The organism is Paenibacillus sp. LX16 (genome assembly GCF_036252815.1).
GTDB classification, from domain to species: domain Bacteria; phylum Bacillota; class Bacilli; order Paenibacillales; family Paenibacillaceae; genus Paenibacillus; species Paenibacillus polymyxa_B.
Window position 1 is genome coordinate 4,711,004 of the sequence record NZ_CP141152.1, and the last position, 461,373, is coordinate 5,172,376.

Genomic DNA, 461,373 nt, shown 5'->3' on the forward strand with positions numbered 1-461,373 from the left:
ATCCGTTAACGCACCTGCCATACAAGACAACCATGCCTCTGCTCGCTCCTCCGTTACGGGAAACTTCATATGTCTGGCACGTAACATCGGATGACCATATGCATCAGAAAAAAGAGACGGTCCTCCAAAAAACTGGCTCAGGAACATAAACTGCTTTTCCTTAACCGGTTCCATGTCTTTAGGAAACAGGGGACTTAACAACGGATCTTTATAAACTCTCGGGTAGAAGGCCTCAATAATAGAACGAACACCTTCCGCACCCCCAAGGTTGTCATAAATGCTCAGGCTAGGATTCACTTTTCCTCCAACTTTCTGTGCTATGGTAATAAATATACACCCGTATTATAACAAAAAACAAAAAATGACGCTAAAAATAAGCGTCATTTTATCAATTCAACATATGAAGAGGGTGTGCTTCGTTGCACACAGCTTCGTCATTCTATAAACTCAACTAATAACTCCGCCAATCCTCTTCACCGGGATGGACGAGAGAGGCACGAATAACATACACAAAAGCACATACGAACAGACCGGCAACGATACTCATCCTGATCACTCCATCCTTAAGGTTATGGATCGTTGTTTTCCTATTTTAACATACTATTTACAAAAATACAGCATTAGATGTAACCGTTTTCTTTGATTTTTTTGTACTCTTTGTCCATCCCCGACATAGGTATATTAGTACAACTCCAAAGGAGGGGCCTCTATGTCGCTATACCGTCGTTACTCGCTTCCTCTGCTCATCCTTACACTGCTATTCCTATTTATGCTTATGGCTGTATACCCGCAATCTTCTCTGAATGCCGGGCTTCGGGGGCTTGCCATCTGGTGGGACGTGCTGTTTCCGTCTTTGTTCCCGTTTTTCGTTATTTCCGAGCTTCTCCTCGGTTTCGGAATTGTTCATTTCATAGGTGCGCTGTTGGATCCGCTGATGCAGCCTCTATTCCGCGTACCTGGCTGTGGGGGTTTTGTCGCTGCGGTCAGCTGTGCATCCGGTTACCCAATTGGAGCTAAACTAACAGCCAAGTTGTGGGAGCAAAAATGGATCACACGCATTGAAGGAGAGCGTTTGGTCGCGTTTACGACTTCCTCTGATCCGATATTTTTGATCGGTGCGGTTTCCGTTGGCTTCTTCCATCAACCAGAAATTGCACTCGTACTGGGCGCAGCCCATTATGGTGGCGTGCTTATCATCGGGCTGCTTATGCGCTTCCACGGTTCCCGTTCAGGAGAAACAGATACTCGCAGCGACCGCCCTCAACCTGCTCAAAAAGCCTGGTCGAAGTCCACGAATACAAAAGCAGCAGGTCGCAATAGGCAGCCTGGACCCCTACGCCAAGCATTATATGCCATGCATACAGCTCGTTTGGAAGATGGTCGCCCATTGGGTGAGCTACTTCGCCAGGCGATTACTTCCTCCCTACGCCTTATTATTGTCGTAGGAGGGCTAGTTGTATTCTTCTGCGTCATTTTAGAAGCTTTGACGAACTCCGGTTTAATGAGCGGGCTTCATCTGCTTACGGCAAGCCTATTGACTGCATGTGGTCTTCCTCCTACGTTAACGGAGTCCATCGTGGGTGGTATTTTCGAAGTCACTTTAGGAGCGCAAGCCGCAGGTGAAGCCACGGCAGCAGCGTTACCATTCAAGGTAGCCGCAGCCGCTTTTGTTCTCTCCTGGGGCGGGCTGTCGGTTCATGCGCAGGTTGCAAGTATTTTAAATATGACGAATCTCCGCTATATGCCATTTCTGTTGGCCCGGGCTGCGCATGGCTTCATCTCGGCACTGCTCGCTCTCGTGTTATGGCGGCCTCTGATGGGACAGGGAAGCTCTCCAGTCTTTTCTCCAATATACGACATCGCGTGGTCTCCTGGCTTCTCGTCCGCCATGCTGTTGCAAAGTCTGCTATTTCTTGCCTTTATACTGGCTGGAATGCTTAGTCTCTCATGGTTGAGTGTGGGTACAAGTCGCTTATACGTACGTTTGAGAAGAACACACAGGCAATGAACGATTGTGTTCTTGCTCATAATTGATTATGATCGATATATACCCATGACAAAGGAGCTTTTCATCTTGAGATATTATGTTCTGGATCGCGGGGATCAGCACTCCATGGACTTGAGTCAGCAATTTCACCGTCTTGCCCAAGAAAAGAATTTCAAGCTGGATGCCGAATCGCCGGAAATCGTCGTGTCTATTGGAGGCGATGGTACAATGCTTCATGCGTTTCATACCTTCATCGACCGCATTCCGGATATTGCCTTTGTTGGTGTACATACCGGTCATCTAGGCTTTTATGCTGATTGGCGTGCGGACGAGCTGGAGGAGCTAATCCACCTGATGAGCCAAAGCGGATCTGAGGGACCGCTTAACCCGAGAATCGTTAAGTATCCACTGATTGAGTTGGAAATTCACAAGAAGTCAGGAAATGCTTCTTTTATTGCCTTGAATGAGTTTACGTTAAAAGGGGTGGATGGCACTGTCGTTGCCCAAGTGGATATTAACGATATCACCTTTGAAATGTTTCGCGGTGACGGTATATGTGTTTCTACCCCTTCAGGAACGACCGCCTATAATAAAGCACTTGGCGGAGCAATGGTTCACCCCACCATTGAAGCATTGCAATTGACTGAGATCGCTTCCATTAATAACCGCGTGTATCGGACACTGGGATCGCCATTGCTACTGCCCAAACACCATCATTGTGATATTTTTTCACGGAAAGATCAGCGTCTTTTATTGACAGTAGATCACCTGAACTTTCCTGTCGATGACTTAATCTCTGTTCGATGTCAGGTCGCAAGTCAGAAGATCAGCTTCGCTCGTTACCGTCCTTTCCCATTTTGGGATCGAGTACGCAACGCTTTTCTTAATTAGAACCTATAAAAGAGCCGAATCTGGCTCTTTTTTTACAAACAAAACGGTTCCTGAAAATTCAGGAACCGTTTTGTTGTGGAGCTGTAAATGTTTTATTCTTTTTACTACCCTCAGCTCTTTCGGCTTTAGCAGCTGGCTGGGTCTGACGCTGGCCCTCAGGTTCACGAGAGACACGAACTTGCCGTCCCTCCCGATTTTCCTTTGACTGACGCTCATAGCGTGGTCCACGCGATTCCTTTTTATCGAAACTTCCCTGCTGATTGCGCTGTCTACGTGGTTCACGGGTTTGCTGCCCTTCACCCGGATTCCGTCCATCCTTTGCTTCACGTCTTTCTCTGAATGGACGACTTTCGCGAGCTTCACGCGGCTGTCGTTCACGTACTTCCTGGGCATCCTTCGGTTCCCGACGTTGCAACTCACGTGGTTCTCGGGATTCTCGAGGCTGCTCCACTTGCGATTCATCCGTAGCTGTGGAATCCTGCTGTGGTTGCGGCCACTCCTGTTCTCCAGCTGTATGTTGCAATACTTCTTGCTGCTCTTCGGGTTCTAACGTTCCCGCTTGTTCCCTTTGAGCATCTACCAACTGCTGAATATCTGGAGCAATGATCTCATCATTGACGCCATTTTTATTAACCACTTCACGGCTTTTTTGCAGCACAAAATAGGCACAGCCAAAATTGCAGTATTCATTAATGTAATCGTCCAGTACCACTATAGATGTATCCTTATTTGCTTTGGGATGACCGTCTCGATAAAAGCCCTTCAGACGTAGCTGATTGTAACCCCAATCACCAATAATGTAATCATAGCGATCCAGCACTTCACTATACCGATCACGAAACGCTTCGGGATTCCACCCGTTCTTGTGATCCTGCAACAATTCATAGTTTTTACCACCGATTTGAAACAAACTATTCTGACCGCCTTTCCCGGATCAAGCCTGCGAAAGGGCGCCTTCTTCCTTATGCTGAGCGGCTGACTTCACCTGCTCATGCGCTTGGTAGGAGCTGCGGACCAACGGTCCAGATTCGACGTGGCTGAATCCCCGCTGTAATCCCTCTTCCTTTAACTTCGCAAAATCTTCCGGTGGATAATATTTTTGCACATATAAATGTTTCTCGGACGGCTGCAAATATTGACCAATTGTCAGAATGTCACAATCGACTTTACGCAGATCATCCATGGCTTGTAAGATCTCGTCCCACTCTTCCCCGACACCTAGCATGATGCTTGATTTCGTTGGAATAGCCGGATTTAATTGCTTCGCACGTTGAAGCAGCTCCAGAGAGCGACGGTATTTCGCTTTAGCCCGAACTTTGTCGGACATGCGCTCCACCGTTTCAATATTATGATTCAGAATATCTGGTTTCGCATCCATGACGATTCGCAGCGATTCAATATCGCCCATAAAATCGGGAATCAATACTTCTACACTGCAAAAAGGTAATCGGCGGCGAATCGCACGAACCGTTTCTGCAAATATAGTAGCACCCCCATCTTTCAAATCGTCGCGAGCCACACTGGTTACGACACAGTGCTTCAAATTCATGTTTTCAGCCGCTTCAGCGACGCGTTCAGGCTCCTGCAAGTCCAGTTCCGTAGGCATTCCCGTATTTACTGCGCAAAAACGACACGCACGCGTACAAATATCACCCAAAATCATAAATGTAGCTGTCCTATTGGCCCAGCATTCATATATATTAGGGCATCGTGCCTCCTCACATACGGTATGTAATGTCTTGGAACGCATCATGCTCTTGATTTCCTGATAGTTATCGCCTGTCGTAAGTTTAATACGAATCCAGTCGGGCTTAGCTTCCTTTACTTTTCTAGACAATGGCATAGACCTTCTTTCTGATAAGCTTAAGCTGTCATTGCCATACATTATAACATGAAAGCGATGGAAAAACCTCCATTCATTGTTCCCTTTTTGATATGACATTGATGCCGGAAAAAGTAAACTCTTTACATGGATAAAAGCGGCGGATATGGCTCAATCTAAACAAAAGCGCCCCTTTCACGTTATTGAATACGGGCCTAGAATTTATCGGGCGATTAAGCCCTTCTATAGGAGGTCGGTTCACGTGCCTTACCCTACGCGGACAGCCCGAGCTGTTCGTTTGTTATCGCTGCTGTTATGCGCTACTACACTGACAACGGCCTGTCCGCTTCCTGCCCATGCCTTTGCCAATCACTTACAGTCCTCGTCCGCCAGAAGTAGCCTGACCGCAAATGTAGATGCTTCACATGCTCAGTCTTCGTCGTATACGTCCAGGCTAGCTTTATATCATTCCATCGAAGCCCTGACTGGAGTTCCTTGGTACAGGCTGGCCGCCATCGACCAGTATGAACGCACACTTACAGTGGCCCATCCCAGAGATCGGAAGCATGCGGAACGGATCATAGGTATTTTCATCACGGGACCCGTCTGGTCCGGCCTGATGAACCCTGATTCGGAGGATCAAAATCCGCGTTCCATTGAACTATTTTCCGGGCTGGGACAAGACGGTTCGGGTGATGGAATCGCTGACCGTAATAATGACAAGGATTTACTATTCAGCATCGCATCTTATCTCGGAAAGTATGGAAACAACGAGGATGAATTTGGTATTGCCGTTTGGGAATATTACCATAACAGCCGCGCAGTTCAAAGAGTTCAGCAGTTTGCCAAGCTGTATCAGACGTATGGCAAGCTGGATCTGGGCAGACAAGCTTTCCCCCTTCCTTTAGGCAGCATTTATAGCTACCGCAGCACATGGGGAAGCCGTCGCAGTTGGGGCGGCTACCGTATACATGAAGGAACTGATCTGTTTGCTGGCTATGGAGTTCCAGTTCGCAGTACCTGCTACGGTGTAGTTGAAATGAAGGGCTGGAATCCCTTCGGCGGATGGCGAATCGGAATCCGAGATCTCAACAACCGCTATCACTACTATGCGCATCTTTCCGGCTTTGACAAAACCGTCCACAACGGAGACATCGTTACACCCGGCCAGACGGTTGGCTGGGTCGGAAGCTCGGGCTATGGAAAACCCGGTACCCAAGGCAAGTTTCCACCGCATCTGCACTATGGTATATATCGGGACAATGGTTGGGCAGATTGGTCCTTTGACCCGTATCCGTTATTAAGACAGTGGGAGCAGACCGAACGCAAAGCGCTCAAAACAGGAAAAACAAAAGGGACCTCCTCATAGGGGGCCTTTTGTTTTTACTAGGCAGCTCACGTCACTCCCCTCTGTTCTATGGCGTTGGGGACTGGCTAGAGGTGTTTTGGTTTTCCTGTACCTCTGGAACACTTTCTATGCTGGAATCTATAGCGCCGTTACTCTCTATGGAATGGGGAGGCAACGCCAACTGCGGAGCGGCTGCACCATTTTTACCCACTGGTTTCCCCTGATTGTCATAGTAGTACATCGGAACGTTGCCCACCACCAGCAAATAAGAAACAGGGATTTCCGTCTCCACAATCTGAGGTTGCATCTCAAACGGTATAACCACAGACACTTCCGTCGTAATCCGAATATACACTTCAACCAAGATCATGTTTATGCCCGCATCCTGTTGACGGGTATTTAAATCCACTTTGATCGCTCCATGCGGCTCCACCTTTAAAGGAACCTTGGGTCCATAAGCTGCCAACAGCGGACTGCCCAATGCCTGACCAATCGGAACGCTCTCATCAAAATGGCTCATGCTGTCCATCGTTGCCTTGACTGCTTTAAGCGTGTCTGACGTAATTCTCATATGCTCTGCATAATTCAGAACAAAGCCAGAGGTTCTTCCTTGTGCATCCGTTCTCCATTCGATCAAATTATCAGCTGTCTTCCCCTGCTCTACCTGTGCTGTAATTGCTGAATTAATAGCCTCCGTCGCCATTTGTTTGACTCGCACTTTTGCCAGGTGCATCATGGGCGGCTTCAAATGCTGCTCCACATAAGCAGCCACCTGTATGATTCCTACCAACAGCGCCAGTGCCACAATAAAAAAAAACCTACGTCTGCCGCGTCGCCTTCTGTTGGGTGCGCTGTGCCATTGCGGTCTTCTCATTATCCGATCCCCCCGCAGCGTTGAACTTACCCTACAAGGATATGCGAGTTGTACACGAAAAAGAAGCCGCCCGTCCGGCAGCTTCTCTAGATGGAACAAATATATAATTGCAAATATAAGGTGCACTCATTATTTGAAAATGTGGTCAATCTTTTCGATATCAGCCTGACTCAATTGGACATTTAGCGTCTTCAGATTCGCCAGCACCTGCTCCGGCCCCTTCGCCCCTGGAATGAGGGCATCAATCGAATCACGGGTCAAATACCATGCGAGTACAACATGAGCAACCTCTGCATTCAACGCATTGGCAATCTCCCGTACCTGCTCCACTTTGTCCAAATTACGAGCAAATGCATCTCCCTTAAACAATGGATTTTTCGCTCTGCTGTCCGTGAAGGTCATATCTTTCGTATACTTACCACCCAGCAGTCCTGAAGCTAGCGGGAAATAAGGCACAAACGAAATGCCATTTTCCTTGGTATAAGGCAGCAGATCCTTTTCAGCTTCCCGTTGAAATAAATTATAATGGGATTGAAGCACATCTACATAACCGTCACTATTCGCATCCTTAAGTTGTTCAATGGAGAAGTTAGATACACCAATGGCCTTGATTTTGCCTTCGTCCTTGAGCTTCTTCAGTTCTCCGACTGCTTCTGCCTTCGGTGTAGCTTCGTCCGGGAAATGGATATAAAATAGATCGATATAATCGGTCTGCAACCTTTTCAGACTGGATTCGACGGATTCACGCAAAAAAGCAGGCGAGTTGTCAAAAACGACCTCTCCGTTTACGAATTTGTGTGCACCCTTCGTGGCAATAACAGCTTTATCACGCTGACCACGCTCTTTTAATACCTCACCAATCAACCGTTCCGAGTGCTCAGGTCCATAAATAAAAGCCGTATCCAGAAAATTGATGCCGTTATCCAAAGCTGTGCGAACGACTTCTTTGCCCGTTTCATCATTCAAACCGGAAAAAAGATTATGTCCTCCCACCTTATTTGCACCCAAACCGATTGGTTTTACATATAGATCTGTTTTGCCAATACGCACTTGCTCTGCCAATTCACGTCATCTCCTTTTCGAAAGTTACTTCCATTTTAATATTAAATTCCAAAAAAAGCAAAGTGCGTACCTGGCAGTTGCTCTTATCCTTTAATCCCCGTCAAGGCAATCCCTTCCATAAAATACTTCTGTCCTATGGCAAACAGAATAATAGCAGGCAAGACAACAATTAAAGAAGCGGCCATCAAAACGCCCCATTGAGCCGAGTATATTCCCTGAAACTGCTGCAGCCCAATCGCCAACGTAAATTTGCTCTCATCATTAAGGTAAACCAGCGGCCCCATAAAATCATTCCATGTGTTCAAAAACGTAAACAATCCAATGACCAAAATCGCTGACCTCGACAAAGGCAAAATAATACGGGTAAAAATCGTAAAATGATTGCCTCCATCCACAAATACAGCTTCATCCAGTTCTCGCGGTAGAGTCATGTAAAATTGTCTTAGCAAAAAAATATTAAAAACGCCTCCACCAAAAAACGAAGGTAATACCAATGGAACGTACGAATTAACCATGCCTAATGCCTGCCAACCAATAAATGACGGAATCAGCGTGACTGCAAACGGCAGCATCATGCTGCTTAATAACAAGGCAAATACCTTATCTCTTCCCCTCCATCTCATTCGCGCAAAGCTATAGGCAGAAATGGTACTCGACAGAAGTACACCCGCCAAAGTACCTGCGACGACGATAAATGTATTCACAAAATAGCGCCCAAAGGATAATTCTTCAAACGGCTGTAAAAAATTCTCGAATACAAAAGGCTCTGGAATCCATTTTGGCGGGATCAAAAAAATCTGACTTAAATCCATCATAGAGCTTCGCACTAGCCAGTAAAAAGGAAACATACAAAACAGGGAGCCCACTATGAGAACTGTGTAGAGTAACACCCTGCTCCCACTCCAACCGCGTTTTTTCATGTTCATGCCCCCCCGCCTTCGTAATACACCCATTTTCGGGCCGTCTTGAACAGAAAGGCAGTGAATACCAAAACGACAATAAAGAGCACCCAAGCAATAGCACAGGCATAACCCATATTTGAAAAAGTAAATGCCTCGCGGAACAAATAAAAGGTATAAAACAAGCTGGAGTTATTGGGTCCGCCCTGAGTCATGACGTAAGGCTGAACAAACACCTGAAACCCACCGATGAAGCCCATAATCGTATTAAAAAAAATAGTGGGCGATGTCAATGGAATTGTAATATACATAAGCTTATGAAGAGCATTTCCACCGTCAATTTCAATGGCTTCATAATAATGTCTAGGTATATCTTGCAAGCCTGCCAGAAAAATAATCATGGTTCCTCCAACGGTCCACAAACTCATTAAAACCAGAGTAGGAACTACCGACCCTTCGCTATAGATCCACTGACTTTCAGGCAAATGCAGCGCACGCAGCACCACATTTAGCAAGCCAAGATCCGGATCAAACAGCCACATCCAGATCATAGACGATGCTATGAGGGGCACAATGGTAGGGAGATAGAAAACAGTCCTGAAAAAAGCCAGACCTTTTACCTTTTGATTAAGTAATATCGCCAAAAAGAAAGCTACAATAATTTGCAGGGGCACACTTAGAAACACATAATAAAATGTAACCCCGAGTGATTTATAAAAAAATTGATCCGTACCGTCAAATAAGTGGACGTAATTATCCAGACCGATAAAATTAGCCTGTGAAGCAACCTTGTAATCGGTAAGACTGAACCAGAGACTAGCGATCATCGGTCCCAGAACAAAAATGACAAAGCCGAGAATAGCAGGGGCGGCAAAAAGCCACCCCAACCAATTTTCCTGCTTACGAATAGAAGATAATGATTGCATTCTATCCCTCTCTTTCTGTCAAAACACTCATCCTATTCTTTTGGATACGTCCCCTTAAATTCCGCGTTGGCCTTGGCAGAAACCTCCTTAAATGCTTGCTCCACCGTTTTCTTGCCTAGCCATACCTGATCCAGCGCCGGGTTAATGATGGCATTGATTTTTTCCGAGTTTTTCAGATAATAGTCGTAAGAATTGACACCGTTATGCAGCGTTTGGTTCATGACAGCATCACGGTAACCATCGGCATGACCTGGTTTGACATCGGCCCATTTGCTAATCATGTCTGGTTCGGTGTACCACTTTTTCATGACAGGCATCCACAATCCGCTGGAATGCATGTCAAGTCCGCTTTCAGCATCCAGCAAGAATTTATAAAACATCCATGCTTCTTTAGGATGTTTGGTTTTGGCAGAAATCACTTCCGGTTCGCCAAACAGGATCGTTTTGCTGCTCTTCAGTTTGGGTAACACGCCTACACCAAAATTCACTTTCGATTCTCCAAGATCCAATTGAACCCACTGTCCATCCAGATCCATCGCTACTCGCTTACTTTGCAGTGCTACGGCCGGGGAAGGTATATTTTTGGACTGCGTCGGCGACGGTGCCACATGATAAACGTTGATCAGATCAGCCATTTTTTGAACAGCTTCAATCACATCAGGGCTCTCAAGATTAAGCGAGTCCCCTTTGTCTGAAATGACACTTGCGTTGTTGGAAGGCACAAGCAAATGCCACATCCATGTATCAAACCGAACTCCATACTGTTTAATGTTACTTGCATCGAAATTGGGACTGAGCGCATTATTTCCCGCTTTATCAATGGTGAGCTTTTGTGCTGTCTCTAAAAACTGCTCCCATGTCCAAGCGTCCTCAGCTTTTACCGGTGGCAAAGCAACACCAGCTTCATCAAACAAATCTTTATTGTAATAGAGGGCGAAAGCTTCCTCAGTTACCTTTACCCCTGCCACTTTGTCCTTATCCCAATAGATGACTGAATTAGGAATAAGACTTTCCTTCGTTAGCTCCTTATCCTCCTTCAAAAATTCATTTAAATTATATAGTTTGCCTTGTTCAGCCCATTGCAGAGCCTGTGCTTTATAAATGGGAAATACATCGGGTGCCTGATTGGCAGCAAACATCGTCGTTAATTTGGTAACGTAATCCCCGGGGATATGCATATAGTTGATTTTGATCCACGGATATTTCTCTGTAAATTTTTTAGCGATTTCCTGCTGAACCTTCTTTTCATTGGTGCTCCCCCAACTGGCATAGGTCAGTGTCACTTGCTCGTGACCCTGCAAATCAACTGGTTTGCTGCTGCTCTCATTTGAACTACAGGCTGACATAAGCCCAACGATCAAGCACATGCAGACGATCCATAATTTTTGTTTTAACATGAGTAACGCCCCCAAACCGGTTATTTTTTTATCTTTTCGTTTGTTGCTTTGTCACTAAATTCATTTTAGCAAACGCTTACATTTTTAAAAGTCGTACTCTCATTGGATTGGTGTCATTTGATTAGATCTATGAATTTCCCTGATGCGAATCAGGACGAATGTCCCTTTACCTGCTGGCGAGTGGAGCGTAACACCATATTCCATTCCATATAATAGCCGTACTCTTCTGTCTACATTTTTAATGCCCGTTGATCTGATTTCTCCGGCTTGAATTCGGCGTATATGATCTGCTTGAATTCCTAATCCGTTATCCTCCACTTTAAAACACACTAATTGCTTCTCAATCCAGGCTGTGATCCTAATCAGACCTCCTGATTCCATTTCCGCGAAGCCGTGAATAATTGAATTCTCCACAAAAGGCTGCAAGAAAAGTTTGGGAACTTCCATCTGAAGCAAAATGGGATCAATATCATATTCCACCGTGAACTTGTCCTCAAAGCGATTCTGCATAATATAAATGTATTTTTCCAGCCAATTCAGATCGGTTTCCAAGCTCCATGTATCGTTTTTGTTTCGAGTAGTAATTTGCAGCATTTCCGCCAGACTAATGATCAATTGGCCCAGCTCCTGCTGTTGATGTTCTAACGCAATCCAATACATGGTCGTTAAGGTGTTATACAAAAAATGGGGATTCAGCTGTAAATTAAGTGCCATTAACTCCGACTCTTTGGCTCGTAGACGTGACTTGTAATTTTCCTCGATTAAATCTTTAATTTTTTCATTCATTTGATTAAATCGAATCACCAGATCTCCCAATTCATCATAGCCACGTACAGGAATTCGAATATCAAAATGTCCCTTCTCCATTACTTTCATCGCCTGTTTCATATCCGTGATGGGCTTACTGATATAAACAGACAATAAATAAGCAAGAATAACAGCAACGAGCATCATAAAGCCTAAAAAAAACACCGTGTAGGTGCGAATCGTTGACAGATGCCCCAATACATCTTCCATAGGAATGGCTATATAAGATACCCAGCCCGTCGTCTTCATGGCTTCGTAAACCAGTAATATACTTTGACCTTTAACGTTTACCATTTTCATCCCTTGTTCCGAAGTAATGGCATCCTTAAGCCAATCCGCCACGGGCTCCCCCACTTGTTGCTGTCTATCCGAACTCATGACCATCCCGTTTTTATCATGAATCATGCCATAGGATAGATGTGCAAATCCGCTGCGGGTTGCGTAATCTTCAAACCCCCCTTTTAACAAGTCAGGACGAAAATTCAATATAAGTATAGGTTTTTCCTTTCCCTCCGGAAGCGTATGGAAGGTTCCTGCATCATCTAATGCAGTCAAATGGAGCTGCTTTACTACAGCAAATAAAGAACTAAACTCATAAGAGCCTCGTTTTAAATCCTGCTGATGGAATGTATCGGCATACGAATAAGCGGGGATCCATTGGGTAGCCCCCTCTGCTTCCACCGCCGTTGTTGCCAACGGAGAAGAATAGAACGGCTGAACAGGAATATACATCCGATCAGTGCTTCCATATGCATAATTTTGCGTCATAATTTGGGAAGCGTATACTTCCTCCATATTGCCAAAGTATCTGTACAAAATTTTTGTAATGCTGCGATCAGCTCGTAACAGCGATGAAGAATCCGTAGTATCCACGTTCGTAATAGTTTGAAGAAGGTCATGATCGATTGGAATCATATCTACCGTTTTTTGAATAGCTGTCAGCTTGTTATCCAGCAGCTGGTTATTACTACGCAGAACGCTTGTAACGCTATCTGTTACATTTGTAGTAATATTCCGTGCGCTCGTTTCAAAGTAAACGAAACCTAGGATCAAAACGATAAAACCAGACAACAAAAAATAGGACAGCATCAATTTCGTACGAAAGCTACTGTCCAAAAATTTTTGATACATATATTTAACTTGGCGCATCGTATCTTCCTTTCACCTAACAATCAGTTGAATTTCCTACGAAATTCTTCCGGTGTGTGCATTACGTTTTTTTTGAACACTTTAAAAAAGTATTTGATATCTTTATAACCAACCTGTCTGCTAATTTCTGCGACCTTGGCGTCTGTATGCAGCAGTAAGTGCTGAGCCTTTTGCATTCTGAGCTTCACCATATATTCCGTGAACGAGAGCCCAAAATAATTTTTGAACAGAATGCTAAAATAGGACGCATTATAATGGAAGCGCCGGGCCACGATCTCCAGACTAAGGTCTTCATGTAGATGTGCATCTAGAAATTCCTTGCACTTTTTCATAATGGGATCGCCTTTGGAGCCGCTATGAAGCTCAAGAATCAGCTCTTTTAACCATGTTGCAACACCATCCTCAAGATTCCGAAGACAGGTGGCCTCTTCGACAGCTTTGTTCAAACGTTCCGAGAAACGTGAGTAGACTTCCTCACTCCACCCTATATTTAACCGTTGTAAACTAACCAACAGAATGTGTACCAATTTTGCTTTAAGCGCTTCAGGTGCAGGATACCCTTGCGTCATTGGTCCAATGAAATTCTGCACCCGATCGAATAGCTGATCTGGCTCTCCATTAGAGATAGCGCTTTCAATAAATTTAAAAAAGGCCATTTGTTCGTATGCGCTCATTTCTTGTACTGGCTGCTCATCATCTGAAATGACAAGGTTCAGACATCTGATGTGAGGTGTATAAAAGCGCATGGAGATTAGGCCGACGGCCTTTTCGTGAGATTGGCTTATTTGCATTTCATCAAAATTAAAAGGCTGACCCCAAGCAAACCAGACTGAAATCGCTTGTTGTTGCTCCAACTTTTTCAGCCCAACTTGAAGTGCGCCTTTGGCCTCCTTGCCGTCTGCCCTATCCTTCCAATTCACCACTGCAACCACATGGTCTTTATGGGTTTCAAGTGGAAACACGACAGAAGACGCCCAATGCCGCAATATTTCAACAACCGTATTACGGAGCTGAGAATCCCACATATGTATATCCTCCGGGTGGGCTGCGGATATTCCCAACGCGAGAACTTCTCCTACCCCATGCCATCCAAAGTGACTCTTTAATAGACTTTTCTCGTTAGGCTGTAATTTGTCTGTCACACATCTGCTAAACAGATGCTCCACAAATGCAGGCATACTCTGCTCGATCTGATTCAACGCTGTTTGATTCCCAATCAGTGCTTCCTGTTCCTCTACAATGACCTTCTCCATATGTTCAATCACTTCAATAAGCTGCTGTGATTGCACCGGTTTCACCAAATAATCATTCGCCCCATACCTCACTGCCTGCTGTGCATAGCTAAATTCCTGGTAGACTGTCACTAAAATAACTTTGGTCTCATGCTGACCGAATGTCCTCAATTGTTGAAGATATTCAAGTCCATTCATGATCGGCATTTGAATATCTGTAAAAACGATTTGGATCGGTTTGGATAAAGAAATGGTCAGAGCATCTTTCCCGTTCTTGGCTTCCCATACCTCGTATTCTGGACGTAAATCCCTGACCATGGCAGCCAACCCTCGACGCTGTCTAGTTTCATCATCTACAACAAGCACTCCCAGCGGGATCGAATTCACTGACTCCCCTCCTGTCGATCTTATACACGTATGTTTTTTTCAGTATAACACTTACAGGCGGGGACCCCTCCTATTTTCTTTTTCGCTTCATACTACGAATGGTCGTTTTCGTTGCCTGATCCACCCGGTATGATTCTGTGATTTTTTGCAGAGCTTTATTGAAAGTAAAATCATCTAATGTATTATGACTTAAATACGCCATCGTTGCCTCAGGCAGCTTGATATAACAGATCGATATCGCCCATGCTACCGCCATTTGTACATAATAATCCTCACGATGGGTCTGATCTAGCAAAGTAAGCACCCGGTTCATATACTGTTCCTCAATATAAAAATTCAGAAGCATAACCACCCCAAACCGAATTTCATATTCTTTCTTGGAGAGCAGGTAGGGCTGAATAAAATCCCATACTCTTTCTTTATGAAGTTTCGTAATTTTCAATCCGGCACAGAAACTATCACATACGGACCAATTATCAATTTTAGGAACAAACTTGGCGGTATAACTTAGAACCTCCTCTATATCTGTTTTTACAGAACCAATCACCATACCTTGCAGCATGACTTCTTCGAAGTGTTCACTTTCAGCGGTATCTAGGTAGAGACGCCAATCCCCTTTGGCAATATCTTGAGCCAGCTTACGCAGCACTGGCAGCCGTACACCCAGCACATTATTAATCGTCGGAAGCAATGCAGCCGTGAATTTCTGAAAATCCGCATCCACGTATGACAGTATTTGTTCTCTGATTGTTTTCTCCATCGTTTCAACTCCCTGATTCTTAACGAAATGAAATACTCCACAAATAAATAGAAGCCACCGAACCATAAGGCGAATAGACTCGGCGGTACTCCTCAAATTGCTGCTTGGTCAATGTATCTAGATGGTACAGCTTCATCATTCCCCGTCGAATAGCCATATCGCCCCAACTGACGACATCTGGACGCTCCATACAATTAATCAGTATCATTTCAGCCGTCCAAGGTCCTATCCCTTGCAGCGAGGACAATTTCTGGATCACCTGTGCATCGGAAAGCTCATATAATTCCTGTAAATCCAGCAAGCCCTGCTCGATCGTTTGGGCTATACTAAGGATACATGTGGCCTTTTTCATGGTGATGCCACAGCTTTGAATATCTAAAGCCGTCTGAACGGCTATATTTTGTGGAGTGATCACGCCTAACTGCTCCTGCATCCTTGTCCATATGGTCTGAACCGCCTTGGCCGATATAAGCTGTCCCACAATCGCATGAACGAGCGCCGCAAACAGGTCGGGAATGATCACCCGCTCTACCTTGCCCATTTGCGTCATCGCTGTACCAAGTACGGGATCTACGCTTTTTAGATAATTGATTTCCTTTTCCCCATAGGCAAAGTTTTTGGTCATTACGGTTTGCATTCGTTCTCCCTCTCCCCCTTATATGGTTCACTCTTGATTCAATAGCATAGACTGCTTTTACATCAAGGTTCGAATCCTTCTTTGCTCACGTAGAGCTGTTCTTTCGGGAAAACATGGAGAAAACGCTCATAAACCGCCTTATAGGCAGTAGGATGATACCATTCTTCCAGCCCCAGTGACTCGTAAAGCGCACCAATTTTTAAGCTACGCGTTCGTCTCCCCCCACTGCCATCTCCCATAAAATAATCATCAATACAGACACGGTTGACCAGAGGCAACAGCTTGTCTGCAAAATGTTCACTGCTTGGAAGCATCGGAGCAATCGTAGCTTGCGTTGGTACACCTGCCTCTTTTAACAATTGCAGCGTTTGGAGACGAGCCTGGATGGGAGGAGCCTCCGGTGTAAAATGTTTGCGTATATCTTCTCGGTCTGTTTCTACAGTCATACTCACACGTACACGATCCTCCAATCGGAGCAGTAAATCGATATCCCGCCGTACCAGTGGACTGCGCGTCTGTAAAAAGAGAAAATCTGGTGGATCCTCCACCATCACCTCCAGCAGAGACCGGGTCACCTCTTCCTTGTACTCGGCAGGCTGATAAGGATCGGTGCTTGACGACATGAAAATCGTGACTTTACCTTTGGATTTGGCTCTACGAAGCTCCTTGCGAAGAATATCTGCTGCCTGATTTTTTATATCAACCCATGTCCCCCACGCTTCCTTCCGAAATGTGGAGACTGGCAATTGGCGTACATAGCAATACGAGCAACCAAAGGTACAACCTGTATACGGGTTCAACGAATGTGTATACCCTGACAAGAAGCCGGTCCCTTTATTCAAAAGAGTCTTGGGGGATTTGTAATACTCATTTTTCATACTGAACCGATGCCACACTTTCCTTTTCGAGCTGTAAAAGCTTCACCTTCATGTCTAAACCACCACGATATCCGGTCATAGCTCCATTTTTACCGATGACCCGATGACAAGGGACCGTGACCAAAATCGGATTAGCACCGATGGCAGCCCCCACCGCACGAACAGAGGCTGGCTTTTGAATAGCGTTGGCAATGTCTGAATAGGATAATGTTTCCCCATACGGAATATCACACAACGCATTCCAAACCGCCATCTGGAACGCAGTCCCATGAAAATCAAAGGGCAATGTAAATTGGGTGCGCTTCCCTTGGAGATATTCAATCAGCTCCTTGGCATAGGGCTGTAAAGCAGCATCCTCTTCAACTAAAGGGCTGCCGGATAATCGACTTCCCGCCCATGAAAACAATTCCTCTACAGGTTGATTGGGCGAGCCCACATAACATAATCCTTCCGATGTAGCTGCAATATATAAATTCCAATCCTCATAGGTCATCCATGACCAATAGATCGTTTTATTCATTTGATGTGCCATGCTGTGTACCTCCATTTTGTGCTTCTTTGGATTTGAATCGACGATATTGCAACGGGGTGTAGCCTGTATTCTTTTTAAATAACGTAATAAAGTAAGGTGCATTGGACAGACCTACGTTTCCCCCCACTTCCGCAACAGATATATCTGAGCAAATGAGCAGCTTCTTCGCTTGTTCCAACCTGGTCTGCTGTATATATTCCATTGGAGTTATATGCATGATCCGCTTGAAGGTACGATGTAAATGATACGGACTTCCATGGCTTATTTCAGCCAGGATGTGCAATGTTAAGTCCTTCATATAGTTAGAATTCACGTATTCTGTAACCAGTGCGATCCATTCATGATCAGGCAATCGTTGTCCTGTCGGTTTACATCTTTTGCATGGACGAAAATGCTCGTTCAATGCTTGCTCTACTGTTTTAAACAAACGAATGTTTTCTCTTTTGGGAGGTCGGGATTTGCAGGAGGGGCGACAAAATATTCCCGTTGTCTTCACAGCGTACAAAAATTCCTCATCATAAGACTTGTCGTTTTCTACAATAGCTCTCCACTTGTCGTCAGTTATGGATAAATCGGATGTACTCATTCAAATCACCTCTCTGATGCAAATGTGGCCTCCCACATATCTATGGCAGGATTATTCAAAATCCCTCTGTCTAAATTATAGACTAAATAGTGAACATATGTACCCTTCTTGGAATGTAAAGGCAAGATAACGAAAAAAAGATGACTCCCCGCGGAGCCACCTTTGATCTTACTTATCTATCTTATTTAGGCTTGAAGCTTGCTCGGTTTGGCGGTGATCGTCAACTCATCTGCAGGAGGCTGATATTCCTTTGACCAGTACTCGGTATTTGAAATACCTGCCTTCTCCGGGTCAAACACCGGGTCAAGCCCTTGCCTCCGCTGCTGTTCGTAATCCTTAAGCACAAGAAGAGCAGGCTTGGCCAACAGAATCATACCCATCAGATTCACCCAAAGCATAATGCCGACACCCATATCCCCCAGTGTCCATGCCAGAGCCGATTCCTTGACGACCGTTCCATAGAACGTCGAACCCAGAATAACCAGCTTTAGGACGAACATGGGCCATTTGGCTTTACGGTCGGCAACCAGGTAGGCCATATTCGTTTCTGCGATGTAATAATACGCGATAATGGTCGTAAATGCGAAAAAGAACAAGGTAATGGACAGCATACTCGATCCAAAACCGGGAAATACCGATTCAATAGCAGCCTGTGTATATTGGGTTCCCTCTTCAACACCCGGGAGATGTTGCACAATAAAATTGCCACCAGGTCCCTTCACGTTGTACATACCTGTGAATAAGACCATAAAAGCCGTAGATGTACAGACTAAAAAGGTATCTACATAGACGGAAAACGCCTGAACTAGCCCCTGTTTTGCTGGATGGGACACTTCTGCAGCGGCTGCCGGGTGCGCACCAGAGCCTTGTCCGGCTTCGTTGGAATAAATCCCCCGCTTTACACCCCAAGCAATCGCCGTCCCTGCCATACCGCCGAACACAGAATCCACGCCAAAGGCACTACGAAAGATCAGCGAAAATACATCGGGAAGCGCAGTAATGTTCGTCATCATAATGTAGAAAGAGACGAGGATGTAACCGAGTGCCATAAACGGAATGACAACCTGAGCCACATTGGCAATCCTTTTTACACCACCAAAAATGATAAGCGCCAGCAACACGACTACTAGAATCCCCGAAACCTTCATATCCATGCCAAACGAGCTATGAAAAGCTACGGCAATGGAGTTCGATTGAGTTCCCGGCATCAGTAAACACATCGCCACCAACGCAGCAACCGCAAAAATGACGGCAAACCATTTTAAGCCTGTCCCTTTTTCAATATAAAAGGCTGGGCCGCCTCGGTACTGACCATCGCGCTTTACCTTATATACTTGAGCCAATGTGGATTCAACAAACGCAGTAGCCGATCCGATAAAGGCCATGACCCACATCCAAAATATCGCCCCGGGTCCACCCATTCCGACTGCCAATGCAATCCCAGCAATATTTCCCGTCCCTACACGCCCCGATAGCGCCATCGTAAAGGCCTGAAAGGAGGATACACCTGCCTCGGAACTTTTCCCTTTAAATACTAGACGAATCATCTCTTTGAAATGCCTGATTTGTAGGAATCGAGTCATGATCGAAAATAATAGCCCCACGCCCAAACAGACATATACCACAGGATTGCTCCAAATGACGCCGTTTACTGCCTCTGCCCACTGCTCTAACATTCCTTGTATTTCCCCCCTGATCAATCAATTAATTTTCTTGTCTATGTTTTCAGAAAATTTGCATAATTACAAAAAATTATAGATTAGTTTTTACCCCCATACAAGTTAATTTAATTGACATATTGTCAATTACAAGTGGGCTTACCGACTACTTGAAAGGCCGACAAAAAAGCTCTGATGATCCGGGAATATGGATCATCAGAGCCTTGTCCTTAAGACATTTAGGCAATGCTTTCTTTCTCATTCAGAGCGCTAGACAGTTTCAACAGCGGGGCCTGCTCTGTTACCTCTCCTTGAGCGATTGGAAGGACTTCAGTATATTCGGAAGAATTCGTAATGATAACTGGCGTAATCGTAGGATAACCCTCTGCCCTGATTTGCTCAACATCAAACTCAAGCAGTAGGTCCCCAGCTTTCACCTGATCGCCTTCTTTGATATGGGACGTAAAATGTTTACCGTCCAGCTTGACCGTATCTACTCCGACGTGAATCAGAACTTCTGCGCCATGATGCGAAACAACTGCAAGCGCATGTTTTTTCTTGAACGCCACGGTGATGGTTCCATCGAACGGGGCCACGACTCTGCCCGTTGTCGGTTGGATGGCGATCCCTTTGCCCATAGCTTCCGAAGCAAAGGCAGGATCGGGAACCTCCGACAAAGCGACCACAGTTCCTTCAATTGGGCTGAGTACCTCTTCATTAGAAACAACAACTGTAGAGGTCGATTCTTTAGCTGAATTGTTAGTAGTTTCCTCTTCTTCAACTGGATCTTCAAAACCTAAAATATAAGTCAAGATAGCCGACACCAGGAATGAAACGGTAATCCCTAAAATCAATCCCGGGAAGCCTTGTCCACCAGGGCCGTAAAAGATCGGCAAGGTCAGCAATCCAGGTGCGCCGGAGGCAAATGCTTGCGTTCCCGCTTGACCGATAATGGCACCACCGACAGCACCACCGATAATACCTGCAATAAACGGACGTTTCAACGGCAGCGTAACCCCATAAACTGCTGGCTCCGTGATGCCGAACAAAGCGGTAAGTGTAGCGGAACCCGCCAGCGTTTTCAGCTTTTTATTTTTCGTTTTCAGCATAACACCGAACGAAGCGCCGGTTTGAGCAAAGATGGAAGCCGCAGCTGAAGGCTTGATCCCGTCTCTGCCATTAACAGCAATATTATTAATGAATACAGGTACAAGACCCCAGTGAACACCAAAAATAACGAGCAGCTGCCAGCAAGCACCAAGGATTGCTCCAGCTAGCAATGGACTAAAGCTAAATGCAGCAACGAGTGCAGTAGCGATCGCGTTGCCCACATACACCCCGACTGGACCAAACACGATCAGCGTTAGAGGAAGCATAATTACAAGTAGAATCAAAGGTGTAATAAAGTTTTTGACGCTCTCATGGATCACTCGATTGCACCATTTTTCCAGCTTACTCATGACGATGACGGCTAAAATGATCGGAATAACGGTAGATGAATAACTCATCATCACAATAGGAATACCGAAAAAGTCCGTAGGTGTAGCTTCCGTTTTTAGCGTGACAATGGTCGGGTAAAGCAACCCTCCGGCAATGGTCAGGGCAACGAAGATATTACCTCCGAATTTCCGTGCTGTTGTAACCGCTAACAAGAGAGGGAGGAAATAAAACAAGCTGTCGGCCGCAGCATACAAAATCATATAGGTAGTGTCTTTCGGTAGCAACCAGCCAAGGTTACTCGCAATCAGCAGCAGACCTTTCAAAATACCGGACCCCGCCATAACTCCGAGCAAAGGTGCAAAAATGCTGGAAATTACGTCGATCACGGCACCAAATCCTTTGTTGCCTTTAGCTGAATGATCTTCTTTTCCAGTTTCATTCAAGATATTGGATACATTGCCGATTGCATTATATACCTCTGGTACTTTGTTGCCGACTACAACCTGGAACTGACCACCGCTCTGCTTCACAGTGATAATTCCGTCGGTTTTTTCCAACTTTCCCTTGTCTGCTTTTGCCTCATCTTTTAGCACAAAACGCAGGCGTGTGGCGCAGTGAACGAGCGATACTACATTTTTTTCGCCACCTACCAGGTGTACAATTTCTTTGGCCAGTTTTTCATAACTCATGATAGACACCTCCATGTTCTAAGGGGCTTTTTACATATTTAGGCACACAAAAAACCTAAGCCTTGAAAAATGGTGGGCACTTTAGTCCCGCAATTTTTCATGACTTAGGTTTTGCCTGCATAACCAGTAACAATCCCAGTTAAAACTTATTAAATTCCTGTTACTCTCATAATATAATCAATATACCATATTTGTCAACAAAAACTTTCGATCGTCTATTCTTGATCCTTTTTCGTTGAAAACATTCGACTTACCTGTTCACCACCCGTTCAATATGCACGGTCAGATACAGCTTTTCTTCGTTCGTTAATTCGTGGTTGTATTCTTTTTGCACAAAAGCTCCGATTTTCTCTGTACAAGCAGCCGCTTCCTTATGCTTTTCCTTAATCATGTCATACAAATGATCATAGTTATTTTCGTAGTGATTTCCCTTAAATACACGCTGGGCGAAAAATTTCAGATGCGTAATAAAACGGAAATAGCTCAGAGAGTCCTCGTCGAACTCCACCTTAAAATGATATTTTGCGATATTGATAATTTGCTGGATAAACTTCGTGATACTCATGGTCGTAATGACTTCCTCGTTCATTTCAGCATTCACGATGTGAATCGCAATATAAGCTGCTTCGTCCACAGGCAGTTCAATACCGAGCCTTTGTTTGATTTGCTCCAGCGTTTTCAGACCAATCGCGAATTCTTCTTTGTACAGCTGCTTGACTTCCCACAATAACGCGTTTTTGATTTCCAATCCTTCCTGGTATCTTTCAACAGCGAAATTGATATGATCGGTCAGTGAAACATAAATATTTTCGTTCAGCTTTCTGTTCAGATTATGCTTGGCGTCATTAATAACTTCCTCCACAATCACAATCAAATCAAGCGGTACCTCACGCAGCAGCATTTTGAAATTATCGGATGTCTGCTTGTTTTTCAGAGCAAACACCTTCTGAATTCTGGTTTCGTCTACTTTGTCTCCAGGCTTTTTCTTAAAAGCAATCCCCCGACCCATCACCACGAGCTCGGTACCGTCCGTCTGGTAGACGCTGATTACATTGTTGTTAATGACCTTTGCTATGTTCATCTCGATCCCCCGTTCCATATGCCAGCAAGAGCCACACTTGCTCCATCCTCTTTATTGTAAACAGAAAAAAACCGAAGCACGCCAAATAAACAAGACTGTAACATCTTCTTATTTGTGGCTTAGGTTTTGCCTGCTACGCAGTAACAATCCTAAAAATGATGGAATTGCGTCAAGTATAGCCCGAAGAGGAACGATTGTCAACGCTTTCAATGAAGAAACGAAGATCGGAAATCCCCGTGGGTCCGGGACGTCCGATCCTGTTTACTTGTGGTATGATTATTCGCCCAGATTTTCGCCGTCGGAATGAATTACGTTTTTGTACCAGTGGAAGCTTTTCTTTTTAATACGTTTCAACGAACCGTTGCCTTCGTTGTCACGGTCCACATAAATATAACCGTAGCGTTTTTTCATCTCTCCTGAGGAAGCGCTGACAATGTCAATAGGTCCCCAACTTGTGTAACCGATAATTTCGACTCCGTCTTGAAGAGCCTCACCCATTTCGGCAATATGCCGCTTGAGATAGTCGATCCGGTAATCGTCGTTAACTTCTCCTTCAGGCGAAACCACATCATTGGCACCAAAACCGTTTTCCACTACGAACAGTGGCTTTTGGTAACGGTCATGCAATTGGTTGGCTGTGATGCGGAATCCTTTTGGATCGATCGTCCATCCCCATTCGGACTTGTCCAGATATGGATTGGCCACGGAGCCAAATACATTACCACTAGTCATGTTCTTAACGATTTCCGGGTCTGTGCTGGTCGTCCGGCTCGAATAATAGCTGAATCCGATATAGTCAACGGTATGATCTTTCAGAATGGCTGCGTCGCCTGATTCCATCTCAATGTTTAATCCATGATCCTTGAAGAAGCGCTTCGCATAACCAGGATATTCGCCGCGTGACTGTACATCAATGAAGAAGTAGGACTCGCGGTCTTTTTCCATGCCCTGATACACATCTTCGGGGTTACATGTATACGGGTAGAAGCTGCCGGCAGCAAGCATACAGCCAATCTTGGCATCCGGGATAATCTCGTGACACGCTTTTACAGCCAACGCGCTTGCCACAAGCTGATGATGTGCAGCCTGATACTGAATCTGTTTAACGTTTTCACCTTCTTGAAAAACAAGACCGGCGCCGAGAAACGGCAAATGGAGAAGCATGTTAATCTCGTTGAATGTCATCCAGTATTTCACTTTATCCTTGTAGCGGGTGAATACTGTTTTAGCATAGGTTTCAAACAGGCCTACCAGCTTCCGGCTCCGCCAGCTTCCATATTTCTCGACTAGATCTACCGGCACGTCAAAATGAGCAAGGGTAACGACTGGCTGAATGCCATGTTTATGCAACTCGTCGAACAAATCATCGTAGAATTGCAAACCTGCTTCATTGGGAGTAGCGTCTTCTCCCGTTGGAAAAATACGAGCCCAGGCAATGGAAACACGCAGCGCCTTGAAGCCCATTTCTGCAAATAGCGCAATATCCTCGCTATAGTGATGATAGAAATCAATGGCTTCGTGGGAAGGATAGAATTCGCTTTCAAGTGGAGTCAGCGAGGGAACATTTCCTTTCATTATGCTTCTTCTCTTCTCTCCGGTAGGCAGCAGATCCACCAGACTCAATCCTTTACCATCTTCCAAATAAGCGCCCTCAGCCTGATTGGCAGCAAGAGCACCGCCCCATAAAAAGTCTTTAGGGAAAATATAACTGGACATAAACATTCTCCTTCCAAATGTGTGATAAAAGGGGTAGCGAAGGGTCACAGACAATAAAAAAACCCAAACCAGCCTGTATACACTTACAGTGTAAACAAGCCAATTCAGGTTATGCCCTATCGGTAACATCCCATGAAAAGGTTATACGTATTTGATTGAAACTCTAACAAAGATTTGGGAACCTGTCAAATTCATTTGATATAATAACACGCAATTAACAACCCAACAGCATTACTTCAATCGCCTATTGGGTAATGAATAGAAAGACCCAACCCAAGGTGGCGATAGACATGAAGAAACGAAGAAATCGGCGATCTACTCAGTCGCTAATTTAAAATATTTTGTTGCAAGAAATTTAGGAAATCTCTTTGCATAGAGCCAAGAGGAATAATTTTTTTGATTATCTTGAACCTCCAATGCTGTCCTTTACTGTTAAATGACCATATTGCAGAAGAGAGATATATGGAATGATATTTTTGTTCTTGTAAATCAGCTACTTCAAATTCAACTTTTTGTACTACTTTAGTGGAAAATAGATTGAGGAAAAGGATAATAATTTTATCATTATTTAGGAGTAATATAGCCCGACTTGTCCAAGCCGAAAGGCTTTGAGGAGTTGAATAGCAGATAAGCATGTTAGGTTCTCTATGCGATTCAGTTAGCTTATTAATAGTTTTTTTGTTAATGAATATCATAATCAAATACCTTTCTATTTGGATGTTCAAATGAAATAGCATTTTAAAAAATATCTTTCAAAATATTCAAAATTCGAATTGTTTCCAATTGTTGTTTAATGATTCGTTTCATAAACTGGCCGACATGAAGCTTAATCTTATAAAACTCCCAAAAAACACGTTATTCACCACATTGGATTTAAGCCACAGCCATAGCCCCTCGACTGGATTCAGATTGGGACTATAGGACGGAAGAAAGTCCAGGTGCAGGCGTAGATGTTTCTATCTCATTTGACAATATAATTAGTCTCATTTAATGTTATGAACCACACAGCCCCTGTGAGTTATAGGATAAATTGAGACAAAAACATCCCAAAATGGACTGTTTTTATATCATGAATTTTAATTAAGTGGCCATTTGTCTCGTCTATATCTTTTAAAATTGGTTTTTTCAAGTCAACAAAGTGATATTTATTTTCATCTTGATCCAGGTACTTCACGTTTTCTTTTATTATTGAAAAGAAGGATTATATTTGCCTTTTGAAAATTAAAACCTTTAATCGCCTCAGCTCCGCCGTTATCCAATTCCTTATTGACTTCTGGCATTTAATTGCTCCCTTCAAAAAACTAATGCAAATAATCAGTCCTGATATTCTTGATTTATGCTGCTAATTGAAACTAAACTTTCGATCACAATCTTCCATTCTCAAACAAATTATAACCTTTCCTAGGCATTTGGTCACGAATTTTAGAGTTGAAGTATTTATAAAAATACCCCCTAGATATAGGGGCTAATTGTATACTAAAATCGTTATTTATCAATACTGCTAGGGTGTATAGGGAATTGTTCTCAAATTAAACTCGACACCAGCTTAATTTTTTCTCTATCTCCTACCAGCGTTTATACATATGTAAACGTAGGTTGAAAGCCAATCATGCCTCAGGTTGGTTCCTTACGCCCCACTCACATAACCCTTCCAAAACGGATAAGAGTGTTTTCGCTTTATCTGTAAGACTGTACTCGACTTTAGGGGGAACTTGAGGATACTCCTTCCGTATCACCATACCGTCCGCTTCCAATTCTTTAAGTTGGGAACTCAATGTTTTGAAAGTAATAGCTCCAATCTGTCTTTTCATATCATTAAAACGGACTGGTTGGTTTTCTGCCAAGAGATACATAGTAACCATTTTCCACTTACCACCAATAACTGACAATGTATAACCAAAAGGTGTATCCTGAATATTTTTAACTTTGCCTTTATATTCAGCCATACTCATATTCACACTATCCTTTCTGATAGTACCTATCAATAAAGTGCGTACTATATTTTTATTTGCACTCATTTTATACTGACCTTACTTTGAAATAAAAGAGAGAAATAATGACTACTGTAAAAACTTATAATCACGATCTTTGGGATCATGGCATCACCCAAGGCTACGGTGTTAACGGAACCATCTACATTTCGGAACAATTTTCCCATGATACGGAGGGCGCGTTTGTTGGCGAGGGCGATATCGAGGCTCAGACCCGGCAGACGCTGGACAATCTCGATCGCGTGCTGGCGGGATTTGGTATCACGAAGTCGAACCTCGCTTATGTGGAGGTCTATCTGACCAACGCACATGAGCACTTCGAGCCATGCATCCAGCTGTTCAAAGGAGTACGTGGGACAACACCGGCCGGTCGGCAGCTGCATTGGCGTGACACACCTAGCGTCCCCTCAGCAACTGATTGAAATCAGCGCCGTCTCTCACACGGACTAACTCGGTTACCGCGGTTTGTCGGACTTCTAAAAAACGATCCTGTTAAAAAAGTTTATGGGCGGCTGCCTTCTCGTTATGATAAAGTAATCGTCTCTCGGTAGTTCAATCTAGACTGATGTGAATCTTGTTCATCCTAAGCCAAACAGGAGTTTAAAACAGAGTATTTTCTTCGAGCGGTTGTGTCTCACGTAGATCCCTAGACTTCCGAACAGAGGGCGAGTAAAAAACGTCACTATGCATGTGCTGAATTTTATCCCAGTTGCCAGGATTGGCCGTATCTGGAGAGCGGTGCTCCAGGATGGCCTGATTTAAGGCCGTTTTTTGTTCCAAATGAGCAACGTGCTGTTTGGCTTCTTCGAGCTTCACGAGCGCCGCTTCCTTATGCTCCATCATGAGTGTGTAGCGTTGCAGAATGGTCGAATCCCCTTCGAGACAGAAATCGACGTACATTTTAATGACTCCAATCGGCATCCCGGATTGCTTTAGACATTTGACGCCATGCAACCAGTTGATCGATTCTTCGTCGAACATCCGAATGTTGTTTTGATTGCGCTGTACGCTTGGCACTAGGCCTTTATCCGTGTAAAAGCGTACAGCGTGCTCGGTGAGTCCCGTTATCTTGGCGGCTTCTTTGACTGTATACATGTGGAATCCTCCTTGGAAAAATAAAAATTTTTGAAGTGGGCTTGACTTCGTGTAACACGAAGGCGATAGGCTTATTGTAATGCAAGTCGACCGTAAGCGGAAGCCCACTGAGGTGCCCGAGTTCCGCGGCCGTTTGCGTTTTACATTTGAACAATGGGAGGAAATACAATGCAAACCGTAACATTAAACAATGGTGTAAAAATGCCAATCATCGGCTTTGGTGTCTACCAAGTTCCAGATGCTGAAGAATGCGAAAACGCCGTATATGAAGCGCTGATGGCTGGTTACCGCCTGATCGACACCGCCGCCGGTTATCTGAATGAGGAAGCGGTCGGTCGTGCCATCAAGCGCAGCGGCGTACCGCGTGAGCAACTGTTCATCACAACCAAGCTCTGGGTTCAGGATGCTGGCTACGAGAGTGCCAAGCTCGCGTTTGCCAAATCCTTGAATAAGCTGCAACTCGACTATCTCGATCTGTACCTTATTCACCAGCCGTTTGGCGATTACTACGGTGCTTGGCGTGCGATGGAAGACCTGTACCGCGAAGGCAAGATTAAGGCGATCGGTGTCAGCAACTTCCTACCCGACCGCCTGATGGACCTCATCGTTCATAACGAAATCGTACCCGCCGTTAATCAGATCGAAACGCACCCGTTCTACCAGCAGACAGAGAGCGCAGCTTTTATGAAAGAGCAGGGAGTTCAACACCAGTCGTGGGCCCCGTTCGCTGAGGGACTTAACAACATGTTCAAAAACGAAGTGCTGGTCTCGATCGCAGAAAAACACAACAAGTCCGTCGCTCAGGTCGTATTGCGCTGGCTTGTTCAGCGTGAAGTGGTTGTAATTCCAAAATCGGTGAGAAAAGAGCGGATCGTCGAAAACTTTGACATTTTCGATTTTGAGTTGAGCGCGGATGATATCGAACAAATTTCAGCCCTCGATACGCGGCAAAGTCTTTTCTTATCTTACCGCGACCCGGAAGTCGCCAAGATGATGGGCAACTGGAGATTCGATCTGTAAACCTTGATCGAACCGTAAAATTATCACGCGTTTATCCTTATCTATAAAGAAAGGACAGGATGGTCTGGTCATCCCCCTGTCCTTTCTTTACTTGAATTGACCCTTGAATTCGCTTTTCCGCTTTATAATGATGTCACCTTTCGCTTATTCATAATAAACTCCTATTAGAGCAATTAATTCTAGTCTGCTTCTAATAGAAGATTTAGACTGATTTATTCAACGAGCATCTCTGTTAGTGCAATTCTCAGCTTGTGTTCGTGACTAGATATTTTTCGGTTTTGTCAGTTGGAAGTTGGGATACACAAATATCTACGCGAAGTGCCGCGGATTCCAAGGAAATTTTCCAAGCAGGGAATAAAAAAACGGACCCATTTTCTGATTCCAGAACCTGCTTCATGTTGAGCCAATCTGCCCGTTAGCTTAATTAGGCATCTTGTGTATAGTGCATAAAGATATCTTTATGGACAACGAAATTGCTAGCCAGTTCTAGGAACGTCGCAGTTTATAATAATTGGAACAAATTCAATACCTACAAAATGAAGCACCCGCAGCAGGGTATGAGGTCTTTTACTTTTATTTTAGAACAGAAACAGCCACATTATCGGCTGCCGTCTCCTTGTGTCTATTGACATCGTTTCCCGCAAGCCCAATAGTAGATGGTTATTTACCTGCTTATTAATCAAAAGAAAAACGATTAACTTCTCCAAGCTTGGTATCAGTACACGGATATGCTTGATCTCTGGTATAGACATGCACATTTCAATTCTAGCGACCACTTCAACCGATTCGGAAATTCAACATGCTTGTGACTACAGTAGCTACTAACTATAAGCCCTTCTCTTCTTCTTCCGAATTAGCATGGTCAGGAAAAGGAGGACAGGCAGAGCAATCTGAAAGATAGGCCAGACTTGAACCAAGGCTACATGAAGACCGAACCACAAAAATTCGGTTAACCTAGGAGAGAGAAACGTAAGAGCGTATATGATGATGCTTAGCAACAGTAAAGCAGGCTTATATCTAAAGGGGGTTATCGTTTGAAGCCCAATGACGGCACCAAACATAAAGCCAGCCGTTTTGACTCCGATTCCAATAAATAGAATCATCGAAAACAGGACATCAGCTCTCTCAACGATCTTGGGTAGCTGAATTAGTTGAGTAACCTCAAATAAGGGATAGGTGCTTGATGCCGCCCATTCCGGACCTAGAACCAGGATTGTTAGTTCATTCATTACAATAAGGAACGAAGCAGTGATCCAGTAAACAATGATGATCGATCGCTGTAATTTACGTTTATCCGTGACGATCTTGAACAGCACAAGAAAAAGAATCGTCTGCCCGAAGGGGAAAGACACAATCTCGGGTATGGCAGTCTTCACTACGGGAGTTAAACCGTTCTCCAATACAGGAAACAAAAATTCAAAGTGAATGAGTCCTGTAAAAGGAGTAAGCACTAGTAACATGCAGTAACCAAACGCAACAAGAAGCAGAAATATATGACATAGAAGGAACCAGACTCTCGGTCCAAACCACACCACATCGGCACAGACAGTTAACGCTATAAACGTAATAACTTCGGTAGGGGTTCTGTTTAGCAATGTCAATGCGCCGAGCTCCCCTATGTCCCTGACACTCCTGGAAGCTTCATAAGCAAAGTAACTAATGAACAGAAGCCCACCCAGACTACCAACCCATTTTCCCCAATAATGACATAGGAGCTCGTACAAATCCCGATGTGGTTCAAGTTTATGTATGGATAAATGCATGATTAGCAGTACAAAGCCCGCAAGTGCACCGATCAACATGGCTAGCCATGCATCCTGCTTGGCTTTACCTCCCAATAGGAATAATGTAGTACTGCCAACCTGAAACAAGGAAAAGGCGATAGCTAACCCGGATACTCTAGTAACGGTTTCACGCATGCTTTTTAAGCCCCTTCATATAAATGAGTTAGGTTTCACTTCCGATATGCTTCTGTAGGAGTCCAGGACGCTGAATCCGTGTATCCACTCGAATGTCCAGTTTCATCTTCTTAAACTCCTGATCCCAATCATTTTCCAAAGTCCTCCACTCCCTTGGGAACCTTCGGTGAATCCGTTCAGCAAAACCAGTTGCGTCCACACCAAGTTCCTGAAGTTTAGCCCAGCCTTCATTTATCGTTCTGGTCACTTCTTTTGAAATCTGCTCTTCCAAATCATGTATGGTTTCCGTCTTGGAAATATCTTTAGTGCATGTGCTTTCGTTTAAAGTCCCGTTAATTTTAACTCCAACCTGCATGGTGTAATGAAAACTCGTTTTCCTGGGCGTAAGCTTTACAACCGCAGAGTTTACTATTAGGGAAGAGTACATTTTTCTGCCAAGTTGTTCGCTGCAAGGGAACGAAATTTCGGTGTTGTTAACCTTTTGAGACAGATAAGATACTCCCAGACTCTCGTCCTTGTCGAGAAAACCTTTGAGCTTTCCGTTTTGAAATACCCCCAATTTAGTCAATGCCAGCTTGAGCGGGGCCGAGGTTTTTTTGAAAACATTCAGACTTTCTGCTTCCTGCTCGTTCTGATGGTCTCTTTCTCCAACCAACTCGGCGACCGGTACCCCAATGGATTTGGAATCCGAGTTCATGCTCAATACGAAATCATAAACCCTAACTTTCGGAAACACTGATAAAATATCGCTCTCTTTGTTAACCAATTCAGCCATGGCGGCGCCTTGAAGTTTTTCAGGCGGCAATAATTTCTTTAATAGATCGGATGCTAGTCCGTCCGTTACAATCATATTTACCATCTCCCTCGCTTCCGTATTACGAAGATAAAAATCGATTAAACGGTCCATTCCTTTCTCAGCCGCTCTTTTACCGATAAATACAACACGATTATGTGCTATGTAAATTCGTCTTGATGTTTCCAAATTGCTGTATGATAACGCCTGGCTATAGGTTTTGGACTTTACAGAGAGTACATGGGATGCCGGTTGGGAAGATCCTCCCGTTCCTCCCCCGGTTCCACTTGCAATGGCGGAGGGAACAATAATCTGATAGGACATCATCCACTGTCCGTCGTCCATCATATCTACTCCAGTAGCCGCAGTTACCCACAGCTCATTCAGTTCGACTCGGTTCCAGCAACCTGCCAAAATGAATAATACGACCAAGACCAAAATAAATCTGCCTAATTGAGACATACCGGTTCCTCCTTATTACGCCATGGGATCTCGACCGTGTTCCCCCGCTTGTTCTGCATATGATTCCTGTTTCGTTGCCTGCTTTACTGGATTGGAATCCCCAATCATTACAGGCCGCTTCTTCATCTTCCATCTAGGTACACGCACAAACAGGTCTTTCATATTGCTCTTATAGAAAGGTGCGAGCGGCATCATATAAGGAACGCCGAACGAATTCACAGATACTAATCGAACGAGGATGGGAATCAAGCCCGCCAAAACACCGTATAACCCAAATAAACCTGCCACCAGCATGAGTCCAAACCTGAGCAAACGAACAGCCCCCGCCATATTGATGGCAGGTAGCACAAAGTTACAGATGGCTGTGAATGATACCACAATCACCATAGCTGCGGAAACCAACCCCGCCTGAACAGCAGCTTGTCCAAGAACCAAAGCCCCAACAATAGAGATTGCAGGCCCTACGGCGCGCGGCATTCGTACTCCCGCTTCGCGGATAACCTCGAAGGTCAGCTCCATTAGCATCGCCTCAAGCAGTGCTGGCAATGGTGTATTTTCTCTCTGTGCAGCCAGAGTGATAAGCAGTGTTGTAGGCAGCATTTCCTGGTGAAACGTAGTTGTTGCAATGTAGAACGAGGGTAATAGCAATGCCAAGAAAAAGGATGACATCCGAACGATCCGAAGAAAAGATGCCAGATCATAACGCTGGTAGTAGTCCTCAGTGGATGCTATAAATCGAAAAAAGGTTACGGGAGCAATCAGGGCAAATGGGGTCCCATCAACCAATATCGAAACTTGCCCTTCAAGCAAGCTGCCTGCTACAGTATCCGGGCGCTCAGTGTTAACCATGGTTGGAAAGGGTGTCCATACCCCATCATGAATAAATTCCTCGATATATCCGCTTTCGAGAATACTGTCCGTGTTAATGGAGTCTAACCGTCTGGAGATTTCCTTAACCACCTCCGGATCTGCAATGCCTCGAATATATGCCACAGATACCTTCGTTTGTGTGTATGATCCGATAAGTCGAGAATCAATGTGGAGTTCAGCTGATTTGATCCTTCTCCGGAGGAGCGCGATATTGGTGGAAATATCCTCCGTAAACCCCTCTTTAGGGCCGCGAATTACTGTCTGCGATGTTGGCTCCTCAACCGCTCTTTTAGCCCCCCCGCTGAGAGAAGCAGCAAAGGCCTTGGTGCTGCCTTCAACAAGGAGAGCCACCTGTCCATAAAGAACGGCATGGATAAGTGCCTTCTCATTTTCAAGGCAAGTGATGCCCCCAATAGGAATACGATCCATCAACCAACTTTCAACATTACGATCAGAGACATCTCCATTTCGAATGCCTGCAGTGAGCTCCTCCAGCAGTGTCGTTAAAATTTGCTGATCAATCAGGCCTTGAAGAAAACCTACAGCGAGAACCGGATTGCCCTGTTTATCGTTCAGACAACGAAGAATGAAATCCGTGCTATGTCCTATATCCTGCTTCAGTAGGGTCATGTTGTCCTTAAGCGTGCCACTCAGCTCTTTGGATAATTCAGTCGATTTTTCGTCATTAACTGGTTCAGGGCTCGTGCCATTGTTAGATCGTGAAGGCTGCTTAAACAGCCATTTTTTTAACTTGTCAACCATAGTAATACAGTTCCCTTCTAGATAGCGGTTAACTGTAATATGTTGCTATTACATGATTTATATGTACGATTCTTGCAAAAAAAATCATTTCATACCAATCCTATTGCAACTATGATTACAACTGTGAAGGTCCTGTTGCTTAACTAAGTAAAGCAAATCCTCGCTAACCTTAAATTGGTCGGCGGGGGTATTCTTCTATTTGCTTAAATGCCTAGTCATAGCACGTATTTATACAATATTAAGATGTAAATAGATAAAGGAGGTTAAAGGCATGGGTGCATAAAGGTATAGATTCATATGGCGGCGGTATGTGGACTTCTACAGGGGCAATCTTAGTGCTATTTATTCTGTTAGTTATAATCAGTAAATCACTTTGGGTTTAATTTTGTGAAAAGAACTGTTGAATAACAAAAGAGTTTCCTTATGGTCGGCAGAGCTTTTTTTGTTACAGCAATTGCACAATATGTTTTTAATTCAGGAGTGGATTGAGTGTCATCACTACTGTACCCATTTCTCAATTGCTTCATATAATAGCTTGTAAAGCGAAGGAGAGAATGGCGTGCTAGGTGAGTTAGAGTATAAGATACTACAAGTACTTTATGACTTTTGGGAACAAAAGCTAAAGTTAAGTGCTATTGAAGAATTAAAGATTAAAACAGGGAGAAGCAAGGATGATATTGAGAGGGCTCTGTCTATTTTAGAACAAAATAAGAATATAATTTGGACTGAAAAGCGTTGCATTTAATTGATCTTTCATTATGGTTAGTAGTTAATAGAACGTTAAAAGTAAATTAATCTAGAACAGCTACAAATATGTGCTTCTAAAATTTCTAATACATAAGCTCTGTTTATAATCAGGAGTTGGAGAGCGGGTAAGGTCACAAGTTGGTTGATGTGCAGACGAAACAAAAGTTATTGTTAAATAGAAAATCCCCGCTAATCTTGGTTGGTCGGCGGGGATTTTTGTTGAAACAATCTAAGGACAGTGTGTTTTATGTTGTACAAATTTATGATTCCCAGAAGGGAAGAATTAATGTGTAAATTAAAAGCAATGCTGCATTACAAATAATGTATACAAAATAAGCTCTCTGTTATGATTAATTGAATTGGCAGATTAAGACAAAGTGATCGTAAGAATCAGCATAAATAGCAACTCAAAAAACACCCTGAAATCCCCTATATCCAACGTAAATACCCTATTAGTAGATATTGAAAAAACACCTAGGCTGCAAAACTGACGTCGGTATCCTACTAACGTCAGTTTGTTTAATTTTCGTTGTGTTCGCCTTCGGTTGTAGAACCGTATGTAGTTTCTCGATTCGATTTTGTGCTTCCGCCAGATCTCGGATATCTAAGGGGAGAGACCTTCCGTTTTGGGATGCGAGAAGAAGCTCTCCATGAACGTTGTCTAGCAATCGCCCCGTGTTCATTCTCTTAGTTCCGTTGTCTCATCGCCTCAAATAATAGCACCGTAGAAGCCATCGCTGCGTTCAGTGATTCCGCTTGCCCCTGCATCGGAATGAATACCGACTCATCCACCATGCGCGCGGTAGCAGCAGAAATACCTTGGCCTTCGTTTCCGATCACAAGCCAAGTGGAAGCACGCAAATCTATGGTATAGCATGACAAGCTCGCATCCAGCGAGGTGCTGAGCAAGCGGGCACCTTTACTTTTGGCTTGCGGTAAAAGCTCCTCCAGGCTGCCTTCAATCACCGGCAGGTGAAACAACGATCCCATTGTGGAGCGGATCGTTTTGGGATTGTACAGGTCGGCGCAGCCATGACCCAATATTACGCCTGCGGCTCCAGCAGCGTCCGCGCTGCGGATGATGGTGCCTACATTGCCGGGGTCCTGCACCCCGTCCAGCACCATCACCAGTGCATCCGGCTGCTCCAGCAATGCCGGGAATGCACTGCGCTCCTCCTTACGCACGATGGCAAAGACCGACTGCGGCGTCTTCGTATCGGTGCATTTTGCAATGACCGCCGCTGACACGGGAACCCATTCCACCGGCTGGTCGACTTGATCTAGGCCATTCAGCTCAGCGGGAATGCCCTTGTCCAAATCATAGGCGACGGTTTCGACAGCCACGTCCGAACGCAGCGCTTCCTGCACCAGATGAATACCTTCGACAATATATTTATGCTGCCGTGTGCGATGCTTTTTCTCCAGCAGTTGCGCCCACTCTTTTACACGCGCATTATTCGGTGAAATGATTTCCATTCGTTTAACCTTCCGTTTCTTTGGTCCTTTTCTTTAAACATAAATGATGTATCACTTTTGCTTTAACACCAAGCCACATTAGGCTGCAAAAGCCAGCTCCAGCTTGGTCAGATCATCCTTGTGGCCTACAATGACCAGCACATCACCCGGCTCCAGACGATCTTCGGCATAAGGTGAAATGTTCATTTCCTGATTTCTGCGAATCGCCATCACATTGCAGCCGAAGCGTGCACGTATGTCTAGCTCCTTCAGGTTTTTTCCAATCATGGAATCGGCGGCTCTCATCTCCAAAATACTGTAGTCCTTGGACAGCTCGATATAATCCAAAATGTTGGGAGATGTCAAATGATGGGCTACCCGTAACCCCATATCCCGTTCAGGGTAAACGACTTTATCCGCACCTATTTTTTGCAGCACTTTCCCATGCAGTTCATTTTGTGCCTTGACCACAAGAGCGGGTACGCCCATGTCCTTGAGAATCAATGTCGTCAGAATACTGGCCTGTATATCTTCACCAATCGCAACTACGATTACGTCAAAATTTCGGATACCCAGCGCTCGCAGCGCTTCCTCATCCGTCGAGTCGGCAGACACCGCATGCGTCACAATATTCGACATTTCCTGTGTACGCTGCTCGTCCGAGTCAATAGCCAGCACATCAAAACCCATCTCACTCAGCGCACTGGCAACACTGGAACCAAAACGGCCCATACCAATGACCGCATACTGTTTTTTTGCCATTCCTTCTTTACCTCCCGATCACCATACTGTCCGTCATAGTATAGCATATCATGCTACAAACATAAATTTTGACATACTTATGCCAAATGCTCCTCCATGTATACTGGACAACAGCGCAAGCCATAATACATTCGACCACTACTACAACATACGGGAGGTACACATGCCCATTACAATGGATTTACGACAAGCAATTGTTCACAAAGTACACGGCAAATCAGAAGCTGATCTTACGGACATGATTATTGGGTCAGTGGACGGACCGGAGGCCGCTTTGCCTGGGTTGGGTGTCATTCTTGAAATTGCTTGGAAGCATATGAGTCCAAACCAGCAGCACGATTTCGTCCATTTGGCACATGAACAAATCGATAAAATCAAACCCGTACCCTTAACCTAGCTCTAGCTATTTAACATTTGGTTCCGATTAAATTGTGCTCATTATTTTACCCGTATTCGAAAATGAGAATAGTCCACTCGCATTCACATCGAGTGGACTATTCGTTGTATACACTAAATGACTGAGATCAAACTGTTCTGCTTATTCAATCTTATGGAGCCATTTCTAAGAACTTAGCTGTCGGATTTTTCTCCATAGCCGTACGCATCGCATACTCGTTTTCGAACAAAGCGACATAATTGCCTTTCTTATCCTTTACCAACGTAGAGTTAATACGGAACTTGCTTGGGTCAATCTGATCATCCACAATCCAACGTGCAAATTGGAATGGCATACGCTGAAGCTGTACATCAACGCCATATTCACCCTTCATGCGGTACTCAAATACTTCAAATTGCAGTTGGCCGACAACACCTAGTAGCGTATCGTCAAAGCTTACCGTACGGAACACCTGAATCATACCTTCCTCGGTCAACTGATCAATACCCTTTAGATACTGTTTGTGCTTCAAGGCATTTTTCACCGTTACCTTGGCAAAAATCTCAGGCGAGAAGGTCGGTAATTCATCAAACACAACCTCGCTACCTTGGCTGAGTGAATCACCAATACGGAAAATACCCGGGTCAAATAATCCTATAATATCGCCAGGAAAAGCCTCCTCGACAATATCACGGTCCTGTGCCAGGAACTGCTGTGGCTGAGACAGCTTAATCTCCTTGCCCATCCGTACATGCTTAACACTCATCCCGCGTTGAAACTTACCGGAGACAATACGCAAAAATGCAATACGGTCACGGTGAGCCGGGTTCATGTTCGCTTGGATTTTAAATACATAGCCAGTAAACTTTTCATTTGTTGGCTCAATTTCCCCAGCTGTACTACGGCGCGGCTCCGGTTTAGGAGCAAGCTGAAGGAAGTTTTCCAAAAATGTTTGTACACCAAAATTATTAATCGCACTGCCGAAGAATACAGGTGTTAATTCTCCGCGCTGTACTTTCTCCATGTCAAAAGGGTCACCCGCGACGTCAAGCAACTCCAAGTCTTGGCATAATTGGTCATGCAAATATTCGCCCGCCATCTCACGAATGATCGGATCATTGTAATCTTCCACTTTTTGTACTTTGATCGTGGAATGGTCATCTCCCTGAAACAGCTCGACCTGATTTTTGACACGGTCATAGACACCGCACAGCTCGCGTCCTGTACCAATCGGCCAATTCATAGGCACCGAACGGATGCCAAGCACCTGCTCCAGCTCTTCCATCAAATCAAAAGGACTACGTCCCTCACGATCCAGTTTGTTAATGAAGGTGAAAATCGGAATTCCACGCTTCGCACAAACTTGAAACAGCTTAATCGTTTGCGCTTCCACACCTTTCGCTACGTCAATCAGCATGACTGCACTATCTGCTGCTGTTAATGTACGATACGTGTCTTCACTGAAATCCTGGTGACCTGGGGTGTCCAGAATGTTGATGCGGTGACCATTATAATCAAATTGCATTACTGAGGATGTTACAGAGATCCCCCGCTGTTTTTCAATCTCCATCCAGTCACTCGTGGCGTGTTTGCTTGCTTTACGCGCTTTAACTGAACCCGCAAGACGAATCGCGCCCCCGAACAGCAGCAGCTTTTCCGTCAGTGTCGTTTTACCCGCATCCGGGTGAGAAATAATCGCAAACGTACGCCGTTTGTCGACTTCCTGTTGAAGTATATCTGTTGTTTTACTCATTTCACATATCCCTTCATGATCAAATCCATTGCATTACTGCTCAAGCTATTCATAAAAAGGCCATGATGCACGCCTGTTTTCATAAGTTCATCGGCTCTATCGGCTATATTGCCGTTAGCTCCAGTATTCGGCGTACTCCGTTACCATATTCATTATAAATACGATCTATTTACATGTTTTAGCCTGCCTTTAACTTATAATCAGTTGCAAACTGAAAACCTGAGACTAAGCTATTATAGCACACTCCGAACGCAAAGCATCCCCTTACGTCCTGAACAGGACATAGGGGGATGCAGGACAAATCGGGATTACTGAACGCCGCCTACTCGCCAGATGACATTATCTTCATCCTGACCGCTAACCGGCCACCACTTGAAGCCATCCTGCTCCAATAGCTTGTGAGCACCTTCCGGTCCCCATGAACCTGCAGCATAGGTTTCCAGCGTATCCGGGGTCTGCTGCCATGCTTTGGCGATTCGATCGACGAATCCCCATGCCGTGGCAACCTCATCCCAACGCGTGAAGTACGTCGAATCACCCTCAATTGCATCCATCAGCAACCGTTCATAAGCCTCCGGTGAGTTGATACCCACCATACAGCTTTGACAAAAATCCATAGCCAGTGGCTCAATATCTGATTCGGAACCAGGTTTCTTGGCATTGATTTTAATGTAAATGCCCTCCATTGGATTGACCCGAATCACGAGCAAGTTCGGTTCCAGCTTATGCTTTTGACCGAGGTACACGTTCGTTGGCATGCTCTTAAATTCCACAACAATCTCCGTTGTTTTTACAGGGAGACGTTTGCCCGTACGGATATAGAACGGTACGCCAGACCAACGGAAATTATCAACAAACACGCGTGAAGCAAAATAAGTCTCTGTGTTCGACTGTGGATCAACCTTGTCTTCTTGGCGATACCCCGGCAACTGCTGACCGCGATAACTGCCTTCGGTGTATTGACCACGCACCACATTGGTTTTCACATCCTCAGACGTTTCAAAAGGGCGCAGCGAACGCAGCACTTTTACCTTTTCATCACGGATATCCTCAGGCAACAAACGACTAGGTGGCTCCATCGCAATCATCGTTAGCATTTGCAGCATATGGTTCTGTCCCATATCCCGCAAGGCGCCGGAATGATCGTAGTAACCTCCGCGTTCCTCCACCCCTACCGTTTCACTAAGCGTAATTTGCACATTGGCAATATGCTTATTATTCCACAGTGGTTCAAAGAAGGCATTCGCGAAGCGGATCACCTCAATATTTTGTACCATTTCCTTGCCAAGATAGTGATCAATCCGATAAATTTCTTCTTCGGCAAATACTTCTCGTATTTCAACGTTCAATTCTTGTGCAGATTCGAGGTTATAACCGAATGGCTTCTCAATCACCAGGCGATTCCAGCCCTTTCCATCCATCATGCCGCCATCTTTCAAACTCTTCGACACGCTTCCGAATAACTCAGGAGCCAAGGCCAAATAAAACAACCGATTTCCCGGTATGTTAAACTTGCTTTCTATAGACTCCGTCTGCTGTCTCAGCTCATGGAACCCTTCGACATTGTTGATATCCAGCGATTTATATTCAAAATGCTCGGCAAATGCCTGCCATTCATGATCATTTTCTGCTTTGTAGCGACTAAACTCCTGTATGGAAGCATACAGGTCATTACGGAATTCTTCCTCTGTGCGAGGACGCCTTGCTACACCAATAACGGCAAAATCGTCAGCAAGCTTGCCTTCGCGGTACAAGCTGTAAATAGCAGGAAAAAGCTTACGACGAGCCAAATCGCCCGTAGCGCCAAAAATAAACAGAACTGCGCCTTGCGTCACAACAGATTCTTTAACAGGTATGTCAGCCATGAAGTACCTCATTCTTCCCATGTCAAGATTCCGCAATCCACAATCCCCGAAATCTGCATGTAGTATTGTGTATATTTATACAAGATCATACTTGATTTTCGAAAAACATGGAACTAAAGATTTGATGATATTTTATCATATCCTACATGGATAAGCTATCCGATGAATCATAAATTTACCTTATAAGTCAGTATTCAATCGTGATGAGCGGGAAACCGAGTGTTATACGTGTATCCTGCTGCTCCCTATCTTCATGTACAGCCATCTGCATCTGGACCTGATGCTCACCGCTTTGAATCATTAACGGCAGCTCTGGAGCTTCATAGGATATAGCCACAGTAGTCACATCCGCATATCTTTCTTTGGCCTGCATCGAGATGTTTCCTGCTAAGCTCGCCTCTGTCAGTTTCAACAGTTGATCTTTGGATTCCTTTGTATGCAGCAAACGCTGAAGGGCCGTGTTCCACTGTGCTTGAATTCCCATAGACTTTAATTGCTCAGCACAAAGCTTATGAAGCTGAATCAACCGCTCACGTCCTGCATCATTGCTCTCCAGTTGAACAACTACATACCATTGTCCAGTTTGACGTTCCATCACATTTAAGCGGATTTTTAGATCCTCACTATCACGAACAGAACGATAAACCGTGTGTCCATTTTCTACGAGTTTGTTTACTGTGGGTATATTCAGCTGATCAGCTATCTGTGCCGCCACATCTGCTGGCTCTTCATGGTTAGAAATCCAATCGCCTTGCCACTTCACAACCAGCTTATCCAACGTACCCGGGGTCTGATCCGAGATAATTAATAATGAGCGTAAAGCCGTTTCTGCCTCGCGGGAGTCATTTCGGTTTGTCTGAAGGGTTCCGTAACGCCAGCCAGCTAGTACCAGCACCGTTCCTAATACCAAAATTGCAATAATCCCCTTTTTAATCAGCTCTGATTTTAACATTATCGTTCCCCCCGCTCCACAACCATCCGATTCCCACACCTACGCTCTGGATACTTTCTTTTTCGGCTGGATTGAAATCTATGAATCTATCAATAGCATTCCCATTGTCAGAGGTTTTATACACACAGCACTATGGCAAAGCCCTTCTAAAATATTCATCTGCCTACTGGGTGTTCGACCATACATCGTAGGCACCGTAAGAATAGACTATGATCACAATGCATCTTACACCAAAAGAGGTGAAATCATGTTTCCGATTTATCCTGTAAATGAAGCCAATGTGGCACCTCATGGTGGACGTCTGGTCTGTGCCGTTATGCGTGATGGTACACGACACATCGGCATCTTAAGTGGGTGTAGCAAAGGCAAGCTGATGTTGAACGGATATCCACCTTCTTTTCCTGGCAGTCTTTATGCCGGGAGCTACAGTAACAAAGGAAAACAATCCCCGAAAAAGATTTCCTCTAAAAAGAAAAAAAGGAATCCTACAAACAAAGCTCGTAGCTCTGCCAAACTAAATGCCTTAATTAAGCCGCCCAACGCACCTCTGAGTCCATCCTTTCCTTATGACGCAGGTGGCTTTGCTGGAAATGGCCATAGTAGTTATGGAAATGGCAGAGCAGGCTATCGCGGCGGGTACGGCAGATATGGATACGGGGCAGGGCTTGCACTAGATCTGGCTTTAATCGCCTTTTTATTCCTCCTGATCTAAACATCTACAGAACACAAAAAAACCGGAGGACTATTGTCGTCTCCGGTTCTTTGTATTCGTTTATTCTACTTCTACTCTGCTAATCCGTTCTTATAGGCATAGATCGCCGCCTGTGTACGGTCTTCCACTCCTAATTTAGCGAGAAGGTTCGTGACATGGAATTTTACCGTCTTAATCCCGATAATCAGCTCATCTGCGATATCCTGGTTAGACTTCCCTTGTGCCAACAGGCGAAGCACCTCCATCTCACGATCAGTCAGCTCCGTATGCGCAGGTGCCTCAGCCTGTGGCTGGCGGAATCGATTCATCATCTTGGAGGCCACCTGTGACTCTAGTACGGACTGTCCGCGTGCAGCTGCACGGATCGCATCCGCTATCTCGGAAGCACGAGACGTTTTGAGCAAATAGCTGAACGCCCCTGCCTCAATGACCGGATACATTTTCTCATCGTCCAAATAACTCGTCAGCACAATCACCTTGGTCTCTGGAAGCAGGCGAGTTACTTGGCGTGTCGTTTCGATGCCATCCATGCCATCCATGACCAGATCCATCAAAATCACATTTGGCTTGTATTCAGAAGCCAACCGTATGCCTTCTTCTCCGCTTCCGGCCTCGCCGACCACTTCAATACCTTCTTCCGTCCCCAGCACCGCCGCAAGACCAATCCGTACCATTTCATGGTCGTCTACCAGCAGTACGCTAATCGGTAATTCCGTCTCCATGATCATCGTTCCTTCCGCTTTCATCATTAATAACTGGCACGGACACCTCAATCCGTGTTCCTTTTCCCGGAGCCGTTATATACTGAATAGCTCCCCCTATCTCACTGACCCGCTCCTGCATTGTGGATAATCCATATGAAGTCTGCTTTTTCTCATCCAGTTCAAAACCAATACCGTTGTCCCGAATCGTCAGCCTGATGGAATCTGGGCGTTGCACGATACGAATTTCCATGCGGGTTGCTTTGGCATGACGCAATGTATTAGACATCGCTTCCTGAACAATACGAAACAAGTGGTTCTCAATGCCTTTAACCAACTGTACTCCGCTTTCAATCTCAAAATCAATCTCCATCGGTACCTTTGCCTGCAACTCTTGTACCAAATCACGCAAACCCTGCTCAAGCCGTTTCCCTTCCAGATAGACAGGCCGCAGATGAAGTAGTAACGCCCGCATTTCGGATTGTGCCACGGAAGACATTTCTTCAATTAGCGCAACTTGCCGCTGCGCTTTATCAAAATCCTTATCCAGCGTCCTCCCCACAGCCGTCGCCGTCATTGAAATAGCAAATAATTGCTGTGATACGGCGTCATGCAACTCTCTCGCCAGCCGCTGCCGCTCCTCCACAATCGCAGTCATCCGTGCCTGTTCTGCCAGCTGAGCATTATCCGTGGATAAGCGTTGTAAAGACGTAACTTGTTCCTGCCATTTACGCCCAATTCGTTCCAGCTGCTCTCCCAGCCTGCCAAGCTCATCATGCCCTAGGGGCGGCAACTCACGTGCTGGCGTTCCCTTTTCCCACATCAGCAACGTCTCTCTCAACATTTCCAGTCTGCTTTTAAAGCGGTAACTTTCATAAAATCCGTACATTGCCCCTGTACCAATCAACACCAATATAACGGCTCCTGCAACTTTCAATATCATTCCCCAGGTTGGGAACGACTTCACATATCCATATGTATACAGCATATAAAAGACAACTACGCCCACAACAACACACAGGAGGATACCTTCACCCATACTGCGGGTTACCATGTTGGACGTTTTTTTATGATTCATCCCGGCTCCTCCTGATTCAATAAAATCGGACGCGGACATCGCCCGCCAAGTACGAAACGACAAACTTCACTTTATACTCACTCTGCTCAAAATGAGGAGACTTCCAAACCAGTCGATTGAGCATCCCCGCCTCATGATCCCGGTCAAACTGAATCTGTCCGAACAATATGAACATCTCCACCTCTACACCGTAATTATCCGGCAGGGTGATGTCAATGTCACCGAAGATCCCCTGCAAAAATATGACGGGCTCACGTTCCTCTGGGAGAGCCAACGTCAGGTCGGCATCCACGTCCCCAACCACATGCCATATGCTTGTGCTGCGCAGGCTCCAAGGTACTTCATCCCATTTATGATTGGATATAAAATTGTGCTTGAATATGGAGCTTTGACCTTTATGCAGCTTCCTTGAACGTGAATAGAATACAGCTAATGATGCCAGTGTAACTACAACAAACAGGAACAAATGATCCAGCACTAACAATCCAGCACCAATCGCGAGCATCGTGTAACCCTTTTTGATTTTAGAATTGCGGATCTTATATATTCCGGCCAACATTAGGATCAGTGCAACCACGGAGAGGAACCCAATCCACTGACCGAATAAAATGATAATCCCGATGCCAATCCCTGCCAGTGCCAAGGCTGATTTTTTTCTCTCCATGTTGCACCCCCTTTTTGTTTATACAGGACGGAAAAGCCATAGTGGCGCAACATTCCGCCATATGGCTTTCCTGAACCATACAGATTAGGCACGATCATCGACCAATGTCCATTCCATACAGCATATCATAATGTCTTATTTCCGAGTAGTCAGTCCTTCTTCATATCGACTGGTTTAGCACCTGTCTGAATTTTGGACTTAAGCTGTTGAAGCTGCTCATCCACTTTAAACTGTTTTTCAGCCTCAGCCGGATTAGTATATGCTTCTCCTGGAGCTTGACGGTAAGGAGCACGCAGTACGTCAGCTTCAGCTTCCATTTGCATGATTTTTTCTTCCATACGGTGGAAGCCCAGTGAAGCAGATCCACTTTCAATCGTATGCAAACTATTGATTTGAGACATTTGCTTTTTGGCTTTCGCCATTTGAGCACGGGATACTAACTCATTGCGCTTGTTGCGCATTTTATAGAACTCATCTTTCATGTCGTGAAGCTGTTGTACTAATTCTTTTGCTTGAAGCTCAGCTTGTGTATGCAAGTCGCGGTATTCGTCCTGCTTTTGCACAAAATAAATCTTCTCTCCCAACAGCTTGCGCGCTACTTCTTCCTGACCATTTCGTAATGCGGATTCAGCCTGTTTCTCACGCTCATTGGATACACGTACCGCTTCCTCCAAACGCTGTTTCATACGTCGTTCATTCGCCATTTGCTTAGCAACCGTTACCTCAGCCTCGTGAATTTCCGCCTCCATATCGCGCAGATATTGATTCAACATAATAATCGGATCTTCCACTTTATCCAACACTTCATTCACCGATGCTCTTGTCATATCCTTCATTCTTTTAAAGATCCCCATTATTTACGATCTCCCTTCTCAAATTGCTCTACTTTTTTGCGTAACTCTGCTAATTCTTTTTTCATTGCCTTTTTCTCGATATCTTCCATCATGGAATCCAGGTCACTGTTCTGACCTGTGTTAAATTTGGATGAACTGCGGGCATCTTGCCCAAAAAACGGGTTCGAATTGCCATATGCACCGCCCTGATTGTAACCAGTTCCTTGCCCATACTGCGATCTTGTATTGTTACTGCCATAATAGCGTGGATCCTGTTGATTGTAGGGTCCGCTGTCAGGGCCAAATCCTCCATCAAAAGGAGATCTCGGCTCCTTGGAGATAACCAGTGCCGCAATCACATAAATCATAAATGTGGTTCCTGCTGTAATAAAGAAACTGATCACAACCAGAATACGAATCCATGTTGAGTCCATTCCTGTTGCGTCAGAAAGACCGCCACATACACCTGTTATTACTCTATCCCGGCTTGATCTGTAAATTCGGGTCATTATCAAATTACTCCTTCCCGCTGTTGTTCAGCTTGCTTTTCAGTCTCGCCCACTCTTGTTCGAGCAGCGATCCACCGCCTTGGGCATCCTGTGCATGGTCGCCCTCACCCCGACGTAAATCACGCAGACTCATCGTTTCTGCTTCCATATCGGCTACCCGGTCTTCCAAGCGGTTGAACATTCGGGGAACATTCCGTCCACCGTATGTACCAGCCCGTTCGTTCATTTGCTGCTGGAGTCTCAATGTCTGTACACGTGCCGCATAATACTGACGCTTGCTGTGTACCGTTTGATATTCTGTCTTTAATGTATCTAGCTGTTGTTCTAGCTCACGTAGTGATTCACGGCTCTGCTCCCACAGTTCTCTATACTGCTCTTCTTTTTCCGCATATAGCATTTTCTCCTGAAGGGCCAGCTTCGCGATATGTTCTTCATCAGCCTTCAAAGCCAGTAGCGCCTGTTCCTCCCGTTTGGTCTGCATGGACAATGCATGATCCAACTGCTGCTTCATCTGTCTTGTATGCATCGCATACTGTTGATGGAGTTTTTCCGCTTCGGCAATTTCCTGGCGGGTATTATACAAGAACTGGTCAATTAGTTGCACCGGGTCTTGGCTTTGTTCCAAATGCTCATTGAAGGTCGCTACCGTGATATCGCGCATTCTTCGAAAAACACTCATTTGCGTCTGCTCCTTTCACAATTCGTATCCCCATAATTTAAAACTTCGTAACTGCAATATTTCTTCATTCGCTAAACTGCTAAAATCAGTAACGTCTTCTACGGTCACTCAGCAGGGAAACACCAAATATGATTAATCCGATTGCCAGTAGCGGTCCCAGAAGCCAGGACAGTTTGCCAAGCAAAATCAGTACCCCAAGTACAAGTACGATCCAGCCGAAGAGCGCATTTCCTTTTTTCACACCGTAGTAGCCTAGCATGACCATAGCTATCGGAATTAAGTAACCAATCAGATGTCCTAAAAAGTGACCGAAAAACGGAGTAAACTTACCGAGCAGCATAATCGAACCCAACACGATCAGTACAATGGCTAGCCCATTCCCTTTGTTAACTCTCATCATCTCTCACCGCCTTTCACTGTGTCTTGCTTATGTCCTTATTGTACGCTGAACAAGCGTTTGGCAAAACGGACCCCAGACGGTTTTTGAACCTAGACCTAAGTCGGGGATGAGTATAGACCTGCGGCTATCCTCCTCTACGCTGTTCTGCTGTACGGGCTATCGAGTGTTGCTCACCCGCTTGCTTGGAACGTAGTGAAAGGACGAGACAAGCCAGTAACGCTATAGCTGCAACCATATAAGGCAGATTAATATGAACATCGAACAGAAATCCCGCAACAAGCGGTCCAATCACATTACCCAAGCTGGTATAGGACGAGTTCATGCCTGCCACAAAGCCTTGCTCATCTCCGGCCTGCCGCGATAGAGAAGTGCTTACTGCCGGACGAAGGATATCCATAGCCAGAAAAATGATGAAGGTCGTCAACATAATCATCACGTACTGTTCAGCAAATAGGGTTAGAAAAATGAACAGGCCCCCAATGGCCAAACAGAGGTGAATTACTTTTTTCTCTCCAAAACGATTAATGATCCATCCAAATATAGTCGCTTGGACAACTGCTCCCAAAATGGAGCCTGTCGTTATAATGATGGCAATATCCATCGGTGTAAAACCATATTTATGATCAACAAACAGTCCAAATACTGTTTCAAAGTTCGCTAACCCAAAAGCAACGACAAATACAATGAGTAAACCCATGAAATATGGAGATTGATATGACTTGGCAAATTGCTGCAAAAGATTTTCTTTTTGACGTGGAAGCTCTCTATTATATTGTTGCTTTTCCTTGCTCAAAGACTCAGGCAGCACTAACAGAGACAAGATAGCTGCTATTCCCGCAGCTCCTGCTGCCGCAAAGAAGGGAATGCGTATTCCATATGTGGCAAGCAATCCACCAATCCCAGGTCCGATTATGAAGCCTGTGTTGATCGCTGCATTGATCATGCCCATTCCCTTGCCTCTTTCCTCAAACGAGGTCACGTCAGCGACATAGGCCATAATAGAAGGAGTCAGCAACGCTGCCCCTGCCCCACCCATGATTCGTGCTAGGAACAGGGTAGGAATGGAACTTGCCAGTCCAAAAACAAGCTCTGATAACATGAAGATGAACATCCCAGAAACAATTAATTTTTTACGTCCATAACGATCAGACAACTTTCCTGACAATGGTGATAACAAAAGCTGTGTCAACGCAAAAGCTGCAACCATCAGTCCCATCGAAGAACCATTCATCCCTAGCTCACTTATAAATTTAGGTAATACAGGGACAACTAAGCCAATCCCCATGAACGCCAAAAAAATGTTAAGCATCAATAACAGCATTGCTCCTCGATTTCTTGTGAGTATAGACATATTTCCACCCTTCCTTTTCCGTATCTCTTTATTCGATATCAGGTAAACTTCATTATTCCTTTTCAAAAAACAATTGAAACTAAAAATGTTTTCTTAGTTTTCACATAAAAAAGTGGCCTCTTCAAATATGCAGCATATTGTTGAGGCTATTTTTTATTTTTCGACCAAACCGAACAACAAAATATCTACAATAGAATAAGTAGCTTCCTCTACCGTCACACTATTATCCAGAAAGAAACGCTGATCAAGCGTTAAATTTACAGATTCAATAATAAGCTTCATGATCAGAGCCTCATTTTTGTTCACAATAATTCCTTCTCGGATGCCTTCCTGAATTAATGTTCTAATCGGAGACCAATCATTTAAATCGGCATGTACCCTTTTCCATTGCTCAGGATAATACTTTTTCATCTGGTCCAATATTCTTAAATCGTAAAACTTATAATACAGAGGCATGACCCTAATCGACTGCTTAATCTTGTCTAACAAAGATAACTCATTATTTTTGATAATTTGCTCAGTTTTTCGAATCATATCATCATTTGTACGCTCAATAAGTGTTTCTAAAATAAGCGTCTTAGACGAAAAATTTTCATACAATGTACGCTTACTAATAGCGAGTCTTTTCGCAAGATCATCCATCGTAAATTTCAAACCATTTTCATGAACTTCCTCTACAAAAGCCTCCAAAATTCTTTCCTGCATATTCGTCCTCACTTCTTTCGCCTCAGTAAACTAGAAAAGTTTTTTCAGTACCATCATCTTACGATAAGATCAAAGCGCTGGTCAAATCCATGTTAACCTTGTTGCCAAAATCATGAATATATAATAAAAAGGATGATAAAATGCCTTTAAGCATTTTATCATCCTTTTGTGTATACCGGCGAGAGGACTCGAACCTCCACGGTTTCCCACTCGATACCGAATACAATCTTGATAATACTTTGTTTGATGAAGTGAAAAAAGTGTTGCTCGTCGATTTCGACCCGCAAGGTAATCTGTCGATGTACTTTGGTATTGAGCAGCGGGATCAACTTCCGTAGCTATGGTCTGCGACAGGACTAACTCAGTTGCTCAGTATCAAGGAATTTAGAATACTTGTACAACTTCTTTAATATCATCAATTTCCTCAAGAATTGCGCGCTCAATAGCAACCTTTAACGTAATCGTAGCACTTGGGCAACCATTGCAAGCTCCCAAAAATCTTAGTTTTGCTATACCGTTCTCAACCTCGACCAGTTCAGCATCTCCACCGTCACGCAGTAAGAAAGGACGTAGTTTGAGAAGAACTTCCGATACTTCATCGAATAAAACTCCATTTTCATCCATTATGTCAACTCCTCCCATTGTTTTACCAACCGTCAATTTAGACCTTTTTTCACCCTAGATCGTCTGAGTGATCCTTTGCTTTTTGCCTAAGAGTGACCTCTTGATCCGAAAGTTCCCTTATAAGCGTATGAATAGAGTCTAAAGGTATCATCACACCACAACTTGCGCTCAATCCTGACAACATATTGAAGCAGAACTGAAGTTTTCGTATCTCTCGGGTAATTTGAGCTAGTTCTGAATCGTCCGAATTATTTTTCTTCATTACTAGCACCTCGCACTTCTTTAAAGAATGATAAAGGTTTGATCTATTAAATTAATGAATCAACCGATGCTTCCTTCCATCTCAAATTGAATCAACCGATTCATTTCAACGGCATATTCCATTGGCAATTCTTTGGTAAACGGTTCAATAAAGCCCATTACAATCATTTGTGTAGCATCTTGTTCTGTAAGCCCGCGGCTCATTAAGTAAAACAATTGTTCCTCGGACACTTTGGATACTGTTGCCTCGTGCTCCAAAGTAATCTGATCGTTTTTAATTTCATTGTACGGAATCGTATCTGATGTTGACATGTTGTCCAATATCAACGTATCGCACTTAATATTGGACTTGGACCCTGCGGAATCGCGGCTGAAGCTGGACAACCCTCGGTAGTTTACTTTTCCGCCCTGCTTGCTGATGGATTTGGATATAATCGTAGATGTTGTCTCGGGAGCAAGGTGAATTACCTTCGCGCCAGCATCTTGATGCTGATCTTTACCGGCTACGGCAATAGACAGGATGGACCCCTTGGCTCCCCGTCCTTTCAATAATACTGCCGGATACTTCATTGTTACCTTGGAGCCGATGTTGCCGTCCACCCATTCCATTGTGGCATTTTCTTCTGCCACAGCCCTTTGAGTTACCAAGTTGTAGATATTAGGAGCCCAATTCTGAATGGTCGTGTAACGGACACGGGAATCTTTCCGGCAAATAATTTCAATAACTCCACTATGCAGAGAACTGGTACTATAAATAGGTGCTGTACATCCTTCAACATAATGGACAAAGCTGCCCTCTTCGGCAATAATTAATGTCCGCTCGAATTGACCCATATTTTCAGAATTAATACGGAAATAACCTTGTATAGGAACCTCGCACTGAACACCCTTCGGAATGTATACAAAGCTACCGCCTGACCAAACCGCACTATTAAGCGCCGCAAATTTATTGTCGGCGGGAGGGATGATCGTCCCAAAATGTTGCTTAAACACTTCGGGGTATTGCTTTAATGCACTATCCGTATCAAGGAAAATAACGCCCTGATCCTCCAGTTCTTTCCGCATGCTGTGATAAACTACTTCCGACTCATATTGAGCGGATACGCCCGCCAGGAATTTTTGCTCCGCTTCAGGGATTCCCAGCTTGTCAAAGGTTGCTTTGATCTCGGAAGGAACCTCCTCCCAGGTCTTTCCCTGTTTTTCAGAAGGGCGAACGTAATACTGGATGTCATCAAGATTTAGCCCGGTCAAATCCGCTCCCCATTCAGGCATCGGCATTTTGTAGAATTGATTCAAAGCTTTCAACCGAAAATTGAGCATCCACTCCGGCTCTTCCTTGATTCGGGAAATTTCCCGGACAATCTCTTCCGTCAGACCTTTTCCAGATTGAAAAATAGACTGGTGCTTGTCGCGAAACCCATATTTATATTCGCCCATATCTGGTGCTTTTTTAGCCATTAGTATCACTCCTTTTTAACCTTTCAAGATTCATTTTGATTTGCTATGATCTGCCGAGCTTGCTTTCCACTAAATCTTTTAGGCGACTGCGAACACCTTCCAGCGGGATCTCCGAAATGACAGGAGCGAGAAATCCGAAAATAACAAGATGTTCGGCTTCACTCCGTGATATCCCGCGCGACATCAGATAATAGATTTGCTCTGCATTTACTTGCCCCACGGATGCAGCATGACCCGCGGTTACATCATCCTCATCTATCAGCAGGATCGGATTGGCATCGCCGCGAGCTTTAGGACTTAGCATAAGCACGCGTTCTGTTTGCTGACCATCACAATGGGTTGCACCTTTTTCAATCTTTGTAATGCCGTTGATAATGGCCGTAGCTTCTTCAAGCATGACTGCACGCGTAATCATCTGGCTTACCGAGCTTCTGCCAAAATGCTGAGCTTGAGTTGTATAGCTCGATTTTTGATTGCCCGTGCCAATAGCAATCACCTTATTGTCGGAGACCGCCCCGTTGCCTTGTAGCAAAGTCTTGGTATCGCTGGCGGTATAACCACTGTTCATCTCACCGATAATCCATTCCACACCCCCATCAGCAAGAACGACCGCCCGTCGCTGGGTGAAATCTGTTGTAGTTGCAGCAAGCTGATGAACCGAAGCTACTTGCACCTTTGAGCCCGCCCCCGCGAAGACCTCCGTCACACCGTTATGCAATACCTTGACATCATCACCACTCGATACACAATTATCCACATAAGTGATCTTGCTGTTGCTCCCTACCACAATTAAGACGTGAGGAGCAAAACACACACCGCTTGTATCGTTAAGAAAGATCGCTTGAATAGGTGCTTCAACCTCTACACCGTCTGGGACATATAGAAAAACGCCACCACTCCATAAGGCACTGTGTGCAGCAGATAAACGATGTTCTTCTGGCTTTACTGCCTGAAAGAGATAACGTTGAACCAGCTCCTCATGCTCTTTTGCCGCAGTATGCAGATCCGTTAAAATGACTCCCTGGGCGGCTAAGCTCTCGGACAATTTCGTATACACTACATCCGAGTTGAACTGAACGATTAGTCCGCCTTTCACCGGAGAAGCAACCAAACCTCGAACAACCTCCGGCGCTTCCTCCAAACTAGACCACGCATTCTCAGCTTTGTAATCTCCACTTTCGTAGATATCCCATTTTTCGAGATTGATTTTCTCCACTTTAGGCAACTCCAGCGTCCCTGCCAGTTCGAGTGCGTGAACGCGGCGTTCAATCAGCCAACGAGGTTCATCCTTAGCGCTTGACCATGCGCGTAAATCGTCCACATTCATTGAAACTCTAGCTTGTATATCCACGTGCTGTTCCTCCTCTCCGGCTTTTAAGCTTCCCTTACCGTCTCATCCGTAATCCCAAGTTCCTCCTTTACCCAATCGTACCCTTCAGCCTCCAAACGGTGGGCAAGCTCCGGACCGCCAGATTTAACTATCCGGCCTTGCATCATGACATGCACAAAATCCGGGGTAATATAATTCAACAGTCGTTGATAATGGGTGATGATTAAAAAGCCTCTATCCGGGCTGCGCATCTCATTTACGCCATTGGCCACAATACGCAGTGCATCAATATCAAGCCCTGAGTCCACTTCATCCAGGATCACAAACTTGGGTTCAAGTAGCATCATTTGCAAAATCTCATTCCGCTTTTTTTCACCGCCAGAGAATCCCTCATTCAAATAACGATGCACAAATTCCGGGTTCATCTCCAGCCCCTTCATTTTGCTCTCCATTTCACGGATAAAACGGATTAAGGATATCTCATCGCCTTCTTCACGCCGTGCATTGATGGCACTTCTGAGAAAGTCCGAGTTGGTCACGCCAGCAATTTCACTTGGGTATTGCATAGCGAGGAACAAGCCTGCCTGGGCACGCTCATCCACCTCCATCTCCAGAAGGTCTTCATTGTCCAATGTCACCTTACCGCCAGTAACCTCATATTTGGGATGGCCCATTAAAGCTGAAGCCAATGTACTTTTTCCCGTCCCATTAGGCCCCATAATCGCATGAATCTCTCCGCCATGAATCTCCAGTGTGAGCCCTTTTAAAATTTCTTTCCCTTCAATCTTGGATCTTAATTCCTCAATCTTTAATGTCGTCATTTATCGTAAACTTCCCTTCGGAGTATTCTTCGGCACGCGCCACCAAATCACTCATAAATTTTCCAATAGTCTGCAGCTCAACCTCTGAATAGGATTCAATGAATTGGTAAAACCTTTCTTCTTTTTCTTTGTGCAGTTCTTTATGCAAATGATAAACGTGTCTTCCCTTATCCGTTAAACTAAAGTAAATCTCCTTACGATTGCTGTTCAGTTGACTTCTCATAATGAAGCCCATTTCCAGCAGCTTTGCACTAATTTTAGTAATGCTAGCTTTGGACAACCCCATCTTCTCCACAATCCCGGTATGATTTATCGGTTCATAATCACCAATGCAATCAATAACGTGTACACTAGTAATATTGTTGGAGAGCATGTCAATCTGGTACTTTCTGGCCTGTTGCCGAAACGAGTTAAATTCTTGTTCAGTATACAGCTCATTCAGATGTAGCATTTTAATATATTGCTCGTAAAGATGACCTTTAAAATGATTTTGAAACTCCAATTTCCCAATCTCCCCTCTCTTGTAGTAGTTGCAGACCAAGTTCAGTGTCACCATTAGATTATTTTTTTGTTCACTAGTGAACAAAATTATATTAACACAATTGATATTGATAATCAATATCAATTGTGTTAAATGTGACGCAATTTTGGAGGCGCTTTTCATGGGTTTGTTGTCATTGTCATCGGCCTCATGCTGTGTTTTGACTAGGGCACGTCCCGGAAATGGTTTTGAATACCTCTGATCAATCCTGCTTTGCGGGGGGTGAACAATGGAACCAATTCGGCAGCATCCGGATGGATCTGGTAACCAAAGCCAAGTCCAATACCGTTGCCTATGAACGTCATGGTACACCTGCCACAGACCGGGGTCGCTACCGTAAAAAGAGGACAAAGGTGGTGCTTGGCCGAGCTGTTTTAAAGCCGTATCGCCGCGTTTGAGTACGCTATCGTGAGCATGTATGGCAAAGAATAATCCGTCAGTTACCTGTGTCGGGATATGTTATGGGGCCAAAGAGTATACCAAAAACTGTGGTTTTTGCTGGTGAATCCGAACAGGCAATGCTCCATTCTAGCCAGCACCGATCTGACACTGGAGGCGACCTAGATCATCGAACTTTATACCGCCCGGTTCAAAATCAAATGCACCTTCTGACCGCTAAAGCAATCCATCGGCGGATTCAGCTACCACTTTTGTAGCAAATCCATTCCGAAGCTCAACCGGTATTTGAAAAAGGATCGGGTTCACCCTCTGGAGTTATTGGAAGAGGAGAAAGCGCAACGGGACATCCGCCTAACTGTAAAGATGAGAATGGTAAACGATAACCAGAATAGATCCCTACGGGGCTTAAGGTAAAAGGAACCAAGAAAAGAGCGAAATCTTGCTTCAGGAAGCCAGGAAGAATTATCATATGGAAGGACAAACACTCGCGGTTGAAAACGAAGATATGCTGTAAGAGTAAAAGCGGCTACTCCATCCGGTAATAGCAAAAAGGCTGTTCGCAGACTTTATGCTTCAATGGCTAGAGATGATGAAAAACAGTATCGGGCTTATCTCCTATTCCGACACTGTAAAAGGCCGCGTAGATCCTTTTTCCGAGAGAAAGGTATGTATTGCTTGATGATTTAACTACAGAGGATTTTCAGACCTTGTATACCCATGAAATGAATGTGCAAGGTGTCAGCGCCAATACCGTTATTCATTACCACGCGAACATTTGCAGAGCCCTTCAGTATGCCGTGAAAATAAAGCCGATTGTGGCGAATCTCCCTGACTTAGTTGAAAGCCCAAAAAAGAACAATTACGTCGTGAGCTTCTACAATGCCGAGGAGCTGGATCAACTCCTCGCAGTAATCCGAGAAGAAAGAATTGAGCTTTCCGTTATCCTGGCTGCCTTTTATGGGCTAAGCCGAAGCGAGGTCGTAGGATTAAAATGGTCGGCTATTGATTTATTGAATTGGACTATTAATATTAAACATACCGCCACATCGGGCAATTTGAATGGTAGATATATTGAAATTGAAAAGGACCGAACCAAGAATAAAGCCAGTCGCCGTATACTGCCACTGGTGGACACGTTCTATGAGCTTCTGATTCGTATGAAGGGATAACAGGAATCCTATCGCTTATCTTCTGACAATTCTTATTGTCTTGAATACCTGGAGTATATTTATGTAGATGTATTAGGGGTAAGCATGAAAGAAGTTCAGGAATGGCTGGGTCACAGTGATTACGCAATAATAGCCAATATTTATTCGCATTTGGAGTACAACTCGAAAGTATCTTCAGCTCAAACAATGAGTGAGATACTAAAACTCGAATAAAAAAAGCTCACTAGAGAATGTCTCTAATGAACTCTTTTAGTTAATACCGGCGAGAGGACTCGAACCTCCACGGTTTCCCACTCGATTTTGAGTCGAGCGCGTCTGCCATTCCGCCACGCCGGCGTATTTAATTATGGAGGCGCCACCCAGATTTGAACTGGGGAATAAAGCTTTTGCAGAGCTTTGCCTTACCACTTGGCTATGGCGCCAGAGTGTAACAAAGCGGACGACGGGAATCGAACCCGCGACCCTCGCCTTGGCAAGGCGATGCTCTACCGCTGAGCCACGTCCGCATAAAGATGGCTGGGGATATAGGATTTGAACCTATGCATGACGGAGTCAAAGTCCGTTGCCTTACCGCTTGGCTAATCCCCAATAAGTAAAGGGCGGCCGATGGGGCTTGAACCCACGAATGCCGGAGTCACAGTCCGGTGCGTTAACCACTTCGCCACGACCGCCGCAAGTAATGAATAATTGGCAGGGGCAGCAGGAATTGAACCCACACCAACGGTTTTGGAGACCGTTGTTCTACCTTTAAACTATGCCCCTATAAAACTGGTGGAGGATGATGGATTCGAACCACCGAACCCGTAAGGGAGCAGATTTACAGTCTGATGCGTTTGGCCACTTCGCTAATCCTCCAAAAATGGTGCCGGCGAGAGGACTTGAACCCCCAACCTACTGATTACAAGTCAGTTGCTCTACCAGTTGAGCTACACCGGCACATAAAATATTCAATTAAAAGTGGCTCGGGACGGAATCGAACCGCCGACACGAGGATTTTCAGTCCTCTGCTCTACCGACTGAGCTACCGAGCCTTAGAATAAGGCTCTTCATTACACGTTATAATACTAATGGCGGAACTGACGGGATTCGAACCCGCGATCTCCTGCGTGACAGGCAGGCATGTTAGGCCTCTACACCACAGTTCCATAATAATTTTTAATTGGTTGCGGGGGCAGGATTTGAACCTGCGACCTTCGGGTTATGAGCCCGACGAGCTACCGAACTGCTCCACCCCGCGACAATAATAAATATTAAATTTTCAAATGGTGGAGGCTGAGGGGCTCGAACCCCCGACCCTCTGCTTGTAAGGCAGATGCTCTCCCAGCTGAGCTAAGCCTCCACACCGAAACACTTTTCATATTATACCATAATAAACTTTTTATTGCAAGTTCTTTTATGATATTTTTATGACCCGTAGGGGATTCGAACCCCTGTTACCTCCGTGAAAGGGAGGTGTCTTAACCCCTTGACCAACGGGCCATGCAAAAAATAATTATGGCGGAGAGAGAGGGATTCGAACCCTCGAGACGCTTTTGGCGCCTACACGATTTCCAATCGTGCTCCTTCGGCCAACTCGGACACCTCTCCATATGGCTCCCCGAACAGGACTCGAACCTGTGACAACTCGATTAACAGTCGAGTGCTCTACCAACTGAGCTATCAGGGAATATTAAGCATTTGTTTCAAGGTTACACCCTGAAAACTGGATCCGAAACTTATTTACGTTTTATTTAGGATAAGCCCTCGACCGATTAGTATTGGTCAGCTCCATGCATTACTGCACTTCCACCCCCAACCTATCTACCTCGTCGTCTTCAAGGGGTCTTACTAATTGGGAAATCTCATCTTGAGGGGGGCTTCACGCTTAGATGCTTTCAGCGCTTATCCCTTCCGTACATAGCTACCCAGCGGTGCTCCTGGCGGAACAACTGGTACACCAGCGGTACGTCCATCCCGGTCCTCTCGTACTAAGGACAGCTCCTCTCAAATTTCCTACGCCCACGACAGATAGGGACCGAACTGTCTCACGACGTTCTGAACCCAGCTCGCGTACCGCTTTAATGGGCGAACAGCCCAACCCTTGGGACCTACTTCAGCCCCAGGATGCGATGAGCCGACATCGAGGTGCCAAACCTCCCCGTCGATGTGGACTCTTGGGGGAGATAAGCCTGTTATCCCCAGGGTAGCTTTTATCCGTTGAGCGATGGCCCTTCCATGCGGTACCACCGGATCACTAAGCCCGACTTTCGTCCCTGCTCGACTTGTAGGTCTCGCAGTCAAGCTCCCTTCTGCCTTTGCACTCTTCGAATGATTTCCAACCATTCTGAGGGAACCTTGGGGCGCCTCCGTTACTCTTTAGGAGGCGACCGCCCCAGTCAAACTGCCCACCTGACACTGTCCTCGTACCGGATTACGGTACCAAGTTAGAACCTAGATACGATCAGGGTGGTATCCCAAGGATGCCTCCTCTCAAGCTGGCGCTCAAGATTCAACGGCTCCCACCTATCCTGTACAGATCGTACCCAAATTCAATATCAAGCTGCAGTAAAGCTCCATGGGGTCTTTCCGTCTTGTCGCGGGTAACCTGCATCTTCACAGGTATTAAAATTTCACCGGATCTCTCGTTGAGACAGCGCCCAAGTCGTTACGCCATTCGTGCGGGTCAGAATTTACCTGACAAGGAATTTCGCTACCTTAGGACCGTTATAGTTACGGCCGCCGTTTACTGGGGCTTCGGTTCATAGCTTCGCCCGAAGGCTTACCACTCCCCTTAACCTTCCAGCACCGGGCAGGCGTCAGCCCGTATACTTCGCCTTGCGGCTTCGCACAGACCTGTGTTTTTGCTAAACAGTCGCTTGGGCCTTTTCACTGCGGCCCCCTCGGGCTATTCACCCTACCGAGGCACCCCTTCTCCCGAAGTTACGGGGTCATTTTGCCGAGTTCCTTAACGAGAGTTCTTCCGCGCGCCTTAGAATTCTCTTCTCGCCTACCTGTGTCGGTTTGCGGTACGGGCACCTTCTCCTGGCTAGAGGCTTTTCTTGGCAGTCTGAGATCATGACCTTCGCTACTATAATTTTCGCTCCCCATCACAGCCCAGCCTTACGATGTGCGGATTTGCCTACACACCAGCCTCACTGCTTAGACGGACATCCATCAGTCCGCGTCACTACCCTACTGCGTCACCCCATTGCTCATAACGGATTACGGTGGTACAGGAATTTCGACCTGTTGTCCTTCGACTACGCCTATCGGCCTCGCCTTAGGTCCCGACTTACCCTGAGCGGACGAACCTTCCTCAGGAACCCTTAGGCTTTCGGCGGATCTGATTCTCACAGATCTTTTCGTTACTCATACCGGCATTCTCACTTGAATGCAGTCCAGCGCTCCTTACGGTACACCTTCAACCCGCATTCAACGCTCCCCTACCCCTGATGCAAGCATCAAGCCATAGCTTCGGTGGTGTGTTTAGCCCCGTTACATTTTCGGCGCAGAGTCACTCGACCAGTGAGCTATTACGCACTCTTTCAATGGTGGCTGCTTCTAAGCCAACATCCTGGTTGTCTGTGCAACTCCACATCCTTTCCCACTTAACACACACTTGGGGACCTTAGCTGATGGTCTGGGCTGTTTCCCTTTCGACAATGGATCTTAGCACTCACTGTCTGACTCCCGGAACTAAATCTATGGCATTCGGAGTTTGACTGAGCTTGGTAACCCTTGCGGGCCCCGCACCCAATCAGTGCTCTACCTCCACGATTCTTTTTTCCGAGGCTAGCCCTAAAGCTATTTCGGGGAGAACCAGCTATCTCCGGGTTCGATTGGAATTTCTCCGCTACCCCCACCTCATCCCCGCATTTTTCAACATGCGTGGGTTCGGGCCTCCAGTGCGTGTTACCGCACCTTCACCCTGGACAGGGGTAGATCACCCGGTTTCGGGTCTACGTCCACGTACTCATTCGCCCTATTCAGACTCGCTTTCGCTGCGGCTTCAGCTCTTCACCTTAACCTTGCACGGGAACGTAACTCGCCGGTTCATTCTACAAAAGGCACGCCATCACCCATAAATAGGGCTCTGACTTCTTGTAAGCACACGGTTTCAGGATCTATTTCACTCCCCTTCCGGGGTGCTTTTCACCTTTCCCTCACGGTACTGCTTCACTATCGGTCGCCAGGGAGTATTTAGCCTTGGCAGATGGTCCTGCCGGATTCATACGGGGTTTCACGTGCCCCGCACTACTCGGGATCCGTCTCGGAGGGAACCAGTTTTGAACTACAGGGCTTTTACCTTCTCTGGCGGGCCTTTCCAGACCTCTTCATCTAACCGGTTCCTTTGTAACTCCATGTGAGACGTCCCACAACCCCAAGGAGCAAGCTCCTTGGTTTGGGCTAATCCGCGTTCGCTCGCCGCTACTGACGGAATCACTATTGTTTTCTCTTCCTCAGGGTACTTAGATGTTTCAGTTCCCCTGGTCTGCCTCTATTCTGCCTATGTATTCAGCAGAAAGTGACTGTCGATGAAGACAGCCGGGTTTCCCCATTCGGACATCCCCGGATCAAAGCTTGCTTACAGCTCCCCGAGGCCTTATCGTTGTTCGCCACGTCCTTCGTCGGCTCCTGGCGCCTAGGCATCCTCCGTGTGCTCTTTGTAGCTTAACCTAGTATTTACATCGTAAATACGATTTGCTTTGATTTTCGGTTCAACACGAATGTGTGAATGAAATTCAAGGCAGCTACCTTTATTTCACTTGTTTACACAAGATCAGCTTAAAGGAATATTCTAAAACGCAATTTCGTTTCGGTATCCAGTTTTCAAGGTGCAAAGCTGTAAACAACCAACTTTTTTGAGAGTTTGAGCTCTCAAAACTGAGCAACGAGTGAGTAGTTTTTGAAGCATACGCTTCATATTTGAATGTTTCCGTTGCAGGAAACGATTCTCCATAGAAAGGAGGTGATCCAGCCGCACCTTCCGATACGGCTACCTTGTTACGACTTCACCCCAATCATCTACCCCACCTTCGGCGGCTGGCTCCCTTGCGGGTTACCCCACCGACTTCGGGTGTTGTAAACTCTCGTGGTGTGACGGGCGGTGTGTACAAGACCCGGGAACGTATTCACCGCGGCATGCTGATCCGCGATTACTAGCAATTCCGACTTCATGTAGGCGAGTTGCAGCCTACAATCCGAACTGAGACCGGCTTTTCTAGGATTGGCTCCACCTCGCGATTTCGCTTCCCGTTGTACCGGCCATTGTAGTACGTGTGTAGCCCAGGTCATAAGGGGCATGATGATTTGACGTCATCCCCACCTTCCTCCGGTTTGTCACCGGCAGTCTGCTTAGAGTGCCCAGCTTGACCTGCTGGCAACTAAGCATAAGGGTTGCGCTCGTTGCGGGACTTAACCCAACATCTCACGACACGAGCTGACGACAACCATGCACCACCTGTCTCCTCTGTCCCGAAGGAAAGGCCTATCTCTAGACCGGTCAGAGGGATGTCAAGACCTGGTAAGGTTCTTCGCGTTGCTTCGAATTAAACCACATACTCCACTGCTTGTGCGGGTCCCCGTCAATTCCTTTGAGTTTCAGTCTTGCGACCGTACTCCCCAGGCGGAATGCTTAATGTGTTAACTTCGGCACCAAGGGTATCGAAACCCCTAACACCTAGCATTCATCGTTTACGGCGTGGACTACCAGGGTATCTAATCCTGTTTGCTCCCCACGCTTTCGCGCCTCAGCGTCAGTTACAGCCCAGAGAGTCGCCTTCGCCACTGGTGTTCCTCCACATCTCTACGCATTTCACCGCTACACGTGGAATTCCACTCTCCTCTTCTGCACTCAAGCTCCCCAGTTTCCAGTGCGACCCGAAGTTGAGCCTCGGGATTAAACACCAGACTTAAAGAGCCGCCTGCGCGCGCTTTACGCCCAATAATTCCGGACAACGCTTGCCCCCTACGTATTACCGCGGCTGCTGGCACGTAGTTAGCCGGGGCTTTCTTCTCAGGTACCGTCACTCTTGTAGCAGTTACTCTACAAGACGTTCTTCCCTGGCAACAGAGCTTTACGATCCGAAAACCTTCATCACTCACGCGGCGTTGCTCCGTCAGGCTTTCGCCCATTGCGGAAGATTCCCTACTGCTGCCTCCCGTAGGAGTCTGGGCCGTGTCTCAGTCCCAGTGTGGCCGATCACCCTCTCAGGTCGGCTACGCATCGTCGCCTTGGTAGGCCTTTACCCCACCAACTAGCTAATGCGCCGCAGGCCCATCCACAAGCGACAGATTGCTCCGTCTTTCCTCCTTCTCCCATGCAGGAAAAGGATGTATCGGGTATTAGCTACCGTTTCCGGTAGTTATCCCTGTCTTGTGGGCAGGTTGCCTACGTGTTACTCACCCGTCCGCCGCTAGGTTATTTAGAAGCAAGCTTCTAAATAACCCCGCTCGACTTGCATGTATTAGGCACGCCGCCAGCGTTCGTCCTGAGCCAGGATCAAACTCTCCATTAAAGACCAACCGAAGCTGGTTTATAGAAAGAGCGATAAGCTCATTTTGAAACTGACGAGATAAAATATCTCTTGTTTGATTTTGCGAACAAAATCGTTTTACTCACTCGTTGTTCAGTTTTCAAAGATCAAACTTGCATAATGTCTTACTCTGTTTCACCACCGCGTCTCAGCGGCGACTTAAATAATGTAACACATAACCTCATTTTTCGTCAAGCTTTTTTTTGAAATTTATTTTTTTCGCTTGAAGCAACACATTTATCCTGCTATAAACAGTTCTAAATTATTCATGCTGCTTAATGGGGCGAGTTATAACTTAGCACATATTTTATATACTCGTCAACCTAAATTAATAATTTATATTTTTTAATTATCTATAAATACTAAATCACGTACAAAAAAAGGAAGAAAAGTCGTTTTAACAACCTTTCTTCCTGACAAATCAACCCCTGCACATCAAATAAGAGAGTAACGCAGTTCACGATTTTGTCCGCGATCCCTAAAGTCCCCGGCAACTGTTTCTCTAATAAGTGAACGATATACGAGTTTACGGAGCACTACAGTAAGATCTAATTGGAGATTCTTTAGCTCTGGATGGTTAATAAGTTCATTTATAGACCAGGGTTCCCGTCTGCTGCCTAATATACGGAATAGCGGAGATGAGCACTCCTCCATTTTTGACATAACTGAAAATTCACAAGCAAGCAGTACTAGTTCAACCCGTTGTTCCAAGGTTTCCGTACTTAATGTGAGTTCGTTATACAGTTTGTCAATCGTTCGATCCAGAGGCTGTACCTGAACCCATAAGTGAATCTTTGGATAAATCCCCCGTTCAATGAGTTCAATAGATGCCCAATGATCCAATGCTTTCAGAACACTTTGATAAGCGTCAATGATCCGCCCTTCTCGCACCGCTCTTTTACCATGAACGTAATTGACCAGAAAGCGGGAGAACTCATGAAATCGCTTCTGCTCCCGTAGTGGATCATTAAAATCAGCAATTTCCTGTCTTAAAAAACGGACCCTGTCATCCCGTTCCCAGACAATACGACCTTCTAGCACATAATCTATAATGTTGGCTTGTTCACCAGCGATAATCCATTCCTTCAGACAACTGAGCGTTGCGTACAACACTTGGCATCTTAAGCCATTCATAAATAAGTGTTGAATAGAAGGGACCGGCTTGGTGCCTTCTCCAATAATTAGAATGAGTTCATCAAAGTCATACAACATCGAGCCGTGAAAATACTCTCCCGGCTTTCTGTACGAAATAATACCTATTGAATCTTCCTGCAACAGTTCATCATACATTAGGTTTAATTTGGTTAGCTGCACTTCTCCCTCCATACCTGCAAGGCGGCTATGACCGCAAATTGGATATTTGGATACATGTGATCATTTCTACATAAATAAGAAACTTCCTTCTTCAATTGTATAAATTTTTATCTTATTCACTTATTTTTTTCAGTGTTACCCAAGCGTTTTCATCTGCAAAGGTTCGATTCCACGCCCCAATTCCTCCAAGCCTCAGCGATTTGGCAAGTTCTACTCTTGCCTTCAGAGATACCTGATCCTCTAGCCAAATCTTTTTGACCACGCCGTCTTCTATATACTCGACATAATTCTGGCCTTCGGCAGCTCTAAACTTGGGCTTCAACTTAAATTCGGCTATGATACCGGCTGCTGACTTCATACCAAGTGATTTGGAGGTGACCTTAATCTTCCCTTCTTTGGGAGTCTCGGACCACACGCGAGTATATAACGGAATACCTAAAATCACTTTTTGAGGCGGCACTTCATCTTCCTGAATAATTCGCTTAATTGACGCTTCCGTCCATGGTAGCGAGGCGACAGAACCAGCCTTTGGACTAGCAGCCCAATGCTCATCATATGCCATTACCATGAGGTAATCTGTGATGGTGCCCAATGATTTTCGATCCAAAAAAGCTGACCACATCTCACTTGGAGATTTAGGCGTAACATCAATGGACAGTATCAAATCATGTTCGCGAGCCATCGGTTTAAGTTCCCGCAAAAATTGGGTGACATTGGGGCCATCCTTCGTATGAACATTTTCAAAGTCAATATTAATACCATCCAGATCATTTTCTAGGGCAAGTGAAATCATCTGATCTACAATCGACTTTCGACGTTCAAAGGTAGACAATGCTTCTGTTGTTAATTCGGGATTAAAGCTGTTGCTCAACAAGCCCCAAACCTCTATCCCCTTGCGATGTGCCCAGCTGACATAGGCAGGATCTGCCTTGCTTTCTACAGTGCCCTCATGATCGACGACACTGAACCACGTAGGACTCACCACATTTACTCCAGGCATAGGATCAAACTTGGAAGGATCGGGCTTGCGATTATAGACGGCTTCCCAAGCGAGGTTTACTGGTCTACCCTCCCAATGTTTTTCCGAGATGGACAAATCGTCCTTAACCGAAGGGATCACAAGCTCTTCTCCTTCAGCGATATGGTCTGACTTAATGTATCCCGCATAGCCATTGTCTAATTGAACAAAATACCAATCTCCTTGTTTGGACCAAATACGTACCTTCGTCCGCTGAGATATATCTGTCAAAATGAAAGATAGGCTAGAGGCTTCTTTACGTAAGGCAATTCTAGCATCCTGTGGGCCATCCTTCTTTTCTACACTCCCCAGCCTGACCTTCTCTCCAGCTTTCATTAGGATGACAGCACCAGTTACAGGGTCTTCATGTATAGAAACGCCGTATACATCACGTACAGCCTCTATCGGGATATATACCTCTCCACTGATCACCTGAGGGGCTACGCTCAGCGCATATGTTTTACCATTCAGTTCCCCTTGTGCCTTCGAAACCTTCATATAGAGCAGGCTTTGTCTCGTCGCCATAATGACGGTTTGGCTATCATCCTCATAGCGAACCGTAGGATCAATTTTACTTTGCACCAATTTAAGCGGCATCAGCATGTTCTTGCCGGAGCTTTGAGCTTCATACCCAGTCAACTTGCCCTGCATAAAAATAGGACGGACACTGCCCTGCCAATCGGGTTTCTCGTGAAGGGGATTACCAAACCATACGACAGTAATTGCGCATATAATCGCTGCAAATAATAGCAGGCTTGCCGCTCCTTTGAATCGTGAACGTTTACGGCGGCGTCTGGAATGATTTCTGGCCAATATTGAACCTCCATTGTATGAACTTTGAATTCCCGTATTTTGTAACCAAAACAGATTATTTACAACAAAAATAAAGTGATTTAAACAAAAAAACGCGGTAAATCCCCGCTTATGGGGAATTCCTCACGTTTCCAATCCATTACAATATATACATACCGCACAAAAAACTTCTATTCCTTGTTTCGTTACGTTTGTTTGTTACTACAAGCTTTGCATACTCCGTGTAACTCCATACGATGTCCATGCACCTCGAAGCCCGTTTCCAACGCGGCATGGCGTTCCACATCAGCCAAATAGGGATAACTGAAATCTTCAATTTTTCCGCATTTTTCGCAAATGATGTGATAGTGCTCCGAAATATTAGCATCATAACGACTGGCGTTATCTCCATAGGTCAACTCATGTACCATACCCGCTTCTATAAACATCTTTAAGTTATTATAAACCGTAGCCACACTCATACTTGGAAACTTGGACTCAAGCGCTCGATATATTTCATCTGCAGTCGGATGCCCCATGGTTTCCATCAAATAGTTTAATATGGCATGACGCTGGGGTGTTATGCGTACACCTGTCTTCTTCAGAAGTTCCAAAGCATGCTGGACGCGTGCTGCCATATATGTCCACCGCCTTATCCCTTACTTACGATCCTATCAATTACCACGCATCTATTTACAACTTACTTCTAAACCTACTCACATTGTACGGTCTACTCAAGTTTCTTGTCAACGCGCCGTATTGTCGCCGGATGTTCCTATAGAGGTATCTGTCTCAGGAGCTCCGGGTTCAGCCGGGGAGCTTTCAGATGTATCGGGCGCAGTCGTACCCCCGGAATCATCCAAGTCGGGTAACGACGGCATCAGTAACTTTTTAATGGTTAAATTGCTGTTACCCTCAACGTTGATCGCATACTTACCTGTCCCGTTCTGGCCTGAAATACTTTTACTATCTATTTTAAATGGAAAATCGGATTGAAGATTACCATAACTGCTTGAACCCTCTAACTGAAAATCTCCATTCGACGGAAGATCCAATACGATATCACCGACAGCACTGTATATTTTCCAATCTCCGCCCACCTGCTCGCTATGCACTTTGATAGAGCCATTAAGCGAATTTGCATTCAGCTTGGCTGTAGAATTCAGCACATTCATGTCACCATTCTGAGTATCTACGGTGATGTCCCCTTCCGAACGAGCGAGCTGAATATCACCTACCATGGTGTGTAGTGTCACAGCTCCTTCAATATCTCCTGCCTGCATATCGCCACGGTTCGTGCGCACATCTACATCTCCAGAAATCCGATGCAATTTAACCTGACCGTTCAGCGTGCCTCCCTTGACATTGCCGATAGCGTCATTAACGGTGAGATTTCCATTACCGCTCTCGAGCCGAATGCTATCAATAGCATCAACTCCATTCAGGGTAATATTCCCATTGGAGGTTCTAATCTGCACATTGAACCGCCGGTCCTCCGGCACGGTGATCAGCATGTTCATACGGGGCTGACGTTTGCTTGATGCTCCGTATGACTGTACCTCCGGACGAATCTGGATGGTCTTGCCGTCGGTAGAAGTCAGTGAAGAAGCTTGAGCAATCTTGTCCGCTTCGGCAGCAGGCGCTTGATCCACCCATAGAGTCCCACGTACCTCTATATTGGACACAGGCCGTCTAATCAGTGTTACATCACCATTAACCGAATCAACTACTAAATCGGACGTCTGCATAGTTACAGGTACCAGTACACCACCCATATCATACCGATTCTCTTTAGCCTGGCTAAAATCCATAGAGGCTGACGTCAGATTGAGACTGACCCGGTTCCACAGATACATATAATGATTTTGCTGGGTCACGATAAAAACCGAGGCTGCCACTACCAAAGCGGACAGAATCCCCTTTAGGTCAGGTCTGAATCGCCTTCCGTTGTCAGACTTGCCTTCTTTCCGATAGTACACAGCAAAAAAAATCAGATATTCAAGTCCCCAAAGCACGAAGATTACGGGCCACCAAACGAGGAGCTGAAGCATATATTCAGTATTTTGAAACACATCTACAATAAGCAAAATGCCTACAGCCATCAACAGAAGCGAAGAGGTGTAGCGCCCGACTCTTATTTTACGGTGCACGCCAGCTTCACCCTCTTTCTTTCAACTTTTTACGCTTAAAGGTCAGAAAGGCTTCCCTTAGAAAAAGGAATAAACCGATCATCATTAATAAAATGGCCAACGTCAGGAATCCATAATCCTCAAAGAAATTGCTCAACCAGCGAGGTTTCATGCGAAACAAAATCATAAGCCCACCGCCTGCCACCATCAGCACAGCAAAAGCAAATCCTCTCTCCCATGCATAAAAAGGACTACTTTGCTGGCCTCTAGCGTCCATTCGTGCATAACGATCTGGCTTACGCCGATAACGAACCATGTAATCTGCTGACTGTAAGACATCATATACATTATAAAAATATAAAACGGGTATGAACAATCCAAGCAAAATAAGTAATGGAATGTTGATCCTCAAGCCGTCAGAGGAAACATACAGCATCGCAAAAATATCTAGTAGGAGCAATACAATAAAACTAAGCCCCCTAATAAACAGCCCTAAAAAAAGATGTCCCAGTCCAGGTAACAATGCGGCCATGATAATGGCAATCACTTTGCGAAATTTAGCGTATTTTAGACGCTTCCCCTGTCTGGGTTGTTCCCGCTGTTCCGGCACTGGTGGCTGTCCAGCCTCTCCAGACGGTAACGGTTGTTCCGAGTTCATGCCATCCTCCCCTTTGAATCCCATGCGTGGCTCCGCTGAAAAATACTTCGATGCTTACATAGTACCCCAATCGGATTTACGAGTAACTGTTAAAAAAAGGTATCCTATCACTCAACAGAGACTGCAGCTATATCTTCCCATTGTCGTAAATCAGCTGCAATACGTACGGGATTAAAATCATGGCGGGCCAGCACCTCTAGGGAAACCTCCATACTCTGCCGATCTGGATGTAATTCGTGAAATGGGACATTTTCATGTTCCTTAATCATTATTTTACGTATTTCCACTTTTTCTTGCTCTAAATAAGTCGAAATCTGCTCCAGCAATCCGTGAGAGGACAATCCGTACAATGTAATAAGATGACGCTTGCGTCCACGCATATACCGAAGTTCAACTTTGTTAAACACCCATAAATTTAAAAATACGAGTACTGTCGCCGCTATAGACGGGAAATAAAAACCTGCTCCGACCCCAAGGCCAATAGCAGCAACGACCCAAATGGAAGCCGCAGTCGTTAGTCCGGTAATGGATTTACCTGTGAACATAATCGTCCCTGCACCCAAAAAGCCTACGCCAGTGATTACAGCCGTAGCCAAACGAGCGGGATCTATGCGTACATTAGCTTCTTTAATAAAATCGGCAAAGCCGTAAATGGAGAGTAGCATAATCAGCGTCGAACCAAGACTGACCATAATATGAGTCCTCAAACCAGCTGCGTGATTGGAACGTTCGCGTTCAAAGCCAATGAATCCACCGAGAAGCATGGACAGTAACAGCCGTAAAATGATATGTGAATCGTCTATAATCCACGGATTATCCATTCAAGTCACTCCTCCCGGTTATGTCGTGCTTCCCACTCCGGGTGCGCAGTTTGTGGGCTTATGTGCATTTTTAATGCCAATTTAATGATATCTCAATGCTATTCCACCTTATGCAGATGGTAGGTGGTTAATTCCACGCCTGGGGCGACCTCGACCGCAGATACGGGGCGAAAGCCATGTTTTCGATATAATGTCACCGCAGGAGTATTTAAAGTTCCTGTAGAGACGATGAAAAGCGGTATATTATGATGTTTATTCAAAACATGCTTTATTAGAGAGTCCGCAATTCCTTTACGAAAATGATCTGGATGAACCATCATACGTGTAAGAGTAAGTGAATCGGGCGACTCAGACTGCACAGCCAGCGCCCCAATCAATTCACCGTCCTCCAGCCACCCATAAAAAGACTCTCCACAGCTTCTCAGCGTATCCAATGTATCCATCAGTGGAGGAATCTCATCAAACCCAATCAGCTCAGCTTCCAGCCTATAGGCAACGTGCTGTAGACGCCATATCTGACTGACGATATCATCATCTTCCAATGAACATAGGGTAACCATGCTGTTTTCCCTCCTAAGGAAACTTATAAAATGCCATCTGGATTTTAAAGCTTGTTCGCGCCAATCATTCTCAGCGTCTATGCAAAAGGGGCCTGTCCCTAAAAGACAAGCCCCCTGTCAAATCTATGCCATTAGCGGTTCAGCACTTCCGTCAGCAACTTATTGGCAAGGCCAGGGTTTGCCTTTCCCTTGCTCTCCTTCATCACTTGACCAACTAGGAAGCCGATGGCCTTTTGCTTGCCGGCTTTGTAATCTTCGACCGATTGCGGGTTAGCTGCTACAACTTGTTCGACAATTGTCAGGATTGCACCCTCATCACTGATCTGTACAAGCCCTTTTTCTTCAACAATTTGCTGTGGCAGTTTATCACTTTCCAGCATTTCCTTGAAGACCGTTTTAGCGATTTTGCTATTGATCGTTCCCTTCTCCAGCAGTCCGATCATTTCACCCAAGCCCCGACCGGTCAATTTAACCTGCGACAGCTCTACACCGGCACTGTTCAAATAACCGAGTAGATCCCCCATAATCCAGTTGGATACTGCTTTGGCATCCTTGGTGAATTGAAGGCTATCCTCGAACAAATCGGCCAATGGCTTGGAGGACGTAATCACCTGCGCATCATACTCAGGTAATCCATATTCCGAAGTGTAGCGTGCTTTACGCTGGTCAGGCAATTCAGGAATCGAAGCACGGATGCGTTCTTTCCATTCCTCATCTATATGCAGTGTAACCAGATCCGGGTCTGGGAAATAACGATAGTCATGAGCCTGTTCCTTACCACGCATGGACAAGGTTTTACCTTGTGCCTCATCCCAACGACGTGTCTCCTGTACAATCGTTCCGCCTTCGTCCAGCGTCTGCTCCTGCCGGAACTGCTCATATTCCAGTCCGCGCTGTACGCCACGGAAGGAGTTCATGTTTTTCAGTTCCGCTTTAGTTCCCAGCTCTTTTTGTCCATGCGGACGAAGACTGATATTCGCGTCGCAGCGAAGTGATCCTTCCTCCATCTTCACATCGGATACGTCACAATACTGCATAATGGCACGTATTTTTTCCAGATAGGCCTTGGCTTCTTCCGGCGAAGATATTTCCGGCTCCGAAACGATTTCAACCAATGGTGTGCCGACCCGGTTAAAATCGACCAAAGATGCGTAGCCACCATCAACATGTGTTAATTTCCCTGCGTCCTCTTCCAGATGCAGTCGAGTAATACCGATACGCTTTGTCTCACCATTCACTTCAATATCAATCCAGCCATTTTCGCCAATGGGTTGATCGTATTGTGAGATTTGGTAAGCCTTAGGTGAATCGGGGTAAAAATAGTTCTTGCGGTCAAACTTGCTCACATCAGCAATGGTGCAATTCAGCGCCATTGCTGCTTTCATCGCATAATCAACGGCCTGACGGTTCAATACCGGCAGCACCCCTGGATGACCAAGACAGACCGGACATGTATGAGAGTTGGGTGGTGCTCCGAAGGATGTCGAGCATCCACAGAATATTTTAGACTTCGTATGCAATTCCACGTGCACTTCAAGTCCGATGACCGTCTCATATTTGGATGTAGTTGTAGACATAAATAGGTTCCCTCCTTTTTAGCAAATTACAGCTGCGGACGCTGCTTGTGAAATTCGGTATTTTGTTCAAAAGCATGGGCTACGCGTAGCACGGAAGACTCGTCAAAGGCTTTTCCGATAATTTGTAGTCCGACTGGCATTCCATCCGCAAGACCACACGGAATGCTGATGGCTGGCACACCAGCCAAGCTCACCGGAATCGTCAAAATGTCGTTCAAATACATCGTCAATGGATCATCCACTTGTGAGCCGATTTTGAAAGCTGTTGTCGGCGCAGTAGGTCCAATAATTACATCATATTGTTCAAATACACGATCAAAATCCTGTTTAATCAGTGTGCGCACTTTTTGAGCTTTCAAATAATAAGCATCGTAGTACCCGGAGCTGAGTGCATAGGTACCCAACATAATCCTACGCTTCACCTCGGGACCAAAACCCTGCGTACGGGACTGATGGTATAGATCAAGCAGGTTGTCCGGATTGTCAGAACGCACACCATAGCGCACGCCGTCAAAACGGGCCAGATTGGATGACGCTTCGGATGAAGCCAGCAGATAATATGTAGCTACCGCATATTCTGTATGAGGGAGAGACACTTCTTCCCATACAGCACCCAGTCCTTCCAGCGTTTTCAGTGCATCCAGTACCTTTTCCTTGACCTGAGGATCGACGCCCTCACCAAGATACTCTTTAGGCACAGCGATACGAAGTCCTTTTACATCCCCGGTTAAAGCGTTCAAATAATCAGGAATGTCTACCTTTGCAGAAGTGGAGTCCTTCTGGTCATAGCCTGCAATGGCTTGCAGGACATAGGCCGAATCCTGAACATTTTTAGTAATAGGTCCAATTTGGTCTAAAGAGGAGGCAAAAGCCACCAGTCCAAAACGGGATACTAGACCATAGGTTGGTTTCAGGCCAACTACACCGCAGTAAGAAGCGGGCTGGCGAATGGAACCACCTGTATCCGAACCGAGCGTGAAATAAGCCTCACCCGCTGCAACAGCCGCAGCCGAACCGCCACTGGAACCGCCGGGAACACGTTCTAAATCCCAAGGGTTACGTGCAGGGAAAAAGCTGGAGTTCTCGTTAGAGCCGCCCATGGCGAATTCGTCCATGTTCATTTTACCGAGTGTCACGGTTTGCGCTGCGCGCAACTTGCTAACAACTGTGGCATCGTAAACAGGATCAAAATTTTTCAAAAACTGACTGCCACATGTTGTACGCAGCCCTTCTGTCACAATATTATCCTTAATACCAACCGGCAGACCAAACAATAATCCTCTTTCCTCTCCGGAAATCAGCTGATCATCCAGCTGACGTGCGGATGCACGGGCCTGTTCCTCGTCAATGGTAATATAAGCTCTGATCTTGTCTTCCCGCGCACCAATCGTCTCCAGAGCGTGTCCCACCAGATCACTCACGGAAATTTCCTTTTGATGCAGCTTGTTATGTATCTCGGGCAATGTGTTATTGAACAAGCTCAATTTGCATCCTCCTTTCAAATATGAGATCTATTCCAGAACAGCAGGAACCTTAAACTGTCCGTCTTCTTCTTCAGGTGCATTGCGCATCACTTGCTCATGTGTCAAACTTTCACGAACTTCGTCGTCTCGCATGACATTGCTGACGTGCAGCACATGAGTGGTCGGTTTTACCTGCTCCGTATCCAGCTCATTCAGCTTCTCCGCATAATGGAGAATGGCGTTTAATTGTCCTGTCATCGTTTCTTCCTCAGCCGCGGTCAGATTCAACCTGGACAGCTTGGCTACGTGACGGACATCTTCCGTGGAAATGTTCATACAAAACCCTCCTCATGTATATGAGGATTTTGCAAAAAATCCAATAAGCAACTTCCAATGAGCAAGGTATAGATCAAAATGGTTTAATTCGTCTATATATTGCACTTCGGAGCGACTGGAATCGAAATTTGCAAAATCCTGATATTAAAAAATGCTGCACCGAACTTTGAAATAACGTTTTTAATTATAGGATAGAACCCTTTACAATTCAATCTTTGACGCGGTACAGAAGCAAACTGTACATCAATGAGGTAAATGTTACTAAAAGAATATAAAAAAAGCACCTCTCGGTGCTCTTGCGAGAAAACTATAGGAGCTGAGATTGTGCTCATTATATATTTTTAAAAAGAGTCGGCAGTAGCCGACTCCTATATCCAAGCACGCAAATTGACTTGTCTGATAAAATCAGCCTGTGACAACAACTCTGCCGCGGTTTCTTCTTCTTCAGTCTCTACCGAATCAAGACCACCGTTCATTATATGCTTGAACAGTTGCTCATTATGAGTAGCAAGGGCGTAATCTATCAGCGCTTCACGCTCAATCCGCTCGGCTTCCAGCTTGAGAATACTCTCTTCCAGCTCGATGTCCCCGGATGGTACAAAAAAATTGCGGTTCACCTTCGGTACGCGAATGACATAGTCAAAAGCATTATCCGCATTACGGTCGTAAGCAATGATATAACCATGTTCGCCCACAGGAAGATTCTGCTCAAAAGCATCCGCGACGATCATAATTCTAGCTCCTAAATGATGCATCGTTAGCCCCCCCCGTTTGTCTGAACTTATCTGCTAAGTCTACTAAAAAAAAAGTAGCTTGTCTATATCATCTATGTATCTTCATAATCGACCGTCTCCACGTCCCAACCTGTGTTCATTCAGCCTCACATGCCAGTTTTGTGAAGGGATTCCGCCCCGTCGTTTCACCTTTTTCCAAGTTATGATCTTCGGCTCGGAACCTACCACAGAATCTTCAATATCTATTATATTGGGAACACGGAAACTACCTCCAATCTCACGTTGTACCCCATATATATGTTTTCTTTTCATTCTTGCTCCCCCTTGTGATCTGACGGCCTCATGCCTCTTTATCCTCTTAATGGGCAAAAAAAAGAACGCAAACCGGGATTCATCCACAGCTTGCGTGCTTCGCGAGTTTAGTATGTAACTTTAATAAATTTATGTTAACAAAAATAAAAACCTTTGTCTATACATAATTTATAATTTGTTGTCGAAATGGGGCAAAACCTGTCACACCTTTGATTTTGCCCCTACTGAAAACGTTCATCACATTTACCTGATATACGGATTATTAGCTTTCTCATAACCGATGGACGTTTTGGGACCGTGACCGGAATAGACTGTAACGTCATCTCCGAGCGGAAACAATTTGTTCTGAATAGAATCGTATAAATCCCGTTCCCGGCCACCCGTCAGATCCGTGCGTCCGACGCCCTGACGAAATAGCACATCCCCGGAAAAAAGATCTTTGCCGCACAAAAAGCTGACACTTCCGGGTGAATGGCCCGGTGTATGGAAAACCCGGAACGTGTGCCCGATCAGGTTCAATTGCTGACCTTCTGCCAAATCATATTCGGCAGGTTCCGTCGAGATCGGAGAGGATGCCTCTGGCCACATCAAGGAACCATTCAGCTTAGGAGATGTGAGCCAGTCTTGCTCCAAGGCGTGCAGATAAACCGGGCAGCCTTTGGTATTGCGAATCTCCTCTACTCCACCGATATGGTCAAAATGGGCATGAGTCAGCAGGATAGCTTCAATGGTCAGTGGCTCAATAGCTCTGAGCAAAAGACCCGGATTCATCCCCGGATCAATAATAACGGCGCGCTGCGGATCATCCCCTTGAAGCAAATAAGCATTGGTTTGGAGAGGACCGAGATTAAAGCTGCGAATAGATAACGTCATAAGTTAAAATCCCGAGATCAGCTCGCGTAATTCCTGAACAATCACAGGATGGACCTCGGTTCCCTCCCCATATTTTTCAGCCATTTCTTTACGAGCAACTGCGATTTTTTCTTGATAATCATCGGCTTCCCGATCTGGATTTTCACGTTTGAATTCGATCATAATTTGTTGGACATGTGCAGGGCGTGGTCCCCAGTGGCCAAGTACGTGACCTCCTGTATCCGCAAAAATCACAATCGGTACAGCACGTCCGCCCATTGTCAGGAAGTCATCCATCAGCGCCTGATGGTTTTCCAAGATTAATACTTCGGTCGGAATCCCGCTATTCTCCAGCGCACGGAACACAACTGGCACATTGCGTACCACATCTCCACACCAGTCGGCAGCCAAAATAAGCACACGCAGATCATCCCGATGGTTCAGGCTTTCAAAATACTCTCGCTCCTCTTCGCGATTCCACACAAACTGATCGTACCCAGAGCGGAAGGCTTCTATGTTCTTTTCCATGCCCTCCATAAACTGTTCAGGGCTTAAGCCCTTTCCGAAGTATTGCGATACATTAGTACGGCTCATGTTATACACTTCCTTTTTTGTTTTTGGACAAAATCCATTTGATAACAAAATAAATGATCAAGAGCGCAAGGGCAACCAGCAAAATCGGTTTGATGTAAGGTGCTGCCACTTCGTCAATTTGCTCCCACTTGTCTCCTAGCAGCATACCTAAATATATAAACAAAACTGACCAAGGTATAATCGCTAGCGTCGTCAAAATAATAAAGCGCCATACGTTCATTCGAGCCAACCCGGCAGGGATTGAGATCGCGTGACGCACAACAGGGATAAAGCGAGCTGTGAAAATGACCCCTGTGCCGTATTTGTTAAACCAGGCTTCAGCATGGTCGACATGACTTTTTTTGATGAGTATGTATTTCCCATACTTATCTAATACCGGTCTGCCGCCATAGCGCCCAATCCAGTAAATAAACAACTGGGCCAGAACCCCGCCAATCGTTCCAAAAACGACTGCACCAAAAAAATTAATATGACCCGAGGATACTAAAAAGCCACCGTAAGCGAGAACAATTTCGCTTGGAATGACCTCAACCATCAAGCCTAGCATAATACCAAAATACTCAAGACTACGAATGATCTCAAACAAATAATTAATGATACTAGATATATAGTCCATTTTTATTCCCACTCCCTGCCTGTTTCTCTATTTTCATTAGTGTATCACAGCGGCAGAACAAGTCGCCACTTCGCTCAAATAGGGAGGTCAGTGACCCCAGCTCCTCTGTCCGCATAAGTTGTGAGAGAGAGGAGGGGGTACAATATGCCTCCCGGCAAATTCCCCAAACATGACAATTCACAATCCCGTTTACCCACGGCTCGTGGTATCCGCCGCGCATGTACCAAAGAGCTGTACCGAACCTGCAAACGTCTGCCTGTTCACATTGCTCCTGATCTGGTCAAGCAGGGCGAGGAGCTATACTGCCGCAAGGTCGTCGGACACCTCATCTGGATTGCGGAAAACCATAGCAATCGCAAACTGCTGTGCGACTGGTGGGACGAAGATGTTAGCGAGGAACTCGCGGCATTGTGGAAGGTGGATCGCGATGTCTTGTGCACCGCTTTTAGAAGTGCCTATGGCGGATAGATGTTTTGCGTACTACAACCGTGAACTGTGAACTACAAAAAAGTGGAGCCACCCCGCAGTGGCTCCACTTTTACTATATTCCTAGCTGTGTGTCTGCTTTTTCCCCGCTCCTTCGGGAAGCAAATCCGCACAAGCGCGTTCCAAATAAGGATCAGCATGAATAAAATCCCGAAATGCTGTGTATTCATGCCACAGAACGGATTGTTCTCCCGCCTGCCCTTTAACGGCACGAATCAGAATGTTTTTAGGTGTATGCTCCATGTCGATAAATTCCAACAGCTGTGTCCGATATCCCATCATATCCAGCAGTTTGGCCCGGATTCCATCCGTTGCCAGTGCAGAAAAACGCTCCTTTAAAATACCATGGGAAAGCAACGGCTCCAATACCGGATTTTCCAGTTGGCTGAACAACTCATGTTGGCAACACGGAACTGACAAAATGACGGAAGCTCCCCAGCGGACGGCCTTTTCCAGCGCCGCATCCGTTGCCGTATCACAAGCGTGCAAGGTAACAACCATATCCACCTGTTCCAGTTCGTTATAGTCTGCGATATCACCGACCAGAAACTCCAACTGTCGATATTGCAGCTTTTGAGCCAGAACATTACAGGTTTCAATGACATCTGCCTTCAAGTCCAAACCAACGATCTGCAATGGTCGCTTTTGCTGTACAGCCAAATAGTGATACAGCGCAAAGGTCAAATACGATTTGCCACAGCCAAAATCCACAATCGTCAATGGGCGGCCTACCGGAAGGCTAGGCAATACATCCTGCACCATTTCGAGAAACCGGTTAATCTGACGAAACTTATCGTACTTGCGGGCCAGTACCTTGCCGTCCTCATTCATAATCCCCAGCTCAATCAGGAAAGGAATTCGCTCTCCTTCCTCAAGCACATATTGCTTTTTGCGATTATGAGACAGGTCGGCTTTACTTTTGCTCGGTGACTTTGTCAGAATGGATACTTTATATTTTTTACTGATTAGCACCTGGTAGTCTGCATCCTTGGCACATAGAAGTCCTTGGCGGAACGTGTCCTCAAACAAGGCAGCCATTCGCTCATTAGCTTCGTCAGGGGTCAGATTTTCATGAATGACTTTGTTGCTGTAATGAAAAGCAAACTGGTAATGCAGCTTGTTTTTCAATTCCACTGGTTTGATTTGTACTTTAGTAAAAGAAGCATCCTCCCGTTTGCGAAGCTGACTCAGCGTCGCTGTGATGAGGGATCCTCCCGTAGTCAATTGGTATATAAGTTCGCGCAGTGAATCCAAAAGGTACATCTCACTTTCTTTCATGTAATTGGGTGATCTCGGTCAAACCCTCGGTGACTTCCTGGCGTGAAATTCCACCCAGCTCCAGCTCTGCATTGGTCTTATCCAGTAAGTGACTGTAAAACGCCTCCGCTTCGGATAGAAGCTCTGGCTGCTCCCATGCCAATCCAAACCAGACATCGGCTGCTTCGTCCAGCCTGTTTTCTCGCTCGTAATGAACAGCCAACAGTTTGCTGGTTTCAGGGGGAAGCTCATATTCACGCACCAGTTTCACGATACACGCTATTCGTTCAGGCAGGACCTGCAGATCACGAGTCGCGCCATTCGTATCGCTGTACAAATATAAATGAAGAGATTTCATCAAGATTCGTATGCCCTCGTCTGTTCTGCTGGTTTCCAGGTAAATCACGGCTTCTTCTTCCAAAATGCGAGCCACCTGCTGGAGCTTGTCCGCTTCAATTCCAGGGCCCAATCGGAAAAGCTCAATAATTTGTTCCGGCGGCAATCGTCTGAGCAGATCTGAACGAAGACGAAACTGCTTGTTGAGCAGGTCATCTAGCTGCTTTAGCGCTTCGACATGTTTATTTTCACGCCTTAGACCGAGCACCGATGCTACTGCGGATGTCAATTCTTCCATCATACTGAGCAAATAATCTTTTCTAAGCAAGCCGTTCCCTTCCTTTCATCCCGATGCCTAGACAACCAGAAACTCTGTCTTCTGATTGTATGACATCCTTGTCTAAAAGCCAAATGCCCTACCATGCAGAAATACCACTTATAACCTTCACCCTCAGTTAATAACATCAATGATCAGGAAGTCAGAATGCTCACGTATGGCAGTGAATTCCTACGGTACAGCACTTTGTAGCTGATCATGTGACTAGCGAATGACGTTTTTTTTTAAAATCAATATTGCTTCTTCGTTAGTGTTGTGATATTTTTGTTTCATACGAAACAAAAATATAATCAGTATATTTAAACATTCCATAAAATTATTTATAATAATTATTTTCTTTAGAAACAAAATTTATATGAATATTTTTGTGAGAAAGGATGATGGAGTTTGGGTAAACAATTTAGCTCGATATTACCGGAACATCAAGAGTTTATACAGCGGCAGCACATTTTCTTTGTAGGATCAGCACCGCTATCCAAGACAGGGCACGTTAACCTTTCCCCCAAGGGATATGATTCCTTTCGTATTCTATCGGACCAAAGGGTAGCCTATCTCGACTTGGCGGGAAGCGGCAACGAGACAAGCGCTCACATTATCGAGAACGGACGGGTAACAATCATGTTTTGTGCATTTGAGGGCGCTCCCAGTGTACTAAAGCTCTATGGTACTGGTACCGTCGCGCTGCCCGATACTAAGCAATGGAATGAACTGTACCCTCTCTTCAACCCGCTTCCCGGTGCAAGACAAATCATTGTTGTGGACGTTCACATGGTGCAGAATTCATGTGGTTTTGCGGTTCCCTTTATGACATACACGAGCGAACGGGAAAAGCTGAAGGAAGTCTCGATTCAGATGGGAGAAGAAGCACTTAAAAAATATGCCTATGAGAAAAATCTGGAGAGTATTGACGGTTTGCCGACAGCGTTTGCCTTTAACAAAAGCAATATAAATTAGACACCTTACACACCTAAAAATAATTGACTACCCAAAAACCGGAACCTTCTGTTTATCACATCAGAAGGTTCCGGTTTTTGGGCTTACCTTAGTCTACCTTTTCAAGTTTTGCTCTAAAAATGTCAATATGGTGTTCGCTAATAACTCCGGTGCCTCGAACAGGCTCATGTGACCTGCTTCCGGTAGGGTAACCTGAGTTACTCCGGCCCGATCTGTTGTAAACGTCCGCGCTGGAGGAACCGCCTGATCCTGCTCACCCGCTACTAAAAGGGCTGGCAATGCAGAAGCCGACAATACATCCCGACGATCAGTACGCTCACGCATAGCCAGTGATGCTCCTACGGCTCCTTGTGGTGGTGTTTTGTAGCCAATTTCTTTAACTTTCAGTAATTGGCTGGACATCGACTCCACATGATCAGGAGCAAACAGTCCCGGTACGAGTCCATCTACAAAGGTCGTAATCCCCTCCGTTTGGATGATGGATACAGCCTTATTCCGCTTTTCTTTACCTTCGTCCGTATCTGCATAAGCTGTGGAATGAATCAGTCCAAAGGCTGTAAGGCGCTCTGCATGTCTCTGCACTGCCGAAAGGGTAAGATAGCCTCCTAGGGAGTGACCAAACCAGGCAGCCTGAGGAATGTCCAATTGTTCTTGAAGTTTAAGCACATCATCTGCCATTTGATCAATAGTATAGGCTCCTAGTGGAGCATCGCTGCGTCCGTGTCCACGCAAGTCTGGAACAATACAACGATAGCTTGGGGATAGCAAGGGAACAACCTCATCCCAGTAGGAAGAGCTTCCGCAAAATCCGTGCAATAGAATGATCGGATCTCCTTTTCCCTGTTCGGCATAGCAGATCGTCGTTCCTTCGCATAATACCTTTTCCATGTGGAACCCTTCCTTCTCTGTATATAATCTATTGGATCTGAATATATTAGTGAGTAGAACATGCTGATGTATATTATTAAGCAGACGATCAATATCTGAAACGGTAACCCTCTGGAAAATCTTGCGAAGCTGTTTTTAGACCAAATTCACAAGCCGCCGCATTAGCAATGTGTGCAGCCATTGTCATCACCAAGTGAAGCGATGTCATTTGGAGTGTCCAATAGGGTTTGGGACTGCGCTCATTCACAATCGCTGCAATACTATAATGACCCACAGACGGCAGAGACAGTCCCACCGATCGCGCAGGAGTTAGCGGTTCACGCGCAATAAGAAACATTCCCGTTGAGCCGTGCTGTCCAAGACAAGCATCTATGGCGATCACATGATGGTCTTGGGGAATGTGCTCCAAGTATGAAACCAGATGATCCGCATCACAGGGCTCCGTCATTGTGCCAATCACGTGCGGAATGCCTTGCTCCTTGAGCATGGTGCCTACCAGTGGCCCAAGTGAATCACCCGACGAACGATCAGTACCGATGCAAACAAAAGTCAACTTATCTATAGTATGCTGATGATGAATTTCTCGGAAAAACGGCGCAAGTCCATCTCGATCTGTTTTCTTTACATTATGTTCTAAGGACGAGCGACCGGGTGCGGAAGCTCGATTATACAAAGACAACTTTGTCCATCCTCCTTCATTCAGTTGTATATCGGTAATCTGGCTTTCAGTACATTCTACAACAAAAACATGATACAATACAGGCAACTTCCCCTGTTATGAAAGGATGGAAAATTAACGATGGATTTGTCTGTACCGTCTCATGCCAACATTGAGTATATGATTGAGGGTATTAAAACCAAGCTCCGTATGGCGAGTGGTGCTGCTATGCAGGCTTCCGCTTTCTCGCTGGAGCAATACGAGGACATTCATGATGTCTATGATATGGTGATAAGTAAGCCTAACCTGAGCATTTCAGAGGTTGAAGCTATTGTTTCTGAACTGGGCAGATTACGCAAATCCTCCTGAATCAGCTTATAGGAAGACAGCTTAGCTGTATTACAACTATCATCAGGAGCAACAGCCTTCATGATAGTGGCCCTGTCGCCGTAAATAAAGCTCGTATCTCCGGTCGTCTCAACAGACGCGCACCGGGATACGAGCTTTATTTTTTTGATTGCATATGCGCATTTTCATACACTTCTTCACTCACTCAGGATGCTTCAAGGCAAATCCGCTAACACCAATTCAGATATATCCTCATTACCTGTAGCTCGTATCTTTAATGTACAGCTTTTTTGAATTCGCGCGGCATCACCAGGCCCTAACTGAAAATCCCCATCCTGGCATGTGACTTCTACATGACCGCTAACTACATAAATGTGGGTGCGGCGCTCTTCTTGCTGCGGATATTCAAGCTGCTGCCCTTTTTCCAATCTGCTCAGATACAGATTTATATCCTGTGCGATCGATAACGCTCCCTCCACTTCTGAACCAGACACAACAGGCTGAAGCCGATTTAGACGTTCACTGTGCTTGAATCTTTGCACCTGATAAGAAGGCTGAATACCAGGGCTCTCGGGTAAAAACCACATTTGCAAAAAGCGAACCGGTCTTTCATCCCCAGTATTTCGCTCTTCATGTTCAATTCCGGTGCCTGCACTCAGAACCTGGATCGAGCCGCTTTTCAAATCCTGCTCATGGCCTAAGCTGTCGCTATGATGCAATTGGCCTTCAATTATATAGGTGACGATTTCCAAATCGTGATGCGGATGTCTTTTGAAGCCTTGCTGCGGTTCAAGCTCGTTATCATTATGGGCTAGCATACAGCCAAAATGGGCATTGCTCGGATCTTCATAATCGGCAAACGAAAAGCTAAACTCACTATGAATCCATCCTTTATTTGAGGTATGTCTTTCTGCCGATGTCACTATTTTAATCATCCTTAACACCTCCATGGATTACAGTTCCGTAAAGCAGCCTTGCTTCGTGATGACTATTCCACTTTCGGCCCTGGCATTACAAACACTGTGATACGATCCCTTTACCCCGGGCTTAAATGCCTCAATCAGCCTGTCGTCTCCGTCGAGTTTTGCTCTTAAGTTCATTATTAGTTAAGTTAATAGTACGAAAAATTAAATCTATTACAGCCATAAGGAGGAGATTTATTACATATGCTATCCCATGAACCCCAACCATCCCGGTTCCTACCAAGCTATTTGCGTCGTAGTCTGTATGCATCTATTATCATGATCGCTGTGTTGCTTCTCATTGCCTACTCTGTGCAATGGATTGGCACAGCTCCTTTTCTATATTGGGATGAACGTATACAAAATGTCGTTTTTCCAGGCACAGCAGCTGCTCATGACCAACTGCTAGCCGTCGCTATATTCATTACATCTTTCGGTTCATTCCGCATATCGTTACTCATCGCACTCGGTGCTGCCACCTTGTGCTGGGTCTATCTTCGTTCAAAAGCTTATTCCTTTGCGATCCTAAGTAGCTTTACGGCGATGTGGGTGCTGAATACGCTCATTAAAGAAATTTTGCAGCGGGAACGCCCGCCACTTCAACATTTGGTTGAAGCGGGAGGCTACAGTTTTCCCAGCGGTCATGCGATGATTTCCATGGGATTTTACGGCATGATATTTGCCATCTGGGCTATAGAACGAAAGATTCGTGAGCGTTCGTTCTTCCTTCCGTGCGTTCTTGGCGCACTGCTCATTCTATTGATTGGACTAAGCCGTATATATTTAGGAGTTCACTTTCCTACCGACATTGTGGGTGGTTATATTGCAGGCACCATTTGGCTGGCGTTTACCGTTCCTATGATCTACTGGCGAGCGCGCATGCAGCTTTCTTCCACTCCCCGCCCGTAAATGTCCGAGACGGCTTTTTGTTTCACTCCGGGCCACGACGTTTATATACGAAGTAAGCAAGGCACAGCAATATCAAAGCTCAGCATTCATCAAAAGCGTTATCGTTTATGAACTTAGGATAAGGGAGGCGATCCTTGTGTGGGGAATTGTACTAAGTATTGTAATGGCTATTATTATCGGATTGATTGGCGATGCACTAGCTGGACATGAAATGCCTGGCGGCATTGCGGGCTCTATGATTGCTGGATTTGTAGGAGCTTGGCTAGGTGTCATGCTATTGGGAGACTGGGGCCCGGTCATCGGAGATTTTGCAGTCATTCCAGCCATACTTGGAACCGCATTGTTCGTGTTTTTGCTCGGACTTGTGTCCAGGCTATTAAGAAGGGCTACCTAACATTTATATATATTTTTTTATTCTATAAAAGGAGTGATATCACATGAGTAACATTGACAATCAGAATATGACAGGTACTTCAGGTTTTGCAAAAGGTTTATTTATTGGAGGTTTGATTGGTGCTGCGGCAGCCCTGCTGTTCGCACCGAAGCCGGGTCGAGATTTACGTAGTGATCTGTCCGAAAAAATGACAGTTGTCTCCGATAAAACAAAGGATGTGGCATCTGTAGTCAGCAGCAAAGCGACAGATTTGGCCAAAACCGTGTCCACTAAAACAGCAGATATAGCCAAAACGGTATCCGAAAGTAAAGATAACATCGTATCCAGCGTAACCAAGGCTTCTGCAGATGTCGCTAATGAAGCGGCCAAAGCGGATAAAGAAGTTATGGATGCCACGGCTCAGGCGGCCAAGGACACGCAAAAACAATTGAGTGCAAATTCCTAATAAGAACACATTTCGATTACAAACAAATTAAGCCCTAAACACTGAACAGCCAGCATGCAAGAAGCTGGCTGTTTTTAAATGATAGAAAGGCTGGGATGACCATGAACAAGCCAAATTCCTATGGAGATGATCTTACCACGAACAACAAAAGAACCTTTCATCCCCTACAGACACCGGATCAGCCAGATGAGGTTTCATCCAAGCAAGCTTCTACTACTCATCATCATGTTAAAAAGCATGATCACGAGAGAGACTTTGATGTAAATGAGCATCCTTTTGAGCTGCGTCATGAGGTCAAGCGACTTAACAAACGTTTAGATCAAATAGCAGATACGCTCGAAAGAGCAGAATTCAAAGATATTCTGGAGAACTACTCCAGCACTAAAAGGAGAATTATGAGCAATCTCACCGCAGGCATTGCACGTGGTCTCGGTCTTACGCTGGGTACAGTGGTCATACTCGCCTTGCTCGCTTGGTTGCTCAGTTTCCTGGTACAATTAAATCTTCCGGTCATCGGAGATTTCATCGCCGAATTATTAGGATATATCAAAATGAGCCAAGGTACTAAGTAATTGTCCTACCTCATTTAAAAACGATCCATCGTAACCGGTAATAGACTCCTCAAAGAGCCTCCAGTTACGATGGATCGTTTTTTATTTGTAAATTGTAACAGCTGTAAGCAGCCGCTACAATTTGTTGCGCTTGTTAGTTTTCAATAAATCTCCTGTCCACCCCTTCATCATTAGCCAGCCGTACATTCCCGCCATACTTAGCAATGTGGCAATAATCACGGTGGTAAAACCCCAACCTGTTTTAATCCAAGGCAGATTTTCAAAGTTCATACCCCATATAGCACCCACTACGGTTGCTGGAGTAAATACGGCGGTTACAATGGTGAGCGTCTTCGTAATCTCATTCCCCCTAAATGCGGAAATGGCGTCGTCAATGGAGATCAGTGTGTCGATTTCCTTTTCATAATGCAGAAAAAGTCCTTCCATCCGAGTAACACGGTAAAGTAATTGCTTAAAAAAGCGATTCTCCTCCAGTTTATCCAGATATGCCTCCCGCGAAGCCGTTACCAGCTCTGAAAAAGGAATGAACATATTGCTCCAATACAACAGCTCGAAACGTGCGTTCAATATAGAATCCATCAGGGTACGGGCATTCCTTTTCTCCATGTCCTCTTCAAGTCTTCTTAGGTTGATCTCGAACTTGTCCATACCTGTATGGAAATAATGAAGCACGGCTCTCGCCAATACAAACATGCCGTCAGCTGCGTCTTCACACTGTTCCAGCATTTTTTGGCGTTCCGCGGTGTGCATAATTTCACGGGTATTTTGATCCAGATTTAATGTCACTAACTTCTGATTCAGAACCAGAAAATAAAACTTGTTGCAATCGCGTTGACTGTCGATCTCTTCTTGAACGGAATAGATCAGCGACCCGCACATTAAGGGCTGATTGCCATCTGGAAAGCGCACAGATATAAAGCTGGATGGAATGTCCTCCACCTTGTCCAGCCATTCTGCAGCTTCTGGGAGCTTCTCCTTTAAGTGCTGTATGACCGAATCTTGCCAATTCTCAGCACTGATGTCCCACCATTCCCATCCTCCACGAAAGGAAGAAATCTGTTCAAATGCTGTCATGGATTCCAACCTTCCTCCCAACCTTTTTTGCTTTATAAAAAGGACACGCTTCCCATATCGGAATAACGTGTCCTTACGATGTGACGTCAAATATGTTAAGCCAAGAATTCCGCGGTTTTCTCATGAAATAGAGGAATTAGACATAATCTGCTTCAGCTTTTCCGTAGCCCGCTTCTGAATACGAGAAACACTCATCTGCGATACGCCCAACGTCTGTGCAATCGCACGTTGAGATTGACCGTCCTGAAATGCCAGAAGAAGTACCTTTTGTTCCTGCTCCTTCAGTTGGCTTAAAGCCTGCTGCAAATCCATCCGTTTTTCCACAGTGTCATAATCGTTAGCATCCGAGCTTATGAGCTCACCTAACGTAGCGGCACTTTCTTCCTGAGATAAAGGCGAGTCCAGTGAAACATAGTGATAGCACTCACGACCAGCAAGCACCTCAATCGTTTCTTCCACGGTAAGATCCAAATAGGTTGCAATCTCGTCCACATTGGGTGAGCGTTCCAATTTAACGGTCAGTTCATCAATAGCATGTTGAACAAGCGCACCCTTTTCCTTAATGCGGCGAGGAACCTGGATGTACCAGGATTTGTCGCGCAAATAATTTTTCATATGTCCCAGCATACTTTTCATAGCGTACGGTTCAAATGGGATACCCAAGCTGATATCGTATTGCTGAAGCAGACGTATCAAAGCCATCTGACCGGTCTGATATAAATCCTCGTATAAGTCCGGACGGTTACGGGAGATCTTCCCGGCAGCCATCTTGACCATCGGCTCATACTTGCGGATCAGCACGGTAGCAATCTCGTTATCTTTGGTTTGCTGGTACTCCCAGATTAGACCAACGGCTTCATCCATCGACTCCGGGGGAGTTACCTTTTCATTCATACTCTTTCCTCACTTCTGGTCAAGCGCTTTACCAGCACCACTTCGGTGCCTTTTCCTGTCTCATTCAGGATATGGACATCGTCCATAAGCGCCTGCATGAGATAAAAGCCTAATCCGCCTATCTGTGCATCATTCAACTCCTTGTCATGCAAGGATGCGATACGGGACGGGTCCCCCACGCGTTCAAAGCTCTCCCCTTCATCTTTGACACGGATGGACAATGAAACTTCATCAAATTCGAATGTCACTTCCACGACTCCCCCCTCATGACCATATGCATAAAGGACAGAGTTATTACAGGCTTCCGATACAGCCACTTTCATGTCTTCAATATCCTCATAAGAGAATCCCATTTTCGCGGCAATACCGTATAAATTTAATCTTACAATATCAACAAAGTCAGCAGTTGCCGGCAAATTAAGAACTACTTTTTGAATTTGAGCATTCATTTCTTTTTCTTTCCTTTCCTATTGGGAATTCTCCTGGGGGACAAAGAATTTGGCAATACCGGTCATATCAAATAGCTTTTGAATTTGAGGCGGCACCTCTTGAACAGCAAAGCGAGACTCCATCCCATGCCTTGCTTTTAAAATGGATAACAAGATACCAATACCCGTGCTGTCAATGTATTTAAGGTCTCTCAAGTTAATAATCAAATCTTGGCTGGACTCCCCCACCAAAGGCTCCATCACCAGACGAAAATCAGGTGCTACCGAAAGATCCAACTCTCCACTCAGATAAACGGTATTTACGCCATCGGTTGTTTCAGTAATTGCATTAAACTTCTCACTTTTATTTGTATTCATAGGCCTACTCTCCCAAAAAAAGATTTCCCTACATACTAACCCATTATACGAGCATTTGAATCACGGTATAACTTTTTAAACACTGCCAAATGCCACCATTTAAGCTTCATTGATTTGATCTTTACCCGGCTGCATTGGAAAATGGTCCGGAGAATGCCGTAACAATGCCTGTTTTACACTGCTGATTTTAACAGGCTTACTAATATAATCGTTCATTCCAGCTTCAATACATCGAGGCTGAATACCCTCCATCACATTAGCTGTCATGGCGATAATGGCAGGTTGAGATCTTCCCGCCAATTGTTCACGCACTCTACCCGTACACTCCAGACCATCCATCACAGGCATCTGCAAGTCCATAAAGATATAGTCATAGTCCTGATTCGCCATGACCATATCAAGTGCCTGTTGCCCATCTGCTGCCACATCTGAAGCCAAACCGAGCTTATCCAGTATATTAACCATTAGCTTCTGGTTAATCGGATGATCATCTACGACCAGTACAGGTTTACGGCTTGGAGATTCCTGATGTGGAATTTCCCAATCGTGGCTGGACTCCCCCTCCAGTTCATTTTCCTCAGCAACGCCAAGCTTCATTGTAAAATGAAACGTCACGCCCTGTTCTCCGCTCGTATCTACACGGATATCTCCGCCCATCATATTCACTAAGGTTTTACAAATGGCGAGTCCTAACCCGGTACCACCATATTTACGGGTCATTGAAGAATCCAGTTGGGAAAAGGGCTGAAACAGCCTTTCAACCTTAGCGGAATCAATCCCAATGCCTGTATCCTTCACAGAAAACTCAACGGTAAGTCCATTGTCGCTTTGCTCTTTGACGGATGCGAAGACATATACTCCACCTTGGTCTGTAAATTTGACGGCATTGGATACGAGGTTAATTAATACTTGACGCAATCTCCCCATATCTCCATATAACACAGGGGGCATCTGTTCATCGAGAAAATAAACCAGTTCCAAGTTCTTTCGGTTCACCTCTACCGTAAATAGGCTGAAAACTTCCTTGATACAAGAAACCAGATCAAAAGGATATTCCTCAACCTCCATTTTGCCAGACTCCAGCTTGGTAAAATCCAAAATATCATTAATGACCGCTACTAGCGCGTCTGCGCTGCGGCGGATGATATCGGCATATTCCTGTTGGTCGCTTTGCAGCTCTGTCTCCATCAGCAGATCAATCATACCGATAACACCATTCATAGGTGTGCGGATCTCATGGCTCATCATGGCCAGAAATTCCGTTTTGGCATTGGCAGCAATCTCTGCCGCCTCTTTGGCGGTAATCAGTTCACTATTCATCTTCTCCAGCTGCTGCGTCTTCTGGTGAAGTAGCATGGACTGTGTTTTCAAACGCTTGTTTGTTAGGTACATTTGCACGAAGCCTTCAATTTTGGACTTGAGAATTTGAGGGATGAACGGCTTCACCATATAGTCAATACCACCCGCTGAATATCCCGCAAACAAATGCTCCGCTTCCTTGCTGTTAGCTGAAATGAAGATAATCGGAATATCCTTTGTTTTCTCTCTGGCCTTGATCAACTTTGCAGTCTCAATTCCATCCATACCCGGCATTTGTACATCGAGGACTACGAGTGCAAATTCATCTTTCAATAGACATCGCAGTGCTTCTTCCCCGGATGTGGCCTTTACTAGATTATATTGTTCACTCTCCAGCACCGCCTCAAGAGCGAGCAGGTTCTCAGGTCTGTCATCTACCAGCAATATATGAATCGGTTCATGAAGCCCCATGGAATCCTCCTAAGCATCTCTATTTAATCTTCCGGTATATTTTTTCTATCCGGTCCAGCGGCTCGTAGGAATCACTATAATCGGTAAAATGTATGGATTCCTTGGCCCCAAGCACCAACACACCAAAATGGCTCAAGCTATCATAAAACAACCCATGTACATGGTTGCGAAGTTCATCGTTAAAATAGATCATGACATTCCGGCAAAAAATAACATTGAACTCGTTAAAGGACCGGTCTGTCGCTAAGTTATGCTCCGCAAAAATAATGTTTTTCCGTAAAAAAGGATGAAACATCACTGAATCATACTTGGCTGTATAATATTCAGAGAACGAATGTGTGCCCCCCGACTCCAAATAATTTTTGGTATACAGCTTCATTCGATCGATCCCGTATACGCCTTCCTTCGCCTGCTGTAAAGACAGGTTATTCATATCCGTCGCATAAATGCGAGCCTTATCATATAAGCCTTCCTCATGCAGCAAGATTGCCATAGAATATACTTCCTCACCAGTGGAGCAACCTGCATGCCAGATTCGAATGTACGGATACGTTCGCAAAATAGGAATGATTTTCTGCCTGAAATTCAGAAACAGCTCCGGATCACGGAACATCTCGGTCACCGGAATGGAAAGGCTTTGTACCAGTCTATCGAAGGCACTGCGATCATGCAGCACCTTCTCCTGAAGTCCTGATATCGTGCTTACATTTTCGGACTGCGCATGATAATAAACACGCCGCTTAATCGATGGCAGAGCGTAGTTACGAAAATCGTAGCCGTACAGCCGATGTATACCTTCCAGCAACAGCTCAATCTCAATCAATTCCCGCTCAGTATCATTCGATTTCACTTCATTAGCAGCATTATCCGCCATATCCTTAGATGTCATAATCTCTCTCCAATTCCTAAATAGGTTTCGCCTGTGCCGCTCTCAATCATGTGTCGATTTATATTACCCATTTTTTTGGGTTACGAATACAACCACACCCGCATTAATGATAAAAGCTGTTCGGTTTGAATCGGTTTTTTCACATAATCGGAAGCGCCTGCCTCAATACACTTGGAACGATCATCCTTCATCGCCTTGGCTGTCAGCGCAATAATAGGCAACTTCTCGAATTTTGGCATTAGCCGGATGCGCCGCATCGCTTCATATCCATCCATTTCCGGCATCATCATATCCATCAGCACCAGATCAAAATCAGGTGTCTGTTCCAGCAGTTCCAGTGCCTCTCTTCCATTTTCCGCAAAGGTAACCTCCATACGATAGCTTTCCAGCACACTGGACAGAGCAAATACATTGCGAATATCATCGTCTACCAACAATATTTTTTTACCTTCAAACAGCTCTTCCTTGTTGTATAGCTTCTGTAAAATTTTGCGTTTGTCCTCAGGAAGATTCGCCTCTACACGATGCAAGAACAGCGTTGTTTCGTCCAAAAGCCGTTCCGGCGATTTAACATCCTTAATAATAATAGACTCTGCATACTTGCGAAGTTGCATTTCTTCTTTGCTATCCAGATCTTTGCCTGTATAAATAATGATCGGCAGATCAGCTAGCTGCTCGTTCTCTCGAATACGATCCAGCAGTTCAAAACCAGTCATGTCGCTCAGCATCAGGTCCAGTACCATGCAGTCATACCGCTGGATAGCCAGCTCATTCAGTGCTTCCTGTCCTGTCGATACCGCCGTAATGGCAACATCATCATGATCGATCAGCTCAATAATCGATTTACGCTGATTATCATCATCTTCAACCACAAGAAGACGTTTGGCCATTTGGTCCGTATACGATTTGATATGTGAAAATGCCTTATCCAGACTTTCCTTCGAGGAAGGCTTTTTGAGATAGGCAATCGCGCCCATCATCAAGCCCTGTTTTACATCATCTATGACCGAAATAACATGCACTGGAATATGGCGTGTCGATGAATTTCCTTTTAGCTCGCCCAAAATGGACCAGCCATCCATCACAGGTAATTGAATATCTAATATAATAGCATCCGGCAAATAAGACTGAGCCATGTTGAGCCCATCGTCTCCTTGGAGAGCGACCAGTGCCTTAAAGCCCCGGCTACGGGCCATATCGTACAAAATATTAGCAAAATTAATATCATCCTCAATAATCAGCAGCACTTTATCCTGCGAGGTAATCTCGTTTCGGTCGTCTCCCGGATGTATAATGTCCTCCGCTTTGTTTTTCAAAGGCATCTGATATAATGGCAACCGTTTAGCAGGCATAATCATGGGAAGGTCCGTTTCTGCCGAGGCTGCGTCATTCTCAAAATCCGAATTCACATCCGCCCCGTTAAATTTCTCTCTCGAATGAGAATCCATATCCTCAGCCGTTGGCGTTTGTTCCGGCAAATACAGTGTGAAGCAACTGCCCTGCCCCTGCTCAGATTCCACCGTAATAACGCCGCCCAACAATCTGGAAAGCTCACGGCTGATCGACAGACCTAGTCCTGTCCCCCCGTATTTCCGGCTAGTTGTACCGTCTACCTGCTGGAAGGCTTCGAAGATCAGATCCGTTTTATCGGAAGCAATCCCAATGCCCGTATCGCGCACAGATAGAGCCAAATAGGATCTCCGTGGATTTAGCAGACTAGGAAGCTGCTCTCCGTTTGCCCGAGATACACTGAAACGAATAGAACCTTCTGTAGTGAACTTGAACGCATTGGACAGCAAATTACGTAAAATTTGTTTGAGACGATAACCGTCACTGATAATGGCATCTGGCAAGTTCTCTTCGATTTCGGTATGCAGTTGAAGCTCACGTTGGGCTGCGACCGGAGCAAAATTCTGCTCCACAAACAGTTCCAGTTCCTTCAAGTGGACCGTTTCATGGTTAATATCCATTTTTCCAGCGTCCACTTTGGATAAATCCAGAATTTCATCAATCATTTTCAACAAATCCGCGCCTGACATATAAATGGTTTGTGCATATTCCACCTGCTTTGGCTTGAGATTGCCTTCCTTGTTCTCAGACAAGAGCTGAGAAAGAATAAGCAAGCTATTTAGCGGAGTACGCAACTCATGAGACATATTGGCCAAAAACTCTGATTTGTATTTGCTTGTGATCCCCAGCTGCATGGCCTGTTGCTCCAACTGAGCTCGTGCATGTTCGATCTCGTCGTTCTTTTCTTCCACTTCTCGAACTTGTTCTTCTAGCGCTCTGGTTTTGGCAATCAGTTCAGTATTAAAATGCTCCAATTCTTCCTGTTGACGCTGTAACAATTCCTCTGAACGCTTGAGTTCCTCTGTTTGCTCCTCCAAATTTTCGTTGGAGCGCTTGAGTTCCTCTTGCTGAGTTTGTAGCTCCTCGGACTGGCATTGCAATTCCTCAGTAAGTGCCTGGGATTCGCGCAGCAATTGCTCTACACGCATCCGTCCCTTGATATTGTTTAGAATGATCCCCATACTCTCTACTAATTGAGCAAACAACTTCGTTTCCAGATCACTGAAGCGATCCAGTGATGCTATTTCTACAGCGCCGATACACTCATCCTCGAACAAAATAGGGAAAATCATAATTCCCACTGGCTTACTTTCTCCTAAGGCAGAGCCGATGGACAAATACCCGTCAGGAGCCTCTGTAATCAAAATCGGCTTACGATCCAGAACACATTGTCCGAGCAATCCTTCGCCCACCTGGATAACGTCCCTAATCGAATTTTCGCCAGTCACCTTTGCATAGGAGCCGTATAACTTAAAACGGTCGTCTTCCACATCTTTTCCTTGCAAATAGATGGCTCCATAGCTGCCTCCCAAGATGGGCGTAAACTCACTAATGAACATCTGAGCAACCTGCTCCAGTGAATTTACGCCACGGAACAACTCAGTCACCCGAGCAGTATTGGCATTAAGCCAAGTTTGGTCCTTCTGCGTTTGAAGGACGGAATGTTCAAATTTCCGCTTTTCTTCCAGGTCTCCGGCCATTTGTTGAAATACACGAGCGACCTCACCAATTTCATCTTTGGAGGCAACACTCATTCGGCTGATGGCCCTGTACTTTCCCTTGCCAAAACCATTAATCATGAGATTCACGACATTTAGACCTTTGGCAATGCTTGGGAGCACCCACAAAATAACCAGTAAGCCCATGATCAGGCCGGCGGCCATCAGAATTGTGGTAATCTGCACAGATTCTTCATACGCCAAATTGGCCTGCTTCATGTCGCTATCAATTTCCCGATCCTGAAAAACGGCAAGGGCATTAATACTATCCATCGCCTCCTCTTGGGCAGGCAAACCAGTACTATTGCGGAAAGCGTTAGCCTCATCAATACGATCTTGCCCCAACAAAGAAACCAGTCTTTGTTCGTAACTTAAAAATTCATTCCACGCGACGGCTACCCGATCAACCTGCTGTTGCTCTTCACTGGTGCCGGAATTCGTTTGCAGACTAGCCAGCACTTTCGTTCCAGTAGCCGAAATATCGTCCAGCTCGCGTTTGGCCTCACTAACGGAGGAACCTGGATTCAAGATCAGATTGGCCATCACTTTGGCCTTATCATTCACCTGCCCGCGAATAGCTGTTGTTTTCCGGACTTTCATATATCGATCCTGATAAACCTGATTCAACTGCTCATTCAGGCTCCCCATCCGGTCATAGCTGATTAGTGTCAGCACAAGGAGGATCGCCATAAGCGATCCAAAGCCGATCAGCAGTTTATTTCTGATTTTCATGCAAGCTCTCTCCCTCTTTCAATGAAATCCAGATCAGGCACTTATCATCATCACGATCCTGTGGCGCCTCTTTACGGAAAAAAGCATCCAGCATCGCTTCTTCATTCCATTCTTCATACTTACGTAGACACTCAGTCAGATACTCCAACTGCTCCTCATATTCACCTTCCACCGCCTCCAGCAAGCCATCCGTATACAAAGCGATATGTCCAGTTCCTTCATAATGAATCGTGTGCATTTCTGCATCAATTTTATCAAACAAACCAACCGGGCTACAGGCACGGTCAAATTTGGTAATACTGCCGTCCTGATTGAACAGCAAGCCAGGAGGATGTCCCGCATTTACATAGTCAATTCGCCGTGAACGGGTATCAATCACCATATAAATCGCCGTAAAATAATACTGTACCAGCTGCTTGCCCAGATCCAGTTGATTAAAACGACGATTCAGCTCTTGTATGACTTTCTCAGGCTCCACATATGTGGTTACCGTATCCTTAAGTACAGATGCAATGAACATGCAGAACAACGAGGAAGAAATGCCATGCCCCATCATATCAAGCAAAATGATGGCATATCGCCCCTCCCCTAACGGATACCATGAATATAAATCCCCTGCCAGTTCAAATGAAGGCTGGTAGAGCGCATTCACTTGCAGCACCGGGTCCTGAATGGCAGGACTAAGCACCGCCTGCTGCACCATCGCGGCCAGCTTCAGCTCATCCTGTATTCGCTGATCCCGATCTTTATGCCAGTCCTTTTCCTGTTTGAGACGCAAGGCAGACCGGATTCGCGCCATGAGCTCTACCTTGTTGATCGGCTTCGTGACGTAATCGACGGCTCCCACATCCAGAGCTTCGGCCAATTTTTTGGAATCGCCTACAGCCGTTACCATAATTATGGGGATATCTTTTAAATGCTCATATCCCTGCACAATACTGCAAGCTTCAATGCCGTCCATTTCAGGCATCATCATATCCAGCAGCACCAGATCAATATCTGAAGGACGGGGTCGAAGACTAATGGTACGGTCGCCGATTCCCAGATGCTCCAACATTTCTGCGGCCGAGCTAGCAGAGATCACATCCCGATAATTTTCTTTTTTCAGTATTTCACGAATTATAATGACATTCGTCGGGTTATCGTCAACAATTAGAATTCTCATTGGCCTCTCCTTATCTGTAACTCATGTATTATACTATACCTACTTAAACGGCAACACCCTTGTTGATTAGAAGTAGTGTTTCCGTAAGAAGGCATTCCAAAAACATAGATAAGGAATGAGGCTAAAACCCCATTCCTTATCTATGTTTTTGGAGGACCCGCGAAACACTTGTGCTGCGGTCAACTTCCTCTTTTTCGAATCTAATGTCACTCTGCTTTTATAGTGAACAGCAATATCACGCTTTTTTAGCAATGACCAGCACTTTACCCTGATCCAGTTCTTTTTCATAAAAGTCAGCTTCGGTATCTGTAAATCCCAAAGAAGTAATTTTAGCGCGAAGCTCATCGCCGCGGGAACGGAACAAGTTGGCTAATGAATCGAAAACGCCCTCTTCCTTAATCCCGATTTCCTTGGCATCCACCGTATCGGCAATACGATCTGTCCGATCCTGATCATGAGCGAGCACGAACACATCCTCATAACGATAGCCCGTGTTACGCAACTCATTTACTGCTTCAACGGCTTGTACACCGTTATCTACCACTTTGGCATAAGATTTATGATTGGTCTGATTCATGTTTCTCACGCTCCTTTAAGGATTGACTTCTCTGACTATTACACTTCACATATCCATTTGAAACTTCCAGGTTATGTCACGCCTCAAAAAAATGATTACCACTCCGTTTCATCAAAAAACTCAACATACTTAGGTTTATCCGACGTCTCATCCATAAACACTTTGATTGCACGTTGTCCGCGTACATATACCTCTCCGTCTTCCGCCGTAAATTGCGAGCCACCCAGCGCCTGATCCAGCGTTTTTCGTTGCAACGGCAGCCACTCATCATTCACCTTGATTCGACCGGCAGCAGGATCTACATGAACATAAGAAACGACGTCCTCACGCATACCAACTACAACATCTGGATATTGGTATTCCGTAGAAAGCAGCAGCATATCCTTTTTAACTCGTTGTGGCTTGCCCAGCTTTTTCAATACATCGGCACGTGTATCATCCAATGATATGCCATTTAAGGTATGAAAATCTGCTGGTACAGCATGTGGAGCGGGTATCGTCTGTACAGTCCTAACCATATGCCCCGCTGTTTGCGGGGAAACGGTTTGCTGAACCGTATCCTGTCCGGAAAAGGGAGTGAGCAAACCAGCAGCCAGTAATAACGTCTTCATCATAATTCTCACCCTTTCAATGAATTTCCTGTAGTTTACGGTCCAGCCCCTATGCTACTGACGCATTTTCTGCCACACCCCAGCAGCGATGTCTACATAACCCAACCAGTTTTTACCCGGCTTGGCCGCAGGCTCCTCATAAGTCGCATTGTAGCTCTGAACCGTCCGCTCCGTTGCGGTCAAAGGTCTATTCGGTGTCGTTGCCTTGATTGCGTGATCCGTTCTGGAAGTATTACTCGCAGCGCTATGCGATTTCTGAAACCGTGTCATTAACGCTGTTGAAGCCTGCTTAGCAGCCAGCGTCACTTCGCTGAGTACCTCTCCCAAGTTTCTAACCGATTCCATCACTGGCTCCACTTGCTTCAATTTATGATCAACGTCTGCGGTGATGTCATTCGCATGTCGAACCGTTTGTTTTACTTCATAACTCAGTTCATCTATCGTTTTTTGTACATCCTGCAAGGTTTGAGTCACCTTATCCAAAGAGCCTTGTGCTGCTTTCAACGTTTTAATGAGGAAAATAACGAGAACTGCAAATGCGATAGCAATAATAAAAATGCTGACCTGTGTTAACATAGCGTAACCTCTCTTTCGTCTTTCACGATGATGTTTATGATTACTGCATAGTTACCCTTTAGATTCAGACACGAAACAACGTCCAGGCTGGCTTCTTCTCCGCTCCAAACGTTATGATTCACGGACTCTCGCACCGTTTATAACACCATATAACGATGGCACAGTCACGAATAATCTGTAGAAGTCACTGTCATCTGCAACCACGCTCTATCGGAGTGTGAGTATGCCACATTATATACAATTAAAGGAGGATACAGAACATGCTAAAATGGTCCGCTTTATTCTTAATTTTTGCTGTGATCGCCGGGATCTTGGGTTTTTTTGGTATCGTCGTGTCCATAGCTGCTACAATCGCTAAAATATTATTTGTGATATTTCTGGTGTTGTTCGTCATTTCACTCTTTACCGGAAGAAAACGGGTTTCATAGTTATCGGATGCTAGCTGCACAAAAGCAATATTCTAAATGTTTATAAAAAAAGGATGTTCCCACCCTGGTTAACAGGGCTGTGGAACATCCTTTTTTGATGCAGCTTTTTAACAGTTAGCGGCGCTTTATTGAATCACGCTGCCCCCAAACAGGAAACGATCCTGCCAAGGCTTGCTGAAATCCGTAACTTTTACACCGCCACCCGCTACAGAAAACGTATGGAGAAGCTTGTTGTCTCCCAAATATACAGCTACGTGTGTAATCGTTTGGGAGGAATTATCCAAGGACGTGTACGCCCCGGAAGATGCATTATAATTTGTAAAGAAGAGCAAATCGCCACGCTTCAGCGTAGTCATGTCCGTATTCGGCTGACTGTTTTGCTTGATCCACTCACCCTGTGAACGAGAATCTGCCGGAAGCTGGATACCTACAGCCTGACGGAAAATTTGACGGGTAAATGCCGAGCAATCAAAAGTAGCCGTACTGTTGCGATCCGAACCATATTCATATGGAGTTCCGAGATAAGTCATCCCCGTGTTAATAACCTGCTCTATTGCAGCCGCTGCATCACCGGAAAACATGTTCATAGTTGACGCAGGAGAGGCTGTCGCAGGTATTGCGGTAGTATCAGGAGTGGTTGTCACCGGAGCAGACACAGGCTGCTGCACAACAACGCCCTCACCAATACGAATATACTGTGGAGACGAGCTGACATAGCCCACCGTACCATCAGTTTTGGTAACCTTGAACCAATAAGCATTACTTGGATAGGTAATCGTAACGACATCCCCTGCATTCAAATAGCCCAAAACCTCGGAAGAAGTGGATGCCTCCGCCCGCAAACGAACGGACGTTTGAATCGTGGCTTTCGTTTGACCGGCAGAACTATTCACTGAGGCCACTGCCTCTTTAGCTGAAACATTTTTAACTGACTCTGTGGCTTCCGATTTACGAGTGGTAGACGGGGTGACAGCAGCAGCGACGCTGGTAGCGCCAATTTTTATGTACTTGTCGGAGCTGCTAGTGTATCCGGTTACTCCATCAGAAGTCTTGATCTTATACCAATAGCTGTTGGTTTTCTCCAATACCGTTACGGCCTCTCCCTGCTTCATAAAGCTGACTACATCCCCTGTAGTCGAAGGACCGGATCTAAGCTTTACAGCCGCCTGAATAACCGCCTTCTGTCCTGTGGATGCTGTTGATGCCGCTGCGTCAACCTGACCCGGCGCCACATGAATTGCTGCCAACAGCGCGGCTGACGTCATGAGCATTCCCATCACGCGTCTTCTCAATGTTGCACCTCCTGGCTGTTTTTACGAATTTGAAGAGCATATCCAATTCCGACGAATATAGCCGGACATGCCTTCATTATAGTAAAAGCAGCAGGAAGAGAGATATAATCCAAACGTCACAAAAGGAAGCGTATACGCCTTTTGCATATAGGTCTAAAGTCACTTTTAATACTAACTATTCAATAATTAATCTATAATTTGGGTTCTACATGGACATGGACATGCATCGTATTATGAACCTCTTGCAGGCGTTCCTCAATCCGGTCGCTGATCCGATGCCCTTCAATCAGGCTGAGTTGCGGATTCACCTCAATGACCACATCCACCAGCGCATGATTACCATGTACACGTGCCTTAACGTCCCGAATCCCCTCTACTCCAGGTATACAGGCAATCGTACTCCGTAAGTCAGACAGTTCTTGCTCATCAAATCCATCGGTCAAGCTGTGCGTAGAATCCTTAAAAATATCCCACGCTGTTTTACAAATGATAAATCCTACCGCGATCGCAGCTACAGTATCCAGCCAGGGTAGCCCGAACTGCGCGCCGATAATGCCAACCGCTGCCCCAACACTGACAAGTGCATCCGATAGATTATCCTTGGCCGCTGCCAGCAAAGCCTTATTGTTAATTTGCCGTGCCAATCTGTTATTGTAAAGGTACACTCCCAGCATAATCACTGCACAAATCACAGCTACACCCGCGGAGGTGATATCCGGTATTTGCTTTTCGCCCTTGAAAATGCTCCCGATTCCGTCAATAAGCACCTGCAAACCGACGACAGCCATAATAAAGGACGCCAGCAGCGCCGCGATCGTTTCTGCCCGAAAATGTCCATAGGCATGGTCAGAGTCCGGTGGCTTTTGGGAAATTCTCAGTCCAATCAGTACAGCAACCGACACTACAATATCGGTGACATTGTTGAAGCCATCCGCCCGCAACGCACTAGAAGCAAATATATATCCGCTAATCAGCTTAAAGGCGGACAGCAAGAGATAAGCAGCAATGCTCACCCACGCCCCACGCTCACCTTTTCGTATTTCTTCATAGACATTTACCACAACGTAGGACACTCCTTCAAATATATAGTTTCCAGCAGAACGATCTCGCCGCGCCCAAAATAAAAATAGCAGCGTTGCTGCCCTGAATAATAACAATTTTTCTTTGGTTAACTGTTATTTTCAGGATAGCAGACGAACTTTGTGTGGGTCTAGAGAAACAGTCTTTCCGCTCTGCATCGCTGTAGTAACAACGAAAAAGTATTGCCAGGCCCCATTCCTGTAGGTTACACAAAACATTTTTTCCTTCACACAAAAAACAGACTTTTTCTCTTCCACCCCACCCCAGATGTGTGTTATCATTGTTGCCCTTGTCCCTTCTTTTAAAAACGTATAAAATGAGGACACAGCCGCGTTTTTCTTCAATCCAGCATGATTGACATGAATCTGGCGGCAACAGGAGGAATTTATTCATGAGCGATGCCAATGAACCACGTAAAGTTAATCTCGCAGATGCCATTCGGGAAAAGCTGGCACAAAAAAAACAGCAGTCCGGCGCTTCACAGCAGGGCGGCTTTCAAGGCGGTTCCACCAGAACACTGAAAAGCCAAAATACGAAGAAGCCGAACAACCAACGCCGTCGTACAGGCGGATCATAATCCACCTTATAGCCTTTATAGGGTATCAAAGGTCTGGCGTACCTCACTGCCAGAACCAAGTAAGCTATGGGCATGGTACAAAAACGAAAAAGAGGAGTCTCCCTGCCATCTTAATGGCCTGAAGGAGCTCCTCTTTCGTTTATCTAGTTGTTGAAGTTAGCCGGTTTGGATTTTAGCCGATTTCTACCGGATACATACGTTCACGCAACTTTGTGATTTCTTCATTTTCCAAGTACTCATCATAACTCATCGTACGGTCGATTACGCCGTTTGGTGTAATTTCCACGATGCGGTTCGCAATCGTTTGAATAAACTGGTGGTCATGCGATGTGAACAATATAGTACCGTCAAAGTCAATCAAACCATTGTTCAACGCTGTGATGGACTCCAGATCCAAGTGGTTTGTTGGTTCTTCCAGCAACAGCACATTGGCACCGTTCAGCATCATTTTCGCCAGCATACAGCGAACCTTTTCGCCCCCGGACAGCACACTTGCTTTCTTGAGCGCTTCTTCACCAGAGAAAAGCATACGTCCCAAGAATCCGCGCAGGAACGTTTCGTCCTGATCCTTGGAATATTGACGCAGCCATTCCACAAGATTCATGTCCACACCTTCAAAATAGGTGGAATTATCTTTCGGGAAATAAGCCTGGCTAGTTGTAATCCCCCAAGAGAATTCTCCGCTGTCTGCTTCAATCTCGTTCATCAACACTTGGAAGAGCGTCGATTTAGGCAAACCGTTCGGCCCAACAAACGCGATTTTATCGCCTTTGTTCACAACCAGACTGAACTCGTTCAGCACTTGCTCGCCTTCAACGGTTTTACTGAGACGGTCTACCGTCAGCAGTTGTTTGCCTGCTTCGCGTTCAGGCTTGAAGTTCAGGAAAGGATATTTACGGTTCGACGGACGGATGTCGTCCAGCGTAATTTTATCCAGTTGTTTTTTACGTGAAGTAGCCTGTTTGGACTTGGAAGCATTCGCGGAAAAGCGCTGAATAAAGGCTTGCAGTTCCTTGATCTTCTCTTCCTTTTTCTTGTTTGCATCACGAGTCAAGGCAAGCGCAAGCTGGCTGGACTCATACCAAAAGTCGTAGTTGCCGACGTACATCTGGATTTTGCCAAAATCAATATCCGCAATATGCGTACATACCTTGTTCAGGAAGTGACGATCATGGGATACGACGATGACGGTGCCTTCATAGTCCATCAAGAAATTTTCCAGCCATTGAATGGATTCGAGGTCCAAATGGTTGGTAGGCTCATCGAGCAGCAAGTTGTTCGGACGGCCAAACAACGCTTGAGCCAGGAGAACACGCACCTTGTCATTACCACTCAGCTCAGACATGTTCTTGTCATGCAGGTCGCGGGGAATACCAAGACCGATCAGCAAGGAAGCTGCATCCGGCTCAGCATCCCAACCGTTCAGCTCCGCAAATTCGCCTTCCAGTTCACCGGCACGCAGGCCGTCTGCTTCAGTAAATTCTGTTTTGGCATACAGCGCATCTTTTTCCTTCATGATTTCATACAGACGTGTATGACCCATAATAACGGTTTCCAGAACCGGGAATTCATCGTATTCATAATGGTTCTGCTTGAGCACTGCCATCCGTTCACCCGGTGTCATGTGAACCTCGCCTGAATTGGCTTCGATTTCACCGGAAAGAATTTTCAAAAAGGTGGATTTGCCCGCGCCATTCGCCCCAATCAGGCCGTAGCAGTTCCCAGGAGTAAATTTGATATTTACGTCTTCAAAAAGTGGGCGTTTCCCATAACGAAGCGTTACGCCGCTTGTACTGATCATATAAGCATACCATCCTTATCATTAGTAAAGTGCTAAACACAAAATTACCGACGGCAATAGTATAACACACAAAAGATCGGATTCGAACCGTAGTATAAGCATAACCGTCCCTAAATCTCATCCAATATCTTATAAATAAAATAAAAAATGCTTCTGTCTCCACGATTGTCACCTGACAAACACATGGCCCAGAACCATTTTCATGTTTTTAAATTCGTTGAGATGCCGTGAGGACAGACGTGTTATTCAGTCGCAGCATTAACGTTCCGCACGCTTTGTAAATGTCAGGAAACCCCGACACCTATCGGAATGAGGTACATGCCCGCTTCATCATCCTGTTTGATTACGACCTCCACATCATAAACCGCCTGGATCAGTTCGGATGTAACGACCTCTGTAGGTGGGCCGTTCGCTATAATACGCCCTTCCTTCATAGCAATCATTACATCGCTGTACCGAATAGCCTGATTGATATCATGCAACACCATCACGATTGTCAGTCCATGTTCCTGGTTTAACTGCCGAATGAGCTCTAAAATTTCAAGCTGGTAGTACATATCCAAATAGGTAGTCGGCTCATCCAAAAATAAAATTGGCGTCCGCTGTGCCAAGGCCATTGCAATCCATACACGCTGCCGTTCTCCTCCTGAGAGCTGATCCAACGTGCGAGTTCTACGTTCGTTCAGGTTAGTACAGGCTATCGCCCACTCGATCGCTTCCTCATTCTCATCACGTCTCGCTGTGAACATGTTCTTATGCGGCAACCTTCCGAAGCTGACGAGCTTTTCTACAGTCAAGTCGGAAGGTGCCTCATTCTGCTGATGGACTACCGCCAGTTGACGGGCCAGCTCCTTGGGCTTGTAGTGGGCTATCTCCTTGCCGTCCAGAATCACCTGGCCCAAGCGGGGAACAGCATTGTTGGACATCACGCTGAGCAGCGTCGATTTGCCGCATCCGTTGGGACCAATTATGGTCGTAATCCGTCCCGACTCAATAACAGCATTAATAGCATGTAGACGATCTGTTTTCCGATCATATGAGAAGGTTATATCCTTAATGTCCATAGGTGCGATCCGCCTTTCTGATCAGGAATATCAGGAACGGTCCGCCAATGACAGCCATAATAATAGAAGCCGGGATTTCATTGGGAGCAAGCACTGTCCGCCCCAGTGTATCCGCGAGCAGCAACAGCAAGCCGCCGCATAAGGCGGAAAATGGAATCAGCCACTTATGATCCGAGCCAACTAGGTAGCGGGCACAATGCGGAACGAGCAGGCCGATAAAGGCAATCACTCCCGCGATGGCTGTAGCCGTTGCTGCAAGTAGCACTGCAATCACAGAAATCAAAAGTCGTGCGCGTGTTACATTGAATCCTAGATTTTTAGCCGTTTTATCTTGAAGAGATAAGAAATTGCACCAAGAGAACACGAGCATGGCTAAAATTAACCCAATTCCGCCATAGGTCACAATAACCTCGACATCTACCCATTTTTTCATAGACAAGGTTGAGGTGGTAACCTGGTTAATGCTGGTGACCGCATAACTGCCTCGATAGTTAAAGGACTGACCTAGACCGGAAAAAATGGCGTTCACAGCCACCCCGATCAGAATGAGACGAATCGGATGCAAGCCAGATTTCCACGAAAATCCATAAACCATTAGGCAGGCTAACGCACCGCCAATAAATGAAAAGAACGGCATCCAGAAATAAAGCGCCGGAAAGACCGTCACCGCAATCAGCGAGATCAATGCCGCTCCCGAAGAAATGCCGATAACCCCAGCATCCGCCAGCGGGTTTTTCATGACGGCTTGCAGCAAAACACCCGTTACTGCAAGTGCTGCACCTGCCATTACGGACACTAAAATTCTCGGTAGTCTCAGGTCCTTGACCACATTCACCTGATCGTCAGTACCTGTCCACAATCCGGTCACCAACTGACTCAAATCCACCTTGAGACTGCCTGTCATCGCCGAATACAGCATGACACCGACGAGCAAGACCATTACAACAATAAGGCTCCAACCTTTTTTGGACATGTCATCAGCTTCCTTTAATTCGAAGGATACAGCATTTTCATCAGCTCATCCAGCGCCGAGTTTGCCGCTAAATTCCCTGTTGTGCCAAACAACGGTTCAGGCAGATCATAGACATGCCCATTTTTCACAGCGTTGAAATGCTTCCAGATATCGTTAGTTTTGAACTCTTCATCGAACATTTTCACTACTTCATCCGGCATCCCGTGTGCAGCGCGCAAAATGATATCGGGGTTGGATTGCTGCAAGGCTTCGGTATTGTGGGCAATGAACTCCACCTTCTCGCCCCGAACCACATTGGTTCCGCCAGCAATTTTAACCAGATCTCCAATATAGGAATGCTCGGTAGCCACCAGATAGCTTCCCGGTACTCCCAGCAAAATCAATACTTTAGGGGATTTCTTCCCTTTGATCTTTTGTTGAATCTCGGCTACTTTGGCATCCAAAGCTCCATTAATCTCTTTGGCCTTATCGGCTTTGTCAAACGTGTCTCCCAGCTTTTGAATTTCTTTTTGCATATTCGCGAGACTTTCAAAATTTAAAAATTCGGCATTGATTTTCAAATCTTTAAATTTAGGCTCCAGATCATATTTCAGTGTCGTCACCGACAGTACGTCCGTCGGCTTCAGTGACATCACTTTTTCCATATCAGGACTCATCGGATTACCCACATCAGGCACATCCTTGTAACGGTCAGGCAGCACTTTCGTGCTTGTCGGCTTGCCTGCCAAATCCAGGCCCAGTGCATCCGTGATTTCCGCAATGGCTACCGTAGTCGCCACAATACGTGGCGTTTGAGCTTTATCATCAGACGACTTTCCGGTTGCAGCAGATGTTACCGCTGATTTCGAACCATCATTACTACTCCGTTCGGCCTCTGCTCCTCCCGAGCATCCAGCCAGCAACAAGATCACGATGCCGATTAACATATACAAACCAAACGATCTTCCTTGAGCCAATGCTATATACCGTTTCATGAAAATCCAGTCACCTCAATTCAAAATATAGAACAACAGTAGGAACCCCCACTTTTCGGGTATCAGGATTTTGCAAAATTCGATTCCAGTCGCTCCAAAGCGCAATAATATAGACGAACTAGACCATTTCGATCTACATATTGTTCATTAGAAGTCGCTTATTGGATTTTTGCAAATTCCTCGGGTATGTAAATGCTGACAAGTCTTGATGCCGGGGCACCAAGACTTGCTCGCATACAAACTTTGCTGTTATTCAGACTTCATTGATTATCACAACCTGAGGCTACTTCGCTTTTAGGCTTTCTCCATCAAATTGGAACTGAACTGTATACCAGTGATCATACGGCACTCCGCCAAGGACCAAGCCAGGCACAATAACGTGTGTGTAAGCACTAATTTTCTGAGACAAGTCCCCTACCTCGAATTGAACGACACGTGTATCGCCGGATGTCGAGATTACTTCTACATCTTTCAGGGCACCGTTTTGCTCCACTTGAAGAGCTGGCATCCAAGAACTATTTTTCAAAGTCACTTGAATATAGCGCTTGTCTCCCTTTTCAATAAGTGTGGCTGGCTTGTCGAGATAACCGTCCATAACGGAAGCTTCACTCGTTTTGTCTTTAAATACGTTGTAATTAATCGTGTATTGCTTCTCCGAAGCGGTTTGAGCCGGTTGCTCAACTACTGGTTTTGTTTCTGCCACAGGTGTGGTCGTTTCTGCTGCCTTCTCCGTAGAAGCTGCTGTTGGTCCAGTAGCGGTTGCAGTTGTAGCTGCATGGACTCCCTCACCTTTAAGCGATGCACGGTCAAATTGAATCTGTCCGCCTAATTTCTCATTTAGAATGTATTTCTCAGGCAGATATACCTGTGTGTACACACTCAACTTTTTATCCAGATCAGGCACTTCGAATGCGATCGTGTGCGTGCCACCTTTGGTGTCCGAACCCATAATCGTCGGATTGGCATAACGGCCTTCAAAATCCGTTTGGAATAGCTTCAAAGCCTGGTTGTCCGTAACGGTTACATGGGCCTGAATCTTACCATTTTTTACAATCAACTTCGCCAGATTTTGTACAAATGGAGCCACCAAAGAATCCTTATCCGTTCCGTTTGCAAGCACACGGAAGTTCGCAGTGTACTCTCCATCGGCTAAGTTATTTTTCCCTTTTTCTGCTTCAACCGACTTCTTGTCGTTGTAATAAGCTACATTACTGGTATCGAATTTAAATTCAAAATCGTATACCTTTTCAACACGATCTTCAGCCTTAAAGACCATCGGATCGGCACTTGCCACTTTAGGTGCCTCATAGACAACCAGTTGGCCTTTTACATTGTTCTTAAAGTCATTTACGCTAAAACGAACGTGCTTCGTATTGCTTGCTGCATCTTCCTGGGTCACTTCTGCGTCTCGGTAGTCCCCGCTTGCGTTGTCCCAAATGCGCAGCGCCTTCACTTCATTACTGTTTTGCAGCTTCAGACCTACAAACCGTTTGTCGCCTTCCACGACCAATTGCGCCGGTTCGTCAGTGATGAAGCGTTGAGCCTGTGAATCCACTGCTGTTGAGCCATCTGACAATACGATACTGAATTTCAAAGCATATTTGCCATTGACAAGCTTGTCAAAATCCAATTTGACGATAGGATCTGTAGCTCCTGTAGAGGAAGGCTCGACAAAGCTGCGAATAGTAGCAGGCTCGAATTGGAACTGCACATCATATACGTGATCGTATGGGATGCCACCCAAATCCAATCCAGGTACGATGACATGCGTGTTCACTGTAACTTTATCTGAAAGATTAGGCACTTCAAATTGTACTGTTCTTGTGTCTGCAGAGGTGGAATGTTCAACCACCTGAGCTTCAGAACCATTTACTTTAAACGTTTTAATCCAGCTGCTCTTGTCCATTTTAATTTGAATGAAATTTTTACCAGACTGTTTTAACAGTGTAGCTGGTTTTTGCATATATCCATCCATCACAGATATTTCATTGCTTCCGTTTTTGAGTACAGAGAAATCAATGCTGTATCTGCCATTTTCAACTGGAGTTGTGGTTCCGTTATCCGGTCCTTTAGCTGTAATGCTGCTGCGGTCAAATTGAAGACGAAGCTTATGATCCATCTCATAAACCCCACCTGGATAGATCGTGCTTACATGTACCTGTGCATTCAGAATAGCGTCCAAATCGGCCACTTTGAATTTCACAACACGTGTATTAGCATTCTTGTCCTCACTTACAATATCTGCATCTGTCAACGTTCCATTTTGCTCTGTTTTGAACTCCGTCACTGTGGTGCTGTCTTTGATAGTAAAGGAGGCTTCATACTTGCCTCTCAGCACCGTCAGAGTCGCTGGAGATAATAAATATTGTGCCATTGCCGATTTTTGATCCTTTGTTGCGTGTAGTGCATTGAACTGGATCGAATATGTTCCATCAGCTATAACCTTTCCGGGCGTACCTGGCGTCCCAGGATCAACCGGGGATGGGGTATTAGCAATGCTGCTCTTGTCAAATTGCAGACGAAGCTTATGATCCATCTCATAAACCCCACCCGGGTAGGTCGTGCTCACGTGTACTTGTGCATTTAAAATCGCGTCCAAATCGGCTACTTTGAATTTCACAACACGCGTATTGGCTGTCTTGTCCTCACTTACAATATCCGCATCCGTTAACGTTCCGTTTTGCTCTGTTTTGAACTCCGTTACCGTGGTGCTGTCTTTAATGGTGAAGGAAACTTCTTTTTGCCCCTTCGATACCGTCAAAGTCCCTGGAGACACCAGATATTTTGCCATGGTTGACGATTGATCTTTTGTGGCATGCAGCGCGTTAAAATTAATCGAGTACGTTCCATCCGCCAAATCTGATGGCGCGAGTACAGAAGCCAACTGAAGATCTACATTATAAGTATGCACGTAGCCCAGCTCAGGCCAGTTGATGCTTACCCATGCGCTTAACTTAGCAGGAATTTCTTTAACCTCGAATTCAATAACTCGTGTATTCGCAGTTTTGTCTTCACTTACTGTAGCAACATTAGTTAATAGTCCATTTTGTTCTACCTTAAAACCATCAGTTTGCTTACTGTTTTTCAAAGTAAAACGTACATACTTCTTGCCATTACGTTCAATCAAAGCGCCTGGTTTCTCTGTATAACCATCCATCATTGACTTTTCATTGGTTCCATCCTTTAAAAGGGTGAAATCCAGATTGGAACTTGTTTCTGGAGAGGTTCCATTTCCTGTAATACTATTCTTGTCAAATTGCAGACGAAGCTTATGATCCATCTCATAAACCCCACCTGGATAGGTCGTGCTCACATGTACTTGTGCATTTAAAATCGCGTCCAAATCCGCTACTTTGAATTTCACAACACGCGTATTGGCTGTCTTGTCCTCCCTTACAATATCCGCATCTGTTAACGTTCCGTTTTGTTCTGTTTTGAACTCCGTTACTGTGGTGCTGTCTTTAATGGTAAAGAAAACTTCTTTTTGCCCCTTCGATACCATCAAAGTCGCTGGAGACAACAGATATTGTGCCATGGCTGACGATTGATCTTTTGTGGCATGCAGCGCGTTAAAGTTAATCGAGTACGTTCCATCCGCCAAATCTGATGCTACGGGTACAGAGGCCAGCTGAAGATCCACATTATAAGTATTCACGTAGCCCAGCTCAGGCCAGTTGATGCTTACCCATGCGTTCAGCTTGGCAGGCAGATCTTTTACTTCAAACTCGATCATTCGTGTATTCGCAGTTTGATCTTCACTTACAACAGAGGTGTCGGTTAACACTCCATTTTGCTCTACCTTGAAACCATCAATCTGCTTACTGTTCTTTAATGTAAATTGGACATATCGTTTACCACCACGCTCAATTAGAGAGCCTGGTTTCTCCGTATACCCATCCATCATTGACTTTTCATTGCTTTCATCTTTCAAAAGGGTAAAGTCCAAATCAGCGAGTTTCTCTCCTGTATTAGGAGGCGTTACCGGTGGTGTTACAGGTGGAACCGTTGGATTCTCCGTTGAGTTTTTAAGTCTCAAACTGGAAGGATCAAACTCAATCCATTCCTTCACTGAACGGTCTGGATCGGTATCTACATACCATGGAGAACTGCTATTAAATCCAAACTCCGTATTTACATTTTGATGAAAATCATAAACATCGAAGCTTACAGTCCCGGAAGTTTTCCCAGAATCCACCTCTATTTTTGCGGGAACTGTTTCCCCGTTTTGTTCAACTAAAAATTTCGAAAGACCTTGAGATTCCGCAAACTTAAATGAAAAATGGTATTTTCCATCCTTAATGATCAAATCTCCAGGATAGGTATAGTTTGTTTTGAAGCTTGAATCCCTAGTGCTACCGCTGACTGTCTTTCTTAAAGTTTTGTAATCGATCAGGTATTCTCCATCTGCATAGGTCGCATCAGTAATGGTCACAGCATTGGTAGGCTCAGCATATGTGCTGGGCACTTCTACCGGAATCTCATAAGTAGCATAAGTAGCACTAGTGACTGTAGTGCTTAGATCGGGCAAATTCGACGAAGTGGACTCACCCTCAGGTGTTGCTCCTACGTATGGTGAAACTAAAGAAAACAACATTAGAACAGCAGCAAATGTCGTTATAAATTTGTTAAATCGGCTTTTCAAGGTGATGTATCCCCCTACATAAAATATACTCATTTGGTGCTTTGAAACTAAGCTCCAAATGAGTATTCAATTCAAAATTATATTTTCAAAAAGAAGTCTTAGATATCGCTGTCGTCGAATTGGAATTGAACAACATAGTCGTGATCGTACGGAATACCACCAGTGTATTCTGCAGGCACACTTACATGCAGTTTAACGTTCAATTTTTGAGACGGGCTAGTTACAGGGAATTCGACTATTCTTGTATCCCCTGATGTGCTTACTACAGTCGCATTCACATACTGACCGCTTTGTTGAGTTTTGAATTCAGTAACCCAAGCACTTTTGGTAATAGCTACTCTCACTTTATATTGACCATTCGTAACAATCAGTGTGGCTGGTTTTTTCACATAACCATTTGTATCCATGTAAGATGGCTGAGTGGTTCCATCTTTATAAACGGTATAAGGCAATTGATACGTTCCATTAGGCAAAGCCGCGTTCGCTTTATTGGCAGAAAATGGAGCTAGTACCACAAAAACAAGCGCTGCCATCAGTACAGTAAGCATTACTTTTTTCAAAGACAATTTTTCCATACGATTCATAATCATGTTCATGTTCATGTTCATGTTCATGTTCTTAATCTCCTTTTAGTTTTATTTTGGATTAGATTTCGTCGAATTGCAGTTGTACATCGTACTTGCCTGTGTAGCCGATTACTGGAATTGTGATTTCAGCGTAAGCATTCACTTTTGCATTCAGATCAGCAACTTCGAATTCCACTACACGAGTGTTGTTCGCAGTATCTGTGCTTACCACAGTCGCATCTTGCAGTACGCCATTTTGCTCTACTTTGAACGTTGTAATCAGATTGCTGCTTTTCACAGTCAGACGAACGACATTTTTGCCATTAGCTACCGTAACCTGAGCAGGCTTCGTCAGGTAGCTATCCAATCGAGAAGTTTCATTGGTTTGATCCTTCAGAACGGTATAGTCTACGTTATACGTGCCGTCGGCTGCTGCCGCTTTAGCTGAGAATGGAGCAACGAGTGCAAAAACAAGCGCTGTCATGATCAATGCTACAAATACCTTCTTAAAAGAAAATTGCTCAAAGCGATTCATTACCATATTCATATCTACACACACTCCTCAATTTTTTATGCTTCAATTTGTGTTGATTTTATGAACGATAAAGATGGCTTGAATTTACTTCTTGGAAGATTTAGTTGATTTCGCTGACTGGACGGCTGCTATTTTTTTGAGGCTTTTGGAATCAAAAGCGAAGCGGATCGTATAATCATGATCGTAGTTATACGCAGGGACAGTAACATGAATTTTAGAGATTAGCGGGCTGTTCACACTCGTAATTGGAAATTGTACGGTGCGGGTATCGGTTTTGGCATCCTTATGGATGACCTTGGTATCGATGATTTTGCCTTTGTAATCTACTTTAAACCCGGTTGTCCATTCGCTATGATTCAGCTTAATTTGCATGGTCATTTGACCTTTTTTTACATACAACTTAGCTGGTTTTTCAAAATAATCATTAGCCATGGACACCGAATCATTTTCTGCCTTGAGGATATTGTATTTGAGCGTGTATGTACCATCCGCCAATTTTGGAGAAGCCGCAGCGGCTACTACAGATGACGAGGTTGGCCAAAAGCTCAGCACACTCACCAGCAGAAACACAGCAATAATTGCAGAATACCCCTTCTTCATTTTGACAGCAGTCCCTCCCCACGAGAATATAAGTAATTGATTATCATTCTCAATTGATAATTTAAAAAAAATAGCTCTTTTTGAGCCGTATCTTCCCACCTTTCTATTCCAGAATTTCGCAAAATAAAGTAAACCCATCACCAATATATCTTACACTTTTCGAAAATGTCAATATGTATTTGCATGTACATAATCCCTTGATATATGCTATTTTTTAAGAAAAATTTGTAGTTCCTTCTTCTATAATTCGAATATAGCCCTTTTATTTTTAGTTCAAAATTTATTTAAAAATTTTCTTTTTTTCAATTGACATTCCTCAGTGATATTCATTATCATTCTCTTATACATAAATGAAAATGATTATCATTATTGTTTAACTTGAAAATTGCAGGAGGAATAACATGAAATCTTATGTGTTGTGGTCGTCCGCAGCGCTTCTATTGGCAGTTACCGGATGTAGTAATGGTGCCTCGACCGCAGATCACAAACCAACCAGTGCATCCGTATCTGCCACTTCTGGCACAACAAGCGGTGCGGCGATTCAAGTTACTGATTTCTCAAAACGGACGTTGGCGTTTCAAAAGGTTCCTCAACATATCATTGCGCTCAGCAATGGCGATCTGGATATTATATACGCATTGGGCGGAACTGCCGTAGGCAGGCCCAACTCCAATGGACCAGCCGTCGTAGCTGGTGCTGAGAACGTTCAGCAAGTAGGCTCCACACATGAAGTTGATCTGGAGAAAATTACGATGCTCAAACCGGATGTCGTGCTAGGCAATTATCCTATGAATGAAAAAGACATTCCAGCCATTGAAGGAGTCGGTTCACAGCTGCTGCTGACGGGAGCCAATTCAGTTCACGATATTCAGTCGCAAATTACGCTGTTCGGACAATTACTGCAAAAGCAGGCTCAGGCAGTGAAGCTGAATCAGCAAATTGACCAACAAGTAGCTAAGCTGCAAAAGGAAACCGCTTCTGCCTCCAAACCGAAGGTGTTGCTGGTCTACGGAGCCCCGGCTACGTATATGGCGGCACTGCCAAATTCACTAAGTGGAAACATTCTGGAAGCTGCGGGTGGCTCTAACATCGCCTCTGATTTTCCGGGCCTGCAAAATTTCCCGCAATATGCGCAGCTGAACACAGAACGCATCGTACAGGCTGACCCTGACTACATCTTCATCATGACCCATGGCAATACGGAAGATGTTAAAGCCGCATTTATAAAAGAAATGCAGGAAAATGCAGCTTGGAACGGAATCCGAGCAGTCAAAAACAATCAGGTCGAGGTTTTACCTTCAGATCTGTTCGGTACGAATCCGGGCACACGTGTCACTAAAGCGCTGGATTTGATGCATCAAAAGCTGTATCCGGCGAAATAGGCGATGGAGATGAACAAACTACAGCGCGCCAGAAGACGCACCATCGCCTGGATTACCCTTCCGATTCTAATGCTGGCCGTCTCTGTGTACGGTCTGGCCTACGGTTCGGTGTCGATTCCACTTCAAGAAATCTATCATGTTTTGCTACATCATGATGAATCTACATATCGCACGATCCTGATGGATCTCCGGCTACCTAGAGTATTAGTAGGTTTACTGGTGGGAGCTTGTCTTGCAGCTTCCGGAGCACTTCTTCAAGGTGTGATGAAAAATCCATTGGCTGACCCTGGCATTATTGGTGTATCGGCTGGAGGTGGACTTGCCGCCGTCATTACGATGGTGATGCTTCCACAGCTCAGCTACCTTCTTCCGATAACCGCCTTTTTGGGAGCCTTTCTGAGCGCAATCGTCATTTATCTGCTGGCTTGGGACCGAGGGGCATCGCCTGTCAAAATTGTGCTCGCTGGCGTTGCGATCAACGCGCTGCTGGGCGCACTCACTAACGGCGTAATGGTCATGTACAGCGACCGCGTACAGGCCGTTCTTCCTTGGCTATCCGGCGGATTAAACGGAAGAAGCTGGCATCATCTAGAGTTTATGGCGCCTTACGCCATCATTGGATTAATCGCCTCTTTCTTTGCAATTAAACCTGCTAATTTACTGCTGCTGGGCGACGATTCAGCACAGCTGCTTGGTCAGCGAGTAGAGCTTCAACGTATGCTCATTATCCTGCTGTCTGCCCTGCTCGCCGGTACAGCGGTCAGTGTAGCCGGGCTAATCGGCTTTGTAGGGCTGGTTGTTCCCCACGTCATACGGCTGCTGATCGGTGAAGATTATCGTTTCCTCCTTCCCCTTTCCATTGTGGGCGGCGGAACGCTGGTTGTTCTCGCAGATACGGTGGCGCGATCCTGGTTTGACCCGATTGAACTGCCTGTAGGTATTTTGCTGGCCGTCATCGGGGCACCGTTCTTCTTAATCCTGCTCAAGAAACGGGGGAATTTCGGATGACAGCCATTCAGGGTGAGCATATCTCCTTACAACGTGGGTATTTCCAGCTGGACGATGTGAATATCACTTTGCCCGCTGGTCAGCTCACCGCGATCGTCGGACCAAACGGTTCAGGCAAGTCCACGCTTTTGCGGATTATGACCCGGTTGCTCAAGCAGGATCAGGGTCAGGTTTCCGTGCTGGGCAAACCCGTTCAGGAGTACAAGCGGCGTGATTTTGCCCAGACGATTACAATGCTGCCGCAAATGAAGGATATGCTGCCGTTATTGACGGTCCGCGAGGTGGTCGCTTACGGAAGATCTCCTCATGCCAAGAGCTTGAGAGTACGCCATACCGGACAGGACCAGCAAATCGTAGACCATGTCATGAAAATCACGGGCATCCAGCCCTATGCAGATCGGATGTTCCATACTCTATCGGGAGGTGAACAACAAAAAGCGCGAATTGCAATGGCCTTGGCCCAACAGACAGGTATTCTTTTGCTCGATGAACCGACCACTTTTCTGGATATCGCCCACCAATTTGAAGTTATGGATATGCTGCGGCGTATCAATCACGAGTCCGGCTTGACGATTGTTATGGTACTGCATGATTTGCAGCAAGCTGCGGCCTATTGTCATCATATGATTGCGCTTAAAAAGGGACGAATCGCCGTTGCCGGCGAACCCCGTGAGATTTTGACGTCTGCTTTTCTTCGCGACATTTATGAAATGAACGCTACCATCAAATTTGAGGATGGCTATCCGGTTATTATACCGACCATACCACATCATTCAGGAGGAATTTAATATGGTTATCGTTACAAATACATCTAAAATCACACCGGGCAATGCACATTTACTCATCGAAAGATTTAACAAAGAAGGAAAAGTTGAAAAAATGGAAGGCTTTCTCGGTCTGGAAGTACTGCTGACTGAAAACACGAAGGATTATGAGGAAGTAACAATCAGTACACGCTGGAAAGAAAAAGAGAACTTCCAAGGCTGGACGAAAAGCGAAGCATTCCGCGAATCCCATAGCCATCGTCAAATTCCGGACTATATTATTGAAAATAAAATCACGTTCTATGAAGTTAAAATCGTTCGTCATCCCATCGCCAACAGCGATTCCTCTTTGGCAAGTGATTCCGAAGCAGTTTAATCCTGCATCACAGCCCAAAAACAAAAAAAGCGACTCCGCAGACAACATCAATTGTCCGCAGAGTCGCTTTTTCTATAAGGATTATGTCGAATTCCTCAAATTGTAGTTGAGCAGCGACGTCCAATTTTCAGCGTCTCTCCGTGCCCAAGAACATGAATGCGTTCCTTCGCAATACCCATACGCTCACGCTCCGCTTCGAGACGATCCAGCGCCTCTCTTGGCGTATCATCCGCCAGCTTGAAGGCTCCGTAGTGCATCGGAATCATCTGATCTGCGCCGCAATCTACAAACCCTTGCAATGCCTCCTCCGGTGTCACGTGCTGCGAGGTCATGAACCATTCCGGTTCATACGCGCCAATCGGCATAAAGGTCAGATCAATGGCAAATCGCTCGCCAATCTCCTTAAACCCACGAAAATATCCGGTGTCTCCCACAAAATACAACGTTGGTGCATCCTCTGAGTCTGCACTAGAATGAGGATTGGATTCCGTGACGGACGTGGCAGAGCCAATCACCTGCTGTTCACTTTGCAGAACGTATCCACCCCAATGCGAAGTATTGGTATCAAACGGCGTGCGTCGTGTCCAATGCTGGGCTGGAACAAATGTGAAGCGTACCCCTCCTACCGTAAAATGCTCCCACCATTGCAGCTCATGACAGTTTCGAAAACCTTTGCGGATCATTTTCGCCTTTAACCCCGAAGGTACGAGCATCAGCGTATCTGCACGATATAATTTCCGCAACGATTCTAAATGTAAATGATCATAATGTGAATGAGACAGCAGAATGATGTCCAGTGGTGGTACATCCTGAATACGAATGCCAGGCGGAGCCAACCTTTTATCAAAAGCCATACGCTCTGCCCATACTGGATCGGTGACGATATTCAGCCCAAGATACTGGATAAAAAAGGTGGAGTGTCCCACCCAGGTGGCTGTCGCCATCTCCCGATTGCTATGCAGAAATTCCAGTTCCGGGGGATGGTTTGGCACAACGAACGTATAATCCTTTATTTTGCTGCGTCGCTCTTGCCGCCATTGTCTGAATTGCTTGATTGTTTTATCGGTATTTATATGATCCATATTGTTAAAACGCACTTTGGGCATGATGTAACTCCCTCCCTGATGAACCCGTTCTCCAAAAAACGCAGCGGTTCAATTTAACTATATATTGTCACTCGAGTGTGAACATAAAATGATGCAACATCCTGATATATGTAAAGTATAATTCAATCACGGCTGTAAAGGAAATTCTGCGATAATACAGCAAAAACAGACCCTCCCGGATCAATCAGGAAGGCCTGTTCCACATGTTGCTGTCAGTCCTGTGGATTTTTAAAGCGTGCCGAATAAATAAACAGAAACACAATCGCCACCACTATAATAATAGGCGACTCATACATAATCGTAAAATGCTCGAAAGCAGCCATTGAACTCATCCTTTCTTCCCTGCTTCTCCTCGCACATATTTTGCATCGAATAGGAACAGTCTTAATATCAGAATCAGCGAAGGGATCAGCACCAGCAGACCCGCAACAAACGCCGTAATCAACGCATACGCCATCGTAGAATTTGTAAAGCTGTCGTAGACATTAATGTAGGGATACAGAACATACGGGAGATGCGAGCGGCCGTAGCCATACCAGGCAAATGCAAATTGCAGCATCACCAATATGAATGAAACCCCTAGATGCCGCCGCTGCCATACCAGATAAACTGCTCCCGCAAAGCATATGAAGGATGCGACAAACATCCAGGCTATGTTCAGCATATTGGTAAAATGATCTGGATTTTGTTTGTTAATCTGAAAAAATGCGAGTAGACTCGCAACAATCGTTGGACCGCTCCAAAGCAGTGCATATCCTCGTACGATTTCAAAAGCGACCTTGTCTCCTGCCCTTTTGGCATAATAGGCCAAAAACATCGCCGAGATATACAGTACGCTTACCAACGCCAGAAAAATAACCGCCCACGTATAGGGATTACTTAATAGCTGTCCCCATTGCAGGTGCACACCTGTACTGTTCTCCACAATAATGCCGCCTTCCGATATAGCGAGGACCGTCGACAGTGCCGCCGGAATCAGCAACCCTGTCGCACCGTATAACGCCATATAAACGATATTATTTTTACCGGAATGCCCATACGTATTGTATGCATAATACACTCCTCGGATGGCAAGAAGCACAATCGCAATACTGCCGGGAACGAGTAACGCCGTACCATAGTAATATGCCGCATCCGGGAAGAACCCGTTTAATCCCACCACAAAAAAGATGAGAAATACGTTTGTTACCTCCCACACCGGGGATAGATACCGTTGAATAATATTGTGGATTTTGTTCTGGTGGCCTGTTAACACACTGTAAAAGCTGAAAAAACCTGCACCAAAATCAATGGATGCCACAAGCAAATATCCGAACAGGAATGTCCACAAAATGGCGATACCTACAATTTCATAGCTCACTTGCCTTCAGCCCCTTCCAGGCCCAGCTGCCTTATCTCTTCCACCGCATCCTTATTGCGGAATAGCTTGCTGAGTACCTTAATGGCCGAGAAACACAACACCAGATACAAAATAACAAACAACACCAGCATCCACCCGACACTCGTAGAAGTGGTTGCTGCTTCGGAGACCTTCATATATCCGCGTAAAATCCACGGCTGTCTACCGACCTCCGCAAACATCCATCCGAGCTCAATAGCTACCATCGCCATCGGCCCCACCAGAATGAGCGCCAACAGCAGCCATCTGGGGTATGGTTTGCGACCTGGCAAACGCTTGCGGATCAGATATAACAGTGGAATGACGAGAATCAGCACTCCTGTGGTGATTTTGAGGTCAAACATATAATGAATAGACAGCGGCGGACGCTCCTCCACCGGATAGTCATTTAATCCCTTAACCTCCGTACTGGGCAAATTACCAGCCAACACACTAAGTGCATAAGGCACTTTCAAGGCATATTTGATTTCACCGTTTTCATCCATAAAGCCACCATATACAAAGGGGGCGTGCGTCATCGTATCAAAATGCCATTCGGCGGCAGCCAGCTTCTCCGGCTGATATTTGGCCAGAAATTTACCGGATGCGTCTCCAATCATCACGGTACTGATGGCAAACACAATGGTACAGGTGGCAGTCAGCTTCAGCGCCTTTTTGAAATAAGGGTGATTACGCCCTCGCAGCATGCTGTAAGCAGCCAGCCCCATCAGCACACCAGCGCTCAATGTATACGAGGAAGCCAATACATGGGACACTTTGGTCGGCGTAGCCGGATTTAGCATAGCCTCGATGGGATGAATATTTGTCATGACTCCATTTTTGAGTGTAAAGCCTTGAGGTTGGTTCATGAACGAGTTCACAGTCGTAATAAAAACTGCTGATGCAGATGAGGCAATCGCTACCGGGATGAGCAGCATCAGGTGAAAATATTTGCTTTTAAACCGATCCCAGGTATACAAGTAGATGCCCAGGAATATAGCTTCGATGAAAAAAGCAAACGTCTCCAAAAACAGGGGTAGCGCAATCGCTTGTCCAGCCACCCTCATAAAGGTGGGCCAAAGCAAGCTGAGCTGCAGACCAATGGAGGTGCCTGTAACGACACCCACGGCAACGGTAATGACAAACCCTCGCGCCCACCGTCGGGCCAGCAGTGTATAATGCGGATCACCAGTTCGCAGCCCGCGCCATTCTGCTAGTGCAATCATTAAGGGTACGCCGACGCCGATAGATGCAAATACGATATGAACAAACAGGGTAATTCCGGTCAGCATCCGGCTTAGTAATACAGGGTCCAGTGAAGACAAATGGGTTTCACTCCTTCATTTCACATTTTAAACATCGCGGATCACTCTGGATTACCAACTAAGGAGTCAAGCGAGCTATGCTTTTAATTACGGCATAAAGCATAATGGCCGCAATTACTATACATACAATAATGAGCGTTCTTTCCTGCTTGCGGAACATAGGAACGCCTCCTTCACTTATCTATTGGCGCATTTTGGTAACCTATTCACAGTTTGGTTCATTCTGTCGAGTTTTAACCCTGCTTCTGCATTGAATGTAGCAGTATTTCTTTTTAGATATTGTTTTATGCATTTCAATACGCTATATTGATATATAGTTAGATAACCTAATTATATGAAAAGAGTGACTGTATGCCACCAAAACAAAGTAAGCGGGACACCGCCCAGCAGTCTCTTCCTCGTCTGGGGCCAGAACCTTATCTGGAGTTAATGGATCAAACTGCCCTTGCAGGAACGGATCGACAACTTGCCCGTATTGGTCTCTTCCTGCTATGGACAGGTGATAATGTGCTCGACGCGGTAGATTTGGATCTAGCCGCTTACGGACTGACAGAGAGTAAGCTAGATTTATTGTTGCTATTGACATTGCACCAATCCCAGGCTCAGATGAGCCCCTCTATGATTGCCGACCGCCTAGGCATCCGACGTGCATCTGTAACATCCCTCCTGGATTGGACAGAGCAACGAGGATGGATTATCAGAGAACATAATTCTACAGATCGACGCAAAATTCATGTACGCATTACAGAAGCGGGTTCTCATCTTGTGCAGCAGGTGCTCCCTGTTTTTTGGTCTTCCTGTGCTTCCCTAGCGAGTATTTTGGAGCCTGAGGAGCAGGTCGTTTTTTCGCAGATTATAGAGAAAATCCATCATCATATGGAAGGCAGACTGGGGGTGGGTAGATAAATTTTTTTAAACATATAATTAGGTTATCTAATATATTCAATTGTTTGTATTAACAAGTTGCTTACTTTATGATTAAGGAGTGTTTAATTGATGAGTAAATTACGAACCCGTCATACCGTTATACAGAAAGGAAATGTTGCTCTCCCCTATGCATGGATGACTGTAATCCTATGTTGGTCAGCGGTTGTCGTCATGTCCAGCCTGTATGTGACGATCCCTTTGCTCCCTTTCTTTGCTAAAGTATTTGGAAAAACGCTTGCTGAAGCAGCCCTGCCGGGCAGTATCTTTTCCTTAGGCTTTGCGGCAGGATGTCTTGTTTATGGTGGATTGTCTGACCGCTTTGGACGAAAGCAAGTTATCGTCACCGGACTGCTCGCACTAACGATTATTTCTTTGTCCATCAGTTTAACCAGTCAGTATTCTGTATTGGTTATACTGCGCTTGCTTCAAGGTTTGGCTGCAGCCACCTTTTCCCCCGTTGCTCTCGCATACGCCGTCGATATGTTTCCGGCCGAAAAACGGGTAACAGCTATCGGCTTTATCAGCACCGGTTTTCTAGTAGCGGGTATTGCTGGACAGGTATTTAGTATTGTCATCAGCGAACAAATGGGATGGAATACGGTATTTCGGATGCTAGGCGTTTTGTATGCAATTACCTTCCTAATCGTCCTTTTTTTCCTACCTAAAACCCCTTCCCCTCAACGAGGTGTTCGCATTTGGGCAGCTTTCAGTCAATTAGGAACCGTCCTGCGCTCGTATCCTTTATGGTTAGCCTACACGGTCGCTTTTGTTCTCCTGATGTCCTTTGTGAGCATGTATACGGTTTTGGGTAGCTATCTTAGCGGCCCTGAATTTGGCCTGAATAGCCGACAGATGCTTTATGTCAGATCCGCTGGTATCATCGGCATGCTCCTTTCACCATTCGCCGGAAAGCTGGGCCAGAAATTCGGTGTGCATATTATATTACGTACAGCCCTTATTCTTGCTATCCTCAGCTTGGCACTAATGGGAATGACGCATTCTCTGATAGCTATCGTAGTATTGAGTGTATGTTTTGTCAGCGGCATTGCCCTGAGTGTCCCTTCACTTATAGCAATCGTCGGCCAGCTCGGGGGTGCAGCAAGGGCTATAGCCGTCTCACTGTATACCTTCGTCCTGTTTGCCGGTACGAGTCTAGCCCCTACGCTTTCCATTCGTTTGATGGGAAATGGCAGTAATCAGACAACTACATTTATGATGCTGGCAACTGTTCTGTCTGTAGGCTTTATCGCCTCTCTCCTGATCCGTCAGAAGCAGAATGATTCGTTGAAGCGGAATGCATAGTACAGCATCAAACTATAAACCGAACTTAAAGGCTACCTATAGTGCCACTGCGCAGCCGGATGGTACTTCCCATCGCCACCGCCCCCGGATTTCTAGAATAAAGCCTATGATTAGGGTGAAAATCCGGGGACAAAAGCGACCGCTACGCTTGTACAGCACCATTCCGCCTACTCCGTTTTCATGTTAATTTTCCGAGTTCGGCTTATATAGCATCCTGTTTTTATTAAAAAAAACTCCATATTCATCAGACATGTTTACCCGAATTAGTGTGAGATATGTCATTGCGTTTTCCTCGGAAACGCCAACTTCTCTTTGGAGAGATTCGCAGAATGAGTTACAATACAGATAAGATATATATGGAGAACTTTTGAACAGGAGGCTGTACTGAGCTATGAAAATAACATCTATCGAGCCAACTCCCAGTCCGAACACCATGATGCTGCATCTGGATGAGCGACTGGAAGCGGGTATCCGCAGAACATATACACGGGACAATGAGCGTTCCGCTCCCCCATTTATCCGGCGCATGCTAGGCATTGAAGGGGTCAAAAGTGTGTTTCACACGACCGACTTCGTAGCCCTTGACCGCAAAGGGAATGCAGATTGGTCCACCATTCTGGGTCAAGTCCGGGATCGGCTAGGCGAGGAAGGCGCTGACGCCAATTGGGATTTGCCAGAGGAAACCTCTGGAGAAGCATTTGGCGAAGCACAGGTCTTTGTGCAATTTTTTCGCGGCATTCCTATGCAAATCCGAGTCAAGGCGGGGCAGCAGGAGGAACGAATTTCCTTGTCCGACCGCTTTGTGCAGGCCGTTACCCGTGTAGCGAGTGCAACGCTGATCAAGGAACGCAAGCTGAGTGATTACGGCGTCCGCTACGGTGAACTGCCGGACATTGCACGCGAGGTCGAGCAGGAATTGGAGGCAGCCTTTCCACAGGATCGGCTGGAGCAGATTATCCAACAGGCGATTGCCCACGGCGCAAACAACAGCGAATTCGTAGAGGAACGCCGCGAATGGAGCGATGCCGAGCTGGAGAAGGCCCTGCAGCACGAGGATTGGCGCACACGCTACGCTGCGCTGGATCGGCTGGAGCCGACGCCTGAGCATTTGCCGCTTATCCGGCAAGCGCTGCATGACGACAAAATGCAGCTGCGGCGGCTGGGCGTCGTCTATCTGGGCGATATTCGCTCACCGGAGGCGATGGATCTGCTAGCCGAGGCGCTGCGCGATCCTTCGGCGGCAGTACGCCGCACCGCAGGCGACACGTTGTCGGACATCGGCGACCCGGTCGCTACCAGCGCAATGATCGGAGCCCTGTCGGATAGCAGCAAGTTGGTGCGCTGGCGGGCGGCACGTTTTTTATACGAGGTTGGAACCGAGGATGCACGTGATGCGCTGGAGAAGGCTGTCGATGATCCCGAATTCGAGGTTAGTCTGCAGGCTAAAATGGCGCTGGAACGCATCGAATCAGGCGAACAAGCCGCGGGCACAGTTTGGCAGCAGATGGCCAAGCGGAACTCTTAATTTAAGATTCTACGAGTGATTTTCAAAAAATTGTCGATTGTCAGAAGATGTACAGGTACGATATACTGTAGTTCGCTATACAATAAAATATCATGTCATACACCTCATCAACCCTGTTTTATGATGAGGTAGAGGTCGCGGATGTAATCAGTACACCGGAGGAGACGATAAGAGCCGTCTGAGATTCCAGTGGAAAGGTACACCCGCCGAAGTATGCGGAGCTGACTCTTTGTAAATACTCCGAATGCTGGGGCTGCTAACCGAAAGGAGCAGAACTGTCACACGCTGTCCTAACACAGACACGTGTGTTGAGCTATCTTGTTATAGAAGAAGGTATGGTGCGGAATGCATAGACAAAACCGCAGGCGTATTCCCTGCGGTTTTTTGATTTATATACTCCCCCTCCTTCTGGCTCTTGCCCTGACATGAAATACAATTTCATGAAGGAGTGTTTGAACGTGCAACACAAAGCAACACCTGACGCAACCTTGCGTAAAAGTCTCAAAGCCCGCCATATGACGATGATCGCCCTCGGCGGCTCTATCGGTACGGGCCTGTTCCTCGCCAGTGGAGGCGCGGTTGCCGAAGCTGGACCCGGCGGTGCGCTGCTGGCTTATGCAGCAGTTGGCCTCATGGTCTACTTCCTTATGACCAGCCTTGGTGAGTTGGCTACATTTATGCCTGAATCCGGCTCTTTTAACACCTATGCAGGCCGCTTCGTCGATCCGGCTTTCGGTTTCGCCATGGGCTGGAACTTCTGGTACAACTGGGCGGTGACGATTGCTGCCGAATTGGCAGCAGCGACCGTGCTCATCAAATATTGGTTCCCGGAAAGCCACTCTGCCTGGTGGAGTCTGTTATTCCTAGCCGTAATCTTCGCGCTCAACGCGTTGACCGTCAAAGGCTACGGTGAGTCTGAATACTGGTTCGCCATGATTAAAATTGTGACCGTGGTCATCTTTTTGACCGTAGGTGTGCTGATGATCTTCGGCATTATGGGTGGTCCTGCGGTTGGCTTTGCCAACTTCACAGTAGGAGACGCCCCGTTCCATGGCGGATTCTTTGCTGTATTAGGCGTATTCATGGCAGCGGGCTTTTCCTTTCAGGGAACGGAGCTGATTGGGGTAGCCGCTGGAGAGAGCGAAAATCCGCGTGAAAATGTGCCACGCGCCATCCGTCAAATCTTTTGGCGCATCCTGTTCTTTTATATTCTGGCGATTCTCGTGATTGGATTGATCATTCCGTACACCAATCCAAATTTGCTGCGGGGAGATATCAGTGACATCGGGGTCAGCCCGTTCACGCTCGTATTTGAAAAAGCAGGGCTTGCGATTGCTGCTTCTGTTATGAACGCTGTTATTTTGACCTCTGTATTGTCGGCAGGTAACTCGGGTATGTACGCGGCAACTCGGGTGCTGTACGCTTTGGCACGGGAAGGTAAAGCCCCACGCTTCCTCGGACGTATCAATAGACGTGGCATTCCTATGAACGCGCTGCTGATCACGACTGCTGTCGGTATGCTAGCCTTTCTCGCCTCTCTGTATGGAGACGGTGTAGTCTATAACTGGCTGCTGAATGCTTCTGGAATGTGCGGATTTATTACGTGGGTCGGGATTGCAGTCAGCCATTATCGTTTCCGCCGTGCCTTTACTGCACAGGGCCACAGTCTAAGTGAGCTTCCATACAAAGCACGCTGGTTCCCGTTTGGGCCGTTGTTCGCCTTCGCTCTGTGTATCATTGTCATTATCGGGCAAGGGGCGGATGCCTTCACCGGACAGGAGATTGACTGGAAAACGATGATCGCTACGTATATGAGTGTGCCGCTGTTCCTTCTGCTGTGGCTCGGCTACAAATGGATCAAACGTACTAAAATCGTTCCGTTAAAAGAATGTGATTTGAGTCCAGATGCTTCTTCGGATAAATAATAGAAAACAGTAAAAAAAGCCCGTCTCCACATCTCAGGGAAAAAACGCTGGTAAACCTGGTCCAAGACCGTTTATCCGCATTTTCACCTGTATATGCCCGGAGACGGGCTTTTTCTGTTTATTTGGAGGAAGGTTCCAATGAAGCTGACAAAGACATGGATAAGGCACGACGACTAAAAATACCGTATATAACAGCAATCAGCGTCAGCACTGCAGAAAATAAGTACAAATTAACGATGCCCAGATGATCTGCAATCCAGCCCATTAACAGAAGCGAAATACAAAAGGTCAAACTAGTCAGTGTGGCCTGGGCAGACAGCACCTTGGGCAAATCATGTACAGACACACTCATTTGCATCATCGTGCGGCGGGATACGACGGACATTTCCGCAGGTAGTCCCATCAACAACACGATGAGCAGCGTCAGCGGCGGTAATGTGTTCAGTGCATACCATGCTGTCAGCAGCCCGTAGCCTGCCATCCCCGCCAACATGGCGGGCAGCAGTCTGCGCTGCAAATGCTTGACGCAGGCGAGGACAACGATGCCACCGCCAATCGCTCCTGCAAAATACGCTGCATTGATGTATCCCCACCATGCCTCGCTCTTGTGCAAAACCTGCTGAGCGAAAGCAAGCGTGAACGCGCCTACCCAAACCGAACCCCCTAGAAGATCAATCATATCCATAAAAATAAGAGCTTTCAGTCTGCGACTGGCTCCGATGAGGCTCCAGCCTTCACGCAGTATCTCCTTTTTACGTTTGGGAGGTAATTCGGGGCTCTCTGACTCATGGCCAAGCAGCGTATCTTCCAAATGCATAGGAGGCATGTCATGATGCCCTTGCCCGGGCTCAGTACCAGCTTCGAAAACCGAAACATCTCCACCTCGCACCCTTGTTCCAGGTTGCAGTAAATAATGGACTTTGCCCTCTAGTGGATCTCGAATCAAGCTGGTGAAGATCATTGCTACCATATACAATCCGCCAGCCACCAGCAGTGTTTTTTCCGAGCCTAGCATGGCTACGAGCACACCACTAAGCCCCCACCCCGCTAATTGCACCGTCTGATCGCTGACCGATACCAGACTGTTTGCCCGCATGAGTCCTTCCTCGGACGCAAGGCGGGGAATCAGCGCATTACGTGCAGGCGTGGTCCAGCCGTCCAGAAAGGACATGGCTGCCACCAACGTAAACACAATCACCCATATCGGCTCCGTGCCCGCTGACCACAAGTGGCCCAGCAGAATAGCGAAGAAAACCAGTTGTCCGAACTGAGAAACGAATAAAATAAAAGGAAGCTGGAATCGGGCCAAAATGAGCGGTGCTAAAAAGCCGCTGATCATCTGTGCTCCCATTCGCAGCAACGGAACGAGCACCGAAGAGAAGATGGAGTCCGTTTCATGAAAAACCAGAGACACAAGTGCCATAATGTAAAGAATGTCGGCCGCATTAGACATGGTCTGCGTGCCAAGCAAATAGGTAAAGGAACGCTTGTGCATATAAATAAAATACTCCTTTGTTAATGTAGCTTTTTACAACAAGATGATTAGGTCCATTTCAGGGTTACACGAAGATTACCGGTACTTCCTAGATCCGTAATCTGATAGGAAATGGATTTCAAACCGAGTTGATATAAGGATTGTAAATCCTCCTTGAGACTTCGCTCCGTTCCCTGATAGGCGAAGGTAAGTGTCGTCCCTCCCTTATTTGCAATCTTACGTACCTGTTCCTTAATGTCGGCAGATGATTTAACCAGACCCTTGCCGTCTTGCAGCGGATATTCGAGGGTATTGTACAGTTTTTGATACACAGCAGCCTTTGATCCTCCGGCAGATACTAGTGCTGATAAGGTTTCCCGATACGATGTATTCGCCTGAGGATACGGCTTAACCCATGAGTGATCCCGCCGCATTTCGGTATCCGTCAGAAGATAATATGAAGTGCTTACCTCGTTCGCGCGATCCGGGGTTGGATCATCCCATGTCGTATCCATGTGATACCATCGACCATCTAATAAAACAAGATTCCATGCATGCAGCTGGCCTCCTGCTCTTCCTTCCACAATCCGGTTCGTAATGCCTGCACGTTCCAGCATTTTATAGGCCAGCAGTGAATAACCCTGACAGACCGTGCTTCCCGTTTTCAGGCCATCATAGGCTGTGTACTTTTGCTGTGTTTCATCATACTTCAGGCGAACGACGATCCAATCATGAATGGCCTTTACCTTCTCATGATCCGTCATTCCCTTCGTAATAATATCCCCCAGCACCGTTTTAACTGTGCTATCCACATATGCTGTCTGTTCCTTCGTCTCCCGGTAGCTTAAACGAATCGTAACCTGAGCGGAGGTCGTTGTGCCTGTATAGCTGAATGCATAGCTTTTGATCGTATAATTCACATACGGATCGCTCTCCATGGCCTGTTGGATGGCCGTCTGTAATTGCTGCTTGAGACCGTTCACTCGCCCTTGATATGTAAAGGTCAGCGTTTCACTCCGCGTAGCCATTGCCTGTAAAAGCTTGTTCTGAAGCTGCTGCGATGATACGGATGGAGCCGGCTTAACCGACGTCGCATACACATTGCTGCCCCACTCCACAGCCTGCGGCAGCAACACAGCCAGCGCTGCACCCGCAACCAGACATTTTACAAGCCTAACCCCGATTTTTCTGTTCATACAGAGCGTTCCTGCCCTTCTTAGCATAGTTGTAAACAGCTATATCTTACCATAAAAACAGTTGCTCCAAACGCTCTAGTTTTGTCGGTTGCAGACAAGTAAGGGCGCAGTTCAAGACAGGTTGTGACATCATATTCGGCTAGATAACAGATGGGACAACGAGCAGTTTTGTCGTTCGTAGAGAGTTTTATCACAGCAATCTAGGTTTCCTCATGATATGGTACTGGCATCGGAAGTAAATGATATTGATTCTCATTCTAGATCAGAAAGGCTGAGCACCATGCCAGAATGTATCTCACTCCTTCGTACACCACTGGGTCAGACTGTGCGTTTGCAATCTCTCGCCCCTCTTCATCCCTCATTGCGCCGCCGTTTAACAGACATGGGCATTAACGAAGGTTCCATCATACGGTTAAAAAAAATCAGTTTATTGGGCGGTCCTATTGTCATTGAATGCAACGGCCAACTGGTCGGCCTTCGCCAAAATCAGGTGAAGCAACTGGAGGTTGTTCCAACATGGACATGATCGCTCTATTCGGTAATCCCAACACAGGAAAAACCTCATTATTCAACAAGCTGACTCGTACGTATGCAGAAGTAGGAAACTGGTCCGGCGTCACAGTGGAAAAGAAAACAGGAATCCTGCGTGACAAGTCTGCCGTATTGGTGGATTTGCCGGGCGCCTACTCTTTGCTCCCTCTTTCGCTGGATGAAGGTGTCGCAACTCGATATTTGCTGGAAGAACCTCCTACGGCCCTGATCAACATTGTGGATGCCTCCCAGCTCCAGCGTAATCTCTATCTGACCGTACAACTACTGGAGTATGGCCGTCCGCTTGTACTTGGCTTAAACATGACTGACGTAGCTGATGCCACGGGTCTTCGTGTAAACAAGGAATTGTTAGCTGATCAATTGAACGTTCCCATCATTCCTATGGTGGCGCGTACAGGCAGTGGAAGTAAGCAAATGCTCGCTTCTCTTCGGGAGGTAAGACGTACATCCAATGCTTTTCAACTGGACTACGGCCCTGCCGTTGAAGCTGCTATTACCGATATTTGCAACTTGCTGCCGAATGCATCTGTACCGCAGCTTCGATGGGCCGCACTGCAATGTCTGGAAGGCAATCCTGTCGTCATGGAATGGATGACGAATGAGGTACAGCGTGAACAAGTAACTGCACGCATCCACCGTTGCGAGAAAGAACTTCTCGCTGAAGGCCATGCCATCACCCCTGCTCAGCATATTCGTTCTGTACGAACAGCATGGATTGCTGATCTGTGCACCAAGGCACTCGACACCTCCAAGCTCAGACCGCACAGCCTGACGGATAGGCTGGATGCACTATTAACTCACCGGTATCTGGGGATTCCGATCTTTTTGCTGCTGATGTACGCTACCTTCAAGTTCACCTTTGATTGGGCGGGTACGATCCTTTCAGATATGCTGGATGGATTTTTTTCAGGGACACTCAGCACTTGGATTTCTGAGTTACTCGTTCACTTGAACGCGTCCGCTTTTACGCAAAGTCTAGTCGTGGATGGCATCGTGGCTGGAGTCGGGGGTGTGCTTGTTTTTCTGCCTCAAATTGCTATTTTATTTCTGATAATTTCAGTGATCGAAGACTCCGGGTATATGGCACGGGTCACGATACTCATGGATCGCCTGATGCAAGCCGTAGGCTTGAACGGGAAAAGCTTCATTCCCTTCATCATCGGATTTGGGTGCAATGTCCCTGCGATTATGGCAGCACGCACCATTGAACAGCCCAGAGAACGTCTCATTACCACGTTGCTGGTGCCCTTTATGTCATGTTCAGCCCGCCTGCCGGTATATGCGTTGTTTGCGGGTGTGTTTTTTCCAACACATGCGGCAAGCATCATCATGCTGATGTATGTGTTAGGAATCGTCGTTTCGCTTATACTTGCCAAAATTTTTTCCAAAGTATCCATTTTGTCGGGTGAACCCTCTCTCTTCATCGTGGAACTTCCTCCCTATCGAGTGCCACAGGCTCTTACGCTATTCCGCAGCACATGGGAGAAGGTCAAAGGCTTTGTCCGTAAAGCCGGAACCATTATTCTTGCAGGCTCCGTTGGCATCTGGCTCTTGTCCAATTTCGGTCCACAGGGCTTCGGGGCAAAAATGGATGACAGCCTGCTCGCCTCCGTTGGAGGATGGTTTGCGCCCATACTGGCCCCTCTTGGTTTCGGTACCTGGCAAGCAGGCGCTTCCCTGCTCACGGGCTTTATGGCCAAGGAGGTTATCGTATCAACGATGAATATCATTTACCACGTTCCTGATATGCAGGGACTGGAACTACAAGTCAGACAGGCCTTTACACCGCTTGCCTCTTTTAGCTTTATGGTGTTCATTCTGTTGTATGTGCCGTGTCTGGCTACGGTAGCAGTCATTCGTAAAGAAACCCTTTCGTGGCGTTGGACCGCATTTTCTGTGATCTATCCTTTGACCGTCGCATATATCATCGCCGTCTTAATCTATCAATGTGGCAGATTATTAGGTTGGATTTAAGTCTGACCTTACAGTAAATAAAAGGAAGTGGATTCCATGATCAATATCATCATTTTATTGGCGATCCTCGGTTATAGTGCGTGGGTGCTGGTACGATTTTTGCGAAAAAGCCGTCAAGGCGCCTGTGCGGGGTGTTCGTCGAGCAAGTCATGTCCGGGTTGTGCCGGGAGTTCTATGAATGAAGATCATGCGAAAATCAAGAAAAGTATTTAATTTCAACTTATCATTACATGAAAAAAGCGGCTTCGAGGGTTTCTTACACCCGAAGCCGCTTCTTATTTACGCTCAAAGCTCACCGTATTCAGCGATATACTGCCAAATGCTCACTTAGCTCTCGTGTGTGCAAGTAAACTTCACGGTACAGCTCGTATAGGCCTTCATACCGTGCTACACGCTCCGGGTTCGGCGAATATCTCGCTGCTTCACGCAGAAAAGCTTCAGCACACGCTTGCAGAGATTCAAACCAGCCACTACCATAAGCAGCCAGCATGGCCGCCCCCAAGGCAGGTCCCTGCTCGCTTTCCAGCTTGATGATATCCGCGTTAAAAATATCTGCCTGCATTTGCAGCCATGCCTCATTACGCGCACCGCCGCCGATGGAGATTACCTCATTCACCGTTTTGCCCGTTCCTCTGAGAATATCAATGGATTCCTTGAGCGAAAACGTTATTCCTTCCAGCACCGCTCGTGTAAAATGCACAAGCTTATGCCCCGCATCCATCCCGATAAAGCTGCCTCGAATGGTTGCATCCGGATGAGGTGTACGTTCGCCGACGATATAAGGCGTGAACAGCAGCCCTTGGCTGCCCGGCTCAACAGAGTTCACATCTGACAACAGTGCATCAAAAGAATGCTCTGGTGCAAAGGTATCCTTAAACCAGGTCAAGCTGTATCCGGCCGCGAGCGTAACCCCCATAATATAATAAGCATTCTGCTCACTATGATTAAAAAAATGCGCCCGCCCCTGCACATCAATATCCTTGCGTTCCTCATAGGAAAGTACAACCCCTGAGGTGCCAATGCTGCACAGAGTGCGGCCTTCGCTCAAAATGCCAGCGCCAATCGCGCCACATGCGTTGTCCGCACCACCTGCAAAGACCTTCGTTTCAGGCGAAAGCCCGCTCTGCTCCGCAATCTCCGGCAGTAGCGTACCCGTCTGATCAAAGGATTCCACCAGCGGCGGGAACAGTGACAACGGTAGATCAAACGCGGCAGCGATCTCTTCACTCCACTGCTTGTTGGCAATATCCAGCAGCAGCGTGCCCGCCGCATCCGAGTACTCCGTCGCCAGCTCTCCTGTCAGACAGTAGCGCACATAATCCTTGGGCAGCATAAAATGTGCCGCACGGGCCAGCACGTCTGGCTCATGCTCCTGCACCCACAGCAGCTTGGGTAGCGTGAAGCCTTCCAGCGCGCGATTACGTGCGATGTTCAGCAGCTTCGATCCGAGCTTTTCTTCAATACGACGGCATTGTGCTGTTGTACGCGTGTCATTCCACAGAATAGCCGGACGAAGCACTTGGCCTTCCTTGTCAGTCAGCACAAGCCCGTGCATCTGTCCCGAAAAGCTAATACCGTCCACGGCATCTGTGCCGCCGATTCCAGCCTTCTCCACAAGCTGTTTCAGTGATGCTAACGTGCCACTGACCCAGTCCTCAGGATGCTGCTCGCTATAGCCTGCCTTTGGCTGATGAAGCGGATAAGACTGAGAGGTTTCATAAGCCACCTGTCCCTTGCGGTTAACCAATACCGTTTTGACCGCGCTGGTACCCAGATCTACGCCGATGACATAGCGCTCCTGCTCCTGATTTAGCTTCTCCTGCATTGGAGTTCCTCCTTCCTTGTTATCGTACAGCCGTTGTTTCATCAGGATTTTGCAAAATTCGATTCCAGTCGCTCCGAAGTGCAAGATATAGACGAACTAAACCATTTCGATCTATATCTTGTTCATTGGAAGTCGCTTATGGGATTTTTGCAAAATCCTCACATATATAAGTTCTGACATTAGTCAGCCAAAATGTATTGATTTAATGTTGCTTTCAGATATTCCTGACGACCGGATACGTTTTTACGTGGTGTTTCGTTCGCTAAAGCATATTCAGCCAGAGAAGCAAGCGTTGCTTTTCCGGATACGATGTCAGCTCCAATACCTTCTTTAAAGCTGCTGTAGCGCTTCTCAATAAAGTCTTCAAACACACGATCCTCGATCAGTTTAGCGGCTACCTTCAGTCCCTTCGCATACGTATCCATACCTGCGATGTGTGCAAGGAACAAGTCTTCCGGCTCAAATGATGCTCTACGCACCTTGGCATCAAAGTTGATACCGCCACGGCCCAAGCCTTCATTTTGCAGCACTTCATACATGGTTAGTGTGGCATCATACAGATCAACCGGGAATTCATCCGTATCCCAGCCCAGCAGCAAATCTCCCTGATTTGCATCCAGTGATCCCAGCATGCCGTTAATCCGTGCTACACGTACTTCATGATCAAAAGTATGACCCGCCAAAGTTGCATGATTAGCTTCCAGATTAAGCTTGAAATGCTGATCCAGATCATATTTTTGCAGGAAGGCAATCGTCGTCGCGGCATCAAAATCATACTGATGCTTAGTTGGCTCTTTCGGTTTTGGCTCAATCAGGAACTGAGCGTCAAAGCCAATTTCACGCGCATAGTCTACGGCCATATGGAACATACGTCCCAAATTGTCCTGCTCCAGCTTCAAATCCGTGTTCAGCAGTGTTTCATAGCCTTCACGGCCTCCCCAGAAAACATAGTTATCTGCGCCCAGACGTTTGCCAACTTCCAATCCTTTTTTAATCTGAGCAGCTGCGTGGGCGTATACATCTGCATTGCAAGTCGAGGCAGCTCCATGCAAATACCGTGGATGGCTAAACATGTTCGCCGTGTTCCACAGCAGTTTTTTCCCCGTAGCTTTCATATGTTCCTCAATCAGGTCCACGATGGTATCCAGATTGCTGTAAAATTCCTTCAATGACGCACCTTCTGGTGCAATATCCACATCGTGGAAAGCAAAATAAGGTAAATTCAGCTTATCCAGTAGCTCAAAGGCAGCCTCCACACGGGCCTTCGCCAAATCCAGCCCGGTAAACTTGGACCATGGACGTTCCGCTGTTTCTACACCAAAAGGATCGGAGCCGCCTGCAACCAGTGTATGCCAATAGGCCATGCTAAAACGCAAATGCTCTTCCATCGTTTTTCCCGCTACAATTTCCTGTGGATTATAAAATTTGAACGCAAAAGGATTGTCGGATTGCTTGCCCTCAAAGTTAATTTTAGATACCTGTTCGAAATAAGCCATTATAAGTTCCTCCTTTATAGTAAACGTTTACAAAAATGATTCTAGCACAGCCAAAAGACTTTGTCTATTGCTTAAACTAAGTTTGTTTTTATGATATAATATCAGGAATTACACCAACAGGAAGTGAATTAACCATGAATGTCACTGGCGATCAGGCGCTTGTCAAAAAGCTGAATAAATCCATTGTGCTGGAGCGTATTCGCCTTCATGCTCCGCTATCCCGGGCACAGTTATCCAGTCAAACTGGATTAAACAAGGCCACCGTTTCCAATCTAGTGGCAGAGCTCATCACTGATGGACTTGTGTATGAGACGGGATTAGGAGAATCCAGCGGCGGGCGTAAGCCTTTAATGCTGCTATTCAACAGCCGTGCAGGCTTTGTACTCGGTATTGAGGTGAGCGTACAGTACATCAAGGGCGCTCTAACTGATCTGTCAGGTACCATTGAAACTGAGCTTACCCTTTCCCTAAATCAGCATGATTCCGCCTTTGTTATGGAACAGATTCGAAAGCTCGTTCAGGAGCTCATGCAAGCGACTCCTCCCTCCCCTCACGGTATTGTCGGCATTGGGCTGGGGGTGCCGGGTATGGTGGATGAAACCGGAAGCGTTTTGTTCGCACCCAATCTGGGCTGGGAAAAGGTTCCGCTGCGGCAGCAGCTTGAGGCCGAGCTAGGTCTGCCCGTCGTAGTGGATAACGAAGCTAACGTCGGCGCACAGGGCGAGTTGTACTATGGTATGGACGGCGATCACCGACAGCAGGTGCGGGATCTGGTCTACATCAGTGCAGGGTCCGGTATCGGGGCGGGGATTATCATTGATGGCAAACCGTATCAAGGAGCTTGGGGCTACGCCGGAGAGACGGGTCATATGACCATTGATTGGAACGGACGACTCTGCTCCTGCGGTAGTCGCGGCTGCTGGGAGCTCTATGCTTCAGAGAAGGCGTATGTAGCATCCACATTGAAACTACCTGCACATAATACAGCGGAATTACTGCCGTTTGCTCAGCAAGGTGAAGCAAGTACATTAAGCGTCCTTGATGATATTGGGCGATATTTGGGTGTGGGTATTACCAACATTGTGAACAGCCTCAACCCCGGAATGCTTATCATCGGCGGTCCACTGGCGGAAGCCAGACCTTGGTTGGAGCAAAGCATGCGTGATGTGATTGACGAACGTGCCCTGCCCTATCACCGTCGGCAACTACAGATTCGTTTCTCCACGCTTGGCAGCCGTTCGACGATGCTAGGTGCCGCCTATGCAGCAACAGCTCCTTTTCTCGGGCGAGTACGCGTGTCTTTATAAGAAGAAAAAGCGTACGGGAACACTTAGGTTCCTGTACGCCCACTTTTCTCGTGATTTTGGAAAATTTTCTTCTTACAACCCGTTATTGGAGATAACATCCTTATACCAGTAGAAGCTCTTTTTTCGTTTTCTTTCAAGTGTCCCGTTACCGTCATTGTCTTTGTCCACATATATAAATCCGTATCTTTTTTCCATTTCAGATGAGGAATAACTGACCAAGTCGATCGCTCCCCAGCTGGTGTAACCCATGAGTTCAACCCCGTCTAGAATCGCTTCATGCATTTGTTCAAAATGTGCGCGGAAGTAATCAATACGATAATCATCCTGAATACTACCATCTTCCTCCACCTTGTCGTATGCCCCCAAGCCATTTTCTACAATGAACAATGGTACTTCATAGCGGCTGTAGAGCTCATTCAGAGACAGTCTCAAGCCGACCGGGTCAACCTGCCAGCCCCAATCACTCGTTTCCAGATAAGGATTTTTAACGCCGCCAATCGTATTGCCACTGACTTTTTCCATGCCTTCACTATCCGCACTAGCAACCAACGACATATAGTAACTAAAGGAAATAAAATCCACCGGATGTGTTTTCAAAATTTCATCGTCACCCTCGAGCTTTTCAATCACGATTTCCTTTTCACGGAAGAAGCGTTTCATATAATGGGGATACGCTCCGCGAACCTGTACATCCGTGAAAAAATAGTTGAACTGATTATCTTTAAATGCTGCCAGATTATCCTGCGGATTACAGGTGTGCGGATACGTCGTTAGCCGGGTTAACATACAACCGATTTTAGAATCCGGAATGATTTCGTGGCAGTATTTTACGGCCAGAGCACTAGCTATAAATTGATGATGCAGACCCTGATAAACCGCTAGCTCTACATTTTCAAAGCGCTCTGGTAAAATACCACCGCTCGTAAACGGATGGCGCACGATACTATCTATTTCATTAAAAGTGATCCAGTACTTTACTTTATTTTGGTATCTTTTAAATACAGTCTTACAAAAATGGATAAAGAAATCTACAACTTTCCGTTGGGTCCAGCCCCCGTAATGGTTTACAAGATACATCGGCATTTCGTAATGGGACAGGGTGACAAGTGGCTCTATCCCGTTTTTATGCATTTCATCAAACAGCCGATCATAAAATTGTAGTCCAGCCTCGTTGGGCTTGTCCTCATCTCCGTTGGGAAAAATACGCGTCCAAGCAATAGAAACTCGCAACGTTTTAAATCCCATTTCACCAAACAATGCTAAATCTTCGGGATAGCGGTGATAAAAATCAATTCCCTGACGTTTGGGATAATCATGATCTGACGTGTCCTGCATCGCCTTTTGGATATGTTCCTCAGTCATTGAATTGTGTTTTTTATAATCAGCTTTGCTCACATTCTTTTTGTAAATAGCCATATCTGCTGTAGATATCCCTTTACCATCGACATTCCAGGCGCCCTCCACCTGATTTGCGGCTACCGCACCTCCCCATAAAAAACCTTTCGGAAATGTTCTTTTCGTTTCTTTCATCTCTAGCTCCTCCTCTTTAATTTCTGCTTATGACTCGTTTTAAGTGAATGATCAGATACATGAGTTCTTCATCCGGGATCAAAAGTTCGAATTTGGCTTCAATATATTGTTGAATCGATAATGCACACTTCTCTTCTTCAGGGTACTTGTTCACAATTTGGCTCATTAATTCTGGATCTTGAGAATCCAACATTTTATGTTCGAGTAATCTCTGAACAAAAAATTGAAGGTGCGTTAGAAAACGCGAATAGTTGATGCTGTGGGTATCCAGTTCGATTTGGTAATGCAGTTTAATGATGTTCAAAATGTCTTTGACCGTATTGGTCATCAATAAAACCTGGTTCATATTGTTATCGGTCTGTTGAGCATTAACCAAATGAAAGGCGATATTCGCTGCTTCCTCTTCAGGCAGTTCTAGACCGATACGCTTTTCAATCAAGGTGAGCGCATACAAGCCAATACCGAACTCTTCCGGATAAAACTTTTTGACCTCCCACAACATCCGATTCTGAATCTTCATATTTTCTTTAAATCGTTTGGTTGCCATATACAGATGGTCTGTCAGGGATACATATAAATGCTCATTCAAGTGACTGGATAGTGTATTTTTGGCATAAGAGATGATTTCGTCTGCCAGAATCAAATACTCTTTGGGCGTTTCCTTCATTAGCGCTGTCAGATCGGAAGACATGCTTTCATTTTCAAGAACATATATCTTTTCAATCTCGTTCTCATCGACGAAGTCACCAGGTTTGCTTTTAAAGCCGATACCTTTCCCCATCACGATAATTTCTTTGTGATCCTCACGTTTGGCAAGAACAATACTCGTATTGAGAACTTTAATTACTTTCATATCCAACGACCTCTCACTTTCCAGGCTTGATTCCCCCAACAAACACAACTGTTAAAGTACAGTAATCAGAGGCTTCTTCGGCCCTGTCTTTTCTGAACTTTCATGACCCACGATTTCCAGATAGTCCGCCGTGTTGGTCACAATAATCGGAGTTATCGTATCATACCCCGCCCTTTGTATGGCTTCAAGTTCAAATTCAATCAGAAGTTGTCCATGCTTAATTTCGTCCCCTTCCTGTACATGCACAGTAAAATGCTGGCCCTTCAGCTTAACAGTATCCAAACCGATGTGAATGAGCAGTTCTACGCCTTCAACTGATTTTAGGGCTATGGAATGCTTGGTGCGGAATACATTTGCTACGATGCCGTCAAAAGGTGCGACCACTTTTCCGCTACTTGGTTGAATAGCCATCCCTTTGCCCATCGCTTCCTGAGAGAATGCTTCATCTTTAACCTGCTGTAAGGGAATAACGGTGCCCTCCATAGGTGCGAAAATAACGGTTTTAGACTTGAAGCTTTTACTTATACTTTGTGCTTTAGCAGGCTCGGGACGAGCTTCTATTTTAGCCGGTTCGGTAACCGTATCTTGAAAGCCGATCACATAAACTGCAATAAACGTCACAATGATCGAAATGGCCATCGTAATAAGCGCATATACCAGGTTAGAGTGATCTTCACTGATAAACATCGGCAGTGATGCAAAACCTGGACCCACAGCTGCATAAGCTTTTAAATTCATAAGACCTGCAAACAACCCGGCAACCCCGGCTCCAATCATACAGGCGAACAGTGTTTTTTTCAGGCGTAAATGTACGCCATACAAAGCGGGTTCCGTAATGCCGAATACCCCTGAAATACCTGCGGACAAAGCAATTTGTTTGAACTTGGGATCTTTCGTTTTCAGCGAGACGGCAAATGCACCCGCGCCTTGGGCCATATTGGAAGCCAACATGGCAACCAGTACCAATGTTTCATATCCTGGTGAAGCCAGCGCAGCAAAAATAATAGGATAGAATACTTTGTGCATGCCGAACATGACGATTAGCGGCATCACGATAGACATCAATACGACTGTAAGCCAGCCGATTCGTTCCTGAATCCAGAATACACCGTTGGACATACCTAAGCCCAAATACGTACCTAGAGGTCCTAAGGCAATGAGAGAAACAGGCGCGACAATCAGAATGACGATTAATGGTTTTAGAAATATTTTCACAGGTCCGGGAGAGATTTTATCAGCAAATTTCTCAATGTATGACATGAGCCATATGGTCAAAATAATAGGAATAACGGAGGTAGCGTATTGTACCGATGCTACGGGCAGACCCGCAAATGTGACAGCTTTCTCACCTCCTAGCAAACTGATTAAGTTCGGATGGAGTAGCACACCCCCAAGGAGTACGGATACGAATGGATTAGTCTTGAATTTCTGCGCGCTGGAGAAAGCCAGCAGCATAGGTAGAAAATAAAATGCCGCATCCGAGATTACACTTAGGATCATATACGTTTGGCTTTCCTTGCTCATGATTCCGGTTACTGTGCATAGCAACAGCAGTGCTTTTAACATCCCTGATGCAGCAATGGCCGGAATAATGGGCTGGAAAATACCTGCAATCATACTCGCAAAACTATTGAACAATCCCTTAAAGCTTCGATCCATCTTCACTTTTTCGGCTTCATCGGAAGAAGATTGATTCGGGTCCAGCAATTTCACTAGCTCATTGTAGACATAGCCTACATCATTTCCTATAATGACCTGATATTGTCCACCGCTATTCACGGCTCCCATAACTCCATCCAAAGCTTTAATTTCATCTGTTTGTGCCAATTCCGGCTTACGAAGGGTCATCCGCAATCGAGTAGAGCAATGAATGACACTGTTAATATTATCGTTCCCGCCCACTTTGTTAAAAATGGCTTGTGCGATATCTTTGTAATTCATGAGTTGCACCTTCCTTCTTAAAATAAGGAACAAAAAAAGACCTAAAAAGGGTAGGGAAAAATATCCTACCCAATCTAGGTCTTGCCTGCCGAACAGTAACACGCCTTTATTGGATATTGAACTATTTAGTTAATTAGAAGTCATAATTGATGGTGCATTGATGAATTGTTACATAAAAGCAACCCGGGTTTTAAGCGCTTACAATTAAAATATAGCACCTATAATCTACAGATGCAATACTTTTCGACAAAATTCTCTCTTTGTAAAAAAAAGTAAAAAGACCCCCGTCGCAGCATGTAACTGCAATGAGGGTCTTATTTAAACCATATGACGATCATAGGACCGTCATATGTTGTTAGGTTGGATTAAGCGTTCAACACTTTTTCAAACTTGGTTTTGTTCATACCGGAAATACGTTCTTCCCCGATCAAAGTCAATGGAACGGCACGAATGCCCATATCCCAAACCTCTTGTGCAAAAGCTTCATTGGTTTCAATGTTGCGTTCTTCGTACTCTACGCCTTTTTCACTCAAATAGCTTTTTACTTGACGGCAATGCGGGCAGTTTGTAGATGTGTATACTATTGCTTTTTCCATGAATATCACCTCATCATTTATTTTGTTACAACATATTTATTCAATATTGCGAGAATCATTACAGGGCCAGTGCGCTGTGCTCCAGGCTTTCGATGTACTTCTCGCTGTCCATAGCGGCCATGCAGCCACTACCTGCTGCAGTAATCGCTTGTCTGTAACGAGTATCCTGTACGTCACCACAAGCGAATACGCCAGGCACGTTTGTTTCGGAAGTACCCGGATTTACGACGATATAACCGTTCGCGTCCGTTGTAATTTGCCCTTCGAGGAAGCCCGTATTCGGATGATGACCAATCGCCACGAATACGCCGCTAACTGTAATGATTTCCTCTTCACCTGTTGCATTATTCAGTACTTTCAAGCCAGTGACTCCGTTCTCGTCCGCAATCACTTCTACAGGAGTACGATTAAGCGCCCATTCAATTTTGTTGTTCGCACGAGCACGATCCTGCATAATTTTGGAGGCGCGCATTTCTTCACGACGATGCACCAACGTTACTTTAGAGGCAAAACGAGTCAGGAAATTGGCTTCTTCCAATGCAGAGTCTCCGCCGCCGATAACAACAATTTCTTTGCCACGGAAAAAGAAGCCGTCGCATGTTGCGCAAGTGCTTACGCCACGTCCGATATTATCCTGTTCCCCGGGAATACCCAGGTACTTGGCAGTCGCTCCTGTGGAAATAATCAGCGTATCGGTAACCAGTTCACCCAAACCCTCTACATCCAAAGTAAATGGACGAGCCGTTGTGTCTACTTTGTTTACCCAGCCTGTGCGGAATTCAGCGCCAAAACGCTCCGCTTGCTTACGCATATTATCCATCAAATCGGGTCCCATGATTCCTTCAGGAAAGCCTGGGAAATTTTCGACTTCCGTAGTCGTAGTTAATTGTCCGCCTGGCTGTGGTCCTTCGATCACCAGTGGGCTCATGTTAGCGCGTGCCAGATAAATTGCAGCGGTCAAACCGGCAGGGCCGGTACCTATAATAATGGACTTGTACATATCTTGGTTCCTCCTAAAATATCATAAGTATTATATAACGAGTTTTCGGCACCGGGCGCTGGGCTACTGCATATACTCTAAAAGTAATTCCACCAGAAGCTTATCCCAAAATGTGGACACCCGGATATTGCAAAAACGAATCACTTGTTTTGTAGCTTCTTATGACTTAGACTGATTCTAAATCCTAATTTCATTATGCGGAAATAGCTGTAAACAGTCAAATGAAGTTTTCATGAAGCGAAGTATAAAGATAAATCAGGTATGGAGGGATTATCCCCATTATGAATGACGTTTTTTTAGGTAGCTTTATTTCTGCCCTGTCCACTGGACTCGGCGCCGTGCCCATACTGTTTATGCGCAATATCACGCATCGGCTTCGCGATGTTCTGTTGGCTTATGCCGCAGGAATTATGACCTCTGCATCCGTGTATAACCTCATTCCCGAAGCAATCCAGCATTCCAATTGGTTCGTGCTGACTGCGGGAATCCTGCTCGGCTGTCTCGTATTACTGGTGATGGAAATGTACATTCCCCATGCGGATTTGGAGGACCCAGACTCCAAGACCTTTCAACTGGAGTCCAAATCTTTTCTCATTATCGCAGCTATTACATTGCACAATTTGCCAGAAGGACTCTCTGTTGGGGTCAGCTATGCAAGTGAAACTCAAAATCTCGGCAATCTCATCGCCTTCTCTATCGGCCTGCAAAATGCCCCGGAAGGCTTTATCGTAGCGTTGTTCCTTGTGAATCAAAATATCGGCCGTTTCAAGGCCTTGGGCATTGCTACCCTCACCGGAGCCGTGGAAATCATTACGAGTCTGATCGGGTTTTATTTGAGCAGCTGGGTGAACGGACTGGTACCTTACGGCCTTGCTTTTGCCGCCGGAGCCATGATGTTTATTGTCTACAAGGAATTGATTCCCGAGAGTCACGGGGATGGCAACCAGCGGATCGCCACATTCTCTTTTATTCTCGGCTTAATTACGATGATTGGGCTAACCGAATGGCTATAGCCGAGCAACACAAAAAGGCTGCCTTCTGCCTGTAATCCAGACAGATAAGCAGCCTTTTTTGGCATGTTCACATGGAGATACCTCATTTTTTTTGGTTCATGAAGCGCAGTGCTTCACGGTACTGCTCGTCCCCACTTTTGTGAGTCTCCTTCTCTCCATTGGATATTTGGGAACGTCCATCCTTTTCTTCGTCCTTCCTGGCAAAACCGCGTAAAGCCGCACGATAATCCTGATCTCCGTAAGCATCTTTGATATTCTCTCGATCCTTTTCTACCTTCGTATCCGTCTGGATATCAGGCACCTTGTGTTGTTCCTCCGCATAATGTTCTTTGACGCCGATATCCTTATGCGGCATCTCTCGCGTAGAATCTATCCTTTCACGTGCCTCGGGTTCCACCTGTACAGGATAAGGGCGTTTGCTTCTTTGCCGTGACTCCTCTTCCGTGGGGCGAGTTTTGGGAGAGGATTTGCGCGTCATCTTTGTATTAAATACCAGCAAAAAAATAAAGGCAACCGCAGCTACTACGATAAAAGCAATGGTCATCGGTAGCCTCCTATTCTCTTTCAGCGCCACGGTACCGTCCCGCTATCTCAGCGACCCGTTTGCCCAAAGAACGACCTAGTGCAAGATCATCACCCGTTGGAAGATTAGGCGGACCATTGGGGTCTGTCTCCACTGGACATGTTACGCCTACGCCGTAATAGGAGCCGTATAATGCATTTTCCGTAATATTAGCGGGCAGTCCTACAATAATCATGCCTTGATGAAGCATCGGAGTAATCAAATTCAGAAGTGTGGATTCCAATCCACCATGAACGGTAGCGGTTGTGCAAAACACAGCGCCGATTTTATCCACTAGCTTGCCCTGCGCCCACAGATACCCCAGCTTATCAATCCAGCTTTTCAGACCGCTGCTGATGGTACCAAAATGGCCCGGGCAACCCCATATAATTGCATCCACACTCACTAGCTCATTCACATCGGCCTCATTCACATGCTTTAACAACACTTCCGTATGCTCAAGGTGTGCTCCTTCTGCGATCGAGCGAGCGAGACGTTCGGTATGCCCATTTTCACTATCATATACAATCATAATCCTGGTCGTCATTATGCGCATCATCCTTTGTCAGCAAAATCATCCTTTTCGCATGCGCTCTTAACCTTGCCCAAAATCCATCTGAATATTATGAATCGTTTGACGCATACTTTGAAAATCTAAGAACTAGGGAGGCATGTTATACATGAATTCACGCGCCATATTAGTTAACCTGCTAGTTATTATTATTATTCTGGCAGGAGGTGGAGCCGCCGCCTATTACTACAATCAATCCGCCAACTACATAAAAACCGATAATGCCCAAGTGAGCGGACAAGCAGTTACCGTTGCCTCTCCAGGCGCTGGCAAGCTCACAGGCTGGAATGCCGAGGTTGGCAAAACCTACACCGCTGGAAGCACGCTTGGTAGTGTTGAGGGGGGCGGAAGCCGAATTAGCGTTACGATTCCAACCGATGGTACCATCGTGCAGCAATCTGCAGTCAACAACTCGATTGTTGGGGCAGGTACACCCTTAGCGAAGGCTTTTGATCTAAACAATTTATGGATTACCGCCAATATAGACGAAACAGCAGTACAGGATCTACAAGTAGGACAGACGGTAGATGTATATATTGATGCTTACCCGGATACGTCCCTGAGCGGTAAACTCGAAAAGATCGGCCTGGCGACCGCATCGACTTTTTCACTACTGCCCACTTCCAATACCACTGCCAACTATACCAAGGTGACGCAGGTCGTGCCTGTCAATATTTCCATTCAAGGTTACAAGGGGTTGGGTATTATCCCGGGAATGAGTGCGACCATCAGAGTTCACAAGTAGGAGGCTGTCATGGATCAAAAAATGTCCGTCGGACGTATTCTGTCCGTGCTGCTGCTAGGCGCCTTCATTTCGATTTTGAATCAAACGCTGCTTAACGTGGCTATTCCACACCTAATGAATGATTTCAATGTATCTGCAACAACCGTTCAATGGCTATCCACCGGATATATGCTAACCAACGGGATTCTGATTCCTATCACTGCTTTTCTAATTGAGTCATTCGGAACACGTGCGCTGTTCATCTCCGCGATGGGGTTATTTACTGCCGGGTCTGTCGTCTGCGCTGCCAGTACCGGCTTTGCCCCTATGTTGGTTGGACGCGTTATTCAGGCCAGCGGAGCGGGCATCATCATGCCTGTGGTCATGAACGTGTTCCTGACTGTGTTTCCTCCAGAAAAACGGGGTGCTGCCATGGGTACCATGGGGATCGCTATGATGTTTGCCCCGGCAATTGGGCCGACTTTATCCGGTTGGATTGTGGAGCACTATAGTTGGCGGCTGCTATTTTTACTGGTGATTCCGCTGGCAATCATTGATATTCTGTTTGCCATACGCTGGCTCAAAAATGTATCCAAGCTAACGAAACCGAACTTTGACCTGTTGGGAACCATCTTTTCCACACTGGGCTTTGGCTTCCTGCTGTATGGCTTTAGTTCAGCTGGAGACAAGGGCTGGGATAGCAATACGGTAATACTTACACTCGCTGCCGGGGTTGTGTTTATTGTATTGTTTATCGTGCGCGAGCTGAATATGGTACAGCCGATGCTGGAGTTCCGTGTGTTTAAATATGATATTTTTACCGTATCGACCTTAGTCGGGGCTACCGTCAACATGACGATGTTTGGCGGGATGCTGCTGTTACCGATCTATTTGCAAAATATACGCGGCTTTACACCGCTGCAATCCGGTCTGCTGCTGTTGCCGGGTGCACTGCTGATGGGTGTGATGTCACCGATATCAGGGGCAGTATTTGACCGTATAGGCGCAAGGCCGTTGGCGATCATTGGACTGATCATTACAGCAGTCACAACCTGGGAATTCAGTCTGCTGACCGATGCCACCACCTACGGACATATTATGATCATCTATACGATCCGCAGCTTCGGAATGTCATTGCTGATGATGTCCGTCCAGACGGAAGGGCTAAACCAGCTACCTGCCCATCTCGGTAGTCACGGTACAGCCATGTCCAATACAGTACGGCAAATTGCCGGGTCTATCGGTACCGCTTGGCTCATAACTGTAATGAGTAGCCGGACCACGATTCATGTAGCGGATTATGCGAATGTCGCTACCACCGCCAATGTTCCTTTAACCGAAGGGGTAGCACAGTTGGGACAAACCCTCGCGCAAACGGCGGGCATTTCAACAGAAAGTGGTTCATCGTTGGCGCTACAACAGGTGTACCGAAGTGCCGTTACAGAATCGACGATCCATGGCATTAATGATGCCTTTATCATTGCCACAGGGATTGCACTAGCGGGGCTATTGTTTTCCTTGTTCTTGCGACGGTCTACGCCGCGCCGAAGATAGGTTGTACTGCAAAAGAAGGAGCATTCACCCCTTGGATTTTAAGAGATTTGAATGCTCCTTCCTGTTTATAAACTTGTGATTATTAGTCCTATGACCGCAATAAGCGCAGGCCATTCAAAATGACCAGTATTGTGCTGCCTTCATGCCCAATAACCCCAAATGGCAGGGCTATATCTTGTGCAAAGTTGCTGATCACAAGCAGCAAAATGACACTTACCGCGAAGACCATATTTTGTTTGACCACCCGCTGCGCCTTGCGCGCCAGTGCTATCGTCGGAGCAATCTCCTCGATTCCATCGTTCATCAGCACAACGTCTGCGACCTCCAGTGCGGCTCCGCTGCCATGCATCCCCATGCCTAGTCCTACGGTTGCTGCTGTCAATGCAGGAGCGTCGTTTACACCGTCGCCGACCATGACGACATGCCCGTACTGCTCCCGTAGCATGCGAATATGGCTGACTTTGTCCTCCGGCATTAAGCCAGCATATACGGCGTCGACTCCTGCCTGCTCCGCGATCACAGCGGCCGTTTCTGGGCGGTCTCCGGTCAGCATGACGACCCGGATACCCTGCGCTTGCAGGCGTTTCACGGACTCTTGCGCCTGCGGACGCAGCTCATCGCGTAGTGCCAGCATTCCGGCAATCCGATCATCCGCGAGGATGATGGATACGGTTTTGCCCTCAGCTTCCAGCCGGGCCCGACATTCCACCCACTCTGGCTCTACCAAAGAACCAGGTACATCCAGCACATCTGTGCGGCCGATTTTCCACTTCACCCCGCCAATTATGCCTTCCATCCCCCATCCAGTGAGTGCCTGCACTTGCTCAGTTGGGAGAAGCTCTCTCTGTCCCAATTCAGTTTCGGCTTTGGCTACAATCGCTCGCGCCAGCGGATGCAAAGAATAACTTTCAATTGTGGCAACAATGTGCAATAGCTCATCGGCATCATATTCTGCGGCGGTAATCCAATCCGTGACGACAGGTGATCCCATCGTTAACGTGCCTGTTTTGTCAAAAGCAACAACAGAAGTCAATGCCATATTCTCCACATGTGCACCACCTTTGAACAGGATGCCCCGTCGGGCACGGTTGGAAATGGCCGATAGCATCACTGGCATAATGGATGACACGAGCGCACAGGGTGAGGCCACGACGAGGAACACCATAGCCTTGTAGAACGCTGCTGCCCAAGTCCAGCCTAATGCTATGGGTGCACCGACAATGACGATCAGCGTGACAGCTACAACAATTCGGGCGTACACCGATTCGAACGTTTTAATAAACCGCTGGGAATCAGGAACTTCGGTCTGAGCCTCTTCCACCATACGAATGATTTTTGAAAATAAAGTGTCCTCCGAGGACTGGCTAACCTCTACATATAGCACGCCTTCTCCATTAATGGTACCAGCATATACTTCGTCACCTGCCACCTTATTTACCGGAACAGATTCCCCGGTAATCGAAGCCTGATTCACCGCCGAAACGCCCTTGGAGATTCGGCCGTCTGCCGGAATCAGTTCGCCCGGCTTTACCAGCAGCAGGTCGCCTGGCAATAGCTGCTCAATGTCGACCGTTTCCGTCCCTTCGCGAGACAAGCGCAAAGCCGTTTCCGGCTTCAACGCCATGAGCTCGGAAATATCCTTACTACTACGCTCGGTGGTATAGCTCTCCAGTGCACCGCTGAGTGCAAAAATAAAGATCAGCATGGCTCCTTCATTCCAATAACCAATGGCCGCAGCTCCTAAAGAGGCAGCGATCATGAGCAGATTAACATCCAGATCATGTTCTCGAATCAGTGTTTCGATCCCTTCTCTGGCTTTGGACCAGCCCCCAAGGGCATAGGACACTACATACAGAATGACCGATAGCCATTGCCACCAATGTGAGACTCCCCATGCCATCAGCATCAGCAATCCACTACCTAGAGCAGCTTGCATCTCCTTGTTTTTCAGCATGCTTTTAAGCTGAAATTGCGGTTTGCGATTCGGACCGGGGCGTCCGCTGCCGTTTTTTGAAAGGGTTCGGTTAGAGGAAGACAATGTATCTTGTAATCGTTGAACAGCTTGCATCATGTCACGTTCCTTTCCATATTTTGTTCTTTGTACTAGCATCTCATTGAGAATGATATCCATTGTTAAGTGCCCTAAAATAGCACATGCTGCTTCGGGAAGCCCGAAGCAGCATGTTTGGCAATGAGAATGATAATCATTTTTGCATCTATACAATTATTTTGGTTTAGAGAAACTTTTGTTTTATTATATACCTTTTCTTTTCCACTTGTAAACCAGCAATAGCCTAAATAAAAAAAGATACCCGCGCCAACGCAGGTATCCTCCATATTTAAAGCATCCGATTCAGGATTTGCAAAATTCGATTCCAATCGCTCCAAATTGCAATATATAGACGAACTAGACCATTTCGATCTATATATTGTTTATTGAAAGTCGCTAATTGGATTTTTGCAAATTCCTCTATTACAAGAATTCCGCTTATCTTCAGGCTAAAGGAAACTTCCACGCATGATTGTGTGCAGTTCCTGAAGTGTGCTGACGATCTGCGGGCTGTTGCAGTCCCAAACGCGCAGCCTCAAGGCGTGCAGTGGGAACCGCTGTGTCCGGGCAAATGACCCCCGTCAGCTCATTCTCCAAGATCGAAATCATATCCAGAGAATGGTTAATTTCGTCTATTGCTACCCATAAAGGAAGCTCAGGCTTTACACGTCGAACAGCTTCCATTATGCATTTTATCGTATCACTATTATTCTTATGACCATCGACACCGTATGGAATCAACTGATCCTCAGCCCTAATACCATCGGATGGAGTTGGTATGACTTCTAAAATGACCGTATCGGCAAAACGTGCCAGATCTGCAGCTTGAGCCACCTGCTTGATCTGTCGTGCGCTCACTTCGGACATGTTATTGGAATTGGCTGACTCCCCCGACCGTGCGGCTTGCCTGTTCCCTGTTTGGCTTACGTTAGGCACCAAAGACGGGTCAACTGTCAAAAGCACGCCTACCCGATATGGAATGCACCGAAGACGCCCGCATAAAGTCTGCTCTGCAACGCCGTCAATCCAGTCTCGCGCTGCCCGGAATTCGTCCACGTCAGCCGGATTGCGCACTATAATCTCCAGCTTGGGTTCTCCCCCCTGCCGCACGCTTCGCAATGCCGCACGCAGTAATGCCTCCAGCTGCATATCTTGCAAGCTTCCAATACCCACTGCATTGTTCTGCTCAATTAGGGCTATAGTGAGTGGTGATCCGTTCAAAGACTCGAATAAGCTTTCATATTGTGTTTCCAGCAAACTGATAATTCGACGGGACAAATGCTCACACAATCCAGGCAGGCCAGATGCCTGGTTAAAGGTTTTGTACGTGTCAGATGCACGTGAACCGGGAATAAGGATGGGATCGGGCTCCCCGTCAGGGGCATGAATCGTCTGTCCAGACTCTGCTACGTCCAGATAGGCATAGCATAGTTTCCCTACACGGCCAGATGCCAGTGACAAGGGACCATGCAGAAGACTATAACCGTCATAACTGCCTATTTCTGATGCTGTCTCTGTGCTTATACGACTCAAACTTGCAGGAGCATCGGCATAAATCCGTATGGAGGTGCGCCTGTATTCATCGCTCCATTTTAGGAGTGTGCCCATTGCTTGCCCAATATCGTTGCCGTTATTCAGCATCGTTTCCCCAAGTAATTCTGGATTCGCAGCCATTAAAGCCTCCGCTCGACTGATTACGCCCTGCTCAGCTAAACCAACCAGCCAGCCCAACGGATCTTCCTCCTGCGTAGCAGATACTTCATGGCTGCCTGCCTTTAGCGTCTCCATAGCCAACCTCTGTGCAGCAGCCTCCATACCCGGCTCTGGAACTTTGAGATCCCGGCTATTTTTGCCACCCAACAGCTCTGCGAATACATGCATCAGTTTAGCCTCCATGCTATTAATCCATCCTTTCTTCCGTCAGCAAGTTGGCACACACGAATTCGAGTACCCCTCCAAATAAAGAAAACGCTTACTCATTATGGAGCAACCGAATCTTACATGGGCCTTACTTGTAAAGCCCCTACCTTAACGTATTAGGCACGCCACACATTTATACATTTCGGCACAACTACCCTACATCCCAAAATAAATCTCTATCCTGCTGGTACAAGACCACTCGAAAAAGGAACCTATAAAAATAAACACCCCCGGTCTTCACTTGAAGTGCACCCCTTAGAATAGACATTGGAATAAACCCCTGGTTTATCCGATGAAATCTAAGGGGTGCATTTTTTATGCCGGCGAAAAAGGGAACAAAGTTTAACGAGTATACGTTTGAAACCAAGGTAGAGGCCATACGACTCCATATTGAAGAAGGTTGGACGTATCGTAGACTCATGGAGAAGTTTGGGATCGCAGATCGACATCGATTAAAAGAATGGATGCGCAAATACAAGCAACTCGGTGAATTCGGGCTCATGGACCAGCGAGGACGGCGTAAGGAGTATATCGATCAGGATAGGTATGTACAGAAGCTGAGACGGGAAAATGATATGCTAAAAAAGTGTTTGGAAATCTGGATACAGGAGATGAAGCACACAAATATATAACCATTGAGAAAGCTGCGAAAGACTATCCTATTAGCAAACTGTGTACGCTTTTCAAAGTCTCCAGAAGTGGATATTACGCCTTCTTAAAGCGTAGAGGAGCAGATCGAGATCGGGACGCGAAAGCACTTGTGAAGAAAGTGTATGAGCAGTATAACGGGGTCTACGGCTATCGCCAAATTCAACTATTTTTGCAGCACGATCATGGAGTCTGGATGAACCATAAAAAGGTACTCCGGCTCATGCAGGTCTTGGGAATCCGCTCACAAATTCGCCGGAAACATCGCTGCAACTATGCTTCCTCTACGAAAGGTCGTGTGGCGAAAAATCTGCTAAAACAGGATTTCAAGGCGGACAAACCTAATCAAAAATGGGTCACAGATATCACGCAATATCGTGTGGGGGATTGCTGGCTATATCTGTCTGCGATTAAAGACTTGTTCAATAACGAAATTATCGCGTACCAGATGAGCCATAGAAATGATAACGAACTGGTTTTACAGACGTTTCGACAAGCCTTTAAACAGCAAAAAGACGTGACTGGCCTCATCGTTCACAGCGACCAGGGATTCCAGTACACGTCCCATGCGTACCATGACATGTTGCCAAAGGTTGGCGCCCGGATCAGCATGTCTCGCCGAGGCAATTGTTATGATAATGCCTCGATGGAGAGCTTCTTCTCGCATCTCAAAACGGAAGGGCTCTACCCATATGATATCCGAAATATGGACGGGGCACAAAGGAGAATAGAAGAATATATTCGATTTTACAACCAATGTCGACCACAACGAAAGTTAAATAAGCTGCCTCCGAAAGAGTATCGGAAGCAGCTTATAGCCTAGGGTCTTTTTTCAGTGTCTATAAAATGGGGTCTTGACCAAGTTAACCCGGGGGTGTTTATTTTTTTACTCGTAAGAACGAACCTTCAATACACGCATCACATTCAATACGGCTAGCAATGTTACACCTACATCGGAAAATACAGCCTCCCACATCGTAGCAATACCGAATGCTCCCAGCGTAAGAAACACAGCTTTGACACCTAGCGCAAATATAATGTTTTGCCATACGATACGACGTGTGCGCTTGGCGATATGGATCGCCGTAACCAGCCTTGAAGGCTCGTCGTTCATGATTACGATATCTGCCGCCTCAATCGCAGCATCCGATCCCAAACCGCCCATCGCTACACCGACATCTGCCAGCGCCAGTACGGGTGTATCATTAATCCCATCGCCTACGAACAAAATTTTGTCGCTTGTTTTTTTACTTGCAGACAACTGCTCGATGGCTTCGGCTTTGTGCTGAGGTAACAGTTCTGCCCGTACTTCATCCAAACCCAGCTGTCGTCCTACGGCCTCGGCAACAGTCCGATTGTCACCCGTCAGCATGATGGTTTTCACCACACCCAACTTTTTCAGTGAAGCAACCGTTTGGGCTGCGTCTTCCTTAACCTCATCTGAAATCAGAATGCACCCGGCATACGTTCCGTCTACAGCCACATGTACGACCGTTCCTTCATCCAGCGTCCCTGTTTGCTGCGCCGCGTTAAAAGCAACATGCTCCCGTTCCATCAGCTTGGCGTTCCCAGCCAGTACCAGACGACCATCTATTTGTGCCTGAATCCCGTGACCGGACATTTCACTATATTGCTGAACCCGTTCTGCTCTGAGTTCTTTACCGTAGGATTCACGCAGAGACGCAGCAATAGGATGTGTAGAATGCAGCTCCGCCAAAGCGGCGGTTTCGAGCAGGGTTTCGTTTGTAAAATCTCCGGCAGGATAAATTCCTGTTACACGGAAAACACCTTTGGTGAGTGTACCTGTTTTATCAAAAACAGCGTATTTTACATGATTCAGAGCTTCAAGATAGTTCCCGCCCTTGATCAGAACTCCTGAACGGGAGGCTGCCCCAATTCCCCCAAAGAAGCCCAGTGGAATGGATACTACCAGCGCACAAGGACAAGAAATAACGAGGAAAACAAGCGCACGGTATACCCAATCTGCAAATTGTGCATCTGGCACAACAAGCGGTGGAACAACCGCCAACAACAGCGCTACAATAACCACTACTGGAGTATAGTATCTGGAAAATTTCGTGATAAACTTTTCAGTCGGCGCTTTTTTGGCACTCGCATTTTGCACTAATTCCAAAATTTTCGAGACCGCCGATTCACTAAATTCTTTGCTAACCTCTACCGTTAGAAGTCCGTTCGTATTGATAAATCCACTCAACACGTTGCTTCCCGGCTCTACGGTACGAGGCACGGATTCACCAGTCAACGCAGAGGTATCCACATGCGATTTACCATCTATAACTTTACCGTCCAGCGGGATCTTCTCGCCCGGCTTAATTACAATCAAATCCCCAATGCGAACGTCTTCTGGGGACACTCTCCGTACGGACTCAGCCGTCTTCAGGTTGGCATAGTCCGGTCTAATATCCATCAGATCACTGATGGATTTACGTGAACGGTTAACTGCAATGCCTTGAAACAGCTCTCCGATTTGATAAAAGAACATGACAGCTACGCCTTCCGGGTATTCCCCAATCGCAAATGCACCAACAGTAGCCAGCGTCATCAGAAAGTATTCGTCAAAGGCCATTCCACGCACCAGGCTGCGCGCAGCCTGCAAGACAACATCACCGCCAACGATGATATATGCCAGTAAAAATAGGGCCAGCTTGCCTACACCTTCGACAGGTAACCACCAGGCAATAGCCGCAACGACCGCACCAATAGCCAAACGCGCAATCATGCGGCGCATACCGTCCGTACCGTGATCATGCGTATGCCTAGCGTGTCCATCATCTCCATGCGAATGTGAATGAGCGTGGGTGGCTTCACCATGTTCGTGCTCTGCATGGTGGTTGTGATGCTCGTGTGCATGATCGCCGTGGTTGTGTCCATCGTGCGTATGGGCTTGCTTGCCATGTGCTCCATGATGATGACCAGCGTGGCTGTGAGCTGCATGTTGCCCGACCTCGTGTGTATGCCCTTCACCTTCACCATCATGCTCATAACCGCATGCACAATCCACCGTGCTGTCTGACTGTACTGCACCAGCATTGCTTCTGCTGTCTTCATGCAGGCGGCCACGGGCACTTTTTACCACCATCCGAACATGTGGCTCAAGTCTGTGAACCTTCCGTTCGGCTTGACGAAATATCTCTTCTTTTTGATCCGAACTTGTGGTCATCGTCAACGTTTTCGTAACAAAATTGACCGAGCAATCCATGACCCCTTCTATTTTACTGACTCCATTTTCAATCTTGAGAGCACAGTTGGCGCAATCCAAACCTTCCAAAATCCATTCATGCCGTTCCGTTCTTTTTAGAGCATCCATAGTCATTGGCCTCCAATTAACTATATATGAGCAACTGTTCATATATTATTTGTTAAGGCCATTATATTCAGGATCAGGGTCAAAAGTCAATGACTCTAGCCCTTTTTAACAAAAAAATCGAATTCAACGGACAAACGCCAAAAGAGCGCCAATCGCTTGGCGCCCTCTGTTGTTTTATCCCAAAAATTATTGATGTGATATGTGCTGATGGGTTTGCAAAAAGATCTGCTCCACATGATTATCATCCAGTGAATAAAACACCGTCTTGCCTTCTTTGCGTCGTTTGACAATACGCAGGTTGCGCAAATAACGAAGCTGGTGGGATACCGCAGATTGTCCCATGTTCAACACCTGGGTCAGATCATGAACACACAGTTCTTTTTGTGCCAGGGCATAAATCAACTTGATTCGTGTCGGGTCACCCAGTGCTTTGAACAGCTCCGACATTTTGTATGCGATGGAATCCTCAACAAGGGAAGATTTTATGCGCTCAATTTCCTGATCTGAACCGTGACAAGCCGGCTCGCAATCCAAAGCTTCCGTTTCAGAATTCATCCTTTTCACCCCGTGTATTTCGACTTGATGCTCCTATTATAGCAAATTCGTAGAGTTTACGAATAGCTTATATTACAGCTTGCCCTGTAACAGAAAACTTCCAAGTCTCAATGCTTGCCTAACACTATAGCTTTACACTACTTAGAGCTTAATAAAGCTTAATTCAACGTTTTTAATACTTCATCACTGTAAGGAATAATTTCATTTATTTGTTGATCACGTAACTTCACCGCAAACGCTGGATCAACCAGCAAAGCACGCCCAACCGCAACCAGATCAGCTTCCTCTCGTTCTATTTGCCCCACGAGTTGTTCTAATCTTGCCTCTACATTACTGGATTGATCGGTTTGACGATTATTATTTTCCAAATCACTTAAAAAGGCCTTCTCCAAACCAATCGAGCCCACAGTAATCACTGGCTTGCCTGTTATCTTTTTCGTCCAAGCTGCCAGGTTTAGATCAGACCCTTCAAATTCCGGTTCCCAAAAACGGCGGCTTGAGCAATGGAATACATCCACTCCGGCCTTCACTAATGGAGTGAGAAACTGTTCAAGTTCCTGTGGTGTTTGGGCCAGCTTTTCTTCATAATGGTACATCTTCCACTGGGAGAATCGCAATACAATTGGGAAATTCGGCCCTACTGCACGACGACAAGCCTCAATGACCTCCACCGCAAACCGAGTACGCTGGACCAAGTTGCCTCCGTATTGGTCGGTGCGCTTATTGGTTTTGTCCCAGAAAAATTGATCGATTAAATAGCCATGTGCTCCATGAAGCTCAATACCGTCAAAACCCACTCGCTGGGCATCGGCAGCGGCCTGTGCATAAGCTGAAATAATATCCGCAATCTCAGCCTCCGTCAATGGCTCAACCACCTTTTCGCCGGCAGGAGAGATACCGGATGGACCGACAGGCAATGCCTCGGGATTCGGTTGATTATCTGCACCTATTTTACGGGCCGTACCCACATGCCAGAGCTGCGGTATAATCTTGCCACCTACCGCATGAACCTCCTCAACTACCTTGGCCCACCCCTTTAATCCCTCACCATAAAAATTAGGAATGCTTGTGTGCTCCACAGCTGCGGGATGATTAATAGCAGTTCCCTCTGTAATAATCAATCCTACTGCATTTTCGGCACGGCGACGATAATACGCGGCCACGTCAGGCCCTGGAATACCTTGAGGAGAAAAATTCCGTGTCATTGGCGCCATAACAATCCGATTGGGAAGAGATAAATTACCTAACTTAAAAGGTTTAAACAGTAATTCTGTGTTCATTACTTTTTCCTCCGCTCTCCACTAGTATTATCGTTTTCACTCTACTGTTATACAATTCCATTTTACACATATGTAAACTTGAGTTCAAGAAGCCACAGTTTTTATTTTAATAAGCTACACAAAAAAAGAAGAAGCGGCTCTAAGTCCGCTTCTTCTTTCCTAATTCGTTTGTACTTGAGTGATTTTGCAAAAATCCTACTTATTAGTGTGCTACCATGTTGTATTCCATAATCCATACAGAACCACCAACAACGGTCAACAGGATAACTACCCCGAAAATCAAAGTCATGACATTCCAGCGTGGTCCATTGCTCTCACGAATGTGCATGAAGAAGAAAAGCTGAACCAGAAATTGCAGCACTGCCGCGGCTAAAATAACAACCATGGTCGAAGTGCGGCTCAACATATGATTCATAACCACACCGAGAGGAATGATGGTCAGTACGATGGACAGAATAAACCCGATAACATAGGATTTCACTGAACCGTGAGAATCATCATGACCATGCGAACCCGCTCCTGTTTGATGCTGTGCCATCTACATCACCCCCATCAAATAGACGACTGTCAGCAAGAAGATCCAGACAGCGTCCAAAAAGTGCCAGTACAAGCTCAATGCCGAAACTTTCCCCTTCGTCTCTGGTGTAAGCCCGCGTTTTTTCAACTGGAACATGAGTCCAATCATCCAAACCAGACCTAACGAAACGTGAAGTCCGTGCGTTCCGACTAAAGTGAAGAATGCCGACAAGAACGCACTGGTTCCAAAATTGGCTCCTTCGTGTACCAACTCAACAAACTCGTAAACCTCAAAACCGATAAAACCAAGACCCAGGATCGTCGTCACGATTAACCAGTTAATTAATCCCTTCATGCTTCCTTTGTTCATGGCCAACACAGCCAGACCACTTGTGAAGCTGCTCGTGAGCAAGAGGAACGTTTCAATAATAACGCCCGTCATGTTAAACAGCTCTGCGCCACCCGGTCCTCCGGCTGTGTTGTTCCGAAGGACGACGAAGGTTGCGAACAAGGTACTGAACAGGATTACGTCCGTTACGAGGAAGATCCAAAAACCAAGCATCTTCAATTCTTGCGGATCGTGATGCCCGTGGTCATGATCATGGCTGTGATGTGCTGTAGCTTGTGCCATTATACAGACCCCCTTATTGCCGCTTCCGTGCGTTTTACTTCATCCGCAGGGATATAGTAGTCGCCATCATAGGAGAAGAACGAACGGCAAATCATACAAATTGCCACACCGATCAGTCCTGGAATATAGAAGAACGACCATCCGAATACGAACCCGAAACCTGCAATGAAAAAGAATACCGACATAATGAATGGAATCGCCGAGTTCTTCGGCATATGAATCGCTTCAATTGGCGGTTGCTTTCTGAAAATACCTTTTGCACGTTTATCTTTTTCTGCCCACCAGTCATCCCGTTCTTCTACTTGTGGAATGGTAGCAAAATTGTACTCCGGTGCAGGTGAAGGAATCGACCATTCCAACGTATGGCCACCCCAAGGATCGCCTGTTGTATCCTTCAGCTTACGGTAATTCTTGATGCCCAGAAGAATTTGAAGAACCTGGAACAAGAAACCAATCCCCATCAAAAATGCCCCAACGGTCGAAACGAGGTTAAGCGGCTGCCAGCCGGTATCCCAGCCGTAAGTGCTCAGACGACGCGTCATACCCATCAGACCGAGGGAATATTGCGGAATAAAACATACATAGAAACCGATGTTCCAGAACCAGAAAGCCCATTTACCAGGCGTTTCAGGCAATGTGAAACCGAACATTTTAGGCCACCAATAGTACAGACCTGCCAAGTAACCGAACACTACACCACCAATCAGAGCGGAGTGAAAGTGAGCGATCAGGAAGTAACTGTTATGGAACTGGAAGTCAGCAGGCGCTACAGACAACATGACGCCCGTCAAACCAGCAATCAAGAAGTTCGGAATAAAAGCAATTGACCACATCATAGGAGTCTTAAATGTAATCTTACCCCGATACATCGTGAACAGCCAGTTAAATACTTTAACCCCTGTCGGTATTGCGATAACCATCGTCGAAATCGCAAAGAATGCATTAACATCTGCGCCTGATCCCATCGTGAAGAAGTGATGCGCCCAGGTGAAGAAGGACAAGATCGCAATAATGAACATGGCGTAAACCATGGACTTGTATCCAAACAATTTCTTTTTGGAGAATACGCTGATGACCTCGGAATAAATACCGAAGGCGGGCAAGACTACAATGTATACCTCAGGGTGACCCCACATCCAGATCAAGTTGATATACATCATCGGGTTACCGCCGAAATCAAGCGTAAAGAAGTGTCCTCCTCCAAAGCGGTCAAGGAACAGCAATGCCAAAGTAACCGTCAGAATCGGGAATGCGAAAATGATAATAACACATGACGAAAATACGGACCACGTAAAGACAGGCATTTTCATCCAAGTCATACCAGGTGCACGCATTTTAATAATGGTCACAATAAAGTTGATCCCTGTAGCCAATGAACCTATACCCGAAATCTGAATACCCCAGATATAGAAGTTCTGACCGACGCCTGGACTAAATTGCAGTTCTGAAAGCGGTGGATAACTCAACCAACCTGCATCTGGCGAACCGCCGATAACGAAGGACAGGTTGAACAACATCGCTCCCATGAAGAAAAGCCAAAAGCTCAATGCGTTCAGGAAAGGGAACGCAACGTCGCGCGCACCAATTTGAAGTGGTACGGCAATGTTAAACAAACCAAACATCAACGGCATCGCCATAAACAGGATCATGATCGTGCCATGTGTTGTGAAAATCTGGTTGTAATGCTCAGGATGCAGTAGTGTAACATCCGGTGTAGCCAGTTGAACACGCATCAATAATGCATCCACGCCTCCGCGGAATAACATCAAGATGGCCGCAAGAATATACATAATACCGACTTTTTTATGGTCAACGGTAGTCAACCAGTTTTTCCAAAGCCAGCCCCATTTTTTGAAATAAGTGAGCACAAACACGATCCCAATCGTCGCTAATGCGATGGAGACGTCCGCTCCATAGATCATTGGGTCTCCAGTAACGAAGAAAGTGGATGCAAACTCTTTTATTTTGTCAAGCATTGGGGGCCTCCTTCCCTATAATCATTTAATTGTGTCCGCTCATATTCATATGACTCATGTCCATTGCCGCATGATCTTCTGTGCCGGACTGAGAAGAACCTTCTGTGGATGTAGCTTCACCATGTCCAGCATGTGGGTTAGAAGCGCCCTCCACTACATACTTGTTAACAATGTCTTTGAACAAGCCATCTGGAATCGAAGAATACTCATCAGGCTGGGACAAACCTGGTTTTGCAAGCGCCAAATAGCCGTCTTTCGTCAGCGGCTTAGACTGCTTTTTGATGTCAGCGACCCAGTTTTTATACTCTTCATCCGACTGGACTTCTACATCAAAACGCATTTGTCCAAAATGCTCACCGCTAAAGTTTGCACCCGAACCAAAGTAAGTTCCTTCGTGATCGGCCTGCAAATGCAGTTTCATAGCCATGCCTGACATGGTGTAGATTTGTCCGCCCAATTGCGGAATCCAGAATGAGTTCATCGGGGCGTCAGCAGTCAGTTCAAAACGGACTGGAACACCTTTAGGAATGTGAACTTGGTTAACTGTAGCTATACCTTCCTCTGGGTACATAAAGAGCCATTTCCAGTCCAGTGAAGTCACTTGAATGGTTACTGGCTTTTGCGTACTTGCCAACGGCTTGGAAGGCTCCAGCAAGTAGGTATATCTTGCAGTAATGACAGCAATAATACAGATAACGATAATTGGAATAGCCCACCATGTGGTCTCCAGCTTTTTGCTGTCATCCCAGTGGGGTTGATACTTCACCTTGTTTGTCGGTGTATCACGATACCGCCAAATGATGAAGAAAGTCAAAATCATGACCGGTACAATTATTAGCGCAGACAATGCCGTTGTAAGAATGATCAGCTCTTTTTGTGCTTGCCCAACGGGTCCTTTCGGATCGAAAACAACGTATTTTCCGCCAGCATAAAAACACGTCCAAATGAGCAATGCTACCGTGAGCACGGTCAAAACCAACGCAATAATCGCTTTTGGTTTTTTGTTCATGTTGTTCCCCTCTCCTTAAATAATAAATTACTCAAAACTTTACGAACTCCTGTAATGTTGCCCCTATATAAGATAGCAGAAAAGTGGCCACTTTTTTTATTGTTAACAGAATTGTCGATTATTTGTCCGTTTTTTGTGAAAAACATCTCTAAAAATAAAATTTCTCTTGCAAATTCAAAATTTCTTATTAATACAAAGATGACATAATAAAAACGTTATTTGTGTATCTTAAAGAAGTTATATTAAAGAAAAAAGCGGGACTCCTTACAGTTATCATCCTACACTGCTCGAAGCCCCACATTGTTGTTTTCAGCATATATTCGCTTTAAATCATTTTTAAATTGTATTAACTGCGGCCGTTTTCCTGGTCTTCCTTCTTACGTGCAATGACAAATGATTTCCCAACTAGAAAAATAAAAATCCCGGCAACAACGCAACCAATGCCTGTCATTAAATATATATTCCGATCAGTTAAATTACCTATATCAAGCAAAATAAGGATAATACCTGCAATACAGGCGATCCAAGCGATAACAGATACCGTCCGGCTCATTTGCCCGTCAGTTGATCCTGATTTACTAAAATTTGCAGCCATACCCTCCACTCCCTTCGGTCTAAATTAATTTTTAACGCCCTCGTCCGGTATTTTTGTCAGTATGCACATATCTTGCTTCTTTATTCCCTTTGGTCTCTACATACCTGAAACAACCCTCTGCATATCTTGACTATTATTACCCCGGAAGACCCAGCGTTCAAACAAAAGGGAGTGAAGACAGATCCGTCTTTGCTATATTTTTAATCGCTCTTCGTTTAACGTCTGGTCTCCAACCAGTTATTACTTACTACATTTCGATACCAATAGTAACTTTCCTTCGGGGTGCGGACCTGTGTGCGGAAATCGACATGAATCATGCCAAATCTCATATTATATCCCTCTGCCCACTCAAAATTGTCCATAAGTGACCATGCCATATATCCTTTGACATGAAGACCGTCATGAATAGCCCGGTGTACCTGCACCAAATGCTGCTGCATATACGAAATGCGACGGTCATCCTGAACCTTGCCATTCACGACATCATCGTTGATACAAGCCCCATTCTCTGTGATATAAATATCGAGATTACCGTATTTTTGCAAATAATGCAGTACCTCGTACAGCCCACGCGACTCCACTGGCCAGCCGATATCCGTTACGGGTAGCCCCATATTGATTTCTTCAGATTGAAGAAACCCAGCTTCAGGATTAAAGCGATTAACCGACATACTATAGTAATTGATACCGATCATATCAATAGGCTCGCCGATAATATCCATATCCCCATCCTGAATAGGCACGGTGGCTCCTTGCTCCGCAAACCATTCTACCAAAAACTGAGGATACGAGCCTTGATAAATAGGTTGAAGAAACCAGTCACTGTGCAGGGAAATGGTGCGTGCACAAGCGGCTTTATCTTCCTCAGATGTGCTGTAAGGGACAGCCCAGGAGACATTGGGAGCGATACCGATCTGGCCACTGGTGCCCAGCTCGCGGAAGCGGCGCACAGAAAGACCATGCGCAACTAGCAGATGATGTCCTACATCAATGGCTGTCTGGAGATTTGTCAGACCCGGGGCATGAACTCCTAGCATATTGGATAAAAAGGCGATGCACCACGGTTCATTGAATGTCAGCCAATGGTGTATTTTACCGTGAAACTCGCGGAACATCGTTTCTGCATACTGGACAAATGCTTGAATCGTACGACGATTCTCCCATCCTCCAGCATCCTGAAGCGCTTGAGGCAAATCCCAATGGTACAGTGTGCAAAACGGTTCAATCCCGTTTTCGTTCAACAAATCGACTACGCGATGATAATAGTCCAATCCTTCTTGATTGACTTCACCGTCACCATTGGGAAATATACGCGGCCAGGACACTGAAAAACGGTATGTACGAATGCCCAGTTCCTTCATGAGGCGGATATCTTCCTCGTAGCGATGATAGCTGTCACAAGCTACATTACCGTTATCACCGTTGAACACTTTACCAGGCGTATGGGCAAAGGTATCCCAGATCGACAAACCCCTCCCATCCTCCTCATAAGCTCCCTCGATTTGATAGGCTGCCGTCGCGGTCCCCCACATAAAGTCCTGCGGAAATTGAAAAATGGTCATATCTATTCCTCTCCTTCAATTATAATCGTATGTCCGTTCGTTGTTTCCTGCTCTTTGGTAAAAATCCATGACAAAATAAATCCTCCATGCTCAGGATCAGGCAGAGCCTGACGAGCATCTGCGCTAAATGGATGTGCACTGCGAATCGTGCAGCTTCCTGCTGAGATGGATGTGGCCAGTTGAGCACGGACAAGCCGGGAACCGGACCATTCCATGCCAACCGTCATCCCGCCATGTCCCTTCAATCCACTGACCCGTCCCTCCGACCATGCCGTTGGCAAGGCAGGCAGTAACGTTAGCTCTCCCGGACGGCTTTGTAGCAGCATTTCTGCAATCCCCGCCGTCGCACCAAAATTACCGTCGATCTGAAAAGGCGGGTGAGCATCAAATAAATTAGGATAGATCGATCGCGACAGCAACGTGCGAACATACCGATGTGCGGCCTCGCCATCTTCCAGTCGAGCATACAGGTTAATCAACCAGGCACAGCTCCATCCGGTATGCCCACCACCGTGATCAAGCCGTCGACGCAACGATATGCGGGCCGCCTCAGCCAGTTCCGGGGTATCACGGATGTGAATTTGCCGACCGGGGTACAACCCATATAGATGCGAAACATGTCGATGCCCAGGCTCCGCTTCCTCAAAATCGATAAACCATTCCTGTAACTGGCCGTGACGGCCAATTTGATAGGGCATTAACCTGTCCCGTATCTCCTCGCAGCGGTTGCGGAACTCATCGTCTAATTCCAGCAGGTCCGCAGCTTGAATGCAGTTACCCAACAACTCCCGAATCAGCGTTATATCCATGGTGGAGCCCATAGATATACTGCATTCCTCGCCATCCGACGTTTTGAATTTATTTTCAGGTGATGTGGATGGGGATGTCACAAGCCGACCTTCCGGGCCTTCCACGAGCCAGTCCATGCAAAAGGCTGCCGCCCCCTTCATGAGTGGATAAGCTTGTTCTGCCAAATAGGCTGTATCCAGGGTAAACAGATAGCGCTCCCATAGATGAGCAGTTAGCCATACACCCCCAAGCGGCCAAAATGCCCAACTGGCATGGCCCCCTGAAGGTCCAGCGTATCTCCACACATCTACATTGTGATGAGCTGCCCACCCTTGAGCACCATAATGGATGGAGGCTACCCTCCGTCCCGTGCGAGCGACTTCTCCAATCATGTGCAGCAATGGTTCATGGCACTCGGCAAGATTGCATACCTCTGCGGGCCAATAGTTCATCTGAGTATTAATATTGGTTGTATAATTACTGTTCCACGGCGGCTGCACCCGGTCATTCCAGATGCCCTGAAGATTGGCAGGCTGACTCCCCGGACGCGAGCTGCCCATGAGCAAATAGCGGCCATACTGAAATAACAGCACCTCCAGCCCCAGGTCGTCCTGACCTTTCTGATAACGTTCTAATCGCAGATCTGTCGGTAGAACGGAGTCGTCGGTTAGAGTATCACCTCTCAGTTCTAATACAACGCGGTCAAACAGCTTTCGGTGATCCTGTTCATGGCGTTGCCGCACCTGCTCATTTCCCAGCGAAATTGCTTCGTCTAAAATGACTTGACAGGCTTCTGCTGATTCCGTTGCATTACTATTCGGCATAGCGTGAAATCCCCGAAATCCGGTAGCTGCTGCCAAATACACCGTGATTTTATCCGCGCCCGAGATGATCAGTGCTCCATCAGCACCCTTCGTCAAGATTCCTCCCTCGGGAATAACCCTCGCCTGAACTGCAAAAGCCATCGCCAAATCATTTTCATAAACGACAGACTGTGGATGATCACCGCGATAATTAGATTCCACATGACTGGGCACTCGGCCAGCCAACGTAATAAAGTCCCTGATCGACTCATCGGATGGATCGTCATTATCGCTATCCCATTTGGATGAATCACCAAAATGTGCATCCTCTCCAACCTCGTCTTCACAAGGATGGGGGGAAGTGATGTGCACAGATGCATGGATCTTCCCAAGCTTATTCGCAGTCAGTGACACCATCATGATTCCATCTGGCGCACTGGCGATAACTTCACGGGTATAGCGGACTCCATCACTTTGAAAAGTGACCGCTGCCGTTCCGGTCAGCAAATCCAGTTCCCGTTCATAATGCACAATTTCCCCTAGGCCCTCCTGCGTAATCCACAAATCTCCCAAAGGCTGATAGGCTTCCGTATCGCGACCTAGCATATTCGTATTAATCAGTTGTTCCGCTTCCTTGTATTTTCCATCTGCAATCAGTTTTCTGACAGGCTGCAAATATCGCAATGCATCATACTGAACGCCATCTCTGGGAAATCCGGACCAGAGCGTATCCACGTTTAATTGCAAATGTTCCTCTCTGATTCCGCCAAATACCATAGCTCCCAGCCTTCCATTACCGACTGGCAATGCTTCCTCCCATACCTCAGCAGGCTGGCGATACCATAAACGCAGGGACTGTGGTCTTTCGCTTTTCGTCACATCAAACCCTCCCCATCAAGATCAAACAGAGCGCTAATCCCGTATGGACCTTAAGGACAAGCGCTCTGTCATTCCGGCATTCAAAATTTCGTTAAAAACAGTCAGCTATTTAGAAGCCTTACCGCTCCATAACTCCACTCTGTCCTTCACCAGTTGCGTGTATTGCTGTTCCATTTGGACAGCTCCGGCAGCATCCAGTTCTTTAATCATGTTGTCGTATACCGTATCAAAATTGGAAGCTGGTGCTAAAATAGCTTCGGGTATACGTTTGCGGATAATGTCGGTCGTTTTTTTGAATGTAACGTTATAGTTGGATTCATTGTCTGTTGTCAGGTTATAGGCTGCGCCCCAAGGCTTTACATCAAATTCTTTCTTGTCCGGGAACAGATCTTTCCACGTTTTTACGCCATATGCTTTAAGGGATTCTTTCTCCGGCTCCGAATAGGCCGCAATAATTTGCTCCGGGAATTTGGCAGTATAGTAGTTACCTGTAGGGTCCTTCACGCCATCACCGTAGTGTCCGCTGATGAGCGTGTACAAATCTATCCCAGTAGACTTACTGAAGTTGGTTGCATTGTTCGTTTTTTGCTCCAGCACATCCGCAGGAATGATGCGTTTGCCATCTTTGATCTCATAATGCTTGCCTTCGATCCCCCAGTTCACTAACACCTGTCCTTCATCGGAAGCTAAATAATCCAGGAATTTAATGGCCCGCACCGGGTCCTTGCAATTTTCCGTAATACCTACACCATAACCTGACGCGAAGCCTGTATCCTGAAAGGAACGATCCTTGTATTCCTCCGAAAGTGTAACTGGAAAATGCGCGTAGCTGGAATCGGCCTTGCCTGACGCTTTTAACGCATTTTCAGCATCCTGATAACCCCACTCCTGGTCAATCAGACCGAGGACACGACCGCTGGCAATTTTGGATTTGTATTGATCACTTTTTTGCACAAACGAATCTTTATCGAGCAGTCCTTCATTGTACATGTGGTTCAACCAACGGAAATATTCTTTTTCTTCTGGACGTTTGTAATGAAGCTTCGCTTCAAACGTTTGGGGATCAATAAAATATTCACCATCATCCGGCGCTCCAGTCGTCTGGAAGGCAGGATTCGTTACGGTAATCATAATTCTCCAGTCGTCTGCATCCAGCGTGAGTGGGATCGTTTTTTTGCCATTGATCGTCGGATGCTTGGCTGCATAGGTTTTGAGTACGTTTTCATAATCCTGTAGCGTTCTTACCTTTGGATATCCTAACTCCTTGAGCACCTTATGCTGAATTTCAAATCCCCCCGTCGCGTCAAAACTCTCCTGTCCCACACCTGCATACGTAGGGAGGACATAGATGGATTGATCTTTATTACTGTATTTCAAACGATCCATATAGGGTCCATACAGCTTTTTGAGATTGGGTGCGTGATCGTTGATCAGATCTGTCAGATCAATCATGGCCCCCGCATCCACAAGCTTATTAATATTCGCTTTAGGAGAAACCAAGTCCGGGTATTCTCCACTTGCTGCCATCAAAGCAATTCGGTCATCTCCACCTCCACCGCTGACATCAAATTCCGCATTCAAGGTTACACCTGTTTTTTTGGTAATTTCCTTGCCTATTTCATCCTTCATTCCATTCCATTGCGGGCTTGTATCTGCTCCGAAGAAGCTAAACGTAATCGGGTCTGTGCTGCTGGATGTGCCTTCCTTCGCTGCTTTATCGCTTCCTCCACAACCTGCGAGTGCGGTAAGTGACACCACGAGCAGGGGAATCAGTGCAAATCTGGACCAGTGTTTTTTCATGTATAAATCCTCCTATATTCCTATGATGACTTCTCCTGCAAATAACTACTTATTTTACTACCGGAATCTCGGCTTTTATGATTTCACTGCCCCCAGCGTCATACCGCCTACAAAATACTTTTGCAAGAACGGATACACCATCAGGATGGGGAGCGTAACCGTAATCGTGATTGCCATTTTGATCGACTCTGGTGAGATTTGAGCCATTTGCTTAGCCATATCGTTACTATTCGTCATACTGGAGCCGCCTTGCTGCGTACTTTGCAGTATCTTCATCAGCTCATACTGTAGCGTCGTCCATTGCGGCGCCCCACCATTATACAAATACGTATCAAACCAAGCATTCCACTGACCTACTGCCAGAAAAAGAGCAATCGTTGCCAATACTGGTTTGCACAGCGGCAAAATAATTCTCCAGTAAATCGTAAAATCATTTGCCCCATCGAGTTTGGCAGACTCCTGCAGCGCATACGGCAAACCGTCCATAAAGGAACGAATAACAAACACGTTAAATGCGCTAATTAAGCCTGGAAAAATGTACACCCAAAACGAACCCAGCAGATGCAGATCACGCATCAAAATAAACACGGGCACCATCCCGCCGGAAAAATACATCGTCAACGCCAAAAACGTAGAAATAAACTTACGAGCGCGAAACTCGACCCGACTCAATGTAAAAGCAAGCATAGACGCGCAGATCAATCCGAGTACCGTCCCGACCAAAGTACGAAGAATAGATATTTGCAGTCCCTGAAGAAGGCCATCGTACTGGAAAATCGTTTTGTAATTTTCGAGCGTAAATTGGCGGGGCCATATATAAATACCACCGCGAACCGTGTCCGTTGAATTGTTCAGGGAAATCGCAAGTACGTTCAGAAACGGGTACAGCGTCAACACCACGATCAGAGCCATGAGGATATAGTTGAACAGATCAAACAGCTTCTCAGACCGGGTAGCATTAAATGCCTTATTCGTCATTTCGCTTCTCCCTCCCTACATGATGCTTTCTTTGGTCAGTTTTTTAAATATACCGTTCGCCGTAAACAACAGCAGAATACTAACCAGTGAGTTAAAAATACCAATTGCCGTCCCATAAGAGAAGCGACCCAAATTAATCCCGTAATTGAGCGCGTACAGATCCAGCACCTCGGAATAATCCGTCACGAGACTATTGCCAAGCAAGAACTGCTTTTCAAAACCGTTGCTCACCAGATGTCCAATCGCCATAATGAACAGAACGGCAATCGTCGAGCGGATACCCGGAAGTGTAATATGCCACATCTGTCTCCAGCGGCTCGCTCCATCCACGCGTGATGCTTCATACTGTTCTTGATCAATTCCGGTGATTGCAGCTAAATAAATAATCGTATTCCAGCCCGTCTCTTTCCATATGTCGGAAGCGGTTACAATGTACCAGAACCAGCTCCCCTTTGCCATGAACTGAATTGGTTCATCCACAATATGAAGCGCTACCAATATATCGTTGACAATGCCTCCGTCAATGGACAGCATCTTGGTGACCAAACCGGCCACAACTACCCAGGATACAAAATGCGGGAGGTAGGATATTGTCTGCACAAACCGTTTGAACAGCATACCACGCAGCTCATTTAACAGAATTGCAAAGAAGATCGGTACGACAAAACCAAATATAATCCCCATCAGGCTCATCGCTAGCGTATTGCGTAATACCAGATAAAATCGTTCATCCTGAAATAGCTCAATAAAGTTATTCAGCCCTACCCATTTCTGGTCCGTAAAAGATTTGGCTGGCTTATAATTTTGAAACGCCATCGTCCAGCCCCAGAGCGGAAGATAGCTGAAAACAAACACCCATATGACGAAAGGAATGGACATAAAATAAAGATACTTTTGCTGCTTCACACTGTCCCACAAACCTTTTCTACCACGTTCATGCTTCGGGCCGCGAGCCTTGCGTGGTCTTCCCCGGTTGGATTCAGGAATCACAGCACCATTGTTGGAAGCGGTTTCAGTTGAAGATTCCATAACAAGCTCCTCCTCATCTCTAGATACTATTATCATACTTTGCTGGCTTGGAAGCGGATACCCGACGAATTAGGAGAAAAATCAGTTCAAAATTAGATATATGGGATGAAAAAAATTACATTCGTGCCACTACGCATGCGGATGGTGCTTCCCATCGCTGTTGTCCCCGGATTTCTTGAATAAGCACACAAAGGTAGAAATCCGGGGATAAAGGCGACCGCTTCGCTTGTCCAGCACCATTCCGCCTGCTCCGTTTTCATTTAATTTTTCTGAGAGAAGTCTTGTAAAAAACAAAAGATCAGCAATGTAAGCTGATTAGAGGTAAAGGATAGTGCATTGCACCACAGGTGGATGATGATATATATACACATACTGTCGCAATTAACCTAATTGATTGAAGGAAAAAAAGCTTTCTGGCATCAATGTGCCAGAAAGCTTTTTTTGATTTATTTTACCGTGATCGTCCCGTAGTACATGTACATGCCACAATTATACTCATATACCCCCGGCTTTAAGTCCTTGACGGTAAAATAATTATTTTCGTGGTCCAGGTAAACGTCCATTCCGATCTTCAACGACTGCACTTCATCAATGCAAGTAAAGGATGTCATTTTCTTGAAATTGATTTTGGTTGGAACACCGGCTTTCACTTCAATATTTTTAGGATAGAAGCCGTCCCCTTTTACACCCACGGTAACAATCTCATATTTGGTCTTGTCTGGCTCTTCCTGAGCTTGTTTAGGTTGAACGGCCGGAAACGACGACACGCTCCCCTGAAAATAAAACAAGACAAACCCGCCCATGCTCAGGGCTACAAAACCAATCAGCATCAAATGCCAATGCTTAGAGATAAGTGTTTTCATTCATATCAGCCCCTCCAGTTGAATGTCTACATGTGACGCATCAACTCTAACCAGTATATAAAAGTTAATCAAAATTTTAAATACCTCATTTCACAGGCTCGGATGATCCAGCTCATACAGGCTGCGGTATCGGGACTGCTCCTGCCACAGCTGTTCATGGCTTCCTCGCATGGAAATGACCCCTTTTTCCATAAAGATCACCTCGTCCATATGCTCCATTCCCGTCAGATGATGCGTGATCCAGATCAATGTTTTGCCCTTCAGCACACGAAACATCGTCCGCATGAGCTCATGCTCTGTCAGCGGGTCAAGCCCCACCGTCGGCTCATCCAGTAAAACAATCGGGTGATTTTGTAGCAAAATCCGCGCCAGTGCAATTCGCTGTTTTTCTCCACCGGAAAAACGAAGCCCCGTCTCCTGCATTCGGGTATCGTAGCCCTCCGGCAAAGAATCAATTAGAGTTCCAAGCCCTACCTGCTCTGTTACTGCACGAACCTCATCCAGCGTAGCATCGGGTCGTCCCAGCCGAATATTGTTCGCTACCGTTGTATCGAATAAATACGGCTGCTGGTTTAGCACCGCAAATAGATTGGAGTATGCTCCACCTGTGTATACGGGAATCCCTGCGACAGTGACGCTACCTTCATCAGGCTGCAATGCTCCCTGAATCAGGTTCAGCAGCGTGGACTTGCCCGCACCACTGCGACCAAGCAATGCAACCTTGCCCCCCTGCGGTACGTGCAAAGAGATATCACGCACGCTCCATTCCTGCGTTGCCGCATAGCGGTAGCTTACCTTGTTCAGCAGCAGGTCCCCTCCGTGACCCAATCGCAGAGCGGTGGCTTGTTCCTCTAGAGTGCCTGCTGTTCCGCCTGCTCCCGGTGTAGGTGTGTCTTTCTCCGAATCCTTTAACCGTCGAAGTGAATCCTGATACTCCGGCGCATGAACCACCGCTTCTCCAGCGCGAACGAAGGCATCCAGCAATGGAAAAGCCACAAGAGCAAAGGATGCCAGCCATGTGGCTTCTATACGATTCTGTGCTACCAGTCCCCCGGCCCACACAGTCATAATCACAACCCCGCCACCTACAACGCATTGTGCGATCCAATGAGAACGCCACTCGCTCCGGCGAAGTGAATTTTCCATTACGGCAGCCCTATTGTGCCGTTGTGTAAAGGTACTCAGGAAATGCCCAGTCCGTCCGCTCAGCACCAGATCACTCATGCCGAACAGAGCATCCGTCAGCTCTTGATAGGCTTTACTCCGTTCCTGCTTGAACATTCGCCGTTTGGCGAGTGAGGTCCATAGTGAGATGGCTGGGGCAATAAAAAGCAAAAATCCGCCATATAGCGCCATGAGCAAGGCAAAGGTTCCGTCCATCCGTCCGAGCGCCCAGATGCCTGCTGCATAAATCAGCAAAGCCGATAGCGCAGGCAGAACTAGCTTCAGATAGATGTTTTGAAGCTGCTCAATATCCTCTGCCAGCAATCCCAATAGATCCCCTGTACGGAATTTGCTGCGAATCATCAGCGCCTGCGGTTCCACTGCCCGATATAAGCGCACCCGCATACGGGACACAAGGCGTAGTGCGGCATCATGTCCTACCAAGCGCTCCAGGTACTGAATAACCGCTTTACTAAAGCCAAATGTTCGCACAAGCACAATTGGAACGTACACCATTAATATATTTTCCGGTCTTAAGGCCGAACGGGTAATCAGATGACCGGACGTAAAGAGCAACGCGCCCGCACATCCAATGGCCAGTGCGCCCAAAAGAGCAGCTACCAGAAAGGCCCAAAAATATTGTCTCAGATACGTTATAAACCAGCCTTGTCTGCTATTGTCCGTTACTCTCATATCGTCCGTTCCCTCCTTCCGACATCCCCGTCAGCAATCGGTAATATGCCCCCTTACGGGAAATCAATTGCTGATGGGAGCCTACTTCTTCCAGCCGACCTTGATCCATCATCCAGACACAGTCCATATCCGGCATCCAATGAAGCCGGTGGGTGGCAAGAAACACTCTTTTGTGTTTCAAAACCGATAAAATCGTCTGTTTTAGCTCCCACTCTGTCTCAATATCCAGATGCGCCGTAGGCTCATCCAATAAAATGACCGGACGATTACTGAGCAATGCCCGCGCCAATGCAATCCGCTGCGCCTGCCCTCCGCTCAGTGTCCGGCCTACTTCACCAATGGGTTCATTCAATCCACCCGGAAGACCGTCTACCAGTTCCCGCAGTCCAACCGCGTCAATCGCCCACTCTACCTGCTGGTTGGATGCCTCCGGTTCATAAAAGCGGATATTATCTGCCAGAGAAGCGCTAAACAGGTATGGATGCTGTGGAATATAGGCAATATGCCGTTGCCATTCAGCTTTGGCATCCCCAGCCAATCCACATCCATTCAGGAGCAGCTCGCCCGAAGTCGGATCAGCAAAGCCGCCAAGCAGACTAAGCAGCGTCGTTTTACCTGCTCCACTAGCTCCAACGATGCCGATCATGTTCATGTGCGGTTCAACATGTGCAGACACATGTTCAAGCCGAGCCGAACCGTCTTCATTAAGGAGACACACATCAGACAGCTCGATAATGTCCTGTCCCGTGATGTCCAATCCTTTATCGTTAACTGCCTGTTTATTCGGCTCAGTCGTATCATCTTCTGTACTGAGAATGGAGCGTATTGCTCCCCAAGCCTCCTTACCATCCAGTGAAGCATGATAGTCTGATCCCAACTGGCGTATGGGCATAAAATATTCTGGTGCCAGAATAAGCACCGCCAGTGCTGCCTCCAAACCCACCGAGCCACTAATCAGGCGCAGACCCAAGCCTACTGCGACAAAAGCGACCGATAGCATACTAAAAAAATCGAGGGCAAATGAGGAAAGAAACGCTACCCGCAGCGTGCGCATCGTTGCCGTGCGGTATTGGTCGCTGACCTTTCCAACCGTTTCCCCATGCTCTTGGCTACGACCCAAAAATCTTAGTGTCTGAAGTCCACGCAGCGAATCCGTGAAATGATGAGATAACAGACGATAGGAACGCCACTGCTTGTCTGCCTGCTTCCGCGCCGCCAAGCCGAGCAAAATAAAGAAGCCTACCAGAATTGGCATCGTAGTCGTCAATATCACACCTGAAATGACATCCAATGTGAAAACATACACAAGCACAAGTATAGTTACAGCCATCATGTCAATCATACGAGGAATGGACAGTTCCAAATACGTGCGAAAACGATCCATGCCGTCCAGCGCTAGCGTCACCAACTTGCCGCTGCCTTCCTGCGCTGCAAAACCCGGCCCCCGTTCGAACAAACGTGCAAGCAGACGCTCCCGTAAGGAAGCGCCTGAAGCTTCGGCAAAACGGCCAGCTGTCCGGCGTTGCAGCCAGATCGCCGTATGCCTCATTGCAAAAGCAGCGAAAAACAACGCCAGCGACGGCCAAGCCATGACCAGCGGATTTTGTTCAAATAAAATCGTAACAGCCTTTGCCAAGAAGACTGCTTGTGCAATCACTGCGGCCCCCTGGAGCAGGGAAAGGGCAGCCAGTAGCAGCATCACTGGCCGAATGCCCTTTAATTCAAACCATGCCTTATCCATTAGTATTCCAAATGATCCTTCTCACTGAGACGCTTATGGAAAACAAAATAGCTCCATGCCTGATAAGCCAGCACAAAGGGTAAAAGCGTTGCTGCAACAATCGTCATGGCTTTCAGTGTGTAATGACTGGAGCTTGCATTATAAATCGTTAAATCAAAAGCACTGTTAATCGAGCTCACCATAAATCTTGGGAACAAACCGACGAATAACGAAACGAAGGTCAGCAAAATCACTGCACCTGTCATCCCGAAGGCCCATCCTTCGCGGCGCTGCTTCAGGAAGTACCCTGTCAGCACATAGGCGACAATTCCCACCGCAACCGCAGCATACATAAAGGGACCGCGACGTGCAAATAAATCCGTTGTAAAATAAGTTCCTACCACCATGCCCGCGAGTAAAATGCCCAATACCGGAAGAAACTTGGATGCGATCACACGAGAGCGATCCCGTACTTCTCCAATCGTCCGCAGGGAAATAAATGTCAACCCGTGCATTAGGCACATTCCGACCACTGTCAGTCCAATCCATACGGTGTATGCATTGAACACATCTGAAAATCCAGCTTTCAAATCCATGTTTTGCTGAATAGGTACACCTTTCACCAAAGCCGCAAAAGCCATACCGAACAGCATCGGCGGTAGAAAGCTGCCAATCAGAATGCAGGCATCCCACGTTCCTGTCCACCATTTCCCTTCAGCCTTGCCGCGGAACTCAAAAGAAACTCCACGCAAGATCAAACCTAGCAAAATAAAGACAAATACCAGATAATATCCGCTGAACATGGTTGCATAAAAATGTGGGAAAGCGGCAAACATCGCACCTGCTGCTGTAATCAGCCACACTTCGTTGGCATCCCAGAATGGACCAATCGTATTGATCATCAAACGTTTTTGTTGGTCATTACGCGGCACCAATCCTGTGGCCATTCCTACGCCAAAATCAAAGCCTTCCAGAAAAAAGAAGCCAGTAAACAGCACAGCAATCAATAGGAACCATAAATCATTTAGCGACAATGGTGTCACCCCCTTGAGCAAAAGGATCATGAATTACCGTTTGTTGATGCGGCTCAATATCTGGACCTTTGCGAGCCGTACGGTAAAACAGAAACGCCAGCACACCTGTTAAAATTAAATACAATGTGGTAAATGAGATGAACGAGAACAGCACTTCTCCAGCCACAACAGTAGGCGAAACAGAATCTTTCGTTTGAAGCAGACCAAATACAGTCCACGGTTGGCGACCTATTTCAGTCATGACCCAACCTGAAGTATTCCCAATGAATGGAAGGGATATCCCCCATATCATAAGACGGAAGAACCAGCGATGTGAACCTTCCAACTTTTTACGGAACGTCAGGTAAGCTCCATATAAAGCGAGTGCAATCATGCCACATCCCGCCGCAATCATAATGCGGAAGCTCCAGAACGTGGTACGTACTGGCGGGATATAATCACCCGGACCATAGGTTTTTTCATATTGGGCTTGCAGCTCATTCATACCAGGCACAGAGCCGGTAAATTTACTATAGGATAGGAAACTCAAAGCAAAAGGAACTTTAATCTCAAAGGTATTTTCCTTTTTTCCAGGATCAATCCATGCGATAACTGTCCAAGGAGCGGGGTCACCGCTGTTCTCCCATAAGCCCTCACTGGCAGCCATCTTCATCGGTTGTGTTTTCACCAAATATTGAGCCTGTCCATGACCAAACAAAGGAATAGCAATGGCACTGATTAAGGCAACAATAATACTCAATTTAAAAGAAGGTTTAAAAAAGTCCATATTCTTTTTTTGCATCAGCTTCCATGCACTGATACCCGCGATCAGAAATGCCCCCGTTGCAAAAGCAGCAAACAATGTATGTGGGAATTCCCATAGCAGTTGTTCGTTCGTTAGCAGAGCAGCAAAATCTTTCATTTCTGCACGTCCATTTTGAATCTCATATCCTACTGGACGCTGCATGAATGAATTAGCAGCTAGAATCCACAATGCCGATAACATCGTACCGATCGATACCAACCACATACAGATTAAATGGACCGTTTTGGACAATCTTTCCCAACCAAATACCCATAATCCGATAAAGGTCGATTCCAGGAAAAATGCAAGCAACGCTTCAATCGCCAGCGGCGTACCGAATACATCACCGACAAAACGGGAAAAGTCCGACCAGTTCATCCCGAACTGGAATTCTTGCAAAATCCCGGTGACTACGCCCAGTGCAAAGTTAATCAGCAGAAACGTTCCCCAGAATTGAGCCATTTTTTTGTACAAGTCATTTTTCTTGATAACATACATAGTCTCCATAATTGCCACCAATAACGACAATCCAATGGAGATCGGCACATAAACAAAGTGAAGAATCGTTGTGGTTGCGAACTGCAACCGTGCCAAGTCCAATACGTCCATGATGTTGCTCCTCCCCCTGCACTTCTCTTAACAATGTTTTATAGTGTCTGTAATCTGAAGTCTTCTACATTTGTGATAGTATTCACATTCTTACATATGCAGCGGTCATTTTTTAGAAAAATGACTCACTCAACTACCTTCACCATGGTTATCATGATCCGGCTTCAGATTATCCCCATTATATAGAATAAAATTAAATGAAATAGAATCGAAAATGTGAACATCGTGTCAAAGCTGTGTCATAATGGTGGCGATTTGATGAAAACGCCCTAAACTCCATAATAAATGTGACATTTTCGATTGATCTATCCATTTTTTCACTATAAAAAAGAGCCTCTCTTCGTTCGGAGGTTGTACCTCCGACATCTGTAAGAGAGACTTCATAGCGTTAAACCTAGGGATTCTATCAACAGCCATCTGTTCCTCCGTTCTTTTGAACCCGATTACGGTAAGAGGAAGGTGACATTCCAGCATACTTTTTAAATTTACTATGAAAATAATCTGCATTCGCATATCCCACGCGTTCCGCCACCTGGTGTACCTTAATTCCTTGTGCAAGCAATTCCCTTGCTCGCTCAATCCTCACCTTATCCAGGTAGGCATTAAAGGCCTCTCCCGTATGACTTTTGAACAGTTTGCCCAAATAGCCACTATTGTAATTGAACATATCTGCCAGTAACTCCAGTCGCAAATTTTCATCATAATGACTATGTATAAAGTCAATCATTTGTTTCATGATGATGCCCTTGCCACCAGATTCAGTCTGGCCAATCCATTGCAACACATGCTCCAGCGAGTGATCCACCAGCTCGCCTAACGTGGAATAAGCATATACATCGGTTATAAAGCTGGAGTGCTCCTCCAGCACGGTTCGGCTGTGATCCTGTGCGGCTGCATACTTGTTCAACGCCAGTGTGAATGTTTGGGCGAACGCCGCCTTGATTGCAGATTCTGTGCGATAAATCCGTGGAAATTGGCCTTCCATTTCCTTAATGACACGGGTTGCAGCTTCACTATTAGCCATATCTAGCGCATAGTACAGCTTTTCTGCATAACGTATGGGATCATCTGTGGCACTATCAGACGCCCCACTCCTTTCAGTCTCGACTGTCTCCAATTCGTGTAGGTCTCCGGAAAGCATGACTCTTTCTGCCCGGAACAAAAACGTACGCTCCAATAATCGTAGTGCCTGCTCAAAAGATCTGGGAATGTCGTTAAGAATGGCTACAGGATCACCGGCAGCCACATAAATTTCCGTTGCCCACGGCTTTAGCTCCTGTCGCCAAGCAGCCAGTAATTGAACAGCATCTTTCTCCGTTTTTAACGTGGCGGGAAGCAAAAGACCCATATATATTCCAGCCTCAAACACGATACCTCTGCCCTGCTCATGGCACAATTCTGTTAGCCGCTGCTTTGCTGCCGACTGCCGAGCTTGCCGATCCCAGTCAGGAATACGTAAATCCAGCAGAATAACCTGATAGCTACTCCAGTCCAAGGCTGGTAACGCGGGCTGTTGTCCATGTTTTCCGTTACCGCTTTGATGTTCAGCTTGCTTAGATGCTCTGTGAAGAGAATCACTGCTTTCCACAGCATTACGAGCATGCTCTCGATGATCCGGAAACAATAGTGCTTCGATCCAATTACGCTCATGGGAAGGCGGACTTCCCCATTTGCCGTCTTCTTTCTCGTCCTCAATGTTTTGCCATACCCGTTTCAACTCCGTCGTCATTTCTTCCTCATCAACTGGCTTCAGTAGATAGCCATCCACCCCGAAGCCCATGGCTTGCCGTGCATAATCAAAGTCTGCATATCCGCTTAATATGAGAAAATGAAACGGCTCTCCGTTCTTTTCACGTATGCTTCGTATGACCTCCAGTCCACTCATCCCGGGCATACGAATATCTACAATGACCAGCTCCGGTCGATGCTCTCCGAACTTATCCAGAGCCTCGCGCCCGTTCCCTGCCGTATCGACAATACGGAAGCCACAATTCCCCCAGTCAATAATGGAGGACAATCCTTCACGAATCGCAGGTTCATCATCTACAATCATTGCTTTATACATTCGACTCTTCCTCCCTTGGTATGGAAAAGTATACGGTTGTTCCTACTTGTAATGCGCTTTCAATATGCAGTCCATAACGTTCGCCGTACATCAATGTTAGACGTTGATGTACATTACGCAAGCCAATACTGCTCCCTTCCGGCTCATCCGCCCCCCTGATCCGATCTAGCAGACGGGTCAGTTGCCCAGCTTCCATGCCGATCCCGTCATCTTCTACTTTAATTTTCAACTCTCTTTGTTCTATTGTAATATCTACCTTCACGGTAACTGGCTCTTCCTTATTTTCCAGGCCATGAATGACTGCATTTTCCACCAGCGGTTGTATGATTAAGGGAGGAATCGACATGTCCGTCGCGCTTTCTTCCAAATTCACTTCATAGATCAAACGATTTCCAAATCTGAACTGCTGAATTTGCAAATAGGATCGCACCATATCCAGCTCCTGTAGTACCGTCGTTTTACCACTGCCAATCTCCAGATTCCGGCGCATCAGCCTGCCAAGCAAACGCACCGTCGTTGCAATTTCCGCTTCCCCATTCAGATGTGCTTTCATTCGAATGGACTCTAACGCATTAAACAGAAAGTGCGGATTAATTTGGCTGGCCATCATTTTTAGCTTGATATCCTTTTGTGCCAATTCCAGCCTGTTGTTGTGCTCACTCGTCTCATAGACCTGCGCCATGAGTTGGCGAATACTACTCACCATATAGTTGAAACGGCGGGATAAATCCCCGATCTCGTCCCTTCCCTCCACACTCGATACCACATGAAAATCGCCCGCGGCTACCTTACCCAGCTCATAGCTCAACCGCTGTAGTCGTTTGGTAATCAGCCAGGAAATGATGGTGATCAGAATCAGTGCCATAACCAGCACTGCAAGAACACATAAAGCACCAATCAGGCTGATTCGGTTGGCTCCCTGTACAATATGCTCCGTCGAAAACACTGAAATAATCGTAAATCCGCTCACACTGGAGGCGGGCAACAGCTCATCCACGATGATGTTGGAGGGCATTCCGTTGATTTTCGCTTCATATATTCCCTTACCCGCACGCTGGACGTCAAAGCCCAAATGTAAATCGCTCAACGTCTGGCCCACCGACTGCGGACGAGTGGCTGCGACCACAATCCCGTTACGATCTGCAATCAATGTTTCAAAAGGCTCCTTACTCAGCATATGATTCAACTCGGTCTGGCTCAGCGATATCATCAGAACTCCCTTGGTATTGTATTCGGGAAATGGAATTTGCCGTACCAGGCTCAGGCGATTAACCGGGTTATCTTCCTTATCCTGAATGTAAAACCAGTTAATCGCCGTCCCCTTCAAAGCCGTCTGGAACCACTGCTGCCGCTCAATGTTAGAGTCCACTGGAATAAACTCCAGATTATTGACAAGCGTCGGATTGTACGAATAGAACCGGATGGTAGCAACTTCTCTATATTGCTGAGTATACTCATTAAAATCCTTGTATTGATGATACGCATTCATCAGCTCTACCATACCCGGATACCGTCGGTTCGCCATCTCCCTCAGCCTCTTATCGAACATGAGCCCATTTGAAATATCCGTTGGCACACGCAGTAAATTTGCTGTCTGGCTCTTGATCTTTTCCACATTGTTTACCGTCTGGGCAATTGCACTATTCAATGCCTGCTCTCGCAAATAAAAAGTAACGCAACCGCCCACCACCAGCACCGGGATCATGACAATCAGTACGTAGGAGAACAGCAGCTTATTCCGCATACGCATATTATTCATCAAAAGCCGTACTCCACGATTCATTCCATCCCTCCCATAAGATAAGCGCTTACATTTTTATGTATTTTCACATTCTCTATCACAATCTACACGTTTCCAGTTTAAAGCTTCGTAACCTCTATATCTATATTTTTGTAAAATTTAAAAATGTGGCGAACGGAGTCACCACACTTTACGATTCCTAAACTATTTACGTACAAAAGGTTCGATATGCACTCCCTGCGGCAGCTTATGCGGATCTTCCGGGTTGATACGGTCATAGAACATAATGCCGTCCAAATGGTCCATTTCATGCTGCACTACAATCGCTGCATAACCTTTGAAAGTCAATAGCTCCTGTGTTCCGTCTGGTAAAGTGGCCTTAATACGAATTTTTTCGTAACGCGGTACATATCCGGCTACGTACCGATCTACAGACAAGCACCCCTCACCCTGTTCCAAATAAATCATGGACGTGGAGTGGCTGACCAGCTTCGGATTAAACAATGCATACTCTACCGTTTTGTCCCCATCTTCATAATAAATAGCACACATTCTTTTGTTCAAACCTACCTGGTTCGCAGATAACCCCACACCCGGGCGCAGTTCATAGCGGGTAGCCAGCTCTTCATTTTGGCTATTTTTCAGATAATCCAGCATCCATTGCATCTGTTGAAGATCCTCTTCAGACAGTGGCAAGCATACCGGCTCAACCTTCGTACGCAAAATAGACTCCCCTTCACGCACGATATCCTTCGTGAGAAGCATGTCCATCGATTGATTACTCATTCGTCAGCCTCGATTCATTTAAATAAATATACTTTCATGTTATTCTGCAAAAGTTAGGGGGTTCCCAATATTCCTACAAGTTTTATCCCATAAATTATATCTATTCATGAAATGAATTGTCAAAATGAAGCGGTATTTAAGCCATTAAATATTCATTGCCTTAATGGTTTATCTAATTAACAATTATACTGATGCTCTATATATCCTTAAACGAAAAACCCCCTTAACCAATGAAGTGGTCAGGAGATTTTTTGCCGTTATCATACCTTTGAAATTAATCTACGTATCTTTTCTTACTATTAAGATGGCTGCTCCAACGCACTTGGAGCTTCACTAAACAGCTGCGCCTTTGGATTCGGCTGTGTCCAGGTATTATAATATTGCGAGTTCTTGCCGTAGGAATTGTCAATGACAACGTGCGGCATATCAAGCAGACAGGCCAGAATGTGACCGTGCAGCCGTGAAGTGCGAACCTCTCGGTAAGAGCTGAACAGCGTAACCGCTTTGTTCATGAGATGGTCTGTATACTTGTACCAGAATGTACGCGTAGGCAACGGGCCACCAATTTTCTTATCCAGTCGATAAAACTTCTGGAAATAGACAATTCCCTTCACTTCCAGCGGAGTGAACAAAGTATCCCAGTCCAGCCGGTGAGCGGCATCTGCCTCGTCATCGAACTTCTTTTGTCCACCCACCGTTTCAATATCTGTGCGCAGGAAATACAATACATCCTTCACGGTTTCCGTAGTCGGCTTCAATGGCCAGAGCTGGTGTGCCATATCAGGACATAGTGTGATACTGCACTGGTTCAGCTTGTCCTTAGCCCACTGATAAGAGCGTGTATCCCGCACAAACATATGTAGATCCGGATGAGCATTGAACAAGGCAGCGACTTCATTAGCCTTCTGTTCAGATTGAAAGTGGATCGTCTGCGGCATAATCACAATTCGGTGGCTAGGGAAATCGCGAACGATGCGTTCTCGCAAATTTTGGTGATTTGAATAGAGATCGCCGAAGTTGCCGCCGCCGTGGCACACGATAATCCAGTCACCCGGAATTTGAAGCCGATCGGGAATATCCATAGCGCTATAACGGGCACGGACACGGATGCCATTATCCTTGAAGAACGCCTCGGTGCCTTTCATGATGAGTACATCCCCACCGTTATTATAGACGGGATAATCGACATAAATGATATTCGAACCTTGGGGGACTACGTCGAGAATGACGCTCAGCTTATTTTTCAGTTTAGCCATGGGATGCAAATTCGGCATCTTTCAGTTCTCCCTTCCTGCGCTTCTTTTGTATAGTCTGAATGACAAATGTAATATCACTTTTATCAAAAATGATCCGTGATAGCGGAACATTGAAAAACATGGGGAATGAGAACAGTGAGAACGCCAATCGTACACAAGCGCCTACAAGCAAAGCAATCGCAATGCCGTCCAGACCAAAGATCGGTGTACAAATAAAAAATAGACCGACGGTGATCGCATAGGCTACAATTTGCCGGAACAATACCAGTCCCGGACGTCCCAGCGCGTTAAAGGCCGAAGCCAGAATCCATGAGCCGCCACCAATGATACATTCCAGTGACAGCAGGTAGAACGTTAGTGATGCTTCCAGAAAAGCGGGGCCGTACAGCAAACCCAGCATGTATCGTCCAATGAAGAGAGCAGGCACAATGACGATTAGCATCGCAGCCATAGAGATGCGAAAAGCACGACCTACCGTTTCGACAATCTTGCTGTGCTCCATCCCCGTCACCTTTGGAAAGGTAACGTTAGTGACGGCATTTTGCACCACATTGAACACACGAGACAAGGCGTAGACGACAGAGTACAGACCGAACGCTTTAGGTGATAGCAGCGCCACAATAACGATTTTGTCCGTTTGTGTGGACAGCGTCCCCATCAGCTCCATCCCGTAAACCCTCGCTCCATAGCTATAATAAGGACGAAGCACTTGGCGGCTGGTAAATGGGCGGAAAGCACGCAAATTCATATACTTACGCAAACGGAGGAACGCCCACACTAGCGCAAGGAAACTCGCGGCAAAATTCACTGCTCCTGCCAGCTGAACATTGAGCAGGCCCATCAGCCACAGTGTCACCAGACCGATGAAATTCAGTAACGGGTAGTAAAACAACAGACCGTTATATACGCTAAACCGATCCAGCCCTTGCGACAATGCTGTCGTCAGCGCTGTAAGCACTGCCAGCGGTACGGCTGCCGCACAATAAAGCTGGGACAGCTGGATGATATCCGCACCATAACCATTCAGCCACAGCGGCATGCATATCCAGGCCACCGCCCCTGCCAACAAGCTGGCAGGCAACTGAATCCAGAGCGACAACGCCAGCAGTTCTTCCGTCGTGCCTGTTTTCTTCTTAATGTTATAAATTAACGACGTTGGTAATCCGAAGCTCAACACACTGCCGATCAGCGTAGGCCAGAACAGAACTGCCGCCAGTTCTCCTTTCCCCTCTACTCCGAGCATACGTGCGGTCAGGATGGAAGTCAGGGTCGTGACGATTAGCACAAAAAAATTGTTAAAGCTCGTGCGCATGATCGTTTTGGCGAGACTGTCACCCGTGAATACTTTCCTTGCTGCTGTCCATGTGCTCATGTTACGTCCAACTCCTGTTCCTTATTAAGCCTCTCGTCTCTATGCTCACATTGCGTCTTTTGACGCACCTCCATCAGCCTACCGTTTTTTTGGAATTGCGTTCAGTCAACTGCCCGCCAACGGGCTCCTTTGGACTTGAAAAGATCTCTTTCAACGCTCTTCTATAGCCTTGAATGGCAGTATGATTTTTCTTGGGCTTTTCTCTCAAAATCTGATACAACGTCGTCCAGTATAGTGCTGCATAACCAATCGGCCCAGATCCCTCGTCACGCAGCAAATGAATATGATTCATCACCCGCATATAAGTAACCTGCTCCATATTGTCGCGCGAGGACGGCGATTCGTGATGAAGCAGCGTAAGCGCTGGGTTAATGTATAACGGACCGCTTTTCATCGCGATGCGCGAAAGTAATAAATCCTCGCCTACGCTATAGCTTTGCAACCAAGGTACAGGCTCCAGACTACGAATCGCCTCACGGCGAAATGACATATTGCAGCCATGGAAAAACTGGGTTCTAAATGTCTTTTTTGCCTTATGCCAGTTATACATCGAGCCGGACTGACCGCTGAGGGACAACCTCCCTTTGGACAAAGACTGCTGGAATGACAGCAAGCATCGAATCGTTCCCATGAAGCTGTTACTCATTCCCTGTGCAATACCGCCGACACCAGCGGCCTTCGGGTAAGCCTCATAGGTACGCATCAACTCATTCAAATAGTTGCTCGGCAGCTCAACGTCATCGTCAAGGAACAAAATGATGTCACCCTGCGCAAGTTCAGCTGTCTTTACACGAGATAACCATAATCCTGGCTGCTCCTTGCGATGATATCGGTAGGTAATTCCCGCTCTGCCCAACTGACGCTCATAACGTTCCAGCACATGCTTTGGCAGTTCTCCGTCGTCAATAATCCATAGCTCGGTTTCACATGCCTCCGGTGCTCCCCCAATGGCAATTGAATTGATGCATCGGGTCAGATCATCAACCCGATTTCGGGTGCACAGAGCGATGGACAAGCTTAACATCATACTCCCCCTTTATCCTGTCAATGTGTATAAAACGGATTACTGAACCGCCGGGCCTAAATATTCGTTATATTTTTGCTTGCGCGGGTTCAGAATGAACAACACCCCCTGCTTGTATCCATCTGCGGCATTAAAATTGCGACGCAGCGTTTCTTTGAGCATCAAGTAGGATAAGGTCCATAAAAGGGCTCCATACTGAATCACTCCAGCCTTTTTCAAGGCAAGAAAATAATAGTGATTAATCGCTGTAGCCTTGGCTACTTTGCCCGCCTTATCGCGCGAGCTCGGAGATTCATGATGAATGATGGTTAAGTCAGGATTGATAACCAATTTGCCGTAACGGCTCGCTAACTGGCACATGTACAAATCGTCAGCCACAGCATAACTGGTCATCCACGGATACGGCTTCATGTCCCGAAGCGCATCCCTCCGAAATGACATATTGCAGCCATGGAAAAATTCTGTATCGAAAACCTCCGTTGCTTCGCCCCAACGCAGCAAAGAACCTGCCAGACTACTAGGCGAGAGCTTGCCGAGGGATGAAGACATCTGAAATGTCAAAACGCCCAGCAGCTTTCCTGCCCGGCTCGAATGTAATCCCTTTGCAATCCCTCCAACACCCACAATCGTTTTATCCTGATCATAGGTATCGAGCAAGCGCCGGATATAGAGTTTATCGTCCAGTTCTGCATCATCGTCAAAATACAGCACAATATCATACCGCACAAGGGACAAGGCCTCATAGCGGGATAACCAAACGCCGGGACGACTTTTTTTATAATATTTCAAAACGCTTTGAGGCAATCCGGATACCATGTGACGGTACTGCTCGATCTGTTGATCGGAAATATCGCCGTCATCAACAATCAGCAGTTCTACAGCCGTATGCTCCAATTGCTGCTGTACTGCTATAGATTGTATACAGCGTGTCAGGTCTTCGATCCGGTTGCGGGTACAAATGATGATGGAGACATCGGACATGCCATTACCTCCTGTGTGTGTATCCAGATGCTTTGGAAGAGATATTCAAAGTTTTTCCAATTGCTGGATTATATATGTTTATTGTATCTTTGACAGCGTTTTAGTGTATATACCTCTTTTGTATACTTTTTCAGTCTCCAAAAGGGTAGACAATCCTCTAAAAAGAGCAAAAAAATAGGATTGGCTTCTAATGCCAATCCTGATTTACCCTTGGAAGTCCAGAAACAACGTCGCATTCACATACCGACGTGCCATGGACAAAAAATAACTATTTTGCACCGCTACTGCTGCCACCAACAAAGTATTACGCACCGCTTCACACTGGTTAGGGGTCAAATGCTGTAAACGACGGGTGTATTGATCAGCCGCCTGAACCAGCAGCTCCTCTGTCGCACCTTCCTGACGCTGCTGTCCTGTAACGGAATTTCCGTTGTCCTTTGCATAGCCTGCTCCAGCAACATCGAGCAGTTGGTCTCCATTCGCATCCAGCTCCTCAAACAAAGTTGAATAGGCGGCGTACAAATCGACCGGCTGAATCAGATCGTCCGTATCATCTTCGGGTTGTTGGAACAGGATATGAAATAGCTGACGAATGGATTCAAAATCAAGACATGATTTTAAATCTTCTACAATGAGCAATATAGCTGCCTGGTTGACCGAGTATTTTTTGCCAATCTTCGGAGCGCCGAGAAATTCCTTGAAGTCGCGTTTGACCCAATTTTGCATAGAGGCCAGTGAGACATGGCTGTATTCGACCAGTTGACCCAGGGAAACGATCTCCTGCAGCGAAAAGGCTGCGCTATGCTTACCCTTGATGATTTTATCTAGCACAGGTGTCACGTCGGTGTATAAAAATGTCGGCATCGTGCTCCCGGAGCGGGCGAGATGGCTATGAGTTCGCCTCCAGGCGTCCTGTAGAACGGCCAAAGGCTGCAATTCGCGGCGACCTTCCATGGCCAGCAGCAAATGGGCCATATCACGACGAGTAAGGGTAAAAGACTCCATCTGCTTTCCTCCCTTTATTACATTTCAAGTTCATTTGAACTCATCATACGCCCTCAAACTAGGCTTGTAAAGTGAAGCAATGAGACGTGCGGGTTCTATTATGCCTTATTTTCCGTGTAAATTGGAGGTAGGTGACCTGCTACGATTCCATATGAACCTTGTATATTTTCTTTTAAGTTCTTACAATAAGTTCAAGTGAACTCAAAATGGAGTTCCTTAAAAATTGAACGAAAAAGGGATGAGTGAAAATTATATGGGTATAGGTGTCAGTCTATTTTTGTTTGCGGTGTTGATTTTATTTAGTGCTTTCTTCGTGGCTACCGAGTTTGCGATTATTAAAATCCGTTCCAGCCGGGTCGATCAGCTGGTCGTGGAGAACCGTAAAAACGCACTGGCGCTACAAAAAGTCGTCAATAATCTGGACGGCTACCTGTCCGCCTGTCAGCTTGGTATTACGATTACAGCGTTGGGACTCGGCTGGCTCGGTGAACCGACCGTAGTCAAATTGCTGGAGCCTCTCTTTCAACAGCTCAACATCAATGGGGATTTTTCACATATCCTGGCCTTTATTATTTCATTCGTCATTGTAACTTACCTGCACGTGGTGATCGGTGAACTGGCTCCCAAAACATTGGCGATCCGCAAAGCGGAAGCTGTCAGTCTGTTAACCTCTCCAGTCATCGTGTGGTTTAACCGGATTATGTATCCGTTTATTTGGCTCCTTAACGGCTCGGCCAATCGTCTGGTTCGTCTGTTTGGTCTTCAACCGGCTAGTGAGCATGAAGAAGCGCACTCTCAGGAAGAAATTCAGATCATTTTGTCCGAAAGCGTGGAAAGTGGTAAGATCAATAACACCGAATATGGCTACGTAAATCGTATCTTTGCTTTTGACGAGACCGTTGCCAAGGAAATTATGGTGCCACGTACAGATATGGTATGCTTGTTTACGAATCGCTCGCTACAAGAAAACATGCTGACTATTCACGAAGAGCAGTATACCCGTTTTCCGGTGGCGACAGATAGCAAGGATCAGATCATTGGTATGATTAATACCAAACAGCTCTTCCTAGAGTATGATCGCAATCCCGAGCTTGTTTTCGACAGCCTGATTCAACCGATCTTGACCGTTCCAGAAGTTATCCCCGTCAACACGCTGCTAAAACGTATGCAGAAGGAGCAGGTTCATATCGCTCTCCTGGTCGATGAATACGGTGGAACCTCCGGCCTCATTACCATCGAGGACATTTTGGAGGAGATTGTTGGCGAAATTCGGGACGAATTTGATAAGGATGAACGGAAGGAAATCGAGAAACTGACGGAGAACAGTTATTTGATGGATGGTAAAGTGATGCTTTCCGATCTGAGTGATCTGACTGGCTTGACATTGGACGATGAAGACGTGGATACTGTCGGAGGGTGGGTGTATAGCCGGGTTCCGGAACCTAGACAGGGCAAGGAATTCATAGAAGAAGATGTGAAATTTATCATTCGTGAAATGGGTAAAAATCGTATTCGTCGGGTGGAGATTATTTTACACCACACATCCCCCGCATCTGAATTGGAAGCAGAATCGGACACTTCTTCCCGGGAGTGAACCGTGTGACCTGAGCGTTTATCTTTGCACTTGTGACACTTGCGTTCACTCCTACTGAAATGACATATTTCCAGGGCAAACGACTTAGGTCGTTTGCCCTGCACGCGTATAAGGAGGAGCTAGTAAAGTGGATATTTTATCTTCTATTATTATGGGAATTATTGAAGGACTGACAGAGTTTTTGCCGGTCTCTTCGACGGGTCACATGATCCTTACGGCTGATCTTCTAGGATTAAACACAGAGAATGATACGGTCAAAACGTTTGAGGTTATCGTGCAATTAGGTGCTGTGCTGGCAGTCGTCGTATTATACTGGCGCAGATTCCTGAGCCTGTTTGATTTCAGACGCAAAATCTCGAGCCAGCCACGTCTAAACCTGTTACATATTATTTTAGCCATGATCCCTGCGGGCCTGATTGGTGTATTGTTCCGTGATGTAATTAAGCAATACCTGTTTGGTCCTGAAACGGTTCTCTATAGTTTGGTCATCGGAGGCCTGTTGATGATTGCGGCCGAGAAATTTCATCCGCCCATTAGATCACATACGTTGGATGAGATCACGTACAAACAGGCTTTTACCATCGGTGTGTTCCAAGTCCTAGCTCTATGGCCAGGCTTCTCCCGTTCAGGCTCAACCATGTCTGGGGGCCTATTCGCACGTGTAAGTCATACGGCAGCCGCGGAATTTACATTCCTCGTATCTGTTCCGGTCATGCTGGGTGCATCGGGTATTGATATGATTAAAAGTATGGATCATCTGTCTATGAGTGATTTTCCGGTGTTCGCAGCAGGCTTTATTACTTCCTTTATCGTCGGGATGCTGGCGATCAAAACATTCCTCGGTCTGCTCAAACGCTTGAGCCTGACTACGTTCGCCATTTACCGCTTCGTGCTGGCGGCTGTGTTCTTTTTCATTATTTTATAAGCCATTGTTTGGTACCAATAACCAATAACCAATAACTAAAAAGGGATATCCATAGGATCTGAATGATCAGCCTTGGATATCCCTTTTACTATTTTGCAGAAAGGATAGATCGTACTGAACGATCCCTATCATGCGTTCTGATTATTGTTTGGATTCCAGCGTAGTCAAATATTCCGAAATTTGAGCTGGCGTTTTAGCGTATTTGCTGTGCAAATGAGCAATTTTTTCGCCATTACGGAACACGAGCAGACTCGGAATGCCGCGCACTTGATTTTCGTCGGCAATCGGCTGGAATTTCTCTGCATCAAGCGCAAAGAAACGCTTATCCGCGTTTTCCTCAATAATGCCGTCCATAAATTTATCCAGTGTCTTGCAATCCGGACACCAGGTTGTATCAAATTTCACGACAGTCAGACCGTCACCGTTAATTAAATCCTGATATTGCTGCTGAGATTCGATGCGTTCCATTCGTGGTCCCTCCTAGAGTGTATTTATAACGTCTCCATATTCACATATGAATTATAAATTATAAACCGAAGCTTATTCTTATATTGTAATGATTCTTTTATAAATTGCAACTGGGATGGGTACATGTTTGACACTTGTCCTGTTATTGCTCGGATCAGCGGTATTGCGCATCATAACGATTGGCTCGGCTGATTTGCTGTAGTGTCTGCCGCTCTTGTTGAGTTAGCGGTGCAATATCCGCAGCAGAAATATTATGCTCCATTTGTCTCAAAGAGCTTGCACCCGGGATCACAGCAGCGACAGTCGGAAGTGAAAGGCTATAACGGATCGCTGTCTGACCCATACTACGGTCCGCCCCTGCAAATGCCTTTAATTGCTTGCGCACATCTAGCAGCTCTGCTTCATTGTAGTCCAGATATCCCTTGGCTACCTTTCCTTCCCCTTCGTCAGCCAATACACCGCTGGCCACGGGTCCACGTGCAATCACGCTGATTCCCCGCTCCTGAAGCAAAGACAGTACCTCTACCTCTGCACGTCGGTCCAGTAAACTATACTGATTCATAACACTAACGATATTCGAACGTTCGACATATTCACGGATAACATGAGGGCGAATCGAGGAAATACCATAATAACGGATGACGCCATCCCGCTGTAGTTGCTCAAAAGCCTCTATGGTTTCGTCCATCGGATCGTCAATCGTCCCTCCGTGCAGCTGATACAGGTCGATGTAGTCCGTTCCAAGTCGGCGTAGGCTCTCTTTAACAGCAGACAGAATATATTTCTTGGAGGGGTCCCATCCCCAGCCCTCCTGCCCCGGTAGACGCCGATTGCCGACCTTGGTCGCCAGGATGACCTCCTGTCGCCGTCCACGGATCGCTGCACCCACAATTTCTTCATTGCGTCCGTGCTGGTACAAATCCGCCGTATCCAACAGGTTTACGCCCCTGTCTAACGCTTCATGAATCAAGTAAACACCTTGCTGCTCCTCCGTACCGACCGACATACATCCCAAGCCAATCTCACCTACCAGCAAATCCGATGATCCCAGGCGGTTTTTCTTCATTGTTGTCTCCCCTCACTTCCATGACGTATAACTTAAAATTTTTAACATTTCTCTATTATACGAAAAATACATACAAAAAAAACAACCCCAAAGACATAGAGACTCCACGCTCTCCAATCCTTTGAGGTTGTTGTATGAGATTCGTATCGTATTCCATCCCATGCTATCCGAACAGCCATTGGACGGCCTTAGGAAATTGACGTTGAAAACAATCCACACGATGCACCGCATCCTGATCCAGCTCAAGAAGCACATCTTTTGCATCCAGTCCCTGGGTCCTCAGCACCTCGTGTGCCTGGAGAGTCAGCGGAACCATATCTTTTTGTACATTCGTCTTCCCTTCACCTTCACGGGTCCCGACAGATATATAAAAGCGCTGTGTCCCATCCCTCACAGTTACACAAGATGCAGATTGCATATAATCAATCATACCCGGATACCAATACGAGCCCGAGATCGAACCGATGCGTCCGAATACATCCTTATACTTGAAGACGGCATACATAGAAATTAATCCGCCCAATGAGGCGCCGATGATGCCCGTATGCTCCAGCCCAGTTTGCACAGGATATCGTGCCTCGACGTATGGCATTACTTTTGTAACCACAAACGCCAGATACGCATCTCCGCCACCGCCAAAAGCAGGTCTTCCCTCTACTAGAGCAGCTGCCTTCCAAGGCGTATAATCATTCAGCCGATTCACAGGCTGAATCCCTACCAGCACGACACGGGGCAACTCTCCCGTAGAAAAACCTCGTTCCAGCTCATCCAACCCGCTTAGAAATAAAGAGCTGCCATCCTGTACATACAGCACAGGATACAGCTCATTATGATTCACGGAGACGGGAGGTGTATAGACGTGTACAAGGTACCCATCTAATGGAATTTCATCTACATGACCTTTCATCCTACACAGTCCTCCATGATGTGAATATATTCGTTACAGTGCAGCATCCATTTCCTTGATCATTTCAGATACGGATTCCAGACCATTACCTGACAGATACCAGTAGTTAGGATCAAGGTATACAATATGACCGTTTTTAAAGGCATTGGTTTTCTTCACCAGTTCATTTTCAATGGTTTGTTTGCCTGTAACCTGTTCCTTGCCTTCTTCGACCACCACAGCGCCACGGTCAACGACAAAAATATAATCCGGATTTTTTTGCTGTACATATTCAAAAGAAACCTTTTGTCCATGCGTGGATACTTTAATGTCAGGATCTACAGGGGTTACGCCAAAAGCATCATGAATGATACCGAAGCGGGATTGTGAGCCATATGCGCTCAGGCTTCCTTCATTCGTCAGCACGATCAGTCCTTTAGCTTTGCTTGCTACAGCCTTGTCATGTACGGCCTTGATGGAGCTATCAATAGCAGCCAGTTCCTGTTTGGCAGCATCCTCTTTATCGAAGATTTGACCCAATGTTTCAACGTTTTTCTTAAAGGAATGGATATAATCCTTGGTGTCTACAGCCATCGAAATGGTCGGTGCAATTTTACTCAACTCTTTATATGCATCAGCTTGTCTACCACCGATGATGATCAGTTCAGGAGAGAGGTCACTGATTTTCTCGTAATCCGGTTCAAACAGCGTGCCCGCACTTGCATATTTGGAATCTTTATATTTGCTCAAATACGTAGGAAGATCCTGCTGCGCTACTGCCGCAACGTCAACACCCAGCTTATCCAGCGTATCCAATGAACCAAAATCAAAGACAACGACATTTTTGGGATTAACTTTGACTTGGACCGGGTTTTCATCCAGTGCGTGTTTGACCGAGATAGTTTTGGATTCCGTTGTTGCAGCAGAGGAGCCGTTTCCAGTCGCTTCCTGTGTTGCCGGAGCTGCTTTGCCACAGGCTGACACGATCAGTACCAACGCAAGCATCAGCGTTAAAAACATCATATTTTTCTTCATTTAACATTCCCCCTAAGTGAAATAAACGCAAATTTTATGGTCACCGATCTGTTGAATCGGAATATCCATATCGTACAAATCCTTTAATACCTGACTATCAATCATCTCGTCAGCCGTTCCTTGTTTTAGCAACCTTCCATCCTTCATCCCCACAATATAGTCTGAATAACAGGATGCAAAATTAATATCGTGAAGCACAACCAGAATCGTTTTGCCCAGATCATCCACCAAAAAGCGCAACGTCTTCATAATCTGAACCGAATGCTTCATATCCAGATTGTTCAGCGGCTCATCCAGCAGAATGTATTCGGTGTCCTGAGCCAAAATCATGGCAATAAAAGCCCGCTGTCGCTGTCCCCCACTGAGCAAATCAATATGCTTGTCTTTCATATCCTCCAGTCCCATGTAAGCCATAGACTGCTCCACCATTTTGCGATCCTCGCTGTTCAATCTGCCCTTGGAATACGGAAAACGGCCGAAGCTAACCAGATCCTTCACGGTTAAGCGGATATTGACATCGTTCGTCTGTTTTAAAATAGATATCTTCCGGGCTAGCTCCTCACTTTTCGTCAGACTCACGGCCTGCCCGTCAATGAGGATTTCTCCCTCATCACTGTCAGTCAGGCGACTGATCATCGACAACAAGGTGCTTTTTCCAGCGCCATTAGGTCCAATAAAGGAGGTAATCGTACCTTTAGGTACAGTGACGGATACCTGATCCACCACATTTTTATTCCCGTAGCGTTTGGATACGTTTTTGACTTCTACCATGATTTATTCTCCCGCAGCAAAAGGTACAGGAAGTACACCCCCCCGATAAAGTTAATAATGACGCTGACCGTTGTCGATAAGTCGAATACTCTTTCTGCCAGCAGTTGGCATCCTGCCAACGCAATGACACTGACGCAGATAGAGGCCGGAATAATATAACGATGCTGATAGGTTTTCATCACCTGATAAGCCACATTGGCCACAATTAACCCTAGAAACGTAATCGGCCCGACAAGCGCTGTAGAAATGGAAATGAGTATGGCTACGATAACCAGCAGTCTTTTAATGATAAAACTATAAGGGAGCCCTAAATTAATCGCATGCTCTCGTCCGAGCGACAGCACGTCCAGATACTTGATGAATCTCCACGCATAAGCAAATACGAGCACAAGAATGAATATAGAAAGCCACAGTAGCTCGGTGTTTACATTACTGAAGCTGGCAAAGCTCTTGTCCTGGATTTTCGCAAATTCGTTCGGATCAATCAGTACCTCCATAAAGGTAGACAGACTGTTGAATAGTGTGCCGAATACCAGACCAATCAGCAAAAGTACATAAATCCCGCGTCCATCTTTGCGGAAAATTAATTTGTATAGCAGTCCTGCGAACAGCACCATCAGCCCCACTGACAGCAAAAAGTTCAATTCTTTGCTGGTCGAAATGAAGGGTACGGAACCAAATGCAAAAATAATCGTCGTCTGAATCAGCATGTACAGTGAATCCAGTCCGATAATACCCGGAGTCAAAATCTTATTATTCGTAACCGTCTGGAAAATAACGGTTGCAAAGGCAATGGAGCCACCTGTTAGAATGAAAGCTGCGATCTTTTTTAATCGTCGTGGCAGAGCGTAATGCCAGGTATGCGGAAGATCTATAAACACGAAAGCAGCAATCAACACAAGCGCGGCAGCGGCTAATATGCCAATTTTTAATTTAAGATTCATAAGCCCTTCTCCTCAGCAGCAAATACAAGAACAACGCGCTCCCGATCACACCAACCGTAAGCCCTACAGAAATTTCATACGGATAAATGATCACCCGTCCCAAAATGTCGCAAAACAGCACAAAGACGGCGCCCAAGATCGCTGTATGGGCCAGGCTTTTTTTCAGATTATCCCCCATATACATGCTGACTAGATTGGGTACAACCAGCCCTAAAAAGGGAATCGTCCCAACGGTTAAGATGACAACAGAGGATACCAAAGCCACGATCACCAAACCGACATTGACGGTGCGCTTGTAATGTACACCCAAGTTGGCCGCAAAATCCTCACCCATTCCTGCAATTGTGAAACGATTCGCATATATGTACGCCAATGCAACCAAAGGAACACTAAGATATAGCATCTCGTAGCGACCACTCATGATTAGAGAAAAATCCCCCTGCATCCACGAAGAAATGCCCTGGATCAGATTGTATTTGTAAGCAAAAAAGGTCGTTACCGAATTTAAAATGCCTCCAAACATCAAACCGACAAGCGGGATAAATACCGGGTCCTTGAAACGGATTTTATCCAGTATTTTCATGAAAATCAGTGTTCCCCCTAGAGCAAATCCGAAAGCCGTCAGCATTTTCGTCCAAAATCCCGCCGCTCCAAACACCATAATAGCCATCAGCACACCCAATCGTGCCGCATCCATCGTCCCTGCAGTGGTGGGCGATACAAATCGGTTCCGGGTAAGCTGCTGCATAATGAGCCCACAGATGCTCATACTCGCCCCTGCGATAATGATGCTGATCAAACGTGGGAATCTGCTAATCAGGAGTACCTGCGCCTGATCGTTGGTTAAGTGGAACAAATCAAGTGGAGTTACATCATGAACACCAATAAAAACCGAGGCGAAAGCCAGTACCAGAAAAGCCAGTATTAAATAACGCAATTTCATCTCTAACTAAGGGAGCCTGTCCAATAACTTGTACCAAGCTTCGGCCCTGTCCTCCCCTCCAATAATGATAATCATTATCAAAAATCAACTAGCATAAATTATATCAGTGATATTGTATCTGTCAAATTTTCTGAGGGTTTAGGGTACAATTAAAAAACTGCGGAAACTTTTTGACCGCAAATTTTTTTATAAGAAGTAGTGCTATTTTAATCTTTATAATGCAGATGTTGCTATGTAAATGAAAAAGAAGAAGTATCTCTACCTCTTCTTTTCGTGGTTATTGTTAACTTTTTTAGCTTCTCAGAATAAATTTTAGTTACTCACTACCACCATGGAGAATTATGTGCGCTACAGTGAGAGCCTTCATCACAATCTGTATGACATGAACCACCACAATTCTCTTGCACTTCCATATCAAAATCTGCGTTCACCAAAACCTCAAGCTTTTCCATGATTACCTCGCCTCCTTTCACTTCTAAAAATACCATTGAAATAACCCTAGACTTCCCTATTGTAAAAAAACAGATCTTTTTTTGTAAAATTAACCACTTTTCAGATGCCAGCATTTTATTATTTCAGTGATACTTTCACTCTTTTATGAAGAGTTTCCAAACAGTCCAGATAAACAATAACAAATCAGAGCAATATCCTGTAAACTGGAAGTAGAATATTGCTATGACCTTCTTTAACATTTTACCGTGCGCTGCTTTCGAAATCTCAACCCACAGTGGCACCATTATCAAAAAATAGGAGGAAAATGATGAATCACATATTAATCGTCGAGGACGATATCGCCTTGAGTAACGGTATTGTTCTTGCTCTTAAAGAACCTAACAACGTATTTGTGCAAACGTATGACATAGCTACTGCAAAAGAACAATTGAACGTCACTGCCTTTGACCTAATGATTCTTGATGTAAATTTGCCGGATGGAAACGGGCTTGATCTTTTAACAGATATACGAAAAAAAACAACTATACCCATCATCGTTCTGACTGCGAATGATATGGAAACAGATGTCGTCACTGGTTTTGAGCTGGGTGCTGACGACTATATCACCAAACCCTTCAGTCTTATGGTACTGAGAGCAAGAGTTGGCGTTCAGCTAAAGAAATCCAGATACTCGCTTGCAGACTCCATTCAGCTCGACAATTTTTCCTTTTCATTCGAGAGGATGGAATTTACTAAGAATGGTACGCCCATTGAACTAAGTAAAACTGAACAAAAATTGTTGCGCATCCTAATCGATAATCGAGGCAATACTGTATCTCGCGATCATTTAGTAGACAGCATCTGGACTGATGGAGCTGAGTATGTAGGTGAAAACGCCTTGTCTGTTACAGTAAAAAGGCTACGTGACAAGCTCGAGGATCATCCTTCCTCCCCACAATATATTAAAACGGTTTACGGGCTGGGCTACACATGGGCGTTGAAATGACAACACTCCTATATATATGTATTGGAATTGCCATTGTTGCTGTATGCACCGCTGTGTGTGCTATTATGCTGTATCGCAGGAGCATCCATAAAACAATGAAAACTATTGAGAACATGCTGGATGCCGCGATAAATGGCAGCTTCTCAGAGGATGTCTTTGATGAATCCGTTCTTTCTTCAATAGAAGCTAAATTTGTGAGATTTCTTTCCATTTGTTCCGTGTCCTCCAAAAATCTGCTTGCTGAAAAGAATAAAATAAATGAGCTGATTTCCGATATTTCACACCAAACGAAAACACCATTGGCCAACATCCTGCTTTATTCCCAACTACTTAGCGAATACGAACTATCACAGGATACCTCCACTTGTGTGAAAGCTCTATCTGCACAGGCCGAAAAGCTTAACTTTCTGATCCAGGCATTGTTGAAAACATCGCGGCTTGAAACGGGGATTATCACGGTAGCGCCAAGACGAGAATCTGTTCAAAAGCTCCTGCACAGTGCAAAGGAGCAAATTATGCCAAAAGCGGATGGCAAAGGCATCTCGGTTGTTATGGAGAATACGACGATTTATGCTTGCTTTGATCTGAAATGGACGTCCGAAGCAGTCCACAATATTATGGACAATGCTGTGAAGTATACAGAAACCGGCGGAAGCATTATCATAAATGTGATTGCGTATGATTTGTTTTGCCGGATCGATATTACCGACAATGGTATAGGGATTGCAGAAGAGGAAAAGAGTAAAATCTTTATGCGTTTCTATCGCTCCCCTACCGTAAACTCACAAGAGGGTATCGGGATTGGACTATTTTTGGCTAGAAAAATCATCGTTGCTGAAGGTGGCTACATCAAGGTACAGTCACGCTGTCGCAGTGGCTCCACCTTCTCCATTTTCCTTCCCATGGACAAATAGTTCTTTCAACACCGTTAGATTTCAGAAAGGCTGTTAGAGGATTGATATGGTAAAGTCTGTATTGCAGGGCGTCACAATACAGACTTTTTTATGGAGGAGAACGTATAGGGCTCTATTGAAAACTCAAGAGTTGAAAAAGTACTATGGCCAAACAGGAATTGTCAATGCATACCTCATATTTGGTAATAACTTGAATCTGGGAGAAAAACAAAAATGTGACTCTGGAAAACGCTTATCCCCTTGAGGAAGCCCCGCCGAATTATATGAATCATAATATCAACTTTCCCCATCTATTTCCACCAATCTAGTACGGATACGAGAAAGATCATAGCGCTAACTTTTGCTTTGCTGATAATCATGCTTATCGACTACTTGATCATCTACAATTTAGCGAAGCTTCACGGATGCCAATTAGCTCCATGAGTTTCGCTATTGACATTTGCGGAGATTTCCAAACGTTAGGGGAACAACCCCCCATGACGGCAGCCGCGCAGAACATGAAGAAGGGTGTTCCACCTGAATTGCCTAGAGGTATATGGGCAATACTCTACTTTCCCAGATATGATGCAAAAGAAAGAGCCCACGTCTCAAAAGACGAGGGCACCAGACAAACTAAGAAGTGTTCCTTACTTCTTCCTTTTCATTGGTCAACTAATACCGAGTTAGACAAAATCATTCTTTCAAAAAAATGGCGTGGTATGAGAGCTACAATATCCATTGGGTTCGGTACAATCATATTTGCAACTAGAACCATCACATTGTACTTCCATTTCAAAATCCATAATTTCTAAAACCTTAACTTTTTCCATGAATCCCACCTCCTTTCACTATTATAATGTCATTAAAAATATCTCTAAATATTCTATTGTAAAAATCAGTATGTTATTGGGCATAATTAGTTTATTATACAATGTTTACATCCAGGGACAATACTCTACTTTCCCAGATATGATGCAAAAGAAAAAACCCCGTCTCAAAAGACGAGGGCACTAGACAAACTAAGAAGTGTTCTTACTTCTTCCTTTCAGGGGTCAATTAATACCTGATTAGATAAATCATTCTTTCAAAAAGATTCGAGGAAATGAACGCTACAATGTCCATTGTCATCAAGACAATCATGTTTGCAATTATTAGGATCACACTGTACTTCCATATCAAAATCCATGTTTTCTAAAACTTCAATTTTCTCCATGTTAATTCCACCTCCTTTCACTATTAAAATATCATTAAAGATACCTCCAAATTTCCTATTGTAAAAATCAGTATGTTATTTGACATAATTAGTGGCTTATGCACTGTTTACACCTATCCTGATATTTAAAATAAGGCCATAAATTCACGTTTATTCATTATTTGAGTTTTTCCAACAAGACCGTCGAAGTCTCACTTTTTCAAAATAATTGAACTCATTGATTTGACAAGCATAGCATGGAAAAACAACGTTTACTTCTCTCCCTTCACGAGAACATGCAGTCACTAACTTTACAATGCTTTACAGACTGAGATTCCCTTTAAGTTATCCAAATATAGGGCTACCAACATGACGACTGTAAGTGAAATACTGACTCTGACTCAAACCTGACTATATATTGGTGATACTAATCACCTGAACGACTTCAGGAACAGAAAACAATCGTCATTTGGCTTCGTGATGACGCTCTACTCCGCCTCCAAAACCGGATTCATCTATTAGATTCGAGATATCACTTGCCGGTTGATGACACCTCAGTGTTCGTTCCAAGTGAGAGCATCAGACGATAATGTTTGGGGATGCTGAAGGTAAAGGAATTAGAGTGATTACTGTTTAATAGCTGATTCAAATCTTATCCAATGTAATTATTATTTCTTTAATTAGGTTACTTATTCTGAGTTAACCATAGGCGCGATAGATACATAAAAGAAATGACACACCCAAATTTTTTATTTAGTTCCCGTTTTAAGACATTGAAAGACCTAGGCTATAATCTGCTCTCGGTACTCTTCCAGAGCCAGCCTTTTTAATGGTTATGTATTTCTCCTGTATCCAGATTTCCGAATACTTTTTAGCATGTCGCTTGCCCATCTCAGCTTCTGCTCATACCTACCTGACTAATATCCACTGGACCATTAGCCTGAATTCACCGTGTTGCTGGTGTTTGTGCATCCATCCTTTTAATTGATGTCGACCTGTAAATCGATGAACTCTATCTTAATTTTAACCGTATACTCATTAAATTTTGCTGGAATAAGAAATGTGGAGAGACGGACTGTCAAAGTTTCAATTTTCTCTGTGATCCTCTCATCTCTTTTTGCTTTTATAATATCAATACCATTATCATCCCTTCATATCCTGCAAGTGTAAATATCTTTTGATATAACAAATATCTCAGACAGAGTCTGTCCCTTCTACATTTCCCAACACCCATTACAATCTGATCTTTCTACTCTCACTCAATAATCTTTCAACTCTGTTAGATTTCAGAAAGATTGTAGAAAGAAAGAGGTATTATAATAAAATTTGTGTTGTAAGCAATTATGATGCAGATATTTTTATTGGGAGGAAAGCAAAAAATGAAGATATTAGAAACCAAAGGACTAAGAAAAACTTACGGTATAGGAGATACTGAGGTTCATGCGTTGGATGGAGTCAACATGGAGGTAGGCGCTGGGGAATTTGTGGCTATCGTTGGTACATCCGGCAGCGGGAAGTCCACCCTTCTGCATATGCTTGGTGGGCTGGATCGGCCTACAAGCGGAAACGTCACCGTTGACGGCAAGGATATCTATTCTCTGAAAAATGAAGAATTGACCATTTTCCGCCGAAGAAAGATTGGCTTCGTGTTTCAAAATTATAATCTAGTTCCAGTCTTAAATGTCTACGAAAATATCGTGCTCCCCATTGAACTGGATGGGAAACAACCAGACAAAGCCTATCTGACCCAAATTACGAATACGCTGGGGCTTGAGAACAAATTAAATAATCTACCGGGTAATCTTTCAGGAGGGCAGCAGCAGCGGGTAGCCATTGCGAGAGCACTGGCGACGAAACCAGCCATTATTTTGGCCGACGAGCCTACTGGCAACCTGGACAGTAAAACCAGCCTGGATGTCATAGGGTTGATCAAGGTATCCAGCCAACAGTTCGCCCAAACGATGGTGATGATTACTCATAATGAAGAAATCGCGCAGATGGCAGACCGCATCATCCGCATTGAGGACGGTAAAATAGTAGGTGGTGCGACCCGATGATCAAAGTAAAAAACAGTAAGGCGGTTCGTAATTTATCAGATAAAAGTTTAAAAGCGAATAAAATCCGCAATATTATTGCGATTATCGCTATTGCCTTAACCACTTTGTTATTTACATCTCTGTTTACTATGGGAATTGGCGCGATGGAAAGTTTCCAGCAGGCAACGATACGACAGGTTGGTGGGAAAGCGCATGCTTTTATCAAATATATCAACGATGAGGAATTTAATCAGATCAAAGACCACCCTCTTATTAAAGAGATAGCATATAGCCGCGTGTTAAGTGAAAAAGTGACAAACGAGCAATTTTTAAAGCGTCGTGCGGAGTTCTGGTATCATGACGATGTAGGGCTGAAGCTAGGATTGATTGAGCTAGAAAAAGGCCACAAACCAGTGGCAGAAAATGAGGTTATCGCGGACTCTAAGACCCTACAGTTACTGGGTACTCCCCTGAAAGAGGGCGCCCCATTGACCTTGAAGCTTGAGGTTCACGGCAAAATGGTACAGCGTGAATTTATCCTCTCCGGCTGGTGGAAGAGTGACCCCGCCGCCACGATAGCCAGAGGTCAAATTTATGCTTCTAAAGCTTATGTAGATGCCCATGCCGAAGAATTACGCTACACATATAAGCAGGACCATGATATGACCGGAGCCATCAATGCAGATATCATGTTTGATAACAGCTCGAACATGCAAGAAAATCTTAATAAAGTGATTACAGAAAGCGGTTATTCCCTGGACAAAAATGCACCGAACTATATTAACGGTAATATTAACTGGGCGTATCTTTCCAACACTTTTAGTTCGAACCCTGAAGCCGTCTTTCCCCTAGCAACTGGTCTGTTACTGATCATGCTTACTGGCTACTTGATCATCTATAATATTTTCCAAATCTCGGTGATGCGTGATATTCGTTTCTACGGTCTTTTAAAAACCATCGGCACAACCAGCAGGCAAATCAGCAGAATCATCCGAAGACAGGCATTATTTCTTTCCTTGATCGGAGTTCCCGTCGGCTTGCTCGCAGGTTTCTGGGTCGGCAAATCACTTACCCCTCTGCTGCTTATGAACACTTCTATGCACGCAAATGCTGAGGTAACCATATCCCCCAGCCCATGGATTTTTATCGGCTCCGCTCTGTTTGCAGTCATAACAGTTATGATCAGTGCATATAAGCCTAGCAGAATTGCGGCAACTGTGTCTCCGATTGAGGCAGTAAGATACGTAGACGGAGCTACCAAAAAGGATAAGAAAAAACTAAAAAAATCAACTAACGGTGCTAAAATGCCGCTGATGGCTCGAGTCAACTTAGGGCGCAATAAGAGGCGGACTACTTTGGTGCTGCTTAGCCTTTCTCTAGGTCTAGTGCTACTGAATACTACTTTTACATTATCCCAAAGTCTGGATATGAATAAGTATGTGTCTAAAAGCCATGACACTGACTTTCTAATTGCACATGCTGATTATTTTCAAGAACATTTCACAGGCCATGACAATGCAACAACGGAAAGCTATATTAAGGCCGTACAGGCACAACCCGGTTTTGAAGAAGGTGGACGATTGTACAGTGGCAGCAATCTATTCGCTATCGAGCATAAAGATAACAAAGAGGGGAAGGGGGAAATCGTCACTCCTGACGCTCGCGGCAACTTATCTGCAATAATGTATGGGCTTGAAGATCTCCCCCTTCACCGACTACAATTAATTGATGGTGAACTTGATTATGGCAAGCTAGCTTCGGGAAAGTACATTCTGGAAGGAGTCTGGTTAGACGATTACGAAAATCCTGAAATGAAACGATCCGTATACAAAGTAGGTGAAAAGGTTACTCTTCATAACTATATAGACACAGCAAATGCCCAAGAGTATACGAGCCATAAATTCACAGTTCTAGGTCATGTCGGAATAAAATCATCCAATTCTGGTGTAGACGTTGCTAGTTATACTGACTTCTATCTCCCGGCGGATATCTACAAAACGTTTGTCAAGAAGCCTGTAGTGATGAGTTACGCCTTCAATGTATCCGACAGTAAAGAAAAAACGATGGAGAGCTTTTTAACGAATTATACCGAAGCAAAGGAGCCCGTTATGGACTATCGGTCCAAATCCACCGTAATTGCCGAGCTTTCAGGTATGCAAAAAACAATTCTGATGATCGGTGGTACGCTCAGTATTATTATTGGTGTGATTGGCATTCTTAATTTTGCAAACGCACTTCTAACTAGTATTCTGACCCGGCATCAGGAATTTGCTATACTACAAAGCATTGGCATGACCAACAAACAATTAAAAACAATGCTTGTTTATGAGGGTCTGTACTATGTCCTCGGCACCAGCATATGCTCCATCTTATTAGGAAGCCTACTTTCCGTCTTGATTGCGAAACCCTTGAGTGCCCAAATATGGTTTATGAGTTATAAATTTATTATCTGGCCGCTGATCCTCGTGTTGCCTGTTCTGCTCGTGCTTGGGATCTGTCTTCCCCTTGCTATTTATTCTCTGAGCGACAGGAAAACTATCGTAGAACGACTGCGAACAGCAGAATAAATACCTCCTAGTCAAGAAAAGAAATGACCTAGCAAAACTTCTGGCTAGGTCATTTCTTAGTTACTCACCTCTATAGTTTGTACTCGTTCCCTAACCTCCCTGAAATTAATTATAATAATGAGAAAACAGAGAAAATGCATACGTACCACCTTCAAATTGAACTCTGGTGTGTATATTCTAAACTTCTGTCCTTTGATGGCCATGACAAAAATCCCCTTTAGAAAAATAGTGCCAGCTCACATCATACATGTGCTCTTTTAACACTCTCTACCCAAAGGGGATAATATCACCGTCCCCATCTGAGGAATCAGTGGGTAGAAAGAAGAAGCTCGAAGTTCTTTAATATATATTCATACTCCTTCACTATTGAATAGTGTATCCTTTGAGTTGCACAAAATACAGGTGATGATTCATAATAATTTCCAGTTTGGATTTTATTAATAATTTTACACATTTTGCTGCGACAATTATTATACATAGCACACTTTGTACAAGCTCCTTTGTTCTTTTGATTGATTACGTCTAAATTGGATAAACGTTGTTCAACTATATCGTAAAACACATCTCCCATGGAAAATTCTCCGTGTCCTACTGCAAGAATACATGGATAGATTTTTCCTTCACTGGAGATATGGAAGCTGTTATGACAGCCGTCACAGACCCCTCTTGGTCGGAAATGTTCGTTTTTGAAATTATATAAGAAGTACTGTGCTTTGGTAAGATTGTTATTCACCATATATGAAAATATTTCGTTAAGATTCTTTTGATAAACTTTCATAAGTTCTTTATTCCAATTTGGATCACTTTCATCTAGTGCAAAGCTGACAATCGGATACCCTTTTTCAAAAAGAAAAATATAATTATCAGCAAAATATGAAACATTATTAGGTGTAACGGTCATTCTTACTCGGAAAAAATGTGATTGATGATTAATGTAATCAAGGGTTTCAATCACTCTATTGAAACTTCCTTTTCCATTTCTGTATACTCTATTGATATCGTTACTTTCCTGCTTCCCATCCAAACTAACTGTTAATTGGATATTTTCAGAAACATAATCAATCATTTCTTGGTTATAAATGGTTCCATTTGTCGTCATTGTAAAAGAAATATCGCCATGAATTTTTTGCTTTAATTCTTCTACAAGATAATGAATGATCGGATAATTAAGTAATGGTTCACCCCCATGTAATGCTATGCGTATTTTATCTTTATGATCCAAAGGATTTGCAGCAAGCTTTTTTTCCGTAAAATCAATAGCCTTTGTAGCCGTTTCCCTACTCATCGTTTTCGGGGCTTTACTAACATAACAATATTTACATTTCAAGTTACAATCCTCAGTTACCCAATATGTGAAGTTCATGGCATTACTCTCCTTAAATAAAGATTTAGCTATTCCAAACTAGTTCTTGAAGTTGTTTCTTTTGTGTTTGACAAATGGTATCGAACAACTCTTGGTTTTGATGCAAATAGTAGATGTTGCTAATGCAGTGATGGCAAAATAAATTAACGTTGCAGTTCTTACAGGGTTCAAATTCCCATGGTCTTACACATCCGATTTTATTGTGATCTGCTTTTTGATTGCCTTTAGCTATTAATTCAATTAAATTATCATCAAATACATTTCCTAAAACAAAATCATCAGAATCCATCAACCCTCCACAAGGATAAATGTTCCCATTTCCTCCAATAAATAATTCCCTTTTTCCTGGTGAACAAAGTCGACAGGTAACATCTTGAGAGGTCAGATCATCTACAAATGGCTTTTCGGGAAAAATCTCTTCACTATTCTCTCCTGCCCTTCCAGCGGATGTTAAGATTCTTACAATAGGTTTAACACCTAATTTTTCACACAAATCAAGGAATTTATCTTCACCTCCATCAAAAGTATATTTTGTAATAACCATTGATAATGCGATTTTTTTTAGCCCTTTACTTTGCATTAGTTTTATACTTTTTATAACTCTACTAAAAACACCTTTGCCTCTAACTTGATCGCAAGTTTCTTCATCATAACCGTCCAGACTAAGGGAAACATTATCTACATACCTAATCAATTGTTCCACATTTTTTGGGGTTATAAAAAGGCCATTGGTAGAGAGCAAAATGGCTCCGTTGAATGTTTGTTTTATGTACGCCAAAAGCTCCATGATATCTAATCGCATCATAGGCTCTCCACCCGTAACATTGATGGCTTGGGGTTTAAGTACGACGATCTGATCAATGATTTCTTTCACTTTTTCAGTTGTTAGTGCATCGGTAAAATGAGCATCCGCTGAAGCGCTGCAATGTTTACAGTGTAAATTACATCTATTTGTTAATCCTAGATAAACAACATCTAAGACCTCCTCATGAATATTTGTTAATTGTTCTTCGGTTAGAATACATTTGATATTTACTAATTCATAAAAGAGACTTGTTAAATTATGAATAACGTCAGCATGTCGGGAAATTTTGGTAGAATTTAATAATGATTCAATTTCCCCTTTATTAACCATATCCTTCAGCACAAGATAATAAGATTTAGAGGTTTTCAAAAAAGCTCCTGATTTTGTATTCGCGATAATGACTTGATGATTATGAAACAGTTCACGTGAGTAAGGATTTAAAACATATACCATGATTTTTTCTCCTCTCATACATCCCAAATTCATTTTCCATTCTATTAAATAGATCATGAATTGTTCTGATATTTACTGTTATGTCATAATCTAATGTTTTGATGCCATAAATTGATAATAATTAGAGTTAAATAGAAATGGATTTTTTAGAGTATCTGAGGGGGTGAGAGAAAGTTACGCTACATCCGTAAAAAACGTATACATAGATGTATTTCACGACATTAAAGAGGTCATTTATACCATAAATATAATTATTAGATATTCAATAGTAGAATGAGAAGTAGCTTTTTTTATATATTTGTATCAGAAGGGCGGAATGGAAATTTATGCTTAGAAAATATAATTGGATTTTTAAAGAAGTTCATAAATTTTATCTTTTTATTGTACTTATTTTAGTTTTTCAAGCTTTAGATACAATACTTAGCATGATAATTCCCCAATACATAAGTAAAATTGTTGACTCTGGGTTAATATCCAAAGATCTCTCCTTAATTGTGAAGTTTATAGGAATAGCAACAGGCTTATTTATTCTATCTCACCTATGCAGTTTACTTTGTGAATTCATTTTTGCCGAATTAGGTAAAAGAATCTCTTATGCTATGAAAAAAAAGTTGTTAGAAAAGTTTTTTGTTTTGCCAGGTGAGACCATTACTTCAAACAACGATAAGCTATTTTCCCTGTTTATTAACGACATCGGAATCATCGAAAGATTAGTATCCCACGGTATCCCTATGTTAATATCAAACTTACTTTTTCTAATTGTTATTTGTATTGTATTGCTTTTTTTCAACTACAAATTATTTACACTTGTATTTTTAATCATGCTTTTAACAATGATTAGTCAAATATTCTTTAATAAAAGAATTACTCAAAAGACAAAAGCAGTCATGAATGCTTATGATGACTCTATTTCTTATATTAGGCATACGCTTGGAACACTTCTGTATTCTATTGGAATGGATATAAAAGACTATATTTTGGGAAAGTACATGCCTTTAGAGGAAAAGTCACTTGAAGCTTATAGACAGAGAAGCAATACAATTATCGTAGCTTCCACTGTCCCTTCTGTCATTACCTCTATTGGAAGTGTATTGCTTTTGGGGATGGGTACAATTTTAGTAATGAAAGGCCAAACAAGTATGGGAGTACTGACGGTATTTGTTTATTATTCAAATCAGATCATAAGTCCCATCAAAAGTGTTACAAACTATGTGGCCGCTTGGAAGCAGACAAAAGTATCAATCGAAAGAATCGAGTCTATTATAAGAGCTGAAGAGGTGAAATAAAATGGACATAGAATTTAAAAATGTAAGTTATAGCTATAACGGTTTGGAAAAAGCGCTATCCGATGTCTCGTTCTCTGTTCATGGAAATCATATTTTTTGCCTTTCAGGACGCAACGGGGCAGGAAAAAGCACACTATTAAAATTACTCACCAAGATTAATTGTAATTATACAGGTGATATCTTAGTGAACGAAAAGGAAATGAGAGAATGGAAACGTAAAGATATTATCAGCAAAATAGGCATTTGCTTCCAGGAACCCGTCATGTATGTAGATACGATCTTTAACAATATAACTTTGGGGCAACCGGGTATCCCCATGGAACAACTGAATTCATATATTGAATTATTGGATACCAAGAAATTTATCGAAGAAAGTAAAAAAGATCAAGTAATCGGTAAAAACTTTTCTTTATCAGGAGGACAGCAGCAATTAATTTCGATACTACGGAATATCTATACTAATAAAGAAGTATTAATTTTTGATGAACCCACTTCAAATTTAGATGGTGTTGTAAAAAAGAACTTTATTGATCTACTAGATGATCTAAAGTACAACCATACCATCATATTAATTACACATGATAGTGAACTAGGGAGTAAATATGAACAAATATTGTTGTAATGCAGGAGCAGGACGTAGCTGCATAAGCGTCTACGCCCTTTCACGAATTCGCTTCCTGTTCTAAGTCCCATAAAATAATATTGACGCAAAACCGGTCTCCCACGGTCCTTATATCCAGGATTCCTGAGTTTTCTTTTACAATCTGCTTGACACTTTTCAATCCAAAACCATGGTTTTCTTTATTCTTTTTATTACTTATAAAATTACTATTTACAAACACCGGATTAAACGTGTTGGAAATCTCTATATAAAGCTGCTTTTCATGATATTTTATTTTTATATCCATTATTTTCTTACCTTCAGTTACCTTGTCACAGCCCTCTATTGCATTATCCAGCAAATTACCAAATACAACGGCTATAATATTATTATTTAGAGAAAATTTTTCTGGAAGAAAACTATCAACGTTCACTACAATATTTTTTTTAGTAGCTAAATTTATTTTCTCGGTGAGTACGTAATTAAGCACATTGTTCGGTGAATATTTCTGAGTTTCAGTACATTTAATATCTGAGAGAATTTCTTCTATAAACCCCTCTGCTGCCTCTACGTTATTTTCCTTCAGCAATCCTTTTAAGGTCAACAATTCATTTCTCATATCATGCCTGATTCTCCGAATTTCTTTTTGCGATTTTTCCAGATTATCATAGTGAATATTTTCTGCTTTAAGATTGAAATTTAATAATTCCTGCTCTATCATTTCGCCGTACATTCGGCTTAATTGTTCATAAATAATTAACATGATGATATTGATTGATAAAACACCAATCATAGAAATTACACTTAACCACTCATTTGGGTTCTTACCTGATCTTAAGATCAAATCAAAATGACTGCACGACAAGCAAAGAGTTATGATAGGAACTGCATACAAACACATGTATAAATAATGCAGAGTAGTTTCTCTTTGATAAACATCTATTTTAAAAAGTAAAGGAACCCATAAAAAAAAGAAAAATTTACTGATTTCTGAGAGGAGAGCACCCGCTTCGTAATAATAAGATACATTATCTGATGTAAGGAGTACATTTGGAAAACAAACATTCATGATGGCGTAACATACTCCTTCAGATAAGATTTCAATTGCAATTACAACTGTACCCCAACACAGTTTTGTTGTTATATGATTTTTCGGGTAAAAACAAAGTACAGTGAACACTGGAACAACATTTAGCATAACATCAAATGTTGTTTTTAAAAAGTACATACCGACTACTGTCAGACCTATTAATGCAATCGTAAACAGCAAGATTTTCTCCGTCGAAAGTCCCTTTTTAGTAAATAAAACTTTATTCAGAAATCTACTTATAATGAAAATATCAAAAGAATTTAGTATAAAATCAAACATGGCTCTTTCCAATTAGAATCTCTTCCTCATATAATTCATCATTTTTTGTTTAAAATCTTTTTTATACTTTCTACTGATCGGTAGTTCCAAATAAGTGTCCTGAATTTCGCCATTTACAATCCGTTTCATCATAATATTTTCGCATTTTATTCCTACAACGTATTTCAGGTTAATGATATACGAAGCATGAATCTGAGTGAAAGCCATCGGATCGAGTTGAGCAAGAATTTGTGAAGTTGTCTGATTACACTTATATTCTTTTGTTTCTGTATAAATATGAGCAGCCCTTCCACTTTTCTCAAAGTACATAATTTCATCTTCGTTTATAATGAGCTTATTTCGTTCATAGCTAAACTCAAAATAACTATGTGAACTATGCAAATAGTGATCAGCTCTTTGAAGAACCTCAAAAAGGGTTTCTTTATTCACAGGTTTCAGTATGTAATCAAAGGTTTGTACTTTAAATACATCTGGCATGTATTCGTCATAATTGGTTATAAAGATAATTACAGCTTTATTGTCAAACTCTCTTACTTTTTTGGCTAAACTAATGCCATCCATATCCGCCATCTCAATATCAAGCAGATAAATATTGTATTCAGTTTTATTCTTAGCTACATATTGCAGCAACTTTTGCCCACTTCCAAAAGTATCTACTTCTACTTTAGTAAAGGGATATTCTAACGTAAACCTCTCCACCCGGGCCAGTTCTACATTTGTATCATCACACAGAGCAATGTTTAACATCCAATCACATCCCTACATACATTAATTATTCTTAATTGTAAAGTATCGTGTATAAGTTAACCCATGAACTTCACATCAATGAATTAATTCTCAGTTGCAAGGAACATATGATTTCCGGTCATGCCCAGCACAATTCCAATCCCCTCTTTGCTGGGTTTATTATGTAGTTTCAAAGTTTACCTTATTTATTATAGATCGCTTACTAATTACATATATAGTATACCATTTCAAGTTTTCTATAATCAAATCTTTTTTCTAAATAAATACATTTTTATATTTTTATTTAAATACTAAAAATATAGATTTCAAACAGCTTAATTTGATTAAATACCTAGCTCCTCCAAGTACTTCAACAATGCTGCAAGAGAACATACATTTAATATATGTATATTGTGATAATCGTTTAAGGTATGATCCAACTCTTTTTCTAAGCTACTCCAAAAATCATCAAAATTATTAAAAGTTATTCCCGTCAACTCAGAAATAAAAGGAACTTTATTTAAAGAATGGATGTCAATTTCAAGATTAGTGGTTTCATAAATCGCTTTTTTTATAGACCTGCCAAATTTTTTTACTAAGTTACTATAAATGTCAGCATCAAGGATAGGTTTAAATTCAGGTACTGTCACCTCATATTCCAAAGCACTGCGTTCAAGAATATCATTAACCTCTGAAAACGTGATATCTTTATTATAAATGTCAGAGTTCTTCACCTCAGAAGAGATCAGTTGCATACTTCTCCCCACACAAAGAGCATTCGCTTTAGAAGTCCCTTTAAAAAAGGTAAACCGTTCGGCAAGTGTATAGACAAAAATTGGGGCATCATCAAATACAGCTTGAATTTCTTTGTTTTTTGAATATAAAAATGGTTCAATTAAACAAAACATTTTTCCATTTACACCAATGACAGTAGGCAGACTAGCTGGATAACTACTCTGACTACCATTTTTTACAGATACAAAAATAAGTTTATTTTGATCTACTAACTGCTGTGTAATTTGGCTAAGTTGCTGATAGTATCCTTCTGAAGTAACCGAAATGCTTATGCATATATATTTAATGTTCAGATTAAGGCATTTCTTCAACGCCACCTGCAAGAGTCTAGTACTCGTTTTCCCTTCTTCATTTGCTATTTTTATGATGTAAAATTGAGCCTCATTAAAAACTTGCACAATCGTATCTGCCACAGAAGTTCCATGCCCATGGTCATCCTGAAAATCATTATCCTCGATAATTTCGTTTCCTGAATATTGAAATCTCACTCCATCTATAACATGTTTACTTAAGCTACGATTCATCATGTCCATTCCAGTATCAATTATGACTACTTGTTTGTTGTTAAACATAGTCTTCACCTATCCTATCAAATTTGTAGAATGCTATATATAAATTAGCACTTTAGTTTGATATAGAATGTGTAAGTGATAAAATAACCAATTTCATGCTATAAAAAGCAAATTTTCGATAAAAATGTATTAAAAATTCAATGCTGACCATTTATAATTACGAGTTACTAGAGTATTCAGCAATACGCAAAATGACACAATATGCGCTGATTATTACAGTAATATTTCTACATAGATCAACTGTAGTAACCTTATTCATAGATTAACTACAGCTTAAGAATACAGGCTATCTGGAAGCAATTAATCTCAATAGTCTGTTAAGGCTTCGTATAAATATTTTAAGAAGGTGATAATCAAAATAATATTATATGTCCGTAAAATTAGTATCAGGCAAAAAATTAATTTGGAGGTTTCTTATGATAAAAAACCGAAAATTTCTACCGTTCAAAATAGCTTTTATATTCTGTATGTGTTTGACAAGTTTTTTCATTGCTAATGATACTAACTATGCTGCAGAACATAATAATTTTACGACTATAGAACAAAATGAAAATAATCCGACTGTTGAAGAATACGAGAATAATGTAAAAGATTTACCTAGACTTAATGCGAATGAAACCATGGACAAATTCAACTCGGGAGAAGGTTTTTACTTTTATATTGGTAGACCTAGCTGCTCCTATTGTCGTGAATTCTCTCCCATTTTAAAAGAATTTTCTACGCGGATATCACAACCCATCTATTACTACAATATGGATGGTGGGGACTGGGGACCAGTCACTTGGCAATTTCTTAGAGATCACATAAATCTTCAAGGCACTCCAACATTAGCATATATTAAAGATGGAAAAGTCGTTGCCCAACAAGTTGGTATTGGACCAAATGCAGATGAATTGCTAACTATTTTTGCCGATTGCCCTCAGTAACCTTTCACATTTTAAATAATCGATCCAAATCATTGAAACTTTGACTCGCAAGATGGGATTCTTTGAAAAAAGCGTCCTTCTTGCGAGTCTTCTATACTTTATTTTTAATCACAGTTCCACTCTTCCCGTAAAAGCCCCATTCGGATCGAATCATAATACTCTCCATTATAATATCTGCACTTTCGAAGCCTGGCTTCGAGGGTCATGCCCAGCTTCTCCCCCACCTTCATCATCCGATGGTTTCCTGACCATGTTGTAAAGCCCACTCTCACTAGAGGTAATGTATTAAACAAATGTGTGATCCATAGTCGAAGCGCCCTCGTACCATACCCACCGCTCCAATACTGTGAATCAAAGATACCTATCCCCATTTCAAGCCATTGTGAAGGCTGATGCTCCCAGTAGTAGCTCACTGACCCAATGACCTTGCCTTCCACTTCAATGATCCAAAAGTCATCTTGTCCGATTCGCTTTTCCTTCTCTTTTAAATAATCATCAAAAGAAAGTGGCTTATGTTCATAGTAGGGTGCATCCCACTGCTTCCATTCCGGTGCTTCTTCCTTAAAAGTTAACGTCCAAAGGGCATGTAGATCTTCTTCTGTAACAGGCCTAATCGTTAAATCCTTATCCGTATACATCGAGTGCACTCCTTTTATAATAAAATTCATTCTATCTACTGGGCTTTATTGTATCTGCTTTTGCATTATTTCGAATTTCTATTTTTGTCCGTCTTTGAAGCAAGATCGCAATTCAAGTTGACAAAAAATCAAAAATGATATATCTTAATATCAAGATAATAAATATAAAGAAAAGTTTTTCGACTGATTATTTTGTTTAGAAAAACCTAATCATATAAAAACCAAGGAGGATAATGACATGAAACTATTAGGATTGCATCACGTTTCGGCGATTACAGCGGCAGCGGCTAAAAATGTTGATTTTTATACTCAGGTAATGGGACTTCGGTTGATCAAGAAAACGGTGAACCAGGACGATGTTAGTGTGTATCACCTTTTTTACGGAGATGAGCGTGGAACTGCGGGTACGGAAGTCACTTTCTTTGAAATTCCACATGCCGGACAAACTCGTACAGGAAATAACAGCATTTCAGCGCTCTCCCTACGGGTACCGAACGACAAGGCACTGGATTACTGGAAAAACCGCTTCGAGCAACTGGATGTAAAGCATGGTGAAATTACGGATCAAGCGGGACGCCTGGCACTTTCGTTTGAGGATTTTGAAGGACAACGCTTCTTCCTCGTTTCAGATGAGCATGATCACGGAATGCGCGGCGGCACGCCTTGGGAGAAAAGCCCTGTCCCTGCCGAATACGGCATTGTAGGACTTGGGCCGGTTCATCTGACCATTCCCAAAGCGGAGAATACCATTCTTATTCTTGAACAGGTTATGGGCTTCCGCAAAAAAGGCTCCTACCCTTCCCCTGTTGCTGGACAACCGGATGTGGTCATCTATGAAACGGGTGAAGGCGGTACAGGAACTGAGGTGCATCTGGAAGAGCGCAACGATCTGCCACAAGAGCGACCAGGACGCGGCAGTGTGCACCATGTAGCCTTCCGTGTTGAAACCGAGGAAGAGCTCAAACAGTGGGTAGAGCGTATTGGTCAGCTGCAAATTTCCAACTCAGGCTTTGTAGATCGCTTTTACTTCCGTTCATTGTATTTCCGTGAGCCGAACGGCATTCTGTTTGAATTGGCAACCGATGGACCCGGCTTTGATACGGATGAAGAACTCGAGTTTCTGGGTGAATCGCTGGCGTTACCGCCATTTTTGGAATCGCGCCGCGCATCTATTGAAGCCAATCTCAAACCGCTTAACACCAAACATTAATTGAAGTTTCATTTACACAAAAGGGCATTCCGCTATCTGCAAGCTTTTCAGCTTTGACAGGTAAGCGAAATGCCCTTTTTAGTTATGCTTACAGCTTTTTATCATCCACACTGTTCAGCCATGCTTCGATTTCTCCGATTACAGAGGCGATACAGCCATCTTGGAACGGCGAGATTAGTCCAGCCAACTCAACCAATCCGGTAAAAGATCGACTTCCTCCGGCACGGCATAGCTTCAAATAATCTTCCCACGCAGCTGTCCGATCGATACTCATGCGTTTCCAGAATTGGAACGCGCACAGTTGCGCGAGTGTATAGTCAATATAGTAGAACGGGGATTGAAAAATATGACCCTGTTTGTGCCAAAACCCGCCCTGCTCCAGATACTCGTTGCCTTCATAATCCAGATGCGGTTTATACTTACGTTCAATGGAGCGCCATGCGCTTTTACGTTCGGCTGGGGTCCAGTCTGGATGTTCGTATACGGCATGCTGGAATTCGTCCACGGCTACGCCGTAAGGCACGAACAGCAACGACGAGGATAGATGTTCAAAATGATATTTGTCCGTATCTTCTTCGAAGAACAGATTCATCCAAGGCCATGCGAAAAACTCCATGCTCATAGAGTGGATCTCAGCCGCCTCCATAGTTGGCCAATGGTACTCAGGAATTTCAAAATGTCGGCTTTCATAGACCTGGAAGGCATGACCTGCTTCATGCGTCAATACGTCGATATCACCGGATGTACCATTAAAATTGGAGAAAATAAACGGCGTGCCATATTCACTCAAAAATGTACAATAGCCTCCGCTTTGCTTGCCCTTTTTGCTGATCAAATCCATCAGTCCACGTTCGATCATAAAGCTGAAAAATTCATGTGTTTCCGCTGAAAGTTCCTCATACATACGTGCTCCATTACGAATGATCCACTCCGGGTCACCTTTAGGCGTAGGATTGCCTGACAGGAAGTTGAAGCCCTCGTCATAATAGCGAAGCTGATCTACTCCGATCCGTTCGCGCTGGCGCTCCTTCAACTTGGTTGCCAGAGGAACGATATGCTTCAGCACCTGCTCGCGGAAATTGGCTACCATTTCGGCATTGTAATCTGTACGTCCCAAGCGGGCATAACCCAATTCTACGAAGTTGTCATAGCCCAGCTTGTGTGCCATGCGCGTGCGTACTTTCACCAGTTCATCATAAATCCGGTCCAGCTCGTCCTCATGCTCACTCATAAATTGATATTTAGCCTCGGAGGCCTGTTTGCGCGTCTCCCGGTTGGTAGCCATTTCAAAAGGCAGGAGCTGCGACAATGTGCGTTCTTCTCCCTCAAACGGGATCTTTGCTGAAGCAATCAATTGAGCATATTCCGAGGTCAGCTTATTTTCCTGCTGTAAATCCTCAATAATATCCGGATGGAACGATTTGAGTGCTACCTCGGCAATACTGAAAAGCTGGCTGCCCCATTGACTCTCCAACTCGGTTCGGAATGGAGAATCCACCAATGCCCGGTAGTAATCGGTTACATACTCCTGAATAACCGGCATGAAATCATCAGCATACTCTTGCTCCGCTTTGTAAAAGGCGTCCTCCGTATTAATGGAGTGCCGAACTTCCACCAATTGCAATTGTGTTTCCACATTACTGCGCAGCTTGTTAATCGCATGAATCACTTCATTTTGACGTTCTACGCTGTCTGCTTCACGAAACTGGTGCAACAGCGTTTTAAACCGCTGTTCAATTTCAGGTTGCTCTGGTCGACTGTAAGCCATTTGGCTGAATAATGTCATTGCTTCGGTTCCTCCTTAAATGTAATAAATCTGATGCTTATTATACAGTACGATTAGACCAAACTGGAAGCTGCAATTCCAAAAAAATACAACCTCAAAAGCCGCAATACTATGTATTGCGGCTTTTAAGCCTCATCTAACTCTATATATCAAAAAAGTCATGATCTAAAACAATCTAATATATATTCAGACTGATGGAGATTTATAAGTCTTTCTAAGATCGCAGACCTTCATGCTTTATTGATTTTGCAAACGATGTGCCGCATGCAGGGTCGGACCGACGAATTCATTCAGCTTGAAGCTACCTTCAATGGCCTGTGTAATAAATCTCTTGGCCTGATCCACTGCTTCACGTACAGTCAGCCCTTGAGCCAAACCAGCCGTTACCGCTGCCGAAGTGGTGCAGCCTGCACCGTGGGTAAAGTTTGTTTTTACAACATCGGCTTCAAACCAGTCAAAAGTGATTCCGTCATATAGCAGATCCATCGCTTTACCTGCGCGAATTTTGCCACGGTCCTTGATCAGTACATGCTTAGCTCCACGCTCATGGATAATCGCAGCCGCTTCCTGCATCTGCTCCAGTGTCGTGATTGGTCCATTCTTCGCCAGTTGCGAAGCCTCGAACAAGTTCGGTGTTACCAGGTCAGCGCCAGGAATCAACAATTCCAGCATCGCCTCTGTATTTTCCGGCTGAAGCACTTCGTCCGTGCCTTTGCAGACCATAACCGGGTCAATTACGATCCGCTTCAGATCATGCTTTTTCAAATGGCTGGCTACCAGCTCGATAATTTCAACGGAACCAAGCATACCGGTTTTCATCGCATCAAAACCGATACCTTCCAATACAGTACGCAGCTGCGCTTCTACCACATCCAACGCAACAGGATATACAAGATGATCCCAGGTTTTAGGACCCATCGCTACTACGGTTGTCAATACGGTCATGCCATATACGCCAAGCTCCTGAAAGGTTTTCAGGTCTGCCTGAATACCCGCTCCACCGCTTGTGTCGGAGCCGGCTATCGTTAATGTTTTGGGAATCGTCATTTGTACATGCTCTCCTTCACTTTCTGTGCTGCATTTATCCTAATCCCGCTTGCGAAACTTGTCAACGCGCAAAACGGTCCTCTCTATGCTAAAAGTCACAAGCGACAGCAGCAGCTAAAAAACGAGAACATCTCCTTTTGAAACGGGAACATCCTCGCAATAACGTGTTATATGAAGAATTCGAATAAAATTTGGAATTATAAATACCCACCGGTACTGTGATCATAGGCATGATTCTTTTCATTTGCACGTACGCCCAGGCACAGACTCTGATACAACTGCTGCTGTTCCGGTGTAGCAAAATTCCGGTGTTGCTCAAATAACGCCATACAACCAATGATATGTTCGGTATAGCTATTATCGACAGACAGTTGCAAGCAATGCAGGGTTTGTCCCACTCCCTCGGGGTAATCGCCTTTTCGAAAATAATATTCCGCATACACCTTACAAAAGGATGCAAAGCGAAATGCATTAAAGTGCTTGCGATAATGAGTGTCCCATCGTTCCGGCGCAAGCTCCCAGAAGCTCTTGAGTTGCTGACTAAACAGTCCCAGTTCGGCATCCACGAAATAACCGAACCGGTTCGCCGATTCGAGCAAGGTGTTCAAGCCTTCCAGTGTCTCATCAGGATGCTCACGCAGGTAAGTAATATATTCATAGATTGCAGAAGTGTTGCCCATTTTAATTTCAATACAAAGTCGGTTGCCCTGTGCATATACACGATGTAGGTTGACCACTTTCCAGCCTTCTTCGTCTAAACCCTCGAACCAGCTCAAATCTGCATAACCTTCAATCCATTGCTTGGACTCCTCATATCTGCCCTGAAACTCATAGCAGCTGGCCTTGAGCAGATGCCCCTGAGCATAGTAATAAACGAGCGGCTTAAGCAGCTCCAGGTGCTCATCTCCAAAACGGTTCCGATTGCGATACAATGCCTGCGCCAGCTCTCTTAGCTCGTCCGCATACATTTCCATCTCGGACCATTGCATTTTTAAAGCAAACACTTGAGATAGCATATGTAAGCCTTCCAGTGCGTAAATTTCCGGTAGACGACTACGGTACAAATGGAATTGTACAGCAGCCTTCAAGTTCCGTTGGTTATCCTTAATCTGAATCTGGAATATACGGAAATAGCTGATCGCCAACCGTTCAGAGTGGGTATACTTCTCACTCTCGATAACACAATCATACAGAAGCATGGCGGCTTCATGTCTGCCATCCTCAAACATCGCTTCTGCGGTCTCAAAAATAGCAGGAACGTTCGATAAATCGTCCATCAAATAGCCAAGTATACTGCGTATACACTCCAGTTTGTTCAACTCTGAGCAACGCAGAAGAAACGGACGCAACCTCCTCCAGTGTGGTAAGGAATGAATAAAACATTCATCCACATACATCTCGAACAAAGATCCTTCTTCCAATCCCATGGCCTCGGTAATCAGATCAAGCTGATTGACTGAGATAGGCCGTGGTGGGTTCCGATTAAGTATACCGCTAAGTGTACCCGGATTTACCTTGGAAGCATCTGCAAAACATTGCATTGAAATGCCTTCACTTTGAATATACTTTTCTATTTCTGCGCGGATCGTGGTGTTTTTTTCCAAAGGGACACCCCCTCAAACGAATGATGGTGACTTTTTCATTACCTTTTAAACCAAAATTTGTTTAATCAAAGTATATGTCTATTTATACGAGAGGTCAATAACTTTAAACACGACTCAGGACATATAAAATCACGAATTTTGTACGATTTTAAAACTGTTTTATGAAAAAAGACCGTCCTCTGCGGGACAGTCTATTTCTATTATTTTGATGCTGTGGACTTATAGGACAAAAACTAAATAGCTTTGTTCACTGTCATGGTAGCTTAGCCACTGCCCCAGGCTGCATTTCAGCCTAACCATTGGTAATAAAACGAAGCAGTACAACAGTTCTACCGTTAACGTCCGAAATCGATGGCAAACTTAGCGTATCCCTCTACCGTTAACCCTTCATAAAGCAACTCCGAATAGGCGTTAGCGGCATCCGTTGCTTGCGGCGAGGTCAGGAACGTCACATGCGGACGCCCTGACCATGGGGCGAGGGACCAATGGCCGTCAGCTTTTGGCGTCAACGTCTTCATATGCCGCACGTATTCGGTCAGCACATGACGGTTCTCATCCGGTGAAGCAAGTATAATTCGCTCTCCACCCGGATTGACCAGCGCAGAGGAAAACGCGCGATAGTTATTCGTAACAACCAGATAATTTCGCTGCATATCCATCGGTTCGCCATCAAAAGACATCTGAATGATTCTGTGTGCATCCGGGTCCTTTAGGCCCCCGTCAGCATCATATCTGGCTGGCTGTGTTATATCAATCTGATACTTGATGCCGTCGATGATATCGAAATTAAAGCTTGGAAAATCAGAATTAATCAGCTCTTGCTCTTGTTCTGCTGAAGGATCGATTTGTCGGAATTGACCAGCAGACCACTCCAGCCATTCCCGAATTTCCGTTCCGGTCAGTCGAACGACATGCAGCGTATTCGGAAAATTGTACAGATCGGCGATATGCTTGATCGCCAACGTCCCCGCCGGAATATCGGTATAGTACGTTGGGCCATATCTGCCGCCTGTTTTAAAAGGAGCTGCTGCCGACAGAACGGGCAATCCTTCGTACTCGCTCCCTTGCATCTGCTGCTTCGCATACCACATTTGCGCATCATTCACGAGCTGAACCGAAGCATCATCCATCACCTGAGCAAAAAAGCTGTTCACCGCCACCGTCGTCTGACCTACAGGTGCACGAATATACTCCAGTGTTCCAGCGTGCTCTTCTGCTACCGACTGCTGAATGGCAGTATCCGGTTGTACTAGCGCCTCCTTGCGTATCGGATCATACACCGGTCGTACCTCGGCAGCAGATGCAACCAACTGCCACTTTCCTCCACTAAAGGTCAGCTCCAGATCAATGATACCCAGATGATCCCCCCAAAAGCCCGGCTCCACTGCTGGAATATCATGGATGGCACCTCGCTCTAGATCAACACCTGTTTTCCCCATAAACGAAGGTCCAGGGAATACTTTATGGGCATGACCAAACACAATGGCGTCGATCCCTTCCACCCTGCTCAGATGCAGCACCGCATTCTCCATATTAGGTGTTTCGGGAATATCTTCGAAGCCAGCATGGGGCATGGCAATGATCAGATCGGCTCCCGCCGCCTTCATTTGCGGAATAAACCGTCTTGCCGTTTCCAGCATATCTTTGACAATGATTTTTCCCTCCAGCCACGCCTTGTCCCATTGCATAATTTGCGGAGGGACAAAGCCGATGACCCCCACCTTCAATAGATGCTTACCGCCTGCTTCATCCTCTACCGTCTTATCCAGCAATAGATAAGGTGTAAAATAATTTCGTTCTTGTTCTCCTGCTATATAAATGTTGGCATTCACATAAGGAAATTTCGCTCCTTGAAGGCAAGTCTGCAAATATTCCAGTCCATAGTTAAATTCATGATTCCCGATATTGCCCACCTCGTACCCAAGCAGATTCATGGCTTTATAGGCGGGATGCACCGCGCTTGGGTCTTGCTGAAGACGTTGTACAGCATAATCCCCCATCGGATTCCCTTGAATCACATCTCCGTTATCCAGCAGCAGGTGATTGGGCACCTCTGCCCGGGCCGTTTGAATCAGGCTGGCAGTTTGCGCCAGACCATAATGCAACGTTTCCTGATCTGTATAATAATCATAATTCCACAAGCTGACATGCAGATCGGTTGTAACCATAATGCGGAACTTCATCCTCACAGGACCTACATTTTCATGGCCTGCCTTTTCGTTAATATCTAAAATATCCAATCTTGTTCTCTCCCTCAGCTTCGGTCATTGAGCTTGAACAAGTCTAACAGAGCACTGTTAAGAGAATGTTAAAAAAAGCATCTTGCATAAATCCAGAAAACATATGATAAATTTTACATCATTTTTACCAAAGTCAGGAGTGGTTTTTACCCTAGCAGCGGGACTAGCTGTTAAGATTTGGTTTGTCACAGCATTTACAGGTTTTTTAATTTTATTTTCGTTATTACTATGTTTAGGGGGAAATTATTTTGTTCAAAAAAGCACTGACCTTGTGCATGACCTTCACACTGGCAGCGGGTCTGGCCGCTTGTGGCTCCAATGCAAGCAATAACAACAGCGCGTCCACTCCGGGTACAGATGGCTCTAAAAACGAAAGCACAGCCTATGTTCCTAAGGAGTTAAAGGTACAGTTCGTTCCTTCTCAAAATGCAGATACGCTCGAAGCCAAAGCCAAACCGCTCGAAAATCTACTGGGTGACAAGCTTGGAATCCCGGTGAAAGTAACGGTATCTCCTGACTACAATACGATTGTGGAAGCCATGTCTTCCAAACAGGTAGATGTAGGATTCCTTCCGCCGAATGCTTATGTACTGGCCCACGATAACCGTAAAGCAGCCGATTTGCTGTTGCAAGCTCAACGCTACGGCATTGAAGATGCAACAGGCAAGGACACGACTGAAAAAGTAAACTTTTATAAAGCAATGATCGTGGTGAAAAAGGATTCTCCGATTCAAAGCCTAGCTGATCTGAAAGGCAAGAAGGTTGGCTGGCAAAATGTAACCTCCTCCGCAGGCTACGTGTACCCTGCAGCAGAGCTGAAAAAAGCTGGCGTGGACCCAGACACGGATGTGCAGGGTGTGACAATCAAAGGCCACGATGCTGCTATTCTGGCGTTGCTGAACGGTCAAGTTGATGCGGTAGCTGTTTTCCAGGATGCACGTAACACGGTGAAGAAGGAAATCCCGGATGTATTTGAAAAAACTCGCGTCATTCATTACACAGCTAAAATTCCAAATGACACCGTCAGCGTACGTTCCGATATGGATCAAGCATGGAGAGACAAGATCAGCCAAGCCTTTATTGACATCGCTAAAGATCCTGAAGGCGGCGAAATCATTAAAGAGATTTACACCCATGTAGGTTATGAAAAGGGCGACGATAAAAACTTCGACTCCGTGCGTGAATACGCCGAAGCTGTTGGTCAAGCGGTTAAGTAATCGGAGCAAGCAAGGTACTGTAATGAAGTAACAGCTACGAAACAGGCTTTACGAATGACAGGGCAGCACCGTCCATGTATTCATGGCGGTGTTGTTTTCATTCCACCCCATCGGGGGAGAAAGTTGGGAGCATATGATCGAATTCTGTAACGTATCGAAAACATACCCGAACGGCACCAAAGGGTTGAAAAATATTAATTTGACGATTCAGGAGGGAGAAATGGTCGTCATCGTCGGCTTATCCGGTGCAGGTAAGTCTACCCTGCTGCGTTCCATTAACCGACTGCATGACATTACGTCCGGCGACATTGTCGTGGGTGGCAGGTCCGTCACGTCTGCTGGAAGCAGCGAGCTGCGGCGCATTCGCCGTGACATCGGCATGATCTTTCAAAGCTTCAATCTGGTTAAGCGTTCGACGGTGCTCCGCAATGTACTTTCCGGCCGTGTCGGCTATCATTCGACGCTGCGAACCATTCTCGGCCTCTTCCCGAAGGAGGATATCGAACTGGCACTAACAGCGCTGGAGCGCGTGAACATCCGCGAAAAAGCCTACAGCCGGGCAGATGAACTGTCGGGTGGCCAACAGCAGCGCGTATCTATCGCCCGCGCTCTGGCGCAGGAGGCTAAAATCATCCTGGCGGACGAGCCTGTCGCGTCGCTGGATCCGCTGACCACCCGCCAGGTCATGGATGACCTCCAGCGCATCAACCGTGAAATGCAGATTACGACCATCGTCAATCTGCATTTCATTGATCTCGCGCGCGAATATGCAACGCGGATCATCGGATTGCGTGCTGGAGAAGTGGTCTTTGACGGCACACCGGAGGAAGCTACGGATGAGGCCTTTGCGGAGATCTACGGCCGGGCCATCAAGCATGACGAGCTGCTGGGAGTGGGATCATGAAGCCCGACTCCACTGCCCAGCCGCTCTCTTCGACGCAACCGTCACCGCATGCTGGACCACCGCAGCCAAGCAAGCCGTCCGCAGGTCCACCCTTGCCAGGACGTTACAAGCGTTATGCCACCTGGATGGTTTTTATCGTGGTGCTGGTAGCCTGCTCCATTCATACGGATGCCACACCTTACCAATTGATCGTCGGCTTGCCGGAGATGGGCAAATTGTTGGGCGAAATGTTTCCACCCGACTGGAGCTACCTGCCTACCATCTGGAAACCGATGCTGGAAACGATCCAGATCGCCATTGTTGGCACGACACTGGGAGCCATATTGGCGATCCCTGTCGCTTTGCTGTGTGCCTATAATGTGATGCCGCGCAAACTGATTTCGCTGCCGATGCGCACGATCCTGAATCTAGTACGGACGATTCCCGATTTGCTGTTTGCCTCGATCTTTGTGGCGGTGTTCGGCATCGGGCCGTTTGCGGGGATGCTCGCCCTGCTCTTCTTCTCCTTTGGCATCATAGCCAAGCTGACCTTTGAGGCGATTGAAGCCATTGATCCCGGGCCGCTGGAAGCCATGACCGCTGTTGGCGCGAGCCGCATTCAAGTCATCGCCTTTGGTGTGGTTCCGCAGGCTCTTCCTTATTTTGTGTCGTACTTGCTGTATACCTTTGAGGTTAATGTGCGGGCGGCTTCCGTTCTGGGTCTGGTCGGCGCTGGCGGTATCGGTCTGTTGCTTGACCGTTCCCTTGGGCTATTCCGATATGATCGGGCAAGCATCATTATTCTACTGACCCTCGTCATCGTCCTTGCGATTGATTACGGCAGTAACCTGCTACGGAGGAAATTATTATGAATGATCCTACGCTTCGCAGACCTATTGGCTCCCGCCTGCGCTTATGGGCGTTGGCTATTCTGCTAATCATCATCTATATTTGGGCTTTTCGCGGGATGCAGTTTGAAGGATTACAGGGAACGGCCAAAAGTGTCTCTGTCGCTATATTGGATGGCTTCCTTCATCCCGACTGGTCGTTCGTCTACATCCCTGAGGGAGAGGATTTGCTGCGCGGGTTGCTGGATACGCTGGTCATTTCAGTGCTCGGAACCTTCGTGTCCGCATTTGTCTGCCTTCCGTTCGCCTTTTGGGCGTCCAGCAATATGACCCGTCTGCGTCCCTTATCGGGTAGCGGGAAATTTGTGCTTAGTGTCATCCGGGTATTTCCCGAAATGATCGTCGCCATCTTGTTTATCAAAGCCGTAGGGCCCGGCTCGTTTGCGGGTGTGCTTGCCCTTGGCATTCATTCCATCGGCATGCTGGCGAAGCTTTTCTCGGAAACGATCGAAAGTGTCGATCACGGGCCCCAGGAAGCTTTGATCGCGTGCGGTGCCAATCGTTGGCAGGTGATCTTCTTCGCCGTGCTACCGCAGGTGATTCCGCAGTTTCTTTCGTATTCGCTTTACCGTTTTGAAATTAATATCCGTTCTGCTACCACGCTCGGTCTGGTCGGTGCAGGTGGTATCGGTACTCCGCTACTATTTGCACTCCAAATGCGCAACTGGAACCGTGTAGGCGTTATTTTGCTCGGCATTGTGGTCCTGATCATTTTGACGGATCTGATTTCCGGCTGGCTGCGCAAACGGATCGTATAATTAGAACTCTAAACGCTCAAAAAGCCTCTCCTGTGTAAAAAGGGACATGTCATGCTCCCATTCACTTGGAAGAGGCTTTTTCCGTTCGTTCAACATCTCCCTGCCAATTCATCTATTACCCGTCGGACTTCCTCAGCCGTATTGTAAAAATGAGGAGCCACACGGATAACATCCTTTCGTGCTGAAACGATCATATTTTGGCTTCTCAAATTCCTCTCCACAGCCGACACGTCGGCTACTTCAACAGCGAGCAGGCTTGGTAATGTGCCTCCACTGTAAGGTACACGTATGTGTAACCCTTTGCGCCGTCCATATTCAACGGAAAAATCCAACAACTCACTCATATAGGCCTGAATATTCGTGACTCCAATCTCCAGCAGCAGCTTTAAGGCCGCATTGGCGGCAAAAATGCTAATGAAAGAAGGCAATCCCGTCTCAAAGCGTCGGGCTCCCGCCGCTGGAACCGGGTGAGCAATATCAAACCGAGAAGCGGGCTCTTGCCCAAGCCAGCCAGTAAGACGGGGCTTGAAGCGGTCTATTCGATCCTTGCTTACATAAAGAAAAGCCACGCCCGGAATTCCCAGCATATATTTGCGTGCTCCCGCGACCAAAATATCTACGCCCATTGCCTTTACATCCACTGGAATGATCCCTACAGACTGATAAGCATCCACAAACAGCAACGCCTGTTTTCGGTGAGCTATATCGGCAATGGATTTTACATCCTGCTGAAATCCGTTGGTATAGTTCACTTGTGACACCATAACGAGCGCAGTTTTCTCCGTAATATGCTCCTCATACTGCTCTATCATTACTTCTCCTTCGATGGAGGGGATACAGCAGATGTGATCGCGGAACATCTCCTGTGCCTGCCAGATGTGTCCCACCGTCGGAAAGTCGGTGTCCGCATACACAATGCCTTCTTTTCCCGGTACATAAGGAAGGGCTGTGGCCACCCCGGCAATCGCCTCAGAGGCTGAGGACAGGACCGCAATTTCGTCAGGCTCCGCCCCAATGAGCTTGGCAAAATGCCCTCTGGCCTCCTCCAAACGTGCCATAGACAGATCGCCGTTATGACCGTGTTGCAGCAAACTTCGATGATATTCCTCAATGGCAGCAGAAACCGGCCTCGATACGGCCCCCTGGGAACAGCTCCCTACATGGATATGTGAGGATAGCACTGGAAACAGCTGACGGTAGGACTGAAACGGATGTTTCATTTTTCCCTTCGCTCCTCCTGGGCACACCAACGTGCCTTGATATGATCATTTTATTATCCATATAAGCCACCTTAGAACAAGGGCCTCTCTTCCCATCTTCTCGCCGTTAACAGACGATAGACGCAAAGAGAGGCCCTGAGGGATCATATACAAAATCATAAATTAATGCACGCGTTTGCGTCCAAACCAGCTTTTAAGCACCAAGGTTGCCAGAGCAAGTAACAGTAACAACGAGGCCACCGCAAAAGATGCCGAGAACTGATATTCGTTATACAAAATTTCTACATGCAGCGGCAGTGTATTCGTCTCTCCCCGGATATGTCCAGAGACGACGGACACTGCACCGAACTCACCCATGGCTCGCGCATTACACAAAATGATGCCATATAGCAGACCCCACTTGATGTTCGGCAGCGTCACTTTCCAGAAAATGCGCCAGCCGCGCGCGCCTAGCGTGACCGCCGCTTCTTCCTCCTGCTGTCCCTGATCTTCCATCATTGGAATGAGTTCTCGCGCCACAAATGGAAAGGTGATGAACAGCGTCGCTAAAATAATACCAGGCAAAGCAAATATAATTTTAATATCATGCTCGTCCAACCACGGTCCAAGCCAGCCTTGTGCGCCGAACACTAATACATACATCAGCCCTCCGACGACAGGAGAGATGGCAAAGGGCAAATCAATCAAAGTGACCAGCAAGCCTTTGCCGCGAAATTGAAATTTCGTGATCAGCCAAGCAGCAGCTACACCAAATACCGTATTCAGCGGTACCGTTATTGCTGCCACCAGCAGCGTCAACCGCAATGCAGACATGGCATCTGGGTCCCGTAACGCTTCGACGTAGACGCCCCATCCTTGCTTGAGCGCTTCGGTAAGCACGACGATTAGCGGCAATACCAGTACCCAGAGCAAAGCTAAAAAAGCAGCACCAATCAGCGTCCACTTCACCCAAGTGGCCTCGGTCGTGACCCTGTTGGGCGGTGCGGATGAAGGCACTGGTGCAGAAGCAAGCACCTGCCCAGTTATCGCTTGTGACATGGTGTATCCCTCCTTAAAACGCGGGTATTATGCGCAGCCCTGCATGTTAACGGTAGATAATTACATTAGACAGTTACGTTTAGACAGTACGGCGCCGTGACCAGCGCTGAATGCTGTTAATCACGAATAGCAGCACGAATGAAATCACCAACAGCATCAATGCTACCGCCGTAGCTCCTGCATAGTCATTTTGCTCCAGCTTGGACATTATGAGCAGTGGAGCAATTTCCGTCTTCATCGGCATATTGCCAGAAATGAAGACGACAGAGCCGTACTCGCCAATGCCACGGGCAAAGGCGAGCGCAAAACCCGTCAGCAGCGGTGGTACCAGCTCCGGCACAATAACGCTGCAGAAGATACGCCATCTGCCAGCTCCCAGCGTAGCAGCAACCTCCTCCTCGTCCTTGTCCAGCTCCTCCAGCACCGGCTGCACTGTCCGTACGACGAACGGAATACCAATAAACATCAATGCTAGCGTAATCCCCGTCTGTGAGTACGCCATCCTCCATCCAAGCGGTTCAAACAACGAACCGATCCAGCCGTTCTGCGCATACAGAGCAGTCAAAGCAACCCCCGCTACCGCAGTAGGCAAAGCAAAGGGCAGATCAATCACCGCATCAAAAATTCGTTTCCCCGGAAACTCATAACGCACCAGCACCCAGGCTATCAGTAAACCGAGAAACAGGTCGATCAGCGCCGCAGCCGCGGCACACAAAAAGCTTACCTTGTAGGAAGCCAGCACCCTGACATCAGTCGCCACGTCCCAAAATTTTTCCCACGTCAGTCCAGTTGAATTCAGAAGCAGTGCCGATAAAGGCACCAGCACCACCAGACTGAGATACAGCACACTATAACCCATTGTTAACCCGAACCCGGGAAGTACGCGTTTTCGGGTGGCTTGCACTTGACTCATGTTCTGTTCATCCCTCTCTGAATCCATTCACTATGACACTCGCGGCTACCGATCCAATCGTCTACACAGTCCACCTATTTTATGAACTGCCGGGTACATAAATCTGGTCAAAAATGCCTTTGTCGCTGAAATGCTTCTGCTGCGTCTCCTTCCAAGTCCCGAATACATCCTTCAAGGTTACGAGCTCCAAGTTAGGAAATTGATCCTTGAACTTTGCCGTCACACTCTCCAGTGTTGGGCGATAATAATTTTCGGCAGCAATGGTCTGCCCTTCTTCACTGTACAAATATTTCAGGTACGCGTCCGCCACCTCGCGTGTACCTTTTTTATCTACCACCTTATCGACTACTGCTACCGGAGGTTCAGCCAATATACTGATCGATGGATACACGATATCGAATTTATCCGCACCCAGCTCCTTCACGGAGAGCAATGCTTCATTTTCCCATGCAATCAGTACATCGCCAATTCCACGCTCTACAAAAGTCGTTGTCGCTCCACGTGCTCCGCTATCCAGTACCGGCACATGCTTATACAGGTCCTGTACAAACTGCTGGGCTTTGGTTTCATCGTTATTGTTCTTCTTGAGCGCATAGGCCCAGGCTGCAAGATAGTTCCAACGTGCTCCACCCGAAGTTTTAGGATTCGGAGTAATAACTTGCACATCGCCACGGATTAAATCGTTCCAGTCCTTGATCCCTTTCGGGTTTCCTTTGCGTACCAGTAACACGATGGTTGAAGTGTACGGGGCGCTGTTATGCTCATATTTACTTTGCCACCCCTCTTTAACGAGTCCTTTTTCCTGTAGCGCATCAATATCATAGCCCAGGGCCAGAGTTACCACGTCCGCATCCAGTCCGTCCTGCACAGAACGACTTTGCTTGCCAGATCCTCCGTGAGATTGCTTGATCGTAACCTTCTGCCCTTTCTCCTTCTCCCAATGGGCGGCAAACGCTTTATTATATGCCTCATACAGCTCACGGGTCGGATCATAAGAAACATTGAGTAACTCCACGTCCTTGGAACCGGCAGCAGAGCTACCATCCGCCTGCGTCCCTCCCTTGCTTGCCCCGCAAGCGCTTAGCATAATCGTTAAAACCAAAGATAGTCCGAGAATAAGTCCACTTTTCCATTGCCTCTTCATCAAGACACCCCGCATTCTATGTAATTTGTATTCATTTACGCCTGTTATTTACAGACATGATCAAAAAAAGAGCGGAGAATTCCCTGATGCAGCCCTGTTAGGTCAAACCTGTCGCGTGGACAGTGTCTGCCTGCTGTTCCTAGAGGTTCTCCGCCAAAATGGCGAGATCATACTTTAATTCTTTAATTCCTACCTGTTTAATGAGTTATATGGATATAATACGAGAGTTTAGGAGTGATGTCAAACCTTTTTTTGGTATGTATCGTCTGTACTTTTCTTTCTTTAAAGGGGGGCAGTCAGAAACATTATATATGTTTCCGACCGTTTAGAGGTCATTTACACAAGGAGTACAACTTAGTTGGCAACCGTTTCAAGATTAATCGAAAAGACTCCAAAAAGCTTCGGATTGTCCGTAGCTCTTCTCAACCACAGTTCACCCGATCCCACCATGACTCCCTGATAATTAACAAACAAATCATCTGTCTTTTGATTCACCAGTGCCTCGCGAATTGCGTCCGTAAAAATCTGATCATACTTGGCCATAAAATCTTTCTTATTCGGAATCGTTAGCGACTTTTCACTATCATTAACACGCAGAGGGTACAAAATATAATTGGCCACTTTCTCCTTGTCATTGTCGGCAACTGCCTTCTGCAGCGCTTTGAACGTGTTCAAAAACGCTTTAGGATCTTGAATACCTGCTACCTCAAATGGATTTTGCGATGGATTGGAGACTGCCGGAGAAGAAGATGTATCCGATGAAGTAGCTGGAGCCGAAGGAGCTGACTTTTGTGCATCAGTATCGCTGTTTTCTGCACTCTCGCTCTCTTTCGCAGCTTTGTCACTTTGGGCTGAACCGCTACGATTACCACCGGCTCCGTTCTCGATCACGCTTGTACTGCTTCCAGTATCGATGGTTTCAGCATTCTTATCCTGACCACAGCCAGTAAGTGCTACAAAAGTAAGTGTAAGTAAAATGGCTGTGAGTGACAGCCTCCGTGACATCTTTTGATTACCGAATTCATGGTTTTTGGGCACAACGGGTCATCCTTTCTGCTTTCTGCTCTGACCTATTCTGTTCTTTAAGTCTTCAACCGTTCTATTGTAACATAAGTAGACTAATGACCGCATGTCGTACCCTTTCTGGAAGGAGCTTACAGTGTAATATATGCGAAGGTTTTAACGATTCCTTGCGATCCATCGTCCGTACTTACTTTCAAAATCAGCTCTTTCAAGGAGTCATTTGCTGCTTCATCCTGCCCTTCTGGCTTTACAAACAGCAGATCATGGCGTTCTCCTGGCTGCAACGTTCGACTGGAAAATCCGCTCGTTGTACCTTGCAAGTCCGATCCATTCGAACTGTTGAGCTTGTATTGTATGGGCTGCTTTCCAACATTCTTGATACTGATGTACAGCTTGCGCCCCTCTTCAAATTTAAAGTTCGTTTCGCCTTGTCCTTCAAAATGCATTCTTTGATCATGTACGATACGCTTCGCTGTGCCTCCCTGTTTATTCTGCACGCTTAGCGGTATTGCTGGATGCGTCACACTCGACGTTGATGTAGTATATGTGTGTGTCGGAAAACTAGCAAAAGTGGCATAACCCACAATTGCCCCTGCAACCCCCATCCAAACCCATTTCTCCACCATTTGATTTCCTCCTTTTCTTATCTATCCTTCAGTCGTCACTGTGATTGCACAGATGGAACGGCTTATCTTCTATAAGGAAGCGATCAAGCCAAGTCATTTTATATATAAAATCGGGTGCCGATTCGATGAATCCGTTCACAATGTCCAAAGAGCGTAGATTTTTCAGGTTTTGTATTTCAGGAGGCAACGTACGGATTCCGCTATACTGGATATCCAGATACTCCAGTTGCTGCAGCTCTCCAATTTCAGGAGGCAAACGCCGGAATGCCAGCTCCTCTTTGGGAATTACTTTGACATCTGGTGCCGGGCGATCATAGCATCCACAGCTGATCCTCAGGCTTTTGAGCCGGGTCAGCTTGGCAATGTCAGCGGGTAGCTCTTCCAAATCCGCTACTTGTATCGTCAGTGACTCCAACGATTCCAATTCGAACAAAGCATGCGGTAGTGTTCGTATATCCTGCTCGAAAATGGTCAGATGTTTCAGAGAATACAATTCTCTAATCCGTTCCGGTATCTCCCTCAAGCCAAACCGCATAATCTCTACTCGATCCGGTTGATGCCGAATAGCATCGTTCAGAAAAACATCTATATTCTGATGATATTCAGGTTTGTGAAAAAACACACCGGGAATAAGCTTCTCCAATTCATCCGCTTCTTCTGTAGCCATGTTTAGTCTACCTATTCGTTCGTGAGCTATGTTAATGATCCAATCCTCTCCATCTGCATTCTGGAAGCACAGATCTTCAGGTAATTGGGGATGTACCCAGGAAAACAAACTGGACGCCGCTTGCTTTAATAGTCCCCCCGCCTCGGGTGCACACTGGTATCGGTAAAATGTTCCTTGTGTATAGGCAATGGAATGGATGCCCCTAATTTCCTCATAAGAGTGTGTGGACAGCAAAAAAGGATTCAATTGCTGTAACAATTCCTTGAACAGGACATCCTGGTCGATCACTCCATTCTCATCCTCTGTCGCCCATTTATGTATGCCTAGCATAAACGTGTCTGCCCGTTCCATAGCATAATCAATCAGTCTTTCATAGGCTGCTCCCCGGACATCGCTGTATAATCTGAACATGTCTCTCCCCCTCTGTGCTGCCCTCGGCCTTACAATAAAAAAAGCCGAACTCATATCTATTATGAGTCCAGCTGTCATATTTTTCAAACTTGATCAAAGACACCCAATACGGCTTTTTAAATAGGACTTACCGCTTACTCTGTCACTGTTCCATAGATTAGTACTGGCGCTTCCGCGTGATCCGCAATACGGATGTTCGCGTAGATTTTCTCCAGCACTTGGGCTACATCTTCACGGTTCGCATGGATGGTAACCAGTGAATCGCCTTTTTGAACAGCATCCCCGACCTTTTTGTTCAGCATCAAGCCGACAGCCAGATCAATCTCGGATTCTTTGGTCGCACGTCCTGCTCCAAGCAACATCGCTGCGGTACCGATTTCGTCAGCCACGATTTCAGCTACCACACCATCCTGCTTCGCAGGCACCTCAATAAGATACTGTGCTTGTGGCAAGCGTTCAGGATGATCCACCACAGAAGCGTCACCGCCCTGATTCGCAATAAACTCTTTAAATTTCTCCAGTGCTTTGCCATTGCGAATGACTTCTTTGAGCTTTTCTTCGGCGTTTTCGAGGGAATCTGCTTTCCCTGCCAAAAATACCATCTGACTGCCCAAAGCCATACACAGCTCTTCCAGATCTTTCGGTCCTTCGCCACGCAGCGTATCAATCGCTTCTTTCACTTCCAGCGAGTTACCGATGGCCAGACCCAGCGGTTGACTCATATCGGAAATGACTGCCATCGTTTTGCGACCCACATTGTTACCGATGCTCACCATGGCATGTGCCAGTGCTTTGGCATCATCTACGGTTTTCATAAATGCGCCTGCACCTGTTTTTACATCGAGCACGATGGCATCGGAGCCGGCAGCGATTTTCTTACTCATAATCGAACTGGCAATCAGCGGAATCGAGTTGACCGTCGCCGTAACGTCACGCAGGGCATACAGCTTTTTGTCCGCAGGTGTCAGGTTACCACTTTGTCCGATGACCGCAATTTTGCTGCGATTCACCAAATCCACGAATTCGTCCTTGCTGATCTCGACGTGGAAGCCTGCAATAGCCTCCAGCTTGTCGATCGTTCCTCCGGTATGTCCGAGACCACGGCCTGACATTTTGGCTACCGGAATGTCCAAGGCCGCTACGAGCGGAGCCAGTACCAGCGTTGTCGTATCACCCACACCGCCAGTGGAATGCTTATCGACCTTTACACCTTCAATCGCGGACAGATCAATCGTATCCCCTGAATGAACCATTGCCATTGTCAAATCAGCACGTTCCCGTTCGGTCATATCTTTGAAGAAAATGGACATCGCCAATGCACTGACTTGATAATCAGGAATTTCACCCTGAGTGTAGCCTTGGATAATAAAATTAATTTCCTCTGTACTCAGTTCTTTTCCGTCACGTTTTTTCTCAATCAAGTCTACCATTCTCATATGTCATTTCTCCTCACTGTGCGTATAATCATTTACAGAGATACTGCTGTATCCAGTGCAACTTCCATCATTTCTTTAAAGGTCGTTTGCCGTTCTTCTGCGGTCGTTTCTTCCCCCGTCAGCAAATGATCGCTTACCGTCAGAATCGTCAGTGCGTTTACGCCAAACTTGGCTGCCAGCGTGTATAAAGCCGAAGTTTCCATCTCTACACCCAGCACGCCGTATTCCATCAGCTTTTGTACCACTGATTTGTCATCACGGTAGAAGCTGTCTGAGCTGAATACGTTGCCGACATGCATGTTCAAGCCTTTGGCAACACCGCGATCATAAGCACCCTTCAATAGATCGAAGCTGGCAATCGGCGAGTAATCGTAGCCGCCAAAGATATGGCGGTTCATGCCAGAATCCGTACAGGATGCTTGTGCTAAAATGACGTCACGAACGTGCACATGCTCCTTCATTCCGCCGCATGTACCCACGCGGAACAGGTTTTTCACACCGTATTCGCTAATTAGCTCGTTGACATAAATACTGATGGAGGGCAGCCCCATCCCGGTTCCCTGCACAGATAAGCGTTTGCCTTGGTACGTACCCGTGAATCCGAGCATTCCGCGAACCTCGTTGTAACAGGTCACGTCCTCCAGATACGTTTCAGCAATAAATTTTGCCCGTAGCGGGTCTCCTGGCAGCAAAATCGTTTCTGCAATTTCTCCGGGTTTGGCTCCAATGTGTACACTCATGTTTTTTATTCCTCCGTCCCATTTGTCCATGCTTGTATCGTTATTTGTATCGTTACTAGTAATCTTGCTTGTACTCTTGCTAGTCTTTGATTACTGAAGCTCTGCCAAAAAGCTCGTTCCGTGTTCAGGGAGTTTTACACCAAAGTTATCCGCTACAGTCGCTCCAATATCAGCAAAGGTTTTACGAACCGCAAGCTCCTTGCCCCCAGCTGTAAAACGCGGGGAATATGCCAGCAAAGGTACATATTCGCGGGTGTGATCCGTTCCCCGATACGTCGGGTCATTCCCATGATCTGCAGTGATGATCAGCAGATCGTCATCGGTCATTTTGGCAAAAACCTCTGGCAAACGCGCATCGTAATCGTCCAAAGCTTGACCATATCCCTGCGGATCACGACGGTGACCGTATACAGCGTCAAAGTCCACCAAATTCAGAAAGCTTAATCCGGTGAAATTCTCATCGAGCGTAGCCACCAGCTTATCCATGCCGTCCATATTGGACACTGTACGCACCGCCTTCGTCACACCCTCACCGTCATAAATGTCGGAGATTTTACCCAAGGCGATCACATCCAGACCTGCATCCTTCAGCTCGTTCATGGTGGTGCGACCAAACGGCTTGAGCGCATAATCATGTCGATTGGAGGTACGGGAGAAGTTCCCTGCCTCGCCTACGAACGGACGTGCAATAATGCGACCCAGCATGTACGGATCTTCCAGCGTGATTTTACGGCAGAACTCGCAAATCTCATAGAGCTCCTTCAAAGGTACAACTTCCTCATGCGCCGCAATTTGCAGCACAGAGTCCGCCGAGGTATAGATGATGAGCGCTCCAGTTTTCACGTGTTCTTCGCCCAGCTCATCAATGATTTCCGTTCCGCTAGCAGGCTTATTGCCAATCACTTTGCGACCTGTGTGCTCCTCAATGCGTTGAATCAGCTCATCCGGGAACCCATCAGGAAATACACGGAAAGGAACTGCAATATTCAAACCCATGATTTCCCAATGACCCGTCATCGTATCCTTACCATTGGACGCTTCCTGCATCTTAGTGTAATACGCGAGCGGCTTGTCGGCCGCTGCCACTCCTTCTATGGAACGAATATTGGACAGACCGAGCTTACCCATATTCGGCATCTTCAGACCACCGCGTTCGCGGGCAATATGACCGAGCGTATCTACATCGTAATCATCAAACTGGGCAGCATCCGGCGCTTCGCCGATACCAACCGAGTCCATAACCACCAAGTGAATCCGTTTGAATTTAGACATTATAAAAATCCTTTCCTGACTCGCTGTTTTTTTTACAAAAACAACCCTGCAATCGTTGCCGACAGCACGCTAACCAGCGTTGCCCCGTACAACAGCTTCAGACCAAAGCGGGCCACCACATTTCCCTGTTTTTCATGCAACCCCTTCACCGCCCCGGAAATGATACCGATGGATGAGAAGTTAGCAAAGGATACAAGGAATACCGATACGATCCCGACCGTGCGCTCCGACAAGCCTGTTTGCTTGGTCAGATCCAGCATAGCCACGAATTCGTTGGATACGAGTTTGGTAGCCATAATGCTACCCGCCTGAACAGCTTCGTTCCACGGAATACCCATGACAAAAGCGAAAGGCGCAAACACATATCCAAGCAGCGCCTGAAAGCTGATTCCAAACAACCAGGAGAAAATCCCGTTAACCATGGCAATCAGCGCTACAAAACCGATCAGCATCGCAGCTACCGTAATAGCGACCTTGAAGCCGTCCATAATATACTCCCCGAGCATTTCGAAGAAGGACTGCTTCTCTTCCTCCTGAACCTCCAGTAAATCGTCTTCCTTCTCAATCTTGTACGGATTAATAATGGAAGCGATAATAAAGCCGCCGAACAGGTTCAATACCAAAGCTGTGACCACATATTTGGGGTTTAACATTTGCATGTAAGCTCCCACAATCGACATGGACACCGTAGACATCGCAGACGCACACAGCGTATACAACCGATGTTTTGGCAGCAGACCAATTTGCTTCTTAACGGAAATAAACACCTCGGATTGACCCAAGATAGCCGAAGCTACAGCGTTGTAGGATTCCAGTTTACCCATTCCGTTTACTTTGCTCAAGACAAGCCCGATATATTTAATAATAAAAGGTAACACTTTTACATATTGCAAAATACCAATCAGCGCGGATATGAACACAATTGGCAGCAGTACACCGATAAAGAACGGTGCTGCTCCTTCATTCGCAATTCCGCCAAATACAAAGTTAATCCCTTCTGTTGCATATGCCAAAAGACTATTAAAACCTTCTGCAAAGCCTTTGACCAAAAATTCGCCAATACCTGTGTGGAGCAATACAAAAGCTAGCGCCGCCTGCAAGACAACCATAACCACCAGCGGACGATACCTGATTTTACGTTTGTCACTGCTGGCAACGTAAGTAAGTGCAAAAACAACGAGCAGTCCCACCAGAGCGATTACATATTTCATTTAATTTCCCCCTCATTACATTAAGCGCTTACATTCCCCATAAAAAGAACGCGCCCCAAAGAGGCATTCTTTTTTTTATTTCCCCAGATCCGCAGGTCGAAAGGCACCCGGCAGTAATTGATCCACCGTCCACTCTTCCGTGTTGCCATGAAGGTTTGTCAGATAAATTTTGGTATCTTGATGAGCAAATTCGGAAATGACCTGACGACAGGCCCCACATGGAGACACAGGCCCTTCCGTATCAGCTACAACCGCAATTGAATCAATTTTCCGGCAGCCTTCGGATACCATTTTGAAAATCGCTGTCCGCTCTGCACAATTGCATAAGCCGTAGGAGGCATTTTCCACATTACATCCGTGATAAATCGTGCCATCGCTTCCGAGAACCGCAGCACCCACTTGAAAATTCGAATACGGAACATATGCCTGGTTACGCGCCTCAAGCGCTTTCTGAATCAATTGATCCTTCATTGCGAATCCCTCCATGACTTTAAAATGAACTTAGTAGGAAGATGTAGACTGCTCGCCCTCGATGATTTTCACACCGGAACTTGCACCGATCCGACTTGCGCCAGCTTCTACTAATTTTTGCACGTCTTCCAGACTGCGTACACCGCCTGAAGCCTTGACACCAATCTCAGGTCCTACCGTTTTGCGCATCAAAGCCACATCTTCCGCAGTAGCTCCACCTGTTGAGAAGCCTGTCGAGGTTTTCACAAAATTCGCTCCCGCTTTGACGGACAGCTCACATGCCAGTACCTTCTCTTCGTCTGTCAGCAGGCATGTTTCGATAATCACTTTTACCAGTGTACCGGCAGCTGCCTCCACGACCGCACGGATGTCCTGCTCGACGAGCTGTACATTACGTTCCTTCAAAGCGCCTATGTTAATAACCATATCAATTTCAGTCGCTCCGTTAGCAATAGCATCTTTCGTTTCAAATGCTTTCGTTGCGGACGTGCTCGCTCCCAGCGGGAAACCGATAACTGTACAGATGGCTACGCCTGTGCCTGCGAGCTGTTCTGCTGCATAAGCTACCCACGCCGGGTTCACACATACAGAAGCAAACTGATATTTTTTTGCCTCGGCAGTCAATTTCGTAAATTCATCCTTCGTCGCATCTGCACGCAACAATGTATGGTCGATTAATGCTGCAATGTTCATATCTAAAAGCTCCTTCATTAGATAAATAGTGTAAAGACAAAAGTCCTTTATTTCTCTGTGATGAGACCATCATAACACGCCTTTGAACATATGTAAAATACATTTTGAAATTATGTTCAAGCTTATGCGCAAGGCGTCACCTACATTTCATATTACCCTGTAGGGAAACGCCATAACCGTGTATTTTGCTGGATTGAGAACGACTTGCTCTATTGTAAAAGTGCTTGTGCCGTAAACTGATCCGTCACCAAGATATTCGCATACTTGCCACGCAACGATGCCCGAATGGCCTCCACTTTGCGCTGGCCTCCAGCGACGAGAATGGACTTCTCCTTCTTTCGCAAATCAGGCAAATCAATCCCAACGGTACGGCTGTTAATTTCCTGACTGCATATATTGCCCTCAGCGTCAAAAAAGCGCGAGCAAATATCGCCCTTGCCAATTCTTTGCAGTAGCTTCTGCTCTTCCCCGTTAAAATAGCCCAATCGGAACAGCAACGCATCCTCCTTGACCGTACCCACCGTAAACACAGCGATGTTCGCCTGCTTGCCAAGTTCAATAATACGCTGGATATGCCGATCCTCCTCGACCATTTTCTTAACGGCGTGACTGTCGAAAATCACAGGCAGCGGCAAATACCGTGCTATGGTATGAAAGGCTTCTGCGAACAAATTCACGGTTTCCACGGCATATGTGTTGACATGTGAATGGCTCACGCCTCCTTTGAGCTGAACCACTTCGACACCCTTGACCTGCTTTTGTTGGAGATGAAGCGCCACGGCATGCATTGTTGTTCCCCATGTCACTCCAATAATATCAGCATCCTGTACCGTTTCATGCAAATAATCGGCTGCTTTTTTGCTAATATGCTTCTTAATCTCCTGATATTCATTTAACGGCGAATAACAGACTAACACGGTATCCAGTCCGTATTTCTTCTTCACCTGCTCTCCGAGCGCGTCCATATCCTCCATCGGGTCCACAATACTGATCCGCACGTATCCCTGTTCCTTGGCAGCCTGAAGTAACCGCGATACCGTAGGACGCGAAACCCCGAGTCTGACCGCGATATCTTGCTGACTGTAGTCGTTTAGATAGTATAATCTGGCTGCCTCGATACTTAATCGCTGCTTTTCATGATCCATTCTACCTCAACCCGCTTATCTTAAAATGTAGTTCCATCGGACACAGCTTTAGTCCCAAACATTATATATGAAGGGAAACTTGAAGCCACGCCTTGGCCGTATGGTTGTTATTTTGGAAGATTTAACTGCTCGTTTGTGATATTCTGTGATTAACTACAACTACTTTACCGCATCCTCAACTTTATCGTTCCATCTGTCAAAACGCAATAGTTAACCCATTTTACCGCTCATTCACAACCTGTGATGGCTTATCTGAATATGTAAGGAGAATTGCTATGTCTGAATTTATTGTGTGCAGTCTGGCGGACAAAAAGTTCGCTTTAAACTTTCTGGAAGTAGAAGAAGTCATGAATGCCAAGAAGGGAACTCCGCTTCCCTTTTCCGAAGCGTGGCATGAAGGAATGGTGACTATTCGCGGTGGTGTCTTTACAATCCTTAATTTACGCAAAAAGCTGCTTCTTCCTGCATCAAGCGATTCCTCCGAGGACAAAATGATTTTGCTCAGCCGTGCGAAGATTGCTCTGCTTGTCGATCAGGTGGAGGACACGGCTTCTGCCGAGGACAGTCAGCTACAAAGCAATGAGGAAGAGTGGCAACGTGAGTTGTTCCCTACCGTGATGGAGCATCAGGGTACCCTCATTCCGGTGATCGATATGGACGCTTTTCTTGCATCCACCAAGACGAACTAAAACGCAAAATACTCCCGAACCTTGAGCCGACTTGCACTCATCGTTCGGGAGTATTTTCAGTTATTGGAGTCCCTACCCCTCTTTCATGTGAACCAGCGTGTTCAACTGCTCCAGCAACGTATTCCCGCCAGTCAGCGAAATCGTGCCAATCTTCTCGCAGATTTTTTCCATGAATTCCAGTTCTTTAAGACGATAGAGGGTGGCATTCTCGTCCATCAGCTTGGCCGTATTGAGCAGACTACGAGTGGATGCCGTCTCTTCACGTCGTGTGATGAGATTGGCCTGTGCCTTCTTCTCTGCCAACAGCACCGTATTTAGAATATCCTTGATATCCCCCGGCAAAATAATATCCTTCACCCCTGCTGACGTAAAAGTCACTCCATATTCGCCGCTCCGCTCATTCAGTCGAGTCAAAACATATTCCGCAATCTCTTGCTTCATTTTCAGCAAATCATCCAGCTTCATCGTGCCAACGTATTCGCGTAGCAGCAGTTGAAGCATAATGTACATTTGCTCCTCGTATGCTCGGTATTCCAACGCCCGCAATGGATCAATGATACGGTACTGACAGACGAAGTTGAGGCGCAGCGTGATTTTGTCCTCTGTCATGATTTCCTGTCCCATCAAGTCCAACTGCTGCTGTCGCATATCTATCGTTTTGATCTCTGTATTCACCGTGGACATCCAGAAATAATATTTACCTGGTTTCAGCTCACCCTGCAACACATTATCGTAATACAAAAAGCCCATTTCATAGCTGGCCACCTGAAGTGCCTTCCAGAAGCCCGGTGTCTTGGACAAGAATGCTTGCCCCAATGCCTTATCAATTGCAGGCTGTCGAGTATCTGCACGAACAAAACGATGCTCCTTAAGCATGTTCCAAAAAGCATATTTCCCAGCCGTCAGAAGCTCCACAAACCGATTATCCTCATAATGCAATACATATTCATGGTCCTCTACATCGATGACATTCAATTGTTCAAGCAATAGGGGATCTGTCAAAAACAAACGAACATCATGATCCGGTACAAAAAATGGTTCGGCTACATTCAAAATTTCAACTGCTTCCTGCTGAAATGTCTTCAATAGGTAAGTTCCTGGATGCAACAACTTGTGGTAGCTTCCTTTTTTGAACAGCAGCCCGCGCTCATCAGATTTAATCGTTATCTTCTTAAACATCGTATCACTCCTAGTATTTAAAATCCTCAACTTAAAAATGTACATTTCCGCGTGTAGCGGCTTCACGTTCCATTTGATCTTCCGATCGCTGTTGCCCGCCTTAAAACCAACACACATTTTTAAAATGAGGATTTTTTATTTTTATTTGTTGTAGTAGGATTAGTGACCCTTGCAGAGCATTCCTTCGGGGTGGACGGCGGGGTCAAGCTTGAGGAAAAAGGAAGATACCGCCTGTTTCCGTGTTCTAGGGATGGGATTCATCAGCCCAGCATCGACTGTGAATCTGTACCCCCGAAGCCTCGAACCCTGTCGGCGCTTGCTCTCTCCGGTATCCGCTGGCCGCATAGCCATCGCCCCGGTATCTGTCATCGAGACCAGACATGGGATGCTCTCATCCGGGTCTTTTCATTGTTTTTATTCGATCATTCGAATAAGAAGTCGCGTGGAAGGCGATTGGGAATTGAACCCTAATGTTGGTGGATACATCAGATTTACAGGATACCTGACCCGATCAGGGCAGGCACTGCGGGACCTTTGGAAATCCGCGCCTCGGTAATATCTTCCTGTATCAGCCTTTATCATTATCGCGCAACCTGGAACTCACGAACATGGCGAAAGTATTACGACCCTATAAAAAAACAAAAAAAAACACAGGAGAAGCGTATGTGCTTCCCTTGTGTCTTTCTTTCTATAGTTAACTATCGCGTTCGTATCCTAGGTCTGATCCACTAGGATATTTTCTCGAAAACAGGATCAACGCTCGGTAATGGAAGTTCTGGAAGTTCTGGAACGTCTGTCGTTGTAGAAGCAATCTGCTGGTGTGTATAGCTGAATGAAGGGGTCTCGTATTGCAATCCCGCCTTTTCATAGGTAAACCAATAGCTGACAGCCTTCCCGATATCGAGGCCTGTAACCCGCTGCTCCCAGACACCGCCGTTGTTTGTCATCCGGTAATTGAGCTGTTGTCCACCCGTTAAAGTATAATGCACGTCAACATAGGCTGAGGCTGTTTTGGGTGTAAATTGAAGCAATGCTTCACGATCGCTGACAAAACGAGCTCCTACTTTATAATCCTCCGTTTCTCCGCCACCCTCATTACCGCCAGATGCTGCCTCCGTAGTTACCGATACAGCATGGCTTGCTGCAGATAGGTTACCAGCTGCATCGCGAGCCTTAACGGTAAAGCTGTAAGTGGAAGCTGCTTTTAGCCCTGTAATTGAAGCGGAAATACCGCTTATCTCTGCCGTCTGTGCCCCGTCCTTATAAACGATATACCCCGTAACGCCAACATTGTCTGTGGCTGCATCCCACTCCAGAGTGACTGCCGAAGCCGTTTTGGTCGTAACTCGCACATTCGCCGGGATGGATGGAGCCTCCGTATCAGGCTGCGGATTGCCACCGCCGCTTCCATTTCCGGTATTAAAGCTGTTCGACTGCACGGTAATACTGTGCCCATCTGAGAAGGTTACTGTTTTGACCTGGTTTGTAAAGTTGTAGGCCACATAAGTTTTTACACCGTTTTTTTGAAATACGGCATAAATAGGTGAATTAGCGGTGATGCTGCGGTCGATGTTGCCTAAAGCATCCAAATTGTAGATCCAGTGGTAGGCATTCGCCTTGGAATTCCCCGCTTCCGGTGTCATGGCCGCTACGCGTCCACTGAATTTGGCCTTGGCATCGGACGGGTTCGAGATCGCTCTGTACATATACACAATATCTTCCCATGGACTGAAATTCCCACCGCTTTTTCGCAGCAGATCGTTATAGTTCTTAGCCGCATACTCCGAATATTGCGTCAGATACAAGGAGGCCGAGGTAATCGGGAGCCAGTTGATACCATGCACCTCTGTGGCATTATCGGTCCACCATGTTGCATTCCCTACCGTTTTACCGCCCCAGATCATGCTTGCCGTCGCGCTTTGCATCCCCGCTGGGGTGTTTGTGCCATGCACATCAAACCAGTATTCGTTAATCGCATTCAGTTCCGTTGTATATAAATAAATGCCGAGATCACGAGTTTGAGTATTTCCCGTCGCCTCGCCCCATAAAATAAGACCGGCCCAAGCATTCATCGCCTCCGAGGAGGATTCATTGTTGTTACCGTCGCCAAATTTGGCATGGCCGGAAGCCCAAGTGTGCCCGGCATAGGGATCAAAATTACGCAAATACGGAAATTTCGAATCAGACCTGTCGGTATTGGCGATGTCGCGAATGAGCAACTGCACCATTTGTCCCCATTGGGAATCGGATGCCCAGTTCTTGTCCACACGTGCAATTTCGGCTGCGGCCTTGATAAAGTATCCATAATGGAAGTGATGGTCATTTAATTCTACCGCACTGCCAAAGCTGTCGGGATAACCGATTAATGTCCCCCAATTGCTGTTGTACACAAATAGACTGGAGCTTTTCAGATTTCCTGAGCTGTCACTGGCCTTAAACCAGTCCTGCAGCCGGCTTTTGATCTCATTGCGGAACTGGGTCGCTGCTTCGGTATTGCCAGCCTGGTCGGCAATCGGTGCCAGTGCTGCCAGCTTGCCCAGACGTTTTCCAGTCCAGTATGTGTCTCTATCGCCGGAGTAGACTTCCGCCTTAGCTTCGTCTATATAACTGTTGAGCGTTTTTTTATCGTAGGACCCCAAGTCGGGCAAAGAAGGCAGTACCCCTGTAAACTTCATTTTCGTTTGAAAAGAAGCACCCTCTGCTGTTTTCATCAGACCGCGGACAGAATTGTACGTATAGCCCAGCAGGGGTTGTGATGAATTTTTCCACTGATGCGGGTATAAGGCAAAAATAGTGCCCGCTTGTGTACCTTGCTTCGCGGTTGTTGTAACGGTAAAGGTGGTTGTTACCTCGGAAGAGGCTTCGTTAAAGCTGTACTGTGCTTTGGAGTTTGTAACAAAAGAATAGGCATATTGCTGAAGCTTGTCCAATGTCGCTTTTGTTTTGTCAGGCAAAGCCGCCACTGTAAAATAATTTTTCCCGTTCAATTGATTGATCAGAGTACTCGTTCCGAGGCCAGACCAAGTGCTGCCGGAAGGAGCAAACAAACCATAGTGTGAGCCATTGACCGTAATGCCAAGTACAGGGGAGCTAGCTGACCCAGACCATACCTCTGGCACCCCATTAAATGAAAGCTTGGGATTGCCACCGCCAAACTCAAAAAAAACATAGGGGGAGCCGTGTCCATAGGTAGCACTCATTTTATTGCTACCGCTTTGAAATAATGATTTGACAAACCAGTCGCTGAAACCGTCCACCTTGGCATCAGGAAATGAAGCGCTTACAGAATGGCCGACGGTAAAATCGTTCACATCATCCATCCAGCCTGCAATGTATCCCGGATTTACTGTAATTTTCCCACTCGGGTTAAAGATGCGTAAACCGTTTTGCTGATTTTTCAAGGCAAGGGGATGCGGATATTGAGCCTCAGAGTATGGTACCCAGGCCAGGCTGCTCCACCAGTCATTGGTAGGCATTGGGCTGGTTACATTCGCTGTTTTGTAAATCTCGTTTTGCGGTGTTGCTGCTCCGGCAGGTAGTGTGGTTGAATATGAGCCAGCGCCTTGTGTGACCTCACCCGAAAAGGCTTTAGTAGAAACCGGTGCAGCTAAACATATCAGACTGGCACTTAACAAGCATAATATCATTTTTTTCACAACCTACATCCTCCTTTGAATTCTATAATCCCTTTCACTGTAAGGCTTTTCCCTTCTCTTCCAAGTTGAATTCAATTTCATTGTGCTCGATCTCAATTTCCAGGTCAATCCTTTTATTTCTATATTCTAACTAAAAGAGGCGAAAGTCTCTAAAAATACAAGAAACCAGGACGAAAAACCCAAGTATGCGTAATTATATTATCTCTAATTCACCCCATTAGACATTCACCCTATGAGTTATTCATCCCATTAACCATTCACCCTAATAAACGTTTAGTATATAAAAAAAGAATCCTCCAGGCCTTTTAGCCCTTCAGATTCTCTGTTCTTTTAAGTATACGAGCTTTTGAGCTTTTGAGCTTTTGAGCTTTTGAGCTTTTGAGCTTTTGAGCTTTTGAGCTTTTGAGTACTTTGCCCTTCCCCCTTGCTCCCAACATTTCGAAAAAATGAGTGCCTTTACGGTGGGCAGCAGCGGAGCGGAGGGGTTGAATCTGGAGAAGCGTAAGCGTTCGCCTTTGCCGTGGGATTCTTACCTTTAAATGTCTTATACAATCCGAAGAATCCTACTGCAACAGCGATCGGAAGATCAACCCCTTCGCGGAGCGCCTTCTTCACCCACAAATAACACTCATTTTTCCCGCTCAAAATACCCTTCTATCTTCCAGTCTACGCCCACCTGTGTCACGCTCAAATCCTGCAATGCCACCGCATCGCTCATCGCAGACACGCCCTCTCCCCCGAGAAAGCCCGGGGCTGCGCGCCCTCCAACCAGCTTCGGTGCAATATACAGAACCAGCTTGTCTGCCAGCCCTTCCTGCACGAACGAAGCGTTCACCTCGGCTCCGCCTTCCACGAACACCGATGACACCTCCGCTGTACCCAGAATATCCAGCATTTGCGGCAGGTTAACCCGATCGCTGTTTTCATCCTGTGTCGGATATACTTTTACACCCAGCTGTTCCAGCTGACTACGCTTGCCTTCATCATAAACGCGTCCTGTGAATATCCAGGTAGGTGCCTCCCCATCTGTAATGACACGGGCATCCAATGGAGTACGAAGCTTGCTATCCAAAATGATACGAATCGGATTCCGTCCTTCCGGTAGACGAGTCGTAAGCTGAGGATTATCGTGAATCACCGTCTGTACACCGACCAGGATTCCCACATGCTCGTTACGAAGACGATGCACATCTTCCCGTGCAGCCTCAGATGTAATCCACTTACTTTCCGAGGTCCGAGTTGCAATTTTACCGTCCAGCGTTACTGCTGATTTGATCGTAATAAAAGGACGCTTGCTCACGATATATTGATTGAACACTTCATTCATGCGGATGGATTCCTGCTCACATACTCCGACAATGACCTCAATGCCTGCATCTTTCAAAATCTGCACCCCTCTGCCGGAAACCAGCGGGTTCGGGTCCAGCGCTGCAATCACCACTCGACGAATGCCAGCCTTCACAATCGCTTCCGCGCACGGGCCTGTCCGGCCGTGATGGGAACACGGCTCCAGCGTTACGTAAATCGTCGCTCCCTGAGCGTGTTCACCCGCCATACGCAACGCATGAATCTCGGCATGTGGCTCGCCGGGCTTCAGATGAGCGCCGATCCCAACGATACGACCGTTGTTAACAATGACTGATCCGACGAGCGGATTCGGTTCTGTTTGCCCTTTTGCACTTCTGGCATTTTCCAGTGCCAGTCGCATATATTTTTCGTGAGTGGTCATAGAACCTCCCTGAGATCGGAATCCCGCAAATGGCCGGATCGTTCCACTTTTGTATTCAAATACCGTTCATTATATTGCGACACATCGCCCCAGAGCGGCATGCGACCCGCCACATTCATACCCGACTTCTTCAAAGCATCCATTTTTTTAGGATTATTTGTAATCAGGGTTACAGGTTTTTGTCTCAGGTGACGGAGCACACTAATGGCATCCGCATAGTTGCGTGTATCATCTTCAAAACCCAATTGATGATTGGCTTCTACAGTATCCATGCCTTCTTCCTGCAGAATATATGCCATTGCTTTACTAAACAAACCGATTCCGCGGCCTTCATGATTAGCCAGATAGAACAATGCACCCGTTCCATGTTCCACGATCATTTTCATGGACTGGTGGAGTTGAAATCCGCAATCACAACGCTTGCTACCAAAAATATCTCCAGTATGGCAAATACTATGCATGCGAACTAATGCATTTTCCGACTGTTGAAGATCACCGTACACCAAAACGCTTGACTGTTGTCCCTCTGCCAAATCCAGTGTGGACAATCGCTTCACAATCGTCTCAGCGGTGGCATTCAGTAAATCCTGACGATCTTCCTCATCCCGTACGGGCAACCAGCAGTACCACTGAAAAACAACCGTTTCTCCTTCCAAATTAACTGGCAGCTTGATCGGTCCTACCAAAATCGTCGAAGATTGCACTCCGCGAACGGTTTGAATTTTATCGTTAAGTAGCGTAGCTACATCTTTTTGGTTCATCACTCTGCACCATCCTTTATATGAGCTCTATATAGAAAATGCCTAATTCTTCAAAGGCTAATCGCATTGTCAGGGTCATAAATCATTGAACTAAGTGTAAGAAATGTTCATGAAACGTGGATTCCATCGTCAGCTGCCGTTCCTGAAGCTCGGTGACAGTTTGTCGTCGTCCGTCTTCGAACGCCTTTAGGTCTCCTGCGGTATAGCTCTTCTGTCGTAAACGAAGAAGCTCACTGGCTAGCACATCGGCATCCTTCAAAGCTGCATTCAAGCCAAAAGCTCCGGTAGGTGTCATGGTATGCGCCGCATCTCCAATAAGGACCAGTCCGTTCTGCGCCCAGGTGTCACTGCGGCTGCTGAAAATATCCAACGGTACGAAGTCCTTCCATGAACGAATATGATCATGCACACTATGCTTCAAATCTGGAAAAGCCTCTGTAAACAGTTGTATAAATGGTTCAAAGGATTGCTTAAATAGGGTTGGAAAGCTGCCTTCCTCTACATTCCAGCCAATTTGAATATATCCCTCAGCCTGAGAGAATAAAGCCAACTGACCTCCATTGACCCGTGCCAGACGAGTGACGGGCTCCCACCCAGCAGGTGCCGTAATTTTCGCCCATAGCAGATCATAGCCGTGTCGAATGTTTGTCACAGGCATCTGCGCCAGCTTGCGCACAGTCGAATAGCGACCGTCTGCCCCTACAATCAACGAACTGTCAATCGTGATCTCATGACCGTTCTTATCGCGGGCGATCAAGCCCGTGTAGCCCTGCTCGCTGTTACCTTCCAACGCAGTCACCGTTGTACACGCCAGGTAACGGAAGGACTCATAGGTTGACGCCTGCTTGAGCAAAGCCTCCAAAAATCGAGGCTGTGGAATATGAACCCCCACATTACCATCTGCTGATGCTGGCTTGACCGTCTTCACCTGCTGCTGATGCTCCCAATATTCGATTCTTGTGGAGGCGAGAACATAGTCCTCATGAATTTGTTCGAGCAGCTTATGTTTTTGGATCACTTCCTGACCCTCATCATTTAAAATTTCACCGCGGAAAGCCTTTCCGGGCACGCTCTGCCGCTCAACCAATATCGTTGAAACACCCTGCTCCGCCAGTAGGCAGGATAACAGAGTCCCTGCGGGTCCTCCTCCAACTACGCACACTTCACATTCCAGCTTCATCTGACTTCCCCCTACGCCCAAACCATGACCTCAACGATTAGTCCGCACCTGTCCATTTAGTTACATTATTAATAATATCAAAATAAGTTCAAATTTTAAGTATTCATATATGGATATCCGTATCAAAGCTAATAAGTTACTTTATGTAACAAAGTATATTTATATCATTCCGTTTCGTCAAGTAATAAATTTATGTAAAGTAAAATCATTTACTTTTAACAGTGAATCGTTAATAATAGGAGCATGAGGTGATCATATGAACATTCCGCAGATGTGCCCACGGTTTGAAAAGGCTATGGAGCTACTAAGCAAGCGTTGGACGGTGTTGATCGTATTTCAACTAACTAATGGTCCGCAACGTTTCGTCGCTATTGAGAATTCAATTCCTAATTTAAGTGGAAAGGTCCTTTCGGACCGTTTGAAAGAGCTGGAGGAAGAAGGAATCATACAACGTATGGTTTATCCTGAGAAGCCTGTACGGATTGAATACTCTCTTACAGATAAGGGACGCGATTTAGCTCCTTTGTTTGACCATATCGGTACTTGGGCTACACGCTGGATTGAGGTTCTACCAGCACTTGAAAAGCAATGATCCATATGGGCTACAGTTATTTTTCCTAAACTAACATGATAAACACACACAGACTGCTAACATGCCAAAGAACGCCTTTGCTCTAAGTGCAATTTGTACTCATAGTGCAAGGCGTTCTATTTTTCATATGAAGGAACTTTAAACGTCCCCCTCACCGCTGCGTTGCATTTCCTCACGAATGGATTGCACCCGTTTTTTCCCCCAGTCATACATCATCTCCACAATGGGTAAAATCGTCATTCCCAGCTCGGTCATCGAATACTCCACCTTTGGAGGTACCTCGGGATACACTTCCCGGTGCACAATACCGTCCTCCATCAACTCCCGCAGCTGATTGGTCAGCACTTTATGCGACAGCTTCGGAAACAGCCTTTGCAGGTCACTGAAACGGTGCGCCCCTTCCACACCCAGATGCCATAAAATGACGACCTTCCACTTTCCACTTAACACTGACAAGGTTAGTTCCTTTTCGCAGTTATAGTCTCCGTTAACGATTTTCTCCCGTATTTCTTCTCTCAGCGTATCAGTCATATATCAACTAACTCCTTTTAAATCATCATGGTCTTGCACTCTAATAGTAACCTGCAGGTAACCTCCGTACTTGAAAGTGCATTCTTCACAGCCTGACGAGTCCACCCTACAATAGTAGATAACGTTACACATTCAAGGAGGAATACAATATGAGTAAAAAAGCTCTTTTTATTATACCCCCAGAGCGCTTTAATGAGGATGAATTGTTTAAACCAAAGGAAGCACTGGAGCAAGCAGGTGTTACTGTGACGCTAGCTAGTACAAAAACAGGCGAAATCACGGGTGACTACAACGGTAAAGCGACAGCTGATCTTGTTTTTACAGACGCTGTGCTGGCTGATTATGATGTAGTATCTGTGATCGGCGGATCAGGTACGAATGACCATCTGTGGAATAACGCGGATCTCCAAGCTTTGCTGAAACAAACTCATGAGCAAAAGACTTTATTGGCTGGCATCTGCGCAGGCTCTGTAGCCGTGGCTCAAACCGGACTGCTCTCTGGCAGAACGGCTACATGCTATCCAGTGGATGTACAAAAAGATCAGCTCCAATCGCATAAAGCCGAATATGTGGCGCAGCATGTCGTTGCGCATAGCGATATTATCACGGCCGATGGCCCGGATGGTGCTGAGGAGTTTGGTAAAGCCCTCGTTCAAGCTCTGCAATAAGCGCATTCTCGAAGTTCCAGGTGGCACTTTAAACAACACGCAACAAGCCGCATCACGTCCTTTCTATTGTATGGGACCTGATGTGGCTTCTTTGTGTCATTTTCATGCTAAAGTGACTAATTTAATTGTATGGTCCTGGATTTTCGTGTTAGCTTTAAAGAATCGACGTTTAGCATAGGAGGCTTATATGCCGTGATTATGAAAGGCAAAATCCATTTACATCAGGTAACGTCCGAATCGTTACGACTGGGCGCCTTACTATCATTAGTAGGGGGCTTTTTGGACACATATACCTTTGTTGGAAGAGGCGGTGTTTTCGCCAACGCACAGACAGGCAATATCGTGCTGCTGGCTGTCAAAGTCATTCAGGGGCACTGGATTCAGGCGTTATCCTATATCCCACCCCTGATCGCCTTTTCACTGGGCGTTTTTGTTGCTGAAGGGATTAAACGAAAATCAACCCACCGTCTAACTCCGGACTGGACCCGCGCAATTATTTTATTGGAAATTGCAATTTTTTTCATCGTGGGACTGATTCCGCAAGAAGTTCCCAATACGGTAGTGGTGGTGATCGTCTCGTTCGTCGCTTCCGTACAAATGACTTCCTTCCGCAAGCTCATTGATGTGCCGTACACCTCCACGGTCAGCACCGGTAACCTCCGATCAGCTATCGAGGCTGTGTATGTCGCTATAACGACCAAGGACACGAACGCTGCCATTCGAGCGATGCGTTATGGTGTTATCCTGGCAGCCTTCTTGGTAGGAGCCTTGCTGGGGGGATTTCTAACTTTGACAATTGGGGATAAAGCCGTTTGGGGCGCTGTTGTTGCACTTATTTTTTCTTTTATTTTATTTACAGAAAAGGAAAAGTGGAAGCTTCCCCTACGCCACTAATCCTCCATTACATCAGCCCTGAATGAACTGGCGCTGGGCCGTTTCAAAGAAATTTAAAAGGTCTTCACGGGACGGGAATGCAGCCTGAGCTGATTGGTTGCTACCGCCCCCCTTACCGTGAAATGCACCCAGATTCTCTTTCAAAAATGCTCCGCAGCTAACAGACTGGGTGCCGTTATGTGCCAGAAGGATTTTGTTTTCTGCTGTTGTGGCAAATAGAACAAGCAAATCATGCTCAGCTGTCAGCTTGGTCGCCAATTGCTGCATGTCCTGAAGGGATTTTTGTTCGAATACATGAGCAAGAACATGCCCCTGCACAGCAGATAGCAACTCTTTCGCCTGGTACGAAGCATTTTCCTCTTGTAGGAGCTCCACTTGCGCCTTAAGCTGCTTATGCTCCTGCTCCCACTTTTCGAATCGGGTCAAAATATCTTTTCGCCCGGTATTGAACTTCGTAGATAACACGTCCAATATCTGAACACTATCGTTAAAATCCTGGAGTGCGCGAGCGCCACATTTGAAATGGATTCTTGCCATCCCCTTCTGCTTCTCCCATTTTAAGCATTTAATGATCCCAATTTCCCCGGTCTGAGCTACATGTGTGCCGCCGCAAGCATTATATTCAATGCCCTCGATCTCGACAATCCGAATATTTTCTGTCACTTTGGGCGTCTTCACAAGCGGAATGTCCTTCAATTGCTCACGGGTTACAAAATAACTTTTTATGCTGCGATTACTATAGATTTGCTGATTTACTTCCTGCTCGACTGCCGATAGCTGCGCAGGCGTTATATCCGAACAGTTCACATCAATCGTGGCATATTCTTGTCCCAGATGAAAGCTTTCAGTACGCGCACCCAACAACTCTAGACAAACCGCTGACAGCAAGTGCTGCCCGCTATGCTGCTGCATATGATCAAATCTGCGCTCCCAATCCAATCGGCAGGCTACTTTCCGATCCTCCGGCAAACGCTCTACCTGATGCCAAATGTCCCCTTCTTCGAGAACAACATCTAATACACGGACGCCCTGAATTGTTCCTGTATCACAAGGCTGGCCTCCACCATGCGGATAAAAGGCCGTTTCCTCCAGCATAACCAAATATTTTCCGTCTCTTTCCATGCTCTGTGTAATATGAGTGTCCCACTCCATAAGATGTGGAGCAGTGTAGTATAATTTTGTCGTCATTCCAGGTTCCTCACTTTTGGGTTTTTGGTCTCGTGCGATATCCACTTATTATCAAGCACTTCATTGTAAATATCAATGTAGGGAAAAGCTTGAACCATTGCACGAACAACCTCCATATGGTGAAAAATCGCATGACGATTAACAAAATTTAGCTTGAAATTCATTTTTGAATAGATTAAGATTAGTCGGCTAACTAATTTGTCGATTGGAACATACTGTAAGGAGAAAGGAGAACCCTATGGATTTTGATTTACGGGACTTGCCCACTCGTGAGGCGCTACAAGAATTTTCTAAGCGTATCCCCGAGATTGATGTAAGAGCGACAGAAGCTATGCTATTTTTTATGCGGGTATCTTCCAGCGTCTTTAAAGTCAGCTTTGAGGGATTTGAGAAGTTCGGTATATCTCATGGGAAATTTTCGATATTAATTCTTCTGTACCGCAACATTCATACAGGATTGCTGGCTACAGAGCTTGCGGAGAAAGTAGGGGTTAGCAAGCCTACCGTTACCGGTCTGCTTGACCGCCTGGAACGCGATGGGCTTATTATTCGATCTGTTCATCCTTCCGACCGCCGTATGAGCATTGTTAAACTGACAGAACAAGGAACAGAAATGATGGAAAGACTGCTGCCTATACATTTTACATGCACTTCCACACTGATGAGCCACCTGTCCACCGATGAAAAAGAGCTGCTCCTGACGTTACTGAAAAAGATAGAAAGCGGCATCCCTCAAGCAAAAGAGATATATAAAGCAGCAAAACCAGAATAAGTTTTAATTTTGCGTTTTAGTTAGCCGACTAACTTTTAAATTATTAAATAAAAGAATAAATAAAATGTACATATCAGGATATTTATTCGAGTCTATGTTTAACCCATTTTATGAATCTAAGGAGCGTATTACCCATGAATCGCACACAAGTCACCAGCCTCATCATCCCTCTCATTTCTATTGCCTGTCTTATCGGCGGGGGGTTCCTGCTCCAGACCAACGGACAAGATCAAGTCAATGCTTCGCGATCCGTTAAAGGCACAACACTAAATGCGGATAGCATTCATGTATCTTTTGAACAAGTAGGCGGCAAAATCCTGAACATCCCGGTAACAGAAGAAACGAAGGTGAAAAAAGGAACTGTCCTTATGACTTTGGATTCCACAGATGTGGATCTGCAAATTGAGCAGCTGCGGACACAAATTGCCCAGTTCAATACGCAAATCAGCCAACAACAACAATCCATCAATTTAGGCTATACACGAGCAGCAACTCAGGAAAAACAGGCACAGCTAGATATCGCGCAAGCTCAAGTGACTGAGAGTAAAAGTCAGGCGGCATTGCAGCGGGCACAAGCGGCTGAGCGCCAAGCCACTGCTGCGGAACAACAGGTCAATAACGGGGCTCGGGATGAAGATGTTCAGCAGCAACGAATTGCCGTAGCCTCAGCAACCAAAAACGTTCAGACGGCGCAGACCAACTATGAGCGTAATAAAGCACTCTATGATGCAGGAAGTGCATCCAAAGCAGCGTTGGATGATGCCGAATCCTCTTTGACTTTAGCGACAAATCAGTTGAGCCAGCAAAAAGAGTCTCTTCAAAAGCTACTTCATGGCGCCACTTCTGAAGAACGTATGCAGGCCAGTGAACAGACGACACAAGCAGCCGTTTCGGTAAAACAAGCCGAGGAAGAAATTCGCGGTGCCCAATTGTCCGTCGATCGTTCCAAAACCCAGCTTGAAACCATTCAGCAGAGTCGTCAACAGTTGGCAGATCAGAAGCTGGCTATTGACCTCTTAAAGCAACAAAAAGAAACACAGGAAGTTCAGCTTAAAACGTTGCTGCTCAAAAAAGAACGCCTGGTGTTAAAAGCACCACAGGATGGCAAGGTGACTTCGATTAGTACCAAAGTCGGCGAAAATGTGGCGCAAGGTGCTCCTGTGATTACCCTGGAAACCAACGATTTATATTACGATCTCTATGTGAATGAAGAACAAGCGGGGAAATTCAAGGCCAATCAAGAAATTAAAACTCATATCTCTGGTCTCAATAAGGACTTGAAAGGTACGGTACGCTATGTAACTGCTGCACCACAATTCGCTAATGTGAAGATGTCCCGTGAAAAAGGAGAAGCAGATACCGCTACATTCCAGGTACGTGTATATGTAACAAGAGAAGCAGCTTTGCTACCAGGCATGACAGTTGAGGTGAATACAAATGAAATCTCTTCGTGATGAATGGTCGTATCTGGTTCACTCCAAGTATCCGATTATAGCTATTATCTTCCCGTTGATTGCCGTACTGGGGTATTCACTGTTGCTCCCAAGCAGCCAAATTAACGACGCTAACGTGGTAGTGGTGGATCAAGATAACACAGCTTACAGCCGTGAGTTCATTCAGAAAATAGATGCTTCCCCGTATATGAACGTAGCTGAGATTGTTTCGTATACAGACAACCCTGAACAGTATTTTTATCATGAGCAATATTTGGCTGTTATTTCCTTGCCGCACGGTTTAGAGGATAATCACAATCGTTCCCTTTCCAGCCGGGTCGGTCTCATTCTTGATAACACCAATGTTCAATCTATTACTTCGATTCGCACAGCTATGCAGGAAATTAGCGTTTCCGAGAATATGGAACTGTCTGTTCCAGCTATGTTGAAAACCGGGATGAACGCTGAACAGGCCCAAGGGGCCCTCAATGGTATCGCCTTGGAGGTACGTTCCCTGTTTAATCCAACGAATGATTATCAGAATACGACGATACTTGCATTCACTTGTATGTTCTCTTTTATGATACTGAATATAAATAGCTTACCTCTAGTCGCCAGACTCAGGGTTTCCAAGAGGCTGGCTGCTGAGCTGCAAAATCCGTTCAACATCCTGCTGCGTATGCTTCCTTATACGCTGTTTTCGACAGCTGGCTTAATCTTCTCTCTCGGGATGCTTAAAGTGTTTGGGGGAGGCCGTTTCGAGGCCAATCCGATTCTCTTTATAATTCCAGTTGTCCTGTATGTATTCGGTACCGTTTGTATCAATGTCCTGGTTGCATGGGGGGCAGCACATCCGGGAATAGCTATCGGCAGAATGGTGATGATACTCATGCCTGCTTTTGTTCTATCAGGGGCTGTTCTTTCCAGATCACTGTTTCCACCTTTAGCGATTCAAATCGGTGATTTCTTCCCCTTTGTATGGATGTACAAATTCCTTCGTACCATGGGTCTGCGTGGTGCACCTTTGCAAGAGATGCTTCCCGAACTCGGCTCTCTGTTACTATATGTGGGTGTACTCTCCATGCTGGTGATCGCCAGAGCCCTATGGGAGAAACAGAAGCTGGCCAAGCAGACTGCGGGCACTGCTTCTGAAAGGGGATTACCACATCCCGTTGTTCCAGCAAGCACACCTAGCGGCGCGTTATCTATACAAGGGGCACCGTCAGCACCTATGCACGAACCTATAAAAGGATAGAGTCTCGTCTGTGAAATAAAAAAGGGTTAAGTGCCGTCTAACGAGCCTTAACCCTTTTTCCATAATCAGGATTTTGCAAAAATCCCCAATAATATTAAACTCTCATTGTTATCAGAATAAAATTCACTTATATGCCCGACCTAATTGATAAGCGTGCTCCAGTAAACCTTCAATGTATTCTTTCGACTCGGACAAAGTATCATAGAAGAACTCCACCTTGGACTCTCTTACTCTTGCGTAACCAGCAATGGCTTTATTCAAATAATTAGTAACCAAATCGTGATATTCATACTTGATCAGATGTTCTTTCGTCCCTCCCGCCAAGCACATCCACAAAACCTGCTTCGTCGTAAATTCCTGAAGTAAACCTTTGTTCCAGACTTTATCCAGGTACCCTTTTAGCATGGAAGGGACACTGTACCACCATAGTGGAAACACAAAGACCAGAGCATCCGCAGCTGCAATTCTATCCATCTCTTTCCGCGTTTCAGGAGCATATTGTTTATGGGTCGTATTCCAATCCAGCTCATCTGCAGCGCTGTACACCGGATTGTATCCATCCCGATCCAAGTCCAAAATATCTACCTCGTGCTTATTCTCTTTCAATCCCTCTACAAAACGATTCATGACCGCGAGGGTAAGTGAATCTTCTCTAGGATGCGTGACGACCAATAGAACTTTCATGTATCCGTAACCTTCTTTCTCCTCATAATTGGTGAACCCTGTCTACAGATGCTATTATGGGTGTTATAGATTAAAGTGTGAAGTACGCACTTCAATGTACTGTAGGTACTTTAAGGTTCCTTAGTGCTTTTAGTACTACAAATTGGAGGGGGAAAGTCTATGGAAGACAACGCCAAAACCTATATGCTCGGGATCGAGGCAACTTTGGAGGTCATCAGTGGAAAGTGGAAAGGCATCATCCTGCACCATTTAACCAGCGGCAGAAAACGTACATACGAACTTCGTCAACTCATTCCGAAAATCACCCAAAAAGTGCTCACCCAACAGCTTAGAGAGCTTGAAAAGGATGGAATCATCCACCGCATCATTTATAACCAAGTCCCCCCCAAAGTGGAATATGAGCTTAGTGAATATGGATGGGATTTTAAAGATCTGCTTGATCGTTTTTGCTTATGGGGAGAAGATCATTTGGATAGGATCTATGGAGATAAAACAAAGGTACTGGAAGAGTATTCTGCTGTGGAGGAAAAAAACGCCAAACAAGCACCACCACTTTAAGGAGGCGTGCTTGTTTGAAATACTATAGCTGTGCACCTTGTTTATTCACCAGTCTCCGCAAATTTCCGAATACGAGCCCCGACTTCATCCCGTACACGCTGGAATACGCTCCATTTCTCTTCTTCTGTTCCTTGTGCTTTAGCCGGATCATCAAATCCCCAATGTTCACGACGAACGTGCGGAGGTGTGATAGGACATTTATCAGCAGCATCTCCGCACAAGGTCACAACGAAATCCGCGCTGTTCAGCAAAGCAGGATCTATAATATCTGAAGTTTGACCGGAGATATCGATCCCTATTTCATTCATCGCTTGCACCGCTTTAGGGTTAAGGCCGTGTGCTTCAATGCCCGCACTGTATACATTCCAATGGTCTCCCAAGTATTTTTGGGCCCAGCCTTCTGCCATTTGGCTGCGGCAAGAATTACCAGTGCATAAAAAGTAAATTGTCTTCTTTTCCATCATTAATGTCTCCTTCAATGTTCAATTATGAAATGACTAACCACAGGTATAAGCCCAGTAGGGTCATAAAAAGTGTAGGGATGGTTAAGACAATGCCTGTCTTAAAATAAGTCCCCCAAGAAATTTTTACGTTTTTCGAACGAAGCACATGCAGCCACAACAACGTGGCTAATGAACCGATCGGAGTTATTTTCGGCCCCAGATCCGATCCAATCACGTTAGCATAAATCAACGCCTCTTTGACCATACCGGTTGCATGGGTGGCATCAATGGCAAGCGCATTAATCATGACCGTAGGCATGTTATTCATGACCGACGAGATAATCGCCGCAATAAAACCCATGCCCATGGTGGCCACAAACATACCTTGATCAGCAGCCGCTTGAATCACATGGGCCAGCAGATCCGTCAAACCGGCATTACGTAGACCATACACCACAACATACATTCCGATGGAGAAAAATACGATAGCCCATGGAGCGCCCTTAATGACTTCTTTCATCGGCACTGCAGGGCTTCTACGCGCCATCAGTAAGAAAAAGATAGCAATAATACCAGCCACCGCCGAAACGGGAATGTTAAAAAATTCGCATGCAAAGTAGCCAACGAACAAAACCGCGAGAACGATCCAGGACATACGGAACATTTTTGGATCTTTAATCGCTTCCGCAGGCGTGATTAATTGTGCCGCATCAAACGTTTTCGGAATTCTTTTGCGAAAAAAAAGATACAGTACCCCTATACTGGCTGCTAAAGAAAATAAATTAGGTACAATCATGCGACTCGCATATTCCATAAAGGTGATCCCAAAGAAATCAGCTGACACAATGTTGACTAAGTTGCTGACCACAAGCGGAAGCGACGTCGTGTCTGAAATAAAACCGCTCGCTATGATAAAAGGAAAAACCATTCTCTCATCCAATTTAAGTGCCCGAACCATCGCCAGTACAATCGGTGTCAGTATTAAGGCCGCACCGTCATTCGCAAAAAAAGCAGCAACAACGGCGCCAAGAATGGTCACATAAACAAACATCCGGGTTCCGCTTCCTCGCGCAGCTCGTGCCATGTGAAGCGCCGCCCATTCGAAGAAGCCGATTTTATCAAGCACCAACGAAATCAGAATAATGGCTACAAAAGCCAGTGTCGCATTCCAGACAATATGAGTAACTTCCCAAACATCATGCAAATCGACGACACCCACCAGCAAGGCGAGTATGGCACCGCCGCAGGCAGACCAGCCGATAGACAGATTTTTAGGCTGCCAGATCACCAACACTAAAGTAGCTAAGAATATAATGCACGCCAACAAAATCAATGTTTTAAACCTCCATTACATTACCTTATAAACATATACTTATATTAAAAACATCTTTATCCCTGCAAGGAGTTAAACGGAGCAGCCTTTAGGATGAGCAGCAAGCTGATGAATCCGGCCCACAAGATGCTATCGGCTCCTCTTTATTCAGCCCTTTTAAAATATGCTTGGAGTCTGGCATACGCTCAAGAACAGCTTGAATATGCGGCTTGTCGTCTACATTTAAGGAATAGTATACCCACTGACTTCGTCGTTCTTCTTTTACAATTCCTTGCGACTTTAATTTTCTCAAATGTTGGCTAATTGCTGGCTGCGACATATCAAAGATATCTACAAATTCGCAAACACACCATTCTCTCTCTCTTAGCAGGGAAAGCATAGCCAGCCGAGTTTTATCCCCCAATAGCTTTAAATGATCGGCTACGTAGCCAAGTTGATCCAATATGTGACCCCCTTCCACTTATATAACTATATGCTTATATACTAATGGAGTTCGGTTTTAATATCAAGAACCGAATAATACTTATTCGTTTACCAATTGCAGAATCCAGTCTTTTATATCAACGATTCGCAGTGTTTTGGGGCGTGTATTCGTTCCAGAAATAATTAATGGGACAAGAGAATCTTTTTCATGCAACGATCCATGAGCTCCTCCTCCGATGTGGGTAGGGGAACTTTCACCGACGAGTTCATATCCGGGTTGGACCGTGACGACAACATATCTTCCTTCATGTGAATTCATTCCCCCGTGTAACCTCGCCAAAACGTCTGGATATTTTCCATACTTGATCCGGTTGTTATTCACCTTAATATCCACAAGGTCCTCTTCACCCAACAAGGTCCACGATTGTTCATATTCATCGATGAATTTTCCACCGGGATGATAAGAAAACAGCTTACCCGTTTTCCCCTTTGTAACATGAATATTGTTTTTACCATCTTTCATAGCGATAATATCGAACTTGTCCTCATTTTGTAAAAGCTTCACCACATTGGATAACTCCACGTTATCGTTAATTGCATAGATATAGGCCATCCGTTCATTAGCGGCAATCACGATTTGGTCATCACTTCTTACAGGTTGACTTAATTTTGCAATGCGGTAATGATTCAAAAGCGGCTTTAAATCAACCGTTGCTACCTGTCGATCATTATAAACAGCGCTTTGCGCACTGTCACCCATGACAATCCATATCGCATTGTTTACAGCCTGTTCCCACGAACCATATGCGTTCAACACAGTTTGCAGTGCTTGATCTGCTTTTTCAATTCCCTCCAGTTGAGTCGGGCCCTTTCTATGCGCCAAATTATCATTCTCTGGAAAGTATGTGATGGTTACGTCTGGAAGTTTCTTCTGGCTTATTAGAAAAGCGGCATCTTTTGCGGAAAATTCGTCGTTCATCCCAAATTTTTTCCACAAAGGAGTATTCCAGTTATTTTTCGGATTCAATTGTGCCAGAGCTGCATAAGATAACCATTTAGGCCCTGTGACTATCATTTTTTCTGGCACCCTGTTGCTATTCGCTAGGAAGTCAGGCACTTTTAAGGCATGTTTCGTTTTCCCTCTAAAGACAATAGCATTGATGGACGCGGATTCTTTTCCTTTGTCAGCCAATTCCTCATGTATGGTTTTCGTTTTTTTGTTCAAATGGACTTGGTTTAATTGGTAAATTGCGTCTAAGAATACTTGTAGTTGGTCTATCTTTAAGGCTTCTTTGGCACCATTGCCGTAGAGAATCATGCGTTTCTTTTGGTTGCTGTACCAAACGAGTCCGGGCACATGATGTTGGTCTGCATACGTTCCCGTTAATAATGTACTGTCGATTGTCACAGACATCGTGGGAAAGGAACTCACTACATGCGGGAAATATTGCCCTTGATTTAGGAGATATTGCATTGCGGGTGCACGACCTTCTTGAATTGCATCTTGCAAAGGCTTATCCATTAAAGAATCAATCAAGATCATAATGACAGGTTTTTTGCCCATTTGATTTACTGTGATAGGTGGCTTCACGCTCTGTTGTTTTAGCTGTTGGCTGGAGTCCGCTCTACAGCCCAAGATCAACAACAATAAGCTTAGCACTATTGCAATGGTAACTTTATTTTTCATGCCCATGTATGTGTCCCTTTCTTAGAAAAACTTGATCCTCTTATTTTTTTCTTGTACTAAAAAAATTATTCCTGCATTGGATCATCGGGACAAAGGTATCTCATACAACAATTAAAGATACACCTCCATGAATTTTTTGGATCTAATAGGCCAAATTTAAGATCAAACCATTCAGGGAGGGAGCATAACCATGACTACTACAAACATAAACGAATACTCCATGCATTATATGGATTCCGGTGAAGGAATGGCCATCCTATTCATTCACCCTCCAGTACTCACAAGCTTAAATTTCACATACCAAATCCAAGGACTCTCGCCCCATTTTCGAACTATAGCTTTTGATATCAGAGGACACGGTAAAAGTCAGCCTTCCGAGCAAACGGTTACTTACCCTCTCATCGCCCTGGATATTAAACATTTGATGGACCGGATGAGCCTGGAGAAAGTATTTCTGTGTGGATATTCTACCGGAGGCTCGATAGTACTTGAATTCCTCTTGACTTATCCAGATCGGGCATGGGGAGGCATTGTTATCAGTGGAATGTCGGAAGTAAACGAATGGCGACTAAGAAATAAAATTTCTTTGGGCATTGCTCTTTCCAAAATCGGCACAATTGGTACGATTGCCCTTTCTAATGCTTGGTCACAAACGAAACAGCTATCTTTGTTCCGTAAGTTATTCAACGATGCGAAGCGGGGAAATCCCAGGAATGTCGAACAATATTATCGATACAGCTTGAAGTACAACTGCACCTCACGGCTCGGGGAAATACATCTTCCTGTCCTACTCGTTTATGGTGAAGAAGATAAGCACTTTCATCCCTATGCCAAATTATTGCATCAACAATTACCAAATAGTGAGCTGGTTTTCCTTAGGAAAGCTGATCATCGCCTTCCTACGAAGGCCGCCGGATTATTGAATGAACTGATCAAGCAGTTCGTAGATCGCTTTAGCCTTTAAGGCACATCCTACGGGGAAAATCGCATACACATCTACTTCCCACTACCGATATTGTATCTTTGTCTGTATATGACCTTGCATATGAGCTGCTCATCAAAGTGAAAAAAATTATATAATATTTTACACCATGTAAATATACAAATTATGCTAAAGTCATATGTAGTTTAGATGGGATAGGTATGTATTATTCTGCTTCTAAATCTGAAGGGGTGTAAAAATGAAATGCTAAAGCGTATTCAAAATCTTTTTGTTATTCCTAACTACCCATTGTTCATGATCTGCATGTTATTGCAAGGCATGGCTATATCCATCAGCGCACCTTTTTTAGCTGTATATTTTACAAGTACACTTGGCGTATCTGTAGGAACCTTTGGTGTGTTTACAGCGGTGACTTTGATTTGTGGCATATGGATAAGCTCTCTGATTGCCAAACGTTCTGATACCGGATTAGATCGCAAACAAATTTTGGTGATTTGTACGTTATTTAATGCCGTAGCCTTTGCAGGATATCTTGTAATCCAAAATTTTTATGTACTTTTTGTTTATATGACGATCTTTACAGCCATTGGTGCTCCTGGGATGCCGCAGTTATTTGCCAGTGCACGTGAAGCAGTAGATCGCAGTGAATCTGCGGATCACGCCTTTGCTAATTCAACGCTTCGGTCTATGTTTTCTCTTGGCTTTATTACCGGGCCGCTTTTTGGTTCCTTTTTGATTGCACATACGGGCTTTAAGGGTATCTTTATGGGAACGACCTCTATTTTTGTTCTCATTGCTGTTCTTTTATTCTTTTTTATCAAGCAACCTCCAGCTCAGCTTAAACATAAGAATCAACTTTCACTTCATACCATTACATTACATAAAAATATTGAGATTCTGATCCCCTTTTTAGTTCTTACTCTGCTCTATACGTCTCACTGGATGAACAGTTTAAATATTTCTTTGTTCATCATTCACAATTTAAAAGGTGACACGAGTGACGTTGCTCTAGTATCTAGTATTTGCGCAATTTTAGAAATCCCCTTGATGCTCATGCTAGGCGTACTAGCAGCTAAATACTCCAACCGTTTGCTTGTATTTTTAGGGGCATTAACAGGAGTTGTCTATTATATCCTTGTCCTTATGTCTACGGAGATGTGGCAGCTATTCGTGGGGCAGCTTCTTCTAGCCTTCTTTGTTGCAGTGATTTCTGCCATTGGCATTAGTTACATGCAGGATTTGTTACCCTCTCTTCCAGGGTACGCATCGACGCTATATTCCAATGCGACAACCATCGGAAGACTGGTAGGGAGCTTGATGGGCGGATTGACCGCTCAATGGATTGGTTACCGAAATACCTATTGGGTATGTTTGGCCCTAATCATCTGCTCCCTTGGTCTCCTGGCAATTTCGAAGAAACTAGAGTTTGAAAAATCTGCTGCTTTAAAAGAAAGAAATCACAGTATATAGACTGCGCCTTATTTTTCTATGGTGGAGAAATGACTCATAATCGTATCTGCCGCATGTTTGTACCCACCAGCCTGACGTAATGATTCGCCGATCACATGAGCCTGTTCTTTATAGATTGGATGACTCAATACCTCTAATAAGGCAGCTCTCAAAGTAGCGGGTGTAAGCTCATTTTTATCCACAACAACACCCGCTCCCAGTTCCTGCACCCGACTGGCTACGATTGGCTGATCTGATGTTAAAGGAATCATGACCTGCGGCACATTGTAATACAGGGCTTCACTTGTACTGTTCATCCCCGCATGTGTAACAAAAGCGTCCACATGCTGAAGCATTTCCAATTGCGGAATATAAGGCTTGATTATAAAATTGTCAGGGATACACGGGGCCAATGGCTCCATATTTGTATAATTGCCTGAAGACAGCACAAACTGCACAGGCAAATCGCGAAATGCTGCAAAACAAAGCTTATAAAATTCCAAGTCTTTATTCAAAATAGTACCCATCGAAATGTAAACCGCCTGTGGATGCAGAACACGAAGTTGTTCGAACGGGAAAGATGGAGCATCTTTACGCGGTACAATAGAAGGACCTGTAAAAATAAAACTGTGATCCAGTTTTTCAGCTTGCGGTTGAAAATAGCGGCTTGTATAAACGATTCTTAAGCGCCCGCCATGAGGAGCAATCTTTTCTATAGCTGGAGCCTCAACCTGAAGCTCCTTAGCCAGTTGATGCGTTATTTGCATCGTAGCCGTGTACAACTTCTTTACCTCCGGATCATTGTCATTCATGCCTTGCCCCGATCCCAATGGCTCTACGAAAGCAAAAGAAGCGATAGAGCACACAGCAGGGATTCCTAGCTTCTCAGCAATAATCGTGCCTCCCCAGCCCATCAAAGAATCATAGATTAAATAATCATAGGTTCTGTTTTCAATAACTCTCAAAACCTCTGGAATAATCGGAAGAATCATACCTTTTACCATCATGTACACAAATTGATAATGATGTTTGTATTCTGCTGGCTTTAAATCAGAGTCTTTGGAAAAAGCATCATCAACAAAAGGGTAGGTTATCATCTGTGCTCCTGTCTGTTGAATTCTCGTACGGTATTCTTCCGTACACACATAGTCAACATCCTCCCCACTGTCTACCAACCTTTTCACTAATCCTAGTGTCGGATTAACATGGCCTTCAGCAGGCGTGATCACTACTAACACACGTGCCATACCTTACACCTCCAAATCAATAATAAATTACAATTTGAAATAAATGCACTTTTAACATAGCAAATATTTACCATATAAACAAGTATTTTCAACACCGAAAATTAAGTATGTGTCCTCTACTCAAACTATAAAAATAAGCGAGGCTGAACGCTAGAAGCGCTTGCCCCGCTTAACCATTGAACATCAAATTTAAAGACGCCAATCCCAATGATCTGTCCCGCTCAGAACAGCTTCAACGGTGTACTGGCTTGCTTCATCGGCGGTAAGCTGTTTGGCCCAAGGTACACGCCCGCTACTTTCTGCACCTGGCCCAAAGTTGTCAAACTCTCCAAATCTTGCGGTCTGCTCATTGGATTCCTTGCCCCAATTGTTCCAGCCGCCCGGCTTGATATGTTCATCCATATAGGTCTTCAAAAAAGTAACATGAGCGTAAGGGCGCCATGGCCGTCCGAGATCCACCTTGCCTGTCAAACCACTTTCTGTTGTCAGACGACATTGAATAAATACAAAGCCCGGCTTGTTCTCTTCTGTTGAAGCTGCTGTCACATATCCAGCACGCAGGCTGTGTATGATCGAATTATCAAACACGGCAGGTGCATTTCCAAATATAAAATCTACACTGCCACTGATGTAGCTGTCCTTAAAGTACTGTCTGCCACGGTTCACAAGCAACGTATCCTGTAGGCCGGTAATTTTGACATTGTGATACTTACCACGATCACCTTCGGCATATAACGCTACAGCCTGCACCTGCCCGGTTCCTTCTGTATTGGCAACCGTGACATTCTCCAACACAAAATCGGGACTTTGCACACGCATTGTATAGCTGTTGCTTGTTCCTAATTCTTTTCCGTCCACCACCGTTTTGGCCGTATCATCAAAAGCAATGATCGTTTTATCGCGATCTTCTCCGATAATACTCAGATTTTTTTTGGAGGAATTCACCTTTATTTTTTCACGATACGTACCGTTTTTGAGATGGATAACTGTCCTTGTGTTGCTGTCGTCAGGGACTGCGTCAATCGCTGCCTGGAGAGATGTAAAGTCAGCAGGGCCATAGGTCGCTACCACCACACTAGTAGGATGAGTCCCTCCTGAGTCTGTCAGGTTGCGGATGGTGACATTGCTGAATTCCGACGTATTGTAATTCCATACATCGTTTTGTTGTTTGGATGCATCGGTAGCCAACCCGATCAATAGCGGCTGATTATTCGGCACATCTATAACCGTTTCACCAACCTTCTCCCAGTTCGTCACACCATCTGCGGATACCCAGCCGGTAACCTTTTGTCCTTGTCGTACCAGACGAACCGAATATGGCGTTGCAATAAAAGTCTCCATTGAAGCACGTTTCGTCTTACCATCCGTTTGATCACGACTGATAAGAATACCCTGTTTGCCATATTTAACAAATGATAAAGACATAAAAGCCATTTTTGATCCAGGCTTCAGCGATTCACGAATCATTACACCCGCTTCGGCATTATCATCCACCGGGGTAATTTGTTCCACACGGGCTGTAATTTCAGTGTCACCTTCCCATTTTTGATAAGCATAATGGAAAATATCTGCCTTACCGTCAACGTCTCCCGCTGACTTCAGTCGTATGCTGCTGCCGCTTGTATCTTCCTTTAAGACCTGAGTATGTCCTTTTATATAACCATCATTGCCCTCAGAGCCAATCTCTTCGCTGAGCCAACTTCCCGATGGCGCGGTCGTATTGACGTGAATGGTAACAGGATTGGAAAATGCAGCAGTCCCCTTGCGGTCGGTCACCCGTACAATAATATTATGGGTACCGTCTGTTACATGATTCCAATCGAGATGATAAGGCGCGGTCTCTACTTTACCAACAAGTTTGCCGTCAATGATAAATTCAACGTGAGCAATACCATCTTTGTCCTTGGCTGTTGCTGTTATGGTCGCATCCCGGCCTGCTTCCAAAATATCGTTATGCTTTAGTGAACGTCCGTTTGCATCCGACACCTGAACGAAGGCCTCTGGATTATCCACCTCATTTCCATTCGACAGCTTCTCAATAAGATCATTTAAATAGACCTCCAGATTTGTATAACCCTTGGCAAAATGAACATACGCCCCTGTGCCGGCAAGCAATTGACCGTTACGGTCATCTGCATTCTTGGGGTCCAGTCCATTGGCACGTTCCCATTCATCCGGCATTCCATCATGGTCACTGTCAGAAAGCTCCGTCGTCGTTACGTTAGAATCGTCGTAAATCCACCCTGCTTCACGCGGAGAGTTAATAAACGCACCCGTTCCATTCTTCACATCATTCATAATTCGGGCGTCCACCGCATCTCTTCTTGGCAGCGTGGCTCCTGAGCCGGCAAGCACCCCCGTATATGCGGTCTGTGCATCTGTCGCTTGATATGGACCATACGCATCCGGTGAAATTCCGTTGTCGTATTCCCCTCTAACTTCAATCGGCTCTGCCAAACGGGTGGAAGGATCAATAATTGATCCAATGGATGTCCCAAGCTGCCAGTTGTCTTTCGTAACCGAGTCATTGCCGTACATGTAGTTACCACCAATAAAGATGCGTGTTTTATATTTTTTACTACCCACGTCTACAAAAATTTGACCGCGAACGTCCTCATATGTGTTGGGGCCATACTTATAATAGTTATTTAGCACATTATACGATCCTTCACCGCCACCGTATGAAGAGAAAAATCCCCAGTTATAAATGACATTATTGGTCATTTCCACAGCGTCGATTTGTTTTTTATCGGTTGGAAAACGCGGATTACGGCTTGCATTGTGAGCCAACAAGTTATGATGATAGGTGGAATTTCGTCCGCCCCATATGCCGCCATAGCCATGGCGACCTTTCTGGTGCGTGGTCATTAGCATACTCTCGGACGCAATGGACCATTGTACTGTTGTATTGACGTTGTCATACAGGCTCAGTACCTCATCCACCGACCAGCTAAAGGAACAGTGATCAATCATTATGTTTTTATGGTATCTGGCTCCTAACGCGTCATCCTCACTGGGGTATCGGTCGGTCAATCGGAAACGCAGGTAACGGAGAATGACGTTATCTGCATCAATCCCTGTTGTGTAATCGCTTACAGTTATACCGTCGCCAGGAGCTGTCTGACCCGCAACCGTCAGGTTGTTTCCCAAGATTTTAAGTGGCTCCTTGAGATGAACCGTTCCACCCACCCGGAATACGACCGTCCGATTATCGGAGCTGACCGCTGCACGAAGAGATCCGGGTATTATCTGTTCCTCTTTGCCGTAGTCTGCCAGCGTGGTAACCTCATACACTTCACCTCCGCGTCCTCCGGTAACATATTTACCGCCACCCTCAGCCCCCGGAAAGGCCGGAATATCCGTCGCCACTTTTGCCACCTTTGCGTTCTCTGTTCCTACCGCAGTCTCCGCTTGGATTAGTGGTGGGCACAAGGTCAAGAACAATGAACCCACAACCACATTACATAGCACCTTTTTCCATGTACGCTGCTTGCTCATATTCTGTTTCCTCCCTAAGATTTTCTTTCACATCAGTGCATATTTTTATAAAAACACGATCCGAGAAGTTCAGAAGCGTCTTCACCTCCTTTCATCACTTTCATCAATCTTTTCTGCTTTTATCATTGGCAGGTTGTCATATATACTGTTGGTATATAAATGCGCTTACTTATCTTAATTTGCAAAGGAAGAAGCACATGAATGAAATGAAAGAAGATAAATATGTCATTGGAGAACAACAATTCTCCATTCATCACATCTATCGTACCGGTTTCACAGTTATGCCCCGGCCTCATGTCCACGAGAACTATGAGCTGTATCTCTTACTGCGAGGCGAACGCATCTATTTTATGAATGGCAAGGTATACACCGCTCGCAAAGGGGATCTAATATTCATCCTTCCTCATGACCTGCACTCTACCGCCAGCACACAATTGCAGGAAACGGAGCGCATATTGATTCATTTTTCTCCGACGTTTCTCCCACAGCAGGATCATGACATTCTTGACCTGCCGCCGTATCAGCAATCCGCGTTGCTTCGCTTACCTGCGAGAGAGCAAGTAGAGGTTGAACGTTTATTCCTACAGATGAATACCGAATGCAGGAATAAGCAGCCTCTGCATGACCGTTGCGTACAGCATTTACTGCTGGAAATGCTTATTCTGGTGCACCGATCGGAAGCGATCGAGCGAAGTGAACCTGTTTCCTCTCATCCCATGCATCAGAAAATCACGGAAATTTCTTCTTTTATTCAGGATCATTACAATGAACCGTTAACTCTCGAACAAGTGGCCGCATGCTTCTTCATCAGTCCAGCTTACCTAAGCCGTATCTTTCTAAAGTTGACTGGTTTTCATTTCAGCGAATACATCCGCGTAGTGAGGGTCAGGGCGGCCCAAACAAGACTTCGAACCACCAAGGACAAAATCCAGCATATTGCAGAGGAAGTGGGGTTCGGTCATGCTTCCCACTTTAATAAAATCTTTAAAAAAATAACCGGGCTCTCCCCTCTTCAGTACCGCAAGCAGGTTCGGTAGATATTCAGTGTAAAGAATTAGATGCCGATTTTATACCTCCGCTCTTGTCTTCTTTTTCCATTTTTATATCCACTTGCTCTTTCATGGAACTTAAGACAAGCCAAAAAACCATACTTCGCTGCAATGCGTGCAACGAAGTATGGCTATTACATAGTCATTCTACATCTTTAAAATTATAAATTACTCTTTCTATGACCTTTATTGCAATGCTTTAATATCCTGAATCAGCATTTCAATATTTTCTTTCTTCGTAGCCCAACTGGTACAGAATCGAACAGCACTATGTGCATCATCAACCTTTTCCCAAAAGGAGTAAGTATATTTTTCACTCAATGCCTTTAGTATACGATCTGGTAAAATCGGAAACTGCTGATTGGTTGTAGAACGGTATTGAAAAGAAAAACCTTGCTCAGATAATCCATTTTGAAGCATCATTGCCATATCTATAGCGTGTTTGGAAATTTCGACGTATAAACCGTCTTCAAACAAAGTTTCGAATTGAATGCCCAACATTCTTCCCTTAGCCAGCAGTCCTCCTTTTTGCTTGATCATATATCGAAAATCTTTTTTCAATGTATCATTTAGAATGACTACTGCTTCTCCCATCAAGGCTCCAATTTTGGTCCCACCAATATAAAATACATCGCATAGCTTCGCTATATCTGCTAAAGATACATCGCTATCTTCGGCCACCAAGCCATAGCCTAATCGCGCTCCATCTATAAACAGTGGTAAAGCATACTCTTGACAGACTCTATTTAATGCTTCCAGCTCTGATTTGCTATAAATCGTTCCATTTTCAGTAGGTTGGGAAATATAAACCATCCCAGGCTGTACACTATGCTCAGGAGCGGCATCATTCCAGTGAGCGTCATACAGCTCCTTTACCTGCTCGGCCCTGATTTTCCCATCATCACTTGGCAAAGTAAGTACTTTATGCCCAGTAGCTTCAATCGCTCCGGTCTCATGTACGGCAATATGTCCAGAAACTGCCGCAACGACGCCTTGATGCGGACGCAGAATAGAAGAAATGACGGTGGTATTGGTCTGTGTACCTCCAACCAAAAAGTGTACATCCGCACTTGGGGAGTCACATGCTTCTTTAATATATGCTCTGGCTTTTTCACAATGATCGTCCACACCATAACCTGGGGTTTGTTCATCATTAGTCTCCAAAAGTCGCTTTAATATGCGCTCATGAGCACCTTCGGTATAGTCGCATTCAAATCGTATCATTCTGTATCCTCTCCAAATTATCCAATTTCTTCTGAATTAACAACATAGAAGCATGTAATTCCTTAATCTCTTCTTCTGAAAGTCCTTGAACTAATTTTAGAATTTGTTCATCAGACCTTTCATTCAGTTGGTTGTAGAATGCTTTTCCTTTAGGAGTCAAACGAATCAGATTTGTTCTATTATCCAACGTTGAATTTTCCTTAACAAGAAAGCCCTCTTTGCAAAATTTAGCAATGATCCTACTCATATAGCTGCGATCAATTTTAAGAGATTCGACTAGAGTATTCGCAATACATGGCTCGATCAACCCGATCTCTATAATGACACGGGCCTCGGTAAAGGAATATCCGCTATCCAGCACATGTCTATCTAAAACACCCAGTATATTCGTATAGAACCGATTAAAACGCCTCATATCCGCTATCATATTAGCATCTATATTGATCATAACTCCCCCAATTTAGTGGACTTTTGCAACAATTATAGTAATGATTTTTGTGGACTATGTCAATGAAATAAAAAAATCGTACATTAAGACTCTCGCCTAATGTACGATCCTGTATTATTTATTTACCTACAAGGTCACTGAGCTATCGCTATTTATAGCCTTTTCCTTCTTATGCTTTCGTTTCAGCTTCAGATGAGCTACGACCATATACAGCGTCGGAACTACAAACAAAGTTAAAATAGTTGAAAAAATTAGTCCGAATATAATGGTCGTTGCCAACGGTTTGAACAAGATCTCACCTATTGTGGCAATAGGGATCATACCCACAATCGCAGTTAGCGAAGTAAGCAAGATCGGACGGAAACGGGCAGAGCATGCCATTAGAATGGCGTCTGTTAAATCAGCGCCTTCACGCCGCGCATCTTCAATAAACTCTATCAGCACGATACCGTTACGCACGACGATACCAGCAAGTGAAATGATACCCATAATACTCATGAATCCAATTGGCATCCCTGAAATAAAACTTCCAAGGATTCCTCCTGCCGCTGCCAGATAAACAGTGGTCATAATAATGAGCGGTGTGGAAACCGAGTAAAACTGCATGGTAATTAAGAGGAGAATAAGGAAAATAACAATCACAGCTAATTTGCCCAAGTCCTTAAACATATCAGACTGCGCGGATGTTTCCCCCCCCATCTCCCAGGTGTAGCCTGGTTCAAACTGGGTATTTGTAAGTTTGCTACGGATGTCATTAGTGAGTTCTGTAGCCGTACGCCCATTTCCATTGGCTGAGATCGTTACCGTCCGTTCCAGATCATAGCGGTGGATTTGTTGGATGGAAAAGTCCGGTTTCATCGTGGCTAATTGGGATAAGGGGATTTGTTCCCTTGCCGCATTGTTCACACTTAACTGTTGGAACAATACCTCAGGATCATGGTTTGATTTGTTCATATATACATTTATATCAAGCAATTCCTTACCCGTATCAAAATCCGTTACATTTACACCGTCACCCATTAATAGCAAGGTACGCGTTAAATCGTAATAGCTAACCTGATATTTATCCAAGGCTTGCTGATTAATTTGGAAATTCAGATTATAGCTTTGCATACCCATATTATCGGTCACATCTACAGCTCCGGGGGTTCCCGCAACAATTTCTTTGACTTTAGTTGTCATGTTTTGCAGCTTATCAATGTCTTCTCCTTTAATACGGATAGACACCGCACTACCGACCGGAATACCTAATTGGGGAACACGAATGCTGATTAATGCAGATGGATATTTAGCTTGTAGCGTATGGGTCCAGTTATCCACTGTTTTTTTGAGATCAAATAGCCCCTCTTTTCCAACGACAGCAATTTGGCCGTTTACCGCTCCCCCAGAGCCGTGACCACCTGCAACATCGCTGTACAGCTGAGGCGCTCCTCCACCTGCTGTTGCCGCCAGCCGCTCTGTTTCTGGCTGTTTTTTGACCCACATGCCAATCTCGTTAATAACCTGATTGGTTGCCTGCAACGATGTTCCTTCTGGCATCGTTACACTGATCGTGGCATCCGCTTGATCGGAATCCGGAAATAATTCAATAGGAACAACAGCAAGTAGTCCATAAGCTGCTGTACCCATCATAAGACCAATAAGCGCTGTTAAAAGTGGGCGTCGCAGTATTCTTGGCATCCAGTTTTTAGAGTATACATTGGATAGAGACTGTATTTGATTCCCCAGAAGTCCAGGTGGCTTAACTGTCTTACTACTCTCTTTTCCTTTACGACGTTGATCATACCATTGACGGAAAATAGGAATGATCGTTAGCGACATAATCATGGACGCCAGCATCGTTAACGAAATAACGGTAGGTATCGGTTTAATAAAGTCTCCAATGGTGCCCGGCAGGAATAAAAGCGGGGCAAATGCTGCAACCGTAGCTAGCGTAGCTGTAATGATTGATAAGGATACCTCTTTCGTTCCTTTAATGGCTGCCTCCGTAGCATCTTCCCCAAATTCAGTGCGTCGGCGTTCAATATTGTCATTGACCACGACGGCATCATCAACCAATATCCCTAGCACGATGATTAATCCGATGACTGAAATTTGATTCAGCGTGATTCCTGTTGTGGGTAAGAAAATAAAGCCGATGGCGATGGAAACAGGAATGGCCAAGGCCACAAATGCAGAAGTCAGCAAATTTAAACCTAATGTACATATAACAATGACCGATATAATAGCGATGATCATCTCTTTGGTCAGGTTTCCAAACATTTCATCTACTCGATCATTTTGCGCAAAAAGTAGTTCAAAATGTACATTCTTCGGCAAACTGCTCACAAGTTCATTGATTTTGGTTGTAGTCGCCTTAGATACCGTTGGCACGTCTGTGCCTGTATCTCCGCTCACACTGATCGAAATAGCAGGCTTGTTATTCACATACGTATAACTAGCTGCTTTTTTAAAAACAAGTGAGGCTGTCCCTACATCTTTCAGAGATATCGGGAATCCATCGTCATTGCTTGAAATCTGGACGTTATTTAGAATGGATGGATCGGTAGAGGCATTTACCGTCAGTTGATAAGTACGCTCATTGAAATCCATGCTTCCTGTAGGAACTCTTTCATTCTCATTCTTGATTGCTTGAACAACCTGCTCCCAGGAGATGTTATATTGTTGCATCTTTTGCGTGTCTAAACTGATTCGTACTTCTTGGTCCGGTATTCCTTGAATATTAACTTGTGAAACACCCGAAACCGTTTTTAATTGATCTTTCCATTTGTTCATCAATTCATTCAACGAGTATAAATTCTCAATTTTATCAGAAGTAATCGCATATGAACCAATGAAAGAGCTTGTCATGCTATCATTGATAACCGGCTGCATCGCATCATCTGGAAGCTCAGACCGGGCATCCTGTACCTTTGTACGAAGATCAGTCCATACCTTTGTCGGGTCTGCATCTTCAAAAGCTTCTACAGTTATACTGGATTGGCCTTTAGATGAAGTGGAAGAAATCGTTTTGACACCTTGTACGGCTTTAATTTTCTGTTCCATGACCTTAGTAATGGTTTGCTCGATTCTTTCGGGTGAGGCGCCCGGATAGATGGTTGTAACACTGGCTGACAAGGGAATAACATCGGGCTGTTCTTGTTTAGGTAACGATGTAAAATTGTAGAGCCCTAGCACAATGCACATGCCAAAGAAAATGAGTGTAATTTTTTGTTTTTTAACGATATATTTAATCATTCGGACGACTCCTCCGATTTCCCAAGTACATCATTCCCAATTAAATCACCATTAAATAATGTTCCTGCTCCTTGCGTAACGATTTGATCGCCTGCCTGTAGTCCAGAGACAACTTCAAGCTGATTATTAGTCACTTTCCCCAATTTAATTACTGTTTTAACGGCCTTTCCATTTATAGCTTTAAAGACATAAGGGTCATTTCCCGTACTAATTACGGCCTCCACGGGCACTAAAAGCGCTTCGCTTTGATTCATGCTTTTAGATGCGCTTATGACTTGACCAGGTTTCCAATTCAGTTCAGGATTGGGAATGCTAACTTCCACATTGATGCTTCCCGTTTTGGAGTTAGTCGATGGATAGATCTGAGTAACGGTCCCTGTTCTAATTTCATCATAGAGAGATATATTTACTTTTTGGTTTTTCTTCCACGATAAGATTTCACTGTCCGGTACGGGGAGGAGTACTTTTAAAGTCTTGATATTCCCGACAACAAATGCCTCACTCCCGCTGGAGCCCAGTTGACCATCAGATATCTTTTTTTCAATCACAACACCCGTGATCGGAGAAGTTAAAGTAGCTTTTTTCAGTGACAAGGCTGACTGTTCATAAGCAGCCAATGCATCCTCATAGGTAGCCTGCGCCTGAGCTTTACTGGCTAGCCCTTGTTGTATAGTAGCCCTAGCCGATTCCAGCCCTGCCCTGGCCTGATCTACGCCGGCCGAGGCTTGGGCACGCTGTTCCTGGGATGCCCCTGCAAGCAAAAGAGACAATTTCTCTTGCGCATCACTTAAGCTTTTTTGTGCGTTTGCTAATTCCAGCTGCGCATTCTCATTTTCCGTTAATGATACTGCACCTGCCTGGAATAGACTTTGGGACCGTGCGGCATCCGCTTTCTTCTTGTTATAATTATTAGTTGCTACAGTAACCGCATTTTGAGACTGTGCAATCTCCTGCTTTTTGGCGCCATTGTTCAATTCCTGCAATTTGGATTGGGCCGCATTGACCTGGGATTGTGAACTATGAATGCCCGCCTGGGCCGATTGAACAGAAGCCTCCGCTTGGCTAACACCAGCCTTTGCCTTTTCCATGGTTGCCTTTGCCCGATCCAGCTGTAACTGGTAAGCAGATGTATCTAACTTCGCAAGGACACTTCCTTTTTCTACTGAATCCCCAACTTCGACCATAGTGTTCAATATACGTCCATCCGCTTCAAAGGAAACATTGGCCTCATTACTTGCCTGCAATGTTCCCGCCAAATTAAAATCATTGGCCAAAGGTTTCATTGCAAGTTTCTCAATTTTCACCGGGTGACTGGCTTCTGTTACAGAGTTCTCCGATGCACTGGAGCAACCGGAAGCTACTAAGGCTAATGCAACCCCTGCAATCATTATCCTGATTTCTTTTCTCTTCAACTAATGTCATCCTCTCTGATTCTCTCTTCTAAAGGTGCTATCAGCAACCCGTGGGTCAAGTAAACTTTTTCATCCTTTTTTCATGTTATAGCAATGAACAAACAAAAAAATCGTACAAAGGGGCAAGCACCTTATGTACGACTGGGCAAATAAATAACATATTTTCAGTTATTATTTCTAAAGCTGTAAAATACCACGTTCCAACGAAACGGCAACGGCTTCGGATCTGGAATCAACACCAAGCTTGTTATAAATATTCGTTAAATGTGCTTTTACGGTACGCTCGGAAATTCCCATATCAAACGCAATTTCCTTACTTTTAAAACCATGTGCAACATACTTTAATATGTGTCTTTCCTTATCAGTCAGAATTAAGTTTCTTTCGTGTGATTCTATCTTGGCTTCTCTCTTATTCGTAGCAGCAAATACCCTTGCTGTTATTTCTGGCTGAAGCAGCGTTTCACCCCTTAGCGCAGACTCAATCGTGCGAAATAAGTTTTCTCGACTGGTATCTTTTAGTAAATATCCTTTTGCCCCCAAAGAGAGTCCCTTAATCATTAAGTCATCTTCGTTATAGGTCGTCAGGATAATGACTGGTGTTTCATTTTGTTTTCCTCTGAGGGCTTTCATGGTTTCCAAACCACTCATTTGTGGCATATATAAATCCAAAAGGATGACATCCGGCTGAAGTTCTTCGATCAATTTAAGAGCCGTTACACCTTCTCCGGCTTCACCAATAACTTCATAACTGTCATTGGTCTCCAACACCAGCTTTAATCCCTCTCTAACTACCCAATGATCGTCAACGATTAAAATCTTGTATTTCATGATAGGTCTCCTTTAGTAAGAGGCGCCTCTATTTTTATAGCTGTACCTTCTTGAAATATACTGCTGATATTGATTTTCCCACCCAGCATCCGCACACGTTCATGTATACCTATTATTCCGTAATGCCCTGTTTGCTTGGCAATAATATCCGTATCAAACCCTTTTCCATCATCGCGAATCTCGATTTCAATTTTACCTTCGTTATCTAAAATATGAATCCATACGGTATTAGCATGTGAATGCTTCGCTACGTTGGTTAAACACTCGCTTATAATAAACAATCCATGTTCGAACAACAGTCTGGGAACTGAAGCTTTAATTTTGATGTTGCGTATTACACGAATGCTCGTAGCCATTGTAAATCGCTGTATTTCTTCCTCCACGGCTTCTGCAAAATCAACTTCCGAGATGGTTTTTGAACGCAGATTGTCTATAGCTCGCCTTGAATCAGACAATGTTCTTCTCACTTGTGACATCGATTGTTGGACGATCTCCTGAGCTCTTTGCGTACTTCCTTTTGTCAGATGAGCATCAATGGCTTCAAGTTGCATGATTAGCCCAGCAAGCCCTTGAGCCAGCGTATCATGAAGATCACGGGCCATACGTTGTCGTTCGTTAGCAATTGTAAGTTCTTCGACCTTTTGATGTGCGATTTCAAGTTCTTTAAGAACGTTTTGCGTTCGGATTCGTGCTTTGACTTGTTTGAGAAAAAGAATGGCATAAGCTATTATAACAACTGCAATGAGAAAAAATAGCGGGATGAACAACACAAATTGCTTGCCGTCATTATGCCAGACCACAGCCGCACAAAAAAGTACATAGGAGATCAAAAATACAAGAATAACCTTAAGCGGCTTATAATAAATACCTATACTCTGACCCACCAAAACGGGCATTAACCCAACCAGTACTATGGAGAAACTTTCAGGTAAAAGAAATGCACTTGCAAAGATCAATCCTCCTTGCACAACAAAATAAGCCCATGAAAAATATTTTGCAACTCTATGAGCATGCAAGTACAAGAGGATGTGCAATATGATGATTACAGTGAATAAGACACTTTTCGGCAGATTTAGACCACTAGACAAATGTTGAAGAATGACAGACTCACTATAAATTATAAAAATCCATATTATAGTTAATACTTTTGAAATATCTTTCTTCTCAAATTCACCTGCACTTATTTCCGGATCTAGATTTTGAATCTGTTCATTGAATACATCAATCATAATTTCCTCCTACAATTCTGAATTCGGCTTTTCAACTTATTAGAGACAATGCCGCTATGAGGGCGCCTGGTCCATTTAGTTTGAATAGAAATCATTTATATATTATTTTACAAAAAAACAAAAAGAAAAAAACGTACACATGGGCAACATCATTTGTACGTTTGGGCATTAAATACTATTTGCTTTTTAAGAATCATCTTCATTTTGGTATAAAAGCTTAATGCATACGCTCCTCTGCACGTTACCTACTGCTTCATTGTCATCAGTAATCACCTGCCACTGTCTGCCGATGAGCCCTTGTAAAGTATCAATTTCGATAGGATCAAGATACAGATTTTTCAACGTGATTCCATCCTGTTCATAATCGCGATCTATGGCTCGATCAAAACGAAAATAAAGCAGCCTTTTCAATCCATTGATGTGTAAAAACTTAAATTCATAACCACTAAGGATCGCTTCTTCCCACTCGTCTCCTATGTCTTCTGCCGTTTGACAACGTTCTTTGAAATCCATTGTTTTTTCTTTAACCTTATCGAGCAAAGGAGTGAAATCCTGTTTTTTGATACATTCAATGATGACGTCTTTCGGTTCACCACTCGTACGTAAGTTCTCGATCAGAAATGCCACTGGGATGGACAATTTCACTTTACTCATTGGAGTATACTCCTTTACTCAAGTATGAATTGAACCAAGCCACCACTTGTTCAAAGTTATCCACACGAAGGGTCGGTTTACCGCTCTTTAGCAATGAATGATTGGACCCGGGATATCGAATGAGGCGTGTTATTTTACCCAACCGCTTAAGAGCCGTAAACAACTCATCCCCTTGGCTAACAGGGCAGCGCAGGTCTTCCTCGCCGTGTAAAATCAGCAACGGAGTTTCAATGCTATTTACATGTGCCAGTGGGGATTTGGACCAGAGTAGATCAGGATCTTCCCACGGGTTAGCCCCAACGATTCCCTCCGTATAGGAAATACCAATATCGCTCAAGCCATAGAAGGAGAGCCAGTTGGAGATGCAACGCTGCGTAACAGCAGCTCGAAATCGGTTCGTGTGAGAAATGATCCAGTTGGTCATCAGGCCGCCATAACTGCCCCCAGCCACCCCGAGCCTGGTTTCATCTATACAATCAAACTGGCTCAGCGCAAAGTCCAAGGCGTCCAGCAGATCACGATAATCTCCTCCCCCAAAGTCCCCCCGGCAGGCCTGAGCAAAATCCTGACCATAACCAAAGCTACCGCGCGGATTGGTCATGAGCACGGCATATCCCTGTGCCAGAAGCGTCTGCATTTCATGGCTATACGTGCCGGTATACATCGCATGGGGTCCGCCGTGAATTTGTAAAATTAAAGGAACCTGATCCCCCGGAACCATTCCGGCCGGTTTGAAAATCCATCCTTGTACCTTGAAGTCATCCGAAGCCTCAAACCAAAACTTCTCTGGTGAACTCACTTGCAAGGAAGCCATATGATCGTCGTTATGGTGCGTAAGTCGTTTCTCTTCCCCTGTCTCCAGATTCATTTGATACAGCTCGCCAGGCCGGTCCGCATCAAGTGCAGCAAAAACCAAATAGCGACCGTCAGCAGATAGTGTGTACTGATAGATATCTCTATCACTTCCGCCAGTCACCACTTGAACATTCCCGTCTATTGTGATGCGGTATATATGAACAGCACCCTGCAACGTCCCGAGCACATACATTTCTGGCTTCAATCGCGCAGGAGCATATAACGGAGATGGAGACGGACCAAATGATTTCATATCGCTTAAGGCGAAGTTGCCGATTTGCATGTCTAATTCAGGAACCAATAGTTCCGGGACTCCCCCCGTAACAGGCACGGTATATAGTCGATTCTGGCTACCACTTCCATAAATGCGATCACTAGCGATCAGAGTCAATGATTTGCCGTCTGGGGCATACGAAAATTGGCTAATCGCCAAGCTGGAATCCGTAACTTTCACCAGATTACCGCCGTCGCAATCGATCGTATACACATCCGAAAACGAAAGCATGTCCGCATCCTTCATGTCGTCGTCTACACGTTTGGACAAGAAGGAAATCTGCTTGCTGTCCGTGGACCATACAGGGTAAGAAGCATTCCAAGATCCCGACGTTATTGGCGTGACACGGCCGTTTTCAAGCTCCAATACATATAAATGACTAAATAGACCGTTCCACCAGCCCGATCCTTCAGCTTTGGGAGTGGTGCGATCCACAATACGCCCCCGCTCACCTGATTGCTTGCTATATTCCTCAAGCCCCATGGCTTCCCGCTCAGCGTGTATACTCACCATACTTGTGAATACAATATACTTTCCGTCCGGTGACCAGACGAATGTACCCACTCCCCGCTTCACCTCCGTCTGCCGCTGTCCCTCTCCACCTTCAGCCGGAACCGTCCATAGCTGTTTGCTTCCATTCGCCAGACGTAAAAAAGCTAGCTGTAATCCATCGGGTGACCAAGCTGGAGCCGAATCCTTATGGCCACCGGTCAACGGCTGATCATCGTTCCCAAGAAGGGATACGACACGGATGTGTGTTTGGTAGTCATTCTTTGGGCGATCTATGCTTTTATTGACGTAGGCAATCGTTCCATCGGGGCTTATTGTGGGATCACTGATCCACTGATATCCGTACAAATCCTCCGGTACAATTGATCGTTTATTCATGAGTAGCCTCCTTTTTTGGTTAACGCCTACTTCCAAAAGTTCATCTATTCGTGAGCCACCTGCTTATGCAGGGGAAAATGACAAGCAGCAATATGCCCTGGAGTATACTCTTCGAGCAATGGACTCTGTAGTCGGCATATCTCTTGTGCATAGGGGCAACGCGTGTGAAAAGTACAGCCCGAAGGCGGATTGGCGGGATTGGGGATTTCCCCCGTCAATGTTATCCGTTCTTTACGCAGCCTCGGATCAGGAACAGGCACTGCCTCAAGCAATGCTTTTGTATACGGATGCTGCGGTCTTGCAAACAACTCATCACGATCTGCAAGCTCCACGATTTTACCCAAGTACATCACCGCGATGCGGTCGCTAATATGCTTGACGGAGGGCAACCCGTGAGCGATGAAAATGTAGGTAAGCTGGAACTGCTGCTGAAGCTCCTTTAACAAATTCAAAATCTGAGCCTGAATTGACACATCCAGCGCAGACACGGGCTCGTCGCAAACGATGAGCTTCGGCTTCATGGCAAGCGCCCTGGCAATGCCAATCCGCTGCCGCTGCCCGCCACTGAATTCATGGGGATGCCGATCCGCTAAATGCGCGCCTAACCCTACCGTTTCCAACAGTCGAAAAACTTCAGCTTTAAGCTCCTTGCCTCTAGCAATCCCGTGTACCTGAAGCGGTTCCGCGACGATATCAAAAACCTTCATTCTTGGATTTAAAGAGGAATACGGGTCTTGAAATACAAATTGCAAATCTCGTCTGACTTTGCGGACTTCTTCGTCCGTTAAATCAGACAGGCTTTGTCCTTGAAAACGAATTTCGCCTGCCGTGGGTTCTAGCAGTTGTGTAATCATTTGTCCTGTTGTTGATTTACCACACCCCGATTCCCCTACAATACCTAAGGTTTCCCCTGGCATCACCTTAAAGCTCAAATCATCAACCGCCCGTACATAACCGCTCTTTCTGGAAAACCAGCCCTTGTTCATCGGAAAATATTTCTTAAGCCCATTCACTTCGAGAAGCGGTGTTTTCTGTGCTGTCTCGTTCATACTGACACCTCCTCCATCCGTAAACATCTGACATAGTGTCCTGGATTCTTGGCCTGTAATTCAGGATGAATCCTTGTGCACTGTTCCTGGGCGTAAGGGCAGCGGGGATGAAATGGACAACCACTCGGCATCTGCATCATATTAGGAACGGTACCGGGAATCGAATCCAGCCATTCCCTCTGTTCTGTAAGCTTAGGGAGTGATCCTAGCAGTCCGATCGTATAGGGATGGCCCGGTTTTTCGAACAATTCAAATACGTCCGCTTCCTCGACTACTTCCCCGGCATACATCACGACTACCCGGTCAGCCATTTCCGCGACGACACCTAAATCGTGGGTAATGAGAATGATGCCTGTGTTCTCTTCCTTGCTCAGCTTGTGGATTAAATTCAAAATTTGAGCCTGTATCGTTACATCCAGGGCCGTCGTCGGCTCATCAGCGATGAGCAGTTTTGGCTGGCAGGCCAAGGCCATTGCGATCATCACCCGCTGACGCATTCCTCCGGACAACTGATGTGGGAAATAACCTACCACTTTCGACGCACCAGGTATACCTACCCTTTCCAGCATCTCTATACTTTTCTGCCGTGCTTCGGGTTTGCTGAGCTTCTGATGCTGCCGGATGACCTCACTGATTTGGTTGCCAATCGTAAATACAGGATTCAACGAACTCATTGGCTCCTGAAAAATCATGGATACCTCGTTTCCCCGATATTTGCGCATTTCTCCCTTGGACAATTTGAGCAAGTCTCGTCCTTCAAGCAGAATCTCCCCGCCCACGACTTTACCTGGTGCAGCCACTAAACCCATAATAGACAAGGAGGTTACACTTTTACCGGAACCGGACTCTCCAACAATAGCTACTGTTTCGCCTGGATTCACAGTGAAGCTGACACCGTTGACCGAAGGAACGATGCCATCCTCCGTTTTAAAGTAGGTTTTCAAATGATTCACTTCTAGCAATCTCGTGGTCATCTTTTCCGATCCCCCGCTTTCTGTTATTCTTTCGCTTTCATATGGGGATCTAACACATCGCGAAGCCAGTCACCGAGAAAAATGACGCCCAGAACTGTGATGGTAATCGCCAGGCCGGGAAACGTTGCCACCCACCAGCTCGTGGCTATATACTGCCTCCCATCGCTCAGCATGCCACCCCAGGACACTGCCGGCGGTGTAATCCCTAATCCGAGAAAACTAAGAGAAGCTTCCATAATAATCGTCGTTGCTACATTCATACCGGAAATGACGATAAACGAAGACAGGACATTCGGTAAAATGTGCTTCAATAAAATCCTACTATTTTTAGAGCCAATCGCCTTGGCTGCTTTAACAAAGTCTCGTTCCTTGATACTCAATACCTCGCCCCGGACAACTCTCGTATAAGAAACCCAATTTGTAACGCCAATGACGAAAATGAGCGTAGTCATGCCAGGCCCTACAACGGCCAAGACAACCAGCATCAGCAGAATAGCCGGAATAGCCAAAAAGGCGTCGGCAACTCTCATTATGGTGGCATCCACCCATTTACCATAAAACCCGGCGAGGAGGCCAAGGATTGCGCCAATGGTGCCTGAGACCAGAACTGCACCAATACCGACGATAAGCGAAACTCTCGCTCCATATACGATACGACTCCACATATCTCGTCCTAGGTTATCTGTACCAAGCCAATGTTCCGGCAATCCACCATCCAACCACATAGGCGGCTTCAGACGGTTAAGCGGGTCAATTTCCGCAGGATTGTGACTGGCCAGCATAGGGGCACATAATGCCGTTAAACAAACGAGCAGTAAGATCACTGCACCGACCGTTCCTGTTTTACTTCGTAACAGTTGCTTCCATATACGTCCGATACCGGACGGTTGTATCTGCTTTTTGCCATCCAGGTTTAGATCTGGATCAAGGGCTTGTACATCATGAATGCCTGCCACGCTTCCCCCTCCCCTCTCTAGTTGTATTTAATCCTTGGATCAAGCAGTCGGTAAACGACATCGGTTAAAATATTGCTAACCACCACAATAAAGGCAATCACAAATACAGCAGCCTGAACGATAGCCATGTCGTGCGTATTCACAGCGACGACAAGTAACTGTCCCAAACCCGGCCATGCAAATACCGTCTCTGTAATCAGTGTACCGCCGATCAAGCTCGTAAATTGCAAGCTCATAATCGTAACGACCGGAATCAATCCATTGCGGAAAGCGTGTTTTCCGATAACCACGATTTCGAGAATCCCTTTACTTCGGGCTGTTCGAATATAGTCCTGATTCAAAATGTCCAGCATACTGGAGCGAATGAGTCGGGTCATCTGTGCAGAAAGGCCGACACCCAGTGTAAAGGCCGGAAGTATTAAATGATCCATCCCGCCCCGGCCGGACACCGGAAGCATCCCTAACATGACGGAAAATAATAAGATGAGCATAATCCCCATCCAAAAGTTGGGCATGGCCTTGCCGACTACGGATAAACTGGAAATGATTAAATCGGTAAAGGTATTCCGTTTGACTGCTGAGATGACACCCAAAGGCACAGCAATGATGACCGCAAAAATCATGGCGGCTACTGCCAATTCAAAACTGGCAGGCAGCCGTTCCAATACTAACGGCAAAGCCGATTCACCATAGCGAAACGAGGTACCAAAATCTCCTTGTAAGGCACTGCCAATAAATTTAATGTATTGCGTATATAAGGGCTGATCTAGCCCCAGCGCCTGCGTTAACACTGCACGATCCTCAGCTGTAGCGGTTTCCGGCAGCATAAGGGCCACAGGGTCCCCGGTTACCCTCACCAGGATGAATACAATAAGGGAGACAATCAGAAGTACAGGAATAACCTGAAGCAGTGATTTAGCGATATACGTTTTCAATCTGTCACCTCCGTAACCAGCAGGCTTTTTTTAAAAGGACGGGCAGGAACCTTCATTGAGGTCCCCGCCCGTTCATTTCTCTTCTTTATTTAGCAGGTGTAATATCCTCTGCATAGAACATTTCATCGCTTCTCGGTTGGAAGTTCACACCGTTACCGGTGCCATAAATCCCTTCCATTTGGAACAAATATACGGCTGGACGATCTTCAGCCAAAATCTGTTGCACTTGCTGATACTCTTTTTCACGCGAGGCTGTATCCAGATTCGTCAGCGCATGCTGCAGCAGCTTCTCTACCTTCGGATTGTTATAATCCGTTTCGCCTTTTGCCTCTTCTACCAGATAGCGATTATAGTTGTTGGAAGCATCAAATAGAGAATTACCAATGCCGATCATAAACATTTCTTTGAAAGATTTGGAACTGTAACGCTCACTGAAAGCACTTGGCTCCAGCACGTCCAATTTAATGTTGAATCCTTCTTTATTTAACATGGCGGCTACGACCTCGGCATACTCTTTGTATATTGAGGATACTGAAAGGGTCAATGTCGGGCCTGCACCAGCATAACCGGCCTGCTTCAGCAGTTCCTTGGCTTTAGCCGGATCATATAATGTTTTCTCATATAAGGAAGGATCGGCACCAAAGTTACCTGGTGTAACGGAAGTACGGGTTACAATCCCAGCACCGCCTGCGATGCTGTCTACGATTCCTTTTTTATCAATCGCGAGATCTATCGCTTCTCTCACTTTGGAGTCAGCCGTAACACTGCCCTGACTTTGACGTAAAATCAATTGCAGTACACGCTGGATCGGAGCCTTGACGATTTTTTTACCCTCTTCGCCTTGAACACGTTCTATATCCGTGGAAGGGATACCAGATGCAATGTCAATCGAGCCTGCGAGCAGTTCAGATACACGCGTAGAGGCTTCTGGAATGGAGCGGAAGACAACTTGATCCCATTTGGGCTGACCTTCGTAATACTTATCGTTTTTAACGAGTACCACCCGGTCATCCTTGATCCATTGGCTAAATTTATAAGGGCCTGTACCTATCGGATTTTTAAGGAATGCCTCTATCCCATTTTTCTCAATATACTTGGAAGGTAAGATGCCAGCTCCCATTTTGGATAAACGATTCAACAGTAACGGATCAGGTCCATCGGTGATGATGTCTGCCGTATGTTCATCTACCACTTTCACTTCTTTAATATTTTTAAAGTAGGAATTTTGTTTGAGTATGTTATCCTTTGCTACTCTTTCTATCGTGTATTTCACATCTTCCGCTGTAAACGGATCACCGTTATGGAAGGTTACCCCTTCGCGCAGATGAAAACGCCAAGTGGTATCATCTACCTTTTCCCAGGAAGTAGCGAGTCCAGGCACTTTCTTCTGCTGACTATCATTTTTCAATAAGTAGTCAAATACGTTAACCAGAACGGCTTCACTCGCCGTATTGTTATTGTTATGTGGATCAAAACTTTCAATATCCGTAGCATTAGCAATTGTCAGTACTTTACTGTCGGTCGATGTTGCGCTGTCTTTACTACCGCCTGTAGATTGGGTACCGCAACCCGCCAGGATCATCGCAGCAATCAGTAACGTAATCCCGCCTCTAAACCACTTATGTCTATTCATCTTGTCCACTCCACTCCATTAAGGTTGTATATTGCCACACAGCTGCATTTGAGCGTCTTAATCTCGATTTTATGTTGTCTTCAAAAAATTCAGCGCAATGGCCGACATCATGGCTACCCCATAAGGCAGTACCATTTCATCTAAATCAAATCTGGGATGATGTAATGGATAGCTGGTATCTTCATCACCTCTCCCACATCCCAACCGGAAAAACACGCCGGGTACCTGTTCACAATAAAAAGCAAAATCCTCCCCGCCTGTTGACGGTTTGATGTAGTCCCACTCCTTGGAGCCAAACAATTGCTCACTCGTTTCCGTCATCAGATCAACCATATCCGGGTCGTTCTGCACAACCGGGTAGCCCTGCTGATAACTCAGCTCATATCCAGCCCCGAACGACTCACACACCCCACGGACCACCTGTTCGATCAGCTCAGGCATCCGGTTACGCAGTTCCGCAGATAGGGTACGCACGGTACCGATCATCTCTACTTCCGGTGCAATGGCCGCACCCATATACCCGCCACTAATTTTGCCAATCGTAATGACAATGGTTTCAAGGGGATCAACCATACGACTTGGAATGTTTTGCAGGGCAGAAATAACCTGCGCGGACACGGCAATGGCGTCTATTCCCTCATGTGGACGGGCAGCATGACCGCCTTTGCCTAGAATCTTAATTGTTAAGCTGTCTGCCGATGCAAAAGCTACCCCTTTGCTGACCCCCAGTGTTCCTGTCTTCAGGCCCGGGAACATATGTAGGCCTGCCATGGCATCCACTTTGGGATTCTCCAATACACCGTCATCGATCATAGCCTTGGCCCCTGCCAAACCTTCTTCAGCCGGTTGAAAAACAAATTTGATATTTCCTCTTTCAGGTCGCTCCAAATGAGCAAGTACCTGTGCAGTTCCCATCAGTATGGCGGTATGAGCATCATGACCACATAAATGGGCTTTACCTGGGATCTCCGAACGATAGGGAACCGTTTTTTGATCCTGAATCGGTAATGCATCCATATCTGCCCTTAGACCAATGGTAGGCCCTGGGCTTTTTCCCCGTAACAGACCCACAACCCCGGTTTTCCCTACCTGGGTTGTCACCTCCAACCCGAGACTACGCAAGTGCTCAGCTACAATGCCCGATGTTCGAATCTCTTCATAACCCGTTTCAGGATGGCGATGAAAATCCCTTCGCCATGTGATCAATTGCTCTTGAAGCGGTCTAGATAAAGCCAAAAGTTCATGTATGTTCATGTTTTCACTCTCCCCACTCGAATCGTATTCTTTTTGTGTATGATATCGTTAGCCTTTTGCAACCACTCTTGCATAAATGGCATCTGCGGAATGTCCGATATGATGCTTCATCATTTCCCGCGACTTCTCAGCATCTCGTGCCCGAAGTGCACTCAGTATTTCCGTATGGACGTCGTAATTCACCGTCCGAATCTGATCATCATAGGGCATGAGATCAAGTGCCGGGTTAATCTTGGTACGAATCTGCCTAACCGCATCTTCACAAAATGGATTGCCAGATGCTTTGGCAATGGCCAGATGGAATTTAACATCCAAGGCCCGAAACCATTCTCGGGTACAGTCCGCTTCAATGCTCTGTTCCAGGTAATGCTGAAGCAGGTCCAGTTCATCCGTGGTGATCCGCGCAGCCGCTAAAAAAGCACCCTCCGGCTCCACAATCATCCGATATTCAAAGACCTTCAGCATGTGCTCCCAATCTTTTGCAATTTCTTCCCGGGTACGTTTATGAGAGTTTGCCGTCACGGGAAGAACAAAGGTCCCTCCCTTGGCACCTACCCTCTTCTCAATGAGTCCCTTGGATTCCAATTGAGATAACGCCTCACGGACTGTAATTCTACTGGCATTAAATATTTCTGCGAGTTCCCGCTCTGTCGGTAGTTGCTCCTCGCTAAGCAATTCCTTTAAAATAATAGCCTCTTCCAACTGCTCTCTAATAAAATCACTCACTTTTTTAGCCGATACTTTTTCAAAGCGCAGAGGAGTTTGGATTAACATATGAACACTCCGATCATAAATCTTTAAGGTCTAAACCTTATACCTTTGTGAAAAACAAAAAAATATAAATCTGTTGTTATCATAATACCTAGTAAACCTATATGCAATACTTTTTTTAAAAAAATGTATGATGCTTTCGAAACAATAAAAAGAAGCAGCCCCTTGCAGAGCTGCTAAATCTTTGGTTATCCTTTATGCATCATATAAAAAGCACGCAACAGGTTATCCTGTGCGCGCTTGGTCATTCTCTATTTCTCCTCCAACTCATCCGGTACATCGTATTTATTGATATGTGAGGTTATTGCTGCAACTGCTTCGCTGGCATCCGTCGTGGCCGGCACTTCTCTAACCACATCATCCGTCTGGTCACGAAAATTCAAACGGTCTGCCTCGACTACTTTCTGTTGATTGGGTTTCATTTTTCATATCGCTCCTTTCTTATTCCAGTGCCTGATCTCGTTCTGTTAACGTGTACAAAGGTACTTCCCGTTCCTCTTCTGGATTGCTCAGCGCATAAATGCGTGCCGTCTCACTCTGCTCGTTCACATGCTGAATATAAATGGGTAACCCATCACACAACACATTCGCCATAATGGAAGAGGACGCTATTTCTTGCGCTCTTTGAACATTCACTTAGAAAAAACCTCCCTTGCTAAGTAGAGTTCGCCTTTACTATGCACGAGTTAAATATTTGTTATACACATTTCATGCCAACATGTGTTTCATGATTTTGAAAGGATATCATTTGAAAAAATAAATATTATTGTTATTATGGATTGAGAGATTCAGTGAAAACTGCGATCTTAATTGTAGAGAAAAGGAGTAATGATGAATGTTAAACATATTAATGGTTAACTTTCCGGCAGAAGGACATGTGAACCCTACGATCGGGATGACGCAAGCCTTTGCAGCACGAGGGGACCAAGTACATTACATTACAACTGAGAAATACAAGGACAGACTCGAAGCCGTTGGAGCAACGGTTCACCTGCATACCGATCTGATCAGGACTGCTTCTATTGATTCCGGTACTCCGGCTGGGTTGAGTGCATTTATGAATATTCATATTCAGACTTCGATGGACATATTAGCAATCACTAAGCAACTGTCTGAAAGCACTGATTTTGACTTTGTATTCTATGATAGATTCGGAGCTGGCGAGTTAGTTAGAGACTATTTGAAAATCCCTGGTATTGCTTCATCCCCATCTTTTCTGATTTCACAGAATCGGATGGCTACCAATCTCTTTCGCTCTAATGGAAAAGAGCCATTTCAACTTGATGAACAGGCCACGACCTCACTACATCTCATGAAAGAAAGATTCGGTGTTGCTCCCAAAGATATGGTTCAATTTATGAACAATACAGGGGCTCTAAACGTTGTATACACCAGCCGATATTTCCAACCAGACGCTGACAGCTTTGGTGAAGAGAATCTCTTTATTGGTCCCAGCTTCCCTGAGCGCAAAGGGGAACATTCTTTTCCTTTGGATGCACTACAAGATAAAAAAGTTCTGTATATTTCGATGGGAACGGTTTTGGATCATGTTGAGGACTTTTTCAACACCTGTATTGAAGCTTTTTCCGATTTTGAAGGTATCGTCGTGATTGCAGCTGGCGAGAAAGCTGACTTTACGAAAATCAACCCAGCCCCAGAGCACTTTATCATCTCGCCCTATGTTCCCCAATTGGAGGTACTACGTCATTCAGATGTATTTATTACTCATGGTGGAATGAACAGTGTGAATGAAGGAATTCACTTTAATGTACCCTTGGTCGTACTGCCTCAGGACAAGGATCAACCCATGGTCGCGCAGCGGTTAACAGAACTTCAGGCTGGCTATCGAATAACCAAAGACCAAATCAATGTACAATCGTTAAGAGATGCCGTACATGAGGTAATGTCGAACGCGGCGTATAAAGAGGGCGTACAAAAAATAAATGATAGCTTCCAGCAATCTGGCGGTACAGAAGAAGCCCTCGCAAAAATTGATGCCTATCTTCAAAGATGCCTATCTTCAAAATAAGCTTGTGTAAATCACACGATCACAATCCTACAAAAAATAGGAACCCGACCATCAATGGTCGGGTTCCTGTTTGTCATGCATTTCTATGTGGATATATCCCACTTCTGAAACGAAGCAATCGTACACTTTCCGCTCGCAAACGCTCGAATGCCCGTAGATTCCACTCCCGGATACACTCTTCCTGTGAGGACGTATTCACCGTCGCCGATGAATATTTCCACCGAGCTTTTATCGACAAAAACCCGAAGCTCCAGGCGGCCCTCGTGTAAGCCCAAAGGCACTCTTCTCTCTCCACCCGGGCCTATACCGGCACGTTCTCGGTTGAAACGGAACAGACCGTCATCGGGACGGTACGACAGTACAGTCTCCTCTTCGCTACCCACCCGCAGTTTCAAACCGAATTCATCGGTGTTACTAGACTCAAACTCAAATACGACCTTCAGTTCGTAGCTATCTCCGCGCGTGTCCATAATCTGCTCACCTGTCAGTAAGATATCCCGCTGCTCGAACAGATTGCATCGGTAATTCTTTACCTCTTCAAGCGGACGGAACAGCAGCCTGGCGCCGTCGATAACCGCTTCCCGCGCAAGACTCATCGCACCAGCCCAATGGTGCCCCTCCTGGGTCGGCATCTCCGACTCCCACATATCCATCCATCCGATGACGATACGCCGCCCTTTATCATCCAAGGTTGACTGTGGGGCATAGAAATCGAATCCGTGATCCACCTGAGCATACCGCTCTGCCGTAAATGTTCCGGCAGCGGAATTGAAATCACCTATACCGTACATGGTTGAATGCAGATTGCGGTAAGCCTCCCCCTGCGCAGGCATGCGTTGCGGGGACAGCATAAATACGTGCCGACCACCGAGCGGGAACAGATCCGGGCACTCCCAATTATCGCCGAAGCGTCCGTCACTCACGGCTAGTACATTGACATACGTCCAGCTTTTCAGGTCATCAGAACGGTAAAGCAGTACAAGTCCGTTCCCTTTGGCATCATTAGAACCGAGAACGGCGTAATATTGATCTTCGTGCCTAAACACCTTAGGGTCACGGAAGTCTTTACGGCTGATCGTGTCTGGTATGGCGTCATAACCGATGACCGGGTTGCCTTCCCACTTTTCGAACGTTATTCCGTCTTCTGATACTGCAATTCCCTGCGACTGCTTGTAATCCTGATCTTTGTCAGGCCCGGTTACAACATGTCCGGTATACATCAGGACAAGCTTTCCGTCCTGCTCAATCGCACTGCCGGAGAAGCAGCCATCTTGGTCGAACTCACCGTCCGGTGCCAAAGCGATCGGCAGATAATCCCACTTCATAAGATCGCGGCTGACTGCATGTCCCCAGTGCATCGGTCCCCATACTGATTTATACGGGTAATGTTGATAGAACAAGTGATACTGCCCGTTATATTGAATGAAGCCGTTCGGATCATTCATCCAGCCCAATTCAGCCATTAAATGGTAGTGCAGCCGATAATCTGGCCGAAGCATATGCTTCGATTGGGAAATAAATTGATCTGCACGCTCTCTCGTATACGTTTTAGTCTGTTTGATAAAGCATCCTCCCCCTGCAGTTATTTAATCGAGCCTTGCATAACACCCTGAATAATATACTTCTGGGCGAACAGATAGATGATAATGATCGGAAATATCGTCAGTACCAAACTTGCCATCAATGGACCATAATCCACTGTATAGGTTCCATAAAAGTTGTACGTGGACAATGGAAGTGTCCTTTGCTCCGGATCGACCAGAATGAGGGAAGGCAGCAGAAAATCATTCCAGATCCACAGCACATTGAGAATGGAAATGGTGGCAGTCGTGGGCATCAGTACCGGAAACACGATCCGGAAGAATGTCTGAAACCGCGTGCAGCCGTCAATTAGCGCCGCTTCCTCCAGTTCCTTTGGAATACTCTTTACAAAACCATGATAAATGAAGACGGCCAGCGAGCTGCCAAAACCGATATACATGTAAATCAGCGACCACTTACTGTTCAGCAGATCAAGTGACCCGTAGATTTTCACCAATGGGATCATGATAGCCTGGAATGGAATGATCATGGATGCAACCATCAGCATAAATGTATATTGGTTGAACTTGGTGTTGTTTCTGACAAAATAATGAGCCGTCATCGCCGCGAACAGTGAGATAAACAGAACACTTAACACCGTTATGACCAATGAGTTGGTGAAGGCAGCGATGTAATTCATTTTATCAAATGCATTCATATAATTGTCCATACTGAAGCTCTCTGGAAGCGATAACGGATTTGAGGTGATGGCCATGTTTTCCTTGAACGAATTGATTAGCAGAAAGACGAACGGTACGATGAACAATATGAGTATGACTGTTAGCACAATGAATTTGATCACGGAGGAAGCAATTCTTTTTCTTGTCATTACGCCTCCACCTCCAACTTCTTGCTAAAATAAACCTGAAGCAGAGTGATGAGAGCAACCATCAGGAACAACACGAATGCTTCTGCCTGCCCCACACCATAATCACGGGAGAGGAATGCCTTTTCATACACATGCATCGACACCATTTGAGTACTGCTGAACGGCCCACCTTTCGTGAGCGCAAGGTTCACGTCATAGACCATAAATCCGCGCTGCAGGGACAAGAATATACATACGATGAAAGAAGGAACCATCAAGGGCAGCACCATTTTCCGCAGTCTGGTCCAGCTGTTTGCCCCATCAATGCTTGCGGCCTCCATAATATCATTCGGCACACCCGTCAATCCCGCGATGTAAATGACCATCATATAACCCGCGTTCTGCCACACAGTTACAATCACGAGTGCCCAGAACGCTTTGTCGGGATCAGCCAGCCAAGTCGTGCTGAGCGACTGTATGCTGGCATGTTGTCCCAAATAGACAAGCACGTTGTTGAATATAAACTGCCATATAAAACCGAGTACAATGCCGCCGACAAGGTTGGGCAGGAAAAATCCCGCCCGGAAAATACTCTGTCCTTTTAACCCTTTTGTCAGCACATAAGCCAGCATAAAAGCGATCACATTGATAAGAACAACAGTATAAAACACATACTTGAGCGTCAAGCTGAACGATTTCCAAAACTCAATATCTCTAAAAACAGCTAGATAGTTTTGGACGCCAACCAGCGATAGTGTGGTGGAAATACCATCCCAGTTTGTGAACGTCAGATAGATGCCATACAAAAATGGAATAATCATTACCGTTATGAAGGCAAACAAGGTTGGGCCGGTAAACAGTAGCCGCGTCCGCAGCCGGTTCCATACTCCTTTTTCCGTAATCATGATGATCCCTCCCTTTGTTCCGGGTTTCTCTCTCTATTCCAGGTAATTTGAAAACAACCTTATTTAACCGTTTTCCAGTAGTTTTCGATTTCTTTAACCAGTGTCGCACGATCTCCCTGTTTCGCCAGATACTTTTGCATGGAAGATCCTGTCTTGGACCAGTGGTCGGCAGGCAGCATGCTCATCGACTGCTCTGACTTGCCTTTTGCAATATAATCCTGGATGGACTTGCCAAGCGGGTCGGCCGCAGGCAGTGTAATATTTTTGAACGCCGGGATAATGTTCGCTTGGTTCACGAGGAAATCCTGGCCTTTCTCATCATATACGATCCAGTTCAGGAACTTCTTCGCTGCCTCTTGCTGTTCTGGAGTAGTCTTCTCCTTGTCAATAACAATGCGCTTGGATACAGCGGACGAAATCTCCTGATTGCCGTAGTCATCGGCATTGTTACTGATGGGTACAGGCAAGAAACCATATTCTTTATTAGCAGTATCAAAACTGTTGATTTGCGGCCATGCCCAATTGCCCATGAACCAAATGCCAACTTCACCTTTGCCGAGCAGCTCCGGTCCGCGTTCATAAGCTCCTGCTAGCGGAGAAGCCTGATCGATGTTATATTTCATCATGAGGTCGAATGTATCCATAAGTCCGTTAAATACAGGATTATTAGCCAAGCTAGCCTGGCCCGCTTTTAGTGACGCCATGAATTTGTCCACTTCAGCCATGTCTTTGTTCTGGCCTGCATAAGCAAGAGGTAAATAATGAGCGCCCAGAGACCAGTCCATTGGTGAAATCACCAATGCTTTCTTACCAGATGCCTCGATTTGCTGAAACAGTTTTTCAAGGTCATTTCGGGTTTTAATTGTGGTGGGATCAAAGCTTCCGCCTACCGCTTTATCTACAACGGCTTTGTTGTAAATGAATCCGTAGCCTTCAACAGCCAGTGGAAACGCGTAATTTTTACCATCAAATGTCGTAGCAGTGGTAGCATTTTCAACAGTGTCCGCATTCCACTTTTCCCCGCTTAGATCGAGGATACGGTCCTTGAATTTCTCAACATCACCTGTATCTAGCATGGTCATGGTCGGCGGGTTTCCTGATGCATACAATGCAGAGGCACGCTCAAAAGGAGATCCACCAGTCGGAACCGGCTGGATTTCAACAGTAATGTCCGGATTGTCTTTCTGGAACGCCTTCGCGGCTTCTTCAAGCTGTGGAAGGATTTCGCCTTTGGAGTTCAAAAGCGTAATTTTCACATTTTTCGATTCCCCTGATCCCCCTCCAGAAGCCGAATTGCCTTCTCCTCCGGAGCCACCGCATGCAGACACCACCATAACCAAAAGAAGCAGCATTACCATCCATTGAACTCTTTTGAATTTCCTCACTGTTGTCATCCCCTTATTTATATAATGGCTCTGAACACTTAAATAAAACGCTTACAAACGGATTATATGTCAAAGGTTTAACTTGTGTCAATCGTTTGACATGTTGAATTTTTAACATGTACTAAAAAAAATCTGTTCCCCTTGTTAGAGGAACAGATTAGCATTTAGGTCGTTGCACGCTCAATTAGTTCAACAGGCAGCAGATTGACAGGTTGTACCTGCTCCCCTTCCGCCTGCCTGCGGATCAGCTCGACCGCTAGTCTGCCGATGTCTGCAATCGGCTGTCTTACCGATGTAAGTTCCGGCGTCAGCCAGGAAGCAACACTTACATCATCGAAGCCTACAATGCGCACATTCTCTGGCACATGCCTTCCAGCGCGAATATATTCTTTCAGCGCAAAAGCAGCAATAATATCACTTGTTGCGAACACTCCATCCACATCCGGATGTTCATGAACGAGTTTTGAAATGATTCGCTCGTACTCCTTCTGGTCGAACACATTCAAGTCTGTTTGAACGATCACATGCTGGACACCATCCCTGCCCACGACATCCCTGAAGGCTTTGGTTCGCTCATTGGACAGCATATTCAGCTCCATATTTCCGCATATATGCGCAATTTTCTGGCAGCCTTTGCGAATGAGCAGCTCCGTAGCCAGCTCGCCTCCGCGATAATTATCCGAGGATATGTAAGGAATATACGGGTCAATCTGTCTATCAAATGTCACGATCGGTGAATTCAAATGTCGGTACTCTTCTACTTCTAATGTATGGCTACCCATAATGATGCCATCCACCCGGTTCCGCTTCAGCATATCGATATACACTTTTTCCTTCACGGGATCCATATGGGAATTGCACAGCAGGACCTTGCAGTTTTGCTGATAGGCATAGAACTCGACCTGATTGGCAAGCTCACTGAAGAAAGGATGCGAGACATCGGGAATAATCAGGCCAATAATATTAGACTGCTTGCGCAATAGGGATCGTGCTATTTCATTCGGTTGATAATTAAGTTCCTCCATTGCGTCGAACACTTTTTTGCGTGTAGTTTCGCTGATATATCCCCGGTTGTTCATTACACGGGATACTGTTGTGACCGACACGCCCGCTTTTAATGCTACATCATGAATTGTCGCCATATTAACCTCTTCCCGCACAAAATAAATACATACAAACTATACCCTCTCCTCATCATTTCAACAACCTTACATAATGGGGGGCCTCAAAATGGCCGTAAATGTTAGGTGACTGAACTTTGCGAATCCCAAATTAGAGGTTAAAATTGCTCTAAACCATAAAGATAGCAAGCCCCTCTTAAAAAGGTCTTGCTATCTTTTCTTTAACCACCCTTCTTTGATTCAACTTCCATAGCACTACTAGTTGTTCCGCTAAAAGATGATACTTGTGGCGCACAAGTCAGTTACTAGTACTTTCTATAAAATAATAATACGACAGCCTATCCAATTGGATAGGCTGTCGGTAGCTGAAAGTATTAACATCATTCTGATTGTGCGTCAGTCGGTGCATTAATGTATGTATCTGTAAGCACATCAGTCGGTGCATCCGCAGGCACATCATCCGTTGCTGATTCACTGTTCTAGAGTAGTGCTCTCGGATAGGCCTGTGCACGCTCATAGTACCAGCCAAACAAGAAGCGGGCCATCGCCTGACGTCGGGTATCGCCATCCCACTTTAACCCGGCTGTTGGGTCCGCAAATGAACTCCTTGCTCCAGATTCCAGCAGAAAGCCATTCATGTGTGCGGTCATGCTGACATTACCAGCTGCTGTAAAAATGGACTTCGTGTTTTTCCCAAATCCATCACTAGAGCCGTTAAACAAATTCCAGTACTCTGAATCGCCGGGCTGCGTTTTGAACCAGGTAAATTCTGTAATATTTATTGGATAGGCTTGAGCTGCCGCCTTAATGTTGGAATCCCATTGCGATTGCAGCTTGTCCTTGTTATCATAAGCTCCGTAGCCCGGATACCAGTGGACAGCATAGCCGTAGTTGTTCAAGGGGTCTGTCAGCGGGTGTTTTGCCACCGGGCTGTAAAATTGGTTGTATCCAAGTCCTGCAGCCCAGATGACATTATCCGCTCCTTTACTTCGAATCGTGGAAATGATAGAGTTCTGGAATCTTCTCAGATCATTCCAATGGTCAAGAAAATCATTCTCGCCGGGATAGCCTCCCCAATGCCCATTCGCATACGACTTAATTGGCTCGTTGATCAGTTCAAACATGACGTTATCCGCGCTATTGATAGCCGGCTGTGAGGCAAGATATCCCCAGATTTGATTAAATTTGTCCAAATTGGATTGTGTTGTAGCCTGGTCGTTAGCCAAAGTGAAATCAAGACCAAGGGTAACATAAACGCCCTTTGTTTTCGCATAATTGATGTATGGAATAATCACATTTTGTGTAACTGCCTGTAAACCGGCGAAGTTGTATGACCCTGCGGCCACATCTCCCATATCCTGGCGGTCAATAAACAATCGGACCTGATTCATATACCAGCCGTGGTTGCTTCCATACTTCGGTCTGGTGTCTGTAAAGGTGTCGGTGATATCCTTCAAATAAGCCAAAATTGCTGCATGACGATTGTTACCATTCAAATTGAGATAATAATTACTGTTTTGATAGGTCCAGTATGCCCCCGACGGCTGATGCCAGCCACTCAAAACAACAGGTTTTCCGCTGCTGTTCACCAATTGATTGCCCCTGACATGGAGCTCTCCCATGGGCATACCTGACCATGCATCTATATGTTGGTCAAAGACCGGTTTTAAAGGCAATATGAATACAAGTATCAGAACTATTTTACATACCATACCTAATTTTTTCAAAGAAAGGCCTCCTCCTCAAAAATTTAATTGACTATTATGCCAAAAGAATAAAATGGTATAAACATGTAGTGGCTCCGCTTCCTGAGTCTATCCTATTGCAAAATCATCACCTCCCTTAATGGAAAATTATAACGTTTATTTGAATTTATTGCATCTAATTGTATAACTTACATTTCCAAACCACAACTTGATAAAATTTAGTTTTTTTGAAATTATGTTTCAAGCGTTAAGTTTGCTATAGTCTACGCCTCAATTTCAAGCTACAATGAAGATGCCAAATATGGAAGCGTTTTATATTTTTCGGTAAGCCGGTCAATACTTGAAATAATGTATCATTGCCAGCCGTTTCTTCCATGTTTGGTCAATCTTTTATGGAGGTGTAAAATGAAGAAGAAATCTTGGTTCACTTTAATGGTCACGGGTATTGTCTCTCTGTTTTTTTCGGTAAGCGTTTATGCGGGGAATGTTTTTTGGGAACCACTTAATGGTTTCAATTCTGGTGCATGGCAAAAAGCGGATGGATATTCCAATGGGAACATGTTTAATTGCACTTGGCGTGCCAATAATGTCAATTTTACGAACGATGGCAAAATGAAGCTTAGCTTAACAAGTTCTGCGTACAATAAATTTGACTGCGGAGAGTATCGATCGACGAACACTTACAGATACGGCTTATACGAGGTCAGCATGAAGCCTGCTAAAAATACAGGGATCGTATCTTCCTTTTTTACGTATACGGGACCTACTGATGGCACGCAATGGGATGAAATAGATATTGAATTTTTAGGCAAAGACACGACAAAAGTACAATTCAACTATTATACAAACGGGGTCGGTGGTCACGAGAAGATTATCGATCTGGGTTTTGATGCATCAAGAGGCTTCCACACCTATGCTTTCGATTGGCAGCCAGGGTACATTAAGTGGTATGTTGACGGGGTTCTAAAGCATACGGCAACCACGAACATACCAAGCACGCCAGGCAAGATTATGATGAATTTATGGAATGGCACTGGCGTTGACGACTGGCTAGGTTCGTATAATGGAGCGAATCCGCTATACGCCGAATATGATTGGGTAAAATACACGAGCAATTAACCCGTAGTACAAAAGCAGCCCTGTAGTGGCTGTTTTTTTTGGATAATGTACTGATTCAGCCATGTTCCGGCCATGAAGAAAATCGCTGTAAATCTATTCAAAGCTGGCGATCACCGATGCGCAGCTTGAATATAATCAGGTATTTAATAAATCCCCTGTATAATCCAGAAACAATTGATATTCCACTTTTATTTCTCATGGTATGCATATCGGGTAGCACCTATTTTGTATCAAATGAAAGTATTCTTTGCTCATAGGCAGGCTGGTTTTTTAACTGTTCAAAGTCTGCATAGAGCAATCCAGATTGAGGAATTGTTGAAGTACATCGTTACGCACCGTAGCAGTAAATTCACGTATATCTGATTTTGCAAGTTCCATTATAGCTCCGTCCAATTTTTTGCTCTCCCGTCCTCAGCACAATTGTGTTTCGCTTACCTATTTACAAATATTATAAAATAATATTCCTAACTTTAATAAAAACCCGATGATACTTGCTCATCGGGTTTTACTTATAACTACATTTATTGGCAATGAGATTTATTTATATTCACAAAGCAATAAAATATCCGAGTATCAATAAATTGAATACGATTCAGTCAAGAATATATTCAACTCTTCATGCGTAGTTAGAGCTTTCACACTGAATTTCGTATTTTACCCGAGATGGGGGGCGCTGAAGCTTAATCATGGAGCTTGCAACTGGAGCACTTGCGTAGGAAGTCCTGTTCAACTTTAAATAGCATGGTACGATGGAGAGTCTTAGCGAAAGAATCTCCATTTCAAGTTATTACTTAGTTATACAAATTCTTTAGATTTTCTTTAGAAATATACTCATTAATTCCTTAGTTTTTTTTATTATGCTTTCTGAAAGAAAAAGAGAGAAGTTCAAAATGGTCAGTAATAACTTAATAAATCTAATTAACCACTATGCCTATCTATTTTTATTTTGCCCGCTCTCTGAGTTCTTTTAGAATACAATCCCATATATAACTAAGCTAGTATCCTCGTATCTGGCCACAGTAAAAATGAAGCGTACGTAGCCACATTAATTGAATATAACCAAGTAGTTTGCTTGCTAGGCGGATATGGAAGCTATACATAACCTGCTAGTTTATTTTGCTGACGCTATTTGTCCTAGCAACGCGTTTTGAATGAAAATGCTAACGGTTTACTGCTGGGTTCCTCCCCAAGAGCACTGATGGCTCGGGTCACGGATGAAGATCTCCTTCATTTACTGGATCTAATTAACCACCGACCCCGAAAATGTCTGGATTGGAGGACCGCTCACAATCTTTCACAGAAGTCCTGTCGCACTTGGTTTGACAATCCGTCTTGTATTAAAAATATTGATATTATTTTGTCCGAAGGTGGAGTCGACGACACAATGAGAGAATTGCTTCGAAAGCTTAAAATTTTACAGCTATTTATGGCTTTGTACCGTGCTAAAATTATTAGGATACTGATTCCTGTAGCTATTTTAGTCATTATCTATGTATATGGAAGACACGAGATTCAGAATATTAACTTAGCTAAAATTATTCATGAATTACGCATGATGCCCGTTCATGTCGTTATTCAATTGCTCATTGCTTCTTTTATAGCAGTATCTGTAATGAGTACTTATGATTATTTAATGCAAAAACAATTTCAGCTTGATATCAATTGGAAAACGACTTATCGATATGCATGGATAGCCAATACATTTAATAATATGATTGGGTTCGCTGGTCTTACCGGTTTAGGACTACGTACATTATTGTATAAGAGAAGTGGCATTCCCATGAAAACAATGGGAGCTGCTGTACTTTTTTTATCGCCTATCGTATTAGTAGGGCTATCTTTACTTGGTTGTCTTGTACTGGTCGGTGTTTTCCCTGTAGAACCTATTTTTGAACAACTTCCTTGGCTTCGTATCAGTGTATGGGGAGTTTCATTGTACTTACCGTTCTTCCTATTAATGCAACGATCTTCCCTGTTCGCCAAATGGTTTAATAAGGGCGATGGCAAGTTACCTTGGAAAGTAGTTATCGCTTCTCTAGGTTCTTCTGTTCTAGAGTGGGCTTGTGCAGGGGCCTTATTTTGGTTATTCACTTTTTATGATCTGAATCATTTACCGTTTGCCCCGGTATTCGGTGTGTATATTGTAGCAGCAATTGCAGGGATTATTAGTATGGCGCCAGGTGGTATTGGAGCATTTGATCTGATCGTGTTGCTTGGACTTCAGACATTAGGTGTTGATTCATCACGTGCACTAACGATTTTGTTATTATTCCGCATTTTTTACTTTGTAGTTCCTTGGTTGATCGGTCTTGTGCTAGCTACGTTTGAGATGAGTCCGAACAGTAAACAAATGCGTGAAATGATTACAACTAGTCTGGACGCTTCACGTAACACATGGGTCAAATTTTGGGGCTGGCCTTCTCATTTCAGCTTACTTAGCGATCTAGGAGCATGGGCGCTTGGAAAGTTAGTATTCACCAGTGGTATCATATTACTACTTTCTGCGGCTACCCCAGGCCTAATTGCTCGCCTACGTTTTATGGAACATGTGTTATCTTTACCTATTATGCGTTTTTCAGAACAGCTATCTGTGACTATCGGTATTATGCTTATTGTCGTATCACGTGGTATTTCAATGCGTACTCGTCGAGCTTACATATGGACAGGAGCATTGTTGTTAGCAGGTGCTATTTTCACATTTGCCAAAGGGTTCGATTACGAGGAAGCTATTATTTTGCTTATTGTTGCATTGGTACTGTGGATATCTCGTGCTCGATTTAACAGCGAATGTGCTATTATTTCTTCACGTAGTATCTGGATTTGGGCGTCCCTTGCTTGTATTTCATCGTTATCGTGTTACATTATTGGTACACATATTCATCCAGCTATTTTGCGACATCTACCAATGCGTGCTCAACAATGGTTTTTGAACCCGCATGAATATGCGGTGACGATTCTTGTTGGATTAATCGGTGCTTTAATTTTAATGGCATCTATATTCACATTACGTCCGCATCGCTACATAGGAACGCGTCCAGATGAAGCGGGTATAGAGAAATTGACTCAATTTCTTGCCGAAGAAGACGGTAATCTTTTGACTCATCTTCTCTATCTAGGAGACAAAAATTTTTACTGGGCGCAAAATGATCAAATTTTGATTCCCTATTCTCGAGTGCGCCACAAATTAATTGTACTTGGCGACCCAGTTGGCAATAAAAATCTTGTCGGTGCTGCGATTCAAGAATTTCAGAGATATGCAGATCAGTATGCATTAACCGTTGTTTTTTATCAAGCAACACCTGAATATCTATCGATCTATCATGAGAATGGTTACAAATTCTTCAAACTAGGCGAAGAAGCTTTGGTTCCTCTAACTACATTCACATTAAGTGGGAAAAGTAAGCAGAACTTGCGAACTGCTAAAAATAAATCAAGTCGTGAAGGCCAAATATTTGAAGTGCTTGCCCCACCCTATCATTCAGAATTACTGTCTGAATTACGCCAGATTTCGGATGAGTGGCTAGGCGATCGTAAAGAAAAAGCTTATTCTTTAGGCTGGTTTAACGAAGCGTATATTCAGCGCTCTCCCTTAACATTGCTTCGGAATGCTGAAGGTCACATTTTGGCTTTTGCAACATTAGCTCCAGCTTATGACCAAAATAAAGTGATCTCAATTGATCTGATGCGTTATTTGAATGATACACCGAATGGCACGATGGATGTGCTATTTATACGTATAATTGAATGGGCAAAAGAACAAGGTTATTCTTATTTCAATTTGGGTATTTCTCCGCTCTCCAGTGTGGGTGAAAATCTTAATGCACATCGTGAAGAAAAATTAGCTCGTCTGGTGTTCCGATATGGTGGACACTGGTATGGATTTGAGGGATTGCGCCGTTACAAGGAAAAATTCTCTCCTGAATGGCAAGCAAGATATTTAGCTTATCCGGCAGGTATGGCACTTCCAATGCTTACGCTGGATCTTGTCCGACTGGTATCTCGTCGTCCAGACAAATAGAACTTCTTTAACCTTCAGAATAAATTCTTTGGATAGGCTACAGTTACGTGGACTGAAAAAATGAGGGCAGTAGAATGAAAGCAATAACCAAGTAGACTTTGTTATTTTTCACGGTTAGATATTGGGAAGACTAAGGTGGTCACTTGACCACCTTTTTAATGTTTTGACTCAACTATTCTACCTGCACTCTTCTAGACATAAAAAATGTGGTTTATTGTATTAGATAACAGATAAACTAGATGAATTGGTTGGATCAGTAAAAAGGAATTTAAGGATCAGAGCTTGAAAAGAAGCTTTTTCAGCAAAAAGAATACTGTCAGTCCTACTGCTTATTAGATTCTTCCCAATCAGTTCATGAAATATATCTTAATTTAATATGTTTAGAAGCTCTGTACAGCGACGACTTCACGGCAGCTTCGCTCTTGTTTAAAATTTCAGCTGTTTCTTTTATGAAGTATCCTTGGACTAGGCGCAATTCGAGTACAGTCCTTTGCTCGTCATTACTTATCATCAAAAGAATTTGCTCGACTTCCTCTTGAATTTCAAAATCGATGGTATCCCAGTGACAATAAATAAGTTCCCTATGTGAAAAGTATCCTGCCATCTTTTTTCTTTTTCTTAATACATCTATAGCAAGATTTTTGGCAATTCTCAAAAAATAAAATTTAATACGATCTTTTGGCATTACTTTTCCTTCCTGTTTCGATTGCTTTTCAACAAATACTGCACACTCAACACTACCTATTTACGTTTCATGAACACTTTTCAATAAAGTTATTCGTATCTCAATGCATCTATCGGCTTCAATCTCGCTGCTTTATAAGCTGGGTATACCCCAAATAAGATACCTATACCTGCAGAGCTAAGAAGCGAATATATGATAGGCGAGGCCGTGAATTCAATGGTCATACGAGTTGTTGCTTCAACCCTCCTGTCTCCATACCGAAGGACTCGCCGAAATTGCACGTGTCACAAGCGTATCCAAATTCGTGCTATCCATTTTTCGGTAAACAGGTCGATCCACCAGTTCATAGACCGTACCTTTCGGTTGCCCCATTTGGGTATTTAGTGAATCCATCACTTTTTGCAACGCAGCTTTTGCAATCTCTATATTTTTTTGTGCTTCTATACGAGTCTGAATAATGGTGCTTTGATCAACTGGGGGAATTTTTCCACGGTTGGCCTTCGCCTCAGCAGCCTTTTCTTCCAATAACGCAAGCGAAAGTGCATCCTCACTACTCTTTACTTTGTTATCAGCCAGAAGTACCTCATAATAGTTCTTCATTGTAGTGTAGTCTGTCTGATCTTGGGCAAGCTCGATTTGCTTTTTGGATTCCAGATAAGAAACCGTCGATGAGGCATACCCCTTCCATGCTGAACTACTGGCCGCATCCTCTTCTCCATTACCTGTACCTGCGGGAATGAAGTCCAGATTCTTACCTGCATTTTTCAAGTTAATCCGATTGCGATCTATCGTTTGCTGGGCCTCCTTCAAGCTAAAGCTATTGGATCGCGCCCTTTGCTGGGCTTGACTCAATGTTAGTTTCACACTTGCATTGGAAGCCAATTGCTGCCCCTCTGCTTGAACAAAGGACCCTGAAAAAGAACTGGTTGATAAGGCCAACAGCAATAAAATGAACATACGTTTTTTCATAGAACCCCCTCTTTCTATTTTTAAATAATTGTACAAACACATTTTTATATGAATTATCTATTGTTCTCTTTTGAGCAACTACAAATGAATCATAGTCACGTGCAGATTGCTTTCTGCTTTGGCTAAAAGTATTTCGGGATGAAACGATTTAGCAATTAATCATATGTCGGGGTTTTCTCATAAAATGAATATGAATGAGCGTCTCTCTTTACTCAGCAGAAACATGACGCTCGCCTCCTTTCAGAGGCAGGCGATTTCTGTGTCGCCGTAGGTATGATATGGCTATGCCCGCCGATCGGTACAACAGCTCTCCGGCTAGGATACCGCCAACGACATCCGCTAGTACATGCTGCTTGATCAGCAAAGTGGACGCTATAATGACAATAGACATCGCGGTGACTGCCCAATGAATCGTTCTTCCGAATACCCTTGCTCCACGAAGCATCAGGTAGCTGGTTAGCACATGAATGCTCGGGAAACAGTTAAACGGCTGGTCATGGCTGTACACCAACCAGATCAAACGGTTGATGACGCCTGTCTGGGCTAGATTGTCTGGACGGTGAACAGCTGTTTGGAAAAGGGCATAGACGATATAAGAAAGGATCAGCCCTCCACAGAGCGCAAGTAGCGTCCGGTAATAAGCTGTTCTGTCCTTGAACGCAAGTCCGATAAGTACAGATGCAATGAACGGGTACCAAAGAACATAAGGAATAATAAAGGACGGGACGAATGGCGTTAGGCGATCTAGGTCCGTTACGAGGCTATAGACGTGTTCGGTAGGATGGTTAAGTATACCGTAGAAAATATACAATAACGGAACCACTGTAAGCCATAGAAGAGACAGCCAAGTTGAAAGGAAGGATTGTTTTGTAGGGTGAGTCACGTTATCATCTCCTGATTAGGTTTATCTATAGCAATGAACCCATCATAATGATAAACTCTGAAGAACTTTAAAGGATTTTTCTAAAGAATTTCTTAACATTAGTTGGTAAGGGTTATTCCCTTTCGCATCTTATTTATAGGGAAACTTATCAACAATTTACGTAATAAAAAGCCTTGCCAACTTATTTTTGTTGGCAAGGCTTTTTGGGTTCTTCAATCAGATCAGCTTTCTGATTTTCGTGCACTTCTTGCAGACTTCGAGTCTGAATAGTGTACATATCTTCAGATTTTCTTTAGATATATCCTCGTAAAATCCTTAGATTTTTTCGTTACTATTTTTATATGAAACAAAACGAGGAGATATGGCAATATGTTTCGAATTATTTCTTCCAGTTGTTCGATATATCATCCCTTTATTTGTTGGGTTAAGCAGGGTTAAATTCAGTAAATTTGCCCTGATATCATATTGCAGCGCTTTATTATGGACAGTGACGTTTTTTTCTGTCGGCAGGTATTTGGGGGAAATCATATTTTAGATCTCGATCTTTGATCGAATGAACCCAAAAGGGAGAAATTAAATAATGGAGGAAAAACAGTTGAATATCAGTGAATGTCTACTTTTTTTGCAAGGATTTCTCACAAATCCACAACGAGTAGGAAGTGTTATACCTAGCTCCCGATTTCTAGCAGCTAAAATCGTTGAGTCTGTACCATGGAATGAGGTAAAGGCAGTCGCAGAACTCGGGTCAGGTACAGGTGCTATTACACGTTTCGTGAAGCCACATTTAACCGGATCAACAAGAGTGCTATTGTTCGAAAGGAATAAGAAAATGAGAGATACTCTGAAGACAGAATACCCGGATTTCGCGTGTCATTCAAACGCTTGCCAATTAATCAAAAAATTGAATCAAGATGACATCGGCCAGCTTGACTGTATCATTAGCGGATTGCCATTTTTTAATTTTACGAGTGAAATGCGAGAAACCTTACTTAATCAGATTATTAAGGCATTAAAACCAGAAGGAATTTTTGTCGCTTATCAGTACTCACTTCAAATGAAAAAAAAATTTGCCGAAGACTTAATCATCGAAAAAATCGAGTTCGTGCCCTTCAATTTCCCTCCAGCTTTTGTATATACCTGTCGCAAAAGTGGACGCAATAATCGGTATTAATAAACTTTTCGTAGCAATCATGGGATTTGCCTTAATTATAGAATTTTAGTAGCCGTAATCATAAAAAATAGGAAAGGGGTATCATGTAATGGATACAATACTTGTTGTAGGTGACGATACAGAGATTCGAGATGTCATTCACGTTTATTTGCGCAATGAAGGATACTTTGTCATAGAAGCTGCAAATGGTATGGAAGCGTTAGATTTAATAAGATCAATCTCTTTCGAACTTGTCATCTTAGATATTATGCTGCCACAGATGGATGGCATTAATGCTTGCATTAAAATAAGGGAAATATCGAACACCCCCATTATCCTGCTATCGGCCAAGGAAGAAGATATTGATAAAATTGTAGGTCTTACTCCCGGTGCGGACGATTACATGATAAAACCCTTTAATCCGTTAGAATTACTCGCTCGAGTAAAAGCTCATTTGCAGCGACAATCATTAATAGGAAAAGAAGAATTTAATTCTCTTATATTCTTCAAAGATCTTGTTATCGATAAAACTAAACATTCCGTTACATTGAAAGAAGATAACATTTCACTGACCCCTCTTGAGTTTTCAATTCTAGAGTTGCTTGCAAGCCACCCTGGGCAGGTATTTAGCTTTGATGAGATTTACGAAAGTGTGTGGGAAGATCCTATTGGGCATTCCGATAATACAGTGATGGTCCATATTCGTAATTTACGAGAGAAATTAGAGAAATCCCCTAGAGATCCTCAGTATATTAAAACGGTTTGGGGAGTTGGTTATAAAATTGACTGAAAATGTGCAAAAGCCAAAACGAAAAAAAAGGATGATTCAGGTCAATATTTTAATCAGAATGATGCTAAGTCTTATTATCGCCACAACCATAAATAACATATTCATTTTACTTTTACTGGAAATTGTCTATGGCATGAAATTCGAGTGGCTCCTCAATTTCATTCCGTATATTTTCCCCCCCTTGTTTATGGTTTTCTTTATTATTACTTTCCTCGCTTTGACTCGACGAATCGTAAGAGACTTAATTTCGTTGGAGCAGGGGCTTCAAATTATATCCGAGGGTAATTTAAACTATCGAGTACCTGTCATGCGAAAAGATGAACTCGGGAGGGTTGCGTTTAATATCAACTTGATGGCGGAACGTCTGCAACAGCAGATCGAAAAGGAACGTAAACTAGAAAGCTCCAAGTTGGAGATGATAACAGGTATATCACACGACTTGCGTACGCCACTTACAAGTATTATTGGCTATATAGAACTTTTAAGAACAAATTCATTTCAGAATAAAGATGAATATACGCGATTTGTTCAAAACACTTATAACAAAGCTATTCATTTAAAAAAATTGCTCGATGATTTGTTTGAATATACCCGACTTACTTCGATCGATACCCGCCTGGACCTAAATAAGATCGATGTATTCCAGCTTCTAGATCAATTAATTTTTGAATTTGAACCGATCGCTCAAGAGAACGGTATCAATATTATTAAAGATTTGGGTAACTCTCCTATTATAACTGTTATTGACAGCGAAAAAATTGCCAGAGCAATCGATAATCTACTCATGAATGCCCTTATGTACTCTGTAAAGCCGGGAACCGTTCGTATTTTAATGAGGTTGGATAATAAGCAAATTAGTATTGAGATCGAAAATAAAGGGAACCCCCTCACACAAGAGCAAGAAAATAAACTCTTCAATCGTTTTTATAAAGTAGACCATTCAAGAAGTAGTGAAGGCATTCAAACGGGAGCAGGTCTGGGTCTTTCTATTGCTAGAAACATAATTGAGTTGCATGGAGGAACCTTAACGCTCATTCATATAAATAACATATTTAAATTTACTCTTACTTTGCCTTTCGAAGGAGTTCTGACCAGTTCCATTGGATCAGAAGAAGGTCACTCCAGCAACCTTGATGTATAAGTTAAAAAACTTAAGCCCCCAACAATACTTTGTCCCGGGCTTAAGTTTTGATTTTTAGTATCAAAATTAAACTTACTCTGTTTCCTTAAGTATAATCTTCGAGAGTGCTGACAGATAATGTGTTTATGTAAAACAAAAAAGCCGCGCTTATCACGGCCGTACCATAATTATTGCTCATATATTTAGCCTGTTCATTATGCAGCTCTTTTCTCATCTACTCTCTGAAAACAATATCCCGTATATAATGCTTCAATGATAAATTCATTTAATGCCTCCAACATGTATGCAGGTGCATCCCTGTCTGCTCCAAACGTTTGCCCGCTATCATGAAGAACGATAACAGCTCCACCCTTTAGCTTGGACAGCAGCCTTTGCTTAATTTTTTGCTTGCCGCCAGAGCTCTTCCAGTCACCTACAATAACAGACCAAAGAATCATGCGAAATTGCTTCATCAAAAAAAAATCAAATAGGTTAATGACTCCCCACGGGGGCCGATAATAGAAGGCTTTCTCTCCAATAATACGATTAATGACATTGGCCGTTTTGTTTACCTGCTCGCGAACCTTCTTAGGACTCATTAAAGCATTTGACCAATGTACATAATTGTGGATTCCGACAAGATGCCCTTCATTATGCATCCGTTGGATTAAATCGGGATATTTCTCTGCTTTGCGACCAAGGACAAAAAAGGTACCCTTTATATTATGTTTCTTTAATAAATCAAGCAAAAGAGGCGTAAATTCTGGGTCCGGACCGTCATCAAAAGTTAAGGCAATGGGCTGCTCGCCCGTTCCCCTTTTATAAACTCCGATTCCAAATAGTCGGATTATAAGGGTCGGGATAATCGTGTAGACGAGTAATCCACTAATGATAATTATCAATGTCTGCTTCATGATCCTGCTCCTTTTTAACAGTAATAAATCCATGCTTGCCTTTTTTCTAGGAGCATATCTTTATTTCACTGGATCTATTATTCATTGCAATAGTTCCAAAAATAACTTCTAATGAAGCAAACGCGGACTCTTTAGGATGGAACTGTTTAGTATTTTCTATCATATGTTGAAGAAGTTTTGCATCATCTACTAATTCCGATTGTATGGCTGTGACAAAAGATCAAATTTCTGAATAGTAGAGCTTCCATCACCAATCATGCCGCTTTGTCTCCGCGTTTTCTGATATAGATATCCATAAACTTGAGGGAATGTTTTTACGGCTTGGAGATAAACATTTCGACTCAAATGATTTATATAAGGATGGACCCATTCCATAAAATCAATAATGACAGGTTCCATATGAGGAAATCGAATTTGCATCGCATCTTGTATTGCTTGGGCTACTTGAATGTGACCATCTCCATAATTTCCGGTAAGAATCAACATTTTTTCTTTCGTTCCTTTTTTCATGGAACACAGCTCTCCTTTTCAAAAAATCAAATCTCAGAAGCTGTTAAGAATTACTTTCCTTTTATGTTAAGAGAAATCGGCATAAACTGAAGGCACAGAAAGGATACTTTCATATGCCCAAGAAATGATTCTTATTATTGATGATGAAATGAAATTCGGGAGTTGGTGGGGGTATATCTGACTATGACGATTAATATTTTTAAATCAGCAGTTCGCCTTATGTGAAAACCGTTTGAGCTGCTAGAATATATAGCAACAGTGAAATCATAACTTTGTTGTATTTCCTTTAAATCTATCAAAAGTGAACTTGCGAACCTTCGGCCAAATCAAAAATGTATTTAAACATGTGTCGGGTCAGTTTAAAAAAAGGGAAAAATAAAGGCTGGTCTAGCTTTAGAAAAAAACATCCCGCTTGTAATCGATTAACAAACAAATTGATACAAGTTATTACAATGGCGAAACTGAGATATGCAATGACGAGACTGAAAACTAACGCCAAAAAAATCTCAAAGCAAACATTTCTTTTGCCGTTTATCAGTTTCAATTCTCTACCCAACTCCCCAAACGGTTTTTATATATCGAGGCTCTCTTGGGACATCATCTATTTACTCGTGTAAATTCAGAATTTAAACTACTACCGTATTATCTAAATTTCCTAAAGGTTGATTCCACACATCACGCTTTGCTCCTTTTCCGACTTTTAAGAATCATGAATATGACAATTCCTATGATTAAGGCAAGTCCCACATATATACCGTAGTGATAAATCACTGTCCCGATTGTTTCCACATGACCACCTGCAAATTGGCCAACTACAAAAAAGACAGACGTCCAAACAAGCCCGGCTGTATAGGAATAAAGGATATAACGGCGAAATGACATTTTATTAATTCCGACTAAATAGGGAACAATATGCCTCACCACCGGAAAAAAGTAGCTAAAACTCAATGCAATATTTCCATATTTATTTAGAAGGTGTTCTGATGTTTGTATATGCTTCCCCAATTTTTTTTTATGGCGAAGTTTATCCAGCACCGGCGAACCGAAAAACCTGCCTAGAATATAACCAAGAGATAGCCCGGAGATAACTCCTAAATAAGTGATAATAAATGCTGGGAAATAATGAAGCAATCCTACTTTGCTAACGGCTCCGCCGGTCATAACGACAACCTCGTCCGGTATTGGCATTCCAACAATTCCGAGCCATAATGCAAAGAATAAAGCAGCATAACCAAACTGCGCAATCCAATGAATTAGTGTGTCATAACTCACTTAAATCCCCTCCTTCTTACGGCATGTATAAACAAAAGCAGGAGGAAAATTGAGGGGCACAAAATTGATTTTATCAATAATGAATTTCTCAGATAAATGTTTCTTCATCTGAAGGGAGTATTGAAAAGCGATAAATTTGCCCTCTGGTTTTAAGGCTTCGGTAATTTGATGGAGTAAAGTTTCTCTTAATTCGCTCTTAAAATTAAAAAAGGGTAATCCGCTAATAATACAGTCCAACGGATCAATGCCTTGTTGATTCATTATTTTTGTTAAATGACAAGCGTTTGAATGACATGACATGAGAAGTTTGGGTAGGTTGTTTGCAAAACCCTCCTCATCTTATCGTCCATTTCAAACAATAACACCTTAGCAGATCGATTTACTCGCAGTTCGATAAAGCGTGTGATAGCTCCTGTGCCAGAACCGAATTCTGCAATTGTGGTTACCTCATTCCATGGCACAGATTGAACCATTTTACTCGCTAGAAACCGTGAACTAGGCAAAATACTTCCGACTCGCTTTGGATATTTAATATATCTTTGCAAGAACATTGCATACTGATTTGAAGTCAAATGACTCTCCCCCTTTCTTCTGTTTTTTTCATTTGTCCACCAGCTTATGCAGTAAGGCCGGATAATTTTGACTTGAACCACTTGGTTGTGATAAAGGTGCCAACGGCTATGATTAAAGAAACCACGGCCAATTTAGGATCGATCAAATCTAGCAAATTCAATATATAATGTCCAAGGAACTTGCCAAAGGCAAAGAACGTTGCGGTCCAAATAAACGCGCTGGAATACGAAATCAAAGCAAACTTCTTGTATGAGATACCGTTTAGACCAACGAATACAGGCAAAATATACCGAACAACTGGTATGAAATGTCCAAGACACATTGCGATATCTCCGTGTTGTTCAAAAAATTTCTCTGCTTTCTGAAAATGACGGTTGTTTTGAAACTTTAGTTTGAATTTTTCTCCAAAGATTCTGCCCGCAAAATAAGCAATTGTAATTGCTGTAAATAAGCCAGCGAGGATAACAATATATACAATCCACGGGTTTAAAGCTCCGTTGTTACTCAAAATTCCACCTGTTAGTATGGTTATTTCATTTGGAACCGGGACACCGAATGGACCTAGGCAGAAGGCTAAGAAAAAAAAGAGATATCCATAATGATCGACTAGCTGTAAGACGATATCGCTAATCATGTTCTAACCTCCTCGTTAATGTCGATGAAAGTATATTATTATAAAAATCTTAGGAGCTTATAGGGATATTTCTAAAGAAATTCTGAAGTAATACAAAAACGCCTTTAATTCTCCCCTTCAAGCCATGGATTGACATCTTAAACTTTTTACGCCCAATGTAGGAAAGGTCTGATCAGCTTTTAACCAAGCTAATCAGACCTCAACTTTATCCTAACACTTTGGTAATTCTACTTCTTTAGCACTGATGGAAATTGAAAAAGAGAGAATTCTCTCTCCTATTCCCGCCCGTACTGACATTGAAAGAATAACAATAGCAATTAGTTATCTTCTGATCAAAGTTATTAAGTACTCCACTGATCCCGGAATCATTCACCTTGTAATGAAGTGTAACAAAGGCATCCCATTTTGAGAGTGAAAGCAAAGCTTCACCCTACATACAAGTAGAAGAAAATACACGATCATAAACGATCACAAACATCCTCCTCCCCAACATTATGAAGGGATACAAATTAGAATAGCGCTTGGCCTTTCTATAGCCATAAATATCATTGAATTGCGTGGCGAAACAGTTTGCCCTTATAAAAAAGCCTTACCGACTTGGTCGGTAAGGCTTTTTGGGTTGGATAATATAGATTTTAAACCTTCTATAGATGAATCTTTAGATTTTCTTTAGAAATATACTCATTAATTCCTTAGTTTTTTTCATTATGATTTTCTGTATCGAAATAATAAAGAGGTGCAGAAATAGAGGGGATTGGGCCATGTGCATCGGTATGTTCTTCCCAATCGTACGACATTTCCTCCTTATGTCTTTACTTTAATTTTCTCATTTTTAATCGTTTCGGTATCCATCCGTTTCGATAAAAGAAATAAATTTGTTTAATATTTGTACCTTATTCAGCATTGTTCCTGACAATAAAAACAGTAATGGAGGAAAATCAGTTGAAACTTAATGAATACCTTTTATTTTTGCAAAGCTTTATTCGCAGCCCAAAAAATGTAGGCAGTGTTATACCAAGCTCCCAATTTCTAGCGACCAAAATGGTGAAACAAGCCCCCTGGAACGAGATTAAGGCAGTCGCAGAACTCGGATCGGGTACAGGTGCTATCACCCGTTTTATCAACGCCCAGGTGAGCGAACCCACGAAAGTATTATTGTTTGAGATGAATGAGACTATGAGGAATAATTTACAGACAGAATACCCAGACTTCTCCTGTCATCCGAACGCTGCTCAGTTAGTAGAAGCAATGAAGCAAGAGAACATTCATCAGTTAGATTGTATTTTTAGCGGACTACCTTTTTTTAATTTTGATCGTGAATTGAGAGATACCTTGGTTGAACAGATCTATAAAGCACTCAAACCTGGAGGCTTGTTTATCGCCTTTCAATATTCGCTTCAAATGAAAAAGCAGCTTTCCGAAAAATTTATCATTGAAAAAATTGATTTAGTGCCTTTCAATATCCCTCCCGCTTTCGTTTACGTCTGTCGCAAAAAGGAAACAATTTAAATGATGATGACACTTTAATTCACTCCATTAAATGTTTCGCTTATGCCTATGTAGAAAAAGCGAAGAATTTACCTTATTATCAAGATATCTATACTAGTTGCGTAATTTCAGGTACCTTAAACACCTTAATTCTACCAAGTCAAAAAAGAAGGAGCAGTCAGTAATGAATACCATTCTTGTTGTGGATGATGATTCCGAGATTCGGGATGTCATTCATGTATATCTTCGTAATGAAGGATACCATGTAATTGAAGCAGCCGATGGTGAAGAAGCCCTGGATGCCATAAAGACAACACCGATTCAACTGGTTATCCTAGATGTCATGATGCCACGAATGGATGGAATCAGAGCATGCCTTAAAATAAGGGAAATATCGAATACTCCGATTATCATGCTGTCAGCCAAGGAAGAAGATATTGATAAAATTAACGGACTGACTACCGGGGCCGATGACTACATGATCAAACCGTTCAATCCATTAGAATTGCTTGCTCGCGTAAAAGCGCAGTTACGTCGTCAAACATTAATAGGAAAAGAAGAATTTAATTCCCTTATTCTTATTAAAGACCTGATCATCGATAAGAGTAAACATTCCGTGAAGTTAAAGGGCAACGAAATTTCGTTGACTCCTCTTGAGTTTGCTATTCTGGTCTTGCTTGCCAGCCATCCTGGGCAGGTTTTTAGTTCGGAGCACATTTACGAAAATGTGTGGAAGGCGCCATACGGATTTTCTGATAATACCGTAATGGTTCATATTCGTAATTTACGAGAAAAATTAGAGCAGTTCCCAAGAGATCCTCAGTATATTAAAACGGTGTGGGGAGTTGGCTATAAAATTGAATGAACATGTACAAAAGTCAAAACGAAAAAAACGAATTCAAGTCAACATTTTAATCAGAATGGTGCTAAGTTTAATTATCGCCATTGCTATAAATGATATTCTCATTTTACTTTTCTTGAAAATTAGCAGTGCTATGGAATGGTATTGGTTTCGCAATTTTTTTCCTTATCTTCTTACCCCCTTGTTTATGGTAACGTTTATTTTTACTTTTTTAGTTTTGACACGGCGAATCGTTAGAGACTTAATTACATTGGAGCAAGGGCTTCAGATTATTTCCGAAGGTAATTTAAAATATCGGGTATCTATTGATCGACAAGATGAACTCGGGCGGGTCGCGTCCAACATTAATCGAATGACAGAACGTTTAGAGCAGCAAATCGTAAAAGAACGTGAAATAGAGAAGTCTAAGATGGAGTTGATCACAGGTATTTCACATGACTTGCGCACTCCTCTGACAAGCATTATCGGCTATATCGAGCTTTTAAGAACAGACTCATATCAGGATAAAGATGAATATACGCGCTTTGTTCAAAACACCTATAACAAAGCGATTCATTTGAAGAAGTTGCTCGATGACTTATTCGAATATACCCGCCTCACTTCGGTCGATACCCATTTAAATCTGAGAAGGATCAATTTATTTCAACTCTTGGATCAATTGCTGTTCGAGTTCGAACCCATTGCTCAAGAAAACGGTGTATATATCGTGAAAGATATCGGTGACTCCCCAATCGTTGCCTCCATTGACAGCGATAAAATTGCCAGAGCAATCGATAATCTTCTCATGAACGCCTTAAAGTATTCTTTGAAGCCGGGAGGCATTTGCATTCGACTGAAAACGAGTCCTGAGCAAATTACGATTGAGGTCGAAAATAAAGGAGCTCCTCTCACGCAAGATCAAGAGGAGAAGCTATTTGATCGTTTTTATAAAGTTGACCATTCAAGAAGTAGCGAAGGTATTCAAACAGGAGCAGGACTGGGCCTTTCCATTGCTAGAAATATTGTTGAGTTACATCAAGGCACCTTAACGCTTAATCATAGTAATAACGTATTTACATTCCAATTGAAATTGCCTTCTGAAATTAGCTCAAGTAGCTAACCGTGTCAATTAAAGTTTTTTCTAAAGACTTCTATGGAATGCGGAGAAGCTCCGCTTCCTAAACCTCTTATTTCAATCCCCCATTTCTTACACAATTACTCATAAATTTTCGTTAAGTTTCTAAGGTACGCCGAGTACATTGCGTTCTCCGTTCCAGTTGTCTGGTATACTGTGCTTTCACATGTTGAACTACCAATACAGTCCTTAAAGAATATTTATACAGTGACGGATTATTTTGATTTTACATCTTCATTTTCATAGTCTACAATTTTATTTTCCATATTCCCCTGGTTAATAATATGATATTTCTATAAATTGATTACAAACAAGACCCTCGAAGATTTTAAGTCCATACGACTGATGATCGATAATCATCATCATCTGCATTTCCTCAATATACTGAATGTCGCATATAACGTGCTTAAATGATCAATTTTCTTTTTCAAAGAATTATCTCTAATAATCTGTCCATCTTTAGTCCATTGTCCATATATTTGAACTAACCGCCCTGTAGTTCATGAGAGTTCAAGAAGTGCTGTCTTCAGATGCTCTTTTTGAACTAAAGTTAGGTTATTATCCATTTTTATTTTATTAAATTCTTCTATCAAATCTCTTACTAATTCATTATTCACTTCTTTCAATGAAGCCATTATATCTCTAGCCAGTTTATTAATTCTCTTTTGTTCGAATGATAGCTTGATTTTACTTAATTCTTTAAATAGTGAACTTATGGAATGGTTTGATTCTTAGTATACCAAAGGTAAACTACGATTTCTGTTGTGTTTTGTCGATTTTCCAATAAATTGAAATAGTTACTCAGCGGCACTTGACGTCAGATTCCTGTGGTGGATTTTTCCCTTTCATTTGGAAAAAAAACACCCGGCAGGATGCGTACCGAGAGAAATACGGCATACACCCAAGCCGGGTAAGGGATTAGAAAATAATATCAATGGCCTCTAGCACATCTTGCTCCTGTTCGGATTGCCCGTTCAGGGAAATATCCTTCAACAGCACCGAAGGCTGTTCGCAAATTTGGGTGATGATCACGAGCAGGTCCTGAGCAAAATTGTCGATCAGATTGAGCGTAAACAACTTGGTGGCATATTCAAACTGCCCGTTCATTCCCTCATCCAGCAACGAAATGACCAAGGTAAGATCAAATTGAGAAACCGTATGAGTTTCCGGATAAGATTCGATCTTGATATCCCCGAAGCTTTGAACGTTATCTTCCTTGGTTTCCAGAGCAAACATGACATCGAATACAGGATTGCGGCTTTGATCTCGCGGCGCCTGCAGCTTTTTCACAAGCTCCTCGAACGGATAATCCTGGTGGTCGTAGGCCCCCAGCATCGTTTCTTTGACTTCGTTCAAGTAAGCGAGGAACGTCTTCTCCCCGGACGGATAATGGCGAATCGCCAAAGTGTTGACAAACATTCCGATGAGCGGCTCCAGGTCGGCATGTGTGCGGCCCGAAACCGGCGTGCCTACAATGAAGTCTTCTTGTCCCGAGTACTTGCTGAGCAGGATTGAATAGGCCGCCAATAACACCATATAAAGGGTGGCACCGTTCTCATCGGCGATGCGCTGCAAGCTGTCGGTCATCTGCTTGTCGATGCTGAAAGGCAGCACATCTCCCTCAAAGCTGCGAGCGGCAGGTCTGACAAAGTCCGTAGGCAGTTCAAGCGTCGGCAGTTCGCCTTCCAGCACGTCCAGCCAGTAGGCTTCCTGACGTTTCAGCCGCTCTTTTACAGGTTCGGACTGCTGCCAAGCGGCGAATTCCTTGTATTGAATCCGAAGCGGTTCCAGAGTCTCGCCGTTATACAGGCGCAGCAGCTCTTCGACGAAGATGCCCATCGACATGCCATCCGTGACGATATGATGAATGTCCAGCATGAGCAGATGCCGTTCCGCTTCCCATTCGACTAAGCCCACACGCAGCAGCGGCGGCCGCTCCAAATCAAAGACGCGCACAAAGCCGTCTACGATGCTTTTCGTTTCACTTTCCGTCGCTTTCGTATACTCGACGGCAAACTTCAAGTCCGGATAAATCCGTTGTACTGGTTCGCCGTCGACCATTTCGAAGCCGGTTCGCAAAATTTCGTGACGAGCTATCAATCCTTTGAGCGCCGCCTCGAATTGATTCCGTTCCAAGCGCCCGACGAGAACCGTCATGCCGGACATGTTGTAGCTAAGCTCGGCGCCTTCCATCTGCTGCTGGATGTACAGCCGTTTTTGCACGGAGGAAAGCGGATAGTAATCCCTCTTATCCAGAACCGGAATGGAGAGGTGTTCCTGCCGCTCCAATTGGCCGATCGCTTCGGCCATCGCTTCGATGGTCGAGTGCCGGAACACATCGCGCAGCGGCAGGTCCACGCTCAGCTCCTTGTGCACCTTGCTGACCAGCGTCGTCGCCCGCAGGGAGTGCCCGCCGAGGTCGAAGAAGTTGTCCGTCACGCCAATCGTGACCGGCCCGAGCACGTCCTGCCAGATGGCGGCCAGTTTCGCCTCCAGTTCGGTGCGCGGCGCCACGTATTCGCGGCCTGCGCTTGCTCCCCCTTCCGGCGCCGGCAGCGCCTTCCGGTCGATTTTCCCGTTCGGCGTCAGAGGCAGGCGCTCCAGCTCGACGAAGTACGACGGGATCATGTAACCCGGCAGCTCGCTGGCAATCGCCCGTTTCAGGTCCGCCGCCGTCAGGCCTTCTTCCGCTGTATAATAAGCGCACAAAGCTTTCTGACCTTCTTGATCTTCCCTGACGACGACGACCGCTTCCTTCACGCCACCTACACTCAGCAGCTTCGCTTCGACTTCGCCCGTCTCAATCCGGTACCCCCGAATTTTCGCCTGGTTGTCGATCCGGCCGATGAAGTCCACGTTGCCGTCTTCCATCCACCGCGCCAAGTCTCCCGTGCGGTACAGCCGCTCGCCCGCGGCGAATGGGCTGTCTACGAACTTCTCTTCCGTCAGCTCCGGACGGTTCAAGTACCCGCGCGCCACGCCGACTCCGCCGATGACCAGCTCGCCCAGCACCCCGACCGGCACCGGGTTCAGATGCGCGTCCACGATGTAGAATTTCGCATTCAGCCACGCTTTGCCGATCGGCACATGGCCTGTCTGCGGCAGCTTCGTCAGCGGCTCGTCGTAGAAACTTGAGTCGATCGCCGCTTCCGTCACGCCGTAGGCGTTGATGATCCGGAACAACGAGCCGAAGCGTTCCTGCAAGGTCCGGTAATCCGCCACGCTGCAGCTGTCCGAGCTCGTGATCAACAGCTCCATCCAGCTCATATCCAGCCGCTGATCGTGCACGTACTCCAGGAACGGCACGATCAGCGCCGGCGTCGATTCGAAGATGGTGACCCGCTCCCGCTCCATCCAGTGGTGCAGACGAGACGGATCGATCCGGTCGTCCTTCGGCACAATCACCATCGTGCCTCCGTTGTACAGCGTCCGCGCGATATCTCCCACGAACACGTCGAACGAGAAGCTTGCGAGCTGCAGCAGCCGCACCGGGAACTGATCCAACCGGTATTCCCGCCGGTAGCCCGCCGCCGTGTTCACCAGGCTGCGGTGCTCGATCATCACGCCCTTCGGCTTGCCCGTCGTTCCCGACGTGTAGATCACGTACGCCAGATCCTCCGGACGGCATTCGTGCAAGTGATCATCCGCTTCCAGCGGCGCATTCGCCCGCTTGTCGCTGTACGACGCTTCGTCGTCCAGGTACAGCACCGCCGCCAGCGCCAGCTCCTCTTCGCCGAGCCAGGCTTCGGCGCGCTCTCGCAGCGGCGTTTGCGTCAGCAGCACCTTCGCTCCGCTGTCTTCGAGCATGAACCGCACGCGCTCCGCCGGGTAATCCGGGTCGAGCGGCACATACGCCCCGCCCGCTTTCCAGATGGCCAGCACGGCCACCAGCAAGTCCACCGAACGCTCGGCGAGAATGCCGACGATCGACTCCCGGCCGATGCCGCTTGCGCGCAGCGTGGCCGCCAAGCGATTCGCCCGCTCGTTCAGCTCCGCATACGTCAGCCGGTCATTCTCGTACACGACGGCCGCCGCTTCCGGCGTGCGCTCCGCCTGTTCCTCAAACAGCCGGTGGAACGCGGCCGCAGGAGCCGCTTCCGGCTGCGCCGGGTTAAACGCGCCGAGAATTTGTTCTTTTTCCTCTGCCGTCAGCAAGTTCAGCTCGGCAATAGTCGCCGACGGGTTGCGGAGAATGGATTCAAGCAGCTGCAAGTAGTGAGCGGCCAATTTCTCCACCGTTTCGGTTTTATAAAGAGCAGTGGCGTATTCAAACAGATATTCCAAGCCTTCCTCGATCTCCGTGACGTCCAAGCTGAGATCGAATTTAGAAACAATTTCTTCGCTGGCATACGTCGACAAATGGAGTCCGGGAAGCTGGATTTCCAAATTCTCTGTATTCTGCAAAGCAAACATCGTATCGAACAGCGGATTGCGGCTTAAATCGCGAGCCACGTTCACCTTACCCACCAGTTCCTCAAACGGATAATTCTGATGTTCAAAAGCGCCCAGCGTCGTCTCCTTGATTTCCTTCAAGTAGTCAAGGAACGTCTTACCGGCAGCCGGATAACTGCGGATGGCCAGGGTATTGACGAACATCCCGATCAGCGGCTGAACGTCGCTGTGATTTCTTCCCGCAATCGGCGTACCGACCACCACGTCTTCTTGCCCCGTATATTTATGCAATAATATTGTATAACCAGCAAGCAGAACCATGTAAAGCGTTGCCCCGTTCTCGGCTGCAAGCCGTTTCAGACCCTCGCTTTTCTCGCTATGCATAAATAATTGCAGCGTGCGGCCCTCGTAGCTCTGCATAGCCGGGCGCGGATAGTCCATCGGCAATTCCAAAACCGGCAACTCTCCGCGGAACATGTCGAGCCAGTAGGCTTCCTGCTTGGCAAGCTGAGCTTTCTGCTCGTCCGATTGCTGCCATACCGCATAATCTTTGTACTGAATGCGGAGCGGCTCCAACTGCTCCCCGCTGTACAAGCGGACGAACTCTTCGATCAGTACGTCAATCGAAACGCCGTCAGATACGATATGATGCGTATCGAACATTAGAATGTGCCGGTCTGGCGCCAGTTCGGCAAGGCCCACCCGCAGAAGTGGCGGCTTCGCTAGATCAAACGGACGAACGAATTGGCGCACCGTTTCTTCCGCCTGCTCCCCGCTGATCTGCACATATTCCACCTGGAAGGCGGCTTCTTCGTAAATCCGCTGAACCGCTTCGCCTTTTACCATCTCAAAGCCGGTACGCAGCGTTTCATGACGAGCTACGAGCCCGCGGAACGCTTCTTCAAAACGCTGCCGGTCGAGCTCCCCTTCGAGCAGCATAGCTCCCGGTATGTTGTAGCTCAGCTCGGCTCCTTCCAGCTGGTTCAAGATATAGAGACGTTTCTGAGCGGAAGAGAGTGGATAATACTCGCTAGGTTCCGCAGCCGGAATAGCCGTGAACGAGCCGATCTCCAGCCGCTCCATAGCCGCGGCCATTTCCTCAACCGTCGAGTAGCGGAATACGTCGCGAAGCGGGAATTCAACGCCTAGCTCCTTATACATTTTGCTGACAAGCGTCGTCGCCCGCAGGGAGTGTCCGCCGAGGTCGAAGAAGTTGTCCGTCACGCCTACCGCATTCTCCCGAACAAGCACATCCTGCCAAATGGCGGCCAGCTTCGCCTCCAGTTCGGTGCGCGGCGCCACGTATTCGCGGCCTCCGCCTGCTCCCCCTTCCGGTGCCGGCAGCGCCTTCCGGTCGATCTTTCCGTTCGGCGTCAGAGGCAGACGCTCCAGCTCCACGAAGTACGACGGGATCATGTACCCCGGTAGCTCGCTGGCAATCGCCCGCTTCAGGTCCGCCGCCGTCAAGCCTTCTTCCGCTGTATAATAAGCGCACAAAGCTTTCTGACCTTCTTGATCTTCCCTGACGACGACGACCGCTTCCTTCACGCCACCTACACTCAGCAGCTTCGCTTCGACTTCGCCCGTCTCAATCCGGTACCCCCGGATTTTCGCCTGGTTGTCGATCCGGCCGATGAAGTCCACGTTCCCGTCCTCCATCCACCGCGCCAAGTCTCCCGTGCGATACAGCCGCTCGCCCGCGGCGAACGGGCTGTCTACGAACTTCTCTTCTGTCAGCTCCGGACGGTTCAAGTACCCGCGCGCTACCCCGACTCCGCCGATAACCAGCTCGCCCAGCACCCCGACCGGCACCGGGTTCAGATGCGCGTCCACGATGTAGAATTTCGCATTCAGCCACGCTTTGCCGATCGGCACATGGCCTGTCTGCGGCAGCTTCGTCAGCGGCTCGTCGTAGAAACTTGAGTCGATTGCAGCTTCCGTCACGCCGTAAGCATTGATGATCCGGAACAACGAGCCGAAGCGTTCCTGCAAGGTCCGGTAATCCGCCACGCTGCAGCTGTCCGAGCTCGTGATCAACAGCTCCATCCAGCTCATATCCAGTTGCTGCTCGTGCACGTACTCCAGGAACGGCACGATCAGCGCCGGCGTCGATTCGAAGATGGTGACCCGCTCCCGCTCCATCCAGTGGTGCAGACGAGATGGATCGATCCGGTCGTCCTTCGGCACAATCACCATCGTGCCTCCGTTGTACAGCGTCCGCGCGATATCTCCCACGAACACGTCGAACGAGAAGCTTGCGAGCTGCAGCAGCCGCACCGGGAACTGATCCAACCGGTATTCCCGCCGGTAGCCCGCCGCCGTGTTCACCAGGCTGCGGTGCTCGATCATCACGCCCTTCGGCTTGCCCGTCGTTCCCGACGTGTAGATCACGTACGCCAGGTCCTCCGGACGGCATTCGTGCAAGTGATCATCCGCTTCCAGCGGCGCATTCGCCCGCTCGTCGCTGTACGACGCTTCGTCGTCCAGGTACAGCACTGCCGCCAGCGCCAGCTCCTCTTCGCCGAGCCAGGCTTCGGCACTTTCTCGCAGCGGCGTTTGCGTCAGCAGCACCTTCGCTCCGCTGTCTTCAAGCATGAACCGCACGCGCTCCGCCGGGTAATCCGGGTCGAGCGGCACATACGCCCCGCCCGCTTTCCAGACGGCCAGCACGGCCACCAGCAAGTCCACCGAACGCTCGGCGAGAATGCCGACGATCGTCTCCCGGCCGATGCCGCTTGCACGCAGCGTGGCCGCCAAGCGATTCGCCCGCTCGTTCAGCTCCGCATACGTCAGCCGGTCATTCTCGTACACGACAGCTGCCGCTTCCGGCGTGCGTTCCGCCTGTTCCTCGAACAGCCGGTGGAACGCGGCCGCAGGAGCCGCTTCCGGCTGCGCCGGGTTAAACGCGCCAAGAATTTGCTCTTTTTCCGCCGCCGTCAAAAGCTCCAACTGATTCACGCGGATGTTCGGGTTAGCCGCAACCTTCTCCAGTGCCCGGGCAAAATGACCGTGGATCAGCCTGATGTCTTCCTCTCTGAACGTCAGCGCATTGTACGTAAACCGCAGCAAAATATGCTCTTCCGGAATGACGGTAATGTCCAGGTCGTAGTTCGTTTGCTCCGGCGACTGGATATTAGCGATTTTCAGCGCTTCTTTGTCTCCGCCGACGACCTGCTCAATCTGTTCTTCCATCGGATAATTTTCAAAGACCATGATATGGTTGATCAAGTTGCGCTTTTGCTCGCTCAGCGACTGAATTTCGAACAGCGGGAACGTTTCGTAAGCTCCCGATGCCAGCGCTTGATCCTGGGTTTTTCTCAAGATATCGGCTACCGTCTCCTCGGCTTTGCCTTGAATACGGACCGGGATCGTATTAATAAACAGGCCGATCATGCTTTCGATGCCCGGAATTTCCGCCGGACGCCCGGATACGACGGAGCCGAATACGACATCCTCGCTGTTGTTGTATACCTGCAGAACCAGTCCCCATACGGTCTGCATGAACGTATTGAGCGTCACCTGCTGCTGGCGCGCCACCCGCTCGATTTGCCCAGTCAGTTCCTTGCTGAGTTCCACATCGATTTCAGCCGCTTCAAAAGCGCCCTGCTTCAGCTGCGTTTTCTCCTGGGGCAGCTTGGTCTGCTGATCGTAACCCGCCAAATACTCGGACCAGTAACGCGAAGCTTTCGCGGCATCTTGAACTTCCAGCCATTCGATATACCGGGAGTACGAGGTAACCGGCGGAAGCTCCAGCGTCCGCTTCTCCTGGAACGCGAAGTAGGTGTCGAACACTTCCTTGATCATGAAGGACATGCACCAGCCGTCCATCAAAATGTGATGGTGACTCCAGATCACATGGTAGGACTCGTCGCCCGTGCGCAAAACTGTCACGCGCATAAGAGAGCCTCGGGCCAAATCGAACTTGTTCGCTTTATCCGCGCTGACGAAATCGGCTATCGTCTTCTCCGGGTCTTCATCGCTTACCGAGCGAATATCTTCGAAGTACACTTCACACTTCCGCTCGCGGAATACCACTTGAATCGGCTCGTCTCTCCAGCCGGTAATAAAGTTGGTCCGCAGCGCCTCATTCCGCTGCACCAGCGTATCCAATCCTTGGGTGAAGGCTTCGACATTCAGGCTTCCGTACAGATCGAAGGTCACCTGTTCGAAGTAAGCTTCCGAATCGGCATCCAGTAGGCTGTGGAACAACATCCCTTTTTGCAGCGGAGTCAGGGTGTATATATTCTCCAGTTCGCCGAGCGCCGCCGTATGTTCAGCCAGCCGCTCCAGTTCCTCCAACGTCACATCTTGAAGCAGTACGTCGCTAGGCGTAAGCTCCGGCCGCTCTTTCGATACGCAATGGCTGATGACTTCACGCAAGCTCGAATGAAGCAGGGTGCCCAGGCGCTCTACCGTTTCCCGTTTATACTGGGTTTCCCCATAACGGATCGTGAGTTCCTGCACTCCTTCCGACACCATACCGTTGATATCGAGGACATAATCCATCACTGCATTCGGGCTTGAATCGGAGCCCGGGCTGAACGGAGACGGCCTCGAGCCGCTGCTTTCGTAATCCTGGTCGAACTGACCCAAATAGTTAAAGCTGATCTCCGGCTCCAAAGCGAAGCGCTCGCCGTCACGCGGCGCCGACAAATAACGCAGGATGCCGTAGCCGATTCCTTTGTTCGGAATGCGGCGCAAGCTTTCTTTAACCTGTTTCACCTGATGACCGAGCGCCTGGGCGTGACCCGGCTCCAGAACGACAGGGAATTGGCTTGTAAACCAGCCTACCGTGCGCGTAATGTCCACATCCGGCAAAATATCTTCCCTGCCGTGGCCTTCGAGATTCACCAGCACGCGTTCCCGGCCGCTCCAAGCTTGTAAAGCGAGGCCAAGCGCGGCAAGCAGCAAATCGTTCATTTCCGTATGGTAAGCACGGTGTGCCTGCTTCAGCAGCTGTTCGGTTTCCTCCGCCGTCCAGCGAACGGTCACGAGCCCGCTGTCCTTCAGCTTGGATCTGCCTTGTTCAAAATCTTTCGGAAGCGGCTCATAGGTCAATTGCTCGATATGCTGCCAATACTCTCTCTCGCTTTCCATCGCCGGACCGTTCGCATAATCAGCGAGCTGTTTCGCCCACGTTTGGAATGAATCCGTTTTGAGCGGCAGACGGATCGGCTGCCCTTGCAGCGCCTGCTCATAGCCGGCAGCAAAATCCTCAAGCAGAATCCGCCAGGATACGCCGTCTACGACCAAGTGGTGGATCGCGATGAGCAGGTGGTCGCCGTCGTCGCAGCGGAACAAGCCGAGCTTCACCAGCGGACCGTTTTCCAGATCGATGCTCGCTTGAATGTCATTCGCCTTAGCCTCTACCGCTTCTTTCACGTCGCCGACTCCCTTGAAATCGACAACTTCCAGATCGAACAGCGCTTCGTTCTCCCCGGCGCCGCGGTTCCAGGCGGTATAGCCGTTCTCGGTTTGGCGGTAAACCGTACGGAGAGCATCGTGATGCACGACAAGCTGACGCACCGCTTGGCGTAAAGCTTCTTCGTCAAAGCCTTGCTTGGAGAACTGCATGAACGCCTGGTTGCTGTGATGCACGTCGGCCGGATTTTGTTCAAAGAACCAGCGCTGAATCGGGGTCAAGCTGACCTCTCCCGTCACTTCGGCCTGGCTTGCCGTTCTCTCCGCCGTTTGCAGCTGCAAACTAAGGGCGGAAATCGTCGGATAATGGAACAAATCTTTCATGACCAGCTTGTACCCCGTTTGCAAAAGACGGGACGATACCTGCAAGGCCTTGATCGAATCGCCGCCGAGCGCAAAGAAATTGTCCATCGTGCCGACCTGATCCACGCCCAGCACCGACTGCCAGACCGACGCAAGTGCTTGCTCGGCAGGAGTACGAGGCGCCGTGTATGCAGCCTCGGCACGAATGCTTCCTTCCGGTACAGGCAGGGCTTTACGGTCGATCTTCCCGTTCGGCGTAAGCGGCATTTGATCCAGGCGCATGATGCGCGAAGGCACCATATGGGAAGGCAGCGCGGCGTCCAGATGGGCCACAAGCCCTTCCAGATCGAAGCTGGAATCCGCTACGACATACCCGCACAAATATTTCTGCCCCCGCTCGTCCGTCCGGTCGATGACAAGCGCTTGGCGCACGCCGGCAAAATTTTTCATGGCCGCTTCAATTTCACCAAGCTCGATCCGATAGCCGCGAATTTTCACCTGGTTGTCGATCCGGCCGATGAAGTCCACGTTGCCGTCCGGCATCCAGCGCGCCAGGTCGCCCGTCCGGTACAGCCGCTCCCCAGCGGCGAACGGGCTGTCTACGAATTTCTCCGCCGTCAAATCCGGACGGTTCAAGTAACCGCGGGCCACACCCGCTCCGCCGATAACCAGCTCGCCCAACACCCCGATCGGCACCGGCTTCAGATTCGCATCCACGATGTAGAACTTGGCGTTCAGCCACGCTTTCCCGATCGGCACGCTGCCCGTCTTCGGCAGCTTCTCCAGCGGCTCGTCATAGAAGCTGGAGTCAATCGCCGCTTCCGTTACGCCGTAGCTGTTAATAATACGGAACTGCGAGCCGAAGCGCTCCTGCAAGGTGCGGTAATCCGCTACGCTGCACGCATCCGAGCTTGTGATCAGCAGTTGCATCGAGCTGAGGTCCAGACCATCGGCATGTACATGCTCCATGAACGGCACGATCAGCGCCGGAGTCGATTCGAACACCGTCACGGCGTAGTCGCGAATCCAGCCGTAGAGGCGGGTTGGATCAATGCGGTCGTCCTTCGGCACGATGACCATGGTGCCGCCGTTGTACAGCGTCCGCGCAATGTCGCCGACGAACACGTCGAACGAGAAGCTGGCGAGCTGCAGCAGCCGGATCGGGAACTGATCCAACTGGTATTCCCGACGGTAGCCCGCCGCCGTGTTCACCAGGCTGCGGTGCTCGATCATCACGCCCTTCGGCTTGCCCGTCGTACCGGAGGTGTAGATGACGTAAGCCAAATCGCGCGGCTTGTTCACATTCGTCGGATTCGATGCGAGATCCGCCGCTAGTACATTTTTCTCGGCTTCTGCCGTGGCGGACGTTTCGGCAGCAGCCGCTCCCGCCGCTCCGAGGCTGTACGTCGCGGCGTCGTCAAGCGCAAGCACCGTTTGCAGCACTAGAGCTCCGTCGCTGCGCCAAGCTTCCGCCTGCTCCAGCAGGCGGGTCTGCGTGAGCAGCACCGACGCCCCGCTGTCCGCGAGCATATACTCGATCCGCTCCGCCGGATAGTCCGGGTCGAGTGGCACATAAGCGCCGCCCGCTTTCCATACGGCGAGCACCCCGATCAACAGCTCCGCCGAACGGCCGGCCAGAATGCCGACCACCTGCTCCGGCTTCACCCCGCGCGCCCGCAGTGCATACGCCAGACGATTCGCTTTGGCGTTCAGCTCCGCATACGTCAGCTTGCTGTCTTCGTAGACAACCGCCAGCGCTCCCGGAGTGCGCTCCGCCTGCTCCTCGAACAGCTCGTGGAACGTTCTCTCTCTCCACGACTCATCCGCTTCCAAACCTGTACCCTCTGCGGCGGGTTGCTTCGCAAGAGCCGAAGACGACACGTCAAACCCGACCAGCAAATCATGCTTTTCGCTGTCCGTCAAGATATCCAAATCCGAAATCCGCGCACCCGGCTGAGCCAGGATCGACGCCAAAAGCTGCTCGTAATGTCCCGCCAGCCGTACCATCGTTTCCTGTCTAAACAACGAGGTAGCGTACTCGATCTTGCAAACCAGCTCGTTATCGGCTTCCACGATATCAAAGCTAAGATCAAACTTTGCCGTCTTTTCCTCGATGTCGAACAGCGACCATTGCAAGCCTTCCAGGGTTAAATCCAAGCTTTCGTGCTTTTGCAAAGAAAACATGGTGTCAAACAGAGGATTCCGGCTTAAATCCCGGCTCACCTGAAGAGCTTCCACCAGCTCCTCGAACGGATAGTCCTGGTGCTCGTAGGCTCCAAGCGTCGTTTCCTTCACTTCCTGCAAGTAATCCAGGAACGTCCGCTCCGCCGCCGGACCCAAGCGAAGGGCCAGCGTATTGACGAACATGCCGATAATCGGCTGCAGGTCGGCGTGAGAACGGGCGGCAATCGGAGTGCCGACCACTATATCTTCCTGTCCCGCGTATTTATGAAGCAATACGGAGTACGCAGCCAGCAGAAGCATGTACAGCGTCGCCCCCGAATCGCCGGCAAGCCGTTTGAGAGCTTCGCTTTTCTCCGCATCCAGCGTAAACGTGAGCGTTTGACCGTCAAACTGCTGGACGGCCGGGCGGGAGAAGTCGAGAGGCAACTCAAGAACCGGAAGCTCGGAGCTGAATACCCCGCGCCAGTATTCCTCCTGCCGTTTGATGCGCTGGCGCTGCTCCTCGGATTGCTGCCAAACGGCGTAATCCTTGTATTGAATCCGCAGCTCCGGCAATTCTTCCCCATTGTAAAGCCGCACGAATTCGCGCAACAGCACGTCCATGGAAAGGCCGTCGGAACCAATATGATGAATATCCAGCGCGAGCAGGAATTTCTCTTTCTCCAGTTCGATCAGCAGGGCGCGCAGCAAAGGCGGCTGGGTCAAGTCAAAAGGCTGAATGAAGCCTTCAAGAATGGCCGCAACCTGATCTTCGCTTGCTTGAAGCTTCTCGACCTTGAAAGCTACGAGCGGATGAATACGCTGAACTGGCTCCCCATTCACGATTTCAAAACCGGTGCGCAGCATATCGTGCCGGGCCACCAAAGTAGTCAGCGCCTTTTCCACTTTGGCCTCGTTCAAAGCCCCTTCCAATTGCAAGGCGCTTGGGAGGTTGTAATTCAGCTCCGAGCTATCCAACTGGTGCAGGACGTACAGCCTTTTTTGCGCGGAGGAAACCGGATAGTACGCTTTCTCTTCCGCTTTCGGAATCGAGCTGTGCCGTGTTTCTTCCAAGCTGGCAATAGCCCCGGCCATCGACTCTACCGTCGTATAGCGGAACACATCGCGCAGCGGAAATTCGACGTTCATTTCCTTCTGAATCTTGCTGACAAGGTTCGTCGCCCGCAAGGAGTGGCCTCCGAGCTCGAAGAAATTGTCCAGGACTCCAATGCCGGAGTAACCCAGCACTTCCTCCCATATCTTCACAAGCTGGGACTCCGTCCGGTTACGCGGCGCTACGTATTCGACGCCCGTTTGCAAGCCGCCTTGCGGCTCCGGCAGCGCTTTGCGGTCCACTTTACCGTTGGACGTCAGCGGCATGCGCTCAAGCTGCAAGAAGTACGACGGGATCATGTACCCCGGCATTCCCTGGGCCAGCGAGGTTCTCATTTCGCTGACCGTCAGCGTCCGGTCCGCCACAAAGTAGGCGACAAGCGCCTTCTCGCCCCCGCCGTCCTGACGGGCGAGCACCACCGCTTCTTCCACGCCCTCGACGTTCAGAAGCTGCGTCTCGATTTCGTCCAGCTCGATCCGGTACCCGCGGATTTTGACCTGGTGGTCGATCCGGCCCAGGTATTCGATGTTGCCGTCCGGCAGCCAAGCCGCCAAGTCGCCCGAGCGGTACAGTTTCTCCCCCTCCGCAAACGGGGAATCGACGAACTTCTCCGCCGTCAGATCCGGACGGTTCAGGTATCCTCTCGCAAGGCCTTCCCCGGCCACGTACATTTCGCCCGCTACGCCGATCGGCACAGGGCGGCGGTTTTCATCAAGGACGTACACGCTCAGCGTCGGGATCGGCTTGCCGATATTGCTCTTCGCCGCCTCCATTTCGACCCACGTTATTTCCTTATACGTAACGTGAACCGTCGTCTCGGTAATGCCGTACATATTGATCAGCTTCGTCTCCGGGTACTTCGTCTTGAAGCCCTTGAGCAGCAGCGGACTCAGCGCTTCGCCCCCAAAGATCACATTGCGAATCCGCAAATCGTATGGATGATCCGTCAAGACCTCACGCAGCAGCTGGTAGAAGTACGTTGGCGTCTGGTTCAAAATGGTAACCTGTTCGCGGCCCAGCAGCGCCAGGAAATCGGCTGGACTTTTCGCCGTGAGCGGCGGTACGATGACCAGCTTGCCTCCGTACAGCAGCGCTCCGTACATTTCCCAGACGGAGAAATCGAAGCAGAACGAGTGGAACAGCGTCCACGTGTCGGACGGCCCGAAGTCGAACAGGTTCTTGTCGTTGAACAGGAGGCGCACGACGTTCTTATGCTCGATCAGCGTTCCTTTCGGTCTGCCAGTCGTTCCCGACGTGTAGATGACATAAGCCAGGTTGCCCGGCCCGGAAATCGGCTCCAGGTTCGAAGCGTCCCGCACATCGGCGGAGTCCGCCCCTCTGTCGCCCCAAACGAAATCGTCCAATTCGAGGCGCGTTCCTGCGAAGTCGGTCTTCTCGTGCAGATGCTTTTGAATCAGCAATAACGGCGCGCCCGAATCCTCGATCATGAAGCGGATGCGCTCCTCCGGGTAGTCGGGATCGACAGGCACGTATGCTCCGCCCGCTTTGAGAATCGCCAGAATGCCGACAACCATATCGAGCGAGCGTTCGGCCAGAATCGCTACCAGCTGGTCCGCTTCTACTCCCGTCTCCCGAAGCTTCCGCGCAAGGCGGTTGGATCGCTCGTTCAGCTCGCGGTAGGTCAGCTGCCGCTCGTTCATGACGGCGGCCACGTTGTCCGGATAAAGCTCCGCCTGCTCTTCAAACAAGCCGTGAATCGTCTGCTGCCGCGGGTAGTCCGCCTCCGAATCGTTGAAACCGCGCACCAACTCGCGGATTTCCTCCTCCGTGAGCATTTCCAGCGAGGCAATATCCCCGTCCGGCGCTGCTGCGATGGTTTCGAGCAGCTTGTTATAATGTCTGGCGAACCGCTCCGCGGTCTCTTGTTTATACAAAGCCGTAGCGTACTCCAACCGGCATTCGAGCTGACCGTCCAGCTCCGAAATATCCAGGAGCAGCTCGAACTTGGATGTTTGGTTTTCCAGTGGATAAAACGATTGCTCCAGCCCCTCGATGACAATTTGCTCGTTCTCCGTATTTTGTAGGGAGAAGAACGTGTCAAAGAGCGGATTCCGGCCGGTCGCGCGCGGAATGTGAAGACTTTCTACCAAGTCTTCGAACAAATAATTTTGGTGTTCGAAAGCCCCGAGCGTGATGTCCTTGATTTCTTCCAGGTACGAAAGGTACGGCTTGGAACGCTCCGGACGGCTGCGAATGGCCAGCGTGTTGATAAACATCCCTACGATCGGCTGCACTTCTTCCTGCGTTCTTCCGGCAATCGGCGTTCCTACGATCAGATCTTCCTGACCCGAATATTTATGCATAAGGATGGTGTAAGCCGACAGCAGCACCATGTACAGGGTCGTCCCTGTCCGTGCCGCCAGCTCTTTCAGCTTCTCCGTCCGATCTTTCTCGATATAAAACTTCACGGTTCGGCCGTCAAAGCTTTGCACCGCAGGCCGCGGGAAGTCCGTTGGTAGCTCCAAGACCGGCAGCTCGCCCGACAGCTGTTCCAGCCAATACTCCTTCTGCGGCTGGAGCATCTGCCCGTAAGCTTCGGAATGCTGCCAAACGGCATAATCTTTGTATTGAATGCGCAGCGGGGCCAGCTCCTCGCCCCGATACAGGCGGCTGAACTCGTCGAAGAGCAGCGCTGTCGAAATGCCGTCCGAGACGATATGGTGCATATCGAACAGCAGAATGTGGCGATCCTCGTCGACTTCGATCAGGCCGATGCGGAGAAGTGGCGGCTTGGTCAGATCAAATGGGTGATAGTAAGCTTCCACCACTTGGTCCACTTCCCGCTCGCTCGCTTGGAAATAATCTACAGCAAACTCCACCTCGTCATAGATGCGCTGGACAAGCTCGCCTTGAACCTGCTCGATCCCGGTACGCAGCGTCTCATGGCGCTGAATCAGCGCCCGGAACGCGTGCTCGACGCGCGTGCGGTCCAGCTTGCCTTCGAGAAGAAGCGCCGCCGACATATTGTAGCTGCGCTCGGCCCCGTCAAGCTGGCGCAGGACGTACAGACGCTTTTGCTCGGATGAAACCGGATAGTACTCGGCCTCAGCCGCCTTTGTAATCTCATACGTCTCCTGCTGCCTTAAACCGCCGATTCTTCGGGCCAGCTGTTCGATCGTGGTGTAGCGGAAAACTTCCCGCAGCGGAACCTCGACTTGCAGCTCTTTCCGAATCTTGGAAACCAGCGTGGAGGCCCGCAAGGAATGACCACCCAAGTCAAAGAAATCGTCTTGGACTCCAACTCGCGCAATACCCAGCACCTGCTTCCAAATGAGAGCAAGTCTTGTTTCCAGCGTTGTGCGAGGAGCCACATAGTCACGGCCTGCTTCTACCTCTCCGGTCGGTTCAGGCAGCGCTTTACGGTCAATTTTGCCGTTCGGCGTGAGCGGAAGCTTATCAAGAGACACCAGCCGGGCCGGGACCATATGGGCCGGCAGCTCTTGCTTCAATTGGGACAGCAGATCGCTCAGCTGCAAGGAAGCATCCGCCGCCACGTAGCCGCACAAATACTTTTGCCCTTGCTCATCCGTACGGTCGGTCACCACAGCCTGCTTGACGCCCGGGAAACGCAGCAGGGCCGTTTCAATTTCGCCGAGTTCGATCCGGAACCCGCGAATTTTCACCTGATAGTCGATCCGGCCGATGAAGTCGACGTTGCCGTCTTCCAGCCAGCGGGCCAAATCGCCTGTCCGGTACACACGTTCGCCCGGCACAAACGGGCTGTCCACAAACTTCTCGGCGGTTAGGTCCAGACGGTTCCAGTACCCGCGCGCCACCCCGGCGCCGCCTATGACAAGCTCGCCCGGAACCCCTACAGGAACTGGCTTTAACGCGGCATCGACAATGTAAAACCGGGCGTTCAGCCAAGCTTTGCCGATCGGCACATGACCCGACGGCGGCAGCTTATCCAGCGGCTCACCGTAAAAGCTGCTGTCAATGGCCGCTTCGGTAACGCCATAGCTGTTAATGATGCGGAATTGTCCGCCGAATCTTTCCTGCAGCAATCGGTAATCGGTGACACTGCAAGCATCCGAGCTGGTAATCAGCAACTGTATGGAGCTGACGTCCAGCCCTTCTTCATAAATATGCTGCATGAACGGCAGGATGAGCGCAGGCGTCGATTCGAATACCGTAATATTTTGGTCCCGAATCCAGCCGTATAAGAGGTTCGGATCAATCCGGTCATCCTTCGGCACAATCACCATCGTGCCTCCGTTATACAGCGTCCGCGCGATGTCTCCGACGAACACGTCAAACGAGAAGCTGGCCAGCTGCAGCAGCCGCACCGGAAACTGATCCAACCGGTACTCGCGACGGTACGCATCCGCCGTATTCACGAGACTACCGTGCTCGATCATGACGCCTTTCGGGCGTCCCGTCGTACCCGAGGTGTAAATCACATAAGCCAAGTCTTGCGGGGCGCTGCCGGCAGATTCAAATTCCACGGCTAAGGCATCCCCGTTATAAATCTGTTCATCGTCCATGGCATAGACAGCTTGAAGCTTCAGCCGGTCATCGGCCAACCAACCTCCGGCCCGCTCCAACAGATGACGCTGCGTAAGCAGCACCGTTGCTTCGCTATCGCTGAGCATGTACTCAATCCGCTCCGCCGGATAATCGGGGTCCAGCGGTACATAGGCTCCGCCGGCTTTCCAAACGGCGAGCACCCCGACCAGCAGTTCCACCGAACGCTCCGCCCAGATCCCCGTAATCGTCTCCCTTCCCACGCCCTGTTCGCGAAGGAGAGAAGCCAGCCGCTCGGCGCGTTCGTTCAATTCGCCGTAGGTCAGCTGTTTGTCCATGTAGACGACTGCCGGATGATCCGGAATTTCCAGGGCAAACTTTTCAACATACCGATGAAACGCTTCTCCCTCGCTCAGCCCTGCCACCGGCGGGTTAAAAACGTTGAGAATGCGGTGTCTCTCCTCATCGCTCAGCAGAGAAATCTCGCGTACCGGCAGTTCGGGAGTCTGAAGAAACTGGTCCAGAACGGTTACATACTGTTCCATAATCCGATCAATCTCGGCCGTCTCGAACAGGCCGGTACGATAGGAAGCATGGAGAATTACATGGCCTTCATTCAGCATATGGTCGAAGCGCAGCAGCAAATCGTCCATCTCGTGTCTAGCGAAGTGAGCCTCCAGGCGTACCTTGATTTCTTCGTACTCCACGATTTTCAAAGGCAGATATTCCAGAGACGTGCGGAACAGCCCCGAAAGATCGTTACGGCCGTGTTGTTCGCGTAAATCCTGGATCAATTGGTTATAAGGGTATTTCTGATACCGCAGATCCGCCGTATTCTCCTTGGAAACCGTTTGGATCAAGGAAAGCACGTGCCCGTCTGGATTCAGACGAATCCGCGTAGCCACGGTGCTGACGAACATGCCGATCGTTTCTTTTTCCTTCTTGCTGGTGCGATTGGCGAAAACCGTGCCGACCGGAACATCGGTGCTGTCGGTCAGCTTGTACAATAAGGCGTACATGGCGGACAGAAATAACGTATATAAGCTGACCTGATATTGTTCGCTGAAGGCCAGAATGCGTTCATACCGGGAACCGTCCAAAGTGATGGCCAGTTTATTGGATTCGCTGCCGATCGAGAATGGCGGATACGATTTAATGCCGGTCGTTTCAGGCAAAGTGTTGTACTTCGTCAGCCAGTATTCCTTGCCTTTTTGATAACGCTGCGATTGCTCATATTCACGCTCCGCGGAAATATAATCCAGATAGGAAGGGGCCTGGTAACTGCTGGAGATGCCTTTGCGCAGTTCCAGGTATTTTTCCATCACCGCATGCAGCAAAGCATTGACGGACAAGCCGTCGGCGATAATATGATTTACCGTCAAATTGAGCCATACTTGGCCGTTCGCAAAATGGATAATCGTAAATTGGTAGAGGTGTTCGTCGAACACGCTGGCCGGTTTTTCGCTTACTTCTTTCACCCAAGCATAGAATTGTTCGGTTGTGCCTATTTCGAGGCGGCTTATCCTAGCTTGGACATTCTCCGGCTCTTCGAACCACTGCGTTGGATTTTGCAAATCCCCGCTAATGCGGATTCGGAAAACGTCATAGGTTTTGACGATCTCTGCCGCCGCTTGCTCCAGAAGCTGTATGTTGATCTCGCCCGTAATCTGGTAGGTCGCGGAAAGCATCGTGATGGACGTTCCCGGATTCATAATTTCCATGAACCATATTCGGCGCTGGGCTTGCGTTAATCCATATTGCTCGTTGGTATTCTCTCTCACATCGACACACTCCCGGTTTAGAGATTCTTTATAGATAGGCTTTGTACCTAGATGTCACTTAGTCACTCTTAGAAGAACCGCGCAGGCCATTCCCGGAACGGCTCCTTCGGACTCTTCCTCCTTTTTCGTGTCTACGTTTTCTGGTAACTACCGGTTATAAAGTCATACCTTGGATTACTAAAAGACTCTGTCGCATTCGCAAGCAGGAAGCCAGCCGCCCGCCGTAAAGCGGGTCTAGCCGTACAGCCGGGTGTAATAACCCCCGAGCGCCAGCAGGTCATGATGGCGGCCCCGCTCGACGACCGTCCCTTGGTTCATGACGGTAATCAAATCCGCATGTTCCACGGTGCTGAGACGGTGGGCGATCAGAATGGTGGTGCGCCCCTTCATCAATACGTTCAGGGCCTGCTGTACCCAATGCTGGGATTCGTTATCCAGCGCGGAAGTCGCTTCGTCCAGCAGCAGAATCGGGGCGTTTTTGAGAATCGCCCGGGCGATCGCAATTCGCTGCCTTTGTCCGCCCGACAACGACGCTCCTCTCTCTCCCACCGGCGTTTTATACTGTTCAGGAAGTTCCTGAATGAAATGGTGAGCGTACGCCGCTTTGGCCGCTTCGATCACTTCTTCATCCGTTGCATCCGGGTTGCCGTAGCGGATGTTTTCCTCAATCGTGCCGGTAAACAAGAACGGCTCCTGCGGAACGTATGCAATCTGTCTGCGGATTTCGTCCAGCGTGTAATGGCCGAACGGTTTGCCTTGGAGCAGGATTTCTCCGCTGTCCACAGGATAAAAGCCGAGCAGCAGCTTGATCAGCGTACTTTTGCCGCTGCCGCTGGCCCCCACGATAGCGGCGACCTGGCCGGGAAACACCTGCATGGAGATGTCGACAAGCACCTTTTTATCCGCCTGATAGGAAAATTCCACATCGCGAAACTCCACCGCAGCCTCCGACACGAGCTCGCTGTGAGGAGATCCCAAACGCTCCGGTTCCTCTTCCTCTCTTAGTACCTCTTGAATCCGGTGAGCGCCCGCGAGCGAATTTTGGGTCATCGACAGAACCATCCCCAAGTTCAATAAGGCGTGCGTCAGATTCACTTGCAGAACCGCCAGAGCGGCGACGCTTCCCATTCCCATCAGTCCGTAGGCATAAAGAAAACTGCCGATGACGATGATGCCGCAGAACGTGACGTAGCTGATAAAATGATTCACCGCAGCCTGCATGCCGTTCTTCTGCGCGGTTTGCCGAAGCGTCTGCGTCATTTGTTCGTTCAACGCCTCGTACTGGCCGTAAATCGTGCGGATGCGGAACAGCTTCACAATTTGAATGCCGCCCATAAAATCTTTGAATTTTTCGGTCATTTTACCGAGCGTTTGCAAGCCTTGTTCGGACAAGGCGCGAATATCCCGCGCAAATTTCAGGCTGACCACGGAGGACAGCAGCAGAATGACGAAGGATACGCCGGCAAACCGCCAATCGATCAACACCATGGAGACAATGGAGCCGATGCAAAAGACAACTTGAAGCAGCAAAACGAAGTAAACCTGCGAGAATGTAAACTCAACGGTCGTTACGTCGTTGTTCACCCGCGACAGCAAGTCCCCATGGTGCGTCTGCTCCAGGAATCTCGGCCGCACCCGGCACAGCTTGTCATAAAGACGTTCGCGGATATTCAGCACAGTCAGCTCGACACTGCGCTGGTATAAGTAAATGAACCAGGGAGAAATCACATTTTCCAGGAACAAGGCCGCGCCCAAAATAATAAAGGCTTCCACCATCAGGGACGTATCTCGGGACACGGCGAAATCAACCAAGTTATGTACGACCAAGCTGAAGGCGATCAGGAACAATGTCTGGGTGAGCGCCGTCACAGCCAGGCCAATGGCGTACTGGGTTTTGCGCTTGCGGTTCATAAACATCAGCAAGTAGCCGAGTTCTTTCACTTGCGAGAGCCATCTGCCCTTTTTCATGTGTACGCCACCTCCCTGCGTTCGGCAGACTCGGTAAATTCCTGATAGTACGACTGGGCGTACAGTCCCTTCATCTTCAGCAATTGTTCATGAGTGCCCTTTTCAACAATATTTCCTTGTTCCATGACCCAAATTTCGTCGGCGTTTTGTACTGTAGAAAGCCGGTGGGCAATAACCATCGTCGTTCTCTGCTTCATCAATACGCCCAGCGCTTCCTGAACCGCGCTTTCCGACTCCGGATCAAGAGCCGACGTTGGCTCGTCCAGCAGCAGAACAGGAGCATCCTTCAGAAAGGCCCGGGCCATTGCAATGCGCTGGCGCTGCCCGCCGGACAAAAAGCCTCCACGCTCTCCGACATACGTCTGGTAGCCGTCGGGAAGCTGCATAATGAAGGAATGCGCCTGAGCGGCTTTGGCGGATTCGATAATCTCGTCCATCGACGCTACTTCCCGCCCGTAGCCGATATTTTCAGCGATCGTGCCGCTAAACAAATATGAATCCTGGGTTACCACGGAAAAATGCGACCGAAGCTGCTCCAGATCGGCGCCGTGGATCAGGCTGCCGAACACGCGGATCTCGCCCTGGTCCTCTGGAAGCGGATAAAAGCCGCATACAAGCTTAAACACCGTGCTCTTCCCTCCGCCGCTCGCTCCGACAAGCGCGATCGTCTTCCCTTCCGGCACCGAGAAGCTAACATTTCGCAGGATCGGGGATCTCTCCTCATACCCGAAGGTTACGTTCTGAAACTCGATGGGGGCGGCGCTCGCTTTCGGAAGCGAACGGCCATTTTCCGTTTCGGTCGGCTGCTCGACGATTTCGGAGACCCTTCTCAGGGCACCGGCCATTTCAAACGTCCGCGTGATGAGCTCGGGAATATGCTCCAGCGGCTCCAGACACAGATTCAGCAAGTACAGGAAGGCGATCAGCTCTCCCGCGCCTAGCTGCCCTTTGTAGATCAAATAGCTTCCGTAACTGACGGCGAAAATGATCGGGCTGATCATCAGCGTGGAAAGCAGCGGATTGACCCAGGCTTCCCGCTTTTTCACGGCCAGCTTTTTTTGAGCCGTCAATTGCAGCAGCGCTTGGTAGGAGCGAGATAACATGCCGGATAGCAGGTAGCTTTTTACAATAGGCATACCCCCAAGCGTATCCTGGAGGTTGACGTTCATTCGGCCCATGTTCGCCTGGGCTTCCTCCGTCAACCGCTCCAACTGCTTGCCGATCCATTGGGAAACCAGCAGCGCTACAGGAAATAACAGCAGGCTGTACAGCATCAGCTCCCATTGGAGGTAGATCAAATAAGCGAAACAGCCGATGAACAATAGCGGATGATAAAACCACTGGGCGAGGTCCCGAATCATAAACTGCTGGATGAGCTGCAGGTCGTTGTTGATCCGCGACAACACGTCGCCGGAGTGCTGCTTTTCCAAATAGGAGACCGGGAGTTTGCCGATATGACGCATGACACGGTTGCGGATATCCTGCACCGCAGAGGCGCTGCTTCGCTCCACGCCGAAGCTCATGAAAAACTTCGCCGGCACACCGATCAAGATGACCACAAAGACCGTGTACACGATTTGCAGAACGATTGGCCCCGCCCCCTTCTCGGCCTGGGTGGTCAGCTGCTCGATCAAACTTCCCGTCCATATCTCAATAACGGCGGCGGCAATCGCGGACAAGATACCGACGATCATCCAGCCTTTGTGACGGCTTACATAGGACATCAGCCAGCGGAACGCTTTCCAGGCGGCGTAAGCGGTTTGGCGCTTGGAAGGCGCCGCTGTGCCTTGTTCTAGAACAGACGGCTGGCGGTCAGCTTCCATGCAGTACCCCGGCCTCCGCTTCGATCTGCCGCTTGACTTGCTCTAAGATGTCCCGGATGACGACGGCCGTTTCTTCCACGCGCACGAGTTCCAGCAATTCCTCGTGCGCGCCCTCCAGCCGGTAATCGGCGTAAGCTTGCGTCGTTGCCCCCCGCCAGGAAGGCAATTGGTGCTCCAGGCGGAACGCTTCGCTGTCCTTCGCAATCAGTTCGTAAATCCGGGCCGGGATCGTGCCGGAATTAATAAGCTGCGCTTCGTACGCCAAGGTCGCTTTGACCTTCCGATGAACCCGCTCCCGCACGAGCGGGTTGCTCATTAATTCCTTCTCTTCTTCGTCGAAATCGGCAAGCGTTTCTTCAAGCTCTTTCTCCGACGTTTCGAAAGGCGTCAGCGTGTCCTTAATCCACGAGTCCACCATGAGCACGTCCGTTACGGAATAGCCTCTTTTCCCCATCGTTTTGGCTACCTCGAACGTCAGGTTGCCTCCGAAGCAGTAGCCGAGCAGCACGTAAGGTCCTTCCGGCTGGATGCGGACGATCTCGTCCACATAACGGTTCAGCATGGCCTCGTAATCGACGGCATCGTCGATAAAATCAATGCCGTAGAGCACGAACCGGCCGTCGAGCCTGCTTGCGAGCTCTCGGTAACCGATGCCGAAGCCGCTGCCCGGAGGGAAGCAGAACACGTTCAGATCTCCTGCTTTATTCAGCTTAATGAAGGAGTCTCCCCCTTTATCCAGGCCGAGATCCGACTCGCCGAAAGCCATGGCTTCAACTGTTACATTGTGGAATTGACGGTTCAGCGGTATCTCGATGCCCGTTTCATCGTAAACGGCTTGAACGAGCCTCATCAGACTTAACGAATTGCCACCGAGCTCAAAAAAGTTATCCTTTACGCCGACCTGCGGAACGCCAAGCGTATCCTGCCAGACGCGGGCGATCTTCATTTCGAGCAGCGTTCTCGGCGCGACATATTCCGCTCCTCCGACCGCGGCTTCCTCCGGCGCGGGCAGCGCTTTGCGGTCGATTTTCCCGTTCGGGGTCAGCGGCATCCGCGAAAGCTGCACGAGGTGCGAAGGAATCATATACCCCGGAAGCTGCTTGGCGAGCTCGTCCTTGAGTTCATGCGCCGCCAGCCTCGTTTCCGCGACGTAGTAAGCGACAAGCTGCTTTTGGCCGTTCGCGTCGTCGCGGTCGAGCACCTTGGCTTCTTGCACGGCGGCGATTTTCAGCAGCTGCGTCTCGATTTCGTCCAGCTCGATCCGGTACCCGCGGATTTTGACCTGGTGGTCGATCCGGCCCAGGTATTCGATGTTGCCGTCCGGCAGCCAAGCCGCCAAGTCGCCCGAGCGGTACAGTTTCTCCCCCTCCGCAAACGGGGAATCGACGAACTTCTCCGCCGTCAGATCCGGACGGTTCAGGTATCCTCTCGCAAGGCCTTCCCCGGCCACGTACATTTCGCCCGCTACGCCGATCGGCACAAGGCGGCGGTTTTCATCCAGGACATACACGCTCAGCGTCGGGATCGGCTTGCCGATATTGCTCTTCGCCGCCTCCATTTCGACCCACGTTATTTCCTTATACGTAACGTGAACCGTCGTCTCGGTAATGCCGTACATATTGATCAGCTTCGTCTCCGGGTACTTCGTCTTGAAGCCCTTGAGCAGCAGCGGACTCAGCGCTTCGCCTCCGAAGATGACGTTGCGAATCCGCAGATCGTATGGATGATCCGCCAAGACCTTACGCAGCAGCTGGTAGAAGTACGTTGGCGTCTGGTTCAAAATCGTGACCTGTTCGCGGCCCAGCAGCGCCAGGAAATCGGCCGGATTTTTCGCCGTGAGCGGCGGTACGATGACCAGCTTGCCTCCGTACAGCAGCGCTCCGTACATTTCCCAGACGGAGAAATCGAAGCAGAACGAGTGGAACAGCGTCCACGTGTCGGACGGCCCGAAGTCGAACAGGTTCTTATCGTTGAACAGAAGGCGCACGACGTTCTTATGCTCGATCAGCGTTCCTTTCGGTCTGCCGGTCGTTCCCGACGTGTAGATGACATATGCCAGGTTGCCCGGCCCGGAAATCGGCTCCAGGTTCGAAGCGTCCAGCGCATCGGCGGAGTCCGCCCCTCTGTCGCCCCAAACGAAATCGTCCAATTCGAGGCGCGTTCCTGCGAAGTCGGTCTTCTCGTGCAGATGCTTTTGAATCAGCAATAACGGCGCGCCCGAATCCTCGATCATGAAGCGGATGCGCTCCTCCGGGTAGTCGGGATCGACAGGCACGTATGCTCCGCCCGCTTTGAGAATCGCCAGAATACCGACGACCATATCGAGCGAGCGTTCGGCCAGAATCGCTACCAGCTGGTCCGCTTCTACTCCCGTCTCCCGCAGCTTCCGCGCAAGGCGGTTGGATCGCTCATTCAGCTCGCGGTAGGTCAGCTGCCGCTCGTTCATGACGGCGGCCACGTTGTCCGGGTAAAGCTCCGCCTGTTCTTCGAACAAGCCGTAAATCGTTTTCCCCCGCTCGAACTCGGTTTCGGTGTCATTAAATCGCTTCAGCAGCGTCTCCCTCTCGTCTGGGGACAGCACATCGGCTTGTCCGAGCTCCAGATCCGGCTGAAATAAAAGCACGGACAGCAGCCGAACAAGATGGTCGGCCGCCTGTTCCACAAATGCCCGCTCGTACCGCTGCCCGTCAAAGCTTATTTCCAGCTCGATGGAGTGGTTTTGGCGGTCGAAGCGAAAAACCGTATCGGCCGCCACCCGGTTACCCAGCGGTTCCGGATGAATCGGGGCGAAGGACGCGACGGTGTTGACGACCGGAAGGCCGTCCCCCGTATAGTCCAGATGGAGCGGCTCCACCATTTTCCGAAAAGGCAGGTGCTGATGCTCCAGCGCCTCGCCGATGGAGGCTTTGATGCCTCCGAGCAGCGTTTTCAGCGTAGTCTGGCGGCTTACGGACGTCTTGATCACCAAGATGTCATGCGGCGGCGGAGTCCCGTCGGGGTCTGCGCTATAAGAAGGCATGCCGACCAGCACTTGGTCCCGCCCGGTATATTTGAACAGCAGGCTTTTTACTCCTGCCAAAACAATCATGTACAAAGCCAAATCCGAACCGTTGGCGAGGCTAATGATTCTCTCCGAGAGTTCGCTCGGCAGAGTACGATGAAGCAAGCCCGGCTCGGCCGCAGCTTCCCCGTCGGCGGATAATTTGGAGGATTGACTGTAGGGAAGGAAGCTCAGGCTGTCATCGGCGTCAAACTTGCCGCTCCAGTACTGTTCTTCCTTTTCAAACAAAGATTTCATTCGTACCTCCCCTAAAAATGAAGTGACCGCATGTCCCGGCGCAGGTCCGAAAAAGCTTGCTTTCGGCCTGCGCGTTTACGGGCTTGGGCGTTGTTCGCCGTCTTCCTTGGGATGCGCGCCGCTTTCGTTTGACGGCGGAGGCGCGCTTGTAGGATTAGAACGCGAATTCGATCGTATCGACGGCACTCTTTGCGCCTGCCGCCGGTTTATGACATTCAATCTGACTTAGCTCGAGTTGTGGATTTTCCGCAATTTGAGACAGTACCCGCAGGTAATCCTCGGTCAAGGTGCGGATCATCGCTTCTTTGAACAGCTTGGTGGCGTAGAAGAAGCCCCCGCTCAGCGCCCCGTTGTTTTCATACATAAACAGCGTCAGATCGAACTTCGCTTCTTCCAAATGGTCAAGCTCGTAAGTCTTCAGGCTGACCCCTTCCAGCTCGGCGTCTCGTTCTTCGATATTTTGCAAGTCGAAAACGGCATCGAACAGCGGGAAGCGGCCCGGCTCCCGCTTCACATTCAAACGCTCCACGAGCTCCTCGAATGGATAATCCTGGTTCTCGAAAGCACCCAAAGCCGTTTCCTTCACTTCTTCCAGGTAGGACAAGAACGTTTTGTCGCCCGACGGACGATTGCGGATCGCCAGCGTATTGACAAACATCCCGATGACCGGTTCCAAATCGGCGTTCGTTCTTCCCGCCACCGGGGTGCCCACGACCAAGTCCTCCTGCCCGCTGTACTTGGACAGCAGCACGGTATAAGCCGCAAGCAGCACCATGAACAGCGTGCTTTCACGCTCGGCCGCCAATTCGCGCAGCCGCGCAGAGAGAGAAGCTTCGACGTCGAACTCTAGATGCGCGCCTTCGTAGCTGCGAGCCGCAGACCGTTCGTAGTCCATCGGCAGGTCCGCCGTCGGCAGCTCGCCTTCGAAGGTTTGCAGCCAGTACGCTTCCTGCCGCCCGATCCGCTCTCGGTGGACCTTCGACTGCTGCCAAACGGCATAATCCTTGTATTGAATGCGCAGTGGCGGCAGTTCTTCCCCGGCGTAGAAACTCGAGAACTCATCGATCACAATCGCCATCGATACGCCGTCGGACACCATATGGTGCATGTCGAAAAGGAGAATATGCAGGTTCGGCTCCAGCTCGATGACCCCGGCGCGCAGCAGCGGCGGCTTGCCGAGATCAAACGGACGAACGAAGCTGCGGACGATCTGCTCGATTTGAGCCGCATCCTCTTTATCCGCTTGATGATGCTCTATAGCAAAATCGACCTGCGGGTAAATCCGCTGAACCGCTTCGCCCTTCACGATTTCAAAACCGGTGCGCAGCGATTCATGCCGTGTTATCAATTTCCGCAAGGCGGCTTCCAACCGGTCTAAATCAAACTCGCCTTCCACCTGCACCAGCTCCGGCATGTTGTAAAGCTGATCCGCTCCATCCAGCGTGTGCTGAATGAACAGCCGTTTCTGCGCGGAGGACAGAGGGTAGTACTCTCTCTCCTCCGCTTGAGGAATGGCCTCATGCTCCCGCCGTTCCATCCGGGCGATCGCCTCGGCCATCGCCGCAATCGTCGAGTGACGGAATACGTCGCGCAGCGGCAGGTTGACGTTTAATTCCTTAAATACCTTGCCCGCCAGCGTCGTCGCTCGCAGGGAGTGGCCGCCGATGTCGAAGAAGTTGTCGTGAACGCCAACCTCCTTCGCACGCCCCAGCACCTCCTGCCAAATCGCCGCCAGCTTCGTTTCCAGCTCATTGCGCGGTGCGACGTACTCCGTTCCGCTTCCCGCTTCCCCTTCCGGCGCCGGCAGCGCCTTCCGGTCGATCTTTCCGTTCGGCGTCAGAGGCAGGCGCTCCAGCTCCACGAAGTACGACGGGATCATGTACCCCGGCAGCTCCTGCGCCAGCGCGCCGCGCAGATCGTTAACTGCCAGCTCCGCTCCGGTATCCGGCGTGTAATACGCGCATAGCGCCTTCTGCCCGTTCGCGTCACTTCGAACCAGCACCACCGCTTCGCGCACGCCTTCCACCCGCAGCAGCTGCGACTCGATCTCGCCCGTCTCGATCCGGTAGCCCCGGATTTTCGCCTGGTTGTCGATCCGGCCGATGAAGTCCACGTTGCCGTCCTCCATCCACCGCGCCAAGTCTCCCGTGCGGTACAGCCGCTCGCCCGCGGCGAACGGGCTGTCTACGAACTTCTCTTCTGTCAGCTCCGGACGGTTCAAGTACCCGCGCGCCACTCCGACTCCGCCGATGACCAGCTCGCCCAGCACCCCGACCGGCACCAGGTTCAGATGCGCGTCCACGATGTAGAATTTCGCATTCAGCCACGCTTTGCCGATCGGCACATGGCCTGTCTGCGGCAGCTTCGTCAGCGGCTCGTCGTAGAAACTTGAGTCGATTGCAGCTTCCGTCACGCCGTAAGCATTGATGATCCGGAACAACGAGCCGAAGCGTTCCTGCAAGGTCCGGTAATCCGCCACGCTGCAGCTGTCCGAGCTCGTGATCAACAGCTCCATCCAGCTCATATCCAGTTGCTGCTCGTGCACGTACTCCAGGAACGGCACGATCAGCGCCGGCGTCGATTCGAAGATGGTGACCCGCTCCCGCTCCATCCAGTGGTGCAGACGAGACGGATCGATCCGGTCGTCCTTCGGCACAATCACCATCGTGCCTCCGTTATACAGCGTCCGCGCGATATCTCCCACGAACACGTCGAACGAGAAGCTTGCGAGCTGCAGCAGCCGCACCGGGAACTGATCCAACCGGTATCCCCGCCGGTAGCCCGCCGCCGTGTTCACCAGGCTGCGGTGCTCGATCATCACGCCCTTCGGCTTGCCCGTCGTTCCCGACGTGTAGATCACGTACGCCAGGTCCTCTGGACGGGCTTCATAAAAGCTGTCGGTGCCAACATTCTGATGGCTCTCATCGCCGTCGTCCACAGCATCCGTCAGCTTGCCGGAGACAATGCCGGAGACAACCGACGCATTCGCCCGCTCGTCGCTGTACGACGCTTCGTCGTCGAGGTACAGCACTGCCGCCAGCGCCAGCTCCTCTTCGCCGAGCCATGCTTCGGCACGTTCTCGCAGCGGCGTTTGCGTCAGCAGCACCTTCGCTCCGCTGTCTTCAAGCATGAACCGCACGCGCTCCGCCGGGTAATCCGGGTCGAGCGGCACATACGCCCCGCCCGCTTTCCAGACGGCCAGCACGGCCACCAGCAAGTCCACCGAACGCTCGGCGAGAATGCCGACGATCGTCTCCCGGCCGATGCCGCTTGCACGCAGCGTGGCCGCCAAGCGATTCGCCCGCTCGTTCAGCTTCGCATACGTCAGCCGGTCATTCTCGTACACGACAGCTGCCGCTTCCGGCGTGCGTTCCGCCTGTTCCTCGAACAGCCGGTGGAACGCGGCCGCAGGAGCCGCTTCCGGCTGCGCCGGGTTAAACGCACCGAGAATTTGTTCTTTTTCCTCTGCCGTCAGCAAGTTCAGCTCGGCGATCTTCGCATCCGGACGGCTTACGATCGTTACGAGCAGCTGCTCGTAATGTTTCGCCAGCCGTTCGATCGTCTCCCTTTTGTAGAGAGCCGTCGCATATTCGAAGCTGTAATCCAAGCCGCCGTTCTCCTCGCCCACATCCAAGCTGATATCAAACTTCGCGGTATCCAGTGCGCTCGGATAAGGAATCAGGCGAAGCCCTTCCAGCTCAAATTCCTCGTTCTCCGTATTCTGCATCGTAAACAGCGTGTCGAAGAGCGGATTGCGGCTTAAATCACGGGTGACTTGCACCTTGTCCACCAATTCTTCGAACGGATAGTTTTGATGCTCGAAGGCGTGGAGGGTCGTTTCTTTGACTTCGTTCAGGTATGACAGGAATGTCTTCTCCGAAGCCGGATAACTGCGGATAGCCAGCGTGTTTAAGAAAATCCCGATCAATGGCTGCACATCTCCATGATTCCTTCCGGCAATCGGCGTACCGATGATCACGTCTTCCTGACCTGAATATTTATGCAGAAGGACGTTATACGCCGCAAGCAGCACCATAAACAGCGTCGTGCCCGTTTCCGAGGCCAGCTGCTTCAGGCCGTCGGTTTTCGAAGCGTCGAAGAAAAACTCCAGCGTTTGGCCTTCGTAGCTCTGCACGGCCGGACGCGGATAGTCGGTCGGCATTTCCAGCACCGGAAGCTCGCCTTGGAACATGTCCAGCCAGTACGCCTCCTGACGCTGAAGCCGTTCCTTCTGCTCCTGCGAATGCTGCCAAACGGTGTAGTCTTTGTACTGAATGCGCAGAGGCTCCAATTGCTCGCCGCCGTACAAGCGGACGAATTCTTCAACAAAGATTTCCATCGAGACGCCGTCGGAAATAATATGATGCATGTCGTACATTAGAATATGGCGTTTCGGAGCCAGCTCGACAAGGCCTACCCTCAGTAGCGGAGGCTTCGCCAAGTCAAACGGACGGACGAAACGGCGAACCGTCTCTTCGGCCTCTTGCTCATCCGCTCGATAGAACTCCACGGCAAAATTCACGTCCTGGTAAATCCGCTGCGATGCTTCGCCATCCACCATTTCGAACCCGGTGCGCAGCATTTCATGCCGCGCCACGAGCTTACGGAACGCTTCTTCGAACCTTGCCCGGTCTAAAGCACCCTCCAGCAGCATCGCTTCCGGCATGTTGTAACTAAGCTCCGCGCCTTCCAGTTGATTCAGGATAAAGAGACGTTTTTGAGCAAAAGATTGCGGGTACACCTCTCGGTCATCCGCCATCGGAATGGCAACGAATGTTTGCTCATCCAGCCGGGAAATGGCGGCCGCCATGCTCTCGATCGTGGAATGGCGGAACACGTCGCGCAGCGGCAAATCCACGTTCAACTCTTTATGAATCTTGCTGACCAGCGTCGTCGCCCGCAGGGAGTGGCCGCCGATGTCGAAGAAGTTGTCGTGAACTCCAATCTCCTTCGCACGCCCCAGCACCTCCTGCCAAATCGCCGCCAGCTTCGTTTCCAGCTCATTGCGCGGTGCGACGTACTCCGTTCCGCTTCCCGCTTCCCCTTCCGGCGCCGGCAGCGCCTTCCGGTCGATCTTTCCGTTTGGCGTCAGAGGCAGGCGCTCCAGCTCCACGAAGTACGACGGGATCATGTACCCCGGCAGCTCCTGCGCCAGCGCGCCGCGCAGATCGTTAACTGCCAGCTCCGCTCTGGTATCCGGCGTATAATACGCGCATAGCGCCTTCTGCCCGTTCGCGTCACTTCGAACCAGCACCACCGCTTCGCGCACGCCTTCCACCTGCAGCAGCTGCGACTCGATCTCGCCTGTCTCGATCCGGTAGCCCCGGATTTTCGCCTGGTTGTCGATCCGGCCGATGAAGTCCACGTTCCCGTCCTCCATCCACCGCGCCAAGTCTCCCGTGCGATACAGCCGCTCGCCCGCGGCGAACGGGCTGTCTACGAACTTCTCTTCTGTCAGCTCCGGACGGTTCAAGTACCCGCGCGCCACTCCGACTCCGCCGATGACCAGCTCGCCCAGCACCCCGACCGGCACCAGGTTCAGATGCGCGTCCACGATGTAGAATTTCGCATTCAGCCACGCTTTGCCGATCGGCACATGGCCTGTCTGCGGCAGCTTCGTCAGCGGCTCGTCGTAGAAGCTTGAGTCGATCGCCGCTTCCGTCACACCGTATGCGTTGATGATCCGGAACAACGAGCCGAAGCGTTCCTGCAAGGTCCGGTAATCCGCCACGCTGCAGCTGTCCGAGCTCGTGATTAACAGCTCCATCCCACTCATATCCAGTTGCTGCTCGTGCACGTACTCCAGGAACGGCACGATCAGCGCCGGCGTCGATTCGAAGATCGTCACTTGCTGCTGGCTGATCCAGTAGTGCAGACGAGACGGATCGATCCGGTCGTCCTTCGGCACAATCACCATCGTGCCTCCGTTATACAGCGTCCGGGCGATATCTCCCACGAACACGTCGAACGAGAAGCTTGCGAGTTGCAGCAGCCGCACCGGGAACTGATCCAACCGGTATTCCCGCCGGTAGCCCGCCGCCGTGTTCACCAGGCTGCGGTGCTCGATCATCACACCCTTCGGCTTGCCCGTCGTTCCCGACGTGTAGATCACGTACGCCAGGTCCTCTGGACGGGCTTCATAAAAGCTGTCGGTGCCAACATTCTGATGGCTCTCATCGCCGTCGTCCACAGCATCCGTCAGCTTGCCGGAGACAATGCCGGAGACAACCGACGCATTCGCCCGCTCCTCGCTGTACGACGCTTCGTCGTCGAGGTACAGCACCGCCGCCAGCGCCAGCTCCTCTTCGCCGAGCCATGCTTCGGCACGTTCCCGCAGCGGCGTTTGCGTCAGCAGCACCTTCGCTCCGCTGTCTTCAAGCATGAACCGCACGCGGTCTGCCGGATAATCCGGGTCGAGCGGCACATACGCCCCGCCCGCTTTCCAGACGGCCAGCACGGCCACCAGCAAGTCCACCGAACGCTCGGCGAGAATGCCGACGATCGTCTCCCGGCCGATGCCGCTTGCGCGCAGCGTGGCCGCCAAGCGGTTCGCCCGCTCGTTCAGCTCCGCATACGTCAGCCGCTCGTTCTCGTACACGACGGCCTCCGCTTCCGGCGTGCGCTCCGCCTGTTCCTCGAACAGCCGGTGGAACGCCGCCGCAGGAGCCGCTTCCAGCTGCGCCGGGTTAAACGCGCCGAGAATTTGCTCTTTTTCCTCTGCCGTCAACAAGTTCAGCTCAGCAATCTTCGCATCCGGACGGCTTACGATCGCCGCAAGCAAATGTCCGAAATGAGTCGACAGCCGCCGGATCGTGCTTTCTTTATAAAGAGCCGTTGCGAATTCAAAGCTGCACTCCAGGCCGCCGTTTTCTTCCGTAACATCCACACTCAGGTCGAACTTGGCCGTGCCGTATTCGCTAGGGTACGGGGACAATTTCAGCCCTTCCATCTCAAACTCTTTATCCTCCAAGTTTTGCAGGGAGAACATCGTGTCAAACAGCGGATTACGGCTCAAATCCCGGCTGACCTGCACTTTATCAACGAGCTCTTCGAACGGATAATTCTGATGCTCGTAAGCGCCTAAGGTCGTTTCTTTCACTTCTTCCAGATACGACAGGAAGGTCTTCTCCGAAGCCGGATAATTGCGGAGCGCCAGCGTATTGACGAACATTCCGATCAAAGGCTGCGTGTCTCCGTGCGTTCTGCCCGCAATCGACGTTCCGACGATCAAATCGTCCTGACCTGTGTATTTATGCAAAAGCACGGTATATGCCGCAAGCAGCACCATATAAAGCGTCGTTCCTCTTTGAGCGGCCAGCTGCTTCAAGCCTTCGTTCGTTGCCTCGTCCACGAAGGACGTCAGCGTTTGTCCCTCAAAGCTCTGCACGGCAGGACGCGGATAGTCCGTCGGCATTTCCAGAACCGGCAGCTCGCCCCGGTAACGGTCCAGCCAGTAAGCTTCCTCGCGTTTCAACTGCACTTTTTGCTCGTCCGACTGCTGCCATACCGCATAGTCCTTGTATTGAATGCGCAAAGGCTCTAATGACTCGCCGCCGTACAGACGAACGAGTTCCTCGACTAATACGTCCATCGAAACCCCGTCGGAGACGATATGGTGCATGTCGAACATCAGCAAATAACGTTCGGCTGCCAGCTCTACGAGCTCCGCCCGCAGCAGCGGAGGCTTCGCCAAGTCGAAAGGCCGGATGAAGGCCTGCACGACTTCGGGCGCTTCTTCCTCGCTCGCATGACGGTACTCGACGGCAAAGTCGACGCTCTCGTAAATGCGCTGTACTGCTTCGCCTTGTACGATCTCAAAGCCGGTTCGCAGCGTTTCGTGCCGTGCGATCAGTCCGTGGAAAGCCTTCTCCAGCAGGCTCCGGTCAATCGATCCTTCCAGCAGCAGCACGCCCGGTATGTTGTAGCTCTGATCGGCCCCTTCCAGCTGATTCAGGATAAACAGCCGCTTCTGAGCTGAGGAAAGCGGATAATATGCTCTTGCGCCTGCCAACGGAATCGACGAGAACGACTGCTCTCCGATCCGGGAGATGGCCAGAGCCATCTCTTCGATCGTCGAGTAGCGGAATACGTCGCGCAGAGGCAGCTCGACGTTCAGCTCCTGATGCACCTTGCTCACCAGTGTCGTCGCCCGCAGGGAATGGCCGCCCAGGTCGAAGAAGTTGTCATGAACCCCGATGTGCTCCAGTCCGAGCACGCTTTTCCAAATTCCCGCCAAGCTGGCTTCCAGCGGAGTCCGAGGCGGAGTACGTTCTTCGCCCGGCTGCAAGCTCTCCTCCGGCGCCGGGAGTGATCGGCGGTCGACCTTGCCGTTCGTCGTCAGCGGGAGCCGCTCCAACTGGATCAGGTACGCCGGAATCATATAGGCCGGCAGTTCCTGGGAAAGCACGCTCTTCAGCTCGGCCGCCGGAAGCTCGCGGTCCGCTTCATAATAGGCGCAAAGCTGCTTCTCGCCGGAGGCGTCTTCCCTCGCGAATACCGTCGCTTTCCGAATTCCCTCCACTTTCTGAAGCTGAGCTTCGATCTCGCCCAGCTCAATGCGGAAGCCGCGGATTTTCACTTGGTCGTCAGTCCGTCCCACGTATTCGATCGTGCCGTCCGGCAGCCATTTCGCCAAATCCCCCGTCCGGTACATGCTCTCTCCCAGCACAAACGGATTGTCCACAAATTTCTCCGCCGTCAGCTCCGGCCGGTTATTGTAGCCCCGTACCAAGCCTTCTCCGCCGACGCAAAGCTCCCCGGCCACGCCGATCGGCAGAAGCTTATTCCGGCTGTCGACGATATACACCGTCGTATTACTGATCGGCCGTCCGATGGGTACGGTAACCGCCGACTCATCGACGAAGTCGACCGGAAGGTACGTGGTATAAACCGTGCTTTCCGACGGGCCGTACAGGTGGTTGAGCCTGCCCGGTCCGATATGGGCGAGCGCTTTACGCACATGTCCGACCGACACTCGCTCTCCTCCGAACAAAATCGCCCGGACATCCCGCAGGCAGTCAACGTTCACATCTACAAGGACGTTGAAGAAAGCCGTCGTAATCAGCATGACCGAGATGCGCTCGCGCTGGATGAGATCCGCCAGCCGGACGATTTCCAGCAAAGTCTCGCGGGGAACCAGCACCAGCCGCGCCCCGTTGGTCAAAGCGCCGAAAATATCGAAAATCGCTCCGTCGAACGAATAGCTCGAAAGCTGGAGGACATGATCCCGTTCGGTGATGTCGATATAATTCGTATTTCGCACGATCCGCACGATGTTGCGGTGCGAAACAAGGTTGCCTTTCGGCTTGCCCGTCGTGCCTGACGTATAGATGACGCAGGCCAGATCCGTCGCTTCGGTGCCCGGATTTAGATTTGTGCCGTCCTCGTGATAGAAGGACTCGTCATCCAGTAAGATCACGGAGTCCGAACCCGCCAGGCGCTCGCGCAGGCGGCTTTGCGTCAGCATGACCTGCGCTCCCGAATCCTCAATCAAGAAACGGATACGCTCCTCGGGATATTCCGGGTCAATCGGTACGTAAGCCGCTCCGGCTTTGTGTGCCGCCAGCATGCCCACCACCATTTCGATGGAACGCTCAGCCATAATGGCGACCAGACGGCCTTTGGATATCCCGTGGCTACGCAAGGTACGGGCAAGGCGGTTGACGCGTTCGTTCAGCTCGCGGTAGGTCAGCTCTTGCTCATTCAAGGAGATGGCGGCTGCATCCGGGAGGCGCTCCGCCTGCTCTTCGAACAATTGAATGAGCGTCTTCCCGCGCGGAAATTCCGTGGTGGTGTCATTAAAACGTCCGAGAAGGTCGGCCTTTTCCGCCTCCGTCACAAGTTCCAGCTCGCCCACGGTAATTTCCGGGTTATCCGTCACCTGCTCCAGCAGATGGACGAGATGACCCTTGAGCCGCTCGATGCTGTCTTTATCGAACACTTCGGCGTTAAAGTCGAACCGAATTTCGATCTCGACTCCCGGCACCACGGTCACGTTGAAGTTATAGTTCGTCTGCTCCTCCATCTGAACGTCAGCGATCGTCAGGTCGCCGTGCTGCTGGTCGCCCGCCTGCTCCATCTGCTCGTCCACCGGATAGTTCTCGAAAGCGATGATATGGTTGATCAGGTTCTGCTTTTGCACGCTGCTGGCTTGAATTTCATACAGCGGATAGTAATCATAACGCCCGGACTCCAGCGCCCGCTCTTGGAGCTTCGCCATCAGGTCGGCGAACACGGTGTCCGCTTCGCTCGTGACGCGGACCGGCACCGTATTGATGAACAGCCCGATCATGGACTCGATGCCCGGGATTTCCGCCGGTCTTCCGGCCACGACGCTGCCGAATACGGCATCGTTTGTTCCGTTATATTTTTGCAGCATCACGCCCCAAGCGGCTTGCAGCAGCGTATTGACCGTAACCAGGCGCTGTTTCGCCACCCGGTCCATCCGCTCGCTCAAGTCCTTGCCCAGCTCGGCGGTGACGTGATCAGCCGTAAATCTGCCGTTTGGCGCCGGTTCCTTTTGTCCCGGGAGTACGGTTTGCCCTTCATAACCTGCCAGGAATGCCGTCCAATAGCCGGATGCCGCCTGATCGTCCTGTTTCTCCAACCATTCGATATAAGCGCCATAATCCGATCCCTTATCTCCCGCTGGCAGCTTGCCGGATGCCAAGGCCGAGTACGTCTCAAACAGCTCCTGCGTCAGCTGCGGCAGGCACCAGCCGTCCATCAAAATATGCTGGAAACTCCACAGCACATGATAGCTTTGCTCTTCGGTGCGCAGGATCGTAACCCGAACGAGCGCGTCATGTTCCATGTCGAAGCCGCGAAGCTTGTCATCCTCGGCCTTTTTATCCAAATACGCTTGTTTCTCGTCCGCCTGCAAATGAAGCAGCTCTTCATATTCAAAGCCGACCGGCTTGTCGCGGTATATGATTTGCAGCGGCTCGCCCGCCGGTCCTTTCACAAAATTCGCCCGCAGCACCAGATGACGTTTCGCAAGCTCCATCCAGCTCCTCTCGAAAAGCTGGACGTCGAGCGCTCCCCGCATCGTAAACCGCGTCTGCTCGAAGTAAGCGGCCGTTTGCCGGTCAAGCGCGCTGTGGAACCACATGCCCTTCTGCATCGGCGTAAGCGAGTAAATATTTTCGATTTCCCCGAGATGGCCCGAGCGCTGGGCGATTTGCTCCAATTCCGCGATGGTCAAGCCTTTAAATTGCACGTCGCTCGGCGTCAATTCGGTGTTTTCTTTGCCTGCGCAGTGGGTAATGAGCTCTCGGAGACTTTGCTCAAGCCGCTGAGCGAAGGCTTCCATCGTTTCCTTGCGATACTGCTTCCGGCTGTAGCTGAGATCGAGCGATAAAGCGCCTTCCAGCACCATGCCGTTGATATCCAGCACAAAGCTGCGGGCCTGCCGGTCGCTGGCCGGGCTGCCACTGGAATAAGAAGATATGCCGATCTCGTCCTGATTGACATCATCGTCGAACTGGCCGAGGTAGTTAAAGTTAATTTCCGGCTCTGCGCCCCAAACAAAGCCATCCTCCGATTTGGAGAGATAGCGGCATACACCGTACCCAAGCCCCTTGTTCGGAATGCGGCGCAAGCTTTCCTTGACCTGTTTAATCTGATAGGCCAAATCCCGGTCGGTTTCCGACTCCAGGACGACCGGAAACTTGGTCGTAAACCAGCCGACTGTGCGCGTGATGTCGATATCCGTTCCGATCGATTCGCGTCCGTGTCCTTCGAGATTGATCCGCACCCGTTCGTGTCCCGTCCACTTGCGAACGGCTATGCCGAGCGCCGTTACCAAAATATCGTTCATTTCGGTGTTGTAGGCCCGGTTAACCCGCTTCAGCAGCAGCTCCGTTTCTTCGGGAGTCAAACGGACGAACAGCGATTCGCTGTCCTGCTGCGTCGTAACGTCCGCCTCCAGATCCTTCGGCACGGCCGGAACCGCAATTTGTTCCACGGCCTGCCAATAGGCCCGTTCCTTCGCCATCTCCGGACTTTGCGCGTAAGCGGCCAGCTGCTCGGACCAAGTGCGGTACGCATCCGTTTTCGCCGGGAAACGAATTTCCTCGCTTTTGCCGGCCTGCTCGTAACCCAGAGCGAAATCCTCCATCAAAATGCGCCAAGACACGCCGTCCACCACGGCATGATGAACCGCGAGCAGCAAATGATCGCCGTCCGCGCACCGGAACAGTCCCGCCTTTACGAGGGGCCCGTTCTCCAGATCGATGCCCGCTTGAATATCCGTTGCCTTCGCTTCCACAGCCTGCGCGGTATTCTCCGCATTCTTGAAGTCGAACACGTCCAGCGTGAACAGCCCGCCTTCCTGAATCGCGCGGTTCCGCGCGCTAAACCCTTGTTCCGTCTTGCGGAACACCATCCGCAAGGCGTCATGATGCTCGGCCAGCTTTTGCAGCACCTGACGTACCGTCTCTTCGTCGAAGCATTCCTTCCGGTACAGCATCACCGACTGGTTGAAATGATGCGGGTCCGCAAAGGAGCTCTCGAAAAACCAATGCTGAATCGGCGTCAGCGCCGTTTCACCCGTTATTTCGCCTTGATCGATGGAACGTCCGATCGGTTTCACATGCAGGCTGAGCTGTGAAATAGTTGGATATTTGAACAAATCCCGGATTTCCAGCTTGTACCCGGCTTGATGAAGCCGCGAAGATACTTGAATGGACTTGATCGAGTCTCCGCCCAGCTCGAAGAAATGATCCGTTACCCCAACGCGATCGGCGTTCAATACCGCCTGCCACACATCGGCAAGCGTCCGCTCGGCTTCATTGCGGGGAGCTACGTACGCGCCGCCGGTCAGCGCGTTTCCTTCCGGAGCGGGCAAAGCCTTGCGGTCGATTTTGTCGTTCGGCGTGAGCGGCATCCGCGGAAGCTGAACAAAATGCGCCGGAATCATGTAATTCGGCAATTTTTGCGCCAGCGCGCTTCTCAGCTCGCCGAGCGTAAACGGGCGGCCCGCGACCAGGTAAGCGCACAGTTCTTGCCCGCTTTTGCCTTCCCGTGCGATTACGATCGTCTCCTGCACGGAGTCGATCTTCAGAAGTTGCTCTTCAATCTCGCCGATCTCGATCCGGAATCCACGGATTTTCACCTGATGGTCAATCCGGCCCAAGTACTCAATATTTCCGTCTGGCAGCCAGCGGGCCAAGTCGCCCGTCCGGTACAGTCTCTCTCCGGGCTCAAACGGGTGTTCGATGAATTTCTCCGCCGTCAGATCCGGCCGGTTCCAATATCCCCGGGCGAGGCCGACGCCCGCGATGCATAATTCTCCCTCCACTCCGATAGGCGCCAGCTGATTCTGTGCGCCCAGTATATACAAGCGATGGTTCCAGATCGGACGTCCGATCGGTATCGCTCTGCGTTCGGTGTCATACGTAGACGCCGCCCACACGGATGTGGCGATCGAGGCTTCCGTCGGACCGTACGCGTTATAGTACTGTACCTTGTCTTTCCACTGCTGCACGAATTCGGCTGAAACGGCGGAGCCCGCCGTGATGAGCCTGCTCAGACTCGGCAGGCGGTCTGAATTCAAATAAGCCGCATAAGTTGGCGGCAAAGTGGCGATCGTAATTGCATGCTCGTTCATGAAACGTTCGAACAGCTGATCATCCAAAATCGTCTCGGTTGACGGTATATATAAGGTCGCCCCGAAATACAGAGCGTTGAACATCTCCCAGCACGACGCATCGAACGATAGGCTGGCGAATTGCAGCACTCGATCCTGTTCGGTCGTGTGAAGCGTATGGGCAAACGTCAGTTTCAGGCTGACCAGCCCGCGATGCTCCAGCATGACCCCTTTGGGTTTGCCCGTCGTACCTGATGTATAGATGACATAAGCCAGATCGTTCGGACCGCTGGCCGGCTCCAGGTTCGAGCCATCGTCGCTGTAGGCCTGCTCGTCATCCAGCGCCACCACGGTCCCTTCGAACGACACCTGCTGCAGCAACTCCCTTTGAGTCAGCAGCAGCTGCGCGTTCGAGTTCTCCAGAATGTAGCGGATGCGTTCTTCCGGGTATTCCGGGTCGATCGGCACGTAGGCACCGCCAGCTTTCAGAACCGCCAGAATGCCAACGACCGTCTCCAGCGATCTCCTGGCCATCAAGCCTACCAGCTGATTGGGCAGCACGCCGACCGATCGCAGCGTCCGCGCCAGCCGGTTCGCCCGTTCGTTCAGCTCCGCGTACGAAAGCCACCGCCCCTCAAAGACAACCGCCGTCGCTTCGGGCACCCGCTTCGCCTGCTCCTCCACGAGCTGATGAATCGTCCGATCACGGGGATAGTCCTTCTCGGTATCGTTAAAGCTTTGCAGCAATTGAAATTTCTCGTCCTCCGACAGCATGTCCGCCCGCACGATGTCCAGTTCCAACTCGTGAAGCCCCACGGCCAGCAGGCGATTCAGATGGCCGACGACCCGAGTCATGAACTCGGAGTCATATAAGTGCTCGTTATATGACAGCGCTAGCTGTATCGTCCCGCCGGTTAAGCTGAATTCAAAGGAACAATCCGTGACCACGTTTTGCCCGATTTCGTCCAGATGCAGCTCCTTAAGGGATACTAGCGTATGGACGACGGGTATCCCGTCTGCAGATTGCAGGTCCAGCTTCTCCGTCATTTTCAAGAACGGAATATGTTGATGCTGAATCGCTTCCGGCAAGGAAGTCCTCAGCTCGCTCAGAAGCGTTTTAAAAGTCGCACCCGCCGAAAGCGAGTTTTTCAAAATGGCCGTATGATTAACGGATCGGCGCGTCTCCGGCGGTTTCCGTACAACCGGCATGCCGACCAGAATGTCAGAAGCGCCTGTATATTTATGCAAGAGCGACTGAACACCGGCGAGCAAAATCATAAAAGTGGCCAGCGGAGCGCCCTTGCTCATTTGAAGGACGCGCTGCGCCACTTCCTCCGAAAGCGAACCGCCGACAGTTGTCATAATGGGCGCCAGGGAGCTTGGAGCTTTGCTGTAAGGCAGCCGCGTCAAGGTATAATCGTCGCTACCGAATTTTTCGTTCCAAAACAACGTTTCTTTTTCAAAAGCCATCTGGATCGTTCCCCTCTCTTCATCGGTAAAAGCAATCCGGCGGAGCATATGCCGCAGCAACGCTCCAGCCTCGCTCCCCGCCTTTTCAAACATGTGACAACAATGTCAATGGCTTTCGCCAGGTCACCGCTTCGCTTGCCCGGTTGATCGCATGCGGCAATCCTCTGCCTAGCAGCTGTCCCGCTCGGCTCCCATGCGTGAAAGACAACAAAGAGCATCGTTCTACGCAAGAGATGCGGCTGCTTCCGGCTCCTCTGCTTCAATATGCTTGCTTCGGACGAGCCGTCCGAAGACGGGCTTTGGTTTACATTGGGTTCGGAATTGGATTTGGGGGTGGACAAGGGATGTCCCTCCCATCGATGTAAGGCTTGCTGTAGGGTTCCGGCCGGCCAACAGGAAGTCGGCCGTACCTCCGGATTCGGCACCTGAGCTGCCTTTGTCGAAGCCTATGTTTAAGGGATATTGATACACTCTATGTACGATTTGTGTATTCCCCCGCCTGGTGTGGATAAGTAAAGATCCGGCTGCGGGGTAGTGAGCTTTTCCTGACGATTAGATGTGACGATGGTGCTGCATGAGGCTCAAAGAATGCTCCGTATGGCATGAACGGGATAGCCCTTGGATTGGCGGTGAATTCCAGCTTTTCAAAAATGCTCACGCGCTTCATCTTCCATCGGAATTGGGATAAGGTTGGCTTCATCCTTTCTGAACCTTCTGACGTCATGGAGCAACATATTCTCGGCTGTCATTTTCCACAATTATCGGTCTCGGCATGCCGACTTGCTGGGTAGCCAGTGGACTGGTCTATCGCGCACAGCTTGGATAGGTATAAAAACCATCCAATTCTATTTTCTATCATAATTGGAAAGATGACCTAGGTAGAATTATATCAAAATTTCCAATAATGTATAGTAAAACTTTAGTTAAATTTGGTCTGTCCAACATAAAGTGTTAATATTTTGCCTAAAAAGAGCGAATGGAGAAGAAACGCTGGGAATGGTTTGCCATCAATCGAGGAATTCGACGCGTGTCGACATTCAGGCGGGGTGCCGGCCGATTTGGGAGATATTCCCTGTAGCCATTCTCTGCTGGTGCTCCGAATCCTTGCGCTTTGCGATAACTTAACATGATTACCTGACGAATTTCTGGAAGCCTGGCTGGAAACGTGACTCGATGTCAGCTGGATATTCTGATGGAAAACCGTTGGATACTCGGTTGGAACACCTGATGACTGCCCGGCTGGAAGCTGGCCGCAGCGTCCGCCCGGATGGCAGCCGGTATAGTTTTGTATCCCGCCGTCTTACTGCGCCTCTGCTAGAGTAAAGGGCAGATAAATTCTGCCTCTCTTCATCAAACTGTACGTGAGGTTTTCCCTCATATGAAGGCATTCGACATTCCTGACTAAATTGTAGTTTATCTGCCTTTCCGTAATAAGTACCCACTCTATCTTTTGGTCTTTAAAGAATTCTTTTTCAATCTGTAATTTTTCTACAACTCGTTTTGTCAGCTTGTTAGAGGGTTTGATAGAATGTGCAATAAATTTTATACTTTCTTCTTGTTTTACTGTAAGTAACATATCTGTAGTCATAATGATGGGAAGCTTATTCTTGGGGTCAGTTGGATGTTTAATGCCTAACTTTTGTGCAATATAGAGGGTTTTATCTAGGGGTAATAAAGGAATGTTCGCGAATATCAATCACTTGCTCTGACCACTCCATTTGGTAATGATGTGCCAATTCAAAGTGTTCAGACAGATAATGGTGAAGTCGACCACTTTTCCAACCAAGAATTCGAGTAACTATCCCTATTGAAGGTACATCACGTACAGTCAACCAAGGTTTATATTCCGAAAAGTGGCCTTGACCTCTTCCTTCTTTGATTTTCCGTTGAATAGATGCTATAGAGTTACTTGATCGAATTTTGCTCACTATTCACCTTCTTTTTAGAACTACTAAATCAGAGTAAAGCTCAGTTATCTTTTTCTACTCCTAAGATATATTTTAGTTTTACTTCAAAATACAAATGTAGAATATAACAACTCACAGCTTTATACAATAGCAAAGTAATATTTTTTAGCTATATTTTACTTCGTAGCCTATCCATAGGCTACTCGTAGGGTACAGTAGGGTATGAGTAAGCTATAATATGGGCTATAAGTAGGTATAAAGGATCGGGTTAAAACCTATTTGATATTCTCAATAGAGGTGAACCCATGAATACTTTGGGACAGCGATGTAGAAATTTAAGACTACTCTATAATGGGCACAAGAGGAACTTGCTAATAAAATTGGGGTAACCAAACAGGTTGTTTCTAATTGGGAGCGAAATGTAGCACGACCTGAAATTAATCATTTAATATCTTAAGCAGAGGTTTTTGATGTTACAACCAGATTATTTACTTTGTATCGCTAATCAAATGACGTTCCCCTACTGTGTGGACTCAATGGAGCATTTTGTCCCTCCTTTAAAGAAAGGATATAGTAAATAGAAAATTTTAGTACCCATTAGTTCGCTTAAAGAAGTAGCGCCTCACACCATCTTTTACAATTTAATTAACTATGTGATAGCTGAAGTTTTACTTTTAGAGATAATCTTTCAATATTTCTTTTGCAAGTTTCATTAGTTGCACACTCTGTAAATAGGTCTCTATGTTAACTAATCTACATTCTTCATAATCTTCAAAATCATTTCTTATGTAAATTGATTTTAGATCAGTTGGGGTATATCTAATGCTGAGGTTCAACCGCCTTCTTTCAAAGCTCTTTCAAACCATTTCTCACGTATGGCTCTTGAGCAAGTATAAAAAACTTGCTGAAAACAGATACCTTGGGGTGTTACAAAAGCAATATCAAATATGCTAAGTAAATTTTGTTGAAATGAATTATTACACTCCTTTCTCTATTCATATCATAGTCATTGTTAATTTTTTTATGCATAAATACCAGGAATAATCGGTATACGGATAATTTATGACTTTTATGTACCAAAATTAAAATGAGTATTTCTAAGACATATTATTAAGGAACTCCCGTGAAAGATTAGTACCGAACAATCTTCAGTTTTATAAAATCAATAATTTCATCTCTATCTTTTTTAGTAAGTTCTCGAAACAAAGAAATAAGTTCTAATTCCTGAGCTTCAATGGCTAAATTAAAAATAGTGTTCTTTGATACAGGCGTATCTCCAAAGATTAACCACTCTATATGGGAATTGAAGTTTTCTTTAATTGCTATAATTATATCAAGAGAGGGTCTGTATTTATCTTGCTCCAGCTCACTCAACGTTCCTTGAGAAATTCCAATTATATTTGCAAACTTTATTTGATTTAAGTTGTTTGTTTTTCTAATAGTTCGAATTCGTTGGCCTATTGTAGACATAATTGCCCTCCTAATGTCCGATGAAAATAAAGATTTAGACTGGATTTGTTGGTCCTAAGCTGATTCTGAATTGCTAAATCGTCAATCTTGGAATAATAAGTTTTAGACTGACCCAAATATAAAACCAGCGGCAGTCAAGGACCTGAAAATAAAGTCTTAGACTGCCGCTGGTTTATTGAACTAACGTTCTCTGTTAGCGTAACAAGTGGTGCAAAATTATTTCATGCGATAAGACTGGCTGTTTTGATAAAGTTTATTTGATATAAGATGAGGTTCTTGTCATCCGCTGTACCGATCCAGCCAGTCGCGCTGCCACGCCTCGAAGGACTTGCCACTTATACTCTGCAGCGGCTTGCCACTGGGGAGCGAGAACATGCCATCCCCGTTGATAACCACAACCCTTTCGGTCCTGCCGATCGGCTGCCGTCAGTAAGAAACGCCCAGGCGATAATTTCTCCCTGAATCGCTAGGCTTCCAATCGCCTTAAATCGTTCTACCTCTATGGTTTTGCCGAAATAATCGGCTGGATCAACGTCTTCCATCAGTCCCCATTCGACCATATCTGGCGTACGGGTCAGCAATTTCCGATGCGACTGTCGAGAATCCTCTCTATCGCTGGATATTCCTCGAATCTTCGTTCGATGAAATGTTGAATAACCGCCCCGTAAAGGGGCGGTTTTCTTAGGCTTGCATAAATGCTTCTAACGGTTCCAGAGTCGCGAACGTCTTCTTTGCATCCTTCTTCCGTTGCTCATCATAGAGTTTGGTCAACTCTTCGAATGATTTAGCTTTAATCTTCGTATAACTCGATTTGGTGTATCTGATTATGTACGTCTTTACCCCTTCCTCTTCACTCCACTCGTAAACGACATCATATTTGTCCCTCAAATTCTTTAAATGAAGTGACCGGCGCAACACTGCAAAGTGTTCTTTAATGGCTTCATCACATTCCTCCATAATCTTCTCGTATGTGCAACCAACTCGCATCAGAATCTCCAATGCCCGTTCATCGCCGTATCTCGCGAGAAATTCCTTCAACGAAACCAGCGCATATAGCATTATTTGTTCCTTGTCATTCGGATTCCTGTATTCATAACAGCCTACAACCAAATTGCGGTCGGTCATTTCCTCCTTACTGAATTGCATATTAAACAAATACTCGAGTGTCTTTTGCTTCATAACGGTTTCCAACATCTGTTCTTTATCAATCCTGATGCCCGTTGTCACCCACGGAAACGGTAGTTGGCCGTTACTTTCACGCGGTATGCTACCCCTAAGATTCAAAATCGGCATACCCGTAGCCATTGCGTACGACCTGTTATATCCGTCGCCCGCGAATATTTCCTGTTCTTCTTGCATGTGTCCTGCCCCTCCTTTTAGTACCAAGTTCCATTCGGCGCGTAGTGCCACCAGTTGTCTGCGAAGCGAATCTCCACTCGATTCCAGCGAATTGCGATCCAAATTACCCTCCGCACTTTCCAGTAATTTCTTGGTTAAGCAATAGTTCTCCGTTCGTATTATGAGCTATGACTACGCTTATGGGCTTTGTCACTTCCGCTCTTCCAGTCCCGCTATGTCCATTGTCAGGCAACACTTTTATTTCCATCTCTCCAGGCACTTCAAGAAGTCTCCGTTACAATCGGTTAGACGAACCGAGGAATAAGACCCTATAGTAGACTATTGCATATCCATAAAACTACTACTTTTTTGTGTTGGTCTCCTATTAGTTCATCATCGCACTTTTCATGAACCCGCGAAGATATTTCTGGGGTATATTGTATCATATGAGAACAATAAGTCCATCTAATGTTCCGTTATCCTGCCCGTTGGCTAATGCCGGCTGCCAGTCTACAACTTTATTTTCACAGTCTAATACTTTATTTTTCAGTCTAACACTTTATTTTCACAGAACACCTAAGCTAAAAAGATCCCGATATATCATCGGGATCTTTCTTGATGTTTGTAAAAAGACTAGTTTCACACTTTTTTATCACCAGACATCTGAACACATCAGGTTTAATAATTTACTAGACATTATTAGTTTTATTTTTAATAATAACCACTGTCGTTGATTTACCAACTATAATGTCAAAGTACTAACTATAGCGTAAAGGTACCAACTTTAATGTAACTGAACAGAAGTTAGAATTTTTACTAACGCTTATTCTACAGTAACACTTTTCGCCAGGTTACGTGGTTTATCAACATCATGACCCAGTGCAAGAGAAGCGTAGTAAGCCAACAGTTGGAGAGATACAACCGAAATTGCAGCAGACAGAATTGGAAGTGTCTTCGGAATGGCAAATACCTGATCCACGGACTTCAGCAACTCAACTGCGTGCTCTTCGTACGTAATCGCAAGAACATCTGCACCACGAGCCTTGACTTCCTTAATGTTGCTCACGGTTTTCTCCAACACGGATTCCTGTGTTACCAAAGCGATAACTGGAATACCGTCTTCAATCAATGCCAGTGTACCATGCTTCAATTCACCCGCAGCATAAGCCTCGGAATGAATGTAGGAGATTTCCTTGAGCTTCAGGGAGCCTTCCTGTACTACAGCATAGTCCTGACCGCGACCAATAAAGAACAGGTGCTTGTGGCTCGCAATTTGCTCAGCATAAGCTTTGATCGCATCTGCTTTACCCAGCATCTCTTCCACTTGCTCTGGCAGGGATTCCATAGCAGCCAGCACATGAGCTACTTGCTCATCTGTTTGTGTGCCACGCACTTGAGCGAGATACAAACCAAACAGATAGAACGCAATCAACTGTGAAGAATATGCTTTAGTGGAGGCTACGGCAATTTCCGGTCCTGCCAGTGTAACCAACACATCATCTGCATCACGGGCGATGGAGCTACCGACTACGTTTGTAATCGCCAGTACATGAGCGCCATTTGCTTGTGCTTCACGCAGGGCTGCCAACGTGTCAGCAGTTTCACCGGATTGGCTCACCACGATCACCAATGTCTCTGGTGTTACGATAGGTGAACGATAACGATATTCGGAAGCCACATCATTTTCTACCGGTATACGAGCCAGACTTTCAATAACTGTACGACCAATCAAACCAGCATTGTAAGCTGTACCACACGCAACAATTTGAATGTTGCGGATATTCTTAATTTGTTCTTCTGTCAGCTTCAACTCAGGAAGAATAACTTTTTTAGTATCTTTATCGATACGGCCCAACATTGTGTCACGATAAGCCTTAGGCTGCTCGTGAATTTCTTTCAGCATGAAATGCTCATAGCCGCCTTTTTCCGCTGTTACAGCATCCCATTCGACATGAATCATTTCCCGAGAAATAAATTGGCCTTCGATTGTCATTAATTCGACAGCATCACTTGTCAAAACAGCCATTTCGCCATCGTTCAAAATAAATACATTGCGTGTATATTTCAGAATAGCCGGAATGTCGGAACCGATAAAGTTCTCGCCTTCTCCCACACCAATAACCAGCGGGCTAGCTTGACGAACAGCAACCAGCTTATTAGGCTCGTGCTCTGTCAGCACACCCAGTGCAAAAGCACCGCGCATAAAGGTAATTGCTTTTTGTACTGCTTTAACGATATCCCCTTTATATTCACGCGCAACCAGATGGGAAATAATTTCCGTGTCCGTCTCAGAAATAAAGGTATGACCTTCGCTGATCAGCTGCTCCTTCAGCTCCAGATAGTTCTCAATAATTCCGTTGTGAACTACAGAGAACTTTTGGCTCTCATCCAAATGTGGATGGGAGTTTTCATCAGAAGGCTTACCGTGCGTTGCCCAACGTGTATGTCCGATACCTGCATGGCCTACCAACGGCGTACCATCCAGTTTAGCTTCCAGATTCGCCAGACGACCTTTAGCCTTGGCTACTTGCAATCCTGAATCTGTAAACACGGCAATACCCGCAGAGTCATAACCGCGATACTCCAGCTTCTTCAATCCGTCAATCAATACCTCTTGCGTATTCTGATTACCAATATATCCTACAATGCCACACATATTCGTTATCCTCCCGATCATCATTTCACAAGACGACTCATCACAGGACTAACGTGTGCGGTAGATTGTGGAATAAAGTTCATTCATCTATGAAGTTGTCAATGATAACTATAGAATTTACAGGCATCTCTTCACGAATGTAACGAAATTCCCAAACCGCGCACGCCAATGATGATGGCCGCACATTCATGAAATGAATCTTATAATTTAGGTTATAAAATAATAAAGACATCTACCGGTGCGTTGTGTAAACAGTTGCCTGTTCATTTTCCGCTGCCGGTTTACGGCTCGATGCTTCACCGGAAGGTCCCCGCCGAATGTTTCGAACACCTTCACCTCGTCAGCTTGTTTTGTCGTGAACCGATTTGCGAGCAACTTTATCTCAACTGAATCCGTTGCTTCTCCACCAAGTTCCCCCGCACAAAATCAAGCTCTGGCGCTTGTATTACGTTACCTTACAACCCTCGCTTCTCTATCTGAGTCACAGCATCCCTATATTATATTCAGCTAAGTATCATTTGGCAATGACACTTTATTCATAATTACACCATGAAGGCCATAAATCGTTAGTAAATAACCGCAAACGCCGTTGCCTGCTTCTTTTTCACAGGCAACGGACGTTTACAAAATTTTAAACTAATTCTTTCTTCACGACATCTACGATCTGACCGACAAATTGCTCCAGTTCGTCCTTATCCGGGCCTTCGGCCATCACACGAATAAGTGATTCTGTGCCTGAAGCACGGACCAATACACGCCCATTATCGCCCAATTGTTGTTCCACCTGCTCAATTGCTTCTGCAATTGCAGGATTCCCTTCGTAATTGCGTTTGTCCTGCACACGCACATTTACGAGCACTTGCGGATACTGTTTCATGAGCGATTTTAGCTCACTCATTTTCTTGCCGGAAGCTTTCAAGGTATCTACCAGCTGAATTCCAGTCAGCATGCCATCGCCTGTCGTATTGTGATCCAGGAAAATAACATGGCCAGACTGCTCACCGCCTAGGTTAAATCCACCCCGACGCATTTCTTCCATCACATAACGGTCCCCGACCGCAGTTTTTGCAGTCTTGAGTGCCAGCTTTTCAGTAGCTTTATAAAAACCGATATTACTCATCACTGTCGATACAATGGTGCTGTCCTTGAGTTTTCCCGCACGGTTCATTGCATCTCCGCAAATGCAGAGAATATAGTCGCCGTCTACCTCTTCCCCGTTCTCATCAATCGCGATCAGACGGTCGGCATCGCCGTCAAAGGCTAAACCAATATCTGCTTTCAAGCGGCGTACTTCCTCTTTCAGCTTTTCAGGATGAGTCGAGCCGCAATGATCATTGATGTTCAAACCGTTCGGCTCGGCACCAATAGTGTGTACCTCAGCTCCCAGTTCTGCAAAGAGCTTCGGCGCCAGCTCATAAGCTGCTCCGTTAGCACAATCCAGTACAATTTTTAACCCTTCAAAAGAATGGCTAATTGTTGTTTTCAAGAACTCCAGATAATCGTAGCGAGAATGCTCGTCTACAACAACCGTTCCCAATCCACCGCCAATCGGACGAGGCAGTTGGTCTTCTTTTGCATCCATGAGCTCTTCAATTTTCAATTCCGTTTCGTCTGTCAATTTAAAACCGTCACCGCCAAAAAACTTAATGCCGTTGTCTTCAACTGGATTGTGTGATGCTGAGATCATTACACCAGCGTCAGCTTTCAATTGACGTGTGAGATATGCCACCCCAGGTGTCGAAACAATACCTAGACGAACCACATTAGCCCCAATGGACAGCAAACCGGCTACAAGAGCCGATTCCAGCATCAGTCCGGATATCCGTGTATCCATACCAATAACAACTGTCGGTTTCTCTACATTACCTGCTAAAACATATCCGCCGCAGCGGCCAATGCTATATGCCAGTTCGGCTGTAAGTTCCTGATTAGCAACGCCTCGTACACCATCTGTACCAAAATATTTCCCCATGTAAAATGACTCCCTTTTTTTGTCTAATAAATCTTGATTATTTACTACAGATAAAACATGTTATGGCTGACTGTTTTCCGAGGTTCCATTCGCAGAAGAATCTGCGCCGTTATGAGGATTTGTTTTATCCTCCGCAGCTGCGTTGTCCCCGGTCTTAGCGTCAGAGTCCCCACCTTGACTGCCTTGCCCCTCCTGTGGCCTCTCCTGCCCCTTTTCGCCACTACCAGAGGGGTTTGGTTCATTCTCACTATTCGGATTCGTTACAGCAGGCGTAGAAGGGCTCTCAATGTTGACCGTTACTTTTAGTTGGCCAGCATTCCCGGATTGCGTAATATACTTAGGCAAGCCTACTTTCAGAGTAACCTCGTGTTGACCAGCCGCGAGGCCACTTACATCTGCCACCAAACTAATATCATCATTGGTTAAATTGTTTACCATATCCTGCGGGCCCTTCACAGTAACATCCATCGTCTTGCCTACGGGTGCTGTAACAGTCGCTCCATCTCCTGCACCTTGTAAAACGATTGGGATGCCTGACAGCGTCCGTTCCGTATCTGTGACTTCATTGGAAGGGACGACGGTCACCTGAATTTGTATTGACCCTGGCTCGATTTTATCAGAACCTGAGGGGGCTGCCAAATTAGCTTGAACTGTACGAGTCCCCGCTTCCGTGAATTGACTTAAATCCAATGTAGCCGTGACGTAAGAGCTGAGGCTGCTCAATATATCCTGCGATGCATATACCGCCGCTTCCTTCACGTTTGCATTGACTTTAGAAAGCGCCAATCCGTCTGGCAACTCTCCAGCATAGACAATCTTAACAGGCACAGATTTCGCCTGCTGAGTTACCGGTATTTCAACGGACACAGTGGATGGCTCAATGACCGCTCCTGTAAGTTCCTGTCCCTTTTTGTTATAAGCCTTCAGTTTTACACGCTTCTGTTCAAACTTTTCTGAGATACCATCCGTATTAACAGCCCCTTGAACGGCAGTAACGGTACTCAACTGGCTTTTAGGCAAGGTAACCTTCACGGTTTGAGGAGCAATTACAGGCTTCCCAAGCTGCAGTCCCCCATCTGGGTTTCCTTTAGGAACTATAGATACATTAAATGATTTCGTTTGTTTTTCCTCAATCGTCACTGTAACACGGTTAGGAGTCATAGACACCAACTCTACTCCATCCGGTAAGTCCGGTTCGAGTGACAATGTTTTAGTACCTGCCCCTAAGCCGTTTAAGTTCAGCTTTGCCTGATAATTATCCGCGAAAAAAGAAGTCAGCACAGAGCGCTGTCCTCTGACCTCCATCTTAACATGGTCAGTATCCATGGTAGACAATACATATTTTGAATCATCCAGACCACTAGCCTGAATGCCCACATTATCAATCACTTTATTATTATAAGAAACGGTCAGCGTAGATGAAGGTGTACCTGTATCTAGATGGACCATTCCCCACAGCAGGATAGCAACCGCAAGCGCCAATATCTTGGAAATCGTATTATTGTTAATCCATTTGTCCATCATGAATTTCCACGGCCTCCCCTCCGATTCCAGAATGAGCCGCGTTTTTCCTTCAAAGACGGTGTTGGCCGCAACTCCTCATACAGCTTGGAGATTAGGGATTCTTCCTTAATGTCGCGCACGACCTGTCCATTAATGGCCAAAGAAATTTGCCCTGTTTCCTCTGATACCACGACAGTTACGGCATCAGTTACCTCACTCACCCCAATCGCAGCACGGTGACGGGTTCCCAACTCCTTGCTGATGAACGGATTTTCCGATAATGGCAAATAACAGGCCGCAGAAGCAATCTGTTTATTTTGAATAATCACCGCACCATCATGCAAAGGCGTATTAGGAATGAAGATGTTAATTAGCAGTTCAGAACTGACTACGGCCTGTGTCTTGATACCAGACTCCGTATATTCGTTTAGCCCTGTCTCGCGTTCAAATACGACCAAAGCTCCTATTTTCCTACGTGATAAATAATTCAGCGCCTTAATCATTTCTCCGATTAACTTGTTAATCTCTTCATCATCCGCAGACGAACGCCCAAATAGTTTACCACGCCCCAATTGCTCCAGTGCACGACGCAACTCAGGCTGAAAAATAATAAAGATAGCCACCACACCAAAGGTGAACATCTGATTCATCAACCACTTGAGCGTATATAAATCAAACCAGGTGCTAACCGCCCAAATGACAACCAGAAACAGAATCCCTTTCAACAATTGGACTGCACGCGTTCCGCGAACAAGTAAAATAAGCTGATACATAATATAGGTTACGATCAAAATGTCGATAATATCTTTAATGGACTCTTTCCAAGTCAGGTCCGCAAAATAATCCAACATGCGCATGCCCCCGCAATTTTCTGTAGTGAGTGGGTGTAATATGTACACAGTATGCTCTCTCTATCTAGGTTATAACGATCAGGCTCACGTTGCAAGCTGTGTGACAAAAGAACCGCTAAAATCAGTAAAATACAGTACAATTCGCCAGCTTCATATACAAAAAAACGCCTTTTCCAGCGGAAAGAGGCGCTCGATATTGTCCTTGCCATTTCAAGCTTCTTTTATGGAGAAGATGGTCCCCCGAATAAATCAGTAACCTTGTACCAAATCCAATCCAAGGTTTGATCAATGCTTTTAACCTGTCCTGCAATATGGGCGGTGGACGCTTGATAATAAGAACCATCAATCACAGTTACATTTCCTTCCACATCACCGTATACACGGGCTTCACCATTTTGCACTGTTAAATCTCCGGCAATGGACTTCCCTTCAGGCACAATCACAGTATCACCCTGAATAACGACTTGATCCAGTTGGCTTCCTTTGACTACCAATTGATGGTCCGTGCTAGAAAAGCTGGCCATGCTTGAGCATATAACAATAAGGAAGAAGGCAGCGGCTGTTACAGCGGGATGCCTTTTCACCCACGTCAGCATAGGCACCGCAGTCTGTCTTTTATGCGGCGGCAAAGCATTCATAATGCGAAATGTCAGCTCATCCGATACACACGGCACTTGATGATAGCGTGTACCGTAAAGCATCGCATCCGTCCGCTCCAGCTCTTTAAAACGCATGCGGCATTCCGGGCAGTCTAACAAGTGCTGTTCCAACTCATGTTTGTCCTGCTCAGACAGGTCGCCATCTAGATAGTCATGCATAAAAGAGACGGCTTGTTTGCAATCCATATGAGCCAATCCTTTCTAGTATTCTTCCGTGTTTCTCAACATAACATGCTCCGGCTTAGAAACTTTGCTCATCTTACATACGTTACAACGAGCATTATGTTTCATAAAAACATCTATGCAGACTCTTTTCCTAGAATCTATGCGTATGATCTATAGCTTGTGCTCCAATTTTTTGCGCAGAAAATCCCGCCCCCTGTGTACTCTTGTCTTAATAGTGGTAACTGGGAGATTGAGCACATCGCTGATTTCCTGTAAGGAAAGCTCCTGCAAGTACCGTAAAACCATAATCGTTCTGTATTTATCTGGAAGGCTGTCAATGGCGTCATGAATCAAAGCCTGCGTTTCGGACAGAAGCGTACTCCCCTCAGGGGTAAGCTCTTCACTGGCGAGCATGGCGTACCCATCGACACCTTCCTGATCATTCATTTCAGCATCAAGTGAGTATGTAGGTTTTCTCCTTCGCAGACGGTCAATGCACAGATTTGTAGCAATTCGATAAATCCAGGTCGAGAACTTCTGTCCATGATCATATTTTTCCAAATTACGATACACACGCAAAAAAGTTTCCTGCACCAGATCCTCCGCCTCATGGCGATTACCTAGCATCCGGTAGGAAAGATGAAAAATCCGATCTTTATATAACTCGACTAACTCCGCAAAAGCTCGCTGATCGCCTTTCTGTACCAGCCTTACCAAGCGGCTTTCCATATTATCCACTCTATACTCCCCCAGACTTGCTGATGGGTTACTTATTATATGTTTATGATTATTCATCGTAGTTTAATTTTATCCGGAAATCAACTGTAGTATTGTTACTAACTGCAAGCACGCCTGCCATCAATATACAAACAGCACAATCGGGCACCCCATGAGTACCCGATTGCCTGTATTCGTACAACCGTACTATATCAGCCCGTATTTCTTAAGCCTGCGGCAATTCCGTTAATTGTCAACAATACCTCACGCAGCATTTCAGTGTCATCACCGTTCTGATCCCGCAGCTCGCGTAGCTCACTTAGCAATTGGACCTGCAAGTAACTTAACGGATCAACATAAGGATTACGCAAGCGGATAGATTCCTGAATAACTGGTACGTCGTCCAAAATCTCGGATTGTCCAGTTATTTTCAAAATCAACTTAGATGTCAGCTTGAACTCCGCTGAAATCTGCCCGAAAATACGCTGCCGGGCCTCTTCGTTATCCGACATCCCAGCATACTCTTCTGCAATCAGTAAATCCGCTTTAGCGATTGCCATTTGCAGTGTATCAATAAGTGACCGGAAGAAAGCAGAGTCCCTAAACATCGTTTGCAGCACTTTAAGATTATCCTCATTGTTTTGATAGAAGCTTTGCAAACCTGTTCCAGCCGCATACCATGCAGGTAACAAGTAACGGCTCTGTGTCCATGCAAAAACCCATGGAATGGCCCGCAAGTCCTCAAAACGTTCGCTGTTCTTACGCTTGGACGGACGAGATCCAATATTCAGCTCGCCCACCTCAGGCAACGGTGTAGACTCTTTGAAGAAGTTGAAGAAATCCGGATCCCGGAATATCAAATCCTGATACTTATCCAGTGATACTTGGGAAATGCGGGCGATAATCTCCTCCCAGCTCTCCTCAAACACTTCCTTCTTCCCGGAACGATGATATGCCACAGCCGTAATCAGCGCCGATGTTGCCTGCTCCAAGCTCCGGTACGCGATGCCTCTAAGCGAGTATCGAGATGATAGTACTTCGCCTTGCTCCGTAATCTTGATTCCGCCTCCAATCGTATGAGGAGGTTGAGCCAAAATACTGCGATTAAGTGGCATTCCTCCACGACCCAGCGCACCTCCACGACCGTGGAAAAACTTCACTTTTACGTCAAACTCATTAACTACTTCCGTAATGCTGTTCATAGCGACCCGAAGTTCCCAGTTCGCTGTAACCACACCACCATCTTTATTACTGTCCGAGTATCCCAGCATAATCTCCTGAAGCTGGTCCATCGCAGCCACAGATTGTCGATATACAGGCAAGTTCATCAATCTTCTCATAATATCAGGTGCAGCGTGCAGATCATCTATCGTTTCGAACAAAGGGACGGATTGCAGTGTACAGATAACAGTGCCATCCTTCTCGATGCGAAACAGGCCTACCTCTTTGGATAAGACCATAACCTCCAGTAAGTCACTGGCTCCCTGAGTCATACTGATCAAGTAGCTTGTAATGGACTGCTTGCCGAATTCCTCTTGAGCCAAATAAATCGTACGATATACGTCAAGACATTCCTGTGTGCTATCGCTATATTTTAAATACGGTGAAGTAATCGGACGAGGTTCATTCAGCAGCTTTTCCAGCAGATTTATTTTTTCTTCTTCTGACAGCTTACTGTAATCCGACACAATATTCATTTTAGACAGAATTTCAGTCATCGCATTTTCATGTTCCTGACTATGCTGACGCACATCCAGTGTAGCTGTATGGAATCCAAACAACTCTACCTGGCGAATCATCTTTTGAATATATGTGTTTGCCACATAATCGGCAAAATGATGGCGCAGGCTGTTGTCAATAACATTTAGGTCTGCAATGAGCTCTTCCGCAGAATTATAACGCTCATTGGTGCCCTGTTTGCTTTCATCCAGGATGTTGTTCACTTTAGCAATCATATATGCCAGTTTAATGCGATAAGGTTCTTTTTCGTTATGCCATACTTCCATCTTTTTAAGTGTAATGTGAGTACGGTCTTCTTCAATAGAAGCCAGCAGATCATCGGAAACTCGCACAATGCTGGTGCTGAAACTCAAGTAACCCATGAGTTCCTTTAACGTGTGCTGATATTCTCTCAAAGCCAACTTGCGCTGCATACGTAACGTTTCCCAAGTCACATGAGCTGTCACAGACGGATTGCCGTCCCGGTCTCCACCGATCCAGGAACCAAATCTCAGATAAGTGGGTATGTGCCATTTTTGTTCGGGATAATATTTATCCAAACATCGTTCCAATTCTTGGTACACATCTGGCAGTACATGAAACAAGGTCTCGTGAAAATAATACATTCCATTTCTTACTTCATCTAATACAGTTGGCTTGCGATCACGCAGCTCATCTGTCTGCCACAGCGTAATTACTTCGTTTAGCAGATTCTCCCGTACCTGTTCCCGCTCACGTAAGGTAAGCATCGGATTATCCAGCAGCATGACGTCCTCGGAAATGCGCTTGTGGATATCAAGAATTACTCGTCGTGTCGCTTCTGTAGGATGTGCGGTCATGACCAGCTCCAAAGAGAGCTCATTCAGCAAGTTGCTAACGTCCTCAGCGGAGAAGCCCCCCTGTTTAAGCTCCTGAACGGAACTTTCAATGGAACCAGGTTGAACATCTTCACCAGCGGAATGCTCATAATCCCGCTTACGACGAATACGATGGTTTTGCTCAGCGATATTCACCAACTGAAAATAAATCGCAAACGCGCGAATAACCTGGTGACGAATATCCGTATCCAGTCCGCTGACCATTTGTTTGAAATTCTCATACAACTCCGGCTGATACCCGGCACGTAACGATTTACTTGTCTCACGTATTTTCTCCACGATATCCAAAAGTTCGTTGCCACCCTGATGAACCAAAACCTCACCAAGAATATTTCCTAGAAAACGAACGTCCCGCCGCAGCAGATTGTTGGATTGGTTTTTGTTAGCGGTTAACGTAAGCTCAGTCATGCTTTTCCCCCCATCTGATCTGTTCCACACCATATACAGTTGTAGCAAAGGTACGTATACACACGAAATTTGACACTTTCTTAACATCATACAATAAAAACGCATGAAAAGCTGCAAAATTTACAGTAAAAAATCATGTTTTTGAAATACTTCTTTTGAGAAAATATTGGTTTAATATGAATAAAGATGAAATTAATAATTGAAAATGAATGTATACACTAGTGATGCGTGAAATATTATGCACAGTCTCTTATAAAGAGTGTGTTTTTAAAGGTGCAAATTCATGCAGCATGATGTGAATATGTTTATTAATTGTTGACAAAGTCAACCCCATTATCCTTCTATCCACAAAGATATACACAAATTAGCCATTTCTTCAGTGTTTCTTGGCATTTCCTCTTTAAGACTTCGCTTTTTACCCACATAAACAAAGAGGAATGTGCACAACGCAAGAGCAGATGCAGAGTTATCACCATGAATTCGTACCATAATAGCTATAGGATTCCTATATTCAAAGGATTTGATCACGAAATTAGCCTTACTGTAGAAGAAAGGGTACGTTAGAGGGGAAATTCGGGATCTAGGTGTCATAAGTAACAAGAGCCTATGTACAATATGCACAAGTCATCCCCAACTGTGCATGACAGGAGACATAACTGCATTAGCTTATATACATAGAAGTAAATGTAATGTGGACAAAATAAAAAGAAGCCTTTCGGCTTCTAGGTAATCGGTAAGCGGGTGATGGGAATCGAACCCACGCTATCAGCTTGGAAGGCTGAAGTTCTACCATTGAACTACACCCGCAAATTAGTATCGGGATGACACGATTTGAACATGCGACCCCCTGGTCCCAAACCAGGTGCTCTACCAAGCTGAGCTACATCCCGATATTATACTTTTTAAATATGGCGCGCCCTGAGAGATTCGAACTCCCGGCCTTTTGATTCGTAGTCAAACGCTCTATCCAGCTGAGCTAAGGGCGCAAATATGGAGCGGACGACGGGAATCGAACCCGCGACCCTCGCCTTGGCAAGGCGATGCTCTACCGCTGAGCCACGTCCGCAAAAACAAGATGCGCGTGGAGGGACTTGAACCCCCACGTCAAAGACGCTAGATCCTAAGTCTAGTGCGTCTGCCAATTCCGCCACACGCGCATGTAATACAATGGTGAGCCATGAAGGACTCGAACCTTCGACACCCTGATTAAAAGTCAGGTGCTCTACCAACTGAGCTAATGGCTCTTAATGGCTGGGGATATAGGATTTGAACCTATGCATGACGGAGTCAAAGTCCGTTGCCTTACCGCTTGGCTAATCCCCAATATGCATATGATTCACAATTCCCCATGATTTCATCCAGGTAAGAGGATGAAAAATGGTGGAGGCTGAGGGGCTCGAACCCCCGACCCTCTGCTTGTAAGGCAGATGCTCTCCCAGCTGAGCTAAGCCTCCATACTATCCTATGACCCGTAGGGGATTCGAACCCCTGTTACCTCCGTGAAAGGGAGGTGTCTTAACCCCTTGACCAACGGGCCATCCTATAACAAGCTCTCAACCGGGTTCGAACCGGTGACCTCATCCTTACCATGGATGCACTCTACCTGCTGAGCTATGAGAGCAAATGGCTCCCCGAACAGGACTCGAACCTGTGACAACTCGATTAACAGTCGAGTGCTCTACCAACTGAGCTATCAGGGAATATTAATCATAAAGCTCTGCTTGGCGACGTCCTACTCTCCCAGGACCCTGCGGTCCAAGTACCATCGGCGCTGGAGGGCTTAACGGTCGTGTTCGGGATGGGTACGTGTGGAACCCCTCCGCTATCGCCACCAAACATGAATTTACACCGTAAATTCTAATGTACGGTTATTCGGTTCATCACTTATCGTGTGAATAAATAGCCATGCGCTTGTTGTATGTATTTCTACATACCTTCAAGGTTACACCCTGAAAACTGGATCCGAAACTCATTTGCGTCTTATTTTAGGATAAGCCCTCGACCGATTAGTATTGGTCAGCTCCATGCATTACTGCACTTCCACCCCCAACCTATCTACCTCGTCGTCTTCAAGGGGTCTTACTAATTGGGAAATCTCATCTTGAGGGGGGCTTCACGCTTAGATGCTTTCAGCGCTTATCCCTTCCGTACATAGCTACCCAGCGGTGCTCCTGGCGGAACAACTGGTACACCAGCGGTACGTCCATCCCGGTCCTCTCGTACTAAGGACAGCTCCTCTCAAATTTCCTACGCCCACGACAGATAGGGACCGAACTGTCTCACGACGTTCTGAACCCAGCTCGCGTACCGCTTTAATGGGCGAACAGCCCAACCCTTGGGACCTACTTCAGCCCCAGGATGCGATGAGCCGACATCGAGGTGCCAAACCTCCCCGTCGATGTGGACTCTTGGGGGAGATAAGCCTGTTATCCCCAGGGTAGCTTTTATCCGTTGAGCGATGGCCCTTCCATGCGGTACCACCGGATCACTAAGCCCGACTTTCGTCCCTGCTCGACTTGTAGGTCTCGCAGTCAAGCTCCCTTCTGCCTTTGCACTCTTCGAATGATTTCCAACCATTCTGAGGGAACCTTGGGGCGCCTCCGTTACTCTTTAGGAGGCGACCGCCCCAGTCAAACTGCCCACCTGACACTGTCCTCGCACCGGTTCACGGTACCAAGTTAGAACCTAGATACGATCAGGGTGGTATCCCAAGGATGCCTCCTCTCAAGCTGGCGCTCAAGATTCAACGGCTCCCACCTATCCTGTACAGATCGTACCCAAATTCAATATCAAGCTGCAGTAAAGCTCCATGGGGTCTTTCCGTCTTGTCGCGGGTAACCTGCATCTTCACAGGTATTAAAATTTCACCGGATCTCTCGTTGAGACAGCGCCCAAGTCGTTACGCCATTCGTGCGGGTCAGAATTTACCTGACAAGGAATTTCGCTACCTTAGGACCGTTATAGTTACGGCCGCCGTTTACTGGGGCTTCGGTTCATAGCTTCGCCCCGAAGGGCTTACCACTCCCCTTAACCTTCCAGCACCGGGCAGGCGTCAGCCCGTATACTTCGCCTTGCGGCTTCGCACAGACCTGTGTTTTTGCTAAACAGTCGCTTGGGCCTTTTCACTGCGGCCCCCTCGGGCTATTCACCCTACCGAGGCACCCCTTCTCCCGAAGTTACGGGGTCATTTTGCCGAGTTCCTTAACGAGAGTTCTTCCGCGCGCCTTAGAATTCTCTTCTCGCCTACCTGTGTCGGTTTGCGGTACGGGCACCTTCTCCTGGCTAGAGGCTTTTCTTGGCAGTCTGAGATCATGACCTTCGCTACTATAATTTTCGCTCCCCATCACAGCCCAGCCTTACGATGTGCGGATTTGCCTACACATCAGCCTCACTGCTTAGACGGACATCCATCAGTCCGCGTCACTACCCTACTGCGTCACCCCATCGCTCATAACGGATTACGGTGGTACAGGAATTTCGACCTGTTGTCCTTCGACTACGCCTATCGGCCTCGCCTTAGGTCCCGACTTACCCTGAGCGGACGAACCTTCCTCAGGAACCCTTAGGCTTTCGGCGGATCTGATTCTCACAGATCTTTTCGTTACTCATACCGGCATTCTCACTTGAATGCAGTCCAGCGCTCCTTACGGTACACCTTCAACCCGCATTCAACGCTCCCCTACCCCTGATGCAAGCATCAAGCCATAGCTTCGGTGGTGTGTTTAGCCCCGTTACATTTTCGGCGCAGAGTCACTCGACCAGTGAGCTATTACGCACTCTTTCAATGGTGGCTGCTTCTAAGCCAACATCCTGGTTGTCTGTGCAACTCCACATCCTTTCCCACTTAACACACACTTGGGGACCTTAGCTGATGGTCTGGGCTGTTTCCCTTTCGACAATGGATCTTAGCACTCACTGTCTGACTCCCGGAACTAAATCTATGGCATTCGGAGTTTGACTGAGCTTGGTAACCCTTGCGGGCCCCGCACCCAATCAGTGCTCTACCTCCACGATTCTATTTCCGAGGCTAGCCCTAAAGCTATTTCGGGGAGAACCAGCTATCTCCGGGTTCGATTGGAATTTCTCCGCTACCCCCACCTCATCCCCGCATTTTTCAACATGCGTGGGTTCGGGCCTCCAGTGCGTGTTACCGCACCTTCACCCTGGACAGGGGTAGATCACCCGGTTTCGGGTCTACGTCCACGTACTCATTCGCCCTATTCAGACTCGCTTTCGCTGCGGCTTCAGCTCTTCACCTTAACCTTGCACGGGAACGTAACTCGCCGGTTCATTCTACAAAAGGCACGCCATCACCCATAAATAGGGCTCTGACTTCTTGTAAGCACACGGTTTCAGGATCTATTTCACTCCCCTTCCGGGGTGCTTTTCACCTTTCCCTCACGGTACTGCTTCACTATCGGTCGCCAGGGAGTATTTAGCCTTGGCAGATGGTCCTGCCGGATTCATACGGGGTTTCACGTGCCCCGCACTACTCGGGATCCGTCTCGGAGGGAACCAGTTTTGAACTACAGGGCTTTTACCTTCTCTGGCGGGCCTTTCCAGACCTCTTCATCTAACCGGTTCCTTTGTAACTCCATGTGAGACGTCCCACAACCCCAAGGAGCAAGCTCCTTGGTTTGGGCTAATCCGCGTTCGCTCGCCGCTACTGACGGAATCACTATTGTTTTCTCTTCCTCAGGGTACTTAGATGTTTCAGTTCCCCTGGTCTGCCTCTATTCTGCCTATGTATTCAGCAGAAAGTGACTGTCGATGAAGACAGCCGGGTTTCCCCATTCGGACATCCCCGGATCAAAGCTTGCTTACAGCTCCCCGAGGCCTTATCGTTGTTCGCCACGTCCTTCGTCGGCTCCTGGCGCCTAGGCATCCTCCGTGTGCTCTTTGTAGCTTAACCTAGTATTTACATCGTAAATACGATTTGCTTTGAATTTCGGTCCAACACTTACGTGTGAATGAAATTCAAGGCTGCTACCTTTATTTCACTTGTTTACACAAGATCAGCTTAAAGGAATATTCTAAAACGCAATTTCGTTTCGGTATCCAGTTTTCAAGGTGCAATGATAACTTTTTTTGGTGGAGCCAAGCGGGATCGAACCGCTGACCTCCTGCTTGCAAGGCAGGCGCTCTCCCAGCTGAGCTATGGCCCCAAAAGAAAATATAAAGTTATATGGTGGGCCCTAGTGGACTCGAACCACCGACCTCACCCTTATCAGGGGTGCGCTCTAACCAGCTGAGCTAAGGGCCCATAATAAACCACCAAAGAAATTCTTCTTTAGTGGTTGCGCTTGGCGACGTCCTACTCTCCCAGGACCCTGCGGTCCAAGTACCATCGGCGCTGGAGGGCTTAACGGTCGTGTTCGGGATGGGTACGTGTGGAACCCCTCCGCTATCGCCACCAAACGTTCGAGAGTTTGAGCTCTCAAAACTGAGCAACGAGTGAGTAGTTTTTGAAGCATACGCTTCATATTTGAATGTTTCCATTGCAGGAAACGATTCTCCATAGAAAGGAGGTGATCCAGCCGCACCTTCCGATACGGCTACCTTGTTACGACTTCACCCCAATCATCTACCCCACCTTCGGCGGCTGGCTCCCTTGCGGGTTACCCCACCGACTTCGGGTGTTGTAAACTCTCGTGGTGTGACGGGCGGTGTGTACAAGACCCGGGAACGTATTCACCGCGGCATGCTGATCCGCGATTACTAGCAATTCCGACTTCATGTAGGCGAGTTGCAGCCTACAATCCGAACTGAGACCGGCTTTTCTAGGATTGGCTCCACCTCGCGATTTCGCTTCCCGTTGTACCGGCCATTGTAGTACGTGTGTAGCCCAGGTCATAAGGGGCATGATGATTTGACGTCATCCCCACCTTCCTCCGGTTTGTCACCGGCAGTCTGCTTAGAGTGCCCAGCTTGACCTGCTGGCAACTAAGCATAAGGGTTGCGCTCGTTGCGGGACTTAACCCAACATCTCACGACACGAGCTGACGACAACCATGCACCACCTGTCTCCTCTGTCCCGAAGGAAAGGTCTATCTCTAGACCGGTCAGAGGGATGTCAAGACCTGGTAAGGTTCTTCGCGTTGCTTCGAATTAAACCACATACTCCACTGCTTGTGCGGGTCCCCGTCAATTCCTTTGAGTTTCAGTCTTGCGACCGTACTCCCCAGGCGGAATGCTTAATGTGTTAACTTCGGCACCAAGGGTATCGAAACCCCTAACACCTAGCATTCATCGTTTACGGCGTGGACTACCAGGGTATCTAATCCTGTTTGCTCCCCACGCTTTCGCGCCTCAGCGTCAGTTACAGCCCAGAGAGTCGCCTTCGCCACTGGTGTTCCTCCACATCTCTACGCATTTCACCGCTACACGTGGAATTCCACTCTCCTCTTCTGCACTCAAGCTCCCCAGTTTCCAGTGCGACCCGAAGTTGAGCCTCGGGATTAAACACCAGACTTAAAGAGCCGCCTGCGCGCGCTTTACGCCCAATAATTCCGGACAACGCTTGCCCCCTACGTATTACCGCGGCTGCTGGCACGTAGTTAGCCGGGGCTTTCTTCTCAGGTACCGTCACTCTTGTAGCAGTTACTCTACAAGACGTTCTTCCCTGGCAACAGAGCTTTACGATCCGAAAACCTTCATCACTCACGCGGCGTTGCTCCGTCAGGCTTTCGCCCATTGCGGAAGATTCCCTACTGCTGCCTCCCGTAGGAGTCTGGGCCGTGTCTCAGTCCCAGTGTGGCCGATCACCCTCTCAGGTCGGCTACGCATCGTCGCCTTGGTAGGCCTTTACCCCACCAACTAGCTAATGCGCCGCAGGCCCATCCACAAGTGACAGATTGCTCCATCTTTCCTCCTTCTCCCATGCAGGAAAAGGATGTATCGGGTATTAGCTACCGTTTCCGGTAGTTATCCCTGTCTTGTGGGCAGGTTGCCTACGTGTTACTCACCCGTCCGCCGCTAGGCTGTTTAGAAGCAAGCTTCTAAACAGCCCCGCTCGACTTGCATGTATTAGGCACGCCGCCAGCGTTCGTCCTGAGCCAGGATCAAACTCTCCATTAAAGACCAACCGAAGCTGGTTTATAGAAAGAGCGATAAGCTCATGTTGAAACTGACGAGATAAAATATCTCTTGTTTGATTTTGCGAACAAAATCGTTTTACTCACTCGTTGTTCAGTTTTCAAAGATCAAACTTACACAATGTCTTACTTTGTTTCGTCACCGCGTCTCAGTGGCGACCTTTATAATATATCATCTCTTTTTAGAATTTGCAAGAGTTTTTTTAATTTCTTTTTTTCGAGCAAATCCTTCAAAAAGGAACGAAAATTAATTTACCATGAATATAGAATAGAGTCAATACTTTTTTTGATATCAGAAAGTATAAGGTTTTTAAAATAGTTTACTTCCTGATATCTCTGATATAGTTTCTTATCTTTTCATTGTTTGGTTTGTGGGACTCGCCCTCTGCGAGCATATTTTGATAGTTCCTTGGCGGGTGCAAAACGGGCATACATGCGAAAGACTGTTTTATATCGAAGTGCGATTGCGTAGCGAATATCTTGATCCAATCGAGTATCGCTCATATCAAGCAGCATTTCATCTAGCTCCTTACGAAGAACGTAGTCAAGTTCCTTGCATTCTTTTTCGTTAAACAGCATTCCCAACATATGACCATACTCCCTTATCAGCAGATTATATAGTACTTATATTTGCTCAACTATTGTTCCAATCTTTACCTGTTTTTAAACTCAACTGCTAAGGTTTCAAACTTACCCCGATTAATCTTCAGCTTCTCTTTAGGCTCTCCCCTTTGTTATGTTCAATTTTCAGGAAATATATAAATAATTGGCCATAATATTTTATTGTGACAATAAACGATAAGTTATGCCACTCTCAATTGCAGCTGCTATAAGCAGTAAGATGACGGACCATAGGGACACCCTCAACGTTTGTTTCATAAATACATTCCACGATGGGCCAGTTCCTTTGCGCTTTAGCCCTATGCTTGTACCTATAGTAGACATTATGTTGATTCCAAACTTCAATCCGAAGGCACAGGCGATAATCAAAACAGGCAATTCAATCACACCGTGAGGCAGTAACCCTTTGACAACAACTTCATACATACTTCTTCCCATATCTGTCTGCAAGTGTACTACAAACCCTAAAACCATACCGTTCACAATTAAAAATATAAACGGTACGATTCCAAATACAGCCCCCATAAATATAACCAGCACACATTTAATTGCATTATTGAAAAAGATGAATACAAAAAAACTCCATTGTGGATGCTCAGAATTCTGCAAGCGCTGCGCTACTTCTCCCAGCCCCTCGATTTGTTGCGCCAGCATGGATTGAATAGTGCCTGTACTTAACCAGCCCACCATAATACTTGTGCAGAAAAGAAATGCAGAGATTAAAATTAACCGTCTTGTCGTGTGTAAATCGTGAAAAAATGTTTTTAGTCCCATTTGATAATTCCTCCTATTGGTTCAATGGAATAATTGACAACCCCCGGCATAGCTTTAAGTAAACAAGCACTTCTAGGATGAAAGGGGCGTTATTAACCATGAATTCTTTTTTTTATGTATTAAACGGTAAAAAAATCAAACGATTCTTAATCGTAATAGCTGCAGCCATCTTTACTGTTGGAGTCATTTATGTAGAAACCGATAATGTTACTGTTTTTTCCGAGGAAGCACCAACCGCTATTTATAGTGTACCCACGGACAAAAAGTTGATCGCTCTCACCTTTGATATTAGTTGGGGTGATAAGCGTACTGCCCCCATCTTAAAAGTCCTTGAGGATAAAAAAGTGACCAAGTCCACCTTTTTCCTTTCTGCCCCTTGGAGTAAAACACACCCAGAGCTTGTGAATCAGATTAAAGAAAGTGGATTTGAAATCGGCAGTCATGGCCATAAACATGAAAATTACAGTAGCTTAAGCGATGAAGATATTCGTAAGCAGATTTCAATTGCTCATACCACATTAACCGAACTGACGGGACAGTCCCCGAAGTTGATCCGTATGCCTAATGGCGACTTTGATAAAAGGGTCCTTCAGGTTGCCGGCACTTTAGGCTACAAAACCATTCAGTGGGATACAGATTCCCTGGACTGGAAAAACCCTGGTACTCAGGTCATAATCGACCGTGTTGTAAATAAAGCGCATCCTGGCGATATCGTCCTTCTGCATGCCAGTGATTCCTGTAAACAAACGCATGAAGCCCTGCCCGTCATTATCGACAAGTTGCGCGCACAAGGCTATGAATTCGTGACTGTATCTGAACTGCTTCAACAGGGTACAGTAAAAGGCAAAGAGGTACGCGATCAGGCACTGGGTCTTTAAGGAGTTATTTTACATCGTTCTCAGCTAAAAACCAAAAGCAAATCGACATATTTCTCCCCATTCATCCGCATACTATCCACATTCATGATGAAGGAGGAATACGGCCATGAATTGGACTCGTTTGCGATTTGTTAGCACGGTATGCGTACTGGGCGTTGCACTGAGTGGATGCGGCTCGGATCAGGGTTCTGCGCCCCCCCAGAACAGTTATAAAGAGATGAAAACGATGGTTGTCGATATCCTGAAAAGTGATGACGGAAAAAAAGCGGTAGAGGAAGCTTTAACTGGGGAAAACAGTTCAACCAAAGAAGGACAATCCGGTCAAAGCAGTGAAGAAGGTGGATCTGGTGGTGGGGCTGGTGGCAGCATGGGAATGAAAATGCTTATGCCCATGCAATCGGCTGAACAGATGAAGATCGCAGTCAAAGATACTTTGATATCACCTGAATATAAAAAAGAAATCGAAAAGATTATGACTGATCCGCGTTTTGCCGGAGAATTTGCCAAAGCCATCAACAGCCAAAGCAAACAGCTTCATATGCAACTTATAAAAGACCCTTCTTATCAAAAATCAATTGAAGCAATGCTCAAGTCACCAGAATTAACCAAAATGTATATGGACTTAACTAAAACCCCTGAATATCGAAAACAATCTATGACAGTCATGCATGATGCCATGCAAAATCCGATTTTCCGACTTGAGGTTATGAATTTACTAAAAACCGTCGTACAAGAGGAGCTTCAACCCAAGGTTGAGAAAAAAAGTGGTGAGCAAAGCGGTGCAGGCGGCGATAAGCAAGGTGGTGGGGGCAGCGAAGGTGGGGGCGAAGGAGAACAAGGAGGAAGCCAATAATAAAAAAGGCTGGTTTAATAAACCAGCCTTTTTTATTTATTTAGATTCCGTGTGCAAGATCATAATTTGAGCAGCAATATCATTGTAAATGGTTCCTGTCGCCGACTCGGATTTATATACTGATGGAGAAAAGTCGGCTTCTGACGGATGATTATCTGGAATACCCAGCGGAATTTGAGCAAGAAGTTTTGTATGAAGAGTGTCTGCCAGCATAGCCCCTCCTCCTCGCCCAAAAACATAGTCCTTTTCTCCAGTGGAGGACACATAATAAGACATGTTCTCCACAACACCGATGACCTTATGATCCGTTTGAAGCGCCATTGCGCCTGCACGTGCAGCTACAAAAGCCGCCGTCGCATGTGGAGTAGTGACAATGATTTCTTCACTCTGCGGAATCATTTGATGTACGTCAAGCGCTACATCGCCAGTGCCTGGTGGTAAATCGAGAATCATATAGTCCAGCTTTCCCCATTCGACATCACTAAAAAACTGTCTGAGCATTCTCCCTAGCATGGGACCTCTCCAGATCACCGGGTTGTTCTCTCTGACAAAGAAGCCCATAGACATGATTTTGATACCAAATCGCTCCACTGGCTGAATGATACCATCTTCGACAGAAGGTACATCCTCTACTCCAATCATATCTGGCACACTGAATCCATAGATATCCGCATCAATTAAACCCACACGCTTCCCCTGTCTAGCTAAAGCAGCCGCCAAATTTACAGCTACTGTCGATTTTCCGACACCACCTTTGCCGCTTGCAATGGCAATAAATCGTACGCCAGATGCTGGGCTAAGCAGCTCATGTTCTTCCATGCCAACAGCATGTCCTTTGGTCAAAACCGGGTCAGCCGCTTCCTCGGTCTCCTCTCCATTTTGAAGGGCAGACTTTTCATGCTCAGATGCCTCACGAATACGAATATGAACGTGACTTAATCCCGCCTCTTCTAAAGTCTGCCGGATTTCTCGTTCCAACTCTGTCAGCGTCTCTTCCTGACTATTCAGGGTAATGGCGGTCAAGGATACCCGATCCTCTTTAACCACCACATCCCGAATAAAATGGAGATCGACTAGACGGCGTCCTGTATGAGGCTCCCGCACTTGTTGAAGTAGCTCTATAACTTGCTCTCTTGATTGCATGAATTATCAGCACCTCTGCTTTAATGATTTACGTAGTGGTAAACACTTACAGTATACCACTATCTGGCCTCAGGTGCTGGTGAGATCCCCTTTTCCCCGGCACTGTAACGCAAAATCCCCTTATATATAGACGCCGCCACCTGCCTTTGATAGTTCACGTCACTTAGTCGTCTAGCTTCCTCAGGATGGGACAAAAAACCTACTTCTACAAGGGCTGATGGCATTTTGAGAGCTTTCAATAAATAAACTGTGTTCACGGTCTTAGCCACTCTGTCCGTATTTTCCAAGTTGCGTTTGATCTCTTCCTGAATTAAAGACGCCAAATTCTCGTTATCTGCATGGTTAGGTACGTAAAAGGTTTGGGCTCCACTCCAACGGCTCGACGGGATACTGTTCATATGAATACTTAGAAAGAGGTCTGCTTTCTGCTCCTCAATTATACGCACACGCTGCTTCAAATCCTCCGTTTTTCTTCTGGAATAACCTTTCGTTTCTTGCTGCGCTAGGTCGCGGTCATCCTCACGTGTCATGACAACGACAGCACCTGCTTGCTGTAAATAATCCCGCAAATAAAAAGCGATTGCCAGATTAATATCCTTTTCAATAATCCCTTCTTTGCTAACCGCCCCTCCATCAGGCCCTCCATGTCCAGCATCTATGGCAATTACTTTACCTGTAAGGGGTAAACTCCAATGGGTCCAAGCTCTCGAAGCAGGTATCTCATACAATGCCAGTGTAATAAATAGAACGGCGAGACAACAGCCCAACAGCATTTTTTGCAACGTCCGATAGCGAATCCACAGTGTAACCTCGTTTTTACGATTATTTTTTTGCATAACAAAACGCCTCCGTCCTATACAGATACTAATAATCTATATGGGACGAGGCGTGTAGATAGTACAACTCAGGCATGAACAAATTCTTTCATACCTTCAATCAGCACTTGAGCGACTTCCGGTCGTGTAAATTCAGGTGGCGGGCAAACCCCAGAGCGCAACAATTCCCGTACCTTGGTGCCCGAGAGCGTTAAATGATGCTCCTTGGGATGTGGGCATGTTTTACTTGAAGCCATGTTTCCACATCGGGTGCAATAAAAGCTGTGTTCAAAGAACAATGGAGTAATCCCCAGCTCTTCAGGTGTAAAGTGCCTGAAAATTTCCTGTGCTTCGTAGGTCCCATAATAGTCTCCTACACCAGCATGATCCCTTCCAACAATAAAATGGGTGCAGCCATAGTTCTTTCGCACAATAGCATGAAAAATGGCCTCTCTAGGGCCCGCGTATCGCATGGCAGCAGGAAATACCCCCAGAAAAGTCCGATCAGCCGGATAATAATTGTCCAGCAGCACCAGATAGCTCTTCATACGCACATCTGCCGGAACGTCATCTGACTTGGTTTCACCAACGAGTGGGTTTAGAAACAATGCATCCACAATCTCCATCGCGCTTTTTTGGATGTATTCATGTGCTCGGTGTACCGGATTTCGTGTTTGAAAACCGACCACTGTTTTCCAGCCTTTTTCTGCAAAATAGTCGCGTGTCTGTGATGGTGTATAGTAAAAGTCACTAAATTGTGTGGGCTCCGGCCGATTCAGCACTTGCACAGATCCACCAACATACGTAGCAGGTCGATCTAACAGTTTGTTTACGCCAGGATGAGCCGGGTCATCCGTCTTGAATACTATTCTGGCTTCCTCAGCCTGATCTACCTGATAAATACTTTCAATATCAAGTACAGCATAAATGGTACCGTCTGTTTCCCCCACCAAAGCCACCTGCTGACCTAATTTCAATTCACTGGCTATACTTTCTGCAACTGCAAGAGTAATGGGAATACTCCAGACTGTACCATCGGCAAGACGCATATCTGTTACCACTGACCGATAGTCAGATTCATTCATAAACCCCGTCAAAGGAGAGAAAGCCCCCACTCCAATCAAATCCAGATCAGAAATGGTCCATGAGTTTACACGGATAGGAAACAATTTCTCTGCGGCCTGCAAAAGTGCTTTTTGCTTCGGTCCTGTAATGATTTTATCAACAAGTGTTCCGCCATGCGGAAGAATTGCAGTCATAATGCACTTCCCTTCTTCTTCATAAATATGACTCATAGCTACCTGAATATCATTTTATTGATGGAGCCCGCACTCCGTTTTCTCATTGCCAGACCAGCGACCTGCACGAGGATCTTCACCTGGTAGGACCTCACGGGTACATTGCTCACAACCGATACTGGGATAATTGCGGTCATGCAATGGATTATACAGCACTTCATGAGTGCGGATATAGTTCCATACATCCTCGGATGTCCAGCTTGCCAAGGGGTTAAATTTAACGAGTCCAAACTTTTCATCATACTCTATCTTTTTTGAATTCGCACGGGTAGGGGCCTGATCGCGGCGAATACCGGTAATCCATGCATCGTATTGCGACAAAATGCGTGTCAGCGGCTCAACTTTGCGTATACCACAACATGTGTTAGGATCTGTTTTCCACAGTTCCTCTCCATGTTTAGCCGCTTGCTCTTCGGGAGTAATTAAGGGAGAGACTCTAACAAAATCCAAGTTGTACCTGGCCTTCATCTGATCTCGCGTATCGTAAGTTTCTTGAAAATGAAAGTCGGTGTCCAAGTAAAAAATGTCGGTGGAAGGGCTAATTTTTTGAAGCATGTCTACTAGTACTACATCTTCTGCTCCGAAGCTACAAGCAAAGGTAAGATTGGGGAATGTAAGAACAGCATACTGGATAATTTCCTCTGGCGTAGCATCTTCCAGTTCAATTGCCTTGACTCTAATCAACGCTTCTTTCTCCAATAAATTCATTATCAATGCGCCTCCATATGAAGATTCATAAATAGTGTCACTCCAATACCGACTAAACTAATAAGATTAAATACAGTATAAAACTTTCTTAATCATTGTCAATCCAAGGCAAAATGTCCTGATGCAAGCATTTATCCACCCAAACTTGTAGGAATGTTGTTCTGTCAGCATTCTTTAATGCTTTCTTGCGTATCCAACCAAGTTCATTGACTTTATATAAAATATTCTTATACCAAACATTTGGAAATGGCCCATAGGCCCAATGGTTACTAAAAGTAACTAATGTAGCTGAAGGTATTCTTGAACCTACCATGCTACGCAAAATTACCTGGTTGAATGATTTGTATAGCCAAAATGTATTATTGTACTATATGTCTGCTTGCAGATCATCTGAGTGAAATGCTTTAGAGACATCTAGGAACAGCGTATCCTAATCTTGGCCCAGTGCGCGGCAGCCATCGGTAATGCTGAACAGCTTTGGGTTGCTTTGATCAAGCAAGAACCATCTGTGGAAGAAAGCAAGCATCGCTTCTGAATTAAGATTATCGAAGGATGCTAACCGAGGAAATTGAAAATAACTTTAGGTTTCAGAGCTCTTATTTTGCATTCCAAAGATGAGGTTGGTATGTGGACGAGTTCAGATGAATTCAAAGGCAAAATAGCCTTTACTCAAATTTTTTTACCAGATGAAATACTATACTATTCTGGAGTTCTGGCGTCAGCGATGCCTTCATTCTGAAAATTATAAAAGAAATGACTGCACGCTGAACTCTTATTACACCTCTATTCAATCCTAAAGCGCTCGTAGCGGCAATTCCAGAGGAATTGATCACTGGACACAAGCAAGACTCTTATCGCTACTGGAAGCCTATTTAAAGCCTGTCATCAATGAGGGGCGATTTTATGAGGGTAGACAGTCGAACAATACATTGTGCTCCCAGTTATAGTTTGAAGCGATTACTGAATAGACTATTTCCATTACCAGGTCATCACCGTTGCAATTGCAGTAGCTAGGAAGGGGCAGTGCTAGGCTAAGGACGTCCTTCTGCTCCGTGCACACAAATAAAAAGAGGTATTCCTTGCTGTATCCCTAGCTACGCACAAAACAGCTGTACAAGAGGCATAGACAGTGCCAGCCAGAACATATCAAGGAGGACTTCACATAAACAAGTGAAAGCAAAGTATCCCTCGTGAAACAGCAATTAGCAGAGAATATTAAAATGATGCTATATTGAATAGCCGAACATTATATTTTTAGTCACTGGTTATAAACATTACAGAATAAACTACGTTGAAATAGCAAACTGTATTTGTGTATAACAATATCATCTTCAATTCCATTGTGGATAACTTTTCGTGTTCCGTGCATTTGCATGCGGTTATTTATGTATTCGCTGAAACATGCTGAAGCTTGTAACTTTTAGAGTAGGTCTACTTATCCACATGTGGATATTGATCAGGAAATGACTAAATAAAAAAGAACCCTTTCCATAAGGAAAAGGTTCTTCTGTATTCGAAATATTAACGTTTCGAGAACTGTGGTGCACGACGAGCGGCTTTGAGGCCGTATTTTTTACGTTCTTTCATACGTGGGTCACGAGTCAAGAAGCCTGCTTTTTTCAAAGCTGGACGGAATTCCGGATCTGCTTTCAACAGAGCACGGGAAATACCGTGGCGAATTGCGCCGGCTTGACCAGAGATACCACCACCATGAGCGATAACGAGTACGTCATAGCTGCCAACTGTTTCTGTCAGGTTCAGTGGTTGTTTTACGATCAGTTTGAGAGTTTCCAAACCAAAATATTCATTAATATCACGCTTATTGATGACAATGCGTCCTTCACCCGGTACGAGACGAACACGAGCTACCGAATGTTTACGACGACCTGTCCCATAGTATTGTACTTGTGCCATGAAACTGTCCTCCCTTTTAATTATCCGCGAAGTTCGTAAACTTCAGGTTTTTGTGCTGCATGTGGATGCTCAGTGCCTCTGTAAGCTTTAAGTCTCAGCTTCATTTTCTCGCCTTGACGAGTTTTAGGAAGCATACCGTGAACAGCCAATTCCAACATGCGCTCAGGCTTGTTCTTAACCATTTCTTGTGCAACCGTTACTTTCAGACCACCCGGATGCAGGGAGTGACGGTAGTATTTCTTGTTCTCCATTTTTTTACCGGTCAATACGATTTTTTCCGCATTGATTACAACAACAAAATCACCTGTGTCCACATGTGGTGTAAATTGTGGCTTGTGTTTGCCGCGAATCAACGCAGCCGCTTCGCTTGCCAGACGGCCGAGCGTTTTGCCTTCGGCATCAATGATGTGCCAGTTGCGCTCAACTTCATTTGGCTTCGCCATATACGTAGTACGCATGAAAAGTATCCTCCTTAAGTTCGTTAACAGAAATCATCATTTATCTTCGTTCGTTAAGTTGCTGCATTATTGATGGATTAGATGTTAATTTAAAGTGATCATCTTAATTGGGGCTGTGGGAAAGCCATTAAGAAAACACAACTTTTATATTACAGGATAACCATCAATTCCGCAAGGGTAAAATCAATGTTTTTTGATGTTTTCGTCGTACTCTACATTCCAGAGCGTTAAAGCGTGTCCAACGGCCGTAGGTCCAGCCTTTGAACGATTTTTCGCCTCCAAAATGGAAGGAATATCATCCGACGATTTTTTGCCTTCTCCCACTTCCAGCAAAGTACCCATAATAATCCGAACCATGTGCTGTAAAAATCCGCTACCTGTAATATAAGTATGGATAATTCCCTGATCATCCGAGCCCGGACGTGAAAAGGAATGGTCTACTGTCATATAGGCTTCGTAAATAGTGCGAACATGATTCGTCTTTTGGGAACGTCGAGATGCGAACGAAGTATAGTCAAAGGTGCCCACTAAATGAGCCAACCCTTCCTCCATCGCTCTTACATCCAGTCTCGTTGGATGATGGGCCTGTGTACGACGGTGAAAGATGTCCGGAAATCGGTTCGCATTAATGCTGTACCGATATGTCTTCCGCTTCGCCATGCGGCGTGCATGAAAGGACAGTGGCACCTCTCTCGCATCCGTAACGATGATATCACGAGGCAACCAGGCATTAAGTGCCAGACACCAGCGCTGTAACGGAATCGGCGATTCAGTGTGAAAATTGAATACCTGCCCGTATGCATGTACACCTGCATCTGTACGGCCTGAGCCTGTAATTTTAAGACGCTCGCCCGTCAATGAGTAAATAGCATGTTCAAGGCAGTCCTGAATGGTGTTACCGTCAGGCTGCGTCTGAAAGCCATCATAGTGGGTTCCGTCATAGTTCACCTTCATGCACAAGTTCCGCATGTTTCTCACACCTTTATAGGGGTAGTCTCTGGCCTTACAAGGAATAACCGAACATAACAAAGGAGAAGCCCCTCAAGGACTCCTCCAAGAGAAAAAAAGGGTTGTTCAGAATCAAGCCGATTCTGTCCACCCTTCCCTCATCTTCGCCTGTCTACGCGCGGTCAACCAATTCCAGATATACCATTGGAGCGGCGTCGCCACGACGAGGTCCCAATTTCAAGATACGAGTGTATCCACCTGGACGCTCAGTGTAACGTGTAGCCAATTCGCTAAACAGCTTTTGGATTGCATCCTGCTCACCATCCAAAGTTTCACGGCGAACGAACGCAGCCACTTGACGACGTGCGTGCAGATCTCCTTTTTTCGCTTTGGTGATCAGTTTTTCAGCAATAGAACGAACTTCTTTCGCTTTAGCCTCAGTAGTTTGGATACGCTCATACAAGAACAGATCGGTTACCAAATCACGAAACAAAGCTTTACGGGCACTGGAGTTACGGCCCAATTTTTGGTATGCCATGTAATTTCCCCTCCTTCACAAAAACGTTGCTGTACTATTCTTCCGTACGAAGTCCTAAACCAAGTTCCTCAAGCTTCTCTTGTACTTCTTCCAAAGATTTGCGACCCAAGTTACGGACCTTCATCATATCTTCTTCAGATTTAGTCGTGAGTTCTTGTACCGTATTGATACCAGCGCGCTTAAGGCAGTTATAGGAACGGACGGAGAGATCCAGCTCTTCGATCGTCATTTCAAGAACTTTTTCTTTTTTGTCTTCTTCTTTTTCAACCATAATTTCAGCATCTTTTGCCTCGTCCGTGAGACCCACGAACAACATCACATGCTCAGTCAAAATTTTGGCTCCAAGGCTCACTGCTTCCTCGGGACGAATACTTCCGTCAGTCCAAACCTCAAGTGTCAGCTTGTCGTAATTCGTAACCTGGCCGACACGCGTATTTTCTACGCCGTAGTTCACGCGTGCAATCGGAGTGTAGATGGAGTCGACGGGAATAACGCCGATCGGCTGGTCATCACGTTTGTTCCGATCCTGCTTAACGTAACCGCGACCGCGATTGGCAAAAATACGCATGTGAAGTCTCGAACCCGGTCCGAGCGTAGCAATGTGAAGATCCGGATTAAGAATTTCCACATCACTATCCGCACGGATATCTCCTGCCGTTACAACTCCTTCGCCTTCCGCATCGATTTCGAGTACTTTCTCTTCATCCGAGTGGATTTTAAGCGATAAAGCTTTCAAGTTCAGAATGATCTCCGTTACGTCTTCCTTCACACCGGGAACCGTTGCAAACTCGTGCAGAACCCCATCGATCTGAACCGATGTGACTGCTGCCCCCGGTAACGAGGATAACAGAATACGGCGAAGCGAGTTACCCAACGTCGTACCGTATCCGCGTTCCAGCGGTTCTACTACGAATTTTCCATAGGTGCCATCATCATTGACGTCAACCGTCTCAATTTTCGGCTTTTCGATTTCTATCACTGCAATATCCCTCCTTCAAAACGTCGCTCCTATATGAAACATTCACCTTATCCATAGTCTATCATGCAGTATACCTAAACATCCATTCTTGGCAGTTTGTGCCGGATCTATACTACACGCAGAGGAGAAATCTCACTAGACGCGACGACGTTTTGGAGGACGGCATCCGTTATGAGGTACCGGAGTTACGTCTTTAATCAGGTTAACTTCCAAACCAGCAGCTTGCAAAGAGCGAATTGCTGCTTCGCGACCTGCACCAGGTCCTTTAACCATGACTTCGACAGTTTTCATGCCGTGTTCCATAGCAGCTTTGGCAGCAGTTTCTGCGGCCATTTGTGCTGCGAATGGAGTAGATTTACGGGAACCACGGAATCCCATGCCGCCTGAGCTGGCCCAAGAGATTGCATTACCGTGTGGATCTGTGATCGTAACGATCGTGTTGTTGAACGTGGAACGGATGTGTGCCACGCCAGTCTCGATATTTTTACGGTCACGGCGTTTTGTACGTACAACTTTTTTCGGTTTAGCCATTGAATGTTATCCTCCCTTCTTATTTCTTTTTGTTCGCTACAGTCCGACGAGGACCTTTACGGGTACGAGCATTAGTTTTAGTACGTTGTCCGCGAACAGGCAATCCACGACGGTGACGAACACCACGGTAGCAGCCAATCTCAGTCAGACGTTTAATATTCAAGGAAATTTCACGACGCAGATCGCCTTCTACTTTAACTTCTTTGTCGATCGTTTCACGTAATTTGCTCACTTCATCTTCAGTCAAATCACGAACACGCGTGTTTGCACTGATGCCTGTTTCCTTCAAGATTTTCTGAGAAGTCGTTTTACCGATTCCGAAAATGTAAGTCAAGGCGATCTCAACGCGTTTGTCACGTGGCAAATCCACACCAGCTATACGAGCCATTTTACGCTACACCCCCTTCTATTAACCTTGTTTTTGTTTGTGTTTCGGATTTTCGCAAATAACCATTACATTCCCTTTGCGGCGAATGACTTTGCATTTTTCGCAAATAGGTTTTACAGAAGGTCTTACCTTCATGTTGATTACCTCCTCCAAGCTTTACCCTGGTAAAACTCGCTTCGTGAACATTCACATCGTTTTGCCGAGCAAAACAAGTTTTTTTAAATGACATACGTTTAATAAAAACCTGCATGAATTACTTGCGGTACGTTATACGGCCTTTGGTTAAATCGTAAGGCGATAACTGTACAACCACCTTGTCGCCTGTCAAAATACGGATAAAGTGCATCCGCAGCTTTCCGGAAACATGAGCAAGAATTTGATGACCGTTCTCCAGCTCTACCTTGAACGTAGCGTTCGGTAGTGGCTCGATTACCGTACCTTCAACCTCAATGACATCTTCTTTGGCCAAAGTCAGTCTCCTTTCTCTTCAGCTTGGTATTCGGACGAGTCCAGGAAAGTTTTCACTGCATGGCGCAGCTTTCCGTTCGTCACCCGACCGCTTTCGTTTAAACTGTTTACAATCTCGCTACTAATCTTTGGCTGAGGCACCAAATGAAGAACATTTTTCTTCTTCGCTTGATCAAACTTTCGTTTATCCCCATCCGCAATATATACAAACCTGCTATCTGCTACTGAAACGACAACCGCAATCTGTCCGGCACCTCTGCCCTTCAGAATCTTCACCAGCTGACCGATTTGCAGGTTTCCTTGCTGAATCATTCCAATCACCTACGCACTCAGTTTCGTGAAAATGTCCATGCCGCCCGTTTCGTACGTCACCGCTTGCTCGTTATGAGCACATGAGGTTACGTTCATCGTAACGACCGTCCAGTTGTCTTCCAGCGTCCCTACATGGTGAGAACCTATCTGAATCATAGATTCAATAGCCAGCCCAATGCCGGTTTTCAGCCTCGGCCCCTGCTCAGGAATACCACGGTTTGGATTCTCAATATATTGCCGAATGGCATGCGACATTGTAAACTGGCGAGTTTTCGCGATGATATCGCCTTTGTTTAACTTGCGTTTGCCGGGAAATCCGTGCACCAGTTGTTCGTTGACTGAAGCGCAAATGCTAGCAGGAAAACCGTTATAACCTTTAAAAGACGGCACAGCTCCCTGACTGCGAATATACCGATCAGCTAAATGATCAAGTTCACCGGTCGTAATACCGGGCTCGATGTGTCCTGCCAAGAGATGATCCGTCTCCGTATCTATTCTCTTAGCTTTCCTCATTAAGCTTGATTCCGTCCCCGACTTGCAAATGATCATTACAGCTAACCCCGCAACAAGGACACGATATTTTGGGAAACCACATCAATATCCTGTTCTCCGTCAATATGACGCAGAAGATTCTGGTTCTCATAAAACGTGAGGAGTGGTGCTGTTTTATTACTATATTCTTCAAGTCGTGTTCTTACGCTATCTTCATTATCGTCAGGACGCTGATAGAGTTCCCCACCGTCTTTATCGCAAATGCCTTCAACCTTAGGAGGATTAAAGACAATATGATAGCTAGTTCCGCAGCTTTTACAAACCCGCCGTCCTGTGATTCGTGCCAACAAGTTGTCACTATCCACTTTCAAGTTGATGACGTCATCTAGCTTCGTATTCAAACGACCCAAAATTTGATCCAAGGCTTCAGCTTGAGCCAAAGTTCTTGGAAAACCGTCCAGCAAGAACCCTTTCTTGCAATCTGGCTGTTGTAGCCGTTCTTCAACGATACCGATTGTTACGTCATCCGGAACAAGTTCACCCTTGTCGATATATTCTTTAGCTTTAATGCCAATAGGTGTTCCCTGTTTCATCGCTAGGCGAAAAGCATCACCTGTCGAGATATGAGGAATGCCGAATTCCTTCACAATGACATCTGCTTGTGTACCTTTACCAGCCCCCGGAGGGCCCATGATCAAAATATTCACAATCTGTCACTCCTCAAGACGACCCCTACACAAGAAACAGCACAAAAGGTGCCGGTAAGCATGCGAACATCCTAAGCCGGTACCTATTGCCTATTTGTTGATGAAGCCTTTGTAATGGCGTTTGATCAGTTGGCTTTCGATTTGCTTCATTGTATCCAATGCTACACCAATGATGATGAGCAATGAAGTACCGCCAATTTGCACGGAACGAGGCAAGCCCGAAAGCGAACCGAAGAATACCGGCAAAACGGATATGACTGCCAGAAACAAAGCTCCTGTCATTGTCAAACGTGACATTACTCGTGTCAAGTATTTCTCCGTGGCCTTACCCGGGCGAATTCCCGGAATATAACCGCCGTTCTTCTTCATATTGTCGGCCATTTGCTGCGGATTCATCTGTACAAAGGTATAGAAGAATGTGAAACCGATAATCATTACGACATACAAAACCATGCCCAGCGGCTTGTCATAGTACAAGTAAGTGGTAATCCACTTAGCCCAAGCATGATCTGCCCAGAAACTCGCAATAATTGTCGGGAATTGCAGCAATGATACCGCAAAGATTACCGGAATAACGCCTGCCGCATTAATTTTCATCGGAATATGCGTATTCTGGCCACCGTACATTTTGTTGCCAACTACACGTTTCGCGTATTGTACTGGGATTTTCCGAATACCTTGCTGGATGTAGATAACACCAACAATAATCAGAACAATCACCAGAGCAATTATAATTGCCTTCAGAATATTCATAAACAGCTGATCTGCCTGAATAAACTGAGATTCTACAACCGTCCGAATATGTCTTGGAATACCCGCCGCAATCCCTGCGAAGATAACAATAGAGATACCGTTGCCGATTCCCTTTTCAGTAATTTGCTCACCGAGCCACATAAGGAACGTAGTTCCTGCTGTAAGCACAATGGCAATAACCAGATAATCTGCAAAAGTGGCTCCTGGAATCATCGCTGCACCGTACAGTCGATTAAAGCCAATTGACGTTCCGAATGCTTGAATCAGGCCAAGTATTACCGTACCATAACGCGTAATTTGAGCCAACTTCTTTTTACCATGCTCTCCTTGTTTAGCCCATTCCGCAAGTTTCGGAATCACGTCCATTGACAACAACTGTACAATGATGGACGCTGTAATATATGGCATAATCCCGAGGGCGAAGATCGAAAACTGATACAATGCACCCCCTGAGAAGGTGTTAAGGAGTCCAAACAACTCGCTTCCTGCCTGATCCTGAGAAGTAAAGACTTGCTTGTTCACGCCGGGAACCGGCACGAAGGAGCCAATACGATATACAAAGAGTATAAACAGGGTAAACAGGATTCGGGTTCTAAGATCCTCAACCCGCCATATATTTTTCAGGGTCTTGAACATTAGATCACCTCGGTTTTACCGCCGGCAGCTTCAATTTTCTCTACCGCAGATTGAGAGAACTTGTTCGCTTTAACTGTCAACTTCACAGTGATTTCACCGTTACCCAGAATTTTAATTCCGGATTTGGCGTTTTTCACAATGCCATTGTTCAGCAAAAACTCAGGGCTTACTTCTGTACCCGCTGCAAAACTGTTCAAATCTTCGATATTCAAAACCGCATACTCTTTACGAGTAGGATTTACGAAACCGCGTTTAGGCAAGCGACGATACAGTGGGTTTTGACCACCCTCGAAGCCCGGACGTACACCACCGCCGGAACGAGCGTTTTGACCTTTATGACCACGACCAGAAGTTTTACCCGTACCGCTACTAGGACCACGACCCAAACGTTTACGTTCTTTGCGGGAGCCTGGAGCTGGGGAAAGCTCATGTAACTTCATCGTTCGTTGCACCTCCTTGATTATTGTTAAAATACTTTATTTCTTAAGCCTCAATTTCTTTAACAGAAACCAAATGGCTAACTTGATTAATCATCCCGCGAATAGCTGCATTGTCGGGTTGAACTACTTTATGGTTGATTTTACGCAAGCCGAGCGTTTTAACAGTCGTTCTCTGATTACCAGGACGGCCGATCAACGAACGAACGAGGGTAATTTCTAATTTCGCCATGATATTCCCTCCTTAGCCCAGCAGCTCTTCGATGGATTTGCCGCGCAATTTTGCAACTTCTTCAGCGCGTTTCAAGCGGGACAAACCTTCCAAAGTCGCATTGACCATATTCATGGAATTCGAAGAACCCAAAGATTTTGTCAAGATATCACCTACACCAGCAAGTTCCAGGACAGCACGAACCGGACCACCAGCGATAACTCCAGTACCTTCCGATGCCGGTTTCAACAGAACCCGGCCAGCACCGAACTTACCTGTAACAAGGTGAGGAATTGTTGTTCCTACGAGTGGAACGTGAACCAGGTTTTTCTTAGCATCTTCAATACCTTTGCGAATTGCATCAGGTACTTCGCCAGCTTTACCGATTCCAGCGCCTACCCAGCCGTTGCCGTCGCCCACTACTACCAGAGCACTGAAGCTGAAACGGCGTCCGCCTTTGACAACTTTAGCTACACGATTAATATTTACTACTCTTTCAGTCAGTTCCAAAGTATTCGGATCTACACGCAAGTCGTTAACCTCCTTTTGAGAAATGTCTTAGAATTCAAGGCCTGCTTCGCGAGCTGCATCAGCCAAAGCTTGAATCCGTCCATGATACAAGTATCCACCACGGTCAAATACGATGTTAGCATGACCTTTTTCTTTCGCACGTTTAGCAACGAGTTCGCCAACTTTACGAGCTGCTTCTACACTACCGCCGTTTTTGATTTCGCTGCTCAGTTCTTTATCCATAGTGGATGCAGATACCAATGTTACACCAGCTACATCATCAATCAGTTGTGCGTAGATATGCTTGGAAGAACGGAACACGTTCAAACGAGGACGTACAGCCGTACCTTCGATTTTCTTACGTACACGCAGATGTCTTCTGACACGTGCTTTATTTTTATCTTGTTTTGTAATCATCTCAAGTTTTCACTCCCTTCAGTTTGCCTTTTAAAACTTTATACTAAGACGCACTGGGTAAAAAAGAAGTACGAAGTCTTTCCAGCAGAAAGACCGCACAAAGTCGGTAAGAAACTTATTTCTTCTTACCGGCTTTACCTTCTTTACGAATGATGCGCTCGCCTTCGTATTTAATCCCTTTACCTTTGTACGGTTCAGGTTCACGAACGGAACGAATTTTAGCAGCGTAGGCACCTACACGCTCTTTATCAATTCCGCGAACGATGATTTTAGTGTTCGAAGGAACTTCGAATTCGATGCCCGCTTCCGGTGTGATTTCAACCGGGTGAGAGTATCCAACGTTCAGAACGATTTTATCTCCGGATTTGCTTGCACGATATCCGACCCCAACCAGCTCCAGAGATTTTGAAAACCCTTCAGTTACACCACTTACCATGTTGTTGACAACGCTGCGGGTTGTTCCATGCAAAGAGCGGTGAAGTTTGTTGTCCGAAGGACGAACTACATTGATTTCATTGTTTTCCACAGTAACGGACATGTCTTTATGAAGCTCACGAGTCAATGTTCCTTTAGGACCTTTAACTGTGATTGCTGTGTTGTTCAAAGTCACGTCAACACCACTTGGTACTGTGATTGGTTTACGACCAATACGGGACATATCTGTTGCACCTCCTATCTTTTAAACGTTATCTTACCAAACGTAGCAAACAACTTCTCCGCCGGCTTTGGACTGACGCGCTTCTTTGTCAGTCATGATACCTTTGGATGTTGAAATGATTGCGATCCCGAGTCCACCCAGTACGCGTGGAATCTCATTGCTTTTCGTGTAAACGCGAAGACCTGGTTTACTGATTCTTTTCAAACCTGTAATAACACGCTCGTTGTTTGCACCGTATTTCAAGAAAATACGGATGATCCCTTGTTTGCTATCTTCAACAAATTCCGCATCACGAATGAATCCTTCACGTTTCAGGATGTCGGCGATTTGTTTTTTCATTGTAGATGCAGGCATTTCTACTGTTTCGTGACGAACTGTGTTCGCGTTACGAATACGAGTAAGCATATCTGCAATTGGATCAGACATAGTCATTGTGTATAAACCTCCTTCCCAAACAGGACTTTTTACCAGCTTGCTTTTTTCACGCCAGGAATCTGGCCTTTATAAGCTAATTCACGGAAGCAAATTCTGCAGATCTTAAACTTTTGCAGTACCGAATGTGGACGACCACAACGCTCGCAACGAGTGTAAGCACGAACTTTAAACTTTGGTGCGCGTTGTTGTTTGACTTTCATTGAAGTTTTTGCCACTTAGCCTGACACCTCCTAAATAGTTTCGGAGAACAGGGTGTCTTTAAAATCAGACGCCCGAAACGTTATGCCAACATTATTTTGCGAAAGGCATGCCCAGCTGAGTCAGAAGCTCACGGGACTCTTCGTCAGTTTTGGCAGTCGTTACGATAACGATGTCCATACCACGAACTTTATCAACTTGATCATACTCGATTTCCGGGAAGATCAACTGTTCTTTCAGACCAAGCGTGTAGTTACCACGTCCGTCAAAAGCTTTTGTCGATACACCATGGAAGTCACGTACGCGAGGAAGAGTAATGTTGAACAATTTGTCCAAGAAATAATACATACGCTCGCCACGAAGTGTTACCTTTACACCGATCGGCATGTTTTCACGCAATTTAAAACCTGCAATAGATTTTTTTGCGCGAGTGATTACTGGTTTTTGACCAGCGATCAGTTGCATGTCGTTGAGAGCTGAATCAAGTACTTTGGAGTTTTGGACTGCGTCGCCAACACCCATGTTGATTACAACTTTCTCGATTTTAGGCACTTGCATCACTGTTGTATAGTTGAACTTCTGCATCAAAGCAGGAGTGATTTCTTTCAAGAAACGTTCTTTCATTCTTGTTGTAGCCATGAATCATATACCTCCTTTCTTCAAAAAATAATTAGTCGATCACTTCGCCAGAACGTTTTGCAATGCGCACTTTTTTTCCGTTGTCCAAAACTTTATAACCAACACGGGTTACTTTTCCGCTCTTCGGATCAATGTGCATAACGTTGGAAACGTGAATCGGAGCTTCTTTCTCGATGATGCCGCCTTGTGGATTCAGCTGATTAGGCTTTTGGTGTTTTTTAATCATGTTAACACCTTCCACAAGCACACGGTTTTGACGAGGGTAAGCAGCGATAACGCGACCTTTTTTACCTTTATCTTTACCTGTAATCACCAGAACAGTGTCGTCTTTTTTGACATGCAGCTTGTTGTTATGGGATTCCAGAACTTTTTTCACTTTTGGCATTTCGTACACCTCCTACGGGCACATTTTAAGGTGAGTTTAGATCACTTCCGGAGCCAAGGAAACGATTTTCATGAAGTCCTTGTCACGAAGTTCGCGAGCAACTGGTCCGAAAATACGAGTACCACGTGGGCTCTTGTCTTCTTTAACGACCACTGCTGCGTTTTCGTCAAATCCGATGTAGGAACCGTCTTTACGGCGGATAGAACGTTTAGTACGAACAACAACCGCTCTTACTACATCACCCTTTTTGACAACGCCGCCTGGTGTTGCTTGTTTTACGGAACAAACGATCAGGTCACCAATTTGAGCTGTACGACGTCCCGTACCACCGAGCACACGGATACACATCAGTTCCTTCGCGCCGGAATTGTCAGCTACAGTCAAACGTGTAAATGGTTGAATCATTTATTTATCCTCCTTTCGGAAAAACTACACTACATTAGATTATAACAGCTTTTTCAACGATTTCGACCAGTCTCCAGTTTTTGTCTTTGGACAAAGGGCGAGTTTCCATGATTTTAACAGTATCACCAATTTGTGCGGTGTTGTTTTCATCATGAGCTTTGAATTTCTTAGTTACTTTAATGCGTTTATGGTAGAGATCATGTTTTTTGTAAGTTTCTACAGCAATCACAATCGTTTTATCCATTTTGTCGCTGACTACTTTACCGACTAATACTTTACGGGCATTACGTTCGCTCATTGTTGGCCTCCTTCCTAATTACAGGCGGATTTTCCACCCGGTCTGATATCTTAGCTAATCCCAAGTTCTCTTTCACGGATCACAGTTTTAGCACGAGCAATTTCCTTACGCACAGCGCCGATCCGAGTCGGGTTATCAAGCTGACCGGTAGCGAGTTGAAAACGAAGGTTGAAAAGTTCTTCTTTATAACCGGAGATCTTTTGTTCGATTTCAGCAGTGGTTAGGTTGCGGAATTCACTAGCCTTCATTTGCTTCACCACCCAATTCTTCACGTTTCACAAACTTAGTTTTGATTGGCAGTTTGTGAGCGGCAAGACGCATTGCTTCACGAGCAATCTCTTCCGGAACACCAGCAAGTTCGAACATAATCTTGCCTGGTTTCACTACTGCAACCCATTTTTCTACGTTACCTTTACCACTACCCATACGAACCTCAAGAGGCTTCTGAGTAATTGGTTTGTCAGGGAAAATTTTAATCCAAACCTTACCACCACGTTTGATGTAACGAGTCATCGCAATACGAGCAGCTTCGATTTGACGGTTAGTAATCCATGCAGGTTCAGTAGCTTGCAAACCGTACTCACCAAAGTTCAGTGTAGTACCGCCTTTTGCACGACCCTTCATATGACCACGTTGTTGTTTACGATGTTTTACGCGTTTTGGTACCAACATGATTAGTTGCCTCCTTCCTGAGGAGCTTGTTTCTTAGCTGGAGGAAGAACCTCTCCACGATAGATCCATACTTTCACGCCAAGACGACCGTAAGTAGTATGAGCTTCCGCTGTACCATAGTCAATGTCGGCACGAAGCGTATGCAGTGGAACAGTTCCTTCGCTGTACCCTTCGGAACGAGCGATTTCGGCACCGCCAAGACGTCCGCCTACTTGAGTTTTAATTCCTTTTGCTCCGGAACGCATAGTTCTTTGAATCGCTTGTTTCAAAGCACGACGGAAAGAAACACGACGTTCCAATTGTTGTGCAATGCTTTCAGCAACCAGAATTGCGTCCAGTTCAGGATTTTTAATTTCAGAAATATTGATGTGTACCTTTTTACCGCCTGCGATTTTAGTAATTTCATTACGCAGATTTTCAACTTCGGAACCACCCTTACCGATAACCATACCTGGTTTCGCAGTGTGAATCGTTACGTTGACACGGTTAGCTGCTCTCTCGATTTCAACACGGGATACAGCGGAGTCTTTCAATCTTTTTTTCAGATGTTCACGAATTCTAACGTCTTCCAGCAAAAGATCACCGAAATCTTTGCCTGCATACCATTTGGATTCCCAATCACGGATAATACCGATTCGGAGTCCGACGGGATTTACCTTTTGGCCCACACGTTTTCCCTCCTTATTTTTCAGATACCACCAGAGTAATATGACTGGTGCGTTTGTTGATGCGACTTGCACGACCCATTGCACGCGGGCGGAATCGTTTCATTGTAGGACCTTGGTTTACAAAAACCTGAGATACTACCAATTTATTTACGTCCAAAGAGTAGTTGTGATCTGCATTTGCAATCGCAGAATTCAACAATTTCTCAACGACTGGAGAAGCGGACTTTGGAGTGTGACGAAGAATTGCGATCGCCTCACCAACCTGCTTACCGCGAATCAAATCGATAACAAGTTTCACTTTGCGAGCAGAAATCCGTACGGACTTAGCATGTGCTTTTGCTTCCATTGAGTTTACCTCCTCTCAAACACTACGCTGTGTTGATTATCTTCTTGTTTTCTTATCGTCATCCGTATGGCCTTTGTACGTACGTGTTGGAGCAAATTCGCCCAATTTGTGTCCGACCATATCTTCCGTTACGTATACTGGCACGTGTTTACGACCATCGTATACACCAAACGTATGTCCGATAAATTGCGGGAAAATCGTAGAGCGACGGGACCAAGTTTTGATTACCACTTTTTTGTCCGACTCGTTCAAAACCTCTACTTTTTTCAACAGGTAACCATCAATGAATGGTCCTTTTTTGAGACTGCGACCCATTTATGAATCCTCCCTTCGTTAAAACGTAGTCGTTCCTTAATATGTTAACGTGCGACTTAAGCGCACGTTTTATTACTTAGTACGACGACGAACGATGTACTTATCAGATGCTTTACCTTTTTTACGTGTCTTGTAACCAAGGGTTGGTTTACCCCATGGAGACATTGGAGATTTACGTCCGATTGGAGCGCGACCTTCACCACCACCGTGTGGGTGATCGTTAGGGTTCATTACAACACCGCGAACTTCAGGACGTTGTCCCAACCAGCGACTACGACCAGCTTTACCGATTTTCACCAGCTCGTGGTCTTCGTTACCTACAGAACCGATTGTAGCGCGGCAAACTTTCAGAATGCGACGAACTTCACCAGAAGTCAAACGAATTGTAACGTACTTTTCTTCTTTACCAAGAAGTTGGGCTTCCGTACCAGCAGCGCGAACGAGTTGGCCACCTTTACCCGGTTTCAATTCGATGTTGTGGATAACCGTACCTACTGGAATGTTTTCCAATGGCAAGGAGTTACCGATTTTGATATCGGATCCTGCACCGGATACCACTTCGTCTCCTACTTTCAGACCTTTAGGAGCGATGATGTAACGTTTTTCACCATCCACATAGTGGATAAGCGCGATGTTGGACGTACGGTTTGGATCATATTCGATCGTAGCAACGCGGCCCGGTATTCCATCTTTGTTACGTTTAAAGTCAATAATACGGTATTTACGTTTGTGTCCGCCGCCTTGATGACGAACCGTAATTTTACCTTGGTTATTACGTCCAGCTTGCTTGCTCAGAGGTGCCAGCAACGATTTCTCGGGCTGATTAGTTGTAATCTCCTCGAAAGTAGATACAGACATAGCACGTCTGGCCGGGGACGTTGGTTTATACTTTTTAATTGGCACTGAGTTTCCCTCCTTACTTTACAGATTCAATTATACCGTTTCAAAAAACTCAAGCGGCTTACTGTCTTTGCTCAGCGTTACGAACGCTTTCTTCCACTCGCTCGTATAGCCGGAATGACGTCCGTAGCGTTTTGGTTTTGCAGGAACACGAAGCGTATTTACGTTACTTACTTTCACGTTAAAAATGGCTTCGATTGCTTTTTTAACTTCGACTTTGTTAGAACGAATGTCAACCTCGAAAACGTATTTCAAGTCATTCATCATACCTGCCGTACGTTCGGTGATAACCGGACGTTTGATAATATCACGAGGATCCTTCATTACGCGAGCACCTCCTCTACCTTCTGAACTGCTTCCTTCGTAATGATCAGTTTGTCGTGTCCGAGCACATCAAGAACATTAATGCCATCTGCGGCTACAAACTTCACACCAGGAATATTACGAGCGGAAAGTGCTACATTATCATCATAGCTAGGAGCTACGATCAATGCTTTACGATCAGCTTTAAGGTTATTCAAAATGGCTGCGAATTCTTTCGTTTTAGGTCCGTTCAGTGTAAGAGCGTCCAATACAATAATTTCATTCTCAATCACTTTGGATGACAACGCCGATTTGATCGCCAGACGACGAACCTTTTTAGGCAATTTGTATGCATAGCTGCGTGGAGTCGGACCGAATACAGTACCGCCACCAACCCATTGCGGTGCACGGATCGAACCTTGACGAGCGCGGCCAGTACCTTTTTGTTTCCAAGGCTTACGTCCGCCACCACGTACTTCAGAACGTCCTTTTACTTTGTGAGTACCTTGACGCAGGGAAGCCAATTGCATAACAACAGCGTCATGAAGAACGTGCTTATTCGGCTCGATACCGAACACTGCGTCGTTCAATTCAATTTCACCAACTTGGCTGCCGCTAATATTAAATAGTGCTACTTTTGGCATTTCGTGTTCCTCCTTTCTTCAGTTGTTTATTTTTTCACCGTTTCTAATACTTTAACGAAGCTATTTTTAGGTCCTGGAATGGAACCTTTCACGAGCAATACATTACGTTCTGTATCGATCTTAACAACTTCAAGACGTTGGATCGTTACCGTTTCATGCCCCATATGTCCTGGAAGGTGTTTACCTTTAGGAACGCGGTTAGCTTGAATGGAACCCATAGAACCTGGACCTCTGTGGTAACGCGATCCGTGTGCCATTGGTCCGCGGCTTTGTCCCCAACGTTTGATAACGCCGGCAAAACCTTTACCTTTAGAAATACCTGTTACGTCAACGAACTCGCCTTCTGTGAAGACATCAGCCTTCAGTTCTTGGCCAACCTCGTACGCAGCAAGGTCGATGCCACGAAGTTCACGAACGTAGCGCTTAGGTGCAGTATTTGCTTTTTTCGCATGTCCTGCTTCAGGTTTGTTGGATCTTTTTTCTTTCTTATCAGAGAAACCGAGTTGAATAGCTTCGTATCCATCGTTTTCCAGATCTTTCTTTTGCAGAACAACACAAGGACCTGCTTCGATAACCGTAACAGCAAGTACGTTACCTTCAGGGGTAAACACTTGAGTCATTCCGAGTTTTTTTCCTAAGATACCTTTCATGTTGACACCTCATTTCTTTTCCTAATCACATATTACAATTTAATTTCGATATCTACACCGGACGGCAGGTCCAAGCGCATCAAGGCATCCACAGTTTGTGGAGTCGGGTTAACAATGTCGATCAAACGCTTGTGTGTGCGCATTTCGAACTGTTCCCGGGAATCCTTGTACTTGTGTACCGCACGGAGAATAGTAATGATTTGTTTTTCAGTTGGCAGCGGAATTGGCCCGGATACACCTGCGCCCGAACGTTTAGCTGTTTCAACAATTTTCTCAGCGGATTGATCAAGAATTCTATGATCGTAAGCTTTCAAACGAATACGAATTTTTTGCTTTGCCATTTTAGTCCCTCCTTCTATCGCCCAATTTGGTATCGGACATACTCCGTGAAAATTTTCCGACAGCCCTCCCATGGCAAAGGGGCCGGGTGTGTCAGTAACCTCTCACATCATCGCACAGTCACAAACAACATTAGTTATTATATCGAATAGTTCTGCCTATTGCAAGCAAAAACGAAAAAACAATGCATCTTATTTTCAAAAGATGCAGTTGTGCTCGCAGCTCGCGATTTTTCCCAAGAGAAAAGCCCCCGCACCAGGGCAGGGGCTCGTTTAGCTTCGTTCCAATACAACGTTACTCGTTCCAGTACACTGTTACTCTATTTAAAGGCTAAAGCCTTCTTATTTGGAGATTGTTGCTACAGCACCAGCGCCAACTGTACGTCCACCTTCACGAATAGAGAACTTAGTTCCTTCTTCGATAGCGATCGGGTTGATCAGTTGAACAGTAACTGTGATGTTATCACCAGGCATTACCATTTCGGAACCTTCTGGCAAAGTAATGATACCAGTTACGTCAGTTGTACGGAAGTAGAACTGTGGACGGTAACCAGTGAAGAAAGGTTTGTGACGTCCGCCTTCTTCTTTAGTCAAAACGTAGATTTGAGCAGAAAATTCTGTATGTGGGTTAACAGAACCTGGCTTAGCCAATACTTGGCCACGCTCGATTTGTGCACGATCTACACCGCGAAGCAGTGCGCCGATGTTGTCACCAGCTTGAGCGGAATCAAGCAATTTACGGAACATTTCCACGCCTGTTACTACGGATTTACGGGATTCTTCTTGAATACCGATGATTTCGATTTCGTCGCCCACTTTAACTGTACCACGCTCTACACGGCCTGTAGCAACTGTACCACGACCAGTGATGGAGAATACGTCCTCGACAGGCATAAGGAAAGGCTTGTCAGTGTCGCGTTCTGGAGTTGGGATGTAAGTGTCGATTGTTTCGAACATTTCAACGATTTTCTTAGCCCAGTCGCCTTCTGGGTTTTGCAGTGCTTCACGAGCGGAACCGCGAGTGATTGGAGTGTCGTCGCCTGGGAAGTCATACTCGCTCAGCAAGTCGCGAACTTCCATTTCAACCAATTCCAGCAACTCTTCGTCTTCAACCATGTCGCATTTGTTCAGGAATACAACGATGTAAGGAACACCAACTTGGCGGGACAACAGGATGTGCTCGCGAGTTTGCGGCATTGGGCCGTCAGCTGCGGATACAACCAGAATCGCTCCGTCCATTTGTGCAGCGCCAGTGATCATGTTTTTAACATAGTCGGCGTGACCTGGGCAGTCAACGTGTGCATAGTGACGGTTAGGTGTTTCATATTCCACGTGTGCAGTGGAGATTGTGATACCGCGTTCGCGCTCTTCTGGAGCTTTATCGATTTGATCGAATGCTACAGCAGCACCACCGTAAGTTTTGGACAATACAGTTGTGATTGCAGCAGTCAAAGTAGTTTTACCATGATCGACGTGACCAATAGTACCGATATTAACGTGCGGTTTGTTACGTTCAAACTTAGCCTTTGCCATTTGAACAATTCCTCCTCAATAACTTGTTTTATTTTAGGCTGCCGGATGCCTTTTTGATAAAACCTTAAGCATACCGGTCAGCTGATACATTGTATTACTCGCCGCCTTTGGTTTTGGCAACGATCTCTTCAGCAATGCTCTTCGGCACTTCTTCATAATGAGAGAGTTCCATGGAGAACACGCCGCGTCCTTGTGTACCGGAGCGAAGTGTAGTCGAGTATCCGAACATTTCGGACAAAGGCACCTTCGCACGAATGATTTGAGCTCCACTACGGGAATCCATACCTTCAATCCGACCACGACGGGAGTTCAACATACCCATTACGTCACCCATGTATTCCTCAGGAACCGTTACTTCAACTTTCATAATCGGCTCAAGCAATACTGGTTTACATTTGTCTTTCGCTGCTTTCAGCGCCATTGATCCGGCAATTTTAAATGCCATTTCATTGGAATCGACATCATGGTATGATCCGTCCACGATTGTAGCTTTAACGTCCACAAGCGGGAAGCCTGCGATAACGCCGTTTTTCATTTGTTCCTCAATACCAGCAAGAGCAGGAGCGATGTACTCTCTAGGAACAGAGCCGCCGACTACCTTACTTTCGAATTGACTACCAGTACCTGGTTCGAGTGGTTCGAACTCAACCCATACGTGACCATATTGACCACGACCACCGGACTGACGAACGAATTTACCTTCGACACGTGCTGGAGCACGGAACGTTTCACGGTAAGCAACCTGTGGTTTACCCACATTCGTTTCTACCTTGAACTCACGACGCATACGGTCAATGATGATGTCCAAGTGAAGCTCACCCATACCCGCCAAGATGGTTTGACCTGTTTCTTCGTTAGTATGAGCGCGAAGAGTTGGATCCTCTTCAGTCAACTTACCGAGAGCTACAGACATTTTATCTTGGTCAGCTTTGGTTTTAGGCTCAACCGCGATTTCGATAACCGGATCAGGGAAGTTCATGGACTCGAGAATAACAGGACTCTTCTCATCACACAGTGTATCACCTGTACCTGTATCTTTCAAACCTACGGCAGCCGCAATATCACCAGAGTAAACTACAGTGATTTCTTGACGACTGTTCGCATGCATTTGAAGAATACGTCCGATACGTTCGCGTTTACCTTTTGTTGCATTCAATACGTAAGAACCGGATTGAAGAACACCGGAGTATACGCGGAAGAATGTCAACTTACCAACGTAAGGATCCGTCATGATTTTGAAGGCCAATGCGGAGAATGGCTCTTCATCGGAAGAGTGACGTTCAACTTCCGTACCGTCTTCCAAATGCCCTTGAATACTTGGCACGTCAGTAGGAGCCGGCAAATAGTCGAGAACAGCATCCAACATCAGCTGAACACCTTTATTGCGGTAAGAAGATCCACAGATAACTGGGAAGATTTTAACTTCTACAACACCTTTACGGAGAGCGGCTTTAATTTCAGCAACCGAAATTTCTTCCCCTTCCAGGTATTTCATTGTCAATTCTTCGTCCAGTTCAGCAACCTTCTCGATCAATTCATTACGGAGTTCTTCAACCTGATCTTTGAATTCCGCAGGAATTTCTACTTCTTCGATATCTTGACCAAGATCATCTTTGTACATATGAGCTTTTTGTTCAACGATATCGATAATACCAGTAAAATCATTTTCTGCGCCGATTGGCAATTGAATCGCAACTGCGTTCGCTTGAAGGCGATCACGCATGTCGGAGACAACATTCAGGAAGTCGGCACCAATGATATCCATTTTGTTTACATATGCGATCCGTGGAACGCCGTAGCGATCAGCCTGTCTCCATACGGTTTCGGACTGAGGCTCAACGCCTTCTTTCGCACTGAAAACACCAACTGCTCCGTCCAATACACGAAGGGAACGTTCAACTTCAACAGTGAAGTCAACGTGCCCCGGGGTGTCGATGATATTGACGCGGTGACCTTTCCAGGCAGCGGTCGTCGCAGCGGAAGTAATCGTGATTCCGCGCTCTTGTTCTTGTTCCATCCAGTCCATTGTCGCAGCGCCTTCGTGAACTTCACCGATTTTGTGCGTACGGCCTGTGTAGAACAAGATCCGCTCTGTTGTTGTGGTTTTACCCGCGTCAATATGAGCCATAATCCCGATATTACGTGTATTTTTCAAGGAGAACTCTCTTGCCATGAAATGGGTCTCCCTTCAAAATTGAAGTTATTTTTTTGAGCTGAATCCTACCAACGATAGTGAGCAAACGCTTTGTTCGCTTCAGCCATTTTGTGCGTGTCTTCACGTTTTTTCACGGAAGCGCCTGTGTTGTTGGAAGCATCAATAATTTCAGCCGCCAAACGCTCTTCCATGGTTTTCTCACCGCGGTTGCGGGAGTAGTTTACGAGCCAACGTAATCCCAGGGACGTACGTCTTTCTGGTTTTACCTCGATTGGTACTTGGTAGTTGGCACCGCCGACACGGCGTGCTTTAACTTCCAGGACTGGCATGATATTCTTGATAGCTGCTTCAAAAACTTCCATCGGGTCATTCCCCGTACGTTCTTGGATAAGCTTGAACGCATTGTACAGAATGCTTTGAGCAACGCCTCGTTTTCCGTCGAGCATGATGCGGTTGATCAAGCGGGTAACCAACTTGCTGTTGTATACCGGATCTGGCAACACGTCTCTTTTGGTAACTGGACCTTTGCGTGGCATGGATATCCCCCTTTCTTACATGTTAAACCGACATACGCGGTTTATATTCATTAGGATTTTTTAGCTTTAGGGCGTTTTGCGCCGTATTTGGAACGAGCTTGCATGCGGTTGTTTACGCCTGCAGTATCCAAAGCACCGCGAACGATGTGGTAACGCACACCCGGAAGGTCTTTTACACGACCGCCGCGAATCAGCACTACGCTGTGTTCTTGAAGGTTATGTCCAATACCTGGAATGTAAGCAGTCACCTCTACACGGTTCGTCAAGCGAACACGAGCATATTTACGAAGTGCGGAGTTTGGTTTTTTCGGAGTCATAGTACCTACACGAGTGCACACTCCGCGTTTTTGCGGGGCACTGATGTCGGTAGCTTCACGTTTCAAGGCATTAAAACCTTTTTGCAAAGCCGGTGATTTCGATTTCTCGATTTTGGCTTGACGTCCTTTACGAACCAGTTGGTTAATAGTTGGCATGTTGGTTGCCACCCCCTTCCTCAATTTTTGCTGTTACTTTACAAACCTTATCTAAGCCCACAGACCCAGGCGGTTCATAAAAGAACAAATGAAAAGTCTTTGCCGCCAAGAATAACAATTCCTTAGACAAAAACGTTCCTTACCCTATTGTTTTACGATAGCAGCCATTGCGGCTCCCACTTCAATCCCACATGCAGCTCCGAGATTTTTCATTGTGTCTACGAGAGTCACTTTGACTCCTTGCTTGTTGCACAAAGCAATGATGTTGGAAGTGAGACGCTGATCTGCGTCTTCTGCCACATATACTTCTGAGGCAAAGCCCAATTCTACCATACGAATGGTTTGTTTGGTACCGATTTTGACATGAGCATCTTGCAGTCCTTGTTCTTTAGACATATCTCATTCCTCCGAAAAGACCCAATAGCATATAGGCTGCTCACGCACCTTTGCTATATTAGCATTGACTATAAGTAATGTCAAGACAATTATAAACTATAATTCATTTAAACAGAATAGTACGATTCAATTTTTTGAAAAAAGCACCGGAGCACCGTCTGCTGTAGCTTTTATGCAAAGCTTATGTCTACGGTGTTCCGGCAATCATACTATTTTTATATTACTCGGCCGAAATTGGTTCGAGCTCCTCAGATGGAGACTGCCCCTCTTCCGGTTGGGCAAATTTCACGCTACGGTAACGGTTCATACCTGTTCCCGCAGGAATCAATTTACCAATAATTACGTTCTCTTTCAGTCCAAGCAACTGATCGACCTTACCTTTAATAGCTGCATCAGTCAGGACACGAGTAGTTTCCTGGAAGGATGCTGCTGACAAGAAGGAGTCAGTTTCCAGAGATGCCTTGGTAATACCGAGCAGTACCGGCTTGGCTACCGCTGGTTCTTGGCCGCTGAGAATCGCTATCTTGTTTGCATTTTCATACTCATGGACATCAACAAAGGAGCCTGGAAGTAAGATCGTGTCGCCCGCATCAATGATACGGATTTTACGCAACATTTGACGAATCATAACTTCTACGTGCTTGTCGTTGATTTCTACGCCCTGGTTCCGGTATACGCGTTGAACTTCCTGAAGGATATAGTTCTGTACCCCGCGAATACCTTTAATACGCAACATTTCTTTAGGATCAATCGAACCATCCGTCAGTTCGTCCCCAGCTTCAACAGTCATACCTTCGCTTACGCGCAGGCGGGAACCATACGTTACTGAGTATGTTTTCGTTTCGGCTTCACCCTGTATGTCGATCTCACGGCGGTCTTTACCTTCACGAACTTCTTTAACTGTACCGTCAATTTCACTAATCGTTGCCTGACCTTTAGGATTACGTGCTTCAAAAAGCTCCTGGATACGAGGCAAACCTTGTGTAATATCGTCACCCGCTACGCCGCCTGTGTGGAACGTACGCATAGTAAGCTGTGTTCCTGGCTCACCGATGGATTGTGCAGCGATGATACCAACTGCTTCACCAATCTCAACGTGTTTACCAGTAGCCAGATTGCGACCGTAACATTTCTTGCAGACGCCATGTTTAGCCCGGCAACTTAATACAGAACGTATTTGAACTTTGTGTACGCCAGCTTTAACAATCGCTTCAGCTTTGTCGGAGTCAATCAATTCGTTACGTCTAGCCAAAATCTCGCCAGTCTCAGGATGACGTACCGTTTCAAAGCAATAGCGACCTTCCAGACGGTCATAGAGATCCTCAATTACTTCTTTACCGTCCTGGATACGACTTACTGTGAAGCCTTTATCCGTTCCGCAGTCTTCTTCGCGCACGATAACATCCTGTGCCACATCTACGAGACGACGAGTCAGGTAACCGGAGTCAGCCGTACGAAGAGCTGTATCCGCCAAACCTTTACGCGCTCCGTGAGTGGAGATGAAGTACTCGAGTACTGTCAGACCTTCACGGAAGTTTGATTTGATTGGGAGTTCGATAATACGTCCGGATGGATTGGCCATCAGACCACGCATACCGCCGAGCTGAGTAATCTGTGATTTGTTGCCCCGCGCTTTGGAGTCCACCATCATCATGATGGAGTTGTAGCGATCCATGGACTTCATCAATACTTCGGTAATATCATCTTTCGCTTTAGACCAAATATCGATAATCCGGTCATAGCGTTCTTCATTCGTAATCAGACCACGACGGTACTGATTCGTTACAACTTGCGCTTTGTCTTCGGATCCCTTAAGAATCTCTTGTTTTTCCACCGGCACGATTACGTCCGATACAGCAACGGTTACCCCTGCACGAGTGGAATACGTAAAGCCAAGCTGCTTGATTTTATCCAGAATTACAGCTGTTTCTGTTGTATGGTAAGTCTCAAAACAACGGGCAATGATATTACCAAGGTAATCCTTGCCTACCCCGCTAGCTTGCGGAGCGTTTTGAATGGCTTCTGTAAGATTTACACCCTTCTCGTAAACAAAGAACTCCTCCGCAGTACCATAAAGCAGGTTCGCACGGGTAGCATCATTGATGTACGGGAAGCTTGCCGGGAAAATTTCATTAAAGATAATTTTACCAACTGTTGTGATCAACATCGCTTCCTGTTGTTTTTCCGTAAAGCTCGTTTTATTCAAAGCTTTAACCGGAATAGCTACACGAGCATGAAGTCCAGCTGTACCACGTTGGTAAGCCGATATAGCTTCATTCATGTTGCGAAGGATCATATTGCTTCCTTCTTCTTCTTTGTTATCCATAGTCAGATAGAAAGAACCAAGAACCATATCCTGGGAAGGTGTAACAACTGGCTTGCCGTCTTTCGGATTCAAAATATTGCCGGATGCTAGCATAAGCAAACGAGCTTCAGCTTGGGCTTCCGCAGACAACGGAACGTGAACAGCCATTTGGTCACCGTCAAAGTCGGCATTATATGCAGTACATACGAGCGGATGCAGACGAATCGCACGGCCTTCAACCAAAATCGGTTCAAACGCCTGGATACCGAGTCTATGCAGCGTAGGGGCACGGTTCAGAAGAACTGGATGCTCCTTGATTACTTCTTCCAGCACATCCCATACTTCTGCACTTACACGCTCTACTTTACGTTTCGCGCTCTTGATATTGTGCGCCAAACCTTTGTTCACCAGTTCTTTCATAACAAAAGGTTTGAACAGTTCCAGTGCCATTTCTTTTGGCAAACCGCATTGATACATTTTCAAGTACGGACCTACAACGATAACGGAACGACCAGAGTAGTCAACACGTTTTCCGAGCAAGTTCTGACGGAAACGTCCTTGTTTACCTTTCAGCATGTGGCTGAGGGATTTCAAAGGACGATTACCTGGACCTGTAACAGGACGACCACGACGACCATTATCAATCAAGGCGTCAACAGCTTCCTGCAACATCCGTTTTTCATTTTGTACGATAATATCTGGCGCACCTAGATCTAACAGACGTTTTAGACGGTTATTACGGTTAATAACACGACGATACAAGTCGTTAAGGTCAGAGGTAGCGAAACGACCACCATCCAACTGTACCATTGGACGAAGCTCAGGAGGAATAACAGGAAGTACGTCCATGATCATCCAATCCGGTTGGTTGCCGGAGTTACGGAATGCCTCAATAACTTCAAGGCGTTTGATTGCACGGTTACGACGTTGTCCTTGAGCTGTACGCAGCTCTTCTTTCAAGAATTCCAACTCTTTGTCTATATCCAAATCTTGAAGAAGCTTTTTAACCGCTTCAGCACCCATACCTGCCTGGAAGCCATAGCCGTATTTCTCACGGTAGCTACGGTATTCTTTCTCGGACAGGAGTTGCTTTTTCTCCAAAGGCGTATCTCCTGGATCGGTTACTACATAAGATGCGAAGTAAATGATCTCTTCCAGAGATCTTGGAGACATATCAAGAGCAAGACCCATACGACTTGGAATGCCTTTAAAGTACCAAATGTGCGATACAGGAGCAGCCAACTCAATATGGCCCATACGCTCACGGCGAACCTTAGCGCGAGTAACTTCTACTCCACAACGGTCACAGACAACACCTTTATAACGTACACGTTTGTACTTACCGCAATGACATTCCCAGTCTTTCGTAGGTCCGAAAATTTTCTCGCAAAATAGTCCTTCTTTTTCCGGTTTAAGCGTACGATAGTTAATCGTCTCCGGTTTTTTGACTTCTCCGCGGGACCAAGAACGAATCTTTTCGGGGGAAGCAAGCCCGATTTTCATATATTCGAAATTGTTAACGTCCAACAAGGAGCAACCCTCCTTAACCAAATCCTGAGTTTTTAGGTTTGATACCGCCCAGCAGTACCGGGCGGTATCAAGAAACCTGATCCATCCTAGAATGGATCAAGGTATATAACAAAGCTGATATGAGTCAGTCAGCAGTCAAACTACTCTACGCCAACCTCAGAGCCTTCCAGATTCAAACTCAGCTTATCGCCGGTTGTATCATCCTCATCATCAAGCTCTCTCATTTCGATCTCTTGTTCGTCTTCAGACAGAATCTTCACGTCCATACCCAAGCTTTGCAGCTCTTTGATCAAGACCTTAAATGATTCTGGAACACCCGGTTCAGGTACATTTTCACCTTTGACAATGGATTCGTAAGTTTTAACACGTCCAACCACATCATCGGATTTCACAGTCAAAATTTCCTGAAGCGTGTACGCCGCGCCGTAGGCTTCCAATGCCCATACTTCCATCTCCCCGAAGCGCTGTCCACCGAATTGAGCTTTACCACCCAATGGTTGTTGCGTAACGAGAGAGTAAGGACCTGTAGAACGAGCATGGATTTTATCATCGACCATGTGCGCCAGTTTAATCATGTGCATGACACCTACAGTAACTTCACGTTCAAAACGATCACCCGTACGTCCGTCATACAACACAGTCTTACCATTACGCTGCATGCCTGCCTCTTCCATTGTATCGAATACGTCATACTCCTTGGCACCATCGAATACTGGAGTTGCCACATGAATACCGAGACGCATTGCAGCCATACCCAGATGGACTTCAAGCACCTGTCCGATGTTCATCCGTGAAGGTACGCCCAGCGGGTTCAGAACGACCTGTACTGGTGTGCCATCCGGCAGGAACGGCATATCTTCTTCAGGCAAAATACGAGCAACGACACCCTTGTTACCGTGACGTCCAGCCATTTTATCGCCTTCGGAAATTTTACGTTTTTGAGCAATATATACACGAACCAACTGATTTACACCTGGTGGCAGTTCATCGCCATTTTCACGTGTAAATACCTTTACATCTACAACAATCCCGTCTGTTCCGTGAGGAACTCTCAAAGAAGTATCGCGAACCTCGCGTGCCTTCTCGCCAAAGATTGCGTGTAAGAGACGTTCTTCAGCTGTCAATTCAGTCACACCTTTAGGTGTTACTTTACCAACGAGAATGTCACCTGCGCCAATTTCGGCACCAATACGAATGATTCCACGCTCATCCAAGTTGCGAAGCGCTTCTTCACCGACATTTGGAATGTCGCGAGTGATTTCTTCAGGTCCAAGCTTCGTGTCACGAGCCTCGGATTCGTATTCCTCAATATGGATCGAGGTGTATACATCTTCCTTAACCAGTTTCTCACTCAGCAGGATCGCATCCTCGTAGTTGTAACCTTCCCAAGTCATGAAGGCAACGACAACGTTACGTCCCAACGCCAACTCACCCATCTCTGTAGATGGACCATCCGCAAGAATATCGCCAACTTTGACAATATCTCCTCTGTTCACAATCGGACGTTGGTTGATGCAAGTTCCTTGGTTAGATCGCATAAATTTGTGTAATTTATACTTAACAATGTCGCCTTTCACTTCAGCGCCATCTACAGTTTCGATACGACGCAACCAAATTTCGTTAGCCGAAGAACGTTCGATAACTCCGTTGTATTTGGATACAACGCAAACACCGGAATCTTTTGCAGACTTGTGCTCCATTCCTGTTCCGACCAACGGAGACTTCGGAATCAGAAGTGGGACAGCCTGACGCTGCATGTTGGAACCCATCAATGCGCGGTTAGAGTCATCATTCTCCAGAAACGGAATCAGTGCAGTCGCAACTGATACGACCTGTTTAGGCGATACGTCCATGTAATCGACACGGCTACTAGCCATCGGAATAATGTTATCAGACTGTTTGTTATAACGGACAATGACAACCTCATCCTTAAAGGTGTTTTCCTCCGTCAATTCCGCATTCGCCTGAGCTACGATGTAGTTATCTTCTTCATCAGCAGTCAGGTAATCAATCTGGTCTGTAACTTTTCCGGTTTTTGGATCTACCCAACGATAAGGAGCTTCGATAAATCCGTACTCGTTAATGCGTGCAAAAGTGGACAAAGAGTTGATCAAACCAATGTTTGGTCCCTCTGGTGTCTCGATAGGACACATGCGGCCGTAGTGACTCGGATGGACGTCACGCACTTCCATGCCCGCGCGTTCGCGCGTCAAACCGCCGGGTCCGAGAGCGGACAGACGACGTTTGTGCGTTAATTCAGCAAGCGGGTTCGTCTGATCCATAAACTGAGACAGCTGCGAGCTACCAAAGAACTCTTTAATCGAAGCAATTACTGGACGTATGTTAATCAGCGCTTGTGGCGTAATTACATTAGCATCCTGAATCGACATTCTTTCACGCACCACGCGTTCCATACGGGACAAACCGATACGGAACTGGTTTTGGAGCAACTCACCTACAGAACGCAAACGACGGTTACCCAAATGGTCAATATCGTCCGTACTTCCGATTCCGTGAAGCAAGTTAATAAAATAACTGATGGAGGAAATAATATCGGCAGGCGTAATATTCTTAACCGATTTATCAATATTTCCGTTAGCAATCAGTTTTACTACTTTACCATCCTCAATTGGTGAGAATACATCGATCGTTTGAAGTGGAATATCATTGCTTTCTAGCACACCACTCGCAACATGATACGTACGATGTCCTACTGATTCCTCCAATTGGGCCAAAATCTCGTCCAACAGGCGGCGATCCACCATTTGTCCGGCTTCAGCGATGATTTCACCAGTTGTTGTATCAATCAAAGTCTCAGCAAGTCGTTGATTGAACAAACGGTTTTTGATGTGAAGCTTTTTATTGATTTTGTAACGGCCTACGTTGGCCAGATCATAACGTTTAGGATCAAAGAAACGAGCAACTAGCAAGCTCTTTGCGTTATCCAGTGTAGGCGGCTCACCCGGACGAAGACGCTCATAAATTTCAATCAGCGCTTTCTCGGTGGAATCCGTGTTGTCTTTATCAAGTGTGTTGCGGATATATTCGTCATTGCCGAGCAAATCCAGAATCTCAGCATCAGTGCCAAAGCCCAGCGCACGCAGCAACACCGTAACCGGAATTTTACGGGTACGGTCAATCCGGACATAGATAATATCCTTCGCATCCATCTCCAGTTCGAGCCAAGCCCCCCGGTTAGGAATTACCGTTGCGGTGTATGTTGTTTTCGCATTCTTGTCGACTTTTGTGCTGAAATAGACGCTGGGAGAGCGAACCAACTGGCTGACAATAACCCGTTCCGCACCGTTAATAATAAACGTACCCGTTTCAGTCATCAGCGGGAAGTCTCCCATGAATACTTCCTGCTCTTTCACTTCCCCGGTTTCTTTATTAATAAGCCGGACTTTTACCCGAAGCGGTGCTGCATACGTAACGTCGCGTTCCTTTGCGTCGTCAACGGTATATTTGGGTTCTCCGAGAGAATAGTCGATAAACTCCAGAATCAGATTTCCAGTGAAATCCTGAATTGGAGAAATATCCCGAAACATTTCCCGTAATCCTTCCTCCAAAAACCAATCATAGGATTTTTGTTGGATCTCAATCAGGTTCGGAACCTCGAGTACCTCATTAATACGTGCATAACTGCGCCGAGTGCGTCGACCATATTGAACAAGATGTCCTGCCAACTTAAACTCACCCCTCATGTCTACTCACTTTAAAAATACATTGCGAACCTCTGTTTGTGACCTTATAATAAGACACATACAGAAGATTCAATCTTACAAATACAGAAAAGCCCTTACTCGAATGCATTCGAAAAAAGAGCACCGTATCTGCAGAATCCTCTTACTGGAAGATCTTCATCACTTGTAGATTTGCCCAAAATGGTTGTATTATACGTAATAGAGATAAATACTATACCTACTACGCATAAATCTATTGACATTTCAACAAACTAAAGCCATGGAGGGCATCCTAATACTGACATTTTATAATAATATCACAGACCAGGATTCAAGTCAATGGTCCTATTGCATTTTCTTAAAAACTTTTTTCAGCCTTCAAAATTCGATAACCTTTATCCTTTGTAACTTCCTCTACATGACCGAAAAGGTTCTCTATCTTAGCACTCGCCGAAGGGGCCCCCTGCTTTTTCTGAATGACTACCCATAAAGCTCCACCCTCGTTTAAATGCTCATAAGCAAGTTCAAAAATGGTATGCACCGTTTCTTTTCCTGCACGTATAGGAGGATTCGTCAAGATCACGTCAAAACGTTCATCCTTCACTTCCGCAAACAAATCGCTTTGCTTAATGGTGACGTTCTTAACCCCATTACGTTCCGCATTCTCTATCGCTAGTTGAACAGCTCGCTCATTAATATCAACCATTGTGACGTGCCCCTCTGGAACAAGCGAAGCAGCCGCCAAACCGATCGGCCCATAACCGCATCCTACATCCAATACTGAGGCTTGTGCAGGAAGCTGCATCGCTTCAATCAGCACACGACTCCCGTAATCAATTCCCTGCTTCGAAAAAACACCTGAATCGCTGGCAAAACGGTATGACCGCCCCCGCAGCACTGTTTCCAGGCTCCGTCGTTCATGCGCCGTCTCTGGCCGCTTGGAGTAATAATGATCAGCCATTCATGCCCACCTCTTTCGGTTGTACTACCATCATAGCCTTTACAATAACCTTTCAGACATGCTGGTACTACCGTTTTACAGCAACAAACCCCTTGAAGATCACCTCAAGGGGTTTGTTTTAGTTCATTGTCTGCTAGAAAGCAGTCAATTATTTTACTTCTACAGAAGCGCCTGCTTCTTCCAATTTTGCTTTAATGGATTCAGCTTCTTCTTTTGCGATTTTTTCTTTCAGCGGTTTTGGAGCGTTGTCAACCAGTTCTTTTGCTTCTTTCAGACCAAGACCTGTGATTTCGCGAACTGCTTTGATAACGTTGATTTTGGAAGCGCCAGCGCTTGTCAAGATTACGTCGAACTCGGATTGCTCAGCTTCAGCTGCGCCACCTGCTGCGCCACCTGCTACAGCTACTGGAGCTGCTGCAGTTACGCCGAATTCTTCTTCGATTGCTTTCACGAGATCGTTCAGTTCCAATACGGACATACCTTTAATTGCTTCCAAGATTTGCTCTTTACTCATGGTTGAACCTCCATTTAAATTCTTATTTTTTTGTTCTCAACTGCTATACAGCAGGTTTAATCCCTAACTTATGCGCTTTGCTCTTCTTTTTCTGCAACAGCTTTAACTGCAAGCGCGAAGTTGCGCACAGGAGCTTGAAGCACGCTGAGGAGCATGGAAAGGAGACCTTCGCGGGATGGCAGTTCTGCCAGTGCTTTGATTTCCTCAACACCGATAACGCGACCTTCTACAACTGCACCTTTCAGTTCCAGTGCATTGTTCTTCTTAGCGAAATCGTTCAAGATTTTAGCTGCAGACACTGCATCATCTTTGCCGAACGCGATTGCAGTAGGACCTGTCAATACTGCGTCCAGTTCAGTCAATTCTGCTGCCGCAGTTGCACGGCGGAGCAGTGTGTTTTTCAGCACTTGAAATTCGATTCCGGCTTCGCGAAGCTGCTTACGCAGCTCAGTTACTTGGGCAACATTCAGACCGCGATAGTCTGCAACCACAGTTGTTACGCTCTCGCGCAATTTTGCAGCTACAACTTCAACAGCTTCTTGTTTTGCTTGAATCACCTTTGCATTTGCCAAACTGTACACCTCCTGATCAATTTATCCGCTTTGTTCGAAGCACCCGATCTGGTGATCTTACAAAGCTTGCTTTCATAAGCATGAAAAAAGCCTCCGTAGAGTACGAAGGCTTGATAAATCTACATGGACGGGACAAGCCCGTCACATGAAACGTTCTATCATAACACCTCGGTAGGAAATTAAGCCCAAAGGCACCTACTGTCTACGGTAAGCATATTCAACTTTAATGGTCAGTCACAAGGACTCACAACTTTTATAGAATAACAAATTTGATTGAGTGTGTCAATCAAAATATTATCTGTAAACAGATGCGTTCACACGTGCACTTGGTCCCATAGTCGAAGAAATAGCGATGTTTTTCAGGTATACACCTTTAGCAGCCGCTGGCTTCGCACGGTTCAAGGCTTCAACCAAAGCTTTAAGATTCTCGTTCAGCTGTTCAGCACTGAAGGAAGCTTTGCCGATTGGCGCATGAATTTGACCGGCTTTGTCGAGACGGTATTCGATTTTACCGGCTTTAATTTCTTGAACAGCCTTGGCAACGTCGAAAGTAACTGTGCCTGCTTTAGGGTTAGGCATCAAACCTTTACCACCGAGCAAACGACCCAGTTTACCAACCTCACTCATCATATCAGGTGTCGCAACGCAGACGTCGAATTCGAACCAGCCTTGTTGGATTTTGTTGATCATATCTTGATCGCCAACAAAATCAGCGCCAGCCGCTTCCGCTTCTTTCACTTTGTCACCTTTTGCAAATACCAGAACGCGTTGTGTTTTACCCGTACCATGCGGCAGGACAACAACACCACGAACAGCCTGGTCTTGTTTACGGGAATCTACGCCCAGACGAACTGCCGCTTCAACGGTTTCGTCGAATTTAGCAGTCGCAGCCTTTTTCACCAGTTCAACGGCTTCTAAAGGCTCGTAAGTTGCTTCGCTGTCAATCAGCTTAGCAGCTTCCAGGTACTTCTTACCATGTTTAGCCATAATGTTTTCCTCCTTATGTGGTATTAGCGGATATTCCTCCCACACTTGCCGGACAGTCAAACTGCCGGCACACGTAGATTAATAAAATTAATCTACGATGGTGATACCCATGCTGCGAGCAGTACCTTCAACCATACGCATTGCCGATTCTACGGAAGCTGCGTTAAGGTCAGGCATTTTTTGCTCTGCAATTTGACGAACAGCAGCGCGATTTACAGTTGCAACTTTCGTTTTATTCGGTTCACCGGAACCTTTTTCGATTTTAGCAGCAACTTTCAACAGAACAGCAGCCGGTGGAGTTTTGGTGATGAACGTAAAAGAACGATCCTCAAATACCGAAATTTCAACCGGAATAATCAGGCCTGCTTGATCAGCAGTACGAGCATTGAACTCTTTACAGAATGCCATGATGTTGACACCTGCTTGACCCAAAGCTGGACCTACTGGAGGCGCTGGATTAGCTTTCCCTGCAGGGATCTGCAGTTTTACCATTTTAATTACCTTTTTTGCCATGGATGACACCTCCTTGACTCAATAGTGGTAGACGGACCTATCGATCCTCCCACAAGAAACCTGTAAGAAAAATCTATATTTTCTCCACTTGAGTATAATCCAACTCAAGCGGGGTTTCCCGTCCAAACATGTTGACGTGAACCTTAAGCTTGCTCTTCTCAACCAAAATTTCTTCCACGGAGCCCACAAAATTCGCAAAAGGACCAACTTTAATTCGCACGGATTCCTTAACATCGAATTCAATCTTCGGTTTCGGCTCTACCATGCCCATATGCTTCAGAATTTGTTCAACTTCTTCTGGAAGCAATGGCGTCGGTTTGGAACCCGAGCCTGTCGACCCTACAAATCCCGTAACACCTGGTGTATTGCGTACAACATACCAAGAGTCGTCGGTTTGGACCATTTCGACTAAGACATAACCAGGGTAGACTTTACGCATAACGGTTTTTTTCTTACCGTCCTTGGTTACCAGTTCTTCTTCCATAGGAACAAGAACACGGAATATCTTGTCTTCCATGCCCATGGACTCAACGCGTTTTTCCAAATTGGCTTTGACTTTGTTCTCATACCCTGAATAGGTATGAACGACGTACCATCTTTTTTCCATATCAAGCCACCTGGAACCCTTCCTAGATAATCGCTTCGATCACAGCGGAAATGCCGATATCGAGAACCCAAAAATAAATCGTGACGAACGCAATTGTCCCTATGACAATCAACGTATAGTTGGTCAGTTCTTTACGATTGGGCCAGCGAACCTTCTTGAGTTCAGCCCAGCTTTCAGAGAAAAAGGAAAACAGAGACTTGAAACTGCGTTTCACGCCGACTACACCTCCAAAAACTATCTGGTTTCCCGATGAGAAGTCTGTTCGTTACAGGACTTACAGAATTTCTTCATCTCCATGCGGTCGGGGTGATTACGCTTGTTTTTAGTCGTTGTGTAATTTCTTTGTTTGCATGTTGTACAAGCCAAAGTAATAATTACCCGCATGATGTGCACCTCCCGAAGACATCCAACACCGGAAGTCTCATAATTGATCCTAAAAAAAACCGCGAATTTAGGCCTACCTAAAACACTTTATCACACGGGGTTTTCCATGTCAACGAATGTTTGTATACAATTCGCAGTCCCGGCTGTGGTGCATTTTAACATCTGTGCATCCTTTAAAACTGTTCTCTGAGAAGCTGTTTCAAAAATCAAGGCGATATCTATTATTCATCTTTTTTAGTATAAATCATTTGTAACACTTATAAACCTGCATAGCCTACCTATAACGAATAAAAAAAGACTCGGACTCGAGCCTTTTCCCTGTCGGACTCTACTTTCAACTATCTCTTACTTCCAGATACTTTTCAAGTTTACGCTTGACCCGTTGCAGCGCGTTATCAATGGATTTCACATGGCGGTCAAGATCCTCTGCAATCTCCTGATACGAACGTCCGTCTAGATACAACATAAGTACCTTGCGTTCCAGCTCGCTCAGAATCTCGGACATCTTGTCCTCAAGGCCCACAAACTCTTCCTGATTGATTATCAGCTCTTCAGGGTCACTTACTTGTGTTCCGCAAATCACATCGAGCAACGTCCGGTCTGACTCTTCATCATAGATGGGCTTGTCCAGAGATACGTAAGAGTTCAGAGGAATGTGCTTTTGTCGTGTAGCTGTCTTAATTGCCGTAATAATCTGTCGTGTAATGCACAACTCGGCGAAAGCCTTGAACGAAGCAAGCTTGTCTCCCTTAAAATCACGAATGGATTTGTAGAGACCAATCATGCCCTCCTGAATAATATCTTCGCGATCAGCACCAATCAGGAAGTAGGATCTGGCCTTGGCCCGCACAAAGTTCCGGTATTTGTTAATCAGAAACTCCAGCGCTTCCCCATCACCTTCATGGACTGCTCCGACAATGTCTTCATCATTTTTGTAATCAAACTTTGACAACATGATATCCTTGAGGTCCACACTCACTAACAATCCCTCCGGCTGCAACGCAAGGTACCCGTTACTCTCTCAAATATACGACAAGTATACGCGATGTAACCTGATACCGTCAACCACAACAACCTAAAAAAGAAGAGCGCTAACAAAATTGTCAATGGTTTCAAAATGGACGGGTGTCCAATTATTGGTTTATTCTCTTCTCCATCGTTCAAACAACTTTCGAAGCTCCGGACTCAGTTTGGCATCTAGCGAGTTACGGGACATTTTGGCACTATCCTGCTGGATTCGCTTCTGCACTTCCCTCTCGGATTCCTCAATCTCGATCAGTAATTCCCGCGCCGACATCCTGAGTGCACCTTGTCCAAATGCGACATGTTGCTCTACCTGATCGCTTGTCGCTACGTAAATACTTCTTCTTTTACTGCTCAGCTCCCGAACCAATCGCTCGATGCACTCATCAGCAGTTTCTTTTTCTCTGGTAAAATAAATTTGGACTTTGCTCTGAGCAAAAGTTTTACCTAATCCTGGCACCCTGTAAGCATCAAATACGACGATGACTCTTCTGCCGGAATACGCCTGATGATCCGCCAGTCGTTCAAGAAGTCTGTCCCTCGCTTCCTGCATACCAGATTGTACCAGTGCGGAAAGTTCGGGCCAGGCTCCAATCATGTTGTAACCGTCCACAAGCAGAACATCCCGCGTGTCAGCCATATTATTAGCCCCGTGCCTGTCGTCCGCGCAATACTTCGTACATGACAACGCCCGCAGCTACAGAAGCATTAAGGGAATTGATTTCCCCCACCATTGGCAGCTTGACGAGTACATCACATTTCTCACGGATCAAACGGCCCATTCCTTTATTTTCGTTACCAATGACAATGGCTACAGGTCCTGTGAATACTCCATTCCCAAAGACAGGGTCTGTCGCTGTAACATCCGTGCCAACTACCCATACACCTTCTTCTTTAAGACGATCAATGGTTTGTCCCAGATTGTTTACACGCGCCACCGGGACGTACTCCACAGCACCTGCCGATGTTTTGGACACTGTTACAGTTACAGCTGCAGAGCGCCTTTTCGGCACAATAACACCATGTGCTCCAGTGCAGTCCGCTGTACGAAGGATGGAGCCCAAATTATGAGGGTCTTCAATCTCATCCAGCAAAATCAAAAACGGCTCTTCTCCCTTATCACGAGCAGTAGCGAGCAATTCTTCCACTTCAACATAGGCAAAAGGCGCAGCTTGCGCGACCACTCCCTGATGCTGAATGCCCGGAACCATTTGATCTAGCTTACGCTTGTCCACCTGCAAAACAATGATTCCTGCTTTTTTCGCCTCAGCTGTAATCGGCAGTGTCAAATGTTTTTGTGCATTATCCGCAATCCATATTTTATTTATCGTTCTGCCTGAACGTAATGCCTCCGTTACCGAATGCTTACCGGCAATCCATTCTTCTTCCATCTCTAGCTTCCTCCCGGGAAACGGCCGATGCTTGTTCCATACAGTCCGTTCCCAATTATGATTTTTCTGTATTTTCCATTTGTGCAATTCCGAACGTAATCAACTCTCTTAATCTGTCCAAATGTCCATCACAATAAAGAGATCCAATTAACCCTTCCAGTGCAGTGGCATGACGATACTCAAGCACATCAGCATTTTTGGGCAAACTTCCTGATTTAGCATTTCTTCCTTGTCGGACAATATCGCGTTCTTCTTCCGTCAGTACCTTTTCCAATAGTCCCAACATGCGGCTCTGCGCCTTGGCGGAGACTAGCCCTGTGGCTCGCCGATGCAGATGATTTGGACGCAGGTTAGGCTGTGCCAACAAATATTGCCGGACAGCTACCTCGTACACTGCATCACCAATGTAAGCTAGTGCAATGGGGGGCATCAAACGAGCTGGCTTGGACGCAGGGTACGGGAACCAGTTCCCCGTACCTTCCGATGCTTCTGAGTTCAGTGGCTTATCACTCATTTTCGCCGCCACCGCATACCCTGCGCCGTATCTTCAAGCACAATGCCTTTTGCAGCCAACAGATCGCGAATTTCGTCAGCTCTACTCCAGTTTTTGGTCTTACGAGCTTCGACACGTTCTGCAATTAACTGCTCAATTTCGTCATCCAGCAACTCTTCACTCGGTTCCGAATAAATGCGAAGTACGTTATTCATCGAATGGAAGGTATGCAATACAGCTTGTAATTCCGCCTGACTTACAACATCTCGCTGCAACAAATGATTTGCTTCGCTAACCCAATCAAATACAGCAGTAATCGCATCAGGTGTATTGAAATCATCATTCATTTTTTCGCCAAACTGCTGCAAAATTCCGCCGAGCTTCGTTTTCAGTTCCGTCGATACTTCCCCATTGCCTTTCAGCGCATTAGCTAAACGATGCTTCACATTGGCAACTGCATTGGCGATCCGCTCGACACTGTTCTCCGCCTGACTCATAGTCTCTTGGGTGTAGTTCAACGGATTCCGGTAATGCGTCGACAACATAAAATAACGTAAAGCCTCCGGCTTGTGATGAGCGCGTAATTCTTTAACCAAAATACCATTACCGAGTGATTTCGACATTTTTTCATTATCTATGCGAATATAGCCGTTATGCATCCAGTAGCGAGATAATGGCTTACCCGTGATCACTTCGGATTGTGCACATTCACATTCATGATGCGGAAATTGCAGATCCTGTCCGCCCCCATGAATATCCAGTGTATCCCCCAAATAATGGCGAGCCATAGCAGAACATTCGATATGCCAGCCTGGTCGTCCATCTCCCCAAGGGCTCGACCAATAAACTTCGCCCGGTTTCGCTGCCTTCCAGAGTACAAAGTCCTCAGCATTTTCCTTACGTTCATCCACATTGATGCGAATTCCGAATTGAAGCTCTTCCAGATTTTGACCTGACAGTTGTCCGTAATCTTTGAACTTTTTGGTTCGATAGAACACATCGCCATCATTCTCATAGGCATAGTCCTTGTCTACCAATTCCTTAATAAAATCAATAATCAGGTCCATACTCTCCGTTACACGAGGGTTCATGCTGGCAGCAGGAACATTCAATCCTGCCAGATCCTCATGGTAGGCAGCAATAAATTTCTCAGAAACTGCTGAAACATCCATATCAAGTTCCCGAGCTTTGCGGATTAGTTTATCATCAACATCTGTAAAATTCACCACATAGTTTACATCATAGCCCAAGTACTCCAGGTAGCTGCGCACCACGTCAAATACAATTACAGGCCGTGCATTGCCAATATGAATGTAATCATACACGGTAGGTCCGCATACATACATTTTAACCTTTCCAGGCTCCAGTGGCACAAAGGGCTCCCGACTCCTCGTCATTGTATTATAAATTTGAAGCGGCATTGTTATGTTCCTCCCTCATGAAAATCATTTTTCTAATCTATTCTCTTGGGTCACCTGATGTTTCTGAGCGGATGCCCCATCCTTCAAATCAGACATTTCTGCACGCAAACGTTCTATTTCCCGTTGAAGTTCTCGCATAGAATCCACAACCGGATCAGGCAATTGATGACTAAGTCGATCTGGACGCCTACCATCCTGTCTGACAACTCGCCCCGGGATGCCCACCACCGTACTGTTTGGTGGAACTTCTTTGAGCACAACCGAGTTGGAGCCAATGTTGGATTGTGCCCCAATCGTGAAAGAGCCCAATATCTTCGCACCAGAGCCGATAACAACATTATTCCCAATGGTCGGATGGCGCTTCCCTTTCTCTTTCCCAGTCCCGCCGAGTGTGACCCCCTGATACAATACGACATCGTCGCCAATTTCACAGGTTTCCCCGATGACAACTCCCATGCCATGGTCAATGAACAGCCGATCTCCGATACGAGCGCCAGGATGAATTTCAATGCCTGTCATAAACCTCGATACCTGGGATATAACACGGGCTAGAGTACACCAGTTTCGCAAATAAAACCAATGTGCGATTCGGTGTGCCCAAAGGGCATGAACACCGGAATACGTAAAAATGACCTCCAGCTTACTCCGGGCGGCCGGATCATTATCCAAAACAGTCTGAATGTCGGATTTGAAATGTCTGAACATGTCGCCCTCCCTATTCCCTTCATATCCTTGCCGCATCATCACAACACTTCACGTTCCGCCAATTTTCGCATCCACCAGCACTCTTCGACATTTTTCTATCTATAACGAGTCTGAGTCTGATAAAAAAGAAAAAGCGCCTCCGCAGCCTAAGCTGCAGAGACGCATGAACGTGGTCCCACTCTGCTTCGAACATATCTGCTGCATAAAAAGCAGACAGTCCGTCTTTGGCGTCCTGTAACGGGAACGAATCGGCACGCCCTTGTCACATCAGCATTTGATGCTAATGAGAGTTCGGGCGCACGGCTCCCAGGCGCATTTCCTCTGCAGGTCATCTGGACGGTTCTCAGCCTGGGGTTTCCCTCGACCGTCCTCTCTGGCAGATGCCCATATGCAGTGTACTTCTCCTGTTCGCAGCCTTTACACGTAAATATCAATCTGTATCAATGGAGTCATTATAGCGAAAAGACAACAAATTGACAAGAAATATCAGCCTTTAATTTGTGCCTTGAGACGATCCAGTACCTTGTCACGTCCGAGCAAAAAGATGGTTTCATTCAGATCCCGTCCATGCGTTTGGCCTGTAAGAGCCACACGAATCGGCATGAATAATTGTTTTCCCTTAAAACCGGTTTCCTTTTGAACTTCTTTGATCAGCTTAGCCATTTGTGGAGCTGTAAATTCCTCACTCGTTTCAACTTTAGCTGCAAAAGCTCTAAGTACCTCAGGAACCTGCTCTTCGGCCAATACAGCTGCTGCATCAGCATCCAGTTCCAGATGTGAACGGAAAAACAACTCAGACAACGTTACAATATCGGACGCAGAAGTCATCTGTTCCTGGTATAAGCGAACAAGGGCCTTAGCCCAATCCAGTTGTTCCGCAGACAGTTCAGTCGGCAACAGCCCCGCTGCCTGGAGATGTGGAATCGCCATGCTGGCAATTCGCTCAGGATCAGCCTTTTTAATATAATGATTGTTCAGGTAAGCAAGCTTATTTGTATCAAATACAGCTGGACTTTTGGACAAACGATTAGGATCGAAAATCGAAATCAGTTGTTCCCGATCATAGATCTCTTCTTCGCCTTCAGGGGACCATCCTAGCAATGCAATAAAATTGAATATAGCCTCCGGCAAATAGCCCAACTTGTCATACTGCTCCATGAACTGAATAATGGATTCGTTACGCTTACTGAGCTTCTTGTGATCCTCGCCTACGATCAGCGTCATATGACCAAAGCGTGGCGGTTCCCAGCCGAGAGCTTCAAAGATCATCAACTGCCGCGGAGTATTGGAAACATGGTCTTCGCCCCGTAGTACATGCGATATTTTCATCAAATAATCGTCAACCGCTACAGCGAAGTTATATGTCGGAATACCGTCTTTTTTGACGATAACAAAATCGCCGCTTTCCTTGGAATTGAACGTAATTTGACCTTTAACGATATCGTCAAACGTATATTCACGATCTTCCGGTACACGAAAACGAATACTTGGTACACGGCCCTCTGCTTCAAATGCCTGGCACTGTTCTTCTGTTAGATCACGATGTTTTCCAGAATAGCGTGGTGTCTCCCCACGTTCCGTCTGCTCTTCACGCTCGCGCTCCAGCTCTTCTTCAGTGCAGTAACAGCGATAAGCCAAACCACGATCCAGCAAATCCTGCCAGTACGTTTTATATATGTCCAAGCGTTCCGTCTGACGATAAGGTCCAAACTCGCCTCCCACGTCTACGCTCTCATCCCAGTCCATACCCAACCATTTCAAATATTTAAGTTGGCTTTCTTCTCCGCCCTCAATATTGCGCTTCACATCTGTGTCTTCGATACGAATAATAAATTTTCCACCTTGATTGCGAGCAAACAAATAATTAAATAATGCCGTTCTGGCATTTCCAATGTGCAGATGCCCTGTAGGGCTTGGTGCATAGCGTACACGAACTTCCGTGCTCATATAATCTCCTCCAAATTGAATTACTCAAGATGATAGCATTTACTTGATAAGACAGACAACCGATTGAGCCGCGATTCCTTCACCCCGTCCGGGAAACCCGAGTTGCTCTGTCGTGGTCGCCTTGACGTTCACCTGGGATAGCTCCTCTGCTTCCAGCGCCCGTGCGATGACTTCATTCATCTGCGGAATATACGATGCCATTTTGGGCTTTTGTGCGATAATCGTAGAATCAATATTCCCCAAGCGGTATCCTCGCTCTTTAGCTAGCCCCCACACATGCTCCAGTAGCTTAAGACTGTCGGCATCCTTAAATTCTGGGTCGTTATCCGGAAAATGCTTCCCGATGTCTCCCAAGCCAAGCGCGCCCAAGATGGCATCGCTAATGGCATGCAACAGCACGTCCGCATCGGAATGGCCCAACAAACCTTTTTCATACGGAATGTTCACACCTCCGATGATGCATGGCCTTCCTTCCACCAGCTGGTGGACGTCAAATCCTTGTCCCACTCTGATCATTTGATATCCTCTCCCTCTGTTTTTACCCATAACGCCGCCATATCCAAATCCTCAGGCGTAGTAATTTTGATGTTCTTGTAGCTGCCGTGAACGACAGTAACCGGAATGCCTAGCCGCTCTATCAGCATAGAATCATCTGTTCCCAAGAATCCCGACTGCTCCGCTTCCTCATAGGCTCGCAGCAGATCGGAAAGACGAAAAGTCTGTGGCGTTTGAATACTCCACAGACTTCGGCGATCCGGCGTTGCTGTAATGATACCATCCCCGTTCACTTGCTTGACCGTATCCTTTACAGGTACTGCCGCTACAGAAGCACCAGTACGCTGGGCTGCCTCAAGGCATGAACGTACAAGCTCAGGTTGAATGAGTGGACGCACACCATCATGCACCATCACCCAATCCGCTTGTAAGTGGCGCAGACCGCGAAAAACCGAATGCTGGCGTTCACTGCCACCAGCCACCACCTGTACATTTTTACCGATTTTGTATTGATGAATCCAATCTCGGCAGCGTTCCACATCTCCTGTCCCAGTCACCATCACCATTTCATCCACTTCGGGCATAGCTGCGAATATTTCAAGTGTATGTATGAAGATGGGCTTGTCCCGCAAAAGCAGAAATTGCTTGCTCTCCTGCGTCCCCATACGGGAGCCGCGCCCTGCTGCCACAATGACAACTCCTACCCGATTGTTCATTCAAATAACTCCTGCCCTGATCGCACTTGGACGATCCGTATGATAACACATCTACTTCATCATACCGCGTTTATTGAGCTTTTTCCAATAATTTCGGTTTGGCAAAGATCATACGGCCGGCTGAAGTCTGAAGTACACTCGTGACCAGCACCTCCATCAGAGAGCCAATATAGTCACGTCCGCCTTCTACAACAATCATCGTGCCATCATCCAGATAGGCTACACCCTGCCCATGCTCCTTGCCGTCTTTAATAATCTGCACCATAATTTCCTCACCGGGCAGTACGACAGGCTTCACTGCATTCGCCAAATCGTTAATATTCAGCACTGATACACCTTGAAGCTCGCATACTTTATTCAGGTTAAAATCATTAGTTACAACTTTACCCTGTAACACCTTTGCCAGCTTGACCAGCTTACTGTCGACCTCTGAAATCTCCTCAAAATCACCTTCGTAAATGAGCACATTCACATCCAGTTCTTTTTGGATTTTATTCAAAATATCCAAACCCCGCCGTCCACGATTACGCTTAAGCAAATCGGATGAATCTGCAATATGCTGAAGCTCCTCCAGCACAAATTCAGGAATTACAATCGTTCCTTCAATAAAACCTGTCTTGCAAATATCCGCAATACGTCCATCTATAATGACGCTGGTGTCCAATATTTTATGCTCCTCCAGCTTGCGTTCTTCTACACCCGTTCCCCGACCAAAAAAACCAGAACTCCAAAAGGATGACAGCTCGTCCCGCTTTTCTAGTCCAACCATCAATCCTACATATCCGCATATCACGGTAACAGCGGTCTGGATAAGTTGACCCGGGGCCCCCAACCATGAAAAAAGCGGATAAACTGCTAAGGAAAGCGTCAATCCCACCGCTAAACCAATCACACCTGCCATCATCTCGTTCATCGGAATTCGTACCAAGCCTTCAATGCCCTGCTGCAATCGACTTGCCACGGATGCCCCTGCGAATGAACACCCAACCATAAATAGCACTGCTCCCGCCATCATCCAAACAATCATTCCCGGTAAAGACCCATCACTCAACCATTGTGGCATCCACGATACAATACCTCCTACCCGCTGGCATAACGTATAGCCAAACCATGCTCCGCACAATCCTGTAAAAGTTAAAATAGCCTTTCTCCACATTGAGTCTCTATACCTCCTTTATTTTCTTTTCATATAGTCTGCTACTTATTGGATACATAGCATTTCTCTTACCAGTATGATCCATTTCCCACATAACTAACCCTGTGTTTTCACTTTTTATGCATAAAAAAAGCATTTATCTCCCTGAAATGATCCAAGGAAATAAATGCTTACTCTTGTTCTTACTTGATACTAGCGCTGTGAATGACGATATTGATCGTCCTGTTCTTCCTGACTGGAACGCTCCCGATCACGTCCACGTCTGCGTGACAGCTTACGAATGTTCAGCTTCATACCATACAATGCATACAGCACCAGCGGTACAAAAATCAGCTTCGACAGCTGGTCAGGGAATTTAACAGCCAACACCACCGCTGCAATTACGACCCATGGAGCAACCCAGATCGCTTTTTTCGGGAGGCCGACCTTTTTAAAATTCGGATATCTCATGGAGCTGACCATCAAATAAGAAACCAGCAACATGGCAATCGACATGTATAACAATGAAATATCGTTATGGAATAAGGACAAAGTGGCTAATACGCCACCTGCTGCCGGAATTGGCAAACCCGTAAAATAACCTGGTACACCAGGACGTACGTTAAATCGAGCCAAACGCAACGCTCCGCACATCGGGAAAATGGCAGTAACCGTCCAAGCGAGAGCCGAATTCGCATCATGAAAAGCAACCATGTACATAATAACTGCGGGAGCAACACCAAAAGATATCATATCTGACAAGGAGTCCAGTTCTTTACCGAATTCGCTTTGGGCATTCAGGACCCGGGCCATTCTTCCATCCAGTCCGTCCAACAACATGGCGACAATAACCATAATAGCGGCAAGACTGTATTTTCCGTCTACAGCCAATAAAATGGCGATCATTCCGAGAAACAAGTTACCTAAGGTACACATGTTCGGAATTGATTTGGTAATCATCTCTTCACCTCAATGTATGAATTGTTCCATTATAATCCTTTCACTGTATTACATTTACATTTGCCTGTCAATGAAAACTTGTTCCTGCAAACGTTTAAGACCTTCTTTAATCGTACGCGCACGAACCTCTCCAATACCATCCACTTCATCCAGTTCTTCTATCGTTGCTGTGATGACATGTGGAAAACGTCCAAACCGCTCCACCAGATTATGAATAATCACATTCGGCAAACGCGGTATCTTGTTCAGTACCCGATAGCCACGTGCAGCAATATACTCCTCTGATGTCGCAGCTGAAGAAGGGTAGCCTAGTAAACGTACAATATGATTCACATCCAACAATTCGTCATCCGTAGAACGTTTGAGTCCCAATATAATTTCACGAATCTTCTCGTCGCTATCGTCTTTGGCATAATCCTTATACAGCAACCAAGCTTCTTCCTCAATGTTGCTGACAAGCTCTTCCATCTGCATACTAATCAGACGGCCCTCATTTCCGAGCTCGTTAATAAATCGTTTGATTTCCATTTTGATGCGTAGCACCATTTCGATCCGCTGGATGACATTAACGACCTCCGGCATGGTAACCAGCTCTTCAAATTCAGATGCTGTCAAATTGGTAGAGGCTTGCCCCAACACGGATCTATATTTTTCTAACGTCTGAATAGCCTGATTGGCTTTCGTTAAAATAACCCCGATTTCCTTGAGCGCATACCGTAATGTGCCCTGATACAAGGTAATAATATTACGCCGCTGGGAAATCGACACAACTAATTTGCCAGTTTGCTTTGCAACTCGTTCTGCTGTCCGGTGCCGAATTCCTGTTTCAATTGAAGAAATAGAGGAGTCCGGAATCAGTTGCGTATTGGCATATAAAATTCGTTTTAAATCCTCGCTCAATATGATTGCGCCGTCCATTTTAGCCAACTCATACAAATAGTTCGGCGAAAAATCACAATTGATGGAGAAACCGCCATCCACGACTTCCATAACTTCTGGGCTATAGCCAACAACCAGAAGAGCACCCGTTTTGGCACGCAAAACGTTTTCCAACCCGTCGCGAAAGGGAGTTCCCGGTGCCACAAGCCGCAGCAAATCGTTCATTTTATCCAGTTGGCTCGCTTCTTTCATTCTCAATGCCCCCTAATCTAATGCGGCTGCCAGTGCATCTGCCACCGTTCCTACTCCTATAATTTGTATCCCTTTCGGATGTGTCCAACCCTTCAAGCTTTTCTCCGGCATGATCACCCGTTTGAAACCTAGTTTCTCCGCTTCTCGTACTCGCTGTTCTGCTCGGGATACCGCGCGCACCTCACCTGTCAGTCCCACCTCGCCAAAAATCACATCGTACGGCTTGGTAGGAGCATCCCTAAAGCTGGAAGCAATGCTCACAGCTATAGCCAAATCCACCGCCGGTTCATCCAGCTTCACGCCTCCGGCTACGTTGAGATAAGCGTCCTGGTTTTGCAAAAACATGCCCATCCGCTTTTCTAGCACGGCTATGATTAATCCCATTCGATGATGGTCGACTCCTGTGCCCATTCGGCGCGGAGATGGGAAATGCGTAGCTGCAATCAATGCTTGCAGTTCAACCAATACAGGTCGGGTTCCCTCCATACTGGCTACAACAGTAGAACCCGCCACCCCCAGTGGTCGTTCAGACAGGAATAGTTCAGAAGGATTCGACACCTCACGCAAACCGCTTTCAGCCATTTCAAAAATACCAATTTCATTTGTAGAACCGAAACGATTTTTAACTGCACGCAAAAGCCGATACGTATGATGACGCTCTCCTTCAAAATAAAGCACACAATCGACCATATGTTCCAACAAACGCGGACCTGCAATGGCCCCTTCCTTGGTCACATGTCCTACCAATACCGTAGCAATACCTAGCCCCTTGGCAATTCGCATAAAGCGTGAAGTACACTCTCGCACCTGAGCCACACTACCTGGTGCACTCGTCACCTCAGGCAAATATACAGTCTGTATCGAGTCGATGACCAAAAACTCCGGCTTCAAGCTGTCCACCGCTTCTTCAATCGTCTCCAAATTCGTCTCACATAATACGTATAGGCTGGGGGACAAGGCACCGAGCCGATCTGCACGGAGTTTCGTTTGACGGACAGATTCCTCGCCAGACACGTACAGCACCTTTAAACCAGTTAAAGCCAGTTCATTAGATGTTTGCAGCATGAGCGTAGATTTACCGATTCCCGGATCACCGCCCACCAAAACGAGCGAACCCGGCACCACACCTCCACCGAGTACTCGATTCAATTCGCCAATTCCCGTCAAAATTCGTGTTTCTTTGCCACTCTCCACCTCTATAATAGGGAGTGGCTTGTCTTTTGTGCTATGAGTAAGAAGGGAAGACCCCATTCCTTGAGTTTTTACAACGCTTTCCGTTTCTTCGACCATGGAATTCCATGCCTGGCATCCAGGACATTTTCCGTACCATTTGGGCGATTCATAACCACATTCCGTACAGGAAAATTTAGTTTTCACTTTAGCCATACTTTGTTCCCTGGCTCCTTATTGACGACGATGATGTCAAATTTATGTTCATACAGCCCAGAAAGAGCTGTAACAATAAAAGTTTACCATTGAAGCTTGGCGGACGTAAAGCAATATCACAAACTTTCCCAAAGCATTTACCCAACCATTTCACCGTGTTTTATACACAAAAAGGGTGTCTTCGCAATAGCTTTCCAGCCTGCGAGACACCCTTTTCTACTATTTATTTAGTAAACTGCTTTAGGACTTGGCAGATACATTATCCTTTTTCGTTACAGTCAATGCACCGTTCTCCTCATCAATGAAGAGAGAGTCACCTTTAGTGATGTTGCCAGTCAATAGTTCCTCGGACAGGCGATCTTCAATATGCTTCTGGATTGCACGACGCAATGGACGCGCACCATACGCTGGATCAAAGCCTTCCTTGGCAAGGAATTTTTTAGCGTTGTCTGTCAACTCGAAGTCCACCTCATACTCATTCAGGCGCTTACGCAGCTCTTCAGACATGAGTGACACAATTTCGGCAATATGTTTTTCTTCGAGAGAATGGAAAACGATAATTTCATCAATCCGGTTCAAGAACTCAGGACGGAAGCTTTTCTTCAGTTCATCCATCACTTTGCCCTTCATATTATCGTAATCCGCCCCAGCGTCCACTACAGCTGTAAAGCCAAGCGTGGAGTTACGTTTAATCGCCTGTGCACCAACATTAGATGTTAGGATGATGAGTGTGTTACGGAAATCGACGACACGACCTTTGGAATCTGTTAGACGACCATCTTCCAGCACTTGCAGAAGAATATTGAATACTTCTGGGTGTGCTTTTTCAATTTCATCCAGCAACACAACTGAGTATGGCTTACGACGTACCTTCTCAGTCAGTTGACCGCCTTCTTCATATCCAACGTACCCTGGAGGTGCTCCTACCAGACGGGACGTGGAGTGCTTCTCCATATATTCGGACATATCAATACGGATAACCGCATTTTCATCTCCAAACATGGATTCAGCCAAGGCACGTGCCAACTCTGTTTTACCAACCCCAGTTGGGCCGAGGAAAATAAAGGAACCGATTGGACGCTTCGGATCTTTCAGTCCGGCACGTGCCCGGCGAATCGCCCGGCTTACTGCCTTAACTGCTTCATCCTGTCCAATTACCCGCTCATGCAGCAACTCTTCCATATTCAACAAACGGTGTGTTTCTTCCTCTTTCAGCTTGCTGACTGGAACACCTGTCCAGATTGCAACGACTTGAGCGATATCCTCTGGGGTAACTTCGGAATCTGTACGACCCTGTTGTTCTTTCCATTGGTTTTTCGTCACGTCTAACTCTTCACGGATTTTTTGCTCTGTATCACGCAGCGCTGCCGCTTTTTCAAACTCCTGACTTTGTACCGCTGAATCCTTTTCTTTACGAATATCCTCCAGACGGTTTTCCAGCTGTTTCAGGTTTGGCGGTACAGTGTAAGAATTCAGCCTTACTTTGGAGCCCGCTTCATCAATAAGGTCAATAGCCTTATCTGGCAGGAAGCGGTCGGTGATATAACGATCTGACAATTTTACGGCCGCTTCAATAGCCTCATCTGTGATCTTTACACGGTGATGCGCTTCGTAACGGTCACGCAGACCATACAGAATTTGAATCGCCTCTTCTGGAGAAGGTTGATCCACTGTAATTGGTTGAAAACGACGCTCCAAAGCAGCATCTTTCTCAATATATTTGCGGTATTCATCCAGCGTGGTCGCACCGATGCATTGCAGCTCGCCACGTGCCAGAGCAGGTTTCAGGATGTTGGACGCATCAATTGCGCCTTCCGCTCCACCAGCACCAATCAGCGTATGCAACTCATCAATGAACAACACGATATTACCCGCTTGACGAATCTCGTCCATAATTTTTTTCAAACGATCCTCGAATTCACCACGATACTTGGTGCCTGCTACCACAGAACCCATATCCAGTGTCATTACGCGCTTGTCACGCAACGTTTCGGGAATCTCATTCGCTATGATTTTTTGGGCCAATCCTTCGGCAATCGCTGTTTTACCTACCCCAGGTTCACCAATCAGAACCGGATTGTTCTTTGTACGGCGGCTGAGCACCTGAATTACGCGTTCAATTTCCTTGCTACGCCCAATAACAGGGTCCAGGTTGTTTTCCTTCGCAGATGCCGTCAGATCGCGTGCCAGACTGTCCAGAGTTGGCGTGCTGACATTAGCTGGAGCACCGTGATGGCTGGAAACAGCCTCGCTGCTGCCGAGTAATTGAAGCACTTGCTGACGCGCTTTGTTCAGACTGATGCCCAGGTTGTTCAGTACGCGTGCTGCTACGCCTTCGCCTTCACGAATAAGACCGAGCAAAATATGTTCTGTACCTACATAGGTATGGCCCAGTTTGCGGGCTTCATCCATAGACAGTTCGATGACTTTTTTGGCGCGTGGAGTATAAGCAATGTTCGTCGGTTGCTCTTGACCGCGTCCAATCAGCGTTTCCACTTCATCCTGGATTTTTTCCAGTCCCAGCCCTAAACCGATTAAGGCTTTTGCTGCTATTCCTTCACCTTCACGAATGAGGCCTAGCAAAATGTGTTCTGTGCCAATGTTGTTGTGTCCCAATCGAACAGCTTCTTCCTGAGCCAAAGCAAGCACTTTCTGTGCACGTTCCGTAAATCTTCCAAACATCATATATCCTGCACCTCCACAGTGTGTATTTCAGATCATTCTATATATTAAAGGGTTGTGCCTAATTTTTGCCGGATCAGCTTCGCCCGGTACATATCGCGCTCACCGGTATTCATTTTATCTCCAAAGCTTTTTTGCAGGAATCCGGGTTGTGTCATCACATTCAGCTCATTCATCGCTGCGGTGGAAGGACGCTCCAAAATTCCCAAATCTACGCCGAGACGTACATCCGACAGACGCTGTGCAGCCTCCTTGGAATCCAACACCGCTGCATATGACAAAATACCGAATGAACGCATCACCCGATCTGTAATTCGCAGCATAGATTCATTCATCAGCCGTTCTCTGGCAGAACGCTCGTGCTCAATAATTTGTAGCACCACGCCATGAAGATTCTCAATAATTTCCGCTTCGGTTTGTCCCAGTGTAATCTGATTAGATACCTGAAACAAATTTCCGACCGCTTCGCTGCCTTCACCGTAAATGCCGCGAACTGTAAGGCCTACCTGTGAAACAGCAGACAATATACGATTGATTTGATGAGTCATGACTAATGCGGGCAAATGCATCATCACCGAAGCTCTCATACCTGTGCCGACATTCGTCGGACAACTGGTCAGAAAACCTCTCCGATCATCAAATGCATAATCAACATGCGCTTCAAATGCATCATCAATAATCATAGCGCGTTCCCAAGCTTCCCTAACCTGACATCCCGGATATAAGCACTGGATACGCAGATGATCCTCTTCGTTTATCATAACACTAACCGATTCATCATCGCTAATTAAAACAGCACCGTTACGAGATTCGTTCGCCAAATTAGGACTAATCAAATGCTTCTCAACCAGCACCTGCTTGTCGATCTCATCCAACTCGGATATTTTCAACGTATGAAAAGTACCAAAACCGCCTAAATCATCATACTGAAGGATATCCGTCAAGCGTTGAAGTACTTCTTCCGACTGCTGATTGGTAGCAAGCATGGGAAAAGGCAGATGCTGCAAGTTACGCGCAATTCTCACCCGGCTGCTAATGACAATCTCCGAATCCGCAGCATCACCACGCATCCAGTCACTTAGCGGCTTCTCCGTAAACCGAATATTGGGCATTACGCATCCCTCCTACTCTTCACAAACTTTACTCTTCAGTCATTTCTTTTTCAAGCTTTCTGATTTGATCCCTAAGCTCAGCTGCTGATTCGAATTCTTCCTGTACAATATGCTGTTGCATTTCTTTTTTCAAATCGTCAATTTGCCGTTTAACCTTCAGTCGGCCTCCAGTGCGAACCGGAACTTTACCAACATGATTCGTACTGCCATGCACACGCTTGAACAGAGGGTCCAAACGACTATCAAAATATTGGTAGCACGACGGGCATCCGAAACGTCCCAGCTTACTAAACTGTGCATAGGTCATACCACAGTCCTTGCATTGCAGGTTCTGCGGACTACCGTGCCCTGGAGATTGGCTCTTTGTGCTGGAGTCAAAATCCAGCATCCCCGACAACAAGCTATGAATCGAAAAGCCGTTAGGTGTTCCAGGGATCATCTCCCCTTTTTCCTTGGCACACGTCTCACAAATATGAAACTCTGTCTTTTCGCCATTCACAATTTTGGTGAAATGCAAAGTTGCCGGCCGCATATTACATTCTTGGCACAGCATAAAAGCACCTCCTTCAATGTCAGGATTTATACCAACCCCTACATCCAAACGTTAGTCTCTATTCACACACTATTTGGTCGCCAGCAACGAAATCAGCATAGCCTTAAGCAATCTGGCTCGCAGTTGATCACGATAGGGGAGCTTCAGCAATAATGTATCCCTCGATAAAGCAGCCTTCATTAGACTAGCTTCCCTTTTGCTTAAAAAATGGGCTTCCTCTAACTGATAAATCAGTCCTTCTGCTGCCGATTGGCTAATTTCCTCCCCAATGCTCTGATGAAGATGTGTATGGATGGCATGCTGCGCAGGCAGCTGAATTCGCTGAATACGAATGTAGCCCCCACCACCGCGTTTACTTTCCACCACATAGCCTTTTTCCAGCGTAAACCGAGTGCTAATTACATAATTAATTTGCGACGGCACGCAGGAAAAGCGGTCAGCCAGATCATTGCGCTGAATCTCCACTAAACCTTGGGGACTTTCCAGCAATATACTCTTCAAATATTGTTCAATAATATCGGAAACATTGCGCATTTCATCATCCTCCACTAACGGAAACGCAAGTATTCAAGTACATTTCACGCTCCACAGAGTCCGCCGTATATTGAACTTAACCAAACGGTAAAGTCACGAATCTAAGCTGTATTTAGGCTATTGCCTGTTCTACATCCAGTGGAATTGTACCGTTTTGTCTCTAGTGTGGCCTTTATTTGCGATTAATCATACACTTCTCTTATGTTCATAAGAGTCAGCTCCTAACTATACGCAAATCATTTCGATCCTCATTTACTTCTTTACTATCAAAATACTTTATACGGCCAATCCATCAGCATAATACTTCTACAGCATTACACGAGGCTTGATTGACTTTGACTTTCTTTGACTATATTCATATTATAGCACATTATTCATTTTTGCCAAGGGGTCAATACCATTTTTCGCAATCTAATTATGTTTTATACAATACCCTAAAAAAACTCTTCCCATTACAGAAAGAGTTTTGAAAATTACAATAACCACACAAGTTATGTTCCCTGAAAGATGGAGCCTAAGAACAACTAAATGGGCCTTTATCAGAAAAAATCCAATAAGAACGTTTGTTTTACCGGTATTACACGTTTAAGGGCAGACACAGACTCACTGCTACCTTCAATACGCCCCCACTTATACAGATCATCAGCCTGCTGATAGCCAAGCATCAGAGTCGTCAGTGACTGAATCCCAAGTTTCAAGTCAGCTACTATGGCGTTTTCAGATGAAATGCTTTTATTCACTCTCTCCAGATGCCCTTGCCCTTTCGTCGTAATCGTTAATCTCCATAATCCATCATTCCATGGAGCATACCGATCAGTCAGATTTAAGGTTAAACTTGTTTCCTCTCCAATCTGTTCAAAAGGGTACCTTTCTATAAAAGCAGCTGCATCCACAATACGACCCATAAAATAAGGCACAGTTTCCTGTTGAATTCGTGGATCATCGAGTAAAAATGGTAAATTGTCATCTGCTGGAACGTAAATAAATTTGCCTTGGGTTATCATTGAGTCATGATTTGCAAAATAAGTCCATAAAGCCCGACGAGCCGTCTCATTTTCATATACCAACTCATCACAATTCAACTGTTTATCTTCAATTTTGTATAGTGCATATCCCTGAGGATCTCTTGTTTCTGAGTAATATACCACAGTTCGATAGTTCTCATTTAAAATCCGCTCTTGCCACCATTCCTTATCTCGTACCAGCGTGCCATTATAACGAGATACATACGCTTGATACACTTGGTCCAGTTCTAAAATATTTTTTACACCGCGTTTGACTGTACCCTCTGTTTTAAGTTTTGCAGGGAATTTTTCAATGGGAATGACGTATTTTTTGTACTCTGTATACGTTTCCCATCCAAATTTACGATAGAAGGCAAAGGAGAATGGATGCAAAAAAGAAAGGCTTTGTCCCGCAGACTTCATCTCTTCAAGTGCATGCGTCAATAAACGTGATACCATGCCTCCGCGACGTTTTTCTGGCCATGTTGCCACACCAGCAATGCCCCCCATATCAAAAACCTGACCGTTTATGTATACCTGAAGCGGTAACAAAGTCAGTTTAGCATTTAAGTCATGTCCGTCGAATATTCCCCATGTTTGTTCTGGTTTGAATTTCTTCTTGGCCTTTTCCAGATCCTCTAGGGACATTGTAAACTGAAATGCATATTGAGATAATTCAATAGCCGCTTCAAATTCCTCACGCTGTAATTGTCTGATCTCCATATCTTCATCACCTCGCTCGTATACTTGGACATCCATAAAAAAGATTACACACTTAGAGTGTGGCAAACCCCATTCTCTCTGTCAACCTTAGAAACAGGTGGTCATCCAAAAAAACATAAAAAAAAGGATGATAATCTCAGTGAGATTATCATCCTTTTCACTTTAAAAACATAAAAAAAAGGATGATAATCTCAGTGAGATTATCATCCTTTTCACTTTTGCTTGGCGACGTCCTACTCTCCCAGGACCCTGCGGTCCAAGTACCATCGGCGCTGGAGGGCTTAACGGTCGTGTTCGGGATGGGTACGTGTGGAACCCCTCCGCTATCGCCACCAAACATGAATTTGCTGTGCAAATTCTTCCGTACGGTTATTCGGTTCATCACTTATCGTGTGAATGAATAGCCATGCGCTTGTTGTATGTATTTCTACATACCTTCAAGGTTACACCCTGAAAACTGGACCCGAAACTTATTTGCGTCTTATTTTAGGATAAGCCCTCGACCGATTAGTATTGGTCAGCTCCATGCATTACTGCACTTCCACCCCCAACCTATCTACCTCGTCGTCTTCAAGGGGTCTTACTAATTGGGAAATCTCATCTTGAGGGGGGCTTCACGCTTAGATGCTTTCAGCGCTTATCCCTTCCGTACATAGCTACCCAGCGGTGCTCCTGGCGGAACAACTGGTACACCAGCGGTACGTCCATCCCGGTCCTCTCGTACTAAGGACAGCTCCTCTCAAATTTCCTACGCCCACGACAGATAGGGACCGAACTGTCTCACGACGTTCTGAACCCAGCTCGCGTACCGCTTTAATGGGCGAACAGCCCAACCCTTGGGACCTACTTCAGCCCCAGGATGCGATGAGCCGACATCGAGGTGCCAAACCTCCCCGTCGATGTGGACTCTTGGGGGAGATAAGCCTGTTATCCCCAGGGTAGCTTTTATCCGTTGAGCGATGGCCCTTCCATGCGGTACCACCGGATCACTAAGCCCGACTTTCGTCCCTGCTCGACTTGTAGGTCTCGCAGTCAAGCTCCCTTCTGCCTTTGCACTCTTCGAATGATTTCCAACCATTCTGAGGGAACCTTGGGGCGCCTCCGTTACTCTTTAGGAGGCGACCGCCCCAGTCAAACTGCCCACCTGACACTGTCCTCGCACCGGTTCACGGTACCAAGTTAGAACCTAGATACGATCAGGGTGGTATCCCAAGGATGCCTCCTCTCAAGCTGGCGCTCAAGATTCTACGGCTCCCACCTATCCTGTACAGATCGTACCCAAATTCAATATCAAGCTGCAGTAAAGCTCCATGGGGTCTTTCCGTCTTGTCGCGGGTAACCTGCATCTTCACAGGTATTAAAATTTCACCGGATCTCTCGTTGAGACAGCGCCCAAGTCGTTACGCCATTCGTGCGGGTCAGAATTTACCTGACAAGGAATTTCGCTACCTTAGGACCGTTATAGTTACGGCCGCCGTTTACTGGGGCTTCGGTTCATAGCTTCGCCCGAAGGCTTACCACTCCCCTTAACCTTCCAGCACCGGGCAGGCGTCAGCCCGTATACTTCGCCTTGCGGCTTCGCACAGACCTGTGTTTTTGCTAAACAGTCGCTTGGGCCTTTTCACTGCGGCCCCCTCGGGCTATTCACCCTACCGAGGCACCCCTTCTCCCGAAGTTACGGGGTCATTTTGCCGAGTTCCTTAACGAGAGTTCTTCCGCGCGCCTTAGAATTCTCTTCTCGCCTACCTGTGTCGGTTTGCGGTACGGGCACCTTCTCCTGGCTAGAGGCTTTTCTTGGCAGTCTGAGATCATGACCTTCGCTACTATAATTTTCGCTCCCCATCACAGCCCAGCCTTACGATGTGCGGATTTGCCTACACACCAGCCTCACTGCTTAGACGGACATCCATCAGTCCGCGTCACTACCCTACTGCGTCACCCCATTGCTCATAACGGATTACGGTGGTACAGGAATTTCGACCTGTTGTCCTTCGACTACGCCTATCGGCCTCGCCTTAGGTCCCGACTTACCCTGAGCGGACGAACCTTCCTCAGGAACCCTTAGGCTTTCGGCGGATCTGATTCTCACAGATCTTTTCGTTACTCATACCGGCATTCTCACTTGAATGCAGTCCAGCGCTCCTTACGGTACACCTTCAACCCGCATTCAACGCTCCCCTACCCCTGATGCAAGCATCAAGCCATAGCTTCGGTGGTGTGTTTAGCCCCGTTACATTTTCGGCGCAGAGTCACTCGACCAGTGAGCTATTACGCACTCTTTCAATGGTGGCTGCTTCTAAGCCAACATCCTGGTTGTCTGTGCAACTCCACATCCTTTCCCACTTAACACACACTTGGGGACCTTAGCTGATGGTCTGGGCTGTTTCCCTTTCGACAATGGATCTTAGCACTCACTGTCTGACTCCCGGAACTAAATCTATGGCATTCGGAGTTTGACTGAGCTTGGTAACCCTTGCGGGCCCCGCACCCAATCAGTGCTCTACCTCCACGATTCTTTTTTCCGAGGCTAGCCCTAAAGCTATTTCGGGGAGAACCAGCTATCTCCGGGTTCGATTGGAATTTCTCCGCTACCCCCACCTCATCCCCGCATTTTTCAACATGCGTGGGTTCGGGCCTCCAGTGCGTGTTACCGCACCTTCACCCTGGACAGGGGTAGATCACCCGGTTTCGGGTCTACGTCCACGTACTCATTCGCCCTATTCAGACTCGCTTTCGCTGCGGCTTCAGCTCTTCACCTTAACCTTGCACGGGAACGTAACTCGCCGGTTCATTCTACAAAAGGCACGCCATCACCCATAAATAGGGCTCTGACTTCTTGTAAGCACACGGTTTCAGGATCTATTTCACTCCCCTTCCGGGGTGCTTTTCACCTTTCCCTCACGGTACTGCTTCACTATCGGTCGCCAGGGAGTATTTAGCCTTGGCAGATGGTCCTGCCGGATTCATACGGGGTTTCACGTGCCCCGCACTACTCGGGATCCGTCTCGGAGGGAACCAGTTTTGAACTACAGGGCTTTTACCTTCTCTGGCGGGCCTTTCCAGACCTCTTCATCTAACCGGTTCCTTTGTAACTCCATGTGAGACGTCCCACAACCCCAAGGAGCAAGCTCCTTGGTTTGGGCTAATCCGCGTTCGCTCGCCGCTACTGACGGAATCACTATTGTTTTCTCTTCCTCAGGGTACTTAGATGTTTCAGTTCCCCTGGTCTGCCTCTATTCTGCCTATGTATTCAGCAGAAAGTGACTGTCGATGAAGACAGCCGGGTTTCCCCATTCGGACATCCCCGGATCAAAGCTTGCTTACAGCTCCCCGAGGCCTTATCGTTGTTCGCCACGTCCTTCGTCGGCTCCTGGCGCCTAGGCATCCTCCGTGTGCTCTTTGTAGCTTAACCTAGTATTTACATCGCAAATACGATTCGCTTTGAATTTCGGTTCAACATTTACGTGTGAATGAAATTCAAGGCAGCTACCTTTATTTCACTTGTTTACACAAGATCAGCTTAAAGGAATATTCTAAAACGCAATTTCGTTTCGGTATCCAGTTTTCAAGGTGCAAATCAGTTTGATTATCAGTCAATCTCCGAAGAGTTAACGATTCTCATACAGTTTAAGATGAAATTGTAATTGGTGGAGCCAAGCGGGATCGAACCGCTGACCTCCTGCGTGCAAGGCAGGCGCTCTCCCAGCTGAGCTATGGCCCCTCACAAGTTCCATCAAAACTGAACAAATGGAATGATGATTTTTGAAGCTTACGCTTCATATTTGAATGTTTCCATTGCAGGAAACGATTCTCCATAGAAAGGAGGTGATCCAGCCGCACCTTCCGATACGGCTACCTTGTTACGACTTCACCCCAATCATCTACCCCACCTTCGGCGGCTGGCTCCCTTGCGGGTTACCCCACCGACTTCGGGTGTTGTAAACTCTCGTGGTGTGACGGGCGGTGTGTACAAGACCCGGGAACGTATTCACCGCGGCATGCTGATCCGCGATTACTAGCAATTCCGACTTCATGTAGGCGAGTTGCAGCCTACAATCCGAACTGAGACCGGCTTTTCTAGGATTGGCTCCACCTCGCGATTTCGCTTCCCGTTGTACCGGCCATTGTAGTACGTGTGTAGCCCAGGTCATAAGGGGCATGATGATTTGACGTCATCCCCACCTTCCTCCGGTTTGTCACCGGCAGTCTGCTTAGAGTGCCCAGCCTGACCTGCTGGCAACTAAGCATAAGGGTTGCGCTCGTTGCGGGACTTAACCCAACATCTCACGACACGAGCTGACGACAACCATGCACCACCTGTCTCCTCTGTCCCGAAGGAAAGGCCTATCTCTAGACCGGTCAGAGGGATGTCAAGACCTGGTAAGGTTCTTCGCGTTGCTTCGAATTAAACCACATACTCCACTGCTTGTGCGGGTCCCCGTCAATTCCTTTGAGTTTCAGTCTTGCGACCGTACTCCCCAGGCGGAATGCTTAATGTGTTAACTTCGGCACCAAGGGTATCGAAACCCCTAACACCTAGCATTCATCGTTTACGGCGTGGACTACCAGGGTATCTAATCCTGTTTGCTCCCCACGCTTTCGCGCCTCAGCGTCAGTTACAGCCCAGAGAGTCGCCTTCGCCACTGGTGTTCCTCCACATCTCTACGCATTTCACCGCTACACGTGGAATTCCACTCTCCTCTTCTGCACTCAAGCTCCCCAGTTTCCAGTGCGACCCGAAGTTGAGCCTCGGGATTAAACACCAGACTTAAAGAGCCGCCTGCGCGCGCTTTACGCCCAATAATTCCGGACAACGCTTGCCCCCTACGTATTACCGCGGCTGCTGGCACGTAGTTAGCCGGGGCTTTCTTCTCAGGTACCGTCACTCTTGTAGCAGTTACTCTACAAGACGTTCTTCCCTGGCAACAGAGCTTTACGATCCGAAAACCTTCATCACTCACGCGGCGTTGCTCCGTCAGGCTTTCGCCCATTGCGGAAGATTCCCTACTGCTGCCTCCCGTAGGAGTCTGGGCCGTGTCTCAGTCCCAGTGTGGCCGATCACCCTCTCAGGTCGGCTACGCATCGTCGCCTTGGTAGGCCTTTACCCCACCAACTAGCTAATGCGCCGCAGGCCCATCCACAAGTGACAGATTGCTCCATCTTTCCTCCTTCTCCCATGCAGGAAAAGGATGTATCGGGTATTAGCTACCGTTTCCGGTAGTTATCCCTGTCTTGTGGGCAGGTTGCCTACGTGTTACTCACCCGTCCGCCGCTAGGTTTTTTAGAAGCAAGCTTCTAAAAAACCCCGCTCGACTTGCATGTATTAGGCACGCCGCCAGCGTTCGTCCTGAGCCAGGATCAAACTCTCCATTAAAGACCAACCGAAGTTGGTTTATAGAAAGAGCGATAAGCTCATTTTTAATGCTAGCGATTCTTCTTTATAAAAGAAGAAATCTTTATTTCATCATCCATTTGTTCAGTTTTCAAAGAACTTGTCTGTTCTCGTTCGTTCAACGAGCCAGGAATTAGATCATATCATGTTGGTTACTTTCTTGTCAAATCTTTTTTTGATTATCTTTTCAGTAACCTCACTTCAAGAAACGATATTCTCAAAGCAACGTCTAATAATATATCATGCCTAAAGTTATTTAGCAAGCATTTATTTATATCTATTTTATTTCCTACTATACAACAGATAATAAGGCAGCCACCCCGCCCCAGAGCGGAATGACTGTACTCATTGCAAAACTATTTATTCTTGTTCCAGCAGTCTGATAAATTCATCCTCATCTTCTATGGTGTCAATTCCGAGCTGTTGGGCCTTAGCCAGCTTACTCCCAGCCTTTTCACCAGCTATGACTAGATCCGTCTTTTTCGATACAGATCCGGCCACTTTGGCTCCCAGCTCCTCCAGCTTGGATGCAGCTTCGTCACGCGTAAGCTGATGCAAGGTACCTGTAAGCACGACTGTTTTGCCACTGAAAAAGCTGTCTGTCTTCTTCTCTTGTGGAGCTTCAGGGGCCTGAGCTTTCACCCCTAGAGACAACATCTTTTCAATTCCCGCCTGAGTAAATGGATCTGCAAAGAAAGCAACAATGCTTTCGGCTACAATCCCGCCCACATCCGGTAGTTCTATCAGTTCTTCCACCGTAGCAGACATCGTCTTGTGCAAATCACGGTAGTGTTCAGCCAACATGCGTGTTGTCGCTTTACCGGTATTCGGTATACCCAGAGCATAAAGGAAAGAAGCCAAATCCCTCTCTTTACTCTTTTCTAGTGCCGCCAAGAGGTTACTGGCCTTTTTCTCACCAAACCGCTCCAACTTTACAAGATCATCATATTGAAGTGTATACAAATCCGCAGGCTCGCGCACTTCCAGTTCGTCATGCAGCTGTATGGCCGTTTTGTCGCTGAATGTCTCAATATCCATAGCATCACGTGAAGCAAAATGGGAAATACGAGCGACAATTTGTGGTTTACACCCCAGCTTATTGTCGCAAAACAAATGGGCACCTCGCTGCTGCAACGGAAACCCGCAGGCTGGACAATGATCTGGTACGACAATTTCCTCTCCGTCGTTCTCAGATGTTACCTTTCCTAATATCTCCGGAATGACATCGTTTGAGCGACGGATAAACACACGTGCACCCAAAGCAAACTTCAGGTTTTTGCGCTCGATGTCACCAGCATTGTTCAGTGTACAATTTTGTACAGTGACTCCCGCCAGCTCTACCGGCTCTACCCTTGCTAGTGGGGTGATTTTACCGGTTCGTCCTACATTCCACTCAACCGAGTTAAGCACCGTTGTCGTTTCCTCGGCTTCGAACTTATAGGCCACCGCCCAGCGTGGGAATTTATCGGTATACCCGAGAGCCTCACGTGTGCGCATATCTGTAATTTTCAATACTGCCCCATCTATGAGGTAATCCAATCCGGCACGAGATTCTTCAATCTCAATCAGTTGCTCCATTACATCTTCAAAATTATCAAAGTAAGTCAGGTAAGGGTTTACCTTAAAATGGTTTTCACGCAGGAAAGTCATCATTTCCTGGTGGCTGTTAAACTGAATACGGTCTGCATAGCCCACATTGTAGAAAAATGCATTCAATCGCCGTTCTGCTGTCACTTTGGGATTCAAGTTACGCAAAGCGCCAGCTGCGGCGTTGCGTGCATTTTTAAGAGGGTCCACGGCAGTCTCATTATATTTGGACAATACAGAGAGATTCATTATCCCTTCTCCCTGTACTTCAATAGTTCCATCTCGGAAAGGAATTGTAAGTGGCACGGATTTAATCGTCTTCACCTGTGCCAATATCCCCTCACCCACCACACCATTACCGCGGGTAGAAGCCTGTACCAGCTGTCCATCAGTATACGTCAGATTCAGCGTTAGACCATCAAATTTAAGTTCTATCGCATAGCCTGGAGATGGCAAAGGCTGCTCCGGGTTCTTGGTATTGTAATCATTGACCAGCTTCACGACACGCGTGTTCCATGCACGTAGCTGTTCCATATTCTGAGCTTTATCAAGGCTCCATAATGGGGCAAGGTGGCGATGCGGTGTGAACCCTTTGAGTAACTCCCCGCCCACACGCTGTGTCGGCGAATCCGGCAGCACAAGGCCGCTCGTCTGTTCAAGCGCTACCAGCTCGTCATAAAGCACATCATATTCTTTGTCGCTGATCTTGGGTTCATCCAGTGTGTAGTAATGATAGTTATATGTGTTCAGTTCAGCAACAAGCTGCTCCATCCTGTGCATTGGGTTCATGCAGGCGTATCCCTCCGGGAACTTCATCAGGGCAGAGGCCCTAAGCCAAGCTGCCACTCATGAGGTTCGAGATTTAATGATGTTTGAGATTTATTCTACTTTTGTAATCGGTGCAAAGCCAGCTAACAGTCGTTTAACCCCTACTGGAGCCGGGAAAGCAATTTGAAGCTCCATATCATTGCCCGTCCCTTTTACAGCTACAATAGTTCCAATCCCCCATTTACCATGCTGTACCTTGTCTCCAGCAGCAAAAATGGAGGGACCTCCTGCCGAAGCAGCCGGAGTGGGTTTCGTGGATGAAGATGTCGTTACTGTTACTCGGGGTGACGCGGAAGCGGACGAACCACTACGGCTCATCGTATCAAACGAGCGTTCTCCACTAAAGTTGCTGCCACTACCTTTATTCAGTCCGCGCCCACCATAAGATCCGCCTACATTGCCTGAACGACGGTAGCGGTCACGTTTGATGATCGTATCCTCTTTTAACTCGTCCGGAATCTCTTCGAGAAAGCGGGAAGGCGGGTTAGCTGTGGTGCGGCCAAACAGAGTGCGCATCTGTGCGCATGTAAGGAACAGTTGCTCCTCTGCACGGGTAATCCCGACATACGCCAATCTGCGCTCTTCCTCCAGCTCTTCGTTATCCAGAAAGGCACGACTATGAGGGAATACTCCCTCCTCCATACCGACAATAAATACGATGGGAAACTCCAGTCCTTTGGCGCTATGCATGGTCATCAATACAACCGCATCGCTTTGCTCTTCTTCATCGTCATTCATAGAATCAATATCGGCAATTAGCGCAAGGTCGGTCAGGAAGGAAACGAGTGACTTGTCTTCCGCTCCTTTTTCAAATTCCATGGTTACCGACAGGAACTCATCAATATTCTCCAAACGCGAGCGTGACTCGAGTGTATTCTCGTTTTGCAGCTCCAATCGATATTGGGTGGTTTCCAGCATTTTTTCTGTTAACTCGGTAACCGACAGGTAGTCTACCATCCGACTTAAACCTTCGATCATATCGTAAAACTCTACCAACGCATTGCGCGTACGTCCTGCAAAGCCCAAATCGTCTACAACTTGAAGGACACGGAAAATCGAAACTCCACGTTCCGCTGCAGCTGCCTGCAATTTGCCGACGGTTGTGTCTCCGATGCTTCGTTTTGGCACATTAATGATTCGGATCAAGCTGATGTCGTCGTCAGGATTGGAGAGCAGGCGAAGATACGCCAGTAAATCCTTAATTTCTTTACGATCATAGAACTTGATACCACCCACGATCTGGTAAGGAATATCCGATTTAATCAAAATTTCCTCGACAACCCGAGACTGAGCATTCGTACGGTACAAAATGGCATGATGGCTATAGGTTTTGCCCGCGTTAATATTCTTATGAATTTCGGAGGCGATAAAGTAGCCCTCATCATGCTCAGAGTCAGCACGATAAACTTTAATCTTGGCGCCGCCTTCTTTGTCAGTCCATAGTTTTTTCGGCTTGCGGCCTGTATTTTGACCAATTACTTCGTTGGCAGCATTGAGAATATTCGAGGTGGACCGGTAGTTCTGCTCCAGCAAAATGGTACGTGCTTCCGGGTAGTCCTCTTCAAAGTTCAAAATGTTGCTAATATCCGCACCCCTCCACCGATAGATGGATTGGTCACTGTCACCTACTACGCAAATCCGGTGATGCTTGTCGGCCAGCATTTTGCACAGCATGTACTGCGCACGGTTCGTATCCTGATATTCATCAACATGAATGTATTGAAATTTTTTCTGGTAGAAATCCAGTACCTCAGGTACTTCTTTAAAGAGCTGAATCGTTGCCATGATCAAATCATCAAAATCAAGAGAGTTGTTGTTTTTAAGCCGTTGTTGGTACTTGGTATATACCTTCGCCACAATCCCCTCAAAATAGTCGCCAATCTTGCGCTCATACATTTCGGGAGTGACCAGTTCATTTTTAGCCGTACTCATCATAGACTGAACCGCTTTGGGTTCAAACTTTTTGGTGTCTATATTCAGATCCTTCATGCAGCTCCGAATGACAGACAATTGATCCGTAGAATCCAAAATGCTGAAATTGGAGGTGAAGCCAATCCGCTCGATATCCCGACGTAAAATACGCACACACATCGAATGGAAGGTGGATACCCACACATCTCTCCCCTGCGGGCCAATCAGCTTGGATACGCGATCCTGCATTTCACGCGCAGCCTTGTTCGTAAAGGTAATCGCCAAAATGCCCCATGGAGCCGTCTTGCGGGTCGCGATGAGGTAGGCTATTCGGTGCGTGAGCACCCGTGTTTTACCACTGCCTGCGCCAGCCATAATCAGCAGCGGACCATCTACCGCCTCCACAGCCTGACGCTGAGGCGGATTAAGGCGAGCTACCGCCTCGTGTATATCTATTGATTGCATGCGTGCATGCTCCTTTCCCTGAGCTTCCATAAATTCACGTTCTATACTTCTAATTTCACAGCTATCGTCTCCAGCGCCTTCGCCAAGTCACGATAAATGATGTTCCCTACTACAATGGTGTCACAAACAGCAGCCGCTTGTAACGCGGTAGATTTATCCACGATTCCTCCCCCGTATAGGACACGAGAGCGCTCCGTACTGCGATGTATTTTTTGCACCAGCTCCATATCCCCAAAAGCACCGCTATATTCCACATATACAATCGGCAGATGCATGAGCTTGTCAGCAATCTGTGCATATGAGACGGCAGATGAAGCACCCAGCGAAGTATCTGCTCCGGTAAGCTTAGCGACCGTAGAATCACCGTTCAAAACAATATATCCTTCCGCCACAAGCAAATCCCACGGGATCATATAACCAAACTGTTCAATCGCACGTTGGTGCTGCCCTAGAATCCAATTACTGTCAGTGGTATTCAGCACCATAGGAATCATATATAGATCAAACCCTGGCACTACAGCCTCCAGATCGGACACCTCAAGCACACACGGCACCTCATAACGCCGAACCCGTGACAGTAAATCCACCGTATTTTCATAGGTAATACCTGAGGAACCTCCTACCATAATCGCATCCGTACCAGACATACACACGGCGTCAAGCGCCTCATCATCCAGTTCCTTGTCAGGATCAAGCTTAAACACATGCCTCCATGATTGAATTGAATCTGCCAACACACATTCCTCCAGCATTCATTCCTTTTGTCATGATCCAGACGAGCCGAATTCCAATATCCAAAAGCGTTCTATGCTAAGTCTATGATAGTGCTTAAAAGGTGTCAATGTTCGTATCAAATGGGAACACCCCGTTCAGACAGCTCATGGTCGTAACGCATACAACCAACTGCGTTTACTAAGTTCTTTTTCCGTTAAAACATCTGTATAGAAACCTTGCACACCCATCTGTTCATACTCAGCCGCATCCTTCAACTCATTAATGGTATTTACGTAGCACACTGCCCCTGCCTGACGCAAACTTTCCACTAAAGCACCACTCACCCGATTTTCTGGTAAAGTCACTGCCGTTATATCATTTTGTTGTACAAATCGAATGATCCGGTCGTCCTTATCTTCTGTGGCATAGAGCGTATAAATAATGGATGGGTAAGGATAAATACTTCGCAACGTTTGCAGCATTTCTTCATTGTAAATTTGAGGAACAATACGGGACAAAAGCTCGGGGTTTTTCTCCTGTGCCTGACGGGTCAGTTGTGCAAACAACTGTTTGATTTGGGCAGGGTCCTGTTCTTTCGTATCGGTCACAATATAAGCATCCGGGTATGTTTCCAATAAATCCAATACATCCTTCCAATCTACTGGGGTATAGGAACCGTGTATAGGTGTGTTCTTAAATTGATGATAGCTCCAAGGTTTTCCGCCCTGTTCTGTAGCAACTGCGTGTTCCTGTTGCATTTGCTCTGTAAAAGATTCTGTCCATTCATGGCGCGCCACCAATTGTCCATCCGAAGTAAACATCAGGTCGACCTCGAATACGCGGCTGCCTTTTTTATAATTTTCCACAAACGCTTCACGCGCATTAGTATAGGCCAAACCATCAACGGCTCCCATGGCATGCGAAATCACGCGGTGCGTGGTAAAGCCAGTATGTTCTTCTGTAGATTGCCCTTTGTAAGCCAGTAAAAATGTGCCGATTAACATTAAAAGAATGACCGTAGCAATCAATCGTTTCATAGGGTGTCACATCCTTTTCGTACAGGTCAATACCCCACATACGCATACTCAAAACAACTGCCAGACGCAAAAACACCCTCCGGCTAAACCGAAGGGTGACTCTGGATTAATACGCGTTCTTGAAACCATTGCGAATCGTACGGAAAATAATTTTAATATCGAATAAGAGCGACCAGTTCTCAATATAGAAAATGTCATGCTTAATCCGTTCCTCAATAGATGTATCTCCACGCAACCCGTTGCTCTGTGCCCAGCCTGTGATTCCAGGACGAACATGATGCTTCACCATGTATTTTGGAATTTCCTCACGGAACTGATCCACATAATAGGGTCGTTCTGGGCGTGGACCAACGACACTCATATCACCTAGCAGAACGTTGAAAAATTGCGGCAACTCGTCGAGGCTCGTTTTACGAATAAAAGTACCAAAACGTGTGCGTCTTGGGTCATTAGCAGTCGTCCAGCCCGTATCTTCAGTTCCAGGGGGCAGCACCTTCATCGAACGAAATTTGTACATTCGGAAGGTGCGACGGTTCAAGCCTACCCGCTCCTGCTTAAAAATGATGGGCCCTCTGGATGTAATCATCACACCAATCGCCACTGCCAGCATGATCGGAGAGGTTAGGAGAATCGCGAATAAAGAGAATAAAATATCGAACAGACGCTTAAACAATCGATTCCCCGCCACATCCAGTGGAATATCCCGTACATTAATCATCGGCATACCTGCAAAGTTATCAAAGTACGGACGAGCCGGCAAATAATCAAAAAAGTCGGGGATTATAAGCGTGCGCACTCCAGCCTTTTCACACATGTTGATAATCTTGGGGTACTTATCATGGGCATCCAGCGGAAGCGCCAGAATGACCTCGTCAATCATCAGACGCGACAGCGTAGCCTCCAATTGATCTAAGCCTCCAAGAATCGGGCGGAAATGCGCCGCTTCCTCTTCACTCCAATGCCGCTTATCATCCAGAAAACCCACGACCTCGTATCCTAGATCAGGATACTGTCCAAGATTATGATAAAATCGTTGGCCTAGAGTACCCGCCCCGAGAATAAGCATGAACTGCTTGTTGTACCCTTTTTGACGGAGAGCTTTAAGAACTTGCTTCAAAAAGAACCGGTAAAACAAAATAAGCAGCACATTCCCAACCATATAGATCGCCAGATAAGACCGCGAAATGTCGATTTGCTTCACGAAGAACATCACACTCAACAGCACGAACAGCCCAACGATATGAATTTGGGTGACGCGGAATACGTCATCTGCAAACCGTTTTTTGCGTTTGGGCGAATAGAGCGAGAATAACATCCCCAGCACTACGGCAATCAGGCCGTAGATTAAGCTCCAGCCTCCATATACTTGAATAGGAAGCGGTTCTTTATAGGTGATCCATTCACTTTCAAATTTGAAAAACCAAGCGATCAGAAAGGACAACTGAATGACCGCGAAATCCGCCACAATATATAATTGGGTTAAAAAACGCTGATTTCTGCGTATCATGCTTTCACCTCAGTACGAGATTGTTCCCCGCCGTCCGGCTTGACCGGTGCGGACAACTTATTTTTTAGAAAGGCCATTCCAAATTTTACGCTAATTCCCGCATATACAGCCATATTGGTGATCCAACTGTACTGCTGTTTATAATGCTTACGATGAAATACCCACATAGCTCTATGAAACTCATAAATAATTTTCAAAGGACGACGGCGAGCGCTGCCCCCTTTGATATGAATAATATATGTGCGCGGGTAGTAGTAAATGCCCCACCCGGCTTGCTTAATCCGGTAACACCAGTCAATATCCTCACCATACATAAAAAAGGTTTCGTCCAACCCCCCGACCTGGTCAATCGTCTCCCGGCGCACCAGCATAAAAGCACCTACCAGTACATCTACTGGATACTCATCATCCGGGCTTAGATGCCCAAGCTGATATTGATTGTACTTCGGGTTATCCGGGTAACGCTTCGACCAGCCAAAAGCATAGTAAAAAGAAGCTGATGGCGTTGGAAAGCCACGCTTACAAGCCTTGTCTAATGATCCATCCGGCAAGATGACCTTACAGCCCGATGCCCCCATCTCCGGATGAGTATCCATAAACTGAATCATTGTATCCAGCGTGTCCGGTTGCACCAACGTATCGGAGTTCAATAACAATACATAACGCCCGCTGGCTACTTCCATCCCCTGGTTGTTCGCCTTGGCAAAACCTGTATTATTCTTATTGGCTATCAACGTAATATCCGGGTATGCAGCACGAATAGCCTCAACAGATCCGTCACTAGAGTGATTATCAATAACAATCACTTCATATCGATACTGGGACTTTGACGCATACACCGATTGCAAACAATCCAGCGTCAATTGACACGTATTATAGTTGACGACCAGTATGCTTACATCCATATTTAAAACGCTCCTGACAAATTCAGTAATCTATTCTACTATCGCCTATTATAGCATACCGCGCAGACCACGGGGCGTAAAAAAGCACATAACTTGTAACCTTACATAGTTAGTAGAATTTCACATAATTCGATTCCAGTCACTCCAAAGTGCAAATATAGACAAACGAAACCATTTCGATCTATATATTGTTCATTGGAAGTCGTTTATTAGATTTTTGTAAAATCCTCGGTTGAGGTCTAAAATTCATCGTGGTAAGATATACATGGAAAAAGGGCTGGTGCCAGCCAGCCCCTGCGCAACCAACGCTCCAAGAGCGGACGGTTTTGGAACAATCAGGCCGAAAATAGACCCTTCCTTGCGGGGGCGGTCTATTTTCGTTTGTTAAACTCTAACAGTGTGACGATTAACGCCCCGAACGTCAGCATTAAACTGAGCGCCTCAAACACTGTCACAGGCTTCACCCCCCTTCTCGGGAGAGTTAGCCGACCGCCCTTGCCAGCTCTATCGGTTGCACGTTTCAATTATACTATATTTTTCCATAAAGGAACACGCATTCGATGGTATTTTATCTAGTATTCATTTGCACCTTTGACTATTTGACGCTTATATATGGAAAAAAGTTTCAATTTTTTTCTTTCCATACCTCTATAACTTCCTCAATACAAAAACCAACTTATAAATCCAGTTGTCCAACCGTGACTGTCTATAAAATGGAGACTGCCAAATATATTTCATACGAGAAAATACGCCCTTTTGGTAGCTGTCCAAGAATTGATCCATATCTTTATACATTTGAGGAGATATGTCTTGTCCATAAAGCTGAATAAATTGCTGGGCTTGTTTGCTTAAAATATAGCGATTTTTTCCTTTTGCAAATCTACTTAGTCTTTTCCTCCACTTGCTAACCCAGCCATCCGTAGAACCTCCCAGCACATTGTTTTGATGCTGCCGATACCAAATGGACGGCTCGGGGTCAAAAACAACCTCACCAAAAGAGGAAGTGCATAAGTAAATCCACCAGTCATGCATAATAATATTATCCAAAGAATCTGGGATTCTCTTTTTCACGAGCTGAAGTGTTTCTTTATTGACCACCATGGTACAACCTACACATACATTCTCAATCAGAGCATTATAGAAGGATACAGGTCGGGGGATGTCAGCTGGCCATACTTTGAGTGGTTCCAATGTTTGAGAGACCATTTGTGTAGCAGAACAGTACATCAGCGGCCGGCTCCCATCCTGATTCCTGAGATGAGCCACAGCCTGAGCAAGTTTATTGGGCATCCACACATCATCCTGATCACAAAAAGCGTAATAGTCGAATGTCTCAGACGATCTTTGAATCAGATCAAAAAAGCTTTTAATAACCCCTACATTGCTCTCAAGGCATAAAAAAATCTGTTGAGGATAACGTTGCTTCAACGCTCTCAACTTGGCAACCGTATCATCTGTCGAGCCATCATCACGAATTAGAATCTGAATTTCTACGTCTTTTTGATTTATGAGACTTTCTATTTGCTCATCTAAGTAAGCTGCTCCGTTATATGTAGATAATAAAATTTGTACGTTAGGTCTTTTCAAAGTAATGACCTCCCTACAATATGAATTTTGAATTTCAACATTTTACCGAATAATAATATACGTAAATATGCATACAATAGTAATAATTAATAGTAATAATTATTCTTTATGTTTTACAACGTTTAGAATGAATATCGATAATAACTCCCATTATAAATAATGGGAGTTATTATCGATATTCATAATATATTCTTTTTGTTGTTAATGTAAGTCCTATTCATCAATAACAGTATAATTATTATTTTAATAATGTCAGTTCAAATGATCTCTGGCTATTGTCTACGTTAATCTCTTCTTTTACTAGATACAATGGTCTCCGTTTGGATTCATTATATATTCTACCCACATACTCACCGATTAACCCCAGAGTCATTAGTTGAACTCCTCCAAAAAACAAAATTGCTACCATTAAAGACGGATACCCTGCTACAGCATTACCTAGAGTAATTGTCGCTACAATTAAATATATGGCATATAGTAACGACAGCCCTGCTATAACCAGACCTAAATAAGTAGCTATTTGTAGAGGAGCAAATGAGAAGGAAGTTATTCCCTCAATAGCAAAGTTCCAAAGTTTCCAGTAATTAAAACTACTTTTACCCGCATATCTTGGCTCTCTATAATAAGAGATGCTCGTTTGTTTAAAACCCACCCAACTAAATAAGCCCTTCATGAATCGATGCTGTTCTGGCAACTTATTGAGGGCTTCTACAACTTGTTTTGTCATCAATCTAAAATCGCCTGTATCTGCAGGGATTTCAAACCGAGTCATTTTTCCTATGACCCTATAAAAGAAATGTGCAGTAAATTTTTTGAACCAAGTTTCACCTTCTCTTTTTAAGCGTGTTGCATAAACTACGTCATACCCTTCTTTCCATTTTTCAATGAGAAGTGGTATTACTTCTGGAGGATCCTGTAGATCAGCATCAATAGGGATTACTATATCAGACTGTGAATAACGTAATCCCGCAGACATAGCAATTTCTTTTCCAAAGTTTCGGGATAAATTAATAACTTTCACTCTCTTATCTTGGCTTGCAACAATCCTAAGTCTTTCCATAGTATCGTCTTTACTGCCATCATTAATACAAATAATTGTATAATTATAGTCATAACTATTTAATAAATTAGTCATTCTTTCATAAAAAACATTAACATTTTCACCTTCGTTAAACATAGGAACAATAATTGATATATTAAATTTATTATTAGTCATCTGCTATCCTTTCAATTGTAGAAGATTAACTGTCAACATACAGATATTAATTTAGTCTAAACTTAACGACTCTACAGAGAGAGCCAGTACTCTCGTGTCACCGTTTATACCTAATTCTTTAGGAGTAGCTGCATTTGGTAAATTTAAAATAATTTTAAGTTTATTATTTACTATATCTTTTGGAATCAAAAATTGGTAATCACTCGTTGAAGCGATACTTAACTCTTTAATCTTATGGTTATTCGCAATAAGAGTTATATGTTGTTCTTTTAGTGAACCACCTGTTAGTGGGGACATTCTGATAGATAACATTAAATCTTTTTTAGGTTTATCTAAAACAAAATATAAACTTGCTTCCTTTCCAAATGTCCAAGTGTTCTTTTCTTCAGACTCTCCCCATCCATAGCCCTTTATAACATGCGAGTCTCCACTTGATCCAAAATTTATTTTATGACCATACGTATAATGAAAGTTAAACGGCTTCAAATCAAAATCTTTAAAATTTTTATCTAATACTCCATTTGGAATCAACAAGTTAAACCCATCAACAGAAAGAAATAAATCATTAGCCTTTTTATTTTCTATTGTACTGATAAGTAATGAGTTATCAACAATATATATACCTTTTGTATCCCAAACCCCTTTTTTAAAACTATTAGTTAACTCATTATTATATTGCTCTCTTTTAGCATAATCGTCTCTTGCGGTATATACAGCGTTTATAGTCATACCTTTTTTTGATGCCAACATAGAAAAAGCAACAGACTCTTTTTTGGCCACTGCTGGTACAAATACTATATTACGGTATTTCCCTCCATCAATCTTCTCCCATATTTCTGATTTTAACGGATTATCCCATTTAGCCTCACTTGCATACATTTCATGAAATTCAGTGAATTTCCCCGATAGGTCAGTAAATTGTACAGACAACGCTACTATCAAGAGTACCATTGCACCTTTAGTTTTAGTACTTTTAATAACAATAGTGAGAGATAAAATAATAATCATATAATAAACGGGCCAGAAGAATCTTCCGGAGGCTCTAACAACATTACATATCTTTAGCAGTAATTCAGGAATTGGAATTTCAAATAAAACTCTATCTCCAAAAGTAACTATGTTGCTTAATGCAATCAAGCTCAAAATAATGCTTGCAACTAACAAGCATGTATTACCTTTAAAATGGATAGCTGACCTTCTTGTAACTATCGAATAAAAACCCCACATCATTAGCAAAAGAATCCCTAATCCTAAATAATTAAACCCTTCATATTGCCCCCCAGTAGCATTAGGCTGATCTTTAAGTACATATTGAGACCACCCTTGAGGATTAAAAACAGAATTTATATTCATTGAGTAGAAACCAAAACCATCAGAAACTCCTGATGATCTGAAATAAAAATATCCAATAAACCAAAGAACTAAAAGTATAACTACACCTGCAGTCGTAAGATAAATTAAACAACTGGTTATATTAATAAGTCGGTTAAATAATAGCTCGCAAATTTTTATAAAGAAGAACAGTAGACTCATTAAAAATAGATATGGATGTACGAGAAGACTTACTGATAACAGAAGTAGCCAGTAAATGTGTTTATAGTCTTTTTTCATAAGATAAAGTGAAGCGAGAATAAGCCAATGTCCCATTAAGGCTTCATGACCATAGGCTCTCCATAACATAACTGGACTCATTATGAAAAACATTAAGCCTAAAAGCTGTAGTGAAATATTAGAAGTCAACCTTCTCATAAACAACATACCAAATAAAGCTTGAAGAATGTAACATAGAAGAATCCAAATTCCTAAGTATTGAAATTCATTGGGAAGTAAACGACTAAAAATTTTAAAGAAAAAGGCCAGTAATGGTATAGAATCAGTATAAGTGATAGATGTTCCTGTTGGTGTATTAAAATCAGTTATAATACCCGGGGGTACTTTCCAAGGCTCATTTCTGAAAAAGTGCCACCCCAAAAAATGTTGAGCGGGATCAGCACGTGATAATAGCCAATCAATGGTTGAAGTATTTAATACCTTTGCGCTTAGCACTGTAATAAAAAATATTATAGCTATTCCTATGCTTATTACTAAACGCAAAATTTTAATTGTATTTTTATCAAAATTAATACTATTATTCAATACTAGAAATAGTACACTGATAATGATACAAGTACCTAAAGAGAGGTAAATAGAACCATAATGCCAACTGAACGTGATTACTAATATTAAAGCACATATAATAATTAAATTATTACGCAAGCTAAATATGGATTTCATATGACCCCCGGTTATTTAGAGGCAAAGGTAATTTTTTTATGTCCTATATACCCCAATATAGTATAAAGCCCAGAAGAAAGGAGAATGGATAGATTACTGGCCAATGTCCAGTTTCCGATAATATTTTTTAATGAAATAAAATAACCAATAGAATAGGATATTATATAACAAAATAATGACACTAAAATAAATTTAAATAGGGTGCTTACTATTTTGTTCTGTGATTTAAAAGTATATTTTTTATTCAAGAAAAAACTAACTAAAATTCCAAATATATTCCCGACAGAACTTGAGACCCAATAATTAAAATTAAGTAGATTAAAGAGTAGTAATACAGATGTAAGTCCAACCAAAGTATTAACAATCCCAACAATAAGATATCTTATAATAATGGTCCGTCTCTTCTTTCCCTATAATATGGATAAGCAACAGTTCCTGAGATCCCACCCTTCGGTAGATCTCTTGCTCAGAAAGGTGTACATTTATTTTACTTTTTCCAATTCTCTCATAAAGGACTGTAGTCCTTCGCGCCAAGCACGTAAATCCTTCAAACCATTTGTACGAATGGAAATGTGCTCCATTACGGAATTACAAGGTCGTGCTGCCGGTCTCGGGAATTGCTCTGTACTGCACGGTTCTAGTTTTGCAGTGATTTTAGCACCAAGTAGTTCCGCCGCATCGTGGAAAATAGCCTGCGTAAACTCATACCAAGTACATGTGCCACTGTTGGATGCGTGATAAACGCCATATTTCTCCGTCTGAACCAACTCCACCAAAAAAAACGCCAAATCCACTGTGTAAGTTGGTGAACCTTTCTGGTCATGCACGACCTGAAGCTGAGGCTTTTCCTGCCCAAGCTTCAGCATCGTTTTAACAAAATTATTCCCATGTAATCCATAGACCCAAGATGTACGCACAATAAAATACCTGCCGGAAAGCGTCTGAGTCAATACTTCACCTGCACGTTTGGATTTACCATAGATACTTTGTGGATTGGTATTATCATACTCGTGGTAAGGCTGCACCGCCAAACCATCGAACACATAATCCGTACTAATATAAACCAGCTTGGCGCCCACCTTCTCCGTAGCAATTGCCATATTTCGTGTTCCCGCCGCGTTTACCTGATAAGCCCTGTCTACATCCGTCTCTGCCGCATCCACTGCTGTATAGGCGGCACAGTGAATCACAGCGTCAGGCTGAAATTGTTCAATAATCTTAACAGCCTGCTCCAAGTTCGTTATATCCAGTTCATCTCGGCCGCAACCAACTACATCATGACCCTGCTCCTGAAAGACTTTTACCACATCCTTGCCCAGTTGGCCGTATGCTCCAGTAACCAGAACCTTCATAACTACGAATCCCCCAAGCGAGAGTCATACTGCTTAGCATAATACTGCTGGTATTCACCAGATTGAATGCGGATCAACCATTCCTTATTATCCAAATACCAACTAATTGTTTCTTTAATGCCCGTCTCAAAAGAATGCTTGGGCTTCCAGCCCAGCTCATTCATTGTTTTAGTCGGGTCAATACCATAACGACGGTCATGCCCCGGACGATCCTGCACATATGAAATTAGAGATTCTGGCTTGCCCAGCTCCTCCAATACCGTTTTGACGATGTGCACATTCGTCCGCTCGTTATTTCCACCGATATTGTATACCTCACCAAACTTACCCTGATGAATGACCAGATCAATTGCACTGCAATGATCCTCTACATACAACCAATCGCGAATGTTCAAACCATCCCCGTATACAGGCAGCTGCTGATCACTCAGCGCACGTGAGATCATCAGCGGAATCAGCTTTTCCGGAAACTGATATGGGCCATAGTTGTTGGAACAACGTGTGATATTCACTGGTAGACCAAAGGTCTCGTGATATGCACGAGCCAACAAATCGCCGCCTGCCTTGGACGCAGAGTATGGGCTATTGGGCTGAAGTGGAGTTTCCTCCGTAAACAAGCCTGTTTCACCCAGAGTGCCATACACCTCGTCTGTTGATACCTGTACAAACTTGGTTATTTTGTACTTTTTTGCAGCATCCAGTAGCACCTGCGTACCCAATACGTTTGTTTTTACAAACACTTCGGGTTCCAAAATGCTCCGATCTACATGCGATTCTGCTGCAAAGTTCACCACTACATCAATTCCCTGCTGCATCACCTGGTCAATCGTTTGTGTATCGGTAATATCCGCTTTGACAAAGCTATGTTTAGGGTGATTTTCGATGGATTTCAAATTCTCCAGATTGCCTGCATACGTAAGTGCATCCACATTCACAATTTCGTAATCTGGGTGTTGCTTTAACATGTATAATACAAAGTTGCTGCCAATAAATCCGGCCCCGCCGGTGACAAGAAGTTTCATATAGTCCTCCTAAATCATACTCTAATACATATAAGATATGTTTTATTGAACTAATAAGAAACAAAAATGGTTTTTTATTAGTTCAACTGTGTATATAGTTGAGGTTTAATCCTCTAATCAAAATTAATGTCTGCATCAGCCAGTACCGGATGCTTCTGATCCTTCTCTGAAAGAATAGCCTGAGAAGTTGGCCAATCAAT

390 protein-coding genes, 29 tRNA genes, 9 rRNA genes, 4 pseudogenes, 1 riboswitch and 1 other annotated feature (2 of these 434 only partly in view) are annotated in these 461,373 nt (G+C 46.1%); of the genes and pseudogenes, 76 read left to right on the forward strand and 356 right to left on the reverse strand.

Going from position 1 to position 461,373, the window contains the following annotated elements; translation table 11 throughout:
* Window positions 1–297 carry the 5' portion of a globin domain-containing protein gene (locus T3H97_RS21125; protein ID WP_103049968.1) on the reverse strand. 81 nt of this gene lie to the left of the window's left edge, so only the first 297 of its 378 coding nucleotides appear in the window; its start codon is at window positions 295–297; the stop codon falls past the left edge of the window.
* A gap of 412 nt (window positions 298–709) precedes the next feature.
* On the opposite strand from T3H97_RS21125, the gene ylbJ reads away from it, so the two are divergent.
* Together ylbJ and T3H97_RS21135 are read left to right on the forward strand one after the other, a co-directional pair.
* The gene (gene ylbJ / locus T3H97_RS21130) at window positions 710–2,008 is read left to right on the forward strand and encodes a sporulation integral membrane protein YlbJ (RefSeq protein WP_272639038.1); all 1,299 of its coding nucleotides are present in this window, start codon (window positions 710–712) and stop codon (window positions 2,006–2,008) included.
* Between the two features lie 66 nt (window positions 2,009–2,074).
* A complete protein-coding gene (locus T3H97_RS21135; RefSeq protein ID WP_013372943.1) occupies window positions 2,075–2,878 on the forward strand; it encodes an NAD kinase in 804 nt (267 codons plus the stop codon).
* Window positions 2,879–2,936: 58 nt separating this feature from the next.
* Here the strand turns inward: T3H97_RS21135 and T3H97_RS21140 are convergent, their stop codons facing one another.
* Both T3H97_RS21140 and lipA read right to left on the reverse strand, forming a co-directional pair.
* Complete coding sequence (locus T3H97_RS21140) at window positions 2,937–3,788, reverse strand: YutD-like domain-containing protein (protein WP_328800792.1); 852 nt, start codon at window positions 3,786–3,788, stop codon at window positions 2,937–2,939.
* 24 nt (window positions 3,789–3,812) lie between these two features.
* The gene (lipA, locus tag T3H97_RS21145; RefSeq protein WP_272639041.1) at window positions 3,813–4,715 is read right to left on the reverse strand and encodes a lipoyl synthase; all 903 of its coding nucleotides are present in this window, start codon (window positions 4,713–4,715) and stop codon (window positions 3,813–3,815) included.
* 247 nt (window positions 4,716–4,962) lie between these two features.
* Here lipA and T3H97_RS21150 point away from each other — a divergent pair, with 247 nt between their 5' ends.
* Entirely contained in the window at window positions 4,963–6,069 is a 1,107-nt protein-coding gene (locus T3H97_RS21150; RefSeq protein WP_328800793.1) for a M23 family metallopeptidase, read from the forward strand.
* A 46-nt stretch (window positions 6,070–6,115) separates the two neighbouring features.
* Here T3H97_RS21150 and yunB read toward each other — a convergent pair whose 3' ends face one another.
* The 19 genes from yunB to T3H97_RS21245 all read right to left on the reverse strand — a co-directional run bounded on the left by yunB (window position 6,116) and on the right by T3H97_RS21245 (window position 26,710).
* Window positions 6,116–6,922 carry a sporulation protein YunB gene (gene yunB, locus T3H97_RS21155; protein WP_328800794.1) on the reverse strand — a complete coding sequence of 269 codons (807 nt, stop codon included), beginning with the start codon at window positions 6,920–6,922 and terminating at the stop codon, window positions 6,116–6,118.
* 129 nt (window positions 6,923–7,051) lie between these two features.
* The gene (locus T3H97_RS21160) at window positions 7,052–7,984 is read right to left on the reverse strand and encodes an aldo/keto reductase (RefSeq protein ID WP_272639046.1); all 933 of its coding nucleotides are present in this window, start codon (window positions 7,982–7,984) and stop codon (window positions 7,052–7,054) included.
* An 83-nt stretch (window positions 7,985–8,067) separates the two neighbouring features.
* Complete coding sequence (locus T3H97_RS21165) at window positions 8,068–8,904, reverse strand: carbohydrate ABC transporter permease (protein ID WP_272639048.1); 837 nt, start codon at window positions 8,902–8,904, stop codon at window positions 8,068–8,070.
* 2 nt (window positions 8,905–8,906) lie between these two features.
* The gene (locus T3H97_RS21170) at window positions 8,907–9,809 is read right to left on the reverse strand and encodes a carbohydrate ABC transporter permease (RefSeq protein WP_328800795.1); all 903 of its coding nucleotides are present in this window, start codon (window positions 9,807–9,809) and stop codon (window positions 8,907–8,909) included.
* A gap of 32 nt (window positions 9,810–9,841) precedes the next feature.
* Window positions 9,842–11,206 (reverse strand): ABC transporter substrate-binding protein, encoded by a 1,365-nt coding sequence (locus tag T3H97_RS21175; RefSeq protein ID WP_328800796.1) that lies wholly within the window; start codon window positions 11,204–11,206, stop codon window positions 9,842–9,844.
* Window positions 11,207–11,305: 99 nt separating this feature from the next.
* Window positions 11,306–13,162, reverse strand: a complete 1,857-nt coding sequence (locus T3H97_RS21180) for a histidine kinase (RefSeq protein ID WP_328800797.1) — start codon at window positions 13,160–13,162, stop codon at window positions 11,306–11,308.
* Window positions 13,163–13,185: 23 nt separating this feature from the next.
* Window positions 13,186–14,781, reverse strand: a complete 1,596-nt coding sequence (locus tag T3H97_RS21185) for a response regulator transcription factor (RefSeq protein WP_328800798.1) — start codon at window positions 14,779–14,781, stop codon at window positions 13,186–13,188.
* Between the two features lie 70 nt (window positions 14,782–14,851).
* On the reverse strand, window positions 14,852–15,541 hold the full coding sequence (locus T3H97_RS21190) for a DNA alkylation repair protein (RefSeq protein WP_328800799.1): 690 nt from the start codon (window positions 15,539–15,541) through the stop codon (window positions 14,852–14,854).
* A gap of 19 nt (window positions 15,542–15,560) precedes the next feature.
* Entirely contained in the window at window positions 15,561–16,178 is a 618-nt protein-coding gene (locus tag T3H97_RS21195; protein WP_328800800.1) for a DNA-3-methyladenine glycosylase family protein, read from the reverse strand.
* A gap of 62 nt (window positions 16,179–16,240) precedes the next feature.
* A complete protein-coding gene (locus tag T3H97_RS21200) occupies window positions 16,241–17,056 on the reverse strand; it encodes an SPL family radical SAM protein (protein ID WP_328800801.1) in 816 nt (271 codons plus the stop codon).
* Window positions 17,046–17,588, reverse strand: a complete 543-nt coding sequence (locus T3H97_RS21205; protein ID WP_328800803.1) for a methylated-DNA--[protein]-cysteine S-methyltransferase — start codon at window positions 17,586–17,588, stop codon at window positions 17,046–17,048. The genes T3H97_RS21200 and T3H97_RS21205 overlap by 11 nt, the downstream gene beginning before the upstream one ends.
* Complete coding sequence (locus T3H97_RS21210; RefSeq protein ID WP_328800804.1) at window positions 17,569–18,174, reverse strand: bifunctional transcriptional activator/DNA repair enzyme AdaA; 606 nt, start codon at window positions 18,172–18,174, stop codon at window positions 17,569–17,571. The genes T3H97_RS21205 and T3H97_RS21210 overlap by 20 nt, the downstream gene beginning before the upstream one ends.
* A gap of 185 nt (window positions 18,175–18,359) precedes the next feature.
* On the reverse strand, window positions 18,360–19,850 hold the full coding sequence (locus T3H97_RS21215) for an alanine/glycine:cation symporter family protein (RefSeq protein WP_328800805.1): 1,491 nt from the start codon (window positions 19,848–19,850) through the stop codon (window positions 18,360–18,362).
* 221 nt (window positions 19,851–20,071) lie between these two features.
* Window positions 20,072–21,961, reverse strand: a complete 1,890-nt coding sequence (locus tag T3H97_RS21220; protein WP_134903501.1) for a beta-glucoside-specific PTS transporter subunit IIABC — start codon at window positions 21,959–21,961, stop codon at window positions 20,072–20,074.
* A 250-nt stretch (window positions 21,962–22,211) separates the two neighbouring features.
* Window positions 22,212–23,042: a BglG family transcription antiterminator LicT gene (gene licT, locus T3H97_RS21225; RefSeq protein WP_328800806.1), complete on the reverse strand. Its 831-nt coding sequence runs from the start codon at window positions 23,040–23,042 to the stop codon at window positions 22,212–22,214.
* Between the two features lie 276 nt (window positions 23,043–23,318).
* On the reverse strand, window positions 23,319–24,758 hold the full coding sequence (locus T3H97_RS21230) for a 6-phospho-beta-glucosidase (RefSeq protein ID WP_250240315.1): 1,440 nt from the start codon (window positions 24,756–24,758) through the stop codon (window positions 23,319–23,321).
* Window positions 24,759–25,561: 803 nt separating this feature from the next.
* The gene (locus T3H97_RS21235; protein WP_328802862.1) at window positions 25,562–25,702 is read right to left on the reverse strand and encodes a transposase; all 141 of its coding nucleotides are present in this window, start codon (window positions 25,700–25,702) and stop codon (window positions 25,562–25,564) included.
* 207 nt (window positions 25,703–25,909) lie between these two features.
* Window positions 25,910–26,038, reverse strand: a complete 129-nt coding sequence (locus tag T3H97_RS21240) for a hypothetical protein (protein WP_328800807.1) — start codon at window positions 26,036–26,038, stop codon at window positions 25,910–25,912.
* 327 nt (window positions 26,039–26,365) lie between these two features.
* Window positions 26,366–26,710 carry a winged helix-turn-helix transcriptional regulator gene (locus T3H97_RS21245; RefSeq protein WP_328800808.1) on the reverse strand — a complete coding sequence of 115 codons (345 nt, stop codon included), beginning with the start codon at window positions 26,708–26,710 and terminating at the stop codon, window positions 26,366–26,368.
* A 104-nt stretch (window positions 26,711–26,814) separates the two neighbouring features.
* Between T3H97_RS21245 and T3H97_RS21250 the strand changes: the two are divergent.
* Window positions 26,815–27,199 (forward strand): annotated as a pseudogene (locus T3H97_RS21250) (RidA family protein).
* 150 nt (window positions 27,200–27,349) lie between these two features.
* Here T3H97_RS21250 and T3H97_RS21255 read toward each other — a convergent pair.
* On the reverse strand, window positions 27,350–27,844 hold the full coding sequence (locus tag T3H97_RS21255) for a MerR family transcriptional regulator (RefSeq protein ID WP_328800809.1): 495 nt from the start codon (window positions 27,842–27,844) through the stop codon (window positions 27,350–27,352).
* Window positions 27,845–28,012: 168 nt separating this feature from the next.
* Between T3H97_RS21255 and T3H97_RS21260 the strand changes: the two genes are divergently transcribed.
* Window positions 28,013–28,864, forward strand: coding sequence for an aldo/keto reductase (locus T3H97_RS21260; protein ID WP_328800810.1), 852 nt, complete (start codon window positions 28,013–28,015; stop codon window positions 28,862–28,864).
* A gap of 821 nt (window positions 28,865–29,685) precedes the next feature.
* On the opposite strand, the gene T3H97_RS21265 is transcribed toward T3H97_RS21260, so the two are convergent.
* From T3H97_RS21265 to T3H97_RS21275, 3 genes are read right to left on the reverse strand one after another with little or no spacing between them, the layout of a single operon-like run.
* Window positions 29,686–30,783 (reverse strand): GerAB/ArcD/ProY family transporter, encoded by a 1,098-nt coding sequence (locus T3H97_RS21265; RefSeq protein ID WP_328800811.1) that lies wholly within the window; start codon window positions 30,781–30,783, stop codon window positions 29,686–29,688.
* Window positions 30,784–30,811: 28 nt separating this feature from the next.
* A complete protein-coding gene (locus T3H97_RS21270; protein WP_328800812.1) occupies window positions 30,812–32,038 on the reverse strand; it encodes a Ger(x)C family spore germination protein in 1,227 nt (408 codons plus the stop codon).
* 15 nt (window positions 32,039–32,053) lie between these two features.
* Window positions 32,054–33,670, reverse strand: coding sequence for a spore germination protein (locus T3H97_RS21275; protein WP_328800813.1), 1,617 nt, complete (start codon window positions 33,668–33,670; stop codon window positions 32,054–32,056).
* Window positions 33,671–33,978: 308 nt separating this feature from the next.
* Between T3H97_RS21275 and T3H97_RS21280 the strand changes: the two genes are divergently transcribed.
* Window positions 33,979–34,053: a YjcZ family sporulation protein gene (locus tag T3H97_RS21280; RefSeq protein WP_328802863.1), complete on the forward strand. Its 75-nt coding sequence runs from the start codon at window positions 33,979–33,981 to the stop codon at window positions 34,051–34,053.
* A gap of 176 nt (window positions 34,054–34,229) precedes the next feature.
* Complete coding sequence (locus tag T3H97_RS21285; RefSeq protein ID WP_328800814.1) at window positions 34,230–34,415, forward strand: hypothetical protein; 186 nt, start codon at window positions 34,230–34,232, stop codon at window positions 34,413–34,415.
* A 369-nt stretch (window positions 34,416–34,784) separates the two neighbouring features.
* Here the strand turns inward: T3H97_RS21285 and T3H97_RS26470 are convergent, their stop codons facing one another.
* The 3 genes and pseudogenes from T3H97_RS26470 to T3H97_RS21295 form a co-directional block, all read right to left on the reverse strand.
* Window positions 34,785–35,021: an IS3 family transposase gene (locus T3H97_RS26470; RefSeq protein WP_442955652.1), complete on the reverse strand. Its 237-nt coding sequence runs from the start codon at window positions 35,019–35,021 to the stop codon at window positions 34,785–34,787.
* An 83-nt stretch (window positions 35,022–35,104) separates the two neighbouring features.
* On the reverse strand, window positions 35,105–35,893 hold the full coding sequence (locus T3H97_RS21290; RefSeq protein WP_328800815.1) for a TrmH family RNA methyltransferase: 789 nt from the start codon (window positions 35,891–35,893) through the stop codon (window positions 35,105–35,107).
* A 78-nt stretch (window positions 35,894–35,971) separates the two neighbouring features.
* Window positions 35,972–36,637, reverse strand: a pseudogene (locus T3H97_RS21295) (potassium channel family protein); the annotation flags it as partial.
* Window positions 36,638–36,797: 160 nt separating this feature from the next.
* Between T3H97_RS21295 and T3H97_RS21300 the strand changes: the two are divergent.
* A complete protein-coding gene (locus T3H97_RS21300; protein ID WP_016819939.1) occupies window positions 36,798–37,031 on the forward strand; it encodes a small acid-soluble spore protein SspI in 234 nt (77 codons plus the stop codon).
* Window positions 37,032–37,182: 151 nt separating this feature from the next.
* Here T3H97_RS21300 and T3H97_RS21305 read toward each other — a convergent pair whose 3' ends face one another.
* From T3H97_RS21305 to T3H97_RS21315, 3 genes are all read right to left on the reverse strand, one after another.
* Window positions 37,183–38,763, reverse strand: coding sequence for a peptide chain release factor 3 (locus T3H97_RS21305; protein ID WP_013311888.1), 1,581 nt, complete (start codon window positions 38,761–38,763; stop codon window positions 37,183–37,185).
* A gap of 308 nt (window positions 38,764–39,071) precedes the next feature.
* On the reverse strand, window positions 39,072–40,628 hold the full coding sequence (gene zwf / locus T3H97_RS21310; protein WP_328800816.1) for a glucose-6-phosphate dehydrogenase: 1,557 nt from the start codon (window positions 40,626–40,628) through the stop codon (window positions 39,072–39,074).
* Window positions 40,629–40,815: 187 nt separating this feature from the next.
* A complete protein-coding gene (locus T3H97_RS21315) occupies window positions 40,816–41,580 on the reverse strand; it encodes a YwmB family TATA-box binding protein (protein ID WP_328800817.1) in 765 nt (254 codons plus the stop codon).
* A 247-nt stretch (window positions 41,581–41,827) separates the two neighbouring features.
* Here T3H97_RS21315 and T3H97_RS21320 point away from each other — a divergent pair, with 247 nt between their 5' ends.
* Complete coding sequence (locus tag T3H97_RS21320) at window positions 41,828–42,292, forward strand: hypothetical protein (RefSeq protein ID WP_328800818.1); 465 nt, start codon at window positions 41,828–41,830, stop codon at window positions 42,290–42,292.
* Between the two features lie 71 nt (window positions 42,293–42,363).
* On the opposite strand, the gene T3H97_RS21325 is transcribed toward T3H97_RS21320, so the two are convergent.
* The 9 genes from T3H97_RS21325 to T3H97_RS21365 all read right to left on the reverse strand — a co-directional run bounded on the left by T3H97_RS21325 (window position 42,364) and on the right by T3H97_RS21365 (window position 49,212).
* On the reverse strand, window positions 42,364–43,014 hold the full coding sequence (locus T3H97_RS21325) for a response regulator (RefSeq protein ID WP_013372995.1): 651 nt from the start codon (window positions 43,012–43,014) through the stop codon (window positions 42,364–42,366).
* The gene (locus T3H97_RS21330; protein WP_103049950.1) at window positions 42,992–44,071 is read right to left on the reverse strand and encodes a sensor histidine kinase; all 1,080 of its coding nucleotides are present in this window, start codon (window positions 44,069–44,071) and stop codon (window positions 42,992–42,994) included. The genes T3H97_RS21325 and T3H97_RS21330 overlap by 23 nt, the downstream gene beginning before the upstream one ends.
* Window positions 44,072–44,087: 16 nt before the next feature.
* Window positions 44,088–44,735 carry a cell wall-active antibiotics response protein LiaF gene (gene liaF / locus T3H97_RS21335; protein ID WP_076294256.1) on the reverse strand — a complete coding sequence of 216 codons (648 nt, stop codon included), beginning with the start codon at window positions 44,733–44,735 and terminating at the stop codon, window positions 44,088–44,090.
* Window positions 44,736–44,884: 149 nt separating this feature from the next.
* Window positions 44,885–45,589 carry a PspA/IM30 family protein gene (locus T3H97_RS21340; RefSeq protein ID WP_025718885.1) on the reverse strand — a complete coding sequence of 235 codons (705 nt, stop codon included), beginning with the start codon at window positions 45,587–45,589 and terminating at the stop codon, window positions 44,885–44,887.
* Window positions 45,589–46,077 carry a PspC domain-containing protein gene (locus T3H97_RS21345; RefSeq protein ID WP_220026043.1) on the reverse strand — a complete coding sequence of 163 codons (489 nt, stop codon included), beginning with the start codon at window positions 46,075–46,077 and terminating at the stop codon, window positions 45,589–45,591. The genes T3H97_RS21340 and T3H97_RS21345 overlap by 1 nt, the downstream gene beginning before the upstream one ends.
* A gap of 7 nt (window positions 46,078–46,084) precedes the next feature.
* On the reverse strand, window positions 46,085–46,756 hold the full coding sequence (locus T3H97_RS21350) for a PspA/IM30 family protein (RefSeq protein WP_013311897.1): 672 nt from the start codon (window positions 46,754–46,756) through the stop codon (window positions 46,085–46,087).
* A gap of 85 nt (window positions 46,757–46,841) precedes the next feature.
* The gene (locus T3H97_RS21355; RefSeq protein ID WP_013311898.1) at window positions 46,842–47,153 is read right to left on the reverse strand and encodes a LiaF transmembrane domain-containing protein; all 312 of its coding nucleotides are present in this window, start codon (window positions 47,151–47,153) and stop codon (window positions 46,842–46,844) included.
* Between the two features lie 127 nt (window positions 47,154–47,280).
* Window positions 47,281–48,531, reverse strand: a complete 1,251-nt coding sequence (locus tag T3H97_RS21360; protein ID WP_328802864.1) for an MFS transporter — start codon at window positions 48,529–48,531, stop codon at window positions 47,281–47,283.
* A gap of 129 nt (window positions 48,532–48,660) precedes the next feature.
* Entirely contained in the window at window positions 48,661–49,212 is a 552-nt protein-coding gene (locus T3H97_RS21365; protein WP_328800819.1) for a TetR/AcrR family transcriptional regulator, read from the reverse strand.
* Between the two features lie 140 nt (window positions 49,213–49,352).
* On the opposite strand from T3H97_RS21365, the gene T3H97_RS21370 reads away from it, so the two are divergent.
* A complete protein-coding gene (locus T3H97_RS21370) occupies window positions 49,353–49,550 on the forward strand; it encodes a ParA family protein (protein WP_134904412.1) in 198 nt (65 codons plus the stop codon).
* 46 nt (window positions 49,551–49,596) lie between these two features.
* Here T3H97_RS21370 and T3H97_RS21375 read toward each other — a convergent pair whose 3' ends face one another.
* From T3H97_RS21375 to T3H97_RS21395, 5 genes are all read right to left on the reverse strand, one after another.
* A complete protein-coding gene (locus T3H97_RS21375; RefSeq protein ID WP_013373004.1) occupies window positions 49,597–49,836 on the reverse strand; it encodes a NifU family protein in 240 nt (79 codons plus the stop codon).
* Window positions 49,837–50,157: 321 nt separating this feature from the next.
* The gene (sufB, locus tag T3H97_RS21380; protein ID WP_023990245.1) at window positions 50,158–51,555 is read right to left on the reverse strand and encodes a Fe-S cluster assembly protein SufB; all 1,398 of its coding nucleotides are present in this window, start codon (window positions 51,553–51,555) and stop codon (window positions 50,158–50,160) included.
* Window positions 51,556–51,598: 43 nt separating this feature from the next.
* The gene (sufD, locus tag T3H97_RS21385; RefSeq protein ID WP_442955624.1) at window positions 51,599–52,906 is read right to left on the reverse strand and encodes a Fe-S cluster assembly protein SufD; all 1,308 of its coding nucleotides are present in this window, start codon (window positions 52,904–52,906) and stop codon (window positions 51,599–51,601) included.
* A gap of 23 nt (window positions 52,907–52,929) precedes the next feature.
* Window positions 52,930–53,706, reverse strand: coding sequence for a Fe-S cluster assembly ATPase SufC (gene sufC, locus T3H97_RS21390; RefSeq protein ID WP_023990247.1), 777 nt, complete (start codon window positions 53,704–53,706; stop codon window positions 52,930–52,932).
* The gene (locus T3H97_RS21395) at window positions 53,687–54,208 is read right to left on the reverse strand and encodes a MarR family transcriptional regulator (protein WP_023990248.1); all 522 of its coding nucleotides are present in this window, start codon (window positions 54,206–54,208) and stop codon (window positions 53,687–53,689) included. The genes sufC and T3H97_RS21395 overlap by 20 nt, the downstream gene beginning before the upstream one ends.
* 221 nt (window positions 54,209–54,429) lie before the next feature.
* Between T3H97_RS21395 and T3H97_RS21400 the strand changes: the two genes are divergently transcribed.
* Together T3H97_RS21400 and T3H97_RS21405 are read left to right on the forward strand one after the other, a co-directional pair.
* On the forward strand, window positions 54,430–54,645 hold the full coding sequence (locus T3H97_RS21400) for a hypothetical protein (RefSeq protein WP_328800820.1): 216 nt from the start codon (window positions 54,430–54,432) through the stop codon (window positions 54,643–54,645).
* A gap of 672 nt (window positions 54,646–55,317) precedes the next feature.
* Window positions 55,318–55,815: a tyrosine-type recombinase/integrase gene (locus T3H97_RS21405; protein WP_328800821.1), complete on the forward strand. Its 498-nt coding sequence runs from the start codon at window positions 55,318–55,320 to the stop codon at window positions 55,813–55,815.
* A gap of 257 nt (window positions 55,816–56,072) precedes the next feature.
* Here T3H97_RS21405 and T3H97_RS21410 read toward each other — a convergent pair.
* The 32 genes from T3H97_RS21410 to T3H97_RS21565 form a co-directional block, all read right to left on the reverse strand.
* Window positions 56,073–56,151 (reverse strand) — tRNA-Leu (locus T3H97_RS21410).
* Window positions 56,152–56,162: 11 nt separating this feature from the next.
* Window positions 56,163–56,237: transfer RNA gene (locus T3H97_RS21415), tRNA-Cys, on the reverse strand.
* A gap of 12 nt (window positions 56,238–56,249) precedes the next feature.
* Window positions 56,250–56,321, reverse strand: a tRNA-Gly gene (locus T3H97_RS21420).
* Window positions 56,322–56,328: 7 nt separating this feature from the next.
* Window positions 56,329–56,403 (reverse strand) — tRNA-Gln (locus T3H97_RS21425).
* Between the two features lie 10 nt (window positions 56,404–56,413).
* A tRNA-His gene (locus T3H97_RS21430) sits at window positions 56,414–56,486 on the reverse strand.
* Window positions 56,487–56,503: 17 nt separating this feature from the next.
* Window positions 56,504–56,577 (reverse strand) — tRNA-Trp (locus T3H97_RS21435).
* A gap of 7 nt (window positions 56,578–56,584) precedes the next feature.
* Window positions 56,585–56,670, reverse strand: a tRNA-Tyr gene (locus tag T3H97_RS21440).
* Between the two features lie 5 nt (window positions 56,671–56,675).
* A tRNA-Thr gene (locus T3H97_RS21445) sits at window positions 56,676–56,751 on the reverse strand.
* A gap of 22 nt (window positions 56,752–56,773) precedes the next feature.
* Window positions 56,774–56,846, reverse strand: a tRNA-Phe gene (locus T3H97_RS21450).
* Window positions 56,847–56,883: 37 nt separating this feature from the next.
* Window positions 56,884–56,960 (reverse strand) — tRNA-Asp (locus tag T3H97_RS21455).
* 15 nt (window positions 56,961–56,975) lie between these two features.
* Window positions 56,976–57,052 (reverse strand) — tRNA-Met (locus tag T3H97_RS21460).
* A gap of 26 nt (window positions 57,053–57,078) precedes the next feature.
* Window positions 57,079–57,154 (reverse strand) — tRNA-Val (locus T3H97_RS21465).
* A gap of 68 nt (window positions 57,155–57,222) precedes the next feature.
* A tRNA-Glu gene (locus tag T3H97_RS21470) sits at window positions 57,223–57,294 on the reverse strand.
* Window positions 57,295–57,310: 16 nt separating this feature from the next.
* Window positions 57,311–57,402 (reverse strand) — tRNA-Ser (locus T3H97_RS21475).
* Window positions 57,403–57,405: 3 nt separating this feature from the next.
* A tRNA-Asn gene (locus T3H97_RS21480) sits at window positions 57,406–57,481 on the reverse strand.
* Window positions 57,482–57,546: 65 nt separating this feature from the next.
* A 23S ribosomal RNA gene (locus T3H97_RS21485) occupies window positions 57,547–60,471 on the reverse strand.
* 285 nt (window positions 60,472–60,756) lie between these two features.
* Window positions 60,757–62,312: ribosomal RNA gene (locus T3H97_RS21490) — 16S ribosomal RNA — on the reverse strand.
* The 16S and 23S rRNA genes sit together here with 15 tRNA genes alongside, the layout of an rRNA operon.
* 453 nt (window positions 62,313–62,765) lie before the next feature.
* Window positions 62,766–63,644 carry a nucleotidyltransferase-like protein gene (locus T3H97_RS21495; protein WP_328800822.1) on the reverse strand — a complete coding sequence of 293 codons (879 nt, stop codon included), beginning with the start codon at window positions 63,642–63,644 and terminating at the stop codon, window positions 62,766–62,768.
* A 112-nt stretch (window positions 63,645–63,756) separates the two neighbouring features.
* Window positions 63,757–65,475, reverse strand: coding sequence for a glycosyl hydrolase family 18 protein (locus T3H97_RS21500; RefSeq protein ID WP_328800823.1), 1,719 nt, complete (start codon window positions 65,473–65,475; stop codon window positions 63,757–63,759).
* A gap of 185 nt (window positions 65,476–65,660) precedes the next feature.
* The gene (locus T3H97_RS21505) at window positions 65,661–66,092 is read right to left on the reverse strand and encodes a Fur family transcriptional regulator (protein WP_013311903.1); all 432 of its coding nucleotides are present in this window, start codon (window positions 66,090–66,092) and stop codon (window positions 65,661–65,663) included.
* A 108-nt stretch (window positions 66,093–66,200) separates the two neighbouring features.
* Window positions 66,201–67,604, reverse strand: coding sequence for a DUF4097 family beta strand repeat-containing protein (locus tag T3H97_RS21510; RefSeq protein WP_328800824.1), 1,404 nt, complete (start codon window positions 67,602–67,604; stop codon window positions 66,201–66,203).
* Between the two features lie 7 nt (window positions 67,605–67,611).
* On the reverse strand, window positions 67,612–68,265 hold the full coding sequence (locus T3H97_RS21515) for a hypothetical protein (RefSeq protein ID WP_328800825.1): 654 nt from the start codon (window positions 68,263–68,265) through the stop codon (window positions 67,612–67,614).
* 83 nt (window positions 68,266–68,348) lie between these two features.
* Complete coding sequence (locus T3H97_RS21520; RefSeq protein WP_025721774.1) at window positions 68,349–69,062, reverse strand: MgtC/SapB family protein; 714 nt, start codon at window positions 69,060–69,062, stop codon at window positions 68,349–68,351.
* A 98-nt stretch (window positions 69,063–69,160) separates the two neighbouring features.
* Window positions 69,161–69,622 (reverse strand): GNAT family N-acetyltransferase, encoded by a 462-nt coding sequence (locus T3H97_RS21525; protein WP_328800826.1) that lies wholly within the window; start codon window positions 69,620–69,622, stop codon window positions 69,161–69,163.
* 131 nt (window positions 69,623–69,753) lie between these two features.
* Window positions 69,754–71,199 carry an Asp-tRNA(Asn)/Glu-tRNA(Gln) amidotransferase subunit GatB gene (gene gatB / locus T3H97_RS21530; protein ID WP_013311908.1) on the reverse strand — a complete coding sequence of 482 codons (1,446 nt, stop codon included), beginning with the start codon at window positions 71,197–71,199 and terminating at the stop codon, window positions 69,754–69,756.
* 26 nt (window positions 71,200–71,225) lie between these two features.
* On the reverse strand, window positions 71,226–72,683 hold the full coding sequence (gatA, locus tag T3H97_RS21535; RefSeq protein WP_328800827.1) for an Asp-tRNA(Asn)/Glu-tRNA(Gln) amidotransferase subunit GatA: 1,458 nt from the start codon (window positions 72,681–72,683) through the stop codon (window positions 71,226–71,228).
* Window positions 72,684–72,710: 27 nt separating this feature from the next.
* Window positions 72,711–72,998, reverse strand: coding sequence for an Asp-tRNA(Asn)/Glu-tRNA(Gln) amidotransferase subunit GatC (gene gatC / locus T3H97_RS21540; protein ID WP_013311910.1), 288 nt, complete (start codon window positions 72,996–72,998; stop codon window positions 72,711–72,713).
* A 368-nt stretch (window positions 72,999–73,366) separates the two neighbouring features.
* On the reverse strand, window positions 73,367–73,753 hold the full coding sequence (locus T3H97_RS21545) for an ATPase (protein ID WP_328800828.1): 387 nt from the start codon (window positions 73,751–73,753) through the stop codon (window positions 73,367–73,369).
* 81 nt (window positions 73,754–73,834) lie between these two features.
* Complete coding sequence (locus T3H97_RS21550) at window positions 73,835–74,044, reverse strand: hypothetical protein (protein WP_061831453.1); 210 nt, start codon at window positions 74,042–74,044, stop codon at window positions 73,835–73,837.
* A 243-nt stretch (window positions 74,045–74,287) separates the two neighbouring features.
* Entirely contained in the window at window positions 74,288–74,917 is a 630-nt protein-coding gene (locus T3H97_RS21555) for an MBL fold metallo-hydrolase (RefSeq protein ID WP_328800829.1), read from the reverse strand.
* Window positions 74,918–74,920: 3 nt separating this feature from the next.
* Window positions 74,921–75,490, reverse strand: coding sequence for a thioredoxin family protein (locus tag T3H97_RS21560; protein WP_328800830.1), 570 nt, complete (start codon window positions 75,488–75,490; stop codon window positions 74,921–74,923).
* 1 nt (window position 75,491) lies between these two features.
* Window positions 75,492–76,106 (reverse strand): undecaprenyl phosphate transporter UptA, encoded by a 615-nt coding sequence (locus tag T3H97_RS21565; protein ID WP_328800831.1) that lies wholly within the window; start codon window positions 76,104–76,106, stop codon window positions 75,492–75,494.
* A gap of 144 nt (window positions 76,107–76,250) precedes the next feature.
* Here T3H97_RS21565 and T3H97_RS21570 point away from each other — a divergent pair, with 144 nt between their 5' ends.
* Window positions 76,251–76,574, forward strand: a complete 324-nt coding sequence (locus tag T3H97_RS21570) for a hypothetical protein (RefSeq protein WP_013311916.1) — start codon at window positions 76,251–76,253, stop codon at window positions 76,572–76,574.
* A gap of 81 nt (window positions 76,575–76,655) precedes the next feature.
* On the opposite strand, the gene T3H97_RS21575 is transcribed toward T3H97_RS21570, so the two are convergent.
* Together T3H97_RS21575 and T3H97_RS21580 are read right to left on the reverse strand one after the other, a co-directional pair.
* Window positions 76,656–77,870: a class I SAM-dependent methyltransferase gene (locus T3H97_RS21575; protein WP_328800832.1), complete on the reverse strand. Its 1,215-nt coding sequence runs from the start codon at window positions 77,868–77,870 to the stop codon at window positions 76,656–76,658.
* Window positions 77,857–78,513, reverse strand: a complete 657-nt coding sequence (locus T3H97_RS21580) for a DUF6483 family protein (RefSeq protein WP_061831456.1) — start codon at window positions 78,511–78,513, stop codon at window positions 77,857–77,859. Before T3H97_RS21580 ends, T3H97_RS21575 begins: the two co-directional genes overlap by 14 nt.
* Before the next feature lie 396 nt (window positions 78,514–78,909).
* Here T3H97_RS21580 and T3H97_RS21585 point away from each other — a divergent pair, with 396 nt between their 5' ends.
* The gene (locus tag T3H97_RS21585) at window positions 78,910–79,476 is read left to right on the forward strand and encodes a pyridoxamine 5'-phosphate oxidase family protein (RefSeq protein ID WP_061831457.1); all 567 of its coding nucleotides are present in this window, start codon (window positions 78,910–78,912) and stop codon (window positions 79,474–79,476) included.
* Between the two features lie 93 nt (window positions 79,477–79,569).
* Here the strand turns inward: T3H97_RS21585 and T3H97_RS21590 are convergent, their stop codons facing one another.
* Window positions 79,570–80,364: an alpha/beta fold hydrolase gene (locus T3H97_RS21590; RefSeq protein ID WP_134903135.1), complete on the reverse strand. Its 795-nt coding sequence runs from the start codon at window positions 80,362–80,364 to the stop codon at window positions 79,570–79,572.
* Between the two features lie 88 nt (window positions 80,365–80,452).
* Window positions 80,453–81,043, reverse strand: coding sequence for a spore protease YyaC (gene yyaC, locus T3H97_RS21595; protein WP_272639093.1), 591 nt, complete (start codon window positions 81,041–81,043; stop codon window positions 80,453–80,455).
* 120 nt (window positions 81,044–81,163) lie between these two features.
* Here yyaC and T3H97_RS21600 point away from each other — a divergent pair, with 120 nt between their 5' ends.
* On the forward strand, window positions 81,164–81,391 hold the full coding sequence (locus tag T3H97_RS21600) for a DUF1128 domain-containing protein (RefSeq protein ID WP_013373034.1): 228 nt from the start codon (window positions 81,164–81,166) through the stop codon (window positions 81,389–81,391).
* Between the two features lie 194 nt (window positions 81,392–81,585).
* Here T3H97_RS21600 and T3H97_RS21605 read toward each other — a convergent pair whose 3' ends face one another.
* A complete protein-coding gene (locus tag T3H97_RS21605) occupies window positions 81,586–82,305 on the reverse strand; it encodes a pirin family protein (RefSeq protein ID WP_328800833.1) in 720 nt (239 codons plus the stop codon).
* A gap of 231 nt (window positions 82,306–82,536) precedes the next feature.
* Here T3H97_RS21605 and T3H97_RS21610 point away from each other — a divergent pair, with 231 nt between their 5' ends.
* From T3H97_RS21610 to T3H97_RS21625, 4 genes are all read left to right on the forward strand, one after another.
* On the forward strand, window positions 82,537–83,241 hold the full coding sequence (locus T3H97_RS21610) for a phosphatase PAP2 family protein (RefSeq protein ID WP_328800834.1): 705 nt from the start codon (window positions 82,537–82,539) through the stop codon (window positions 83,239–83,241).
* A 136-nt stretch (window positions 83,242–83,377) separates the two neighbouring features.
* Window positions 83,378–83,635 carry a GlsB/YeaQ/YmgE family stress response membrane protein gene (locus T3H97_RS21615; RefSeq protein WP_013311925.1) on the forward strand — a complete coding sequence of 86 codons (258 nt, stop codon included), beginning with the start codon at window positions 83,378–83,380 and terminating at the stop codon, window positions 83,633–83,635.
* 43 nt (window positions 83,636–83,678) lie between these two features.
* Window positions 83,679–84,080: a YtxH domain-containing protein gene (locus T3H97_RS21620; protein WP_328800835.1), complete on the forward strand. Its 402-nt coding sequence runs from the start codon at window positions 83,679–83,681 to the stop codon at window positions 84,078–84,080.
* A 95-nt stretch (window positions 84,081–84,175) separates the two neighbouring features.
* A complete protein-coding gene (locus T3H97_RS21625; RefSeq protein ID WP_328800836.1) occupies window positions 84,176–84,652 on the forward strand; it encodes a DUF5665 domain-containing protein in 477 nt (158 codons plus the stop codon).
* 114 nt (window positions 84,653–84,766) lie between these two features.
* Here the strand turns inward: T3H97_RS21625 and T3H97_RS21630 are convergent, their stop codons facing one another.
* The 11 genes from T3H97_RS21630 to T3H97_RS21680 form a co-directional block, all read right to left on the reverse strand.
* A complete protein-coding gene (locus tag T3H97_RS21630) occupies window positions 84,767–85,726 on the reverse strand; it encodes a magnesium transporter CorA family protein (RefSeq protein WP_328800837.1) in 960 nt (319 codons plus the stop codon).
* Between the two features lie 120 nt (window positions 85,727–85,846).
* Window positions 85,847–86,620, reverse strand: coding sequence for a sigma-70 family RNA polymerase sigma factor (locus tag T3H97_RS21635; RefSeq protein ID WP_013311929.1), 774 nt, complete (start codon window positions 86,618–86,620; stop codon window positions 85,847–85,849).
* Window positions 86,617–87,069 carry an anti-sigma B factor RsbW gene (rsbW, locus tag T3H97_RS21640; protein ID WP_328800838.1) on the reverse strand — a complete coding sequence of 151 codons (453 nt, stop codon included), beginning with the start codon at window positions 87,067–87,069 and terminating at the stop codon, window positions 86,617–86,619. The genes T3H97_RS21635 and rsbW overlap by 4 nt, the downstream gene beginning before the upstream one ends.
* Window positions 87,070–87,087: 18 nt before the next feature.
* On the reverse strand, window positions 87,088–87,426 hold the full coding sequence (locus T3H97_RS21645) for an STAS domain-containing protein (RefSeq protein ID WP_274482725.1): 339 nt from the start codon (window positions 87,424–87,426) through the stop codon (window positions 87,088–87,090).
* 99 nt (window positions 87,427–87,525) lie between these two features.
* Window positions 87,526–89,196 (reverse strand): response regulator, encoded by a 1,671-nt coding sequence (locus T3H97_RS21650; protein WP_328800839.1) that lies wholly within the window; start codon window positions 89,194–89,196, stop codon window positions 87,526–87,528.
* A 19-nt stretch (window positions 89,197–89,215) separates the two neighbouring features.
* Window positions 89,216–90,085: a CheR family methyltransferase gene (locus T3H97_RS21655; RefSeq protein ID WP_254350700.1), complete on the reverse strand. Its 870-nt coding sequence runs from the start codon at window positions 90,083–90,085 to the stop codon at window positions 89,216–89,218.
* A gap of 80 nt (window positions 90,086–90,165) precedes the next feature.
* Entirely contained in the window at window positions 90,166–93,885 is a 3,720-nt protein-coding gene (locus T3H97_RS21660; RefSeq protein ID WP_328800840.1) for a response regulator, read from the reverse strand.
* Window positions 93,869–95,050: a PP2C family protein-serine/threonine phosphatase gene (locus tag T3H97_RS21665; RefSeq protein ID WP_328800841.1), complete on the reverse strand. Its 1,182-nt coding sequence runs from the start codon at window positions 95,048–95,050 to the stop codon at window positions 93,869–93,871. Before T3H97_RS21665 ends, T3H97_RS21660 begins: the two co-directional genes overlap by 17 nt.
* A gap of 235 nt (window positions 95,051–95,285) precedes the next feature.
* On the reverse strand, window positions 95,286–95,627 hold the full coding sequence (locus tag T3H97_RS21670) for a YflT domain-containing protein (RefSeq protein ID WP_023990277.1): 342 nt from the start codon (window positions 95,625–95,627) through the stop codon (window positions 95,286–95,288).
* A 95-nt stretch (window positions 95,628–95,722) separates the two neighbouring features.
* Window positions 95,723–96,241, reverse strand: coding sequence for a hypothetical protein (locus T3H97_RS21675; RefSeq protein WP_328800842.1), 519 nt, complete (start codon window positions 96,239–96,241; stop codon window positions 95,723–95,725).
* Window positions 96,242–96,292: 51 nt separating this feature from the next.
* Window positions 96,293–96,814: a DUF948 domain-containing protein gene (locus tag T3H97_RS21680; RefSeq protein WP_069290384.1), complete on the reverse strand. Its 522-nt coding sequence runs from the start codon at window positions 96,812–96,814 to the stop codon at window positions 96,293–96,295.
* A 260-nt stretch (window positions 96,815–97,074) separates the two neighbouring features.
* On the opposite strand from T3H97_RS21680, the gene T3H97_RS21685 reads away from it, so the two are divergent.
* The gene (locus tag T3H97_RS21685) at window positions 97,075–97,242 is read left to right on the forward strand and encodes a DUF1328 domain-containing protein (RefSeq protein ID WP_028541846.1); all 168 of its coding nucleotides are present in this window, start codon (window positions 97,075–97,077) and stop codon (window positions 97,240–97,242) included.
* 125 nt (window positions 97,243–97,367) lie between these two features.
* Here the strand turns inward: T3H97_RS21685 and T3H97_RS21690 are convergent, their stop codons facing one another.
* The gene (locus T3H97_RS21690; RefSeq protein WP_328800843.1) at window positions 97,368–98,534 is read right to left on the reverse strand and encodes a C40 family peptidase; all 1,167 of its coding nucleotides are present in this window, start codon (window positions 98,532–98,534) and stop codon (window positions 97,368–97,370) included.
* Window positions 98,535–98,725: 191 nt separating this feature from the next.
* Window positions 98,726–99,595 carry a cation diffusion facilitator family transporter gene (locus T3H97_RS21695; RefSeq protein ID WP_328800844.1) on the reverse strand — a complete coding sequence of 290 codons (870 nt, stop codon included), beginning with the start codon at window positions 99,593–99,595 and terminating at the stop codon, window positions 98,726–98,728.
* 410 nt (window positions 99,596–100,005) lie between these two features.
* On the opposite strand from T3H97_RS21695, the gene T3H97_RS21700 reads away from it, so the two are divergent.
* Window positions 100,006–100,191 carry a hypothetical protein gene (locus T3H97_RS21700; protein ID WP_328800845.1) on the forward strand — a complete coding sequence of 62 codons (186 nt, stop codon included), beginning with the start codon at window positions 100,006–100,008 and terminating at the stop codon, window positions 100,189–100,191.
* A gap of 172 nt (window positions 100,192–100,363) precedes the next feature.
* On the opposite strand, the gene T3H97_RS21705 is transcribed toward T3H97_RS21700, so the two are convergent.
* The 8 genes from T3H97_RS21705 to isdC form a co-directional block, all read right to left on the reverse strand.
* Window positions 100,364–101,992 carry an ABC-F family ATP-binding cassette domain-containing protein gene (locus T3H97_RS21705; RefSeq protein ID WP_328800846.1) on the reverse strand — a complete coding sequence of 543 codons (1,629 nt, stop codon included), beginning with the start codon at window positions 101,990–101,992 and terminating at the stop codon, window positions 100,364–100,366.
* A gap of 284 nt (window positions 101,993–102,276) precedes the next feature.
* The gene (locus T3H97_RS21710; RefSeq protein WP_328800847.1) at window positions 102,277–103,056 is read right to left on the reverse strand and encodes an ABC transporter ATP-binding protein; all 780 of its coding nucleotides are present in this window, start codon (window positions 103,054–103,056) and stop codon (window positions 102,277–102,279) included.
* Window positions 103,046–104,029, reverse strand: coding sequence for a FecCD family ABC transporter permease (locus tag T3H97_RS21715; RefSeq protein WP_328800848.1), 984 nt, complete (start codon window positions 104,027–104,029; stop codon window positions 103,046–103,048). Before T3H97_RS21715 ends, T3H97_RS21710 begins: the two co-directional genes overlap by 11 nt.
* Window positions 104,030–104,043: 14 nt before the next feature.
* Window positions 104,044–105,003 carry a heme ABC transporter substrate-binding protein IsdE gene (isdE, locus tag T3H97_RS21720; RefSeq protein WP_328800849.1) on the reverse strand — a complete coding sequence of 320 codons (960 nt, stop codon included), beginning with the start codon at window positions 105,001–105,003 and terminating at the stop codon, window positions 104,044–104,046.
* A 283-nt stretch (window positions 105,004–105,286) separates the two neighbouring features.
* On the reverse strand, window positions 105,287–109,645 hold the full coding sequence (locus tag T3H97_RS21725; protein WP_328800850.1) for an NEAT domain-containing protein: 4,359 nt from the start codon (window positions 109,643–109,645) through the stop codon (window positions 105,287–105,289).
* A 98-nt stretch (window positions 109,646–109,743) separates the two neighbouring features.
* Window positions 109,744–110,241: an NEAT domain-containing protein gene (locus tag T3H97_RS21730; protein WP_053326092.1), complete on the reverse strand. Its 498-nt coding sequence runs from the start codon at window positions 110,239–110,241 to the stop codon at window positions 109,744–109,746.
* Window positions 110,242–110,290: 49 nt separating this feature from the next.
* Window positions 110,291–110,758, reverse strand: a complete 468-nt coding sequence (locus tag T3H97_RS21735) for an NEAT domain-containing protein (protein WP_025718712.1) — start codon at window positions 110,756–110,758, stop codon at window positions 110,291–110,293.
* A gap of 72 nt (window positions 110,759–110,830) precedes the next feature.
* Window positions 110,831–111,346, reverse strand: a complete 516-nt coding sequence (gene isdC / locus T3H97_RS21740; RefSeq protein ID WP_061831479.1) for a heme uptake protein IsdC — start codon at window positions 111,344–111,346, stop codon at window positions 110,831–110,833.
* Window positions 111,347–111,747: 401 nt separating this feature from the next.
* Here isdC and T3H97_RS21745 point away from each other — a divergent pair, with 401 nt between their 5' ends.
* The 4 genes from T3H97_RS21745 to isdG are packed head-to-tail and all read left to right on the forward strand — an operon-like array spanning window position 111,748 to window position 114,876.
* Complete coding sequence (locus T3H97_RS21745) at window positions 111,748–112,728, forward strand: ABC transporter substrate-binding protein (RefSeq protein WP_328800851.1); 981 nt, start codon at window positions 111,748–111,750, stop codon at window positions 112,726–112,728.
* Window positions 112,729–112,737: 9 nt separating this feature from the next.
* Window positions 112,738–113,736: a FecCD family ABC transporter permease gene (locus T3H97_RS21750; protein ID WP_328800852.1), complete on the forward strand. Its 999-nt coding sequence runs from the start codon at window positions 112,738–112,740 to the stop codon at window positions 113,734–113,736.
* On the forward strand, window positions 113,733–114,524 hold the full coding sequence (locus T3H97_RS21755) for an ABC transporter ATP-binding protein (protein ID WP_190297962.1): 792 nt from the start codon (window positions 113,733–113,735) through the stop codon (window positions 114,522–114,524). Before T3H97_RS21750 ends, T3H97_RS21755 begins: the two co-directional genes overlap by 4 nt.
* A 1-nt stretch (window position 114,525) precedes the next feature.
* Complete coding sequence (gene isdG / locus T3H97_RS21760) at window positions 114,526–114,876, forward strand: heme oxygenase (RefSeq protein WP_061831483.1); 351 nt, start codon at window positions 114,526–114,528, stop codon at window positions 114,874–114,876.
* Window positions 114,877–114,971: 95 nt separating this feature from the next.
* On the opposite strand, the gene T3H97_RS21765 is transcribed toward isdG, so the two are convergent.
* The 4 genes from T3H97_RS21765 to T3H97_RS21775 all read right to left on the reverse strand — a co-directional run bounded on the left by T3H97_RS21765 (window position 114,972) and on the right by T3H97_RS21775 (window position 118,685).
* Window positions 114,972–115,982 carry an MBL fold metallo-hydrolase gene (locus T3H97_RS21765; protein ID WP_328800853.1) on the reverse strand — a complete coding sequence of 337 codons (1,011 nt, stop codon included), beginning with the start codon at window positions 115,980–115,982 and terminating at the stop codon, window positions 114,972–114,974.
* Window positions 115,983–116,194: 212 nt separating this feature from the next.
* Window positions 116,195–116,305 (reverse strand): cytochrome bd oxidase small subunit CydS family protein, encoded by a 111-nt coding sequence (gene cydS / locus T3H97_RS26475; RefSeq protein ID WP_007432143.1) that lies wholly within the window; start codon window positions 116,303–116,305, stop codon window positions 116,195–116,197.
* A 5-nt stretch (window positions 116,306–116,310) separates the two neighbouring features.
* On the reverse strand, window positions 116,311–117,342 hold the full coding sequence (locus T3H97_RS21770; RefSeq protein WP_328800854.1) for a cytochrome d ubiquinol oxidase subunit II: 1,032 nt from the start codon (window positions 117,340–117,342) through the stop codon (window positions 116,311–116,313).
* Window positions 117,339–118,685 carry a cytochrome ubiquinol oxidase subunit I gene (locus T3H97_RS21775; RefSeq protein ID WP_013373071.1) on the reverse strand — a complete coding sequence of 449 codons (1,347 nt, stop codon included), beginning with the start codon at window positions 118,683–118,685 and terminating at the stop codon, window positions 117,339–117,341. Before T3H97_RS21775 ends, T3H97_RS21770 begins: the two co-directional genes overlap by 4 nt.
* Before the next feature lie 351 nt (window positions 118,686–119,036).
* On the opposite strand from T3H97_RS21775, the gene T3H97_RS21780 reads away from it, so the two are divergent.
* The 4 genes from T3H97_RS21780 to T3H97_RS21795 all read left to right on the forward strand — a co-directional run bounded on the left by T3H97_RS21780 (window position 119,037) and on the right by T3H97_RS21795 (window position 124,364).
* On the forward strand, window positions 119,037–119,591 hold the full coding sequence (locus tag T3H97_RS21780; protein WP_272639106.1) for a MarR family winged helix-turn-helix transcriptional regulator: 555 nt from the start codon (window positions 119,037–119,039) through the stop codon (window positions 119,589–119,591).
* 90 nt (window positions 119,592–119,681) lie between these two features.
* Window positions 119,682–120,914 (forward strand): MFS transporter, encoded by a 1,233-nt coding sequence (locus tag T3H97_RS21785; RefSeq protein ID WP_328800855.1) that lies wholly within the window; start codon window positions 119,682–119,684, stop codon window positions 120,912–120,914.
* A 391-nt stretch (window positions 120,915–121,305) separates the two neighbouring features.
* Window positions 121,306–122,439, forward strand: a complete 1,134-nt coding sequence (locus T3H97_RS21790; RefSeq protein ID WP_103050324.1) for a virulence factor — start codon at window positions 121,306–121,308, stop codon at window positions 122,437–122,439.
* Between the two features lie 121 nt (window positions 122,440–122,560).
* Window positions 122,561–122,763: riboswitch (Lysine riboswitch) on the forward strand.
* Window positions 122,764–122,897: 134 nt separating this feature from the next.
* Complete coding sequence (locus tag T3H97_RS21795) at window positions 122,898–124,364, forward strand: amino acid permease (RefSeq protein ID WP_069290395.1); 1,467 nt, start codon at window positions 122,898–122,900, stop codon at window positions 124,362–124,364.
* A 118-nt stretch (window positions 124,365–124,482) separates the two neighbouring features.
* Here T3H97_RS21795 and T3H97_RS21800 read toward each other — a convergent pair whose 3' ends face one another.
* Together T3H97_RS21800 and T3H97_RS21805 are read right to left on the reverse strand one after the other, a co-directional pair.
* Window positions 124,483–125,859, reverse strand: a complete 1,377-nt coding sequence (locus T3H97_RS21800) for an MFS transporter (protein WP_328800856.1) — start codon at window positions 125,857–125,859, stop codon at window positions 124,483–124,485.
* 47 nt (window positions 125,860–125,906) lie between these two features.
* The gene (locus tag T3H97_RS21805) at window positions 125,907–127,034 is read right to left on the reverse strand and encodes a transglutaminase domain-containing protein (RefSeq protein ID WP_328800857.1); all 1,128 of its coding nucleotides are present in this window, start codon (window positions 127,032–127,034) and stop codon (window positions 125,907–125,909) included.
* A 280-nt stretch (window positions 127,035–127,314) separates the two neighbouring features.
* Here T3H97_RS21805 and T3H97_RS21810 point away from each other — a divergent pair, with 280 nt between their 5' ends.
* Genes T3H97_RS21810 through T3H97_RS21820 form a run of 3 tightly spaced genes read left to right on the forward strand, consistent with a single transcriptional unit; the run spans window position 127,315 to window position 129,773 of the window.
* Window positions 127,315–127,560, forward strand: a complete 246-nt coding sequence (locus T3H97_RS21810; RefSeq protein WP_016820309.1) for a FeoA family protein — start codon at window positions 127,315–127,317, stop codon at window positions 127,558–127,560.
* Window positions 127,551–129,560, forward strand: a complete 2,010-nt coding sequence (gene feoB, locus T3H97_RS21815; protein ID WP_328800858.1) for a ferrous iron transport protein B — start codon at window positions 127,551–127,553, stop codon at window positions 129,558–129,560. Before T3H97_RS21810 ends, feoB begins: the two co-directional genes overlap by 10 nt.
* Before the next feature lie 36 nt (window positions 129,561–129,596).
* A complete protein-coding gene (locus tag T3H97_RS21820; protein ID WP_071558244.1) occupies window positions 129,597–129,773 on the forward strand; it encodes a FeoB-associated Cys-rich membrane protein in 177 nt (58 codons plus the stop codon).
* A gap of 88 nt (window positions 129,774–129,861) precedes the next feature.
* Here the strand turns inward: T3H97_RS21820 and xylB are convergent, their stop codons facing one another.
* Together xylB and xylA are read right to left on the reverse strand one after the other, a co-directional pair.
* Window positions 129,862–131,385 carry a xylulokinase gene (gene xylB, locus T3H97_RS21825; RefSeq protein ID WP_328800859.1) on the reverse strand — a complete coding sequence of 508 codons (1,524 nt, stop codon included), beginning with the start codon at window positions 131,383–131,385 and terminating at the stop codon, window positions 129,862–129,864.
* 179 nt (window positions 131,386–131,564) lie between these two features.
* Entirely contained in the window at window positions 131,565–132,881 is a 1,317-nt protein-coding gene (gene xylA / locus T3H97_RS21830; RefSeq protein WP_013311966.1) for a xylose isomerase, read from the reverse strand.
* A gap of 134 nt (window positions 132,882–133,015) precedes the next feature.
* On the opposite strand from xylA, the gene T3H97_RS21835 reads away from it, so the two are divergent.
* On the forward strand, window positions 133,016–134,188 hold the full coding sequence (locus tag T3H97_RS21835; RefSeq protein ID WP_328800860.1) for an ROK family transcriptional regulator: 1,173 nt from the start codon (window positions 133,016–133,018) through the stop codon (window positions 134,186–134,188).
* Window positions 134,189–134,260: 72 nt separating this feature from the next.
* On the opposite strand, the gene T3H97_RS21840 is transcribed toward T3H97_RS21835, so the two are convergent.
* The 5 genes from T3H97_RS21840 to trxB form a co-directional block, all read right to left on the reverse strand.
* The gene (locus T3H97_RS21840) at window positions 134,261–135,718 is read right to left on the reverse strand and encodes a glycoside hydrolase family 1 protein (protein ID WP_328800861.1); all 1,458 of its coding nucleotides are present in this window, start codon (window positions 135,716–135,718) and stop codon (window positions 134,261–134,263) included.
* Between the two features lie 16 nt (window positions 135,719–135,734).
* On the reverse strand, window positions 135,735–136,571 hold the full coding sequence (gene licT / locus T3H97_RS21845; RefSeq protein ID WP_272639114.1) for a BglG family transcription antiterminator LicT: 837 nt from the start codon (window positions 136,569–136,571) through the stop codon (window positions 135,735–135,737).
* Window positions 136,572–136,622: 51 nt separating this feature from the next.
* Window positions 136,623–138,512, reverse strand: a complete 1,890-nt coding sequence (locus T3H97_RS21850; protein ID WP_328800862.1) for a beta-glucoside-specific PTS transporter subunit IIABC — start codon at window positions 138,510–138,512, stop codon at window positions 136,623–136,625.
* A 365-nt stretch (window positions 138,513–138,877) separates the two neighbouring features.
* The gene (locus tag T3H97_RS21855; protein ID WP_007432162.1) at window positions 138,878–139,108 is read right to left on the reverse strand and encodes a glutaredoxin family protein; all 231 of its coding nucleotides are present in this window, start codon (window positions 139,106–139,108) and stop codon (window positions 138,878–138,880) included.
* 58 nt (window positions 139,109–139,166) lie between these two features.
* Complete coding sequence (gene trxB / locus T3H97_RS21860) at window positions 139,167–140,108, reverse strand: thioredoxin-disulfide reductase (RefSeq protein ID WP_023990316.1); 942 nt, start codon at window positions 140,106–140,108, stop codon at window positions 139,167–139,169.
* 281 nt (window positions 140,109–140,389) lie between these two features.
* On the opposite strand from trxB, the gene T3H97_RS21865 reads away from it, so the two are divergent.
* Complete coding sequence (locus T3H97_RS21865; RefSeq protein WP_061828899.1) at window positions 140,390–141,121, forward strand: ZIP family metal transporter; 732 nt, start codon at window positions 140,390–140,392, stop codon at window positions 141,119–141,121.
* 82 nt (window positions 141,122–141,203) lie between these two features.
* On the opposite strand, the gene T3H97_RS21870 is transcribed toward T3H97_RS21865, so the two are convergent.
* Together T3H97_RS21870 and T3H97_RS21875 are read right to left on the reverse strand one after the other, a co-directional pair.
* A complete protein-coding gene (locus T3H97_RS21870; RefSeq protein WP_328800863.1) occupies window positions 141,204–141,665 on the reverse strand; it encodes a hypothetical protein in 462 nt (153 codons plus the stop codon).
* Between the two features lie 10 nt (window positions 141,666–141,675).
* Window positions 141,676–142,230 (reverse strand): NAD(P)H-dependent oxidoreductase, encoded by a 555-nt coding sequence (locus T3H97_RS21875; protein ID WP_328800864.1) that lies wholly within the window; start codon window positions 142,228–142,230, stop codon window positions 141,676–141,678.
* Between the two features lie 133 nt (window positions 142,231–142,363).
* Here T3H97_RS21875 and T3H97_RS21880 point away from each other — a divergent pair, with 133 nt between their 5' ends.
* Window positions 142,364–142,999: an HlyD family secretion protein gene (locus tag T3H97_RS21880; protein ID WP_103050342.1), complete on the forward strand. Its 636-nt coding sequence runs from the start codon at window positions 142,364–142,366 to the stop codon at window positions 142,997–142,999.
* Between the two features lie 9 nt (window positions 143,000–143,008).
* Window positions 143,009–144,532, forward strand: a complete 1,524-nt coding sequence (locus T3H97_RS21885; protein WP_190297973.1) for a DHA2 family efflux MFS transporter permease subunit — start codon at window positions 143,009–143,011, stop codon at window positions 144,530–144,532.
* A gap of 88 nt (window positions 144,533–144,620) precedes the next feature.
* Here the strand turns inward: T3H97_RS21885 and T3H97_RS21890 are convergent, their stop codons facing one another.
* The 3 genes from T3H97_RS21890 to T3H97_RS21900 all read right to left on the reverse strand — a co-directional run bounded on the left by T3H97_RS21890 (window position 144,621) and on the right by T3H97_RS21900 (window position 148,478).
* On the reverse strand, window positions 144,621–146,600 hold the full coding sequence (locus tag T3H97_RS21890) for a heavy metal translocating P-type ATPase (protein ID WP_328802866.1): 1,980 nt from the start codon (window positions 146,598–146,600) through the stop codon (window positions 144,621–144,623).
* Between the two features lie 74 nt (window positions 146,601–146,674).
* Window positions 146,675–146,911: a hypothetical protein gene (locus T3H97_RS21895; protein WP_025724155.1), complete on the reverse strand. Its 237-nt coding sequence runs from the start codon at window positions 146,909–146,911 to the stop codon at window positions 146,675–146,677.
* A gap of 115 nt (window positions 146,912–147,026) precedes the next feature.
* Window positions 147,027–148,478 carry a PEP-utilizing protein gene (locus T3H97_RS21900; protein ID WP_328800865.1) on the reverse strand — a complete coding sequence of 484 codons (1,452 nt, stop codon included), beginning with the start codon at window positions 148,476–148,478 and terminating at the stop codon, window positions 147,027–147,029.
* Between the two features lie 341 nt (window positions 148,479–148,819).
* Between T3H97_RS21900 and T3H97_RS21905 the strand changes: the two genes are divergently transcribed.
* On the forward strand, window positions 148,820–149,134 hold the full coding sequence (locus T3H97_RS21905) for a helix-turn-helix domain-containing protein (RefSeq protein ID WP_025722639.1): 315 nt from the start codon (window positions 148,820–148,822) through the stop codon (window positions 149,132–149,134).
* On the forward strand, window positions 149,089–149,973 hold the full coding sequence (locus T3H97_RS21910) for an IS3 family transposase (protein ID WP_134902449.1): 885 nt from the start codon (window positions 149,089–149,091) through the stop codon (window positions 149,971–149,973). Before T3H97_RS21905 ends, T3H97_RS21910 begins: the two co-directional genes overlap by 46 nt.
* Before the next feature lie 63 nt (window positions 149,974–150,036).
* Here T3H97_RS21910 and T3H97_RS21915 read toward each other — a convergent pair whose 3' ends face one another.
* From T3H97_RS21915 to T3H97_RS22040, 26 genes are all read right to left on the reverse strand, one after another.
* Window positions 150,037–152,478 (reverse strand): heavy metal translocating P-type ATPase, encoded by a 2,442-nt coding sequence (locus T3H97_RS21915; RefSeq protein ID WP_328800866.1) that lies wholly within the window; start codon window positions 152,476–152,478, stop codon window positions 150,037–150,039.
* Between the two features lie 186 nt (window positions 152,479–152,664).
* A complete protein-coding gene (locus T3H97_RS21920) occupies window positions 152,665–153,033 on the reverse strand; it encodes an ArsR/SmtB family transcription factor (protein ID WP_007432172.1) in 369 nt (122 codons plus the stop codon).
* A gap of 158 nt (window positions 153,034–153,191) precedes the next feature.
* The gene (locus tag T3H97_RS21925) at window positions 153,192–154,313 is read right to left on the reverse strand and encodes an NADH:flavin oxidoreductase (RefSeq protein ID WP_328800867.1); all 1,122 of its coding nucleotides are present in this window, start codon (window positions 154,311–154,313) and stop codon (window positions 153,192–153,194) included.
* Between the two features lie 202 nt (window positions 154,314–154,515).
* A complete protein-coding gene (gene cyoD, locus T3H97_RS21930) occupies window positions 154,516–154,851 on the reverse strand; it encodes a cytochrome o ubiquinol oxidase subunit IV (RefSeq protein WP_013311980.1) in 336 nt (111 codons plus the stop codon).
* Window positions 154,852–155,460 carry a cytochrome o ubiquinol oxidase subunit III gene (gene cyoC, locus T3H97_RS21935; RefSeq protein WP_328800868.1) on the reverse strand — a complete coding sequence of 203 codons (609 nt, stop codon included), beginning with the start codon at window positions 155,458–155,460 and terminating at the stop codon, window positions 154,852–154,854.
* Window positions 155,460–157,436 (reverse strand): cbb3-type cytochrome c oxidase subunit I, encoded by a 1,977-nt coding sequence (locus T3H97_RS21940; protein ID WP_013311982.1) that lies wholly within the window; start codon window positions 157,434–157,436, stop codon window positions 155,460–155,462. The genes cyoC and T3H97_RS21940 overlap by 1 nt, the downstream gene beginning before the upstream one ends.
* Before the next feature lie 25 nt (window positions 157,437–157,461).
* Window positions 157,462–158,445: a ubiquinol oxidase subunit II gene (gene cyoA / locus T3H97_RS21945; protein WP_061828908.1), complete on the reverse strand. Its 984-nt coding sequence runs from the start codon at window positions 158,443–158,445 to the stop codon at window positions 157,462–157,464.
* 346 nt (window positions 158,446–158,791) lie between these two features.
* Window positions 158,792–159,040: a hypothetical protein gene (locus T3H97_RS21950; RefSeq protein WP_328800869.1), complete on the reverse strand. Its 249-nt coding sequence runs from the start codon at window positions 159,038–159,040 to the stop codon at window positions 158,792–158,794.
* 215 nt (window positions 159,041–159,255) lie between these two features.
* Window positions 159,256–160,602: a GH1 family beta-glucosidase gene (locus T3H97_RS21955; RefSeq protein ID WP_328800870.1), complete on the reverse strand. Its 1,347-nt coding sequence runs from the start codon at window positions 160,600–160,602 to the stop codon at window positions 159,256–159,258.
* 2 nt (window positions 160,603–160,604) lie between these two features.
* Complete coding sequence (locus tag T3H97_RS21960) at window positions 160,605–163,073, reverse strand: glycoside hydrolase family 95 protein (protein WP_328800871.1); 2,469 nt, start codon at window positions 163,071–163,073, stop codon at window positions 160,605–160,607.
* A gap of 105 nt (window positions 163,074–163,178) precedes the next feature.
* Entirely contained in the window at window positions 163,179–164,873 is a 1,695-nt protein-coding gene (locus T3H97_RS21965) for an ABC transporter substrate-binding protein (protein ID WP_328800872.1), read from the reverse strand.
* Window positions 164,874–164,948: 75 nt separating this feature from the next.
* Entirely contained in the window at window positions 164,949–165,851 is a 903-nt protein-coding gene (locus T3H97_RS21970; protein ID WP_023990333.1) for a carbohydrate ABC transporter permease, read from the reverse strand.
* A 15-nt stretch (window positions 165,852–165,866) separates the two neighbouring features.
* Window positions 165,867–166,880, reverse strand: coding sequence for an ABC transporter permease (locus T3H97_RS21975; RefSeq protein WP_328800873.1), 1,014 nt, complete (start codon window positions 166,878–166,880; stop codon window positions 165,867–165,869).
* 446 nt (window positions 166,881–167,326) lie between these two features.
* Window positions 167,327–167,743, reverse strand: coding sequence for a cupredoxin domain-containing protein (locus tag T3H97_RS21980; RefSeq protein WP_250240390.1), 417 nt, complete (start codon window positions 167,741–167,743; stop codon window positions 167,327–167,329).
* A 90-nt stretch (window positions 167,744–167,833) separates the two neighbouring features.
* Window positions 167,834–169,600, reverse strand: coding sequence for a thiol reductant ABC exporter subunit CydC (gene cydC, locus T3H97_RS21985; RefSeq protein WP_328800874.1), 1,767 nt, complete (start codon window positions 169,598–169,600; stop codon window positions 167,834–167,836).
* Entirely contained in the window at window positions 169,581–171,341 is a 1,761-nt protein-coding gene (gene cydD, locus T3H97_RS21990; RefSeq protein ID WP_328800875.1) for a thiol reductant ABC exporter subunit CydD, read from the reverse strand. Before cydD ends, cydC begins: the two co-directional genes overlap by 20 nt.
* On the reverse strand, window positions 171,341–172,354 hold the full coding sequence (cydB, locus tag T3H97_RS21995; protein ID WP_328800876.1) for a cytochrome d ubiquinol oxidase subunit II: 1,014 nt from the start codon (window positions 172,352–172,354) through the stop codon (window positions 171,341–171,343). Before cydB ends, cydD begins: the two co-directional genes overlap by 1 nt.
* The gene (locus tag T3H97_RS22000) at window positions 172,341–173,747 is read right to left on the reverse strand and encodes a cytochrome ubiquinol oxidase subunit I (RefSeq protein WP_328800877.1); all 1,407 of its coding nucleotides are present in this window, start codon (window positions 173,745–173,747) and stop codon (window positions 172,341–172,343) included. Before T3H97_RS22000 ends, cydB begins: the two co-directional genes overlap by 14 nt.
* 406 nt (window positions 173,748–174,153) lie before the next feature.
* A complete protein-coding gene (locus T3H97_RS22005; RefSeq protein ID WP_328800878.1) occupies window positions 174,154–175,812 on the reverse strand; it encodes a response regulator transcription factor in 1,659 nt (552 codons plus the stop codon).
* Window positions 175,805–177,595, reverse strand: coding sequence for a cache domain-containing sensor histidine kinase (locus T3H97_RS22010; protein ID WP_328800879.1), 1,791 nt, complete (start codon window positions 177,593–177,595; stop codon window positions 175,805–175,807). The genes T3H97_RS22005 and T3H97_RS22010 overlap by 8 nt, the downstream gene beginning before the upstream one ends.
* Before the next feature lie 162 nt (window positions 177,596–177,757).
* On the reverse strand, window positions 177,758–178,339 hold the full coding sequence (def, locus tag T3H97_RS22015) for a peptide deformylase (protein WP_103048278.1): 582 nt from the start codon (window positions 178,337–178,339) through the stop codon (window positions 177,758–177,760).
* 299 nt (window positions 178,340–178,638) lie between these two features.
* The gene (locus T3H97_RS22020; RefSeq protein WP_328800880.1) at window positions 178,639–179,613 is read right to left on the reverse strand and encodes a polysaccharide pyruvyl transferase family protein; all 975 of its coding nucleotides are present in this window, start codon (window positions 179,611–179,613) and stop codon (window positions 178,639–178,641) included.
* The gene (locus tag T3H97_RS22025; protein WP_328800881.1) at window positions 179,588–180,967 is read right to left on the reverse strand and encodes a lipopolysaccharide biosynthesis protein; all 1,380 of its coding nucleotides are present in this window, start codon (window positions 180,965–180,967) and stop codon (window positions 179,588–179,590) included. Before T3H97_RS22025 ends, T3H97_RS22020 begins: the two co-directional genes overlap by 26 nt.
* 73 nt (window positions 180,968–181,040) lie before the next feature.
* Entirely contained in the window at window positions 181,041–181,991 is a 951-nt protein-coding gene (locus T3H97_RS22030; protein ID WP_328802867.1) for a glycosyltransferase family 2 protein, read from the reverse strand.
* Between the two features lie 39 nt (window positions 181,992–182,030).
* Entirely contained in the window at window positions 182,031–182,972 is a 942-nt protein-coding gene (locus T3H97_RS22035; RefSeq protein WP_029519255.1) for a glycosyltransferase family 2 protein, read from the reverse strand.
* A gap of 204 nt (window positions 182,973–183,176) precedes the next feature.
* A complete protein-coding gene (locus tag T3H97_RS22040) occupies window positions 183,177–183,977 on the reverse strand; it encodes a DUF1836 domain-containing protein (protein WP_272639134.1) in 801 nt (266 codons plus the stop codon).
* Between the two features lie 223 nt (window positions 183,978–184,200).
* On the opposite strand from T3H97_RS22040, the gene T3H97_RS22045 reads away from it, so the two are divergent.
* Both T3H97_RS22045 and bacA read left to right on the forward strand, forming a co-directional pair.
* Window positions 184,201–185,571 (forward strand): hemolysin family protein, encoded by a 1,371-nt coding sequence (locus T3H97_RS22045; protein ID WP_039273784.1) that lies wholly within the window; start codon window positions 184,201–184,203, stop codon window positions 185,569–185,571.
* A gap of 127 nt (window positions 185,572–185,698) precedes the next feature.
* A complete protein-coding gene (bacA, locus tag T3H97_RS22050; protein WP_272639136.1) occupies window positions 185,699–186,496 on the forward strand; it encodes an undecaprenyl-diphosphate phosphatase in 798 nt (265 codons plus the stop codon).
* Between the two features lie 141 nt (window positions 186,497–186,637).
* Here the strand turns inward: bacA and T3H97_RS22055 are convergent, their stop codons facing one another.
* The 8 genes from T3H97_RS22055 to T3H97_RS22090 all read right to left on the reverse strand — a co-directional run bounded on the left by T3H97_RS22055 (window position 186,638) and on the right by T3H97_RS22090 (window position 193,061).
* The gene (locus tag T3H97_RS22055) at window positions 186,638–186,964 is read right to left on the reverse strand and encodes a thioredoxin family protein (RefSeq protein WP_025721930.1); all 327 of its coding nucleotides are present in this window, start codon (window positions 186,962–186,964) and stop codon (window positions 186,638–186,640) included.
* A gap of 154 nt (window positions 186,965–187,118) precedes the next feature.
* Window positions 187,119–188,030 carry an aldo/keto reductase gene (locus T3H97_RS22060; protein WP_328800882.1) on the reverse strand — a complete coding sequence of 304 codons (912 nt, stop codon included), beginning with the start codon at window positions 188,028–188,030 and terminating at the stop codon, window positions 187,119–187,121.
* 163 nt (window positions 188,031–188,193) lie between these two features.
* Window positions 188,194–188,937: an alpha/beta hydrolase gene (locus tag T3H97_RS22065; protein ID WP_328800883.1), complete on the reverse strand. Its 744-nt coding sequence runs from the start codon at window positions 188,935–188,937 to the stop codon at window positions 188,194–188,196.
* 33 nt (window positions 188,938–188,970) lie between these two features.
* Window positions 188,971–189,951 carry a siderophore ABC transporter substrate-binding protein gene (locus T3H97_RS22070; protein ID WP_328800884.1) on the reverse strand — a complete coding sequence of 327 codons (981 nt, stop codon included), beginning with the start codon at window positions 189,949–189,951 and terminating at the stop codon, window positions 188,971–188,973.
* 12 nt (window positions 189,952–189,963) lie between these two features.
* The gene (locus T3H97_RS22075; protein ID WP_328800885.1) at window positions 189,964–190,722 is read right to left on the reverse strand and encodes an iron ABC transporter ATP-binding protein; all 759 of its coding nucleotides are present in this window, start codon (window positions 190,720–190,722) and stop codon (window positions 189,964–189,966) included.
* Window positions 190,716–191,666, reverse strand: a complete 951-nt coding sequence (locus T3H97_RS22080; RefSeq protein ID WP_328800886.1) for an iron chelate uptake ABC transporter family permease subunit — start codon at window positions 191,664–191,666, stop codon at window positions 190,716–190,718. Before T3H97_RS22080 ends, T3H97_RS22075 begins: the two co-directional genes overlap by 7 nt.
* Window positions 191,656–192,609, reverse strand: coding sequence for an ABC transporter permease (locus T3H97_RS22085; protein ID WP_129550005.1), 954 nt, complete (start codon window positions 192,607–192,609; stop codon window positions 191,656–191,658). Before T3H97_RS22085 ends, T3H97_RS22080 begins: the two co-directional genes overlap by 11 nt.
* Window positions 192,610–192,932: 323 nt before the next feature.
* Window positions 192,933–193,061, reverse strand: coding sequence for a hypothetical protein (locus tag T3H97_RS22090; RefSeq protein ID WP_328800887.1), 129 nt, complete (start codon window positions 193,059–193,061; stop codon window positions 192,933–192,935).
* Window positions 193,062–193,369: 308 nt separating this feature from the next.
* On the opposite strand from T3H97_RS22090, the gene T3H97_RS22095 reads away from it, so the two are divergent.
* Both T3H97_RS22095 and T3H97_RS22100 read left to right on the forward strand, forming a co-directional pair.
* A complete protein-coding gene (locus tag T3H97_RS22095) occupies window positions 193,370–194,047 on the forward strand; it encodes a response regulator transcription factor (protein ID WP_328802868.1) in 678 nt (225 codons plus the stop codon).
* On the forward strand, window positions 194,044–194,961 hold the full coding sequence (locus T3H97_RS22100; RefSeq protein WP_328802869.1) for a sensor histidine kinase: 918 nt from the start codon (window positions 194,044–194,046) through the stop codon (window positions 194,959–194,961). The genes T3H97_RS22095 and T3H97_RS22100 overlap by 4 nt, the downstream gene beginning before the upstream one ends.
* Before the next feature lie 680 nt (window positions 194,962–195,641).
* Here the strand turns inward: T3H97_RS22100 and T3H97_RS22105 are convergent.
* Together T3H97_RS22105 and T3H97_RS22110 are read right to left on the reverse strand one after the other, a co-directional pair.
* The gene (locus tag T3H97_RS22105) at window positions 195,642–195,770 is read right to left on the reverse strand and encodes a hypothetical protein (protein ID WP_328800888.1); all 129 of its coding nucleotides are present in this window, start codon (window positions 195,768–195,770) and stop codon (window positions 195,642–195,644) included.
* A 254-nt stretch (window positions 195,771–196,024) separates the two neighbouring features.
* Complete coding sequence (locus T3H97_RS22110; protein WP_328800889.1) at window positions 196,025–196,153, reverse strand: hypothetical protein; 129 nt, start codon at window positions 196,151–196,153, stop codon at window positions 196,025–196,027.
* A gap of 1,358 nt (window positions 196,154–197,511) precedes the next feature.
* Here T3H97_RS22110 and T3H97_RS22115 point away from each other — a divergent pair.
* A complete protein-coding gene (locus T3H97_RS22115) occupies window positions 197,512–198,189 on the forward strand; it encodes an ABC transporter ATP-binding protein (protein ID WP_165179307.1) in 678 nt (225 codons plus the stop codon).
* On the forward strand, window positions 198,186–200,735 hold the full coding sequence (locus tag T3H97_RS22120; RefSeq protein WP_328800890.1) for an ABC transporter permease: 2,550 nt from the start codon (window positions 198,186–198,188) through the stop codon (window positions 200,733–200,735). Before T3H97_RS22115 ends, T3H97_RS22120 begins: the two co-directional genes overlap by 4 nt.
* A 307-nt stretch (window positions 200,736–201,042) precedes the next feature.
* Here the strand turns inward: T3H97_RS22120 and T3H97_RS22125 are convergent, their stop codons facing one another.
* Both T3H97_RS22125 and T3H97_RS22130 read right to left on the reverse strand, forming a co-directional pair.
* Window positions 201,043–202,098: a radical SAM/SPASM domain-containing protein gene (locus T3H97_RS22125; RefSeq protein WP_165179305.1), complete on the reverse strand. Its 1,056-nt coding sequence runs from the start codon at window positions 202,096–202,098 to the stop codon at window positions 201,043–201,045.
* 25 nt (window positions 202,099–202,123) lie between these two features.
* Complete coding sequence (locus T3H97_RS22130; RefSeq protein ID WP_328800891.1) at window positions 202,124–203,356, reverse strand: radical SAM/SPASM domain-containing protein; 1,233 nt, start codon at window positions 203,354–203,356, stop codon at window positions 202,124–202,126.
* Window positions 203,357–203,682: 326 nt separating this feature from the next.
* On the opposite strand from T3H97_RS22130, the gene T3H97_RS22135 reads away from it, so the two are divergent.
* The gene (locus T3H97_RS22135) at window positions 203,683–204,642 is read left to right on the forward strand and encodes an ABC transporter ATP-binding protein (protein WP_328800892.1); all 960 of its coding nucleotides are present in this window, start codon (window positions 203,683–203,685) and stop codon (window positions 204,640–204,642) included.
* A 1-nt stretch (window position 204,643) separates the two neighbouring features.
* A complete protein-coding gene (locus T3H97_RS22140; protein ID WP_165179302.1) occupies window positions 204,644–205,264 on the forward strand; it encodes an ATP-binding cassette domain-containing protein in 621 nt (206 codons plus the stop codon).
* Between the two features lie 40 nt (window positions 205,265–205,304).
* On the opposite strand, the gene T3H97_RS22145 is transcribed toward T3H97_RS22140, so the two are convergent.
* The 3 genes from T3H97_RS22145 to T3H97_RS22155 form a co-directional block, all read right to left on the reverse strand.
* Window positions 205,305–206,624: a sensor histidine kinase gene (locus T3H97_RS22145; RefSeq protein WP_165179301.1), complete on the reverse strand. Its 1,320-nt coding sequence runs from the start codon at window positions 206,622–206,624 to the stop codon at window positions 205,305–205,307.
* Window positions 206,625–207,359, reverse strand: coding sequence for a LytR/AlgR family response regulator transcription factor (locus tag T3H97_RS22150; RefSeq protein ID WP_165179300.1), 735 nt, complete (start codon window positions 207,357–207,359; stop codon window positions 206,625–206,627). It abuts the gene before it with no gap.
* A 323-nt stretch (window positions 207,360–207,682) separates the two neighbouring features.
* Window positions 207,683–208,705, reverse strand: coding sequence for a S8 family serine peptidase (locus tag T3H97_RS22155; RefSeq protein WP_328800893.1), 1,023 nt, complete (start codon window positions 208,703–208,705; stop codon window positions 207,683–207,685).
* A gap of 416 nt (window positions 208,706–209,121) precedes the next feature.
* Here T3H97_RS22155 and T3H97_RS22160 point away from each other — a divergent pair, with 416 nt between their 5' ends.
* Window positions 209,122–209,631, forward strand: a complete 510-nt coding sequence (locus T3H97_RS22160) for a DUF6568 family protein (RefSeq protein WP_328800894.1) — start codon at window positions 209,122–209,124, stop codon at window positions 209,629–209,631.
* 104 nt (window positions 209,632–209,735) lie between these two features.
* On the opposite strand, the gene T3H97_RS22165 is transcribed toward T3H97_RS22160, so the two are convergent.
* On the reverse strand, window positions 209,736–210,269 hold the full coding sequence (locus tag T3H97_RS22165; protein ID WP_328800895.1) for a GNAT family N-acetyltransferase: 534 nt from the start codon (window positions 210,267–210,269) through the stop codon (window positions 209,736–209,738).
* Window positions 210,270–210,507: 238 nt separating this feature from the next.
* Here T3H97_RS22165 and T3H97_RS22170 point away from each other — a divergent pair, with 238 nt between their 5' ends.
* Window positions 210,508–211,479 carry a ring-cleaving dioxygenase gene (locus tag T3H97_RS22170; RefSeq protein ID WP_104495608.1) on the forward strand — a complete coding sequence of 324 codons (972 nt, stop codon included), beginning with the start codon at window positions 210,508–210,510 and terminating at the stop codon, window positions 211,477–211,479.
* Between the two features lie 88 nt (window positions 211,480–211,567).
* Here the strand turns inward: T3H97_RS22170 and T3H97_RS22175 are convergent, their stop codons facing one another.
* From T3H97_RS22175 to T3H97_RS22190, 4 genes are all read right to left on the reverse strand, one after another.
* On the reverse strand, window positions 211,568–213,265 hold the full coding sequence (locus T3H97_RS22175; RefSeq protein WP_328800896.1) for a M3 family oligoendopeptidase: 1,698 nt from the start codon (window positions 213,263–213,265) through the stop codon (window positions 211,568–211,570).
* Window positions 213,266–213,502: 237 nt separating this feature from the next.
* Window positions 213,503–214,312, reverse strand: coding sequence for a bifunctional hydroxymethylpyrimidine kinase/phosphomethylpyrimidine kinase (gene thiD / locus T3H97_RS22180; protein WP_013312022.1), 810 nt, complete (start codon window positions 214,310–214,312; stop codon window positions 213,503–213,505).
* Between the two features lie 197 nt (window positions 214,313–214,509).
* Window positions 214,510–215,916, reverse strand: a complete 1,407-nt coding sequence (locus T3H97_RS22185; protein ID WP_328800897.1) for a DNA-binding protein — start codon at window positions 215,914–215,916, stop codon at window positions 214,510–214,512.
* 335 nt (window positions 215,917–216,251) lie between these two features.
* Window positions 216,252–218,156, reverse strand: a complete 1,905-nt coding sequence (locus T3H97_RS22190; RefSeq protein ID WP_328800898.1) for a bifunctional 2',3'-cyclic-nucleotide 2'-phosphodiesterase/3'-nucleotidase — start codon at window positions 218,154–218,156, stop codon at window positions 216,252–216,254.
* Between the two features lie 248 nt (window positions 218,157–218,404).
* Between T3H97_RS22190 and T3H97_RS22195 the strand changes: the two genes are divergently transcribed.
* The 4 genes from T3H97_RS22195 (at window position 218,405) to phnE (T3H97_RS22210) (ending at window position 221,922) form a co-directional block, all read left to right on the forward strand.
* Window positions 218,405–219,373, forward strand: coding sequence for a phosphate/phosphite/phosphonate ABC transporter substrate-binding protein (locus T3H97_RS22195; protein WP_190297997.1), 969 nt, complete (start codon window positions 218,405–218,407; stop codon window positions 219,371–219,373).
* 133 nt (window positions 219,374–219,506) lie between these two features.
* Window positions 219,507–220,277 (forward strand): phosphonate ABC transporter ATP-binding protein, encoded by a 771-nt coding sequence (gene phnC, locus T3H97_RS22200; protein ID WP_328800899.1) that lies wholly within the window; start codon window positions 219,507–219,509, stop codon window positions 220,275–220,277.
* Window positions 220,274–221,128: a phosphonate ABC transporter, permease protein PhnE gene (gene phnE, locus T3H97_RS22205; RefSeq protein WP_328800900.1), complete on the forward strand. Its 855-nt coding sequence runs from the start codon at window positions 220,274–220,276 to the stop codon at window positions 221,126–221,128. The genes phnC and phnE (T3H97_RS22205) overlap by 4 nt, the downstream gene beginning before the upstream one ends.
* Window positions 221,125–221,922: a phosphonate ABC transporter, permease protein PhnE gene (gene phnE / locus T3H97_RS22210; RefSeq protein ID WP_053326128.1), complete on the forward strand. Its 798-nt coding sequence runs from the start codon at window positions 221,125–221,127 to the stop codon at window positions 221,920–221,922. The genes phnE (T3H97_RS22205) and phnE (T3H97_RS22210) overlap by 4 nt, the downstream gene beginning before the upstream one ends.
* 89 nt (window positions 221,923–222,011) lie before the next feature.
* Here the strand turns inward: phnE (T3H97_RS22210) and T3H97_RS22215 are convergent, their stop codons facing one another.
* From T3H97_RS22215 to T3H97_RS22280, 14 genes are all read right to left on the reverse strand, one after another.
* Window positions 222,012–223,142: an aminotransferase class V-fold PLP-dependent enzyme gene (locus tag T3H97_RS22215; protein WP_328800901.1), complete on the reverse strand. Its 1,131-nt coding sequence runs from the start codon at window positions 223,140–223,142 to the stop codon at window positions 222,012–222,014.
* Window positions 223,143–223,304: 162 nt separating this feature from the next.
* On the reverse strand, window positions 223,305–224,180 hold the full coding sequence (cysW, locus tag T3H97_RS22220; RefSeq protein WP_328800902.1) for a sulfate ABC transporter permease subunit CysW: 876 nt from the start codon (window positions 224,178–224,180) through the stop codon (window positions 223,305–223,307).
* 79 nt (window positions 224,181–224,259) lie between these two features.
* Entirely contained in the window at window positions 224,260–225,093 is an 834-nt protein-coding gene (cysT, locus tag T3H97_RS22225) for a sulfate ABC transporter permease subunit CysT (RefSeq protein ID WP_029519305.1), read from the reverse strand.
* Window positions 225,094–225,172: 79 nt separating this feature from the next.
* Window positions 225,173–226,237 carry a sulfate ABC transporter substrate-binding protein gene (locus tag T3H97_RS22230; RefSeq protein ID WP_328800903.1) on the reverse strand — a complete coding sequence of 355 codons (1,065 nt, stop codon included), beginning with the start codon at window positions 226,235–226,237 and terminating at the stop codon, window positions 225,173–225,175.
* Window positions 226,238–226,591: 354 nt separating this feature from the next.
* Window positions 226,592–227,275: a hypothetical protein gene (locus tag T3H97_RS22235; RefSeq protein ID WP_328800904.1), complete on the reverse strand. Its 684-nt coding sequence runs from the start codon at window positions 227,273–227,275 to the stop codon at window positions 226,592–226,594.
* Window positions 227,276–227,391: 116 nt separating this feature from the next.
* A complete protein-coding gene (locus T3H97_RS22240; RefSeq protein ID WP_250240421.1) occupies window positions 227,392–227,886 on the reverse strand; it encodes a hypothetical protein in 495 nt (164 codons plus the stop codon).
* Between the two features lie 28 nt (window positions 227,887–227,914).
* Window positions 227,915–228,964 (reverse strand): leucine-rich repeat domain-containing protein, encoded by a 1,050-nt coding sequence (locus tag T3H97_RS22245; protein ID WP_328800905.1) that lies wholly within the window; start codon window positions 228,962–228,964, stop codon window positions 227,915–227,917.
* A 134-nt stretch (window positions 228,965–229,098) separates the two neighbouring features.
* A complete protein-coding gene (locus T3H97_RS22250; protein WP_076294327.1) occupies window positions 229,099–230,400 on the reverse strand; it encodes a pyrimidine-nucleoside phosphorylase in 1,302 nt (433 codons plus the stop codon).
* A 32-nt stretch (window positions 230,401–230,432) separates the two neighbouring features.
* Window positions 230,433–231,140 (reverse strand): purine-nucleoside phosphorylase, encoded by a 708-nt coding sequence (deoD, locus tag T3H97_RS22255; protein ID WP_013312036.1) that lies wholly within the window; start codon window positions 231,138–231,140, stop codon window positions 230,433–230,435.
* A 90-nt stretch (window positions 231,141–231,230) separates the two neighbouring features.
* A complete protein-coding gene (gene deoB, locus T3H97_RS22260; protein ID WP_039273990.1) occupies window positions 231,231–232,412 on the reverse strand; it encodes a phosphopentomutase in 1,182 nt (393 codons plus the stop codon).
* 32 nt (window positions 232,413–232,444) lie between these two features.
* Window positions 232,445–233,623: a NupC/NupG family nucleoside CNT transporter gene (locus T3H97_RS22265; RefSeq protein ID WP_013312038.1), complete on the reverse strand. Its 1,179-nt coding sequence runs from the start codon at window positions 233,621–233,623 to the stop codon at window positions 232,445–232,447.
* A gap of 75 nt (window positions 233,624–233,698) precedes the next feature.
* Window positions 233,699–234,094 carry a cytidine deaminase gene (locus T3H97_RS22270; RefSeq protein WP_103048307.1) on the reverse strand — a complete coding sequence of 132 codons (396 nt, stop codon included), beginning with the start codon at window positions 234,092–234,094 and terminating at the stop codon, window positions 233,699–233,701.
* 30 nt (window positions 234,095–234,124) lie between these two features.
* Window positions 234,125–234,787 (reverse strand): deoxyribose-phosphate aldolase, encoded by a 663-nt coding sequence (deoC, locus tag T3H97_RS22275; protein ID WP_076294330.1) that lies wholly within the window; start codon window positions 234,785–234,787, stop codon window positions 234,125–234,127.
* Window positions 234,788–234,996: 209 nt separating this feature from the next.
* Window positions 234,997–235,932 carry a DNA-binding transcriptional repressor DeoR gene (locus T3H97_RS22280; protein ID WP_023990386.1) on the reverse strand — a complete coding sequence of 312 codons (936 nt, stop codon included), beginning with the start codon at window positions 235,930–235,932 and terminating at the stop codon, window positions 234,997–234,999.
* Between the two features lie 275 nt (window positions 235,933–236,207).
* On the opposite strand from T3H97_RS22280, the gene T3H97_RS22285 reads away from it, so the two are divergent.
* Window positions 236,208–236,621, forward strand: a complete 414-nt coding sequence (locus T3H97_RS22285) for a chemotaxis protein CheW (RefSeq protein ID WP_039273916.1) — start codon at window positions 236,208–236,210, stop codon at window positions 236,619–236,621.
* A 72-nt stretch (window positions 236,622–236,693) separates the two neighbouring features.
* On the opposite strand, the gene T3H97_RS22290 is transcribed toward T3H97_RS22285, so the two are convergent.
* The 6 genes from T3H97_RS22290 to T3H97_RS22315 form a co-directional block, all read right to left on the reverse strand.
* A complete protein-coding gene (locus T3H97_RS22290) occupies window positions 236,694–237,800 on the reverse strand; it encodes a slipin family protein (protein ID WP_328800906.1) in 1,107 nt (368 codons plus the stop codon).
* Window positions 237,801–238,044: 244 nt separating this feature from the next.
* Window positions 238,045–238,182, reverse strand: a complete 138-nt coding sequence (locus tag T3H97_RS22295; protein WP_328800907.1) for a hypothetical protein — start codon at window positions 238,180–238,182, stop codon at window positions 238,045–238,047.
* Window positions 238,183–238,528: 346 nt separating this feature from the next.
* Window positions 238,529–241,456: a glycosyl hydrolase gene (locus T3H97_RS22300; protein ID WP_328800908.1), complete on the reverse strand. Its 2,928-nt coding sequence runs from the start codon at window positions 241,454–241,456 to the stop codon at window positions 238,529–238,531.
* Window positions 241,457–242,084: 628 nt separating this feature from the next.
* Window positions 242,085–243,185, reverse strand: a complete 1,101-nt coding sequence (ribD, locus tag T3H97_RS22305; RefSeq protein WP_328800909.1) for a bifunctional diaminohydroxyphosphoribosylaminopyrimidine deaminase/5-amino-6-(5-phosphoribosylamino)uracil reductase RibD — start codon at window positions 243,183–243,185, stop codon at window positions 242,085–242,087.
* A complete protein-coding gene (locus tag T3H97_RS22310) occupies window positions 243,182–243,946 on the reverse strand; it encodes a GTP cyclohydrolase II (RefSeq protein WP_328800910.1) in 765 nt (254 codons plus the stop codon). Before T3H97_RS22310 ends, ribD begins: the two co-directional genes overlap by 4 nt.
* Before the next feature lie 82 nt (window positions 243,947–244,028).
* Complete coding sequence (locus T3H97_RS22315) at window positions 244,029–245,126, reverse strand: FAD-dependent monooxygenase (protein WP_328800911.1); 1,098 nt, start codon at window positions 245,124–245,126, stop codon at window positions 244,029–244,031.
* A gap of 256 nt (window positions 245,127–245,382) precedes the next feature.
* Here T3H97_RS22315 and T3H97_RS22320 point away from each other — a divergent pair, with 256 nt between their 5' ends.
* A complete protein-coding gene (locus T3H97_RS22320) occupies window positions 245,383–245,718 on the forward strand; it encodes a winged helix-turn-helix transcriptional regulator (RefSeq protein WP_023990392.1) in 336 nt (111 codons plus the stop codon).
* Between the two features lie 138 nt (window positions 245,719–245,856).
* On the opposite strand, the gene T3H97_RS22325 is transcribed toward T3H97_RS22320, so the two are convergent.
* Complete coding sequence (locus tag T3H97_RS22325) at window positions 245,857–246,249, reverse strand: winged helix-turn-helix transcriptional regulator (protein ID WP_134904074.1); 393 nt, start codon at window positions 246,247–246,249, stop codon at window positions 245,857–245,859.
* A 149-nt stretch (window positions 246,250–246,398) separates the two neighbouring features.
* On the opposite strand from T3H97_RS22325, the gene T3H97_RS22330 reads away from it, so the two are divergent.
* Window positions 246,399–246,917: a DJ-1/PfpI family protein gene (locus tag T3H97_RS22330; RefSeq protein ID WP_272639155.1), complete on the forward strand. Its 519-nt coding sequence runs from the start codon at window positions 246,399–246,401 to the stop codon at window positions 246,915–246,917.
* Between the two features lie 192 nt (window positions 246,918–247,109).
* Entirely contained in the window at window positions 247,110–247,811 is a 702-nt protein-coding gene (locus T3H97_RS22335; protein ID WP_322175943.1) for a YoaK family protein, read from the forward strand.
* 12 nt (window positions 247,812–247,823) lie between these two features.
* Here T3H97_RS22335 and T3H97_RS22340 read toward each other — a convergent pair whose 3' ends face one another.
* On the reverse strand, window positions 247,824–248,999 hold the full coding sequence (locus T3H97_RS22340; protein ID WP_328800912.1) for an alanyl-tRNA editing protein: 1,176 nt from the start codon (window positions 248,997–248,999) through the stop codon (window positions 247,824–247,826).
* Between the two features lie 238 nt (window positions 249,000–249,237).
* Between T3H97_RS22340 and T3H97_RS22345 the strand changes: the two genes are divergently transcribed.
* The 3 genes from T3H97_RS22345 (at window position 249,238) to T3H97_RS22355 (ending at window position 252,459) form a co-directional block, all read left to right on the forward strand.
* On the forward strand, window positions 249,238–249,771 hold the full coding sequence (locus T3H97_RS22345; RefSeq protein ID WP_328800913.1) for a MarR family winged helix-turn-helix transcriptional regulator: 534 nt from the start codon (window positions 249,238–249,240) through the stop codon (window positions 249,769–249,771).
* Between the two features lie 134 nt (window positions 249,772–249,905).
* Window positions 249,906–251,225 carry an HlyD family secretion protein gene (locus T3H97_RS22350; protein WP_328800914.1) on the forward strand — a complete coding sequence of 440 codons (1,320 nt, stop codon included), beginning with the start codon at window positions 249,906–249,908 and terminating at the stop codon, window positions 251,223–251,225.
* A complete protein-coding gene (locus T3H97_RS22355) occupies window positions 251,209–252,459 on the forward strand; it encodes an ABC transporter permease (RefSeq protein WP_328800915.1) in 1,251 nt (416 codons plus the stop codon). The genes T3H97_RS22350 and T3H97_RS22355 overlap by 17 nt, the downstream gene beginning before the upstream one ends.
* 123 nt (window positions 252,460–252,582) lie before the next feature.
* Here the strand turns inward: T3H97_RS22355 and T3H97_RS22360 are convergent, their stop codons facing one another.
* Entirely contained in the window at window positions 252,583–253,143 is a 561-nt protein-coding gene (locus tag T3H97_RS22360) for an NAD(P)H oxidoreductase (RefSeq protein ID WP_103048320.1), read from the reverse strand.
* A gap of 159 nt (window positions 253,144–253,302) precedes the next feature.
* Between T3H97_RS22360 and T3H97_RS22365 the strand changes: the two genes are divergently transcribed.
* On the forward strand, window positions 253,303–253,701 hold the full coding sequence (locus T3H97_RS22365; protein ID WP_328800916.1) for a winged helix-turn-helix transcriptional regulator: 399 nt from the start codon (window positions 253,303–253,305) through the stop codon (window positions 253,699–253,701).
* A gap of 41 nt (window positions 253,702–253,742) precedes the next feature.
* Here T3H97_RS22365 and arsC read toward each other — a convergent pair whose 3' ends face one another.
* From arsC to T3H97_RS22385, 4 genes are all read right to left on the reverse strand, one after another.
* On the reverse strand, window positions 253,743–254,162 hold the full coding sequence (gene arsC / locus T3H97_RS22370; protein ID WP_328802870.1) for an arsenate reductase (thioredoxin): 420 nt from the start codon (window positions 254,160–254,162) through the stop codon (window positions 253,743–253,745).
* A gap of 25 nt (window positions 254,163–254,187) precedes the next feature.
* Complete coding sequence (locus tag T3H97_RS22375; protein WP_103048322.1) at window positions 254,188–255,477, reverse strand: arsenic transporter; 1,290 nt, start codon at window positions 255,475–255,477, stop codon at window positions 254,188–254,190.
* A gap of 88 nt (window positions 255,478–255,565) precedes the next feature.
* On the reverse strand, window positions 255,566–255,919 hold the full coding sequence (locus tag T3H97_RS22380) for an ArsR/SmtB family transcription factor (RefSeq protein ID WP_328800917.1): 354 nt from the start codon (window positions 255,917–255,919) through the stop codon (window positions 255,566–255,568).
* Between the two features lie 81 nt (window positions 255,920–256,000).
* Window positions 256,001–257,593 carry an alkaline phosphatase family protein gene (locus T3H97_RS22385; protein WP_328800918.1) on the reverse strand — a complete coding sequence of 531 codons (1,593 nt, stop codon included), beginning with the start codon at window positions 257,591–257,593 and terminating at the stop codon, window positions 256,001–256,003.
* Between the two features lie 184 nt (window positions 257,594–257,777).
* Between T3H97_RS22385 and T3H97_RS22390 the strand changes: the two genes are divergently transcribed.
* Both T3H97_RS22390 and T3H97_RS22395 read left to right on the forward strand, forming a co-directional pair.
* On the forward strand, window positions 257,778–258,551 hold the full coding sequence (locus tag T3H97_RS22390) for an alpha/beta fold hydrolase (protein WP_250240444.1): 774 nt from the start codon (window positions 257,778–257,780) through the stop codon (window positions 258,549–258,551).
* Window positions 258,552–258,773: 222 nt separating this feature from the next.
* Entirely contained in the window at window positions 258,774–260,000 is a 1,227-nt protein-coding gene (locus T3H97_RS22395; protein WP_328800919.1) for a sugar efflux transporter, read from the forward strand.
* Between the two features lie 8 nt (window positions 260,001–260,008).
* Here the strand turns inward: T3H97_RS22395 and T3H97_RS22400 are convergent, their stop codons facing one another.
* Together T3H97_RS22400 and T3H97_RS22405 are read right to left on the reverse strand one after the other, a co-directional pair.
* On the reverse strand, window positions 260,009–261,226 hold the full coding sequence (locus T3H97_RS22400) for a macrolide family glycosyltransferase (protein WP_328800920.1): 1,218 nt from the start codon (window positions 261,224–261,226) through the stop codon (window positions 260,009–260,011).
* 189 nt (window positions 261,227–261,415) lie between these two features.
* The gene (locus T3H97_RS22405; RefSeq protein ID WP_328800921.1) at window positions 261,416–264,724 is read right to left on the reverse strand and encodes a pectinesterase family protein; all 3,309 of its coding nucleotides are present in this window, start codon (window positions 264,722–264,724) and stop codon (window positions 261,416–261,418) included.
* Window positions 264,725–264,921: 197 nt separating this feature from the next.
* Between T3H97_RS22405 and T3H97_RS22410 the strand changes: the two genes are divergently transcribed.
* Window positions 264,922–265,761, forward strand: coding sequence for a helix-turn-helix transcriptional regulator (locus T3H97_RS22410; RefSeq protein ID WP_328800922.1), 840 nt, complete (start codon window positions 264,922–264,924; stop codon window positions 265,759–265,761).
* 198 nt (window positions 265,762–265,959) lie between these two features.
* Here the strand turns inward: T3H97_RS22410 and T3H97_RS22415 are convergent, their stop codons facing one another.
* The 17 genes from T3H97_RS22415 to T3H97_RS22495 all read right to left on the reverse strand — a co-directional run bounded on the left by T3H97_RS22415 (window position 265,960) and on the right by T3H97_RS22495 (window position 285,030).
* Window positions 265,960–266,997 (reverse strand): threonine aldolase family protein, encoded by a 1,038-nt coding sequence (locus T3H97_RS22415; protein WP_328800923.1) that lies wholly within the window; start codon window positions 266,995–266,997, stop codon window positions 265,960–265,962.
* Window positions 266,984–267,445, reverse strand: a complete 462-nt coding sequence (locus tag T3H97_RS22420) for a MarR family winged helix-turn-helix transcriptional regulator (RefSeq protein ID WP_103048335.1) — start codon at window positions 267,443–267,445, stop codon at window positions 266,984–266,986. Before T3H97_RS22420 ends, T3H97_RS22415 begins: the two co-directional genes overlap by 14 nt.
* A gap of 126 nt (window positions 267,446–267,571) precedes the next feature.
* Window positions 267,572–270,682 (reverse strand): efflux RND transporter permease subunit, encoded by a 3,111-nt coding sequence (locus tag T3H97_RS22425; protein WP_328800924.1) that lies wholly within the window; start codon window positions 270,680–270,682, stop codon window positions 267,572–267,574.
* Window positions 270,679–272,070, reverse strand: coding sequence for an efflux RND transporter periplasmic adaptor subunit (locus T3H97_RS22430; RefSeq protein ID WP_328802871.1), 1,392 nt, complete (start codon window positions 272,068–272,070; stop codon window positions 270,679–270,681). Before T3H97_RS22430 ends, T3H97_RS22425 begins: the two co-directional genes overlap by 4 nt.
* Before the next feature lie 201 nt (window positions 272,071–272,271).
* A complete protein-coding gene (locus T3H97_RS22435; protein ID WP_328800925.1) occupies window positions 272,272–272,922 on the reverse strand; it encodes a response regulator transcription factor in 651 nt (216 codons plus the stop codon).
* Window positions 272,919–274,151 carry a sensor histidine kinase gene (locus tag T3H97_RS22440; RefSeq protein ID WP_328800926.1) on the reverse strand — a complete coding sequence of 411 codons (1,233 nt, stop codon included), beginning with the start codon at window positions 274,149–274,151 and terminating at the stop codon, window positions 272,919–272,921. The genes T3H97_RS22435 and T3H97_RS22440 overlap by 4 nt, the downstream gene beginning before the upstream one ends.
* Before the next feature lie 186 nt (window positions 274,152–274,337).
* Window positions 274,338–274,805, reverse strand: a complete 468-nt coding sequence (locus T3H97_RS22445) for a hypothetical protein (protein ID WP_103048338.1) — start codon at window positions 274,803–274,805, stop codon at window positions 274,338–274,340.
* Window positions 274,798–276,822, reverse strand: a complete 2,025-nt coding sequence (locus tag T3H97_RS22450) for a S9 family peptidase (RefSeq protein WP_328800927.1) — start codon at window positions 276,820–276,822, stop codon at window positions 274,798–274,800. The genes T3H97_RS22445 and T3H97_RS22450 overlap by 8 nt, the downstream gene beginning before the upstream one ends.
* A 44-nt stretch (window positions 276,823–276,866) precedes the next feature.
* Window positions 276,867–277,871, reverse strand: coding sequence for an ABC transporter ATP-binding protein (locus tag T3H97_RS22455; RefSeq protein WP_328800929.1), 1,005 nt, complete (start codon window positions 277,869–277,871; stop codon window positions 276,867–276,869).
* Window positions 277,868–278,845, reverse strand: a complete 978-nt coding sequence (locus tag T3H97_RS22460) for an ABC transporter ATP-binding protein (RefSeq protein WP_103048340.1) — start codon at window positions 278,843–278,845, stop codon at window positions 277,868–277,870. Before T3H97_RS22460 ends, T3H97_RS22455 begins: the two co-directional genes overlap by 4 nt.
* A gap of 23 nt (window positions 278,846–278,868) precedes the next feature.
* On the reverse strand, window positions 278,869–279,801 hold the full coding sequence (locus T3H97_RS22465; protein WP_328800930.1) for an ABC transporter permease: 933 nt from the start codon (window positions 279,799–279,801) through the stop codon (window positions 278,869–278,871).
* A gap of 17 nt (window positions 279,802–279,818) precedes the next feature.
* A complete protein-coding gene (locus T3H97_RS22470) occupies window positions 279,819–280,736 on the reverse strand; it encodes an ABC transporter permease (protein WP_023990423.1) in 918 nt (305 codons plus the stop codon).
* Between the two features lie 85 nt (window positions 280,737–280,821).
* The gene (locus T3H97_RS22475) at window positions 280,822–282,369 is read right to left on the reverse strand and encodes an ABC transporter substrate-binding protein (protein WP_328800931.1); all 1,548 of its coding nucleotides are present in this window, start codon (window positions 282,367–282,369) and stop codon (window positions 280,822–280,824) included.
* A 69-nt stretch (window positions 282,370–282,438) separates the two neighbouring features.
* Window positions 282,439–283,623, reverse strand: a complete 1,185-nt coding sequence (locus T3H97_RS22480) for a M20 metallopeptidase family protein (RefSeq protein WP_328800932.1) — start codon at window positions 283,621–283,623, stop codon at window positions 282,439–282,441.
* Between the two features lie 48 nt (window positions 283,624–283,671).
* The gene (locus T3H97_RS22485) at window positions 283,672–284,397 is read right to left on the reverse strand and encodes a FadR/GntR family transcriptional regulator (protein ID WP_023990426.1); all 726 of its coding nucleotides are present in this window, start codon (window positions 284,395–284,397) and stop codon (window positions 283,672–283,674) included.
* 248 nt (window positions 284,398–284,645) lie between these two features.
* The gene (locus T3H97_RS22490; protein ID WP_023990428.1) at window positions 284,646–284,816 is read right to left on the reverse strand and encodes a hypothetical protein; all 171 of its coding nucleotides are present in this window, start codon (window positions 284,814–284,816) and stop codon (window positions 284,646–284,648) included.
* 19 nt (window positions 284,817–284,835) lie between these two features.
* A complete protein-coding gene (locus T3H97_RS22495) occupies window positions 284,836–285,030 on the reverse strand; it encodes an H-type small acid-soluble spore protein (RefSeq protein ID WP_103048343.1) in 195 nt (64 codons plus the stop codon).
* A 199-nt stretch (window positions 285,031–285,229) separates the two neighbouring features.
* Between T3H97_RS22495 and T3H97_RS22500 the strand changes: the two genes are divergently transcribed.
* Complete coding sequence (locus tag T3H97_RS22500) at window positions 285,230–286,423, forward strand: macrolide family glycosyltransferase (RefSeq protein ID WP_328800933.1); 1,194 nt, start codon at window positions 285,230–285,232, stop codon at window positions 286,421–286,423.
* Between the two features lie 83 nt (window positions 286,424–286,506).
* Here the strand turns inward: T3H97_RS22500 and T3H97_RS22505 are convergent, their stop codons facing one another.
* From T3H97_RS22505 to T3H97_RS22530, 6 genes are all read right to left on the reverse strand, one after another.
* Window positions 286,507–287,922: a glycoside hydrolase family 32 protein gene (locus T3H97_RS22505; protein ID WP_328800934.1), complete on the reverse strand. Its 1,416-nt coding sequence runs from the start codon at window positions 287,920–287,922 to the stop codon at window positions 286,507–286,509.
* Between the two features lie 83 nt (window positions 287,923–288,005).
* A complete protein-coding gene (locus T3H97_RS22510) occupies window positions 288,006–288,833 on the reverse strand; it encodes a carbohydrate ABC transporter permease (protein ID WP_272639181.1) in 828 nt (275 codons plus the stop codon).
* Entirely contained in the window at window positions 288,833–289,717 is an 885-nt protein-coding gene (locus T3H97_RS22515; RefSeq protein WP_025723175.1) for a carbohydrate ABC transporter permease, read from the reverse strand. The genes T3H97_RS22510 and T3H97_RS22515 overlap by 1 nt, the downstream gene beginning before the upstream one ends.
* A gap of 59 nt (window positions 289,718–289,776) precedes the next feature.
* Window positions 289,777–291,102 carry an ABC transporter substrate-binding protein gene (locus T3H97_RS22520; protein ID WP_328800935.1) on the reverse strand — a complete coding sequence of 442 codons (1,326 nt, stop codon included), beginning with the start codon at window positions 291,100–291,102 and terminating at the stop codon, window positions 289,777–289,779.
* A gap of 164 nt (window positions 291,103–291,266) precedes the next feature.
* On the reverse strand, window positions 291,267–292,244 hold the full coding sequence (locus T3H97_RS22525; protein WP_328800936.1) for a LacI family DNA-binding transcriptional regulator: 978 nt from the start codon (window positions 292,242–292,244) through the stop codon (window positions 291,267–291,269).
* A gap of 458 nt (window positions 292,245–292,702) precedes the next feature.
* Window positions 292,703–293,950: a cellulase family glycosylhydrolase gene (locus T3H97_RS22530; RefSeq protein WP_328800937.1), complete on the reverse strand. Its 1,248-nt coding sequence runs from the start codon at window positions 293,948–293,950 to the stop codon at window positions 292,703–292,705.
* A 384-nt stretch (window positions 293,951–294,334) separates the two neighbouring features.
* Between T3H97_RS22530 and bglS the strand changes: the two genes are divergently transcribed.
* Entirely contained in the window at window positions 294,335–295,048 is a 714-nt protein-coding gene (gene bglS / locus T3H97_RS22535; RefSeq protein WP_442955625.1) for a beta-glucanase, read from the forward strand.
* Between the two features lie 270 nt (window positions 295,049–295,318).
* On the opposite strand, the gene T3H97_RS22540 is transcribed toward bglS, so the two are convergent.
* The gene (locus tag T3H97_RS22540; protein WP_328800938.1) at window positions 295,319–295,441 is read right to left on the reverse strand and encodes a hypothetical protein; all 123 of its coding nucleotides are present in this window, start codon (window positions 295,439–295,441) and stop codon (window positions 295,319–295,321) included.
* A gap of 991 nt (window positions 295,442–296,432) precedes the next feature.
* Between T3H97_RS22540 and mprF the strand changes: the two genes are divergently transcribed.
* Window positions 296,433–299,066, forward strand: a complete 2,634-nt coding sequence (mprF, locus tag T3H97_RS22545) for a bifunctional lysylphosphatidylglycerol flippase/synthetase MprF (RefSeq protein ID WP_328800939.1) — start codon at window positions 296,433–296,435, stop codon at window positions 299,064–299,066.
* A 352-nt stretch (window positions 299,067–299,418) separates the two neighbouring features.
* On the opposite strand, the gene T3H97_RS22550 is transcribed toward mprF, so the two are convergent.
* From T3H97_RS22550 to T3H97_RS22565, 4 genes and pseudogenes are all read right to left on the reverse strand, one after another.
* On the reverse strand, window positions 299,419–299,751 hold the full coding sequence (locus tag T3H97_RS22550; RefSeq protein WP_328800941.1) for an RNA polymerase sigma factor: 333 nt from the start codon (window positions 299,749–299,751) through the stop codon (window positions 299,419–299,421).
* An 89-nt stretch (window positions 299,752–299,840) separates the two neighbouring features.
* A pseudogene (locus T3H97_RS22555) lies at window positions 299,841–299,993 on the reverse strand (ABC transporter permease); the annotation flags it as partial.
* Entirely contained in the window at window positions 299,989–300,762 is a 774-nt protein-coding gene (locus T3H97_RS22560; protein WP_328800942.1) for a TolC family protein, read from the reverse strand. The pseudogene T3H97_RS22555 and the gene T3H97_RS22560, both read right to left, overlap by 5 nt.
* Window positions 300,763–300,928: 166 nt before the next feature.
* On the reverse strand, window positions 300,929–301,603 hold the full coding sequence (locus tag T3H97_RS22565) for a phosphatase PAP2 family protein (protein WP_328800943.1): 675 nt from the start codon (window positions 301,601–301,603) through the stop codon (window positions 300,929–300,931).
* A gap of 580 nt (window positions 301,604–302,183) precedes the next feature.
* Here T3H97_RS22565 and T3H97_RS22570 point away from each other — a divergent pair.
* The 3 genes from T3H97_RS22570 (at window position 302,184) to T3H97_RS22580 (ending at window position 304,684) form a co-directional block, all read left to right on the forward strand.
* Window positions 302,184–302,774, forward strand: a complete 591-nt coding sequence (locus T3H97_RS22570) for a class I SAM-dependent methyltransferase (protein WP_328800944.1) — start codon at window positions 302,184–302,186, stop codon at window positions 302,772–302,774.
* Between the two features lie 88 nt (window positions 302,775–302,862).
* Complete coding sequence (locus T3H97_RS22575) at window positions 302,863–303,543, forward strand: response regulator transcription factor (protein ID WP_328800945.1); 681 nt, start codon at window positions 302,863–302,865, stop codon at window positions 303,541–303,543.
* On the forward strand, window positions 303,536–304,684 hold the full coding sequence (locus T3H97_RS22580) for a sensor histidine kinase (protein WP_328800946.1): 1,149 nt from the start codon (window positions 303,536–303,538) through the stop codon (window positions 304,682–304,684). Before T3H97_RS22575 ends, T3H97_RS22580 begins: the two co-directional genes overlap by 8 nt.
* Before the next feature lie 194 nt (window positions 304,685–304,878).
* Here T3H97_RS22580 and T3H97_RS22585 read toward each other — a convergent pair whose 3' ends face one another.
* The 5 genes and pseudogenes from T3H97_RS22585 to T3H97_RS22610 all read right to left on the reverse strand — a co-directional run bounded on the left by T3H97_RS22585 (window position 304,879) and on the right by T3H97_RS22610 (window position 308,566).
* Window positions 304,879–305,577 (reverse strand): polysaccharide deacetylase family protein, encoded by a 699-nt coding sequence (locus T3H97_RS22585; protein WP_328800947.1) that lies wholly within the window; start codon window positions 305,575–305,577, stop codon window positions 304,879–304,881.
* Window positions 305,578–305,766: 189 nt separating this feature from the next.
* A complete protein-coding gene (locus T3H97_RS22590; protein WP_328800948.1) occupies window positions 305,767–306,087 on the reverse strand; it encodes an MGDG synthase family glycosyltransferase in 321 nt (106 codons plus the stop codon).
* 675 nt (window positions 306,088–306,762) lie between these two features.
* Entirely contained in the window at window positions 306,763–307,359 is a 597-nt protein-coding gene (locus T3H97_RS22600) for a DedA family protein (RefSeq protein ID WP_328800949.1), read from the reverse strand.
* Window positions 307,360–307,931, reverse strand: a pseudogene (locus tag T3H97_RS22605) (class I SAM-dependent methyltransferase).
* 44 nt (window positions 307,932–307,975) lie between these two features.
* Complete coding sequence (locus T3H97_RS22610) at window positions 307,976–308,566, reverse strand: DedA family protein (RefSeq protein ID WP_328800950.1); 591 nt, start codon at window positions 308,564–308,566, stop codon at window positions 307,976–307,978.
* A 942-nt stretch (window positions 308,567–309,508) separates the two neighbouring features.
* Between T3H97_RS22610 and T3H97_RS22615 the strand changes: the two genes are divergently transcribed.
* The 3 genes from T3H97_RS22615 to T3H97_RS22625 all read left to right on the forward strand — a co-directional run bounded on the left by T3H97_RS22615 (window position 309,509) and on the right by T3H97_RS22625 (window position 312,015).
* Window positions 309,509–310,075, forward strand: coding sequence for a class I SAM-dependent methyltransferase (locus T3H97_RS22615; protein ID WP_328800951.1), 567 nt, complete (start codon window positions 309,509–309,511; stop codon window positions 310,073–310,075).
* Window positions 310,076–310,238: 163 nt separating this feature from the next.
* The gene (locus T3H97_RS22620; protein WP_023990458.1) at window positions 310,239–310,919 is read left to right on the forward strand and encodes a response regulator transcription factor; all 681 of its coding nucleotides are present in this window, start codon (window positions 310,239–310,241) and stop codon (window positions 310,917–310,919) included.
* Window positions 310,912–312,015 (forward strand): sensor histidine kinase, encoded by a 1,104-nt coding sequence (locus tag T3H97_RS22625; protein ID WP_328800952.1) that lies wholly within the window; start codon window positions 310,912–310,914, stop codon window positions 312,013–312,015. Before T3H97_RS22620 ends, T3H97_RS22625 begins: the two co-directional genes overlap by 8 nt.
* Window positions 312,016–312,948: 933 nt before the next feature.
* On the opposite strand, the gene T3H97_RS22630 is transcribed toward T3H97_RS22625, so the two are convergent.
* The 6 genes from T3H97_RS22630 to T3H97_RS22655 all read right to left on the reverse strand — a co-directional run bounded on the left by T3H97_RS22630 (window position 312,949) and on the right by T3H97_RS22655 (window position 354,177).
* Window positions 312,949–331,689, reverse strand: coding sequence for a non-ribosomal peptide synthetase (locus T3H97_RS22630; protein ID WP_328800953.1), 18,741 nt, complete (start codon window positions 331,687–331,689; stop codon window positions 312,949–312,951).
* Window positions 331,690–331,923: 234 nt separating this feature from the next.
* Window positions 331,924–333,657 carry an ABC transporter ATP-binding protein gene (locus T3H97_RS22635; RefSeq protein ID WP_134904730.1) on the reverse strand — a complete coding sequence of 578 codons (1,734 nt, stop codon included), beginning with the start codon at window positions 333,655–333,657 and terminating at the stop codon, window positions 331,924–331,926.
* Entirely contained in the window at window positions 333,654–335,480 is a 1,827-nt protein-coding gene (locus T3H97_RS22640) for an ABC transporter ATP-binding protein (RefSeq protein WP_328800954.1), read from the reverse strand. The genes T3H97_RS22635 and T3H97_RS22640 overlap by 4 nt, the downstream gene beginning before the upstream one ends.
* Window positions 335,470–338,778 carry a non-ribosomal peptide synthetase gene (locus T3H97_RS22645; protein WP_328800955.1) on the reverse strand — a complete coding sequence of 1,103 codons (3,309 nt, stop codon included), beginning with the start codon at window positions 338,776–338,778 and terminating at the stop codon, window positions 335,470–335,472. The genes T3H97_RS22640 and T3H97_RS22645 overlap by 11 nt, the downstream gene beginning before the upstream one ends.
* A gap of 154 nt (window positions 338,779–338,932) precedes the next feature.
* Window positions 338,933–353,836, reverse strand: coding sequence for a non-ribosomal peptide synthetase (locus T3H97_RS22650; protein ID WP_328800956.1), 14,904 nt, complete (start codon window positions 353,834–353,836; stop codon window positions 338,933–338,935).
* Complete coding sequence (locus T3H97_RS22655; RefSeq protein WP_328800957.1) at window positions 353,773–354,177, reverse strand: hypothetical protein; 405 nt, start codon at window positions 354,175–354,177, stop codon at window positions 353,773–353,775. Before T3H97_RS22655 ends, T3H97_RS22650 begins: the two co-directional genes overlap by 64 nt.
* A gap of 832 nt (window positions 354,178–355,009) precedes the next feature.
* Between T3H97_RS22655 and T3H97_RS22660 the strand changes: the two genes are divergently transcribed.
* Entirely contained in the window at window positions 355,010–355,159 is a 150-nt protein-coding gene (locus T3H97_RS22660) for a hypothetical protein (protein WP_328800958.1), read from the forward strand.
* Here T3H97_RS22660 and T3H97_RS22665 read toward each other — a convergent pair.
* Both T3H97_RS22665 and T3H97_RS22670 read right to left on the reverse strand, forming a co-directional pair.
* Window positions 355,137–355,532, reverse strand: coding sequence for a TnsA endonuclease N-terminal domain-containing protein (locus T3H97_RS22665; protein WP_328800959.1), 396 nt, complete (start codon window positions 355,530–355,532; stop codon window positions 355,137–355,139). The two genes, T3H97_RS22660 and T3H97_RS22665, sit on opposite strands and share 23 nt — an antisense overlap.
* A complete protein-coding gene (locus tag T3H97_RS22670; protein WP_328802889.1) occupies window positions 355,495–355,764 on the reverse strand; it encodes a PDDEXK family nuclease in 270 nt (89 codons plus the stop codon). The genes T3H97_RS22665 and T3H97_RS22670 overlap by 38 nt, the downstream gene beginning before the upstream one ends.
* A gap of 358 nt (window positions 355,765–356,122) precedes the next feature.
* Here T3H97_RS22670 and T3H97_RS22675 point away from each other — a divergent pair, with 358 nt between their 5' ends.
* A complete protein-coding gene (locus tag T3H97_RS22675) occupies window positions 356,123–356,200 on the forward strand; it encodes a hypothetical protein (RefSeq protein WP_250245302.1) in 78 nt (25 codons plus the stop codon).
* 674 nt (window positions 356,201–356,874) lie between these two features.
* Here the strand turns inward: T3H97_RS22675 and T3H97_RS22680 are convergent.
* From T3H97_RS22680 to T3H97_RS22820, 29 genes are all read right to left on the reverse strand, one after another.
* Window positions 356,875–357,213: a helix-turn-helix domain-containing protein gene (locus tag T3H97_RS22680; protein WP_328800960.1), complete on the reverse strand. Its 339-nt coding sequence runs from the start codon at window positions 357,211–357,213 to the stop codon at window positions 356,875–356,877.
* A 335-nt stretch (window positions 357,214–357,548) separates the two neighbouring features.
* Complete coding sequence (locus tag T3H97_RS22685) at window positions 357,549–357,794, reverse strand: hypothetical protein (protein ID WP_165175373.1); 246 nt, start codon at window positions 357,792–357,794, stop codon at window positions 357,549–357,551.
* Between the two features lie 100 nt (window positions 357,795–357,894).
* A complete protein-coding gene (locus T3H97_RS22690; RefSeq protein WP_230584964.1) occupies window positions 357,895–358,674 on the reverse strand; it encodes a hypothetical protein in 780 nt (259 codons plus the stop codon).
* Between the two features lie 700 nt (window positions 358,675–359,374).
* Window positions 359,375–361,207 carry a glutamine--fructose-6-phosphate transaminase (isomerizing) gene (glmS, locus tag T3H97_RS22695; protein ID WP_103050374.1) on the reverse strand — a complete coding sequence of 611 codons (1,833 nt, stop codon included), beginning with the start codon at window positions 361,205–361,207 and terminating at the stop codon, window positions 359,375–359,377.
* A gap of 631 nt (window positions 361,208–361,838) precedes the next feature.
* On the reverse strand, window positions 361,839–363,179 hold the full coding sequence (gene glmM / locus T3H97_RS22700) for a phosphoglucosamine mutase (protein WP_013312125.1): 1,341 nt from the start codon (window positions 363,177–363,179) through the stop codon (window positions 361,839–361,841).
* Between the two features lie 60 nt (window positions 363,180–363,239).
* A complete protein-coding gene (locus tag T3H97_RS22705) occupies window positions 363,240–364,703 on the reverse strand; it encodes a CdaR family protein (RefSeq protein WP_328800961.1) in 1,464 nt (487 codons plus the stop codon).
* On the reverse strand, window positions 364,700–365,533 hold the full coding sequence (gene cdaA / locus T3H97_RS22710) for a diadenylate cyclase CdaA (protein WP_013312127.1): 834 nt from the start codon (window positions 365,531–365,533) through the stop codon (window positions 364,700–364,702). The genes T3H97_RS22705 and cdaA overlap by 4 nt, the downstream gene beginning before the upstream one ends.
* Before the next feature lie 221 nt (window positions 365,534–365,754).
* Window positions 365,755–366,378, reverse strand: coding sequence for an anti-sigma factor (locus T3H97_RS22715; protein ID WP_013312128.1), 624 nt, complete (start codon window positions 366,376–366,378; stop codon window positions 365,755–365,757).
* 150 nt (window positions 366,379–366,528) lie between these two features.
* On the reverse strand, window positions 366,529–367,095 hold the full coding sequence (gene sigW, locus T3H97_RS22720; RefSeq protein WP_016818747.1) for an RNA polymerase sigma factor SigW: 567 nt from the start codon (window positions 367,093–367,095) through the stop codon (window positions 366,529–366,531).
* 191 nt (window positions 367,096–367,286) lie between these two features.
* Entirely contained in the window at window positions 367,287–370,079 is a 2,793-nt protein-coding gene (gene ppc, locus T3H97_RS22725; RefSeq protein WP_328800962.1) for a phosphoenolpyruvate carboxylase, read from the reverse strand.
* A gap of 736 nt (window positions 370,080–370,815) precedes the next feature.
* Window positions 370,816–370,886 (reverse strand) — tRNA-Gly (locus tag T3H97_RS22730).
* 9 nt (window positions 370,887–370,895) lie between these two features.
* Window positions 370,896–370,969: transfer RNA gene (locus T3H97_RS22735), tRNA-Pro, on the reverse strand.
* A 19-nt stretch (window positions 370,970–370,988) separates the two neighbouring features.
* Window positions 370,989–371,065 (reverse strand) — tRNA-Arg (locus tag T3H97_RS22740).
* Window positions 371,066–371,070: 5 nt separating this feature from the next.
* Window positions 371,071–371,145: transfer RNA gene (locus T3H97_RS22745), tRNA-Gly, on the reverse strand.
* Between the two features lie 10 nt (window positions 371,146–371,155).
* Window positions 371,156–371,236, reverse strand: a tRNA-Leu gene (locus T3H97_RS22750).
* An 11-nt stretch (window positions 371,237–371,247) separates the two neighbouring features.
* Window positions 371,248–371,323 (reverse strand) — tRNA-Lys (locus T3H97_RS22755).
* A 4-nt stretch (window positions 371,324–371,327) separates the two neighbouring features.
* Window positions 371,328–371,402: transfer RNA gene (locus tag T3H97_RS22760), tRNA-Gln, on the reverse strand.
* Window positions 371,403–371,457: 55 nt separating this feature from the next.
* Window positions 371,458–371,533, reverse strand: a tRNA-Val gene (locus tag T3H97_RS22765).
* A gap of 11 nt (window positions 371,534–371,544) precedes the next feature.
* Window positions 371,545–371,616, reverse strand: a tRNA-Glu gene (locus T3H97_RS22770).
* An 11-nt stretch (window positions 371,617–371,627) separates the two neighbouring features.
* Window positions 371,628–371,700: transfer RNA gene (locus T3H97_RS22775), tRNA-Thr, on the reverse strand.
* A 3-nt stretch (window positions 371,701–371,703) separates the two neighbouring features.
* Window positions 371,704–371,779, reverse strand: a tRNA-Asn gene (locus tag T3H97_RS22780).
* A 19-nt stretch (window positions 371,780–371,798) separates the two neighbouring features.
* Window positions 371,799–371,915, reverse strand: a 5S ribosomal RNA gene (gene rrf, locus T3H97_RS22785).
* Between the two features lie 150 nt (window positions 371,916–372,065).
* Window positions 372,066–374,991: ribosomal RNA gene (locus tag T3H97_RS22790) — 23S ribosomal RNA — on the reverse strand.
* 177 nt (window positions 374,992–375,168) lie between these two features.
* A tRNA-Ala gene (locus T3H97_RS22795) sits at window positions 375,169–375,244 on the reverse strand.
* 21 nt (window positions 375,245–375,265) lie between these two features.
* Window positions 375,266–375,342: transfer RNA gene (locus T3H97_RS22800), tRNA-Ile, on the reverse strand.
* 38 nt (window positions 375,343–375,380) lie between these two features.
* A 5S ribosomal RNA gene (gene rrf, locus T3H97_RS22805) occupies window positions 375,381–375,497 on the reverse strand.
* A gap of 103 nt (window positions 375,498–375,600) precedes the next feature.
* Window positions 375,601–377,156: ribosomal RNA gene (locus T3H97_RS22810) — 16S ribosomal RNA — on the reverse strand.
* 374 nt (window positions 377,157–377,530) lie between these two features.
* Window positions 377,531–377,761: a hypothetical protein gene (locus T3H97_RS22815; RefSeq protein ID WP_013312131.1), complete on the reverse strand. Its 231-nt coding sequence runs from the start codon at window positions 377,759–377,761 to the stop codon at window positions 377,531–377,533.
* 192 nt (window positions 377,762–377,953) lie between these two features.
* Window positions 377,954–378,568 carry a stage II sporulation protein M gene (locus T3H97_RS22820; RefSeq protein WP_328800963.1) on the reverse strand — a complete coding sequence of 205 codons (615 nt, stop codon included), beginning with the start codon at window positions 378,566–378,568 and terminating at the stop codon, window positions 377,954–377,956.
* A 98-nt stretch (window positions 378,569–378,666) separates the two neighbouring features.
* On the opposite strand from T3H97_RS22820, the gene pdaB reads away from it, so the two are divergent.
* Window positions 378,667–379,446 (forward strand): polysaccharide deacetylase family sporulation protein PdaB, encoded by a 780-nt coding sequence (pdaB, locus tag T3H97_RS22825; RefSeq protein WP_328800964.1) that lies wholly within the window; start codon window positions 378,667–378,669, stop codon window positions 379,444–379,446.
* A gap of 106 nt (window positions 379,447–379,552) precedes the next feature.
* The gene (gerD, locus tag T3H97_RS22830; protein WP_250240494.1) at window positions 379,553–380,299 is read left to right on the forward strand and encodes a spore germination lipoprotein GerD; all 747 of its coding nucleotides are present in this window, start codon (window positions 379,553–379,555) and stop codon (window positions 380,297–380,299) included.
* A 36-nt stretch (window positions 380,300–380,335) separates the two neighbouring features.
* On the opposite strand, the gene T3H97_RS22835 is transcribed toward gerD, so the two are convergent.
* From T3H97_RS22835 to rfbC, 89 genes are all read right to left on the reverse strand, one after another.
* A complete protein-coding gene (locus T3H97_RS22835) occupies window positions 380,336–381,442 on the reverse strand; it encodes an Mrp/NBP35 family ATP-binding protein (RefSeq protein WP_311080120.1) in 1,107 nt (368 codons plus the stop codon).
* Between the two features lie 59 nt (window positions 381,443–381,501).
* Window positions 381,502–382,278: an N-acetylmuramoyl-L-alanine amidase CwlD gene (gene cwlD, locus T3H97_RS22840; protein ID WP_103050278.1), complete on the reverse strand. Its 777-nt coding sequence runs from the start codon at window positions 382,276–382,278 to the stop codon at window positions 381,502–381,504.
* A gap of 68 nt (window positions 382,279–382,346) precedes the next feature.
* Entirely contained in the window at window positions 382,347–383,516 is a 1,170-nt protein-coding gene (sat, locus tag T3H97_RS22845; RefSeq protein ID WP_328800965.1) for a sulfate adenylyltransferase, read from the reverse strand.
* A 54-nt stretch (window positions 383,517–383,570) separates the two neighbouring features.
* Window positions 383,571–384,263 (reverse strand): phosphoadenylyl-sulfate reductase, encoded by a 693-nt coding sequence (locus T3H97_RS22850; RefSeq protein WP_029514483.1) that lies wholly within the window; start codon window positions 384,261–384,263, stop codon window positions 383,571–383,573.
* 1,521 nt (window positions 384,264–385,784) lie between these two features.
* Window positions 385,785–386,177 carry a 30S ribosomal protein S9 gene (gene rpsI, locus T3H97_RS22855; protein ID WP_013312140.1) on the reverse strand — a complete coding sequence of 131 codons (393 nt, stop codon included), beginning with the start codon at window positions 386,175–386,177 and terminating at the stop codon, window positions 385,785–385,787.
* Between the two features lie 20 nt (window positions 386,178–386,197).
* Entirely contained in the window at window positions 386,198–386,635 is a 438-nt protein-coding gene (gene rplM, locus T3H97_RS22860; RefSeq protein ID WP_013312141.1) for a 50S ribosomal protein L13, read from the reverse strand.
* A gap of 183 nt (window positions 386,636–386,818) precedes the next feature.
* Window positions 386,819–387,604, reverse strand: coding sequence for a tRNA pseudouridine(38-40) synthase TruA (truA, locus tag T3H97_RS22865; RefSeq protein ID WP_061831400.1), 786 nt, complete (start codon window positions 387,602–387,604; stop codon window positions 386,819–386,821).
* A 151-nt stretch (window positions 387,605–387,755) separates the two neighbouring features.
* A complete protein-coding gene (rplQ, locus tag T3H97_RS22870; protein WP_013312143.1) occupies window positions 387,756–388,121 on the reverse strand; it encodes a 50S ribosomal protein L17 in 366 nt (121 codons plus the stop codon).
* Window positions 388,122–388,155: 34 nt separating this feature from the next.
* On the reverse strand, window positions 388,156–389,100 hold the full coding sequence (locus T3H97_RS22875; RefSeq protein WP_007432558.1) for a DNA-directed RNA polymerase subunit alpha: 945 nt from the start codon (window positions 389,098–389,100) through the stop codon (window positions 388,156–388,158).
* 135 nt (window positions 389,101–389,235) lie between these two features.
* Window positions 389,236–389,631 carry a 30S ribosomal protein S11 gene (gene rpsK / locus T3H97_RS22880; protein WP_013312144.1) on the reverse strand — a complete coding sequence of 132 codons (396 nt, stop codon included), beginning with the start codon at window positions 389,629–389,631 and terminating at the stop codon, window positions 389,236–389,238.
* Between the two features lie 19 nt (window positions 389,632–389,650).
* Complete coding sequence (rpsM, locus tag T3H97_RS22885) at window positions 389,651–390,019, reverse strand: 30S ribosomal protein S13 (protein ID WP_007432560.1); 369 nt, start codon at window positions 390,017–390,019, stop codon at window positions 389,651–389,653.
* A 21-nt stretch (window positions 390,020–390,040) separates the two neighbouring features.
* A complete protein-coding gene (gene rpmJ / locus T3H97_RS22890; protein ID WP_003333770.1) occupies window positions 390,041–390,154 on the reverse strand; it encodes a 50S ribosomal protein L36 in 114 nt (37 codons plus the stop codon).
* Window positions 390,155–390,272: 118 nt separating this feature from the next.
* A complete protein-coding gene (gene infA / locus T3H97_RS22895; RefSeq protein ID WP_006212898.1) occupies window positions 390,273–390,488 on the reverse strand; it encodes a translation initiation factor IF-1 in 216 nt (71 codons plus the stop codon).
* Between the two features lie 2 nt (window positions 390,489–390,490).
* Window positions 390,491–390,799, reverse strand: a complete 309-nt coding sequence (locus tag T3H97_RS22900; RefSeq protein ID WP_013312145.1) for a KOW domain-containing RNA-binding protein — start codon at window positions 390,797–390,799, stop codon at window positions 390,491–390,493.
* Window positions 390,800–390,808: 9 nt separating this feature from the next.
* Window positions 390,809–391,348, reverse strand: coding sequence for a M24 family metallopeptidase (locus T3H97_RS22905; RefSeq protein WP_328800966.1), 540 nt, complete (start codon window positions 391,346–391,348; stop codon window positions 390,809–390,811).
* 5 nt (window positions 391,349–391,353) lie between these two features.
* Window positions 391,354–391,998, reverse strand: a complete 645-nt coding sequence (locus tag T3H97_RS22910; protein ID WP_061831398.1) for an adenylate kinase — start codon at window positions 391,996–391,998, stop codon at window positions 391,354–391,356.
* A gap of 90 nt (window positions 391,999–392,088) precedes the next feature.
* Window positions 392,089–393,387 (reverse strand): preprotein translocase subunit SecY, encoded by a 1,299-nt coding sequence (gene secY / locus T3H97_RS22915; RefSeq protein WP_061831397.1) that lies wholly within the window; start codon window positions 393,385–393,387, stop codon window positions 392,089–392,091.
* Window positions 393,387–393,827: a 50S ribosomal protein L15 gene (gene rplO / locus T3H97_RS22920; RefSeq protein ID WP_013312149.1), complete on the reverse strand. Its 441-nt coding sequence runs from the start codon at window positions 393,825–393,827 to the stop codon at window positions 393,387–393,389. Before rplO ends, secY begins: the two co-directional genes overlap by 1 nt.
* 43 nt (window positions 393,828–393,870) lie before the next feature.
* Window positions 393,871–394,056, reverse strand: a complete 186-nt coding sequence (gene rpmD / locus T3H97_RS22925; protein ID WP_013312150.1) for a 50S ribosomal protein L30 — start codon at window positions 394,054–394,056, stop codon at window positions 393,871–393,873.
* A gap of 12 nt (window positions 394,057–394,068) precedes the next feature.
* Complete coding sequence (gene rpsE / locus T3H97_RS22930) at window positions 394,069–394,566, reverse strand: 30S ribosomal protein S5 (RefSeq protein WP_013312151.1); 498 nt, start codon at window positions 394,564–394,566, stop codon at window positions 394,069–394,071.
* A gap of 27 nt (window positions 394,567–394,593) precedes the next feature.
* Entirely contained in the window at window positions 394,594–394,962 is a 369-nt protein-coding gene (rplR, locus tag T3H97_RS22935) for a 50S ribosomal protein L18 (RefSeq protein ID WP_007432568.1), read from the reverse strand.
* A gap of 115 nt (window positions 394,963–395,077) precedes the next feature.
* Window positions 395,078–395,620 carry a 50S ribosomal protein L6 gene (gene rplF / locus T3H97_RS22940; protein WP_013312152.1) on the reverse strand — a complete coding sequence of 181 codons (543 nt, stop codon included), beginning with the start codon at window positions 395,618–395,620 and terminating at the stop codon, window positions 395,078–395,080.
* Window positions 395,621–395,653: 33 nt separating this feature from the next.
* On the reverse strand, window positions 395,654–396,052 hold the full coding sequence (gene rpsH, locus T3H97_RS22945; protein WP_007432570.1) for a 30S ribosomal protein S8: 399 nt from the start codon (window positions 396,050–396,052) through the stop codon (window positions 395,654–395,656).
* Between the two features lie 32 nt (window positions 396,053–396,084).
* Window positions 396,085–396,270 carry a type Z 30S ribosomal protein S14 gene (locus T3H97_RS22950; protein WP_010348808.1) on the reverse strand — a complete coding sequence of 62 codons (186 nt, stop codon included), beginning with the start codon at window positions 396,268–396,270 and terminating at the stop codon, window positions 396,085–396,087.
* Between the two features lie 76 nt (window positions 396,271–396,346).
* Window positions 396,347–396,892 (reverse strand): 50S ribosomal protein L5, encoded by a 546-nt coding sequence (rplE, locus tag T3H97_RS22955; protein ID WP_007432571.1) that lies wholly within the window; start codon window positions 396,890–396,892, stop codon window positions 396,347–396,349.
* Between the two features lie 31 nt (window positions 396,893–396,923).
* Window positions 396,924–397,277, reverse strand: a complete 354-nt coding sequence (rplX, locus tag T3H97_RS22960) for a 50S ribosomal protein L24 (protein WP_013312155.1) — start codon at window positions 397,275–397,277, stop codon at window positions 396,924–396,926.
* A 36-nt stretch (window positions 397,278–397,313) separates the two neighbouring features.
* The gene (gene rplN, locus T3H97_RS22965) at window positions 397,314–397,682 is read right to left on the reverse strand and encodes a 50S ribosomal protein L14 (protein WP_007432573.1); all 369 of its coding nucleotides are present in this window, start codon (window positions 397,680–397,682) and stop codon (window positions 397,314–397,316) included.
* A gap of 34 nt (window positions 397,683–397,716) precedes the next feature.
* Entirely contained in the window at window positions 397,717–397,980 is a 264-nt protein-coding gene (gene rpsQ / locus T3H97_RS22970; RefSeq protein ID WP_007432574.1) for a 30S ribosomal protein S17, read from the reverse strand.
* Window positions 397,981–398,030: 50 nt separating this feature from the next.
* Window positions 398,031–398,228, reverse strand: a complete 198-nt coding sequence (rpmC, locus tag T3H97_RS22975; protein ID WP_328800967.1) for a 50S ribosomal protein L29 — start codon at window positions 398,226–398,228, stop codon at window positions 398,031–398,033.
* Window positions 398,218–398,652: a 50S ribosomal protein L16 gene (gene rplP / locus T3H97_RS22980; RefSeq protein WP_007432576.1), complete on the reverse strand. Its 435-nt coding sequence runs from the start codon at window positions 398,650–398,652 to the stop codon at window positions 398,218–398,220. Before rplP ends, rpmC begins: the two co-directional genes overlap by 11 nt.
* 2 nt (window positions 398,653–398,654) lie before the next feature.
* On the reverse strand, window positions 398,655–399,320 hold the full coding sequence (rpsC, locus tag T3H97_RS22985) for a 30S ribosomal protein S3 (RefSeq protein WP_013312156.1): 666 nt from the start codon (window positions 399,318–399,320) through the stop codon (window positions 398,655–398,657).
* Window positions 399,321–399,333: 13 nt separating this feature from the next.
* Window positions 399,334–399,666 carry a 50S ribosomal protein L22 gene (gene rplV / locus T3H97_RS22990; protein ID WP_013312157.1) on the reverse strand — a complete coding sequence of 111 codons (333 nt, stop codon included), beginning with the start codon at window positions 399,664–399,666 and terminating at the stop codon, window positions 399,334–399,336.
* Between the two features lie 36 nt (window positions 399,667–399,702).
* The gene (gene rpsS, locus T3H97_RS22995) at window positions 399,703–399,981 is read right to left on the reverse strand and encodes a 30S ribosomal protein S19 (RefSeq protein WP_007432579.1); all 279 of its coding nucleotides are present in this window, start codon (window positions 399,979–399,981) and stop codon (window positions 399,703–399,705) included.
* A 72-nt stretch (window positions 399,982–400,053) separates the two neighbouring features.
* The gene (rplB, locus tag T3H97_RS23000) at window positions 400,054–400,884 is read right to left on the reverse strand and encodes a 50S ribosomal protein L2 (protein WP_013312158.1); all 831 of its coding nucleotides are present in this window, start codon (window positions 400,882–400,884) and stop codon (window positions 400,054–400,056) included.
* A gap of 30 nt (window positions 400,885–400,914) precedes the next feature.
* Window positions 400,915–401,205 (reverse strand): 50S ribosomal protein L23, encoded by a 291-nt coding sequence (gene rplW, locus T3H97_RS23005; RefSeq protein ID WP_013312159.1) that lies wholly within the window; start codon window positions 401,203–401,205, stop codon window positions 400,915–400,917.
* Window positions 401,205–401,828, reverse strand: a complete 624-nt coding sequence (rplD, locus tag T3H97_RS23010; protein WP_013312160.1) for a 50S ribosomal protein L4 — start codon at window positions 401,826–401,828, stop codon at window positions 401,205–401,207. Before rplD ends, rplW begins: the two co-directional genes overlap by 1 nt.
* Before the next feature lie 26 nt (window positions 401,829–401,854).
* On the reverse strand, window positions 401,855–402,478 hold the full coding sequence (rplC, locus tag T3H97_RS23015; protein WP_013312161.1) for a 50S ribosomal protein L3: 624 nt from the start codon (window positions 402,476–402,478) through the stop codon (window positions 401,855–401,857).
* A gap of 32 nt (window positions 402,479–402,510) precedes the next feature.
* Window positions 402,511–402,819 carry a 30S ribosomal protein S10 gene (rpsJ, locus tag T3H97_RS23020; protein ID WP_005544556.1) on the reverse strand — a complete coding sequence of 103 codons (309 nt, stop codon included), beginning with the start codon at window positions 402,817–402,819 and terminating at the stop codon, window positions 402,511–402,513.
* A 339-nt stretch (window positions 402,820–403,158) separates the two neighbouring features.
* Window positions 403,159–404,349 carry an elongation factor Tu gene (gene tuf / locus T3H97_RS23025; protein ID WP_010348813.1) on the reverse strand — a complete coding sequence of 397 codons (1,191 nt, stop codon included), beginning with the start codon at window positions 404,347–404,349 and terminating at the stop codon, window positions 403,159–403,161.
* 94 nt (window positions 404,350–404,443) lie between these two features.
* Window positions 404,444–406,522, reverse strand: coding sequence for an elongation factor G (fusA, locus tag T3H97_RS23030; protein ID WP_023990559.1), 2,079 nt, complete (start codon window positions 406,520–406,522; stop codon window positions 404,444–404,446).
* 47 nt (window positions 406,523–406,569) lie between these two features.
* The gene (gene rpsG / locus T3H97_RS23035; protein WP_007432586.1) at window positions 406,570–407,040 is read right to left on the reverse strand and encodes a 30S ribosomal protein S7; all 471 of its coding nucleotides are present in this window, start codon (window positions 407,038–407,040) and stop codon (window positions 406,570–406,572) included.
* 50 nt (window positions 407,041–407,090) lie between these two features.
* Window positions 407,091–407,513 carry a 30S ribosomal protein S12 gene (rpsL, locus tag T3H97_RS23040; RefSeq protein WP_007432587.1) on the reverse strand — a complete coding sequence of 141 codons (423 nt, stop codon included), beginning with the start codon at window positions 407,511–407,513 and terminating at the stop codon, window positions 407,091–407,093.
* A gap of 144 nt (window positions 407,514–407,657) precedes the next feature.
* The gene (locus tag T3H97_RS23045) at window positions 407,658–407,909 is read right to left on the reverse strand and encodes a ribosomal L7Ae/L30e/S12e/Gadd45 family protein (protein ID WP_007432588.1); all 252 of its coding nucleotides are present in this window, start codon (window positions 407,907–407,909) and stop codon (window positions 407,658–407,660) included.
* A 220-nt stretch (window positions 407,910–408,129) separates the two neighbouring features.
* Window positions 408,130–411,744: a DNA-directed RNA polymerase subunit beta' gene (gene rpoC, locus T3H97_RS23050; RefSeq protein ID WP_029514492.1), complete on the reverse strand. Its 3,615-nt coding sequence runs from the start codon at window positions 411,742–411,744 to the stop codon at window positions 408,130–408,132.
* A gap of 140 nt (window positions 411,745–411,884) precedes the next feature.
* Window positions 411,885–415,430, reverse strand: coding sequence for a DNA-directed RNA polymerase subunit beta (gene rpoB, locus T3H97_RS23055; RefSeq protein WP_061831396.1), 3,546 nt, complete (start codon window positions 415,428–415,430; stop codon window positions 411,885–411,887).
* A 355-nt stretch (window positions 415,431–415,785) separates the two neighbouring features.
* The gene (locus tag T3H97_RS23060) at window positions 415,786–416,388 is read right to left on the reverse strand and encodes a class I SAM-dependent methyltransferase (protein ID WP_134903067.1); all 603 of its coding nucleotides are present in this window, start codon (window positions 416,386–416,388) and stop codon (window positions 415,786–415,788) included.
* Between the two features lie 148 nt (window positions 416,389–416,536).
* Window positions 416,537–416,902 (reverse strand): 50S ribosomal protein L7/L12, encoded by a 366-nt coding sequence (gene rplL, locus T3H97_RS23065; RefSeq protein WP_010348819.1) that lies wholly within the window; start codon window positions 416,900–416,902, stop codon window positions 416,537–416,539.
* Window positions 416,903–416,970: 68 nt separating this feature from the next.
* Window positions 416,971–417,474 carry a 50S ribosomal protein L10 gene (rplJ, locus tag T3H97_RS23070; protein ID WP_013312168.1) on the reverse strand — a complete coding sequence of 168 codons (504 nt, stop codon included), beginning with the start codon at window positions 417,472–417,474 and terminating at the stop codon, window positions 416,971–416,973.
* Window positions 417,475–417,548: 74 nt separating this feature from the next.
* Window positions 417,549–417,700, reverse strand: a sequence feature (ribosomal protein L10 leader region).
* 68 nt (window positions 417,701–417,768) lie between these two features.
* Entirely contained in the window at window positions 417,769–418,461 is a 693-nt protein-coding gene (gene rplA / locus T3H97_RS23075) for a 50S ribosomal protein L1 (protein ID WP_013312169.1), read from the reverse strand.
* 87 nt (window positions 418,462–418,548) lie between these two features.
* Window positions 418,549–418,974, reverse strand: a complete 426-nt coding sequence (rplK, locus tag T3H97_RS23080) for a 50S ribosomal protein L11 (protein ID WP_007432595.1) — start codon at window positions 418,972–418,974, stop codon at window positions 418,549–418,551.
* Window positions 418,975–419,047: 73 nt separating this feature from the next.
* A complete protein-coding gene (gene nusG, locus T3H97_RS23085; protein WP_007432596.1) occupies window positions 419,048–419,581 on the reverse strand; it encodes a transcription termination/antitermination protein NusG in 534 nt (177 codons plus the stop codon).
* Window positions 419,582–419,603: 22 nt separating this feature from the next.
* Window positions 419,604–419,795, reverse strand: a complete 192-nt coding sequence (secE, locus tag T3H97_RS23090) for a preprotein translocase subunit SecE (protein ID WP_013312170.1) — start codon at window positions 419,793–419,795, stop codon at window positions 419,604–419,606.
* Window positions 419,796–419,815: 20 nt separating this feature from the next.
* Window positions 419,816–419,965: a 50S ribosomal protein L33 gene (gene rpmG, locus T3H97_RS23095; protein ID WP_023990562.1), complete on the reverse strand. Its 150-nt coding sequence runs from the start codon at window positions 419,963–419,965 to the stop codon at window positions 419,816–419,818.
* Window positions 419,966–420,299: 334 nt separating this feature from the next.
* Window positions 420,300–420,944 (reverse strand): RNA polymerase sporulation sigma factor SigH, encoded by a 645-nt coding sequence (gene sigH, locus T3H97_RS23100; protein ID WP_016324748.1) that lies wholly within the window; start codon window positions 420,942–420,944, stop codon window positions 420,300–420,302.
* 162 nt (window positions 420,945–421,106) lie between these two features.
* Window positions 421,107–421,628, reverse strand: coding sequence for an NYN domain-containing protein (locus T3H97_RS23105; RefSeq protein ID WP_328800968.1), 522 nt, complete (start codon window positions 421,626–421,628; stop codon window positions 421,107–421,109).
* A 4-nt stretch (window positions 421,629–421,632) separates the two neighbouring features.
* Entirely contained in the window at window positions 421,633–422,379 is a 747-nt protein-coding gene (rlmB, locus tag T3H97_RS23110; protein WP_328800969.1) for a 23S rRNA (guanosine(2251)-2'-O)-methyltransferase RlmB, read from the reverse strand.
* A gap of 55 nt (window positions 422,380–422,434) precedes the next feature.
* A complete protein-coding gene (locus tag T3H97_RS23115) occupies window positions 422,435–422,893 on the reverse strand; it encodes a Mini-ribonuclease 3 (RefSeq protein WP_013312174.1) in 459 nt (152 codons plus the stop codon).
* Window positions 422,890–424,293: a cysteine--tRNA ligase gene (cysS, locus tag T3H97_RS23120; RefSeq protein ID WP_328800970.1), complete on the reverse strand. Its 1,404-nt coding sequence runs from the start codon at window positions 424,291–424,293 to the stop codon at window positions 422,890–422,892. Before cysS ends, T3H97_RS23115 begins: the two co-directional genes overlap by 4 nt.
* 24 nt (window positions 424,294–424,317) lie before the next feature.
* A complete protein-coding gene (gene cysE, locus T3H97_RS23125; protein WP_328800971.1) occupies window positions 424,318–424,998 on the reverse strand; it encodes a serine O-acetyltransferase in 681 nt (226 codons plus the stop codon).
* A gap of 486 nt (window positions 424,999–425,484) precedes the next feature.
* Complete coding sequence (gene gltX / locus T3H97_RS23130; RefSeq protein WP_328800972.1) at window positions 425,485–426,945, reverse strand: glutamate--tRNA ligase; 1,461 nt, start codon at window positions 426,943–426,945, stop codon at window positions 425,485–425,487.
* A gap of 39 nt (window positions 426,946–426,984) precedes the next feature.
* A complete protein-coding gene (ispF, locus tag T3H97_RS23135; protein WP_025723806.1) occupies window positions 426,985–427,461 on the reverse strand; it encodes a 2-C-methyl-D-erythritol 2,4-cyclodiphosphate synthase in 477 nt (158 codons plus the stop codon).
* A complete protein-coding gene (gene ispD, locus T3H97_RS23140) occupies window positions 427,458–428,156 on the reverse strand; it encodes a 2-C-methyl-D-erythritol 4-phosphate cytidylyltransferase (protein WP_328800973.1) in 699 nt (232 codons plus the stop codon). The genes ispF and ispD overlap by 4 nt, the downstream gene beginning before the upstream one ends.
* A 70-nt stretch (window positions 428,157–428,226) precedes the next feature.
* Window positions 428,227–429,312 (reverse strand): PIN/TRAM domain-containing protein, encoded by a 1,086-nt coding sequence (locus T3H97_RS23145; RefSeq protein WP_103050268.1) that lies wholly within the window; start codon window positions 429,310–429,312, stop codon window positions 428,227–428,229.
* Between the two features lie 192 nt (window positions 429,313–429,504).
* Window positions 429,505–430,251: a CDP-diacylglycerol--serine O-phosphatidyltransferase gene (pssA, locus tag T3H97_RS23150; protein WP_025723803.1), complete on the reverse strand. Its 747-nt coding sequence runs from the start codon at window positions 430,249–430,251 to the stop codon at window positions 429,505–429,507.
* A gap of 54 nt (window positions 430,252–430,305) precedes the next feature.
* Window positions 430,306–431,382: a DNA integrity scanning diadenylate cyclase DisA gene (gene disA, locus T3H97_RS23155; RefSeq protein ID WP_013312183.1), complete on the reverse strand. Its 1,077-nt coding sequence runs from the start codon at window positions 431,380–431,382 to the stop codon at window positions 430,306–430,308.
* Window positions 431,383–431,394: 12 nt separating this feature from the next.
* A complete protein-coding gene (gene radA, locus T3H97_RS23160) occupies window positions 431,395–432,768 on the reverse strand; it encodes a DNA repair protein RadA (protein WP_013312184.1) in 1,374 nt (457 codons plus the stop codon).
* A 240-nt stretch (window positions 432,769–433,008) separates the two neighbouring features.
* Window positions 433,009–435,453 (reverse strand): ATP-dependent protease ATP-binding subunit ClpC, encoded by a 2,445-nt coding sequence (gene clpC / locus T3H97_RS23165; protein ID WP_023990572.1) that lies wholly within the window; start codon window positions 435,451–435,453, stop codon window positions 433,009–433,011.
* A gap of 44 nt (window positions 435,454–435,497) precedes the next feature.
* Entirely contained in the window at window positions 435,498–436,562 is a 1,065-nt protein-coding gene (locus T3H97_RS23170; RefSeq protein ID WP_103050267.1) for a protein-arginine kinase McsB, read from the reverse strand.
* Window positions 436,563–436,590: 28 nt separating this feature from the next.
* Window positions 436,591–437,115: a protein-arginine kinase activator protein McsA gene (locus tag T3H97_RS23175; protein WP_103050266.1), complete on the reverse strand. Its 525-nt coding sequence runs from the start codon at window positions 437,113–437,115 to the stop codon at window positions 436,591–436,593.
* Between the two features lie 69 nt (window positions 437,116–437,184).
* Window positions 437,185–437,649: a CtsR family transcriptional regulator gene (locus T3H97_RS23180; protein WP_274482868.1), complete on the reverse strand. Its 465-nt coding sequence runs from the start codon at window positions 437,647–437,649 to the stop codon at window positions 437,185–437,187.
* Window positions 437,650–438,188: 539 nt separating this feature from the next.
* The gene (locus T3H97_RS23185) at window positions 438,189–439,376 is read right to left on the reverse strand and encodes a GNAT family N-acetyltransferase (RefSeq protein WP_328800974.1); all 1,188 of its coding nucleotides are present in this window, start codon (window positions 439,374–439,376) and stop codon (window positions 438,189–438,191) included.
* Window positions 439,377–439,596: 220 nt separating this feature from the next.
* Window positions 439,597–439,713: ribosomal RNA gene (gene rrf / locus T3H97_RS23190) — 5S ribosomal RNA — on the reverse strand.
* Window positions 439,714–439,863: 150 nt separating this feature from the next.
* A 23S ribosomal RNA gene (locus T3H97_RS23195) occupies window positions 439,864–442,788 on the reverse strand.
* 233 nt (window positions 442,789–443,021) lie between these two features.
* Window positions 443,022–443,097 (reverse strand) — tRNA-Ala (locus T3H97_RS23200).
* A 97-nt stretch (window positions 443,098–443,194) separates the two neighbouring features.
* Window positions 443,195–444,750, reverse strand: a 16S ribosomal RNA gene (locus T3H97_RS23205).
* Window positions 444,751–445,128: 378 nt separating this feature from the next.
* Window positions 445,129–447,144 carry an NAD-dependent DNA ligase LigA gene (gene ligA, locus T3H97_RS23210; protein WP_328800975.1) on the reverse strand — a complete coding sequence of 672 codons (2,016 nt, stop codon included), beginning with the start codon at window positions 447,142–447,144 and terminating at the stop codon, window positions 445,129–445,131.
* A 90-nt stretch (window positions 447,145–447,234) separates the two neighbouring features.
* Complete coding sequence (gene pcrA, locus T3H97_RS23215) at window positions 447,235–449,559, reverse strand: DNA helicase PcrA (protein WP_328800976.1); 2,325 nt, start codon at window positions 449,557–449,559, stop codon at window positions 447,235–447,237.
* Between the two features lie 41 nt (window positions 449,560–449,600).
* Window positions 449,601–450,311 (reverse strand): heptaprenylglyceryl phosphate synthase, encoded by a 711-nt coding sequence (locus tag T3H97_RS23220; protein WP_328800977.1) that lies wholly within the window; start codon window positions 450,309–450,311, stop codon window positions 449,601–449,603.
* Window positions 450,312–450,437: 126 nt separating this feature from the next.
* Window positions 450,438–451,310: a phosphatidylinositol-specific phospholipase C/glycerophosphodiester phosphodiesterase family protein gene (locus T3H97_RS23225; protein ID WP_328800978.1), complete on the reverse strand. Its 873-nt coding sequence runs from the start codon at window positions 451,308–451,310 to the stop codon at window positions 450,438–450,440.
* A 106-nt stretch (window positions 451,311–451,416) separates the two neighbouring features.
* A complete protein-coding gene (locus T3H97_RS23230) occupies window positions 451,417–452,817 on the reverse strand; it encodes an undecaprenyl-phosphate glucose phosphotransferase (RefSeq protein WP_061831729.1) in 1,401 nt (466 codons plus the stop codon).
* Window positions 452,814–453,722, reverse strand: coding sequence for a glycosyltransferase family 2 protein (locus tag T3H97_RS23235; protein WP_328800979.1), 909 nt, complete (start codon window positions 453,720–453,722; stop codon window positions 452,814–452,816). The genes T3H97_RS23230 and T3H97_RS23235 overlap by 4 nt, the downstream gene beginning before the upstream one ends.
* Before the next feature lie 371 nt (window positions 453,723–454,093).
* The gene (locus tag T3H97_RS26480; protein ID WP_219727884.1) at window positions 454,094–454,186 is read right to left on the reverse strand and encodes a putative holin-like toxin; all 93 of its coding nucleotides are present in this window, start codon (window positions 454,184–454,186) and stop codon (window positions 454,094–454,096) included.
* A gap of 184 nt (window positions 454,187–454,370) precedes the next feature.
* Window positions 454,371–455,309, reverse strand: a complete 939-nt coding sequence (locus T3H97_RS23240; protein ID WP_328800980.1) for a glycosyltransferase family 2 protein — start codon at window positions 455,307–455,309, stop codon at window positions 454,371–454,373.
* A 238-nt stretch (window positions 455,310–455,547) separates the two neighbouring features.
* Entirely contained in the window at window positions 455,548–456,525 is a 978-nt protein-coding gene (locus tag T3H97_RS23245; RefSeq protein ID WP_328800981.1) for a glycosyltransferase family 2 protein, read from the reverse strand.
* A 51-nt stretch (window positions 456,526–456,576) separates the two neighbouring features.
* Window positions 456,577–458,799 (reverse strand): DUF6311 domain-containing protein, encoded by a 2,223-nt coding sequence (locus T3H97_RS23250; RefSeq protein WP_328800982.1) that lies wholly within the window; start codon window positions 458,797–458,799, stop codon window positions 456,577–456,579.
* 11 nt (window positions 458,800–458,810) lie between these two features.
* Window positions 458,811–459,191, reverse strand: coding sequence for a GtrA family protein (locus T3H97_RS23255; RefSeq protein WP_328802873.1), 381 nt, complete (start codon window positions 459,189–459,191; stop codon window positions 458,811–458,813).
* 90 nt (window positions 459,192–459,281) lie between these two features.
* The gene (gene rfbD, locus T3H97_RS23260; RefSeq protein WP_328800983.1) at window positions 459,282–460,151 is read right to left on the reverse strand and encodes a dTDP-4-dehydrorhamnose reductase; all 870 of its coding nucleotides are present in this window, start codon (window positions 460,149–460,151) and stop codon (window positions 459,282–459,284) included.
* A 2-nt stretch (window positions 460,152–460,153) separates the two neighbouring features.
* Window positions 460,154–461,173 (reverse strand): dTDP-glucose 4,6-dehydratase, encoded by a 1,020-nt coding sequence (rfbB, locus tag T3H97_RS23265; RefSeq protein ID WP_250260315.1) that lies wholly within the window; start codon window positions 461,171–461,173, stop codon window positions 460,154–460,156.
* A 113-nt stretch (window positions 461,174–461,286) separates the two neighbouring features.
* Window positions 461,287–461,373: the final stretch of a dTDP-4-dehydrorhamnose 3,5-epimerase gene (rfbC, locus tag T3H97_RS23270; protein ID WP_328800984.1), read on the reverse strand. 462 nt of this gene lie beyond the right edge of the window; 87 of the gene's 549 nt are visible here — the last part of the coding sequence; the start codon falls outside the window, past its right edge; it ends in the stop codon at window positions 461,287–461,289.

Excerpts from the sequence above, each read along its gene's own strand:
- ylbJ (WP_272639038.1), top strand. The coding sequence starts at position 710 with ATGTCGCTATACCGTCGTTACTCGCTTCCTCTGCTCATCCTTACACTG.
- yunB (WP_328800794.1), bottom strand. The coding sequence starts at position 6,922 with ATGAGAAGACCGCAATGGCACAGCGCACCCAACAGAAGGCGACGCGGC.
- T3H97_RS21165 (WP_272639048.1), bottom strand. The coding sequence starts at position 8,904 with ATGAAAAAACGCGGTTGGAGTGGGAGCAGGGTGTTACTCTACACAGTT.
- T3H97_RS21170 (WP_328800795.1), bottom strand. The coding sequence starts at position 9,809 with ATGCAATCATTATCTTCTATTCGTAAGCAGGAAAATTGGTTGGGGTGG.
- T3H97_RS21175 (WP_328800796.1), bottom strand. The coding sequence starts at position 11,206 with ATGTTAAAACAAAAATTATGGATCGTCTGCATGTGCTTGATCGTTGGG.
- T3H97_RS21180 (WP_328800797.1), bottom strand. The coding sequence starts at position 13,162 with ATGCGCCAAGTTAAATATATGTATCAAAAATTTTTGGACAGTAGCTTT.
- T3H97_RS21190 (WP_328800799.1), bottom strand. The coding sequence starts at position 15,541 with ATGGAGAAAACAATCAGAGAACAAATACTGTCATACGTGGATGCGGAT.
- T3H97_RS21195 (WP_328800800.1), bottom strand. The coding sequence starts at position 16,178 with ATGCAAACCGTAATGACCAAAAACTTTGCCTATGGGGAAAAGGAAATC.
- T3H97_RS21200 (WP_328800801.1), bottom strand. The coding sequence starts at position 17,056 with ATGAAAAATGAGTATTACAAATCCCCCAAGACTCTTTTGAATAAAGGG.
- T3H97_RS21205 (WP_328800803.1), bottom strand. The coding sequence starts at position 17,588 with ATGGCACATCAAATGAATAAAACGATCTATTGGTCATGGATGACCTAT.
- T3H97_RS21210 (WP_328800804.1), bottom strand. The coding sequence starts at position 18,174 with ATGAGTACATCCGATTTATCCATAACTGACGACAAGTGGAGAGCTATT.
- T3H97_RS21215 (WP_328800805.1), bottom strand. The coding sequence starts at position 19,850 with ATGTTAGAGCAGTGGGCAGAGGCAGTAAACGGCGTCATTTGGAGCAAT.
- T3H97_RS21220 (WP_134903501.1), bottom strand. The coding sequence starts at position 21,961 with ATGAGTTATGAAAAACTGGCCAAAGAAATTGTACACCTGGTAGGTGGC.
- licT (WP_328800806.1), bottom strand. The coding sequence starts at position 23,042 with ATGAACATAGCAAAGGTCATTAACAACAATGTAATCAGCGTCTACCAG.
- T3H97_RS21230 (WP_250240315.1), bottom strand. The coding sequence starts at position 24,758 with ATGTCCAGTTATATTTTCCCTAAAGACTTTTTATGGGGCGGTGCTCTT.
- T3H97_RS21240 (WP_328800807.1), bottom strand. The coding sequence starts at position 26,038 with ATGCCAGAAGTCAATAAGGAATTGGATAACGGCGGAGCTGAGGCGATT.
- T3H97_RS21245 (WP_328800808.1), bottom strand. The coding sequence starts at position 26,710 with ATGAGTATGGCTGAATATAAAGGCAAAGTTAAAAATATTCAGGATACA.
- T3H97_RS21255 (WP_328800809.1), bottom strand. The coding sequence starts at position 27,844 with ATGTATACAGTCAAAGAAGCCGCCAAGATAACGGGACTCACCGAGCAC.
- T3H97_RS21260 (WP_328800810.1), top strand. The coding sequence starts at position 28,013 with ATGCAAACCGTAACATTAAACAATGGTGTAAAAATGCCAATCATCGGC.
- T3H97_RS21265 (WP_328800811.1), bottom strand. The coding sequence starts at position 30,783 with ATGCGTGAAACCGTTACTAGAGTATCCGGGTTAGCTATCGCCTTTTCC.
- T3H97_RS21270 (WP_328800812.1), bottom strand. The coding sequence starts at position 32,038 with ATGTCTCAATTAGGCAGATTTATTTTGGTCTTGGTCGTATTATTCATT.
- T3H97_RS21275 (WP_328800813.1), bottom strand. The coding sequence starts at position 33,670 with ATGGTTGACAAGTTAAAAAAATGGCTGTTTAAGCAGCCTTCACGATCT.
- T3H97_RS21290 (WP_328800815.1), bottom strand. The coding sequence starts at position 35,893 with ATGGAAATCATTTCACCGAATAATGCGCGTGTAAAAGAGTGGGCGCAA.
- T3H97_RS21300 (WP_016819939.1), top strand. The coding sequence starts at position 36,798 with ATGCCCATTACAATGGATTTACGACAAGCAATTGTTCACAAAGTACAC.
- T3H97_RS21305 (WP_013311888.1), bottom strand. The coding sequence starts at position 38,763 with ATGAGTAAAACAACAGATATACTTCAACAGGAAGTCGACAAACGGCGT.
- zwf (WP_328800816.1), bottom strand. The coding sequence starts at position 40,628 with ATGGCTGACATACCTGTTAAAGAATCTGTTGTGACGCAAGGCGCAGTT.
- T3H97_RS21315 (WP_328800817.1), bottom strand. The coding sequence starts at position 41,580 with ATGTTAAAATCAGAGCTGATTAAAAAGGGGATTATTGCAATTTTGGTA.
- T3H97_RS21320 (WP_328800818.1), top strand. The coding sequence starts at position 41,828 with ATGTTTCCGATTTATCCTGTAAATGAAGCCAATGTGGCACCTCATGGT.
- T3H97_RS21325 (WP_013372995.1), bottom strand. The coding sequence starts at position 43,014 with ATGGAGACGGAATTACCGATTAGCGTACTGCTGGTAGACGACCATGAA.
- T3H97_RS21330 (WP_103049950.1), bottom strand. The coding sequence starts at position 44,071 with ATGAATCATAAAAAAACGTCCAACATGGTAACCCGCAGTATGGGTGAA.
- liaF (WP_076294256.1), bottom strand. The coding sequence starts at position 44,735 with ATGGAGAGAAAAAAATCAGCCTTGGCACTGGCAGGGATTGGCATCGGG.
- T3H97_RS21340 (WP_025718885.1), bottom strand. The coding sequence starts at position 45,589 with ATGGGGATCTTTAAAAGAATGAAGGATATGACAAGAGCATCGGTGAAT.
- T3H97_RS21345 (WP_220026043.1), bottom strand. The coding sequence starts at position 46,077 with ATGACCCGAATTTACAGATCAAGCCGGGATAGAGTAATAACAGGTGTA.
- T3H97_RS21350 (WP_013311897.1), bottom strand. The coding sequence starts at position 46,756 with ATGAGTGTTTTTCGAAGAATGCGCGATATCACGGTAGCGACCTTCAAT.
- T3H97_RS21355 (WP_013311898.1), bottom strand. The coding sequence starts at position 47,153 with ATGAGAGTTAACAAAGGGAATGGGCTAGCCATTGTACTGATCGTGTTG.
- T3H97_RS21365 (WP_328800819.1), bottom strand. The coding sequence starts at position 49,212 with ATGCAGGAAAGAATTTTGGAGGCTTTTGTAGAGGAAGTTCATGAAAAT.
- T3H97_RS21370 (WP_134904412.1), top strand. The coding sequence starts at position 49,353 with ATGCCTTTAAGCATTTTATCATCCTTTTGTGTATACCGGCGAGAGGAC.
- T3H97_RS21375 (WP_013373004.1), bottom strand. The coding sequence starts at position 49,836 with ATGGATGAAAATGGAGTTTTATTCGATGAAGTATCGGAAGTTCTTCTC.
- sufB (WP_023990245.1), bottom strand. The coding sequence starts at position 51,555 with ATGGCTAAAAAAGCACCAGATATGGGCGAATATAAATATGGGTTTCGC.
- sufC (WP_023990247.1), bottom strand. The coding sequence starts at position 53,706 with ATGACGACATTAAAGATTGAGGAATTAAGATCCAAGATTGAAGGGAAA.
- T3H97_RS21400 (WP_328800820.1), top strand. The coding sequence starts at position 54,430 with ATGGTTTTGAATACCTCTGATCAATCCTGCTTTGCGGGGGGTGAACAA.
- T3H97_RS21505 (WP_013311903.1), bottom strand. The coding sequence starts at position 66,092 with ATGGCAGCACGCGTCCAGCATGCTTTGGAACTTCTGAAGAAGACAGGT.
- T3H97_RS21515 (WP_328800825.1), bottom strand. The coding sequence starts at position 68,265 with ATGGGATTCAAAGGGGAGGATGGCATGAACTCGGAACAACCGTTACCG.
- T3H97_RS21520 (WP_025721774.1), bottom strand. The coding sequence starts at position 69,062 with ATGGATAATCCGTGGATTATAGACGATTCACATATCATTTTACGGCTG.
- T3H97_RS21525 (WP_328800826.1), bottom strand. The coding sequence starts at position 69,622 with ATGGTTACCCTATGTTCATTGGAAGATGATGATATCGTCAGTCAGATA.
- gatB (WP_013311908.1), bottom strand. The coding sequence starts at position 71,199 with ATGTCTACAACTACATCCAAATATGAGACGGTCATCGGACTTGAAGTG.
- gatC (WP_013311910.1), bottom strand. The coding sequence starts at position 72,998 with ATGAACATTTCCACGGAAGATGTCCGTCACGTAGCCAAGCTGTCCAGG.
- T3H97_RS21545 (WP_328800828.1), bottom strand. The coding sequence starts at position 73,753 with ATGCATCATTTAGGAGCTAGAATTATGATCGTCGCGGATGCTTTTGAG.
- T3H97_RS21550 (WP_061831453.1), bottom strand. The coding sequence starts at position 74,044 with ATGAAAAGAAAACATATATATGGGGTACAACGTGAGATTGGAGGTAGT.
- T3H97_RS21555 (WP_328800829.1), bottom strand. The coding sequence starts at position 74,917 with ATGACGTTATCTATTCGCAGCTTTAATCTCGGTCCTCTCCAAACCAAT.
- T3H97_RS21560 (WP_328800830.1), bottom strand. The coding sequence starts at position 75,490 with ATGAGCCGTACTAATGTATCGCAATACTTCGGAAAGGGCTTAAGCCCT.
- T3H97_RS21565 (WP_328800831.1), bottom strand. The coding sequence starts at position 76,106 with ATGGACTATATATCTAGTATCATTAATTATTTGTTTGAGATCATTCGT.
- T3H97_RS21570 (WP_013311916.1), top strand. The coding sequence starts at position 76,251 with ATGCCTCCCGGCAAATTCCCCAAACATGACAATTCACAATCCCGTTTA.
- T3H97_RS21575 (WP_328800832.1), bottom strand. The coding sequence starts at position 77,870 with ATGAAAGAAAGTGAGATGTACCTTTTGGATTCACTGCGCGAACTTATA.
- T3H97_RS21590 (WP_134903135.1), bottom strand. The coding sequence starts at position 80,364 with ATGGAAAAGGTATTATGCGAAGGAACGACGATCTGCTATGCCGAACAG.
- T3H97_RS21600 (WP_013373034.1), top strand. The coding sequence starts at position 81,164 with ATGGATTTGTCTGTACCGTCTCATGCCAACATTGAGTATATGATTGAG.
- T3H97_RS21605 (WP_328800833.1), bottom strand. The coding sequence starts at position 82,305 with ATGATTAAAATAGTGACATCGGCAGAAAGACATACCTCAAATAAAGGA.
- T3H97_RS21610 (WP_328800834.1), top strand. The coding sequence starts at position 82,537 with ATGCTATCCCATGAACCCCAACCATCCCGGTTCCTACCAAGCTATTTG.
- T3H97_RS21620 (WP_328800835.1), top strand. The coding sequence starts at position 83,679 with ATGAGTAACATTGACAATCAGAATATGACAGGTACTTCAGGTTTTGCA.
- T3H97_RS21625 (WP_328800836.1), top strand. The coding sequence starts at position 84,176 with ATGACCATGAACAAGCCAAATTCCTATGGAGATGATCTTACCACGAAC.
- T3H97_RS21630 (WP_328800837.1), bottom strand. The coding sequence starts at position 85,726 with ATGACAGCATTTGAACAGATTTCTTCCTTTCGTGGAGGATGGGAATGG.
- T3H97_RS21635 (WP_013311929.1), bottom strand. The coding sequence starts at position 86,620 with ATGAATGAAAAGGTAACTCCCCCGGAGTCGATGGATGAAGCCGTTGGT.
- rsbW (WP_328800838.1), bottom strand. The coding sequence starts at position 87,069 with ATGAATGCTCAAATTCAAAAAGTAGTTCTTAATTTGCCGGCAACTGCT.
- T3H97_RS21645 (WP_274482725.1), bottom strand. The coding sequence starts at position 87,426 with ATGAATACAAATAAAAGTGAGAAGTTTAATGCAATTACTGAAACAACC.
- T3H97_RS21650 (WP_328800839.1), bottom strand. The coding sequence starts at position 89,196 with ATGGGGCTTCATGAACCGATTCATATATTGCTGGTAGATGACAGACCT.
- T3H97_RS21655 (WP_254350700.1), bottom strand. The coding sequence starts at position 90,085 with ATGACATCTAAGGATATGGCGGATAATGCTGCTAATGAAGTGAAATCG.
- T3H97_RS21660 (WP_328800840.1), bottom strand. The coding sequence starts at position 93,885 with ATGAAAATCAGAAATAAACTGCTGATCGGCTTTGGATCGCTTATGGCG.
- T3H97_RS21665 (WP_328800841.1), bottom strand. The coding sequence starts at position 95,050 with ATGAGAATTCTAATTGTTGACGATAACCCGACGAATGTCATTATAATT.
- T3H97_RS21670 (WP_023990277.1), bottom strand. The coding sequence starts at position 95,627 with ATGAATCAGACCAATCATAAATCTTATGCCAAAGTGGTAGATAACGGT.
- T3H97_RS21675 (WP_328800842.1), bottom strand. The coding sequence starts at position 96,241 with ATGATGAAGACGTTATTACTGGCTGCTGGTTTGCTCACTCCCTTTTCC.
- T3H97_RS21680 (WP_069290384.1), bottom strand. The coding sequence starts at position 96,814 with ATGTTAACACAGGTCAGCATTTTTATTATTGCTATCGCATTTGCAGTT.
- T3H97_RS21685 (WP_028541846.1), top strand. The coding sequence starts at position 97,075 with ATGCTAAAATGGTCCGCTTTATTCTTAATTTTTGCTGTGATCGCCGGG.
- T3H97_RS21700 (WP_328800845.1), top strand. The coding sequence starts at position 100,006 with ATGAGCGATGCCAATGAACCACGTAAAGTTAATCTCGCAGATGCCATT.
- T3H97_RS21705 (WP_328800846.1), bottom strand. The coding sequence starts at position 101,992 with ATGATCAGTACAAGCGGCGTAACGCTTCGTTATGGGAAACGCCCACTT.
- T3H97_RS21710 (WP_328800847.1), bottom strand. The coding sequence starts at position 103,056 with ATGGACATTAAGGATATAACCTTCTCATATGATCGGAAAACAGATCGT.
- T3H97_RS21715 (WP_328800848.1), bottom strand. The coding sequence starts at position 104,029 with ATGTCCAAAAAAGGTTGGAGCCTTATTGTTGTAATGGTCTTGCTCGTC.
- isdE (WP_328800849.1), bottom strand. The coding sequence starts at position 105,003 with ATGAAACGGTATATAGCATTGGCTCAAGGAAGATCGTTTGGTTTGTAT.
- T3H97_RS21730 (WP_053326092.1), bottom strand. The coding sequence starts at position 110,241 with ATGAACATGATTATGAATCGTATGGAAAAATTGTCTTTGAAAAAAGTA.
- T3H97_RS21735 (WP_025718712.1), bottom strand. The coding sequence starts at position 110,758 with ATGAATATGGTAATGAATCGCTTTGAGCAATTTTCTTTTAAGAAGGTA.
- isdC (WP_061831479.1), bottom strand. The coding sequence starts at position 111,346 with ATGAAGAAGGGGTATTCTGCAATTATTGCTGTGTTTCTGCTGGTGAGT.
- T3H97_RS21745 (WP_328800851.1), top strand. The coding sequence starts at position 111,748 with ATGAAATCTTATGTGTTGTGGTCGTCCGCAGCGCTTCTATTGGCAGTT.
- T3H97_RS21750 (WP_328800852.1), top strand. The coding sequence starts at position 112,738 with ATGAACAAACTACAGCGCGCCAGAAGACGCACCATCGCCTGGATTACC.
- T3H97_RS21755 (WP_190297962.1), top strand. The coding sequence starts at position 113,733 with ATGACAGCCATTCAGGGTGAGCATATCTCCTTACAACGTGGGTATTTC.
- isdG (WP_061831483.1), top strand. The coding sequence starts at position 114,526 with ATGGTTATCGTTACAAATACATCTAAAATCACACCGGGCAATGCACAT.
- T3H97_RS21765 (WP_328800853.1), bottom strand. The coding sequence starts at position 115,982 with ATGCCCAAAGTGCGTTTTAACAATATGGATCATATAAATACCGATAAA.
- cydS (WP_007432143.1), bottom strand. The coding sequence starts at position 116,305 with ATGGCTGCTTTCGAGCATTTTACGATTATGTATGAGTCGCCTATTATT.
- T3H97_RS21780 (WP_272639106.1), top strand. The coding sequence starts at position 119,037 with ATGCCACCAAAACAAAGTAAGCGGGACACCGCCCAGCAGTCTCTTCCT.
- T3H97_RS21785 (WP_328800855.1), top strand. The coding sequence starts at position 119,682 with ATGAGTAAATTACGAACCCGTCATACCGTTATACAGAAAGGAAATGTT.
- T3H97_RS21790 (WP_103050324.1), top strand. The coding sequence starts at position 121,306 with ATGAAAATAACATCTATCGAGCCAACTCCCAGTCCGAACACCATGATG.
- T3H97_RS21800 (WP_328800856.1), bottom strand. The coding sequence starts at position 125,859 with ATGCACAAGCGTTCCTTTACCTATTTGCTTGGCACGCAGACCATGTCT.
- T3H97_RS21805 (WP_328800857.1), bottom strand. The coding sequence starts at position 127,034 with ATGAACAGAAAAATCGGGGTTAGGCTTGTAAAATGTCTGGTTGCGGGT.
- T3H97_RS21810 (WP_016820309.1), top strand. The coding sequence starts at position 127,315 with ATGCCAGAATGTATCTCACTCCTTCGTACACCACTGGGTCAGACTGTG.
- feoB (WP_328800858.1), top strand. The coding sequence starts at position 127,551 with ATGGACATGATCGCTCTATTCGGTAATCCCAACACAGGAAAAACCTCA.
- T3H97_RS21820 (WP_071558244.1), top strand. The coding sequence starts at position 129,597 with ATGATCAATATCATCATTTTATTGGCGATCCTCGGTTATAGTGCGTGG.
- xylB (WP_328800859.1), bottom strand. The coding sequence starts at position 131,385 with ATGCAGGAGAAGCTAAATCAGGAGCAGGAGCGCTATGTCATCGGCGTA.
- xylA (WP_013311966.1), bottom strand. The coding sequence starts at position 132,881 with ATGGCTTATTTCGAACAGGTATCTAAAATTAACTTTGAGGGCAAGCAA.
- T3H97_RS21835 (WP_328800860.1), top strand. The coding sequence starts at position 133,016 with ATGAATGTCACTGGCGATCAGGCGCTTGTCAAAAAGCTGAATAAATCC.
- T3H97_RS21840 (WP_328800861.1), bottom strand. The coding sequence starts at position 135,718 with ATGAAAGAAACGAAAAGAACATTTCCGAAAGGTTTTTTATGGGGAGGT.
- licT (WP_272639114.1), bottom strand. The coding sequence starts at position 136,571 with ATGAAAGTAATTAAAGTTCTCAATACGAGTATTGTTCTTGCCAAACGT.
- T3H97_RS21850 (WP_328800862.1), bottom strand. The coding sequence starts at position 138,512 with ATGAATTACAAAGATATCGCACAAGCCATTTTTAACAAAGTGGGCGGG.
- T3H97_RS21855 (WP_007432162.1), bottom strand. The coding sequence starts at position 139,108 with ATGGAAAAAGCAATAGTATACACATCTACAAACTGCCCGCATTGCCGT.
- trxB (WP_023990316.1), bottom strand. The coding sequence starts at position 140,108 with ATGTACAAGTCCATTATTATAGGTACCGGCCCTGCCGGTTTGACCGCT.
- T3H97_RS21865 (WP_061828899.1), top strand. The coding sequence starts at position 140,390 with ATGAATGACGTTTTTTTAGGTAGCTTTATTTCTGCCCTGTCCACTGGA.
- T3H97_RS21870 (WP_328800863.1), bottom strand. The coding sequence starts at position 141,665 with ATGACCATTGCTTTTATCGTAGTAGCTGCGGTTGCCTTTATTTTTTTG.
- T3H97_RS21875 (WP_328800864.1), bottom strand. The coding sequence starts at position 142,230 with ATGACGACCAGGATTATGATTGTATATGATAGTGAAAATGGGCATACC.
- T3H97_RS21880 (WP_103050342.1), top strand. The coding sequence starts at position 142,364 with ATGAATTCACGCGCCATATTAGTTAACCTGCTAGTTATTATTATTATT.
- T3H97_RS21885 (WP_190297973.1), top strand. The coding sequence starts at position 143,009 with ATGGATCAAAAAATGTCCGTCGGACGTATTCTGTCCGTGCTGCTGCTA.
- T3H97_RS21890 (WP_328802866.1), bottom strand. The coding sequence starts at position 146,600 with ATGCAAGCTGTTCAACGATTACAAGATACATTGTCTTCCTCTAACCGA.
- T3H97_RS21900 (WP_328800865.1), bottom strand. The coding sequence starts at position 148,478 with ATGGAGGCTAAACTGATGCATGTATTCGCAGAGCTGTTGGGTGGCAAA.
- T3H97_RS21905 (WP_025722639.1), top strand. The coding sequence starts at position 148,820 with ATGCCGGCGAAAAAGGGAACAAAGTTTAACGAGTATACGTTTGAAACC.
- T3H97_RS21915 (WP_328800866.1), bottom strand. The coding sequence starts at position 152,478 with ATGGATGCTCTAAAAAGAACGGAACGGCATGAATGGATTTTGGAAGGT.
- T3H97_RS21920 (WP_007432172.1), bottom strand. The coding sequence starts at position 153,033 with ATGAATTCTGAAACGGAAGCTTTGGATTGCGAGCCGGCTTGTCACGGT.
- T3H97_RS21925 (WP_328800867.1), bottom strand. The coding sequence starts at position 154,313 with ATGAACACAGAATTACTGTTTAAACCTTTTAAGTTAGGTAATTTATCT.
- cyoD (WP_013311980.1), bottom strand. The coding sequence starts at position 154,851 with ATGGCACAGCATCAAACAGGAGCGGGTTCGCATGGTCATGATGATTCT.
- cyoC (WP_328800868.1), bottom strand. The coding sequence starts at position 155,460 with ATGGCACAAGCTACAGCACATCACAGCCATGATCATGACCACGGGCAT.
- T3H97_RS21940 (WP_013311982.1), bottom strand. The coding sequence starts at position 157,436 with ATGCTTGACAAAATAAAAGAGTTTGCATCCACTTTCTTCGTTACTGGA.
- cyoA (WP_061828908.1), bottom strand. The coding sequence starts at position 158,445 with ATGAACAAAAAACCAAAAGCGATTATTGCGTTGGTTTTGACCGTGCTC.
- T3H97_RS21950 (WP_328800869.1), bottom strand. The coding sequence starts at position 159,040 with ATGGCTGCAAATTTTAGTAAATCAGGATCAACTGACGGGCAAATGAGC.
- T3H97_RS21955 (WP_328800870.1), bottom strand. The coding sequence starts at position 160,602 with ATGACCATTTTTCAATTTCCGCAGGACTTTATGTGGGGGACCGCGACG.
- T3H97_RS21965 (WP_328800872.1), bottom strand. The coding sequence starts at position 164,873 with ATGAAAAAACACTGGTCCAGATTTGCACTGATTCCCCTGCTCGTGGTG.
- T3H97_RS21970 (WP_023990333.1), bottom strand. The coding sequence starts at position 165,851 with ATGACGAATAAGGCATTTAATGCTACCCGGTCTGAGAAGCTGTTTGAT.
- T3H97_RS21975 (WP_328800873.1), bottom strand. The coding sequence starts at position 166,880 with ATGGAATCTTCAACTGAAACCGCTTCCAACAATGGTGCTGTGATTCCT.
- T3H97_RS21980 (WP_250240390.1), bottom strand. The coding sequence starts at position 167,743 with ATGAAAACACTTATCTCTAAGCATTGGCATTTGATGCTGATTGGTTTT.
- cydC (WP_328800874.1), bottom strand. The coding sequence starts at position 169,600 with ATGAGAGTAACGGACAATAGCAGACAAGGCTGGTTTATAACGTATCTG.
- cydD (WP_328800875.1), bottom strand. The coding sequence starts at position 171,341 with ATGGATAAGGCATGGTTTGAATTAAAGGGCATTCGGCCAGTGATGCTG.
- T3H97_RS22000 (WP_328800877.1), bottom strand. The coding sequence starts at position 173,747 with ATGGACGTATTGGACTTGGCACGGTTGCAGTTCGCAACCACAACGATT.
- T3H97_RS22005 (WP_328800878.1), bottom strand. The coding sequence starts at position 175,812 with ATGTATAAAGCAATGATTGTAGATGATGAACCTGCGATTCGTGAAGGA.
- T3H97_RS22010 (WP_328800879.1), bottom strand. The coding sequence starts at position 177,595 with ATGAATCGTGGAGTACGGCTTTTGATGAATAATATGCGTATGCGGAAT.
- def (WP_103048278.1), bottom strand. The coding sequence starts at position 178,339 with ATGAGTAATCAATCGATGGACATGCTTCTCACGAAGGATATCGTGCGT.
- T3H97_RS22020 (WP_328800880.1), bottom strand. The coding sequence starts at position 179,613 with ATGCCGAATTTGCATCCCATGGCTAAACTGAAAAATAAGCTGAGCGTC.
- T3H97_RS22025 (WP_328800881.1), bottom strand. The coding sequence starts at position 180,967 with ATGAGCACATGGACAGCAGCAAGGAAAGTATTCACGGGTGACAGTCTC.
- T3H97_RS22030 (WP_328802867.1), bottom strand. The coding sequence starts at position 181,991 with ATGTTAAGCTTGTCCATCGCTCTGTGCACCCGAAATCGGGTTGATGAT.
- T3H97_RS22035 (WP_029519255.1), bottom strand. The coding sequence starts at position 182,972 with ATGTCCGATGTCTCCATCATCATTTGTACCCGCAACCGGATCGAAGAC.
- T3H97_RS22040 (WP_272639134.1), bottom strand. The coding sequence starts at position 183,977 with ATGGAGTCTTTTACCCTTACTCGTCGTGATATGGCCCATTTGCTGCTG.
- T3H97_RS22055 (WP_025721930.1), bottom strand. The coding sequence starts at position 186,964 with ATGGAACGCATCGAATCTCAGCAGCAATATCAGGATTTAATTAACGGT.
- T3H97_RS22060 (WP_328800882.1), bottom strand. The coding sequence starts at position 188,030 with ATGAAGAAAAACCGCCTGGGATCATCGGATTTGCTGGTAGGTGAGATT.
- T3H97_RS22065 (WP_328800883.1), bottom strand. The coding sequence starts at position 188,937 with ATGAAAGGTCATGTAGATGAAATTCCATTAGATGGGTACCTTGTACAC.
- T3H97_RS22070 (WP_328800884.1), bottom strand. The coding sequence starts at position 189,951 with ATGAAGAAAAATATGATGTTTTTAACGCTGATGCTTGCGTTGGTACTG.
- T3H97_RS22075 (WP_328800885.1), bottom strand. The coding sequence starts at position 190,722 with ATGGTAGAAGTCAAAAACGTATCCAAACGCTACGGGAATAAAAATGTG.
- T3H97_RS22080 (WP_328800886.1), bottom strand. The coding sequence starts at position 191,666 with ATGAATCTTAAATTAAAAATTGGCATATTAGCCGCTGCCGCGCTTGTG.
- T3H97_RS22085 (WP_129550005.1), bottom strand. The coding sequence starts at position 192,609 with ATGAAATTGCGTTATTTAATACTGGCTTTTCTGGTACTGGCTTTCGCC.
- T3H97_RS22090 (WP_328800887.1), bottom strand. The coding sequence starts at position 193,061 with ATGGAAAAGCTTGAGGTTTTGGTGAACGCAGATTTTGATATGGAAGTG.
- T3H97_RS22095 (WP_328802868.1), top strand. The coding sequence starts at position 193,370 with ATGAATCACATATTAATCGTCGAGGACGATATCGCCTTGAGTAACGGT.
- T3H97_RS22100 (WP_328802869.1), top strand. The coding sequence starts at position 194,044 with ATGACAACACTCCTATATATATGTATTGGAATTGCCATTGTTGCTGTA.
- T3H97_RS22105 (WP_328800888.1), bottom strand. The coding sequence starts at position 195,770 with ATGGAAAAAGTTAAGGTTTTAGAAATTATGGATTTTGAAATGGAAGTA.
- T3H97_RS22110 (WP_328800889.1), bottom strand. The coding sequence starts at position 196,153 with ATGGAGAAAATTGAAGTTTTAGAAAACATGGATTTTGATATGGAAGTA.
- T3H97_RS22115 (WP_165179307.1), top strand. The coding sequence starts at position 197,512 with ATGAAGATATTAGAAACCAAAGGACTAAGAAAAACTTACGGTATAGGA.
- T3H97_RS22120 (WP_328800890.1), top strand. The coding sequence starts at position 198,186 with ATGATCAAAGTAAAAAACAGTAAGGCGGTTCGTAATTTATCAGATAAA.
- T3H97_RS22125 (WP_165179305.1), bottom strand. The coding sequence starts at position 202,098 with ATGAACTTCACATATTGGGTAACTGAGGATTGTAACTTGAAATGTAAA.
- T3H97_RS22130 (WP_328800891.1), bottom strand. The coding sequence starts at position 203,356 with ATGGTATATGTTTTAAATCCTTACTCACGTGAACTGTTTCATAATCAT.
- T3H97_RS22135 (WP_328800892.1), top strand. The coding sequence starts at position 203,683 with ATGCTTAGAAAATATAATTGGATTTTTAAAGAAGTTCATAAATTTTAT.
- T3H97_RS22140 (WP_165179302.1), top strand. The coding sequence starts at position 204,644 with ATGGACATAGAATTTAAAAATGTAAGTTATAGCTATAACGGTTTGGAA.
- T3H97_RS22150 (WP_165179300.1), bottom strand. The coding sequence starts at position 207,359 with ATGTTAAACATTGCTCTGTGTGATGATACAAATGTAGAACTGGCCCGG.
- T3H97_RS22155 (WP_328800893.1), bottom strand. The coding sequence starts at position 208,705 with ATGTTTAACAACAAACAAGTAGTCATAATTGATACTGGAATGGACATG.
- T3H97_RS22160 (WP_328800894.1), top strand. The coding sequence starts at position 209,122 with ATGATAAAAAACCGAAAATTTCTACCGTTCAAAATAGCTTTTATATTC.
- T3H97_RS22165 (WP_328800895.1), bottom strand. The coding sequence starts at position 210,269 with ATGTATACGGATAAGGATTTAACGATTAGGCCTGTTACAGAAGAAGAT.
- T3H97_RS22170 (WP_104495608.1), top strand. The coding sequence starts at position 210,508 with ATGAAACTATTAGGATTGCATCACGTTTCGGCGATTACAGCGGCAGCG.
- T3H97_RS22175 (WP_328800896.1), bottom strand. The coding sequence starts at position 213,265 with ATGACATTATTCAGCCAAATGGCTTACAGTCGACCAGAGCAACCTGAA.
- thiD (WP_013312022.1), bottom strand. The coding sequence starts at position 214,312 with ATGACGATTCCCAAAACATTAACGATAGCCGGCTCCGACACAAGCGGT.
- phnC (WP_328800899.1), top strand. The coding sequence starts at position 219,507 with ATGATCGAATTCTGTAACGTATCGAAAACATACCCGAACGGCACCAAA.
- phnE (WP_328800900.1), top strand. The coding sequence starts at position 220,274 with ATGAAGCCCGACTCCACTGCCCAGCCGCTCTCTTCGACGCAACCGTCA.
- phnE (WP_053326128.1), top strand. The coding sequence starts at position 221,125 with ATGAATGATCCTACGCTTCGCAGACCTATTGGCTCCCGCCTGCGCTTA.
- T3H97_RS22215 (WP_328800901.1), bottom strand. The coding sequence starts at position 223,142 with ATGAAACATCCGTTTCAGTCCTACCGTCAGCTGTTTCCAGTGCTATCC.
- cysW (WP_328800902.1), bottom strand. The coding sequence starts at position 224,180 with ATGTCACAAGCGATAACTGGGCAGGTGCTTGCTTCTGCACCAGTGCCT.
- cysT (WP_029519305.1), bottom strand. The coding sequence starts at position 225,093 with ATGAGTCAAGTGCAAGCCACCCGAAAACGCGTACTTCCCGGGTTCGGG.
- T3H97_RS22230 (WP_328800903.1), bottom strand. The coding sequence starts at position 226,237 with ATGAAGAGGCAATGGAAAAGTGGACTTATTCTCGGACTATCTTTGGTT.
- T3H97_RS22240 (WP_250240421.1), bottom strand. The coding sequence starts at position 227,886 with ATGGTGGAGAAATGGGTTTGGATGGGGGTTGCAGGGGCAATTGTGGGT.
- T3H97_RS22245 (WP_328800905.1), bottom strand. The coding sequence starts at position 228,964 with ATGTTCAGATTATACAGCGATGTCCGGGGAGCAGCCTATGAAAGACTG.
- T3H97_RS22250 (WP_076294327.1), bottom strand. The coding sequence starts at position 230,400 with ATGAGAATGGTAGACTTGATTGAGAAAAAACGTGACGGAAAAGAACTG.
- deoD (WP_013312036.1), bottom strand. The coding sequence starts at position 231,140 with ATGAGTGTACACATTGGAGCCAAACCCGGAGAAATTGCAGAAACGATT.
- deoB (WP_039273990.1), bottom strand. The coding sequence starts at position 232,412 with ATGTCTAAATTCAAACGGATTCACTTGGTGGTTATGGACTCGGTTGGT.
- T3H97_RS22265 (WP_013312038.1), bottom strand. The coding sequence starts at position 233,623 with ATGAAATATGTAATCGCTCTGGTGGGACTGCTCGTTGTTTTTGCACTT.
- T3H97_RS22270 (WP_103048307.1), bottom strand. The coding sequence starts at position 234,094 with ATGAAGGATCAATTGATTCAGAAAGCGCTTGAGGCGCGTAACCAGGCA.
- deoC (WP_076294330.1), bottom strand. The coding sequence starts at position 234,787 with ATGAACATTGCAGCATTAATCGACCATACATTGTTGCGTGCAGATGCG.
- T3H97_RS22280 (WP_023990386.1), bottom strand. The coding sequence starts at position 235,932 with ATGGATCATGAAAAGCAGCGATTAAGTATCGAGGCAGCCAGATTATAC.
- T3H97_RS22285 (WP_039273916.1), top strand. The coding sequence starts at position 236,208 with ATGTCTGAATTTATTGTGTGCAGTCTGGCGGACAAAAAGTTCGCTTTA.
- T3H97_RS22290 (WP_328800906.1), bottom strand. The coding sequence starts at position 237,800 with ATGTTTAAGAAGATAACGATTAAATCTGATGAGCGCGGGCTGCTGTTC.
- T3H97_RS22295 (WP_328800907.1), bottom strand. The coding sequence starts at position 238,182 with ATGTCTGGTCTCGATGACAGATACCGGGGCGATGGCTATGCGGCCAGC.
- ribD (WP_328800909.1), bottom strand. The coding sequence starts at position 243,185 with ATGACCACTCACGAAAAATATATGCGACTGGCACTGGAAAATGCCAGA.
- T3H97_RS22310 (WP_328800910.1), bottom strand. The coding sequence starts at position 243,946 with ATGAACCAAAAAGATGTAGCTACGCTACTTAACGATAAAATTCAAACC.
- T3H97_RS22315 (WP_328800911.1), bottom strand. The coding sequence starts at position 245,126 with ATGAAGCTGGAATGTGAAGTGTGCGTAGTTGGAGGAGGACCCGCAGGG.
- T3H97_RS22320 (WP_023990392.1), top strand. The coding sequence starts at position 245,383 with ATGAACATTCCGCAGATGTGCCCACGGTTTGAAAAGGCTATGGAGCTA.
- T3H97_RS22325 (WP_134904074.1), bottom strand. The coding sequence starts at position 246,249 with ATGACTGATACGCTGAGAGAAGAAATACGGGAGAAAATCGTTAACGGA.
- T3H97_RS22330 (WP_272639155.1), top strand. The coding sequence starts at position 246,399 with ATGAGTAAAAAAGCTCTTTTTATTATACCCCCAGAGCGCTTTAATGAG.
- T3H97_RS22340 (WP_328800912.1), bottom strand. The coding sequence starts at position 248,999 with ATGACGACAAAATTATACTACACTGCTCCACATCTTATGGAGTGGGAC.
- T3H97_RS22345 (WP_328800913.1), top strand. The coding sequence starts at position 249,238 with ATGGATTTTGATTTACGGGACTTGCCCACTCGTGAGGCGCTACAAGAA.
- T3H97_RS22350 (WP_328800914.1), top strand. The coding sequence starts at position 249,906 with ATGAATCGCACACAAGTCACCAGCCTCATCATCCCTCTCATTTCTATT.
- T3H97_RS22355 (WP_328800915.1), top strand. The coding sequence starts at position 251,209 with ATGAAATCTCTTCGTGATGAATGGTCGTATCTGGTTCACTCCAAGTAT.
- T3H97_RS22360 (WP_103048320.1), bottom strand. The coding sequence starts at position 253,143 with ATGAAAGTTCTATTGGTCGTCACGCATCCTAGAGAAGATTCACTTACC.
- T3H97_RS22365 (WP_328800916.1), top strand. The coding sequence starts at position 253,303 with ATGGAAGACAACGCCAAAACCTATATGCTCGGGATCGAGGCAACTTTG.
- arsC (WP_328802870.1), bottom strand. The coding sequence starts at position 254,162 with ATGGAAAAGAAGACAATTTACTTTTTATGCACTGGTAATTCTTGCCGC.
- T3H97_RS22385 (WP_328800918.1), bottom strand. The coding sequence starts at position 257,593 with ATGGGCATGAAAAATAAAGTTACCATTGCAATAGTGCTAAGCTTATTG.
- T3H97_RS22390 (WP_250240444.1), top strand. The coding sequence starts at position 257,778 with ATGACTACTACAAACATAAACGAATACTCCATGCATTATATGGATTCC.
- T3H97_RS22395 (WP_328800919.1), top strand. The coding sequence starts at position 258,774 with ATGCTAAAGCGTATTCAAAATCTTTTTGTTATTCCTAACTACCCATTG.
- T3H97_RS22400 (WP_328800920.1), bottom strand. The coding sequence starts at position 261,226 with ATGGCACGTGTGTTAGTAGTGATCACGCCTGCTGAAGGCCATGTTAAT.
- T3H97_RS22405 (WP_328800921.1), bottom strand. The coding sequence starts at position 264,724 with ATGAGCAAGCAGCGTACATGGAAAAAGGTGCTATGTAATGTGGTTGTG.
- T3H97_RS22410 (WP_328800922.1), top strand. The coding sequence starts at position 264,922 with ATGAATGAAATGAAAGAAGATAAATATGTCATTGGAGAACAACAATTC.
- T3H97_RS22415 (WP_328800923.1), bottom strand. The coding sequence starts at position 266,997 with ATGATACGATTTGAATGCGACTATACCGAAGGTGCTCATGAGCGCATA.
- T3H97_RS22420 (WP_103048335.1), bottom strand. The coding sequence starts at position 267,445 with ATGATCAATATAGATGCTAATATGATAGCGGATATGAGGCGTTTTAAT.
- T3H97_RS22425 (WP_328800924.1), bottom strand. The coding sequence starts at position 270,682 with ATGATTAAATATATCGTTAAAAAACAAAAAATTACACTCATTTTCTTT.
- T3H97_RS22430 (WP_328802871.1), bottom strand. The coding sequence starts at position 272,070 with ATGATTGCAGGGGTTGCATTAGCCTTAGTAGCTTCCGGTTGCTCCAGT.
- T3H97_RS22435 (WP_328800925.1), bottom strand. The coding sequence starts at position 272,922 with ATGAAATACAAGATTTTAATCGTTGACGATCATTGGGTAGTTAGAGAG.
- T3H97_RS22440 (WP_328800926.1), bottom strand. The coding sequence starts at position 274,151 with ATGATTGATGTATTCAATGAACAGATTCAAAATCTAGATCCGGAAATA.
- T3H97_RS22445 (WP_103048338.1), bottom strand. The coding sequence starts at position 274,805 with ATGAGTAAAGTGAAATTGTCCATCCCAGTGGCATTTCTGATCGAGAAC.
- T3H97_RS22450 (WP_328800927.1), bottom strand. The coding sequence starts at position 276,822 with ATGAATAAACGATCAATTGTACCGGAGGATTTGTACGGATATCAGTGG.
- T3H97_RS22455 (WP_328800929.1), bottom strand. The coding sequence starts at position 277,871 with ATGAACGAGACAGCACAGAAAACACCGCTTCTCGAAGTGAATGGGCTT.
- T3H97_RS22460 (WP_103048340.1), bottom strand. The coding sequence starts at position 278,845 with ATGACCACGAGATTGCTAGAAGTGAATCATTTGAAAACCTACTTTAAA.
- T3H97_RS22475 (WP_328800931.1), bottom strand. The coding sequence starts at position 282,369 with ATGAATAGACATAAGTGGTTTAGAGGCGGGATTACGTTACTGATTGCT.
- T3H97_RS22480 (WP_328800932.1), bottom strand. The coding sequence starts at position 283,623 with ATGAACATACATGAACTTTTGGCTTTATCTAGACCGCTTCAAGAGCAA.
- T3H97_RS22485 (WP_023990426.1), bottom strand. The coding sequence starts at position 284,397 with ATGTTAATCCAAACTCCTCTGCGCTTTGAAAAAGTATCGGCTAAAAAA.
- T3H97_RS22490 (WP_023990428.1), bottom strand. The coding sequence starts at position 284,816 with ATGAAACCCAATCAACAGAAAGTAGTCGAGGCAGACCGTTTGAATTTT.
- T3H97_RS22500 (WP_328800933.1), top strand. The coding sequence starts at position 285,230 with ATGTTAAACATATTAATGGTTAACTTTCCGGCAGAAGGACATGTGAAC.
- T3H97_RS22505 (WP_328800934.1), bottom strand. The coding sequence starts at position 287,922 with ATGCTTCGGCCAGATTATCGGCTGCACTACCATTTAATGGCTGAATTG.
- T3H97_RS22510 (WP_272639181.1), bottom strand. The coding sequence starts at position 288,833 with ATGACAAGAAAAAGAATTGCTTCCTCCGTGATCAAATTCATTGTGCTA.
- T3H97_RS22515 (WP_025723175.1), bottom strand. The coding sequence starts at position 289,717 with ATGATTACGGAAAAAGGAGTATGGAACCGGCTGCGGACGCGGCTACTG.
- T3H97_RS22525 (WP_328800936.1), bottom strand. The coding sequence starts at position 292,244 with ATGGCGACAATTCATGATGTAGCATTAAAAGCGGGCGTGTCGGTCACA.
- bglS (WP_442955625.1), top strand. The coding sequence starts at position 294,335 with ATGAAGAAGAAATCTTGGTTCACTTTAATGGTCACGGGTATTGTCTCT.
- mprF (WP_328800939.1), top strand. The coding sequence starts at position 296,433 with ATGAGAGAATTGCTTCGAAAGCTTAAAATTTTACAGCTATTTATGGCT.
- T3H97_RS22550 (WP_328800941.1), bottom strand. The coding sequence starts at position 299,751 with ATGCCAAAAGATCGTATTAAATTTTATTTTTTGAGAATTGCCAAAAAT.
- T3H97_RS22560 (WP_328800942.1), bottom strand. The coding sequence starts at position 300,762 with ATGTGTTTGTACAATTATTTAAAAATAGAAAGAGGGGGTTCTATGAAA.
- T3H97_RS22570 (WP_328800944.1), top strand. The coding sequence starts at position 302,184 with ATGGAGGAAAAACAGTTGAATATCAGTGAATGTCTACTTTTTTTGCAA.
- T3H97_RS22575 (WP_328800945.1), top strand. The coding sequence starts at position 302,863 with ATGGATACAATACTTGTTGTAGGTGACGATACAGAGATTCGAGATGTC.
- T3H97_RS22585 (WP_328800947.1), bottom strand. The coding sequence starts at position 305,577 with ATGAAGCAGACATTGATAATTATCATTAGTGGATTACTCGTCTACACG.
- T3H97_RS22590 (WP_328800948.1), bottom strand. The coding sequence starts at position 306,087 with ATGAAAAAAGGAACGAAAGAAAAAATGTTGATTCTTACCGGAAATTAT.
- T3H97_RS22610 (WP_328800950.1), bottom strand. The coding sequence starts at position 308,566 with ATGATTAGCGATATCGTCTTACAGCTAGTCGATCATTATGGATATCTC.
- T3H97_RS22620 (WP_023990458.1), top strand. The coding sequence starts at position 310,239 with ATGAATACCATTCTTGTTGTGGATGATGATTCCGAGATTCGGGATGTC.
- T3H97_RS22635 (WP_134904730.1), bottom strand. The coding sequence starts at position 333,657 with ATGAAAAAGGGCAGATGGCTCTCGCAAGTGAAAGAACTCGGCTACTTG.
- T3H97_RS22640 (WP_328800954.1), bottom strand. The coding sequence starts at position 335,480 with ATGGAAGCTGACCGCCAGCCGTCTGTTCTAGAACAAGGCACAGCGGCG.
- T3H97_RS22645 (WP_328800955.1), bottom strand. The coding sequence starts at position 338,778 with ATGAAATCTTTGTTTGAAAAGGAAGAACAGTACTGGAGCGGCAAGTTT.
- T3H97_RS22650 (WP_328800956.1), bottom strand. The coding sequence starts at position 353,836 with ATGGCTTTTGAAAAAGAAACGTTGTTTTGGAACGAAAAATTCGGTAGC.
- T3H97_RS22660 (WP_328800958.1), top strand. The coding sequence starts at position 355,010 with ATGTCAGCTGGATATTCTGATGGAAAACCGTTGGATACTCGGTTGGAA.
- T3H97_RS22680 (WP_328800960.1), bottom strand. The coding sequence starts at position 357,213 with ATGTCTACAATAGGCCAACGAATTCGAACTATTAGAAAAACAAACAAC.
- glmS (WP_103050374.1), bottom strand. The coding sequence starts at position 361,207 with ATGTGTGGCATTGTAGGATATATTGGTAATCAGAATACGCAAGAGGTA.
- glmM (WP_013312125.1), bottom strand. The coding sequence starts at position 363,179 with ATGGGGAAATATTTTGGTACAGATGGTGTACGAGGCGTTGCTAATCAG.
- T3H97_RS22705 (WP_328800961.1), bottom strand. The coding sequence starts at position 364,703 with ATGATGGACAAATGGATTAACAATAATACGATTTCCAAGATATTGGCG.
- cdaA (WP_013312127.1), bottom strand. The coding sequence starts at position 365,533 with ATGTTGGATTATTTTGCGGACCTGACTTGGAAAGAGTCCATTAAAGAT.
- T3H97_RS22715 (WP_013312128.1), bottom strand. The coding sequence starts at position 366,378 with ATGGATTGCAAACAAGCCGTCTCTTTTATGCATGACTATCTAGATGGC.
- ppc (WP_328800962.1), bottom strand. The coding sequence starts at position 370,079 with ATGACTGAGCTTACGTTAACCGCTAACAAAAACCAATCCAACAATCTG.
- T3H97_RS22815 (WP_013312131.1), bottom strand. The coding sequence starts at position 377,761 with ATGTTGGGAATGCTGTTTAACGAAAAAGAATGCAAGGAACTTGACTAC.
- T3H97_RS22820 (WP_328800963.1), bottom strand. The coding sequence starts at position 378,568 with ATGGGACTAAAAACATTTTTTCACGATTTACACACGACAAGACGGTTA.
- pdaB (WP_328800964.1), top strand. The coding sequence starts at position 378,667 with ATGAATTCTTTTTTTTATGTATTAAACGGTAAAAAAATCAAACGATTC.
- gerD (WP_250240494.1), top strand. The coding sequence starts at position 379,553 with ATGAATTGGACTCGTTTGCGATTTGTTAGCACGGTATGCGTACTGGGC.
- T3H97_RS22835 (WP_311080120.1), bottom strand. The coding sequence starts at position 381,442 with ATGCAATCAAGAGAGCAAGTTATAGAGCTACTTCAACAAGTGCGGGAG.
- cwlD (WP_103050278.1), bottom strand. The coding sequence starts at position 382,278 with ATGCAAAAAAATAATCGTAAAAACGAGGTTACACTGTGGATTCGCTAT.
- sat (WP_328800965.1), bottom strand. The coding sequence starts at position 383,516 with ATGACTGCAATTCTTCCGCATGGCGGAACACTTGTTGATAAAATCATT.
- T3H97_RS22850 (WP_029514483.1), bottom strand. The coding sequence starts at position 384,263 with ATGAATTTATTGGAGAAAGAAGCGTTGATTAGAGTCAAGGCAATTGAA.
- rpsI (WP_013312140.1), bottom strand. The coding sequence starts at position 386,177 with ATGGCACAAGTACAATACTATGGGACAGGTCGTCGTAAACATTCGGTA.
- rplM (WP_013312141.1), bottom strand. The coding sequence starts at position 386,635 with ATGCGTACTACGTATATGGCGAAGCCAAATGAAGTTGAGCGCAACTGG.
- truA (WP_061831400.1), bottom strand. The coding sequence starts at position 387,604 with ATGCGGAACTTGTGCATGAAGGTGAACTATGACGGAACCCACTATGAT.
- rplQ (WP_013312143.1), bottom strand. The coding sequence starts at position 388,121 with ATGGCATACCAAAAATTGGGCCGTAACTCCAGTGCCCGTAAAGCTTTG.
- rpsK (WP_013312144.1), bottom strand. The coding sequence starts at position 389,631 with ATGGCTAAACCGAAAAAAGTTGTACGTACAAAACGCCGTGACCGTAAA.
- rpsM (WP_007432560.1), bottom strand. The coding sequence starts at position 390,019 with ATGGCTCGTATAGCTGGTGTGGATTTGCCACGTGACAAACGCGTTGAG.
- rpmJ (WP_003333770.1), bottom strand. The coding sequence starts at position 390,154 with ATGAAGGTAAGACCTTCTGTAAAACCTATTTGCGAAAAATGCAAAGTC.
- T3H97_RS22900 (WP_013312145.1), bottom strand. The coding sequence starts at position 390,799 with ATGATTCAGCAAGGAAACCTGCAAATCGGTCAGCTGGTGAAGATTCTG.
- T3H97_RS22905 (WP_328800966.1), bottom strand. The coding sequence starts at position 391,348 with ATGATCATTTGCAAGTCGGGGACGGAATCAAGCTTAATGAGGAAAGCT.
- secY (WP_061831397.1), bottom strand. The coding sequence starts at position 393,387 with ATGTTCAAGACCCTGAAAAATATATGGCGGGTTGAGGATCTTAGAACC.
- rplO (WP_013312149.1), bottom strand. The coding sequence starts at position 393,827 with ATGAAGTTACATGAGCTTTCCCCAGCTCCAGGCTCCCGCAAAGAACGT.
- rpmD (WP_013312150.1), bottom strand. The coding sequence starts at position 394,056 with ATGGCGAAATTAGAAATTACCCTCGTTCGTTCGTTGATCGGCCGTCCT.
- rplR (WP_007432568.1), bottom strand. The coding sequence starts at position 394,962 with ATGATTACAAAACAAGATAAAAATAAAGCACGTGTCAGAAGACATCTG.
- rplF (WP_013312152.1), bottom strand. The coding sequence starts at position 395,620 with ATGTCCCGTATTGGTCGTAAACCAATCACAGTACCAAGTGGTGTTGAC.
- rpsH (WP_007432570.1), bottom strand. The coding sequence starts at position 396,052 with ATGACTATGTCTGATCCAATTGCAGATATGCTTACTCGTATTCGTAAC.
- rplE (WP_007432571.1), bottom strand. The coding sequence starts at position 396,892 with ATGGCTACAACAAGAATGAAAGAACGTTTCTTGAAAGAAATCACTCCT.
- rplX (WP_013312155.1), bottom strand. The coding sequence starts at position 397,277 with ATGCCAAAAGTGAAAAAAGTTCTGGAATCCCATAACAACAAGCTGCAT.
- rplN (WP_007432573.1), bottom strand. The coding sequence starts at position 397,682 with ATGATTCAACCATTTACACGTTTGACTGTAGCTGACAATTCCGGCGCG.
- rpsQ (WP_007432574.1), bottom strand. The coding sequence starts at position 397,980 with ATGAGCGAACGTAATGCCCGTAAAGTATTAGTCGGTAAAGTAGTCAGC.
- rpmC (WP_328800967.1), bottom strand. The coding sequence starts at position 398,228 with ATGAAGGCTAGTGAATTCCGCAACCTAACCACTGCTGAAATCGAACAA.
- rplP (WP_007432576.1), bottom strand. The coding sequence starts at position 398,652 with ATGTTGGTACCAAAACGCGTAAAACATCGTAAACAACAACGTGGTCAT.
- rplV (WP_013312157.1), bottom strand. The coding sequence starts at position 399,666 with ATGGAAGCAAAAGCACATGCTAAGTCCGTACGGATTTCTGCTCGCAAA.
- rpsS (WP_007432579.1), bottom strand. The coding sequence starts at position 399,981 with ATGGGTCGCAGTCTCAAAAAAGGACCATTCATTGATGGTTACCTGTTG.
- rplW (WP_013312159.1), bottom strand. The coding sequence starts at position 401,205 with ATGAAGGATCCTCGTGATATTATCAAACGTCCGGTTATCACCGAACGT.
- rplD (WP_013312160.1), bottom strand. The coding sequence starts at position 401,828 with ATGCCAAAAGTAGCACTATTTAATATTAGCGGCAGCCAAGTTGGTGAA.
- rplC (WP_013312161.1), bottom strand. The coding sequence starts at position 402,478 with ATGAAAGGTATCTTAGGAAAAAAACTCGGAATGACTCAAGTGTTTACC.
- rpsJ (WP_005544556.1), bottom strand. The coding sequence starts at position 402,819 with ATGGCAAAGCAAAAAATTCGTATTCGTTTGAAAGCTTACGATCATAGA.
- tuf (WP_010348813.1), bottom strand. The coding sequence starts at position 404,349 with ATGGCAAAGGCTAAGTTTGAACGTAACAAACCGCACGTTAATATCGGT.
- fusA (WP_023990559.1), bottom strand. The coding sequence starts at position 406,522 with ATGGCAAGAGAGTTCTCCTTGAAAAATACACGTAATATCGGGATTATG.
- rpsG (WP_007432586.1), bottom strand. The coding sequence starts at position 407,040 with ATGCCACGCAAAGGTCCAGTTACCAAAAGAGACGTGTTGCCAGATCCG.
- rpsL (WP_007432587.1), bottom strand. The coding sequence starts at position 407,513 with ATGCCAACTATTAACCAACTGGTTCGTAAAGGACGTCAAGCCAAAATC.
- T3H97_RS23045 (WP_007432588.1), bottom strand. The coding sequence starts at position 407,909 with ATGTCTAAAGAACAAGGACTGCAAGATGCTCATGTCAAAATCGGTACC.
- T3H97_RS23060 (WP_134903067.1), bottom strand. The coding sequence starts at position 416,388 with ATGGCTGATCATTATTACTCCAAGCGGCCAGAGACGGCGCATGAACGA.
- rplL (WP_010348819.1), bottom strand. The coding sequence starts at position 416,902 with ATGAGTAAAGAGCAAATCTTGGAAGCAATTAAAGGTATGTCCGTATTG.
- rplA (WP_013312169.1), bottom strand. The coding sequence starts at position 418,461 with ATGGCTAAACATGGTAAGAAGTACCTGGAAGCTGCTAAGCTGATTGAC.
- rplK (WP_007432595.1), bottom strand. The coding sequence starts at position 418,974 with ATGGCAAAAAAGGTAATTAAAATGGTAAAACTGCAGATCCCTGCAGGG.
- nusG (WP_007432596.1), bottom strand. The coding sequence starts at position 419,581 with ATGGAAAAAAGATGGTACGTCGTTCATACCTATTCAGGGTATGAGAAC.
- rpmG (WP_023990562.1), bottom strand. The coding sequence starts at position 419,965 with ATGCGGGTAATTATTACTTTGGCTTGTACAACATGCAAACAAAGAAAT.
- T3H97_RS23105 (WP_328800968.1), bottom strand. The coding sequence starts at position 421,628 with ATGGCTGACACGCGGGATGTTCTGCTTGTGGACGGTTACAACATGATT.
- rlmB (WP_328800969.1), bottom strand. The coding sequence starts at position 422,379 with ATGGAAGAAGAATGGATTGCCGGTAAGCATTCGGTAACGGAGGCATTA.
- T3H97_RS23115 (WP_013312174.1), bottom strand. The coding sequence starts at position 422,893 with ATGAGTGATAAGCCACTGAACTCAGAAGCATCGGAAGGTACGGGGAAC.
- cysS (WP_328800970.1), bottom strand. The coding sequence starts at position 424,293 with ATGCCGCTTCAAATTTATAATACAATGACGAGGAGTCGGGAGCCCTTT.
- cysE (WP_328800971.1), bottom strand. The coding sequence starts at position 424,998 with ATGTTCAGACATTTCAAATCCGACATTCAGACTGTTTTGGATAATGAT.
- gltX (WP_328800972.1), bottom strand. The coding sequence starts at position 426,945 with ATGAGCACGGAAGTTCGTGTACGCTATGCACCAAGCCCTACAGGGCAT.
- ispF (WP_025723806.1), bottom strand. The coding sequence starts at position 427,461 with ATGATCAGAGTGGGACAAGGATTTGACGTCCACCAGCTGGTGGAAGGA.
- ispD (WP_328800973.1), bottom strand. The coding sequence starts at position 428,156 with ATGAACAATCGGGTAGGAGTTGTCATTGTGGCAGCAGGGCGCGGCTCC.
- T3H97_RS23145 (WP_103050268.1), bottom strand. The coding sequence starts at position 429,312 with ATGTGGAGAAAGGCTATTTTAACTTTTACAGGATTGTGCGGAGCATGG.
- pssA (WP_025723803.1), bottom strand. The coding sequence starts at position 430,251 with ATGATTACCAAATCAATTCCGAACATGTGTACCTTAGGTAACTTGTTT.
- disA (WP_013312183.1), bottom strand. The coding sequence starts at position 431,382 with ATGAAAGAAGCGAGCCAACTGGATAAAATGAACGATTTGCTGCGGCTT.
- radA (WP_013312184.1), bottom strand. The coding sequence starts at position 432,768 with ATGGCTAAAGTGAAAACTAAATTTTCCTGTACGGAATGTGGTTATGAA.
- clpC (WP_023990572.1), bottom strand. The coding sequence starts at position 435,453 with ATGATGTTTGGAAGATTTACGGAACGTGCACAGAAAGTGCTTGCTTTG.
- T3H97_RS23170 (WP_103050267.1), bottom strand. The coding sequence starts at position 436,562 with ATGCCCAATATTCGGTTTACGGAGAAGCCGCTAAGTGACTGGATGCGT.
- T3H97_RS23175 (WP_103050266.1), bottom strand. The coding sequence starts at position 437,115 with ATGCTGTGCCAAGAATGTAATATGCGGCCGGCAACTTTGCATTTCACC.
- T3H97_RS23180 (WP_274482868.1), bottom strand. The coding sequence starts at position 437,649 with ATGCGCAATGTTTCCGATATTATTGAACAATATTTGAAGAGTATATTG.
- T3H97_RS23185 (WP_328800974.1), bottom strand. The coding sequence starts at position 439,376 with ATGGAGATCAGACAATTACAGCGTGAGGAATTTGAAGCGGCTATTGAA.
- ligA (WP_328800975.1), bottom strand. The coding sequence starts at position 447,144 with ATGAACCCAATGCACAGGATGGAGCAGCTTGTTGCTGAACTGAACACA.
- pcrA (WP_328800976.1), bottom strand. The coding sequence starts at position 449,559 with ATGCAATCAATAGATATACACGAGGCGGTAGCTCGCCTTAATCCGCCT.
- T3H97_RS23220 (WP_328800977.1), bottom strand. The coding sequence starts at position 450,311 with ATGCTGGAGGAATGTGTGTTGGCAGATTCAATTCAATCATGGAGGCAT.
- T3H97_RS23225 (WP_328800978.1), bottom strand. The coding sequence starts at position 451,310 with ATGAAACGATTGATTGCTACGGTCATTCTTTTAATGTTAATCGGCACA.
- T3H97_RS23230 (WP_061831729.1), bottom strand. The coding sequence starts at position 452,817 with ATGATACGCAGAAATCAGCGTTTTTTAACCCAATTATATATTGTGGCG.
- T3H97_RS23235 (WP_328800979.1), bottom strand. The coding sequence starts at position 453,722 with ATGGATGTAAGCATACTGGTCGTCAACTATAATACGTGTCAATTGACG.
- T3H97_RS23245 (WP_328800981.1), bottom strand. The coding sequence starts at position 456,525 with ATGACTAATAATAAATTTAATATATCAATTATTGTTCCTATGTTTAAC.
- T3H97_RS23250 (WP_328800982.1), bottom strand. The coding sequence starts at position 458,799 with ATGAAATCCATATTTAGCTTGCGTAATAATTTAATTATTATATGTGCT.
- rfbD (WP_328800983.1), bottom strand. The coding sequence starts at position 460,151 with ATGAAGGTTCTGGTTACTGGAGCATACGGCCAACTGGGCAAGGATGTG.
- rfbB (WP_250260315.1), bottom strand. The coding sequence starts at position 461,173 with ATGAAACTTCTTGTCACCGGCGGGGCCGGATTTATTGGCAGCAACTTT.